Raw genomic sequence first — 452,520 nt, forward strand, 5'->3', positions numbered from 1 at the left:
CCCGCTCGACGACCCCGCGAAGGTCGTCGTCGGGGAGGAACCGCACGCCCGCCTCGTCGACGACCGCGAGGGTGGGCCAGATGCGGCGGCTGAGGTCCGGTCCACCGGTGGCCGAGTCGTCGTCGGCGGCGTCGTAGATGGCCTCGACGGCAACGTCGACCGCCTCGTCGACGCCCAACCGGGGACGCCACAGCTTCTTCAGGGCACCGCGGGCGAAGAGGGAGCCCGAACCGACGCTGTGGTGGTCCTTCTCCTCGTAGCAGCCGCCGGTGACGTCGTAGGAGAAGATCCGGCCCCCGGGGCGCTCGAGGTCGTAGCCCGCGAAGAGCGGCACGACCGACAGGCCCTGCATGGCCATGCCGAGGTTGGCGCGGATCATCGAGGCCAGCCGGTTGGCCTTGCCCTCGAGCGACATGAGCGCGCCCTCGATCTTCTCGTAGTGCTCGAGCTCGACCTGGAAGAGCCTCACGAGCTCGATGGCGATCCCCGCCGTGCCCGCGATGCCGACGGCCGAGTACTCGTCGGCGGCGAAGACCTTCTCCATGTCTCGGTTGGCGATGATGTTGCCCATGGTCGCGCGGCGGTCTCCGGCCATGACCACGCCCCCGGCGAAGGTCGCCGCGACGATGGTCGTGCCGTGCGGGGCCTCGAAGCTTCCGGTGGGCAGCGGTCGTCGCGAGGGAAGAAGGTGCGGGGCGTGCGCGCCCACGAACTCGGTGAAGGAGGAGGAGCCTGCGGCGAGGTATGCCGCCGGGAGCCTCCCGGCGTCGGGTCCGAGGCTCACTGGCCGCCCTTCTGGACGAACCCGCGCACGAACTCCTCGGCGTTGGACTCCAGGACGCCGTCGATCTCGTCGAGCACGCTGTCGATGTCGCTGTCGAGGTTCTCCTTGCGAGCGCTGGCCTCCGGCGATGCCGGGGTGGGCTCGGGCGCCTCGTCGGGCGCGTCGTCGCGCCGCTGCGGCCGGCTCTGCTCCTGGCTTGGCATCTCGTGACCTCCGCTCTCAGCCCCGCCCGCCCTCACGTGCGGGGGCGTGTGTGTCGCTGCTGACGACGCTGCTGCTCATCAACCTAGTCGGACCCTAGCCCGATGCAGAGGCCAACTCGCGAAGAAGGGCTGCGGCGTCAGCACTTCGGTCGAGCAACGGCCCGACGGTTGCACGGGTTCCGCGCAGCGGCTCGAGCATGGGCACCCGCTGCAGCGAGGTGTGCCCGGGGACGTCGAAGATCACCGAGTCCCAGGAGGCGGCCGCGATCTGGTCGGGGTACTTCTCCAGGCACTTGCCCCGGAAGTAGGCCCGGGTGTCCACGGGCGGCTCGTGCACCGCGTGCAGCACCTCGTCGTCGCTGACGAGCTCCTCGAAGTGCCCGGCGGCGCGCAGCCGGTGGAACAGCCCCTTGTCCGGGCGGACGTCGGACCACTGGATGTCGATCGCCTTGAGCCGGTGGTCGGACCACTCGAGGCCGTCGCGGTCGATGTAGCCCTGGAGCACCTTCAGCTTGGCCACCCAGTCGACCTCCCTGGCGGCCTCCATGGGGTCGCGCTCGAGGCGGTCGAGCACGGTTCCCCACCACCACATGACCTCCGCCGTGTCGTCGTCGAGCTCGCCGGCATACCGCTCCTCGAGCCACTTCTCGGCGAGCTCGTGGTAGCGCCACAGCAGCTGGACGGCGGTGAGCCTCGTGCCGTCGCGCAGCTCGAGGGTCTCGCGGCAGGTCGGGTCGTGGCTGACCCTGTGGAGGGTGTGCACCGGGCGGTTGACGGTGAGGTCCTCGCCGATGGCCCGGTCCTCGATCATCGCCAGGACCAGCGACGTCGTGCCGAGCTTGAGCAGGTTGGCGACGTCGCAGTGGTTCGCGTCGCCGATGATGACGTGCAACCGGCGGTACAGGTCGGCCACGGCGTGGGGCTCGTCACGGGTGTTGACGATGGGCCGCTTCAGGGTGGTCTCGAGACCGACCTCGACCTCGAAGAAGTCGCTGCGCTGGCTGATCTGGAACCCGGGCGTCCGGGAGTCCTGGCCGATGCCGACCCGCCCCGAGCCGGTCACCACCTGGCGGGCGACGAAGAAGGGGATGAGGTGGCGCACGATCTCGCTGAAGGGCGTCTCGCGGGGCATCAGGTAGTTCTCGTGGGTGCCGTACGAGGCGCCCTTGCCGTCGGTGTTGTTCTTGTAGAGGTTCACCCCGGGAGGGACCTGCGAGAGGCGCCGCACCGACTCGCGCATGATCAGCTCGCCGGCCCGGTCCCAGGCCACGGCGGCGCGCGGCGAGGTCACCTCGGGCGAGCTGTACTCGGGGTGGGCGTGGTCGACGTAGAGCCGTGAGCCGTTGGTCAGCACGACGTTGGCCAGCGACGGGTCGTCCTCGTCGGTGAGCTGGCTGGCGTCGGCGACGCCGCGTCCCATCTCGAAGCCGCGCGCGTCGCGAAGGGGCGCCTCGTCGGCGTAGTCCCAGGAGGCGTGCGCCGCCCGGATGCCCTGGGCCGAGGCGTAGGCGTGCACCACCTGCCCCGAGAGCAGCATCGGGTTGGCCGCGGGATCCCCGGGCACCGAGATCCCGTACTCGGTCTCGATCCCCATCACGCGGCGGACGGTCATGCGACAACCTCCATGGCAGCACCCTAAGCGCCACCTCCCCCGCGTGCCGCACAGGTCGTGACGCAGCCCACGTGGACCCACCCCGCGCCACCACCGTCCCGGTGGCCATGATGGGCCAGTGCGCCACTCCCCCCGTGCCATGTCACCCCTCACCGCAGCCTTCACCGCGGTGCTCGACCGCTTCCTGCGCAGGCCCGTCGAGAGCCTCAGCCTCCAGGAGATCCAGGCCCAGCGCGGTCGCAGCTACCCCGCGCACCCGCCCTTCACCTGGGTCACCGGGCCCGTCGACCGCCGGGTGGGCATCACCTACGGCACCGCGACGGCCCGCGACGGCTACGAGGTGCCGCTGCGCGTCTACCGGCCGCGGGCGGTGCGCGACACCGAGACGGACGTCCCGGTCGTCCTCTTCTTCCACGGCGGCGGCTGGGTCCAGGGCAACGTCGTGATGTACGACCCGCTGTGCACCCACCTGGCCCAGCAGGTCCGGGCCGTCGTGGTGAGCGTCGACTACCGCAAGGCACCGGAGCACAAGGCACCCACTGCGGCCCACGACTGCATCGACGCGGCCCGCTGGGTGGCCGACCGCGGCCCGGTGCTGCGGGCGGACACCTCGCGCCTCGCGGTCTGCGGCGACAGCGCCGGTGGCAACCTCGCGGCGGTGGTGGCGCTGGCGAGCCGCGGCGGCGGTGGACCTCGCATCGCCCACCAGGCGCTGGTGTACCCCGCGGTGGACCTGACGCTCGCGTCACCGTCGATCCAGGAGCACGCCCACGCCCCCGTGCTGACGCTGGCCAGCATCCTCGCCTTCCGGGCCCACTACGTGGCGCAGGGCGCAGACCTGCGCGACCCTGCCCTCTCCCCGCTGTTCGGCGACCTCGGCGGCCTGCCGCCCGCGCTGGTGCAGACCGCGGACCTCGACCCGCTGCGCGACGACGGCCTGCGCTATGCCGACGCGCTGCGCCGTGCGGGGGTGGAGGTCAGGGCGACCAACTACGTGCGGGTGCCCCACGGATTCGCGTCGTTCCCCGGGGTGGTGCCGGCCGGCGCCCAGCACCGGGCGGAGCTGGTGCACGAGCTCCGCTCCCACCTGTATGCCGCCGAGCAGGACGGCAGGCGACAGTCCGGATAGTCTGCGAGTCAGCAGCGCGGCACCCAGCCCCGAGGAGTCCGACCCATGCGCGACATCGTCGTGTTCTCCGGCAGCGCCCACCGCGAGCTCGCGGCGCACATCTGCGCGGAGCTGTCGGTGCCACTCTCCCCCGCCCAGACCAGCCGGTTCAGCAACGACTGCCTCCAGGCCCAGCTGCTCGCCAACTGCCGACAGCGCGACGTGTACATCGTGCAGCCACTGGTGCCGCCCACGCAGGACCACCTCATGGAGCTGCTCCTGATGATCGACGCGGCACGCGGGGCCTCCGCGGCCCAGATCACCGCCGTCATTCCCCACTACGCCTACGCGCGGTCGGACAAGAAGGACGCCTCCCGGATCTCCCTCGGTGGTCGACTGGTCGCCGACATGCTGGGCACCGCGGGGGTCGACCGGGTGCTCACGATGACGCTGCACGCACCCCAGGTCCACGGCTTCTTCTCGGTGCCGGTCGACCACCTGACGGCCATCGGGGTGCTGGCCGAGCACTTCCGCGACCGCGACCTGCGCGACTGCGTCGTGGTCTCCCCGGACCTCGGCAACGCCAAGACCGCGACCCAGTTCGCCAGGCTGCTCGGCCTGCCTGTGGCCGCCGGCAGCAAGCAGCGCCTCGGCGACGACCGCGTGGTCATCGACGCGATCGTCGGCGACGTCGCCGGAAAGCGCGCCATCGTGCTCGATGACGAGATCGCCACGGGGGGCTCCATCGTCGAGCTGCTCGAGCGGCTGGCGGAGCAGGGGTGCCGCGAGGCGGCGGTGGCGTGCACCCACGGCCTGTTCGCGGGACGGGCGGTCGAGCGGCTCCGTGACCACCCCATGGTCAGCGAGGTCGTCACCACCGACACGGTGCCGGCGCCGACGGGCTGGCCCGAGCTGAGGATCCGCTCCGTCGCCGGGTTGTTCGCCGAGGCGATCTCGAGGATCCATGCCGGCGAGTCGGTCAGCAGCCTCTTCGACGGCGTGGACCCCTCGCACGCCCCGCCGCGGCCCACGCTGTTCGACCCCGTCCACGCGTGAGGGCGGGTGCCCGCCCCGTCGTCGGGGCGCTGGCGGCCGACGCCCTGGCCGTGCTCCTGTTCGCCGCGGCCGGCCGCTCCAGCCACGCCGAGGGTGTGACCCCGGACGGCGTGCTGCTGACGGCCTGGCCGTTCCTCACCGGCACGGCCCTCGGGTGGCTGGTGGTGCGCGCACGGCACCGCCGCTGGCCGGTGCCCCGCCCCGCGGTGCAGGACGGGCCAGGGTCGCTGGGCCGGGTCATGACCGATGGTGCCGTCGTGTGGGCAGCCGCGGTGGCGGGGGGCATGGTCCTGCGCAGGGCCACGGGCGCGGGCATCGACCCGGCCTTTGTGGTCGTGGCGACGCTGGTCCTGGGCGCCCTGCTGCTGGGCTGGCGAGCCGGGTGGTCGGCGTTCAGGCCGCGGCGGCGACCCACATGGGCCCGGCGCCCGTCTGCACGACCTGGCGGAGCACGCGGTAGGTCGAGCCGTCCCACGTGAACTCGAACCCCGGGCGGATCTCGCGGTGCAGCGGATACCGCTTGCCGTCGCGGGTCCCCCCGTTGCAGAGGGCGTATCGAGGGAACATGCCTCCACCGTAGGGCGCGGGGGGCCGACCGGCCCGCGTCCTTGTCCTTCCTTGACCGGAGTGGGGGGAATCCGTGGCCTCCCGCCCACCCCGGTCCCTGGCGACCTTCAGGTGGCCGGGCGAGCTACAGGTACTGGCCGGTGTTGGCGACGTTGTCGATCGAGCGCCCCGGCTCGGTTCCGGACTTGCCGGTGATGAGCGTGCGGATGTAGACGATCCGCTCGCCCTTCTTGCCGGAGATGCGTGCCCAGTCGTCGGGGTTCGTCGTGTTGGGCAGGTCCTCGTTCTCCTTGAACTCGTCGACGCAGCTCGCGAGCAGGTGGTCGACGCGGATGCCGCGCTGGCCCTGGGTGAGGAAGTCCTTGATGGCCATCTTCTTCGCCCGGTCGACGATGTTCTGGATCATCGCGCCACTGTTGAAGTCCTTGAAGTAGAGGACCTCCTTGTCGCCGTTGGCGTAGGTCACCTCCAGGAAGCGGTTCTCCTCGATCTCGGAGTACATCCGCTCCACGGCCGCGGTGATCATGGCGTCGACCGTTGCCTGCGGTGAGCCGCCGTGCTCGGCGAGGTCGTGCTCGTGCAGGGGCAGGTCGGCGACGAGGTACTTGGTGAAGATGTCGCGGGCGCTCTCGGCGTCCGGGCGCTCGATCTTGATCTTCACGTCGAGGCGGCCGGGCCGCAGGATCGCGGGGTCGATCATGTCCTCGCGGTTGGAGGCGCCGATGACGATGACGTTCTCGAGGCGCTCGACACCGTCGATCTCCGAGAGCAGCTGCGGCACGATCGTGGTCTCGACGTCCGAGGAGACGCCCGAGCCGCGGGTGCGGAACAGGCTGTCCATCTCGTCGAAGAACACGACGACGGGCGTGCCCCCGGACGCCTTCTCGCGGGCCCGCTGGAAGATGAGCCGGATGTGGCGCTCGGTCTCGCCGACGTACTTGTTGAGCAGCTCGGGGCCCTTGATGTTCAGGAAGAACGACTTGCCGACCGGCTTGCCCTCCCGCTCGGCGACCTTGCGGGCCAGCGACGACGCGACCGCCTTCGCGATGAGCGTCTTGCCGCACCCTGGCGGGCCGTAGAGCAGCACGCCCTTCGGCGGCTTCAGCTTGTGCTCGAGGAAGAGGTCGGGGTGCAGGTAGGGCAGCTCGACGGCGTCGCGGATCGCCTCGATCTGGCCCGCCAGGCCACCGATGTCCTCGTAGTCGATGTCGGGGACCTCCTCGAGCACGAGCTCGGAGACCTCGGCCTTCGGGATCCGCTCGTAGACGAAGCCGGAACGGGGTTCGAGCATCAGGGCGTCGCCGACCCGGATCGGCTCGCCGACGAGGGACTCGGCCATCCGCACCACGCGCTCCTCGTCGGCGTGGGCCACGACGAGGACGCGGTCGTCGTCGAGGAGCTCCTTGATCATGACGACCTCGCCGACCCGCTCGAAGCCGCAGGTGGCGACCACGTTCATGGCCTCGTTGAGGCGGACCTCCCGGCCGGAGGACAGCTCGCCCGGGTCGACCGCCGGGCTCACCGCCACGTGCATCTTCCGGCCGCCGGTCAGGATGTCGACCGTGGCGTCGTCGTAGGACTCGAGCACGATGCCGTAGGCGGCCGGCGGCTGGGCCAGCCGGTCGACCTCGCTCTTGAGCGTGACGATCTGCTCGCGCGCCTCCTTGAGCGTGCGCACGAGGCGTTCGTTCTGCGACGAGATGGTGGCGAGGTTCGACTGGAGCTGCAGCACCTTGGTCTCGAGCTCGCGGGAGCGGGCGGGAGCGTCGGCCAGGCGCTGGCGCAGGGCCGCCACCTCCTCGGCGAGCAGCTGCTGCTGGCGGCGCTCCTCGGCGTGGTCGTCGCCGCGGTGGCTCGTCTTGTCGCTCATGTCGGCTCCCTCACATCGAAGGTCCGACCGCTCTCGGCGGCCGATAACCGACCCTAACGCCGAACTACCCCTCGTTCACGGAGGTTTGGGTCACAGATCGCCGCAGCTTTCGGACCTTCTTGTCCGAGGGGGTCCGCTCCCCGATGTCCTCGGGCGTCCACTCGCCGGTCTGGCCGAAAGCCTCGTGGTCGGCCGCGGTGTCGGCGCCCTCCTCTCCGTACGCGCCCTTGGCGGGACGCCGCTTGCGCAGGGGCGGCGTGACGCCGGGAGCGAGGCGGCGGGTGGTGATGAGGAAGCCGGTGTGGCCGTGCATCCGGTGCTGCGGCCGCACCGCGAGGCCCTCGAGGTGCCAGCCGCGCACCAGCGACTCCCACGCCTCGGGCTCGGTGAAGCCGCCGTGGTCGCGGATCGCCTCGGCCACGCGGGAGAGCTGGGTCGCGGTGGCGACGTAGCAGATGAGCACGCCACCGGGCAGCAGCGCGTCGGCGACCGCCCCGAGGCACTCCCACGGCGCCAGCATGTCGAGCACGACCCGGTCCACGGTGCCGTCCTCGACCGCCTTCGGGAGCTCCTCGACGAGGTCGCCCACGGTGACCTGCCAGGCGGGGTGGTCGACCCCGAAGAAGGCCCGGGCGTTGCCCTTGGCGATGTCGGCGAAGTCCTCGCGACGCTCGAACGAGTGGAGGCTGCCCTGCTCGCCCACCGCCCGCAGCAGTGACATGGACAGCGCCCCGGACCCGACGCCCGCCTCCACGACCCGTGCACCGGGGAAGATGTCGGCCATCGTGACGATCTGGCCGGCGTCCTTGGGGTAGACCACAGCCGCCCCGCGCGGCATGGACATCACGTAGTCGGACAGCAGCGGACGCAGGGCGAGGTACTCCACGCCGGCGGTGTTCCTGACCACGGAGCCGTCGGGTCCTCCGATGAGGTCGTCGTGCGCCAGGCGGCCGCGGTGGGTGTGGAACTCGCGACCGGGCTCCAGGGTGATGGTGTGCAGCCTGCCCTTGGGATCGGTCAGCTGCACCCGGTCCCCCACCGCGAAGGGACCCCGGCGCAGGGAGGCGCCGATCGGGCCGGTGGAGGTGTCTGGCTGCTCGGCGCTGGTCATGGCGCGCCAGTCTAGTTGTGGCTCAGAGACGCTCGACCGCGCGGTTCACGTCCTCGGCGGTGGCGATGCCGAGGAAGCGGCCCTCGTGCGTGATCGCCACCAGCGGCGTGCCCAGAGTCTGCATGGCGGTGATCACCGGGACGATGTCGGCGTCCGGTGCCACCTCGACCGCCCAGCCCTTCGGCTGGGGCCGCGAGACGGCGGTCATCCCCGTCTCCGCGTACCGGCCGTGCGGGACGTGCCCGACCGCCTCCGGCTCGACGACGGCGATGGGCAGGCCCGAGGCGTCGAGGACCACGATGACCTGTCCCGGCACCCACCTGGCGAGGGCGTTGTCGAGCCGCTCGTCCTCGGGAACGGCCAGCGCCGGGCGCAGCACCTCCGCGACCGGCACCTGCTGCACGGCCGAGAGGACCTGTCCGCCGCGGATGGCCGAGGAGGCACCCGCCCACAGGAAGACCGCGATGAACATGGCCCAGCCGAGGTCGAACAGGTCGACCGGCCTGCCGAGCGCCAGCGGACGCGCCAGCACGTAGACGACCACCAGCGCGGTGACCACCCGTCCGCACCAGCCGGCCACGACCATGCCCCTGGGTCGGCTCCCAGTGATCTTCCAGACCGCCGACTCCACGAGCTGCCCGCCGTCGAGGGGGAGCCCGGGGAGCAGGTTGAACCCGGCCAGCGCCGCGTTGAGGACGGCGAAGCCCCCGAGGAGCGTGCGGGGTATGCCGGTGGGCCCGGTCTGCAGGCCCAGCCAGGCGAGGAGTGCGAGCAGTCCGTTCGCGAGGGGCCCGACGGCGGCGATGACGGCGGCCGCGCCCGGGGTCGAGCGGCCCGACTCGAAGGCCGTGTGGCCGCCCCAGAGGTCGGCGACCACTCGCAGGACGGGGAGGCCGAACGCCCGGGCGGCGATGGCGTGGGCCGCCTCGTGCACCAGCACGGCCACGAGCAGCTGGACGGCGATGAGGGCGGCGACACCGTAGGCGAGGAACCCGAGGTCCGGGCGGCTCCGCGCGATCGAGGGCCCGAGGAGCGCGACCAGCACCAACCCGATCAGGGCCCAGCTGCCACCGATGTAGACCGGCACGCCGGCGACAGTCGCGACCTTGACCCCGGGGCGGCGCTCTCGCGGCTGCATGCTGCTGACCCTATGTCAGGGCCCTCTTCTAGAGTGCGCTGCATGGTTGCCGCACTCTCCCCCAGCCGGGCGTCTGACTTCATGCAGTGCCCGCTGCTCTACCGGTTCCGGGTCATCGACCGGCTCCCCTCCCCGCCCAGCCCGGCGGCCGCCCGCGGCACCCTCGTCCACGCGGTCCTCGAGCGCCTGTTCGACCTGCCCGCCCACGAGCGCACCTCGGAGGCCGCGGCGGCCCTCGTGGCGCCGGAGTGGGCAGCCCTCAAGGAGGCCGAACCCGAGCTGGCGGCCCTGGTCGACGACCACGCCGACGACCTGCCCTCGCACGACGGGTGGTACGCCGAGGCGACCGCCCTGATCGAGCGGTGGTTCACCCTCGAGGACCCGACCCGCCTCGAGCCCGCCGAGCGGGAGCTGTACGTCGAGGCCGACTTCGACGGCCTCGTGCTGCGCGGGTACGTCGACCGCCTGGACGTCGCGCCGTCGGGGGCGATGCGGGTCGTCGACTACAAGACCGGCCGGTCGCCCTCGGAGCTGTTCGAGGGCAAGGCGCTGTTCCAGATGAAGTTCTACGCGCTGGTGCTGTGGCGGCTGCGCGGAGAGGTCCCCACGCTGCTGCAGCTGGTCTACCTCGGCAACGGCGAGACGGTGCGCTACAGCCCCGACGAGGCCGACCTGCGGGCGACCGAGCGCAAGCTGAAGGCGCTCTGGGCCGCCATCCAGCGCGCTGCCGAGACCGGCGACTGGCGGCCCAGCACCTCCCGGCTCTGTGACTGGTGCGACCACCGGGCGCTGTGCCCGGCCTGGGGCGGCACCCCTCCCCCACTTCCCGACCACGCCAGCCTGCTCGCGCTCGACCCGCAGCGCTCGGGAGAGGCCGAGAAGGCCGAGGACTGAGCCGGTGACCCCGGCTGGCGGGCTCAGCGGCCGACGAAGACCGACGTCAGGTCGTGCGGGGCCAGCCCACGCAGCGACGGCAGCTGCACCGAGCCGGCCATGAGGGGCACCGGCACCACGTGGGGCACCGCCACGGTCGGGACACCGGCGTCGACGGCCGAGCGGACGCCGGTGGGCGAGTCCTCGATGGCGACGCAGTCGGCCACGTCGACGCCCAGGAGCCTGGCAGCAGCCAGGTAGGGCTCGGGGTGCGGCTTGCCGTGCTCGACCTCGTCGCCGGTCACCAGGGCCGCGAAGGCTCCCGCTGGCAGGGCCCCGACGACGGCGTCGGCCAGCGAGCGCCACGACATGGTGACGAGCACGCAGGGCACTCCGGCCTCGCCGAGGGCGGCCAGCAGCTCGCGGGCCCCCGGGCGCCACGGCACGTGCTCGCGCACCTGCACGATGACCCTGCGCAGCAGCTCCTCCACGATCTCGACCGGCGAGAGGGTGACCGGCGAATGGGTCCGGATGAACTCGGCGGAGACCATGAGGTCGTTGCCGACCAGCTCGTGGGCGTACTCCTCGTTCCACACCCCGCCGTGCTCCTCGACGAGCGCGTGCTCGGCCCGGATCCAGTAGGGCTCGGTGTCGACGAGGGTGCCGTCCATGTCCCAGAAAACGGCGGCGGGCAGGTCACCCGTGCGGGTCGGGGTGGTCGGCGAAGCGCTGTCAGCCGGCATTGAAGTACTTGGCCTCCGGGTGGTGGACGACGAGCGCGTCGGTCGACTGCTCGGGGTGCAGCTGCAGCTCCTCGGAGAGGGAGACGCCGATCCGCTCGGGCTCGAGCAGCGCGACCAGCTTGGCGCGGTCCTCGAGGTCGGGGCAGGCCGGGTAGCCGAAGGAGTAGCGCGACCCCCGGTGCCGCTGGCGCAGGATGTCCGCGAGCTCCGGGCTGTCCTCGTCACCGAAGCCGAGCTCCTCTCGCACCCGGGCGTGCCACATCTCGGCGAGCGCCTCGGTCAGCTGGACGGACAGGCCGTGCAGCTCGAGGTAGTCGCGGTAGGCGTCGGCGGCGAACATCTGCGCGGTCGCCTGGGCGACCTTCGACCCCATGGTCACGAGCTGGAAGGAGACGACGTCCGGGACGCCGTCGGCGGCATACCGGTCGTGGCTCTTGAAGAAGTCGGCCAGACACAGCCTGCGGTCGCGGCGCTGGCGCGGGAAGGTGAACCGGGTCCGCTCGCTGCCCTCCGGCTCGCCCGCCGGGCCCCGCTCGTGCCAGAGCACGACCAGGTCGTTGCCCTCGCTGTAGCAGGGGAAGTAGCCGTACACGACCGCCGCCTCGAGCAGGTCCTCGGTCTTGAGCCGGTCGAGCCACATCCGCAGGTGGGGGCGGCCCTCGGTCTCGACGAGGTCGTCGTAGGAGGGACCGTCGGCGCCCCGGGTCGGCTTCAGCCCCCACTGGCCGAGGAACGTCGCCCGCTCGTCGAGGTAGGCGGTGTAGTCGGCGAGCGCCACCCCCTTGACCACTCGGGTGCCCCAGAACGGCGGGGTCGGGATGGCGTTGTCGACCGCCACGTCGGAGCGCGTGGTGTCGGTGAGCGCCGCGTCGTCGTGGTGCTGCTCGACCTGCCGGACCCGCCGCCGTCGCAGCTCGGGCAGGGCGTCGGCGAGCTGCACGTCGGGGTTGGTCTTCGCCAGGGCCACGGCGTCCATCAGCCGCAGGCCGTCGAAGGCGTCGCGGGCGTAGCGGACCTCACCCTCGTAGAGCTCGGCGAGGTCGTTCTCGACGTAGGCGCGGGTGAGGGCGGCGCCGCCGAGGAGCACGGGCCAGCGCGCCGCCATGCCGCGGGAGTTGAGCTCCTCGAGGTTCTCCTTCATCACCACCGTCGACTTCACGAGCAACCCCGACATGCCGATGGCGTCGACCTCGTTCTCCTCCGCGGCGCGGATGATCTCCGTGATGGGCTGCTTGATGCCGAGGTTGACGACCTCGTACCCGTTGTTGGACAAGATGATGTCGACGAGGTTCTTGCCGATGTCGTGCACATCGCCCTTGACGGTCGCGAGGAGCACGCGGGCCTTGGCCTCGCGCCTGCCGCCGCCGAGCTGCTCCTCGATGAAGGGTTCGAGGTAGGCGACGGCGGCCTTCATGGTCTCGGCGGACTGCAGCACGAAGGGCAGCTGCATCTCCCCGCTGCCGAACAGCTCGCCGACGGTCTTCATACCCTCGAGGAGGTGGTCGTTGATGACGTCGAGCGGGCCGGTGCCCTTGTCGAGCGCCGCCTGCAGGTCCTCCTCGAGCCCCTTGCGCTCGCCGTCGATGATGCGCCGGGCCAGGCGCTCCTCGAGGGGCAGGGCGAGCAGCTCGTCGGCCCGGGTCGCCTTCATCGAGGCGGTGTCGACGCCCGAGAAGATCTCGAGGAACCGTTCGAGCGGGTCGTAGCCGTCGCGCCGACGGTCGTAGACGAGGTCGAGCGCGACGTCGCGCTGCTCGTCCGGGATCCGGTTCATCGGCAGGATCTTCGCCGCGTGCACGATGGCCGAGTCCAGGCCGGCCTTGACGCACTCGTGCAGGAACACGGAGTTGAGCACGATGCGAGAGGCGGGCGAGAGGCCGAACGAGACGTTGGAGACCCCCAGGGTGGTCTGCACCTCCGGGTAGCGCCGCTTGATCTCGCGGATCGCCTCGATGGTCTCGAGGCCGTCGCGGCGGGTCTCCTCCTGACCAGTGGCGATGGGGAAGGTCAGCGTGTCGACGACGATGTCGCCGACCGCCATGCCCCAGTCCCCGGTCAGCGCGTCGATCAGCCGCGAGGCGATGGCGACCTTCCTGTCCCTGGTGCGGGCCTGGCCCTCCTCGTCGATGGTCAGGGCCACCACCGCGGCCCCGTGTTCCTTGGCGAGGTGCATCATCCGCTGGTACCGCGAGCCCGGGCCGTCGCCGTCCTCGAAGTTGACCGAGTTGATGACCGCACGGCCGCCGAGCATCTCGAGTCCGGCCTCGATGACCGCCGGCTCGGTGGAGTCGAGCACCAGGGGGAGCGTGCTGGAGGTGGCCAGCCGGCTGACCACCTGCTTCATGTCGGCCACCCCGTCGCGGCCGACGTAGTCGACGCAGACGTCGAGCAGGTGCGCGCCGTCGCGGGTCTGGTCGCGCGCGATCTCCACGCAGGTGTCCCAGCGGCCCTCGAGCATCGCCTCGCGGAAGGCCTTGGAGCCGTTGGCGTTGGTGCGCTCGCCGATCGAGAGGTAGGACGCGTCCTGTCGGAAGGGCACTGACTGGTACAGCGAGGCCACCGACGCCTCGGTGCGCGGGCGGCGGCGCCTCACCTGCCGGCCGCCCACCGCCTCGACGACCTGGCGCAGGTGCTCCGGCGTGGTGCCGCAGCAGCCGCCGACGAGGGCGAGGCCGAACTCCCCCACGAACTGGGTGTGCGCCTTGGCGAGCTCCTCGGGCGTGAGGGGGTACGCGGCCCCGCCCTTGGTCAGCACCGGCAGGCCCGCGTTCGGCATGCACGTCACCGGCACGCGCGAGTGCCGCGACAGGTGCCGCAGGTGCTCGCTCATCTCCGCGGGGCCGGTGGCGCAGTTGAGGCCGATGGCGTCGATGCCCAGCGGCTCGAGCGCGGTGAGCGCGGCCGCGATCTCCGAGCCCAGCAGCATGGTCCCGGTCGTCTCGACGGTCACCTGCACGAGCACGGGGAGCGACTCGCCCGTCTCGGCGAGCGCCCGCTTGCACCCGACCACGGCAGCCTTGGCCTGGAGCAGGTCCTGCGAGGTCTCGATGAGGAACGCGTCGGCGCCCCCGGCGACCAGGCCGCGGGCCTGCTCGGCGTAGGCGTCACGCAGCGCGGCATACGGGGCGTGCCCGAGCGAGGGCAGCTTGGTGCCGGGGCCCATCGAACCCAGCACGAACCGCGGCTTGGCGTCGGTCGACCAGCGGTCGGCCGCCTCGCGGGCGATGCGCGCCCCTGCCTCGGCCAGCTCGTGGATGCGCTCGGGGATGTCGTACTCGCCCAGGTTCGCGAGGTTGGCCCCGAAGGTGTTGGTCTCGATGGCGTCGACGCCGACCTCGAGGTAGGCGTCGTGGACCGACCTGACGATGTCGGGCCGGGTGACGTTCAGGATCTCGTTGCAGCCCTCGTAGCCCTGGAAGTCCTCGAGGGAGGGGTCGGCGGCCTGGAGCATGGTCCCCATGGCGCCGTCGGCGACGAGCACCCGCTCACCGAGTGCGTTGCGGAAGAGGTCGGAGCGGCTGCTCACAGTGGTCTGCCTTCACGGTCGTCGAGGGGGTTCCCGGCGAGTCTACTGAGAGACCTGCTCGCCACCGGGGTCGCATTCCGTAGGGTGGGCAGTGCAGGAGTACCGACAGGAGGCGCTGCGTTGATCGAGCTCGAGGACGTTCCGGAGCTGCGGGACCCCGTGATGATCGCCGCCTTCGAGGGCTGGAACGACGCCGGAGAAGCCGCGACAGCGGTGGTCGACCACCTCATCGACATCTGGGACGCCGAGCCCATCGCCGCCCTCGACCCGGAGGACTACTACGACTTCCAGGTCAACCGACCCCGGGTGGTGCTCGACGAGGGCCGCCGCCGGATCAGCTGGCGCACCACCAGGATCCTGCTGGCGACAACCCCCGGCATCGACCGCGACGTGATCCTCGTGCAGGGCATCGAGCCGTCGTTCCGGTGGCGCGCCTTCACCATCGAGCTGATGGAGTTCGCCCAGCAGGCCGGGATCAGCACGGTGTTCACCCTGGGCGCACTGATGGCCGACGTGGCCCACACCCGGCCCATCCCGGTCACGGCGACCTCCGACAGCGAGGACGTCCTCCACCGCTACGACCTCGAGCCCAGCAAGTACGAGGGCCCCACCGGGATCGTGGGGGTGCTGGCCGACGCCGCGACCCAGGCCGGCCTCCAGTCCATCTCGTGCTGGGCCGCCGTGCCGCACTACGCCGGCCACTCGCCGTCGCCCAAGGCCACCCTGGCCCTGGTCTCCAAGCTCGAGGAGCTGCTCGACTCCCCGGTCCCCCACGGCGACCTGTCCGAGGCCGCGAAGGCGTGGGAGCGCGGGATCAACGAGCTCGCCGAGACCGACGACGAGGTCGCGGAGTACGTCCAGTCCCTCGAGGAGGCGCAGGACACCGCCGACCTGCCGGAGGCGAGCGGTGACGCGATCGCCCGCGAGTTCGAGCGCTACCTGCGCCGCCGAGGCCACGACGGCGGCACCACGGGCTGAACCGGCCGCCACCGTCGCGGCCGGGTGCGGCTAGAGCCTGACGCCCAGCAGGGAGTCCAGCATCCGGGCGATGATGCCCGGCGCGGCGGGGTCGTCCCCGCCATGGGTGAGGCTCTCCTGCGCCCACCGGTCGACGGCCGCGAGGGCCCCGGGGGTGTCGAGGTCGTCGGCCACGCGCTCACGGACCCGTTGCAGCGTGGCGTCGGCGGTGGGCCCGGTATTGACCGACATGGCCGAGCGCCAGGTCTCCAGGCGCTGTTCGGCCTGCTCGAGGTGGGCCGCAGTCCAGTCCCAGTCGGTGCGGTAGTGCTGGCTGAGGAGCGCAAGCCTGATGGCCATGGGGTCGACGCCGTCGGCCCGCAGCTTCGAGACGAGCACGAGGTTTCCCTTGGACTTGCTCATCTTCTCGCCGTCGAGGCCGACCATCGCCTGGTGCACGTAGCACCGGGCGAACGGCCGCTCGCCCGTGAGCGCTACCGCCTGGGAGGCGCTCATCTCGTGGTGCGGGAACACCAGGTCGCTGCCGCCACCTTGGATGTCGAAGCTCGTGCCGAGGAACTGCAGGGCGATGCAGCTGCACTCGATGTGCCAGCCGGGACGGCCCGGCCCGAGCTGGTCGTTCTCCCACCAGGGCTCGCCCTCGCGGGCCGCGCGCCACAACAGCGGGTCGAAGGGGTCGCGCTTGCCCGCGCGGTCGGGGTCGCCGCCGCGGTCGGCGAAGACCTCCATCATCTGCTCGCGCGTCCACCCGGAGACCGAGCCGAAGCCGGGGTCGCTCGCGAGGTCGAAGTAGATGTCGTCGGACTCCGACTCGGGCGTCTCCACCCGGTAGGCCACGCCCTTGTCGAGCAGCTCGACGACTGCGGCCGCGATCGGTCGGATGCTCTCGACGACGCCGATGTAGTGGTCGGGCGGGATGATGGCCAGGTCGGTCATGTCCTCGCGGAACAGCGCGACCTCCGCGGTGGCGAGGTGCTCCCAGTGCAGTCCGTCGCGTTCGGCCCGCTCGATGAGGGGGTCGTCGACGTCGGTGATGTTCTGCACGTAGAGCACCTCGTGGCCGGCGTCGCGCAGCGCCCGTCCGAGCACGTCGAAGGTGACGTAGGTGGCCGCGTGGCCGAGGTGGGTGGCGTCGTAGGGCGTGATCCCGCAGACGTACATCCTCGCGGTCGGTCCGGCCGCGACCGGGCGGACCGACCCGGACGCGGTGTCGAAGACACGCACCGGCAGGCCGGTGCCCGGCACGGCCGGGATGAAGGGGGAAGGCCAGGAGATCACGGGTGCAGCCTACGTGCGCCGCTGCTCACAGCGGCGGCCAGGGGATGGCCGGCCAGCCGTGGCCGGGCAGCGGGTATGCCGGCAGCTCCAGCAGGCGGCGGACGCGCCGCTGCAGGGCGGCGAGCTCGGCCTCGGTGAGGTGGGCGCCCAGCGCTGCCGGGAGCCCGGACCCTGCGGCCAGGGCGTCGTCGAGCCGGTGGAGCCGGACGAGCTCATCCTCCGGCAGGGATCGGCCGGCGAAGCCCCACAGCACGGTGCGCAGCTTGTCGTCGCTGTGGAGCGAGACGCCGTGGTCGAAGCCGCGCACCGCCACGCCCTCGCGCACGAGGTGCGAGCCCTTGCGGTCGCTGTTGTTGATCACCGCGTCGAAGGCGGCGACGGCCGCCACCGCGGGTGAGTCCTCGTGCACGACGACGACCGGCCCACCGTCCTCGCCCTCGCCGCTCAGTACCGGGAGCCAACCGGGAGGGATGGCGTCGGGGGCCACGACGTCGACGACGTAGTCCTGCGGCTCCCCCGGGTCGCCCACCCAGCGCTGAAGGGAGCCGGGCCCCCGCGGACCGGAACGCAGGACGGTCTCGGGCACCACGTCCCACCCCCCGGCCTCCGAGACGAGGAAGGCCGCCGTCTCGCGGCCGGCGAGGGTGCCGTCGGGGAAGTCCCACAGGGGCCGTTCCCCCGCCACCGGCTTGTAGATGGCCAGGAGCGACTGCTCGCCGGCGGTGACCTCGGCCAGGAAGGCGTGGTTCGAGGCGTCGGCCAGCCGGCCGACGAGGGTGATCTCGCCCTCGGCGAGGACAGCGAGGACGTCGGCGGTGCCGGGCGCCTGACCGGTCAGCGCCGGTACCCGTTGGCCCGGGGGCAGATGTGCCCGTCGACCTCGAGGGGCCCGCCGCAGAAGGGGCACGGGGGACGACCGGCCGAGACCACGGCCTGGCAGCGGCGGGCGAAGGCCCGGGCCCGGGCGGGGGTCAGCACGACCCGGATCAGCCGTGGCTCGTCCGGCAGGAGGCCGCTCGCGTCCTCGTCCTCCTCGATCGTGACCTCGTCGGGGTCGCGGTCGAGGCACTCGATGACGACCACCTGGCGGTCCTCGTCCCAGCCGAGGCTGAGCGTGTTGACGCGGAACTCGTCCTCGATGGGGGTGTCGAGCGGCGCGTTGTCCTCGACGGCGGCGGCGGCGTGGTCGCCGCCGGCTCCCCCGGCGTAGCTGTCGAGCATGTCGTTGATGCGGTCGGCCAGCACGCTGACCTGCTGCTTCTCCAGTGACACCGACGCCAGCCGGCGCCCCTCGCTGGCCTGGAGGAAGAAGGTCCGCTGCCCGGGCGGGCCCACGGTGCCGGCCACGAAGCGGTCGGGCGGGTCGAACTCGGATACCGACATGTCTGGAACTCTAGACCCGCTTCACCGCACCGGCTCCACCTCGGCGGAGCCACCGCCCACCGGGGCGTCGCCCTCCGGGACCTCGGGCTTCACAGGGGGCACGAGCCGTGCGAGGTCGGACCCCGTGTCGTTCGAGCCGACGAGGAACGGGCGGCGCTCGGTGAAGTGGACCACCGACACGGAGGCGGGGTCGGCACGGAACCGCTGGAGGTGGTCGAAGTGGCTGCCGGCGGCATCCGCGAGCACGGCCTTGATGACATCGCCGTGCGTCACTGCCGCCCACAGGGCGTGCGGACCGTGCTCCGCGGCCACCTCGGCGTCGTGGCGCCGCACCGTCGCCACGACCCGGTGACGCATCTCGAGCAGGCTCTCCGCGGCATACTCGTCGTGCTCGGGGAAGCGGGCGGCGCTCGGCTGGTCCTGCACCACCCGCCACAGCGGATCCTCGGCGAGCTCGGTGATGCGCCGCCCGGTCCAGGCGCCGTAGGCGCACTCCCACAGACCCTCGTCGAGCTCGACCTGCACGGCCGGCGTCACGGCACCGGCCACCGCCGCCGCGGTGTCGCGGCAGCGCTCGAGGGGGCTGCTGACGACCCTGGCCAGGCTGAGCCCGGTGAACCGGGCCGCCAGCGCCGCCACCTGCCGGCGCCCGGTGTCGTCGAGCTGCACGCCCGCGATGCGACCGGCGAGGACGCCCTCGGCGTTGGCGGTCGAGTGGCCGTGGCGGACCAGCAGGCAGATGGGCACGGCCGCACTCTACGTCGTGGTGCGTGCGGCGGAGGCGTCCACGTGGTGGAGTACCGACTGTGATCATGGACCAGGCGGTGTACCGCGACGGCAGGCGCGAGCCCTGCGGGGACCTCAGCGACGAGCTCGACGGGCTGCGGGCCGGCGGCGAGCGCAGCGGGTTCCTCTGGATCGGCCTGAAGGACCCCACCGACGCCGAGTTCGACCTCGTCAACGACGAGCTGCACCTGCACCCGCTCGCGGTGGAGGACGCCGTCAAGGGCAACCAGCGGGCCAAGGTCGAGCTCTACGACAACACGATCTTCGTCGTGCTCAAGACCCTCCGGTACGTGGAGGAGACCTCCGACATCGAGACGGGCGAGGTCATGCTGTTCGTCGGCGACCGGTTCGTCGTGACGGTGCGCAAGGGCGAGGCGAACCCCCTCGTCGACGTGCGGCGCAAGCTCGAGGCACACCCCGACCAGCTCCAGCACGGCGAGGTCGCGGTGCTGCACGCCGTCATGGACTCCATCGTCGACAACTACCTCGCGATCGACCGCGAGCTGCAGGTGGACCTCGACGAGATCGAGGAGGTGGTCTTCTCCGGAGCCCGCCACGTCGACTCCTCGAGCATCTACCGGCTCAAGCGCGAGGTGCTGGAGTTCCGGCGCGCGGCCGTGCCGCTGGCCGGTCCGCTGAGCCTGCTCCACGACGGCTCACGCTCGCCGATCTCCGACAAGGAGATGCGCCTGCTGCTGCGCGACGTCGCCGACCACCTGCTCAAGGTCATCGACCACGTCGAGTCGTACGACCGGTTGCTCACGGACGTGCTGAACGCCCACCTGGCGCAGATCTCCGTGCAGCAGAACAGCGACATGCGCAAGATCTCGGCCTGGGTGGCGATCGCCGCGGTGCCCACCATGGTGGCCGGGATCTACGGGATGAACTTCGAGCACATGCCCGAGCTGACCCACGTGTGGGGCTACCCCGCGGTGCTGACGGTGATGGCCGTGGCCTGCCTCAGCCTCTACCGGGCGTTCCGGCGGTCGGGCTGGCTCTGAGCCCACCGGGCCGACGTCAGGTGGCGCTGATGACGCCCGCCGCGAGGGCGCCGGCCAGCAGGACGCCGAGGACGACGCGGTACCAGACGAAGACCATGATCGAGTGGTTGGCGACGTACTTCAGCAGCCAGGCGATCGAGACGTAGGCCACGACGAAGGCGACCACGATGCCGACCGCCATCTGGCCGAACCCGAGCTCGACGAGGTCGTCGCGCTGCTCGACGGCCTGGAAGACCCCGGCGGCCGTCAGCGCGGGGATCGCCATGAAGAAGGACAGCTCGGTCGCCGTCACGCGGTCGACCCCTCGCAGCAGGCCGGCCGAGATCGTGGCACCGGAGCGGGAGACGCCGGGGATGAGCGACAGGCACTGAACGAGGCCGATCACGAGCCCGTCACGCAGGGTCAGGTCGTGCTCGCCGCGCTGGACGCCCCGGCGGGCGAGCACCTCGTGCCGGCGCTCCGCTGCCCACATGACCGCGCTCCACAGCAGCAGCGCCGCAGCCACCACCCACAGGGAGCGGAGCGGGCCCTCGATGGCGTCCCTGAGGACGAAGCCGACGACGCCGACCGGCAGCGACCCGACGATGACCGCCCAGGCGAGCCTGTAGTCGGGGCTGCGACGGCCCTCCTCGGTGGTCAGGCCGCGCACCCAGGCCAGGAAGAGCCGGGCGATCTTCTTGGCGAAGAAGAGGAAGGTCGCAGCGATGGCTCCGAGCTGGATGATGGCCGTGTATGCCGTGACGGCCTTCGCGTCGACGGGCAGCCCGAGCAGCTTCTCGGTGATGGTCAGGTGGCCCGTGGACGAGATGGGCAGGAACTCGGTGAGTCCCTCGACGATGCCGAGGATGATCGCGTCGAGGTAGGTCAGGGTCACAGCACGTCCTTGTCGGAGGCGGAGTCGGGGGCGGCGGGGGCGGACAGGCCGGTCTCGTCCATGAGCTCAGCCATCATGCGCACGACATGCAGCCGGTCCTCCAGGGAGGCCGCGAAGGGCGCCACGGAGAGGGTACCGACACCGACCTCGGCGTACCGGTGCAGCCGCTCCCGGATGCGCTCGCGGGGGCCGATCAGGCAGGTGGAGTCGATGAGCTCGAACGGCACGGCGGCGGCCGCGTCGCGGTGCCGGCCGGAGAGGTACAGCTCCTGCACGCGCCGGGCCTCCTCCTCGAACCCCATCCGGCAGGCGAGCTGGTTGTAGAAGTTCTTCTCCCGCGAGCCCATGCCGCCGACGTAGAGCGCCGCGTAGCCGCTGACGGCCGCCGCGGCGGCCTCGACGTCGGCGGCGACGCACACCGGCACCGAGGGTGCGATGTCGAAGCCCTCCAGCGGGTCGGCGCCGGTCGCTCGGCCGGAGCGTCGGCGTCCGGTCGCCACCGACTCGAGCTGGTCGGCGCAGTGCTCCGGGCTGAAGAAGACGGCCAGCCACCCGTCGGCGATCTCACCGGCGAGCTCGAGGTTCTTGGGCCCCACCGCGGCGAGGTAGAGGGGCAGGTCCTCGCGAGGGGGCCGGAGGGTGAGCTTGAGCGCCTTGCCCGGCCCGTCGGGCAGCGGCAGGGTGAAGTGCCGGCCCTCGTGGGCCACCCGTTCGCGGCGAAGCGCCATGCGCACGATGTCCACGTACTCGCGCGTGCGCCCCAGCGGGGCTGTGAAGCGCACCCCGTGCCAGCCCTCGCTGACCTGGGGGCCGGAGACGCCGAGGCCGAGGCGGAAGCGGCCGCCGGAGAGGGTGTCCAGCGTGGCGGCGGTCATCGCCGTCATGGCGGGGGTGCGGGCCGGGATCTGCATGACCGCTGAGCCGAGACCGATCCGCTCGGTCCGGGCGCCCACCCACGCGAGGACGGTGGGCACGTCGGAGCCGTAGGCCTCGGCCGCCCACACCACGGCGTAGCCGAGGCGCTCGGCCTCCTGGGCCACCGCGACGCCGTCGGCGTCCATGCCCATGCCGAAGTAGCCGAGGTTCAGGCCGAGTTCCATGCGTCCGGTGCGCCGGTCCGTGGGATCAGTGGCCATGGGAGAAGAGGCTAACGGCGGGGCGCGGCAGGGCTGCGTCCGCTGCCCCGCTAGCCTGCGGTGCCATGCGCCGCAGACGAATGGGGACCTCTGGCCTCTCGGTCTCCCGCCTGGCCCTCGGCACGATGACGTGGGGCCGCAACACCGACTACGAGAGCGCCAGCGAGCAGCTGCGCACCTTCCTCTCGGCGGGCGGGACCCTCGTGGACACCGCGCACGGCTACTCCGACGGCGCAGCCGAGGAGTTCCTCGGTCGCATGATCGACGAAGAGGTCGACCGCGACGAGGTGCTCGTCTGCACCAAGGCGGGCATCTCCCGGCGCTCAGGGGCACGGGTCGTGGACACCTCCCGCTTCAGCCTGCTGAACCAGCTCGACACCTCGCTCGAGCGGCTGGGCACCGACCACGTCGACCTGTGGCTCGTGCACACCTGGAGCGACGAGGCGCCCCTGACGGAGACGCTCTCCGCCCTGGAGTGGGCGGTCAGCACCGGCCGGGCCCGCTACGTCGGGGTCTCGAACTACTCCGGCTGGCAGAGCGCGCGGGCGCTGTCCCTGCTGGAGCAGGCCCGGGTGCCGCTGGTGGCCAACGAGGTGGAGTACTCCCTGGTCAACCGCTCGGCCGAGCATGAGCTCCTCGGAGCCGCCCAGTCCCTCGGGTTCGGCATCCTTCCCTGGTCTCCGCTGGGACGCGGCGTCCTCACGGGCAAGTACCGCCACGGCATACCGGCCGACTCACGGGCGGCGTCCCGTGACTTCCCCCGCTTCACCGCGCGCTATCTGGACGAGCGCAGCGCCGGCATCGTGGAGGCGCTGGCCATCGCCGCGCAGGGTCTGGGTGTCAGCGCGGCCGAGGTCGCACTGGCGTGGGTCCGCGACCGGCCGGGGGTGGTGAGCCCGGTGGTGGGGGCGCGCACCACCAGCCAGCTCAAGACCTCGCTGGCCAGCGAGAGCCTCGACCTGCCCGAGGAGCTCGTGGCCGCGTTGGACGAGGTGTCCGCCTGAGAAGAGGTCAGCGGGGGGCCCGCTCGGGCTCCTCCTCCTCCTCCTCCTCGTCCTCGTCCTCGTCGGTGTCGTACTCCTCGTCGTCAAGACCGGAGTAGATGCTCTCGTCGCCGTCCTCGTCCTCGTAGTGGTCGTCGATCTCGTCCTCGTCGTAGACGGTCAACGGCGTCATCTCGCCGTAGGCGGCGAGCAGGGCGTCGTCGTAGGCCTCGAAGGCGTCGGCCACGTCCTCGAAGGCCGCGACCACGGTGGGGTCCTCCTCCCCCCGCTTCGACGCCGAGGCCTCGAGGTGGCGCTCCAGGGCGGTGATCAGCGTTGCCAGCGCGGCGCGCGGGTCCGACGTCATGGCTCGACCGTAGCGGGTCTTGGTGGACAATGGCGGGCGATGGTTGAGTACGAGTACCGGGTGCTGAGGTTCACCCCAGACGTTTCCCGCGCGGACATCCGCCAGACGCTGGCCGACCATGCGGAGTACGGCCACTGGGAGCTGCACCGCACGCGCATCTACCTCGGCGGGGTGAAGCGCACCTGGCTGCGACGCCGGGTGATCCGCGCGACGCGCACCGCGTGACCCGCACGAGGCGTCCTGCCTCAGCCGGGGGCGCGGGCCCGGTCCGGGCTCAGCAGGTCTGGACGAGCCGCAGGAGCACCCGGGAGCCGAACTCGAGGGCGTCGACCGGGACCCGCTCGTCGATGCCGTGGAACATCGGCGCGAAGTCGAGGTCGGCCGGCAGCCGCAGCGGCGCGAACCCGTAGCCCGTGATCCCCAGCGTGCTCAGGGCCTTGTTGTCCGTGCCGCCGGACAGGCAGTAGGGCAGCACCGTGGCGTCCGGGTCCTCGGCGAGCAGGGCCGCCTTCATCGCATCGACCAGCGGGCCCTCGAACGGGGCGTCGAGCGCGATGTCGCGGTGCACCACCTCCACCTCGACGTGCTCCCCGGCCAGCTCGCGGATGGTCGCCATGAGCGCCTCCTCGTGGCCCGGCAGGAACCGGCAGTCCACCGCTGCGGTGGCTGACTGCGGGATGACGTTGTGCTTGTAGCCGGCGGAGGCCATGGTCACGTTGGCCGTGTCCTGCAGGGTTCCGCGCACGAAGCCCTGCGCTCCCCCGAGGTGGTCGAGCAGCGCCTCGGGGTCCTCGTCGGTGTAGGGCACCCCGGTGAGCTCGCTGAGCCCGTCGAGCAGCTGGCGCACCGAGGCGACGTACTCGCGGGGCCACCGGTGGGCGCTGATCCGGCCGATCGCCTCCGACAGCCGCACGATGGCGTTCTCGTGGTTGGGCACCGAGCCGTGGCCGGCCCGGCCGCGTGTGTGCAGCCGCAGCCACGCGATGCCCTTCTCCGCGGTCTGGAGCAGGTAGGCCCGGCTCGGCTCACCGCCGTCGGCCGACGGCACGGTCACGCTGTAGCCGCCCACCTCGCTGATGGCCTCGGTGACGCCGTCGAACAGCTCAGGGTGGTGGTCGACCACCCAGTGGGACCCGAAGACTCCCCCGGCCTCCTCATCGGCGAAGAAGGCGACCACGAGGTCCCGCGGAGGCTTCGTGCCCGTGCGGGCCAGGTGGCGCACCACCGCGAGGATCATCGCGTCCATGTCCTTCATGTCGACGGCACCCCGGCCCCAGACGCAGCCGTCGCGCAGCTCACCGCTGAACGGGTCGACCTGCCAGTCGTCGGCGTTGGCCGGCACGACGTCGAGGTGTCCGTGCAGGCACAGCGCCGGCCGGCTGGGGTCTGCTCCCTCGAGGCGCACCGCGACGCTGGTGCGCCCGGGCTCGCTCTCGACCACGGTGGGCTCCAGGCCCACCTCAAGCAGGCGGGCCACCACGTAGTCGGCGGCCTCGCGCTCCCCCGGCCCCGACCCGTCCCCGAAGTTGGTCGAGTCGATGCGGATGAGCTCCTGGCAGAGGCGCACGACCTCGTCGGCCGGGCCAGCAGGTGCGGTGGTGGACTGCGTCGTCGGCTGCGTCATGGGCCCACCCTAGGCAGTGCCGAGTCGTCGTCGGGGGCACCGCCGGGCGAGGTTCGGTATGCCGCGTCGGCCAGTTCGGAGATGCGGCCGGGTGCGTGCTATCGTTCCGGCGCGCGGCAGGCACTCCCCAAGGTGCTGGCTGACCACCTCGTCCGGGTGGCGGAATGGCAGACGCGCTAGCTTGAGGTGCTAGTGCCCTTTATCGGGCGTGGGGGTTCAAGTCCCCCTCCGGACACCACATCGCAAGGCCCCCACCACGGTGGGGGCCTTGCGCGTTCCCCGGCGCTCCGGCATACCGGCGGACCATGGGAGCAGGTGGGGGGCCGCAGTAGCATTGCCGGGAGGAAATGCTCGCCCGGGCGGTGTGCCGCGTCCGGCAGCGGCTCACCGGCAGAGCGGGGGCTGTCGTCCGCAGGTTCAGGACCCACCCCTGGAGGTCCACATGTCGACGGGTGTCTCCACCGCACGGGTGCAGCAGCTGGCGGAAACCGAGCGACGGACCTTCGCCCAGGCACGCCCGCGCAGCCTGGCACTGACCGAGCAGGCGAGGGCCACGATGCCCCAAGGCGTCCCGATGGCCTGGATGGCGGAGTTCTACGACCACCCCACCGTCTGGGTCGAGAGTGGTCGCGGTGCCCACTTCACCGATGTCGACCACCACACCTACCTCGACTTCTTCGTCGGCGACCACAGCGCGTTCTGCGGTCATGCACCAGCGGCGGTCGTGCGCGCGGTGACCGAGCAGGTCAAGAAGGGCACCCAGTTCCTCCTGCCCGGCGAGGATGCCGTCGTCGTCGCCGAGCAGCTGGCACGTCGCTACGCCCTGCCCCAGTGGCAGTTCACCCTCTCGGCGACAACGGCGAACGTCGAGGTGCTGCGGCTGGCACGGGAGCTCACCGGTCGTGAGGTCCTGGTGATGTTCGACGGGAAGTACCACGGCCACTTCGACCCTGCGCTGGTCGTCGAGGAGGGCGGCCGGGTGGTGCCGGAGTTCCGCGGCCTGACCGGCGACGTGGCCCTCCACGCTCGCGTCGTGCCGTTCAACGACGTCGCCGCGCTCGAGCGAGCCCTGTCCCCGGCCGACGTGGCACTGGTGCTGGCCGAGCCTGCGATGACGAACGCCGGGTTCCTCCTCCCGGAAGCCGGCTTCCACGACGCGCTGCGCGAGCTGACGCGGGCAAGCGGGACGCTGCTGTGCCTCGACGAGACCCACACGCTGGTGTGCGCCCACGGCGGCCTGACCCGGCTCTGGGGACTCGAGCCCGACCTCGTCACGGTGGGCAAGTCGATCGCCGGTGGCGTGCCGTTGGGCGCGTACGGCATGACCGAGAGGGTCGCAGCCCTGCTCCGGGGGGCAGACACACCCTGGGCGGCCGGCACCGTCGTGGGCGAGGTCGCCACGGGAGGCACGCTGTTCGCCAACGCACTGTCGATGGCCGCGGCTCGGGCAGCTCTGACCGAGGTGCTCACCGACGCGGCGTTCACCCGCACCAGCGCGCTCGGCGACCGGCTCGCTGGCGGGCTCCGGCGGCTGTTCGCCGCCCTCCCCTGGAGCGTGAACCAGGTCGGAGCCCACGCGTCATACTTCTTCGCCCCGGTGCCTCCGGCCAGCGGCGCCCGCGCACGCGAGGTGGACGACGCCGAGCTCCGCTCGCTGACCAGGCTCTACCTCGCCAACCGGGGGGTCTGGGAGTCCGGCTGGTGGCTGGGTCCGACGGTCTCGGTCGAGCACACCGCTGCCGACGTCGACACCTACCTCGGCGTCTTCGAGGAGCTGCTCTCGGCTCTGCGCTCGAGTGCCGACCCGGGATAGCCCTCCTGCGTGGTGCTGCCGGCGACGACGAAGCGCCGGCCCCCTGACGGGGACCGGCGCCTCTGGTGTCAGTCAGGCCGAAGCCTGGCTCACGGGGTGGGCGGCGTGATCTTGATCTGCGCCGCCTGGTTGCCGAACAGCGACTTGGCCACCTCGACGGTGGTGCCGTAGCCCACGCCGGCGTCCGACGGGTTTCCGGTGCCCAGCTTGGTGAAGCCGAGGTTCAACCCGTAGAGGCCGGTGGCCGGGCTGCCGTCGGGGTTGACGATCCGCGTGGAGTACGCCGCGTTGTCCTTCGACGGGACGACCACCGAGGCGTCGATGTCGCGCCAGAAGAGCCCGCCGCCACGGAACTCCAGACCCGGGAACCAGCCCTTGTTGTCGGTGAAGGTGCTCACTGGAGCCTGCGGTCCGTGGGTGTTGCACGCCTCGTTGTACTCGGCGTCCACCACGCACTCCTTGAACGCGTAGGTCGGCTGGAGGCCGAACGCGGCGTTCGAGGACTGCGGGCGTGAGGGCAGGTTCTTCAGCGTGCTCGGGTCGAGGGCAGCCGCGGCGCCCGTGCGGCGCAGCGGGTCGAAGTGGCTGTCGACGATGAGCAGGCCGCCCTTCGCGCCCGCACTCGGCAGGGACGTCGAGTTGGACGTGACGTGGTTGACGTTGCCGAGGGACGTGTCGCGATACCAGACCAGCGCACCTGGGGCGTTGTACTTGATCTTCTCGACCTTCCACGAGCCGTCGCCGGCCTGGTAGGTCGTGTCGTAGGCGTACTGCAGGCCCTTGTCGAAGCCGTCGAAGTTGCGCCACTCGACCAGGTAGTACTGCGCGTTCCTCGAGGTGCCGCTGTCGAGCACCCAGCCGGTGCCCGTGGTGTCGACCCACGTGCCGACGGTCGCGGTCCACCCGTTGTTGGCCTCGGCGTCGTCACTCCAGACCGTGGCCGACCCGTTGGTCAGCGCGAGGTCGTCGACGAACCAGCCCGAGTCCTCGAAGCCCGCGTCGGTGGCGTAGAGCAGGCGCACCTTGACGGTCGTGCCCGCGAACGAGGTCAGGTCGACGTAGTCGTGCCGCCAGCCCGCGGTGGCGCCGGTGAGGCCGTACTTCTTGCCGCCGTAGTCCGCCATGCGGCCGTTGGGGTCGGCGTAGTCGTCCTTGGTCGACACCTCGGTGCCGGCCTCGTTGTAGACCTTCTGCTCGGTCCAGGTGGAGCCGCCGTCCGTGGAGACCTCCACGAAGCCGTAGTCCCAGTCCTCCTCGATGTGGAAGTTGTTCCACATCCAGAACTTCGCGTCGGTCGAGCCGGCAGGCACCGAGACATCACGGGTCAGCGAGTTCTTGGCCCATGCCTGGTCGGCGCTCGAGTACCACATGCTCTGCCCGCTGTGCGGAGCGGCGAGCGTGACGGTCTTGGTGGGCAGGTTGACCTTGACGCCGTCCGCGGTGCCCTTGAGCGGCCGCGAGTTCTGGCCCACGACGACCGTGCGCGGGTCGTCGCCGGGGTTGACCTGCACCGGGTCGGCCCAGCCGAGGACCCACTTGTCCCACAGGCCCATGTGCGTCGGCATCGACTGGAAGATCGGGCCGGAGTGCGAGCCGGAGCTCATCAGGTCCCAGAAGTCGACGTCGGAGTCCGCGGCACCGGAGGTGTCGTACAGATCCGGGAGGCCGAGGTCGTGGCCGTACTCGTGCGCGAAGACGCCGACGCCGGAGTCCTCGGGCTGGACGATGTAGTTCGACAGCCGCAGGTCCGTCCCGGGGATCGGGGCGCCCCCGGCCACGGCCGAGGAGTGGGCCCAGAGGGCGTAGGTGCCCTCCGCGCCGCCGCCGCCGGACTTGTCCGCACCGGCGTGCACGAGCACGACGTGGTCGATGACGCCGTCGGGCTCGTAGTAGTTCTGGTCGCCGTCGAGGTCACCCTGGTCCTCGACGTCGTAGTCGGCCCAGGGGAAGTTCGGCTGTGCCTTGGCCAGGGAAGCGACCGCGTCGATCGGCAGCTGGCCGGGGCCGAGCGGGTTGTCGGGGTGGCCCTGCATGTCCTGGATGGCACCGGCCTCGTAGACACCCTCGTCGTTCTTGTGGCAGACGGTGGCGCCGTAGTAGGCCTCGGAGTGGTCCACCTTGACCCACGGGGTGGCCGCCCCGTCGACGGTGTAGGCGCCCTTGGACATCTCCTCGTACATGTTCTTCATCGTGTAGCCGGAGATGTCGATGCCGGGCTGGCCGTCGGGACCCGTCAGGTCGGTGCGCACGCGCTCGGTGATGCCCTCCTTGGTGTAGAGCATCGTGTTGTAGTGCTCGGAGGAGAAGTTCGGCACCCACATCGAGTTGTTGTCGGGCTGCTCGCCGTCCGCCGGGTTCGGGAGGTTGTTGTGCAGCGGGCCGTTCTGGACCGAGCCCGGCTTGCAGGTCGTCGCGCCGAACTCGGTCGGCACCTGCACCCCGCTGAAGTCGTCGTTGGCCTGCTCGTTGAACTCGACCAGGATCGTGAGGAGCTTGGCGACCTGGGTGGCCTTCGCGCCCTTGTACTGGCTCTTGATGGCCTTGGGGCTCGTGCCCTCCTTGATGGCCCTGGCCTCGAGCCTGGCCAGCTCGCGTGCCGTCACGGGGTTGCCCTTGGCGTGCTTGCGGTCGACCTTCATCGCCCGTGCCAGGGCGTCGCCGCGCTGCTGGGCTGCCGTGCCGCCCTTGGTCACCTTCATGTCGGTGCCGAACGCCTTCTCCGCGCGGGGAGAGACGTAGTTGATGTAGTACCCGGAGTCGGCCGTGGCCGCGTCCGTCGCGGGCGTGCTGGCCGCTGTTGCGGTACCGCTCGCCCCTGCTGTCGCGACTCCTGCTGCCACCATGGCGATCGTGGGTACGACCGCCGCGGCGACTCTGCGCGACCTTGCGATCCTGCGTCGAGTCATGCTGTTCCCCTCATGTCGCCCCCGACGTCCTTGTCGAGGGACCCACGTGTCCTGATCGAGGGCACGTGGGCCGCATGATGCACCCCCGGGGCCAGCGTTGGGAAGACCCAGTTTCGCTGCGGAGCCGGCAGCTCGGGTGCCGACGCACCCGGGTGCGTGAGAATGGGGGGCATGAGCGTCGCCGGCGTCGACCTGCGCGTGCCGCCCGGTCCCGGGCTGCCGCAGGGCCTCGTCATCCCCGCAGATGAGCTCGTGGAACGGTTCAGCCGGTCACAGGGGCCGGGCGGCCAGGGCGTCAACACCACCGACAGCCGCGTCGAGCTGCTCTTCGACCTCGCCGCCTCGACAGCGCTCACGCAGACCCAGCGCAGCCGTCTCGGAGAGGCCCTGGGGCCCCGGCTGGTCGATGGTCGGGTGGTCGTCACGGCCTCGGAGCACCGGTCCCAGCTGCGCAACCGCGCCGCCGCCCGCGACCGGCTGGTGGCGCTCCTGCGCGAGGGCCTGGCTCCCCCGCCCCCGCCGCGACGGCCGACCCGCCCCCCACACGCGGCTCCCAGCGCCGACGGCTGGAGGCCAAACGGCTTCGGGGCGAGGTCAAGTCGGGAAGGGGTCGGGTCCGGCGTGAGCAGTGACCGGCCGACTGGCGCGCGGGGCGTCGCCGACCGCCTCGAGGCCGAGCTCGCCGAGACCAGCGCCCGGCTCGAGGCCCTCCGGCGCGACTTCGACGGCGTGGTCGCGGCGTCCGCCGACTCCAACGCCGACGACGAGCACGACCCGGAGGGTGCCACCATCGCCTTCGAGCGCTCCCAGATCGCCGCCCTCGTGCGGCAGGCCGAACGCCACCTCGCCGACGTGCGGCAGGCCCTCGCCCGGCTGGAGGCGGGCAGTTACGGCATCTGTGAACGGTGCGGCGAGGCCATTCCGGGAGAACGGCTCGAGGCGCGCCCGGTGGCCCGCACGTGCGTCGGCTGCGCCTGACTGACCGGGCAGTCCGCTCCCTCGGGGCGCAGGCAGGGGCGAGCTGGGGGGACCCGCCGCGCGAGGCCTCCTGATCTGGTTGAGTGGCGTCAGACCCGTGCAGCACGCTTCGGGCAGTCAACGTCGACTTGAGGAGAGGCCATGAAGGTCGGGATCCCCCGCGAGGTCAAGAACCATGAGTACCGGGTGGCGATCACGCCGGCCGGCGTCCACGAGCTCGTGCTGCACGGCCACGAGGTCTTCGTGGAGAAGGACGCGGGCGTGGGCTCCTCCATCCTGGACGAGGACTACGTCGCCGCGGGGGCGACCATCCTCGACACGGCCGACGACGTCTGGGGCACAGGCGATCTCATCCTCAAGGTCAAGGAGCCGGTGGCTCAGGAGTACCACCGGATGCGTGAGGGCCAGGCGCTCTTCACCTACCTGCACCTCGCGGCCGACAAGCCCCTCACCGAGGAGCTCGTCAAGCGCAAGGTGACCGGCATCGCCTACGAGACGGTCGAGCTGCCCGACCGCAGCCTGCCGCTGCTCGCGCCGATGTCGGAGGTCGCGGGCCGGCTGGCGCCGCAGGTGGGCGCCCAGGCCCTCATGCGGGCCCAGGGCGGCCGCGGCATCCTCATGGGCGGGGTGTCCGGCGTCTACGCGGCCAAGGTCGTCGTCATCGGCGCCGGGGTCTCGGGCATGAACGCCGCCGCCATCGCCCTCGGCATGCAAGCCGAGGTGCTGCTGCTCGACCGCGACATCGCCAAGCTTCGCCAGGCCGACTTCCTCTACCAGGGCCACTGCCAGACGGTCGCCTCCAACACCTACGAGATCGAGCGCGCGATCAGCGACGCCGACATGGTCATCGGCGCGGTGCTGGTGCCCGGCGCCAAGGCGCCCAAGCTCGTCACCAACGAGCAGGTCTCGCGGATGAAGCCGGGGTCGGTGCTCGTCGACATCGCGATCGACCAGGGCGGCTGCTTCGAGGACTCGCGGCCGACCACCCACGCCGACCCGACCTACATGGTCCACAACTCGGTCTTCTACTGCGTGGCCAACATGCCCGGCGCCGTGCCGCACACCTCCACCTACGCCCTCACCAACGTGACCCTGCCGTATGCCGTGGCGCTGGCGAACAAGGGCTGGCGCCAGGCGCTGCGCGACGACCGCCCACTGGCGCTCGGCCTGAACACGCACGACGGGGCCGTCACCTACGGACCCGTGGCCGAAGCCCACGGCATGGAGTCGGTCACCCTCGACAGCGTCCTGGCCTGAGGCTGCCCGGTGCTGCTGCGTGACCTCGTCGAGGCCTCCGCCGCGGTGGCCTCGACGAGGTCACGCGTGCGCAAGGCCGAGGTCATCGCCGAGGTGCTGCGCCGGTGCGACCCCGACGAGGTCGCCACGGCCGCGAGCTGGCTCTCGGGGGTGCTCCCCCAGCGTCGGGTCGGCGTCGGGTGGCGGGGCCTGGCCGACCTGCCGGCACCGGCAGTGCAGCCGTCGCTGAGCCTTGCGGACACAGACACCGCGCTGAGCGCCCTGGCTGCGGTCGCGGGCTCCGGTTCGGCGACCACGAGGTCCGCCGCCCTCCGGGACCTCTTCGGCAGCGCCACCGTCGAGGAGCAGCACTGGCTGCGCCGCCTCATCACCGGCGAGATGCGCCAGGGCGCCCTCGACGGCGTCTCCCTGCAGGCCATCGCGCTCGCAGCGGACGTGCCGGAGTCGGCGGTGCGGCGCGCGGTGATGCTCGCCGGCCACGCCGGCCCGGTGGCCGCTGCCGCCCTCACCGGCGGCACGGAGGCCCTCGACGCCATCGGGCTCGAGGTCGGCAGGCCGGTCCGGCCGATGCTGGCGGCCTCCGCCCCTGACGTGCCCGCTGCGGTCGGGCAGGCCAGCACCGACGGCGCGACGGTGGTGGACGGCAAGCTCGACGGCATACGGGTCCAGGCGCACCGCCGCGGTGACGAGGTCCGGGTCTTCACCCGGAGCCTGGACGACATCACCGAGCGGGTGCCGGAGGTCGTCGAGGCCGCCCTCGCCCTCGACGGGCAGGTGCTGGTGCTCGACGGAGAGGCCATCGCGCTCGGAGACGGGGGGCGTCCGCTTCCCTTCCAGGACACCGCCGCCCGCACCATGAGCTCCAAGGCTGTCGAGGCGCTGCGGCGCCAGGTACCGCTCAGCGTCTTCTTCTTCGACCTGCTGCACCACGAGGGTGAGGACCTCATCGACCAGCCCGCGCAGGAGCGCTTCAGCCGGCTCGAGGCGGTCGTGCCGCCCGGGCTGCTCGTGCCGCGGCTGTGGGCCGAGCACCCGGAGGCCGCTCAGGGCTTCTTCGACGAGCTGGTGTCGGCAGGGCACGAGGGCGTGGTGGTCAAGGACGCCGACGCCCCCTACGCCGCCGGCCGCCGCGGGGCGGGGTGGGTGAAGGTCAAGCCGCGGCACACCCTCGACCTCGTGGTGCTCGCGGTCGAGTGGGGCAGCGGGCGGCGGCAGGGCCTGCTGTCCAACATCCACCTCGGCGCCCGCGACCCGCAGACCGGCGGCTTCGTCATGCTGGGCAAGACGTTCAAGGGCATGACCGACGCCATGCTCGCCTGGCAGACCGAGCGGTTCCTCGAGCTCGAGACCGGCCGCAGCGGGCACGTCGTGCACGTCCGACCGGAGCAGGTGGTCGAGATCGCCTTCGACGGCGTCCAGCGCTCGTCGCGCTACCCCGGTGGCATGGCGCTGCGCTTCGCCCGGGTGCTGCGCTACCGCGACGACAAGAGCGCCGAGGAGGCCGACACCGTCGAGACCGTTCGGGCGGTCGCCGGCCGCACCTGACCCGTCAGGCGCCGCTGCGAGAATGCGTCCGGGGTGTCAGCCGCGCCTCGGGGGCAGGGGGACGAAGCCGCTGGTGCGGCGCACGTACTCGGCGTAGCCGGGACGGCGGTCGCCGATGTCCTTCTCCAGCAACGCTGCTCCGGTGCCCTTCGCGAGGTTCCAGGTCATGAATGCCGGCGAGAGCACGAACAGGATGCCGGGCCAGGCGTCGAAGGCGATGAGCGACAGGCCCCACCACACGCAGGCGTCGCCGAAGTAGTTCGGGTGGCGGGTGTAGCGCCACAGGCCGGTGTCGAGCACCCTGCCCCTGTTGGCGGGGTCGGCCTTGAAGCGCTCGAGCTGCCAGTCGCCGACCCCCTCGAAGAAGAGGCCCACGGCCCACACGACGACTCCCAGCCACGCCACGACGCCGAGCGCGTCCGGCTGCACCATCGCGACCTGCACCGGCAGGGAGACGAACCACATGACGGCCCCCTGCGTGAGGTAGATGCGTCGCACGGCGAAGGCGGTGCGGCTGCCCGGAGCCCTGGCCAGCAGCTCCTCGTAGCGCGGGTCCTCGCCCTTGCCCCGCGAGCGACGGTGGATGTGCCCGGCGAGGCGCAGCCCCCACACGGCCGTCAGCCCGAGCGTGAGCCACGACCGCGCGGGGTCGCCGTCCCCGACGAGGAAGGCCGCCAGCGCGACCGCCACGAAGCCGAGCCCCCACGCCACGTCGACGACCGCGTGCTTCCCCAGCCGCAGCGCCGCGACGAGCGCCAGGCCGAGCACCAGCACCACGGCCCCCACGGTCCACGGGAACAGTGCGAGGAGGTCGCCCCACTCGAAGGCGCCCCCGTCGGCCGGTGACGCGGCCGTCACCGCCGCACCGCCGGCATGCCGCTCTCACCGCGCGGACCGCGGCGCACCGCCAGGATCTGGTCGACCCCCATCCGGCCCTCCTCGAAGGCCAACGCGCCACCGACGAGGTAGAGGCGCCACACCCGCGCGACCTCGTCGCCGACCAGGGCGGTCACCCGGTCCCAGTTCGCCTCGAAGGTGTCGTACCAGGCCTGCACAGTGCGCACGTAGTGCTCGCGCAGCGCGTGCACGTCGCGCACCTCGAGCCCGGCGTCCTCTATGAGCGCCACCGTCTCCCCCACCGGTCGCATCGACATGTCGGGCGCGATGAACGCCTCGATGAAGGGGCCCCCGCCGGGCTTGGTGCGCCGCGACATCTGCTGGACGAGCGCCCGGCCGCCGGGGCGCAGGCGGTCGTGGATGACGCGGGTGTAGACGGGGTACTGCCGCTCGCCCACGTGCTCGCCCATCTCGATCGAGGAGACCGCGTCGAACCCGGTCTCGGGCACGTCGCGGTAGTCCTGCAGCCGGATCTGCACCCGGTCACCGAGGCCCCGCTCGGCCACCCGCTGGTCGATGAAGCCCTTCTGCTCGGCCGAGATCGTCACCCCGGTGACGTGGGCGCCCACGTGCTCGGCGGCATACAGGCTCAGCGAGCCCCACCCGCAGCCGATGTCGAGCAGCCGGCTGCCCGGTCCCAGCCCGAGCTTGCCGCAGACGAGGGCGAGCTTGTCGCGCTGCGCGTCCTCGACGCCGTAGCCCGGGTCGTCGGAGGTCCAGTAGGCGCACGAGTAGGCCATGTGGGGGTCGAGGACGAGGGAGTAGAAGTCGTTGGACAGGTCGTAGTGGTGCGCGATGGCGTCGCGGTCACGGCCCTTGGAGTGGAGGCGGCCGCGCAGGCGGGCCTGTGAGGCCGGCGGTGCCGGCGGCAGCCCGAGGACCCCGAGGTCGCCGGCGAGCCGCACCGCGGCCACGAGGTCGCCCGGGCGGGGCCTGCGCGTGCCACCGGCGCGCACGGTGGACCAGACCCGGCGCAGGCCGTCGAGGAGGTCGCCCTCGAGGTCGAGCTCGCCGGTCACGTAGGCCTGCGCGAGGCCGAGCTCCCCCGGGCGGGCCACCAGCCGCCGCAGCGCGTCGGGCGAGGCGATGACCACCGTCGGCGCATCCTCGGGTCCCGCGTGGGTGCCGTCCCAGGCGCGCACCCGCACGGGGAGCGCCCCACCGAAGAGCGGCTCGACCAGCGCGGCCACTCGCCCCGCGACCCCTGCGGCAGTGGAGGTGTGCTCTGCGGTGGTGGTCATCGAGGGCCCCTTTCCCGGTTCGACGGCAGCCGAACAGCCCGCCCGGCAGGAGGTGTTCGCAGTGGCGGCCACCCCCGGATGGGAGACCCCGTGGTGCCGAACCCCCATGGGCTTTCTACCGTGGTCGCCATGGAACTGCGCGTCTTCACCGAGCCCCAGCAGGGCGCCACCTACGACGACCTCCTCGCGGTCGCCCGCGCGGCGGAGGACCTCGGCTTCGCCGGCTTCTTCCGCTCCGACCACTACCTGCACATGGGCGGTGACGGCGGGCCGGGCCCCACGGACGCCTGGACCACCTTGGCCGGGCTCGCCCGGGACACCTCGAGCATCCGGCTGGGGACGCTGGTCTCGTCGGCGACCTTCCGGCTGCCGGGTCCGCTCGCCGTGACCGTCGCCGGGGTCGACCAGATGAGCGGCGGGAGGGTCGAGCTCGGGCTCGGGGCCGGCTGGTTCGAGGCCGAGCACAGCGCCTACGGCATCCCGTTCCCTGACGTGCGCGAGCGCTTCGACCGCCTCGAGGAGCAGCTCGCCGTCGTCACCGGCCTGTGGGGCACACCGGTGGGCCGGACCTTCACGCACGAGGGCCGCTTCTACCCCGTCACCGACTCGCCCGCGCTCGCCAAACCGGTCCAGGAGGGTGGTGTGCCGGTGATCATCGGCGGCGCCGGGCGCCGGCGCACTCCTGCCCTCGCCGCCCGGTATGCCGCCGAGTTCAACGCCGCGTTCCAGGCCGCCGAAGAGACGGCGCACCTCTTCGAGCGCGTGCAGCGGGCCTGCCGCGAGCACGGACGCGACCCGGGAACCCTCGTGCTCTCGGCGGCCCAGGTGCTGTGCCTCGGCGAGGACGAGGCGGCCGTGCGCCGGCGAGCCGCGGCGATCGGGCGCGAGCCCGACGAGCTGCGCGCCAACGGCCTCGCCGGCACGCCGGAGGAGGTCCTCGAGAAGGTGCAGGCCTTCGCACGGGTCGGCGCGTCCCGGCTCTACCTGCAGGTGCTCGACGTCTCGGACCTCGACCACCTGGCGGCGGTGGCCGAGCTGGTCATGCCCAAGGTCACCTGACCCCTAGGCTGTCGGCCGTGCTCGAGCAGATCACCGCGACCCGTTACGTGACCCCCCTGCGCGAGGGCGGGTCGCTGCCGGGCGTCGTGGAGGCCGACGACTGCGGCACCTACGTGCTGAAGTTCTGCGGCGCCGGACAGGGCGTCAAGGTGCTGGTCGCCGAGGTCGTCGTCGGCGAGCTGGCCCGACGGCTCGGGCTGCGCGTGCCGCGCCTCGCGCTCGTCGACCTCCGGGCCCCCATCGCGCGCTACGAGGCCGACGAGGAGGTGCAGGACCTGCTCACCGCCAGCCTCGGCCTCAACCTGGGCATCGACTTCCTGCCCGGGTCCTTTGGCTACGACGGCTCCCGTCCGCCATCACCCGAGCAGGCCGCCGACATCGTGTGGCTCGACGCGCTGGTCGCGAACGTCGACCGGACGTGGGCCAACCCCAACCTCCTGGTCTGGCACGGCGAACCCTGGTGCATCGACCACGGCGCCGCCCTCTACTTCCACCACCAGTGGCCGAGCCGCGGGCCCGACCCGCAGCGGTTCGCCGCCCAGCCCTACGACGCGAGCAGGCACGTGCTGGCCGACGTCGCCGCGAGCATCCCCGAGGCGCACGCGAGGCTGTCGCGCCGGGTGACGGCCACCCTGCTGGACGAGGTGGTGGCCCAGCTTCCCGACGCCTGGCTGGAGGAGGCACCCGGGCTGGACTCCCCCGGTGCCGTGCGCACGGCATACCCTGAGCACCTGCTCGCCCGCGTGGCCTCGACGGCCTGGCTCCCGGGAGGTGCGCGATGAGCACGGTCGGCGCGAAGGGGACCTTGCAGGGCTACCAGTACGTCGTGCTCCGCTGCGTGCCCCGCGTCGAGCGCGAGGAGTTCGTCAACGTGGGTGTCGTCCTCTACAGCCAGGCTGCGGACTTCCTGGCGGCGCGCTACGAGGTCGACGAGGCGCGCCTGCAGGCGCTCGCGCCCGACCTCGACACCGCCGAGGTGGCCGACGCCCTCGAGACCGTGTGCCAGGTGTGCCGCGGTGTCAGCGGCGGCGGGCTGCCCGATCTCGGCGGCCTGGGCCGTCGGTTCGGCTGGCTCAACGCGCCCCGGAGCACCGTCGTGCAGCCGGGACCCGTGCACGGAGGCCTCGCGGCCGACCCCGCCGCCGAGCTCGAGCGGCTCGTCGCACGGCTGGTTGGACCGACCGACCGCGGCTAGGGTCGCGCCATGAAGCTCGATCGCCAACAGCCACCCAACCCCTACGACTTCCTGCCGCCGGTGCCGTCGTTCACGGTGACGAGCGACTCCTTCGCCGACGGCGGCGAGGTGCCGTCCAAGCACGCGGTCGACGGCAGCAACGTCTCGCCGCAGCTGTCCTGGAGGGGAGCCCCCGAGGGCACCCGCGGCTACGCCGTCACGTGCTTCGACCCCGACGCGCCGACGCCGTCGGGATTCTGGCACTGGACCGTGCTCAACATCCCGGCCGACGTCACCGAGCTGCCGGAGAACGCCGGCGCCGCCGGCGGCGCGAACCTGCCGGACGGCGCCTTCCAGGTCGTGAACGACTACGGCAAGAAGGCGTTCGGCGGTTGCGCCCCGCCTCCCGGCGACCACCCGCACCGTTACTACTTCGTCGTGCACGCGCTCGACACCGACGACCTGGGCATCGACGACTCGGTGACCGCGACCGCCGCGTCGTTCAACACGGTCATGCACACACTCGGACGCGCACAGGTGATGGCGCACTACCAGAACGCCTGAGCTGCGCGGCCGGCGGGCGGGGCTGCCGCAGGTCCCCGCCCCGCCCGTGAACCGGTCACGACATCAACGGGCTCCCCTGCGCAAATTTGACCGGTTCGCTGGGTAGGGTCCCCGCATGAGCTCTACAACGGTGGGGGCCGAACGCCGCCGCGCGTCCGCGATGGCCTTCGGGTACCTCGTGCCGGCCCTGCTGGTCTTCGCAGTCTTCGTCTTCTGGCCGCTGGCCAAGTCGATCCTCCTCTCGGTGCAGGGGACGGACATCATCGGCAACCCCAGCGGCTTCGTCGGCTTCGTCAACTACACGCGGCTCTTCACGGACCCGGATTTCCTCCAGGTGCTGTGGGTGACCTTCGCGTTCACGGTTCTGACGGTCTTCCCCAGCATCGCGATCGCCCTGGTGGTCGCCCTGCTGCTGCAGGGTCGGATCCGCGCCGTCCGCTTCTTCCGCACGGCGTTCGCCCTCCCCTTCGCCTTCTCGGTGGCCACGGCCTCGGTGATCTTCGGGGTGCTCTACAACCCGGCTTCGGGCGTCCTCAACGGCCTGTTGTCCTACGTCGGCGTCGACAAGGTCCAGTGGCTCACCGACCCCGACCTCGCGATCTGGTCGGTGGCAGCTGCGACGGTGTGGATGCAGCTCGGCTACAACCTGCTCGTCATCTCCGCCGGCCTCGGCGCCCTGCCCGAGGACGTGCTCGAGGCCGCGCGGCTCGACGGCGCCTCCGGCCTGCGGCTGCAGCGCTCGATCATCATGCCGCTCATCACGCCGCAGCTGTTCTTCCTGGTCGTCGTCGGCACGATCCACGCCCTGCAGAGCTTCGGCCAGATCAAGATCCTGACCGTGGGCGGGCCCGAGGGCACGACCACGACGCTCGTGTACTCCATCTACGAGCAGGCGTTCGCCAACAACAACTCCAACTACGGCTACGCCTCGGCCCAGGCCATGGTGCTGCTGCTCGTGGTGCTGGCCATCACCGCCGTCCAGTTCGGCGTGCTCGAGCGAAAGGTGTTCTACCGGTGAGGAACCCGCGCACCGCCCGGCCCCGTCGCGGAGGCTGGGGCTCCTACCTCGTCCTCGGGCTGCTGTTCGTCGTCGTGCTCTTCCCGGTCTACTACGGGCTGGTGGGCTCGTTCATGGGCGAGCGGGACACCAACTCCTTCCCGCCGGCGCTGTGGCCGGTCAACGGCCTGCACCCGGAGAACTACAGCGACGCGCTGGGGATCATCCCGCTGGGCAACCAGTACCTCACCAGCGTGCTGCAGACGCTCGTCATCACCGCCGGCCAGATGGTCACGAGCGCGCTGGCGGCCTACGCCTTCGTCTTCCTGCCGCTGAAGTGGCGGGCGTTCTGGTTCGGCCTGTTCCTCAGCACGATGATGATCCCCTACGAGTCGATCATCATCCCCAACTACCTGCTCATCTCGCAGTGGGGCCTGAAGGACACGATCGCCGGCCTGACCCTGCCGTTCCTCGCGACCGGCTTCGGCGCCTTCCTGCTGCGCCAGTCCTTCCTGTCCTTCCCCATGGAGCTGCGCGACGCGGCCCGGGTCGACGGCGCGGGGCACGTGCGGTTCCTCTTCTCGATCCTGCTCCCCCTGAGCCGTCCGAGCCTCGCAGCCCTCGGCATCTGGTCGGCGCTGTCGGCCTGGAACATGTACTTCTGGCCGCTGCTGGCCACCGAGGACCCGCGCCACCAGACCATCCAGATCGGCATCAGCCAGCTGCAGACCTCCGACGGGGACTCCCCCGGCATGGTGCTGGCCGGTGTGATGCTCGCGCTCTTCCCCACCCTGCTGCTCGTCATCTTCGGGCAGCGCTTCATCGTCCGCGGGCTCACCGCGGGTGCCGTCAAGTAGTTCAAAGGAGACCACGACGTGTTCAGCTCAAGCAGGGGGACCGCCCGACCGGCGCGGCTCCGGTATGCCGTGCCGGCGGGCCTCGCCTCGTTGACGCTCCTCCTCGCCGCCTGCGGCGGCGACAGCGCCGGTGGCGATGCCGCAGGCGCTCCGGAGGCCGGCGCGCTCGACAAGGCCAGCGGTGTCACGACCGTGTCGTTCTGGCACGCCATGGACGGCAAGAACGCCGAGGCCCTCACCAAGCTGGTGAACGACTTCAACACCGCCAACAAGGGCAAGATCGAGGTCAAGGCCACCTACGCGGGCAAGTACGACGACGCGATCACCAAGTACAAGGCCGCGATCCAGAGCAAGTCGACACCCGACGTCATCCAGATCTACGACATCGGCACGCAGTTCATGATCGACGCCAAGCAGACCGTGCCCATGCAGTCGTTCATCGACCGCGACAAGGTCAACGTCGGTGACCTGCAGCCCAACATCACCGGCTACTACTCGGTCGGCGGCAAGCTGCACTCGATGCCGTTCAACACCTCGATGCCGGTCATGTACTACAACAAGACGCTCTTCGAGAAGGCCGGTCTCGACCCCGAGAAGCCGCCGACCAACCTCGAGGAGATCCGCGCCGCCGCGGAGAAGCTGTCGAAGAAGAGCGGCGGACCGGCCGACTACGGCTTCGGCGCGGCCATCTACGGCTGGCTGCTCGAGCAGTTCATCGCCACCAGCGGCAGCGAGTACTGCGACCAGGGCAACGGCCGCGACGGCAAGGCGACCAAGGTGCAGTTCGACCAGGGCACGGCCATCGACGTCGTCACGTGGTGGCAGAAGATGGTCAAGGACGGCCTCGCCGCCAACACCGGCCGCGACACCAAGTCGGCCCAGGCCGCCTTCAAGTCCGGCCAGCTGGCCATCAACCTCGAGTCGACCGGCCAGCTCGGCGGCTACAGCGAGGCCGCCAAGCAGGGTGGCTGGGAGCTCGGCGCGGCGAACTACCCGCACGTGAAGGCCGGCGACACCAGCGGCCCGATCATCGGTGGTGCCTCCCTGTGGATCAACGGCGTCGGGCACAAGGACGCCAACAAGGAAGCCGCCTGGCAGTTCGTGAAGTTCCTGGCCGAGCCCAAGAGCCAGGCCACCTGGCACACCGACACGGGCTACTTCCCCATCTCCAAGGGCGCCCTCAACGAGCCGATCGACGTCGAGTACCGCAAGGCCAACCCGCTGTTCGACGTGGCGGTGAAGCAGCTGGAGGGCACCGAGCTGACCAAGGCGACGCAGGGCTGTCTGCTCGGTGTCATGCCGCAGGCGCGCAAGGCCTCCGAGGACGGCCTGGAGGCCGTGCTCAACGGCGGCGACCCGCAGCAGTCCATGACCAAGGCGGCTCAGGGGCTCGAGGCCCAGATCAAGAGCTACAACGACTCGGTGAAGTAGCCGAGCCACCGACGCGGCAGCGCCCGCGTCACCCCCGCTGCGGCGGGCGCAGGGCCCAAGCGGCCACGGCGCCCGCCGCAGCCACGTTCAGGGAGTCCACTCCCCCGGCCATCGGGATGGTCACGGTCAGGTCGGCCGCCTCGATCGTGTGGTGCGACAGGCCGTCGCCCTCGGTGCCCAGCACCAGCGCCAGGCGCTCGGGCGGGTCGGCGGCAAGGGCGTCGAGGCTCACCGCGTCGTCGGCGAGGGCAAGGGTCGCCACGGTGAACCCGTTCTCCTGCAGTGTCGCCACCCCACCCGGCCACGGGTCGATGCGCGTCCACGGCACTTGGAAGACTGTGCCCATGGAGACGCGGATCGCCCTGCGGTACAAAGGGTCCGCGCACCGCGGTGTCACCAGCACGGCGTCCACGCCGAGCGCCGCGGCCGAACGGAACACCGCCCCCACGTTGGTGTGGTCCACGATGTCCTCGAGCACCATCACCCGTCGGGCCCCGCTCACGAGCTCCTCGACCGGGGACAGCGCCGGCCGTTGCACCGATGCCAGCGCGCCCCGATGGAGGTGGAACCCGGTCAGCTGCTCGATCACCTCGTGCGGACCGACGAAGATGGGGATGCCGTCCTCCTCAGCCGCGCCCACCAGGTCGGCCAGGTCGGTGAGCCACCGCTCGGCCATGAGGTACGAGCGCGGTCGGTGCCCTGCCGCCAGCGCCCGACGGATCACCTTCTCCGACTCGGCGATGTAGAGACCTCGCTCGGGCTCGGTGCGCCGGCGCAGCGCCACGTCGGTCAGCGCCACGTAGTCCGCGAGGCGGGGATCGGCGGGGTCGTCGATGTGGATCGGCACGCGCCAATCCTGCCCCAGGCCCGGGACCGGGGCTTCGGCCGCCCTCCACCAGGGCACCACGTCTGGTGCGGCAAAAGGGGCTTGCGCAGTCACTACTCAGCGATACTATGTACTGGTAGTCAGTGACACTGAGTAGACGAAGGGTGCTCCATGGGCAAGCAGGAGACGGAGATGCTCAAGGGGACCCTGGAGGGCATCGTCCTGGCGATCCTGTCCGCCCGGCCCGCGCACGGCTACGAGATCACGGCGTGGCTGCGCGACCAGGGCTTCTCCGACATCGCCGAGGGCACCGTCTACGCGTTGCTCGTCAGGGTCGAGAACCGCGGCCTCGTCGACGTCGAGAAGGTCCCGTCCGAGAAGGGACCGCCGCGGAAGGTGTACTCGCTCAACGCTCGAGGACGCGAGCACCTCGAAGAGTTCTGGAGGACCTGGAGCCTTCTCGCAGAACGAATTCACCGGCTCCGCGAAGGAGAGGACTGACATGCGAATCCCTGACCTAGCCACCAAGGCGATCGGCGAGAAGCGTCGGTGGCGGCAGTACAAGGCGCGTGTGGCGCTGCTCCCCCCGAACTACCGCGGCGCGGCGAAGGGGGTCGAGCGCTACCTCATGCACGCCGGCGGGGTGTCTGACGGCGAGACCGCGATGCGGATGCTCGAGGACCTCGCCGACCTGTTCGAGCAGAGCGTGGCGAACGGCTCGTCCGTTCGCGACGTCGTCGGCGAGGACCCCGTCGAGTTCGTCGAGGCGTTCATCCGCAACTACGACGAAGGCAGCTGGCTTCGCAGGGAGCGGGACCGGTTGGTCAAGGCCATCGACGACGCCGAGGCGGAAGAAGGGCAGGGCTCGCGATGACGACGCCCGCGGCAGTTGCACCTGCCATCGGGGTGCAGGGTCTGGAGAAGTCCTTCAAGGAGCTCGAGGTGCTGCGCGGTGTGGAGTTCGAGGTGGAGCGGGGCAGCATCTTCGCCCTGCTCGGGTCGAACGGGGCGGGCAAGACCACGGTCGTGAGAATCCTGTCCACGCTCCTGCGGGCCGACGCGGGGACGGCCAGCGTCAACGGCTTCGACGTCGCCACGCAGGCCGCGGACGTGCGGGAGTCCATCAGCCTCACAGGCCAGTTCGCGGCCGTCGACGACATCCTCAGCGGGCGGGAGAACCTCGTGCTGGTCGCCCGGTTGCGGCACCTCCAGGACCCGGAGACGATCGCGCACGACCTGCTCGATCGCTTCTCGCTGAGCGACGCCGCAGCGCGCAAGGTGTCGACCTACTCGGGCGGCATGCGCCGGCGCCTCGACATCGCGATGAGCCTCGTCGGGAACCCGCCGGTCATCTTCCTCGACGAGCCGACGACCGGGCTCGACCCCCAGGCGCGGGTCGAGGTGTGGCGGACGGTCAGGGAGCTCGCCGAGCGCGGCACGACCGTGCTGCTCACGACGCAGTACCTGGACGAGGCCGAACAGCTGGCCGACCGGATCGCGATCCTCCACGGGGGTCGGATCATCGTGAACGGCACCCTCGCCGAACTCAAGCTGCTGCTCCCACCCGCCACGGTCGAGTACGTCGAGAAGCAGCCGACCCTCGAAGACGTCTTCCTCGCCCTCGTCGGTGACGACGGCAGGGACCGCGACGCCGTCGCCGCACCGTCAGTACGCAAGACTGAGGAGCAACGATGACCACGCACTTCTTCGGTGACACCGTCGTGCTCACAGGACGATCCCTGCGCCACATCACGCGCAGTCTGGACACCATCATCACGACAACGGTCATGCCGATCGCCTTCCTGCTGCTGTTCGTCTTCGTGTTCGGGGGCGCGATCAGCTCAGGGTCGGACTCCTACGTGGACTACCTGCTGCCCGGCATCCTGCTCATCACGGTTGCCTCGGGCGTCTCCTACACCGCGTTCCGGCTCTTCCTGGACATGGACAGCGGCATCTTCGAGCGGTTCCACTCCATGCCGATCACACGGTCGTCCGTGCTGTGGGCGCATGTGCTGACCTCATTGGTCGCCATCCTGATGTCGCTGGTGGTCGTCGTGCTCGCAGCCCTCCTCATGGGCTTCCGCTCTGGTGCCGGCGTCCTGGCGTGGCTCGCGGTCGCCGGGATCCTGACCCTGTTCACCCTGGCGCTGACGTGGCTGGCCGTGATCCCCGGTCTCTCCGCGAAGACCGCGGACGGCGCGAGCGCGTTCTCCTACCCGCTCATCCTCCTGCCGTTCATCAGCTCGGCCTTCGTGCCCACCGAGACCATGCCCGGCCCGGTGCGCGCCTTCGCCGAGCACCAGCCGGTGACGTCCATCGTCGACGCGGTCCGCGACCTGCTCACCCAGCAGCCGGTGGGCACCGACATCTGGCTCGCCCTTGCCTGGTGCGGCGGACTCCTCATCGTGGCGTACGTCTTCGCCACCGTGATCTACCGTCGCAGGATCTCCTAGACCCCCGTCGCCCGGCCTCCCTCGTCAGCGCGATCAGGTGGCGAGGGCCCGAACGATCACGCTGGTCCCGGCAATCGTGCAGAACCACAGCACCGCCAACCTCAGCCGGCCACGGTCGAGACGCTCGCGCAGCGGGCCGGCGGCGACGTACCCGAGCGCGACGAAGGGGATCCACGACAGGCCCGCCCGGAGCTGGTCGCCCGTGAACTCCCCCACGAGCGCCAGGCCGAGGACCGCGAACGCCGTGCCGGCGAGGAAGAAGGCGGCCAGGGTGGCCCGCAACCGCGTGGGCCGCTCGTGCTGCAGCACCAGGGCCAGGAAGGGCCCGCCGATGGAGGCAGCCGTCCCTGAGATCCCTGCGAGGGCCCCGGCCACGGCGGCGTTGCGGTCGGTGGCGCGCATCTCGATGGCCCAGACCGACGCCGCCACCGAGAGCAGGACCAGCAGGCCCACCAGGACGGAGATCGCCTGCACGGACATCAGGGCCACGACGGCGACGCCGACAGGGGTGAGCAGCGCCCGGCCTCCCAGGGCGATGCCGAGGGGCCGCCACGCGATGTCGGCAGGCGCGTGCGCGAGCTGCACCACCGGCAGGCTGAAGCTGGTCACCAGCAGCGCCCCCGGCATCAGCTCGGGCGCGAGCACCACGACGAACGGCGCTGCCACGAGGGCCATCCCGAAGCCGATCGAGCTCTGCACGAACGCGCCGGCGAACAGCGCGAGCCCGAGCGGGAGCACCACTCCCCACTCCATCAGAGCAGCGCAGCCATCAGGGGAACCAGACCATCTTCACGATGGCGACGACGCCGATGACGATGATGAACGCTCGCAGGCCGTTCGGGGGCAGGCGTCGGCCGACCGTGGAGCCGATGTAGCCGCCCGCCAGCGCGCCGAGGGCGACCAGACCCGCTGCGGGCCAGTCGATCCTGTCCCGGGCCACGAGCATGAAGGTCACCGCGGCGACCGCGTTCACGACGGTGCCCAGGACGTTCTTGTAGCCGTTGAGGCGCTGGAGCGGCTCGCTGCTCAGGGCGCTCAGGAGGCCGATGAGGATGACCCCCTGGGCTGCGCCGAAGTAGCCCCCGTAGATCCCGGCGACGAGGACGCCGCCCATCATGACGGGCTGGTGCCACGGCACCACCGCGTCACGGTGCCGCCGCACCGCAGCGTCCTGCAGGCGTGGCCCGAGCACGACCAGCACGAGGCCGAGCGCAATCAGCGCCGGCACGATGGCGTTGAACGCCTCGGGCGGAAGCACCAGCAGCAGCACCGCGCCGATCACCGCGCCGAGCAACGACATCGGCACGAGGCGGCGCAGCGTGCGCGTCGCGCCCCGCAGCTCGGCGCGGTAGCCGTGCACGCCCGTCAGGCCTCCGGCCACCAGTCCCACGGTGTTCGACACGTTGGCGACGACCGGTGGGTAGCCGAAGAAGAGCAGCGTGGGAAAGGTGATGAGCGTCCCGGAGCCCACGATGGTGTTGATCGTGCCGGCCGCCATGCCCGCGAGCAGGATGCAGAGGGCTTCGACGGCAGACACCCGGCAACCCTAGCGACGCCCCCGCCGGCCGGCTTCCCGGGCCCGCACAGCGGTATGCCGCCGGCTCGGGTGAGCGGACGGCATACCGGCGGCGGGTGGTCGGGCTCTCAGGCCGGCGGCGTGCCGGGCTGGCCGCCCTGCGCGGGTGGCGGCACCGGGGGCACCGCGGGCTCGGTGGCCGGGTCGCCCGGCTCCGGCTCGGGCACGGCGTCAGCCGGCGGCGTCATGGGGGGCTGCACCCGCGGGGCCGGGGTGGCGTGCTCGGTGGCCTCGCGGCTGGCGCGCCCTGCCTGGCCACGGGCCTCGGCCAAGGCCTGCCTGGGGTCCTCGAGGGCGGTCTCCTCGAAGGCCGTGCCGAGGTCGCCCGGGTCGACCCAGGCCTCGTCGTCGCCCCCGGAGAACGTGCCGCCGCCCTCGCCGCGTCCGAGCATGCCGCCGATCCCCTTCAGGGCGTCGGTCAGCTCGCTCGGGATGATCCACATCTTGTTGGCGTCGCCGCGGGCGAGCTGCGGCAGCACCTGGAGGTACTGGTAGGCGAGCAGCTTCTGGGTCGGCTTGCCGCGGTGGATGGCGTCGAAGACCTGCTGGATGGCCCGGGCCTGGCCCTGGGCCTCGAGGATGCGGGCCTGCGCCGAGCCCTCCGCGCGCAGGATCTGGCTCTGCTTCTCGCCCTCGGCGGTGAGGATCGCGGACTGCTTGGTGCCCTCGGCATACAGGATCTGGGCGCGGCGCTCGCGCTCGGCCTTCATCTGCTTCTCCATCGACTCCTGCACCGACATCGGCGGGTCGATGGCCTTGAGCTCCACGCGGTTGACCCGGATGCCCCACTTGCCGGTTGCCTCGTCGAGGACCCCGCGCAGCTGTGCGTTGATCTGGTCGCGGCTGGTGAGCGTCTGCTCGAGGTCGAGCGAGCCGATGACGTTGCGCAGGGTCGTGACGGTGAGCTGCTCGATTCCCTGGATGAAGTTGGCGATCTCGTAGACCGCGGACTTGGCGTCGATCACCGAGTAGTAGATGACCGTGTCGATGTTGACGACGAGGTTGTCGGAGGTGATGACCGGCTGCGGCGGGAACGAGACGACCTGCTCACGCAGGTCGACGGTGGCGCGCACCTTGTCGACGAACGGCACGAGGAAGTGGATGCCGCCCTCGAGGGTGCGCGAGTAGCGCCCGAGCCGTTCGATGATGAGCGCCGTCTGCTGCGGGACGATCCGCACCGTGCGGATGATGACGATCCCCGCGAAGATGAGAAGCAGCAGCAGGACGATGTAGCCCGCTCCGATTTCCATGTGTGGTCATTCCCCTCTGTTGGAGAGCGCGTTGCCGGCGACGATCGCCGTGGCCCCCTGGATTGACACGACCCGGACCCGCTGCCCCGGCGTGAGTGGTGTGTCGCCCTCGGCGAGCCTCGCCGACCACGTCTCACCGGCGAGCTTGACCCGGCCGTCGGTGTTGGTGACCGTCTGCAGGACCCAGGCGGTGCGGCCGACGAGGCTGCCCGCGCCGATCGTCGCCGACGCAGCTGTCTCGTTGAACTTCCTTCTCACCCAAGGGCGGACGGCCACCAGGAGCGCGACCGCCACGACGACGCCCACCACGATCTGCAGGGCGAACGGCGCTCCGAACGCGGCGGCCACCGCCGAGGCCAGCGCCCCAGCGGCCAGCATGATGAAGACGAAGTCGACCGTCGCCGCCTCGATCGCTGCCAGCACCAGCGCCACCCCGACCCAGATGAGCCAGGGGTTGTCGCCCAGCCACTCCATGGTTTCCCCTCCGTCAGTGCCTGTGTTCCGTTACGACGCCGAGGCCGGCCCCTGCGTTCCCGCACCGTTGCCGGCGCGGGCCGACCAGCGGTCGCCGTGGCGGTCGAGCACGAGCGGCAGCCCGAACGTGGCCGAGAGGTTCTCGGCCGTCAGGGTGATCTCGATCGGCCCCTGGGCGACCACCCTGCCCTCGCGCAGGAGCAGCACGTCGGTGAAGGACGGGGGGATCTCCTCGACGTGGTGGGTCACGAGCACGAGCGCCGGCGCCTCGACGTCGGCGGCCAGCCCGCCCAGGCGGCGCACGAGGTCCTCGCGCCCCGCGAGGTCGAGGCCGGCAGCCGGCTCGTCGAGCAGCATGAGCTCGGGGTCGGTCATGAGCGCTCGTGCGATCTGCACCCGCTTGCGCTCCCCCTCCGAGAGGGTGCCGAACCGTCGGTCGGCGAGATGGTCGGCCCCGAGCGCCTCGAGCAGCTCCGCCGCCCGCTGGTGGTCGAGGGTGTCGTAGGCCTCCCGCCAGCGGCCGACCACGCCGTAGGACGCGGTGACCACGACGTTGTGCACCACCTCGTCGCCGGGGATGCGCTCGGCCAGCGAGGCGGAGGCCAGGCCGATCCGCGGACGCAGCTCGAACACGTCGACCGTGCCGAGCACCTCGGTGAGGACGCCGGCCACCCCGCGCGTGGGATGCATCCGGCCGGCCGCCAGCTGGAGCAGGGTCGTCTTGCCGGCTCCGTTGGGGCCGAGGATGACCCACCTCTGGCCCTCCTCGACCTCCCAGGTGATGTCGTCGAGCAGGGTGCTCTGACCCCGCACGACGCTCACACCGGCGAACTCCAGGACGTCACTCATGGCCCCGACCCTAGTTGAAGCACCACCCGTGGCGGCGCCGACGTGCCCGGTCGTCGCAGCCCGTTACGGCGGCATCCTGACCGGGCGTCAGCGCATCCGGCTCGGGCAGGCTCCCTAGGATGGTTCGGTGCCCGAGCTGCCCGCCTCCGTCCGCCTCGCCTTGTGGACCACTGCGTCGTGGAACGCCGGCTCGTCCCTGGAGGCGGCCGTCGCCGCCGCGCTGCCGGACATCGACCACGTCGCCGGTGACCTCGGGCGCCTCGACCTCTGGCGCGACCTCGGTGAGCAGGCCCTGTTGGTGGCGCTGCCCGCCCCCGGCGACCTCTCCGGCCTGCCGGGCGCCGGGTCGGATGCCCAGGGCGCGGCCGCCGAGGCCGGTGAGTGCGTCTACGTGCCGGGCATGGGTGGTCTCCTCGTGCCGGTCCTCGACACCTTCGGCAGCGTCGGGGGCTCGGCCCTCGACACGGGCACCCGGGTCGACTGGAAGGCCTACGACGCCGACCCGGTGCCCCGCCACCGGGTCGAGGGGCTCGAGCCCTCCCAGCTCGAGCGGCACCTCCGGCTCGAGCTCATCGAGGTGACCGAGGCCCTCGACCGGGTCGGTGGGCAGCCCTTCTCCCCGTCGGCGGCCCGTGACCTCGCCGACGCGGCCCTCGGCGGGCGCTGGGGCCTGCCGGACGGGCTGCCGGCTCGGGCCCAGCGGACCATCGCGCTGGCGGGCACCGTCGCCCAGATCTGCGACGCCGGGTTGGCCGGCCCCGACGACGCGCTCGACACCGCCACGTCGGCAAGCCGCCGGTCCCTGCTGCTGCGCCTGCAGCGGGCGGCCGACCACGCCCTTGCCGACGCCACGAACGCCGCCTGCGCCGTTCTGGCCGGATGGCGCCCGGCGTGAGAGCGTGAGGCATGGCTGAGCACACGCGTTCCGCGGAGGAGACCGTCCGGGCCTGGCACGACGCAGTGAACAGCGGGGACGTCGAGGCTGCGGTGGCGCTCTGCACCCCCTCCGTCGCTGTCGGTGGCCCGCAGGGCACCGGTCACGGCCACGAGCTGATGCGCGCCTGGCTGAGGCGCTCCGGCATACGGCTGGAGCCCCAGCACCCGCTGCGGGAGGTGGACGGGCGCGTCTTCGTGCACGAGCGCGCGCAGTGGACGACGACGGAGCACGCCCCGGCGCAGGCGCCGACCGAGCACCCGGTCGACACGTGGGCGGTGTTCACCGCGGCCGACGGCCTCGTGACGTCGGTCAGCCGGTACGAGACCGAGGACGACGCCCTGCACGCCGTGGCAGCGGGCGACTAGGCCAGGGCCCGGCGCCGCAGCACGTCGAGGTAGACCTGCATCGTCCGGTCGCCGATCGTGGCCCACGAGAAGGCGTCCAGCGCCCGCCGGCGCCCTGCCAACCCCATCCGGTCGGCGCGCGCGGGGTCGCTGACGGCGTCGTTGAGGGCGGCTGCGAGGTCGCTCACGAACCGGTCCGGGTCGACGGGCGTGCCGGTGCCGTCCTGCACCTGCTCGATGGGGACCAGCCAGCCCGTCTCCCCGGGCACGACCACCTCGGGGATGCCGCCGGTCGCGGTCGCGACCACCGGCAGCTCGCAGGCCATCGCCTCGAGGTTCACGATGCCGAGCGGCTCGTAGACCGACGGGCACGCGAAGACGGTGGCGCAGCTCAGCAGGGCCACGACCTCGCCGCGCGGCAGCATCTCGGGGATCCACACGACCCCGTCGCGCTGCGAGCGGAGCGTGTCCATGAGTGCCTCGACCTCGGCCAGGATCTCCGGGGTGTCCGGCGCGCCCGCGCACAGCACGACCTGCACCTCCGGAGGCAGCGCCGCGGCCGCCCGCAGCAGGTAGGGCAGGCCCTTCTGACGGGTGATCCGCCCGACGAAGATGACCGACGGGCGTTCCGGGTCGACCCCGTGCCGGCGGGCGATGTCCGGGTCGGGGTCGCGCTGCCACAGCTGCGCGTCGATGCCGTTGTGCACCACGTGCACCCGCTCGGGGTCGATGGAGGGGTAGGCGCGCAGCACGTCGTCGCGCATGCCTGCGCTGACCGCGATCACGGCGTCGGCCGCCTCGTAGGCGGTGCGTTCCACGAAGGAGGACACCCGGTAGCCGCCGCCGAGCTGCTCGGCCTTCCACGGGCGCATCGGCTCGAGGCTGTGCGCCGTGACCACGTGCGGCATCCCGCCGAGCAGGGAGGCCGTGTGGCCGGCGAAGTTGGCGTACCACGTGTGCGAGTGCACGAGGTCGGCCCCGAGGCAGTCGCCGGCCATCCGCAGGTCGACCCCCATGGTCTGCAGGGCCGGGTTGGCGTCCGCCAGGTCCGGCAGGTCGGCGTAGCCGTAGGTGCCCGCCTCGTCCCTCGGCAGGCCGAAGCAGCGCACCCGGGTGTCGACGTCGCCCCGCACGCGCAGCGCTCGGACGAGCTCGGCCACGTGGACCCCGGCGCCGCCGTAGATCTGGGGCGGGTACTCCTTGCTGAGGACGTCGACTCTCACCTCCGCGACAGTAGTGCCCAGGATCGGGTCGCCGCGAGGGCTGACAAACCCTACTGTCGTCTCATGCCATACAGACGAGGCGGACCCAGGGTTCTGGCGATCGTGCTCGCGGGAGGCGAGGGCAAGCGGCTGATGCCCCTCACCGCCGACCGGGCCAAACCGGCGGTGCCCTTCGGCGGCATCTACCGCCTCATCGACTTCGCCCTCAGCAACGTCGTGAACTCCGGCTACCTCAAGAGCGTGGTGCTGACGCAGTACAAGTCGCACAGCCTCGACCGGCACATCACGAAGACCTGGCGCATGTCGAACATGCTGGGCAACTACGTCACCCCGGTGCCGGCCCAGCAGCGGATCGACAAGAACTGGTACCTCGGCAGCGCGAACGCGATCTTCCAGAGCCTGAACCTCGTGCACGACGAGCACCCGGACATCGTCGTCGTCGTCGGCGCCGACCACGTCTACCGCATGGACTTCTCGCAGATGGTGCAGCAGCACATCGAGACCGGCGCCGGTGTGACGGTGGCCGCGATCCGCCAGCCGATCTCGCTCGCCGACCAGTTCGGGGTCATCGAGGTCGAGGCCGCGGAGCCCCGGCGCATCCAGGCCTTCCGCGAGAAGCCCACCGACGCCGTGGGCCTGCCCGACTCCCCCGACGAGGTGCTCGCCTCGATGGGCAACTACGTCTTCGACGCCAGCGTGCTGATCGACGCGGTCACCCGCGACGACACCCGCGAGGGCAGCAAGCACGACATGGGCGGCGACATCGTGCCGGCGTTCGTCGACGAGAAGTCCGCCTACGTCTACGACTTCAAGGACAACGTCATCCCGGGCGCGACCGAGCGCGACCAGGCCTACTGGCGAGACGTCGGGACGCTGGACTCCTACTGGGAGGCCAACATGGACCTCGTCTCGGTGCACCCGGTCTTCAACCTCTACAACTACGAGTGGCCGATCTACACCGACTACGGCCCCTACCCGCCGGCCAAGCTGGTCCACGGGTCGAAGGGCAAGTACGGCGAGGCCCACAACTCCGCCGTCTCCCCCGGCGTCGTGATCAGCGGGGCCACCGTGACCAACTCGGTCCTCTCCCCCCGGGTGCACGTCCACAGCCTCACCACGATCGACGACAGCGTCCTGATGGACGGCGTCGAGGTCGGCCGGGGCGTCGTCATCCGCAAGGCGATCATCGACAAGAACGTCTACGTGCCCGAGGACACCACGATCGGCGTCGACCGCGAGCACGACCTGGCCCGCGGGTTCCAGGTCACCGAGTCCGGCCTGACCGTGGTCGCCAAGGGCCAGGAGGTCACGCCCTGACCGGTGACCGGCCCGTCCGCATCGGGGTGCAGCTCCAGCCGCAGCACGCGGACTACGCCGCGATCCGCCGCGCCTGCGCGCAGGCCGAGGAGATCGGCGCCGACGTGCTCTTCACCTGGGACCACTTCTTTCCCCTCTACGGCGACCCCGACGGCGCCCACTTCGAGTGCTGGACCACGCTGGCGGCCTGGGCCGAGGCCACTGAGCGCGTGGAGATCGGCGCCCTCGTCACCTGCAACAGCTACCGCAACCCGCACCTGCTCGCCGACATGGCCCGCACCGTCGACCACATCAGCGACGGCAGGCTCATTCTCGGCATCGGCTCCGGCTGGTTCGAGCGCGACTACGACGAGTACGGCTACGAGTTCGGCACGGCCGGCGGCCGGCTCGACGCCCTCGACCGCGACCTGCCCCGGATCAAGGACCGGTGGGCGCGGCTCAACCCGCCGCCCACGCGCCGCATCCCGGTGCTCGTAGGCGGGGGCGGCGAGCGCAAAACGCTGCGCATCGTGGCCGAGCACGCCGACATCTGGCACGGCTTCGGCAGCCCCGAGACCATCGCCCACAAGCACGCCGTGCTCGATGGCTGGTGTGAGCGGGTCGGCCGCGACCCGGGCGAGGTGGAGCGGTCGGCGGGCGTCTCGGCCCGGCCGGGCCGGTTCCCCGAGAACGCACGCGACTACGCCGCGTCCGCCGAGGCCCTGTATGCCGTGGGCACCCGCCTGCTCACGGTCGGGCTCACGGGGCCCGCCTACGACATGGCCCCGGTGCGCGACCTGGTCGCATGGCGAGACTCGCGGCGGGCGGGCTGACGGCGCTCGGTATCGTGCAGCGGTGGCAGACCTCACCGCTCCGAACCCTGCGACCCTGCTGGTCACGGTCAGTGGTGACGACCGCCCGGGCGTGAGCAGCGCGCTCTTCGACGCCATCGCCGACGTGGGCGCCGAGGTGCTCGACCTGGAGCAGGTCGTCGTGCGGGGCCACCTGACCCTCGGGATGCTGCTGGTGCCCGGACCGGGCGCGGAGCACCGCCTGGAGACGGTGGTCGGCGAGGTCGCGCAGTCGCTCGGGCTCACCGCCAGCTTCGAGTCCGGCACCGGTGACAACGCGCCGCGGCGCACAGGCCGGGTCGCCGTCGTCGTCCTGGGCGCCCCGCTGCTCGCCAGCGCGGTGGCGGCGGTGACGGCCCGGATCGCAGCCCACGGCGCGAACATCGACCGCATCCGGCGCCTGTCCCGCTACCCCGTGACCACCGTCGAGTTCGACGTCTCGGGCGCGGACGCCCTCGCCCTGCGTCGCGAGCTGGCACTGGAGTCGAGCGTCCACGGCGTGGACATCGCCGTCGCGCCGGCAGGTCTGGCCCGCCGCGGCCGCCGCCTCGTCGTCATGGACGTCGACTCCACCCTCATCCAGGACGAGGTCATCGAGCTCCTGGCCGCCCACGCCGGCCGGGCTGCGGAGGTCGCCGCCGTGACCGAGGCTGCCATGCGTGGCGAGCTCGACTTCGCGCAGAGCCTGCGCCAGCGCGTCGGCGTGCTGGAGGGGCTGCCCGTCGGCGTACTAGACGAGGTCCGCGCAGCCGTGCGCCTGAGCCCCGGCGCCCGGACGCTGGTGCGCACCCTCAAGCGTCTCGGGTTCACGGTCGCCGTGGTGTCCGGGGGCTTCATCGAGATCGTCGGCGACCTCGCCCGCGAGCTGGGCATCGACCATGCCCGGGCCAACCGGCTCGAGGTCGAGGACGGCCGGCTCACCGGCCGGCTCGTGGGCGACATCGTCGACCGGGCCGGCAAGGCCCAGGCACTGCGGGTCTTCGCAGAGGAGGCGGGCCTGCCGCTGTCTCGGACCGTGGCCATCGGTGACGGGGCCAACGACCTCGACATGCTCGAGGTGGCCGGGCTGGGCATCGCCTTCAACGCCAAGCCCGTCGTGCGCGAGCAGGCCGACACCGCGGTCAACGTCCCCTACCTCGACGCCGTGCTCTACCTCCTCGGGATCACCAGGGAGGAGATCGAGGAGGCTGACGCCGCAGACGGCACGCCGACACCCGCTCCTCCCATCCTCCCGACCTGACTCCTAGGCTGTCGCAATGGCGCGCTCGTCACGAAAACCCCCCACGCTGTTCATCATCGGCGGCGCTGAGGACCGGGTCGGCAAGGCCACCGTCCTCAGGCGCTTCGTGCGTCTCGCCGGCGGCCGCCGCTCCCGCATCGTCATCATCCCCACGGCCTCGTCCTTCCAGGACGAGGTGGTCGCCGCCTACACCGAGGTCTTCGCCCGGCTCGGGACGACGGACCTCACGGTGGTCAACCCCGAGACCCGGCTCGAGGCGCACGACGAGGAGGCGGTGGCCCTCGTCGACCGGGCCACCGGCGTGTTCATGAGCGGCGGCAGCCAGCTCAAGCTCAGCCAGCGGCTGCCCGGCACCCCCCTCGGCGACGCGCTGCACCGGGCCCACGACCGGGGGGCTGTCATCGGTGGCACGTCGGCCGGCGCGTCGATCATGAGCCAGTTCATGATCTCCATGGGTGACGAGGGCATCACCCCGCGCCAGCGCCACAGCCAGCTCAGTGCCGGGCTCGGACTGATCGAAGGCGTGATCATCGACCAGCACTTCGGCCAGCGGGCCCGCTACGGGCGGCTCATGTCCATGGTGGCCGGCTCCCCCAACCTCATCGGCATCGGCATCGACGAGGACACCGCCATCGAGGTGGTCGACCGCAGCGTCTTCACGGTGCACGGCGCCGGCGCGGTCTTCGTCCTCGACTGCCGGGCTTCGGTCTCCGACGCCCCGGAGGCCCGCCGCGGGGCGCCCATGATGGTCTCGGGGGCCGTGGTGCACTCGCTGCCGGCGGGCGCTACCTTCGACCTCCGCGAGGTGCGGCTGCTCGACTTCGTCGAGAAGCACCCCGACGCCACCGTCACCCTCGCCACGGCCAAGGCCTGACCCGAGGCCCACGCCCCTGCCTGACCGCGCTAGGAGATCCCCCATGGCAGCAGACCGACCGACCCCCACCGGCCCGGCCGCCCCCGAGCTGCGCATCGTCGAGTCGCGCGTCTACCGCGGCGGCAACATCTGGTCCTACGACCCCGCCATCCACCTCGTCGTCGACCTCGGCGTGCTCGAGGGCTACCCGACCGACACCCTCGACGGCTTCACCGACCGCCTCGTCGAGCTGCTGCCGGGCCTGGGCAACCACACCTGCTCGCGTGGGGTGAAGGGCGGCTTCGTCGACCGGCTTCGCGAGGGCACCTGGCTCGGGCACGTCACCGAGCACGTCGCCCTCCAGCTGCAGCAGGAGGCCGGGCACGACATGCGTCGGGGCAAGACCCGGGCCGTGAAGGGCCAGCCCGGCCGCTACAACGTGATCTACGCCTACGCCGACGAGACGGTCGGGCTGGCCGCCGGTGAGCTGGCGGTGCGCCTCGTCAACCACCTGGTGCAGTCCGAGGAAGGGTTCGACTTCGCCGACGAGCTCGACCACTTCCTCCGGCGAGCCCAGCGGACCGCGTTCGGGCCGTCCACCGCGGCCATCATCGAGGAGGCGGTCAGCCGCGACATCCCCTACATCCGGCTCAACACCGCGTCGCTGGTCCAGCTCGGCCAGGGTGTCCACGCCCAGCGCATCCGCGCCACCATGACCTCGAAGACCTCGTCGCTGGCGGTAGACATCGCCGGGGACAAGGACATGACGACGCGCCTGCTCGCGTCGGCCGGCCTGCCGGTGCCCAAGCAGGAGACCGTCCGCACCCCGGACGCCGCTGCCGCGGCCGCCCGGCGGATCGGCTTCCCCGTCGTGGTCAAGCCTCTTGACGGCAACCACGGCCGCGGGGTGTGCCTCGACCTGCAGTCCGAGGAGGAGGTGCGGGCCGGGTTCGAGACCGCCCGTAGCGAGTCGCGGCGCGGGTACGTCATCGTCGAGTCGTTCGTGACGGGGCGGGACTACCGCTGCCTCATCGTCGGCGGGAAGATGCAGGCCATCGCCGAGCGGGTGCCCGCCCACGTCGTGGGCGACGGCAGCCACACGGTGGCCGAGCTCGTCGAGATCACCAACGCCGACCCGCGCCGCGGTGTGGGCCACGAGAAGGTGCTCACCCGCATCAAGGTCGACGACGCCGCCGTGGCGCTGGTCAAGGACCAGGGATGTTCGATGGACGACGTGCCGCCCGAGGGCCAGATGGTCAAGCTCGCCCTCACCGGCAACATGTCCACCGGCGGCATCTCCGTGGACCGCACCTTCGAGGCCCACCCTGACAACATCGAGATCGCCGAGGAGGCGGCCCGGATGATCGGGCTCGACGTCGCCGGCATCGACTTCATCTGCCCCGACATCGCCTCCCCCGTCCGCGAGACGGGCGGGGCGATCTGCGAGGTGAATGCCGCCCCAGGGTTCCGGATGCACACGCACCCGACGGTCGGCGAGCCGCAGTACATCGCCAAGCCCGTCGTCGACCTGCTCTTCCCGCCCGGGTCGCCCTCGCGGGTGCCGATCGTCTCCGTCACCGGCACCAACGGCAAGACGACCACCTCCCGGATGATCGCCCACATCTTCAAGGGCATCGGCCGCAAGGTGGGCATGACCTCCACCGACGGGATCGTCATCGACGAGCGACTGGTCTACAAGGCCGACGCGTCGGGTCCCCGCTCGGCCCGCATGGTCCTGCAGAACCCGCGGGTCGACTTCGCCGTCATGGAGGTCGCCCGCGGAGGGATCCTGCGCGAGGGCCTGGGCTATGACCGCAACGACGTCGCGGTCGTCACGAACATCGCACCGGACCACCTGGGCATGCGGGGCATCGACACCCTCGAGCAGCTAGCCGACGTGAAAGCCGTTGTGGTGGAGGCGGTTCCGCGTGACGGCTTCGCCGTGCTCAACGCCGACGACGAGCTGGTGCGCAAGATGCGCCGCCGGTGCTCGGGCGGGGTCGTCTGGTTCTCGCTGCAGCCCCCGGGCAGCAGGGTGCGCGAGTTCGTCGACGACTACTGCCGTCGCGGGGGTCGGGCCGTCGTGCTCGAGCCCACCGACAAGGGCGACATGATCGTCATCAAGCACGGTCGCCGCAGCATGCAGCTGGCGTGGACGCACCTGCTGCCCTCGACGTTCGGCGGCACGGCCAGGTTCAACGTCGCCAACGCGATGGCCGCTGCCGGCGCCGCGTTCGCGGCGGGGGCCGGGCTCCACGAGATCCGGCAGGGGCTGCGCACCTTCACGACGAGCTACTACCTCTCCCCCGGGCGCATGAACCAGGTCAACGTCAACAACGTCGACGTGTTCGTCGACTACTGCCACAACGCTCCCGGCATGCGGGTGCTCGGCCAGTTCGTCGACGCCTACGCCGAGCAGAAGGCCGGGCAGTCCGACCTCGGCAAGATCTCGCGGATCGGGGTCATCGCCACGGCCGGTGACCGGCGCGACGACGACATGCGGGAGCTCGGCACGATCGCGGCGAACCACTTCGACGTCCTGGTCGTCCGCGAGGACGAACGGCTCCGGGGTCGACGGCGCGGCGACACCGCGGCCCTCGTGGCCGAGGGGGTGCGCGCCCGCATGGCCGAGGACGGCGTGCGGTGCCGGCAGGTCGATGTGGTGCTCGACGAGGCGGAGGCGGTGCGCACCGCCATGGCACGGGCGAACCCCGGCGACATCGTGGTCCTCTGCGTCGACAACCACGCCCAGGTGCTCGGCGAGCTCGAGCAGCTCACCAACAGTGCCCAGGCGGGCGCGCACACCGGCGGCCCGACGGTCGGCGACCCGGACCTCGACCCCGCCGAGCTGCAGACCGAGGCCCAGGCCTCGGGTGACGAGGCCCAGGCCAGTGCCGAGGAGGAGCTCGAGGCAGGTCAGCCGGGCTGACCGGCCGGGTATGCCGCGTGGCCGGGCCACGCGGCATACCGCACCTCAGCGCTCGCGGAGATCCTCGGCGTAGGCGTGCAGGGCGCGCTGGTAGCTGAGGGTGTCCTCGTCGCCGGCGTGGTGGAGCAGGGCGTCGATGAGGTCGGCGACCGCCTCGTCACACCGTCCCGAGTCGGCCGCGGCGAGGGCCCGGAACGCCGTAACGGCGACGCTGTGCGGCCGCTCGTGGGCCAGCTCCGAGAGCAGCTCGTAGGACTCCTGCGGGCGGCCCACCGCCCGCAGGCTCGACCCGAGCTGGATCCGTGCGCGGTGCCGGTGCGGCTCGCGCAGGCCGAGGTCGAGGGCCTGCAGGTAGAGCGCGATCGCCTCGGCCTCCTGCCCTGCCGCGTCGAGGGCGCTGGCGTGCTCGTAGGCCAGCCGGGCATCCGACGGGCGCTGGGCGTGCAGCTCGCGCGCCGCCCGGACCCGGACGACGGGGTCGGGCAGGTCCCACAGCTCGGCGATCGCGGCCTCGGCGTCGTGCTCACCCCGAGAGGCGACCACCTTGCGCCGGATGTCGGCGGCGGTGTCGGGCACCGCACCCTGCGAGGCGAGCCACGCGGTGACCTGCTCCCGCTCCGAGTGGCACATCAGGCAGACGACGTCACCGTCGGAGGCCTCGGGCACGAGCGCCTTGAGCCCCTCCAGCTCGGTCTCGTAGGACTCGATGTCGGCCACGCCGGCCCGCGCGAGGCCCACCCGCAGGTGGTGCTCGAGGTCGGCCATCGAGCGTCCCCGCAGGTAGTGCGCCTTGTGGGCGGCGACGACCCGGTCGGCGCGCAGGCCGGCGATCTCGCCCATGGACTCCAGCAGGTCGTCGGTGCGGTCGCCGGCGAGGCCCAGCCCGAGGTGGACCTGGGCACCCGGGACGCGAAGGCCGTGCGCGACGTCCATGAGCGCCTCGAGCCCCGCCTCGTTGTGCGCCAGGTCGACGATGACCGTGATCGTGCCTCCGCCGGAAGCCGGCATCGTGTACGTGTTCATGCGGCCCGGGTTGAGCCGCTCGTCCGGCGCGAAGGTCCTCAGCCCCTCGACGACGGCCTCGCGCGGGAGCCCCAGCGCCAGGGCGGCTGCGGCGCCGGCAAGGGCGTTGGCGATGTTGTGGTGCGACAGCCCCGAGAGCGTGACGGGCACGTCGAGGACGCTGATGAGCCGGTCCGGCTCCCGCCCCGGGAACAGCACCGTGATGTCGCCGTCGAGGATGGTGATCGCCCGCCCGCCGGTGTCGAGGGCCTCGCGGACCGCGGGGGCGTCGGAGCGCAGCGCGAAGACCCACGGCTTGGCCCGGGTCCCCGTCCGCATGGCCCAGACCCGCGGGTCCTCACCGTTGAGCACGGCCCAGCCGGAGGGGCGCGTCGCCTTGGTGACGATCGCCTTCACCTCGGCGAGCTGGTCCACGGTGTCGATGCCCTGCAGCCCCAGGTGGTCGGCGGAGACGTTGGTGACCACGCTGACGTCGTTGGCCGCGACGCCCATGCCCTTGAGCAGCATCCCTCCACGGGCCGTCTCGAGGATCCCGAGTCGCACCCCCGGCGTCGACAGCACGGCCCGTGCGCCGGCAGGTCCGGAGTAGTCGCCTGCCTCGACCAGCTCGCCCTGCACGACGATGCCGTCGGTGGACGACCACGCGGTCTTCAGACCGGCTGTCATGCCGATGTGCCCGAGCAGCCGGGTCGTGGTGGTCTTGCCGTTGGTGCCGGTGACCGAGGCGACCGGCACAGTCGGGACCAGCACCGACGGGCGCTCCCCCGGGTCGGCCCGCGTGATCTCGTCGGCCTGCTCGGCGACCAGGTCGACGCCGCCGAGCCACCCGGCGAGTGTCGGCCCGAGCGCGTGGCCCAGCGCGCGTGCCCTCCCGCGCCGGCGCCACACGTAGGCGGCGACGACCTCGTCCGGCGTGCTCCCCGGCCGGCAACGCACGCCGAGCCGGCTGGTGCCGCTCGCCGTCGCGAGGCGTCGCACCGCCCGCTCCACCACGCGCGCGACGAACCGCTGCCGCTGCTCCGACCCGGGGGCACCGGCCCGGCCCCCGCGCAGGCCGATGCGCCGGGCCAGGCCCGTCATGGCGGCCTCGTCCGCGTCGAGGTACCCCGGCAGGGTGAGGGTCACCTTGGCCGCCGGCTTCGAGAAGTAGAGGTTGGGGCCCTCGAGGATGCGGACCTCGGCAACGGTCACGGAGGTGTCGGTGGCGTCGGGTGCGGGGGCAGCGTCAGACGTCATGCGCGGAGCCTAGTGGCCGCTCGCGGACGCTCCGCGGGGAGGGACGGGCACTACTGGCCCATGGCGTGGACGCCCCCGTCGACGTGCACGATCTCGCCGGTCGTGGCCGGGAACCAGTCGGACAGCAGCGCGGCACAGGCCTGCGCCGCCGGCACGGGGTTGTTGACGTCCCAGCCGAGCGGGGCGCGCTGGTTCCAGGTGTTCTCGAAGGCCTCGAAGCCCGGGATCGACTTGGCGGCGGTGGTGCGGATCGGCCCGGCCGACACCAGGTTGCACCGGATGCCCTTGGGCCCGAGGTCACGGGCGCAGTAGCGGTTGGTGGCCTCGAACGCCGCCTTGGCCACGCCCATCCAGTCGTAGACCGGCCACGCGAACTTGGCGTCGAACGTCAGGCCGACGATGCTGCCCCCACCGGACATCCGCGGCAGCGCCGCCACGGCCAGCGACTTCAGGGAGTACGCGGAGGCGTGCATGGCCGTGCTGACGTCCTCGAAGGTGCCCTCGAGGAAGTTGAAGGCGCCCTGCGGGGCGAAGCCGATCGAGTGCAGCACGCCGTCGAGGCGGTCGACGTGCTCGCCGAGCCGGTCGGCGAGGGTGTCGAGGTGCTCCTGGTTCGTCACGTCGAGCTCGAGCACTGGGGGCGCGCTGGGGAGCCGCCGGGAGATCGTCTGGGTGATCTTCATGGTGCGGCCGAAGGACGTGAGGATCACCTCCGCCCCCTGCTCCTGGGCCAGCCTGGCCACGTGGAAGGCGATGGAGGAGTCCATGAGGACCCCCGTGATGAGCAGCTTCTTGCCCTCGAGCAGCATGTGCGCGTCGTCCTCCGTTGCAGTGGTTTCGTCGTCGGTGGTGGTCAGTGGCCCATGCCCAGGCCGCCGTCGACCGGGATGACGGCGCCCGAGATGTATGCCGCGTCGTCCGAGGCGATGAACCGCACCGCCGCGGCCACCTCCTCCGGCTCGGCGAACCGACCTGCGGGGATGTTGGCCAGGTACTGCTCGCGTCGCTCCTCGGGCAGGGCGGCGGTCATGTCGGTCTCGATGAAGCCCGGTGCCACGACGTTCGCGGTGATGCCGCGCCCCCCGAGCTCGCGGGTGATCGAGCGGGCGAGCCCGACGAGGGCCGACTTGCTGGCGGCGTAGTTGGCCTGTCCCGGCGAACCGTACAGGCCGACGACGCTGGAGATGAGCACGATGCGCCCCCTGCGCAGGCGGATCATCCCCTTGCTGGCGCGGCGGGCGCAACGGAACGCCCCGGTGAGGTTGGTGTCGACGACGGTGTCGAACTCCTCGTCGCTCATCCGCATGAGCAGCTGGTCCTTCGTCACCCCGGCGTTGGCCACGAGCACCTCGACGGGGCCGCCGAGGAGCTCCTCGGCGGCGGTGAAGGCGGCGTCGACCGACGCGGTGTCCGTGACGTCGCAGGTGACCCCGCGCAGCCCCTCCGGCGGCTCGCCCGACCGGTGCGTGACGACGACGTTGTCGCCGGCGGCGGCGAAGGCCCTTGCGATGCACAGGCCGATGCCACGGTTGCCCCCGGTCACCAGCACGTTGCGGCCGTCGGCCATGGGTCTCCTCTGCTCGTCAGGTCGATGGCTGTGGGAAGAGCGGGCCACGCCCGCTCCCTGCCGGTGACGCTAGCCGACTACCGATGGGTAGTCGGCATCGAGCGCGGCTTATCGTTGAGGCATGGCCGGACCCCGCCGTCGCGATCGACACCCCGTGGTGCAGTCGGTGACGACGGCCCCCGAGTCGCTGCGCGACGAGCAGGCGGCTCGGATCCGTCGCTACCTGGTCACCATGGGCATTCGCACGGCCTGCTTCGTGCTGGCAGCGCTGACGGCCACCAGGGGCGCCGCCTGGTGGGTGTGGGGTTCCTTCGCCGTCCTGGCCGTCGTGCTCCCCTACATCGCCGTGGTGCTCGCGAACGCGGTGCGTCCGAGGCTCGGTGGCCGCGCGGACGCGGTCACGCCGACGACCGACCACACACGGCAGATCGAGCGCTGATGCCGCACCTGGTCTGCAGCGCCAAGGGCTGCCGTGCGACCGCGCGCTGGGCGCACCTGTGGAACAACCCTCGCGTGCACACGCCGCAGCGGCGCAAGGTCTGGCTGGCCTGTGACGACCACCGCGCCAGCCTGGGTGAGTTCCTCTCCGTGCGGGGGTTCCTCGTCGAGACCCTTCCTGCGACCGAGGTCCCCGCCGACGCCGGCTGAGCGGCGTCAGCCGCCGATGGCCGACATGGGTCGGTCGGGTTGGACGAAGCCGGGCTCGCCGATGCCATGGCCGCGGGCCTTGCGCCACATCTCGCCCTGCAGCAGCCCGGCGATCTCCTCGTCGGTGGCGCCGTCGCGCAGCGGTCCGCGCAGGTCGGTCTCGGTGCGGGAGAACAGGCAGTTGCGCACCTGCCCGTCGGCGGTGAGGCGGATGCGGTCGCAGGCGGCGCAGAAGGGCTGGCTGACGCTGGCGATGATGCCCACCGTGGCCGGACCGCCGTCGACGAGGAACAGCTCCGCCGGAGCGCTCCCCCGATCGGCGGCGGGCAGCTCCGTCAGGGTGAAGCGCTCCTCGAGCCGGTGCCGCACCTCCGATGCCGTGACCATGCTGGCGGCGTCCCACCCGTGCTGCGCGTCGAGCGGCATCTGCTCGATGAACCTCAGCTCGTAGCCCCGGTCGAGGCACCACTGCAGCAGCTCTGGCACCGAGCCGTCGTTGATGCCGCGCATGGCGACCGCGTTGACCTTGACCGGTGCGAGCCCGGCGGCGGCCGCGGCCTTGAGCCCGGCCTCGACGTCGTGGAGGCGGTCACGACGGGTGAGGGCGGCGAACTCCCGGGCGTCGATCGTGTCGAGGCTGACGTTGACCCGGTCGAGCCCGGCATCCCTGAGCGGCTCGGCGAGCCGGTCGAGGCCGACGCCGTTGGTGGTCATGGCGATCCGCGGTCGCGGCTCGAGCGACGCGATGCCCCTGACCACGTCCACGAGGGATCTGCGCAGCAGCGGCTCCCCTCCCGTCAACCGCACCTGGCGCACGCCGAGGCCCACGAAGACCCCGACCAGCCGGACGATCTCCTCGTCGGTGAGCATCTCCGGCTTGGGCAGCCACGGCAGCCCCTCGGCCGGCATGCAGTAGGTGCAGCGCAGGTTGCAGCGGTCGGTGACGGACACCCTGAGGTCACGGCCGAGACGCCCGAACTGGTCCGGCAGACCGGTCGTGCCCTCGGGCACGGTGCTGCCCCGGGGTCGCACGCGCGGGAACGGGAGGCCGGTCATGGACACCAGCCTAAGCCGGGTACCGTGATTCGGTGCTCCGGGTGTTGGCAACGCGCCGCTGGCTGGGCGCCCTGGCCCTCGCCGGGGCCTTTGCCGTGCTCGCCTTCTTCCTCGGCCAGTGGCAGTGGCACCGCTACGAGGAGCGGCGCGAGCGGGTCGACCGGATCGAGGCGCACTACGACGCCGCTCCCGTGCCGCTGGGCGACCTGGTGGGCACCGGCCCCCTGCCGGTGGAACGGGAGTGGACGAGGGTCTCGGTGGCCGGACGGTATGCCGCCGGCGAGCCACTGCTGGTCCGGAACCGGCCCCTCGAGGGAACCTATGGCTACGAGGTGCTCAGCCCCCTCACGCTCGCCGACGGGCGCACGCTCCTGGTGAACCGTGGCTGGGTCCGCAACGCGGAGAGCGCGCAGAGCAGGCCCGAGGTGCCTCCCGCACCGGCGGGCTCCGTCACGGTCTCGGGCTGGCTCCGGCTCTCGGAGCGCTCGCTGGGCCGCGACCTGCCACCGGGCCAGCTGGCGAGCATCAACCTGCCCCAGGCCGAGCAGCAGCTGGGGACGGACCTGCTCGGGGCCTACCTCGCGCTGGACCGCGAGCAGGTCCTGGGCGGGGACACCCCGCCGCGCCCCTACCCGCTCGAGCGTCCGGACACCACGCTGGGCCCCCACCAGGCCTATGCGTTCCAGTGGTGGGGGGCCATGGCCGTCGGCTTCGTGCTGGTGTACTTCGGCGTGAGGCGCGAGCAGCGCGAAGGCCTCGGCCCCGAGGGCACACCGGCTCGGCCGAGTGCGGCCCGGCCGCGCAAGGTGAGGGTCTGGGACGAAGAGGACGCCTGAGCCCGGTCAGCGAACGGTCACCGTCCGCTCGGCCGAGAGCGACGTGCACGTCTGGGCGTTGGGGACGCACGCCGACAGGTCGGCGAGGACGTAGGCGGCACCCTTCCTGAACCCGCGCTCGCCCATGGGTGAGACGGTGACCGTCACGGTGTGCTCCTTGCCGTCGCACGTCAGCGGCCTGCGCGAGTATCCGAACCCGTTGGCAACGAAGCCGTGCCCGACGTTCTGGTGGACCTCCACGCTCACCGACCCCACCTCCTTCGTGGCGCAGCTGAAAGCCAGGTCGATCTGGAAGACCGCTCCTGCGCTGATGTAGGAGCCGACGGCTCCGATGCTCAGCGTGGCGGCGGCTGCCGCGGGCACGGCGGAAACGGCCTCCCCGGCCGGGGCGGCCCTCGAGCCCGGAATGCTCAGGGCAGCGACCAGGGCCGCGCCTCCGAACGCTGCTGCAACGCGATGTGCCGACATGGCGTACTCCTCTGCTCCCCGTGGTGGCTCCCACCCACGACCACGATCAGCGGTGGGACGGGGCGCCGACAGGGACGTTCGCCCTGTGGATCCAAGGGCTCGGAGCAGAGGTGGAGACGGGCCGGCTCAGGCGGGGATGCCGTCGGCCTGCTCGGCGAACTGCGTGCGGTAGAGGTCGGCGTAGAGCCCACCCTGGGCCAGCAGCTCGTGGTGCCGGCCGCGCTCCACGACCCGGCCGCGGTCGATGACGAGGATCTGGTCGGCGTCGCGCACCGTCGACAGGCGGTGCGCGATGACCAGGGCCGTGCGGCCGGTGAGCGCCTCGTCGAGGGCGCGCTGCACCGCGACCTCCGACTCGCTGTCGAGGTGGGCAGTCGCCTCGTCGAGCACGATGAGCCCGGGTCCCTTGAGGAGCAGCCGGGCGATGGCCAGCCGCTGCTTCTCGCCGCCCGAGAGCCGGTGGCCCCGGTCGCCCACCACGGTGTCGAGACCCTCGGGCAGGGAGTCGACGAGGTTCCAGACCTGCGCGGCCTTCAGCGCCGCCACCAACTCCTGCTCGGTGGCGTCGTGCTTGGCATAGGTGAGGTTGGCGCGGATGGTGTCGTGGAAGAGGTGGGCCTCCTGGGTCACCACGCCCACCGTGGAGTGCACCGACTCCAAGGTGGCGTCACGCAGGTCCATCCCGTTGACGCGCACCGCCCCGGACGACGGGTCGTAGAGCCGGGCCACCAGGTTCGTGATGGTGGTCTTGCCCGCTCCGCTGGGGCCGACCAGGGCGACGACCTGACCGGCCTCGATGGTCGCGGTGATGTCCGTCAGCACGGTGCCGCCGCCCCGCCGGTCGCCGCTGACCGTCGTCTCCAGCGACGCGAGCGACACCTCGTCCGCAGCCGGGTAGCGGAACCCCACGTGGTCGAGCTCGACCCGCACCGGGCCACGGGGCAGGTCGGGGGCCCCGGGCTTCTCCGTGATGAGCGGCTGCAGGTCGAGCACCTCGAAGACCCGCTCGAAGGAGACGAGCGCGGTCATGATGTCGACGCGGACGTTGGACAGGGAGGTGAGGGGGCCGTACAGCCGGGCGAGCAGGGCGGTGAGCGCGAGCAGGGTGCCGATGGTCAGCGTGCCGTTCACGGCCATGAGGCCGCCGAAGCCGTAGATCATGGCGGTGGCGAGCGACGCCACGAGAGTCAGCGCGACGAAGAAGATGCTGCGGTTCATCGCGATCCGCACCCCCATGTCACGCACGCGCCCCGCACGGTCGGCGTACTCCTCGTCCTCGCGCCGGGGCTGGCCGAACACCTTGACGAGCAGCGCGCCCGCGACGTTGAAGCGCTCGGTCATCCGGCTGCCCATGTCGGCGTTGAGGTTCATCTGGCTGTGGGTCAGCCCGGCCAGGCGGCGGCCCATGATGCGGGCCGGGATGATGAAGAAGGGCACGAGCGCGAGGGCGGCCACCGTCAGCTGCCAGGACAGGCTCGCCATGGTGCCGATGATCAGCGCCAGCGAGACGACGTTGCTGACGACGCTGGAGAGCACTGAGGTGAACGCCTGCTGGGCTCCCAGCACGTCGTTGTTGAGGCGGCTGACCAGGGCACCGGTCTGCGCCCGGGTGAAGAAGGCGATGGGCTGCCGCAGGACGTGCGAGAAGACCTGCGTGCGCAGGTCGAAGATCAGGCCCTCACCGATGCGGGCGGAGAACCAGCGCTGGACGAGGGTCAGCGCGCCCTCGGCGACGGCGAGGCCGGCGACGACGAGCGAGAGCTGGATGACGACCGTGCGGTTCTGGGGCGTCACGCCCTCGTCGATGAGCTTGCGCAGCAGCAGCGGGGTGGCGACGACCAGGGCCGACGTCACGACGACGAGCGCGACGAAGATGCCGATCTCGCGGCGGTAGGGAAGGGCGTAGCCCATCACCCGCCTGGAGGTGCCCGGGGCGAGCTTGCGGTCCTTGACCGACTCGTCCTTGGTCAGCGACCGCATCGCGTGCCAGCCCTGCATGCTCATGGGGCCTCCCTCTGCGCCATCTCGTGCGGGTCCAGCTCCGCGGGCGCTCGTCTCTTCTCGTCCAGCCGCTCTCGTCTAGCCGCTCAACACCGCCGTGCGGCGGCGGATTCCCACCATCATCACCGGGGGCACCGACAGGCGCCCTGCGGGGCGGGGGGAGGCGGGCTGGACGTCAGTGGCCCCGGCTGGTCACGAGGGCGTGCATGAGGCGGCCCTGGGCCTCGCGCTCGTGCTGCAGCTGCTCATCCCGGGCGGCCGTGACCGCCCTGCGCAGCAGCGGCTTGAGCTCGCGCAACGCGGGAGCCGGTGCGGCCAGCAGCGCGGCCACGAGGTCGGCGGTCGTCGCCTCCAGCTCGTCGCGCGGCACGGCCACGGAGGCCAGACCGCTGGCGACGGCCTCGGCCGCGCCGATCGCCCGGCCGGTCGCACAGATCTCCAGGGCCTTGCTGTAGCCCACCAGGTGCACGAGGGGCGCCGTGCCGCCGAGGTCCGGCACCAGGCCCAGCGACGTCTCGCGCATCGCGAGCTGGACGTCGTCGACCACCACCCGGAGGTCGGCGGCGAGGGCGAGCTGGAAGCCCGCCCCGATGGCGTGGCCCTGCACGGCGGCGACCACGATCGCGTCGACGTCGGCCCAGGCCGAGAAGCCGCGCTGGAACGGCGCGATGACGTCGGCCATCTCCTGCGCGCCCCGGGCCGCCTGCCCCAGCATCGAGATCTCGCCGCCGACGCCCTCGGGCGTCAGCATGGCGAGGTCCAGGCCCGCCGAGAACGCAGGACCGTCGGCGCGCAGCACCACGACCCGCACCTCCGGGTCGAGTGTGTCGGCGATCTCGGCGAGGGCGAGCCAGAGGCTCGGCGTCTTGGCGTTGCGGCGGCCGGGGTTGCTCAGGCTGACGGTCAGCACCGCGCCGTCGCGGTCGACCCGCAGGTGGGGGTGCGGCCTGGTCTGCTCAGTCACGCCCGCAGGCTATCGGCCCTCTCGAGCACCAGTGCGGCCGCTGCCGCGGTGTCGCCCAGCGCGCCGGGGACCAGCGGCACGCCGGCAGCCGCGCAGCGTTCTGCCATCCGGTCGCGCAGCACTCCCTCGGCCACCATGAACGCCACGGCCACGACCGCCCGCGCCTTCCCCTGCAGCTCGTCCAGCACCTCGGGCAGGGCGCTGCCACCGTCGAGGGCGGCCACCCGCCAGGGCCCCCACCCCCCCGGCGCCCCGTGCGTGCGCAGCGTCTCCCCGATGCTCGCGACTGCGGCGCTGTCGCTGGAGCCGGCGGCATACAGCACCACGGCGGTGCCGGGGTCGGCAGCGGTGCCCGCCCTCGCGAGGAGCTCGGCGGCGGCGCGGAGCAGCAGCGGGTGCGGGCCCAGGGCCGGCGACACGGTGAACGGGCCGGCGCTCGCGTTCATCGCCGCCACGGCCTCCGGCACGTCGACCCGTGCGTGGTAGGCGGGCGTGAGGAGCACGGGCACGACCACCCCGCTGAGGGCCCGCGCAGCCGCGTCCGCGGGCGTGGGCGGGTGGTGGTCGAGGTATGCCGTGTGGACGCCCCGCCCCGGGGACGCCTCCCGGACCCGGTGGGCCAGGGCGTCGACCCCGTGACGGTGCCGTGGGTCCGGGGACCCGTGGGCCAGCAGGACGATGTCCGGTACGTCGCTCATCTCGCCGCAGGCTACGCCGGCCTGCGCGCGAGGTCGCCGAGCTGCTCACGCACCCGCACCACGTCACCGACCACGACGATGGCCGGCGCGCGCACCCCGGCCGCCTCGGCGTCGCTCGCCGCGCGCTCGAGGGTCGTGACCGTGGTGCGCTGCCCCTCGGTCCACCCCGACTCGATGAGGGCGACGGGCGTGCCCGCAGGTCGGCCCGCGGCGATGAGGCCGGCAGCGGTGCTCCTCAGCCGGCTGACGCCCATGAGCAGGACCAGCGTGGCGTCGGCGGGGGCGTCCTTTAGCGCGGTCGTCACGACGTCGGCACCCTCGTGGGCCGACGCCACGACGAACGACGCGGTGATCCCGCGGTGGGTCACCGGGATGCCGGCCGCTGCGGGCACGGAGACGGCTGACGTCACGCCCGGCACCACCTCGACCGGTATGCCGTGCTGCGCGCAGAAGAGAGCCTCCTCACCACCCCGGCCGAGGACGAAGGGGTCGCCACCCTTGAGGCGCACGACGTTCTTCCCGGCCCTCGCGTGGTGGACGAGGAGCTCGTTGATGCGGTCCTGGCCCACGGGGTGGTTGCCGGGGGTCTTGCCCACGTCGACCACCTCCACGTCGTCGGCGAGGTTCTCGAGCAGGCCCCGCGGGCCGAGGCGGTCGGTGACGACGACGTCGGCCGCGGCGAGCAGTGCCCGACCCCGCACGGTGACGAGGTCGTCGGCGCCGGGACCGCCACCGACGAGGGCGACCGAGCCGACGTGCGGCACGCCTTCCCGTGCGGCAGCGGGCCGGACCCGGCGCACCGGCAGGGTGCCGCTATCGAGCCCGGCGAGGACGGCGTCGCGCACGGCGGTCGCCCGGCGGGGGTCGCCGCCGGCCGTCACGGCCACCGTGAGGCCCTCGGCGGGCGTGCGCTCGCTGCCGCGAGCGACGGCCGGCGTCCAGGCGGACGAGGCGGCCGCTTCGTCGGCGCGCACGCACCAGATGTGCGCGGCCTCCGCGTGGGCGGCCACGGCCTGGTCGACCTCGCGGTCTCCGGTCGCGGTGTGCACCAGCCACGCCGGCTCGGGGTCGACGAGGTCGCCCACGAGGTAGTCGCGCTCGTGCCAGACCAGGCGCCCTGCGCCGGCCTCCTCGCGGAGGTCCTCGGTCACCCAGGGCGCGACGACCTCGACAGCCGCACCGGCCGCGAGCAGGCTCCTCGCCCGCCGGGTGGCCACGGGTCCCCCGCCCACGACGACGGCCCGACGACCGGTGAGGTCGAGGGAGATCGGGTACCCGGCGTCCATCAGATGCCCTCGCCGGCGCTGCGGTCGGCTGCCTCGGCCATGCCTGCCGCCAGCGTCGCGCCGTCGGCCTCGTCGATGAGGAGGAACGCGCCGGTGCGGCGCAGCTCGCGGTAGTCGTCGATGGCGACCTCATCGGCCAGCCTCAACCGAACTCGGCCGATCGCGTTGAGCGAAAGCCCATCCGGGGCGGGGCGCTGCTCCATCGACTCGATGTCGAGCTGGTCGACGACATCCTCGACGATGGCACGCACGGTGCGGGTGCCGACCCGGAGCAGCACCCGGTCCCGGCTGCGCAGCACCCGCTCGGCCAGCACGGCGACCGTCCCGCTCAGGGAGCGGGTCGTCCGGCTGGGGCGGTCCGCTGCCGTGATGGTGTCCCCTCGGGAGATGTCGATGTCGTCGGCCAGGCGCAGCACCACGCTCTGCGGCGCGAAGGCGACCTCCTCCTCGCGCACCGCGGCGTCGGGGCCGGCCCGGTCGATCCCCACCACCGTGGTGCGGCGTCCGGAGGGCAGCACGACCACCTCGTCGCCGGGGCGGACCACACCGGAGGCCAGCCGACCTGCGTAGCCGCGGTAGTCCGGGTGCTCAGGAGTACGCGGGCGCACGACGTGCTGCACGGGGAAGCGCAGCGGCTCGACGGCAGGGTTGGTCCCCACCGGCACCGACTCGAGGTGCTCGAGGAGGGTGGGTCCGACGTACCAGGGGGTGTTGGGCGACCGCTCGACGACGTTGTCCCCGAGCAGCGCCGACACCGGCACGGCGGCGATGTCGTCGATGCCGAAACGGCCGGCCAGCCGCGCGAACTCGCCGACGATGTCACCGAAGGTCTCGGCGTCCCAGCCCACGAGGTCCATCTTGTTGACGGCCAGGGCGACGTGCCGCACGCCGAGGAGGCCCGTGACCGCGAGGTGTCGCCGAGTCTGCTCGACGACCCCGTGCCGGGCGTCGACGAGGATCAGCGCCAGCTCGGCGGTGGACGCCCCGGTGACCATGTTGCGGGTGTACTGCACGTGGCCCGGGGTGTCCGCGAGGACGTAGGAGCGGGTGGCCGTCGAGAAGTACCGGTAGGCGACGTCGATGGTGATGCCCTGCTCGCGCTCGGCGCGCAGGCCGTCGGTGAGCAGTGCGAGGTCGGCCGCCGCGAGGCCCCGGTCGCGGCTGACCCGCTCGACGGCGTCGAGCTGGTCGGTGAGCACCGACTTGGTGTCGTAGAGGAGGCGGCCCACCAGGGTGGACTTGCCGTCGTCGACGCTGCCGGCGGTCGCGAGCCGGAGCAGGTCGTGGCCCGCAGCAGTCGCAGCGGCCGACTGTGCCGCGGCGGCGGGTGCTGGAAGAGTGGTCGTCATCAGAAGTACCCCTGTCGCTTGCGGTCCTCCATGGCGGCCTCCGACAGCCGGTCGTCGGCGCGGGTGGCGCCCCGCTCGGTGAGCCGGCTGGCGGCGACCTCACGGATCACGGCCTCGACGTCGGCGGCGTCGGAGTCGACGGCTCCCGTGCAGCTCATGTCGCCGACGGTGCGGTAGCGCACGAGGCGGCTCTCGGTCAGCTCGTGCTCGCGGGGTCCGCCCCACTCCCCCGGGGTCAGCCACATGCCGTCGCGTTGGAACACCTCGCGCTCGTGGGCGTAGTAGATCTCCGGCAGCTCGATGTCCTCGCGGGCGATGTACCGCCAGACGTCGAGCTCGGTCCAGTTCGACAGCGGGAAGACGCGCACGTGCTCGCCCGCCGTGTGGCGTCCGTTGTAGAGGTCCCAGAGCTCGGGCCGCTGGCGGCGCGGGTCCCAGGCCCCGAACGCGTCACGCAGGCTGAACACGCGCTCCTTGGCCCGGGCCTTCTCCTCGTCGCGACGGCCCCCACCGAACACGGCGTCGAAACGGCTCGTCTCGATGGCGTCGAGCAGCGGCACGGTCTGCAGCGGGTTGCGCGTGCCGTCTGGGCGCTCGCGCAGCCGCCCGTCGTCGATGTAGTCCTGCACCCGGGCGACCACCAGGCGCGCGCCGATTCGCTCGACGGTGGCGTCGCGGTAGTCGAGCACCTCGGGGAAGTTGTGACCGGTGTCGACGTGCAGCAACGGGAACGGCAGCGGGGCCGGGGCGAAGGCCTTGCGGGCCAGGTGCACCATCACCACGGAGTCCTTGCCGCCGGAGAAGAGGATCACCGGCCGCTCGAACTCGCCCGCGACCTCGCGGAAGATGTGGATCGCCTCCGACTCGAGGTGGTCGAGGTGGTCGAGGACGTAGTTGGCTGGCAGTGCCTGGGTCATGTGTGCAGTCCGCATTCCGTCTTGTTCCTTCCGGCCCACCGGCCGGCTCTGGGGTCCTCTCCGTCGGCCACCGGCCGGGTGCAGGGCGCGCAGCCGATGGAGGCGAACCCGCTCTGCCGCAACGGGTTCAGGAACACGTCGTGCTCCGCGACATAGCGGTCGACGTCTGCCTGGGCCCAGAGGGCGATGGGGTTGAGCTTCACGATCTGCCGGCGGGCGTCCCACGCCACGATGTCGACGTCCGTGCGGGTCGGCGCGTCCTCACGACGCATCCCGGTGACCCACGCGTCGTGCCCGGAGATGGCCTCCTCCAGCGGGGCCACCTTGCGCAGGGCGCAGCACAGGTCGGGGTTCCGCTCGTGCAGACGGGGTCCGTGCTGGGCGTCCTGCTCCGCCACGGTCTGCTGGGGCGTGACCGTGCGGACCCGCAGCGGGAGCATCGCGGCATACGCGTCACGGGTGCCGAGCGTCTCGGCGAAGTGGTAGCCGGTGTCGAGGAAGAAGACGTCGGCACCGGGGACGGTCGTGCCCAGCAGGTGCACCAGCACCTCGTCGCCCATGCTGCTCGCGGTGGTGAGGCGGTCGCCGAACGTCTCCGCAGCCCAGCGCAGGGCCTCCCGGGACTGCTCGACGACGACCTCGTGGGGGTCGTGCCCGGCCTCGGCGTGCCTCGCGGCTGCCTCGTCGGCGCGGGCTGCCCCGGCGGCGACGAGGGCACGCAGCTCGCTCGTGTCGCGCTTGGTTGGGGTGGTGGTGGTCACGGCTGTCCTCCTCTCAGGGCCTGCTCCTCGGCCACGCGGCCGGGGATCTGGGTGGTGTCGACGGTGACGAGCTCGACGGTGAAGACCCGGGCGCAGGCCTGGCACGCCCACGCACCGGCGGGCTCGGCGACGGGGCGCAGGTCCTCCTCGGCACAGAACGGGCAGTGGTAGATGGCGGTGGTCGCGCGGTGACGGGTCATCTCAGGTCGTCCTCGTCGGCTCGGCGGGCCCACGCGGCGAACGACTCCCCCGCCTCGCGCTGCTCGAGGTAGCGCCCGGCGAGCCGCTCGACGTAGTCGGGCAGGTCGTCGGCACGGACCTTCAGCGCTCGGGTCTTGCGCGCCAGCGACGGCTCGCTGCCGAGGCTGCCGCCGAGGTGCACCTGGAAGACCTCGACGAGGTTGCCCTCATCGCCCTTCTGCACCATGCCCTTCAGGCCCACGTCGGCCACCTGGGTGCGCGCGCACGAGTTCGGGCAGCCGTTGACGTGGATCGAGAAGGGCACATCGAGGTCGGGCAGGCGGCGCTCCAGCTCGGCCACGACGGTCCGGGCGCGGGCCTTGGTCTCCACCAGTGCGAGCTTGCAGAACTCGATACCCGTGCAGGCCATCACGCCGCGCCGCCACTCGCTCGGAGCCGTGGGCAGGCCGAGGGCCTCCATCCCGTCGGCGACGGCCCGGGTCGCGTCCTCGGGCACATCGAGCACGAGGAGCTTCTGGTGGGCGGTGAGGCGCACGCGGGCCGAGCCGTGACGCTCGGCCAGCTCCGCCACGGCATACAGGGTGGTGCCGCTGACGCGGCCGGCGACCGGGGCGCCGCCGACCCAGAACCGGCCGTCCTTCTGCGGGTGGACGCCGACGTGGTCGCGCCGGTGTTCGCTCGGAAGCTCCGGCGCGGGGCCGTCGACGAGGGCGCGGCCGAGGTAGTCCTTCTCGAGCACCTCGCGGAACTTCTCGGGGCCCCAGTCGGCCATGAGGAACTTCAGCCGGGCCCGGTTGCGCAGCCGGCGGTAGCCGTGGTCGCGGAAGATGGAGACGACGCCCTTCCAGACCTCCGGCACCTCCGCGAGCGAGACCCAGGTGCCCAGTCGCTGGGCGAACATCGGGTTGGTGGAGAGACCACCGCCGACCCAGACGTCGAAGCCGGGGCCGAAGTCGGGGTGGTGCACGCCGACGAAGGAGATGTCGTTGACCTCGTGGGCGACGTCCAGGCTCGGCGAGCCGGAGATCGCGGTCTTGAACTTGCGCGGGAGGTTGGAGAACTCGGGGCTGCCGATGTGCTTCTCCAGGATCTCCCGGATCGCCGGCGTGCCGTCGACCACCTCGTCGGCCGCGATGCCCGCGACCGGGGAGCCGAGGATCACGCGCGGGGTGTCACCGCATGCCTCGGCCGTGGTGAGGCCGACCGCTTCGAGGCGTCGCCAGATCTCGGGGACGTCCTCGACGCGGATCCAGTGCAGCTGGATGTTCTGCCGGTCGGTGACGTCGGCGGTGTCGCGGGCGAACTCGGTGCTGATGCCGGCGATGGTGCGCAGCTGCTCGGTGCTCAGGGCGCCGCCGTCACTGCGCACGCGCAGCATGAAGTACTGGTCGTCGAGCTCGGCCGGGTCGAGCGAGGCGGTCTGGCCGCCGTCTATGCCGGGCTTGCGCTGGGTGTAGAGCCCCCACCAGCGCATCCGGCCGCGCAGGTCGTCCGGCGTGATCGAGGCGAAGCCCTCCTTGGCATAGACCTCCTCGATCCGTGCGCGCACGTTGAGGCCGTCATCGGCGGCCTTGAACTCCTCGTTGTGGTTCAGCGGTGTGCGGTCGCCCTCGGCCCAGGCGCCGGTGGCCTTGCCTGCCTGCCGGTTGGGGCGGGCGACGGGGGCGTGGCGCGGCGTCGTCTCGACTGACACGGGCGTTCCTTCGTATGCCGGGGGGCTGGAGCTGCGTGACGTTCAGTGTGCATCCGGATTCGTTATGCGATGCATAACTGTCCATTATCTGATAATGCCGGCGGGGGTACTCCCCCGGCCGCCCCTGCCCCGTCCGGCCGGGCCTTCGCGACGGGCTGCGCCCTAGGACCGAGACCGACCGAGCGCGGTCACGAGGTCGCCGAGCTCTCGTTCGACAGCGCCGATGAGGAGGTCGACGTCGGGCACGGCCTCACCGTCCGCCGTGATGCCGACCGTCAGCCTGCCCGCGTAGGTGACCATCGCCGCGCTGGCCCGGACCTCCTGCGCGGTGGGGACGTACGGCACCAGCTCGAGCAGCCGCCGGCCGGCGAGGTACTGCGGCTCCACCGGACCGGGGATGTTGGACGCGACGACGTTGACCCGCCCCTGGCCCGAGCGCCCGTACGCCCGGGCCCCGTGGGCGACCAGTGCCGCGGGGATGTGGTCGGCCATCCGGACCACCGCTGCCGTGGCGTCGGCCACCTCACAAGCCTTCTGCTCGGCCGTCCGCGCGGCCACCGCAGCCAGCCGAGCCGCGGGGTCGGGCAGGTGCACGGGCAGCTCCACGAACATGGCCGAGGAGAGGTTTCCCAGCCTCCCGGGCTCTCCGGGCACCCGGCGCGACACCGGCACGATCGCCCGGAGCACCATGCCGTCCAAGGCCTCCCCGCGGCCCAGCAGCCACCGCCGGTAGCCGCCCGTGAGCGCGGCGAGGAACACGTCGTTGACCGTGCACCCCGCGGTCCGTGCGACCGCGGTGACATCGGCGAGGTCCGCCCCGGCCCAGCCCCAGACCCTCAGGGAGCTCAACGGGCCGTTGAGGATCGACGGCGGCAGGTCTGGCCGGAGCACCTGGGCCAGCCCGAACCGGAGCTGCTCGACACGGCGTCGCGCCCCCCGAGGGGCCAGGAGCGAACGCACGACCAGCCGAATCGCGCGAGGTGGCAGGAGGACCAGCCAGGCCAAGGAGTCGCCCGCCAACCCGAGGAGCGACGGGGTGGGCCGGGGGCCGTCGTCCACCGGCCGTGGTCGAGCTCCGCCAGGTGCATCGGCCAGAAGGGCCCGCACCAGGTCGACCCCCGACTTCCCGTCGACCATCGTGTGGTGTGCCTTGGCCACCACGGCCCAACGTCCCCCGGCCAGGCCATCGACCTGCCACACCTCCCAGAGCGGTCGGTCGGCGTCCAGGCGCGGTGCCATGAGGTGCGCCACCAGGCCACGCAGCTGGGAGTGGTCGCCAGGGGCAGGGAGCACGGCGTGGTGCACCTGCTCGGCAGGGTCGAAGCCTGTCGCGTCCACCCAGATCGGCCGGCCGAGGTCCAGCGGCATCCTGCGCACCCGTCGACGGAGGATCGGCACGGCCGCCACCCTCGTCGCGACGTGCTCACGGAACAGGGTGGGGTCCGGCGCGGGACCGTCGAGCACCAACACCGACCCGACGTGCAGCGACTGGGTGGGGGTCTCCATCGGCAGGAAGATCGCGTCGAGGGCGCTGAGCCGGTCCGCGCGGGTCACCCGGGCAGTGTGGCACCGCCGCGCGTGCCACGGCGGTGACGGGACGTTGGTCCCTGCCGAGACGGTGGGGAGCACCACACCATCGAGGGGACGCGACGCGCACGGTCGTCGCCGGACCCGTGACCGACCGGAAGGCAGGGCACCATGGCCGAGCACGCCGCCAGTGGACGACCGTCGAAGGCGCTCCGAAGGGTGCTCGTCCCCCTCGCCCTCGCTCAGTTCATCTGCAGCTTCGCCGGGTCGAACATGAACGTGATGATCAACGACATGAGCGAGGACCTCGACACCACCGTCCAGGGCATCCAGGTCGCCATCACCATCTTCCTGCTCGTCATGGCGGCGCTCATGGTCCCCGGGGGGAAGCTGACCGACCGCTACGGCCGCAAGCGGCTGTTCACGCTGGGTCTCGTGGTCTACGGCATCGGCGCGCTGCTGAGCGCGGCGGCGCCGGGTCTGGGCATCCTCATCCTCGGCAACTCCATCCTCGAGGGCGTCGGCACGGCGCTGCTGATCCCGCCGGTCTACATCCTCACGACGCTGCTGTTCACCGAGGTCACCTCGCGCGCCCGCGCGTTCGGGGCGATCAGCGCGGCGGGAGGCATCGGCGCAGCGGCAGGACCGCTCATCGGCGGCCTCATCACCTCAGCCATCAGCTGGCGCGCCGCCTTCGTCTTCCAGGCGCTGGTCATCGCGGTGATCGTCCTGTTGAGCCGCCATGTCGAGGACCCCCTGCCGCCGGACCCCACACGGCCCTTCGACACCGGCGGAGCGGTGCTGTCGTCCGTCGGCCTCATCCTGGTCGTCAGTGGCATCATGGCGACCGACAACAACATCTGGCTGATGCTCGGCCTGGTGGCGGCCGGCTCACTCCTGCTGCTGTGGTTCTTCCTGTCGATGCGCGCCAAGGAGCGTGCTGGCAAGGAGGCCCTGCTGTCGACCGGCCTGTTCCGCAACCGCACGTCCAACCTCGGACTCATCACCCAGAACGCCCAGTGGCTGATGTTGATGGGTGTCTCGTTCACGGTCGCGGCCTACCTGCAGGTGGTGCGCGGCTACGACGCGATCGAGACCGGCGTGATCTTCACGGCAGCCACGGTCGGCCTGCTGGCGTCGTCGCTCGGCGCCGAGCGGTTCGCGAAGCGGCGTGCGCAGCGGACCCTCATCATGGGGGGCTTCGTCCTCACGACGGTCGGGCTCGTCGTCTTCCTCGCCATGGTGTCCCTGGCCGTGTCGAAGGACGCCACGAGCGCCTGGGTCTTCGCGCCCGGACTCTTCCTGACCGGACTGGGAGTCGGTCTCATGCTGACGCCGTCGGTCAACGTGGTGCAGTCGGCCTTCGGTGACGAGCTCCAGGGCGAGATCTCCGGACTGTCGCGCAGCGTGTCCAACCTGGGCTCGTCGCTCGGCACCGCTGTCGCCGGCACGATCCTCGTGGCGGGCATCACGACCACCCCGGAGCGCTCCTACGGGCTGGCCCTGGCCGTGCTGGCCGTCATCGGAGTCGCGGGAGTGGTGGCCTCGGCGATGCTGCCCCGTACTCCCGCTCCGGTCGCCGCGGCCCAGGAGGCAACGGCCTGACCGGCCGGCGGGCACGCTGACCGGGTACCGGCGTCAGGCGAGCGAGATGAGGTCGAGGTAGTCCTGGCCCCAGAGGTCCTCCACCCCGTCGGGCAGCAGGAGGATCCGCTCGGGCTCGAGCGCCTCGACAGCGCCCTCGTCGTGGGTCACGAGCACCACTGCGCCCTTGTAGGTGCGCAACGCACCGAGGATCTCCTCGCGCGAGGCCGGGTCGAGGTTGTTCGTGGGCTCGTCGAGGAGCAGCACGTTCGCCGACGAGACGACCAGCATCGCCAGCGACAGGCGGGTCTTCTCGCCGCCGGAGAGCACCCCGGCAGGCTTGTCGACGTCGTCACCGCTGAACAGGAACGACCCCAGCACCTTGCGCACCTCGGTCTCGCCGAAGGTGTCGGGCGCGGCCGATTTCATGTTCTCGAGCACGGAGCGTGAGACGTCGAGGTTCTCGTGCTCCTGGGCGTAGTAGCCCAGGCGCAGGCCGTGACCCGGCTCCACCTGCCCTGTGTCGGGGGCGTCGACGCCCGCGAGCATGCGCAGCAGCGTGGTCTTGCCGGCGCCGTTGAGCCCGAGGACGACCACGCGCGAGCCGCGGTCGATGGCGAGGTCGACGTCGGTGAAGACCTCCTGCGAACCGTAGGAGCGCGACAGGCCGCTGGCCCGCAGCGGCGTCTTCCCGCACGGGGCGGGGTCGGGGAAGCGGAGCTTGGCCACCTTGTCCTGGGTGCGCTCCCCTTCGACCCCTGCCAGCATCCGCTCGGCGCGGCGCATCATGTTCTGTGCCGCGACGGCCTTGGTGGCCTTGGCCCGCATCTTCTCGGCCTGCTCCATGAGGGCCGAGGCCTTCTTCTGCGCGTTGGCGAGCTCGCGCTTCCGGCGCCGCTCGTCGGTCTCGCGCTGCTGGAGGTAGGGCTTCCAGCCGACGTTGTAGACGTCGACCTCGGCGCGGTTGGCGTCGAGGTGGAAGACGCGGTTGACCACGGCGTCGAGCAGCTCGACGTCGTGGCTGATGACCACGAGGCCACCCTTGTAGCCCTTGAGGTAGTCGCGCAGCCAGGCGATCGAGTCGGCGTCGAGGTGGTTGGTCGGCTCGTCGAGGAGCAGCGTCTCGGCTCCGGAGAACAGGATCCGCGAGAGCTCCACGCGGCGGCGCTGGCCTCCGGAGAGAGTCGACAGCGGCTGCCCGAGTACCCGCTCGTCGAGCCCGAGGGCGGAGGCGATCGACGCGGCCTCGGACTCCGCGGCATACCCACCACGCGCGGTGAACTCGCCCTCCAGTCGGGAGTACCGGCGCATCGCCTTCTCGCGGGTGTCGTCGTCGGCGTCGGCCATCGCCTTCTCGGCGGTGCGCATGTCGGTGATGATGCGGTCGAGCCCGCGCGCGGAGAGCACCCGGTCGCGCGCCAGCACGTGCAGGTCGCCCGTACGCGGGTCCTGCGGCAGGTACCCGACCTGCCCGGAGGTGGTGACGCTCCCCGCGGCCGGCTGGCCCTGGCCGGCCAGGACCTTGGTGAGGGTGGTCTTCCCGGCTCCGTTGCGGCCGACGAGACCGACACGGTCCCCGGCGGCGATGCGGAAGGTGGCATTGTCGAGCAGCAGGCGCGAACCCGCGCGCAGCTCGATCCCGCTGGCGGCGATCACTACGTAACTCCAGACATCGGTTCGGGTGCCACACTGCCCGCGCAAGGGCGGCAGGCGCTCGCATCAGTTGCGGTTGCGCCGCTGAGGGGCTGAGATCACTAGTCTACGAGAGTGATCAGGGCGCGCCCGTCACGCCCAGTCCCCGCGGAGGTCCGATGAGCTTCAACGACAACGTCCAGCTCGACACCTCGCAGGTGTCGTCCGGCGGGGGCGGTGGGCGAGGCGGCATGGTCGTCGGTGGGGGTCTCGGCGGCCTCATCCTGGTGATCATCCTCATGATCTTCGGCATCAACCCCGGCGACCTGCCCGGCACCGGCACCGACCCCGGTGGGAGCGGACAGGTCGAGCCGGGCGGCGAGCAGAGCGGCGACGCCTTCGCCGAGTGCAAGACCGGCGCCGACGCCAACCGCAACGTGGAGTGCCGCGTCATCGGCACGGTGAACTCGGTGCAGGACTACTGGGCATCGGAGCTCCCCCGCTACGGCAAGGAGTACCCACCGGCCAAGACCGTGCTCTACAAGGGCGCCACCCAGTCGGGCTGCGGTACCGCCTCCAACCAGGTCGGGCCGTTCTACTGCCCGCTCGACCAGCAGATCTACATCGACGCCGACTTCTTCTCCATCCTCGAGTCCCAGTTCGGCGCCGACGACGGCTCCCTCGCCCAGATGTACGTCGTGGCGCACGAGTACGGCCACCACCTGCAGAACGTCCTCGGCCTGCTGGACCGGGCGCAGCAGGACCCCCAGGGCGCCGAGAGCGGGGCCGTGCGCGTCGAGCTGATGGCCGACTGCCTCGCCGGTGTCTGGGCCAACCACGCCGCCACCACCAAGGACGAGAAGGGCGTCACCTACCTCAAGCCGCTGACGCAGTCCGACATCGAGTCAGCCCTCTCAGCCGCCGCCGCCGTCGGCGACGACCGCATCCAGGAGAAGACCCAGGGCCGGGTGAACCCCGAGTCCTGGACCCACGGCTCGGCCGAGGCCCGCCAGAAGTGGTTCCTCACCGGCTACCAGAAGGGCAACCTCAACTCCTGCGACACCTTCGCCGTCGAGTCGGTCTACTGAGCCCGAGCGGCGTCCGGCTCGTCGAGGTCGACCCACACGGCGCGCCCCCGCCGCAGCGCATCCTGCAGCACCGCGAGCTTCGGGTCCGGCAGATCGTAGAGCTCCCGGCGGGGCAGCGCGTCCAGGTGCGCGAGGCGGGGGTCCGCCAGCACGTCGCGCACCAGCGCCCGGTCTCCCCCGACGACGATCCCCTGCAGCCCGGAACCCTGGGGCAGCAGGCGCAGCGCGTGCTCGGCCACCGCCCGCACGAGCTCGTCGGCCTGGTTGCCGCGGCGGCGCGCGAAGCGCTGCTGCGACCACCCGCCGGCCGCCGTGCGGGATTGGACGTACCGCGTACCGCACTTGTGCGCGGTGAGCCGATCCGCGTGGGCCAGCCCCACGGCATACCCGCCTCTGCGCACCAGCACGAGGCCGAGCGGGTCGTGCGGGAACGACGTGCACACGGCCACCGCGCCGTCCCCGCCCTCGGCACGCACGACGGCGCCCTCCTCGGTGAGGAGGGCGCCGTCGTGACGCTCGGCGAAGCCGTCCAGCCAGCGGATGACCCGCTCGGGGCCGACCTCGAGCCGCCTGGTCACGGGCGTGGTCTCAGCGGGCTCAGAGGTTGAAGCCCAGGGCGCGGAGCTGCTCGCGGCCGTCGTCGGTGATCTTGTCCGGGCCCCACGGCGGCATCCAGACCCAGTTCACGCGGTAGGACGCGACGAGACCCTCCAGGGCCTGCTGCGTCTGGTCCTCGATGACGTCGGTCAGCGGGCAGGCGGCGCTGGTGAGCGTCATGTCGATGACGGCGTGGTTCTGGGCGTCGACGGTGATGCCGTAGACGAGGCCGAGGTCGACGACGTTGATCCCGAGCTCGGGGTCGACGACATCGCGCATGGCCTCCTCGACGTCGGCGACGTTCGCGGGCAGCTGCTGCGTGTCGGTCATGCTGTCTCTCCTCTGGTCTCGGATGAGAGGTCTGTGGCTGTGGTGGTGTCGATGCCCGAGCGGTTCAACGCGTCAGTGAAGGCCATCCATCCCAGCAGGGCGCACTTCACGCGGGCCGGGTACTTCGCGACGCCGGCGAAGGCCACGCCGTCGCCGATGGCCTCCTCGTCGCCGGGGTCCGTGCCCCTCGACGTGAGCATGGCGCGCATCGCCTCGTGGGTGCGCAGAGCCTGCTCGACGGTGTGGCCCACGACCTCGTCGGTGAGCACCGAGGTCGACGCCGTGGAGATGGAGCAGCCGAGGGTGTCGTAGGAGACGTCCTCGACGACGGCCTCACGGCCCGAGCCCGATAGGTGCACGCGGAGGGTCACCTCGTCGCCGCAGGTGGGGTTCACGTGGTGCACCTCGGCGTCGTAGGGCTCGCGCAGGCCGGCGTGGTGCGGTCGCTTGCTGTGCTCGAGGATGAGCTCCTGGTAGAGGTCCATCAGCTCGCCACCCCGAAGACCTCGGGCACGCGGTCGAGCGCCGTCAGAAGCGCCTCGACCTCGTCGAGGGTGTTGTATGCCGCGAAGCTGGCGCGCGCGGTCGCCGTCGCCCCGAAGCGCCGGTGCAGCGGCCAGGCGCAGTGGTGGCCGACGCGGACGGCGACGCCCTGGTCGTCGAGCACCTGGCCCACGTCGTGGGCGTGCACGCCCTCGGCGACGAACGAGACGGCCCCGACCCGGTCGGCAGTGTCGGCGGGCCCGACGAGCCGCACCCAGGGACGCTGTGCGAGCCCCTCGAGGAGCGCCTCGGTGAGCGCGTGGTCATGGGCGGCCACGCGGTCCATCCCCAGGCCCTGGAGGTACTCCACGGCAGCGCCCAGGCCCACGGCCTGCATCGCGTTGGGCGAACCGGCCTCGAAGCGCTGCGGCGGGGCGGCATACGTGCTGCCCTCCATCCGCACCGTCTCGATCATCGAGCCACCGGTGATGAACGGCGGCATCTGCTCGAGCACCTCGTAGCGCCCCCAGAGCACGCCGACGCCGGTCGGGCCGAACATCTTGTGCCCCGAGAAAGCGGCGAGGTCGACCCCGAGCCCGCGCACGTCCATCGGCAGGTGGGGGGCGCCCTGGCAGGCGTCCAGCACGCTCAGGGCACCCACGGCGCGTGCAGCGTCAGCGAGCTCACGCACGGGGTTGACGGTGCCGAGCACGTTGGACACGTGCGCGAACGCGAACACCTTGGTGCGCTCGGTGAGCAGGCTGCCGAGGTCGGTGAGGTCCAGCCGCCCCTCGTCGGTCAGCGGGAGCCAGCGCAGGGTTGCTCCCGTGCGGCGGCAGAGCTCCTGCCACGGCACGAGGTTGGCGTGGTGCTCCATCTCGGTGATGAGCACCTCGTCGCCCTCGCGCAGGTCGAGGCGAGGGTCCTTCACCTGCCCGGCCACGGAGTTGGAGAACGCGTAGGCCGCGAGGTTGAGCGACTCGGTGGCGTTCTTGGTGAACACCACCTCCTCGGCGCGGCCACCCACGAACCCGGCAATCGTGGCGCGCGCACCCTCGTAGCGGTCGGTCGCCTCCTCCGAGAGCTGGTGCGCCCCACGGTGCACGGCCGCGTTGGCCTCCTCGGCCCAGGCGCGCTCGGCGTCGAGGGCCTGCACCACCCGGTGCGAGGTCGCACCGGAGTCGAGGTAGACCAGCGGCTTCCCGTCGCGCACGGTGCGCGACAGGATCGGGAAGTCGGCCCGGATGCGGGCCGACTCCCCTGCGCTGAAGGGCGCTGCGCTCACGTGGATGCTCTCGCTGCTCTCGGTGGTGGGCTCGGTGGTGGGCTCGCCGGCCGGGTCAGGCGTTGGCCGGCAGGAAACGGTCGTAGCCCTCGGCCTCGAGGCGGTCGGCCAGCTCCGGGCCACCCTCCTCGACGATCTTGCCGTCGACGAAGACGTGCACGAAGTCGGGCTTGATGTAGCGCAGGATCCGCGTGTAGTGCGTGATCAGCAGGACGCCGACCTCGGTGTTCTCCTTGGCGCGGTTGACGCCCTCGGAGACCACCCGCAGCGCGTCCACGTCGAGGCCGGAGTCGGTCTCGTCGAGGACGGCGATCTTCGGCTTCAGCAGCTCCATCTGCAGGATCTCGTGCCGCTTCTTCTCGCCGCCGGAGAAGCCCTCGTTGACGTTGCGCTCGGCGAACGCGGGGTCCATGCGCAGGTTGCCCATGGCCTCCTTGACGTCCTTGACCCAGGTGCGCAGCTTCGGGGCCTGGCCGTCGACGGCCGTCTTGGCGGTGCGCAGGAAGTTCGACACGGTCACGCCGGGCACCTCGACCGGGTACTGCATGGCGAGGAAGAGGCCAGCGCGGGCGCGCTCGTCGACGCTCATCGCGAGGACGTCCTCGCCGTCGAGGGTGACGGTGCCGCCGGTGATCGTGTACTTCGGGTGGCCCGCGATGGAGTAGGCCAGCGTCGACTTGCCGGAGCCGTTGGGGCCCATGATCGCGTGGGTCTCGCCCGACTTCACGGTGAGGTCGACGCCGCGCAGGATCTCCTTGACGCCGTTCTCGGTGTCGACGGTGACGGTCAGGCCGCGGATTTCCAGGGTGGACATAGGTTCAGCTCTCCTTGGGAACGGCGACGTAGACGTCGTCACCGTCGATCTTGACGGGGTAGACAGCGACAGGGACGGTGGCGGGCGGGCCGGAGGGCTCACCGGTGACGAGGTTGAACCGCGAGCCGTGCAGCCAGCACTCGAGGGTGCAGCCCTCGAGCTCGCCCTCGGACAGCGAGACGTTCGCGTGCGTGCAGGTGTCGTTGACGGCGTGCACGTGGCCGTTCTCGTCCCGGGCGATCGCGATGACCGTCCCGTTGACGTCGGCCGCGGCCACGCCCACCTCGGGCAGCTCGTCGAGCCGGCAGACACGCACGAAGTCGGCGTCGGTGATCTCCTGCACGGCGGTGTTCTCGGCCGTCATGCGGCGCCCTCGCTGCGCTCGGCGGACTCGATGCCGCCCAGCTCCGCGTCGATGGCGGCCATGAGGTGCTCCTGCACCTGGGGAACGCCGATGCGGCCGATGATGCTGGCGAAGAAGCCGCGCACCACGAGCCGACGGGCCGTCGCCTCGTCGATGCCACGGGACTGCAGGTAGAACAGCTGCTCGTCGTCGAAGCGGCCGGTCGCCGAGGCGTGGCCGGCGCCGACGATCTCGCCGGTCTCGATCTCGAGGTTGGGCACCGAGTCGGCGCGGGCGCCGTCGGTGAGGATGAGGTTGCGGTTCAGCTCGTAGGTGTCGGTGCCCTCGGCTGCCGCGCGGATCAGCACGTCGCCGACCCAGACGGTGTGGGCGGTCTCGCCCTGGAGAGCGCCCTTGTACTCGACGTTGGAGGTGCAGTGCGGCGCCTCGTGGTCGACGAACAGCCGGTGCTCCTGGTGCTGGCCGGCGTCGGCGAAGTAGACGCCGAGACCCTCGAACGAGCCGCCGGGACCGGAGTAGCGGGTGTTGGTCGACACGCGCACGATCTCGCCGCCGAGGGTGACCACCACGTGCTTGAGGTGGGCGTCGCGGCCGACGAGGGCGTCGTGCTGGGCGAGGTGGATCGCGTCGTCGGCCCACTCCTGGACGCTGACGACCGTCAGGTCGGCGCCGTCGCCCACCCGGATCTCCACGCCGGCGTTGTGCTGCACGGAGCCGGAGTGCTGGAGCACGACGGTCGCGCGGCTGTGCCGGCCCGCCTCGATGACGGTGTGGCCGTTGCCGCGGCCCGCGCCGGTGCCGGTGACTCGCACGAAGACCGGCGTCTCGAGCTCGGCCTCCTTGGCGATGCCCACGTAGAGCGCACGCTCGGTGCCCGCCCAGGCCGTGACCGCGGCACGGTCGGCCGGGCGGTAGGCGGTACCGACACGATCGTCGTCCATCGGCAGGCTGAGCAGCTCGACGCCCTCGGGCGCCTCCGAATCCACCGTGACGGCGCGCTCAGAGCTGCCCTCCTCGGCGAAGAGGCCGGAGAGCCGGTCCACGGGGGTGAAGCGCCAGTCCTCCTCACGGCCGCCGGGCACGGCGAAGTCCGCGACGGCATACGAGGTCCTGCGCTCGGCGCGGGACTGGTCCGGGACCATCGTCTCGGCCGAGTGCGTGTGCGCTCCCTCGGTGGGGCGGGGCTTGTCTGCCAGAAGGCTCATCAGCCGACGGCTCCTTCCATCTGCAGCTCGATCAGGCGGTTCAGCTCGAGGGCGTACTCCATGGGCAGCTCGCGCGCGATGGGCTCGACGAAGCCGCGCACGATCATGGCCATGGCCTCCTCCTCGGTGAGGCCGCGGGACATCAGGTAGAACAGCTGGTCCTCGGAGACCTTGGACACGGTCGCCTCGTGGCCCATCTTCACGTCGTCCTCGCGGATGTCGACGTAGGGGTAGGTGTCGGAGCGGCTGATGTTGTCGACCAGCAGCGCGTCGCAGACGACCGAGCTCTTCGAGCCGTGCGCGCCCTCCATGATCTGGACCAGGCCGCGGTAGGAGGTGCGGCCGCCGCCACGGGCCACCGACTTCGACACGATGGTCGAGGAGGTGTTGGGCGCGGCGTGGACCATCTTGGAGCCGGCGTCCTGGTGCTGGCCCTCGCCGGCGAAGGCGATCGACAGCGTCTCGCCCTTGGCGTGCTCGCCGAGCAGGAAGACGGCCGGGTACTTCATGGTGACCTTGGAGCCGATGTTGCCGTCGATCCACTCCATGGTGGCGCCCTCGGCGGCGGTGGCCCGCTTGGTGACGAGGTTGTACACGTTGTTCGACCAGTTCTGGATGGTCGTGTAGCGCACGCGGGCGTTCTTCTTCACGACGATCTCGACGACCGCGGAGTGCAGCGAGTCGGACTTGTAGATCGGCGCGGTGCAGCCCTCGACGTAGTGCACGTAGGAGCCCTCGTCGGCGATGATCAGGGTCCGCTCGAACTGGCCCATGTTCTCGGTGTTGATCCGGAAGTAGGCCTGCAGCGGGATGTCGACGTGCACGCCCGGCGGGACGTAGATGAACGAGCCACCCGACCAGACGGCGGTGTTGAGCGAGGCGAACTTGTTGTCGCCGGCCGGGATGACGCTGGCGAAGTACTCGCGGAACAGGTCCTCGTGCTCGCGCAGGCCGGTGTCGGTGTCGACGAAGATGACGCCCTTCTCCTCCAGGTCCTCGCGGATCTGGTGGTAGACGACCTCCGACTCGTACTGGGCGGCGACACCGGCGATGAGGCGCTGCTTCTCCGCCTCCGGGATGCCGAGCCTGTCGTAGGTGTTCTTGATGTCCTCGGGCAGCTCGTCCCAGGTGGTCGCCTGCTTCTCCGTCGACTTCACGAAGTACTTGATGTTCTGGAAGTCGATGCCCGACAGGTCCGAGCCCCAGTTGGGCATGGGCTTCTTGTCGAACAGGCGCAGCGACTTCAGGCGCAGCTTGAGCATCCACTCGGGCTCGTTCTTGCGCGCCGAGATGTCGCGGACGACCTCCTCGTTGAGGCCACGCCGAGCGGAGGCCCCAGCGGTGTCGCTGTCAGCCCAGCCGTACTCGTAGCGCCCGAGGTCCTTCAGACCCGGGTTCAGCTCTTCGATGGTGCTCATCGCGTGGACCCTTTCGTGGTTTCTGCGGTGGGGGTGGTCGTGCTCATGGCGCTGGGCCCGGGGGCGACATCGCCCCTGGGCGGGACAGTGGGGGTGGGAACGAAGGTGGTGCACACGTGGTCGCCGTGCGCCAGCGTCGCGAGCCGCTGCACGTGCACGCCGAGCAGCCGCGAGAACGCATCTGTTTCAGCGTCACAGAACTGGGGAAATTCCCGAGCCACGTGCTGCACGGGGCAGTGCCCCTGGCACAGCTGTATGCCGGTGAGCGGGCCTGCGCTTCCGGCCGCCGCCCCCACGGGGCGTGCGGAGGCCGCGAAGCCGTCCCGGGTGAGGGCCTGCACCAGGGCCGCCGTACGGGCCTGCCGGTCCTCGCCCGCCTCGGCGAGCTCCGCGGCATACCGGGCCTCGAGCTCGGCGACCCGCTGCTGGGCGAAGCGCGTCACGGCGCCCTCCCCCGCGGCGTCCGCGAGGAAGCGCAGGGCGTCGGTGGCGAGGTGGTCGTAGTCGGACTCGAGGGCCTGGTGGCCGGCCTCCGCCATCACGTAGGCGCGCGCGGGGCGCCCGCGGCCACGGTGGCCGGTGACCGCCTCGCGGCTGCTGATCAGGCCGAGCTCGACGAGGTTGTCGAGGTGGCGGCGCACCGCCGCAGCGGTCAGGCCGAGCTGGTCTGCGAGGGACGCCGCGGTGATGGGTCCACTCTCGCTGATCGCCTGCAACACCCGGTCGCGCGTGCGCGACTCGAGGACCTGCGGCTGGGCCGCACCGTCCTGGCGTTCGTGTCCGGCGATAAACACAACAGTGATGTTACGTAATTGCCGGGAGAGGGGAAAGGAAGGTCTGCCTAACCTCTGCCGATCCCGCAGAAATCAGTCGAGCAGGCCCCGCTGGCGGGCCACGGCCACGGCCTCACCGCGCCCGGTGGCGCCGAGCTTGGCCATGATGTTGGAGACGTGCACGCTGGCCGTTTTTGCGCTGATGAACAGCTGGGTGCCGATCTGCTTGTTGCTCCGGCCGAGGGCGACCAGCGAGAGGATCTCGTGCTCACGCGGTGTCAGGTGCTCCGCCGGGCGTGCCGCCGCGTCGCGCAGCGGGGGGCGGTGGCCGGTGAGGGGTCGCAGCTCGGCGAGCAGCGGACGGGCCCCGAGCCTGGTGGCCGTCTCGGTGGCAGCCGCAGCCTCGGCCTCGGCACGCGGGTCGCCGCCCGCGGAGAGCACCGCCGCGAGCCGGGCCCGGGACCGCGCGCCCTCGAACGCGTGGCCGTAACCCTCGAACCGCCGCACCGCCTCCGACCAGGCCCCCTCGAGGTCGGCCTGTCCGGGGTCCGCGCCAGTGAGCCATCGCAGCCGCAGCAGCTCGGCCTCCGCCCTGGCGGCCCAGGCGCTCGCCTCGGGGCCGCCGTTGCCCGAGGCGTCGGACTCCTGCCAGACCTCTCGGGCCACGGCCGCCAGCTCCTCACCACGCACCAGCAGCTCGTGGCGGGCCGCGCCGGCGGTGGTGGCGGCATGGCTGGCCAGCTGTCCCAGCAGCAGGGCGCTGAGGCGCACCCGGGCCTGGAACCGCGGGCGCCAGAGCCGGTTCAGCAGGGTGACGACCTCGTCGTGGGCTGCGACGGCGGCCGCCAGGTCTCCGGCGTCGCCGTGCAGGTCGATCGCGGCACTGCCGCTCAGCAGCGCCACCAGTCCCTCGGTCTCCCACCAGCGACGGGTGCTCGGCACCACGTCGAGGGCGGCCGTGTCGCCGCGGCCGGCGGCGACGTAGAGCAGTGCGGCGTCGAGCAGGGCCCGGGCCATCAGCGGCGCATCGGCCCCGTCGTGGGCCAGGATCTCCTCGGCCTGGGCCCAGTCGCCGAGCTCGTACGCGGCGATGCCGCCGAGCAGCCGGCACTCGAGGGCGTACGGCGCCCACTCGCGCCCACCGGCCCTGGCCCGGGAGGCCCCGCGGCGGTAGATCTCCAGCGCCTGAGACAGCCGCCCCGCCCGGTGGTGCAGCGACCCGAGGTGGTGCAGGGCGCGGCTCTCTGCGGGCGTCCCCTGCACCGCCGGGTCCTCGAGGATCCGCTCCAGCGCGTGCTGCGACTCCTCCGGGTTGCCGGTCCGCTCGCGGACCTTGGCCAGCACGACCCGCACCTCGTCGGCCACGTCCCGCAGCTCGAACTGCTCGGCGACGGCGATCGCGTCGTCGCCCGCCCGGGTCGCCTCGTCGTCGCGGCCGCGGTCGGCCAGCGCCTGGGCGTGGGCGCCGAGCAGGCGGGCGCGCAGGGGTCCCTGGTCCTCGGGCGGGAGCAGGCTGAGGGCCTCCTTGGTCACCGCAAGGGTGTCGACGGGGTTCTCCGTCAAGCGGGCCGTGGTCGCCACCGCACCGAGGAGCTCGGCCCGACCGGCGGCGTCGGCGAGCTGCGGCCGGCGGGTCAGCCTGTCCTGGAGCAGGTCGAGCGCCTTGTAGGCGCGACCGGTGCTGGTGGCTGCCGCGGCGGCGCGCACGGTCAGGGAGTCGGCGGAGGGGTGGTCGTCGGCCAGCAGCGCCAGTGCCTGCTTGTAGTGGCGCCAGGCCTCCTCCGGCCCGCCCACGGCCATCGCCGCGTCGCCGGCGCGCGCACTGGCGTCGAGCGCCTCCTCGCGGTGTCCCGCGGCGAGGGCGTGGCGGGCCAGGTCCGCCCAGGTGCCGAGCGAGGGGTCCTCGGCGAACGCGGCGGCATACCGCTCGTGGGCCCGGACCCGCTCCCCCGGCAGCAGGTCGTCATAGACCGTCTCCGCCAGCAGGGCGTGGCGGAAGGCGTAGCCGCCGGTGTCGGTGGGGACGAGCACGTGGTGCTCGACGGCGTCGCGGATGGCGACGTCGAGCTCGGCGTCGGACAGGTCGACGACCTCGGACAGCAGCCGGTGCGAGACCTGGCGCCCCGCAGCGGCAGCCAGCCGTACGACCTGCTGGCCCGCGTCGCCGAGCTGTTCGAAGCGCACGAGCAGCAGGCGCGAGAGGTCCTCGGTCGAGCCCGGCCTGCCCAGCGCACTGGCCGCGGTGAGCTCCTCGGCGAAGAACGCGTTGCCCTCGGCACGCTCGACCACTGCCTGCACCTCGCGCTCCCCCAGCTCGCTGCCGCCGAGCCCGCGGACGATCTCGCGCACGTGCCGGTCGGCCAGCGGGGCGAGGTCGAGCCGCTGCACCGAAGCCAGACGAGCCCAGTGGGCCAGCGTCGCGCGCAGCGGGTGGCGGCGGTGCAGGTCGTCGCTGCGGTAGGAGGCGACCAGCGACACCGGGCCGGCGAAGCCGCGCGTGAAGAGCAGGCTCAGCAGGTCGCGGGAGGACTGGTCGGCCCAGTGGACGTCCTCGACCACGACGAGCACCGGCCCCTGCTGGGCGAGGTCCTCGAGGGCGGCGTGCACCGCCTCGACGAGGTCGGCCCGGTCGAGGGCGCCGGCCTCGTCGGTCCCACCTCCGCGGCGACGGCTGGGGAACAGGCGGGCGAGGTGCGGATGGGCCCCGATGACCGCGTCGACCTGGTCGGGTGCCGTGGCCTCGAGCCGGCCGAGCATCTCCGTGAACGGCAGGTAGGGCAGCGAGCTGCCCACCTCTCCGAGGCAGTGGCCGGTGAGCACCAGCCACCCCTGCTCGCGGGCGTGCGCCGTGAGCTCGGTCAGCAGCCGGGTCTTGCCGATGCCCGCGTCGCCGGAGAGGACGACCATGCCGGTCCGGCCCGCCGCCGGGTCGAGACCCAGCAGGCGCGACAGGCGCTCGCAGTCGTCGTCGCGGCCCACGAAGAGGCCGCCAGCAGGGGCATCCAGTGGCACACCGCAGATTATGTCGGAGTGCTCTGACAATGCAGCCTGCTGGCGGCCGATTGGGACGAGCGTCGCGGTCATCGCCGGGCCGCGCAGCCGGTCAGGCGGGCCGCACCTGCGTGGCGTGGCGGTGGTGCAGCCTGACGTGCAGCCGCTCGGCCCAGCGGTGGCCGTGGCGCCGGCTCGACGCGACCCGGCCCGAGCCGGCGGCGAAGAGCTGGCGACGGTAGTCGAGCTCGGCGTTGACGAACAGCGGGTCTCCATACATGGGGTGCTCCTTGTGCGGTGGCCCCGTCGTCGGGGCCTGGTCGGTGGTTCCTGGTGATGCTTCGACTGTGCTCGTCTGAGGTGGGTCGCCACATTGGGCTGCTGCCCTATCTCTGCGGGTCGGCCGCCTCAGACCGGCGCCTGAGGGGGTCTGAGGCCGGCTGAGGTCGCTTGAGGACGGCCGTGGCGCTCTGGCCTCAGGCCGGGCGGAGGGTGCCGCTGGTGCGGCGGGGCCGGCTGGGGCGCCAGGTCGGCCACTGCAGCCGACGCTGCCGGCGCTGCGGCCGGAGCGAGGCACCCGAGAGGTTCTCGCGCTTCCAGCTGAGCTCGGCCGCCACGGTGAGGGGGTGGGCGATGAGGTTCATGGTTGCTCCTTCGGTGGTGCCTCAACACTGCGCCCCTGAGGTGACCGGGCACATGGGGAAAGTGCCCACACCCTTGAACGGGTCCGGCACCTCAGGCGTGACCTGAGGCCCCCGCCCACCTCAGGCGCTCGCTGCCGGGGCGACCTCCGGCGCACGAGCCCTGCGACCTAGACTCGCCGGGTGCCCGCAGCCGTCGTCGTGACCGACCTCCGCAAGCAGTTCGGGTCCGTGACCGCCCTCGACGGCGTCACCTGGCAGGCCGAGCCGGGACGGGTGACCGCCGTGCTCGGACCCAACGGCGCGGGCAAGACGACCATGGTGGAGTGCTGCGAGGGCCTGCGCCGCCCGGACTCCGGCACCGTGCGCGTGCTGGGCGCCGACCCGTGGCACGCCTCGGCCGAGCACCGGGCCAGGGTCGGCGTGATGCTGCAGGACGGTGGCCTGCCCAACGCCGCACGCCCGGTGGCGCTGCTGCGCCACCTCGCCCAGATGTATGCCGCGCCGCGACCGGTCGACGACCTCGCCGCCCAGCTGGGCATCGATCGCTTCTCCGGCACGTCGGTGCGCCGCCTCTCCGGGGGCCAGCGGCAGCGGGTGGCCCTCGCCGCCGCCCTGGTCGGCGCCCCCGACGTGGTCTTCCTCGACGAGCCCAGCGCGGGACTCGACCCGCACGCCCGCCTCGACGTCTGGGACCTCGTGCGCTCGGTCGCCGCCGAGGGCACGGCCGTCGTGCTCACGACCCACTCGTTCGAGGAGGCCGAGCGGATCGCCGACGAGATCGTCATCGTCGCCGACGGACGGGTCGTGGCCGAGGGCAGCCGCGAGGAGATCACGGCCGGGCGGTCCTTGGAGAACGTCTACTTCGAGCTGACCCGCAGGAGCCCGCGATGAGCCAGCGGACCCTCGGCCGCGCTGCGCCGGCGCCCCAGCGCATCGCCGCCCAGGCCCGCTTCGAGACCCTCACCATGCTGCGCAACGGCGAGCAGCTGCTCGTCGCCATCGTGCTGCCGGCCATGGTGCTCGCCGGACTCGTGGCCACCTCCTTCGTCCCGCTCGGAGCCGGGCGACGGGTCGACGTGGTGGTGCCGGGCGTGCTCGCCCTGTGCGTCATCTCCTCCGGCTTCACGGGCGTCGCGATCGCCACCGGCTTCGACCGCCGGTACGGCGTGCTGCGCCTGCTCGGCGCGAGCCCCCTGGGACGGCTGGGCCTGCTCGTGGGCAAGGCGGCAGCCGTGCTGAGCGTGGTCGCCGTGCAGTTCACCGTCATCGGAGGGCTGGGCCTTACCCTGGGCTGGGAGCCGCGCTGGTCCGGCACACCGGCTGCGCTGGTGTCGACCCTCCTCGGCACCTGGGCCTTCGTCGCGCTGGCCCTGCTCCTGGGCGGCACGGTGCGCGCCGAGGGCGTGCTGGCGCTGGCCAACCTCGTGTGGGTGCTGCTGCTGACCCTCGGTGGGGTGGTGGTCCCGACCAGCCGGTTGCCCGAGGGGCTGGCACGGCTCGTCGAGGTGCTCCCGTCGGCGGCCCTGGGCGACAGCCTGCGTGCCGCCCTCCTCCACGGCCAGGTGCCCCTCGGTGACTGGCTGGTGCTGGTGGTCTGGGCGGCGGCTGCGACCGCGCTCGCCTCCCGTTTCTTCCGGTGGAGCGACTGAGCGCACCCGCTGCCGCAGACCGGTGGCACCGTGCCCGGGCGGCGGGTCCCGGGGCGAGCACAGGCGGGCCGTGGCCGCTGCGTACCCTCGTGTCGTGACCGCAGCACCCCCCGCCACCGCACTGGCCACGCGCGGCGTCGCCAGCTCGCCCTGGCTCTCGCGCATCCTCCTGGCCAACCTCGTCGTCGAGGTGCTCATCGTGGTCACCGGCGGCCTGGTGCGGCTCACGGGGAGCGGGCTCGGCTGCCCCACCTGGCCCGAGTGCGTGCCGGGGAGCTACGTGCCGGTCCGGGAGCAGGCGGAGGGCTTCCACCGCTACATCGAGTTCGGCAACCGCACCCTCACGGGCGCGGTCGGTCTCGCCGCGATCCTCGTCGTGTATGCCGTGTGGAGGTGGGCCGGTGCCCGGCGCGACCTCATGGTGCCCGCCTGGCTCGTGCTCGGCGGGGTCGTCACCCAGGCGGTGCTCGGCGGGGTCACCGTGCTCACGGGCCTGCACCCCGCCACGGTCGCAGCACACTTCCTCGTCTCGATGGTGCTCGTCGCCACCTCGGCCTTCATCGTGTTCCGGGCGCAGGAGCCGCCGGGAGCCCGCCCGCTCGCCGTGCACCCGCTCGTGGAGCGGCTCGCCTGGCTGGCCTGCGCGGTCGCCGGCGTCGTGCTCCTGCTCGGCACGGTCGTGACCGGCTCCGGACCGCACTCCGGCGACGCCGACGAGCCCGCCCGCTTCGGCTTCGACCCGCGCACGATTTCGTGGCTCCACGCCGACGCGGTGATGCTCTTCATCGGCCTCGTGGTCGCCGTCTGGGTCGCCGCCCGGCTCTCGGCCACCTCCCGCCGCGCCCCCGACGCCTGGCGCACGGTGCTGCTCGTCACGCTCGCCCAGGGCGTCGTCGGCTACGTGCAGTACCTCACCGACCTGCCCGAGGTGCTCGTCCTCACCCACATGCTGCTGGCGTCGCTGCTGGTCGTCGCCCTCACGGCGGGTGTGGTGCGACTGCGCTCCGGCCTGCCAGACTGAGCCCGTGCCGAAGGACTGGAGCCGCAGGACCCAGGTGAAGGTGGCCCTCGTGGCCGCCCTCCTCGGCGTGCTCGTGTGGGCGGACGCCCGCGTCCCGGAGTGCGCGTCCTACGGACAGACCCCGGGCGGTGTCGCCCTGCCCGGCGAGATGGCCGACCACGGCATCACCTGCACCGGCCGCTGAGCAGCCGCTGGGCACTGGCGGCGCCGGTCGCCTTCGCCCCGAACCGTCAGGTGATCGGCAGGTACAGCAGGGGGTCGACCGCGACGCCGAGGAAGAGGATGGCGACGTAGCTGATCGAGAAGTGGAACAGCCGCATCGGCCGCAGCACCTTGGGTCCCTCCCCCGCCTTCGCCGCCCGCAGCAGTCGGTGCGCCTCGGCGATGAACAGGCCTCCGGAGACCAGCGCCGTGACGAGGTAGATCCACCCCATCGGGGCGACCGGCACCAGCAGCAGCGACGTCGCGACCATGGCCCAGGAGTACGCGACGATCTGCCTGGCGACGACGGTGAAGCGCTCCACCACCGGCAGCATCGGCACGTGCGCCGCGGCGTAGTCGTCCTTGAACCGCATGGACAGCGGCCAGTAGTGCGGCGGCGTCCAGAAGAAGATGACCAGGAAGAGGATCACCGCCTCCCAGCCCACCGTGCCGGTGACCGCGGCCCACCCGATGAGCACGGGCATGCAACCGGCCGCGCCGCCCCACACGATGTTCTGCGCGGTCCGGCGCTTGAGGATCATCGTGTAGCCCACGGCATACATCAGGATCGCGCCGAGCGAGAGCGCGGCCGAGATCAGGTTGACCTGCCACGCGAACCAGAGGGTCGAGACCACGGTGAGCACCGCGCCGAAGACCAGCCCGTTGCGGGGCGTGACCTCGCCGGTGACCATCGGCCGGTTGCTGGTGCGGTGCATCTCGGCGTCGATGTCGCGGTCGTAGACGCAGTTGAACGTGTTGGCCGCGCCGGCGCTCAACGAGCCGCCGACGAGGGTGGCGACGATGAGCCACAGTGACGGGACGCCGCGCTCGGCCAGGAACATCACCGGCACCGTGGTGACCAGGAGGAGCTCGATGATGCGCGGCTTGGTCAGCGCGACGTAGGCGCCGACGGTACGCCTCCACCCGTGCTTCACCCCTGCGGCCGGGGACGCGGAGATCCGGGCAGACGGATCGAGAGCGGTCACAGCGTCCTTTGCGGGTGGTGCGGTAGGTCAGGGAGCCCGGCCAGTCTAGCCCGCGACGCCCGGGGCCCCGCGGACGGCTCGTCCGCCACCCACCCGGTTGACCGGTGGTTGGTCCTGCGTGCGACGCAGGTCACGCCCGCCACTAGGCTCAGGGGCTGTTGCCAGTGCCCCTCTTCGAAGGAGACCTGTACCCGTGACCACCACACGCACCGCCAAGTCTGCGGCAGTCAGGGGGCGCGACGCCTCCCTGCCCAAGCCCGTCGCACGCAAGGCCGGGTGGTCCGACGTCGACATCCGGGCCGTCGACACGGTGCGGGTCCTCGCCGCGGACGCAGTGCAGAAGGTCGGCAACGGCCACCCGGGCACGGCCATGAGCCTGGCCCCCGCGGCCTACCTGCTCTACCAGCAGGTGATGCGCCACGACCCCGCCGACCCGCACTGGCTCGGGCGCGACCGGTTCGTGCTCTCCTGCGGGCACTCGAGCCTCACCCAGTACATCCAGCTCTTCCTCGCCGGCTACGGCGTCGAGCTCGACGACCTGAAGGCGCTGCGCACCTGGGGCTCGATCACCCCGGGCCACCCCGAGGTGCACCACACCCCCGGCGTCGAGATCACCACCGGCCCGCTCGGATCCGGCCTCGCCTCGGCCGTCGGCATGGCCTTCGCCCAGCGCCGCCAGCGCGGCCTGCTCGACCCCGACGCCAAGCCCGGTGAGAGCCCCTTCGACCACCACATCTGGGTGCTGGCCTCCGACGGCGACATCATGGAAGGCGTCTCCCACGAGGCCTGCTCGCTCGCCGGACACCAGGAGCTGGGCAACCTCACGGTCGTCTACGACGCCAACCAGATCTCCATCGAGGACGACACCGACATCTCGTTCTCCGAGGACGTGGGCAGGCGCTTCGAGGCCTACGGCTGGGACGTCGTCGACGTCGACTGGCGCAAGGACGGCGACGGCGAGACCTACGTCGAGGACGTCGACGCGCTCCACGCCGCGCTCGAGAGGTCCAAGCGCTCGAAGCGCCCGACGCTGGTCGTCCTGCACACGATCATCGCCTGGCCCGCGCCGACCAAGCAGGACACCGGCAAGTCGCACGGCTCCGCCCTCGGCGCCGACGAGATCGCCGCCACCAAGGAGCTGCTCGGGTTCAACCCGAAGAAGACCTTCGAGGTCGACCGCGCGGTGCTGACACACACCCGCAAGGCCAAGGCCCGCGGCAAGGCCGCCCGCAAGGCGTGGGACAAGACGTATGCCGCGTGGCGCAAGGCCAACACCGAGCGGGCCGAGCTGCTCGACCGCCTGGTGGCCGGTGACCTGCCGGCCGGCCTCGACAAGGCCCTGCCGGTCTTCCCCGCCGACAACGAGAAGGGCCTGGCCACCCGTGCCGCCTCGGGCAAGGTGCTCGGCGCGATCGCCGACGTCATGCCCGAGCTGTGGGGCGGCTCGGCCGACCTCGCCGAGTCGAACAACACCACCATGGAGGGCGCGGAGTCCTTCATCCCGACCGGCAAGCAGACCCGCGAGTGGAAGGGCGGCCCCTACGGCCGCACGCTCCACTTCGGCGTCCGCGAGCACGGGATGGGCATGATCCTCAACGGCATCGCGCTCGAGGGCCTCACCCGTCCGTACGGCGGCACGTTCCTCGTGTTCTCCGACTACATGCGTCCCGCCGTCCGCCTCGCCGCGATCCAGCAGCTGCCCGTGACGTTCGTGTGGACCCACGACTCGATCGGCCTCGGCGAGGACGGCCCGACCCACCAGCCCATCGAGCACCTGGCTGCACTGCGGGCGATCCCCGGCCTCGACGTCATCCGTCCCGCGGACGCCAACGAGACCGCCGCCGCCTGGTTGGCGGTGCTGGGGAAGCGCGACCGCCCCGCGGCCCTCGCGCTGACCCGTCAGGCCGTGCCGGTCTACGACCGCAGGGAGTACGCCAGGGCCCGCAACGTGGCCAAGGGCGGCTACATCATGGCCGAGGCCTCCACGGGGACCCCCGACGTGATCCTCATCGCCACCGGCTCCGAGGTGCAGCTGGCGGTCGAGGCGCGGAAGACGCTGGAGAGGCAGGGTGTTGGCACTCGTGTGGTCTCCATGCCGTGCCGCGAGTGGTTCGACGAGCAGAGCGCGGCCTACCGCGAGAAGGTCCTGCCCCGCGCCGTGCGCGCCCGCGTGAGCGTGGAGGCCGGTGTGCCGCAGGGCTGGCGCGAGCTGGTCGGCGACGCCGGTGAGGTCATCGGCATCGACCACTACGGCGCCTCGGCCGACTTCGCCACGCTGTTCAAGGAGTTCGGCTTCACCACCGCGGCGGTCGTCGCGGCCGCCAAGAGGTCCATCAAGACCGCGAAGGGAAACTGACGCATGACCGACAACCCAGCCCTGAGGGCCCTCGCCGACAACGGCGTCTCCGTCTGGCTCGACGACCTCTCCCGCCAGCGCATCCAGAGCGGCAACCTGCAGGAGCTCATCGACACCAAGGGCGTCGTCGGCGTGACGACGAACCCGTCGATCTTCCAGCTGGCGCTCGCCGAGGGTGACGCCTACGACGAGCAGGTGGCCAAGCTCGCCGCCGAGGGCCGCACCGTCGACGACACCGTCTTCGTCCTGACGACTGAGGACGTCCGCAACGCCTGCGACATCATGCGTCCCGTCTACGACGCCACCGAGGGCGTCGACGGCCGGGTCTCCATCGAGGTCGACCCGCGGCTGGCCCACGACACCGCAGCCACCATCGAGGCGGCCCGCACGCTGTGGGCGACGGTCGACCGGCCCAATGTCTTCATCAAGATCCCCGCCACCGTGGAGGGCCTCCCGGCGATCTCGCAGGTCCTCTCGGAGGGCATCAGCGTCAACGTGACGCTGATCTTCTCCCTCGATCGCTACCGCGGCGTCATGAACGCCTTCCTCACCGGCCTCGAGCAGGCCCGCGAGGCCGGCCGCGACCTGCACGAGATCGACTCGGTCGCCTCGTTCTTCGTCTCCCGCGTCGACACCGAGGTCGACAAGCGGCTCGAGACCATCGGCAGCGAGGAGGCGCTCTCCCTGCGGGGCCGGGCCGGTGTCGCCAACGCGCAGCTGGCCTACCAGGCGTTCGAGGAGGTCTTCTCCACACCGCGCTGGCAGAACCTCGCCGACGACGGCGCGCACGTGCAGCGTCCGCTGTGGGCCTCCACCGGCGTCAAGAACCCCGACTACTCCGACACGCTCTACGTGACCGAGCTGGTGGCGCCGAACACCGTCAACACCATGCCGGAGAAGACGCTGGATGCCGTGATCGACCACGGCGAGGTCCGGGGCGACACGGTCACCGGCTCCTACACGCAGGCGGCCGAGATCCTCGACGCGCTCGAGCGGCTCGGCATCTCCTACGCCGACGTCACCGCCCAGCTCGAGAAGGAGGGCGTGGACAAGTTCGAGGCGTCGTGGGAGGAGCTGCTCAAGGGCGTGCGGTCCGAGCTCGACAGGCTGAGCGCGTGAGCGCCGTCGGCGTCGTCGCCTCGGGCCCCGCGGCCGACGCGATCGCCGCCCGGGTGCCCGAGCTCGTCGCCGAGCGCTTCGCGAGCCGCCTGTTCGCCCAGGACGCCACGCTGTGGGGTCCCGAGGCCCGGTCCGAGGCGTCCGTCCGGCTCTCCTGGGTGGGCCTGCCCCGCTCGTCCCGCCCCCTCGTCGGCGAGGTTGCCGCCCTGCGCGAGCACTTCCGGGGCGAGGGCGTCGACCGCGTCGTGCTCTGCGGCATGGGCGGCTCGTCGCTCGCGCCCGAGGTGATCTGCGCCACGGCGGGGGTGCCGCTCGTGGTGCTCGACTCCTCGGACCCCGACATGGTCCGCTCGGCGCTGGTCGACCTCGAGCGCACCGTCGTCGTGGTCTCCAGCAAGTCCGGGTCCACGGTCGAGACCGACTCGCAGCGGCGCGCCTTCCAGGCGGCCTTCTCCGAGGCGGGCATCGACCCCACCGGCCGCATCGTCGTGGTCACCGACCCCGGCAGCCCCCTGGACCGGGAGTCCCGCGAGGGCGGCTACCGCGTGGTCAACGCCGACCCGAACGTCGGCGGTCGCTACTCCGCACTGACCGCCTTCGGGCTGGTGCCCTCCGGCCTGGCCGGCGCCGACGTCGAGGCGATCCTCGACGACGCCGAGGCCGTCTCCGACGTGCTCGGCGCCGATGACGAGGGGAACCCGGCCCTGCGGCTCGGTGCGGCCATGGCCGGCACCAACCCGCTGCGCGACAAGCTCGTGCTGGTCGACGACGGCTCCGGCATCGTCGGCCTGCCCGACTGGGCCGAGCAGCTCATCGCCGAGAGCACCGGCAAGCGGGGCACCGGCATCCTGCCCGTGGTGGTCGCCGAGGAGGAGGAGTACGAGGTCGAGTGGCCTCCGGACGACGTCACTGTCCTGCGCCTGAAGGGCGACGCCGAGGACACCGACAGCCCGGACGAGCTCGTCCAGCCCGGCCGCTCCGACATCGAGGTCACGGGCTCGCTCGGCGCCCAGCTGCTGCTCTGGGAGGCCGCCACCGCCGTCGCGGGGAGGCTTCTCGGCATCAACCCCTTCGACCAGCCGGACGTCGAGAGCGCCAAGAAGGCGGCCCGCGGCCTGCTCGAGGACAGCGGCGGCCAGGTTCAGCCACCGGCGTTCACCGACGGCGCCGTGGAGGTCCGCGCCCTCGGCGGCGACTGGTTCGGTGACGCGACGACGGTCGAGCAGGCCGTGGACGCCCTGCTGCGACGTCTTCGTCCCGACGGCTACGTCGCCGTGATGGCCTACCTCGACCGGCTCGCCGACGCCTCGCTGGCGGACGTCCGCCCTCGGCTGGCCGCGCACGTCCGGCGGCCGGTGACCTTCGGGTGGGGACCCCGCTTCCTCCACTCGACAGGCCAGTTCCACAAGGGAGGTCCGGACATCGGCGTCTACCTCCAGGTCACGGCGCAGCCGCGCGAGGACCTCGAGGTCCCCGGTCGCGACTTCACCTTCGGCGAGTTCATCGCCGCCCAGGCCGCGGGTGACGCGCAGGTGCTGGCCGAGATCGGCCGCCCGGTGCTCCGCCTGCACCTGACCGACCACGACGCCGGCCTCCGACAGGTCGTCGCCGCACTTTCGCGCCACACGCTGACGTAAGGGCACTGCATGACTCCAGCCCGGGTGACCCAGGGCCACAACCCCCTCCGCGACCCCCGCGACAAGCGCCTCCCCCGCATCGCCGGCCCCTGCGGCCTGGTGCTGTTCGGCGTCACGGGCGACCTCGCGCGCAAGAAGCTGATGCCGGCGGTCTACGACCTGGCCAACCGCGGCCTGCTGCCGCCGGGCTTCTCGCTGGTCGGCTTCGCCCGACGCGACTGGGCCGACCAGGACTTCGGCAAGGTCGTCTACGAGGCGGTCAAGCAGCACGCGCGCACGCCGTTCCGCGAGGACGTCTGGCGCAACCTCTCCGAGGGCTTCCGTTTCGTACCGGGCGTGTTCGACGACCCGGCGGCGTTCGACCTGCTGGCCGAGACCGTCCACTCGCTCGAGGCCGAGCGCGGCACCGGCGGCAACCAGGCGTTCTACCTCTCCATCCCGCCCGCGTTCTTCTCCACGGTCTGCGAGCAGCTCGAGCGCTGCGGGCTGACCAAGTCCACCGACGGGAGCTGGCGGCGGGTCGTGATCGAGAAGCCGTTCGGCCACGACCTGAAGAGCGCCCGCGAGCTCAACGACATCGTCGAGGGCGTCTTCCCGCCGGACTCGGTGTTCCGCATCGACCACTACCTCGGCAAGGAGACGGTGCAGAACCTGCTGGCGCTGCGCTTCGCCAACCAGCTGTTCGAGCCGGTCTGGAACGCCAACTACGTCGACCACGTGCAGATCACGATGGCCGAGGACATCGGCATCGCGGGCCGGGCCGGCTACTACGACGGCATCGGCGCCGCCCGCGACGTCATCCAGAACCACCTCCTGCAGCTGCTCGCGCTGACCGCCATGGAGGAGCCGGTGTCGTTCGACGCCGAGCACCTGCGCGCCGAGAAGGAGAAGGTGCTCTCTGCGGTGCGCCTGCCAGAGGACCTGTCCAAGGCCACGGCTCGCGGCCAGTACGCAGCCGGCTGGCAGGGCGGGGAGCAGGTCATCGGCTACCTCGACGAGGACGGCATCAAGGCCGACTCCACGACCGAGACGTATGCCGCGCTGAAGCTCGAGATCGACAGCCGCCGGTGGGCGGGGGTCCCCTTCTACCTGCGCACCGGCAAGCGGCTCGGCAAGCGGGTCACCGAGATCGCCGTGGTGTTCAAGCGGGCGCCGCACCTGCCGTTCGCCCAGACCGCGACGGAGGAGCTGGGCCAGAACGCCATCGTCATCCGCGTGCAGCCCGACGAGGGCATCACCATGCGCTTCGGCGCCAAGGTGCCCGGCGCGCAGATGGAGGTGCGCGACGTCTCCATGGACTTCGGCTACGGCCGCGCCTTCACCGAGTCCAGCCCCGAGGCCTACGAGCGGCTCATCCTCGACGTGCTCCTCGGCGATCCGCCGCTGTTCCCGCGGCACGAGGAGGTCGAGCTGTCCTGGAAGATCCTCGACCCGGTCGAGCGCTTCTGGGCCAGGCACGGACGGCCCGACCCCTACCCCGCCGGCGGCTGGGGCCCCGAGTGCGCCGACGAGATGATGCGCCGCGACGGCCGTGTCTGGAGGATGCCGTGATCGTCGACCTGCCCAGCACCACGACCAAGGAGATCAGCAAGAAGCTGGTGCGGCTGCGCCAGGACGTCGGCGCGATGGCCCTGAGCCGGGTGCTGACGCTCGTGCTGGTCGTCGACGAGCGGCACGCCGAGGACGCCATCCAGGTCGCCAACGACGCCAGCCACCAGCACCCGTGCCGCATCATCGCCGTCGTGACCGGCAACAAGCGGGGCGCCTCACGCCTCGACGCCCAGATCCGGGTCGGCGGCGACGCCGGCGCGAGCGAGGTCGTGGTCCTGCGCCTCTACGGTCCGCTGACCCGCCACGGGCGCAGCGTGGTGATCCCGCTCCTGCTGCCCGACTCCCCCGTGGTCGCGTTGTGGCCCACCGCGGCCCCTCGACGGATCTCGGAGGACGCCATCGGCGCGATGGCCCAGCGCCGCATCACCGACGCCGCCGCGGCCAGGAACCCCCGGGCCGAGATGAAGCACCGGGCCGAGACCTACGCGCCGGGCGACACCGACCTGGCCTGGACCCGGATCACCCTGTGGCGGGGCCTGCTCGCCGCCGCCCTCGACCAGCCGCCCTACGAGCCGGTGCTCTCCGCCACGGTGACCGGCGGCTCGGACTCCCCGTCGGCGGACCTGCTGGCGGCGTGGCTCGCGCAGTACCTCAAGTGCCCGGTCCGGCGCACCCGGTCCCGGGCGGGCACCGGCATCGTCAGCGTCCGGCTCGAGCGCCGCGCCGGCAACATCGACCTCGTGCGGCCCGAGGGCGACACGGCGACGTTGATCCAGCCCGGGCAGCCGGACCGCACCATCTCGCTGCCGCACCGCAGCGACGCCGAGTGCCTGGCCGACGAGCTGCGCAGGCTCGACCCGGACGAGGTCTACCAGGAGGTCATGACCCGGGGCATGCCGCAGCTGGCCGCGCCCTCCAAGGGCAAGACCGCCAGCGAGGCGGTGGCCGACGGCGAGGCGCCCTCCGTGGTCGAGGCCGAGCGAACCCTGCGCCGGCTGCGCCGCGGTGCCCGCATCGAGAGCCGCAGCGCCATGGTGGAGGCGGCGCCCGAGCCAGAGGCACGCGCTGACACCGCAACCGTCAAGAAGGCTGCGGCCCGCAGGCTGGCCAGGGCCAAGGCAGGCACCGACTCCGACGCCGCACACGGCGACGAGTCCGGTGCCGGCGCCGATCCCGGCAGCGACGCCGGCAGCACGGCAGGGGCGGCGTCGTGAGCCGCCCGCCCCTGGTCGTCGTCCACCGCGACAAGCAGCTGCTCGCCGACGCGGCGGCCGCCCGGCTGGTGACGGCCATCGTCGACGCCCAGGCGTCGCGCGGCGAGGCCGACATCGTGCTCACCGGTGGCTCGATGGGCTCGGCGATCCTCGCCTCGCTCGGGGCGAGCCCCGCGTGCGACGCGATCGACTGGTCCCGCGTGAACCTCTGGTGGGGTGACGAGCGCTACCTGCCCGCCGGCGACCCCGAGCGCAACGAGACCCAGGCGCGCGCGGCGCTGCTCGACGAGGTCGGGCTCGAGCCCGCGCGCGTTCATGCGATGCCCGCCTCCGACGGCCCCGAGGGTGCCCGCGTCGAGGACGCGGCCCGACGGTATGCCGCCGAGCTGGCCTCCGAGGCGGAGCTCGGTGAGGACGTGCCCCGCTTCGACGTGGTCATGCTGGGCGTGGGGCCGGACGCGCACGTCGCCTCGCTCTTCCCGGAGCACCCGGCGCTGCACGAGCAGGAGGCGACCGTCGTGGCGGTGCACGGCTCGCCGAAGCCTCCGCCCACGCGGATCTCGTTGACCTTCCGCGCCCTGTGCGCGGCGCGCGACGTGTGGTTCCTCGTCTCCGGTGACGACAAGGCGAAGGCGGTGGGCCTGGCGCTCTCCGGGGCGGGTCCGCGCCAGGCGCCGGCCGCCGGGGTGAGCGGCACCCGGTCCACCACGTGGCTCATCGACCGAGCCGCGGCCACCCACGTGCCACGGGCGTTGGTGCGGATCAGCTCCCCCTGACGTTCCTCCGACGCCCCTGCCCCCCTCGCGAAACGAAACCCACCGCGTGGCCCCGTATCCGGGGCCGTGCGGTGGGTTTTCGTCGGGGTGCGTCCCGGGTGCTACTGGATGAGCTTGCGCTCACGCAGCGTGGCCAGGGCCTCCTCGAGGATCGCCTTGCCGTCGGCGTCGGAGCGGCGCTCCTTCACGTAGGCCAGGTGCGTCTTGTAGGGCTCGACCCGCGGCGGGGCCGGCGGGTTCGCCTCGTCCTGGCCCGCTGGGAAGCCGCAGCGCGGGCAGTCCCACGTCTCGGGGATGCTCAGACCCGGCTCCTCGGCGAAGCTCGGGCGGGTCTGGTGGCCGTTGGCGCACCAGTAGGAGACGAAGACGCGGGGAGCGGCGTCGCCGCGCTCGGCCTCCCCCATGGGTCCGGCGCCGACTCGGCTGCCGCGGATTGCGTTGCCACCTGCCATGGTCAGTTGTGCCTTTCAGCGTTCAGTTCAGTCAGCGTCACGTCAGGCGGAGAAGCGCTCGATGAGCCCGAGGCCCACGATGCAGGCGAACCACACGACCGCCACGGCCACCGTGAAGCGGTCGAGGTTGCGCTCGGCCACGGAGGAGGAGCCCAGCGAGGTCGACATGCCGCCACCGAACATGTCCGACAGGCCGCCGCCCTTGCCCTTGTGCAGGAGGATCAGGAGGGTCAGGAACAGGCCCCCAATGACCAGCAGCACCTGCAGGCCAATCTTTACGGCTTCCACGCGTTTCCCTTGTCCGTCGACGTCTGTGTCTCGCCGCACCACAAAGTGCAGCACGGGTCAGAATACCTGCTCGCTCCCGAGCGGCCGAACCTCGGGCACCGGCGCGCCGGGCGCCCGTGCACCGACGTCAGCGCACCGGCGCCCGCACCCGCTCGGCTCAGGAGGTCTTCATGTGGTCGCGGTAGCGGCAGATCGAGGCGAACTCCTCCGCGACGATGGACGCACCGCCGACGAGAGCGCCGTCCACATCCTCCTCGGCCATGATCGCCGCGACGTTGGCGGCCTTGACCGAACCGCCGTACAGCACCCGCACGCCGTCGGCCAGGTCGCCGGAGTAGAGCTCGGCGAGCTTGGTGCGGATGGCCGAGCACACCTCCTGGGCGTCCTGCGGCGTGGCGACCTCGCCGGTGCCGATGGCCCACACCGGCTCGTAGGCGACGACCATCGTCCTGGCCTGCTCGGCCGTGACGTCCTTCAGGCCGGCCTCGACCTGCGCCAGCACGTGGGCCACGTGCTCACCGGCCTGCCGCACCTCGAGCCCCTCGCCGACGCAGAAGATCGGGGTGAGCCCGTGGCGGTACGCCGCCTTGAGCTTGGCGTTCACGACCTCGTCGGTCTCGTGGTGGTACTCGCGCCGCTCGCTGTGGCCGACGACGACGTAGGTGCACCCGAGCCTGGCGAGGAACGCGCCCGACACCTCGCCGGTGTACGCGCCGCTGTCGTGCATGCTCAGGTCCTGCGCCCCGTGCTTGAGCTGCAGCCGGTCACCGTCGATGAGCGTCTGCACGCTGCGCAGGTCCGTGAACGGCGGCAGCACGGCCACCTCGACGGCAGCGAAGTCGTGCTTGCCGTCCCGCAGGGTCCAGTCCAGCTTCTGCACCAGGTGGGTGGCCTGCAGGTGGTCGAGGTTCATCTTCCAGTTGCCCGCCATGAGGGGCGTGCGTCCTGCCGGGGTGGCAGCCATGGGACTCCTTGTCGGTGTGGGTGCGGCAGCCGTGTGCGTACCGCGCTCGCGCTCTCGGTGTGCCTGTGGTGGGCCGGGCCGCGTGCGGCCCGGCCCACCCGTCCTGGTCCAGCTGAGGCGCTCAGTCCTCGTCGAGGACGGTCAGGCCGGGCAGCTCCTTGCCCTCGAGGTACTCCAGGCTGGCGCCGCCACCGGTCGAGATGTGGCCGAACTGGTCGTCGTCGAAGCCGAGCTGGCGCACGGCGGCAGCCGAGTCGCCGCCGCCCACCACGGTGAGGGCGCCCTTCCGGGTCAGCTCGACGAGGGCCTCCGCCACGGCCGCCGTGCCCTCGGCATACGGGTCCATCTCGAACGCGCCCATCGGGCCGTTCCAGAAGACCGTCCTGCAGTGCTTGAGCTTCTCGGCGAACAGGAACCCGGACTCCGGTCCGATGTCCAGGCCCATCCGGTCGGCGGGGATGGCGCCTGCGGGCACCACCTGCGGGTCGGCGTCGGCCGAGAACTCGGTGGCCGCGACGATGTCGACCGGCAGGACGATCTCGACGCCCCGCTCGTGGGCCTGGTCGAGGTAGCCCTTGACCACCTCGACCTGGTCGGCCTCCAGCAGGCTCTTGCCCACCTCGTAGCCCTGGGCCTTCAGGAAGGTGAAGACCATGCCGCCACCGATGAGGAGGCGGTCGGCGGTCTGGAGCAGGTTGTCGATGACACCGAGCTTGTCGGACACCTTCGCGCCACCCAGCACCACGGCATACGGACGCTCCGGGTCCTTGGTGAGGCGCTGCAGCACACCGACCTCGGTCTCCACCAGTCCACCCACGGCGTGCGGCAGTCGCCGCGCCACGTCGTAGACCGAGGCCTGCTTGCGGTGGACGACGCCGAAGCCGTCGGAGACGAAGACGTCTGCGAGAGAGGCGAGCTCGTCGGCGAAGGCGCCACGCTCGGCCTCGTCCTTGGAAGTCTCCCCTGCGTTGAAGCGCAGGTTCTCCAGCAGCACCACGTCGCCGTCACCGGAGGCCTCGACGGCCGCCTTGGCGGAGTCGCCCACGGTGTCCTCGGCGAACCGGACCTCGCGGCCGAGCACCTCGCCGAGCCGCTTCGCCACCGGAGCGAGCGAGTACTTCGGCTCTGGCGTGCCCTTCGGGCGGCCGAGGTGGGCGCACACGATGACGCGTGCGCCCGCCTCGCAGAGGGCCTGGATGGTCGGCGCCGACGCGCGGATGCGGCCGTCGTCGGTGATGGTCTGGCCGTCGAGCGGCACGTTGAGGTCGGACCGGACGAGCACCCGCCTGCCGCGGAGGTCGCCCAGGTCAGCGATCGTCTTCACGCTCGCCGCGTCCCGTGTCAGAGGGACTGGCCGACGAGCAGCGTCAGGTCGATGAGGCGGTTGGAGTAGCCCCACTCGTTGTCGTACCAGCCGACGACCTTGACCTGGTTGCCGATGACCTTGGTGAGGCCGGCGTCGAAGATGCACGAGGCCGGGTCGGTCTCGATGTCCTTGGAGACGATCGGGTCCTCGGTGTAGACGAGGATGCCCTTGAGCGGACCCTCGGCGGCAGCCTTCACCGCGGCGTTGACCTCCTCGACGGTGGTCTCGCGACCGGCCTCGAAGGTGAGGTCGGTCGCGGAGCCGGTCGGGGTCGGCACGCGCAGGGCGTAGCCGTCGAGCTTGCCCTTGAGCTCCGGCATGACCAGGCCGATCGCCTTGGCGGCACCGGTGGAGGTCGGCACGATGTTGAGAGCGGCGGCGCGGGCGCGGCGCAGGTCCTTGTGCGGGCCGTCGTGCAGGTTCTGGTCGCCGGTGTAGGCGTGGATGGTGGTCATCAGGCCCTTGACGATGCCGAACTCGTCGTGGAGGACCTTGGCCATCGGCGCCAGGCAGTTCGTCGTGCACGACGCGTTGGAGATGATCGTGTGCTTCTCCGCGTCGTAGGCGTTGTCGTTGACGCCCATGACGACGGTGACGTCCTCGTTCTTCGCGGGCGCGGAGATGATGACCTTCTTGGCGCCGTTGTCGACGTGCACCTTGGCCTTGGTGGCGTCGGTGAAGAAGCCGGTCGACTCGATGACGACGTCGGCGCCGAGCTCGCCCCACTTGAGGTTGCTGGGGTCCCGCTCGGCGAAGGCCTTGAACGACTTGCCGTTCACGGAGATCTCGGTCTCGGAGGAGGTCACGTCGCCGGCGAGGCGGCCGAGGATCGAGTCGTACTTGAGCAGGTGCGCCAGGGTCGCGTTGTCGGTGAGGTCGTTCACCGCCACGATCTCGATGTCGGCACCCGACGCCTGCACGGCCCGGAAGAAGTTGCGGCCGATGCGGCCAAAGCCATTGATCCCTACGCGAACAGTCACTGTTCCTCAGCCTTCCGAATGGACGGTGTGCCGCGATGTCGTACGGCAGCGGGTCAGCTCCGACCCTATTGGATGCCGCAGGGCCGGGGACACCGGGTCCGCGGTACGAGCGGGTAGTCGGGACCTTCGGCACCAGAGGTCAGGACAGGCGTCCCACCCGACCCTGCCGCACCTTTATCGGGTCACCCGATAAAGGTGCGCTGACCCCGAGGTGGCACCTCAGGTGAAGTGACCGTTCGTCGGGTGAAGGGGCTCGTGACCGACCGCACGACAGCTCGCATGGGCGGAGGACGTCGTCGGGGCGGGGCAGTTCAGGCGGCCGAGGTCGCCTGCCGGATCCACGCAACGATGCGCTCCGGTCGCAGCAGATCGGCCCACGTGACGCGGATGACCGTGTAGCCCAGTCGACGCAGGCGGTCCTCCCGTCGCTTCTCCTGGAACAGCGTGTCGCCGTCGCCGTCCTGGTACTTGACCTTGCCGTCGAACTCCACCACCACCTTCGAGCCCTCGACCAGGAAGTCGACCCGGGCGACGAAGTCTCCGTCGTCGTCGAAGATCACGACCTGAGGGACCAGCGACACCCCCGCCAGCTGCAGGTGTACCCGCAGACGGGACTCACCAACCGACTCGGACCGCGCGTCCACCAGCGGCAGCATCGCTCGCACGCGTCCGGACCGCGGCCATCCGCGCACGGCGGCTGCCGCAGCGGCCAGCCCCTCCAGGTCGAACAGGCCTTCACGGAGCCCGTGGTCGCACGCGACGACTCCGGCCACGACCCCGGCGTCGAGGGCGAGCTGGACGACCGCCGTCGCAGCGGGGACCGCCGGGCGCGTCGGGATAGAGCTTCAGGCCGGCCTTGACGAGGCGCGGATGGCGTTCCTCGGCGGTGAGGTCCGGCAGGTGGGGCCCGTACACGCCCCGGCACACGTGGTCGATCTCGTGGCGGCGGACCAGGCCCTGGAGCACGCGACGGCCCAAGCCGGCGGCTCGCGCCTGAGCGGTGGTGTAGAGGCCGTCCTCGGTGCAGGGAATCACGGTGGTTGCACCCATGCGGTGAGGTTCGTGCGGCAGGTGCGGCCGCGGCATACCCGTCCTGGAAGCTGTGGACCGTGGGTGCGGGAGAGCCGCCCTGGGGACTGCGGGGGTATCCCGGCTCGGCCCACCCCGGCTTCACCCCGGAAGGGTGCGCATCCCGCGTGGTGCCACCTCGGGTCAGGCGCACCTTTATCGGGTCACCCGATAAAGGTGCAGGGAAACGCGGAGGTCAGGCGTCCAGCATGTCGGCCGTGAGGTTGGCCTCCGTGCCCGGGATGCCGAGGTCCTGCGCCCGCTTGTCGGCCATCGCCAGGAGCCGGCGGATACGGCCCGCGACGGCGTCCTTGGTCATCGGGGGCTGGGCCAGCTGCCCGAGCTCCTCGAGGCTGGCCTGCTTGTGCTCCAGGCGCAGCGACCCGGCCTCGCGCAGGTGGTCGGGCACCTCCTCACCGAGGATCTCGAGCGCCCGCTGGACGCGCGCGCCCGCGGCCACCGCGGCACGGGCGGAACGGCGCAGGTTGGCGTCGTCGAAGTTGGCGAGCCGGTTCGCGGTCGCCCGCACCTCGCGCCGCATCCGGCGCTCCTCCCACGCGAGGACCGCGTCGTGCGCCCCCAGCCGCGTCAGCATCGCGCCGATGGCGTCGCCGTCGCGGATGACGACCCGGTCGACGCCGCGGACCTCACGGGCCTTGGCCTGGATGCCGAGCCGGCGGGCGGCACCGACGAGGGCCAGGGCGGCCTCGGGCCCGGGGCAGGTCACCTCGAGTGCCGAGGAGCGCCCGGGCTCGGTCAGCGAGCCGTGCGCCAGGAAGGCCCCCCGCCAGGCGGCCTCGGCGTCGCACGCCGCCGCGCTCACGACCTTGGGCGGCAGGCCCCGCACCGGTCGCCCGCGCACGTCGATGAGCCCGGTCTGGCGGGCCAGTGCCTCGCCGTCCTGCACCACCCGCACGACGTAGCGGCTGGTCTTGCGCAGACCACCGGCAGCCATCACCAGCACCTCGGTGGAGTGCCCGTAGAGCTCGGTGACGTCGCGGCGCAGCCGGCGCGCGGCGTTCGCCGTGTCGAGCTCGGCCTCGACGACGATCCGGCCGCCCACGATGTGCAGGCCGCCCGCGAAACGCAGGGTGGACGCGACCTCCGCCTTGCGGCAGCACGGCTTGGTCACCTCGAGCCTGCTCAGCTCGTCCTTCACCTTCGCGGTCATCGCCATTGCGTCATCCTGTCACCCTTGTCCACTACGTCCGTTCCCCCGCATCCGCTGCTGTGCTCCCCGTGACCGACCCGCTCAGGCACCGAGGATGTCACGGTACGCCGCCGCCAGGCGGAGTGAGTCGTGGTGCCCCGGGTGGCGCCGCTTGGCCACCGGCGCCACGACGACGTCGGCCCCGAGCCGCGCGGCCGCCCTGCGCAGGGCGGCTTCGTCGTCGACCGCTCCCGGGTCCGCGAGCACCACGTCGAGGCGCAGCCTCGGCGCGTGGTCGGCCAGCGTCTCGAGGTGGTTGGCCGCGGAGAAGCCGGCCGTCTCCCCCGAGTGCTCCACGTTGAGCGTGAGCAGCCGGCGGGCACTGGTGTCGTGCAGTGCCGCGCGCAGCGCGGGCACCATCAGGTGCGGCATCACCGACGTGAACCACGAGCCGGGGCCCAGGATGACCCAGTCGGCGTCGCGCACGGCCTGCACCGTCGCCGGCGGTGCCGGCGGGTCGGCGGGCTCAAGCGCGATGCTGCGCACCCTTCCCGCGGTGCTGGCGACGGCGACCTGTCCCCGCACGGTCGTGACCTCGTCGGGCAGCGCCGCCTCGTGGCCCTGCACCACTGCGGTGATCTCGAGCGGCACCGCCGCCATCGGCAGCACGCGCCCGCGCGCGTTGAGCAGCCGGCCGACCAGGTCCAGGCCCGCCACGGGGTCGCGGTTGACCTCCCAGAGGGCGACGATCAGGAGGTTCCCGAGGGCATGGCCCCCGACCGGGCCGTCGCCGCGGAAACGGTGCTGCAGCACGTCGCGCCAGGTGTGGCCCCACTCCGAGTCCTCGCACAGGGCGCTCAGGGCCATCCGCAGGTCGCCCGGCGGGAGCACGTCGAACTCCTCGCGCAGCCGCCCGCTCGACCCGCCGTTGTCCGCCACCGTGACCACGGCGGTGATGTCGTCGCTCACCAGCTTCAGCGCCGACAACGACGCTGAGAGCCCGTGCCCGCCGCCGAGCGCAACGACCGCCGGGCCGCTCACTCCTGCCCCAGGTCGCGGTGCACCACGAACGTCGCGACGTCCGGGGAACCCAGTGCCACGGCCAGCGCCTCGGACATCGCGACCGAGCGGTGCTTGCCGCCCGTGCAGCCGATGCCGATGGTGACGTAGCGGCGCCCCTCGCGGATGTAGCCGGCCGTGACCGGTCGCATGAGCTCCACCACGCGGTCGATGAACTCCGGGGCGCCGTCCTGGGCCATGACGAACTCCGCGACCGGGGTGTCCTTGCCGCTGAAGTTGCGCAGCTCCGGGATCCAGAAGGGGTTCGGCAGGAAGCGCATGTCGAAGACGAAGTCGGCATCGAGCGGCAGTCCGTACTTGAAACCGAACGACATGAGGGCGATCCGCACCTTGGGCCCGCCGGGCTCCGCGAAGACCTGGGTCATCTTCTTGGCCAGCTGGTGCACGTTGAGGCCCGAGGTGTCGACGACCACCTGGGCGTCGGCCCGCAGGTCCTGCAGCAGGTCTCGCTCGCGCACGATGCCGTCGAGCAGCCGGCCCTCGCCCTGGAGCGGGTGTGGCCGTCGCACGCTCTCGAAGCGCCGGACCAGGGCCTCGTCGCTCGCGTCGAGGAAGACGAGGTTGGGCTGCCACCCGCGCTCGCGCAGCTCGGCCAGCGACTCCTGCAGGTGGGTGAAGAACCCCCGCGCGCGCACGTCCACGACCGCCGCGATGCGCGTGATGGGCGTGGTGCGCTCGGACGTCGACGCCAGCTCGGTCAGCGGCACGAGCAGGTGCGGCGGCAGGTTGTCCACGACGTACCAGCCGGAGTCCTCGAGCACGTTGGCGGCGGTGCTGCGCCCGGCCCCGCTCATCCCCGTGACGATGACGAGCTCGAGGGGTGTCGGGCTGGGCTGCGCGGGCTCGGCCTCTGCCTCAGGCACTCGGCTGCTCCTCGTCGTCGTCCATGACCTCGCCGGTCATGAGGTTCACCGCGGGCGCGGCGGGGGATGTTTGGGACAACTGTGCCGCAATGGTGCCCGCCAGCGCAGGTCCGATGCCGGAAACGGCCTGGAGATCCTCCACGCTGGCGGCCCGGATCTTCTTCACCGAGCCGAAGTGCCGCAGCAGCGCCTTGCGCTTGGCCTCACCCAGGCCGGGTATGCCGTCGAGCGCGCTCGTGGTCATGGCCTTGGACCGGCGCTGGCGGTGGAGCGTGATGGCGAAGCGGTGCGCCTCGTCGCGCACCCGCTGGAGCAGGTAGAGCCCCTCGCTCGTGCGCGGCAGGATGACCGGGAAGTCCTGGCCGGGAACCCAGACCTCCTCCAGCCGCTTGGCCAGTCCCACGACCGCGACGTCGTCGACGCCGAGGGCGTCGAGGGCCGCGCGGGCCGCGTTCACCTGCGGCAGGCCGCCGTCGACCACCACGAGGTTGGGTGGGTAGGCGAAGCGCCGCGGTCGCCCGGTGTCGGGGTCGACCCGCTCCCCCACCCCGCCGGAGGGCTCGCCGTTGTCGCGGTCCGGGCCCAGCTCGATGTCAGACGCCTGGTCGCGGTCCTCGAGGTAGCGCTGGAACCGGCGGGTCAGCACCTCGTGCATGGCCGCGGTGTCGTCGACCGTCCCGCCCTCGGTGGCACCGCGGACGATGAACCGGCGGTACTCGGACTTGCGGGCCAGGCCGTCCTCGAAGACGACCATGGAGGCCACCACCTGGGTGCCCTGCACGTGGCTGACGTCGAAGCACTCGATGCGCAACGGCGCCTCGCGCAGGTCGAGCGTCTCCTGGAGCTCCTGGAGCGCCTGGCTGCGGGCAGTCAGGTCACCGGCCCGCGCGAGCTTGTGGCGCGCGAGCGACTGCTCGGCGTTGCGCCTGACCGTCTCCATCAGGGTGCGTTTGTCGCCCCGCTGCGGCACCCGCAGCTGCACCTGGGAGCCCCGCAGGCCCGTCAGCCACTCCACGACGGCCTCGAGGTCGGGCGGGAGCACCGGCACGAGCACCTCGCGGGGCACCCCCTCCCCCGACTCGCCGCCGTAGACCTGCTGCAGCAGGTGCTCGACGATCTCGGGCACCGACTCGGCGTCCTTCTCGGCCACCCAGCCGCGCTGGCCGCGCACCCGGCCGCCACGCACGTGGAACACCTGCACCGCCGCCTCGAGCTCGTCGTCGGCGAGGGCGAAGACGTCGGCGTCGGTGCCGTCGCCCAGCACCACCGCCGACTTCTCGAGGGCCTTGTTGAGCGCTCCGATGTCGTCACGCAGCCGCGCCGCCTGCTCGAACTCCAGTGCCGCCGAGGCCTCCTGCATCCGGCGCTCGAGCCGCTTGACGAACTTGGTGGTGTTCCCGGCCATGAAGTCGCAGAAGTCCTCGGCGATGGCGCGGTGCTCCTCGGGGCTGACCCGACCGACGCACGGTGCCGAGCACTTGTCGATGTACCCCAGCAGGCAGGGCCGGCCCACCTGGCCGGCCCGCTTGAACACCCCGGACGAGCAGGTGCGCATCGGGAAGACGCGCAGCATCAGGTCGAGGGTCTCCCGGATCGCCCAGGCGTGGGCGTACGGGCCGAAGTAGCGGGTGCCCTTGCGCTTGGCGCCGCGCAGGACCTGGGCGCGCGGGAACTGCTCGCCCAGGGTGACGGCGAGGTAGGGGTAGGACTTGTCGTCGCGGTACTTGACGTTGAACCGCGGGTCGAACTCCTTGATCCAGGAGTACTCGAGCTGCAGCGCCTCGACCTCGGTCGAGACCACCGTCCACTCGACGCTGGCGGCCGTGGTGACCATCGTCGCGGTGCGGGGGTGCAGCGCACTGAGGTCCTGGAAGTACGACGACAGGCGCGGCCGCAGCGACTTGGCCTTGCCGACGTAGATGACGCGGCCGTCGCGGTCCCGGAACCGGTAGACACCCGGGTCGACGGGGATCTCGCCCGGGGCGGGGCGGTAGGTCGACGGGTCAGCCACGCCCCCACTCTAGGAGGCCGCGCCGACGCTCCCGGCACGGCCTCCCCGCCCTCGGCGGGTCAGGAAACGGTGATGCCGTCCCCGGTCACCGACACGGTCTTGCGGGGAAGGGCCTTCTCGGCCGGGCCCTGCTTGACCTCTCCCGTCGCGATGTCGAACTTGCTGCCGTGGCAGCCGCAGTTGATGGTGCCGTCCGAGACGTTGGCGACGGTGCAGCCCTTGTGCGTGCAGACCGCGGTGAACGCCTTGAAGTCCCCTTCGGTCGGCTGGGTGATGACGACCTTCTGGTCGGCCAGCACCTTCCCGCCGCCAACCGGGATCGTGGCCTTGGAGATGGCGTCCTTGATGGCGCTGGACGCGGCCGCCCCGGCGCTCGACGCGGCGTCGCTGGCGATGTCCTCCGCGGCACCGCAGGCGGTCAGAGCGACGGCGCCGCCCGCGACGCCCGCGGACAGCAGCACGGCTCGGCGGCTGCAGCAGGCGGCGGCCCCCGCCTCGGTCTGGTTGTCTGGACTCATGGCCTCGGTCATGGCAGCGCGGACCTTTCGTCGGGGTGCGCCCTCATCAGTGGGCGCCGGTGCCCGCGAGTATGCCGTGTGCACCCTGAACAGGACCTGTGACGGCGCCGCGGCGGGCCTGGTGGGTTGCCGGAGGAGCTGGCCGGAGAGCTGGCCGGAGGGTCTCTGGCGGCGTCGTGACGACGGTTCGGGTAACGACACGGTCACCAATATTCCCCGGGTTCTTACGTCTGCCACTCCTGAGTGTCTAGTGTTCAAGTCACCCCCCGCGGGGTACCCAGTGTGTGCTGCGTGTGCGCACCCAAGTGACTTCAGGAGGAGTCTTGCGTTCCCTGATCAAGATTGGCGCGCCCGTCGTGGCCGCCGCATTCGCGCTGAGTGCCTGTGGTGGAACCACGACCTCCAGCGACAACGCTGCTGGTGGCGACAAGGCGTGTGACCTCAAGATCGGTTTCTTCGGCGCCCTCACCGGCGACGCAGCCAACCTCGGTATCAACATCAAGAACGGCGCCGACCTCGCCGTCAAGCAGTACAACGAGAAGAACGCGGACTGCAAGGTCCAGCTCGTGACCTTCGACAGCCAGGGCGACCCCTCGGTCGCGCCGGGCCTGGCGCAGAAGGCCGTCACCGACAAGAAGCTCGTGGGCATCGTCGGCCCGGCCTTCTCCGGCGAGTCCAAGGCTGCCAACCCGATCTTCGACAAGGCGGGCCTGAACATCATCACCGCCTCCGCGACCAACCCGGCGCTGTCCGAGAACGGCTGGAAGACCTTCCACCGCATCCTCGGCAACGACGCCACCCAGGGCCCGGCCGCCGCGAAGTACATCAAGGAAATCCTGAAGGCCGAGAAGGCGTTCGTCATCGACGACTCCTCGGAGTACGGCAAGGGCCTCGCCGACATCGTCCGCAAGGACCTTGGTGGCCAGGTGGCCGGCAACGACGCCGTGCAGCAGAAGCAGACGGACTTCTCCGGCACCGTCACCAAGGTGACCGCGTCGAAGGCGCCCGCCGTCTTCTTCGGCGGCTACTACGCCGAGGCCGCGCTGCTGGTCAAGCAGCTGCGCTCCGCCGGCTACAAGGGCACCTTCGTGGCCGCTGACGGCGTCAAGGACGACGGTTTCATCAAGGCCGCCGGCAGCGCTTCCGAGGGCGCGATCGTCACCTGCCCGTGCCTGCCCCCGGACAAGGCCGCCGAGTTCTCCACGGCCTTCGAGAAGGCCTACGGCTCCCCGCCCGCGACCTACTCCGCCGAGGCCTACGACGCGGCGAACGTCTTCCTCGCCGCGATCGCCGAGGGCAAGACCGCGTCCGAGGACATGACCGCCTTCATCAAGTCCTACGACAAGGCGGGCGTGACCAAGCAGGTCAAGTTCGACGAGAAGGGCGAGCCGGCCGAGATCTCCGTCTGGGCCTACAAGGTCGAGGGCGGCAAGATCGTTCCGGACCAGGAAGTCAAGTAGTCGCCCGGTAGCGGCCAGGACCCTCACCGAGCAGGGTCCTGGCCGCTACCGTGTTCCCGTTCGGGTGACGCCACCCTCACGGCGTCCCCCGCTCCCCCAACGGAGGTCACATGGATCTGCTGGCCAACCAGTTCTGGGCGCTGACGATCACCGGTCTGGCCATCGGTGCTGTGTACGCCCTGGTCGCCCTCGGCTACACCCTCGTCTACGGCGTGCTGCGCCTCATCAACTTCGCCCACTCCGAGGTCTTCATGTGGGGCAGCTTCGCTGCCGTGTGGGTCCTCATGGCTGTGGGCGCCACGAACGCCTCCGGCCTGGGCGTCGTGGGCCTACTCGTGCTCGGCTTCGCCGCCGCCATGGCGGTCTCGGGCCTCATCGCGGTCGGGCTCGAGTTCTTCGCCTACCGGCCCCTGCGCAAACGCAACTCCCCACCCCTGATCGCCCTCATCTCCGCGATCGGCGCCTCGTTCGTGCTCTCGGAGGCCATGGGCCTTCGCGACAAGCCGTTCTCGGCGCTGGGCATCGAGGGCCTGCAGGAGTACGTCGGTCGCCCGCGCGAGAACCTGCCCCTGCCGCGGATCGTCGACACCGACCCCGTCTTCCCGGTCTTCAACTACAACGTGACGAACGTCGACATCCTCGTGATCGTCTCCGCGCTCATCATGATGGTCGTGCTCGACCAGTTCATGCGGCGCTCGCGCCTCGGCCGCGGCATCCGCGCGGTGGCGCAGGACCCCGAGTCCGCCGCCCTGATGGGTGTCAACCGTGACCGCGTCATCCGCATCACGTTCCTCATCGGCGGCATCATGGCCGGCGGCGCCGCGATGCTGTACCTCCTCAAGATCGGGGTGACCCGCTACAACGCCGGCTTCATCCTCGGTGTGAAGGCGTTCACCGCCGCCGTGCTCGGCGGCATCGGCAACCTGCGTGGCGCCCTGCTCGGCGGCTTCATCCTCGGTGTCGCGGAGAACTACGGGTCCGCGATCTTCGGCACCGAGTGGAAGGACGTCGTCGCCTTCGTCCTCCTCGTCGTCATCCTGCTGTTCCGGCCCACCGGCCTGCTCGGTGAGTCCCTCGGGAAGGCCCGCGCATGAACGCCGTCCGCAACTTCTTCCACTCGATCCGCGTCCGGCTCGGCAAGCTGCCCAAGTGGGCCCAGATCGTCCTCTGGGTACTCCTGGTCCTGCTGGTCTACCTGCTGCCGATCATCAACCCGCCGCTCATCACCACGACCGACTCCGACTTCGCCTCCGTGCTCTTCTCGTGCGCGATGTACTCGCTCGTGGCCATCGGCCTCAACATCGTCATCGGCTACGCCGGCCTGCTCGACCTCGGCTACGTCGGCTTCTTCGCCGTCGGTGCGTTCACGGTCGGCGTGCTGACCTCGGCCCACGGCACGGTGTCGCTGCTGCTCGCCTTCCCCGTCGCGATGGCGGTCACGCTGATCTCCGGCGTGCTGCTCGGCGCCCCCACCCTCCGGGTGCGCGGTGACTACCTGGCCATCGTGACTCTCGGCTTCGGCGAGATCATCCGCCTCGTGCTGCTCAACACCGAGTGGCTCGGTGGCGCGTCCGGCATCGCCAACATCCCCTCGCCGCCGAGCTGGGCGATCTTCGAGATCCCGCACATCACCTGGCAGGGCTTGACGGCCTTCGTCGACCTCGAGACCACGACCACGTTCCTCGAGTTCAGCGTCGTCGACGCGGTGCCGTTCTACTGGCTCGCTCTGACCCTCGTGCTCGTCGTGCTCTTCCTCGACTGGCTCATGCAGAACTCCCGCGTGGGTCGTGCCTGGGAGGCCACCCGCGAGGACGAGGACGCCGCCGAGCTCATGGGCGTGCCGACGTTCCGGTTCAAGCTGCTGGCGTTCGCCACCGGCGCGGCCATCGGCGGCCTGTCGGGCGCTCTCTTCGCCACCCGGCAGGGCTTCATCAACCCTGACAACTTCTCGATCATCTACTCGGTGCTCTTCGTCGCCATGGTCGTCGTCGGTGGTCAGGGCAACCGCTGGGGCGTCGTCGCGGCGGCCGTGCTGCTCATCTGGCTGCCCGAGAAGTTCCGCTTCCTCGCGGACGGCCGCTACCTGCTGTTCGGCCTCGCCCTGATGGCGCTGGCCATCTTCCGCCCCCAGGGCCTGCTGCCACCCAAGCGCAGCGTCCGGGCGAAGCAGGCCGAGGAAGAGGAAGCCGAGATCCTGGAGGAGGGACACGCCCATGCCTGAGACCACGCCGGAGAACCCGGCCCCCCGTCACGACGGCCCCCTCGGCGCCACCCGGCCCGAGGACGTCAGCGAGACCCCCGACACGTCGGTCGACATCAGCGTCGAGGAGGTGGCGCACCTGCCCAAGGGCAAGATGCTCGAGGTCGACGACGTCACCCTCCGCTTCGGTGGCGTCACCGCCCTCGACGGCGTCTCGTTCCACATCAACACCGGTGAGATCCTCGGCCTGATCGGCCCGAACGGTGCCGGCAAGACCACCTGCTTCAACGTCATGACCGGCGTGTACCAGCCCACGTCGGGCGGGGTGCGCTTCATGAGCGAGCCGCTGGGCAGGCGCAAGAAGTTCCAGATCACCAAGCTGGGCATCGCGCGCACGTTCCAGAACATCCGCCTGTTCCACAACATGACGGCCCTGGAGAACGTGCTCGTCGGCGCCGACGCGCACCACTCCACCGGCATCGGGTCCGCGCTGCTGCGGCTGCCGAAGCACCGGGCCGAGGAGGCCGAGGGCATGGAGCGCGCCCAGGAGCTGCTCAAGTTCATGGGCCTGGAGCGACGGGCCGACGAGCTGGCCCGCAACCTGCCCTACGGCGACCAGCGGCGGCTCGAGATCGCCCGGGCGCTCGCCACGAACCCCAAGCTCCTCTGCCTCGACGAGCCCGCGGCCGGCTTCAACCCGGCGGAGAAGGTCAAGCTCATGGAGCTGATCCAGACCATCCGCGACCAGGGCTACACCGTGCTGCTCATCGAGCACGACATGAAGCTGGTCATGGGCGTCACCGACCGGATCGTCGTGCTGGAGTTCGGCAAGAAGATCGCCGAGGGCCTGCCAGCCGAGATCCGTGACAACCCTGCCGTGATCGCGGCCTACCTGGGAGTTGATGAGAGTGCTTCTTGAGGTTGACGACCTCTGCGTCAACTACGGACGCATCGAGGCCATCCGCAACATCTCGTTCACGGTCGACGAGGGCGAGATCGTCACGCTGATCGGCGCCAACGGCGCCGGCAAGACGACCACGATGAAGACGGTGTCGGGCCTGCGCCCGGTGCGGCTGGGGTCGATCCGCTTCCAGGGCAAGGACATCACGAACATGCCCGCCCACGAGCGGCCCGTGCTCGGGATCGCCCAGTCCCCCGAGGGTCGCGGCTGCTTCGTCGGCATGACGGTCACCGAGAACCTCGACATGGGGGCCTACGCCCGCAAGGACCGCAAGACGCCGAAGATCAACGAGGACCGCGACCGCGTCTTCGGGCTCTTCCCGCGCCTGGCGGAGCGGCGCTCCCAGGTGGCCGGCACCATGTCCGGCGGCGAGCAGCAGATGCTGGCGATCGGGAGGGCCCTCATGGCCAACCCGAAGCTGCTGCTGCTCGACGAGCCGTCGATGGGCCTCGCGCCCAAGCTCATCCAGCAGATCTTCGACATCATCACGGAGATCAACGAGCAGGGCACCACCGTGCTGCTCGTCGAGCAGAACGCCGCCCAGGCGCTCAAGCGGGCCCACCGCGCCTACATCCTCGAGACGGGCGAGATCGTCCGCGAGGGCACCGGCGCCGAGCTGGCCGCCGACCCGGCCGTGAAGGCGGCCTACCTCGGCGGCGACGCCTGACAGAACCAACCCCTGTATGCCGCGGGCACGGCATACAACGCGAAGGCCCCCGAGGTGCGTCCTCGGGGGCCTTCGCGCTGGGTCGGCCTGCGCGCTGGGTCAGGCCTTGCGCGTCGACCGCTTGGCGGTGGCCTTCTTCGCTGCGCCGGTGGCCTTGGCCGTGGCCGCCTTCCTGGCCGTGCCCGTGGTGGCCTTCGCCTTCGCCGTGGGTGTGCTGGTGGCGCGGGCCGCCGCGGTCTTCTTGGCCGCCGACCCGGTGCCGGTGGGGCGGTCGGGGGTGCGGGCGCTCCTGGCGAGCACCGGGCCGAGGAACCGGCCGGTGTGGCTCTCGACGACGTCGGCGACCTCCTCGGGCGTGCCCTCGGCGATGACCCGGCCGCCGCCGCTGCCGCCCTCGGGCCCCATGTCCACGATCCAGTCGGCGTTCTTGATCACGTCGAGGTTGTGCTCGATGACGATGACGGTGTTGCCCTTGTCGACCAGGCCCTGCAGGACGTGGAGCAGCTTGCGGATGTCCTCGAAGTGCAGGCCGGTGGTGGGCTCGTCGAGCACGTAGACGGTGCGCCCGGTGGAGCGCTTCTGCAGCTCGCTGGCGAGCTTGACGCGCTGCGCCTCGCCACCGGAGAGCGTGGGGGCCGGCTGGCCGAGCCGCACATAGCCGAGGCCGACGTCGTTGAGGGTCTTCATGTGGCGCGCGATGGCGGGCACCGCCGCGAAGAAATCGGCAGCCTCCTCGATGGGCATGTCGAGCACGTCGGCGATCGTCTTGCCCTTGAAGTGCACCTCGAGCGTCTCGCGGTTGTAGCGCGCCCCGTGGCAGACCTCGCAGGGCACGTAGACGTCCGGCAGGAAGTTCATCTCGATCTTCAGGGTGCCGTCACCCGAGCAGGCCTCGCAGCGGCCACCCTTGACGTTGAAGGAGAAGCGCCCCGGCAGGTAGCCGCGGATCTTCGCCTCGGTCGTCTCGGCGAACAGCTTGCGGATGTTGTCGAACACGCCGGTGTAGGTCGCCGGGTTCGAGCGCGGGGTGCGGCCGATCGGGCTCTGGTCGACGTGCACGACCTTGTCGAGGTGCTCCAGCCCCGTCACCGTCTTGTGCCGGCCGGGCACCTGGCGGGCGCCGTTGAGCTTGTTGGCGAGCACGGTGTAGAGGATGTCGTTGACGAGCGTGGACTTGCCGGAGCCCGAGACGCCCGTCACGGCGACCAGGTTGCCGAGCGGGAAGCTGACGTCGACGCCGGTGAGGTTGTGCTCGCGGGCACCCACCACCGTGACCTCACGGCCCTTCTCCTGCGGGCGTCGCTCCGGCGGCGTCGGGATCTCGAGCCGGCCCGAGAGGTACTTGCCCGTCATCGAGTCCGGGTGCTCGAGCAGGCCCTTGACCGGACCGGAGTGCACCACCTGGCCGCCGTGCTCGCCGGCGCCCGGGCCGATGTCGACGACCCAGTCGGCGGTGGCGATGGTGTCCTCGTCGTGCTCGACGACGATCAGGGTGTTGCCGAGGTCGCGCAGGCGCGTGAGCGTCTCGATGAGCCGGTGGTTGTCGCGCTGGTGCAGCCCGATGCTGGGTTCGTCGAGCACGTAGAGGACGCCGACGAGGCCGGAGCCGATCTGGGTCGCGAGGCGGATGCGCTGGGCCTCGCCGCCGGAGAGGGTGCCGGCCGGCCGGTCGAGGGACAGGTAGTCGAGCCCGACGTCGAGCAGGAAGCCGAGGCGGGCGTGGATCTCCTTGATCACGCGCTCGGCGATCTGTCGCTCCCGCGGCGTGAAGTCGACCTCCGCCAGGAACTTGGCGCTGTCGGCGATCTGCAGCGCGCAGACGTCGGCGATGCTGCGCCCGCCCACGAGCACGGCGAGCGACTCGGGCTTCAGGCGGGTGCCGTTGCACTCCGGGCACGGGATCTCGCGCATGAAGCCCTCGTAGCGCTCCCGGCTCCACTCGGAGTCCGTCTCGGAGTGCCGACGCTTCACGAAGGGCACGACTCCCTCGAACCCGGTCGTGTACGACCGCTCCCGGCCGAAGCGGTTCTTGTACCGGACGTGGACCTTGTAGTTCTGCCCGTAGAGCAGGGCGTCCTTGGCGCGCTTGGGCAGCGAGTGCCACGGGGCGTCCATCGAGAACTTCAGGTCCTTGGCGAGGGCGCCGATGACCCTCTGGAAGTAGTCGGCCGAACCGCTGCCCTGTGCCCAGGGGGCGATGGCCCCCTGCGCGATGGAGAGGTCCTCGTCGGGCACGAGCAGCTCGGGGTCGACCTCGAGCTCGGTGCCCAGGCCGGTGCACTTGGGGCAGGCCCCGAACGGGGAGTTGAAGGAGAACGAGCGCGGCTCGACCTCGTCCATCGACAGCGAGTGGTCGTTGGGGCAGGCCATCTTCTCGGAGAAGCGCCGCTCCCGCTCGGGGTCGTCGGCGTCGCGGTCGACGAACTCGACGACCATCAGGCCGCCCGCGAGGCCGAGGGCCGTCTCGACCGAGTCGGTCAGGCGCCGCTTGGCGCCCGCGTCGCCGCCCTTGGCGACGAGGCGGTCGACGACGACGTCGATGGTGTGCTTGACCTGCTTCTCGAGCTTGGGTGGCTCGGTCAGGGACACGACCTCGCCGTCGACGCGGGCGCGCGAGAACCCCTTGCTCTGGAGCTCGGCGAACAGGTCGACGTACTCCCCCTTGCGGGCACGGACCACCGGGGCCAGCACCTGGAAGCGGGTGCGTTCCGGCAGCTCCAGCAGCCGGTCGACGATCTGCTGGGGCGTCTGCCGGGTGATGGCCTCCCCGCAGACGGGGCAGTGTGGCCGCCCGGCGCGGGCGAACAGCAGGCGGAGGTAGTCGTAGACCTCGGTGATCGTGCCCACGGTCGAGCGCGGGTTGCGGTTGGTCGACTTCTGGTCGATCGAGACCGCCGGCGACAGGCCCTCGATGAAGTCGACGTCCGGCTTGTCCATCTGCCCCAGGAACTGCCGCGCGTAGGCCGACAGCGACTCCACGTAGCGGCGCTGGCCCTCGGCGAAGATCGTGTCGAAGGCCAGGGAGGACTTCCCCGACCCGGAGAGCCCGGTGAAGACGACGAGGCTGTCACGGGGCAGCTCGACGGAGATGTCCTTGAGGTTGTGCTCACGCGCGCCTCGCACGACCAGGTGGTCGTGCTGCGGGCGCGGGGCGTCGGAGGGTCGGGAGGTGGGCACAGCAGTCACGCGGTTCATGCTATGTGCCCCCACCGACAGCCGCCGCATCACGGCCTGCGGGGCAGGACGTCGACGAGGTGCGGTGCCGCGGGCTCGGCCAGCAGATAGCGTCAGGCGCATGAGTCATGCCTACCCCCTCGAGGGGGACCTCGCCCTTGTCGACGGGGCCACCCGTGCCCTGCTGCGCACCGCCGCCCGGCTGCGTGACGCCGACCTCGCCGTGCCGTCGCTCTGCGACGGCTGGACCCGGGGCCACGTGCTGGCCCACGTGGCGCGCAACGCCGAGGCCATCGGGCGGCTCGCGGACTGGGCGGTGACCGGCGAGCCCCAGGAGATGTACCCCGGCGGCACGGAGCGACGAGACGCGGACATCGAGGCCGGCGCCGACCGGGACGCCGACGAGCAGCTCCGCGACCTCGAGGACACGGCGCAGGCGTTGGCGCAGGTGCTCCCCCGGCTCGTCGACGGGATCGTCGCGTCCGAGGTCGAGATGCGCGGCGGCCACCTGGTGGCCTCACGCACGCTGCCGTTCCTGCGGCTGCGGGAGGTCGTGCTGCACCACGTCGACCTCGACGCGGGCTACACCCTCGCCGACGTCGACGGCGACGTGCTCGTGCGGCTCCTCGATGACGCGGTCGGCCGGCTGCGGCTGTCGCGCCGGGCGCCGTCCGTGACGCTTCGCACCGACGAGGGCGAGTCCTGGGAGGTCGGCCAGCCGGACGGAGAGGGCCCTGGGGCCACCGAGGTGACCGGCCCGCGGCACGGCCTGCTCCTCTGGCTCGCCCGCCGCATCGGCTCGGGTGTCACCAGCAGCAGCGGAGGGCTGCCCGACCTGCCGCGAGGCGCCTGAACGCCTCAGCCTGCGTTGGCGCGCTTGTGGAGCCCCGAGGTGCCCTGCACCCCGGCGCGCCGGGCGATGGCGACGGCCGCCAGCGCGGAGTGCACCTTCAGCTTGTGCAGGATGCTCTGCACGTGCGTGCGCACGGTGTTGGGCGAGACGTGCAGCAGCTCGCCGATCTCGTTGCGCGACATCCCCTCCACCAGGCAGCCGAGCACGTCGAGCTCGCGCTGGGTCAGGCTGCGGATGCCCTCCGCCTCCGACACCGACGCCTGCGGCTGGCCGGAGAGCGAGACCAGGACGTTGGTCAGCAGGGCCGCCGGGATGTGGGTCTCGCCGCGGGCCACGCCCCTCAGGGCGCCGGTCAGCGACTCGATGTTCGCCGTCTTGTTGACCCAGCCGCGGATGCCAGACTGCACCGCCTCGAGGACCATCTCTCCCCCCTCGGCGCCGGTGACCACGACGATCCCGGTCTGCGGCCACCGGCGGAGGATCTCGCGCCCGAGGGCGAGGCCGTCCTCCTCGCCCAGGATGAGGTCGAGGGTCACCACGTCGCACGGGGTGGTGGACAGCACCTCGAGCGCCTGCTCGGTGTTCATCGCCTTGCCGACCACCACGACATCGGGCTCGTCCGCGAGCCTGACGGCGAGCGCGTCCACGAACACCTGGTGGTCGTCGACGATGACGACCCGAATGGGCTTCTCCATGTTCATCACACTGCCGCCTACACGTCGTGTGCGGACCCCGCCTCGGTCCGATCTCCGTCTACGTCAATAGGATGAGCGGCTCGTCAGCGCATGTGCGCCGGCCAGGTCCCCTCCGAGGCGTGCGCGGCCATGAGCGCGGCCGCCTGCAGGCGGGAGTGCACGCCCAGCTTGGTCAGCAGGTTCTGCACGTGGGTGCGGGCCGTGCTGCGCTGCACGCCCAGCGTCTCGGCCATCTGCTCGGTGGTCTGGCCCTCCATGATGCAGCGCATGACCTCCCACTCCCGGTCGGTCAGGAACTGAAGGGCCCAGAGCGGGTCGTCGCTCGGCTTCTGGGGCCGCAGCGCCTGCTGCAGGAGGGCGGGGTCGACCGCGACGTGGCCGTTGGCGGCCTGGCTGAGCTTGTCGACGATCTCGGCGATCGGCTTCTCCTTGCCGACGTAGCCCGACGCCCCCTCCGCGATGGCGCGCCCGACGACCGCGTGGTCCGACTCGGCCGAGAGCATGACCACCTTCGTCTCGGGACTGGCCTCCCGGATCCGCCGGATGGCGGTCAGCGAGGAGCCGTCCGGGAAGTTCACGTCGAGCAGCACCACGTCGGGTCGGTACTCGCCTGCAGCCTGGACGGCGTCGTCGGCGTTGGACACCAGCGCGACCACGTCATGCCCCCGCTCCCCCAGGGCCAGGCCCAGGGCTTCGAGCAGGAGTCGGTGGTCGTCGCAGACCACCAGCCTCATGACGCGACCGACTCGGTGTGGCTGTGCGGGGCGACCGAGTGCAGGCAGATGTCTGCCTCCGCGCCGCCCGTCGCGCCGGCGCGGAGGTCGAAGGTGCCGTCGCAGGCGGCAACCATGGCACGGGTGGTCGTCAGCCCCAGCGACGTCCGCGAGGCGATCTTGCCCAGACCCGGTCCGTCGTCCGTGATCGTGAGGTGGACGCACTCGGGCTCCCCCTCGACGGCGACGCGAACGTGCCCCCCGGTGCCCGCGGCCCGGATCGCGTTGTCGAGCACGCACGACACGGCACGTCCCAGGGCCACTGGTCGAGCCCAGGCCTGCACGGTGTCCTCGACGTCGAGACTGATGTCGCACCCGGCGGTCGGCTGTGCCCGGTGCACGGCGAGCGCGGCCAGCTCGGCCACGTCCACGGGCTGCACCGTGTCGGTTGCGGCGTCCGTGAGCACGGTGTCGACGAGCTGGCTCAGCCAGCGCGCCTGGTCGGTGATGACCTCCATCTTCCGGTCGACGTCGCCGTTGCCGGAGTCGGACAGAAGGAGGATGGCGGCCAGTGGCTGGCGCAGGTCGTGACAAAGCGCGCGGATCGTGTCGATGTCCCTGGACGACGCGGCGCGAGACAAGCCTTCTACGAGAGCGGTCATGTGCGTTCCTCACCCAATTTCACGACCGGTGCGCCAGCACCCCCTGCTGGCACTCCCCTGTCGTGACCGCTCCAACGTAGGTCCGTCGAAATACAGCGGACAATAGTTATTCGGGACTAAGCCGCTGCCCGTAGCCCGGTCTGGTCACTCCGTCCATTGCAGGATGGGACCCATGACGTACACCGGAGATGTGAAGCCCGGCGGCCCTGCCGCCGTACGAGAACTGGCACAGGCGACCATCCGCAAGCTCGCCGTCTCGGAGATGGCCAACAACGTCTACCTCCTCACCTCTCGGCGCACCGGTGCCCAGCTCCTGGTCGACGCGGCCGCCGACCCGGATGCCTGCCTGGCCCTGGTGCGCGACGGAGGCGGGCGTCTCGACCTCGTGGTGACCACCCACTCCCACTGGGACCACCACCGCGCCCTCGCGGAGGTCGTCGCGGCGACAGGAGCGCCCACTGCGGCCGGGGTGGACGACGCCGACGAGCTGCCCGTGCACCCGGACCGGCTGCTGCGCCACGGTGACCGGATCGAGGTCGGCGACCTGCTCCTCGACGTCGTCCACCTGCGCGGCCACACGCCCGGCTCGGTCGCGCTGGCCTACCGCGACCCGGAGCGAGGCACCCACCTGTTCACCGGTGACTCGCTCTTCCCGGGTGGAGTGGGCAACACCGCGAACCCCGGGCAGAGCTTCGACGCCCTCATCGAGGACGTCACCGCCCGGGTGTTCGACGTCTACGACGACGACACCTGGGTCTACCCGGGCCACGGCGGCGACACGACGCTGGGCGCCGAGCGGCCGCACCTGCAGGAGTGGCGCGACCGGCGCTGGTAGCCACTCACTACGGTGGGCGGGTGCCTCCCGCCGCTGCCGTCCCCGCCCCTGTGCTGGTCCTGGCCGCCGTCGTGTCCGTGCAGTTCGGCGGGGCCCTGGCGGCGACGCTGGTCCCGCAGGTCGGGGCCCCGGGCTCGGTCACCCTGCGGCTGCTCTTCGCCGCGCTGGTTCTGGGCGCGGTGGCCCGGCCCCGCCTGCGCGGGCACACCCGTCGGGCCTGGCTGACGGTCGCGCTCTTCGGCCTCGCGATGGGCCTGATGAACCTCGCCTTCTACGCCTCGCTCGTTCGGCTGCCCATCGGCGTCGCCGTGACCATCGAGTTCCTCGGGCCGCTGACCCTGGCGACGGTGCTGTCGCGCCGCACCGTCGACGTCCTCGCGGTCGTCGCCGCTGGGGCCGGGGTGACCCTGATCTCCGAGGCACTGACCGTCCCCCTCGCCGACCTGGACTGGCTCGGGCTGGGACTGGCTGCGACGGCGGGCGCCTGTTGGGCGGCATACATCATCCTCAGCCGCCGCACGGGGGCGCAGTTCGAGAGCCTGGACGGCCTCGCCCTCGCCATGGGGGTCGCCCTGCTCGTCGTGGCGCCGTTCGGGCTCGGCACCGTGCCCCTGTGGACCGCGGAGGTCGTGGCCAAGGGGCTGGGCATCGCGCTGCTGTCGTCGGTGCTGCCCTACTCCCTGGAGCTGCTCGCGCTGCGGCGGCTCAGCGCGCGCGTGTTCGGCATCCTGCTCAGCCTCGAGCCGGCGGCCGCGGCGCTGGCCGGCTGGCTGGTGCTGGGGCAGCGGCTGACCCCGACCCAGCTCACCGGCATGGCGCTGGTCGTGCTGGCCAGCGCGGTCGTGCTGGGCGCGAGCCGCCCCAGGGAGCCGGCTGCCATCGCCTCAGCCGGCTGAGGACTCCAGGCGGTTGTCCCGACGGGTCTTGAGCAGGCTCGCGACCGTGGTGACGCCGAGGATGAGCACGATGGCGCCCAGGGAGACCGAGATCGGCACCTCGGGCACCGGCACGTGCTGGCCCCCGTTGATGAACGGCAGCTCGTTCTCGTGCAGCGCGTGCAGGAGCAGCTTGACGCCGATGAAGGCGAGCAGCACGGCCAGCCCCAGGCTGAGGTAGACGAGGCGCTTGAGGAGTCCGCCGATGAGGAAGTACAGCTGGCGCAGCCCCATGAGCGCGAAGAGGTTGGCCGTCAGCACGAGGTACGGCTCCTTGGTGAGCCCGTAGATCGCGGGGATCGAGTCGAGGGCGAACAGCAGGTCGGTGGTGCCGAGGGCGAGGATGACGAAGAACATCGGGGTCGCCAGCCGCTTGGCGTCGACCCGGGTGAAGAGCTTGGTGCCGTGGTAGTCCTGCGTCGCCGGGAACCGGTGCTCCATGTAGCGCATGAAGCGGTTCTCCTCGTACTCGTCGTCGTCGCTCTCCCCCTCCCTGGCGAGCTTGATGGCGGTGTAGATGAGGAAGGCGCCGAACAGGTAGAAGACCCAGGAGAAGTTGTTGATCGCCGCGGCGCCGAGGGCGATGAAGATGCCGCGCAGCACGATGGCGATGACGATGCCGATCATCAGGGCCGACTGCTGGTACTTCTCCGGCACCGCGAACTTGGCCATGATCAGCAGGAAGATGAACAGGTTGTCGACCGACAGCGAGTACTCCGTCAGCCAACCCGCGTAGTACTGACCGGCATAGGTCGAGCCGGCGAAGTACCAGATGCCGAGACCGAAGAGGATGGCGGCGCCGACGTAGACGCCCAGGGCCGTGCCGACCTCGCGGGTGCTCGGGACGTGCGGCCTGCGCGCGATGACGAAGATGTCGACGGCGAAGACCGCCATGGCGAGCCCGATGGTGACGAGCCAGACCCAGGTGGGGACGTTCACTGATTGGTTCCTTCCGGTCACGTGCGTGACCGGAGGTCTCTCCCGCCCACTGCTGGCGGACCGGCTCCCCGGGCCCACCCCTGGTATGCCGTGGGCAGCTGGTGTGCCGTGGCAGTGGTGGGCCGTGATGACGAGGACGCCGCGTGGGGATACTCCCCCCCGATCGGTCCCCGTGAGTGTCCCAGACAGGCACAGGGCGCTCAAATCCGGTCCCCTCGTGGTCGTCCCTGGGCGTGCGCCAGAGGGCGACCGCGGGTAGGAAGGAGGTGCCGAACACGTTCGCGCGTCCAGCCGAAGGGAGCACGAGATGCCTGCCAAGAAGTCACACGGACCCAGCGTCAAGGACCCCGAGCTCTACGAGGAGCTCCGTGAGGACGGTGCCTCCAAGGAGAAGGCCGCCCGAATCGCGAACGCCGCCAGCCGGTCGTCCCGCTCCGAGGTGGGCCGCAAGGGCGGGAAGAGCGGCGACTACGAGGACTGGAACGTGACCGACCTGCGCAGGCGCGCCGGGGAGATCGGCATCGAGGGCCGCTCCCGCATGAAGAAGGACGAGCTCATCAAGGCCCTTCGCACCCACTAGCCCGGCTCAGGCCGGCTCAGCCCGAGCACGCCCCGGCTCGGCGCGGGCGTGTTCCGGCTCGGCCCGGCGTGCTCAGCGCGTGGCCTGGCTCATCTGCCGCAGCTCCTTCTTGAGGTCTTGGATCTCGTCGCGCAAACGGGCCGCCAGCTCGAAGTGGAGGTCGGCAGCGGCCTGGTGCATCTGGGTCGACAGCTCCTGGATGAGGTTCGCGAGGTCGTTGGCCGGCAGGTCCTTGAGCCGGTCGGAAGCCACCCCTGCGTCGGCCTGCACCGTGCCCCGCCCGCCGCGGCCGCCGGTCTTGCCCGACTTGCCGCGGGACTGGGACCGCCCGGAACCCATGAGTGCCTCGGTGTCGGCGTCCTCGCGCTGGAGCATGTCGGTGATGTCGGCGATCTTCTTGCGCAGCGGCTGCGGGTCGACGCCGGCGGCCTTGTTGTAGGCCATCTGCTTCTCGCGACGGCGCTGGGTCTCCTCGATCGCCTCCTGCATCGAGGGCGTGACCTTGTCGGCGTACATGTGCACCTGGCCCGACACGTTGCGGGCGGCTCGGCCGATGGTCTGGATGAGCGACCGCGCCGAGCGCAGGAACCCCTCCTTGTCGGCGTCGAGGATGCTGACCAGCGACACCTCCGGCAGGTCGAGGCCCTCGCGGAGCAGGTTGATGCCGACCAGCACGTCGAACTCCCCGAGCCGAAGCTCTCGGAGCAGCTCGACGCGGCGCAGGGTGTCGATGTCGGAGTGGAGGTAGCGGACGCGCACCCCCTTGTCGAGGAGGTAGTCGGTGAGGTCCTCGGCCATCTTCTTGGTCAGCGTCGTGACGAGCACGCGCTCGTTCTTCTTCGTCCGCTCGTTGATCTCGTGCAGCAGGTCGTCGATCTGGCCCTTGGTGGGCTTGAGCACCACCTCGGGGTCGACCAGCCCGGTGGGGCGGATGATCTGCTCGACGACGCCGTCGGCCTTGGCCAGCTCGTACGGGCCGGGGGTCGCCGAGAGGTAGACGGTCTGGCCGATGCGCTCGAGGAACTCCTCCCACTTCAGCGGCCGGTTGTCCATGGCCGACGGCAGCCGGAAGCCGTGGTCGACGAGGGTGCGCTTGCGTGACATGTCGCCCTCGTACATCGCGCCGATCTGCGGCACCGTGACATGGGACTCATCGATGACGAGCAGGAAGTCCTCGGGGAAGTAGTCGAGCAGGCAGTTGGGTGCCGAGCCGCGGGACCGGCCGTCGATGTGCAGCGAGTAGTTCTCGATGCCGGAGCAGGAGCCGACCTGGCGCATCATCTCGATGTCATAGGTGGTGCGCATGCGCAGCCGCTGTGCCTCGAGCAGCTTTCCCTGCTTCTCGAACGCCGCGAGCTGGTCGGCCAGCTCGAGCTCGATGCCGCGGATGGCCCGCTCCATGCGCTCCGGGCCGGCGACGTAGTGCGTCGCCGGGAACACGTACATCTCCTGCTCCTCGTGGACGATCTCGCCGGAGACCGGGTTGAGCGTGTAGATCCGCTCGACCTCGTCTCCGAAGAACTCGATGCGCACCGCGAGCTCCTCGTAGACGGGGATGATCTCCACGGTGTCGCCGCGGACCCTGAAGGTCCCGCGGGTGAAGGCGAGGTCGTTGCGGGTGTACTGCATCTGGACGAACCGCCTGAGCAGCTCGTCGCGCTCGATCTCCATGCCGACGCGCAGGCGAACCATCCGGTCCACGTACTCCTGCGGCGTACCCAGGCCGTAGATGCAGGACACCGAGGCGACGACGACGACGTCGCGCCGGGTCAGCAGCGAGTTGGTGGCGCTGTGCCGCAGCCGCTCGACCTCGTCGTTGATGGACGAGTCCTTCTCGATGTAGGTGTCCGTCTGCGGGACGTACGCCTCGGGTTGGTAGTAGTCGTAGTAGGAGACGAAGTACTCGACCGCGTTGTTGGGCAGCAGCTCGCGGAACTCGTTGGCGAGCTGGGCGGCGAGCGTCTTGTTCGGGGCCATGACCAGGGTCGGGCGCTGCACCTGCTCGATGAGCCAGGCCGTGGTCGCCGACTTGCCGGTGCCGGTGGCGCCGAGCAGCACGACGTCCTGCTCCCCCGCGTCGATCCGCCGGGCGAGCTCGGCGATGGCCGCAGGCTGGTCACCGGCAGGCTGGAACTCGGACTCGACCCGGAAGGGTGCCACCGTGCGCTGCAGGTCAGTCGTCGGACGCATGCCACCACCGTAAGCCCCACCGCCGACAGCGCTCGCCGCGGCCGTCGGCCACCCCCGGGCGCAGCCCGGGCACCCCGGCGCGAGGGTCAGGCCAGGAGGGCGGACACCGCTGCCGCGATCCCCAGGACGGCTCCCATCAGGGTCACGACCAGCACCCTGACCATGACCGGGAAGGGCGAGTAGCCCCGGCTGTCGTCACGGAGCTGGTCGAACCGCAGCCGCACCCCCAGCACGAGCAAGGCCCCCGTCATGGTCGCCAGCGCACCCGCCACCACCAGCGACCAGCTCTCCAGCCGCACGGCCACGACGACGAGCGGCAGCACCAGCACCATCGCGGTCAGGGAGGTGCGCTGCCAGGCCAGGGCCGTCCGCTCCGGCTGCAGCGCCTGGCGATCCGGGATCCGGCTCACTGCCGGGTTGCCTCGATCACGCCGAGCACCAGGGTGAGGCTCGCGAGCACCACGACGCCGGTGGCCAGCATGGGCAGCGAACGCGGGGCCGGCAGCGGCTGGCGCAGCCGCAGGGCCCGCTCGACGCGCGCCCAGCTGCGCAGCGCCCGGATCGCCAGAGCAGCCCCACCCAGGCATGAGGCCGCGCCGACCAGAGGCGCCCAGCTCGGCATCTCGGCGAGCGAGGCGACCGAGATCAGAGCGACGCCACCGGCCACCAGCGCCAGGGCCGTGCGCATCCACGCCAGCGCCGTGCGCTCGTTGGCCATCGAGAAGCGGGGGTCGGGTTCGTCGCCGACCCCGTACACGCTCTCAGGCCGGCGGTCGTGCGTCTCGACCGTCGGCTGGGGGCTTCTTCGCTCGTCAGCCACGCCCGGGCTCCCATCCTGTGCGCCGCGCCCAGTCCTCGGCACGCTCGTGGATGCTGTCGAACCACGGCTCCTTGGCCTCGGTGTAGGCGCTGGTCCCCACACAGGTGGCCGCGAGCCGGGCCTTCTCCGCGGCATACTCGCCACAGGCGACGGGGTCCGCCCGCAACCAGTCGCGGAAGAGCAGCGCCCACCGCCAGCCCGGGCTGCCCACCTCGCGCACGTGGAGGTGGACGGGCCGTCCGGGGTCGGCGGCACCATGGAACCGCTTGGCCCAGACGCCGCCGTCCTTGGGGTTGTCGGCTCTGGGGGCGTCGTGGGGACGGGGGAAACCCGCTCGCGCCAGTCGGTCGAGCAGCGCGGGGTAGTCCGCGTCCCGCAGCTCGCCGACTCCCACCTGCAGGTCGATGACGTCCTTGGCGACCAGGCCGGGGACCGCCGTGCTCCCGATGTGGTCGGCCGTCACCAGGGTGTCGCCGAAGGCGAGGCGCAGCCGCTCGAGCAGGCGCTGTGCCTGGGTCGCCCACGTGGGGTCGTGCGGCACCAGCTCCAGTCGCTCCGGCCGGCGCACCCGTATGCCGTGACGCACGTTGTGCTCGAAGGGCACCAGTCGCTCGTGCCAGAGCTCGTCCACCGCGCCCCGGAGCTCGTCCCTGGTGCCGCCGTTGTCGAGCCACACGTCGGCAGCGGCCCGTCGCTCCGCGTCGCTGGCCTGGGCGGCCATCCGACCGCGCACGTCGTCCTCGGTCATGCCGCGGCCCTCCATCAGCCGGCGCAGCCGGGTGCGCTGGTCGGCCCCGACGATGACGACCAGGTGGTACGACGGGCCGTAGTGCTTCTCCACCAGCAGCGGCACGTCGTGGACGACGACGGCGTCCTCGGGTGCCGCGGCCACGAGCTCGGCCGTTCGTTGGGCGATCCGCGGGTGGGTGAGCTGCTCGAGGTCGTGTCGCGCGCGCTCGTCGGCGAAGACCACGGCTCCGAGCGCCGCGCGGTTCAGGCTGCCGTCCTCCTCGAGGACGTCGTCCCCGAACCGGTCGACGATCGCAGCCAGTCCCTCCGAGCCGGCGGCGACGACCTCGCGGGCCAGCTGGTCCGCGTCGATGACCACGGCCCCGAGCTCGGAGAACCGCTGTGCGGCGCAGGACTTCCCCGACCCGATGCCCCCGGAGAGGCCGACGCGCAGCATGGGCGCCACTGTAGCGGCGACGGCGTCGGGTCAGTCCGCGAGGCGGGCCGGGAAGCCACCGGTGGCGACCGGCGACCAGCGCGTGGGCGTGATGCGCAGCAGCGACTTGCCCTGGTCGCGCATCGCCTGGCGGTACTCCTCCCAGTCGGGGTGCTCCCCGGAGATGCAGCGGAAGTACTCCACGAGGGGCTCGACCGAGTCGGGCGCGTCGATCACCTCGCAGTCACCGTCGACCTGCACCCAGGCGCCGCCGAAGTCGTCGGACAGCACCACGACGCTCACCGCGGGGTCGCGTCGCGCGTTGGCCGTCTTGGCCCGCTCGGGGTAGGTGGAGACGACGATCCGGCCGGCCCCGTCCACTCCCCCGGTCACCGGCGACGCCTGGGGCCGGCCGTCCGACCGCGTGGTGATGAGGACCATGTGGTGCCGCGGCCGGACGAAGTCGAGAAGTCCCTCGAGGTCGACCTCGGTGTTCGTCGCGATGGTGCGTGCCATGCCGGCCATCCTGACACGGCCGGCACGGCACGCAACGCCCGCGCACGGCGAAGGCCCGGCCCCCTTGCGGGGACCGGGCCTTCACGGCATACCGACGAAGGTCAGTTGCCGGTGAGCTTCTCGCGAAGAGCAGCCAGCGCCTCGTCCGAGGCAAGGGTGCCCTCGGAGGCCGGGGCGCTCGGGCGACCGGCACCCTCGTCGGAGGAAACGGCACCCGAGTCCGAGGAGTAGGACGTCGAGGTGCTCGCGCCAGCAGCGGCCTCGGCGTCGGCAGCGTGGGCCGCCTCGACCTGGGCCTTGTGGGCCTCCCAGCGGGCGTGGGCCTCGGCGTACTGCTTCTCCCACTTCTCGCGCTGGGCGTCGAAGCCCTCGAGCCACTCGTTGGTCTCCGGGTCGAAGCCCTCCGGGTACTTGTAGTTGCCCTGCTCGTCGTACTCGGCGGCCATGCCGTAGAGGGTCGGGTCGAACTCGGCGACCGGGACGCTCTCGTCGTTGGCCTGCTTGAGCGACAACGAGATGCGGCGACGCTCGAGGTCGATGTCGATGACCTTGACGAAGATCTCGTTGCCGACGTTGACGACCTGCTCCGGCAGCTCCACGTGGCGCTCGGCCAGCTCGGAGATGTGGACCAGGCCCTCGATGCCGTCGTCGACGCGGACGAACGCACCGAACGGGACGAGCTTGGTGACCTTGCCCGGCACGACCTGGCCGATCGCGTGGGTCCGGGCGAAGTGCTGCCACGGGTCCTCCTGGGTCGCCTTCAGCGACAGGGAGACACGCTCGCGGTCCATGTCGACGTCGAGCACCTCGACGGTGACCTCGTTGCCGACCTCCACGACCTCGGACGGGTGGTCGATGTGCTTCCAGGACAGCTCGGAGACGTGGACCAGACCGTCCACACCACCGAGGTCGACGAACGCACCGAAGTTGACGATCGACGACACGACACCGGAGCGGACCTGGCCCTTCTGGAGCTCCTTGAGGAAGGTCGTGCGGACCTCCGACTGGGTCTGCTCGAGCCACGCACGGCGCGACAGGACCACGTTGTTGCGGTTCTTGTCGAGCTCGATGATCTTGGCCTCGATCTCCTTGCCGACGTACGGCTGGAGGTCGCGGACCCGGCGCATCTCGACGAGGGACGCGGGCAGGAAGCCACGCAGGCCGATGTCGAGGATGAGACCACCCTTGACGACCTCGATGACGGTGCCGGTGACGACGCCGTCCTCCTCCTTGATCTTCTCGATCGTGCCCCAGGCGCGCTCGTACTGCGCACGCTTCTTGGACAGGATCAGGCGGCCTTCCTTGTCCTCCTTCTGGAGGACGAGGGCTTCGACCTCGTCGCCGACGGCAACGACCTCGGACGGGTCGACGTCGTGCTTGATGGACAGCTCACGCGAGGGGATGACGCCCTCGGTCTTGTAGCCGATGTCGAGCAGGACCTCGTCCCGGTCGACCTTGACGATGCGACCCTCGACGATGTCGCCGTCGTTGAAGTCCTTGATGGTCGCGTCGATCGCGGCAAGGAGGTCTTCCTCAGAGCCAATGTCGTTGATGGCAACCTGAGGGGCGGTCTTTTCGACCGTGCTGGCAGTCATGTAGTAGGAACTCCGATGGTGGACAGTGAATAGAAGGTGTTCGGTTGTGGGCACGCTGACGGACATGCCAAAGCGCGCACACGGATGTGCCCGACCAGACTACCGATGCCGTCAGGGCGAGGTCAAAAGCGAGAGGTGTGCGGGTGAGCGGGTTTGCGCAGGTCAACCGTCGGGTCGCCGGGCCCGAGGAGACCGCGGTCGCCAACCGCGGGTGGTGGGACGCCGAGGCAGGCGAGTACTACGCGGAGCACGGCGCCTTCCTCGGCGACGCCGAGCTCACCTGGGGCCCGGAGGGCTGGCGCGAGTCGGAGCTGCACCTCCTGGGAGACGTGGCCGGTCGCCGCGTGCTCGAGATCGGCGCCGGCGCGGGCCAGTGCTCCCGCTGGCTGGCCACGCAGGGGGCGACCGTCGTGGCCACCGACCTGTCCTCCGGCATGCTGCGCACCGGCCTGACCCTCAACTCGAGGGTGAGCGACCGGCGCGCGGCGGTCCCCCTCCTGCAGTGCGACGCCACGGCCCTTCCCTTCGGTGACGCAGCCTTCGACGCCGTGTTCACGGCATACGGTGCGGTGCCGTTCGTGGCCGACTCGGCGCTGCTCGTGCGCGAGGCGGCCCGCGTGCTGCGGCCCGGCGGCCGCTTCGTCTTCTCCACCACCCACCCGTTCCGGTGGGCCTTTCCCGACGACCCCGGTGAGCCCGGCCTGACCCTCACCCAGTCCTACTTCGACCGAACGCCCTACGTCGAGGCGGACTCGGACGGCGAGGCGACCTACGTCGAGCACCATCGCACCATCGGCGACCGGGTGCGCGAGGTCGTGGCCGGGGGGCTGGTGCTGACCGACCTCGTCGAGCTCGAGTGGCCCGAGCGCAACACCGCTACCTGGGGCGGCTGGTCGCCGCTGCGGGGCCGGCTCTTCCCGGGCACGGCTGTCTTCGTCTGCGACAAGCCCTCCGACTGACCCGCGGCGCGCCCGGGTCAGCGGTGGCCGAGGAAGGCGTCGACCTGCTCGCCGAGGTGTCGGTCGGCCACGGTGGCGGCGTGTCCGGCCCCCGGGAGGAGCACCAGGTGGCCGAACGGCAGTGCGTCGGCGGTCTCGCGGAAGACTCCCTCACCGTAGTAGGCGTCGCGGTCGCCGCCGATGACAAGGGTCGGCGCGCTGATCGACTGCAGCCGGTCGGCGAGGTCGAAGGCGTCCTCTGCCTGCATCGTGACCCGCAGGTCGTGGGTGTCACGGGCGACGACGAGCGACGGCACGAGCCAGCCCGCGGCCCGCAGAGCGGCGCGGGTGAGGCGCCCCGCGGCGGCCAGCTCCATGAGGATGGCCGCCGCCGTCCGCCGGTCCCCGCGCTCCAGCGCCTCGATCGCGCGACGCTGCCCGGCGTGGCCCTGCGGCCCGAGCCGACAGCCGGAGGCGACGAGGACCAGCCGTCGCACGACCTGCGGGTGGTCGGCAGCGAGCTGCAGGGCGACGCTGCCGCCCGTGGAGACGCCGACGACGTCGATCGGTGGCGCCTGCCACTCCCGCAGCATCGTCGCGTAGTCCTCGGCGAGGTCGGCCATGGTGGTGCCCTCGGCGAGCCCACGCCTGCGGTTCACCCACCAGACCTGGCGAGCCGGTGCGAGCCGGCGCATCGACCGCAGCTGGAACCAGCGGTCCGTGCCGGTGGGCGGCTCGTGGTCCGGGGTGAGACCGGGCAGCAGCAGCAGCGGCGGGCCTGCCCCGAGGGACAGGCTCGCCATGCCGACCGGCTGCCCGTTCACCTCCGCCTCCCCGGGGCGCCCGGCCACCTCGTCACGCGAGAACGCTAGGCGCCGGAGCGCACCGACCGCATCACCCCATCAGAGCAGCGCCCGGTCATGCATTTGCGGTGAGTGGAGGGCGCAGACGGGTGTGGGGCCGGTCCGAGATGGACCGACCCCACATTCCTGCCCGCTCTGGTCAGATGACTCTGGTCAGATGAAGCGGCGCCGCAGGAACGCGGCGGCCCCGGCGAGTCCGAAGACCGCGGCGGCGCCCAGGCCGCGTCCGAGGTTGCGGCTGCCCTCCCCCGACATGGCGGCCAGCTCGAAGCTGTATGCCGTGTTGCCCGCGGCATCCGCCGGTGCGCCGTAGGCCATGCCCTCGGCCTTGGCCCGCTGGGCGCCGGCCTCGATCAGGGCGTACTTCTGCCCGTAGTCGGCCGCGGTCGACTTGCCCGCCTCGACGAGCTTCTTGGTGCCCTCGTCGGACAGGCGCTGGGCGCCGTCCTTGATCTGCGGGGCTCCGTCAGCCGCCTTCTCGAGGCCGTCGGCGATCTGGCCGGAGCCGTCCGCCGCGTCACCGAGACCGGACGAGAGCTGGTTCGCGCCGTCGGCGATCTGGCTGGCACCGGCGTCGAGCTTGTCCGCACCGGCGGCCAGCTCGTCGGCACCGCCGGCGATCTGGTAGACGCCGTCGGCCAGCTGGGCGTTGCCCTCGGCCACCAGGCCCGCCCCGTCGCTCAGCAGCCCCAGGCCCTCGAGGAGGTCGCCGCCACCGGCGGACAGCAGGCCGACACCCTCCTGGAGTGAGTGGACGCCGCCACGAAGGGTCTCGTCCTCCTTGGTGTCGTCATCGTCGCCGACGCCGCCCTGCACGTTGCCGATCACGCCGTTCACCAGCGCGGTGAGACCTGCGTCGACCGCGCCGATGCCCTCGAGCAGGCCCGGCTTGGCCGGGTCACAGACCGGCAGCGAGGCCGAGCTGAGCCCGCACTCGATCTTCGCCAGGCCCACGGCACCCTCGCTCAGGCTTGTCTTGAGCTGGGCCAGTCCGGGCGAGACCTGCGTGCTCAGCCCGCCGGACAGCTTCTGCAGACCAGGGATGGCGGTACCGCTGAGACCACCGCTGATCTGTCCCAGCCCCGTCGATGCCGCGGTCGAGCTGTCGCGCAGCTTGGTCTCGATCTGCGCAGCAACCCCGTCCACAGTGCCGAGGCACACAGGGTCGGCACTGCACGACGGGACGCCCTTGATCGACTTGATGCCGAGCTCGACCTGGTCGATGCTGCCGCCGGCGGCGAGCGCGTCGTCGTGGCCCTTCTTCACTGCGTCGATGCCGGCGACTGCGTTCGCCACCCCCGCTGCAAGGTCCAGCGCACCCTGCGCCGAGGCGTCGACCCCACCCTTGAGCTGGTCGAGGCTACCGCCGTCCTTGGTTGCAGCTGCGAGTCCGGCCCGCAGCTTCTCCACGCCGCCGATGAGGGTCTGGTCGTTGGCCTTCGTGCCGAGGCCGGCGATCATCGCCCCCATGCCCTGATGCATCTTGACCACGCCCGGGTGCTCGTTGAGGCCTCCGATGGACGTGTACATCTTGACCAGGCCGCCGTCGACGAGGGCGAGGCCCTCCGACACCTGGGTGAGTCCGTCGATGAGGGCCGGCGCCTTCGCGCCGGCCTCGAGGAGGCCGTCGGCAACCTGGGCCGAGCCCTCGGCCAGGGCATCGGCGCCGACACTGGCCTCGGCAGCGCCGTCGGCCAGCCGGTCCGTGCCGCCCGCGAGCTTGCCGGTGCCACCCTTCAACTCGGCGGCGCCATCGGCGAGCTTCCTGGCGCCGGGCGCGGCCTCGCCGGAGAGCCCGGCGTTGAGCTTGTTCGCGCCGTCGCGCAGCTGGATCAGGCCCGCGAGGAGCTCGCCTGCGCCGTCACGCAGCTTCAGGAGGTTCGCGTCGATCTCCGTGGCACCGGCGGTGAGGGTGGCACCGGTCTGGGCGCCACCCTTGTAGGACTCGGCGCCGCCCTTGAAGGAGGGGCTGTCCAGGGGGCTGACCGGCAGGGCCGAGATGGACGCCTTCGGGACCACGCCGTCGGTGATCTGCGCCTCGTAGCCGAACGTCGCCTCGGGCTTCCCAATCGGGCCGAAGAGGGTCATCGTGAAGGACATCTTCGTGCCCCCACGCCCGTCACCGGCCATGTTGGCTTCGGCCGAGCGCACGTCGGTGAAGTTCGACGGCAGGACGGTCGACAGGGACCCCACCATGGGGATGACGACGTCCTCGGTTGCCGTGACCATCGTGCCGGTGCCGTCGTCGAAGGTGACCTCCTGCGGCTTCCCCGTCACGTTGCGGACGGTGTACTGCACCTTGAGCACGCCGGACTTGCCGACGACGTCTCCCGGCTTCACCTCCTTGCCGTCGAGCGTGTAGGTCACGTCGACGTCGAGCGGGAGCTCCCTGGTGAAGTCGCTGACGGTGCGCAGGCGCTTCTCACCGTCGACCTCGTAGGTGCCGACGACGTTGCCGTCGCGCACCTCGAAGCCGCCGAACTCGTCGAGGTTGCGCAGACCGTTGGCCTCGACGGGGTTGGACAGCTCGACCTTCCCCTTGCCCTTCATGGCCACCTGCTCGTAGACGCGCGCGACCTCGAGCCGGCCGGTGGCGCTCAGGTAGGCCTGGACGGTCTCGGTGTTGGTGACGAGCACATCACCCGATGACGCAGCCATGGAGGGACCGGCCGCCATGACGACCGCAGCGGGCACGGCGAAGAACGAGGCGCCGGCGCGTGCGGCGGTCTTCCTGCTGATCACTTGCTCTCTCCTACAAGAAGGTGGTCCATGGCGTTGGTCGTGGGGGCGTCATCGTCAGCACGGCGCACGTGGCGGCTCCGCTCCTGCTCGCCCTCCGTGGCGACGACCTGCACCTCGCGCTCACCCACCAAGGTGGTGGCGAGGTAGCCCAGGGCCGCCGCGAACAGCACCGTGGTCGCCGCCGTCGGCGACTCCTTGAGGAACTGCGAGGGGGCGTTGGTGTAGATCTCCTCGTAGGCGCCGGCGATCGCCGCGGCGCCCAGCAGAGCGCTCCAGACAGGGACGCGGCCCGCACTCAGGGCGCAGCAACCAGCGATGACGGCGACGACGACGAACACGGCAACGGCTCGTCCGGCAGACGCGTCCGGCAGCACCGCGGCCCGCAGCGCGTAGCCCACCCACGCGACCACGAACCCCAGGACGAAGCCGCCCAGCTTGCCCAACGGGAAGCGGTGGGGCACCAGCCCGAGGACACCGCCGAGTGCCGCACCGAGCAGCGCGACAGGCTGCAGGTCAAGGCCGAAGAGCTGCCCCAGCCCGATGACGAGCGCTGCGAACACGGCCAGGACCAGCCCGGAGATCAGGCTCCTTCGCATTTCCACCTCACGTAAAAAGGCACCCGGCTTCTGCGGCGGGTGCACGGTTACCGGCAAGTATGGGGCAAAGTCGGGTCGCTCAGCCCCAAACCCCGCGAAAACACTCGTGTCGTGGCGAAGACGGAACCGAACGGCTGATGCCCCACGAGCACCAGCCGCCGGGATGCGCCCCCGACCGCCCGCTCAGTGGGCCGCGTCGTGCCAGGAGTGCCCGACGCCCACGCTGACCTCGAGCGGCACATCCATCGCGATGGCCTCGCCCATCTCCTTGCGCACCAGCGCCTCGACGTCGTCCTTCTCCCCCGGCGCGACCTCGAGCACGAGCTCGTCGTGCACCTGGAGCAGCTGGCGCGACCTCGCACCGGCCTTGCTGAGGGCGTCCTCCACCCGCAGCATGGCCAGCTTGATGATGTCGGCGGCCGAGCCCTGGATGGGGGCGTTGAGGGCCATTCGCTCGGCCCCTTCGCGGCGCTGGCGGTTGTCACTGGTCAGGTCCGGCAGGTAGCGGCGCCGGCCCAGCATCGTGGCGGTGTAGCCCGTGGCGCGGGCCTCGGCCACCACGTCCCGCAGGTAGTCGCGGACGCCGCCGAACCGGGCGAAGTACTCGTCCATGAGCCCCTGCGCCTCACCGGTGGAGATGGTCAGCTGCTTGCTCAGGCCGAAGGCCGACAGCCCGTACGCCAGGCCGTAGGACATCGCCTTCACCTTGCTGCGCATCTCGGGCGTGACGTCCTGCGGGTCGACGCCGAAGACCCGCGACCCGACGAAGCGGTGCAGGTCCTCCCCCGTCCGGAACGCCTCGATGAGACCGTCGTCGCCGGAGAGGTGGGCCATGATCCGCATCTCGATCTGGCTGTAGTCGGCCGACATCAGCGACTCGTAGCCCTCGCCCACGACGAAGGCGTGACGGATGCGCCGGCCCTCCTCGGTGCGGATCGGGATGTTCTGCAGGTTGGGGTCCGTCGAGCTCAGCCGCCCGGTCGCGGCGATGGTCTGCTGGTAGGTCGTGTGGATCCGGCCGTCGTCCGCCACGGACTTGAGCAGTCCCTCGACGGTCACGCGCAGCCGCGTCGCGTCACGGTGGCGCAGCAGGGCCTCGAGGAAGGGGTGCTCGGTCTTGGCGTAGAGGTCGGTGAGCGCGTCGGCGTCGGTGGTCCAGCCGGTCTTGGTCTTCTTCGTCTTCGGCATGCCGAGGGTGTCGAAGAGCACGACCTGGAGCTGCTTCGGCGAGCCGAGGTTGATCTGCTCTCCCCCGATGGCGTCGTAGCAGTCCTCCTGCGCCTCGCGCACCTTGGTGGCGAAGTCGGACTCGAGCCGCTGCATCTGCTCGCAGTCGACGGCGATGCCGGTGCGCTCCATCTTCGCGAGCACGTAGACCAGCGGCAGCTCGACGTCCTTCTGCAGCTGCGCTCCCCCCGTGGCCTCGAGCTGCTCGCCGAGGGCACCGGAGAGGTCGAGCACGGCCCGGGCCCGGACCATGGCGTCCTGCGCCTCGCTGTCGCCGTCGGCGCTGAAGTCCAGCATCCCCTGACCGCCGCTCTCGGCCTCCGCGCGCAGCTCGCGGCCGAGGTTGCGCAGCACGAGGTCGGCGAGGTCGTACGAGCGCTGGTCGGGCCGCACGAGGTACGCCGCCAGCGCGGTGTCGGTGGCGATGCCCTGAAGGTCCCAGCCGCGGGCAGCGACGGCCTGCAGCGGTCCCTTGGCATCGTGCAGCACCTTCGGCCGGGTCGCGTCCGACAACCAGGCCGCCACCGCCTTCTCCGCCGTGTCGTCGAGGGTGGCGACGTCGATGTATGCCGCCGGGCCGGCTGCCGTGGCCACGGCCACGGCCTGCACGTCACCCGTCCCGCGCGCCCAGGTGCCCACCACGTGCAGACCGACCGGTCCGCCCGCAGCGGCGTGCTCGTCCAGCCAGCCGGGCACGTCGGCGGGCGCCAGGGTGACGCCCTCGACCTCGAAACCGGACTCGGCCTCCTGCTCGGGGGCCTCGATGGTCGAGAACAGCCGGTCGCGCAGCACACGGAACTCCAGGCCGTCGAAGACGGTGTGCACCTTCTCGCGGTCCCAGTTGTGCCGCTCGAGCTCCCTGACGCCGACCGGGAGGCCCAGGTCGCGGACGAGTCCGTTGAGGCGCCGGTTGCGCAGCACCCCGTCGAGGTGCTCGCGCAGCGACTCCCCCGCCTTGCCCTTGATCTGGTCGACGTGGGCCACCACGCCGGCCAGGTCGCCGTACTGGCCCAGCCACTTGGCTGCCGTCTTCGGGCCGACGCCCGGCACGCCGGGGAGGTTGTCGGAGGACTCGCCGACGAGCGCGGCGAGGTCGCTGTAGCGGTCAGGCCGCACGCCGTACTTGGCCTCGACGGCGTCCGGCGTCATGCGGGCCAGGTCGGAGACGCCCTTGACCGGGTAGAGGACCGTGACCTTCTCGGAGACGAGCTGCAGGGTGTCGCGGTCGCCCGAGCAGATGAGGACGTCCATGCCGTCGGCCACAGCCTGCGTCGTCAGGGTGGCGATGACGTCGTCGGCCTCGTAGCCCTCGACCTCGACGTGTCTGATGTTGAGGGCGTCGAGCACCTCGTGCAGCAGCGACACCTGCCCGTTGAACTCGTTCGGGGTCGCGGAGCGGCCGGCCTTGTACTCGGCGTACTCCTGCGTGCGGAACGTCTGCCGGGAGACGTCGAAGGCCACGCCCACGTGGGTCGGCTGCTCGTCGCGCAGCACGTTGATGAGCATCGAGGTGAAGCCGTAGACGGCGTTGGTGTGCTGCCCGGTGCTGGTGGAGAAGTTCTCGACCGGCAGCGCGAAGAACGCCCGGTAGGCAAGCGAATGGCCGTCAAGGAGGAGAAGTCGACTCACGCATGGCAGCCTAGGCCCCGCCACCCACAGCGACCCAGCACACCCCGCCGACCGGAGGAGGAGACGCCATGAGCGCCGGCCCCCAGAGGAACCACGACGCCTTCATGCACGCCGTGATGGAGATGAACCCCCACTCCCTGATGAAGCGGATGCACATCGAGGTGCTCGAGGCGAGTCCCGAGCGGCTCGTGGGCCGGATGCCGGTCGAGGGCAACACCCAGCCCTACGGCCTGCTGCACGGCGGCGCCTCGGTCGTGCTCGCCGAGACCCTCGGCTCCCTGGGGTCGGCGATTCACGCCGGCCCGGAGCGCGTCGCGGTGGGCCTGGACATCAACGCCACCCACCACCGCGCCGTGCGCACCGGGTTCGTCACCGCAACGGCGACTGCGATCAGCCTCGGCAACACCCTGGCCTGCTACGAGGTGGTCGTCACCGACGAGAGCGACCGCCGGGTCTGCACCTGCCGCATCACCTGCCTCATCCGCGACACCGCGCCCGCCAGCTAGTCGTCCTCGGTCACGGCAGGTCTTGACCCGGGGGCACCAGCGGGTCAGGGTCGTGGGGAGCGCGGGCACACCACCGGCCCGCCGACGCAGGGAGGGACCCATGGCTCACGGCGACATCACGCACATCGACATCCCGGTCAGCGACCTCGACCGGGCCGCGTCGTTCTACTCGGGGCTCTTCGGCTGGCAGATCGCCGAGTTCCCCGGCTTCGAGGGCTACCCCATGTGGCAGGCCCCCAACAAGGTCTCGGGCGGCGGCCTGGCCCCCCGCTCCGAGGACTTCACCCAGCCACGCTCCTACGTCGAGGTCGACTCGATCGACGAGGTGCTCGCCAAGGCTGTCGACAGCGGCGCCACCGTCGTCATGGACAAGCAGCCGATCAGCGAGACCAGCTGGTGGGCGATCTTCCAGGACCCCGACGGCAACAACGTGGGCCTCTACGAGGGCACCACCGCGACCTGACTCAGCCAGCCAGCCGGCTCGCCCCGGCGCTCGCGCGGGCCCGCAGCGAGCGGCGCTTGTGCAGGATCTGGTCGAGGCTGATGCGCGGCTCGTCCGCGCCGAGCCGGCGGCGCAGCGCGCTGGTGCTGGTGACCCGGCGCACGACCTGGGAGCTGAACCCGAGGCGGGCGAAGAAGCGGTTGGCGTCACGCTGCTGGCTGGGCACGTTGCAGCCGATCTGCTCGCAGCCCTGCTTCTCGGCATACGCCGTCACCGCGGCGAGCAGGTGGCGGGCGACGCCGTGCCGGCGGGCCTTGGGTGCCACGTAGAGCTGGTCGATGGCCACGCTCGGCGAGTCGGTGAGCCCCGAGAACGGGCTGTGGGTGGCGACGACGAACCCGACCGGCAGGCCGCCCTCGCCGAGGGCGACGAACGCGCGCACGTCCTCGCGCTGCAGTGCGGACCGGACCTTGCCCTCGGAGGCGGCCCGGGCCGCGACCTCGGGGCTGACGCCGCTCTCGACCCGCGAGGACATCCACAGCTCGGTGAACGACCGCTCCAGGTCGTCGGACACCCGCTTGACGCAGACTCCCGGCCGGCTCACAGGCACTCCTCCATCGTCGTGGCACACCATGCAGTTCTTCCTGCGGCGCCCCCCGGCGCTCGCCGGAGCCTCCCGGGGAGACGTCCGGGGGGAGACTCTATGCCCACCCTGCCGTCGTGGTGAAGGGGTTCCGGAGGAACCGGTCGAATCGCTGCATAGGGTGTGCCCCGTGACACTCGACTTCCCCGGGCTCGGGACCGTCATCAACGTGGCCACGGTGGTCGTGGGCTCCCTGCTCGGCATGGCGGTCGGCCACCGCCTGCCCAGCCACACGCGATCCGTGGTCACCGACGTCCTGGGCCTGACCACGCTCCTCATGGCGGGGCTGTCGGCCGTCAGCGTGGGCGACGCTTCGCTCCGGGAGGCGGTCGGCGCCGGCGCCCCCGTGCTCATCGTGCTGGGCTCGCTGCTCATCGGCGGCATCAGCGGCTCGCTCCTGCGCATCGAGGAGCGGCTGGAGAGCCTGGCCGGCGTCGTGCAGTACCGCCTGGCCAGGCGGCCCGCGCTCGTCGGGGCGGCCGAGGCCGGGGTGGACCACGCCGCGCGCGAGCGGTTCATCGAGGGCTGGATGAGCGCCTCGCTGCTGTTCTGCGTCGGGCCCCTGACCATCCTCGGCTCGCTCTCCGACGGCCTCGGCCGCGGGATCGAGCAGCTCACCCTCAAGGCGGTGCTCGACGGCTTCGCCGCGATGGCCTTCGCCTCCTCGTTCGGCGTCGGCGTGCTGTTCTCGGCCGTCTCGGTGGCAGTGGTCCAGGGTCTGCTCACCCTGCTCGGTGTGCTGCTGGGCTCGCTGCTGCCCGACGCGCACATCGCCGCCCTGACCGCGACCGGCGGCCTGTTGCTGGTGGGCATCAGCTTCCGGCTGCTCAACATCAAGCAGGTGCCGGTCGGCGACATCCTGCCGGCGCTCGTGGTGGCGCCCCTGCTGACCCAGCTGGTCGTCGCCCTCCGCTGACCCCGCAGCCGCATCGCCCACAGCCGCGGCGGCGGCGCCACGGTGTCCACAGGTCGAGGCGCGCCCTCCTGGTGTGCACCGACCAGCCCCACCCTCGGCGGGTGCTCTTCGACCTTGCCCCGAGTCCCCGGCGACGCCGGCCCACCCCCGCGCCCGGTTACGCCGAGCGCCTGTATGCCGTACGTGGGAGTCCATGTTGCGCCTGGCGGTGCACGACGTGGGTCTGCGGCCGCCGGCGCCACAGCTCGAGGTGCGTGACGCGGCTGGGCGGGTCCTGGCCCGGCTCGCGTCTCCCAGGTCGACGCCGCCGGCTACCGCACCCCCGAGCGCGTGCTCACGGCGGTTGCGGCGGCTCCGCGCTCACGCCGAGCTGGGGCTCGGTAACGCCACACACCGAGCCCCGCTGTGGCAGAGGTCCGTCTCGGCGAAAGAAGGTCGGGGCTACTTCATCCCCGAGATGACGGCGTCGGCGACCTCTTTCATGCCCAGTCGGCGGTCCATGGCCGTCTTCTGGATCCAGCGGAACGCGTCGGCCTCGGAGATCTTGAGCTTCTTCATGAGGATGCCCTTGGCGCGGTCGACCTGCTTGCGGGTCTCGAGCCGCTCGCCCAGGTCGGCGATCTCGCTCTCGAGCGCCTTCATCTCGGTCCACCGCGACCGCGCGATGTCGATGGCGGGAGCGAGGTCGGCTGCCGTGAACGGCTTGACGATGTAGGCCATCACGCCGGCGTCACGGGCCCGCTCGACCAGCTCGGTCTGGCTGAAGGCGGTGAGCATGACGACCGGGCAGATCTTGGCGGCGCCGATCTCCTCGGCCGCGGTGATGCCGTCCATGACCGGCATCTTGACGTCCATGATGACCAGGTCGGGCGTGAGCTCGCGGGCCATCTCGACGGCCTGCTCGCCGTTGCTCGCCTGCCCGACGACCTCGTAGCCGGCCTCCCCGAGCATCTCGGCGAGGTCCATCCGGATCAGGGCCTCGTCCTCGGCCACCAGGATGCGCGTGCCCTTCGGGCCTGGCTGGGACGGGTCGGGCTGGGACGGCTCGGGCTGGGCGGCGTCGGGCTGGTTGTCGCTCACGCGGGGCAGCCTATTGGATGCGCCGGGTGGAGCCATCCGGCGCCCGCAGTGCGGCCGGCGACCCGTCGCACTAGCGTCGAACCACCCAGGGAACGCCCGTAAGGAGAAGTGCATGCGCGTCACCCGCGAGACCATCCTCGACATGATTCGTGCCCGCGCCGACGAGAAGGGCGCGCTCGAGCGGGCGCAGCAGGTGCTGCCCGACTCCTTCGACACCGACGACCACCTCGGCGAGCTGGAGAAGCTCGGCATCAACCCGGCCGACCTCCAGACCGAGGGCGCCGGCTCGTTCGGCCAGGCCGGTCGAGCCGACGACCAGGGCCAGGAGCCGGACGAGGGACCTGCCGCCAGCTGACGGTGGGGCGGTCGCCCCTGGTGCCGAAGGCGGGACTTGAACCCGCACGCCCTTGCGGGCAGAGCATTTTGAGTGCCCCGTGTCTGCCATTCCACCACTTCGGCGAGCAGCCGGCGGCGTCACCGCCCGGGCTGCGGCGGCCAGCATACCCGGCGCCACGGCATACCCCGTCGTGCGGCTCCCGGGGGGACGTCAGGACGCGACGGTCATCTCGTCGTCGTCGATGTCCTCGTAGGCCGGGGCCACCCGGTTGATGGCGTCGCCCATCCGGTGCACGCGCAGGGCGTTGGTCGAGCCGGGGATGCCGGGCGGGGAGCCTGCGACGATGACGACGAGGTCACCCTCCTGGAGGCGCCCCTCCTTCAGCAGCACCTGGTCGACCTCCATGGCGTAGTGGTCGGTGTGCCGCGGCTTGGGACCGAGGTAGGTCTCGATGCCCCACGAGAGCGCGAGCTGCGAGCGGACCGCCGGCTCGGGCGTGAACGCCAGCGTCGGGATCTGGGTGCGCATGCGGGAGAGGCGCTTGGCGGTGTCGCCGGACTGCGTGAACGTGATGAGGTACTTCGCGCCGACGAGGGTGCCGATCTCGACCGCGGCCGCGGCGACCGCGCCGCCGATGGTGCTCGGCCGGGTGCCCAGCGGGCGGATCCGGTCGAGGCCGTGCTCCTCGGTGCTGGCGATGATGCGGGCCATCGTCTGCACCGCCTCGACGGGATACGAGCCGACGCTGGTCTCCCCCGAGAGCATCAGCGCATCGGCGCCGTCGAGCACGGCGTTGGCGGCGTCGGAGGCCTCGGCCCGCGTGGGGCGCGGGGCGTCGATCATCGACTCGAGCACCTGGGTGGCGACGATGACCGGCTTGGCGTTGCGGCGGGAGAGCTCGACGGCCCGCTTCTGCACCAGCGGCACCTCCTCGAGCGGCAGCTCGACGCCGAGGTCGCCGCGGGCCACCATCACGCCGTCGAAGGCGCGGATGATCTCGACGAGGTTCTCGACGGCCTGGGGCTTCTCGATCTTGGCGATGACCGGCAGCCGCACCCCGACCTCGTCCATGATCCGGTGGACGTCCTCGATGTCCTCGGCCGAGCGGACGAAGGACAGGGCGATCATGTCGGCTCGCAGGCCGAGCGCCCAGCGCAGGTCCTCCTTGTCCTTCTCCGACATCGCGGGCACGCTCACGGCGACGCCGGGCAGGTTGATGCCCTTGTTGTTGGAGCAGGTGCCGCCGACGACGACCTTCGTGCGGACGTCGGTGTCGGTCACCTCGACCGCCTCGAGCACGACCTTGCCGTCGTCGATGAGCAGGCGGTCGCCGGCCTTCACGTCACCGGGCAGGCCCTTGTAGGTCGTGCTGACCTCGGTCTCGGAGCCGTCGATGTCGCGGGTCGTGATGGTGAACTCGGCGCCGGGGGCGAGGTCGACCGGCCCCTCGGAGAAGCGCCCGGTGCGGATCTTGGGCCCCTGCAGGTCGACGAGCACGCCGACGGCGCGGCCGCTCTCGTCACTGGCCCTGCGGACCTCCTCGTAGACCTTCTCGTGGTCGGCGTACGAGCCGTGCGAGAGGTTGAGCCGGGCGACGTCCATCCCTGCGGCCACGAGGGCGCGGAGCTTCTCCGGGGAGGAGCAGGCAGGACCGAGAGTGCAGACGATCTTGGCGCGGCGCATGGTCCAAACCCTATCGGTCGGGCCCTCACCAACGTGATGGAGGTCACCTGTCGGGACGGTGTGCGGCCGTGGTATGCCGGGTGGCCGGCGCCCGCTCAGACGACGAGCGGGCGGTCGGTCGGGTTGATGGGCCGCGGCAGCGCCGTGGTGCCCGTCAGGAACCGGTCCACACCCGCGGCGGCCGCCCGGCCCTCGGCGATCGCCCAGACGATCAGCGACTGCCCACGCCCGGCGTCACCGGCGACGAAGACACCCGGGACGGAGGACATGTAGTCGTTGTCGCGCTTGACGTTCGAGCGCTCGTCGAGCTCGACGCCGAGCTGCTCGACCACCCCGGGACCCTCGGGGCCGAGGAAGCCCATGGCGAGCAGCACCAGCTGCGCCGGCAGCTCGCGCTCGCTGCCCTCGACCTCCTGGAAGCGGCCGTCGACCATCTCGACCTGCACGAGGCGGATGCCGCGGACCCGGCCCTGCTCGTCGCCGAGGATCTCCTTGGTGCTCATGGAGTAGAGGCGCTCGCCGCCCTCCTCGTGGGCCGAGGCGACCCGGAAGAGCATGGGGTAGGTGGGCCACGGCTGGCCCCCAGCACGCTCCTCCCCCGGACGCGGCATGATCTCCAGGCTCGTCACGGACTTCGCTCCCTGGCGGATCGACGTGCCCAGGCAGTCGGCTCCGGTGTCGCCACCGCCGATGATGATGACGTCCTTGCCCTCGGCGGTGACCTGGCCCTCGACCGTCTCGCCGAGCGCCACGCGGTTGGCGGGCGGCAGGAAGTCCATGGCCTGCATGACGCCGTCGAGCTCGCGGCCGGGCACCGGAAGGTCGCGCGGCACCGTCGAGCCGATGGCCAGCACCACGGCGTCGTAGCGGTCGCGCAGCTGCTTGCCGGTGATGTCCTCGCCGACCGCGACGCCGTTGCGGAACCGGGTTCCCTCGGCCTCCATCTGGGCCAGGCGCCGGTCGAGGACAGACTTCTCCATCTTGAACTCGGGGATGCCGTAGCGGAGCAGACCGCCCGGACGATCGGCCCGCTCGTAGACGGCCACGGTGTGCCCGGCGCGGGTCAGCTGCTGGGCTGCGGCGAGACCGGCGGGACCGGACCCCACGACGGCCACGGTCTTGCCGGAGAGGCGCTCGGGAGCCTGCGGCTTGACGTAGCCGGCGTCGAAGGCCTCCTCGATCACGGTGACCTCGACCTGCTTGATCGTCACCGCGGGCTGGTTGATGCCGAGCACGCAGGCGGTCTCGCAGGGCGCCGGGCAGAGCCGTCCGGTGAACTCCGGGAAGTTGTTCGTGGCGTGCAGCCGCTCGATCGCCTCGCGCCAGTCGCCCTTCCAGGCGAGGTCGTTCCACTCGGGGATGAGGTTCCCCAGCGGGCAGCCGCTGTGGCAGAACGGGATTCCGCAGTCCATGCAGCGGCCGGCCTGGCGCTGCAGGGTGCCGAGCTTCTGCTCCTCGTACACCTCTTTCCAGTCCCGGATGCGGACGGGGACGGGACGACGGGTCGGGAGCTCCCGCTCGCGCGTCCTGAGAAAGCCCTGGGGGTCAGCCACGAGATGCCTCCATGATCCGCTCCCACACGTCGGAGCCGTTGACGTCGAGGCCCTCGGCCTCGGCTGCCGCGCGCACGTCGAGCACGCGCTGGTAGTCGCGCGGCAGGACCAGGGTGAAGCGCTGCCGCGCGGCCCCCCAGTCCTCGAGCAGCCGCGCCGCAACGGACGACTCTGTCCACCGCTGGTGCGCACCGAGCAGCTCACGGACGACGGTCTCGTCGTCAGGCCGCAGCGGCGAGAGGTCCACGAGCTCGGGGTTGACCCGGTCGTGGTCGAGGTCGAGCACGTAGGCGACGCCGCCCGACATGCCCGCGGCGAAGTTGCGCCCGGTCGGGCCGAGCACGAGCACGGTGCCGCCGGTCATGTACTCGCAGCCGTGGTCCCCCACGCCCTCGACGACCGCGGTGGCGCCCGAGTTGCGCACGCAGAACCGCTCGCCGACCTGCCCACGGAGGAAGATCTCGCCGGACGTCGCGCCGTAGCCGATGACGTTGCCGGCGATGACGTTCTGCTCGGCCTGCAACGGGGCGGCCCGGTCGGGGCGCACCACGACCCGGCCGCCGGAGAGGCCCTTGCCGACGTAGTCGTTGGCGTCACCGAGCAGCCGCAGGGTCACGCCGCGGGGCAGGAACGCCCCCAGGGACTGGCCCGCCGATCCGGTGAGGGTGAGGTCGATCGTGTTGTCGGGCAGGCCGTCCGGGTGGTTCTTGGTCACCTCGTGACCGAGCAGCGTCCCGACCGTCCGGTTCACGTTGCGCACCTGGGCCTCGCCGGTGACCGGCGTGCCCTCGGTGATGGCCTCCCGGGCGAGGTCGATCAGGCTGTGGTCGAGCGCCTTCTCGAGCCCGTGGTCCTGGCCGGTGGTGTTGCGCCGTGCTGCGCCGTCCGGGCTCTGGACGTCGGCGAAGATGGGCGACAGGTCGAGGCCCGAGGCCTTCCAGTGGTCGATCGCCTTGCCGGCGTCGAGCGCCGACACCTGGCCGACCGCCTCCTCGACCGAGCGGAAGCCGAGCGCGGCCAGGTGCTCGCGCACCTCCTCGGCGATGTACTCGAAGAAGGTCTCGACGAACTCGGGCTTGCCCGAGAAGCGTGCCCGCAGCTCGGGGTTCTGCGTGGCGATGCCGACGGGGCAGGTGTCGAGGTGGCAGACGCGCATCATGATGCAGCCGCTGACCACCAGTGGCGCGGTGGCGAAGCCGAACTCCTCGGCGCCGAGCAGCGCTGCGACGACCACGTCGCGGCCGGTCTTGATCTGCCCGTCGACCTGCACGACGATCCGGTCGCGCAGGTTGTTGAGCACCAAGGTCTGCTGCGTCTCGGCGAGGCCGATCTCCCACGGGCCGCCGGCGTGCTTGAGGGACGTGAGCGGCGAGGCGCCGGTGCCGCCGTCGTGACCCGAGATGAGCACGACGTCGGCATGCGCCTTGGACACGCCTGCGGCCACCGTGCCGACGCCCACCTCCGAGACGAGCTTGACGTGGATCCGCGCCTCGGGGTTGGCGTTCTTGAGGTCGTGGATCAGCTGCGCGAGGTCCTCGATCGAGTAGATGTCGTGGTGCGGCGGCGGGCTGATGAGGCCGACGCCCGGCGTGGAGTGCCGGGTCTTGGCCACCCACGGGTAGACCTTGTGGCCGGGCAGCTGGCCGCCCTCGCCGGGCTTGGCGCCCTGTGCCATCTTGATCTGGATGTCGCCGGCCTTGGTGAGGTACAGCGACGTGACGCCGAAGCGGCCGGAGGCGACCTGCTTGATCGTCGAGCGCCGCTCGTCGTCCATGAGCCGCTCGACGTCCTCGCCGCCCTCGCCGGTGTTGGACCGGCCGCCGAGGCGGTTCATGGCGATGGCGAGGGTCTCGTGCGCCTCCTGGCTGATGGACCCGTAGCTCATCGCGCCGGTGTTGAAGCGCTTGACGATCTCGCTGGCAGGCTCGACCTCCTCGAGGGGCACCGGCGGACGCGGGTTCGCGCCACCGAGCTCGAACAGTCCGCGCAGCGTCATCAGCCGCTCCGACTGCTCGTCGACCCGCTGGGTGTACTGCTTGAAGATGTCGTAGCGCCGGGACCGGGTCGAGTGCTGCAGCCGGAAGACCGTGTCTGGGTCGAACAGGTGGGGCTCGCCCTCACGCCGCCACTGGTACTCGCCGCCCACCTCGAGCTTGCGGTGCGGCAGGCGCACGCCGTCCGGTGGGTATGCCGCGGCGTGCCGGGCCGCGGTCTCCGCGGCGATGACGTCGAGCCCCACGCCGCCGAGCTGGGAGACGGTGCCGGTGAAGTAACGGTCCACCAGCTCCTGGGACAGGCCCAGCGCCTCGAAGACCTGGGCTCCACGGTAGGACGCCACCGTGGAGATGCCCATCTTCGACATCACCTTGAGCACGCCCTTGCCGAGCGCCTTGATGAGGTTCTTGACGGCCTGCTCGGGGGTCACGTCGGGAATGGAACCCGCGCGCACGAGGTCCTCGACCGACTCCATCGCCAGGTAGGGGTTGACCGCGGCGGCGCCGTAGCCCACGAGGAGCGCCACGTGGTGGACCTCGCGGACGTCACCGGCCTCCACGAGGAGCCCGACCTGGGTGCGGGTCTTCTCGCGGATGAGGTGGTGGTGCACCGCGGAGGTGAGCAGGAGTGACGGGATCGGCGCGTAGTCGCGTCCGGAGTCGCGGTCGGACAGCACGATGAACCGCGAGCCCTTGGCGATGGCCTCGGAGACCTCGGCGAAGATCTCCTCGAGCCGGGCCTGCATGGCCGCCGCGCCGCCGGAGACGTCGTAGAGCCCGCGGACGACGTGCGTGGCGTAGCCGGGCAGGTCGCCGTCGGCGTTGATGTGGACGATCTTGGCGAGCTCGTCGTTGTCGATCACCGGGAACGGCAGGACGACCTGGCGTGCGTGCGCCGGCGTGGCGCTGAGGGCGTTGCCCTCGGGGCCGATCGTCGTGCCCAGCGAGGTGACGAGCTCCTCGCGGATGGCGTCGAGCGGCGGGTTGGTGACCTGCGCGAAGAGCTGGGTGAAGTAGTCGAACACCAGCCGGGGACGCTGGGACAGCACCGCGATGGGCGTGTCGGTGCCCATCGAGCCGAGGGCCTCTCCCCCGGTCCTGGCCATGGGCGTGAGCAGGACGCGCAGCTCCTCCTGCGTGTAGCCGAAGGTCTGCTGGCGCCGCGCCACCGAGGCCGCCGTGTGCACGATGTGCTCACGCTCGGGCAGGTCGTCGAGGTGCATGAGGCCGGCGTGCAGCCACTCCTCGTAGGGGTGCTGGGCGGCCAGGCCGGCCTTCACCTCGTCGTCGGGCACGATACGTCCGTGCTCGGTGTCGACGAGGAACATCCGGCCCGGCTGGAGGCGGCCCTTGCGCACGATTCGTGACGGGTCGAGCTCGAGCACGCCGGCCTCGGAGGCCAGCACGACGAGGCCGTCGTCCGTGACCGAGTACCGGGCGGGCCGCAGGCCGTTGCGGTCGAGCACGGCACCGATCAGCGAGCCGTCGGTGAAGCACACGGCGGCGGGGCCGTCCCACGGCTCCATGAAGGTCGAGTGGAACTCGTAGAACGCCCGGCGGGCCGGGTCCATCTCGGCGTGGTTCTCCCAAGCCTCCGGGATCATCATGAGCACCGCGTGCGGCAGCGAGCGCCCGCCGAGGTGCAGCAGCTCGAGCACCTCGTCGAAGGAGGCCGAGTCCGACGCGTCCGGGGCGCAGATCGGGAAGAGTCGCTCGAGGTCGCCGGGGATCAGGTCGGAGGCGAGCTGGCTCTCGCGGGCCCGCATCCAGTTGCGGTTGCCCTTGACGGTGTTGATCTCGCCGTTGTGGGCGATCATCCGGTAGGGGTGCGCGAGCGGCCAGGACGGGAAGGTGTTGGTCGAGAAGCGCGAGTGCACGAGGGCCAACTGGGTGGCGAAGCGCCGGTCCGACAGGTCGGGGAAGAACGGCTCGAGCTGCCCGGTGGTGAGCATGCCCTTGTAGACCAACGTCCGCGACGAGAGCGAGGGGAAGTAGACCTCGACCTCGCGCTCGGCGCGCTTGCGCAGGCAGTAGGCGAGGCGGTCCAGGCCGACGCCGACGAGGCGACCGGAGGAGGCCGCGACGAAGAGCTGACGGAAGAACGGCATGCAGTCGCGCGCCACCTGCCCGACGATCTCGGTGTCGACGGGCACGTCGCGCCACCCCAGGACACGCAGCCCCTCCTCGGCGGCGAGGGCCTCGATCGCCGCGGTCACCTCGGCACGCTCGGCCTCGCCGACCGGCAGGAAGGCGGTGCCCACGGCATACGCGCCGGCCACCGGCAGGTCGAAGTCGACCACCTCGCGGAGGAAGGCGTCCGGCACCTGGGTGAGGATCCCGGCACCGTCGCCGACCAGCGGGTCGGCCCCGGTCGCGCCGCGGTGCTCGAGGTTGCGCAGCGCCGTCAGCGCGTGGTCGACGATGTCGTGTCCTGCGCTGCCGCGCATCGTGGCCACCATGGCCACACCGCACGCATCGTGCTCGAACTCGCGGCGGTACAGCCCGGTGTTGGCGGGCTGGGCGGAGAAGCGCGCAGAGGACACTCAGGTCACCGTCCTTGGGGGTACAGAGGCGGGCGTGCCTGCAGAGCATGCACACGGGACTGCGCGTGGACGGCGTTGGCCACGGCTTGCCCGAGACCATAGCCGAGCCCGCCGGAAGCGTCCTAGTATGTGAACGTCTTTATCCCGGATTCTGAGACGCTTCCACGGGCTCCCGCTCGGCCCCCGCCCGCTTCCCGAAGAGCCAGAAAAGGGTGAGGCCCAGGACGAAGACCAGCACCGAGGTCCACACGTTGACGCGCAGGCCGAGGATCTCGTTGGCCTTGTCGCTGCGCATGAACTCGAACACGATGCGCCCGACGGGGTACCCCGCCACGTACAGGGCGAACACCTGGCCGCGTCGCAGTGCGAAGCGTCGGTCGGCCAGCACCAGCGCCAGGGCCAGGAGCAGGCACCAGAGGGACTCGTAGAGGAACGTGGGGTGGTAGGCGCCGAGGACGACAGCCTTCCCGCTGGCGTCGCGCACGGCCTCCCCCGCGCCCTGGTCCCACTGGTGGATCGTGAGCGCCCACGGCACGTCCGTCTCGCGTCCGTAGAGCTCGTTGTTGAACCAGTTGCCCCATCGGCCGAGCGCCTGGGCCACCGCGACGCCGGGCGCCGCGCTGTCGGCGAAGTCGAGGAAGCGCACCCCGTTGCGCCGGCACCCGATCCACGCCCCCAGCGCCCCGAGGGCGATGGCCCCCCAGATGCCGAGCCCGCCCTCCCAGATGAACAGCGCCCGCACCGGGTCCCCGCCCTCACCGAAGTAGGGCTGGGGGGTGGTGATGACGTGGTAGAGGCGGCCCCCGACGATGCCGAACGGCACCGCCCAGGCGGAGATGTCCAGTGCCTGCTCGGCGCTCCCACCCCGGTCGGCGAGCCGGCGCCCCGTGATCCAGACGGCCACGACGATGCCCGCGAGGATGCACAGGGCATAGGCACGCAGCGTCAGCGGGCCGATCTGCCACGCGGCGTCGACCGGGCTCGGGATGGCCGTCGTCACTGGGAGGCGGCCTTCACCCGGTCGGCGAACGACTGCGGGGTCAGGCCCCTGAGCTCGAGGGCCTCACCGTCCAGCTTCAGGGTCGGCGTCCCGTTGACGCCGTCCTTGGCCGACTGGGTCTGCACCGACTCGACGTACTGGTTGTGCTCGCGGGCGACGTAGCACTTCTGCCAGGTCTCGAGGCCGGCACCGGTGATGCCGGAGGCCTCGGCCACCTGCCGCAGCTGCTCGTCGGTGTAGCCGTCGCCCTCCTGGGCGGGCTGGATGGCGTACACGCCGCGGTAGTAGGGGAAGAAGGCCTTCTGGTCGGCGGCGCAGAACGCGGCATTGGCGGCGCGGTTGGACGAGTCGTTGCCCAGGTTCTGGTCGAGGAACGAGAGCACGTGCACCACGAGCTTGACCTGGTTGTCCTGGGCCATCTCGTCGAGCTGGCCGCCGAAGGAGTCCTCGAACGACTTGCAGGCGGGGCACTGGAAGTCGGCCCACAGGTCGAGCGTCGGCACGTCGGCCGGCGCGGACGGGTTGACCACGAGGCCGGCCCCCATCGCCGCGGCGCCAGCCGGGATCGAGCTCCCGCCGGCGGCGAGGTCGGACTTCTTGCTCTGGTCGGCGATGATCACGCCGGCGACGACGGCCGCGATGGCGAGGACGGCGACAACGGTGGCCACGACGATCCTGTTGGCGCCGCCGCGGCTCTTGGGCGTGGCTGCCTCGATCTTGGCGAGGCGGTCCGCGGGCTTGGTTGCCATCTGCTGGTTGCCTTTCGTCACGTGAACAGGGTGCGTTCGAGGCTGTATGCCGTGCGCGGCCGGATCACGAGCCACGCAGCGCACAGGACAAGCCCGACATCCCGGAGTATTTCCTCCAGGTAGCGGGTCTGGGAGGGGTCGATGGTCCCGCCCTCGCCGAAGCAGCCACAGTCGATGTTCAGGCCGCGCGCCCAAGCCGACGCGATGCCGATGAGGAACGCCACCAGCAGGACGCCGGAAACGGCCGCGCCGGCGCGGGTGAACAGGCCCAGGACGAGCAAGATGCCGAGGACCACCTCGAGGATGGGCAGGCCGTAGCCCACGTAGGTAGCCACGTCGAAGGGCAGGAGCTGGTAGGCCTGCACGGCTCGTGCCGAGACCTCGGGCTTGGTGACCTTCAGCAGCCCCGCGACGAGCATCACGCCACCGAGGGCCAGCCGGGCGAGCAGGCCGATGGCGTCGAGCGTGCGCGGACGGCGCAGCAGGTCCGCCTCCCGCATGGGCGGCTGCTGCGAGAGCAGGCTCATGCGCGGGCGCCCTCTCGGACGCCGGCGGCCAGCTCCCCGACCACCTGACGCAGCCGGGTGATGCCCGCGTCGAGGTCGTCGGCCTCGGTCAGGCACCGGACGAGCGCAGAACCCACGATCACCCCGTCGGCGAACGCGGCGACCTCCGCCGCCTGCTCGCGCGTGGAGACCCCGAGGCCCACGCAGACCGGCTTGTCGGTCACCTTCTTGGTGCGGCCCACGATGACCTCGGCCGCGTCTCCCAGGCTCGCGCGTGCGCCAGTGACACCCATGTGCGAGGCCGCGTAGACGAAGCCCCTGCAGGCTCGGGTGACCGCGGCGAGGCGCTGGTCGGTCGAGCTCGGCGCGACGAGGAAGACCCGGTCGAGACCCGTCGCCTCGGTCGCCTCGATCCACGGGCCGGCCTCGTCGGGGATGAGGTCGGGGGTGATCATCCCCGCCCCGCCGGCCTCCGCGAGGTCGCGGGCGAACGCCATCGGACCGTAGTGCAGGATGAGGTTCCAGTAGGTCATGCCGAGGGGCGGGGCCCCCGCGTCGCGAACGGCGCGGGTGGCCGTGAAGAGGTCGCGGACCCGAGCCCCGCGCTTGAGCGCCTGGTCGGCGGCATACGCGATGACGGGTCCGTCCATGAGCGGGTCGCTGTAGGGCACGCCCACCTCGACGATGTCGACGCCGGCCTCCACCATCGCGACCATCGCGCGGACCGACCCGGGCACGTCGGGGAACCCGACGGGCAGGTAGCCGACCAGTGCTGCGCGGCCCTCCTCCCGGCAGCGCTCGAGCACTCCGCCCACCCCGACGCTGACTGGGCTCACCAGGCTCACTGGGCGTTGCCCTCCTCGTCGATCAGCCCGAACCATCGGGCAGCAGTGTGCACGTCCTTGTCCCCGCGTCCGGAGAGGTTCACCAGCAGCAACGCGTCCGGCCCGAGTTCGGTGCCCAGCTCCATGGCACCCGCCAGGGCGTGCGCCGACTCGATGGCCGGGATGATGCCCTCGGTCTTGCACAGCACCTCGAAGGCCCGCATGGCCTGCTCGTCGGTCGCGTACCGGTACTCGGCGCGGCCGGAGTCGCGCAGGAACGCGTGCTCCGGCCCCACGCTGGGGTAGTCGAGCCCGGCCGAGATCGAGTGCGACTCGATGGTCTGCCCGTCCTCGTCCTGCATGAGGTAGCTGAAGGTGCCGTGGAGGACGCCCGGCTCGCTGCCGGCGAACCGCGCCGCGTGGCGGCCGGACTCGATGCCCTCTCCCCCGGCCTCGACCCCGACCAGGCGCACTCCTTCGTCGTCGATGAAGCGGTGGAAGATGCCCATGGCGTTGGAGCCGCCGCCGACACAGGCGACCACGGCGTCGGGGAGGCGGCCCGCGAGGTCGAGCACCTGCGCGCGGGCCTCGACGCCGATGATGCGGTGGAAGTCGCGCACCATCTCGGGAAACGGCGCCGGACCGGTCACGGTGCCCAGCAGGTAGTGGGTGTCGTGGACGTTGGTCACCCAGTCGCGCAGCGCCTCGTTGATCGCGTCCTTCAGGGTGGCGCTGCCGGTGGGTACGGCCACCACCTCGGCACCCAGCATGCGCATCCGGGCGACGTTGAGCGCCTGCCGCTCGGTGTCGACCTTGCCCATGTAGATGCGGCACTCCAGGCCCATCAGGGCGGCCGCCGTGGCGGTGGCGACACCGTGCTGGCCGGCGCCGGTCTCGGCGATGACGCGGGTCTTGCCCATCCGCTTGGTCAGCAGGGCCTGCGCCAGCACGTTGTTGATCTTGTGCGAGCCGGTGTGGTTGAGGTCCTCGCGCTTGAGCAGGACGCGGGCGCCACCGCAGTGCTGGGCGAACCGCGGCACCTCGGTGACCAGGCTGGGTCGGCCGGTGTAGGTGCGGTGCAGGTGCTCGAGCTCGCCGAGGAAGCCCGGGTCGACCATGGCCTTCCTGCGGGCCTCGTCGAGCTCCTCGAGCGCCGGGATGAGCGCCTCGGGCACGTAGCGCCCACCGAACTCGCCGAAGCGGCCCGGACGGGGCACGTCGACCGGGGCGTGCTCGTGCTGCTGGGTCATGCGTGTGCTCCCGCCGTGATGAGGTCGTGGGCTGCCGCCCGGGGGTCGCCACCGACGACGAGGGCCTCCCCCACGAGCACCGCGTCGGCGCCCTGGGCTGCGTAGGCGGCCGCGTCCTGCGGCCCCCGGACCCCGGACTCCGCCACGCGGACGCAGGTGTCGGGGATGAGCGGCACGAGCCGGCCGAAGGTGTCGGGGTCGACCTCGAGGGTCTTGAGGTTGCGCGCGTTGACGCCGATGACGCTGGCGCCGGCGTCCACCGCCCGTCGGGCCTCTTCCTCGTCGTGCACCTCGACGAGCGCGGTCATGCCGAGCGAGCGGGCGAGGTCCTGCATCCCCACGAGCTCGTCCTGGGCCAGGGCGGCGACGATCAGCAGGATGATGTCGGCGCCGTGCGCCCTGGCCTCCCAGACCTGGTAGTCGGTCACCATGAAGTCCTTGCGCAGGACGGGAATGCGCACAGCAGCGCGGACGGCGTCGAGGTCAGCCAGGCTCCCCCCGAACCGGCGGTGCTCGGTGAGCACGCTCACGGCCGTCGCACCCCCGGCCTCGTAGGCCGCGGCGAGCGCGGCGGGGTCGTCGATGGCGGCCAGGCTGCCCTTGCTGGGGCTGGCACGCTTCACCTCGGCGATGAGGGACAGGCCGGTGCGGCGCAGGGCCGCTTCGGCGTCGAGCGCGACCGGCGCCTGTTCGGCGAGGCGGCGCACCTCATCCGGGGAGACGGCGGCCTGCCGCGTGGCGAGGTCCTCGCGCACGCCAGCGATGATCTCGTCGAGGACGGTGGGCATGCGGCAAGGCTAACCGCCGGGGCGCGAACGCCCGGGTCAGGGTCGCAGTCCGGACAACCCCGGCAGCAGGCGCAGCAGGCCGAAGGCGACGAGCCCGGTGAACCAGGCCACCAGCAACGGGGTCCCGTGGCGGCGCAACGGCAGCTCCCGGCCCCGGGCGGCCGCCACGGTCCACGCCGTGAAGGCGACGGCGGCGAGGCCCGCCGTGCCCACGGCATACAGGTTGGACCCGGCGGCCTCGGCGAAGCGCCCGTGGAGCAGGTCGTTGGCGGCTCGCATGCCGCCGCAGCCGGGGCAGGGCACGCCCGTGAGGAGGAGGAAGGGGCACCAGCCCCAGGACCCGTCGTCGTGGGGGTCGCGCAGGACGAGCGCGGCCCCCAGCGCGGCGCCGGCCAGGGCGACCACCGCGGGGGCGCGCAGCCGCGACGAGAGCGTCGAGGTCATCGCCGCCGGAGCGTCGGCGTCAGCGGACGCCGGACTCCTGCTCGCTCTGACGGGGGTTGGGGACGTCCTTGGCGCCGTAGCCGGCCATGCCGAGGACCTTGCCGGCCACCGCGCCCGCGACGCAGACAGCGATGCCTATCCAGAACAGGACCGGCCGGGCAAGCACGACGGCCAGGGCAGCGATGCCGGAGCCGACGAGGATGATCGTCACGCCACTCCAGGCGGCGACGCTGTGGCCGTGGTCTTCGTGGTGCTCGTGCTCAGCCATGGTGGCGACTACTCCTGTGCGGGATGGGGCGGGCGGTCCTGCGGCCATTGTGTCAGGTGCTGCTGCGGTCGTCGCGCACGGCCGGGCCGGCGGTGTCCGCGTCCTCGCCGGTGGCGTGCTCGCCCTTGTCGGTGAGGTGCTCCCCCGCGTCGGTGGGGTCCTCGCCCGCGTCGGTGGGGTCCTCGCCCGCGTCGGTGGGGTCCTCGCCCGCGTCGAGCCTGTCCCAGTCGCTGGCGACGCGCTGGCCCCGTGCGCCCGCGCGGTCGGCGTCGGGGGCCTCGTAGCGTGCCCCGAGGCCCCGCCACCGGCCCGAGCCCAGCCAGCCCCCGACCGCCGCCACGACCAGGAGGACCACGGCACCGAGGGCGAGCCACGCCCATGAGGTCGCAGCGGCCCGGGTCTCGATCGTGCCCGTGCGGCCGGTGCTCGCGGCCGCGACCGACCCCAGCACCCCGGAGGGGTCGAGCAGCACGCGGCCGACGAAGGCCGCCTCGGCGAGCGCCGCGAGCAGCAGCAGGGCCAGGGTCACCCGACGGACGACCCGTCCCGAGGTGGTGCTGGCGATGGCGGCGGCCAGGGCGGCCAGGGCCAGGGCCACCACGCCGGAGGCGACCTGGGTGCCGGTGCCACTGATCCGGCTGGCCCCCAGCACCGCGTCGTCGACGGTGCCGGTGACCCACGTGCGGGAGCCGCTGACCAGCAGCAGGCCTGCCCCGAGGATCGCCAGCAGCACCACGCCGGACTTGGTCAGGGGGTTGAGACGGCTCACCGCACGGTCCTCAGGGCGCTCGCCGCGGCCACTGCCCGCAGCGCGGCGGCCGCCTTGTTGACCGTCTCCTGGTACTCGGCCTGCGGGACGGAGTCGGCGACGATGCCGGCACCGGCCTGCACGTGCGCGACGCCGTCCTTGACCACAGCGGTGCGGATCGCGATGGCCATGTCGAGGTCGCCGTGGAAGTCGAGGTACCCGACGACCCCTCCGTAGACGCCTCGCCGGCTGGGCTCCCACTGCTCGATGAGCTGCAGGGCGCGCGGCTTGGGGGCGCCGCTGAGGGTGCCTGCCGGGAAGGTGGCCGCCAGCACGTCGTAGGCGGTGCGGTCGTCGGCGATCTCGCCGACCACCGTCGACTCGAGGTGGGTGACGTGGCTGTACCGGCGCACCGTCATGAACTCCACGACGTCGACCGTGCCGGGCTTGCAGACCCGCTGCAGGTCGTTGCGACCGAGGTCGACGAGCATCACGTGCTCCGAGCGCTCCTTGGGGTCGGCCAGCAGGTCCTCGGCCAGCACACGGTCCTCCTCCGGCGTCGCACCCCGGGGCCGCGACCCGGCGATCGGGTGGGTGATGGCCCGACGACCGGTCACCTTCACCAGCGCCTCCGGCGACGAGCCCACGACGTCGTATGCCGTGCCGTCCGGCGACGGGAGCCGGAACAGGTACATGTAGGGGCTGGGGTTGGAGGCCCGCAGCACCCGGTAGACGTCGAGGGCGTCGGTGGTGCAGGGGGTCGAGAACCGCTGGGACACGACGACCTGGAAGACCTCGCCGGCCCGGATGGCCTCCTTGGCCTCCTCGACCATGGCCTCGAACGCCTGCTCGGTGAAGTTGCTCTCGACCTCGGCCAGCGCCGACGACACCGCATCGGAGTCGATCACCGCGACCGTGCTCTCGGCGGGCTGGGCCAGGTCGGCCGTCATGCGGTCGAGCCGATCGACCGCATCCGCCCAGGCGGCCTCCACCCGTTCGTCGGTGGCGTCGTAGTTCACGGCGTTGGCCACGAGCAGCAGCGAGCCGTCGGCGTGGTCCAGCACGGCCAGGTCGGTGGCCAGCATCATCGCCAGCTCCGGCAGGTGCAGGGCGTCGGGGGCGACGGACGGAACCCGCTCCCAGCGCCGCACGGCGTCGTAGCCGACCACGCCCACCATGCCGCCGGTGAGCGGGGGCAGCCCCTCCACCGGCTCGGTCGCCAGGGCGGCCACGGTGTCGCGCAGCGCCTCGAGCGGGTTGCCCGTCGTCGGCACCCCGACGGGCGGCTCACCGATCCAGAACGCCTCCCCGTCGCACTCGGTCAGGGTCGCCCGGCTGGCGGCCCCCACGATCGAGTAGCGGGACCACACGCCGCCGTGCTCGGCCGACTCCAGGAGGAAGGTGCCCGGCTGGTCCTTGGCGAGCTTGCGGTAGACCCCGACCGGCGTCTCGGCGTCGGCCATGAGCCGCCGGACGACGGGGATGACCCGACGTCCGGCGGCCAGCTCCGAGAACTCCTCGAGCGCCGGCCAGGTGGCGCCGAACGACAGGGGCGCTCGCGGGTCAGCCACGGCCGCCGCTCTCCCCCGTGAGCCCCGTGGCGGCAACGGGCACGTCGCGCCCGTCGAAGCAGGTGCGGGTGCCGGTGTGGCAGGCCGCTCCGACCTGGTCGACCTGCACGAGCAGGGCGTCGCCGTCGCAGTCGAGGGCCACCGACCTCACGTGCTGGACGTGCCCGGACGTGTCGCCCTTGCGCCAGTACTCCCCGCGCGACCGCGACCAGAAGGTGACCCGGCCCTCGGTGAGCGTGCGGCGCAGCGCCTCGTCGTCCATCCAGCCCAGCATCAGCACCTCTCGGGTGTCGTGCTGCTGGATGATCGCGGCGACGAGGCCGCTGCCGTCACGCTTGAGGCGCGCGGCCACGGCCGGGTCGAGGACGGGTGTGGCGTCGGGGGTCACCCCGTCATTCTGCCGTGCCGCGCCGAGGCGCCGGCCGCCCGCCCACGGCCCGAACCCCGCGGCATACCCGGTGCCTTTATCGGGTGACCCGATGAACAGCCGTTCCACCCCGGGTGGCACCTCGGGTCAAGCGCACCTTTATCGGGCGACCCGATAAAGGTGCAGCAAAGGTCAGTGGCGCTGCTGGGCCGCCCACGAGGCGTGCAGCGCGGCATACACGCCGCTGTTGCGGACGAGGTCGCGGTGCGGGCCACGCTCGACGACCCGACCGGCGTCGACGACCATGACCTCGTCGGCCGCCTCGGCGGTGGACAGCCGGTGGGCGATGGCGATCGAGGTGCGCCCCCGGGTGAGCCCCTCCAGCGCCCGCTGGAGACGGACCTCGGTCGACGGGTCGACGGCCGAGGTGGCCTCGTCGAGCACCAGGAGGTCCGGGTCGGCGAGGTAGGCCCGGGCCAGCGCCACCAGCTGCCGCTCCCCCGCCGACAGCGACTCGCCACGCTGGCCGAGGTCGGTCAGCAGGCCGCGGGGCAGGCCGTCGAGCCAGTCGGCGAGACCGAGCTCGGTCAGGGCGAGACGGACGTCGTGGTCGGTCGCGTCCGGCCGCCCGAACCGGATGTTCTCGAGCAGCGAGGCGTCGAAGAGGAAGCCCTCCTGCGGCACGAGCACCACGCGCTCGCGCAACGACGAGAAGCGGACGTGACGCACGTCGACGCCGTCGAGGCGCACGACGCCCTCGGTGGGGTCCATGAGGCGGGTCAGCAGCTTGGCCAGCGTCGACTTGCCCGAGCCGGTCTCGCCGACGACCGCGACGCGGGAGCGCGGCGCGATGTGGAGGTTGACGTCGTGGAGCACCGTCGCGCCGCCCGGGTAGGCGAAGGAGACCCCGTCGAAGTCGACGGTGATCGGGCCGCGCGGCAGCACCTCGCCCTCGTCGCCGGGGTCGGCCACGTCGGCGGGCGTGTCGATGACGCCGATGACGCGCCGCCACCCGGCGACGGCGTTCTGCAGCTCGTTGAGCACCTCGGTGGCCTGCATCACCGGCTGGGTGAACAGGTTGACGAGGAAGAGGAAGGCCAGCAGCTGGCCGAGGGTCAGCGCGTCGCGGGTGGCCAGCACCGTGCCCACGACCAGCACGACCGCCAGGGTGAGGCCAGCGACCAGCTGCCCGGAGGAGAAGGCCACGACCGAGCGGATCTGCGCGCCCACCGCGGCCTTCCGGTGCGCCTCGACGGCCTCGTCGATGCGGGCCGCCGTGCGCTCCTCGACGCCGTAGGCGCGGATGGTCGCCGCCCCCACCACCGACTCGGAGATGGCGGCCAGCATGTCGCCGACGCGCTCACGCACCCGGGTGTAGGCCCGGCCCACGGCCGTCTGGAAGCGGCGGATCACCAGCAGCAGCGGCAGGAAGCAGAGCCACACCACGGCGGTCAGTGCCGGGCTGTAGACCAGCATCAGCGCCGTGGCGATCGCGATCTGGCCGAGGCTGAGGATGAGCAGGATGCCGCCGAACTGGACGAACATCGAGATGGTGTCGACGTCGGACGTGACGCGGGAGACCATCGACCCGCGCCGCTCGGTGTTCTGGGTCAGCATCGACAGGTCGTGAACGTGCCGGAAAGCTTTCAGCCGCAGTGTCGCCAGGCCCGACTCCGACGCGCGGAACAGGCGGACGTTCACGGCATACGAGGTCAGGGCGGTGAGCAGCACCGCGACCCCCGCCAGCCCGACGTAGCGCCACACGAGGGCGGTGTCGGGGCCGCCCTCGGCCAGCAGTCCGTGGTCGGTGACCTGCTGCACGGCCAGGGGGACGACCACCCGGCCCACCGTCGTGAGGGCAGCCAGCACCAGCGTGACGCCCAGGCCGTGGCGCAGCTCGGGCGAGAGCTCCAACCCGCGGCGCAGCGTCGCCCGGGTGCCGAGGTGGGAGGTGGAGCCGATCGTCGTGCTCACCGGGCCTCCTCGTCGGCCGCGACCGCGGCTCGTTCCGCGGCCTCTCGCGCGTATGCCGTGACGAGGCGCTCGTAGCCCTCGCACCTCTCGCGCAGCTCGCCGTGGGTGCCGTGGTCGACCACCCGGCCGCGCTCGAGGTAGATGACCTCGTCGGCGAGCACGATGGTCGACATGCGGTAGGCGACGACGAGAACGGTGGTGCCGGCGCTCGACTGCCGCAGCGCGGACAGGATCGACTGCTCGACGGAGGGGTCGACCGCGCTCGTCGCGTCGTCGAGCACGAGCAGCTGCGGGCGGCGGATCACCGCGCGGGCCAAGGCGATTCGCTGACGCTGGCCGCCCGAGAGGCTCGCGCCACGCTCCCCCACTCGGGTGTCGAGCCCGTGCTCGAGGTGCTGGACGAAACCGGTGGCCTGGGCGATGCGCAGGGCCTCCCACACCTCGTCGTCGGTGAAGTCGGCGCCGAGGGTGACGTTGCCCCGCACGGTGTCGTCGAACATGAAGGTCTGCTGCGGCACCAGGACCCCGACGGAGGGCACGCCACCGCGGGTGACCTCCCGGACGTTGACGTCGTCGATGGTGACCGACCCCCGGTGCGGGTCGACGAGCCGCAGCGTGAGGTTGGTGAGGGTGGACTTGCCCGAGCCCGTGGGACCGACCAGCGCGGTCGTCGACCCCGCCGGCACCTCGATGGTCACGCCGTGGATGGCCTGGTGCTGCGAGACGTGCCCCTGCTCGTCGACGACGTCGTAGAGGTAGTCGACCCCGCTGAGGTGGGCTGCTGAGGCCCCCTCCTGCGGGATGTCGCGCTGGCCGTAGGCCATCTCCCCCGTGGCCCGGAGCACCGCGTCGACCCGGTCCCAGCCCACGACGGTGCGGGGCAGCTCACCGAGCACCCAGCCCAGGGCGCGGACGGGGAAGGCGAGGATCGAGATGAGGTAGGCCATCTGGACCACCTCCGCCGGTGTGATGGCGCCGCTCGCGACCCGCCCCGTGCCGACGGCCAGGACGAGCAGGGTGCCGATGGTCGGGATCGCCTCGATGACCGGGTCGAAGGTGCCGCGGGTGCGACCCACCGCGATGTTGGCGTCCCTCAGCTCGTTCGCGACGGCGGCGAACCGCTCGGCCTCCTGCGCCTCCCGACCCATCGCCTTGACCACGAGGCCCGCCTCGAAGCTCTCGTGCGCCACCTCGGAGACGTCGGCGCGCAGCTGCTGGGCTCGGGTGACCCGGGGGGACATGTGGCGCTGGAAGACCATGTTGGCGAGGAACAGGGCCGGGAAGACCGTCAGGCCGATGAGCGCCATCACCTCGTCGACGGCCAGCATCTGCACGATCCCGGCGACGAGCATGATCACGACGCCGAGCGCCATCGGCAGCGGCGCGAACACGTTCCACGTTGCCTCGACGTCGGCGTTGGCGTTGGAGAGCAGCTGCCCCGACGGGTGCCGGTGGTGCCACGACAGCGGCAGGCGGAGGTACTGCCGGGTGACCTGGCGGCGGAAGTCCGCCCCGACGTTGTACATCGTGACGCCAGCCGCGACGCGACGGATGACGACGCCGATCACGTTGAGGAGCACCACCCCGGCCATCCACCCGCCGATGGCGAGCAGCTGGTCGGCCGTGACCTCCCCGGCCTGCACCGCGGGGGTGACGTAGTCGCGGGTGACCTTGCCGATGACCCAGGCGGTGCCGACGGTCATCACGCCGTACAGGGCGCTGCCGGCGACGGCCAGGGCGAACCACCAGGGCTGCCGGCGCACCCCGATGCCGATGATGCCGAAGCTGCGCCGCAGCGTCGGCACGGCCGCAGTGGACACACGTGCTCCTGGGGAAAGCGGTGGAGGGGGCGAGGAGCAAGCCTCTCACGCGGCAGGCATGATGGCCCGCATGACCCATCACGCCCAGGCCGAGCGCGCAGCCCTCTGCGACACCTTCGAGGCGGTTGGCCCCCACGCGCCGACCCTGTGCTCACCCTGGGACACCTCCGAGCTCGCCGCGCACCTCGTCATCCGGGAGCGGCGACCCGACCTCGCGGCCGGCATCGTCCTGCCCGGCTTGCGCGCACGTACCGAGCGGGTGCAGCGCGACTACGCGGCGAAGCCGTGGCCCGAGCTGGTGCACCTGGTGCGGTCCGGCCCCCCGATCTGGTGGCCGACGCGGCTCGGCCCGGTCGACGAGGCCACCAACCTGCTCGAGTTCTTCGTGCACCATGAGGACGTCCTGCGGGCCGAGGCCACGGGACCGCAGCGCGAGGTGGGCGACGACCTGCAGGCCGCCCTGTGGACCTCCCTCGGTCGCATCGGGCGGCTGCTCTTCCGCCGGGCCCGCACCGGCGTGGTGCTCATCGCTCCCGGGCACGGCCGCCACACCGTCCACGGCCCTACCGGGCTGGGCACGGTGATCCTCCAGGGCGCGCCGAGCGAGCTGGTGCTGTTCGGGTTCGGGCGTCCGCAGGTGGCCGCGGTCGAGCCCCAGGGCGCCCCCGAGGCGGTCGAGGCCCTGCACGCCAGCCCGCTCGGCCTGGCCTGACGCGGTCTCGGGTGTCGGTGTCCATGCCTAGCATCGAGCCATGGGTGCGACCTGCCGTTTCACCGCCGAGCTCTGGCCCTGGAAACCGGACGGTGGCTGGTACTTCCTGACGCTGTCGGCCGACGCCGCCGAGGTCGTCCGTGAGCGGCCCCGGCCGCCCCGCGGCTTCGGCTCCGTGCGGGTCAGGGCGACCGTCGGGAACACCACCTGGGCGACGTCGGTGTTCCCCGACGCGGGCAGCGGGAGCTACGTGCTGCCGGTGAAGAAGGCGGTCCGGCGTGCGGAGGGACTCGAGGACGGCGAACCCGTCGAGGTCGACCTCGACATCCTCGAGTAGCCGGGCGTTCAGCGCACGCAGATGCCCTGGGCGCGCATCGCGGCCTTCACCTCGCCGACGGTCAGCTCGCCGAAGTGGAACACGCTGGCGGCGAGCACGGCGTCGGCCCCCGCCTGGACTGCCGGGGCGAAGTGCTCCACCGCGCCGGCCCCGCCGCTGGCGACGATCGGGATGTGCACCTCGCGGCGCACCTCGCGGATGAGCTCGAGGTCGTAGCCGTCCTTGGTGCCATCGGCGTCCATGGAGTTGAGCAGGATCTCCCCCGCCCCGAGCTCGGCCGCCCGGGCACACCACTCGATGGCGTCGATGCCGGTGCCGGTGCGGCCCCCGTGGGTCGTCACCTCGAACCCGCCGAGCAGGCTGCCGTCGTCGGCCCGGCGACGGCGCACGTCGGCGGACAGCACCAGCACCTGGGCTCCGAAGCGGGCGGCGATGTCGTGGATGAGCTCGGGGCGCGCGATGGCTGCGGTGTTGACGCCGACCTTGTCGGCACCGGCGCGCAGCAGCCTGTCGACGTCGTCGACCGTGCGCACTCCCCCACCGACGGTCAACGGGATGAACACCTGCTCGGCCGTGCGGCGCACGACGTCGTAGGTCGTCTCCCGGTTGCCGCTGCTCGCCGTGACGTCGAGGAAGGTCAGTTCGTCGGCGCCCTGGCGGTCGTAGGCCTTGGCCAGCTCGACCGGGTCACCCGCGTCCCGCAGGTCCTGGAACCGCACGCCCTTGACCACCCGACCGGCGTCGACGTCGAGACAGGGGATGACACGGGTGGCGACGCTCACCCGCAAAGGGTATCCGTCTAGGCTGCCGCCCATGGCGGGCGACCTCATGGCTGAGCGGCTGACCGCCATCGTCACGCTCGTCGACACCAGCGAACCGCGTTGCGGCACAACCCGGCTGGTGGCCATCGACGGCCCCAGCGGCGCGGGCAAGACCACGCTCGCCCGCAGGGTCGCCGAGGCGCTCTTCGCCCCGACCATCCACATGGACGACCTCTACCCCGGCTGGGACGGCCTCTCCGAGGGTGTCCAGCGAGCCCAGGAGTGGGTCGCCGAGCCGCTGGCCGCGGGGCGGCCCGCGCGCTACCGGACGTGGGACTGGGCGGCCGGCCGGTACGGCCCCTGGGTCCAGGTGCCGGCCAGCGAGGTCGTCGTCCTCGAGGGCTGCGGCTCGGGGGTCCACCCGGTGGGTGCGGCGGTGTCGACCCTGGTGTGGGTGGAGGCCGACGAGGCGGTCCGGCACGCGCGCGGCCTGGCGCGCGACGCGGCATACGAGCCGTTCTGGGACCGCTGGGCGGCACAGGAACAGAGGCTGTATGCCGCGGACGGCACCCGGGCCCGCGCCCATCTGGTGGTCGACACCACCGCCGACGGGTACGTGCCCCTGCGCTGAGGCGGGAACGGGACCTTTGCCCCGCGAACCTCGTCCTTCTGCATCTGTCGGGGGCGTCAGGGGCGCACCTAGCCTGCGAGACGTGGGCCAGCTCGGCCACCGGGAACGCGTCACCCTGCCCACCGGGGTGACGGTGCCGGTCACGGAACAGGGGGATCCGACGGGGCCTGTCCTCGTGCTGCTCCACGCCTGGGCGGAGGCGACGGGGAGCTTCGACCGACTCGTCCCCCGCTTCCCGCGCTGGCTGCGTGTGGTCGCCTTCGACCAGCGGGGGCACGGCGGGGCGTCGAGACCCCCTGACGGGTACCGGCTCATGGACTTCGCCAACGACGTCGCCGCCGTGCTGGACCACCTCGGCATCGAGCGCGCCACGCTGCTCGGCTCCTCGAGCGGCGGCTACGTGGCGCAGCAGGTCGCACGGCTGCACCCGCTGCGGGTGTCGGGACTCGTGCTCGTCGGAGCCCCGCACAGCCTGCGCACCCGGCTCCCCTTCGCCGAGGAGGTGGAGGCGCTGCGCGACCCGGTGGACCCCGGCTGGGTGCGGGCGTCGCTGTCGTGGTTCCCCCTGTACGCACGGGTGCCGGAGTGGTACCTGAGGGACCGCGTCCAGGACGGGCTGCAGGTGCCTGCGCTGGTCTGGCGCAAGACCTTCCAGGGGCTCGTCGAGGCGGAACCGCCCACCCTGCGGCAGAAGCTGCGCGGCCCCGGGCTCGTCATCTGGGGAGCCCACGACCGCACGCTCTCGCGGGCGAGCCAGGAGGCGCTGGTGCGCTCGATCGAGAACTCCAGCCTGCTCGTCTACGAGGACACCGGTCACCTCGTGTTGTGGGAGCAGCCCGGCCGCGTGGCCAACGACGCGACCCGCTTCATGGAGACCGTGGTGCTCGCCAGCCAGTCGCACGGCTAGTGGCGGCTCGCCAGCTCGAACAGGCGGTGGGCCACACCCTGGCGCGTGACGTCACTCCGTCCACAGGCGTCCGTCCTCGGCTTGCGCTGCATGGGCAGGTATGCCGTCGAATCTGTTGTGGCACAGGGTTTGTCGCTCGCATCCAGTCACCTTGGGTTGTCGGTGGTCGCCTCTAGTGTTGTGTTCATGGAGGGAACCCGAGCTACGACCTGACCCTGGCCGAGTGCCGGGAGCGGCTCGCGGTCGCGGCCGGGGACGAGGTCGGCAGGACCAACAAGACGACCCTGCTGCTGACCATGGACTTCGAGTCGCTCAAGGCCGGGCTCGCGGCGGCGACGACCCTGGGCGGGCTGGCGCCGGCACGCACCTCGCCCCGGAGACCGTGCGCCGGCTGTGCTGCGACGGTTCGGTGATCCCGATCGTGCTGAACGGCCGGGGCGAGGTGATGGACTGGGGCCTGGAGAAGCGGTACGAACGCACTCGCCCAGACCAAGCGTTTCTGGCTCCGCGACGGCGGCTGCACCTACCCGGGTTGCGACGCCCCGCCACAGTGGGCCGACGCCCACCACCTCGTCCACTGGGCAGACCTCGGCCCTCGAACCTCGACAACGCCGCCCTGCTCTGCGAGCGGCACCACACCATCGTGCACAACCGCCGCCACGCCGGACGGGTCGTCAAGGACGCCCAAGGCGAACGGGTCGAATGGAAGCTCACTCGAGGCTCCTACGACGAGCCCCTCGCCCGTCGCGCCGCCCAGGAACCAGCGTGACCCCGCCCCCCACCCCGCCGGGGACGGCGGGGTCCCACCCCCTGCGCCGAACGAGGATGCGGCCTCGGGCACGTCGCACGGCGCGGCCGGCGGTGTCGCCCGCCATAATCGCCGCATGGAACCGGCAGACATGATGGCGGCGGTCACCGCCTCCCTGGAGGAGCGCACCGGTCGCACCCTCGAGGACTGGGTGGAGGAGGTGCACAAGGCGGGGCTCGACCCGCTGGACCAGAGGTCCGTGCGCGCGTGGCTCAAGGAGGTGCACGGCGTGCCCCAGAACTCCCAGTGGGCCATCGCCGACGCCGCCGCGCGCAACGCCGGCTGGGTCCGGCCCGACACCGACACCTACACGGACAACCTCTACTCGGGGGCGAAGGCCCACCTGCGACCGGTGCACGACGCCGTCATCGCCCTCGCCGAGGGCTTGGGCGACGACGCCCACCGCGAGGGCCGCAGCACCTACATCCCGGTGGTCCGCAAGACGCAGTTCGTCGCCGTGGCCCCCGGTCCCCGCGACACGGTGCGCGTCGGCTTCCGCTTCCGCGGCACCGTGCCCGATGACGAGCGCCTCTCCCCCGCCAAGGGGTTCGCCCAGGCCACGCACTGGCTGCACCTGCCGGCCGACGCTGACGAGGACGACCTGCGCTCCCTCGAGCCGCTCCTCGAGGCGGCATACGAGCAGAACGCCTGAGCGTGCCCACAGGGGACCGGCTCTTCCCCCGCCCCGGGGGTCTGGCACCGCGCGCTGCGCGGCGGTCACGCTCCGAGCTGCGGGCCAGGCTGCAGCGGCTGCGCCAGCGCAGCTTCCTCATCCTGCAGTGCGCCATCGGCGCCAGTGCCGCCTGGTACATCGCCAGTGACGTGCTGCACCACCCGGAGCCGTTCTTCGCGCCCGTCACCGCGGTCATCTGCCTCGGCATGTCCTACGGCCAGCGGGTACGGCGCGTCGCAGACGTCATGCTCGGCGTGGCGATCGGCGTGCTGATCGGTGACATCTTCACCCACTTCTTCGGCTCCGGGGCCTGGCAGATCACCGTCGTCGCCGTGCTGGCCATGAGCGTGGCGACCCTGCTCGGAGCCGGTCTGCTCCTCATCACCCAGGCGGGGTTGCAGGCGGTCATCGTCACGACTCTGGTCGCCCAGCCGGGCGAGGCGTTCTCGCGCTGGATCGACGCCGTCATCGGCGGGTCGCTCGCCCTCGCCCTGACGCTGCTCGCGCCCGCGGCACCGGTGCGCCGTCCGCGCCAGCGCGCGGCGGCAGTGGTGCGGGAGCTGGCCGCGATGTTGCGGGACACCGAGCGGGCGCTCCGGGAGGGCGACCACGACCTCGCCTCGCGGACCCTGAGCCGGGCCCGCGCCTCGGAGTCCATGCTCAGCGACCTGCGCTCGGCCTCGGAGGAGGGCATGGCGGTCGTGCGCCTGTCTCCCTTCCGGCGCCGCGACCTGCCGTCGGTGCAGGTCATCGCGGGGCTGCTCGAGCCCCTCGACCGCGCCATCCGCAACCTGCGCGTGCTGGTGCGCAGGGCCTCGATCGCCACGTGGCGCCGCGAACCGGTGCCCGCGGCATACCTGGGCCTGCTCACCAGCCTGGCGGAGGCGACCGAGGAGATCGCCGGCGAGCTCGAGGAGCGCCGCATCCCCGAGCACTCCCGGCGGGGCCTGGCCGCCATCGCGGAGGTCAGCGCCGTCATCGACCCGACGGCCGGGCTCTCCAGCGAGGTGATGCGGGCGCAGATCCGCTCCATGGTCGTCGACCTCCTCATGCTCACGGGTTTGCCGTACGAGGAGGCTCGGGAGTACATGCCGGAGTCGATGGGTGACGAGGGCCCCGACGACCCCGATGAGGAGCTCACCGACCGCTGAGGCAGACTGCGCCGGTGAGCTCTGAGCGCCACCACCTGCCACCGCTGTGGGTCATGGTCCTCGGTCTGGTGGCCGTGGCCGCCAACCTGCGCACCGTGATGGCGAGTGTCCCGCCGCTGGTGCAGACCATCTCGAGCGACCTCGGCCTGTCCAACGCGGCGATGGGCGCCCTGACCACCCTGCCGGTGCTCTGCATGGGCGTCTTCGCCCCCTCGGCCCAGCGCCTGGCGGCCCGCGTCGGCACGGCCGGCGCGGTGGAGCTCGCCGCCGCTTGCCTCGCCGTCGGCACCGCGCTGCGGTTCTTCGGCGGGCAGGTGTGGCCCCTGTATGCCGGCACGTTCGTCGCCGGGGTCGGCATCGCCGTGGGTGGCACCCTGCTGCCCGGCCTGGTCAAGGAGATGTTCCCGCCGCGCCGCTCGGGCCTGGTCACCGGGCTGTACATGTTCGCCATGATGGGTGGGGCCACCGCCTCCTCGGCGCTGGCGGTGCCCCTTCGGGACTGGCTGGGCTCCTGGCAGGGGTCGCTCGCCTCCTGGTCGCTGCTCGGTGCCGTCGGCCTGCTCGCCTGGTTCCCCGTGGCCCGGGGCGCCGAGCGGCACCGGGCCGCCCACCCGCCGACCTCGGTCGACCACCGCCTGCCGTGGCGGCACGCCACCGCCTGGCTGGTCGCGGCCTACCTCGCCGCACAGTCGTGGCAGTTCTACTCCTCGCTGGCCTGGCTGGCGCCCACCTACGTCTCCGAGGGCTGGAACCCCACCCACGCCGGCTACCTGCTGTCGGCGTTCTCCTTCGCCCAGCTCGTGTCCGGCCTCGTCGGCCCGATGCTCACCGACCGGGTGCACGAGCACCGGCTGCTCCTCTTCGGGGCAGGTGGCCTGGGGCTGCTCGGCCTGCTCGGCCTGTGGCTGGCCCCGGAGGCGGCTCCCTGGGTGTGGGCGGTCGTGCTCGGCCTCGGCCAGGGCGCCGCGTTCTCGCTCGCCCTGGTGCTCATCGTCGACTACAGCGCGACGCCCTCCGGCAGCGGCCGGCTGGCGGGCATGGCCTTCCTCATCAGCTACACCCTCGCCTCACTGGGCCCCACCACCATGGGCGCCGTGCGCGACGCCACCGGTGGCTTCGAAGCGGTGTGGCTCTCCCTCGTCGCGGTGATGTTCGTGCAGCTCGCCCTGGTGCGCCAGCTGCGTCCGGGGCTGCGCCAAGTGCGGTGACCGGCGGCCGAGGCCGTCGCCTCAGTCGGCGGTGACCTCGGGGCTCTGGGCGCTCGGGCCCAGTGCCTGGACCAGCGCCGCCAGGCGGCTCGCCTCGGCACGCCCCCAGGGCCCGTCGGCCTTCTGCACGGCCATGACGGCCAGGGTGTCGGCGTCGTCGAGCTCGAGGGTCACCCACGGGTCACCGCCGGAGAAGCGCAGGTCGACCACGCTGCGCCACGACACCGTGCGGGTCGTGAACAGGTTGCGCACCGTCAACGCCTCCCGCGTCGGGGTGGCGCGGATGGTCGCGTAGCGCCACAGCAGGCCCCCGATCGCCAGGCCGACCGCGGCGACCAGCACCCGGTCGGCCGGTCGCCACAGTCCGTCGGGCGGGCCTGGCAGCAGCAGCGCGATCACGCCGAACACCAGCACGCTCAGAACGGCGAACGTCCCGGAGACGACCCGGCCCCGGCGGGGGCGGAAAGTGGCGAAGGCTCCCTGCCCCGAGTCGCCGGGTCCCTGCCCCGGCTCCCGGGAAGCGGCTCGGTGTGGCACGCTCACCCGGCCCTCAGAGCCGGCACGCCGCGATGTCCGTCACGAGGATGGCCCGGGCGCCGAGGTCGTAGAGCTCGTCCATGATCGCGTTGGTACGGTTGCGCGGCACCATGGCGCGCACGGCCGACCACTCCTTGTTCTGCAGCTGCGACACGGTCGGCGACTCGAGACCGGGCGTGATCGCGCACGCCTGCTCCACGAGGGCGGCCGGCACGTCGTAGTCGAGCATCACGTAGTGACGCGCCGTGATGACGCCGGTCAGCCGGCGGCGCAGCACGTCCACCGCTGCCGTCTCGTGCGTTCCCTCGCGGCGGATGAGCACGGCCTCGCTGCGCAGGATCAGCTCCCCGAAGACCTCGAGGCCCTGGCTGCGCAAGGTGGCGCCGGTCTCCACCACGTCGGCGATGACATCCGCCACACCCAGCGTGATGGCGGTCTCCACCGCGCCGTCGAGGCGCACGACCTCGGCGCTGACGCCGTGCTCGGCCAGGTGCTTCTCCACCAGGCCGGCGTAGCTCGTCGCCACGCGGTGCCCTGCGATGTCGGCGACCGACGCACACTGGCCCGGCCGTCCGGCATACCGGAACGTCGACCCGCCGAACCCGAGCGTCATCACCTCGATCGCGGCGCTGCCGGAGTCGAGCAGCAGGTCACGGCCGGTGACGCCGCAGTCGACGGTGCCGGACCCGACGTAGACCGCGATGTCGCGCGGCCTCAGGTAGAAGAACTCCACCTCGTTGTCGGCGTCCATGAGCACGAGCTCCTTGGAGTCGCGGCGGACCCGGTAGCCGGCCTCCCGCAGCATCTCGGCGGACGACTCGGCAAGAGAGCCCTTGTTGGGCACGGCAATTCGCAGCATGAGTGGTGTTTCCTACAGGTGGGCGTAGACGTCGTCGAGGGTGATGTCGCAGGCCTGCATGAGCACTTGCAGGTGGTAGAGCAGCTGGCTGATCTCCTCGGCCGCACGGTCCTTGCCCTCGTGCTCGGCGGCCATCCACACCTCGGCGGCCTCCTCGACGATCTTCTTGCCGATGGCGTGCACGCCGGCGTCCACGGCTGCGACCGTGCCCGAGCCCTCCGGCCGGGTCGCCACCTTCTCCGTCAGCTCGGCGTACAGCTCATCGAACGTCTTCACGGGACAAGGGTACGGGGCGCCAGGGAGGCCAGGGTCACCGCCGTGGCCACTGCGGCCATGGCCGCCTCGTGCCCCTTGTCCTCCGAGGAGCCGGGCAGCCCTGCGCGGTCGAGGGCCTGCTGCTCGTCGTCGCAGGTGAGCACGCCGAAGCCGACGGGCACGCCGGTGCGTGTGCTCACGTCGGTCAGCCCGTGCGTGACACCCGAGCAGACGTAGTCGAAGTGCGGTGTGCCACCACGGATCACGACACCGAGCGCGACAAGCGCGTCGTGTGTGGGTGCGAGACGCGCGCACGCGACGCTCAGCTCGACCGTGCCGGGCACCCGCACGAGCGTGACGTCGGGGACGCCGGCCTCCTGCAGCGCCCGCTGGGCACCGTCGATGAGGCCGTCCATGACGACGGTGTGCCACGACGCGGCGACGACGGCCACCCGCAGGCCGCTGCCGTCCGCGGTCACAACCGGGGCTCCCCTGCCGCTCACGCCGTGGCCCCGGAGTCGTGGGCGCCGAGGATGAGGTCGTGGCCCATCCGGTCGCGCTTGGTGCGCAGGTAGGTCGCGTTGCTGGCGACCGGCGCGATGCTGATCCGCTCGACCGCCGCCACCTCGATCCCGTGCTCTCGCATGGCGTTCACCTTCATCGGGTTGTTCGTGAGCAGGCGCACCGCGTGGATGCCCAGCCCGGTGAGGATGGCGGCGCCGGCCGCGTACTCGCGGGCGTCGACGGGCAGTCCCAGCTCGACCTGGGCGTCGACGGTGTCGAGACCTGCGTCCTGGAGGGCGTAGGCCTGGAGCTTGGCGAGCAGCCCCACCCCGCGCCCCTCGTGGCCGCGCAGGTAGACCACCACACCGCCTTCCGCGGCCACCCGCTGCAGGGCTCGCTGCAGCTGGGGCCCGCAGTCACACCGCTGCGAGCCGAGCATGTCGCCGGTGAGGCACTCGGAGTGCAGCCGCACCAGCGGAGCCTTGCCGCCGAGCCCGCGGGGGCTGACCAGCGCAAGGTGCTCGTCGCCCGTGATGACGTCACGGAAACCGGTCACGGTGAAGGTCCCGTGCTCGGTCGGCAACACCGTCTCGGCCAGCCGCTGCACCCTGTCGTGCCGCTGCCGCCAGGCCGCGAGCTGTTCGATGGTGATGACCGGCAGGTCATGCTCCTCGCCGAGGGCGAGCACCCCCGGCAGGCGCATCATCGTGCCGTCGTCGTTGACCAGCTCGCCGATGGCCCCGACCGGAGCCAGCCCCGCCAGCCGGCAGAGGTCCACGGTCGCCTCGGTGTGGCCGGGACGCACCAGCACACCGCCCTCCTTGGCACGCAGGGGTACGACGTGGCCGGGACGGGTCAGGCTGTCGGCCGTGGACGCCGGGTCGGCAAGGGTGCGCACAGTGTGGGCGCGGTCGGCCGCGGAGATGCCGGTGGTGACGCCCCCGGCCGCGTCGACCGTCACGGTGTAGGCGGTGCGCAGCGGGTCGCGGTTGTCGGGCACCATCAGCGGCAGGTCGAGCCGGTCGGCCACGTCGTCGGTCATCGGCGCGCAGATGTAGCCGGAGGTGTGCCGGATGGTCCATGCCATCCACTCGGCCGTGACGGTCTCGGCGGCGAGGACGACGTCGCCCTCGTTCTCGCGGTGCTCGTCGTCGGTGACGAGCACGGGCCGCCCCGACCGCAGGGCGGCCAGTGCCTCCTCGACGGTCGCCAGTCCGCTCATGCGCGTGCCCCCTCGAGCTCGGGGGCCGCGGCGCCCTCGACCCGCGAGGCGCGCAGCCAGACGAAGAACCCGTAGACGACCAGGACGCCGTAGACGATGAAGAGGATCGCCGTCGGGTAGTAGCCGGAGTGCCACAACAGCGGGACACCGACGAGGTCGACCGCGATCCACGCGAGCCAGAACTCGTTCCAGCCGCGCGCCATCGCGTAGGTCGCCAGCATCGAGCCGACGAAGATCCACGCGTCGCACCAGTAGTACCAGCGCGGCGCCGGCCACCCCGCGCCCACGACCGAGAAGACCCACTGCAGCACCACCACGCCGCCCGCGGCAGCCAGCAGGTATGCCGTCCGCTCGCGGGGCGTCGCCCAGCGCGGCGTGATCGCGTGGCCGCTCGCGTCGTGCCGAGCCCTCTTCTGCTCGCTCCAGCGCCACCAGCCGTAGACGCTGGTGATGATGAAGAACACCTGGCGTCCGGCCTGGCCGAACAGCGGCTGCTGGGCCTGGGCGTCGAACGTTGCCGCGATGAACACGGTGAAGAGCAGCACGTTCCCGACGATCCCGACCGGCCACGCCCAGACCCTGCGACGCAGGCCCCCGATGGCCGAGGCGAACCCGAAGCCGTTGCCGATGATCTCCCGCCAGGCGATGTCGTGACCGGCGATGGTCACGTGCGCCTCGTAGAGCCACTCGAGGATGTTCATGCGGAGTCCTTCGCTGTGGGGGCCGTGGTGGAGGCAGTGGACGTGGATGGTGAGGTGGGCGTGGGGGTCCCGGGGCTCGTGGTCGCGGTGAGCAGGCGCTCGACGTACTTGGCCAGGACGTCGACCTCGAGGTTGACGAGGTCGCCGACGCCCTTGCGGCCCAGCGTCGTCAGGTCGAGCGTGGTGGGGATGAGCGAGACGGTGAACGAGTCGTCGTCCACCGAGGCGACGGTCAGGCTCACGCCGTCGACCGTGATCGAGCCCTTCTCGACGACGTAGCGCGCGAGGTCGGCCGGCAGGCTGAACCGCACCACCTCCCAGCGGTCACCGGGCACCCGTTCGACGACCTCGGCCGTGCCGTCGACGTGGCCCTGGACGACGTGTCCGCCGAACCGGCTGCTGGCCGCCATGGCGCGTTCGAGGTTGACGCGGTCGCCCGGGTGCAGCGCCCCCAGGCTGGAACGGCGCAGCGTCTCGGCCATGACGTCGACCGTGAACTCGCCGGCGCCGTGCTCGACGACGGTCAGGCACACCCCGTTGACGGCGATCGATGCGCCGTGGACGGCGTCGCTGGTGACCAGCGGTCCGCGCAGGGTCATCCGGGCCGAGTCCGCGCCGGGTTCGATCACGGCCACCTCGCCGAGCTCCTCGACGATGCCGGTGAACATCAGTGCTCCTCCTTCGCGGAAACGTCGTGCAGGTCGGCGGTGATGCGCACGTCGTCACCGATCAGGGTGATGTCGGTGGGACGCAGCCGCAGGGCCGCGTCGATGGTCGTGATGCCGAGGTCGGTCACGGTCTGCCGCCCCCGGCCGAGCAGCACCGGCGCCACGTAGGCGACGACCTCGTCGACGAGACCGGCGCTGAGGAAGGCGGCAGCGACCGTGGGGCCGCCCTCGAGCCAGAGCCGGTGCACCTCGGCGTCGGCCAGGGCCCCCAGCACGGCCTTGGGGTCCCGCGTGCGCAGCAGCCACGTGGGCGCCGCGTCGTCGAGAACCCTTGCGCCCGCGGGCAGCTCCCGCTCCCCCATCACCACGCGCAGCGGCTGGCGCGGGTAGAGGCCGCCGTCGGGGCGCCGAGCGGTCAGCTGCGGGTCGTCGACGAGCGCGGTGCCGGTGCCGACCAGGATGGCGCCGCACTCCGCGCGCAGCCGGTGGACGTCGGCACGAGCGGCCTCGCCGGTGATCCACTGGCTCGTGCCGTCGGCGGCGGCGCTGCGGCCGTCGAGGGTGGCCGCCAGCTTCCAGGTGACCCAGGGGCGGCCAGTCGTGACGAGGTGGGTCCAGGAGCGGTTCAGCGCGTGCGCCTGCTCGGCCAGCACTCCTCCGTCGACGGTCACTCCCCTGCCCCGCAGCACGTCCGCGCCACCAGCAGCCCGGGGGTTGGGGTCGGACTGGGCATGGACGACGCGGGCCAGCCCCGCGGCATACAGCGCCGCGCTGCACGGCTGCGTGCGGCCGGTGTGGTTGCACGGCTCGAGGGTCACGTAGGCGGTTCCGCCACGGGCGCGCTCACCGGCGTGGCCCAGCGCGTCGACCTCTGCGTGGGCCGTGCCGGCGCCGCGGTGCCAGCCCTCGCCGACCACCTCACCGTCGACGTCCGTGACGACGCAGCCGACGCGGGGGTTGGCGTCAGCAGCCGGTCCCCGGGCAGCCAGCTCGAGGGCACGGCGCATGTGGGTGAGGTCGGTTGCCTGCCGGGCGGTCGTCTCCATGGTCCTTCCCTGTGGCTCCAGACGATCGTGGTCGTCGAGCTCCGGGGGGGGACGTGCAGGAGGGCGAGGGCGGCGCGCTCGAGGCGACGGATGTCGACCCCGAGACCCACCGGTCCCGCTGTCAGCGCGTGCTGCCTCCCATCCGGACTTTCACCGTCGGTCCTGGAGTTCCACCAGGTCAACCGGCCGCTGGCTGCGGTCGGGTCGCGGACTGTCACCGCCGGTTCGGAATTGCACCGACCCCGGAGCACGTACCGCCAGTATGGCACCGGTGCTGGGGCAGGTCGCGGTCACGTCCGGGTGATGGTCCTCACGCGAGGCCCCCGGGACGGGTCAGTGCCGGTGCTTCTCCGCGAGCCGGCGCAGCTCCTCGACCGCGCCTGCCGCGTCGTCGGCGCCGTAGACGGCCGAGCCGGCGACGAACACGTCTGCCCCCGCCTCGGCGCACTGCTCGATGGTCGACGCGGACACGCCCCCGTCCACCTGCACCCAGATCTCGCCGCCGTGGCGACGGACGGCCTCGCGCACCTGCGCCACCTTGGGCATCTGGTCGGCCATGAAGGACTGCCCGCCGAAGCCCGGCTCGACCGTCATGACGAGCACCATGTCGAGATCGGGGAGCAGCTCCTCGTAGGGCGCGAAGGGTGTGCCGGGCTTGACCGCCATGCCGGCGCGAGCACCGGCGGCTCGCAGGTCACGGGCGACCCGGCGGGGGTCGGCGGCAGCCTCGACGTGGAAGGTGACCGACGAGCCCCCGGCCTCGGCGTACTGCGGCGCCCAGCGGTCCGGGTCGTCGATCATGAGGTGGCAGTCGAGCGGGATGGGGCTGACCCTGGCGAGCGCCTCGACGACGGGTAGGCCCAAGGTCAGGTTCGGCACGAAGTGGCCGTCCATGACGTCGACGTGGGCCCAGTCGGCGTTGCTGATCCGCTTCAGCTCCGCCTCGAGGTTGGCGAAGTCTGCGGACAGGATGCTCGGGGAGATCTGCACGTGCTCACCCTAACGGCTGGTTTTGGGCCGTTTCGACGACGAGGAAGCGCCGTCGTCATGCACCATCTCCGGCGTGCTGTGGCTGATCTCGGGACTGGTGGCGATCTGGGTGCTCAGCCATGCGCTGGTGACGACCACGCGCGACCGGCGGATCATCAACTCGTTGAACTCCCTTGCGGCAGAGGGCCGCCACGCCGAAGTGCTCGACCACCCGCTGCCCTCGCGAGCGAACCGGCCGGCCGTGCGGGTGCTCCAGGCGGCCAGTGCGGTCCAGACCGGTCGGTATGCCGTGGCGCTGGCGCTGCTGCACCGCCTCGGCCCGCGGGTCCGCGGCTCGGACCCCCAGGCGCCGATGCTCATGCGGGCGGCGGCGCTGGTCGGGCTCGGCCGGTACCTCGAGGCGGCCACCATGCTGGGCGACCGCCCCGTGCCGGGCGCCGTGAGGCGACTGCGGGCTGCTGTGGCGGTCGAGCTCGGCGACGACGCGCTCGCCGAGGAGCTGCTGGGCGGGCCACACCTCGACCTGCTCGAGGAGTCCGGACGGCTGCGGCTGCTCGGCGACTTCCGGATGCGCCGCGGGCGGCTGCGGGAGGCCGAGGAGCTCGTGACCCAGAGCGCGGCCCTGAACGCCCGCCTGGACATTCCCGGTGCCGACGTCGACGGCGCCTACTGCCAGGTGCTGCTCGGCAAGATCGCGCTGCGCGCCGGGGACGTCGTGCGGGCGGTGGCCCTGACCACACAGGGCCTGGCTGCCATGGAGCAACGCCCGGACAACGCCCCCGGCCTGGCCGAGACCCACGCCGTGGCCGCCCAGGCCGTGGCTGCCTCCGGCGACGCGGCGGCCGCCCAGGACCACCTGCGCGCGGCCCACCACCATGCCTCGCGCTGCGGCTCCCCCGCCCTCGACGCCGAGCTGGCCCACGCCACCGCGCAGGTGTCGCTCCACCTGTGCCAGCCGGCGGAGGCTCGGCGCTGGTTGCAGGAGGCGCTGCGACGTCGGCTGGACCTCGGCGAGAAGCCGGCTGCCGACGAGATCCGCGACGCCCTGGCCGCACTGGAGGTTGAGCGGGTCCGCGAGGCTGACGCTGCCCTCGACTCCTGAGCGCCGGGGAAGCCTCAGCCCAGCGCCTGCTCGAGGTCGGCCTGCAGGTCGGCAGCGTCCTCGAGCCCGATGGACAGGCGCAGGACGTCGGCCGACGGCCGGGCCTCGGGCGCCACGGGCCGGTGGGTCAGCGCGGCCGGGTGCTGGATGAGCGAGTCGACCCCGCCGAGCGAGACCGCATGGGTGAACAGGCGCACCCGCCCGGCAACCCGCGCCGCCTGCTCGTAGCCGCCGGCGACCTGGATGGCCACCATCGCCCCCGGGCCTCGCATCTGGCGTCCCACCAGCCCCATGGGGTCGCCCTCGGGCGTGCCCGGGAAGAACACCCGACGCACCGCGGGGTGCGCCGAGAGCCAGGCCGCCATCTTCTCGGCCGACGCCTGCTGCGACCGCACACGGACGGGCAGGGTGGGCAGGCCGCGGTGCAGCAGGTAGGCGGCCATCGGGTGCAGGATGCCACCGGTCACGGCACGGACCCGGCGCAGGGCCGCAGCCCAGTCGGCATCGGCGGCGACGATGCCGCCGACCGCGTCACCGTGCCCGCCGAGGTACTTCGTGGCGCTGTGCAGCACCAGCGAGGCGCCCTGGTCGACGGGGTTCTGGAGCACGGGCGTGGCGAAGGTGTTGTCGACGAGCACCGGGCGGCCCTGGGCCGCCTCGACCACGGCCGCGACGTCGACCAGCTCGAGCGTGGGGTTGGCCGGGGTCTCGACGACCACGAGGCACGTCTCGGGTCGCAGCGCCGCGGCGACGCCGAACGGGCTGCAGAACGTCGTCTCGACGCCGAGCAGCCCCGACGCCAGCAGGTGGTCGGTGCCGCCGTAGAGCGGGCGGACGGCGACCACGTGGCCCGCCGCCCCGCCGGTCTCCTCGCGGGAGCGCTGCGCGGCAGCCAGCACGGTCGCGGTGACCGCAGCCATCCCCGACGAGAACGCGACCGCCTCCTCCATCCGCTCCAGCGACGCCAGGGCGGACTCGAACCGGGCCACCGTGGGGTTCCACAGGCGGGCGTAGACGTTGCCGCCCTCGGTGGGGCGCCCTCCCGTGGCCATCGCCTCGTACGACCCCCCGCCGCAGTCGACCCCCGGCAACGGGTTCGTGGACGAGAGGTCGAGCGGCGGGGCATGGACCCCCAGGGCCACGAGGTCATCGCGGCCGGCGTGCACCGCGAGCGAGTCGAGTGTCCGGTCGTGTGCTGGGTCCGGGGCCCCATTGCCCCGCAGGCTGCTCATGGCCGCAGGTTCGCGGATTCCGCGACGGGTCTCAACCGGCACCGAAGAACCCGAGGACCATCCGCACGATCCTGCGGTTTCCTGCACAATCGACGGGTGGCCACCCCGTCGTCGCCGAAGAAACCGCGCGCTGCCGCTCTCGACCGCACCGACCTGCGCATCCTCGCCGAGCTCGAGGAGAACGGCCGGCTGACCAACGCCGCCCTCGCGGGCCGCGTCGGCATCGCGGAGTCGACCTGCGTCCAGCGGGTCCGCGCCCTGCGCGAGGCAGGCGTCATCACCCGGTTCCGGGCGGAGGTCGACCCCGCCGCGCTCGGGCTCGGCATCCAGGCGGTCATCAAGGTGCGGCTCGGCAGCCACAGCCGCGACCACGTGAAGAGTTTCCACGCGACCCTGGCCGACATCCCCGGGGCGCTGACGATCTTCCACGTCGCCGGCGAGGACGACTACCTCGTGCACGTGGCCGTCGAGTCTGCGGCGGCCCTGCGCGACCTCGTGCTCGAGCACATCACCGTGCACCCGGCCGTGCGGCACACCGAGACCCAGCTGGTGTTCGAGGTCATTCCCGGCGCCGGCGTCCTACCCCGTCACTGAAGGGTGCCGGCGCGCCACTGCCGCGACACCAGCGCCCTTACGGGTCAGCGCTTGCGCAGCAGCGTGAGGAACATCCCGTCGGTGCCGTGCAGGTGCGGCCACATCTGGGCGGTGGGCCCGTCGCCGAGGTGGTCCAGGGGCGTGCCGGACGCAGCGACGAGGAAGGGTCGGGCGTCGATCGGCTCCACGTCGTCGCGGCGCTTGAGCACGTCGGAGACGACGAACTGCGTCTCGGCCAGGTGCGGGCTGCACGTGGCGTAGGCGACCACCCCGCCGGGTGCGGTGGCGTCGATGGCCGAGGCCAGCAACTCTCGCTGCAGCCGGCCGAGCTCAGGCAGGTCGGCGGGGGTGCGGCGCCAGCGAGCCTCGGGGCGCCGGCGCAGGGCCCCCAGACCGGTGCAGGGGGCGTCGACCAGCACCCGCTGGTAGCGGCCGGGCTCTGCCTCCCCCACGTCGCGTCCGTCGCCGGTGCGCACCTCGAGCCGCCTGCCCTGCTGCCGGGCACGCCTGGCCGCCGCCCGCAGGGTCTGGCGCACCAGGTCGGCCCGGTGCGGGCTCACCTCGTTCGCGGTGAGGTCCGCGCCGGCCTCGAGGGCGAGGGCGGCCAGCAACCCCGCCTTGCCGCCGGGTCCGGCACACAGGTCCAGCCACTCCTCGGTGCCGTCCGCCGCGACCGGAACCGCGGCGAGCGCGAGGGCGAGCAGCTGCGAGCCCTCGTCCTGCACCGCGGCGCGCCCCTCGCGCACCGCCGGTATACCGCCCGGGTCGCCGCTGCCGAGCACCGCACCGACCGGTGAGAGGGGCGAGCGCTCGGCGCCGGCCTCGACGAGCTCGTCGACGTCGGCGAGGCCCGGGCGCGCCACCAGCGAGACCCGCGGGGCGGCGTTGTCGCTGGCGAGCAGGGCGGCCAGGTCGGCGTCCACCGACTCGGCCGTCGAGGTGTGGTGGCCGAGCAGCGCCGCGCGCATCGCCTTGACGACCCACTCCGGGTGCGACTGCTCGACGGCCAGCCGGGCGGTCGGCGTCGCCTCCGGCGGCACGACCGCGGCCAGCCACTCGGCGAGGCTGCGCTCGCTGATCCGTCGCATGACGGCGTTGACGAACCCGGCGGCGCCCGCGCCGTTGACCTTGCGGGCCAGGCCGACGGTCTCGTCCACGGCCGCGTGGGCGGGGACCCGCATGCCGAGCAACTGGTGGGCGCCGAGGCGAAGGGTGTCGAGCACGTTCGCGTCGACCTTCGCCAGTGGGCGCCCCGCCGCGGCGGCGATGATCGGGTCGTAGAGGCCCTGGAGGCGGATGGCCCCGTAGAGCAGCTCGGTGGTGAAGGCTGCGTCGCGGCCGGTGATCCGCTTCTCCCGCAGCACTCTCGGCAGCTCGAGGTTGGCGTAGGCGCCGTCGGCGACGGCGCGCATGACGGTGTAGGCGGCCAGCCGCTGCGGGTCGGTCGTCCGCGACCGCTCGCTGGGCTTCTGGGCCGAGTAGCGCCGTGGGGGACCTCCGCGACCACCTGGCCCTCCGCCCGACCGGCCGCTGCTGCGGCGGGACCGCTCACTCATCGTCGAACCTCTCGCCCGTCTGGATGCGCACGCCGCGGGCCCAGTCCGCCGCGGGCATGGCCTTCTTGCCGTGGGGTCGCACCTCGCCCAGCACGACGGCCCCCGAGGCGGTGCCCACCGCCACGGCGCGCTTGGTGACGTGGAGCTCGCCGGGCGCGAGTCCGGCCGGGACATCCGCCTCGTGCGGGCCTCCCGCCGGGGCAACGGGGCCGAGCTTCAGGCGCTCTCCCCGGAAGAGCGTCCACGCCCCGGGTGCGGGGGTGCAGCCGCGCACCAGCCGGTCGACGGCGGTCGCGGGCCTCGACCACCGGACCCGCGCGTCGTCGACCTCGATCTTCGGCGCCAGCGAGACGCCCTCGCCGGGCTGGGGCCGAGGCACCAGGGTGCCGTCCTCGATGCCGTCGAGCGTGGCCACCAGCAGTCCCGCGCCGGCCTCGGCGAGGCGGCCCAGCAGCTCGCCGGCGGTGTCCCTCGGACGGATCGTCTCGGTCATCACGCCGAAGACCGGACCGCTGTCGAGACCCTTCTCGAGCAGGAAGGTGGAGGCGCCGGTGACCTCGTCGCCGGCCATGATGGCGTGCTGCACCGGGGCCGCCCCGCGCCAGGCGGGCAGCAGCGAGAAGTGCAGGTTCACCCAGCCGTGGCGGGGGATCTCCAGCGCCGACGGTGGCACCAGGGCGCCGTAGGCGACGACGGGGCAGGCGTCCGGAGCCAGCTCCCGCAGTCGCTCCTGGAACTCCGGCTCCGACGGCTTCGTGGGCGTGAGCACCTCGAGGCCGGCCTCCTGCGCGCGCTGTCGCACGGGTGACGGGACCAGGGACCGGCCGCGTCCGGCGCGGGCGTCCGGGCGGGTGACGACGCCCACCACCTCGTGGCGGGAGTCGAGCAGCGCGTCGAGCGAGGGCAGGGCGACCTCGGGGGTGCCGGCGAAGACCAGCCGCATGGTCACATGCCCCGGCCGAAGGTGCTGTGCGGGCTGACCTTCACGGTGGGTCGCGGCTGCCCGGCCCACTCCGCCTCCCGCACGGCCTTCATGGCGAGCTTGCGCTGCTCGCGGTCGAGCCGGTCGATGAAGAGGATCCCGTCGAGGTGGTCGGTCTCGTGCTGGATCGCGCGGGCGAGCAGCTCGGACCCCTCGATGAGCACGGGCTCCCCGAACTGGTTGAAGCCCTTGGCGACCACGCGCAGCGCGCGAGGGGTGTCGAACTGGAGCCCGGGGAAGGACAGGCACCCCTCAGGGCCCTCCTGCAGCTCGCTGGACAGGTCGAGGTCGGGGTTGACCAGGTGGCCGAGCTCCCCGTCGACCCAGTAGGTGAAGACCCGCAGGCCGACGCCGATCTGCGGGGCCGCGAGGCCGGCGCCGGGAGCGTCGACCATGGTGTCGGTCAGGTCCCGGACGAGCTGGCGCAGCTCATTGTCGAAGTCGACGACGGGCTCAGCCGGGGTGCGCAGCACCGGGTCGCCGAAGAGGCGGATGTTCTGGATCGACACGCGGCCAGTCTAGGTGGGCCGGTCAGGAGCCGATGTCCGGCGGGTCGACCCGCACGGCCACGGTGACGGCCTCCTTGTGGGCGCTGCGGATGCCCCGCAGCGCGGCCAGGGCAGCGGCCAGCCCGGCTCCCGACTCCAGCGGCACGCGCAGCAGGTCACGCTGCGCCTCGTCCCCCGCCGGCAGCGGCCCGAGCACCTCGGCCTCGGCCGGCAGCCCCAGCGCCCGCAGCGACTCCACAGCCTCCTCGAGCACCCGACGCGGGGCGACGAGGGAGGCCATGCTCACGGTGGGCGGCAGCCGCAGCTCGCGCCGCTCGCCCAGCTCGCGCTCGGCGAACCACGCCGGGGCCCACCGCACGAGCGCCTCGACCGCGGGCAGCGCCGTGTGGGTGGGCGCGCCGCACAGCACGGCGACACCACCCTGGCCGGAGCCGCGCCCCAGCGCGGCGGCACCCAGCCAGCGGCGGACCGCCTCCTCTCCCGCCGTGAGCACCGGGCGGTCGAGCGAGGCCCAGGCGTCGAGCAGCAGGACGGCGGCGTACCCGCCCTCGGCCACCGGCTCCGCTCCCGGGGTGGCGATCACCAGGCTCGGTGTCGCCGCGACCCGGTGCAGCACCTCCCCCGAGCCCGAGGTGTGCACGGGCACGCCCGGGAAGGCGCGGCCGAGCTCCTCCGCCGTGCGCCGGGCCCCCACGACCGAGGACCTCAGCGCGTGCCCTCCGCACCGGACGCACGCCAACCCCGCCGCCCCCCGGCCGCACCAGCGGCAGGCCGGCGCGGCCCCGGGCGCGGGCAGCGCAATGGGCCCATGGCACTGGGGGCAGCGGGCAGGGGCACGACAGGTCTGGCAGGACATCGACGGCAGGTAGCCCCGGCGCGGGACCTGCACCAGCACGGGGCCGCGGGCCAGCGCCTCCTTCGCCGTGCGCCACGCCACTGAGGGCAGGTGCGCGCTGGCGGCCGCCGGATCCCGCTCGAGCTCGGCGCCCTCACCGGCGACGCGCACCTGCGGCGCGGCCCGGCGGACCTCGGGTGCCGGGGCCTCGAGCGGCTTGACCGCGCCGCTCTCCACCCAGGACTGCACGGTCGTGGTGCGCGCGAACCCTGCCGACAGCAGGGCCGCCCGTTCGATCCTGGCGCGGGCCGCCAGCACCTCGCGCACGTGCGGGTAGGGTGCCCGAGGCTCCTCGTGCAGGTCGTCCCCGTCGTCCCACCAGGCGGCCAGGCCGAGCTCACGCACCGGCGCGAAGGCTGCCGAACGGGTGCCGACCACCACCTGGACGTGGCCACGGAGCACCTTGAGCCAAGCGGTGTACCGCGCCTGCGGCCCCTGGTCGGCCGTCAACCGGACGTGCCGGCCGGGTCCGAGGGCAGCGGTGAGGGCTGCGTCGACACGGGACACGTCGCGGTGGTCCGGGACCACGATGACCGACCCCCGCCCGCCGGCCAGTGCTGCCCGGGCTGCCTCGGCCAGGGCGGCCGGCCAGTCGGCTGCGGGCGCGGTCGACGGCAGGGCCAGCCACGAGGCCGCCGGGTCTCCCCCGCCCTCGAGGTGGGCGAGGAAGTGCCGTCCGGCGGGGTACCTCTCCCACGCCGACGGCTCGGGCGCGTCTGGCAACCCGCCCCGCTCGGACGGCTCGACGGGCAGGGCCTTCTCTGCTGCGGCATGGCGCGGCGGAATGGCGAGCCGCAGCACGTCACCCAGCGTCCCGGCATACCGCTCCGCGGTGGCGCGCGCGACGGCCAGCACGGGCGGGACGAGGACGGGCTCGGGCGAGACCACCCTGCGCAGCGGCGCGAGGCGGCCCCCGTGCTCGGCCTCCGCCCTGCGTTCGAGGACGAAGCCGTCGAGGTCCTGGCCCGCGAACCGCACCTTGACCCGCACCCCCGGCTGGGCCGTCTCGGCGAGCGACTCCGGCACGGAGTACTCGAAGGGGCGGTCGAGGTGCGCCAACCCGGTGTCGACCTGCACCGAGGCGACCGGCAGGTGTGCTGCGGTCGCCTCGGTCGCGGTCGTGCGACGGGGCTTGCGGGGCAGGCCGGAGCGGATCAGCTCGAGCTGGCCCGTCGTCTCCTGCCCACGGATGTCACCCACGCCGTGAACCTAGCGGGGAGCGCCGACGCTCAGTCCTTGGCTGCCTTCTGGAGCGCGTCGACGCGGTTTGTCCGCTCCCAGGTGAAGGCGTTGGTGACGCCGTCGGCGTGGGTGCGGCCGAAGTGGCCGTAGGCCGCGGTCGGCTTGTAGATCGGGCGCAACAGGTCGAGGTCCTCGACGATCGCGAGCGGGCGCAGGTCGAAGACCGACGAGATGGCGCCCTGGATCTTGTCGACCGGCACGCTCTCGGTGCCGAAGGTCTCGACGTACAGCCCCACCGGCTGGGCCTTGCCGATGGCGTAGGCGACCTGCACCTCGCAGCGACGGGCGAGCCCCGCGGCGACGACGTTCTTGGCCACCCAGCGCATGGCGTAGGCGGCCGAGCGGTCGACCTTCGACGGGTCCTTGCCGGAGAAGGCGCCGCCACCGTGGCGAGCCATGCCGCCGTAGGTGTCGACGATGATCTTGCGCCCGGTGAGGCCGGCGTCGCCCATCGGCCCGCCGATCTCGAAGCGACCGGTCGGGTTGATCAGGGTGCGGTAGCGCGAGACGTCGAGGTCGGTGCCGTGGTCGGCGAGCTCCTCGAGCACCGGGCGGATGACGTGGTGCTCGATGTCGGGCGTGAGCAGGTCGTCGAGCGAGACGTCGGCGGCGTGCTGCGTGGACAGGACCACCGTGTCGAGGCGCACCGCACGGTCACCGTCGTACTCGATGGTGACCTGGGTCTTGCCGTCGGGCCGCAGGTAGGGAACCTCCCCGGCCTTGCGGACCGCGGTGAGGCGCTCGGAGAGCCGGTGCGCGAGGAAGATCGGCAGCGGCATCAGCTCGGGGGTGTCCTCGCAGGCGTAGCCGAACATGAGGCCCTGGTCGCCGGCGCCCTGCTTGTCGAGCGGGTCGTAGCCGCCGGTGCGGTTCTCGTAGGCGGTGTCGACGCCCTGGGCGATGTCGGGACTCTGCTGGCCGATGGAGACCTCGACCCCGCAGGACTCGCCGTCGAAGCCCTTCGTGGAGGAGTCGTAGCCGATGGCCAGGACCGTGTCGCGCACGATCCGCGGGATCTCGACGTAGGCCTCGGTGGTGACCTCGCCGGCGACGTGCACGAGCCCGGTGGTCACCATGGTCTCGACTGCCACGCGGCTGCCGGGGTCCTGCTCGAGCATGGCGTCGAGGATCGCGTCGGAGATCTGGTCGCAGATCTTGTCGGGGTGTCCCTCGGTGACGGACTCGGACGTGAACAGGCGTGCGGACACCCGGGCATCTCCTTCGTGGCAGCGGCTGCTGGCTTCCTGGGCGCGGACAGTGGCCGCGCAGGCACCGGCGAGTCTAGCCCCGCCTACAGGATCTGCTGCACGGCATCCCACACCGCGGCCGCGATCTCCTGCTTGGACGCGGGCCCGGCGTCGACGACGTGCGAGGACCCCTGGCGCAGGATGTGCACCGTGTTGTGGTCCTGGCCGAAGGTCCTGTCCTCCCCCACCTCGTTGACCACGAGCAGGTCGCAGCCCTTGCGGGCGAGCTTCGCCCGTCCGTGGTCGAGGACGGAGCCGTCGGCGTCGCCCGTCTCGGCCGCGAACCCGACGATGACCGGCGAGGCCTGGTCGCCCCTGGCGGCGACGAGACCGGCGAGGATGTCGGGGTTGCGCACCAGCTCGATGGTGGGGGCCGCCTCCGGCGCCGCGGGGTCGTGCGACTTCTTGATCTTGGTCGCCGCGTACTCGGCCGGGCGGAAGTCGGCCACCGCCGCCGCCATGATGACGACGTCGGCCTCGTCGGCAGCCTCGGCCACCGCCTGCTGGAGCTCCAACGCGGTCTGCACGGGCACGACCCGCACCCCGGCCGGGGCCGCAAGGGCGGTGTTGGCCGCCACCAGGGTCACGTCGGCACCCCGTGCGGCGGCCACGGTCGCGAGGGCGTAGCCCTGCTTCCCCGAGGAGCGGTTGCCCAGGAAGCGCACCGGGTCGAGCGGCTCGCGGGTGCCGCCCGCCGACACGACGACGTGGCGACCGGCGAGGGGCAGCGCCGCCTCTGCGGCGTCCTCGGGTATGCCGCCGGGCCGGGTTCCCGGCCCACCAGGCCGGAAGTGGCGGTGGGCGAGCATGCGCTCGCACACGGCATACAGCTCCTCCGGCTCGGGCAGGCGGCCCGGACCGGTGTCGGCCCCGGTGAGGCGCCCGGAGGCGGGAGGGATCACGTGCACGCCCCGCTCGCTGAGCGTCGCCACGTTGGCCTGGGTGGCGGCGTGCTCCCACATCTCGGTGTGCATCGCCGGCGCCATCACCACCGGGCAGCGGGCGGTCAGCAGCGTGGTGGTGAGCAGGTCGTCGGCCATGCCCGCCGCGGCCTTCGCGAGGAGGTCGGCGGTGGCGGGAGCCACGACGACGAGGTCGGCGCCCTGCCCGAGCCGGACGTGCGGCACTTCGTGGACCGACGTCCACACGTCGGTCTGCACCGGCCTGCCGGACAGCGCCGCCCACGTGGGGGCGCCCACGAACTGCAGGGCGGAGGCGGTGGGCACGACGGTGACCTCGTGCCCCGCCTCGGTGAAAAGGCGCAGCAGCGAGCACGCCTTGTAGGCCGCGATGCCCCCGCTGACCCCCAGGACGATGCGCACGCCCGTGTGTCCCGCCCCCGCAGCCCGGGCGTCAGCCCTCGGTGGGCTCGGAGGTGAGCAGGCCCTGGTTGATCTCGCGCAGCGCGATCGACATCGGCTTCTCGTGCACCTGGGCGTCGACGAGCGGGCCGACGTACTCGAGCAGGCCCTCCTGCAGCTGGGAGTAGTACGCGTTGATCTGGCGGGCCCGCTTGGCCGAGTAGATGACCAGGGCGTACTTGGAGTCCGCCTTCTCGAGGAGGTCGTCGATCGGCGGGTTGGTGATGCCGATGGGGTTGGCGACGGTTCCAGACACGGTGGCTCTCAGTTCTGTCGGATTCAGATGGTCGTTCAGTGGGATCGCATCAATGATACGAGCTGTTCGGCCGCGTGCCGAACTTCGTCGTTGACGATGGTGACGTCGAACTCCGCGGCGGCCTCCAGCTCGCGCCGCGCGGTGGCCAGACGGGCCTCGCGCTCCTCCTCGTCCTCGGTGCCCCTGCCGACCAGGCGGCGCACCAGCTCGTCCCAGCTCGGCGGGGCGAGGAACACGAAGTAGGCCTCGGGCATCGCCTCGCGCACCTGCCGCGCCCCCTGGAGGTCGATCTCGAGCAGCGCCATGCGCCCCTCGTCCAGCGCCTGCTCGACGGGCCTGCGCGGCGTGCCGTAGCTCGCCCGGCCGTGCACGACGGCCCACTCGAGCAGCTCGCCCGCCTCGCGCATGCGCTCGAACTCGCCCTCGTCGACGAAGTGGTAGTGGACTCCGTCGCGCTCGCCCGGCCGGGGTTGCCGGGTGGTCGCGGAGACCGAGAGCCACACCTCGGGGAAGTTCTCGCGGATGTAGGCCGCGATCGTGCCCTTGCCGACTGCGGTCGGCCCGGCGAGGACGACCAGACGGTGGGGGCGGCTCACGCCTGGTCGAAGCGCGAGAGGAGGGCGGTGATCTGGTTCTGGCCCAGACCACGCACGCGCCGGCTCTCGGAGATGCCGACCTCCTCCATGATCTGGCGCGCCCGCACGCGGCCGACGCCCGGCATCGACTCGAGCAGCGCGGAGACCTTCATCTTGCCCACGACGTCGTTGTCCTTGCCGTCGGCGATGACGTCCTTCAGCGAGCCCTGGGCGTACTTGAGCCGGTTCTTCACTGCGGCCCGCTCACGCCGGGCGACCGCTGCCTTTTCCAGGGCTGCTGCCCTCTGCTCCGGGGTCAGCGGGGGAAGGGCCACGGTCAGATCTCCTCCGTCAGGGCGGCGACAGCCGCAGGGCTTGGACTGCCTTGCGACTCTAGCAATGCCGGACGCCCTCGCGCCTCCCGGGGAGCCCCCTTCATCCGGGCTCAGCCGCCGCTCAGCCCCACCCCGCACTCGGGGATCAGGCTGGTGTCGAGCTCCTCCGCCGCCTGGGCCATCAGGGTCAGCTCGCGCTGGGCCTGCTCCACCTTGTCGACGTCGACGCGACCGTCCGTCATGACCGACTCCAGGCCCTCGCGCAGGGTCTTCCACTGGCCCTCGTCCCCGCGTGGCGCGAGCTCCTCCAGCGCCCGCACCTGCTCGAGGTAGGCGCGCACCGCGGCGTCCTCCCCCGTCCCGGGCGCCGTCAGGTCCGTCGGCGCGTTGACCTCCCTGACCGCGGCACAGTAGGCGTCGCGGTCGTAGCCGCCGCACGCCGCCGTCACGAGGGTGGCCCCGAGGGCACCGGCCAGGGCCAGCACCCGCCAGGGCCGGGTCGTGGCACCCATCTACGCCAGCAGCTCCCGCAGGCCCTCTGCGGTCCTGCGCGCCCGGTCCCGCAGCGCGGCGCCGTCCGGGCCGGCGGCGAGGACCTCCCGGCTCGAGGTCGCCAGGACGTTCGGCAGGGCGGCGCCGAAGACGCGGCGCAGGTCCTCCGCGGTGCCCCCCTGGGCGCCGATGCCCGGTGCCAGCAGGGGTGCGTTGGCGGACGCGAGGTCGAGTCCGAGGTGCTCCACCGCTCCCCCGGTCGTGGCCCCCACGACCATGCCGACACTGCCGAGCTGTCCCTTGCGGGCGGCCCGGTGGTTGTCCTCGCGGGCCGCGGCCACGATCCCGCCGGCCACCGAGGCGCCCGGTCCACCCGCGTGCTGCACGGAGGCGCCCTCGGGGTTCGAGGTCAGGGTGAGCACGAACACGCCGCGCCCGGTGCCCAGTGCGGTGTCGATCGCAGGCCGCAGGGACCCGTAGCCCAGGTAGGGGCTCAGGGTCACGGCGTCCGCCCGCAGCGGGGCGTGGTCGGAGAGGTAGGCCAGCGCATAGGCAGCCATGGTGGAGCCGATGTCGCCGCGCTTGGCGTCCAGCACGGTCAGCGTGCCGGCGTCCCGCAGGGCTGCCAGCGCCTTCTCCAGCACCGCGATGCCAGCGGCGCCGAACTGCTCGTAGAAGGCCGACTGCGGCTTGACCGCCGCGACCGTGCCAGCGAACGCCTCGACGCACTGCATGGTGAAGCGCTCGAGGCCCTTCGGCGTGTGCGGCAGGTCCCAGTGGTCGAACAGGCCGGCGTGCGGGTCGATCCCCACGCACAGCGGTCCGTGCTCGTCCATGGCCGCCCGCAGGCGCGCGCCGAAGCTCGCGCGCTCGGCCGTGACCTCGGTGGTCTCGTCGTCTGCCATCTACCCCACCCTCTCGTGTGCGATGCCCACCACGTCCGTGAAGCGGGCGAACCCCTTGTCCTGCAACAGCCCCCGCAGCTCGCGCCCCACCCGCACGGGTGCCGTCGGGTCGTTGAACGTGGCCGTGCCGACCTGCACGGCACTGGCGCCGGCGGCCACGAGCTCGAGCGCGTCGCGCCCGGTGCGCACTCCACCGACGCCGATGACCGGCACCACGGGCAGCCGCCCCTGCAGCATGGCGGCGCGCACCTGCCACACCGCCCGCACGGCGACGGGACGCACCGCGGGCCCGGAGAGCCCGCCGGTGACGCCGCCGAGCTGCGGCCGCAGCAGGTCGGTGTCGATGACCATGCCGAGCAGCGTGTTGATCATGGTGAGCCCGTTCGCGCCCGCCTTCACCGCCGCCTGGGCGATCGTCACGACGTCGGTGACGTCCGGCGTCAGCTTGGCGAAGATCGGGGTGTCGCGCGGGAGCTGCTCGCGCACCAGCGCGATGACCTTCGCCGAGGCGTGCGGGTCGCAGGCGAAGACGAGGCCGCGGTTGGCCACGTTCGGGCACGAGATGTTGACCTCGACGCCCACGACCGCGTCGAAGGCGTCGCTGGCGCGCAGGGCCGCCGCCACGTCGGCGAACTCGCCGCTCGTGGAGCCGGCGATCGACACCAGCGCGCGGGCGCCTGCCTTCTTCAGCCAGGGCAGGTCGTGCTCGACGAAGGCCTTGATGCCCGGCCCCTGCAGGCCGATCGAGTTGAGCATCCCCGAGGGCGTCTCTGCCATGCGGGGCGTGCCCCGCCCCGACCGCGGCTCGGCCATCACCGACTTGGTGACGAACGCCCCGAGCTCGGTGACGTCGAAGAACCGGTGCAGCTCCTTGCCGTTCGCCGCGCAGCCGGAGGCGGTCATCATCGGGCTGGGCAGCACGGCCCCGGCGAGGTCGACGGACATGTCGACCGTGGGCACCGGCTCGGCGCCGCGCGCTGCTGCGTCGTCGGCGGCATCGGAGGCGGAGTGGCCGTGGTGCGCCCTCGCCTCCTCCGTGGCCCGCGTCACGAGCCCGGGCAGTCGGGTGCTTCCGAAGACCCCCATCAGTGGCCACCCTCCTTCGGTGCGCCGAGCGCATCCCCCGGGACCTTGCAGTACCCGTTCTCGAACGACTCCCACCGCACGCGGTCACCCCTGAAGACCGGGCCCTCGATGCACGAGCGCACCATGCGCGTCACGCCGTCGTTGCCGCGCACCGGCATCACGCAGGTCATGCACACCCCGACACCGCAGGCCATCGACTCCTCGACCGCCACCTGGGCGACGGCCCCCTCGGCGGTGGCCACCTCCGTGACGGAGCGCAGCATCCCCATCGGCCCGCAGCCGTAGACGACTGCGGCCCCGGAGCTGCGGATCAGCTCGGGCAGGACGTCGGAGACCCACCCGCGATGTCCGAGGGAGCCGTCGTCCGTGGTGATCGTCACGCCGTCGGCGCAGCGGCGGGCCTCGACGACACCGAACAGGCGTGACTCGGTGGCCGCGCCGAGCACCATCTCCACCCGGCAGCCGCGCTCGCGCAGGGTCTCGGCGAGCCAGAACAGCGGGGCGCTGCCGTAGCCACCGCCGACCAGCACCGTCGCCACCGGCTCCTTGGGAAGGGGGAACGGACGGCCGAGCGGGCCGACGATGTCGACCTCGTCGTGGGCCCGCAGCCCGGTGAGCCACTCGGTGCCGGGCCCGTGCGCCGCCACGACGACGTCGACGGTGCCGCCGTAGGTGCCCGACGGGCTCACCCGGTGGATGGAGAAGCAGCGGCGGAGCAAGTTGGCTGAGGTGGGCCCGCCGACGGCGACCGCGACGAACTGGCCGGGCCGCGCGTGCTCGGCCAGGCCGGGCGCCACGAAGGTCAGGTGGTGGTAGGCCCCGGCGCGGCGGGTGGCGATGAGCTCGGCCGTCACCTGGACGACGCCGGCCCCCGGGTGTGCGGCGGTGGTGCTCACGCGCGCACCCCCTGCCCGTAGAGGTCGAGGTCCCGGGCGTGCTCCTGGAGCGGCTTGACCCGAAGCTCGCCGTGCAGCTGGGCCTCGATGCCCTGCACTGCGGCGGCGAGCTCCTGCACGGTGGTGATGATCGGCTTGTCCATCGAGGTCGTCGCGGCCCGGATGGCGTAGCCGTCGGCCCGTGCGTTCGGCCCGGAGGGCGTGTTGACCACCATCGCCACCTCGCCGCTGAGGATGAGGTCGACGATCGTGGGCTCGTGGGCGACGCCGTCGGCGGGAGTGGTCACCACCCCACCGCGCTGGCTCACCTTGCGCACCACCTGGGCCGTGATGCCGTTGCGGCGCAGCACCTCCGCGGTGCCGGCCGTGGCGATGAGCGTGAAGCCGAGGTCGGCAAGCCGCTTCACCGGGAAGATCATCGCCCGCTTGTCCCGGTTGGCCACCGACACGAAGATCGTCCCGCGCGTGGGCAGCCCGCCGAACGAGCCGAGCTGGCTCTTGGCGAAGGCGGAGCCGAAGTCCTGGTCGATGCCCATGACCTCGCCGGTGGAGCGCATCTCCGGCCCGAGCAGGCTGTCGACGACGAGGCCCTCCTTGGTGCGGAACCGCTTGAAGGGCAGCACCGCCTCCTTGACCGCGACCGGGGCGTGGCTCGGCATGTGGCCGCCGTCGCCGTGGGCCGGCAGGAGGCCCTCCTCGCGCAGCTCGCGGACCGTGGCGCCGAGCATGACACGGGCTGCGGCCTTGGCGATCGGCACGCCGGTCGCCTTGGCCACGAAGGGCACCGTGCGGGAGGCGCGGGGGTTGGCCTCGAGCACGTAGAGGACGTCCTGGGCGAGGGCGAACTGCACGTTCATCAGGCCGCGCACACCGATGCCCTTGGCCAGCTCGAGGGTCGCCACACGGACCCGCTCGAGCTCCTCGTCGCCGAGCGTGACCGGCGGCAGGGTGCAGGCAGAGTCGCCGGAGTGGATGCCGGCCTCCTCGATGTGCTCCATGATCCCGCCGAGGTACATCTCCTCGCCGTCGTAGAGCGCGTCGACGTCGATCTCGATCGCGTCGTCGAGGAAGCGGTCGACGAGCACCGGGTGCTCGGGCGAGGCGACGGTGGCGCGGGTGACGTAGGCGGCGAGGGTCTCGTCGTCGTAGACGATCTCCATGCCGCGGCCGCCGAGCACGTAGGAGGGCCGCACCAGCACCGGGTAGCCGATGTCGCGTGCGACCTCGACGGCCTCGTCCGCGCTGTAGGCGGTGCCGTGCTTGGGCGCTGGCAGCTTGGCCTCGTGGAGCACGCGGCCGAACGCGCCGCGGTCCTCGGCCAGGTCGATCGCCTCGGGCGAGGTGCCGACGATCGGCACGCCCTCGTCCTTGAGCGCCTGCGCGAGGCCGAGGGGCGTCTGCCCGCCGAGCTGGACCACCACGCCGGCGATCGGGCCGGCCTGCTTCTCGGCGTGGTAGACCTCGAGCACGTCCTCGAGCGTCAGCGGCTCGAAGTAGAGGCGCGAGCTGGTGTCGTAGTCGGTGGACACCGTCTCGGGGTTGCAGTTGACCATGACCGTGTCGTACCCGGCGTCGCGCAGCGCGAAGGACGCGTGCACGCAGGAGTAGTCGAACTCCACGCCCTGCCCGATGCGGTTGGGGCCGGAGCCGAGGATGAGCACTGCCGGCTTCTCCCGGGGCTCGACCTCCGTCTCCTCGTCGTAGGACGAGTAGTGGTACGGCGTCTGCGCGGCGAACTCGGCGGCACAGGTGTCGACGGTCTTGAACACCGGCCGTACGCCGAGGGCGTGCCGCACCCCGCGGACCACGCTCTCCGGCATACGCCGCAGCGAGGCGATCTGCGCGTCACTGAAGCCGTGCCGCTTCGCGAGCCGCAGCAGCTCCGGTGTCAGCTGCGGCGCCGCGGCGATCCGCTCGGCGAGCTCGTTGACGAGGGCCATCTGGTCGAGGAACCACGGGTCGATGCCGGTGGCGTCGTGGACCTCCTCGACGGACAGGCCGCCGCGCAGCGCCTGCTGCACCGTGACGATCCGGCCGTCGGTCGGGGTGCGGGCCTGGTCGAGCAGGGCCCGGGCCTCCTCGGTGGTGGGCGTCTCGCCGTCCCAGTGGAAGGTGGCGCCCTTCCGCTCGGTGGAGCGCAGCGCCTTCTGCAGCGCCTCGGTGAAGTTGCGGCCGATCGCCATCGCCTCGCCGACCGACTTCATCGTCGTGGTCAGCGTCGGGTCGGCCGCGGGGAACTTCTCGAACGCGAAGCGCGGCACCTTCACCACGACGTAGTCGAGGGTCGGCTCGAACGAGGCGGGCGTCTCGCGGGTGATGTCGTTGGGCACCTCGTCGAGGGTGTAGCCGATGGCCATCTTCGCGGCGATCTTGGCGATCGGGAAGCCGGTCGCCTTCGACGCCAGGGCAGAGCTCCGCGAGACCCGGGGGTTCATCTCGATGACGATGATGCGGCCGTCCTGCGGGTTGACGGCGAACTGGATGTTGCAGCCGCCGGTGTCGACGCCGACCTCGCGGATGACGGCGATGCCGATGTCGCGCAGCCGCTGGTACTCGCGGTCGGTCAGGGTCAGCGCCGGCGCCACGGTGATCGAGTCGCCGGTGTGGACACCCATGGGGTCGAGGTTCTCGATGGAGCAGACGACGACGACGTTGTCGGCGTGGTCGCGCATCACTTCGAGCTCGTACTCCTTCCAGCCGAGGATCGACTCCTCGAGGAGCACCTCGCTGGTGGGGCTCGCCTGCAGGCCGGCGCCGGCGATGCGACGCAGCTCCGCCTCGTCGTGCGCGAAGCCGGAGCCGAGCCCGCCCATGGTGAACGACGGGCGCACCACCATGGGGTAGCCGAGCTCCTCGGCGGCGGCGAGGCACTCGTCCATGGTGTGGGCGATGACCGAGCGTGCGCTCTCGGCGCCGCAGCGCTCCACCACGCCCTTGAACGCCTGGCGGTCCTCACCGAGCTCGATCGCCTCGACGTTGGCGCCGATGAGGTGGCAGCCGTACTTCTCGAGAACTCCGTTCTCGTGCAAGGCGATCGCGGTGTTGAGCGCGGTCTGCCCACCGAGGGTGGCGAGCACCGCGTCGGGGCGCTCGCGGGCGATGATCGCCTCCACCACGTCGGGGGTGATCGGCTCGACGTAGGTGGCGTCGGCGAACTCGGGGTCGGTCATGATCGTCGCCGGGTTGGAGTTGACCAGGACGACCCGGATCCCCTCCTCCTTGAGCACCCGGCAGGCCTGGGTGCCGGAGTAGTCGAACTCGCAGGCCTGGCCGATGACGATGGGACCGGAGCCGATGACGAGGACCGACTCGATGTCGGGGCGGCGGGGCATCAGGCGCGACCTTCCTTGTCGTCCATGAGGGTGGTGAAGCGGTCGAAGAGGTAGGCGGCGTCGTGCGGACCAGCCGCGGCCTCCGGGTGGTACTGGACCGAGTAGGCAGGGATGTCAAGGCATTCGAGCCCCTCGACGACGTCGTCGTTGAGGCACACGTGGGAGACCCGCACCCGTCCGTATGCCGTGCCGCTGGCGGCGTCGCTCGGCGCCGGCACCGGCCCGTCGAGGGGTGCGTCCACGGCGAAGCCGTGGTTGTGCGCGGTGACCTCGACCTTGCCGGTGGCCTTGTCCAGCACCGGCTGGTTGATGCCGCGGTGGCCGTACTTCAGCTTGTAGGTGCCGAACCCGAGGGCGCGCCCGAGCAGCTGGTTGCCGAAGCAGATCCCGAAGAACGGGATCCGGGCGGCGAGGACCTCGCGCAGCACCCCGATCTCGTGCTCGGTGGCGGCCGGGTCACCCGGGCCGTTGGAGAAGAAGACGCCGTCGGGACGCACAGCCTCGATGTCGGCGAAGGTCGCGGTGCACGGCAGCACGTGGACCTCGATGCCGCGCTGGGCCATCAGCTGCGGGGTCATCGCCTTGATGCCGAGGTCGAGGGCGGCGACGGTGTAGCGCTTCTCCCCCACCGCCGGCACGACGTACGGCTCGGTCGTCGTCACCTCGGCGGCCAGCGCCGCGCCGCTCATCTGCGGCGCCTCCTGCACCGTGCCCACCAGCTCGGCTTCGGGTCGCCCGGCGCGCTCGCCGGAGAAGATGCCGACGCGCATGGCCCCGCGCTCACGCAGGTGGCGGGTCAGGGCGCGGGTGTCGATGCCGCAGACGCCGACCACGCCCTGCTCGCGCAGCTCGTCCTCGAGGGTGCGGCGCGAGCGCCAGTTCGACGGTCGCAGCGCGGGGTCGCGCACGACGTAGCCGGCGACCCAGATGCGCCGCGACTCGTCGTCCTCGTCGTTGACGCCGGTGTTGCCCACGTGGGGGGCGGTCATGACGACGACCTGCCGGTGGTAGCTCGGGTCGGTGAGGGTCTCCTGGTAGCCGGTCATCCCCGTGGAGAAGACAGCCTCGCCCACCGTCTCGCCGAGTGCTCCGTAGGACTCGCCGCGGAAGACCCGGCCATCCTCGAGGACGAGCACCGCGGGCTCGCGGTCGACGTCGAAACGGCTGGTGGCGCTCGTGCTGGTTTCCGTGGTGGTCACGTGCGGGGTTCCCCTTCCGGGCTGTCGATGTCGGTGGGTCGGGGCTGGTCGGCCGTGATGCTGCTGCCCGCCTGGTGCCACCAGAGCGCCGACTCGAGGCGCTCGAGGTCGGCGCGGTAGCGGGGCAGGAAGCCCGTCTCGTAGATGCCTCCGTCGTCGGCCGTCCAGCGCACGACGAGCAGGCGGTTGGCCCCGACGAACTTGCCGGCCATGCCCCGGTCGCGGCGGACCTCGAGCAGCCGCGCCCTCGGGACCACGACGTCGGACTCCCCCTGCCGCTCGAAGCGGACCAGCTCGTCCGGCGCACCGCGGCGGACGGTCATGGTGGCCCTGGCGCGGTTTCCCAGCCCCTCGACGGCGACGCGCTCGTGTCGCGACGCGGCCGTCGTGGTGCTGACGTAGGTGCCCTCGGCGCGCACGACGCTGCCCGCGGGCTCGTCGCGCGTCGCGTCAGGGCCCCCCCTGCCCGGGGACACGGCCACCGACGCCGAGGTGTGCCGGCGGCGCTTGCGCAGCCACGCGGCATACAGCAGGGCGTAGATGAGGCCCAGGGCGATCAGCATGACCCCCACCGCCTGCGGTCGGCTCACGCCACAGCCCCCTTCTGGGCGGTCACGCGACCGCGGAGCACCGTCGCCTCCACGGCGCCCTGGAGGGTGCGGCCGTGCCAGGGGTTGTTGCGCGAGAGGGACAGTGAGGCGGACCGGTCGACGGTCACCCGCGCGCCCGGGTCGACCAGGGTGATGTTGGCCGGCGAGCCGACGGCCAGCGACTGACCGTGACCGTCGAGGCCGGCGATGCGGGCCGGGTTGGCCGACATCACCCGGGCCACGCCGGCCCAGTCGAGCAGCCCGGTGCGCACCATGGTGTCGCTCACCACCGAGAGGGCCGTCTCGAGGCCGAGCATGCCGAAGGCGGCGTCGACGAAGGCGTGCTCCTTGTCGTGGCGGGCGTGCGGGGCGTGGTCGGTGGCCACGGCGTCGATGGTGCCGTCGGCCAGGGCCGCCCGCAGCGCGTCGACGTCCTCCTGCGGGCGCAGCGGCGGGTTGACCTTGAACGTCGGGTCGTAGCCGGTGAGCAGGTCGGTGGTGAGCACGAGGTGGTGGGGCGTGACCTCGGCGGTCACGTCGATGCCCTGCGCCTTGGCCCAGCGGACCACCTCGACCGAGCCCGCCGTCGAGACGTGCGCGACGTGGACGCGGCTGCCGGTGTGGCGGGCGAGCATCACGTCTCGGGCGACGATGGTCTCCTCGGCGATGCCCGGCCAGCCCGGCAGGCCCAGGCGGCCGGACAGCTCGCCCTCGTGGCAGCAGGCGCTCGGGCCGGCCAGGTGCGGTTCCTGCGCGTGCTGGGAGACCACGCCACCGAAGGCGCGGACGTACTCCAGCGCGCGGCGCATGACGCGGGCGTCGTGCACGCACTTCCCGTCGTCGGAGAACACCCGGACGCGGGCCCGGCTGCGGTGCATCAGGCCCAGCTCGGCCAGCTCCTCACCGGCGAGGCCCTTGGTGACGGCCCCGACCGGTTGCACGTCGACCAGGCCGGCGGCCCGTCCGAGGTCGAGGACCCGCTCGGCGGCCTCGGCCGTGTCGGTTACCGGGCTCGTGTTGGCCATCGCCAGCACCGCGGTGAAGCCGCCGACCGCGGCGGCGGCCGAGCCGGAGGCGATCGTCTCGGCGTCCTCCCGCCCGGGCTCGCGCAGGTGGGTGTGCAGGTCGACGAGCCCGGGCAGCGCGACCAGGCCGTCGGCGTCGAGCACGTCGGCGCCCTTCGCCGAGCGGATGGACCCGACCTCGGTGATGACGCCGTCCTCGACGAGCAGGTCCTGGGCGCCGGAGCCGGCGAGGGCGGCTCCCGTGATCAGCAGGGCGCTCACTGGGCGCTCCCTTCCTCACCTGCGAGCAGGTGGTAGAGGACGGACATCCGCACGGCGACGCCCGCCGAGACCTGGTCGAGGATGAGCGACTGCGCGCCGTCGGCCGCGTCGGCGGCGATCTCCAGCCCACGGTTCATCGGCCCGGGGTGGCAGATGACCGCGTCGGGGTTGGCGGCCACGAGGGCGCTCAACCGGTCGCGGGTCAGGCCGTAGCCGACTGTGTACTCGCGCGGTGTGGGGAAGAAACCGCCGCTCATGCGCTCACGCTGCACGCGCAGCATCATCACGGCGTCGACGGTCGGCAGCACGGCGTCGAGGTCGTGGGACAGCTCGAAGCCGTCGGCGGCTGCCCAGGCGCCGATGCCGGCCGGCATCAGCGTCGGTGGGGCCACGAGGGTGATCCGCGCGCCGAGCTTGGCGAGGCAGAGCAGGTTCGAGCGGACGACCCGCGAGTGGGTCAGGTCGCCGACGATCGCGACGTGGCGGCCCTCGAGGCTGCCGAGCCGCCGCTCCATCGTGTAGGCGTCGAGCAGGGCCTGCGTGGGGTGCTCGTGGGTGCCGTCACCGGCGTTGATGACGTGCGCGTCGATCCACTGGCTGACCTGCTGCGCCGCCCCGGAGGCGCCGTGCCTGATGACCAGGGCATCGACGCCCATCGCCGCCACCGTCAGCACGGTGTCGCGCAGGGACTCGCCCTTGGAGGTCGACGAGCCCTTGGCCGAGATGTTGATGACGTCGGCCGAGAGCCACTTGCCGGCGAGCTCGAAGGAGCTGCGGGTGCGGGTCGAGTCCTCGAAGAAGAGGTTGACCACCGTGCGGCCGCGCAGGGTCGGCAGCTTCTTGACCTCGCGCTGCTGCACGCCGTGCATCTCGGCGGCGGTGTCGAGGATGGTGCGGATCTGCGTGACGTCGAGGTCGGCGATCGACAGCAGGTGGCGGCGACCACCCCTCGTGGCCGACGCGGACGGCGTGTTGAGCGTCGTGGTCATCGGGGCTCCCCTCCGGCGATGCGGACCTCGTCGTCGACACCGTCATGCTCGCTCAGGCGCACCTGCACCCGCTCCGAGCTGGACGTGGGCAGGTTCTTGCCGACGTGGTCGGCGCGGATCGGCAGGTCGCGGTGGCCGCGGTCGACCAGCACCGCGAGGCGCACCGCTCGCGGCCGGCCGAGGTCCGAGAGCGCGTCGAGCGCGGCTCGGACGGTGCGGCCGGAGTAGAGCACGTCGTCGACGAGCACGACGACCTTGTCGTCGATGCCGCTGGGCGGGATGTCGGTGTGCATGGGCGAGCGGGTCGGCTGCCGGCGCAGGTCGTCGCGATGCATGGTGACGTCGAGCGCCCCGACCGGCACGGGCCGGCCCTCGACCTCCTCCATCACCGAGACGAGGCGCCTGGCCAGGGCCACTCCCCTGGTCGGGATGCCGAGCACGACGAGGTCGTCGGCGCCCTTGTTGCGCTCGAGGATCTCGTGGGCGATGCGGCGCAGGGCCCGGGAGACGTCACCGGGACTCATCACTGCGCGGGCGGGGGCGTCGGCCGGGCTGCTCGCCGGGTGGCTGGCTGCGGAGCCACTGGCGGTGGGGACGCCGTCGGGTACACCAGAGTCAGGACGCATTCGCGTCAGGACCTCCTTCCCTGCCTCACGGGACAGGTCGTTAAAGGATGTCGAACGCTGGACACTCTAGCCGGTCGCCCGACCGCTCGGGACGTGGCCCCGCCGTTGAGACGGTGCCGCCCATGAAAAGCGGGGGCGGCTGGAGGCCGGCGGACGCCCTCCAGCCGCTCCCACGGCATACGGTCTGTGCGGCTCAGGCGAGGGTCGGCTTGACCTCGGCGAGCCGGGCCAGCAGCCCGTTGACGAACTTGGGCGACTCGTCGGTGCTCAGCGTCCTGGCGAGTTCGACCGCCTCGGCGATCGCCACCCCCTCGGGGACTTCCTGCGAGTACAGCACCTCGAAGGCCCCGAGCCGCAGGATGGCGCGGTCGACGCTCGGCATCCGCTCGACGGTCCAACCCTGGCTGTAGGTCGCCAGCAGCTCGTTGATGTCGGTCCAGTGCGCGACGACGCCCTCGACGAGGTCGGCGGTGTACTGGTTCAGCGGCGCCTCGGTGACCGGCTTGGCAAGGCGCTCGGCGAGCAGGTCGCGGGCGTTGATCCCGCGCTGCTCGGCCTCGAAGAGCAGGTCGACCGCGCGCTTGCGGGCCTTGGTGCGAGCCGACAAGTCAGTTCACGCGACCGAGGTAGGAACCGTCGCGGGTGTCGACCTTGACCTTGGTGCCGGTCTCGAGGAACAGCGGGACCTGGATCTGCGCGCCGGTCTCGAGGGTGGCGGGCTTGGTGCCACCGGTGGACCGGTCGCCCTGCAGGCCCGGCTCGGTGTAGGTGATCTCGAGGACGACCGAGGCGGGCAGCTCGACGTAGAGCACGGTGCCGTCGTGGGTCGCGACCTGGGCGGTCTGGTTCTCGAGCAGGTAGTTGGCGGTGTCGCCGACGGTCGCCTCGGGGATGTGGATCTGGTCGTACGTCGTCCCGTCCATGAAGACGAAGTCGGTGCCGTCCTTGTAGAGGTACTGCATGTCGCGGCGGTCGACGGTCGCGGTCTCGACCTTGACGCCGGCGTTGAAGGTCTTGTCGACGACCTTGCCCGACATCACGTTCTTGAGCTTGGTGCGCACGAAGGCCGGGCCCTTGCCGGGCTTGACGTGCTGGAACTCCACGACGGACCACAGCTGGCCCTCGAGGTTGAGCACCATGCCGTTCTTCAGGTCGTTGGTCGATGCCACGTGTCAGTCGCTCTCTTCTGGTGTCGTCGCGTGCCGGCACGCGCGGGCGCGCAGGACCGGACACGTGCAGGAAGGGGATCGGGGCGAGTCTAGCCGCCCCGTGCTGCGGACCCCCAATCGCGCGCGGCCTGCGCAGCACGGCACCTGCACGTAAACGCACGCATCCGCATAGGTGGAAATCAGGCGTGGAGCGAACCACCCCTATGGTACTTTTTGCGGAGAACGGGACCGTTCTCACATTTCTTGCAGGGGAGAAATCATCATCATGCGTGCTCTCAAGGTGGCCGCCGCCACCGTCGGCCTGTCCGCCGCTCTCACCGGCACGGCTGTCGGCCTCGCCGGCCCCGTGAACGCCGCCCCCAACGGTGGTTGCTCCGCGGGCAACTACCCGCCCGCCAGCTCCACCGTCGCGCTCAGCCGCAGCCGTGCGAGCGTGGGCATGACCATGTCCTACGAGGCCCGTTGCTTCCAGCCCGGCGAGCAGGGCACCGCCACGGTGTACTCCACGCCGCAGCAGGTGGGCACGTTCACGGCCAACAGCGCCGGCGAGGTGTCGGGCTCGTTCACCGTGCCCAACCTCAAGCCTGGCCGCCACACCCTCGAGCTCGCCGCGGCATCCGGCACCCAGTCCGCCACCTTTGTCATCGTCCCGAGCGAGCCCGCTGCCGGCAACGGCAACAAGAAGGACAGCGACTCGCTGGCGTTCACCGGCTCCGACGCGGCCAAGACCGCCGGTGCCGGCGCGGTCCTGCTCCTCGGTGGTGGCGCGCTGATCGTGGCCGCCCGCCGTCGCAAGACCGCCAACGCCGCAGCCTGACGCAGCTTCCTCTTGCAGGGCCGTCGGCGACGCATCCGCCTCAGCGCGTATGCCGTCGCCGCGGCCCTGCTGCTGTATGCCCTGGCCCTGGGGTGGACCGCCTTCAAGGCCAACGCGCACCTGCGCGAGGCGCGGGCCGCAGTCGGCCCGTTGCGCTCCGCCCTCGTCGACCAGCGCACCCCCGCCGCGGAGATCGACCGCCGGCTGCGCACTCTCCAGCACGAGGCGGACGCGGCCCGGTCGCTGACCGGCGGCCCCCTGTGGGGTCTGCCCGCGGCCCTGCCCCGGGTCGGCGACGCCTTTGAGACGGTCCGGGGGGCGTCGGTGGCCGTCAGCCGGGTGGCGCACGAGGTGCTGCCGCCCGTCAGCCGGGCTCGCAACGGCCTTGTCGGGGTGAGCCTCGAGGACCCCAGGGGCGGCATCGACCTCGCCCCGATCAAGGCTGCCCAGCAGCCGCTCGGCGAGGCCGAGCGTGCCGCCGAGGCGGTGCGCGCCGACGTCCGCGCGCTGCCCGCCTCCGGCATCGGGACGGTCGACGCTGCCCGCCGCGACCTGGTGACGCAGCTCGACGAGGTGGCCGCGCAGCTGTCCTCCAGCCACGACCTGGTGTCCCTGCTGCCGCCCATGCTCGGGTCACAGGGCCCGCGTCGCTACCTCGTGGCGTTCCAGAACGACGCCGAGGCCCGAGGGGCTGGCGGCCTGCCCGGCGTGTATGCCGTGGTGCGGGCCGACAGGGGCCGGCTCGACTTCGTCCGCTACGGGGTCAGCGGGGACTTCGCCGGCGTGGATGTTCCGCTCGACGGCCTGGGTGAGGACTACGCCAAGCTCTACCGGGGCGCGGCCCCCGGGCGGTTCTTCGGGAACGCCACGGTGAGCCCGCACTTCCCCTCGGGCGCCACCCTGCTGCTGCGCTTCCACGAGGCCAGGTACCACGACCGCCTCGACGGCGCCGTGGCCATCGACCCGACCGCGCTGTCCATGCTGCTCGCGGTCACCGGGCCGACCACGCTCGAGGACGGGACGCGGGTCGGGGCCGCCAACGTGGTGGCGCTGACGGAGCGGGACGCCTATGAACGCTTCCCCGACCCGGTCCTGCGCAAGCTCTACCTCATCGAGGTCGCCAAGGCGGTGGCCGACGACATCCTCGAGCGCGGGCCCCGGAAGGGCACGACCTTCGCCAGTGCCCTGGGCAAGGCGGTGGAGGCCCGACGGCTGCTGGTCTTCAGCACGCACGACTCGGAGCAGGCCGTCCTCGCCAGCCGAAAAGTGGGAGGTGCCCTCAGCGACACCGACGGGCTCTTCTCGGGGGTGGTCATCAACAACGGCGGAGGCAACAAGCTCGACTACTACCTCGAGCGCGAGGTGACCTACCAGGCCGCGTCCTGCTCATCCTCGACCCCGCACCAGGCGACGGTGACGGTGCGGCTGACCAACACCGCGCCGAAGTCCGGGCTGAGCGACTATGTCGCGGGGCGGGCCGACCAGCCCGTTGTGCCCGTCAAGAAGGGCACCAACCGGCTGCTGGTCTCCTACTACGCCACCAAGGGAGCCGGCTTCACGCAGGCCACCCTCGACGGAGAGCCGGCCCTGCTGGCCTCCGACACCGAGCGTGGACGGCCGGTGTTCACGTCCACGCTGGACATCGGCCCGGGGCAGAGCCGGGTGCTCCGGCTGACGATCGAGGAGCCGCCGCAGGCCAAGGGGCCGGTGACCACCCTGGTGCAGCCGCTCGTGCGGCCCCAGAAGACCGTGGTCGACGCCGCGGGCTGCCCGGCCTCCTAGCGCTCACACCTAGAGCGAGATGGCCCGCCCGGACACGTCGGCGCTGACCTCGGCGTAGGCCGCCTGCAGCAGCGCGGGGTCGGGACCCTCGAGACGGGTCGGCCGGGCCAGGCCCTGGAGGACGACGAACCGCAGCATCGACCCGCGCGTCTTCTTGTCGCGCTTCATCGCGTCGAGCAGCTGGCCCCACCGGTCGCCCCGGTAGGTGGTCGGCAGCCCGAGGGCGGTCAGCACCGAGCGGTGCCGGTCCACGAGGTCGTCGTCGATCTTGCCTGCCAGGCGCGCCAGCTCGGCGGCGTAGACCATGCCGATGCTGACCGCGGCGCCGTGCCGGAAGCTGTAGCGCTCCACCTGCTCCACGGCGTGCCCGAAGGTGTGGCCGTAGTTGAGCACCTCCCGCAGCGACGACTCCCGGAGGTCCTCGGCCACGACATCGGCCTTGACCCGGACCGCCCGCTCGACCAGCTCGCGCACGTGCTGGCCCTGCGGCGTCCGCACTCCCTCGATGTCGGACTCGAGGAGGTCGAGGATGACCGGGTCGGCGATGAAGCCGCACTTGACGACCTCGGCCAGCCCGGCGACGAAGTCGTGCTGCGGCAGCGTCTCGAGCGTTGCGAGGTCGCACAGCACCCCCGCCGGGGGGTGGAAGGCGCCGACGAGGTTCTTGCCCTCGGGCGTGTTGATGCCGGTCTTCCCTCCGACCGCGGCGTCGACCATGCCCAGCAGGGTGGTGGGCACGTGCACGACCCGTGTGCCGCGCAGCCAGGTCGCGGCCACGAAGCCGGCGAGGTCGGTGGTCGCTCCCCCGCCCACGGAGACGACCGCGTCCGAGCGGGTGAAGCCGGCCTGCCCCAGGACGCCCCAGAGGAAGGCGGCGACCTGCGCGGTCTTGGCCTCCTCCGCGTCCGGCACCTCTGCGGCATACGCCTCGAAGCCCTTGCCGAGCAGGTCCTCCCGGATCGCCTCGCCGGTGGCCGCGAGGGCACGGGGGTGCACGACGAGCACCCGCTGCACGCCCTCCCCGACGAGGCGAGGCAGCTCGTCGAGCAGGCCGGTGCCGACGACGACCTCGTAGTCGCCGCCGACGCTGATGCGGGTCGTGCTCATCGCTGCTCCTCCAGCTCCTGCAGGCGCGCCGCGACCTCGTCGACGACGGCGGCCGGCTTGCGCCCGGCGGTGTCGACGCGCAGCGTGGCCAGCCGCTCGTAGGTCGGGCGGCGCTCGTTCATCATCTTGGTCCACTGGGCGCGGGGGTTGACCATGAGCAGCGGCCGGGTGCCGTCGAAGCCGATCCGCCGCGCGGCGTCGGCGATGCCGACGTCGAGGAAGACCACGGTGTGACCCGCCAGCGCCTCCTGCGTCTGCGGGTCCATGGGCGCCCCGCCACCGAGGGACAGCACGCCGTCGAAGGCCTCGAGCGAGCGGGCTACCTCGGCGCGCTCGAGGTCGCGGAAGTAGGGCTCGCCCTCGTCGACGAAGATCTCGGAGATGGCTCGGCCCTGGGCCTGCTCGATCGCCTCGTCGGTGTCGTGCCACTCCACGCCCAACCGGGTGGCCAGCCGCCTGGCGACGGTGCTCTTGCCCGCCCCGGGCGGCCCGATGACGACGACGCGGGGCCCTGCCCTGTCGCTGGTCACCACGTGCGCATCGCCTCCGGGACCGCTGCGAGGTAGGCCGCGTGGTTGCGCGACGTCTCGGCCACCGAGTCCCCGCCGAACTTCTCGAGGCAGGCCTGCGCGAGCACGAGCGCGACCATCGCCTCGGCCACCACGCCTGCCGCCGGCACCGCGCAGACGTCCGAGCGCTGGTGGATGGCCTTGGCCGCCTCTGCCCCGGTGGTGTCGACGGTGTCGAGCGCGCGCGGCACCGTGCTGATCGGCTTCATGGCCGCCCGCACGCGCAGCACGTCACCGGTGGACATGCCGCCCTCGGTGCCGCCCGCGCGGCCGGTGCGCCGGCGGATCGTGCCGTCGGCACCACGCTCCATCTCGTCGTGGGCGGCCGACCCTCGGCGTGCCGCGGTGCGGAACCCGTCGCCGACCTCGACGCCCTTGATCGCCTGGATGCCCATGAGGGCCGCGGCGAGCTGCGCGTCGAGGCGCCGGTCCCAGTGCACGTGCGACCCCAGGCCCGGCGGCAGCCCGTAGGCGAGCACCTCGACGACGCCGCCGAGGGTGTCGCCGTCCTTCTTCGCCGCCTCCACCTCGGCGACCATGGCGGCCGAGCCCCCGGCGTCGAGGGTGCGCACCGGGTCGGCGTCGAGCCGCTCGACGTCCTCCGGCGTGGGCAGCACGGCGTCGTCGGAGACGCCCGCAGTGCCGATGGCAACCGTGTGCGACACGAGGCGGATGCCGTAGGCCTGCCGCAGGAACCGGGCTGCGACCTCGCCGAGGGCGACCCGGGCCGCGGTCTCCCGGGCGGAAGCGCGCTCGAGCACGGGGCGGGCGTCGTCGAAGCCGTACTTCTGCATGCCGACGAGGTCGGCGTGCCCAGGGCGGGGGCGGGTGAGCGGCCTGTTGCGGGCGACCTCCTTCTCGGCGTTCACGTCGTCGGCCGCGGCGAGCGCGTCGGCGCTCACCGGGTCGGCCGACATCACCGTCTGCCACTTGGGCCACTCCGTGTTGCCGATGCGGACCGCGATGGGCGACCCCATGGTGACGCCGTGGCGCACACCGCCCAGGAATTCGACCTCGTCCTGTTCGAACTTCATGCGGGCGCCCCGGCCGAAGCCGAGCCGCCGACGCGCCAGGGCTGCCGCCACGTCCGACGTGGTCACCTCGACCCCCGCCGGCAGACCCTCCAGGGTCGCGAGCAGGGCAGGGCCGTGGGACTCACCGGCAGTCAGCCATCGCAGCATGGCCAGAATCCTGCCACGCGGCGCTCAGCCGCCCTCGGCCGCGCCCGTCATCTGGTCGAGGGCAGGGTCGTCACGTGCCAGGACTCAGCCCCTGCCCGCCCGGCCCGCCTCCAGCCGCGCCACCGGCACCCGGAAGGGCGAGCACGACACGTAGTCGAGGCCCACCTCCTCGAAGAAGTGGATGGACTCGGGGTCGCCGCCGTGCTCCCCGCACACGCCCAGGTGGAGGTCAGGACGCACGCCGCGGCCCTTCTCCACGGCATACCGGACCAGGGAGCCGACTCCGTCGCGGTCGAGGGTCTCGAAGGGCGACACCGCGAAGATCCCCTTCTCGAGGTAGGCCGAGAAGAACGAGGACTCGACGTCGTCGCGCGAGAATCCCCACGTCATCTGCGTCAGGTCGTTGGTGCCGAAGGAGAAGAACTGCGCCGTTGCGGCGATCCGGCCGGCGGTGAGCACCGCACGCGGCAGCTCGATCATGGTGCCCACCGTGAAGGGGATGTCGCGGCCGGCGGCCTCGACGACCTCCGCGGCCACCTTCTCGATCTCCGCGCGGACCAGCTCGAACTCCTCCGCCGTGGCCACCAGCGGCACCATGATCTCGGGCCGCGGATCGCCGCCGGCCTCGAGCCGGGCCGCCGCCGCCTCGAGGATGGCGCGTGCCTGCATGGTGAACAGTCCCGGCATCGCGATGCCGAGGCGGACGCCCCGCAGGCCCAGCATCGGGTTCTGCTCGTGCAGCCGCTTCACCGCCTCGAGCAGCCTGTGGTGCCGGCTGTCCGGGTTGCCGGCGTCGTCCTCGTGCGCCACGAGGACGGCGAGGTCGGTCAGGTCGGGGAGGAACTCGTGCAGCGGCGGGTCGATGAGCCGCACCGTGACCGGCAGGCCGTCCATGGCCTCGAAGATGCCGATGAAGTCCTCACGCTGCTGGGGCAGCAGGGCCGCCAGCGCCGCGTCGCGCTGCTCGTCGGTCTCGGCGACGATGAAGTGCTCGACCAGCTCGCGGCGCTCCCCGAGGAACATGTGCTCCGTCCGGCAGAGCCCGATGCCCTGGGCGCCGAAGCGGCGGGCCCGCGCGGCGTCCTCCGGGGTGTCGGCGTTGGCCCGCACACCGAGCCGCCGGCGTTTGTCGGCATGGTCCATGACCCGGGCCACCGCCCGCACGGTGTCGTCGTCGGTGGAGGTGTCGCCCTCGAAGTGGCGAACCACGTGTGAGGCCATCACGGGGACCTCGCCCTGCCAGATCTCGCCGGTGGTGCCGTTGATGGAGATGACGTCGCCCTCACCCACGACCGTGCCGTCGGCGCAGGTGAAGCGCCGGGCCCGGACATCCACGTCGAGAGACTCGGCGCCACAGACGCACGTGCGCCCCATGCCGCGCGCCACCACGGCCGCGTGGGAGGTCTTCCCGCCCCGGCTGGTGAGGATGCCCTGCGCAGCCACCATGCCCTTGAGGTCGTCGGGGTTGGTCTCGCGCCGGACCAGGATGACGTCCTCCCCGCGCTCGGCCCAGTCCGCTGCCGTCTGGGAGTCGAAGACGGCCTTGCCGACCGCCGCCCCGGGCGAGGCGTTCATGCCCGTGCCCAGCAGGTGCCGCTCGTGCTCGCTGTTGAACTGGGGGAACATCAGCGTCGCCAGCTGGGCACCGTTGACCCGCTGGAGCGCCTCGTCCATGTCGATGAGGCCCTCGTCGACGAGCTCGACGGCGATGCGGAACGCGGCCTGGGCGGTGCGCTTGCCCACCCGCGTCTGCAGCATCCAGAGCCTGCCGTGCTCGATGGTGAACTCGATGTCGCACAGGTCGCGGTAGTGCTGCTCGAGGGTCTGCATGTGCTGCATCAGCTGCTCGAAGCAGGCCTGGTCGATCTGCTCGAGGTCGTGCAGCGGCACGGTGTTGCGGATGCCGGCGACGACGTCCTCGCCCTGGGCGTTCTGCAGGTAGTCGCCGTAGACACCCTGCGCCCCGGTCGCCGGGTCACGGGTGAACGCCACCCCGGTGCCGGAGTCCATCCCCCCGTTGCCGAAGACCATGGTGCCGACGTTGACGGCGGTGCCGAGATCGGCGGGGATGCGCTCGCGGCGCCGGTAGATCGTCGCCCGCTCGGTGTTCCACGAGTCGAAGACGGCGCGCACGGCGAGGCCGAGCTGCTCCCGCGGGTCCTGCGGGAAGTCGCGGCCGGTGTGCTCGCGGATCGTCCGCTCGTAGGCACGGGTCAGCTCGCGCAGGTCGTCGGCGGTGAGATCGAGGTCGTTGGTCGCGCCGCGTTCGCCCTTGAGCCGGTCGATCTCGTCCTCGAAGGCGTCCTTGTGCACCCCGAGCACCGTCTGGCCGAACATCGAGAGCAGCCGGCGGTAGGAGTCCCACGCGAACCGCTCGTTGCCTCCGCTCTGGCGCACCAGCCCCTCGACGGAGCGGTCGTTGAGACCGATGTTGAGCACCGTGTCCATCATGCCGGGCATCGAGAACTTGGCTCCCGAGCGCACCGAGACCAGCAGGGGGTCGTCGACGTCGCCGAGGCGCCGGCCCATGGTCTTCTCGAGCCGGGCGAGGTGCCGGTCGATCTCCTCCGAGAGGCTCTCGGGCTCGTGGCCCTCGGCGAGGTAGGCCCGACACGCCTCGGTGGTGATGGTGAACCCCGGCGGCACCGGCAGCCCCAGCCGGGTCATCTCGGCGAGGTTCGCGCCCTTGCCCCCCAGCAGGTCCTTCAGGTCCTTGTTGCCCTCAGCGAAGTCGTAGACGTAGCGCCCCATGTGCCGATCATCGTCACTCGGGGAGGCGGTGGGAACAGGCCTTTGGACCCCTGGGCTAGTCCCATCGGCGTAGCCCTCGGGTGGGTCAGACGGGCACCAACCGGTACTCGAACGCCAGGGCCAGCAGGGCGCCGACGACCATGGCGGGTCCGAAGGCGATGTGCGAGCGAAGCCCCGCGCGCTGCGCCACCAGCATCACGAGCGCGATGATGCCGCCGGCGACGAAGCCGGCCAGCAGCCCGAGCAGCGCGGTGCCGAGGCCCAGCCAGCCCAGGACCAGCCCGATGAGCCCCGACAGCTTCACGTCGCCGAAGCCGAGCGAGGATGGGGAGACCATCGCCATCACGAAGTAGAGCGCATAGATCCCGGCCATGGCGATGAGCGCGTTGCGCATCCGTACCCAGTCCCCCGCCCCCAGGGACGCGCACCCCAGCAGCACCAGCAGCGCAGGGTAGGCCGGCAGGACCAGTCCGTCGGGCAGTCGGTGGACGTCGAGGTCGATCCAGACCAGTGCCACCGCCAGCCAGGCGAAGAAGAGGTATGCCGGCAGGGCGGCCCACGCCGCAAGGTCGCCGATGCCCCAGGCCAGGAAGCCCCAGAGCACCGCGAGGGCCGGGACCGGCCACCACGGCGCCCGCGGCTGTGCGGTGGCGGGCTCGTCCGACTCGATGCGGTAGCCCGCGCTGCGCAGCGCCTGGGCGGTGGCGACACCGAGAAGGGCGCCCGCCAGCACCAGGACGCCGATGACCCACCCGGCGGTGCCGGCCCCCGACACCGGCGCGAGCACTAGCCCACCGCCTCGCGGGCCGCGGCGAACATGACCTCGAGAGGCGCCTCGTGCCCCGTCATGAGCCGCACCTGCTCGCCCGCCTGGTGCACCAGCATGTCGAGGCCCGAGACGACGTCCATCCCCGCGTCAGCGGCGGCGCGGGCCAGCGGCGTGGGCCAGCCCGCGTAGACGACGTCGAGCAGTGTCCCGGACAGGTTCCGCCCCCGGATCGCCTCGGCCGCCGCACCGCCGGCGGCGGGCGGCAGCGTGCTGACCACCAGCGCGGGCTGACCCGGGCTCTCGCTCACCGCCCAGTCCCACAGCGGGACCTGCTCGACGGTGACCCCCAGGTCGGCGGCCAGCCGCACGGTCGAGGCGCGGGCGGAGGCGCGCACGGCCAGGCGCACCCGCGAGACGCCGAGCCGGACGAGGGCCGCGACCGCCGAGCGTGCGGTGGCGCCGGATCCGAGAACCGTCGCCGAACCGAGCCCATCCGTCGTCGGCCGCGGCGAGGTGGCGCCCGACAGGGCGGCCACGATGCCGTGCACGTCGGTGTTGTGCGCGTCCCATTCCCCCGTGTCCCGACGCACCAGCGTGTTGACCGACCCGGTGGCTCGCGCGGTCGGCGAGACGTCCGCGGCCACGTCGAAGCCGGCCTCCTTCAGCGGCATCGTCAGGCTCAGGCCGCGCCAGGTCTCGTCGAGCCCTGCCACGAAGGGGAGCAAGGCCGCCTCGTCGACGTCGTGCGCGGCATACCGCCACCGGACGAGGCCGAGCGCGCGGTAGGCGGCGCCGTGCAGCACCGGTGAGAGCGAGTGCGCGACCGGCGAGCCGAGGACGGCCGCATTCAGCACGGTGTCGGTCAACACTGACCCGCGTGTTCCCGGCACCACTTGTTGAAGAGGTTGACGTTGGCCTGGTGCTCCGAGGTCGTCGTGGCGAACCGGGTCTCACCCGTGTCGGGGTTGACCGTCACGAAGAAGAGCCACGGGCCGTCGGCCGGGTTCGCGGCGGCGGCGATCGACGCCGCGCCGGGGCTGTTGATCGGTCCCGGCGGCAGGCCCTGGTGGCGGTAGGTGTTGTAGGGGCTCGTGCTCGCCCGGTCGGCGTCGGTGGTGCCCGCCCGACCGCGCTTCTTGACCGCGTAGTGCACGGTCGAGTCCATCTGCAGGAAGCCCTTGGTCGGGCCGGACTTCTGCGCGAGCCGGTTCTCGATGACCCGCGCCACCTTGGCGCGGTCGGCCTCGCCGTTGACCTCGCCCTCGACGATGGAGGCCACGACCATGGTGCGCTCCATGTCGTCCTCGGCCACGCCCGCCTTGGCGAGCTCGGCCACGGTCTTCTCGACCATGCTCTTGAGCTGCTCGGAGGCGGTCGACTTCGCGGGGTACTCGTACGTCGCCGGGAAGAGGTAGCCCTCGAGGTTTCCCTTCGCCGAGGCCGGGAGCCCGAGCGAGCCGGTGTCCTTGGCAGCCGCCTGGTACTCCTTGAGCGGGATGCCGGTGGACTTCGACAAAGTGGCCAGGATCTCGGAGAGCCACAGGCCCTCGGGGATGGTCACCCGCGGGACGGTGCGGTTCTTGGGGTTCACGAGGATGGCCAGGGCATCCTTGGCCGTCATCTGCTTCTTGAGGGTGTAGGTGCCCGGCTGGATGGCGGCGGACCGGCTGTCAGCCGCGGCGGCGTCCAGGAAGGCCTTGCTCGACTTCACCACGTCGGCCTTCTCCAGCGACACGCCGATCGCGCGGCCGGTGTCCCCTTCGTTGACGGTGACCTGCACCTCCCCCGCCCCCGGCCCGGGGTAGTCGTTGCTGGCGGTGAGCTGGGTGACCAGCGGCCACAACGCCCGGTAGGCGCCGTAGACGGCTCCGCCGACCAGGACGACGGCCAGGAGCAGCACCAGGAACCGGCGGCGGCGCCGCACCGGACGGCGGCGGTGCTGCTGCCGCTGCCGACGCAGCTGGGGTGCCTCCTGCGGCGGATCCTCAGCACCGAAGATCGAGTGCTCGAGGTGCGGCTCGGTCATCGACGCCTGTCCTTCGTCCGGGGCTTGCGCCCGTCTGGCCTCACCAGCTCGCCGGGCGGGCGCCCGGAGCTGCGTTCCGCATCGAGCGCCGCCTGGAGGATCAGCACGGCGGCTGCCTGGTCGACCACCGAGCGCTGCCGCCGGCCGTCGACCCCGCTCTCGCGGAGCGAGCGGTGGGCATCGACCGTCGTGAGCCGCTCGTCGACGAGCCGCACCGGCACGGGTGCGACGCGCACCGCCAGCCGACGAGCATACTGCCGCGCCTCCGTCGCCGCGGGACCCTCGCCGCCCGCGAGTGTCCGCGGCAGCCCCACGACCACCTCGATGGCCTCCGCGTCGGCCACGAAGGCCGCCACCTCGGCGATGTCGGTCGCGACGTCAATCTCGCTGCCCGGCACGACCGCATCGGACTGCCCACGCGCCACAGTGCGCACCGGGGTGGCCAGCAACCCCGAGGGATCGCTCGAGGCCAGCCCGACGCGGACCGAGCCGACGTCGACACCGACCCGCACGCCGGTCCGCGTCACCGTCACCTCACCCGGCGGCCGCGGCGATCTCGGCGTCGACGCGGCCGAGGGCCTCGCCGGTCCTGGCTGCGTCGGTCCCGCCGCCCTGGGCGAGGTCGTCCTTGCCCCCGCCGCCGCCACCCAGGGTCTGGGCAGCGACGCGCACCAGCGCACCGGCCTTGATGCCCCGCTCGCGTGCCGCGGCGTTCGTGGCCACGACGACGACCGGGCGGCCCTTGGCCACACCGGTGAGGGCCACGACGGAGGGCGCCTGCTCGCCGAGCCGGTGGCGCAGGTCGAGCGCCATGGTGCGCAGGTCGTCGGCGCCGGCGCCCTGGCCCGCGTCGTGCGTCAGCACGCGGATGCCGCGCACGTCGCGGGTGTAGTCGAGCAGCTTGCCGACCTGCGCCATGACCTGCTCCTGGCGCATCTTCTCGATCTCGCGCTCGGCGTCCTTGACCCGGGCCAGCAGCGAGGAGATGCGCTCCTTGAGCTCGCCCGGCTGCACCTTGACCATGTCGGTCAGCTCGGCCACCAGGGCCCGCTCCTTGGCCAGGAAGCGCAGCGCCTCCATGCCCACGAACGCCTCGAGGCGCCGCACGCCGGAGCCCACGGACGACTCGCCGGTGACCGTGAGCGCGCCGATCTGCGAGGAGTGCTGCACGTGGGTGCCACCGCAGAGCTCACGCGACCACGGTCCGCCGATCTCGACGACGCGCACCTGCTCGTCGTAGGTCTCGCCGAAGAGCGCCAGGGCGCCCCACTCGCGGGCCTCGGGCAGGGTCATGAACTGGGCGGAGACCGGCAGGTCCTTGCGGACGGCGAGGTTGGCGACCTCCTCGATCTCGCTGCGGGTCTCGGGCGAGAGCGCCTGGCCCCACGCGAAGTCCAGGCGCAGGTAGCCGGGCTTGTTGTAGGAGCCGGACTGCAGCGCCGACGGGCCGAGCACCTGGCGCAGCGCGGCGTGCACGACGTGGGTGCCGGAGTGCGCCTGGCAGGCCGAGATGCGCCAATCCTGGTCGACCTCGGCGATCACCTCGGCTCCCGAGCGCACGGCCCCGTCGAGCACCTCGACGGTGTGGGCGATGAGGCCCTTGACCGGGCGCTGGACGTCGACGACCTTCAGCCGCGCGCCGTCGGCGGTGATGATGCCCTCGTCGGCGACCTGGCCGCCGGACTCGGCGTAGAACGGCGTGCGGTCGAGGACGACCTGGCCGCGCTGGCCGGGCTCGAGCTCCTCCACGAGCTCGCCGTCGCGCACGAGCCCGACGACGTACGCCTCGCTGGTGAGCTCGACGTAGGCGCGGAAGTCCGTCGCACCGGTCTCGCGCAGCTTCTTCCACACCTCGGTGTTGGCGTGGCCGGCCTTCTTGGCCTTCGCGTCGGCCTTGGCCCGGTCGCGCTGCTCCTGCATCAGCGAGCGGAAGCCCTCGCGGTCGACCTCCAGCCCCTGCTCGGCGGCCATCTCCAGGGTCAGGTCGATCGGGAAGCCGTAGGTGTCGTGCAGCGAGAACGCCTCGCTGCCCGCGAGCGTGGTGCCGCCCGCGGCCTTCGTCCTGGCCACCGCGGTGTCGAGGATGGTCGTGCCGGACGCCAGCGTGCGCCGGAAGGCCTCCTCCTCGGCATACGCGATCTGGGAGATCCGGCTGAAGCCGGTCTCGAGCTCGGGGTAGGAGTTCTTCATCCGCTCCATCGACACCGGCAGCAGGTGCGGCAGGCTGGGCTCGTCGAAGCCGAGCAGGCGCATGGAGCGCACCGCGCGGCGCAGCATCCGGCGCAGCACGTAGCCGCGGCCCTCGTTGCCCGGGGTGACGCCATCGCCGATGAGCATCAGCGACGAGCGGATGTGGTCGGCGACCACGCGCAGCCGCACGTCGTCGGGGTGGCTGTGCGCCGCGTCGTGGCCGGAGTTGGCGCCGTAGCGCTTGCCGGTCATCTCCGCGGCCTTCTCGAGCACCGGGTAGACCTCGTCGATCTCGTACATGTTGTCGACGCCCTGCAGGATCGAGGCGATCCGCTCCAGGCCCATGCCGGTGTCGATGTTCTTCTTCGGCAGGTCGCCGGCGATGTCGAAGTCGACCTTGGTGCGCACGTCGCCGAGCGAGGACTGCATGAAGACGAGGTTCCAGACCTCCATGAAGCGGTCCTCGTCGACCGCCGGGCCGCCGTCGAGGCCGTACTCGGGCCCGCGGTCGACGAAGATCTCGCTGCACGGGCCACCGGGGCCGGGGACGCCCATGTGCCAGTAGTTGTCGGCCAGCCCGCGGCGCACGACGCGCTCCTTGGGGATGCCGGTCAGCTGCACCCACAGGTCGGCGGCCTCGTCGTCCTCCTCGTAGACGGTGGCCCACAGCTTGTCGGGCTCGATGCCGTAGCCGCCCTCCCCCTGCGGGGTGGTGAGCAGCTCCCAGGCCATCTCGATGGCGCCGGCCTTGAAGTAGTCGCCGAACGAGAAGTTGCCGTTCATCTGGAAGAACGTGCCGTGCCGGCTGGTCTTGCCGACCTCCTCGATGTCCCCGGTGCGCACGCACTTCTGCACCGAGGTGGCCCGGTCCCACGGAGGCGACTGCTGGCCGAGGAAGTAGGGCTTGAACGGCACCATGCCTGCGTTGACGAACAGCAGGTTGGGGTCGTCGTAGACGAGGGGGGCGGAGGGGACCACGGAGTGTCCCTTGCTCTCGAAGAAGGAGAGCCAGCGGCGCCTGATCTCGGCGGTTTCCATCAGGTGTCAGATCCTCAGTTGCATGCTCACGCGGGCATGACGATGGTACGTGCAGGGGACGTGGGTGGCGGCGGGGCGCAGCCGGGGCCGTCGGCGGGGGCGGCTGGCCCCTAGCGAGCTCGGGGGTCGAAGCGCCCGGTCGGGTCCTCGATCAGGCGGCGGGCGGTCTCTGCGTCGAGCCGGCGGGCGGTCGTGTCGGCACCGGCGTCCTCGGTGCCGGCGTCGATGCCGAGAGCGAGCCGCAGCTCCTCCTCGCGCTCCGACATGCCCTCGCGCACGGCGTCGGCGAGCTCGCGCAGGCCGTCGGCGAAGTCGGAGAGCCCGTGCGCGACCCCAGCCGGCGTGTAGGCCTCGGCGGCCTTGGTGACCTTGCGGACGGCGTAGACCCCGGCGGCGGCGCCGAGGGCGACCCAGAACAGGCGTGCCATGGCGATCAGCCCCTGCGCCGACGGCCGCGGGTGGCCCGGCCCGAGCGGGCCGAGCCGGACATGGCGGTGCGCACGCCGTAGGTGAACGCTGCGACCTTGACGACGGGCGAGCCCAAGGTGGCCGCGAAGAGCGCCGTCAGGGCGCTGGCGTTGGTCGTGATCGCCGAGACGTTGGTGGTGATCCCGTCCACCCGCGTGAGCTGCTCGTTGGTGAGGGAGACCGTGTCGGTCAGCTTGATCAGGGTGGGCTGGACGTTCTCGGTGGTGCTGCGCACGCTGAGGCGCGTCTCGTCGAGCACCTTGCCGGCCTTGCCGATCACGCTGCCGAGGCGGAACACGAGAAACGCGAACGCCAGGGCCGCGATCATTCCGGCGATATCGCCCAAACTCACATCCATGGCGGCAACCCTACCGGTTGGCCGCGCACCTGCTCAGTCGCGGCCGAGGCGGGTCTTCAGCCACGCCCACCGTGCGGCGAGCCGCTCCTCGAACCCGCGGCCGGTGGGCCGGTAGTAGTCGGTCGCACCGTGCAGGTCGTCGGGCAGGTACTGCTGGCGCGCAACGGCATCCTGCGCGTCGTGGGGGTACTGGTAGCCCTTCCCGTGCCCGAGCCTGGCCGCACCGGCATACCCGCTGCCGCGCAGGTGCGCGGGCACCTGCCCGCCGCGCCCGGCCCGCACGTCGGCGATCGCCTCGTTGATGCCGAGGTATGCCGCGTTGCTCTTGGGTGCGAGCGCGTTGTGCACCACCGCCTGGGCCAGGATGAGCCGGGCCTCGGGCATGCCGATCTGGGCGACCGCCTGCATGGCGGCCACCGAGGTCTGCAGGGCCGTCGGGTCGGCCATGCCGACGTCCTCGCTCGCGGCGATGACGATGCGCCGGGCGATGAAGCGGGGGTCCTCCCCCGCCTCGAGCATCCTCGCCAGGTAGTGGAGGGAGGCGTCGACGTCGGAGCCGCGCATCGACTTGATGAGCGCCGACGCCACGTCGTAGTGCTGGTCGCCCGTCTTGTCGTAGCGCACCATGGCGTGGGCCACCGCCTGCTCCACGTGGGCGAGCGTGATCGGGACGGGACCCTCGTCCTGCGAACCGGCGGCGACGTCGTCGAGGGCCACCCCCGCCGCCGCCTCGAGCGAGGTCAGGGCCCGGCGGGCGTCGCCGCCGGCCACACGTACGAGGTGCGCGCGGGCCTCCTCGGCCAGGGTGAGCTCGCCGGCCAGGCCCCGCTCGTCGGTGACCGCCGAGTCGAGCACCTCGGCCACCTCCTGCTCGGACAGCGGCCCGAGGGTGATGAGCATGGAGCGGGACAGCAGCGGGGCGATGACGGAGAACGAGGGGTTCTCGGTGGTGGCCGCCACGAGGACGACCTGCCGGGTCTCCACGCCCGGGAGGAGGGCGTCCTGCTGGGCCTTGGTGAACCGGTGGATCTCGTCGAGGAACAGCACGGTCTGGCGGTCGTACAGGTCGCGCTCGCGCGCGGCCTGGTCCATCACCGCCCGCACGTCCTTGACCCCGGCGGTCACCGCGCTCAGCTCCACGAACCGGCGGTCCGCCGCCGTCGCCACGAGGTGGGCCAGCGTCGTCTTGCCGGTGCCCGGCGGGCCCCAGATGATCGCCGAGAGCGGCCCGGCCGCACCGCCGGAGCCCTCGATGAGCCGCCGCAACGGGCTGCCCGGCCGCAGCACGTCGGCCTGGCCTCGCACCTCCTCCAGCGAGCGTGGACGCATCCGCACCGCCAGCGGCGGCAGCGACGCGTCGGAGCCTGCACCACCGTCGCGGCGCTGCGCCGTCGACGAGGCGAAGAGGTCGTCACCTGCCTCGATACCCACGGGTGGCAGGCTATCTCTCGTGACCGACCTGCACCCCGACCGCCGCAACTCGGCGCTCTCCCACCTCGGCGCGTCGATGGCCCGTCACCCGCGGGTCGTGGTGACCGTCTGGCTGCTCGCCGTGGTGGCGGCCTTCGGCAGCGCCCTCGGGGTCTTCACCGACCAGTCGCTGTTCGACCGGCTCGAGTCGGGCGAGCCGGTCGTCCGCGGCGAGAACCTCACCGGTCGCGACCTGCTCACGGAGGCCGGGGAGGCGGCGACCGACCGGTACATGCTCCAGGTCTCGGGCGTCGACGCGGACTCCCCCGAGGTCGCGCGGACGGCGGTGGCGACCGCACGGACGGTCTCGGAGATCGAGGGCGTCGAGAGCGTGGGCATGCCCTACGTGGTCCCCGAGGGCCTGCAGAGCCCGCAGGCCAAGGCCTTCCTCAAGGACGAGGACCCCGGCTCGGACGGGTTCCTCACGGTCGTGTCCCTCGACCCCGACCTCAGCGGCACCGAGGGCGAGCAGGTGCGGGCGCAGGTCGACCGCGAGCTCGACGCCATGGTGGAGGCCCTGCCGGGCGCGTCGGGCCAGACCGGCGGCCTCACCGAGCTGATCGACGACATCACGCACCAGGTGGAGCAGGACCTGCGCACCGGGGAGGGCGTCGCCCTGCCGGTCAGCTTCCTGCTCATGGTCGTCGTCTTCGGCGGCTTCGTGTCGGCGGGCATGCCGGTCCTGGGCGCGGTCGCGGCGATCGGCGGGGCGCTGGCCTCGCTGCTGGGCTTCTCCTACCTCATCGACCTCGACGCCACCGTCGTCAACGTGGTCACCGTCCTCGGGCTGGGCCTGTGCATCGACTACGGCCTGCTCACCGTCAGCCGGTTCCGCGAGGAGCTGCGGGCCCGGGCCAGGGGCATGCCGGCCAGGGACATCCCCCAGCAGATGGTGTTCGACGCGACGGCCCGCACCGTCGACGCGGCCGGCCGCACCGTCATCTTCTCCGGGCTGACCGTCGCCATCTCCCTGGGCGGACTGCTCGTCTTCGAGGCGCCGATCATGCGGGCCATCGGCTCGGCCGCCCTGTCCGTCGTGCTGGTGGCCATCCTGGTGGCCATCACCCTCATCCCTGCCCTCGCGGCCCTGGGAGCGCGCAGGCTGCTGAGGAAGGGCACCGAGGAGGCGCCGGAGCACGGGGTGTTCTCCCGGCTGGCCATCTGGGTGCACGACCGGCCCATCCCCATCATCGCCGGGGTGCTGGGGCTGCTGGTGTTCCTCGCCCTGCCGGCCCTCGACATGCGGCTGACCTCCTCGGGTGCCGAGCTGCTCCCCCGCGACGCGGCCCAGCGGGTCTTCTTCGAGGACCTCGCCGAGCACTACCCGACCCTCAACGGACCCGACCTGCGGGTGGTCGCGCAGGCCACGCCCGAGCAGGCGGCCGAGTACGCCCGTGACCTCCCCACCCTCGACGGGCAGGAGGTCACGGCCACACCGCAGCGGGTCAACGACCAGCTGAGCACCATCGGCATCGACGTCCCCGGCGGCCCCCTCGACGACGGCGCCCGCGAGATGGTCCGGGCCCTCCAGGCGGACCGGCCCGACTTCCCGACCTACGTCGTCGGCCAGGCCTCGGCACTGCAGGACTTCACGGACTCGATGTTCGACCGGGCCGTCATCGCCTTCGCCCTGGTGGCGATCGCGACGCTCGTGCTGCTGTTCCTCATGACCGGGTCGGTCGTCATCCCGGTCAAGGCCCTGCTCATCAACGTCGTCTCGCTCGGCGCGAGCCTCGGGGTGCTCGTGTGGGTTTTCCAGCAGGGGCACCTCGAGGGCCTGCTGCGGTTCGACTCGGTGGGAGCGCTCGAGTCGATGATCCCCCTGCTGATCCTCGCGTTCGGCTTCGGCCTGTCGATGGACTACGAGGTGTTCCTGCTCTCGCGCATCGTCGAGCTGCACGAGCAGGGCTACAGCAACGACGACGCCGTCGTGATGGGTCTGCAGCGATCGGGCCGCATCATCACCTCGGCGGCGCTGCTGGTGGTCATCGTGTTCTCCGGCTTCGTGGCCGGCCAGCTGCTGGTGATCAAGCAGACGGGCGTCGGCCTCGCGGTCGCCGTGCTCATCGACGCCACCTTGGTCCGCATGCTCCTGGTGCCGGCGACCATGGCGGTCCTCGGTGACTGGAACTGGTGGGCGCCGGCCCGGCTGCGGCGGCTGCACGCGCGGTTCGGGATCACCGAGTGACCCTGCGCGAGCTGGTCACCCACGCCGAGCTGCTCGACGCGTCCGGCGGCAGCCCCTTCATCCGTTACGACATCCCGGCACCGCTGGAGCACCCGGCCTGGGCGCTCGGCGCGGCCGTGGCGCTGCCGCGCCAGACGCACACCCGCCGGCTCGGGCTGCTCGTGATGGGGCCACCGGGCGACGCAGGCCGGCTCGTCGCCGCCATGGCGGCGCAGGCACTGCACCCGGGCGACCTCTCGGGGGTCACGGTGCAGCGCGGTTCGCTGCCCGCCGTCGCCCCGCACCTGCCGATCGGCGACGGCGACGAGTGGGAGTGGATGTATGCCGTGGCGTGGCCACCGCACGTGCCCGGCGAGGACCGCCTCGTCCCCCTCTCGGAGGAGGACCTCCCCGACATCGCGGCCCTCCTCGACAAGGCAAACCCACGCACCGACGCCCGACCCTTCGACTACCCCGGCCAGCACTGGCTCGGGGCGCGGGACGACGAGGGCCGGCTCGTGGCCTGCGGCGTGCGCGAGACGAACGTGGCCGGCCACCCCCTGCTGGCCGGCATCACCGTGCACCCCTCGACGCGAGGCACCGGCCTGGGCCTCGCGGTGACGGCGGCCCTGACCCGGGCAGCGATCGCCGACAGCGGCGTGTGCACCCTGGGCATGTACTCCGACAACGACGTGGCCCGACGGGTCTACCACGGCCTCGGCTTCACCGGCGACCACCTCTGGTCCAGCCGCCGACTGGCCACTCGCTGACCTCACCGGGGGGTCGTGCGACGACCCGCAGCAGCGGCGGCTCACCGTCCGGCACGTCGACGTCGGCCCTCCAGCCCGCCCGCTCGAGGTTCGCGACCAGAGCGGCCAGCACTGGCGTCCGGCGAGCGACGGAAGGCGGCTGGTGGACGAGGTGCAGCTCACCGTCGGCGTCGAGGACGCGCTCGAGCACTGCCAGCTCCCGCGCGGCGGACTCGGTCCAGAAGACGTTGACGTTGACCCCCAGCACCCGGTCGAAACGGCCGTGCGCCGCGGGGTCGAGGTCGGGGAGCTCCGCCGTCACGAAGACGGCCGTCCCGGCCCTGACGGCGTCGGCGTTGCGGGCCGAAGCGGCAGCGGTGGCGGTCGGCGACCGGTCGATGCCGAGGAGGAAGCCCGCACCGGCGCCGAGAACGGGGAGCATCAGGGCGGCGGCGACGCCGTTGCCCCCGCCGACCTCCAGCACCCGGCTGTCCGGGTGCAGGCTGAGGCCGCCAACGGCATACCGGATCCGTTCGGGCACGGCGAGGCGCGCTCCCGCGCCCCGCCCCGGACCCCCGCCCGGCATCAGGCGAAGTCGGCCGGCGTGTAGTCGCGGGGCTCCACGAGCACGAGCCAGTTGCCGGAGTTGTCGCGGCAGACGGCCTCGACGCCGTAGGGCCGCTCGGACGGGGACTGGAGGAACTCGACACCACGGGCCGAGAGCTCCTCGTAGGTCTGCTGGCAGTCGTCGACGTTGAGGCCGAGGCCGTGCATGCTGCCCTGGTCCTGGGCGCGCTTCATGGCCTCGACGAACTCCGGCGAGTGGGGCGGACCGGGGATGGCGAGGCTGACGTTGAGCTCGGGCTGGCTCGGGTGCACCACGGTGCACCAGCGGTAGCCCTCGCCCAGGGTGATGTCGTCCTTCTCCTGGAAGCCCAGGACGTCGGTGTAGAACTTCTTCGACTCGTCGATGTCCTTCACGAAGACGCTGACGATGGAGATGTTGGTGATCATGGGCTCCACGCTAGGGCTGCGGGTCGGCCGCGGGCTTCTCCTCGATTGCTGAGCCGGTCGTCCGGACGTCGCGCTCGGCAAGGCCCCACATGAAGACGAAGCAGCCGGGGATGTGGGGCGCCCCAGCAGCCGCGTAGCGGGCCTGGAACTCGCTCGGGCTCTCGCCCACCACCGTGCGGAACCGGCTGCTGAACGAGCCCAGGCTGCTGAAGCCGACCGCGTGGCAGACCTCCGTCACGGTCAGGTTGGTGGCCCGGAACAGGTCCTGCGCGCGCTCGATCCGCCGCCTCGAGAGGTACTCCCCCGGCGTGACGCCGTAGGTGGCCCGGAAGAGCCGCAGGAAGTGGAACTTCGAGAGCCCCGCGACGCCGGCGAGGCGGTCGAGGTCGAGCGGCCCGGCGAACTCGAGGTCGGCGAGGTCTCGCGCCCGGCGCAGGTGCACCAGGACGTCGGTCGGCGCTCGCCTGGGCTCCTCCGGCACCTTCACATGGTGACGCACGCACATGGTGACTCACGTCAGGGGTGCCCCGGGTCACCCCGACGCAGGTCGCGTGTTGCAGGGAGCCGCCCCGGGCAACGACGCAGGCATCCCGGCACCACCAGCGGGGCACCGGGAGGCCTGCGCAGCCAGAGGTCTGTGCAGCGGGGTGTCAGTCCTGCTCGCGCGGCTCCGGTGTGGCGTCGACGCCGGCCTCCTTGCGCTGCTCCGGCGTGATGGGGGCGGGCGCAGCGGTCAGCGGGTCGTAGCCGCCACCGGACTTCGGGAAGGCGATGACGTCGCGGATCGAGTCGGACCCGGCGAGCAGGGCCACGATGCGGTCCCAGCCGAACGCGATGCCGCCGTGCGGCGGGGCGCCGTACTGGAAGGCGTCGAGCAGGAAGCCGAACTTCTCCTGCGCCTCCTCCTCCGACAGGCCCATGACCTCGAAGACCCGCTCCTGGACGTCGCGGCGGTGGATACGGATCGAGCCGCCACCGATCTCGTTGCCGTTGCAGACCATGTCGTAGGCGTACGCGAGCGCCGCGCCCGGGTCGGTGTCGAAGGTGTCCTCGAACTCCTTCTTCGGCGACGTGAAGGCGTGGTGCACCGCAGTCCACGCGCTGTAGCCGAGCGCCACGTCGCCCGAGGCGGTCGCCTCGGCGGTGGGCTCGAACATCGGGGCGTCGAGCACCCACAGGAACGACCAGGCGTCCTCGTCGATGAGGTTGCAGCGCCGGCCGATCTCGAGCCGGGCGGCGCCGAGCAGGGCTCGCGAGGCCTTCGTGGCGCCGGCTGCGAAGAAGATGCAGTCGCCCGGCTGGGCACCGACGTGGGCGGCCAGGCGCTCACGCTCGGTGTCGCTCACGTTCTTGGCCACCGGACCGCCGAGGGTGCCGTCCTCCTGGACCAGCACGTAGGCCAGGCCCCGGGCGCCGCGCTGCTTGGCCCACTCCTGCCAGGCGTCGAGCTGCTTGCGGGGCTGGGAGGCGCCGCCGGGCATGACGACCGCGCCGACGTACTCCTGCTGGAACACGCGGAACGTCGTGTCCTTGAAGAACTCGGTGCACTCCACGAGCTCGTTGCCGAAGCGCAGGTCGGGCTTGTCGGTGCCGAAGCGGCGCATGGCCTCGTGGTAGGTCATCCGCTCGAACGGCGTCTTGAGGTCGACGTCGACGAGCCGCCAGATGGCGCTGACGATCGCCTCGCCGAGCTCGAGCACGTCCTCCTGCTCGACGAACGACATCTCGATGTCGAGCTGGGTGAACTCCGGCTGGCGGTCGGCGCGGAAGTCCTCGTCGCGGTAGCAGCGCGCGATCTGGTAGTAGCGCTCCATGCCGGCGACCATGAGCAGCTGCTTGAACAGCTGCGGGCTCTGCGGCAGGGCGTACCAGCTGCCGGGGGCAAGGCGCGCGGGCACCAGGAAGTCGCGGGCGCCCTCGGGCGTCGACCGGGTCAGGGTCGGGGTCTCGATCTCGACGAAGTCACGCTCGGCGAGCACGGTGCGGGCCGCGGCGTTGACCTTCGAGCGCAGGCGCAGCGCGTACCCGGCGGACCCGTTGCCGGGGCGGCGCAGGTCGAGGTAGCGGTGCTTGAGGCGGGCCTCCTCGCCGACGGTGACGCGCTCGTCGATCTGGAAGGGCAGCGGGGCGCTCTCGTTGAGCACCTCGATGCGCTCGGCGATGACCTCGATCTCACCGGTCGGCAGGTCGGGGTTGGCGTTGCCCTCCGGGCGCATCCGCACCTCGCCGACGACCTTGACGACGTACTCGTTGCGCAGGTCGTGGGCGTCGCCCTCGGTCAGCACCTCGTCACGCACGACGACCTGGGCGACGCCGGAGGCGTCCCGCAGATCGAGGAACGCCACTCCGCCGTGATCGCGCCGACGGGCGACCCAGCCCGTGAGCGTGACGGTCTGGCCGGAGTGGTCGGCACGCAGGGTGCCGGCCTCATGGGTGCGGAGCACGAGTGGTTCCTTCGGATCGGGGGCTGTGGGTGTTGCGGACAACCCGCCCATCCTACGGAAGGCCGCGCCCGGCATACGAACCGCAGCCCGTATGCCGGGTGCCCGGCCGCTGTCACCCGGCCTCTCTCACCGCACGGTGAAGGCCTTGCTGTCCCACAACGTCAGGCTGCCGTCCTTGCCGCTGTCGTTGTAGGCCCGCAGCTCGTAGCTGCCGGCCGGCAGCTCGATGCTCGTCCCGGCCTCCCGGTAGCCGCCCATCATCGTCGTCACCTGGGTCGAGGCCACCTCGGTGCCGCCCTTGAAGACCTTGAGCGGGACGTTGCCCTCGAACCCTGTGCCGTAGACCTTGATGGCCACCGGCGACGACACCGTGGCGCCCTGGACGGGGGCCAGGATCCACACGTTGGAGAGGGTCTCGAGCGGCGCGGACCGCTTCACCGGCCCCGACCAGTCCATGTGCCCCGACGGCGGGGTGGCTCCGTTGACCAGCAGCTTCACCTGCGTGTTCGACGGCTCGGCCGCGGTGGCCGTGTGCACCAGCTGCTGCACCGCGGCGCCCTCGAAGGAGGCGCCGAGCTGCACGAAGCCGGAGACGTCGACCTGCACGACACCGGCGCCGAGACGCTCGACCGACAGCACGCGCGTCGAGGTGGGCCACAGCGACCGGTAGTCGGGGTCCCGCGGTGCGCCGGTGAACATCTCGGTCACTGCGGCAGCCACGGGGTCGCCCGTGGCGGGGACGCGGTGGAACTCGCGGTACAGCCGCGGCCCGACGCCCTCGACGTCGACCACGTAGTAGACCGGCACCGTCAGCTGGCCGGGCACCGGCGACGAGGGGGTGGCGGTCGTCGTTGACGGCGTGGCCGTGGTGCTCGTCGCCGAAGGGGTCGCCGAGCCCGTGGCGGTCGGGGTCGTCGTCGTGGTGGCGCCCGCCCCCGGCCCGTCGCCGCCGTTGCCGTCTCCCAGCAAGAGCACCGCGACTGCCACCAGCACCAGCACCGTGGCCGCCGCCAGGACGGGCCACAACCACCGTGACCGTCCGGCACCCGCATCGGGCCCGCCCGGGCCCGAGACCGTCTGGCTGTTCGACATCGACTCCACCGCCTTCGTCCGCCGGGCACTGCGGCCACGGCACCTCGTCCCCCTGCGCCCCTTGGACGCGCGGAGGACGTCCGGGGTTGAGGGACGAAGGTCCTGTCCTGCTCCTGGACTAGAGCCTCAGTCGACGGTGCCCTCGAGGTAGAGCCAGCGACCGCCCCGCCGGGTGAAGCGGCTCCGCTCGTGCAGGCTGCCGCGCCGGCCACGCTCACGGTAGTGGGCGGTGAACTCGACCTCGCCGCGGTCGTCGCGTTCCCCTCCACCGGAGAAGCCGAGCACCTCGAGACGCAGCCATTCGACGGCGGGGTCGAGCGCCAGCGACCCCGGTCGGGTCGCCGGGTGCCAGGTCGCGAGCAGGTAGTCCTCGAGCCCGCGGGCGTATGCGGCGTACCGGCTGCGCATCAGCTGCTCGGCCGTCGACGCGACCGCCTCACCGCGGTGGAGCGCGCCGCAGCAGCGGTCGTAGGGCACCCCGGAACCGCACGGGCACGAGTCGAGGGTGCCGGGGCCGCCGCCGAACGCGCTGCTCACCCGGTGCCCCGGTGCCGGCGGGTCAGCGTCGGGCGGGGTGCTCGGGCCACGGCGCGTCGTGGGGCCGCAGGGTCGCCCAGCCGCGCTCGCGTGCGGCGTGCGCAGCGAGGATCCCGATGACGGCACTCGGGTTGTGGATGCGTCCGGCGAGCACCGCGTCCTGGGCCTCGTCGAGGTCGACCCAGCGCGCCGGCATACCCAGCTCCTCCCCCTCGCGCTCGTGACGGTCGTCCTCCGGGACGTGGCTGAGGCCACGGGCGAGGTAGACCCGCAGCGCCTCGTCCACGCCCCCCGGGGAGCTGAAGTAGTCGACGAGGACGTGCCACTCCTGCGCCTGCAGGTCGGCCTCCTCGTGGAGCTCGCGTGCGGCGGCCACCCACGGGTCCTCGCCGTCGACGTCGAGCAGGCCGGCGGGCACCTCCCACTCCAGCACCCGCACGGGGTGGCGGTACTGCTGCAGCAGGACGACGCGGTCCCGGTCGTCGAGGGCCACGACCGACACGGCGCCGGGGTGCCGCACGAACTCGCGCGTGACCTCGCCCGCCTCGCCGAGGTCGACCGTCTCGCGCAGGACGTCCCACACCATCCCGTGGTGCACGACCTCCGACCGCACGATCGGCCGGTGCACGATCCGGTCGGCGAGCTCCTCGTCGGCGCCGGGCACGTCAGGCGGTGGCGTCGGCGGTCTCGCGCGGCCGCTCGACGTCGAGCAGCCGCGACTGGCGCTGCCGGTCGATGGCCGCCCCGACCAGCCCGGCGAACAGCGGGTGGGCCCGGTGCGGGCGCGACTTGAACTCCGGGTGCGCCTGGGTCGAGACGTAGTAGGGGTGCACGTCGCGCGGGAGCTCGACGAACTCGACGAGTCCGAGATCGGGGTGCGTGCCGCTGATCACGAGCCCTGCCGCCTCGAGCTGGGGGCGGTACTCGTTGTTGACCTCGTAGCGGTGGCGGTGCCGCTCGTGCACCGTCGTGGTGCCGTAGGCCTCGGCGACGACCGAGCCCTCGACGAGGGTGGCCGGCTGCGAGCCGAGCCGCATCGTGCCCCCGAGGTCGCCGGCGCCCTCGACGAACGCCTTCTGCTCCTCCATCGTGGCGATGACCGGCGCCGGGGTCTGGGGGTCGAACTCGGTGGACGACGCGCCCTCGATGCCGGCGACGTTGCGGGCGTACTCGATGACCATGCACTGCAGGCCGAGGCAGATGCCCAAGGTGGGCACCTCGCGCTCCCTCGCCCACCTCAGCGCACCGAGCTTGCCCTCGATGCCGCGGACGCCGAACCCACCGGGCACGAGCACGGCGTCCACCCCGCCGAGCGCCTTCTGCGCGCCCGCCTCGGTCTGGCAGTCGTCGCTGGCCACCCAGCGGATCTTCACCTTGGCGTCGTGGTGGAACCCGCCCGCGCGCATGGCCTCGGTCACCGAGAGGTAGGCGTCGGGCAGGTCGACGTACTTGCCCACGAGCGCGATCTCCACGGTGTGCTCGGGGTTGTGCACCCGGCGCAGCAGCAGGTCCCAGTCGGTCCAGTCGACGTCGCGGAAGTTCAGCCCGAGGCGGCGGATGACGTAGGCGTCGAGGCCCTCGGCGTGCAGCACCTTCGGGATGTCGTAGATGCTCGGCGCGTCGACCGCGGCGGCGCACGCCTCGGCGTCGACGTCGCACATGAGCGAGATCTTGCGCTTGATGTTCTCCGGGATCTCACGGTCGGCCCGCAGCACGAGGCCGTCGGGCTGGATGCCGACTTGGCGCAGGGCTGCCACCGAGTGCTGCGTGGGCTTGGTCTTCAGCTCGCCGCTGGGGGCGAGGTAGGGCACGAGCGAGACGTGCAGGAAGAAGACGTTGTCGCGGCCGACGTCGTGGCGCACCTGGCGGGCCGCCTCGAGGAACGGCAGCGACTCGATGTCGCCGACCGTGCCGCCGATCTCGGTGATGATGACGTCCGGGGCCGGTTCGCCCTTCGGCGCCAGCGGGGAGCCCGCGGCCTCGGCGCGCATCCGCTCCTTGATCTCGTTGGTGATGTGCGGGATCACCTGCACGGTGTCGCCGAGGTACTCCCCGCGCCGCTCCTTGGCGATGACCTGGCTGTAGACCTGGCCCGTCGTGACGTTCGCCGTGCCATGGAGGTTGCTGTCGAGGAACCGCTCGTAGTGGCCGATGTCGAGATCGGTCTCGGCGCCGTCCTCGGTCACGAAGACCTCACCGTGCTGGAACGGGTTCATGGTGCCCGGGTCCACGTTGAGGTACGGGTCGAGCTTCTGCATGGTCACACGCAGGCCGCGCGCGCGGAGCAGGTGTCCGAGGCTGGAGGCCGTCAGGCCCTTGCCGAGCGAAGAGGCGACGCCTCCGGTCACGAAGATGTGTTTCGTCTGCACCACGGGCTTTAACTCTACGTCATCGAGCGAGCCCGCCGAGCCAGGGCTCGCCGCGCGTCACGTGACGGACTCGTAGACCTCGAGGGCGGCGACCACGGCGTCGGCCTCCGTGGGCAGCGTCAGGGCCTGCCGGCGCGACAGGGCCCGCCGGCGCGCCCGCTCCCCCTCGTCGGTGACGAGGAGCCGTATGCCGTGGGCGAGCGCGTGCGAGTCGCCTCCCGGCACGAGCACCGCGGCGTCACCGAGGACTGCGGCCGAGCCGCCCACGTCCGTGGCCACGATGGCCGCTCCGGCGTGCAGGGCCTCCTGGAGGTTGATGGGCTGCCCTTCCCACACGGCGCTGGAGACCACGAGGTCGGCAGCCGCGCACAGGGCGGGCACGTCGCCACGGTGGCCGAGCAGGCGCACCGGCAGGCCTTCGCGGCTGATGCGCTCCTGCAGCTCCTGCCGCTGGGGCCCGTCACCGGCCACCACGACGGCCAGCGGCAGGTCGCGGACGAGGGCGACGGCGTCGAGCAGCAGGTGCAGCCCCTTCTGCGGGGCGAGACGGGCCACGACGACGGCCAGGACCTGCCCGGGGGGGACGCCCAGGTCGTCGCGGACGGCCGCGGCGTCCACGGTGCCCGTCGGTGGCGGCGGTCCGGGGATCACGGCGAGCCCGCCCACCCGGGCGCGCAGGTCGGCCATCCGCTGCACGAGGTCGTCGGAGACCCCGAGCACACAGGTGGCGCGCCGCGCCACGACGCGCTCCAGCACGGCATACAGCCGCGCCGTCACGCGGCCACCGGGCGCCGCGTTGTGGAGGGTGACGACGACCGGAACCTGCGATCCCGTGGCTGCCAGGGCGGCCAGCGCCCCCGCCCGCAGCCCGTGCGCGTGCACGACGTCGGCGTGCCGCAGCAGGTCTCCGAGGGTGGACATCGCACGCAGGTCGCGCAGCGGGTGCGGCCGGTCGGTGACCGTGAGCGGCACGTGGCGGGCGCCGGCGCCGGCGAACCCGAAGCGGTCCTCCACCTCCGGCGGACAGGCGACGACCACGGAGTGACCGCCGGCCACCAGGGCCGAGGTGAGCCCGTGGACGTGGCGCCCCACGCCCCCGGCGCTCGTGCCGAGGACCAGGAGGATGCGCATCAGGGCCTCCCCCTGCGACGGCGACCGCGCGCCACGGCAGCCTGCATGGCCTGCCGGTCGGCCACGACCATGACCCCCAGGTAGAGCACCGTGACCGCCACTGCCACGACGACGCCGGCGACCACCGCCCCGGCCAGGCCGGAGGCGTCCCAGTAGAAGGCGAGCACGTCGCCGACACCGCCCGCGACCGCGGCGGACACGACCACGGCGCCGAGGGTCCGGCCCGCACCCCGGATGGCCTCGAGCCCCCACGCCCGCCGGACGAGCACGCCGAGCGCGACGGCCGACAGGGTCATGCCGACCGACGACGCGGCACCCAGGCTGCGCAGCGTGCCCGACGGGCCGGCGTCGTCGGGCAGCGTCAGCAGGGGCCAGAGGGCCGCCACGAGCCAGCCGCCTGCCACGGCGAGCGCGGCCAGGGCCGGCCGGCCCCGCACGTAGAGGGCACGGGTCAGCAGGGCCGCCGCGCCGAAGCCGACCAGACCGGGCGCGTAGGCCACGAGTGTCGCGGGCATGGCGGCGAGGGCCTCTGCGCCCCCCAGGTCGGCACCACGGTCGAGGGACGTGAAGAACGCGCCGACGGGTCGGGCCACGGCCACCAGCACGGCCGCCGCCCCGCCGCACAGCAGGAGGATGGCCTGCAGCGAGCGGGCCAGCGTGCCCTGCTCCCGGACCCCGGCCCCCTCGCCGTGGGCGAGGGCCGGGAAGGCGGACGTCGCGATCGGCACGGCCAGCAGGGCGTAGGGCAGCAGGTAGACCGCCTGGACGTAGGCGTAGACGTTGACCGCGCCCTGACCGCCGCGGTTGTTCGCCAGCCACAGCGTCGCCAGCACCGCCGCCTGCTGGGCCACCAGCGCCAGCACCCCGGCTCCGGCCAGGGCTCTGACCCGCCGGACGGTGCCCTCCGGGAAGCGGAACGTGGGGCGCAGGCGCGCACCGGCTCGCCAGGCCGGGACGAACAGCGGCAGGCTCAGCACCGCGACCCCCAGGGTGGTGCCGCCGGCGAGCACGAGCACGGCGGCGCCCGAGACGGACTCCGGGGAGCCGTCGGCCTCGGTGAGCTGTCCGTAGGTGACGTACGCGGCGATGACCACCAGGCTCGAGAGCAGCGGGGCCAGCGCGGGGGCGAGGAAGCTGCGCCGGGCCTGCAGCACGCCGGTCAGCACGATGCCGATGCCGTAGAGCACGACCTGCGGCGCGAAGACCACCAGCATCCGGGTGCCGAGGTCCACGGCCTCCTGGGAGTACTGGTCCCCGAGCATGAACGCACTGAGCGCAGGGGCGGCGAGCGCCAGCAGCGCCGACAGCGGCAGGAGCACCGCCACCGCCCACGTGAGCAGCGCCGAGGAGGTCTGGTCGGCGTCCTCGTCACGGCCCGCGCCCAGCTGGCCTGCGACGAGCGGCACGGCGGCGGCGGCCAGCACCCCTCCCGCGGCCACCTCGAAGACGGCGTTCGGGATCGTGTTGACCGTCTGGTAGACCGACCCCACGCCCGAGGTGCCGACGCTGTCGGAGAACACCAGGGTGCGGACGAAACCGGCCACCCGGGCCAGCAGGGTCGCCACGGCGATGATGCCGGCCGCGCGGGCGATCGAGGTCGTCACGCCGCGGGGCGCGGGCCGCTCCCTCCCCGCGGACTCTGCGCTCATCGGCGACCCAGCGCGTCGAGCTCGCGCAGGCCGGGGGTGGACTCGATGACCTTCGTGAAGCTGACCCGCTCCGACGCCAGGGTCAGCCCCGCCAGCACGGCGAGGGCCCCCAGGCGCGCGCCACGGCCGCTGCGCTGCACCAGTGCGGTGCCCAGCAGGGCCCCGGCGCTGTTGGCCCCGGTGTCGCCGAGCATGGACTCCCCGGCCAGGTCGGGCCCGAGCAGGGCGGCCGCCGCGCCGACGGCAGCCCCTGCCGCCGCCTCGCTGCGGGCGTCGGTCGCGAGCAGGGTCCCGGCCAGCACCGTGACCTTGAGCGCGCGCCCCGGGCGCAGGTCGAGCAGGTTGAGCAGGTTGGCCGCGCCGGCGATGACCGCGCCCCCCACGAGCGTGTCGAGGGTCGCCGGTCGACGACCGCTCGTGTCGGCCCCGGCGGCCCTGCGGGTCGAGCGGTCGACCAGCGCGGCCGAGACCAGGCCGGTGAGGCCCAGCCCGAGGATCTTCACCGCGCCCGTGGTGACCTCACCGCGGGCCAGCGCGCCCAGGTGGCCCTTGAGGCCCTTGCTCCGGGAGTCGCCGGCCAGGTCGTCAAGGGCGCCGAACCCCCCCGCCGAGACCGTGGCGAGCACCGGCGCGAGCGCCCCTGCCGGTCCGGTCGCGACGGCGAGAGCGCCCGCCGCCGCCCCCGACACGTAGGCCGGTCCCTCCAGAAGGGTCACGGTCCGGCCTGCGTGGTTGGTGCGGTCCCATGCGGCGGCGCCACCGGGCGGCGTGGCGCGCAGCAGGCGAAGGGCGGCCACGGAGGCCGCCCCGGCGATGCCTCCGGCCAGCAGGGCTCTGCGGGTCACGTGGTGCTACTTCGTCGCCAGCGTCGGGAACGCGGCCGTCGCGTCGGCGCCGAGGCCGTACTGGCCCACGTTGCCGGCGAACTGCTCGAGGAGCCCGAAGACGACGCTGGCCTGGCCCATGGGAATCGCCCCGTTGTCGACCGTGGACAGCTCCTTGGCCTGGTCCGCGTCCTGGCGTGCCACCGCCACGACCGAGGTCTGGGGGCTGTCGCTGGCCGCGGCGTCCTGCGCCACGAGGACGGCCCCGCTGCCGGCGGCGTCCAGCGCGCCGGCCAGGCTGCTGAGCGCCTCGGCCCGCTCCGTGCGCTCGGCAGCGGTGCCACCGCTCACCGGGCCGCCGATGACGACCGCGCCGGTGGCGGCCTCGATGTCGTCGGGGGTGTAGCGGATCAGGTCGCCGGTGCGCAGGCCCTCCAGGGCCGCGGCGCTGCCCGCGCCGTTGCCGCCCGCCTTGGTGAGCAGGGCCCGGGCCAGCACGTCGTCGAGGATGTTGCCGCCCTCGTCGACCGGCACCTGGACGCTCGGCGCGAGCTGGTCGCCCAGGGTCGAGCGGAAGGTCTGCTTGTCCGGGTCCACCCAGCTGTCGAGCACCGTCACCGTCGAGCCGATCTTCGCGCCCGCCAGGGCCAGGCTGCTCGTCGTCGCCTTCACGAGGTTCTCGTCGGCGCCGGGCAGCACCACGACGGTCAGGGTGCTGTCCTGGAGCCGTCCGGCGAGCAGGGACTTGTTGCTCGCCTCGGTGAAGTCGTCGCGGGCCTGGGCGGCCTTGTCGGCCTCCTCGAGCTGGGCCCGCAGCTGGGTGCGGTCCTCCCGCAGCCGGTTGACCTCGGAGGTCAGGGTGTTGCCGATGTCCTCCTTCAGCGGGCCAGCACCGAGCACGATCCCCACGGCCAGGGCCAGGAAGATCGAGACGATGGAGACGAGGTGGTACCGGAAATCGATCACGTGAAGATTCCTACGATGAAGGACCAGAGGTCGTCCCACCGGGCGCCGATGACCTGCAGGAAGGCGTGCCCACCCGGGGTCGCCCACAGGGCGGCGAACAGCGCCGACAGGCCGACGAGCAGCATGACGGCCAGGGACAGGTTGGAGATCCGCGAGCGGTACAGGCGGCTGACACCCTTGGCGTCGATGAGCTTGCCGCCGACCCGCAGCCGGGTCAGGAACGTGCTCGCCATGCCGGAGCGGCCCTTGTCTAGGAACTCGACCAGGGTGGCGTGCGTGCCCACCGCCACGATCAGCTCAGCGCCCTTGTCGTCGGCCAGTAGCATCGCGACGTCCTCGCTGGTGCCGGTGGCCGGGAAGACGACCGGCTCCACGCCGAGGCGGCGCACCCGCTCCAGGCCCGGTGCGTTGCCGTCCCGGTAGGCGTGCACCACGATCTCGGCCCCGCTGCGCAGCGTGGAGTCCGACACCGAGTCCATGTCGCCGACGATCATGTCCGGCTTCAGGCCGGCCTCGACGAGCGCGTCGGCGCCGCCGTCGACGCCGATCAGCACCGGGCGGTACTCGCGGATGTAGTGCTTGAGGGTCTGCAGGTCCTCCTTGTAGTGGTACCCGCGCACGACGACGAGGGCGTGCCGGCCGTCGAGGTCGGTGGTGATGTCGGGCACGCCGACGCCGTCGATCAGGAGCTCGCGCTCTCGGCGGAGGTACTCCATCGTGTTGGCTGCGAACGCCTCGAGCTGCACGGCGAGTCCGGCGCGCGCCTCGGTCATGGCGGCCTCGACCTGATCGAGGTCGAAGGCGGTGCCACGGGCCACCACGGTGTCGTCGACCAGGACCTCGCCCCCGTCGACGCGGACGTGCTGCCCCTCGTGCAGGTCGTGCATGACGGCTTTGCCGACGTTGTCGACCAGCGGGATGCCCGCCTCGACCAGGATCTCGGGACCGAGGTTCGGGTAGCGCCCCGAGATCGACGGCGATGCGTTGACCACCGCCGCCGGCCGGCAGGCCAGCAGGGCCTCGGCACTGACCTTGTCGATGTCCTGGTGGTCGATGACGGCGATCTCGCCGGGGCGCAGCCGCTTGGTGAGGTTCTTCGTGCGGGGGTCGACACGCGCAGTGCCGCGGACACCGGGGCTCTCCGGTTCGCGGGCACGCTGGCGGGGGATCTTCAAGGGCATCGAACCCATCGTGCCATGTCGCGATCCGTATGCCGTACGCACACGCGGGCGCCCGGGTGTGACGCAGACCCCTGCTGCAACCCTACGCGCGGAACCCAGGACCGCGCTCGGGGCCGGCCCCGGGGTGGTGCCGGTGCGCTAAGCGGTGGCCGCCGCCTCACGCCGCTCGCCGGCCTGGGCCAGCAGCTCGCCCGCGTGCTCGACCGCCGTGTCGCTGTCGACGCCGGCCATCATCCGGGCGAGCTCGCGCAGCCGGGCGTCGCCCTCGACAGCGGCGACGCCGCTGGAGGTGACATGGCCGTCGCTGCTCTTGGTGACCACGAGGTGGCGGTCGGCGAAGGCCGCGACCTGGGCCAGGTGCGTGACCACGATCACCTGGGCATGCCGTGCCAGCGCGGCCAGGCGGGCGCCGATGTCCAGCGCGGCCCGTCCGCCGACGCCCGCGTCGACCTCGTCGAAGACGAAGGTCGGCACCTCGCCCGAGCCACGGGCCCCGGTCACCACCTCGAGGGCGAGCATGACCCGCGACAGCTCACCACCGGACGCGGCCTTGGCGACCGACCGTGCCGGGGCGCCCGGGTTCGCGGCCAGCAGGATCTCGACGTCGTCGACGCCTTGGCGGGTGAAGCGGACCGGCTCGTCGCGACCCGCCAGCAGCAGGCCGTCCGGGGCAGGCCGGTCAGTGACGCCCACCTCCACCACCGCCTTGCCCATCGCGAGGTGGGCCAGCTCGCCCGTGACCGCCTCGGCGAGACCGGTGGCGGCCCTGCGTCGGGCGTTCGTCAGCGTGGTGGCCGCCTCGGCAAGGTCGGCCCGGAGGGCCTCCAGCCGGGCGCCGAGCCCGGCGAGGGCGTCCTCGGCGTTCAGCAGCACGTCGAGCCGGGCCGCCGCCCGGCGTCCCCACTCGAGCACCTCGTCGACGTTGTCGCCGTACTTGCGCATCAGCCCGCCGAGGTCGGCCCGGCGCTGCTGCACCCAGGCCAGGCGGGCGGGGTCGAGCTCGATGTCGGAGACGTAGCCGGTGAGGTCCGCCCCGAGGTCGGCGGCGAGGTAGCCGAGGTCGGCGAGGCGCCGGTCGAGCTCGCGCAGCGCGGGGTCGTGCTCGACGAGGCCGCCCAGCGCGGCCCGGGCGTCGGCGATGGCGCCGATGACGTTCGGGGCCTCCTGGGCGGCATACTCCTCCTCGGCCCCGGCGAGCAGCGCGCGAGCCGTCTCTGCCCCGGCCCGCAGGCCTTCGGCGTGGCTGAGCCGCTCGTCCTCGACGCGCAGCTCGGAGTCCTCGCCCGGCTGGGGGTCGAGCGCCTCGATCTGCTCGAGCCCGACCTGGAGGATCTCGACCTCGCGGGCCCGGTCACGCGCCGCCTCGGTCAGCTCGGCCAGCTCGCGGCGCACGCGCTCGTGCTCGTCGTACAGCTCCTGGTAGCGGGCCAGCGCCTCGGCGACCGGTTCCCCGGCGTACTGGTCGAGCAGGGCGCGGTGCTGGTCGGGCTGGCGCAGCCGCCACTGGTCGGCCTGGCCGTGCACCGCCACCAGGTGCTCGCCGATCTCGGACAGCACCCCCACCGGCGCGGTGCGGCCACCGACGTGGGCCCGCGAGCGGCCCTCGGCGGACACCGTGCGCAGCAGCACCAACCCCTCGTCGGTGTCGGCCCCCGCCTCGGCTGCTCGCCGGGCGGCCGCGTGGTCGGCGGGCAGGTCGACGACGCCCTCGACCGCCGCGGCACGGGCGCCGGCACGGACCAGCCCGGCATCGGCGCGGGCCCCGAGCAGCAGCCCCAGGCCGGAGACGACCATGGTCTTGCCGGCGCCGGTCTCGCCGCTGACGACGTTGAGTCCGGGGTGCAGCTCCAGGACGGCGTCGTCGATGACGCCGAGGTTCTGGATGCGGATCTCCTGCAGCACGCGCCCAAGACTGACACACCGCCCCGACGGTGCCGGTCACGACACAGCGCAGCGGTGCCGGGCGGCCGACGCCCGGTGGGCCCGGTCAGCCCCCGGCGGCCCCCGCGGCGGCACGTGCCGCGCCCCGCCAGCCGTGGATCGACAGCGCGAACTTGGCGACGAGGCGATCGGTGAACGGCGACGAGGTGAGCCGCGCGAGGCGCACGGGGGTCTCGGACCGGACCACCTCGATGCGCGCGCCCGGCGGCAGGTCCACGGCCCGGCGCCCGTCGCACCACAGGACTCCCGTGCCCTCGGTCGAGGGGACGACCTCGAGCGCGAGGTGGCTGTTGGGCCCCACCACCATGGGGCGGGCGAACAGGGCGTGGGCGCTGATGGGCACCAGCAGCATGGCCTCGACATCCGGCCAGACCACGGGCCCCCCGGCCGAGAACGCGTAGGCGGTCGAGCCGGTCGGCGTGGCCATCACCACCCCGTCGCAACCCCAGGTGGACAACGGCCGGCCGTCGATCTCGACCGTCAGCTCGATCATCCGCTCCCGGGCAGCCTTCTCCACCGACGCCTCGTTGAGCGCCCAGTTGGAGTAGACGAGGTCGCCGTCGTGGCGCACCGTGACCTCGAGGGTCATGCGCTCCTCGACGGTGTAGTCCCGCGAGACGATGCGCTCCACCGTGGCGTCGAGGTCCTCCCGCTCGGACTCGGCCAGGAAGCCGACGTGCCCGAGGTTGACCCCGAGCAGCGGCGCACCCGTGCCACGTGCCATCTCGGCACCGCGCAGGATCGTCCCGTCCCCTCCGAGCACACACACCAGCTCGCAGTCGACGGCGGGGCTGTCGGGGTCGGCCAGAGTGACGTTCGGGCTCCCCACGAGGTCGACGGCGGCGGCCTCGTCGGGCAGCACCACCACCTCCATGCCCGCGTCGTGCAGGCGTTGCACCACCCCGGCCGCGAGGTCGTGGGCCTCCTTGCGTCGCGGGTGGGCGACGAGCAGGATGCGGCGGCGCTCGGCTGGGCTCACTCAGACTCCCTTCAGGGTCACCTGGTCGGCGGTGCTGACCAGAGCCTCCCATCCCATGGACTCGCCTGCACGAGGGGTCAGCCACAGGAGGTACTCCGCGTTGCCCTCGCCACCGTGGATCGGGCTGGCCGCCAGGGCGCGGGGAGGCAACCCGGCCGCGACGGCGGCGCGGGCGACCTCGGTGATGGCCCACGCGCGGTCCCCCTGGGTGCGCACGACCCCGCCCTTGCCGAGCCTGGTGCGACCGACCTCGAACTGCGGCTTGACCAGCACGACGGCGTCCCCGTCGTCGCGCAGCAGGCCACGGAAGGTGTCGAGGACGAGGGTGAGCGAGATGAAGCTCAGGTCGGCCACGAGCAGGTCAACGGCTCCCCCGATGTCGTCGGCCGTCAGCCCCCGCACGGTCGTCTGGGAGCGCTCGGTCACCCTCGGGTCGTCCCGCACGACCGGGACGAGCTGGTCACGGCCGACGTCGAGGGCCACCACGTGGGCGGCGCCGTGGTGCAGCAGCACCTGCGTGAACCCTCCGGTCGAGGCTCCGACGTCGAGGCAGCGCCTCCCAGCGACGACCAGCCCCAGCGGGCCGAACAGCTCGACCGCGCCCACGAGCTTGTGGGCCGCCCGGCTCACCCAGGTGGGCCCGGCGTCACGGACGACCACCTCGTCGCCCGCCGCGACCGGCGCGGCGGGCTTGGTGGCGGGACGGCCGGTGACGTCGACCAGACCGGCGTCGATGAGCTCACGGGCGTGGCCGCGCGAGCGGGCCAGGCCGCGACGCACCAGCTCGGCGTCGAGGCGGCTCGTGCCGCTCACTGCCCTCCGAGGTCCGACAGGCGCGACTGGAGGGTGCGGTGCACCCGCTGCCCGGCCTCGATCTGGGCGTCGAGGTCGTCCGGAGCCGCAGCGTCGAGCTCGGCGAGGGCGGCGTCGATCTGGGCGTCACCCGTGGGGCCGTCACCCGAGGGCGCTCCCGGCGGCGCCGGTTTCGGGGGCGGCGTGGGGGTGGGCGCCCCTGCCTCGCGGTGCTGGGACTGCTGGTCGTGCTCGGTCATGCGGTGCCGTTTCCGTTCGAGGTCGTGCTGTCGCTGGTGCTCGGGGTCGGGGTCGGGGCCTGTGAGGCGGCCTTGGTCGCCGTGCTCTTCGCCGAGGTCTTCCTCGCGGTGCTCTTCCTGGCGGTGGCCTTCTTGGCGGCCTTCTTCGCCGTCTGCGCCCCTGCGGACTTCTTCGCGGTGGCCCTCTGGGCTGACGCCTTCTTCGCCGAGGTCTTCTTCGCCGTGCTCTTCCTGGCGGCGGTCTTCTTCGCGCCGGGCCGCGTCGTCTCCCGGGTCGTCGGCGCGGAGGTCGTGGCAGCGGCCGCGACCGCCTCCGTGGCAGGCTGCACCGCCGGCGGCACCGTGGCTCGGGACGGCGCACCGGGCAGGGCACGCCCCAACGGGCTGCGCGACGCCTCGGCCATCAGGGAGGCACGCAGGTCGTCGACCTCCCGCGTCAGGGCCGCCAGCGCGGTGCGGGCGCGGTCGAAGTCTGCGAGGCGAACGACGTCGGAGCGGCCCAGCGCCGACTCCACCTCGCTGCGGATGAGGGCCAGCAGGCTCTCCCTGTTCGCGCGGGCCGCCTCGAGGAGCTGGTCGGCGAACTCGGTGACCTGCATGGCCCGCTTGCCCACCTCCCCCGCGCCGGGCAGCGACAGCAGGCCCTGGGCAGCCTCCGTGGCCCGGGCCTTGGTCAGCTCCCCCAGCCCGGAGGCCAGCTGCACGTAGCCCCGCACGTACTCGAACGCCATGACGACTCCTCCCTCGGCGACCCGCTGTCGCTCGTCTGCGGTCACGCTACTGCCGGTGGTCGGCATCCGACACCAGAGAGCGGGCGACGTCGACCAGGAGCTCTCCGGCGTCGAGCGCCTCGTGGACGGCGGCGACGGCAGCGCGCAGCGCCTCGATGCGTTCGGAGGGCTCCCCCTCGACCTTCCAGCGGCCGTCCACGATGCGGCGGCGGTGCCTCCCGCACGCCCACCACCCGTCGGGGTCGCGCTCCGCCGGCGTGTATGCCGTGGACAGGCCTCGCAGGTCCTCCAGGAGGTACGTGGGACGCTGGGACGGCGGGGCGGTCGCGAGCGAGACGGCCGAGTCGACCCCGGTCAGCACGAGCGCGGAGTCCATGCCGGTCTCCACGGCTCCTGCGATGTCGGTGTCGAGGCGGTCTCCGACCGCGAGCAGCTCCTCCGGCCGGTGGTGCACCCGCTCCGCACAGAGCAGGTAGAGGGGCGCGTGCGGCTTGCCGACCACGACGGGCATCCTGCCCACCGCCGCCTCGACGGCAGCCACCAGGGTCCCGTTGCCGGGGGCCGTGCCGCGGTCGGTGGGAAGGGTCCGGTCGGTGTTGGTGGCCACCCACAGTGCTCCTGCCTGCACGGCATACGCGGCCTCCGCGAGGTCGGACGCCGACACGTCGGCGCCATAGCCCTGGACCACCGCCGCCCACGTCGCGGTCGACCCGCGCGCGTTCCGCACCGGCACCGCGGCCAGGCCGAGCTCCAGCAGGGCGTGCAGCACGCCCTCGCCACCGACGGCCAGCACGGCCGAGCCCGCGGGCAGCCGTTGCGCGACGTGGCGGGCAGCGGCCTGCGAGCTGGTCACGACCGCGTAGGGAGCCGCGGTCAGCCCGAGGGCCACGAGGTGCTCGGCGACCGTCTCAGGCGTCCGCGAGGCGTTGTTGGTGGCGTAGAGGACGGGGACCGGGCAGTCCCGCAGGGCGGCGACCGCGTGGGGCACCGGCGCCGGCCCGCGGTAGACGACGCCGTCGAGGTCGCACACCACGGCGAGGTAGGGGTCGAGGAGAGCCATCGTCACAGGTGGCCCGGGTCAGTCCCGCTCGTCGGCCGTGCCGCCCCGGGGCGTCCGGCCCTCGCCGGCGTCGTCCTCGGCTTCGAGGTCGGCTTCGGCCTCGTCGTCCTCGCCCTCGCCCTCGAGCAGGTCCACCAGCACCACACCGTCGAGCTCGGCGAGCCGGTCGGCCGCGTCGGTCTCACCCTCGTCGTCGAAGTCCGCGGCCCGCGCGAACCAGTCGCGGGCCCTGCCCTCGTCGCCGGTCTCGAGCAGCGCGTCCGCGTAGGCGTACGCCAGGCGGGCCGACCACGGCTTGCGGCTCGCGGACTTCAGCTGCGGGATCTGCAGCGCCAGGACGGCCGCGTCCGGCTGGCCCAGGTCACGCCGGATGCCGGAGATGACGATCGCCAGCTCGATCCGCTCCTCGAGCGCCAGGGTCCGCGCCTCAGGCGAGGTCGCCAGCTCCAGTGCACGCTCCGGGCGTCCGAGGCCCCGCTCGCAGTCGACCATGAGGGGCAACATGTGCGAGGAGCCGCTGAGCCGGCGCGCGGTGCGGAACTCGCTCAGCGCGCGGGCCCACTCGCCCTTGCGGTAGGCGACCAGCCCCAGGGCCTCACGAGCCGCGGGAACGCGTCCCGCCCGACGCACCGCCGTCTCCGCGTGCGCCTCGGCGCCCGCGATGTCGTCGGCCTCGAGCATCGCAGCCACCATCACCAGGTGCTGGGCGACGCCCTCGGCGTTCTCCTTGCTCAGGGTCCGCAGCTGCTGGTGGACCGACCGGTCGAGCTCCTTGCCGGTGACGCCCTCGGCGATCCGGGGGTCCGGCAGGCGCGGCGACTTCGGGGCCAGCCTGCTGCCACCGCGGCGCTCGCTGTTGTCGAACGTGCCGACTGGGCGCGCTCCACTCTGCCCGCCGTCGCGGGCGTCGCCACGTGGAGCACCTCCACGGGCAGAGCCTCCACGCGGGGAGCCGGCGCGCCTGCCATCGCCGCTGCGCTCACCACCCGCGCCCGCACCACCGCGCCGGGCCCCGGGCTGGTCGCCGTCCCTGCCCCGGTAGCTCCCACCACCGCGGCCGGCTGAGCCGCCGCCACGCCCTGCGGCACCGCCGCGGGACGACCCTGCGCGGCCACCGCCCCTGGGGGGACGTCCCTGGGCGTCGTCTCGTCGGCCGGGCTGGTTCTCGGGCACGAAGTCTCCTCGGTGTGCAGTGGATCGGTCAGCAGTCTACGGACCGGCTCGGGCCAGACCGAACCGGTGGCGGGTGTGCGCTGCCGGCATACGGCGGTCCCCTTCCACGGCCGATCGGTTCGCGGACAGGGGAATGCAAAAAGGGGGCTCTGCGCTGCAGAGCCCCCTTTTCGGAAAGTATGTTCGGCTGCGTCCTACTCTCCCACACCGTCACCAGTGCAGTACCATCGGCGCTGAAGGGCTTAGCTTCCGGGTTCGGAATGGGACCGGGCGTTTCCCCTTCGCTATGACAGCCGAAACTCTATGGAGATGTCAATCAGGTGTTTCCTGGTTCCCGACCGTGTCTCGGGAACCGCACAGTGGACGCGAAGCTAAATCTTATGAGTGTGAGTCAAGTTGTCGGCTTATTAGTACCAGTCAGCTGCATGCATTGCTGCACTTCCACATCTGGCCTATCAACCCAGTCGTCTGGCTGGGAGCCTCTCGGACCGAAGTCCGTGGAAACCTCATCTTGAAGCGTGCTTCCCGCTTAGATGCTTTCAGCGGTTATCACTTCCGAACGTAGCTAATCAGCGGTGCTCCTGGCGGAACAACTGACACACCAGAGGTTCGTCCATCCCGGTCCTCTCGTACTAGGGATAGCCCTTCTCAAGTTTCCTACGCGCACAGCGGATAGGGACCGAACTGTCTCACGACGTTCTAAACCCAGCTCGCGTACCGCTTTAATGGGCGAACAGCCCAACCCTTGGGACCTACTCCAGCCCCAGGATGCGACGAGCCGACATCGAGGTGCCAAACCATGCCGTCGATATGGACTCTTGGGCAAGATCAGCCTGTTATCCCCGGGGTACCTTTTATCCGTTGAGCGACGGCGCTTCCACAAGCCACCGCCGGATCACTAGTCCCGACTTTCGTCCCTGCTCGACATGCCTGTCTCACAGTCAAGCTCCCTTGTGCACTTACACTCAAAACCTGATTGCCAACCAGGCTGAGGGAACCTTTGGGCGCCTCCGTTACCTTTTAGGAGGCAACCGCCCCAGTTAAACTACCCACCAGGCACTGTCCCTGATCCGGATCACGGACCGAGGTTAGATATCCAGAACGACCAGAGTGGTATTTCAACGTTGACTCCACACACACTGGCGTGCATGCTTCACAGTCTCCCACCTATCCTACACAAGCCGTACCGAACACCAATACCAAGCTGTAGTAAAGGTCCCGGGGTCTTTCCGTCCTGCTGCGCGTAACGAGCATCTTTACTCGTAGTGCAATTTCGCCGAGTTCGTGGTTGAGACAGTGGAGAAGTCGTTACGCCATTCGTGCAGGTCGGAACTTACCCGACAAGGAATTTCGCTACCTTAGGATGGTTATAGTTACCACCGCCGTTTACTGGGGCTTAAATTCTCAGCTTCGCCCACGAGGGGCTAACCGGTCCTCTTAACCTTCCAGCACCGGGCAGGCGTCAGTCCGTATACATCGTCTTGCGACTTCGCACGGACCTGTGTTTTTAGTAAACAGTCGCTTCTCCCTGGTCTCTGCGGCCCTTCACCCTAGGAGGCAAGCTCCTTCAGGGTCCGGGCCCCCCTTCTCCCGAAGTTACGGGGGCATTTTGCCGAGTTCCTTAACCACGATTCACTCGATCGCCTTGGTATTCTCTACCTAACCACCTGAGTCGGTTTGGGGTACGGGCGGCTCGAACCTCGCTAGAAGATTTTCTAGGCAGCATAGGATCACCCTGCTTCCCGCATACGCGGTCACTATCAGGTCTCAGGATATGTGCGACACGGATTTGCCTATGTCGCTCCCTACACCCTTGGACGTGGACTACCATCGCCACGCGGAGGCTACCTTCCTGCGTCTCTCCATCGCTTGACTACTACTAGATCGGGTCGCGCGCTCCACCTGAACCCTCTCCCGAAGGATTGGTGAACAGGCTTCGGGCGCTTAGCATCACTAGGTTCGTCATGGGCGGTTCTTCGCCGGTTCCGGAATATCAACCGGATGTCCATCGACTACGCCTGTCGGCCTCGCCTTAGGTCCCGACTTACCCAGGGCAGATTAGCTTGACCCTGGAACCCTTGGTTATTCGGCGGACGGGTTTCTCGCCCGTCATTCGCTACTCATGCCTGCATTCTCACTCGTGTGGCCTCCACGGCTGGATCACTCCGCCGCTTCCCTGGCCACACGACGCTCCCCTACCCATCAACACGCTTGGACCACGGTCCCGCAGGAGTCGTGGCCGGGCAGTATGTCAATGCCACAGCTTCGGTGGTGTGCTTGAGCCCCGCTACATTGTCGGCGCGGAATCACTTGACCAGTGAGCTATTACGCACTCTTTAAAGGGTGGCTGCTTCTAAGCCAACCTCCTGGTTGTCAATGCAACTCCACATCCTTTCCCACTTAGCACACGCTTAGGGACCTTAGCTGGTGGTCTGGGCTGTTTCCCTCTCGACTACGGAGCTTATCCCCCGCAGTCTCACTGCCACGCTCTCACTTACCGGCATTCGGAGTTTGGCTAACGTCAGTAACCTGGTGAGGCCCATCGGCTATCCAGTAGCTCTACCTCCGGTAAGAAACACGTGACGCTGCACCTAAATGCATTTCGGGGAGAACCAGCTATCACGGAGTTTGATTGGCCTTTCACCCCTACCCACAGCTCATCCCCTCAGTTTTCAACCTAAGTGGGTTCGGTCCTCCACGACGTCTTACCGTCGCTTCAACCTGGCCATGGGTAGATCACTCCGCTTCGGGTCTAGACCCCGCGACTGAACGCCCTATTCGGACTCGCTTTCGCTACGGCTTCCCCACACGGGTTAACCTCGCCACGGAGCACTAACTCGCAGGCTCATTCTTCAAAAGGCACGCCGTCACCCCACAAGGAGGCTCCGACGGATTGTAGGCACACGGTTTCAGGATCTATTTCACTCCCCTCCCGGGGTACTTTTCACCTTTCCCTCACGGTACTTGTCCGCTATCGGTCACCAGGGAATATTTAGGCTTAGCGGGTGGTCCCGCCAGATTCACACGGGATTTCTCGGGCCCCGTGCTACTTGGGATGGGTCTCAGGAGTGTGTGCCATTTCGTCTACGGGGGTAGCACCCTCTGTGCCGGGCCTTTCAATGCCCTTCGACTATGACGCACATTTGTAACTCCCTACCAGCGTGTCAGCACTGGTCAAGACGTCCCACAACCCCGCAACTGCAACCCCTGACAGGTATCACACAGCTACGGTTTGGCCTGATCCGCTTTCGCTCGCCACTACTCACGGAATCGCGGTTGCTTTCTCTTCCTGTGGGTACTGAGATGTTTCACTTCCCCACGTTCCCTCCACTCGCCCTATGTGTTCAGGCGAGGGTGACTGGACTTGCCTCCAGCCGGGTTTCCCCATTCGGGCATCCTCGGATCACAGTCTGGTTATCGACTCCCCGAGGCTTATCGCAGATTCCTACGCCCTTCATCGGTTCCTGGTGCCAAGGCATCCACCGTGTGCCCTTAAAAACTTGAGCCACAAAGATGCTCGCGTCCACTGTGCAGTTCTCAAGAAACGGGCGGCCCCCCACTCAACCCGGCGCCTACCACCCCCACCCCCCAAACGAGGAGCAGACATGGCGGTTCGACCGCGAGCGAGGGTCCAAGGCCGATTCAAACCGGCCCGAAGGTCAAGCTTACGCCCGAGCCTTCAGGACCCAACAACGTGCCAGGCACCACCTGCCCACCACCCGCGTTCCACTGCCCACCCCACAGGGGCGAGCTTGTACTAACGAGGCAGCCGACAGCCGGCGCCAACTAATCGATGTTCCACCCTTGAGCACCCGCTGCCCCACACTCGGGGACAGACCGGGCTCTGGATCGCTCGCGCGACCAGTGCTCCTTAGAAAGGAGGTGATCCAGCCGCACCTTCCGGTACGGCTACCTTGTTACGACTTAGTCCCAATCGCCAGTCCCACCTTCGACGGCTCCCCCTCTTGCGAGTTGGGCCACCGGCTTCGGGTGTTACCGACTTTCGTGACTTGACGGGCGGTGTGTACAAGGCCCGGGAACGTATTCACCGCAGCGTTGCTGATCTGCGATTACTAGCGACTCCGACTTCATGGGGTCGAGTTGCAGACCCCAATCCGAACTGAGACCGGTTTTTTGGGATTCGCTCCACCTCGCGGTTTCGCAGCCCTTTGTACCGGCCATTGTAGCATGCGTGAAGCCCAAGACATAAGGGGCATGATGATTTGACGTCATCCCCACCTTCCTCCGAGTTGACCCCGGCAGTCTCCTATGAGTCCCCGCCATAACGCGCTGGCAACATAGAACGAGGGTTGCGCTCGTTGCGGGACTTAACCCAACATCTCACGACACGAGCTGACGACAACCATGCACCACCTGTACACCGACCTTGCGGGGCACCCATCTCTGGATGTTTCCGGTGTATGTCAAGCCTTGGTAAGGTTCTTCGCGTTGCATCGAATTAATCCGCATGCTCCGCCGCTTGTGCGGGCCCCCGTCAATTCCTTTGAGTTTTAGCCTTGCGGCCGTACTCCCCAGGCGGGGCGCTTAATGCGTTAGCTGCGGCACGGAACCCGTGGAATGGGTCCCACACCTAGCGCCCAACGTTTACGGCATGGACTACCAGGGTATCTAATCCTGTTCGCTCCCCATGCTTTCGCTTCTCAGCGTCAGTAGTGGCCCAGAGACCTGCCTTCGCCATCGGTGTTCCTCCTGATATCTGCGCATTTCACCGCTACACCAGGAATTCCAGTCTCCCCTACCACACTCTAGTCTGCCCGTACCCACCGCAAGTCCGAGGTTGAGCCTCGGATTTTCACGGCAGACGCGACAAACCGCCTACAAGCTCTTTACGCCCAATAATTCCGGACAACGCTCGCACCCTACGTATTACCGCGGCTGCTGGCACGTAGTTAGCCGGTGCTTCTTCTGCAGGTACCGTCACTTGCGCTTCTTCCCTGCTGAAAGAGGTTTACAACCCGAAGGCCGTCATCCCTCACGCGGCGTCGCTGCATCAGGCTTTCGCCCATTGTGCAATATTCCCCACTGCTGCCTCCCGTAGGAGTCTGGGCCGTGTCTCAGTCCCAGTGTGGCCGGTCGCCCTCTCAGGCCGGCTACCCGTCGTCGCCTTGGTGAGCCGTTACCTCACCAACAAGCTGATAGGCCGCGAGTCCATCCCAGACCGAAAAACTTTCCACACCATACCCATGCGGATTGGTGTCATATCCGGTATTAGCTCCGGTTTCCCGGGGTTATTCCAGAGTCTGGGGCAGGTTACTCACGTGTTACTCACCCGTTCGCCACTGATCACCGAGAGCAAGCTCTCGGGTCACCGTTCGACTTGCATGTGTTAAGCACGCCGCCAGCGTTCGTCCTGAGCCAGGATCAAACTCTCCATTGATGTTCAGCACCACACCCAGCCCAAAAGACCAGGCGCGGAAACCAGAACCCGTAAAGGGTTTAAATCACTAGCTGAGCAAGAACAACCAGCGAGATCGCTGTTTGATCGTTGTCAACCAAAGGAAAATCGAATCGAAAAGCACATCCCCAACCATCAAGCTGGTTCAGACACCCCTCGAGACGAGGTAATTGGCATCGATTTTTGACACGCTGTTGAGTTCTCAAGGTTCGGACGCGCACCTTCTGCTTCAGCATTTCGCTTCGGCGTCCGGGGCTCATCTAAGGTACTTCCTCACCCGGCCGGCTTCCAAATCCGCTCTGCGGAGCCTGGTTGCGCAGCCTGGCGTTCCACCCTCTCGCGCTCGGCGCCAGAGTGACCGCCCGGCGGATCCGACCGACATCGGTACCGGGTGATTCGGTCTGGTGGTTGTCTGCCCCGGGACCGGCCTGCTTCGCGGTGGTGACCGCGGTGGTGTCCGTTCCTCCCTGTCGGGCTGACGAAGAGAACATTACGGGGAGCCCGACGAGAAAGACAAATCCGCAGGTCAGCGGCCTGCGGGGCCTCGGACCCCCCGGCCGGGCCTTGTGACGGAGGGGCCCGGTGTGCGCGCTCAACACCGGGCCCCTCCGTCGTGGCTGCTCCTGCTCAGGTCGATCGCCGTGCGGCTGCCAGCGACTTGCGTCCCCGGCGCAGCAGGGCCACCCGGCCGTGGAGGAAGTCGCCCTCCCCCAGCACGGCCTCGGTGTCGGTGACCTTCGCGTTGTTGACCGACGCCCCGCCCTCGTCGATGGCACGACGCGCCGCCTTGCGCGACTCCACCAGCCCGGCCGCCACCAGCGCGTCGACGACCGAGGTGCCGACCTGCACCTCCGCCCCCGGCAGCTCCGCCGTGGCATCGACCAGCGTCCCCTCGTCGAGGGAGGTCACGTCGCCCTTTCCGAACAGCGCCTCCGAGGCTGCCTGCACCGCGGCTGTGTGCTCGGCCCCGTGCACCAGGGTCGTGACGTCCGCGGCCAACGCCTTCTGCGCCTCGCGCAGGAACGGCTTCTCGGCCAGCGACTGCTCGAGCCGGGCGATCTCCTCGGGCCCGCGGTCGGTGAAGACCTTGAGGTAGGAGATCACCGACGCGTCCTCGGCGTTGATCCAGAACTGGTAGAAGGCGTACGGCGACATCATCTCCGGGTCCAGCCACACCGTGCCCGACTCCGTCTTGCCGAACTTGGAGCCGTCGGCCTTGGTGATCAACGGCGTCGTCAGCAGGTGGACCGACTTCCCCTCGACCCGGTGGATCAGGTCCGACCCGGCGGTGAGGTTGCCCCACTGGTCGGCTCCCCCGGTCTGCAGCGTGCAGCCGAACTCGCGGAACAGGTGGAGGTAGTCCATCCCCTGCAGCAGCTGGTAGCTGAACTCGGTGTAGGAGATGCCCTGCTCGGTGTTGAGCCGGGCGGAGATGGCGTCCTTCTTGATCATCTGGTTGACCCGGAAGTGCCGGCCGATGTCGCGCAGGAACTCCAGCGCCGACAGCGGCGCCGTCCAGTCGAGGTTGTTGACCATCACCGCCGGGTTGTCGCCGTCGAAGTCGAGGAACGGCTGCACCTGCTGCTGGATCCGCTTGACCCAGTCGGCCACCGTGTCGGCGTCGTGCAGGTCGCGCTCGGACGTCGACTTGGGGTCACCGATGAGGCCGGTGGACCCGCCGACCAGGCAGAGCACCCGGTGCCCCGCCCGCTGCAGGTGGCGCATGGTGATGAGCTGCACGAGGTTGCCGATGTGCAGGCTCGGTGCTGTGGGGTCGAAGCCGCAATAGAGCGTGATCGGCCCGTCGGCGAGTGCTTCGCGCAACGCGGACTCGTCGGTGGTCTGCGCCACCAGCCCCCGCCACTGCAGCTCGTCGAGGATGTCGCTCACGGTTGTTGTGCTCCTTCGTCCTGGGTGTGCCGGGTGCCCGGCGCAGTGCCAAGCCTGCCCTATGCCTCGACTCGCCTGCGACGCGGTTTCGCGGGGCGGTACACCGACACGGTCGGCTCGCCGTCGAGCCAGAACCGCCACGGGTAGCGCTCGGCGTCACCACCGTTTCCCGCGACGCCCACCCGAGGTCCGGTGCGGATGCGGCTGGCGGGGACGTGCTCGGGCGGCGCGTGGAAGGCCACGGGGCGGTCGGGATCACACGCGTCGAGACCGGTCTGCTCGCCCCGCAGCCCCAGCGTCGAGGCCAGCCTGGCCGGCCCACGAGCCCAGTCGCGCTGCGCGATGCCGGCGCGCCGGACCGCGGCCACCGCGTGGCCGTCGACGACCTCACCGGCGCGCAGGAGCACGGCGCTGGCCTCCCCCTCGGTGCCGGTCACGACGTTGGCGCACCAGTGCATGCCGTAGGTGAAGTAGACGTAGAGGTGACCGGCCCGGCCGAACATGACCTCCGTGCGCGGGGTGGGACCACGGAAGGCGTGCGACCCCGGGTCCTGCTCCCCGGCATACGCCTCGACCTCGGTGAGCCGGACGGTGACGCCGGCGTGCGTGATCGTCGCCCCCAGCAGTGCGGGGGCGACGTCGAGCACGTCCTCGCGGAAGAACTCCCGCGGCAGGGCCGGGCCGAGAGGCATCTCAGCGGACGCTGACCGCTGCAGCGGCCCACGCCCCGGCGGAGGCGGTGGCAGCGGTCACCGCCTCCAGCTGCTCACGCACCCGGTCGGGGGCCGTGCCGCCCTTGGCGTCGCGGGAGGCCAGTGAGCCCTGCACGCTGAGCACCTCCCGGACACCGGGGTTCAGGTGTGGCGAGATGGACGCGAGGTCGTCGTCGCTGAGGTCCCACAGCTCGATGCCACGCTGCTCGCACGCCCGGACGCAGGCCCCGGCGACCTCGTGGGCCACCCGGAACGGCACGCCCTCGCGCACCAGCCACTCCGCGATGTCGGTGGCCAGCGAGAAGCCTTGCGGGGCAAGCGACGCGAGTCGGTGGGTGTTGAACTCCATCGTCGCCACCATGCCCGCGAAGGCCGGCAGCAGCACCTCGAGGGTGTCGACGGCGTCGAAGACCGGCTCCTTGTCCTCCTGCAGGTCGCGGTTGTAGGCGAGCGGCAGCGACTTCAGCGTCGTCAGCAGCCCGGCCAGGTCACCGACGAGGCGACCGGCCTTGCCCCGCGCGAGCTCGGCGACGTCGGGGTTCTTCTTCTGCGGCATGATGCTCGACCCCGTGGAGTAGGCGTCGTCGAGCGTGACGAAGGAGAACTCCTTGGTCGCCCAGAGCACCACCTCCTCGGCGAGACGGGAGATGTCGACCGCCGTCATCGCCGCGACGAACGCGAACTCGGCGACGAAGTCGCGCGAGGCCGTGCCGTCGATGGAGTTCTCGACGGAGGTGGCGAAGCCGAGGTCGGTGGCAACGGCCTCCGGGTCGAGGCCGAGTGAGCTGCCGGCGAGGGCCCCCGAGCCGTAGGGCGAGGCGTTCGTGCGGGCGTCCCAGTCCTGCAGCCGCTGCACGTCGCGCAGCAGCGCCCAGGCGTGCGCCAGCAGGTGGTGCGCCAGCAGCACCGGCTGGGCGTGCTGGAGGTGGGTGCGCCCCGGCATCGGCACCGACAGGTGCCGCTGCGACTGCTGCACGAGGGCGTCGACCACGTCGAGCACCAGCGCGGCCACGGAACGGGCGTGGTCGCGCAGGTACATCCGGAACAGGGTCGCGACCTGGTCGTTGCGCGACCTGCCCGCGCGCAGCCGGCCGCCGACCTCGGACCCTGCCCGCTCGATGAGGCCACGCTCGAGGGCGGTGTGCACGTCCTCGTCGTCCTCGGCGGGCGCGAAGGTCCCCGACTGCACGTCGGCGAGCAGCCGGCCGAGCGCGTCGAGCATCGCCTCGAGGGTGGCGTCGTCCAGCAGCCCCGCCCGGTGCAGCACCCGGGCGTGGGCCCGGGAACCGGCGATGTCGTACGGCGCGAGCCGCCAGTCGAAGTGCGTCGACTTGCTCAGCGCGGCCAGCGCGTCCGCAGGGCCGCCGGCGAACCGGCCACCCCACAGGCTCACCCGCTCGGCACCTGCCGCAGCGCCCACACCGCTCCCCTCCTCAGGGCTGACCACCACGTCAGCCCTGCGCGAGCCGCTGGTCGCGGGCGGCGGCGATCTTGCTCGACAGGCCGTGCAGCTCGATGAATCCCTTGGCCAGCGACTGGTCGAAGGTGTCGCCCTCGTCGTAGGTGGCCAGGTTGAAGTCGTAGAGGCTGCTGTCGGACCTGCGGCCGGTGACCGTGGCGCGGCCACCGTGCAGGGTCATCCGGATGTCGCCGCTGACGTGCTCCTGGGTGGAGGCGATGAACGCGTCGAGCGACCGCTTGAGCGGGCTGAACCACAGGCCGTCGTAGGCGAGCTCGCCCCATCGCTGCTCCACCCCGCGCTTGTAGCGGGCCAGCTCACGCTCGAGCGTGACGTTCTCGAGCTCCTGGTGGGCGGTGATGAGGGCGATGGCCCCCGGCGCCTCGTAGACCTCCCTGCTCTTGATGCCGACGAGGCGGTCCTCGACCATGTCGAGACGCCCGACGCCCGCGTTGCCGGCGCGCTCGTTGAGCTGCTGGATGGCCTCGAGCACGCTGACCTTGTTGCCGTCGATGGCCACGGGGACACCGGCCTCGAACGTGATGAGGACCTCGTCGGCGTCGTGCTGGCGGGCCGGGTCCTTCGTGTAGGAGTACAGGTCCTCGATCGGGGCGTTCCAGATGTCCTCGAGGAAGCCGGTCTCGACCGCGCGACCCCAGACGTTCTGGTCGATCGAGTAGGGGTTCTTCTTGCTCGTCTCGATCGGCAGGCTGTGCTTCTCGGCGTAGTCGATCGCCTTGTCGCGGGTCAGGGCGAGGTCGCGGACCGGCGCGATGCAGGCCAGCTCCGGCACCAGGCTGGAGATGCCGGCCTCGAAGCGGACCTGGTCGTTGCCCTTGCCGGTGCAGCCATGGGCCACCACGGTCGCGCCGTGCTCCTTGGCCGCGGTGACGAGGTGCTTGACGATGACCGGGCGGGACAGGGCCGACACCAGCGGGTAGCGGTCCATGTACAGGGCGTTGGCCTGCAGCGCGGGAAGGCAGTACTCCTCGGCGAACTCGTCCCTGGCGTCGGCGACGTAGGCCTCGACCGCACCGCAGTCGAGGGCGCGCTGGCGGATGACCTCGAGGTCCTCCCCGCCCTGGCCCACGTCGACCGCGACGGCGACCACCTCGGCTCCGGTGGCGTCGGCGATCCAGCCGATGGCGACGGAGGTGTCGAGGCCTCCGGAGTATGCGAGGACTACGCGCTCGGTCACGGGTTTCTCCTTGTGTTGCTGCGGTCTGCGGTCTGGTCTGGGGCTGGTGGGCTGGCTACTCGCGGTTGTCCGCGAGCGAGAGGAACAGGCGGGCGATCTCCTCGCTGGCCGCCGGCCCGGTGGTGATCACCATGATGGTGTCGTCGCCGGCGATGGTCCCGAGGATGTCCTTCTGGTCGACGTGGTCGATCGCCGAGGCGAGGAAGTTCGCGGCACCGGGCGGGGTGCGCAGCACGATGAGGTTGTGCGACGCCTCTGCGGAGACGAGCAGCTCCTCACAGAGCCGCTTCAGCCGGGCCGACACCTCCTGGCCGTCCTGGGCGGGGCGAGCGGTGCGGTCGCCGCCCTCCCCCGGCACGGCATACACGAGGGCACGCCCGGAGCGGACCTTGACGGCGCCGAGCTCGACGAGGTCGCGCGACAGCGTCGCCTGCGTGACCTCGATGTCGTCGGCGGCGAGCAGGTCGAGCAGCTCGGACTGCGACTTCACCGCGGTGCGGCCGAGGATCTCGACGATGCGCCGCTGGCGCCCGGTGCGGCTGGTCGCGACGGTCATGAGGACACCTCGAGGAGGAAGGACATCAGTGCCTTCTGGGCGTGCAGCCGGTTCTCGGCCTCGTCCCACACGACCGACTGCGGGCCGTCGATGACGTCGGCGGCGATCTCGAGCCCGCGGTAGGCCGGCAGGCAGTGCAGCACGATGGCGTCGGGCTCGGCGTGCCCGAGCAGGGCGCCGGTGAGCGAGTACGGCACGAACGGGCTTCCCTTGCCGGCCTTGGCGTCCTTGAGCTCCTCCTGGCCCATCGAGACCCAGGTGTCGGTGGCGAGCACGTCGGCGCCCGCGGCAGCGGCCTGCGGGTCGTCGGTGACGGTGACCGAGCCGCCCTGCTCGTCCGCGATCTCCTTGGCCCGGGCCAGCACCGCGGGGTCGGGCTGGTGGCCGGCGGGGGCGCCGATGCGCACGTGCAGGCCCGCCAGCGCGCAGCCGAGCAGGTAGGAGTGGGCCATGTTGTTGGCCCCGTCACCGAGGTAGGCGAGCGTGAGGCCCGGCAGCTGGCCCTTGTGCTCGGTCACGGTGAGCAGGTCGGCGAGCACCTGGCAGGGGTGGAGGTGATCGGTCAGCGCGTTGACCACGGGCACCCCGGCGTGCCGGGCCATCTCCTCGAGGCGGTCCTGGCCGAAGGTGCGCCACACGATGAGCGACGTCTGCCGCCCGAGGACGCGGGCGGTGTCGGCGATGGACTCGCGCTCGCCGATGCCGGCCAGCCGGCCGTCGACGACCATCGGGTAGCCGCCGAGGGCCGCCACCCCGGCGGTGAAGGACGCCTGGGTGCGCAGGGTCGGCTTGTCGAAGAGGATGGCGACCGACTGCGGGCCGGCCAGGCTCCGGTCCGAGTACGGGTCGGCCTTCAGCGCGGCCGCCCGGCGCAGCACCTTGCGCTGCTCCTCCGCGCTGAGGTCGTCGTCACGCAGGAAGTGGCGGGTCATGGGGTGTCCTCCGGGCTGGGCGTCGTGCAGGCGTCGAGGAGTGCGGGCAGCGCCGTGACGAAGGAGTCGAGCTGCTCGAGGCTCACCACGAGCGGGGGTGCGAGCCTGATGGCGTCGGGCGCGACGGGGTTGACGATGAAGCCGGCCTCGCGCGCGGAGGCCGCCAGCTGCGGCGCGACCGCCTCGGCCAGGGTGATGGCGCGCAGGAGGCCGGCGCCGCGCACCCCGGTGACGAGCGGGTGGCCCAGGGCCTGCACCGCCTCCGCCAGGTGCTCCCCCGCCACTCGCGCGTGCTCGAGCAGGCCCTCGGACTCGATCGTGTCGAGCACCGCCAGCCCCGCCGCTGCGGCCAGCGGGTTCCCGCCGAACGTCGAGCCGTGCTGGCCGGCGGTGAGCAGGTGGGCGTTGTGGTCGCCGAACGCGATGAGCCCACCGATCGGCACGCCCCCACCGAGGCCCTTGGCCACCGTGACGGCGTCGGGCACGACACCGGCCTGCTGGAACGCGAACCACGTGCCGGTGCGGCCGATTCCGGTCTGGATCTCGTCGAGGATCAGCAGGGCGCCGTGCTCCTGCGTCACCTCCCGCGCGAGGCGCAGGTATGCCGTGCCCGGGCTGAGGACGCCCGCCTCGCCCTGGAGGGGCTCCAGGACCACTGCGGCAGTCTCGTCGGAAACGGCCTCGCGCAGCGCGGCCTCGTCGCCGTAGGGGACGTGCCGCACGCCGGGGATGAGGGGCTCGAACGGCTCACGGTAGGCCGGCTTGTGCGTCAGCGCGAGAGCACCGGTGGTGCGGCCGTGGAAGGCGCCCTCGGCGGCCACGAGACCCGTGCGACCGGTGCGCCGGCTCAGCTTGATCGCCGCCTCGATGGCCTCGGCGCCCGAGTTGCAGAAGAACACGGCCGAGCCTTCGGGCGCCCCAGCCACCGAGATCAGGCGCTCGGCCAGGGCGATCTGGGCCTCGGAGGTGAAGAGGTTGGAGATGTGGATCGCCTCGGCCGCCTGCTTGGAGACGGCGCTCACCAGGCTCGGGTGGCCGTGGCCCAGGGCGTTGACGGCGATGCCGCCGACGAGGTCGAGGTAGCGGCGGCCGTCGACGTCCCAGACATCGCAGCCGGCGCCGTGGTCGAGCACCAGCGGCGGCAGTCCGAAGACGCCCATCACCGAACGCTCGTAGCGCGCCAGCAGCTCGTCGTTGCGCGCGCCCATCAGCGGTCCTCCTCCGGCTGGTCGTCGTGGTGGGGCTGGTCCGTGGCGTCGGGGACGATCATGGTGCCGATGCCCTCGGAGGTGAACACCTCGAGCAGCAGCGAGTGCGGCTGCCGGCCGTCGACGACGTGTGCCTGCGGCACGCCCTGCTCCACGGCGCGCACGCACGCCTCCAGCTTGGGGATCATGCCTGCGTCGACCTTCTGCAGGAGGCCCTTGGCGCCGGAGACGGACAGCTCCGACAGCAGCGAGTCGCGGTCGGGCCAGTCGCCGTAGACACCCTCCACGTCGGTGAGGACGACGAGCTTGTGCGCCCGCAGCGCCACCGCCAGGGCCGCGGCCGCGGTGTCGGCGTTGACGTTGAGCACCTGGCCGTCGGCGTCGAGGTCGGGGGCCACCGTCGACACCACCGGTATCCGGCCGGCGTCGAGGATGTCGCGCACCGCAGAGGGGTTGACCGTCTCGACGTCGCCGACGAGGCCGAGGTCGACCTCCTCGCCGTCGACGACGGTGGAGCGGCGGCGCGCGCCGAAGAGGCTGGCGTCCTCGCCGGAGAGGCCGACGGCCACGGGACCGTGCTGGTTGAGCAGGCCCACGAGCTCGCGCCCCACTTGGCCGGTGAGCACCATCCGCACCACGTCCATGACCTCGGGCGTCGTGACCCGCAGGCCGCCCTTGAACTCGCTCTCCAGCCCCAGGCGGCCGAGCATCTCGGCGATCTGCGGACCGCCGCCGTGCACGACGACGGGGCGCAGCCCGGCATACCGCAGGAAGGCGACGTCCTGGGCGAACGCGGCCTTCAGGGCGTCGTCGGTCATGGCGTTGCCGCCGTACTTGACGACCACGAGGGCTCCGCGGAAGCGCTCCAGCCAGGGCAGGGCCTCGACGAGGACCTGCGCCTTGGACTGGGCGACCCGCAGGGCGGCGGCGTCGATGGTGCCGCGGACGGTGTTGCGCGCGGCCGGGCCCGGCTGGGCCGGCTGCGCGGCGCTGGTGGGTGCGGTCATGAGCTGTAGGCCGAGTTCTCGTGGACGTAGTCGTGGGTCAGGTCGTTGGTCCACACGGTGGCCGACTCGGTGCCGGCGTGCAGGTCGACGAGGACGTGCACCTCGCGGCCGGTGAGGTCGACCAGGCTGCGGTCCTCCCCCACACCGCCGGCCCGGCACACCTGCACACCGTTGATGGAGACGTCGAGCTGGTGCGGGTCGAAGGCCGCCCGGGTGGTGCCGACGGCCGCGAGCACCCGGCCCCAGTTGGGGTCGTTGCCGAACACCGCGCACTTGAAGAGGTTGTTGCGGGCGATCGCCCGTCCGACCTCGAGCGCGTCGGCCTCGGTGGCCGCGGAACGCACCGCGATCGCGATGTCGTGGTGGGCGCCCTCGGCGTCGGCGATGAGCTGGCGCGCCAGGCTCGCACACACCTCGCTCACCGCCTCGGCCAGGTCGCCAGCGGTCGCGCGGACACCCGAGGCCCCGGAGGCCAGCAGCACCACGGTGTCGTTGGTCGACTGGCAGCCGTCGGAGTCGATGCGGTCGAAGGTGGCCGCCGTGGCTGCGCGCAGCACGTCGTCGAGGTCGGCAGCCTCGACCACCGCGTCGGTCGTGACAACCACCAGCATGGTGGCCAGGGCTGGGGCCAGCATGCCCGCGCCCTTGGCCATGCCGCCGACGCTCCAGCCGTCGCGCTGGACCTGCGCCTGCTTGCTCACCGTGTCGGTCGTCATGATCGCGGTGGCCGCGGCGGGCCCACCGTCGGCGTCCAGGCCCGCGGCAGCCGAGTCGACGCCGGCCAGCAGGCGCTCCATCGGCAGCAGCTCGCCGATCAGCCCGGTGGAGCACACGACCACGTCGCCTGCGGAGACCCCCAGCACCTCCGCGACGTGCTCGGCCGTGAGGTGGGTGTCGGCGAAGCCCTGCGGACCCGTGCAGGCATTGGCTCCACCGGAGTTGAGGACCACGGCGTCGACCCGGCCGTCGGTGACGACCTGGCGCGACCAGGTGACCGGTGCGGCCTCCACCCGGTTGCTGGTGAAGACGGCCGCGCCGTGGTGGTCGGGCCCGTCGTTGACGACGAGGGCGACGTCGGGCGCGCCGCTGGTCTTCAGGCCTGCAACGACCCCGGCCGCCCGGAAGCCTTGGGGGGCGGTGACGCTCACGACGCACCTCCGCTCAGGCGGGCCGGCGCGACGGCGTGCCCGCCGCGCTTCCAGATCTTCTCGGCGTCGTCGCTGCGCTCGGCGTCGACGAGGATCCAGTCGGTGTCGTAGGTCGACAGGGCCAGGATGCTGATGCGCTGCCGGGCGAGCGGCTCGAGCAGACCGGAGAGGACGCCCACCATGGTGAAGTCGAGGGGCCCGGCGATCTCGAAACCCACCAGCGGTCCCTGCTTGACGACGCCCTCGGGGACGGCGTCGAAGGCGCAGACGACCGAGGTCTCGCTGTCGGTGTAGGTGATCGAGCTGAGCGGCCCGGTGCGCCAGTCCCACGAGGGCTCCTCGCCGGCGGCGAGACGGGCGAAGGCGATCGGCGCCTCGTGGCGCATGAGGTGCATCCCGAGGGTCACGGGGCCACCCCCGCCAGGGGGAGGCCGGTGGTCTCCGGCAGGCCGAGCGCGAGGTTGAGGCACTGCACGGCGGCGCCGGCCGTGCCCTTGGTGAGGTTGTCGACCGCCGCGACGGCCACCACCCGTCCGGTGCGGTCGTCGAGCGTGACCTGCACGTGCAGGCTGTTGCTGCCGAGGACGCCGGCGGTCGAGGGCCACTGCCCCTCGGGCAGCATGTGCACGAACGGCTCTTCGGCGTAGACCTTCTCCCACGCCGCACGGACGTCGGTGGCGCGGACGTCACCAGCGCCGGCGAGGCGCGCCGTGCAGGTCGCGAGGATGCCGCGCGGCATCGGCGCCAGCGTCGGGGTGAACGAGACGGTCACGTCGTCACCGCGGACGCCCGAGAGGTTCTGCTCGATCTCCGGCGTGTGACGGTGGACCCCGCCCACGCCGTAGGGCGACATCGAGCCCATGACCTCGGCGCCGAGCAGGTGCGGCTTGGGCGACTTGCCGGCGCCCGAGGTGCCAGAGGCCGCCACGACGACGACGTCGTCGGGGTCGAGCAGGCCGGCGGCGAAGCCGGGCGCGAGGGCGAGGCTGACGGCGGTGGGGTAGCAGCCCGGCACCGCGACGCGGCGGGTGCCCTGCAGCTCGGCCCGCTGCTTGCCGTCCGCCCCCACGCACAGCTCAGGCATCCCGTAGGCCCACGACCCGGCATACGGGGTGTCGTAGAACGAGGTCCAGGCCGCCTCGTCGCGCAGGCGGAAGTCCGCCCCGCAGTCGATGACGACGACCTCGTCGGGGAGCTGCGCCGCCAGGGCTGCGGAGTGCCCGTGCGGCAGGGCCAGGAAGACCACGTCGTGGCCGGCGAGCGTCTGCGCGGTGGTGTCCTCGACCACCCGGTCGGCCAGCGGCGTGAGGTGCGGGTGGACGGCTCCGAGCCGCTGCCCCGCGCTCGAGGCGGCGGTGACGGCCCCGACTGCGACCTCGGGGTGCCCGAGGAGGAGCCGGAGGATCTCACCCCCGGCGTAGCCGCTCGCTCCTGCCACCGCTGCCCGGATCATGTGCATGACTATACAGGCGAGCGCGAACCTATGCAGAGCGGGGGTTCACGCCAGGGGGTCGTCGCTCCCCCACGGCACCAGGGCGATGCTGCGGTCGGTGTCCGTGAGCCCGGCTGCCGCACGCGCGCGCAGCGACTCGGGGGTGTCGGCACCGGCGCGGACCATGCGACCCGACCACGCGTCGAGCTCACCGGAGGCCAGCGCCAGCACGAGGTCGACAACCTCCTGCGGCGACGTCCACTCCGTGCGCCCCTCGTGGGAGGGCATGGAGAGGGTCATGTCCGTGCGGACCACCCCCGGCGCGAGGTCGAAGGCGCGTATGCCGTGCGCCGCGCCGCTGAGGTGGATGGACCCGGTGATCCGGGCCAGCGCCGTCTTGCTCACGTTGTAGGCCGAGGCGAGTTCGCCGGCCCGGGTGCCGGCCCCGCTGTTGAGGTTGACGACCCGGCCACCGCTGCGCCGGACCATGTGCGGCATGACGAACCGGGTGACGAGGTAGGGCCCGAGCACGTTGACCTCGATGGTGCGCCACCACTCGTCGGGGTCGGACTCCTCGATGGGCACCTCGGTGTCGATGACGCCCGCGTTGTTGACCAGCAGGTCGATGCGCCCGTGCCGGGCGGCGACGTCACCGATCCACCGCTCGACCGACCCGCGGTCGGTCACCTCGGCGACCTCGCGCGAGCCGCGCTCCACGGCATACCCGGCCCCCTCTAGGCCCTCGGCGACGTGGTGGCCGATGCCCCGCGAGGCACCGGTCACCACCGCGACGGGGGCGCTCATCGCTGCACGGCTCCCGTGGCGCGGGCGGCCGCCGCCACGGCCCGGTCGCGCAGGGCGCTCACCTCGTCGGTGGTGAGGGTGCGCTCCGCGGAGCGGAAGGTGAGTCGGAACGCCAGCGACTTCCTGCCCTCGCCGACCTGGTCGCCACGGTAGATGTCGAAGAGCACCAGCGACTCCAGCGATGGGCCTGCACCTTCGCGCAGCGCCGCCTCGACGGCCGCGGTCGGCACCGCCTCGTCGACGACGAGGGCGACGTCGGAGTGCGCGAGGGGGAACGTCGACAGGGCCTTGGCCTGCAGCGGCTCACCGGTGGCGTCCACCAGGACGTCGACGTCGAGCTCGCCGGCCACGGCGCGGGCCGGGAGGTCGAGCGCCGTGACGACCTTGGGGTGCAGCTCGCCGGCGTGGCCGACGACGGTGCCGTCCGCGAGGGCGAGCTGCGCGCACCGCCCGGGGTGCCAGGGCGCCCGGTCGGTGGCCGAGACCACGAGCTCGACCCCCACGGCCTTTGCCACGGCCAGCGCCCACGCGACCGCGTCGCTGGCGTCGAACGGACGGGCAGCGCCCCACGGGCCGGCCGGCTCGGCGTCGCCGGCCGCGGCGAAGGCCACGTGTCGCGGCTGGGCGGGCACGGCGCCGAGGATCGCCGAGAGCGTGGCCTCGTCGGGCCTCGACTCGATGCCCGGCACGGGCGCGCTGCGGACCTGCTCGGGTCCGACGGTGACGAGCCCGAGCTCGTAGACGGCGGCGTCACGGTTGCCGCGGGCGACGTTGCGGCGCAGCGTCTCGAGCAGGCTGTCGAGCACCGAGGTGCGCATGAGGGGCGCCTCGTCCGACATCGGGTTGGCCACGGTGACCGTGCGCCGGCGGCTGTCGTCTGCGGCGTAGCCGAGCCGGTCGAACAGGTCGCGGGCGATGAACGGATAGCTGAGCACCTCGACCAGTCCCTGCTGGGCCAGGGTGGTCGCGATGACGCGGCGGGTGCGCTGGCCGTGGGTCAGGCCGCGCCCGGCGGTGGCCTGGGGAAGCACCGACGGGATCTGGTCGTAGCCGCGCACGCGCGCCACCTCCTCGACCAGGTCGGGGCCGTCCTTCAGGTCGGGGCGCCACGACGGCGGCAGCACCGAGACGACGTCGCCGTGCCCGAAGGCGTCGGAGACCTCGGAGACCCCGTCGGGGCCGCTCACCCGGCAGCCGATGGCCCGCAGCGTCTCGAGCACCTCCGCCCGGGGGTACTCCAGCCCCACGTAGCGGGTCGGCAGCGCGGGGTCGAAGTCGAACGGCTCACGGTCCACCCGGTGGTCGACGTCGGTGACGCCGGCGTCGGGGGTGCCGCCACCCAGCGACACGAGGAGGTCGACCGCGAGCTGGGCCGCGGCAGCGGTCACCTCGGGGTCGACGCCGCGCTCGAAGCGCTTGGACGCCTCGGTCGTCAGGCGGTGACGGCGCGAGGAGCGCGCCACCGTCGTCGGGTCGAAGTGCGCCGACTCGATGAGCACGTTGGTCGTGGACGAGCCCACCTCGGAGGACTCACCGCCCATGACGCCGGCGATGGCCAGCGGGGTGTCGCTGCCGTCGACGATGAGCAGGTCCTCGGGGTCGAGCGCGCGGTCTACGTCGTCGAGGGTCTTCAGCCGCTCCCCCGGCCTCGCCCTCCGGACACCGACGGAGCCGGAGAGGGTGTCGAGGTCGAAGGCGTGCAGCGGCTGTCCGAGCAGCATCATCACGTAGTTGGTGACGTCGACGGCCAGGCTGATCGGGCGCATGCCGACCTGCGTCAGGCGCTTCTGCATCCACGACGGCGTGGCGGCGTTCACGTCGACCCCGCGCACGGTCCGGGCGATGTAGCGGTCGCAGCCGGCGTTGCCGTTGATCGGCGCGCCGTCGGCGAGCTTGACGGCATACCCGCTGTCGTTGGGGGTCGGCACCTCGACGTCGGCGGGGTCACGGAAGCCGCCACCGGTGGCGAGCGCGTACTCGCGCGCGATGCCGCGCATCGAGAAGCAGTAGCCGCGGTCGGGGGTGACGTTGACCTCGACGACCTCGTCGGCGAGGCCGAGCAGCTCGATGGCGTCCTGTCCCGGCTGGAGCCCGGCGACCACGTCGGGGTTGTCGCCGAGCCACTCCTCGAGCACGATGATGCCGTCGTGGTCGTCGCCGAGGCCGAGCTCCATCGCGGAACAGATCATCCCGTTGGAGACGTGGCCGTAGGTCTTGCGGGCGCTGATCTCGAACGGGCCGGGGAGCACGCCGCCGGGCAGGATGCACACGACGTGGTCGCCGGGCTTGAAGTTGTGGGCGCCGCAGACGATGCCCTGCGGGGCGCCCTCGGTGAGCATTTGGCCGTTCTGGCCGACGTCGACCTGGCACCAGTTGATGGTCTTGCCGTTCTTCTGCTTCTCGGGAGTCACCTCGAGGACCCGTCCGACGACCAGCGGTCCCTGGATGTCGCCGCCGTGCAGCGCCTCCTCCTCCAGGCCCACCTTGACCAGGCTCGCGGCGATGTCGGCACCGGTGGCCCCTGCCGGCACGTCGGCCAGCTCCCGCAGCCATGACACTGGCGCGCGCATCAGATCTCCATCCCGAACTGCGTGCTGAACCGCACGTCTCCCTCAACGATGTCTCGCATGTCGCCCACCCCGTGCCGCAGCATGAGCGAGCGCTCGATGCCCAGCCCGAAGGCGAAGCCGGTGTAGCGGTCGGGGTCGATGCCGCTGGCGTTCAGCACGCGGCGGTTGACCATGCCGCAGCCGCCCATCTCGATCCAGCCTGTGCCACCGCAGGTGCGGCACTGGCTGTCCTGGCCCCCGCAGATCCAGCAGCGGCAGTCGATCTCGGCGCTGGGCTCGGTGAACGGGAAGTACGACGGGCGCAGCCGCGTGACCGTGCCCTCGCCGAACAGCCGCGAGACGAAGGCGTCGAGGCTGCCCTTGAGGTGCGCCATGGTGATGCCCTCGTCGACCACGAGTCCCTCGAACTGGTGGAACACCGGCGTGTGGGTGGCGTCGAGCTCGTCGGTGCGGAACACCTTGCCCGGGCACAGCACGTAGATGGGCGGCTCGCCCACGAGCATGGTGCGCACCTGCACCGGTGAGGTGTGGGTGCGCAGCACCAGGCCCAGCTCGGGCGGGTCGATGAAGAAGGTGTCCTGCATCTGCCGGGCCGGGTGGTCGGCCCCGAGGTTGAGCGCGTCGAAGTTGAGCCACTCCGACTCGAGCTCAGGGCCCTCGGCGACCTCCCAGCCCATGGCGACGAAGATGTCCTCGACCCGCTCGGAGACGAGGCTGATGGGGTGGCGGGCACCGAGCCGGCGGCGCGGCACCCGCACAGTGAGGTCGACGGTCTCCTCGACGAGGATGCGCTGGTCGCGCTCGGCCTCGAGCTCCTTCTGGCGCACCTTGAGGGCCTGCGCCACCTGGCCGCGGGCCTGCCCGACGCGCTTGCCGGCCTCGGCCTTGGCGCTGGGCGGCAGGGCGCCGATCTCGCGGTTGGCCAACGCCAGCGGGCTCTTCTCCCCCTGGTGGGCCAGACGCGCCGCCTTCAGCTCCTCGAGGCTGGCGGCCGCGGAGATCGCGGCGACGGCGTCGGCCACGGCCTGCTCGATGGCGGCCGGGTCGAGCGCGGCGACCTCGACGGGGTCGTACTGCTTGTTGGGTCCAGACATCTCAATCCACTCTGCGCAGAATGCTTTCTTTGCCTTGGCGCGGCGCACCGAGTCTAGGGGTCAGCGGATGAGCCCTCGGAGGCGAGGCAGTGCGGAAGGAGCGGTGACGGTATGCCGCGTGGCCTGCCGACGCGGTGCTCGCACCAGGTGGCGGGCGCCCGGTCGCGCGGGCGGGGGCGGCGTGCCCTCAGAGCAGCGCAGCAGCCGCGTCCGAGGGCGCGGTAAATCGCTGGCGGCGCGAGGTCATGGCTCCAGCGTGCCCCGCGCCCACGGCATACGGCATACGGCATACGGCAAGGGAGTTTGCCGGGGCCGGGCCGCCCGACGGGCTCAGGCCAGGTAGTCCGGCGGCTCGGCGGGCAGGTTGAAGCGGAACTGGGCGCCGCCCCTGGGTGAGCTCTCCACCACGATGCGCCCGCCGTGCGCCTCGACCAGCCCCTTCACCACGTAGAGCCCGAGGCCGGTGCTGCCCCTGCCCGAACCGTGCCAGAAGCGGGAGAAGACCAGCTCGCGGTGGGCCGGGTCGATGCCCTTGCCGTCGTCGCTGACCACGAGGTCGACCGAGCCCTCGATGCGCCGCCGGGCACCGCCCTCGCCCGCGCCGTCGTGGGCAGGGGCCGCGGCGAGGGTGACGGTGCCCTCGCCGTGGCGCAGGGCGTTCTCGATGAGGTTGGCGAGGATCTGGTCGAGCCGGTCGGGGTCGGCCCAGACCTCCGGCAGGTCGGCCGGCACGTCGACCACGAACTGGTCGCGGTCGTGGCCGGTCGCCACGGCACGCTCGATGTGCCGCTCGTAGATGGAGGTGACGTCGAGCGGCTGCGGGCGGATCTGCAGGCGACCGGCGTCGATGCGCGAGACGTCGAGCAGCTCGCTGATGAGACGGGTGACCCGGTCGGCGTCGGCCTCGATGGTCTCGATCATGAGGCGCTTCTGCTCGTCGCTGAAGCGCTCCCACCGCCGCAGCAGCGTGGAGGAGAAGCCCTTCACCGAGGTCAAGGGTGAGCGGAGCTCGTGGGCGACCGTGGAGATGAGCGCGGCGTGGTTGGCCTCGGTGCGCCGGCGGTGCTCGGTGTCGCGCAGGGCCACGAGCACCCGGTTCACCGGCTCGTTGCGGCCGGGCCGGAGGTAGCTCGCCGTCACCAGCACCTCGCGGCCGTTGGCGAGGAGGAGCAGCTTCTCGCGGTGCCCTGTGCGGGTGCGCAGGCCGTCCCACGGGTTGGTGCACTCCCACCACGAGCTGCCGTCGCTGTCCTGCAGGGTCAGCACCTCGCGCACGTCGTGGCCGACGACGTCCGCGACGGCCAGGCCGGTGATCTCCTCGAAGCGCGAGTTGCAGTAGATGACCTGGGCGTTCCCGTCAGCGGCGACGAGCCCGTCGGGCAGCATCTCGACGGCCCTGGCTGCGGCTGCAGGATCCAGCAGCTCGTCGTCGCGGAAGAACATGGCCGCCACCCTAGCGACGACGGGGGCCCAGGGCCCCCGCTGACGCGTAGAGGCACACCGTGGCCGCCATCGCGAGGTTGAGCGACTCGGCCTTGCCGTAGATCGGGACGCGCACCACCTCGTCGCACTGCTCGCGCACGTGCGGCTCGAGACCCCACGCCTCGTTGCCCATCACCCAGGCATGGGGCGGGTCGAGGTCGGCGTCGGGCAGCAGGCGCTCCCCCGCCCCGTCGGCCGCGAGGAGCCGCACTCCTTGGTTGCGCAGGGCGCTGAGGGCGTGATCGATCTCCAGGCCGGTCACGACCGGCAGGTGGAAGATCGACCCGGCGGTCGAGCGCACGACCTTGGGGCTGTACACGTCGACCGAGTTCCCGCTCACCAGCACGGCATCGGCGCCCACGGCGTCGGCGCCCCGGATGACCGTCCCGGCGTTGCCGGGGTCGCGCACGTTGGTGAGCAGCACCAGGAGGCGCGGCCCGGCGCTCAGCACGTCCTCGAGGGAGGCCGGGGCCACCCGGCACACCGCCGTCAGACCCTGCGGCTGCTCGGTGTCGGACATGGCCGCGAGCACCGGCTCAGTGACCTCGTGCACGAACAGCCCGGCCTCGTGGGCCAGGGCCAAGATGTCGGGGTGCCGTTCGGCGGCCGCCGCGGTCAGGTACAGGTCGACGACGTCAGCGGGCCGCCAGCGCACCGCCTCGCGAACGGACTGCGGGCCCTCGGCCAGGAACCGGCCGGTCCTGGCACGCACAGAGCGCCGGGACAGTGCCCGCACCGCCTTCACCCGGTCCGACCGTGGGTTGGTCAGCGGGCTGCTCAGCGGGGGCATGTCCCGGCGCTCTGTCAGAGAGTCAGCGCAGGGTCAGGCGCTGGCCTCGGCGGTCGCCGGCACGTTGGCCTTGGCGATCTCGACGAGCGCCGCGAACGCGGCCTCGTCGTTGACGGCCAGCTCGGCCAGCATGCGACGGTCGACCTCGACCTCAGCGGCCTTGAGGCCCTGGATGAAGCGGTTGTAGGTCATGCCGTTGGCGCGGGCGCCGGCGTTGATGCGCTGGATCCAGAGGCGCCGGAAGTCACCCTTCTTGGCGCGGCGGTCACGGTAGGCGTAGCCGAGGCTGTGGGTGACCTGCTCCTTGGCCTTGCGGTACAGGCGCGAGCGCTGCCCGCGGTAGCCGCTGGCGCGCTCGAGGACGACCCGGCGCTTCTTCTGGGCGTTGACCGCCCGCTTCACGCGTGCCACGTGAGTTCTCCTTGCTGTTCTTGTCTAGCTGTCCGGGGCTGGTGTGCTGCCCCGTCACACTGGGAAGGGATGGGGGGCGGCTCAGCGGCCGAGAAGCTTCTTGACCTTCTTGGCGTCCGGCTTCGAGACCTCGACGTCGTTCGCGATGGAACGGGTGTAGCGCGAGGACTTGTGCTCGAGCAGGTGGCGGCCGTTGGCCTGCTCGCGCATGACCTTGCCCTTGCCGGTCAGGCGGAAGCGCTTCTTGGCGCCGGAGTGCGTCTTCATCTTCGGCATGGGAGCCGATCTCCTTCAGTCGTTTCGGTACTGCGTGGGGGTCTTCGTGCGGCTACTGCGCCGACTCGGGAGCCTGCGGCTCCGCCGGGACGTTCTCGTCCTCGGGGGCACCGACGGCGCCCTCCGCGGCCGCCGCGGAGCGTGCGCGTCGCTGCTCGGCCTTGGCCTCGGACTTCTTCTTGGTCGGGGCCAGGACCATGATCATGTTGCGGCCGTCCTGCTTCGGAGCCGACTCCACCGTGCCCAGCTCAACCACGTCCTCCGCCAGCCGCTGCAGCAGGCGGAAACCCAGCTCCGGACGCGACTGCTCGCGACCGCGGAACATGATCGTCACCTTGACCTTGTCGCCGCCCTTGAGGAACCGCTCGACGTGGCCCTTCTTGGTGCCGTAGTCGTGCGGGTCGATCTTCGGGCGGAGCTTGATCTCCTTGATGACGGTGTTGACCTGGTTCTTGCGGGCTTCCCGCGCCTTCATGGCCGCTTCGTACTTGAACTTGCCGAAGTCCATGAGCTTGGCGACGGGGGGCTTCGCCATCGGGGCCACCTCGACGAGGTCGAGGTCGGCCTCGGCCGCCAGGCGCAGCGCGTCCTCGACGCGCACGATGCCGACCTGCTCTCCGTTGGGGCCAACCAACCGCACCTCCGGAACCCGGATGCGGTCGTTGATGCGAGGCTCGCTGATAGTGGTGCTCCTTCACGTCACGGGGTCGTCCGCAGCAACGAGAAGAGGCTCCTCGCCGCCGTTGCGCGAGAAGCCTCACCATGTCCGTGCCGGGATCGCAGGCGGTGGGTGTGCCGTGGAGTCGCCTCCGCGGCACACGCCCTGCGGACCCGGGGAACCCGGCAGCCTCTCGGCCACAGCGGGTGGAAGCGTGGTGCTGCTTCTCTTGCACACCGTCCCTGTCTGGGTCACCCCGCGGGCAGGAACGGCCGGTCGATCTGCAAGGCTACCAGCGTGAGCACGGAAAATCCCAATCCCAGCCAGGCCGGCGACCAGCAGTACGCCCGGGACCTCGCCGACGTCCCCGCCGTCGAGGTCATCACCACCGCCGCCATCCACATGATGAGCGCCGCGGCCGTCAAGTGCGGGCTCGCCGAGGGCGAGGACGCCGCCGACCACCTCGACCTCGACGAGGCGCGTCGCCTCATCACCGCCCTGGCCGGCCTGGTCACCGCCGCGGCCCCCGACCTCGGCAGCCAGCACGCCGCCCCGCTGCGCGACGGCCTGAAGTCGCTGCAGCTGGCATTCCGCGAGGCCTCGCTGGTGCCTGACCCGCCGGGTCAGGGCCCGGGCGAGAAGCTCACCGGCCCGGTCGTCTGACGGCCGTCACCGCGGCTTGCGCACCTTCGCGACCCCGCCGTCGCCGCCCGTGTCGTCGCGGCGGCGGGCCCGGCTCTCGGCCAGGTAGGCCAGCCGGCGCAGCGCCTCGGTGTTGCGGGCGTGCAGCACCGGATCGAGCGCCGGCTGCGGGATCAGCTTGGCCGGGCCGTTGGCCGCCCACTCCTCGATGGTCACCGTGGTGCCGGTCGGGTCCGGCTCGCACCGCAGCACGACCCGAGCCTCACCGGTCGGCCAGGCCCGGGCCTTGAGCTGGAGCATCTGCGGCTCCTCGACGGCCTCCACCTCGGTGCTGTCGCTGATCAGCAGCGGCCAGGCCCCCACCGAGTGGTGGATGCGCGAGCCGACGGTGGGCCAGTCGTGGTCCACGTCGCGGATGCGAGCGGCCCCCACCACCCACGTGGCGTAGCTCCAGCCGTCGGCGAGCACGTCGAAGACGTCCTCGGGCCGGCACTGCAGGTGGCGGGTGGTCGTGCTCATGGCGTGGAGTCCTTCCTGCCGAGTGGGATGAGGGAGCGGACCGACCGGACCCGGTCGTGCGCCAGGGCGGCACGGGCCGCGTTGGAGCCGCACGCCCCGTGCACGCCGCCACCGGGGTGTGCGGACGCCGAGGCGAGGTAGAGGCCTTTGACCGGCGTCTCGGCCCGGCCCAGTCCGGGCACCGGCCGGAAGACCAGCTGCTGGTGCAGGCCGGCGGTGCCACCGTTGACCGAGCCACCGACGAGGTTCTCGTCGCGCGCCTCGAGCTCGCGGGGCCCCATCGCCCGGCGAGCGACGACCCGGTCACCGAATCCCGGCGCGTAGGCCTCGACCCGTGCCTGCATCCGGTCGGCCATCCGCTCGACGTCGTCGCGGTCCCACCGACCGGTGATGGTGCCGTCACCGGCATCCGAGGTGGTGTGGTGCGGCACGTGGGTGTAGAGCCACAGGGACTCCGCGCCCTCGGGGGCCCGCCCCGGGTCGGCCGCGGCCATCTGGCCGCAGAGCAGGAAGGGGGTGGCGGGCGCCGCGCCGGCGGCGATCTCCGCACCGTTCTGCCGGATCTCGTCGATCGACTCAGCGATGTGCACCGTGCCGGGCGCGGCCGCTGGGATCGAAGCCCACGGCACCGGCCCGCTCAGGGCAAAGTCCACCTTCACCGTGCCCGGGTCCCACTCGAAGTGCTCCATCCGGCGCAACAGGCGGGCCGGCAGGTCGTCGGCCGCAACGAGCGCGCCGAACAGCGCTGGGGCGCTGACGTCGGCCAGCACCGCTCGCCGGGCCGTGAAGACCTCGCCGTCGTCGGCCGCGACCGCGGTCGCTCGACCGTCCCGCACGAGCACCCGCCGCGCGTGCTGGCCCAACCGGAGGTCGCCCCCGCGGTCCGCGAACCGCCGGACCATGGCGCCACTGAGCATGCCGGCCCCGCCCCGGGGCACCGGGTAGCCGAGGTGCTGGCCGATCATGGCGAGCAGCCAGGCCATGATCGTCGACCCGGGTGCGTCCATGGGGATGTCGGCGTGGGCGGCGTTCCCGGCCAGCAGCATCTGCGCGCCCCTGCCCCGGAAGCGCGTGCCCGCCATGCTCTGCAGCGGCGAGAGCATCATCTGGACGAAACCGAGACCGCCGGCTCCGGGCAGCCGGGTCACCAGCCGTGCACCGGCCCGCATCGGCGGGAACGGCTCCAGCAGCGCTCGGACTGCCGCATCTCCCACCTTCTGCCAGCCGGCGCACAGGTCGAGCCAGGCCTGCCCGTCGCCCGGCGCCAGCACGTCGAGGGCGGCGGCGGTCTGCTCGGGGGTGCGGTGCATCAGCGCCCACTCCCCCGTGAGGAACGGCGTTCCCGCCACCGCGGGGGCGTCCAGCCACTCCAGCCCGTAGCGATCGAGCCCGAGCGCGGCGATGGTCGGGGAGGCTGCGGCCAAGGGGTAGAAGGAGCTGAACGTGTCGTGCACGTAGCCTGGGTGCACCTCGGAGTCGGAGCGCACCGCGCCGCCGGGGGTCTGCTGCGCCTCGAGCACCGTCACGTCCCAGCCCTGGTCGGCAAGCAGGTTCGCTGCCACGAGGCCGTTGGGGCCGCTGCCGATGACGACGGCGTCGGAAACCGGCACGGGCATCCTCCTCAGGACGGCTGTGGGCCTCCCACCGTATGCGGCGTGCGCCGGGCCTGCTCGTCGGGACGGCGAGCCCACCGCCCGCGTCGAGGGCATGTCGTGCCGGGTTGTGCAGGTCACGCCTGCGTCGGCGCATGCGGAGACACCGACAGCCGCGGGAGCAACTCAGCACGACATGCCGAATCGTCGAGGGGCGGGGCCAGGTGAGGGGGCCAGATGGGCCAGCTTGGGCGGGTCAGGCGGCGCCGGCCGTGGCGAAGCGCCGACGCCGCACCCGGGTGGCGGCCGCGCCGGTGGCGGCGACCACCAGCCCGAGGCCGGCCACCATGGTGAAACCGGCTCCCCAGCCCCAGCGGTCGATGGCGACCCCCGCGGCGGGGGCCCCGAGGGCCAACCCCGCGGTCATGAACGAGCCGTGCCACCCCATCGCCTCGCCCCGTGCCGACAGCGGCACGACGCGGCTCACCTGGTCGACGGTGGCCGTGATCGTCGGGGCGCACAACAGGCCGGCCACGAAGGAGAGGACCGCCAGCGACGGGACGCCGGCTGCCAGGGTCATCGGGGCGGTGACCACACTCAGGCCGCCGAGCAGCCAGAAGGCCGAGATCGAGCGGTGCAGTCCGCCGTAGACCAGTCCACCGACGAGCGACCCGAAGCCCCAGACGGCCAGCACCCAGCCGATGGACGCCTGCTCGCCGAACGCGCGCAGGGCCGCGACGATCGCGATGTCGGAGCCGCCGAGCACCACGGTGGTGGCCGTGGCCGCCAGGCAGATGGCGAGGAACTGCGGGCGGAACCACTCGCTGCGGGCAGCGCCCGCGGCCGCCACCGGTACGCCGTTGCCGTCGAGCACGGACTCGTCGGCAGCCTCGCGGATTACGGGGTTGGCGAGCCACAGCAGCACCCCGGCGGCCACCCCCACCATCTCGATGGTGAACAGGACCCAGGAGGTCGGCCACACGGTCGCGGCCCAGACCCCCACGGCCGGTCCCACCATGAAGGACAGCTCCACTGCCACCGAGTCGAGCGAGATCGCGGTGCGGCGGTCGCTCTCGGGCACCGCCGCGATGACGGCCTGGCGGATGATCGAGAACGACGGGATGACGAACAGGCCGGCGAGCGCCGCGAGCGACAGCAGCCACCAGTACCCGACGAACGGGGCGATCGACCAGCAGACGGCGGCCACCACGATCGAGGGGACGACCACCCGGCGCAGGCCGAGGCGGTCGAGCAGCCGGCCGCGCCACGGCCCGCTGATGGCGATGGCGATGGTTGCCGCGGCCGACACCAGCCCAGCGGCACCGTAACTGCGGTGCAGGGAGCTGACCACGTGGAGCGTGAGCACCACGCCGCCGGCGAAGATCGGCATGCGCACCAGCAGCCCGAGCATGAGCGCCTGCCTCAGGGCAGGGCTGGACAGGACACGGCGGTAGCGCTGGATGGGCACCCGCTCAGCATCGCATCCCGCACCGACACGGCTCACCCGCATTTCCGGCGGTGGCCCCAGCCGTCACGAGGGCGGTCAGGGGCCGCCGCGCCGGGAGAGCAGGAAGCGCCGTTCCGCCTCGCTGTCCGTGAGGGCCAGCGCGTCGTCGTACGCCTGCCGGGCCTGCGTCCCGCGGCCAAGCCGGCTGAGGACGTCGGCCCGGGTCGCCGGGAGGTACGGGTAGGCGGCGAGTGTCGGCTCCCCCTCGAGCGCGTCGAGGTCGCGCAGCACGGCCTCGAGGTCCGCGCCGGGGACGAGGCTGGCCGCCGCGGCCCGGTTGAGGGCGACGACGGGGCTGGGCCAGCGCAGCAGCAGTGCGTCGTACATCCGCACCACCTGGGGCCAGTCCGTGGCCTCCCACGCCGGGGACGACATGTGGAGCCCGGCGATGGCCGCCTGGAGGGTGAAGCGCCCGTCACCGGCGCCGAGGGCCCGCGTCGCCAGCGCCAACCCCTCGTGCACGAGAGAGCTGTCCCAGCGTGAGCGGTCCTGGTCGGCGAGCAGGACGAGGTTGCCGCCCGGATCGAGGCGGGACCTCGCCCTGGCCTCGGCGAACAGGAGCAGGGCCAGCAGCCCGAGCGCCTCCGGCTCCTGGGGCAGCTGGGCGACCAGGAGCCGCGCCAGCCCCACCGCCCGCGCGGTGAGGTCCTCGCGCACCAGCCGGTCGCCGGAGGCGCTGTGGCCCGCGGTGTAGGCGAGGTGGACGACCGTGAGGACGGTGTCGAGGCGGGCCGGCAGGGCGTCGTCCGAAGGGAGCCGGAATGGCACACCGGCTCCGGCGATCTTCTGCTTGGCCCGGGTGATCCGGGCAGCCACGGCTGTCTCCTTGGCGAGGAGCACCCGGGCGATCTCGGCGGTCGTGAGGCCGCACATCAGGCGCAGTGTCAGGGCCAGCTGCGCGTCGCGGCCGAGGGCCGGGTGGCAGCAGGTGAACACCAGGCGGAGCGGGTCCCCCGGCCGCGGGTCAGGACCCGCTCTCGGGGCCGCCTCCACCGCCAGGAGCGGCAGCTTGCGCCGCAGCGTCGCCTCGTGCCGCATCCGGTCGAGGGCGAGGCGGCGGGCGACGGTCGCCAGCCAACCGCCTGTGCTGTCGGGGATGCCCGTCGCCCAGGTCTGCAGGGCCCGGACGAAGGCGTCCTGGGTGCAGTCCTCAGCGAGGTCGAGGTCACGGGTGAGGCGCACCGTCGCCGCCAGGACCGTGGCCCAGTGGCTGCGGTGCGCCTCCTCCACCGCTCGCGCGACGTCGCGGGCGTCGGGCACGTCGTCCTCAGCCGGTGGAGCCGGAGCCGCTCGTGTCGAGGATCGGGCGGATCTCCAGCGCGCCGGTGGGGCACAGCGCGCCGAGCTCCAGGGCCTGGTCGAGGTCCCTGGCCTCGATGACGTAGTAGCCACCGAGCGCCTCCTTGGTCTCGATGAACGGCCCGTCGGTGACCACCGGGGGCGCGGACGGGTTGTCCCAGTCCTTGCGAACCGTCGTGGCTGTCGTCGTGCGCTGCAGCGCCTTGCCGTCAAGGATCCTGGCTCCGGCAGCCTCGACCGACTGGGCGAACGCGCCGTGCAGCTTCATCGCCGACTCCCAGGACTCCGGGGTGAGGTCGTCGAACCAGCTCTCGTCGTCGAACAGCAGGAACATGTACTCGGCCATCGTGGCCTCCTTGTCGTGTGAGGGTCTGTGCACTGTTGACGAACGCCCCACGCCCTATTCGACAGGTCCGCGGCAGAAAGTGTCCTCCGCTTCTGTCGATCCCGTCCGGGCACCGCCGTGGCGCTGCACAACCTCCGTCGACAGCGCAGCTACCGGATGGAGAAGGCCAGCCCGTCGACCCGCGCCCGCAGCTCGCCGTCGGTGGCCAGCCGCTCCCCCACCCGGGTGGCGACGGCCTGCACCTGCTCGGCCGTGAGGCCGGGCACGAGCTCCAGGGTGACCGCGAGGACCCCGCGCCCCTGCGGCAGCCCGGCCCCGACCGCGTGCGCCCGCACCGACTCCTCGGGTCGCACCGCGGCGGCGACGGCGCGCTCGACCACCGGGTCCTCGTGGGCCGGGACCCAGTCGCGCTGCTGGGCCAGCGCCCAGACCATCGACGGGCGCAGCACCACGGTGCGCGGGCCTGCGACGTCGAGCACCATGACGTCGCAGCGCTCCGAGACGGCCGCCTGCGCGGCCCGGCTTGCGGTCACCGGCACGGGGCGGGCCTGCGGGTCCCAGGCCTGCAGGGTCTCCAGGCTCGTGAAGACGGGCAGGGCGCGCTGCCCGTCGGGTGCCACGAGGGTCACCGCAGCCATGTCGGTCTGCTTCTCTGCGACCAGGCCACCGACCTCCTCGACGCTGACGGGCTCGGCGACGATGGGCACCAGCAGCCGCGCCGGAGCCACGGCACCCATGAGGGCCGCCTCGTCGCCGGGGTGCTCGAGAGCGGCGGCGAGGGCCGGGTCGGCCGCTCCCGTGTCGTCGTCGAAGCCGGTGCCCGTCAGCTCGCGGCCACCCCAGGGAACGCCCGCCGAGTCGTGCTGTCCGCCCGTCACGACGGTGCCTCCCCACCCGTGTCGGACCCGGGCGCGCCCACGACGGCCTCGACCTCGACCTCGACGAGCAGCTCGGGCGAGATCAGCCCGGCGACGACGAGCATCGAGGCCGCCGGCCGCACAGCGGCGAACAGCTCGCCGTGCACGTGTCCGACCGCCTCGGCGTCACGGCGGTGCACGATGTACATCCGGGTCCGCACCACGTGCTCGACCGTCCCGCCCAGCGCCTCGACAGCCTCGACAGCGGTGCGGAAGGCGGTGCGGGCCTGGCCGGCCGGGTCGCCGAGGTGCTGCGCGACGCCGTCCCGCACCGCCGTGCAGCCCGAGACGATGATGCGGTCGCCGGAGCGGACTGCACGCGAGTACGCGAAGGCGTCCTCCCAGGGGCCGCCGGTGCTGTGCCGCTGCACCTCGGTCATGGGCGGCCCGCCACGTCCAGGGCCGCGGGCAGCGTGAACGCGCCACGGTAGAGCGCCGACCCGACGATCGCCCCCTCCACGCCGAGCGGCACCAGCCCGCGGATGGCCTCGATGTCGGCGAGCGTCGACACCCCGCCGGAGGCGACGACCGGCCGGTCGGTGCGCTCGCACACCTCGCGCAGCAGCTCGAGGTTCGGCCCCTTCAGCATGCCGTCCTTGTTCACGTCGGTGACGACGTAGCGCGCGCAGCCCTCACGGTCGAGCCGCTCGAGGGTCTCCCACAGGTCGCCCCCGTCCTTGGTCCAGCCGCGAGCCGCGAGCGTGGTGCCCCGCACGTCGAGGCCGACGGCCACCCGGTCGCCGTGCTCGGCGATGGCCGCGGCGGTCCACTCCGGGTCCTCCAGCGCTGCGGTGCCGAGGTTGACCCGGCGGCATCCGGTGGCGAGGGCGGCCTCGAGGGACTCACCGTCACGGATGCCTCCCGACATCTCGACCAAGATGTCGAGCCGGCCCACGATCTCGGCGAGCAGCTCGCGGTTGCTGCCCCGGCCGAACGCGGCGTCGAGGTCGACGAGGTGGAGCCACTCGGCCCCCTGGTCCTGCCACGCCTTGGCGGCCTCCCACGGGTCGCCGAACTGGCCGCCGGTTCCGGCCACGCCCTGCACCAGCTGCACGGCCTCACCCCCGGCGACGTCGACGGCGGGCAGGAGCTCGAGACGGGGGGCGTCGGTCATGTGGTTCCTCGGGTCGTGGTGGACGGTCGTTCGGGGGTCAGGGGAGGCGGTCCGGTATGCCGCGGGCGGAGGCGGTCGCCCGGCGTCACCGGAGGGTGCGCACCCAGTTCTCGAGCAGGGCGAGTCCGGCCTCACCCGACTTCTCGGGGTGGAACTGGGTGGCCGACAGCGGGCCGTTCTCGACGGCGGCGACGAAGTCACCGCCGTGGTGGGCCCAGGTGACCCGGGGGGCCACGGCGGCCATGTGCCCGGAGGGCTCGGCCATGGTCCACTCCTGCACGGCATACGAGTGGACGAAGTAGAAGCGCTCGTCCTCGACGCCCTGGAAGAGGCGGGAACCGGTCGGCGGGCGGACGGTGGACCAGCCCATGTGGGGCACGACGTCGGCCTTGAGCCGTGCCACCGTGCCGGGCCACTCCGACAGCCCGGGCTCGGGGTGGGCACTCGGCTCGTCGGAGCCGTCGAACATCACCTGCATGCCGACGCAGATGCCGAGCACCGGACGGCCGCCGGCGAGCCGAGTCTCGATGAGCAGGGGTCCGCCGGCGCGGCGCAGACCTGCCATGCAGGCGTGGAAGTTGCCCACGCCCGGCACGAAGAGGCCCGCCGCGGACAGGGCCGCCTCGCGGTCGGCGGTCAGCTCGACAACGGCCCCCACGTGCTCGAGGGCGCGGACGGCGGAGCGGACGTTGCCGCTCCCGTAGTCGAGCACGACGACTCGGGGGTTCATGAGGACTCCTGTCCCGTCTCGGCACGGTGGCGTGCCTCTTCCAGCATGAGTGCGTCGAAGCGGGCGACGACCCGGTGGTCCGGTTCAACGAGCTCGCCCTCCCCGCTCGGCGGGGCGTCGACGAGGAGCCCCGCCCCGGGCAGGCCGAGCAACGTCATCAGGTCGCCCAGCATGCCGAGCGCGTCGCCGCTGCCGTCGCGCAGCAGGGCGCCCACCGCGGAGGAGACCCCGCGGGTGCCCGCCCCTGCTGCCGTCAGCAGGTCGCCGGGCCGCGCCACGCGCAGGCCCGGCGCCCGGGCGGCCCCACGGCCGGGCTGCCAGACCACCCAGCGCTGGACCGCACGCCAGCCCTGGCCCTGCACCATCACCACGGCACGGCCGTCGATGACGAACAGCCCGAGGGCAGCGCGCAGCCGGTGCGCGACGGGCCGCGAGGCCAGGACGGTCAACGCGTCGTCGTAGGGCGCCATGGCCCGCGAGGTCGGCTCCGCCGGGAGGACGGCCGTCCACGACGGCAGGGGGACGACCCGGGTGGCGACCAGCCCACGCGCCGCCCACCGGGCCACGTGCTCGGGCTCACCGCGCAGCAGGAGCACGCCCCGCCCGTGGCGCGCCGACTGCCACGGCACGCTCACGGCCTACAGGCTGCCCTTCGCGCTGGGGATGCCGCTCACGCGCGGGTCGCGCGCCACGGCCGCCCGCAGCGCCCGGGCAACCGCCTTGAACTGCGCCTCGACGATGTGGTGGGGGTCGCGGCCGGCGAGCACGCGCACGTGCAGGGCGATGCCCGCGTGGTAGGCGAACGACTCGAGGACGTGTCGGGTCAGCGAGCCCACGTAGTTGCCGCCGATGACGACGTACTCCTGCCCCTCGGGCTCGCCCGTGTGCACGACGTAGGGACGGCCGGCCACGTCGACGACAGCCTGCACGAGCGCCTCGTCGAGCGGCACGGTGGCGTCGCCGAACCGGGAGATGCCCCGCTTGTCGCCGAGCGCCTCGCGGACCGCGTCACCGAGCACGATGGCGACGTCCTCGACCGTGTGGTGGGCGTCGACGTCGAGGTCACCGGTGGCCTTGACCCGCAGGTCGATGAGCGAGTGCTTCGCCAGCGACAGCAGCATGTGGTCGTAGAAGCGCACGCCGGTGCTCACCTCGCCGACCCCGCTGCCGTCGAGGTTCAGCTCGAGCTCGACGCTGCTCTCGGAGGTGGTCCGGCTCAGTGACGCGATGCGGTCGGGGCTGCTCATGCGGGGCGCTCCTGTGCGGTGGCGGGCACGGTCTCGTGTCCGGGGACGTTGGCGGGGGTGGGGTCGCCGGCGGTGCCGGCGGTGGACAGCAGCTCGGGGACGACCTCCGCCATCGCCGCCAGGAAGGCGTCGGTCTCGGCCGGGGTGCCGGCCGTGACCCGAAGGTAGTGGGGGATGCCGACGTCGCGGACCAGGACGCCCCGGTCGAGCAGCGCCTGCCAGGCCACCGCGGAGTCAGGGAGCCCACCGAAGAACACGAAGTTGGCGTCGCTCGGCACCGGGTCGAGCCCCAGCTCGCGCAGCCCGTCGACGATGCGGTCGCGCTGGTGCTTGATGACCGCGACCGTCGAGAGCATCTCCGGCGCGTGCCGCAGCGCGGCCAGGGCGATCGCCTGGGTGGGGGTCGACAGGTGGTAGGGCAGGCGCACCAGCCGCAACATGTCGGTGAGCGCCGGCGCCGCGGCCAGGTAGCCGAGCCTGCCGCCGGCGAACGCGAAGGCCTTGCTCATGGTGCGCGTCACGACGAGGCGCTCGCGCCCCTCGAGCAGGGTCAGGGCGCTCGGCACGCCCTCGCGGGCGAACTCCTCGTAGGCCTCGTCGACCACCACGACGGCGTCCGCGGCCGCGTCGTGGACCGCCTCGACGAGCTCCAGGGACAGCGCCGTGCCGGTGGGGTTGTTGGGCGAGCAGAGGAACACGACGTTGGGCTGGTGCTCGCGCACCTGCGCCACGGCCGACTCCACCGTGAGGCCGAAGGGCCCGTCCGCCCCCATGCCCCGCTTCCCGTCCACCCACCGGGTGCCGACCGTCTCGCTGATGATGGGGTGCATGGAGTATGCCGGCGTGAAGCCGAGCGCGGTGCGGCCCGGGCCACCGAAGGCCTGGAGGAGGTGCTGCAGCACCTCGTTGGACCCGTTGCCGGCCCAGACCTCCTCAGGCGTGACCTCCACACCGGAGGTCGAGGTGAGGTAGCCGGCCAGCGCGGTGCGCAGCTCGGTGAACTCGCGGTCCGGGTAGCGGTTGAGGTGCGGCGCGACCTCGGCGACCGCGGCGGTGATGTCGCGCACCACGTCGTCGGGCACCGGGTAGGAGTTCTCGTTGGTGTTGAGCCGCACGGCGACGTCGAGCTGGGGCGCGCCGTAGGCGGTCTTGCCGCGCAGGTCGGGGCGCAGCAGCTCCCGCAGCCGGCTCACAGCGCGTCGCCGAAGCGGGCGGTGACAGCCTCGCCGTGGGCCGGGAGGTCCTCGGCGTGGGCCAGGGTCACCACGTGGCGGGCGACCTCTCTCAGGGCCGACTCGTCGTAGGTGACGACGTGGATGCCGCGCAGGAAGGACTGCACCGACAGCCCGCTGCTGTGCACCGCGCACCCACCGGTGGGCAGCACGTGGTTGGAGCCCGCGGCGTAGTCGCCGAGGCTGACGGGGGCCCACGGCCCGACGAAGACGGCCCCGGCGTTGCGAACTCCAGCGGTGACCGCCGCGGCGTCGCGCGTCTGGATCTCGAGGTGCTCCGCGGCATACGCGTTGACCACGGCCAGCCCGGCCTCGACGTCGTCGACGAGCACCGTGCCCGACTGCCGCCCGGTGAGGGCGGTGCGGACCCGTTCGGTGTGCTTCGTCTGGGCGACGCGGCGCTCGAGGGCTGCTTCGACACGCTCGACGAGGTCGGGGCTGTCGGTGACCAGCACCGATGCCGCCAGCGGGTCGTGCTCGGCCTGGCTGATCAGGTCGGAGGCGACGTGCTCGGCATCAGCGGTCTCGTCGGCGAGGATCGCGATCTCGGTGGGACCAGCCTCGGCGTCGATGCCGATCAGGCCCTTGAGCAGGCGCTTGGCGGCGGCGACGTAGATGTTGCCCGGACCGGTGACGAGGCTGACCGGCTCGCAGGCCTCGTCCTCGTCGTCGAAGCCGTAGGCGAACGCGGCCACGGCCTGGGCGCCGCCCACGGCATACACCTCGTCGACGCCGAGCAGGGCGCACGCGGCGAGGATGGTCGGGTGCGGGTAGCCGGCGAACACGCCGCTGTTCTCCCGCTGCGGAGGGCTGGCGACGGCGAGGGAACCGACGCCGGCGGCCTGCGCGGGGACGACGTTCATGACGACGCTGGAGGGGTAGACGGCGAGGCCGCCGGGCACGTAGAGGCCGACCCGGTCGACGGGCACCCAGCGCTCGGTGACCTGGCCACCCGGCACGACCTCGGTCGTGGTGTCGGTGCGCCGCTGGTCGGCGTGCACGACCCGGGCCCGGCGGATCGACTCCTCCAGGGCTGCGCGGACGGCGGGGTCGAGGGCCTCGAGGGCGGCGGACAGCACCTCGGAGGGCACCCGCAGCGAGTGGGGGCGCACGCCGTCGAAGCGCTCCCCCAGCTCGTAGAGCGCCTCGGCTCCACGATGACGCACGGCCTCGCAGATCGGGCGCACCGTCTCCAGTGCCGCCTCGACGTCGAACTCGGCGCGTGGCAGTGCCTGACGCAGCTCCCGCGTGCTGAGCACGCGGCCGCGCAGGTCGATCGTGGACATCATGGGCACGATTCTAGGCGGCGCCGGCGAGGCCCCGGTCCGCGGTCCGGCCTCCGGGAGGCGGTGGCCGTGGTGACCGCCGTTGCGGCCGGGCAGGCCTCACGCAGCGCGCGAGGTGCCCTCGGGGAGGCTGAAGGTACGGTGGACCGCGTCGGCCAGCTCGGTGCGCGGCCAGCGCGCGGCGACCAGCACCAGACCGCCGAGGCTGGCGATCGCGCAGACACCGATGGCGGCCGCCGGGGTGGTGTGCTGGGAGATCCACCCCGCAAGGAGGTAGAAGGCGCCGGTCGCGGCCACGGACAGGGCGCCGGCAAGGCCGAAGACCCGGCCGCGCAGCTCGGCGGGCACCATGAGGGTGAAGGTGGACTGCAGCGGCAGCATGTAGGCCTGCAGGGCGCCGCACGCGAACCAGGCGCCCCAGATGGCCGGCAGCGGCGGCTCGAAGACGGTCACCAGCAGCGGCAGCGGCATCACCAGCGCCATGGCCAGGACGGAGCGGTTCTGCTCCTCGGCGCCGAAACGGCTCACCACGAGCAGGCCCACGACCGCGCCGAGGATCGGGGCCGCCATGAGCATGCCGCCCCAGCCGGGCTGGTCGGTGTGGGTGTTGACGTAGGGGATCGCGACGGCCTCGGGAGCGGCCATCGCCAGGGTGCTCGTGATGCTGAGCAGCAGCAGCGAGGTGAGCACGCGGTTGTGGAACAGGTGGCGCCCACCCTCGAGGACGTCGCGCACGAACCCGGAGATGCCCTCCTGGGCCATGCCGACGGGGTCGCGTCGCGGCACCACCACGGCGAGCACCGCCGCGGCGACGAGGAACGTGACGAGGTCGAAGAACAGGCCCTGCACCGGGCTGGTCATCGTCACCACCAGGCCGCCGACGGCCAGGCCGATCGCCTGGTTGGTCTGCTCGGCGAGGGTGGTGAGCCCGAAGGCCTTGCTGTAGAGGCGCCGGTTGGCGAAGAGGTCGGTGAGCAGCATCTGGTTGGCCGCCACCGTCGGCCCGCCCGCGAGCTCGAGGAGGAACAGCAGCACGAGCAGCAGCCCCACCGGCGCCGACGACACGGTGGCCGCCAGCAGCGCGATGACGAAGAGCGCCCGCACCAGGTGGCTGCCGATGAGCACGTACTTGTAGGGCAGCCGGTCGGCGAAGGGCGAGAGCACCATGCGGCCGAAGACGCTCGGGAGCATCGAGACGGCGAACGTGGCGGCGGTGGCCACGGCGGACCCGGTGCGCTCGAACACCACTGCCGCCACGGTGATCCGCGCGATGTAGTCGCCCCAGGTCGACAGGGACGAGGCAAGGAAGAACGGAAGGAACGCGGGTGCCCGCAAGACCTCCCCGTAGGACGGCACGCCGTCCCCCCTCCAGCCCCTCTGCCGCATGGGCGAACCGTACCCCCCTAACGGGCCTCGTAAAAGTCGACTTCGACAACTGCCCTGGCGCGTCGCGCGACCCGCCGGTAGGTCTCGGCGAGCTCGCCGCCGCTGCCCGGCTCCATCCCCATGATCCGGCTGACGCCGTCGGCGACCCGCAGGTCGGACGGCACGCCCTCGACCGGACGGCCGCGGAACAGGACGGACGCGTTGCGCATGCGGGAGGCGAGCGTCCACGCCGCGCGCAGGTCGTCGGCGTGGGACGCGTCGATGAGCTCCGCGTCGACCGCGGCCGCCAGCGCCCCGAGCGTCGAGGTCGTCCGCAGTCCCGGCACGTGGTGCGCGTGGCACATCTGGAGCAGCTGCACCGTCCACTCCACGTCGCTCAGCCCGCCCCTGCCCAGCTTGAAGTGCGTCTTGGGGTCGGCGCCGCGGGGCAGCCGCTCGGCCTCCATGCGAGCCTTGAGCCGCCGGATCTCGCGCACCTCCCGGGGGCCGAGGCCGTCTTCGGGCCAGCGCAGCGGGTCGATGAGCTCCACGAACCGCCGCCCGAGCTCGGGGTCGCCGGCGATCGGACGGGCCCGCAGCAACGCCTGTGACTCCCAGGTCAGGGACCAGCGCTCGTAGTAGGCGCGGTAGCTGTCGAGGCTGCGCACCAGCGGGCCGTTCTTGCCCTCCGGGCGCAGGTCGGCGTCGAGGCCGAGCTGCGGGTCCGGGCCCTGGCTGCCGAGCAGGCGGCGCAGCTCCTGCACCACCTCCAGTGCCTGGTCCTGCGCCTCGGCCTCGGAGGTGCCGTCGCACGGCTGGTGGACGAACATGACGTCGGCGTCGCTGCCGTAGCCGGTCTCGGCCCCGCCGAGCCGGCCCATCCCGACGACGAGCACGGATGTGACGAGCCGGCCGTCGCTGCGTTCGGCGACGACGCGCTGGGCCACGTCGAGGCTCGTCTCGACCAGCGCCGACGTCACGTCGCTCAGGGCCCGCCCGACGCCCTCGAGGTCGAGCTGGCCGGTCAGGTCGGCCACCGCGATCCGGAAGAGCTCGTGCCGGCGCACGCTGCGGGCCGCGTGCACCGCGCGCTCGGGGTCGCCCTTGCGCCCGGCGGCCGCCGCCATGCGGAGCAGCAGGTCCTCTCGCGCCAGCGGGGCGAGCCCGCCGCTCTCCCCCAGGATCGAGACGGCCTCCGGGGCGCCCATGAGCAGGTCCGCGGCGTAGCGGCTGCGGGCGAGAGTGTGGGCCAGGCGTTCTGCGGCCGAGCCCTCGTCGCGCAGGAGGCGCAGGTACCAGTGCGTGGAGCCGAGGTCGTCGCTCACCTTGCGGAACGCGAGCAGGCCGCCGTCGGGGTCGGCCTCGTCGGCGAACCAGCCGAGCATCACCGGCAGGAGCGTCCGCTGGATCGCCGCCCGGCGGCTCACCCCCGCCGTCAGCGCCTCGAGGTGGCGCATGGCCCCGGCCGAGTCGCGGAAGCCGAGCGCCGCCAGCCGCTCGCGCGCCGCCTCCGGCGCCAGGCGGGCCTCGGAGGTGCTCAGCCGCGCCACGGCAGCGAGCAGCGGCCGGTAGAACAGCCGTTCGTGGATCCGGCGGACCTCCCGGGCCTGCTGCTGCCACCGGGCCACCACCTCGGACTGTGCCTCCCGGCGGTAGCCCAGGCCCCGTCCCAGGCGGCGCAGGTCGGCCTCGGCCGTCGGCATCAGGTGGGTACGCCGGAGCCGGTGGAGCTGGATGCGGTGCTCGAGGGTGCGCAGGAAGCGGTAGCTCTCGTCGAGCGCCGCCGCGTCGTCGCGGCCGACGTAGCCGCCGCGGGCCAGGGCCCCGAGCGCCTCGAGGGTGGTGCCCGAGCGCAGCGAGTCATCGGCCCTGCCGTGCACCAGCTGGAGCAGCTGCACGCTGAACTCGACGTCGCGCAGCCCGCCGGGGCCCAGCTTCAGCTGCCGCTCGGCCTCTGCGGCCGGCACGTGCTGCTCGACCCGGCGGCGCATCGCCTGCACGTCCTCGACGAAGTTCTCCCGCGAGGCGGCCTGCCAGACGAGCGGGCTGACGGCCTCGAGGTACTCCTCGCCGAGCGCGCGGTCGCCGGCCACGGGGCGGGCCTTGAGCAGTGCCTGGAACTCCCAGGTCTTGGCCCACCGCTCGTAGTACGCGCGGTGGCTGGCGACGGTCCGGACCAGGGGGCCCTGCTTGCCCTCGGGGCGCAGCGCGGCGTCGACGGGCCAGAGCACGCCCGCGGCGGTCGAGGTGGAGCAGGCCCGCATGAGGTGCGTCGCCAGCGCGGTCGCCGCAGCCAGGGCGGTGGTCTCGTCAGCGCCGTCGGCCGGTTCGGCCACGAAGATGACGTCGACGTCGCTGACGTAGTTGAGCTCGCGACCACCCGTCTTGCCCATGCCGATGACCGCGAGCCGGCAGGCGTCGGCCTGCGCGCCCAGCTCCGCCCGGGCGATGACGAGCGCCGCCTCCAGGGCGGCCTCGGCGAGGTCGGCCAGGGCCGCGGCCGTCTCCGGCAGGGTCTGCGCCGGCCCCTCCGACGTCAGGTCGAGGGCGGCGATGCCGAGCAGCTCGCGTCGATAGCCCACGCGCAGGGCGTCGTATGCCGTGGCCTCGCCGTGGGCGCGCACCGCCTCGGTGAGGTGCTGCACGCGTTGGGCGACCGTGCGCGGCTGCGCCTCGGTGACGTCCCGCCAGTGCTCGGGGTGGGCGACGAGGTGGTCGGCCAACGCTGTGGAGGCGCCGAGCACCGCGAGCAGCCGGTCGCGCTCGGGCCCGCGGTGGCGCAGGGCGGCGATGAGCCCCGAGAGCGAGGCCTCCGGGCCGGCGTCGACGTCACGACGGCGGGGTTCGTCGGCCCGCACCGCCTCCATGAGCCGCACCAGGCTGAGCAGCGCGAGGTCGGGGTCGGAGGTGCCGCCCAGGGCGTCGGGCAGCCCGTCGCTGAAAATGTCGTCGAGCGGGTCGACGAGCCCGCCCAGCGCGGGGTCCGCGAGGAGCTGCTCGGCACGAGCCGCCTCCGCGAAACCCAGTCGCGCCAAGGTGGCGGCTCGGGAGGGCTGGCGGGAGCTCACGCCCCCAACCTAGCGGGGACGCGGGGGCCTCCCCGGTCCGGGCTCAGAGGCCGGGCAGGTAGCGCTTGAGCTCGAACGGCGTGATCTCGCCGCGGTAGTCGTCCCACTCGGCGCGCTTGTTGCGCAGGAAGAAGTCGAAGACGTGCTCGCCGAGGGTGTCGGCCACGAGCTCGCTCTTCTCCATCACGCCGATCGCCTCGTGCAGCGTGGAGGGCAGCGGCTCGATGCCCATGGCCCGGCGCTCCGAGCCGGTCAGGCCCCACACGTCGTCCTCGGTCTCCGGGGGGAGGTCGTAGTCCTCCTCGATGCCCTTGAGCCCGGCGGCGAGGATCACGGCGAAGGCGAGGTAGGGGTTGCACGCCGAGTCGAGGGTGCGCAGCTCGACGCGGCTGCTCTGTCCCTTGGCCGGCTTGTACATGGGCACACGCACCATGGCGCTGCGGTTGTTGTGCCCCCACGTCAGGTGCGCCGGGGCCTCACCGCCGCCCCAGAGGCGCTTGTACGAGTTCACCCACTGGTTGGTGACGGCCGTGATCTCGGCCCCGTGGCGCAGCAGGCCTGCGATGAACTGCCGTCCCACCTTGGAGAGCTGGTAGGGCGCACCGGCCTCGTAGAAGGCGTTGCTCTCGCCGTCGAAGAGCGACATGTGGGTGTGCATGCCCGACCCCGGGTAGTCGGAGAACGGCTTGGGCATGAAGGAGGCGAAGATGCCCTGCTCGAGCGCCACCTCCTTGATGACCGTCCGGAAGGTCATGATGTTGTCGGCCGTCGAGAGCGCGTCCGCGTAGCGCAGGTCGATCTCGTTCTGGCCCGGCGCGCCCTCGTGGTGGCTGAACTCCACCGAGATGCCCATGGACTCCAGCATCGTGATCGCGGCGCGGCGGAAGTCGTGGCCCGTGCCGTGCGGGACGTGGTCGAAGTAACCGGCCTGGTCGACGGGGTCGGGCTGCTCACCCGCCCTGAACCCCTGCTTGAGGAGGAAGAACTCGATCTCCGGGTGGGTGTAGAAGGTGAACCCCAGGTCGGCGGCCCGGCCCAGCGCCCGCTGCAGCACGTGGCGGGGGTCGGCCCAGCTCGGGGTGCCGTCCGGGAGCGTGATGTCGCAGAACATCCGTGCCGTGCCGGGGCTCTCACCACGCCAGGGCAGCACCTGGAACGTGGACGGATCCGGCTTCGCCAGCATGTCGGCCTCGTAGACCCGGGCGAAGCCCTCGATCGCCGAGCCGTCGAAGCCGATGCCCTCCGCGAAGGCGCCCTCGAGCTCGGCGGGGGCCACCGCCACGGACTTGAGTGTCCCGAGCACGTCGGTGAACCACAGCCGCACGAAGCGGATGTCGCGCTCCTCGATGGTGCGGAGGACGAACTCCTGCTGACGATCCATGTGACGAATCCTGCCCTACTCGTGTTTCCGGGTCGTTACGGCACCACAGGGCGGCTCACCCGCCCAGGACCGCCTGGGCCGCGTTGTGGCCCGGTATGCCGGACACCCCGCCTCCGCGGCGCGCCCCGGCTCCGGCGAGCAGCACCTTCTCGTAGGGCGTCTCCACGCCCCACCGGCCGATCTCGTCGGCCGACTCGGCCCACGGCCACTGCAGCGAACGGTGGAAGATGTTCCCACCCGGCAGGCCGATGTCCTGCTCGAGCTCCACGGGTGTCCTGGCCTCCAGGCAGAACGCATCGTCGGCGTCGCGCAGGAGCACGTCCTGGATCGGTTCTGCCAGCACGGAGTTGAGCGACTCGAGCGTGTGGCTGAGGGCGAGGTCGCGCATCTCGTCGTGGTCCTCGCGGAACAGCCGGGTCGGCATGTGGAGGCCGAACAGCGTCAGGGTCTGCGCGTCGGAGGCGGCCAGGTCGGCCCCGAGGATGCTGCGGTCGGAGAGGCTGTGGCAGTAGATCTCGCACGGCGGCAGGCGAGGCACGTGCCCGCTCGCCGCGACGGCATACGCGTCCTGGAGCTGCTGGTAGCCCTCGTTGATGTGGAAGGTGCCGGCGAAGGCGGCAGCCGGGTCGGCGTTCGGGTCCTTGAGGCGAGGCAGGCGCGACAGCAGCATGTTGACCTTCAGCTGGGCTCCCTCCGGCGCTGCCTCGGTCGGCACCGGGTCCGCTCCCCCGGCCACGAGCAGCTCGTTGAGCACCACGGGCGCGCAGGCGGCGAGCACCGCCCCGGCCCGGGCGGATCCGCCCTCCCACGTCACTTCCCCATCCGGGGTGACGCTGAGGGCCCGCGCGCTCGTGCGGATCTCGGCGCCCGCATCGGCGGCTGCCCCGGCGAGGGCGGTGGTGAGGGATCCCATGCCACCGACGGGCACGTCCCAGTCGCCGGTCCCGCCGCCGATGAGGTGGTAGAGGAAGCAGACGTTCTGGCGCAGGTCCGCGCCCCGCAGGTCGGCGAACGTGCCGATCAGCGCGTCGGTGGCGACGATGCCGCGCAGGGTGTCGTCGGCGAAGGTCTCCTCCAGCAGCTCGCCGAGCGGTCGCTGGGTCACCGCCCGCCAGAGCTCGTCGTCGCCGACCCGCTCGGCCAGCTCGTCGGCTGAGCGCAGCGGCTCGAGCACCGTCGGGAAGACGGCACGGGCCAGGCCCGCCATCCGGTCGTAGAACTGCTCCCACTGGCGGTGGGCGTCCTCCGAGCCGGTCAGGGCGGCGAACGCCCGGGCCGTGGCTGCGGGGTCGCCGTTGTCGACGAGCACCGAGCGGCGCGGGTCCGCCGGCAGCGGTGTGAACGAGGAGTACCGGCGCCGGATCAGGCGCAGGTCGAGGTCGAGGTCGGTGACGACCTGGTGCGGCAGGAGGGAGACGAGGTAGCTGTACCGCGAGAGGCGGGCGTCGACCCCCGGGAAGGCCTGCGCCGAGACCGCGGCACCCCCGACATGGTCGGCGGCTTCGAGGACGAGCACCCGCCTGCCGGCCCGCGCGAGGTAGGCCGCGGCGGTCAGCCCGTTGTGCCCTGCACCGATGACGACGTCGTCGTAGTCGTGGTTCACGCCGCCCACCCTAGGGCGGCAGGGCGCTACCGGGCTCGCACGCGCAGGAACGAGGGGCCGAGACGCGGGCGGGGCCCCGGGATGTCTCCCGGGGCCCCGCCGTCTCGGTGTGACAGGTCGCGTCGACCGGTCAGCCGAGGTGGTGCGTCACTTGAACTCGACCTTGACCTGCAGCTCGTTGCCGCCGTCCACGGACTTGGCAACCGTCATGGTGGTGCCGGAGCCCGCGACCTTGACCGAACCCATCGGGTTGGTGGCGTCGTAGTAGCGGTTCGGGTCGCTGTCGTCGAACGTCGGGATCGCGGGCTGCGACCCGACGGTCGTCGGGATGCCGTTCTTGTGGAACGTCACCGCGTCGGTCGCCTCGAGGCCGAAGGTGCCGTCGAACGGCTGGCGGCGGTTGCCCAGGCGCGAGCCGTCGTAGAACTTCACCGGGCTCGGGCGGGCGTCGACGTTGAGGACCTGGCCACCGCCGGGGTGCTGGCGGGTGTTGTTGTCCGAGTACTCGTTGTCGATGTACCAGACGAGCATGCCGTTCTGGTACGGGAAGCGCTCCACCCAGTCGGGCTTGGTGTTGGCGAACCCGAAGTTGTACGGGCCCGTCTTCAGCGTCGCGTCGTAGCCGCTGTAGACGCGGTTCTCGGCGATGTAGTAGTGGCTGGCCTGCTTTGTGGTGGAGCCGTCGATACGCGAGAAGCCCTTCGCGACCCAGCCGTTGTCGCCGCTCTCGACGTCGTCGGCGAAGACCTCCGCGCCGTCAGCGGTGATCGACAGGTCGTCGAGGAACGCACCGTCGAGGTGCACGCCGCCGTCGGTGGCGTAGCGGAACCGCACCTGGCCGCTCTTGCCGGCGAGGGAGGAGAGGTCCCAGGTCTTCTGGACCCAGCCGCTGCTCTGGCCGTCGATCGGGGTGCCGACCTGGGTCCAGTTCGCGCCGTCGGTCGAGGTCTCGACGTACAGGTAGTCGTAGTCGGCCTCGATGTCGTGCTCGAGCCAGGCCGACAGGGTGGCGCTGGACTTGCCGGTCAGGTCGACCGAGCGGGTCAGCGTGTTCTGCAGGTCGTCGGCCGAGCCGCTCCACCACTCAGCCGCACCGGAGTGCGGGGTGTTGTACTCGGTGGTGATCGTCTTCTCGGGCAGGGTCACGATGACGGCCTGCTTGTTGGTCGAGGCGTCGAGGTCGGCCGGGCCGAGCTTCACCGTGGTGTCGGCGCCGTGCTTGACCACCTGGTAGTCGAGCCAGCCGAGCATCAGCTTCTCCCACGGGCCCATGTAGCCGGGCGTGGTGCCGATCGAGTCCTTGCCCCAGTTGAGCCACGAGCCTCCGGACATCAGCGTCCAGAAGCCGGTGGTGTTGTCGCCACCGGAGGTGTCATAGAGGTCGGGCAGGCCGAGGTCGTGGCCGAACTCGTGGGCGAAGACGCCGAGTCCGCCGTTCTCCGGCTCCGTGGTGTAGTCGCCGACCCAGATGTCGGCGTCGCCGATGCGGGCGCCACCGAGCCTGTTCTCGCCGGGGCCGGTCTTGCCGATGTCGGTGGAGTTGACGTACCAGCGGTGCGACCAGATGGCGTCCTCGCCGAGCGTGCCGCCGCCGGCCTCCTCACCCTCACCGGCGTGGATGGCCTGGAAGTGGTCGATGTAGCCGTCGGACTCGTTGAAGTTGCCGTCACCGTCGGCGTCGTAGCGGTCGACCTTGTCGAACTGCTTGAGGTACGCGTTGATCTCGGCCGACGACTTGCCCGCCGCGACCTGCGCCTCGTACCAGGCGTTGACGGTGTCCTGCACGTAGGACCAGTAGCCCTCGCGCTCGTTGGCGTTGTCGCCGTAGGTGGCGGCCTCGCCCTTGACCTGGACCCAGTCGGAGACGTCGCCCTTGGCCAGGAAACGGCCGTTGGACTGCTTGAGGTAGAAGTCGCGGAAGGACTCGCCCTCGCCGAACATCATGTCCTGGTAGTGCGCCCGGTCGAAGTTCTCGGTCCAGTACGTCGAGTTGTCCATGGAGCGGTCCGGCTCCGGGATCTCGTTCTGCTGCATGTCGCTGAAGCTGGAGAGGATCGTGAAGATCGACTCCTCCCGCTCCACCGGGTAGGACACGTAGCGGTCTGCGGTCCTCTGGCCGCGGGCGTCGGTCTTGCCCGCCAGCTTGATGACGCGCTGGCCGCCGCGGGTCTCGGTCGTGGCCTCGCCCTTGACGAGCTTCTCGACCGCCTCCTTGCGCAGCTCGCGCGCGGCGTCGCCGAGCGGGTTGGGCAGGTCGTGGTCGCGGTTCGCAGCCTTCGGCTCCTTGTCGCCCTGCACAGGGATTGCCTGTGACTGGGCGGGCGCCAAGCTCAGTGCGACGGCAGCCACCGCCACACCGGACAGGACGCTCACATGACGTCTCTTCACAAATCCTCCAGTGGTGTTCGCGCGCCGTCCCTGGCGCACAAAAGCCGATCAGAACACGATTTGTCGGCATTTCCGATGGCCCCCGGGTAAGGAGTTGTTAAAAAATCACAGACCTGTCGTGACCCTCGACGGCGCTGGTCAGGGCGCCGTCTCACGGCGCCGGAGCCCCGCCGGACCGGCCCTCGGTAGGGTTCCGGCATGGCCCAGCTCCGACTCGCCCTCGCCCAGGTCAACGCCACGGTGGGAGACCTCGCCGGCAACGCCGCGATGGTCCGCGAGTGGACCGCCAGGGCTGCCGCCGAGGGCGCACACCTGGTGGCCTTCCCCGAGATGGCACTGACTGGCTACCCCGTCGAGGACCTCGCCCTGCGGACCTCCTTCGTCGACGCCTCGCGAGCAGCGTTGACCGCACTGGCCGCCGACCTCGCCGCCGACGGACACGGCGACCTGCCGGTGGTCATCGGCTACCTCGACCGCGCGACGCCCGGCAGCGCCGACGCCGACCCCGGTCGTGAGCTGCCCCAGAACTGCGCCGCCGTCCTGCACCGCGGCGAGGTCGTCGCGCGGTACGCGAAGCACCACCTGCCCACCTACGGAGTCTTCGACGAGGCCCGCGTCTTCGCCCCCGGGCACGACCTGGCCGTCGTCCGCGTCCGCGGGGTCGACGTGGCTCTGGCCATCTGTGAGGACATCTGGCAGGAGGGCGGACCCGTGTCGATGGCCCGCGAGGCCGGTGCCGAGCTGCTGCTGGTGCTGAACGGCTCGCCCTACGAGCGCGACAAGGACGACGTGCGGCTCGAGCTCGCCGCCCGCCGCGCCCGCCAGGCGGAGTGCGTGCTCGCCTACCTGAACCTCGTCGGCGGCCAGGACGAGCTGGTCTTCGACGGTGACTCGGTCGTCGTCGCGGCCGACGGCGCAGTGCTCGCTCGTGGCCCGCAGTTCGCCGAGGACCTGCTCGTCGTCGACCTCGACCTCCACGAGTCGACCTTCGACCCCACCGACGTCACCGAGGGCGTCGCCTTCACCCCGGTGAGCGAGGACCCCACCGAGCCGTATGCCGCGCGGCCGGCTTCCGAGGCCCCCCGCCTCGACCCGGTCGGCGAGGTCTACGAGGCGCTCGTGCTCGGCCTGCGCGACTACGTCCGCAAGAACGGGATGCGCTCGGTCGTGCTGGGCCTGTCGGGCGGCATCGACTCGGCGCTCGTCGCCGCCATCGCGTGCGACGCGCTCGGCGCAGACAACGTCCACGGCGTCTCCATGCCCAGCGTCTACTCCTCCGACCACTCCAAGGACGACGCCGCCGACCTCGCCGAGCGCACCGGCCTGAGCTACCGGGTGCAGCCGATCAAGCCGATGGTCGAGGCGTTCCTCGGCGAGCTCGGCCTCACCGGCGTCGCGGAGGAGAACCTCCAGGCGCGCTGCCGGGGGGTCATCCTCATGGGCCTGTCCAACCAGGAGGGCCACCTCACCCTCGCCACCGGCAACAAGTCCGAGCTGGCCACCGGCTACTCCACCATCTACGGCGACAGCGTGGGCGGCTTCGCGCCGCTCAAGGACGTGCCGAAGAGCCTGGTGTGGCAGCTGGCGACCTGGCGGAACGCCGAGGCGGAGCGTCGCGGCGAGACGATGCCCATCCCGCCGAACTCGATCACCAAGCCGCCGTCGGCCGAGCTGCGCCCGGGCCAGGTCGACCAGGACTCGCTGCCGCCGTACGAGACCCTCGACGCCATCCTCGAGCTGTACGTCGCCGGTGCGCAGGGTCGCGCCCAGCTCATCGACGCCGGTTTCGACGCCGCGGTCGTGGACAAGGTCGTCTCGCTGGTGGACCGGGCCGAGTGGAAGCGCCGGCAGTTCGCGCCCGGCCCGAAGATCTCCGCCCTGGCGTTCGGCCGCGACCGCCGGCTGCCCATCACGAGCCGGTGGCGCGAGCAGGACTCCTGAGGCGCGTCCTAGGATCGCGACTATGAGCGACTCCCCCGCGACCGGCGAGATCTCGGCACCCTACGGCAGCGGCCCCCAGGCCTCGCAGGCCCCGGCAGGCGCCGCACCCGTCCGGCGCATCCGGATCCCGCACCTGCAGGCCATGAAGGAGCGGGGCGAGAAGTGGGCCATGCTCACCGCCTACGACCAGTACTCCGCCGAGATCTTCGACGAGGCGGGCATTCCCGTGCTGCTCGTCGGCGACTCGGCCGGCAACAACGTCTACGGCTTCGAGACCACCGTGCCCGTGACCGTCGAACACCTGCTCCCCCTCGTCAAGGCGGTCACCACGGCTGCGAAGCGGGCCATGGTCGTGGCCGACCTGCCGTTCGGTTCCTACCAGGCGAGCCCGGAGCAGGCCCTGGGCACCGCCACCCGCTTCATGAAGGAAGGACTCGCCCACGCGGTCAAGCTCGAGGGCGGCAAGGCGATGGTCCCCGAGATCGAGCTGCTCGTGCGGGCGGGCATCCCCGTCATGGGGCACGTCGGGTTCACCCCGCAGAGCGAGCACGTCCTCGGCGGCTACCGGGTGCAGGGCCGGGGAGAGGCCGCAGACCGGCTCGTCGACGACGCGGTCGCCCTCGAGCAGGCAGGTTGTTTCGCCGTCGTCATGGAGATGGTCCCGGCCCCGCTCGCGGCCCGGGTGACCGAGGTGCTGTCCATCCCGACCATCGGCATCGGCGCCGGCCCCGACTGTGATGCCCAGGTGCTGGTGTGGTCCGACATGGCCGGCCTGCGCGGCGGCAGGAGCCCCCGCTTCGTCAAGAAGTACGCCGACCTGCGCGGCACCCTCTCCGAGGCGGCGAGGACGTATGCCGCGGAGGTCGCCTCGGGCGCCTTCCCCACCGCCGAGCACTCCTTCGAGGAGTAGCCCCCGAGGTGTGTCAGGTGGCCAGGCCGCAGCGCCGGAGCGCGAGCAGGGCGTAGACGCGCGCGCACCGGAGCAGGTCGGCGACCGCCACGTGCTCGTCCAGCGCGTGGGCATGGCGGACGTCGCCGGGCCCGTACTGCAGCGTGGGCACACCCGCGGCGATGTAGAGCCGCAGGTCCGACCCGTAGGGCGCGCCGACCACTCCAGGCGCTGAACCTCCCTGCGCCTCGACGCAGCTCGTGACATCACGCACCAGGGAGTCATCAGCGGTGAGTCCCGCCGACGCGAAGGCGCCTCCGGGCCAGGTCACCTCCACGGGGTGCTCGCACAGCCACGGGTCGGCCGCACAGGCCCGCCCCACAGCCTGTTCGAACGCGGTGCGAGCGTCCTCCAGCGACTCCCCGATCCGCACCCCGTAACGGCCCTCGGCGACCAGCCGATCGGGCACGGTGCTGGCCCAGTCACCGGCGTGCACCACACCGATGGAGAGGGGCCAAGGCAGGTCGAGATGGTCGAACAGGATTGGGGCGCTGGCGTTTCGGGCGGTCTCGAGCTCGCGCAGGGCCGCCTGCACCGGGGCCAGCAGGTCGATGGCGCTGACGCCCCTCGTGCGGGTCGATCCGTGGGTCGCCCGGCCCCGGACCTCGAGCCGGAAGGTGAGAGATCCGGCGTTGGCCGGGACGACCGCCCCGGACGTCGGCTCTGCGATGACACAGGCTTCGGCCCGGTGGCCACGGCGCAGGGTGGCGAAGGCGCCCAGCCCGCCGTCCTCCTCGCCGCTGACAGCGTGGACGGCGAGCGGGCGGCGCAGCCGGACGCCTGAGCTCACGACTGCCGACACCGCGGCCAGCACCGCGGCGAGCCCGCCCTTCATGTCGCAGGTCCCGCGCCCGGCCGCGAGGCCGTCGCCAATCCGGAGCCGGTAGGGGCCCCGGTCCGGCCACGCGGTGAGGTCGCCCGGGGGCACCACGTCCGTGTGCCCGGAGAGCACCAACGCCGGCACGACCCCCGAACTCCCTGAAGGCTGCGCCGCTGCGCCCAGGACGGCAACGCAGCCCCGGGCCTGCGCACGCTCGACCTCCATGCCGGGGAAACCCGGAGCCGCCTGCTCGGCCGCGACGTCGATGTCCCAGGAGTCGACTTCCAGCCCGATGCCGGCCAGCCGGTCGGCACACCAGTCCTGCGCCTCGATCTCGGCCGGGCTCCCGCCCGTGGACGGGATGGCCACCAGCGCGGCGAGGTCTGCGAGCAGGCCCTGCTCGTCGATGGCGTCGAGCACGCCGCGCTCGGTGGCGGTCAGGTCGGCACCGCCGAGGTCCGGGCCTGCGGTGTGGTCGAGGCGCATGGCCCCGAGACTCTCATCCCCGCTGCCCGAGGGATAGCGTGACCGCATGACGGACCGGACCCACGCGATGACCCCCGACGGCTCCCTCACGGTCGGCTACGCCGCCATGCTGGAGCAGTTCGCGCCGCGCGAGGCAGTCGACCTCACGGCCTTCGCCGAGCAGCACGGGTTCTCGGGGTGCATGGCCGCCGACCACTTCCAGCCGTGGGTGCCGCAGCAGGGCCAGGCGTCGTTCGTCTGGAACGTCCTGGCAGCCGTGGGCGAACGCACGCAGGGCGACCTCGGCCCGGGGGTGACCTGCCCCTCGTTCCGGTTCCACCCGGCGATCGTCGCCCAGGCGGCCGCGACCCTGGAGGCGATGAACCCCGGTCGCACCTGGCTTGGCCTGGGCACCGGCGAGGCGCTGAACGAGCACGTCATCCCCGGCTACTGGCCCGAGGCCGGCGAACGCTCCCGCCGGATGTGGGAGGCCGTCGAGCTCATCAACCAGCTCTTCACCACCTCCCTGAAGGGCAAGGACACCAAGTTCGCCGGCGAGTTCTTCAAGATGGAGACCACCCGGCTGTGGACCATGCCCGAGACCGCTCCCCCGGTGCTGGTCGCGACGGCCGGGCCGATCAACGCGAAGAAGACGGGCAAGTTCGCCGACGGCATGATCACCGTCGGCGCCCCGCTGGAGAAGATCGAGGGCCTCTTCGCGAAGTTCGACGAGGGCGCCCGCGAGGCCGGGAAGGACCCGTCGACGATGCCCAAGGTGCTGCAGCTGCACCTGTCGTGGGCGGAGACCGACGAGGAGGCGCTCCACAACGCCGTCACCGAGTGGCCCAACGGCGGGATGAAGTTCCCCAAGGCCGACATCCGCTCGCCGTTCGAGTTCGAGCAGATGGCCAAGCTGGTGCGGCCCGAGGACTTCGAGGGCCGCATGGTCATCTCGTCCGACCCGGACGCCCACCGGGCCGAGATCCAGCGCTTCGTCGACCTCGGCTTCGACCGGGTCTACCTGCACAACGTGGGCCGCAACCAGCGCGAGTGGATCGAGGTGTTCGGTCGCGAGGTGCTGCCGAAGCTCACCCGGTGAACGGACCTAGGCTGTCCCCATGAGCGAGCACGAGATCCCGGTTCCCGAGAGCGAGCCGCGCACCCGCTGGTCGGAGGTCTCCGGCGGCATCGGTGCCGCCACGGCATACCAGCGCCACTTCGACGAGATGGCGGCCAAGGGCCTCGACGTGCACGGCGAGGCCACCTTCGTGCAGTCGCTGCTGCCCGCCCCGGCCCGCGTGCTCGACGCCGGCTGCGGCACCGGACGCGTGGCAACCCAGCTGACCTCGCTCGGCTACCACTGCGTGGGCGTCGACGCCGACCGCGACATGGTCGCGGTCGCCGAGCGCCGGGACCCGGCCACGACCTGGGTCCAGCAGGATCTCAGCCGGCTGCAGCTGCGCTCGCAGGCCTTCGAGCTGGTGCTGCTCGCCGGCAACGTCGTGCCGCTGCTGGCCCCGGGGACACTGCTCGCCGCCATGGAGCGCATGGCCGCCCATGTGGAGCCGGGAGGGCTCGTGGTCGCCGGCTTCGGCCTCGATGCCGCACACCTTCCGGCGGGCATTCCCGTCACCCCGCTGGAGGACTACGACCGGGCCTGCACGGTCGCCGACCTGTCGTTCATCCGCCGCTACAGCACGTGGGACAAGGAGCCCTGGCGCCCGGACTCCGGCTACGTCGTCAGCATCCACCGCCGCAACGACTGAGGCTGCGGACATCTGGGGTAGAGCCCGTCAGTCGTCGACGTCGTCGTCCTCCCACGCACGGTCCTCCTCGTCCCAGCGCTCGGTCTTCGCGCGGGCGATCTCGAGGGCGCGCGAGGCCTCCTCCTCGGTGGCGTAGGGACCCATGAGGTCCTCCCCGGGGCTGCGGTTCTCCTCGGTCTCGACCTTGCCGGTGTTGATGTTGAACCAGTAAGCCATCGAGAGAGCCTCCGTGTCCGCGTGGGGGTTCAGCCTTGCCTAGACTCCACCGTATGCCGCTGACGTACGCAAGTGTTGCGCCCGGGACCGTGTCCCCGCGCCGCGCCGTTCCCGCCTCGATCGCGCGACCGGAGTACGTCGACCGGCCGGCGCCGGCGAGGAGCCACGGACCGGAGGTCAAGGACGCCGAGACGATCGAGAAGATGCGCGTCGCCGGCCGGATCGCCGCCCAGGCGATGGAGGCCGCCGCAGCGGTGATCGCGCCTGGCGTCACGACCGACGAGGTCGACCGGGTGGGCCACGAGTTCCTGCTCGACCACGGCGCCTACCCCTCGACGCTCGGCTACCGCGGCTTCCCCAAGTCGCTGTGCACGTCGGTGAACGAGGTCATCTGCCACGGCATCCCCGACAGCCGCCGGCTCGAGGACGGCGACATCGTCAACATCGACATCACCGCCTACATCGGTGGGGTGCACGGCGACACCGACGCGACGTACCTGTGCGGGGACGTCGACGAGGAGTCGCGCCTGCTGGTCGAGCGCACCCGCGAGGCGATGATGCGCGGCATCAAGGCCGCCCAGCCGGGTCGTGAGGTCAACATCATCGGACGCGTCATCGAGTCCTACGCACGACGCTTCGGCTACGGGGTGGTGCGCGACTTCACCGGCCACGGGATCGGCACCGAGTTCCACTCCGGCCTGATCATCCCCCACTACGACGCGGCGCCGGCCTACAACACGGTCATCGAGCCGGGGATGACGTTCACCATCGAGCCCATGCTCAACCTCGGCACCCACGAGTGGGAGATGTGGGACGACGACTGGACCGTGGTGACCAAGGACCGCAAGCGGTCGGCGCAGTTCGAGCACACCATCCTCATCACCGAGAGCGGCAACGAGATCCTCACCCTCCCCTGAGGCCTCTCCTGCCCGTGAGTGCCACGGGCACTCACAGCCGGTAGCGCAGCGCGTAGCGGTGGGTGCCGTCGTCGGCGACGGTCAGCTCGAAGTCGCCCAGGATGCCGGCCAGCTCCCCGGTGCCGCTGCCGGGCACCACGCTGATAGCCAGCCGCTGCCGGCCCTCGTGCATCGTGCCGCTGTGCTGCAGGGCGAACGTGCCGTGCCGGCCGGACAGGGCTCCGTCGACCACCTCGATGACGACGTAGCCCGCCGAGCCGCTGGACGGGTCACCGGCCGACAGCATCGCCCCGCGTGAGGTGCCCGTGAGGTCGCCGGCGAAGGTCTTGTCGAACTCGAGCCGGCCGAGCCCGGGCGGCTCTGCCTCGGCCTGCGGGGGACGGAAATCGATCACGAAGGTGCCCTCTGCCACGTGGTCCATGCCCCGACCCTAGGGTCTGCCACTGACAGGCAATCGTGCCCGGCACGACCTAGGGTGTGGGGCACCGAGAGGAGCAGCACATGTCAGGACCCGGCATCGCCCTCGGCATCGACGTCGGCGGCAGCGGCATCAAGGGCGCCCCTGTCGACCTCGACCGGGGCGACTTCGCTGCAGACCGGCTGCGCATCGAGACACCGGACGGGGCGTCCCCCCAGGCCGTCTGCGAGGTCATCGCCGAGATCGTCGACCACTTCGACGGCACCCAGGGGCACTCCCCCATCGGCGTGACGATCCCCGGCGTCGTCACTCGCGGCGTGGTGCGCTCGGCAGCGAACATCGACAAGGCCTGGATCGACTTCGACGTGGTGGCGCACCTGCACGGGCTGCTCGACCACCCGGTGATCGCGGTCAACGACGCCGACGCTGCGGGCATCGGCGAGATGTACCACGGCGCGGCCCGAGGGCGAGAGGGCCTGGTCATCCTCACCACCCTCGGAACGGGCATCGGAACGGCGCTGATCCACGACGGCGTGCTGGTGCCGAACTCCGAGCTGGGCCACCTCCAGATCGACGGCCACGACGCCGAGAGGCGGGCCTCCTCCGGCGTGCGCGAGGCCGAGGAGCTCACGTGGGAGGAGTGGGCCGCCCGGCTGCAGCGCTACTACACCCACCTCGAGGCGCTGCTGTGGCCCGACCTCTTCGTCGTCGGCGGAGGCGTCTCCAAGAAGGCCGACAGGTACCTCCCCCTGCTGGACCTGCGCACTCCGATCATCCCGGCCCAGCTCGAGAACCGGGCCGGCATCATCGGTGCCGCCCACCTGGCGGCGACCTCCGCACGCTGACTTCGCAGGGGGGCACCGGCTCAGCGACAGCGACGCACGTCAGCGGACGCTGACGAGGTCCTGCAGCAGCTCCGGCGAACGCCGCTCGAACAGCCCGGCCCCCACCCGCACCCCGGCCACCGCGGCTGCGGCGCCCACGCCCACGCCGACGGGCAGGGCGGTCCAGGCGGCCCACCCGTGCCCGAACCAGGCGAGGACCCCGAGGGCCAGCGCCGGCATGGCCACCACCAGCACCGCGAGGCCCACCACGGCCTGCACCACGAGGGTGATGCCGGCGCCGCCGGGCGGGGTCGCGAAGGGGCTCTCCCCGGGACGCGGCACGGGGTACTGCTTCACCGCGCTGGCCAGGCTGGCGACACCGAACCCGGCCAGCAACAGGGCGGTCCCCACGCCCAGGGTGGCCGGGAGCAGGTCCCAGCGCCCTCCGAGGGCGGCGCCCAGCACGGCATACGCGGGCACGCACACCCCGCCGAGCACCGCTGAGGGGAAGAGCCGGCCGACCCGGTCGCTCGTGCCGTCGACCCCGCTGGCCACGTGGAGCCAGAAGGCCGTGGAGTCGTAGCCGACGTCGTTGTGCTGCCCCCAGCCGAGCATGTAGGCCGACGCGAGCGGCATCGCGACCAGCGCGACCTCGGAGCCGCCGAAGTACCAGGCGAACACCAGGCCGACGGGGAAGAGCGTCGTGATGAGCGCGGGGAAGGCCAGCCGGGGGTCGCGGCGCCAGTAGACCGCCGACCGGGCGGCGACGGCGCCGAGGGGCGTGCCCGGCAGGCGCGCGAACAGCCCGAGGCCGCCCTGGGTGGCTTCGGAGCCGCCCTGGGCGGCGCCGCGGGGGTCGTGGACCGCGCGCGAGAGCTGGCGCTGCCACACGAGCAGCAGCACGCCGACGAGGACCGCGGCGAGCGCGAGCCGCCCGAGCCCGGCGAGGTGCTGGCCCTGCGCGACATCGGCGGGAGCGGCCCAGGCCCACCCGAGAGGGATCCAGCCGACGGCACTCGTGAGGCCGGCGAGGTCGGCGAGCGTGGGCTCGAAGCTGCCCCCGACGCTGGTGACCGGTCCCAGCCCGATCAGCAGGAGGAAGCCGAGCACCGCCGCCACGTCGCGACCACGACGGCTCGAGAGCACCGCGGCGGCCGCTGCGGTGACGACGCGGCTCAGGAGCACGCAGGTGGCCAGCGCGAGCAGGCCGCCGACCACGGCGGCCAGCAGGGCGGGCACGCTGCGCGACCAGGTCACGAACGAGGCGACGACCAGCACGGCGGTGGCCAGTCCCGGCAGCCCGATGAGGCCGGCCGCCGCGAGCCCGAGCGCCAGCTGGCGCTCGGGCACGGCGAAGGTCGCGAACCGGTGCGGGTCGAGGGTGGGGTCGGTGCCGAAGGCCACCACGGGCACGACACCCCAGGCGAGCACCAGGAGGGCGCCGCCGAGGGTGAGCGCGACCCGGCTGGCCTCGACGTCGGGCAGGAGGCGGAGGGACACCAGGCCGACCGCCGCGAGCACCAGCAGGCCGCCGCCGTAGACCACGCCCACGGCCAGGCCGATGAGGGCGGCCGGACTGCGCCGCAGGGTGTTGCGCAGCAGCTGGAGCTTCAGTCCGACGAGGTGTGCAACCACGCCAGCCCCTTCACGTCCGTCGAGCCGCCCACGAGGTCGAGGAACCGGTCCTCCAGGCTGAGCCCGCCGCGCACGTGCTCGATCGGACCGGCGGCACGGACGTGGCCGCCCGCGATGATCGCGACGTCGCTGCACATGCGCTCGACGAGGTCCATGACGTGGCTCGACAGCACCACCGTCCCGCCGCCCTCGACGTAGCGGGTGAGGATGCCCCGGATCGTCTTCGCCGAGACGGGGTCGACCGCCTCGAAGGGCTCGTCGAGCACCAGCAACCGGGGGCCGTGCACGAGCGCACAGGCGAGGGTGACCTTCTTGGTCATGCCGGCCGAGTAGTCGACGACGAGCTTGTCGGCCGCCTCCTCGAGCCCGAGCGCGGCGACCAGCTCGCCGGACCGCTCCACGACGTCGGCGCGGTCCATCCCCCGCAGCAGGCCGGCATACGTCACCAGCTGCAGGCCGGTGAGGCGGTCGAACAGGCGCAGCCCGTCGGGCAGCACGCCGATGCGGGCCTTGGCCGCGACCGGGTCGGCCCAGACGTCGGCGCCCAGCGCGTGCACCGTGCCGCGGTCGGGACGCAACAGGCCGGTCGCCATCGACAGGGTCGTCGTCTTCCCGGCGCCGTTGGGGCCCACCAGACCGTAGAAGGAGCCGCGCGGCACGTCGAGGTCGATGCCTGCGACGGCGACGGTCTGGCCGAACTGCTTCGTGAGCCCGCGGATCTGCAGGGCCGGTCTGTTCTGCTCCGTGATGTCTGGTCCCCCGCTCATGCGCGTGACGCTAGCAGCGGCCCCCGCCCCGACCCTTCCCCGCCTCGCCGGGCTGGGTTTCAGCGCTGGCGCGCGACGAGCATGACCTTCTTCGGGACGTTCTTGTCGACCTTGTAGTCGCGCTTGTCCTTGCCCTTCTCGGCGTACCCGAGCTTCTCGAGGCGCATCAGGACCACCGGGCACTTGGCACAGCGCGGCTTGTCCTTGCAGCACTTCTTCTTGGCAGTCACCTTGGGCACGCGTTCGAGGGTAGGTGAGGCTCTCCTAACCTGCAAAACGCGTCTCGCCCGGGGGAGCTTGGGTGCAGACGCGGTCAGCGGCGGAACTCCGCTGGCTCGCCGTCGGCCAGGTCGCGGATCTGGGTGTCGTGGCCGCCGAGGTTGGCCGCCTGGGTGAGGTAGAGCGTGCGCCCCCGCTCGTTGAGCAGGCCGTCGTGGATGGGCACCGCGTGCGGCGCGTTGAACCGGCGCAGGAAGCCGGTCATCTCACGGCTGCGCATCCACGGCGCGTTGAGCGGGAAGGCGAGCACGTCCACCGGGCCGGGCTCCGCGTCGAGGGCGTCGCCGGGGTGGAACAGCGTCGGCTCACCGGGGGCGCTCACGCGGACGCCGGTGTTGGAGATGCGGGGGATGTCGTCGTGGATCAGGGCGTGGTTCTGGCCGGCCCCCGCGACCCTCGCCTCGCCGATGCCCACCTCGTCACCCTCCTCGAACGCCTCCGGGTCGAGCCCCGACTCGCGCAGGAGACGCGCGGTCCCCGGGTCGGCGAACAGCGCGGCCGCGGGGTTGGCGCGCAGCAGCTCGGGCAGCCGTTCCTGGTCGACGTGGTCCGGGTGCTGGTGGGTGATGAGCACCGCAGAGAGGTCCCGCTGGTCGAAGGCCCGGGGCGACCAGATGCCCGGGTCGATGAGCAGCCGGGCGTCGGCGACCTCCACGAGGAGGCAGGCGTGTCCGAGGTGGGTGAGACGCATGGCCCCACCGTATGCCGGGTGCCACGCACCGTCGACGTCAACGCAGCCCCTACGGTGGCGGCCATGCAGCACACGCTGGACCGCCGTCTCGGCATGGCCGACGCCGTCGTCATCGGGCTGGGCTCGATGGTGGGAGCCGGCGTGTTCGTGGTCTTCGCCCCGGCCGCGTCCGCCGCCGGCCCCCTCGTGTGGCTGGCGCTGGCCGTCGCCCTGGTCGTCGCCTACTGCAACGCCACCTCGTCGGCCCGGCTGGCAGCCCTCCACCCCGAGTCCGGCGGCACCTATGTCTACGGCCGCGAGCGGCTCGGGAGGTTCTGGGGGTTCCTCGCGGGCTGGGCCTTCGTCGCGGGGAAGCTGGCGAGCTGTGCGGCGATGGCGCTGACGGTGGGTGCCTACCTGTGGCCCGACGCGATGCGCCCGGTCGCGCTCGCAGTGGTCGCCGCGATCACCGCACTCAACTACGTCGGTGTGCACAAGAGCGCCGTCGCCACGCGCGTCATCGTCGCCCTCGTGCTCCTGGCGCTGGCAGTGGTCGTGGTGGCTGCCTGGGGCTCCCCCGTCGAGCACGCCGTCGGCACCGTCGCCCCCGACACCTCTGTGGTCGGCGTGCTGCAGGCGGCGGGCTTCCTCTTCTTCGCCTTTGCCGGCTACGCCCGCATCGCCACCCTGGGCGAGGAGGTGCGCGACCCGGCGCGCACCATCCCGCGCGCCATCCCCCTCGCCCTCGCCATCACCGCCGTCGTGTATGCCGCGGTGGGCCTCGCGACCGCGCGTGCCCTGGGCGTGGACGGACTCGCCGCCAGCAGCGCTCCCCTTGCCGATGCGGTCGCGGCAGCCGGCGCTGACGCGCTGCTCCCGGTCGTGCGGGCCGGGGCCGTGCTGGCCGCCACCGGCTCGTTGCTGGGGCTGGTGCTGGGAGTCTCCCGGACGACGTTCGCGATGGCGCGCGACGGCTACCTGCCGCGCTCCCTCGACCGGGTGCACCCGGCATACCGCGTGCCCCACAGGGCCGAGGTCGCCGTAGGCGTCGTCGTGGGGCTCGCCGTGCTGGCAGGCGACCTGCGCCAGGTGATCGGTTTCTCGTCGGTGTGTGTGCTGGCCTACTACGCGATCGCCAATGCCAGCGCGTGGACCTTGGACTCCTCGCTGCGCGCTCGCCTGGTGCCGGCGCTCGGGGTCGTCGGCTGTGTCGCGGTGGGTCTCGCACTGCCCGTCACCTCCGTGCTGGCCGGGGTCGGGGTGCTCGCGGCCGGAGCGGCCCTGTGGCTGCTGCGATTTCGCGCGGGTCCGCAACGGCGGGGCTAGCATCGGCTCACCGGCCCAGTGCCACCGTCCCTCGGGACGCGACCAGACGGGGAGAACGCATGTCGACCGACGCCATCGTCCTGCTGAAGAACGACCACAAGGAGATTCGCAAGCAGTTCAAGCAGTTCCAGAGCCCCAAGGCGACGACGGCCCAGAAGGGCAAGACCGTCAAGAAGATCATCGAGCTCCTGACCGCGCACACCTACATCGAGAACGAGGTCATGTACCCGCAGGTGCGCCGGCTGCTCCCCGACCTCGAGGACGACGTCCTCGAGTCCTACGAGGAGCACCACGTCGCCGACGTGCTCGTCATGGAGCTGTCGATGATGCGGCCCACCGATGAGCGCTTCGAGGCCAAGACGACGGTGCTCATCGAGAACGTCGAGCACCACATGGAGGAAGAGGAGCAGGAGTGGTTCCCCAAGGTGCGGGCGGGTCTGGGGCGCAAGGCCCTTCAGGAGATCGGCGCTGAGCTGGCAGCCGCCAAGAAGCGCGCGCCGAAGAAGCCGACCCAGCCGAGCGCGCTGAAGAAGACGATCGACGCCGTCATCGCCTGAGGACCTCGTCCTCCGCGGGCCCCGGGCGTGCGCGCCCGGGGCCCGCGTCGTCAGGGCAGCAGCGGCTCAGTAGCGCAGCAGCGCCGCAGGCTCCCCGCCGAGGTCGGCCTCCGCGAGGGAGAGCACCGTGCCGTCGTGGCGCAGGGTCTCGGCGATGGCACGGTCGAGCTCGTGGGTGCCATTTGCCCCTGCCTCGACGATGAGGGTGTCCACCCTGCCGTCGCGGGCCGCGGCGAGCACCTCGACGACCCCGCTCGCGGTGCGGCCCGTGCCCGCCTGCTCGCGGTAGCGGTCGAGGTGGCGCTGCTCCTTCTCGGCGAAGTGGTCGGACACCAGCGGCCACGCCGCATCGTGGAGCTGGGCCGCCGACCGCGCCTCGGGGTTGCCCTCGACCGCGCGCTCCCAGACGTGCGGGTAGCGGCTGACCTGCGTGTAGATGGGCCGGTAGTAGCCGACGCACGCGAGCACCAGGGGCGCGGCGCCGTTGCCGAGCGCGGCGGTGAGCGGTGTGTCCACCGCGCGGAAGTAGCGCTCGAGCGCCGCCTTGTCGTAGTCGGCCTCGTTGCCCTGCCCGTGGAAGGAGGCACTCGTGCGGCCGGTGGAGTGCGCCTGGCCGTAGCGCTGCATCTCCTCCTGCGGGATCGCCTCCTCCAGCGAGCGCGGCATCCCGGACAGGTCCATCTCCCCCACGGTCTGGCGCGTCGCCTGGAGAACCCTGACCGACTTCTGCGACAGGGCGAGGACGTAGAACATGCCGTCGGCCGAGACCATCGGCAGCAGCGGCCGGATCCGGTAGGCCTCCCCCACCGCCGACTCCTCGGTGAAGGCGATGGGCACCCGGAAGTGCGCGAAGTGCCCCGGAGCGCTGAACACCGCGAGGCCGTCGCTCTGGCGCTGCCAGAAGGGCTCGTTGCCCATGAGCTCACGCGCGGGAGCGAGCAGGTCATCGGCCTGCTTCTGGTCCACTCCCTGGTCGGACAGGTGCGCAGCCGCCTGCGCCACGAGCTCGCGCAGGCGCGCCGGACCGCTGAGCGTCTCTGGGCCGAAGCGCGCGGTCGGCAGGAACAGCGACACGCACGGTCCCGGCGTACGGACGAGCTGCCGGACGTCCTCGGTGGACAACAGGTCGACGTGGCCCAGTGGCTCGGCACTCGTCCCCTGCGGCATGCTCACGCTCATCTCGCCCACCTCCGCTCGGCTCGCCCGCACCCTGCGGACTGTCCCTCATTGCAACAGCGGGTCAGGGGTGCCTGCAGGGCCCTAGGTCCTGCACGGGCGATGGAATGACCGGCGCCCGGTCAGCAGCACGGGCACCCCGTCAGCAGGACGGGACGCCCCTTCAGGAGACGCCGAGCCCGACCCGGCGGAACGCCTCCCGTGCCCGAGCCACCGGCTCGCCGAGGCGTCGTTTGACCTCTTGGGGTGGGCTCGCCAGGACCGTCGCGCGACACGACCCGCTCGCCTGCGCTCTGCCCGGCAGGCAGGGACCTATGCCTCTGCCCCTCCGGCAGGGCGCGGGAGCAGGGTGGTCGCGTGGGAGGTAGGCCCAACCGGATCCTCGCGGTCGTGGTCGGGGCGATGGTCGTTCTGGCCGCGGTCGTCGTGCTGTTCTCGGCCAACCGCTCGACCGCGGAGCTCGAACCGGGCAGCCCCGAGGCAGCCGTCCAGACCTACCTCACGGCCGTCACCGAGGGCGACAACGCCAAGGCTGCCGAGGTGCTCGACCCCGCGGGCGCCTGCGACGTCGACGACCTCGACCGGACCGGTCGCCCCGGGTCGGCCCGGGCCTACCTGGTCGACAGCCAGGTCGAGGGCGACACGGCCCGGGTCAGGGTCGAGGTCACGTTTCCCTCAGGCGGTGGCCCGTTCGGCTCCACCGACTTCTCCGAGACCCACATCTTCCGCCTGACGAAGTCGGGCGAGGGCTGGCTGCTGACGGGCACGCCATGGCCGCTCTACGAGTGCGAGGGAGACGTGAAGTGATCGTTGGTCTGCTTCTCCTGGTGGTGCTGGTCGCCGCGGTGGTCCTCGGCGCCCGCAAAGCGATGGGCAGGGAACGCGGTCCCGTGACCGAGGCTCATGCCATCCGTCGGTTCTTCCAGTACCTGCTGCTCTTCGGCCTGCTCGTCGTGGTGGCAGTGGGCTTCTCCGGCCTGCTGGGCCGCGCCCTCGACCGTGACCCGATCGTGGCGGCCGATGACGTCGAGCTGGCCCGCAGCCTGGCGTTCACCGTGGTGGGCGTCCCGCTCTACGCCGCGGTCGCGCTGTGGTCCCGTCGTCGGCTCCTGGAGGATCCGCTGGAGAGGCTGTCCCTCGGCTGGGTCTTCTACGTCACGGCGGCAGCCATCACGTCGCTCATCGTGGCCATGACCGGGCTGCACGCCACGCTGTCGTGGGCGGTCGGTGTCGGTCCCGACGACCCCCGTGCCCTGGCGAGGTTCCTCGTCTGGGGGCTGGCGTGGGGCCTCCACTGGTGGGTGCACCTCCGGCTGGTGCCGGCCGGCCGCTCCCAGGTCCACCACCTGGCGGGCTCGCTCGTCGGCCTCGTCACCGCGGTCACCGGTTTGGCAAGCCTTCTCGGCTCGGCGCTGTGGAGCCTGTTCTTCTCCGGCAGCGACGTCGTGCTGAGCGGCGGTGACGAGGCGCTGACTGCCGGCGTCACCCTGGCTGTCGCCGCCCCCGTGTGGTTCCTCTACTGGGTCCGCACGGCGTCGAGGGCGGAGCGAGACCCCCTGTGGCTGGGCTACGTCCTCCTCCCCGGGGTCGGGGGTGGCCTGGTGATGGCAGTCGTCTCCGCCAGCACCGTGGTGTACGACCTGCTCGTGTGGCTCCTTGGGGACCCCGAGTTCAGCGATGCGGCTCGGCACTTCAACGACGCCCCGTGGGCGGCGGGGGCAGCGGCCACCGGCGCCCTGGTCTGGTGGTACCACCAGGCCGTGCTCGAGGAGGCCCACCTGAAGGCCCGGACCGAGGTCCGCCGCGTCTACGAGTACCTCATGTCCGCCATCGGGCTGCTCGCAGCCGCTGCCGGCCTGACGACCCTGGTGGTGGCCGGTATCGAGGCGCTCACCCGGACCGAGGCGGTCTTCCTCGGCCAGAGCGCGGTCAACACCCTGCTGGCCTCGGCGACACTCCTCGTGGTGGGCGCCCCGGTGTGGTGGTTCTACTGGCACCGCATCCAGCAGGCAGCGGTCTCGGCCCCCGCCGAGGAGCACGCCTCCCCCACGCGACGGGTCTACCTGCTCCTGCTCTTCGGCGTGGGCGGGATCGCGGCGGTGGTCGCCCTGCTCGTCGGCGTGTACCTGCTGTTCGAGGACCTGGTGCAGGGGACCTTCGGCGCCGAGACCATCCGCAGCATGCGCGTCCCGATCGGTGTCCTGCTGAGCACCGGCGCCATTGCGGCATACCACTGGTCCGTCTACCAGGGCGGTCGCGGTGTCGCCCTGCCCGCCCCCCACGGCCCGCGCTTCGTGCTGCTTGTCGGTCCGCCTGACCCCCAGATCGCGAAGGCCGTGGCGCACGAGACCGGCGGGCTCGTGCTGGCGTGGGCCACTGAGGACGGCGGCGCCCCGTGGACCGTCGACTCCGTGATGGCCGCGCTGGGCTCGGCCACCCCGGAGCACGAGGTGCTGGTCCTGTCGGACACCTCGGGCCTGCACGCCATTCCCGTTCACCGCACCTGACCGTGCGACGTCGGCGGCAGGAGCGGGCACACCTGTCGGTGCTTCTCCGTACGCTCGTGGGACGAGCAGTCCCGGAGTCGGGACCACTGAGAGGAGCTCAGCATGGACTTCAAGATCGAGCTGGTCCCGCTGGCGGTGTCGGACGTCGACCGATCGGTCGAGTTCTACGGCAACGGCCTGGGCTGGAGCGTCGACCACGACCGGACCGTCAGTCCGGAACTGCGGTTCGTTCAGGTCACCCCGCCGGGATCGGCCTGCTCCATCTGCTTCGGGACGGGGCTCGAGATGATGCCCGAGGGCTCGTCGCAGTTCATCCAGGTGGTCGTCGCGGACGCCGACGAGGCCCGCGCCCACCTTCGAGATCGCGGGGTGGAGTGCAGCGACGTCGACGAGCAGCCCTGGGGCCGGTTCGTGCGGTTCGTCGACCCGGACGGCAACCGCTGGGCGCTGCAGCAGATCGTCGTGCCGTCCTGAAGCAGCCGTCCACGCCTGCCTCAGGGCTGCCGCGTTCACGGCCCGCCCGGTCAGGGCGGATCAGCTGACCGCCGTCACCCGGGGTCGGCGCTGGCCGCACCGCCCGTGCCAGAAGATCGGGTGGTGGTCGAGCCCCGTGATCATCGCGTCGATGTACTCCCCGTCGCCGTGGGACAGTTTCCACACTGCCCTGCCTGGCGTCGGCATCTGAAGGCCCGCAAGCGCGCCGTACGCGACCACGGGTACCGACCAGGTCTCGAGCCTGCCGCCCGCGTACCGCTGTCCGACGACCTCGGTCAGCCCTCCATCGGTATCGACGAACATCATGGCGGTCACCCGCGCGCCGTGGTCCGAGCGGGTCACTCGGGCCGGTGAGTCCACGGCCTCGAATGAGACGCTGCCCTCCAAGAACGCCGATGGGACCACATCAGCTCCTTGAGAGCCGGCGACGCGAGCGCCGGAGCGTTGTCGCCACCAGCGAGAGACCCGCGGCTCCCCCCGCGGCACGCAGCCAGCGCCTGGGATCGGTGGCGCGGCGTCGCCTCAGCGCCGACAGCGGCATGACATCGAGGTGAACTGCCGTCGCACCACCTCCGGGTGCGCGGCTGAAGACGACCCGGACACCGAAGCCCTCCTCGGACACCTGGAGGCGGAACACGTACGGGTCCTCCGCGTCGTCGGGATGGAGAGGAAGGCCTCGGTACAGGCCCGGGATCGCGGAGATGCTCCGAAGCATGAGCCGACCCCGGCGCACGAAGACCTCCACACCGGCGCCGAGAGCTCCTCGGGCTCGTACGTCGGTGAGCGGTCCGGATAGCGAGTACCAGCCGCAGACCTCGTTCCAGACCTCGGGATGCTGCGGGACATCGGTGCGCATCTCCTCAGCCTGAACGCGCAGCAGGAAGCCCAGGAGTCTTCCCATCTCGACCGGCATCCACATCGTCGCGCCGGGAGATCCGTTGGTGAGTGCCATGACGCCAACACCGTCGTGGGGTGCCAGGAAGATCTCGGCGTTGAAGCCGGGCACGATCCCTTGGTGCTCGATGACCTGAGTGCCCGCCACAGTCCCCCGGAAGAAGGCCAGGCCGAGGCCGGGAATGCGAGGATCGGGCTGGTACTGCGGCGCGAACATCGAGCTGAGCGTTGCTGGCTGGAGCACGCGGCCGTGCACGTTGGCGCCCCCACCCAGGAGCGCCTCGACGTACCGGGCGATGTCCGCGGAAGTGGAGTACGCCGCAGCGGCTGCCGCAGTGACGACCTCGTAGTCGGGGACGGCGCGAGGCCCCCTGGACCCCATGACGTAACCCGTCGCCAGACGGGGCGTGATCCGTCCAGAGCGGATGAGGGTGGTGTCTACCATGCCGAGGGGCGCGAAGACGTGCTCGCGCAGGTAGCGGTCGAGGGGCTCGCCGGTCACGTCCTCCACGATCTGGCCCAGGGTGGCGAAGCCGTGGTCGGTATACCTGAACCTCGTGCCGGGTTCCGCCTCCACCCGGACTCCGTGCCGGTAGTACTTGGCTAGGGAGGGCACAGAATGGCCCGACTTCACGGTCTCGCCGAACAAGGGTCGCAGCACGCCCGAGGGGTGCAGCACCTCCCGGATCCCGGCGGTGTGCGTCATCAGGTGTCGCATCGTGACAGGACTGAAAGCGGGCTTGGTGGGCACCAGCCGGTATGAGCGCAGATAGTCCTCGGCGGGCGCGTCGAGGTCGACCTTGCCCCGCTCCCACAGCTGCATCACCGCAACGGCGGTGAAGGTCTTGGTCAGGGAGCCGACACGGAAGACGGTCTCCGGGGTGACCGGCGTCCGCGATGAGACCTCCGCGACGCCGTGTCCGTGGAAGAACGGCAGCTCCCCGCTGCGGACCACTCCCACCGCCAGCCCCACGGCAGGTGACCGGTTCAGGATCAGGGCGACCTGCTCGGCAATCTCCCCGGCGCCCAGCTCAGCCATGTCACTCCCCCGACCGTTCACGACGCGGGCGGAGTGTCGCTCGCGCCCCGTCCGAGCCGTGGTCATGCTCGTCAACATCCCGTCCCACCCTGTCGCGCCGGCCGGCGGCGAGGAGGCCGATGTCCTGCGGCCACCTCTGGTCGACCCGAAGCATGATCCGGTCGTCTGCAGTCAGCCTGTTCACACTGATCACCTTCTCGACCATTGTGTGCCGGGTGTTCCGCGCGCGGCCAGTGCCCTCGCCCCAGCGTCGGACAAGTGGGCTCTTGTCAAAGGGCCTCGACCGGCGGAGCGTGGAGGAGATGTCGCACCAGGCTGGCTTGGTGGGAGTGTCGATCGCGCGGAGGGGTCGTGATGCCCGGGTTGAGCGAGCAGGGACTGGAGCAGAGGGTCGCGGAGATCTTGAACCGCTGGCCCGCCGTCGGCCTCGCGGTCGGCGTCATCAGACGTGGCTCACCGATGCTCTTCTACTCCCACGGAATGGCGAACGTCGCGGATCAGATCCCCGTCACCGAACACACCGTCTTCCGGATCGGGTCCATCACCAAGACCGTCACCGCGGTCGCGCTCATGCAGCTGTGGGAGAAGGGACTCGTCGACCTGGACCGGCCGGCCAACGACTACCTGCGGGCGTTCGAGCTGGTGCCGTCGAGGCCGGCCTGGCGCCCTGCGACCCTGCGGCACCTGCTGACGCACACCGCCGGGGTGCCGGAGTGGGTGCGGCCGACGCAAATGGTCCGCAGCCGCTGGTTCGGGGAGACCTTCGCGCTGGAGGAGCGGCTCCCGACCCTGGGGGAGTTCTACCGGGGCCGGCTCCGGCTCGACGCCGAGCCCGGCACGGTCTGGGCCTACACCGACCACGGGATCGCGACCGTGGGGCAGATCGTCGAGGACGTCACCGAGGTACCCCTGCACCGTTACCTGGCCGAGCACGTCTTCGCGCCGCTCGGCATGACCGACAGCGACCTGCTGCGGTCCGAGCAGCTCCAGAGCCGCCTGGCCACCGGCTACACGCTCACCCGCTCCGGGCCGAAGGCGCTCACCGACCGCCAGGGCGTGACCGCAGCGGCCGGGGCCATCTACTCGACGCCGCGAGACATGGCGCGCTACGTGGCGGCGCTGGTCGGGGATGGCGTCGGCGGGCACGGCACGATCCTGAAACCCGAGACCCTGACCACGATGTTCGCCCCTCACTACCAGCCGGATCCGCGCATCCCCGGCATGGGGCTGGCGTTCTGGCGCGGTGAGCTCGGCGGACGCGCCGTCGTGGAACACCAGGGCGTGGTGCCAGGGTTCAACTCCCAGATCTACCTCGCCCCTGCGGACGGTGTCGGGGTGATGGCCTTCACCAATGGCTCCAGGAACGCCGGGTCCTGGCTCGTCGCCGAGATGGCCCGACTGCTCGGCGACCTCCTCGGAGCCGACGAGGACCGCATCCGCACCGACGTCCCGCTGCGCCCCGACCTCTGGGCCGACCTGTGCGGCTGGTACCGGCCCCGAGCGCAGCGCACCGACCTGATGGCTCGGCTGGTCATGGGCGCCGGCGTGCAGGTGTCGGTGCGGCGCGGCCGGCTCGTCCTCCGGGCCCTCAGCCCGATGCCGACGCTGTACCGAGGCCTGACGCTCCACCCCGCCGACCGGGACGACCCGGATGCCTTCCAACTCGACCTTGGCCGCTTCGGTCTGGGAACCGGAAGGGTCGTGTTCGGCCGCGACGGGTCCGGCCGGGCCACGGCGGTGCACTTCGACGGGCTTCTGCTCTCCGCAGACAAGCACTCGTCCGGCTAGGGCCCCCGGGGCGCTTGGCATGAGGACGGATGGGTGGATGAGTCGGCCGATACGCCGGGTTCTGTTCCGCGCCGCCGTTACCAGCGGCGCGGCGACGGTCATCCATCTACGACAGCCGTTGCCGACTGCCTCCAGCGCTCTACCCGTGTGCTCGGGCGGGCCGCCCTCGAACGCACACTGTCTGAGCTTGCTCCCAGTGGGGTTTACCGAGCCGACCCCGTCACCGGGGCCGCTGGTGGTCTCTTACACCACCGTTTCACCCTTACCGCGGCGCCTTCCGGCCCGAAGACCAGCGGTTCGCCGTGGCGGTCTGCTTTCTGTGGCACTGTCCCGCGGGTCACCCCGGGTGGCCGTTAGCCACCACTGCGCCCTGTGGAGCCCGGACGTTCCTCGGCGGTGATTGCTCACCGACGCGACCGCCTGGCCGACTCATCCACCACCAAGGATAGGGCAGGTATGCCGCGGGGCCCGCCACGCGGCATACCTCGCCGCCGGGTGCGGCGACGTGCGCTCACCCCCGGGGGATGATCCGCGGGACCCGACCTCCTGCTGACATGGGTGCAAGGAGGTCGTCATGTGTCGATGGCTCGCATACTCGGGTTCCCCCGTCAACCTGGAGGACCTGCTCTTCAAGCCCAAGAACTCGCTGGTCGTCCAGAGCAAGCACTCGCAGCTGGGCGCCGAGACGACCAACGGCGATGGGTTCGGCGTCGGATGGTACGGCCGCTTCGAGACGCCCGGGGTCTTCCGCAGCATCGAGCCGGCGTGGAACGACCGCAACCTGCGCGAGCTGGCCGCCCACGCGCAGGCCGGCCGGGTGTTCGCCCACATCCGGGCGTCCACGGGTTCGCCGGTGCAGCAGTCGAACTGCCACCCGTTCCGCCACGACCGCTGGCTCTTCATGCACAACGGCTCCGTCGCCGACTTCCGCAGGGTCAAGCGCGACCTCGTACTGGCCGTCGACCCGGAGCTCTACCCCGACATCGACGGGTCGACGGACTCAGAGGTGCTGTTCTTCCTGGCGATGACGTTCGGGCTGAAGGACGACCCGCCGGCCGCGATGGCCCGGGCCGTCGGGTTCGTGGAGGACGTCGGGAAGCGCCACGGGGTCCCCTGGCCCATCCAGATGACCGTGGCAACGACGGATGGCGAGACGACCTGGGCGTTCCGGTACTCGAGCGAAGGTCGTTCGCGATCCCTGTTCCACAGCGCCGACATCCTGACCCTGCGGGAGCAGTACCCGGACCACCCGATGCTCAAGGAGCTCTCCGACGATGCCCGCCTCGTGGTGTCGGAGCCGCTGGGCGACCTGAGGGGCGTGTGGCACGAGGTTCCCGAGGCGACGTTCCTGACCGTTCGTGGAGCCGACATGCGGCTGGACTCCTTCGCGCCCACCACCCCTCAGGCCGCGGCCTGATCGGGCGGTGACCCGTGGCGACGGCTCGGCACCTCGGCGGCCAGGACGCGTTTCCGGCTCCGCCCGGCGCGGCACGGCCCGGACCGGACATCGGGCTCGGCGCGCCACGCCTGGTGCCCCTGAGCCCTGACGACCACGCGGAGCCGTCGCTGGGTGACGTGGCACTCGGCGCGTCATCCCTTGGGCTCGGCCTCGCGGGCCGCCTCGTCCGCGCGGGGTCGTCCGTGGTGCGCCCTACTGCGAGTCTGGTGCTGCGACCACCGGGAGTGCCGTCGTTCCTGCAGCCGGCGCGGGTGGTCCAGAGGCTCGGGCGGATCGGCTCCGCCCGGCGACGCTCGCTCGAGCAGGCTGTCTCGGCGCTGCTCGACGATGTCGTGCCGGTGATGGCGGAGGTCATCCTCGGGCGCCTGGACCTCACCGACGTCGTCCTGCGTCAGGTCGACCTCGACGCGGTCGTCGCCGGCGTCGACCTCGACGCGGCGGCCGCACGCCTGGACATCGAAGCGGTGCTGAACCGGCTCGACCTCACCGAGCTGGTGCGCGACCGCGTGGACCTCGACTCCGTGGTGGAGGAAGTCGACCTCGACGCGATCGTGCGCCGGGTCGACATCGGCGCTGTGATCGACCGACTCGACCTCACCGCCCTCGTCCGGCAGCGCGTCGACCTGAATGCCGTTGCGGCTCAGCTCGACATCGATGCCATCCTCGACCGCCTCGACCTCACCGCCCTGGTCCAGGAACGCGTCGACCTCGACGCCATCGTGGCCGGCGTGAACCTCGACGACATCGCACGGCGCCTCGATGTGGAGGCCGTGATCGACCGGCTCGACCTGACGGCGATCGTGCTGACCCGGGTCGACCTCGAGGCGCTCGTCAACGCCGTGTTGGCGCGCATCGACCTCGTGGGCCTGGCCGAAGAGGTCATCGACGCGGTCGACCTGCCCGAGATCATCCGGGAGTCCACGGGCTCGATGGCCTCGGAGACGGTGCGGGGTGCGCGACTGCAGGGCATCCACGCCGACGAGGCCGTCAGCAGAGCCGTGGACCGGCTGCTGCTCAGGCGTGCCCGTCGCCACCCGGGTGGACCGAGCGACCAGCTCGATAGCCCGGGACCGGTCGAGCCTCGTCAGGAACCGCCCGGTCCGGGACACCGGTGAGCGCCGTGACGACGAGCAGCATCTCGCCACTCCCGCCTGAGGCTCGGCCCTACCAGGGGCACCGTGCCGGACTGGTCACCCGCCTGGTGGCGGCGACCATCGACGCGTTGCTGGTCGGTCTCGTGCTCCTGCTGGGCTACGCGGGTCTCGCCACCTTGCGCTTCCTCATCGACCCGCGCACCTTCTCCTTCCCCGAGCCGGGCCTGTTCTTCAGCCTCACCGCGGCCCTCACGGTGCTCGTCGTCTACCTCACGGTGTCGTGGTGGATCACCGGGCGCACCTACGGCTGCCACGTGATGGGCCTGCGCGTGGTGAGCCACAACGGGTCGAACATGAGGTTCCTCGGCGCGCTGGTCCGTGCGTGGTTCTGCGCCTTCTTCCCGATCGGGCTCCTGTGGGCAGCGGTGAACCGCGAGAACCGATCGGTGCAGGACATCGTTCTGCGCACCTCGGTCCTCTACGACTGGCAGCCCCACCGCTGACCGACGAAGCGCACAAGCCAGCCCCGGTGCTGGAGCACCGGGGCTGGCGCACCACGTCCGGTCAGGCCGAGACCTGCGCCCCGGTGCCACTCCTCTGCGGGCTCCAGCCCGGCACGTCGGCCGCGGGCCGCGGAACCGTCAGGGCCGGCATACCGCTGTCGAGCTGCCGGTCCAGCGTGATGGCGGCGTCGATCATCGCGAGGTGGGTGAACGCCTGCGGGAAGTTGCCGATCTGCTCGCCGGTGAGCGCGATCTCCTCGCTGTAGAGGCCGACGTGGTTGGCGTAGGTGAGCATCTTCTCGAAGATGACCCGTGCCTTGTCGAGCTGGCCAGCGCGGGCGAGCGAGTCGACGTACATGAAGGTGCACAGGGAGAAGGTGCCCTCCGAGCCGCGCAGCCCGTCGGGCGACGCGGCCGGGTCGTAGCGGTAGACGAGGCTGTCGGTGACCAGCTCGTCCTCCATCGCCGCGAGCGTGGAGGTCCACAGCGGGTCGTTGGGAGTGATGAACCCGACGGCGGTGGCGCGCAGCAGCGACGAGTCCAGCACGTCGGTGCGGTAGTGCTGCCGGAAGGCCTGCCGCTCGGCGCTCCAGCCCTGCTCCATGATCTGCGTGTAGATGGCGTCGCGCTGGCTGCGCCACTGGTCCACGGGCGCCGGCCTGCCGTGCTCGGTCGCCAGCCGGATGCCACGGTCCAGCGCGACCCAGCTCATCAGCCGCCCGTAGGTGAAGTTCTCCCGACCACCACGGGTCTCCCAGATGCCCTCCTCGGGCTGGTCCCAGTTCTCGGCGAGCCAGTCGAGCAGGTTGGCGATGCGCAGCCAGCCGCCGTGCCCCGCCTGGATGCCGCGCTGGTCGGCGAAGTAGAGGCTGTCGATGGCCTCGCCGTAGATGTCGAGCTGCAGCTGGTCGGCGGCGCCGTTGCCGATGCGCACCGGGGCCGAGCCGCGGTAGCCCTCCCAGTGGTCGAGCACCTCCTCGCTCAGGTCGGACGATCCGTCGACGCGGTACATGATCTGCAGCGGGCCGGTTGCCGTGCCGACCTGCTCGTGCACCCGGTCGCGCAGCCACGTGGCGAACGCCGCCGCCTCCTCCCGGAAGCCCAGCCCGAGGAGTGAGTACACCGAGAAGGAGGCGTCGCGGATCCAGGTGTAGCGGTAGTCCCAGTTCCGCTCACCGCCGATCTGCTCGGGCAGCCCGACGGTCGGCGCCGCGACGAGGCCGCCGCTCGGGGCGTACGTCATGAGCTTGAGCGTGATCGCCGACCGGTGCAGCGACTCCCGCCACCGCCCGGTGTAGGTCGACTGCGCCAGCCACCGCCTCCAGAACGCCACCGTCTCGTCGAACAGGTTGCGCACCTCGGCGACCCGCAGCTGCCGCGGCGGCCCCTCGGAGCCCGTCTCGACCACCAAGCCGCGCATCTGTCCTGCCATCAGGGTGAGATCGGCATGCAGGTCGCCGGAGTCGCTCATCGAGACCTGGGCCAGCCGCTCGTCCTCGGGCTCGCGCACCAGGTGCACCGTCATGGCGGTGCTGGTGCCCTTGAACACCGCCCCCGCGTCCGTCACCTGGGACTCGTGCCGCTCGCGCCCGTAGTCGAAGCGTGGTGCGAGGTCGACCTCGAAGGTCATCTGCCCGCGCACGCAGCGCACCATCCTCACGATCCGGTGGCGGTTCGTGGCCACGGTGCTGCTCGACACCGGCATGAAGTCGACGACCTCCCCCACCCCTGCCTCGGTCATGTACCTCGTCACGAGGATCGCCGTGTCCGGGAAGTAGAGCTGCTTGCGGGTGAACGCCTCGGCGGTCGGCCGCACCCGGAAGTGGCCGCCCCGGCGGTGGTCCAGCAGCGCCCCGAAGATGCTTCCCGAGTCGAACCTGGGGGCGCAGAACCAGTCGATCGACCCGTCGGTCGTCACCAGTGCTGCCGTCTGCAGGTCACCGATGAGCCCGTGGTCGGCGATGAGCGGGTAGTCGGTCATGTCAGTCCTCCGGTCCGGTCGCGGTCTGTCCTGACCACTCTCGGAGCACGCCCGGGCGCGACACCTCACCCCCGGAGGACGAGCCGGGTGTGCCGCGCGGCCCGGCCACGCGGCATGCCGGCCGCTTGTGCGGTTATGCCGGGCCGGCCACCGCGAAGCGCACCGTGCTCGTCGCGATGTCGGCCGCGACCAGGCGGGCCTGCACCGTGCTGCCGAGCTCGGCGCGGCCGTCGGCCATGGCGACCACGGCGGGCTCGTGCAGCTGGATCAGGACCCCCGAGCTGTTGCGGTCGTCGACGACCACGGCGTCGAAGACCTCGCCCACCCGGTCGGCGAGCACCGCCGCCTCGACCGCGTCGGCGCAGGCGCGCTCGACCGCCCCGGCCACCCGGTCGGAGGACTGCATGGCCTCGGGCAGCGTCGGCAGCGCCTCGCGGACCCAGGCGGGCACCTCGGCTCCGCGGCACAGTGCCTCGCACACCACCAGGCCGAACCGGTCGACCAGTCGGCGCAGGGGCGCGGTGACGTGCGCGTAGGGCGCGGCGACGGCGGCGTGGTCGGGTGCCTGGGGGGCCTCACCGTCGAACGGGGTGTAGCCCGCGCCGCGGAACAGGGCGGTGGCCTCGTGGACGAGCGCGAGGTGCAGGGGGTTGGTGCGGTCCAGCGACCGGAGGAACTCACCGTAGGGCTGCTCCTCGTGCCACTGCACGCCGAGGGCCCGGGCCTCACGGCGGAAGCGCGCCATGGCTGCTGGCTCGGGCGCCGGCATGGTCCGCAGGATGCCGACACCACCCTTGAGCATGATCTCGGCGGCGGCCATGCCGGCCATCAGCGACAGCTGCGCGTTCCAGTCCTCGGCCGCCACCAGGGGCCGGAAGTGCAGGCGGTAGTGGTCCTCGCCGTCCTCGGACACTTCCTGCTCGGGCATCGGCAGGCTGGCTCCACCGCGCGTGCGCTCCAACGCGATTCGCTTCTCCCCGACCTCCTTCAGCAGCACCAGGACCTCGTCGGCCGTGCCCCCGTCGACGGCCTCCTGCACCCCGTGGTAGTCGTGCCGCTCCCGGCTGCGGACGAGGGCCCGGTAGACCTCGGCGGACGCGGCCTCGCCGTCCGGGACGAGCCGCAGGTCCCAGACGTAGGCGGGACGCACCTGGTCGGGCAGCAGGCTGGCGGCGTCCTCGCTGAGCTCCGGTGGGTGCAGGGGGGTCCGCCGGTCGGGGGCGTAGATCGTCTGGCCGCGCCGTCGCGCCTCGTCGTCGAGGGCGCCGCCGGGCGCGACGAACGCCGGCACGTCGGCTATGGCGTAGCGGACCCGGTAGCCCTCGCCGTCACGCGCGAGGTGCAGGGCCTGGTCGAGGTCCATCGACCCCGGCGGGTCGATGGTGACGAAGGGCACGGAGGTCTCGTCGCGGTCGGGCAGCGCTGCGGACGTGACCACCGCGCGAGCCTCGGCGAGCACCTCGGGCGGGAACGCCTCGGGCACGCCCTGCTCGGCGCGGATCGCGTCGAAGCGGGCGCGGAGCTGCTCGGACTGGGCGACGCTGGTCGCCGTCCCGGGTGGGGCGAGCTTGATGGGGCGAGGCATGCCAGCAACCTACCGAGCGTCACGCCGACCGGCCCGTCACGCGCGCCGGGCCCAGGTCCCGGCAGGGGCCGAGGGCAGTGCCAGTGCCCCCGAGACCCCCGCCTACGCTGGTGCGCGTGCTCATCCTGCTGCCACCCTCGGAGTCCAAGACCGGTCGCACGCGGGGCCGCCCCCTCGACCTCGGGGGGCTCTCCTTCCCCGAGCTCAGCGACACCCGCCGCGAGGTGATGTCCGCCCTGGCGAAGGTCTCGGCGCACCCCGACGCGCCTGCGCTGCTAGGCGTCTCCCCCACCCTGACGGCCGAGGTCGCGCACAACCTCGCCCTCGACAGCGCCCCCGCCCTACCCGCCGCAAGGGTCTACACCGGGGTGCTCTACGACGCCCTCGACCTCGCCTCGCTCGACACCGCAGCCAAGCGCCGCGCCAACCGCTGGCTCGTCACCGTCTCCGCGCTGTTCGGCGCGGTACGACCCAGCGACTCGATCGTTCCCTACCGCCTGTCCATGGCCGTCAACCTGCCCGGTGTGGGACCCCTGGCGAGCACGTGGAAGCCCGAGCTGGCGCAGGTGCTGCCCCAGGCCGCCGGCCGGGGGGTCATCGTCGACTGTCGGTCGAGCACGTATGCCGCGGCGTGGGCTCCCAGCGGTGACCTTGCCGACCGCTGGGTGCAGGTCCGGGTGCCGGGAGCCACCCACATGGCCAAGCACACCCGCGGGCTGGTGGCCCGCCACCTCTGCCAGGTGGGCGCCGACCCACGCACCGTGCCGGCCCTGGCGACCACGCTGGAGCAGGCCTTCGACGTGCTGGTCACCGAGCCACGTCGAGCGGGGCAGCCGTGGGTGCTCGATGCCACTGCCCGCTGACTCGGCTCGCAGCCCCGTTCGGGGTGTTGGCGCGCGTCACGATGCGCGGCATTACCCCGGACGAGCAGGACGGAGCCTCAGCCCAGGGCTGCGGTGACGTCCTCCACCAGGTCGGCCGGGTCCTCGAGGCCGATGGAGATGCGGATGGTGCCGTCGGTGATGCCCACGGCCGCCCGCGCCTCCGGGCTGAGCCGGCGGTGCGTCGTGGTCGCCGGGTGGGTGACCATCGACTTGGCGTCGCCGAGGTTGTTGCTGATGTCGACGATGCGCAGGGCGTTCATCACCGCGAAGGCCTCGTCCTTGCCACCGTCGATCTCGAACGTGACGACGGTGCCGCCACCGGACATCTGTGCCCTGGCCAGCTCGTGCTGCGGGTGCGACTCCAGCCAGGGGTAGACGACACGGCGGACGCGCGGGTGCGCCGCCAGCGCGCGGGCGAGCGTGAGCGCGGACTCGGCCTGGCGGTTCACGCGCAGCGACATCGTCTCGAGCCCCTTGACGAGCACCCAGGCGTTGAAGGGCGACATCGCCGGCCCGGTGTGCCGCATGAGGTTCTTCACCGGCCCGTCGATGAACTCCGCACGACCGAGGACGGCTCCCCCGAGCGCGCGGCCCTGCCCGTCGATGTGCTTGGTGGCGGAGTAGACGACCACGTCGGCGCCGTGTTCCAGCGGCCGCGAGAAGACCGGGGTGCCGAAGACGTTGTCGACGACCACCTGGGCGCCGGCGGCGTGCGCGAGGTCGGAGACCGCCCGCATGTCCACGAGCTCCTGCATGGGGTTGCTCGGCGTCTCGAAGAAGACCGCGGCCGTCGGCTCCGAGAGCGCGTCCTTCCACTGGTCGAGGTCGGGGCCGTCGACGAACACCGTCTCCACGCCCCACCGCGGCAGGATCTCGTCGAGGATGACGAAGCACGAGCCGAACAGCCCGCGTGAGGCGACCACCCGGTCGCCCCGGCCGAGCAGCGCCGACAGCGCCACGAAGACCGCGGACATGCCGGAGGCGGTGGCGAAGCACGCCTCGGCGCCCTCGAGCAGCCGCAGTCGCTCCTCGAACATGGCGACCGTGGGGTTGCCGTAGCGGGAGTAGATGAACTTGTCGATCTCGTCCTTGAACGCTGCCTCGGCCTGCTCGGCGCTGTCGTAGACGAACCCGGAGGTCAGGAAGATGGCCTCGGCCGTCTCGTCGAAGCCGCTGCGCATCAGCCCGCCCCGCACCGCCAGGGTGTCGGGGCGCAGGCCCTCCCCGCTCACCCCTGCCGCCACGGGAGCCCCTCGTTCTTCCAGCCGGCGACCGCACGGTGGCCGTGCTCGTCATGCGGCCCCTCGAAACCGTGGAGGACGTTGTATGCCGGTCCGAGACCGGCCGCGGTCGCGGCCTTCGCGGCGGCCACCGACCGCACCCCCGAGCGGCACAGGAAGTACAGCGGCGCCCCGTCGGGCAGCCCGGCCGAGCGCAGCTCGTCGACGAAGCCGTGGTTCACCGAGCCGTCCGGGTAGCGCTGCCACTCCACGCAGAGGACCTTCCGGCCCAGCACGCTGAGATCCGGCAGCCCGACGTAGCTCCACTCGGCGGTGGTCCGCACGTCGACGAGGACCGCGTCCCCGTCTTCGCCGAGCACGGCATACGCCTCCTGCGGTGTCACGTCACCGGCGTAGCTCTCGTTCATGCGACCAGCCTAGGCGAGTGGCCACATGCCGAGACTGTCGGCCCACGTCGTGGACGGCGCTGGCCCCCTCCCCCGTCCTCGCCTCCCGGCGTACGCTCGAGGGGCGGAGGTGGTCACCATGGCAGTCACTCCCAGCCGCCTCGAACCGGGGCGCGTCGCCGGGCCGGGCGAGGGCATCAGCCTCGAGGAGCTGCTGCTCGCCAGCCGGAACCACGCGATGCCGCAGGAGGCCCTGCGGGACGACCTCACGCCACCTGGCCTGCACTACGTCCTCACGCACTACGACATCCCCGCGGTGGACCCGGCGACCTGGCGACTGCGCCTCGACGGCTGCGTCGAGCGCCCCCTCGAGCTCGACCTCGAGTCGCTGCGCTCGATGCCCGCCCACACCGTGCGCGTGACGCTCGAGTGCGCGGGCAACGGACGGGCGGCGCTCGCGCCGCGCCCGGTCAGCCAGCCGTGGCTGGCCGGCGCCGTGGGGACGGCCGAGTGGACCGGCGTGCCGCTGGCCGACCTGCTGCGCGACGCCTCTCCCGCCGGCCAGGCGGTCGACGTCGCGTTCACGGGGGCCGACCACGGCTTCGAGCGCGGGCTCGAGCAGGACTACGAGCGAGGCCTCTCCCTGGCCGACGCGACCGCCGACGACGTGCTGGTCGCCTACGAGATGAACGGCGCCCCCCTGCCGCCCCAGCACGGCTTTCCGGTGCGCCTCGTGGTGCCCGGCTGGTACGGCATGGCCCACGTGAAGTGGCTCGTGCACATCCGGGTCCTCGACGAGGCCTACGACGGCTACCAGAACGCGGTCGGCTACCGGCTGCGGCAGGAGCCCGACGAGCCCGGCGACCCGGTCACCCGGATCGAGCCCCGCGCCCTGCTGGTGCCGCCCGGTGACCCCGACTTCCTCACGCGCGAGCGCATCCTCCGGCCCGGGCCGGTCACCCTCACCGGCAGGGCGTGGTCGGGCTGGGGCCCGGTGGTGGCAGTGTCGGTCAGCACCGACGACGGGGACACCTGGGTCGAGGCCGAGGTCGAGCCCGGCGACCACCGCTGGGCATGGCGCCGGTTCTCGCTCCCGTGGACCGCGACCCGCGGCACCCACGTGCTGCGCGCCCGCGCCCGGGACGACACCGGGCGCGAGCAGCCACTGGCACCCCGCTGGAACCTCGGCGGGTTCACCAACAACGCCGACCAGCCCGTGGTCGTCCACGTCCTCGACGCCTGACGCGCCGTCCAGGCCCCGTCAGGTGCGGTTGGTGAAGGCCACCGACGCGTTGCCGTCGGCCCAGACCTCCACCGCAGTGAGCGACCCCGGGGCCGCGGCCAGCCGCCAGATCGTCTCGTGCGGCATCTTCAGCAGGTGCGCCAGCACGGTCATGATCGGCTTGCGGTGGCAGACCACCACCGTGATGCCGCCGGCGGCGACGCAGCGCTCGAAGGCGGCCAGCACCCGCTTGGCCATCTGCTCGTGCGTCTCTCCCCCGGGCCGGGCGTAGCCGGGGTCGTTGCGCAGCGCCTGCAGGGCCTGCGGGTCCTCCCGCACGAGGTCGGCGACGCTCGCTCCGTCCCAGTCGCCGAAGTTCTGCTCGTCCCAGTCGGGGTCGACCTCGGGCTCGAGACCGGTGGCCTCGGCCACGGCTGCCCCCGTCTCGACGGCGCGGGTCAGCGACGAGGTCACCAACCGGGCCGGGGCGCCACCGAGCAGGTGGGCCGCTGCCCGGCCGGCCGCCGCGGCCTGCGAGCGCCCGGAGGCGTTCAGCGAGGGGTCTGCGCCGCCGCGGCCGTCGAGCCGGCCCTCGGCGGTGAAGTCCGTGACGCCGTGGCGCACGAGGAGGATCCGGGTCGGGGTGCCGAGGTCGGGGCCCACCCCGACCGGGGCCGAGGTGCCCGAGGGCGCCGGGTCGACCACCTCGTCGACGGCCTCTGCGACGCTGGTGTCGGGCGTGCCCTCCTCGGTCGCGACCAGGCGGCTGAGCGTCACGCCGTCCATGCCGCGGTTGGACAGGGCATCGGCGAGCTTGTTCTTCTCGCGGGGGATCCACTCGAAGGTCACGGACCCGCCCGCGCGGCTGATCTCGGCCACGACGTCACGGGCCACCAGCGCCAGGCGCCTCATGTCCTCGTGCTTGATCTTCCAGCGGCCCGACATCTGCTCGACGACGAGCTTGGAGTCCATCCGCACCCGGATGTCCGCCGCAGGGTCGATGCCCTGCGCGGCCCGCAGTCCCTCGATGAGGCCGGTGTACTCGGCGACGTTGTTGGAGGCCTGGCCCAGTGGCGCGCAGCCCTCGTGGAGCAGGTCGCGGCTCGTGCCGTCGAGCACCACGGCGCCCCAGCCGGCCACTCCCGGATTGCCCCGCGAGCCCCCGTCCGCCTCGACGACGAGTGTGCGGCCCACGCCCGTCAGAGGCCCGACTCGGCGGTGCGCACGAGGATGCGGCGACACTCCTCGCAGCGCAGCACCTCGTCGGCCGCGGCCGCCTTGATGCGGCTGATGTCCACGGAGTTCAGCTCGAGCTGGCAACCGCCGCAGCGCCGGTGGCTCAGGGCAGCCGCGCCCAGGCCGCCACTGGCAGCCCGCACCTTCTCGTAGAGCGCGACGAGGTCCTCACCCACCCCGGCCACGACGTCCGCCCGGGGGGCTGCCACGCGCACCGCCTCGGCCTCGAGGTCGGCCACGGCGGAGTCGTGGGCTGCCCGGGCCTCCTCGAGCTTGCCCAACAGCTCGGCGTGCTTGCCCTCCAGCCGCGCCAGCTCGGTCTCGACCGCCTCGGCCCGCTCCATGATCTCGATCTCGACGTCCTCGAGCTCGGCCTGCCGCCGGGCGAGGGACTGCATCTCGTGCTGGAGGGCCTGCAGGTCCTTGGCGGTCCCGGTGCCCGAGTCGAGCCGAGCCTGGTCGCGGGCCGCACGGTCGCGCACGAGCTGCACGTCGGCCTCCGCCTTCGCCACCTCGCGCTGCACGTCGCTGAGCTCGGTGCGGACCCGCACGAGCTCGGTGTCGAGGAGCTCGGCCTGCGTGTGCAGGTCCTTCAGGGTCGCGATCTGCGGGAGCGTCTTCTTCGCGTGGGCGATCTGGTCCAGGCGGGTGTCGATGGCCTGCAGGTCGAGCAGTCGCCACTGGCGGGACGGGTCGGCTTTCAGGACGTACCTCCGGGAGCCTCGGCCCCGACCACGAAGTCCCACGGGTCGGTGCGCAATCTGGAAATGTGGGTCTCCACCGTAGTGCCCGCGTCCCCGAGCTCGGCAAGTGCCGCCCGCAGCCTCTCCTCGACACTGGTGAGCCACACCGACTCGGTCGCCCAGTGGCCGGCGTCAACGAGGTAGGGCGGCCCGCCACGGGACTCCTCCCGCGCCTCGAGCACCGGGTGGTGGCGCAGGTCGGCGGTGACGTACACGTCGGCGCCGCTGGTGCGGACGTGCTCGAACATGTCGTCGCCGGCCCCACCGACGACCGCAACTCGTCGCACCGTCGCGTCGGGGGGCCCGGCCACCCGGATGCCGCCCGCAGCCCGGGGCAGGGTGGCACACAGGGAAGTGGCGAAGTCGGCGAGCGATGTCGGGCCCGGCAGCATGCCCACCCGGCCGAGGGGCTGCCCCTCGACGTCGGCCAGGGGTTCGAGGGCGGTGAGCCCGCACGCCGCGGCCAGCGCGTCGCAGACTCCGGGCGAGGCGATGTCGGCGTTGGTGTGCGCGACGTAGAGCGCCACGCCCCCGCTGACCAGGCTCGTGACGCTGGCGCCCTTGGCGGTGGTCGTCGCGACGCTGTGCACGCCCCGCAGGAGCAGCGGGTGGTGGGTGACCAGCAGGTCGGCACCGCACTCCCGGGCCTCCTCGATCACGGCGAGGGTGGGGTCGACCGCGAAATGGATGCGGCGCACGGGCTGGGCGGGGTCACCGGCCACCAGGCCCACCTGGTCCCACGACTGCGCGGTCGAGGGCGGGTAGAGGCCCTCCAGGGCGCCGACGACGTCGGCCAGGGTCGGCTGCTGGTGCTGCACGTGGGCCCGGCCGGGCTCGAACCGACGACACCCGCGGTGTAAACGCGGTGCTCTACCAACTGAGCTACAGGCCCCGGGTGGGCAGGCACGGGCCGGCCCGCCGGGTGTGGTGGGTCATTCTGTCAGCACGGCCTCACGCCAGCTGCTTGAGGGCCTCGTGGTAGCCGGAGAAGTCGCGCGCCTCGCCGATGGGGTTCACCAGGCTCCAGCGGACGGTGCCCTCGCGGTCGATGAGGAAGGTCCCGCGCAGCGCTGCGCCGGCCCTGTCGTTGAAGACGCCGTAGGCCTGGGCGACCTCGCCGTGCGGCCAGAAGTCGGACAGCAGCGGGAAGAAGTAGGCCTCCTTGTCGGCCCAGGCGCGCTGGCTGAACATGTGGTCGCACGAGATGGCGAGCACCTGCACGTCGTCGGAGACGAACGACCCGAGGTCGTCGCGGATCTCGCACAGCTCACCGGTGCAGATGCCCGAGAAGGCGAAGGGGTAGAAGACGAGCACAACGTTCTTCTGGCCCCGGAACTCCGACAGCGAGATGTCCTGGCCGTTCTGGTCCTTCAGGGTGAAGTCGGGAGCGGTGGCGCCCACGGCGAGCGCCGTCGGGTGGGTCGTCTGCGTCATGCCGGCCAGTGTGCCAGCCGGTTCAGCGCCGCGCCGACTTGGGGGCGACCAGCTTGGTGGCGGTCCAGTCCTCGCAGGCGTTCACCGTGCCCGAGGTGTGCAGGCCCGCCGTCGTGGCGGCCTCCTCGATGTCGCTGGCGTCGACGTGGCCCGAACGACCCGCCTTGGGGCTGAGCACGACGATGAAGCCGTGGTCGGCGAGGTTGGTGAGGGCGTCCACGACCATGTCGACGAGGTCGCCGTCGTCGTCACGCCACCAGATCATGGCGGCATCCGCGACGTCTCCGTAGTCCTCGTCCTCGAGCTCGTTCGTCGTGAGGTCCTCGATGGCGAAGCGCAGGTCGTCATCGACATCGGAGTCGTAGCCGAACTCCTGGATGACCTGCCCCACGGTGAAACCCAGCTTGCCCGCCGCACTCCCCGGCGCCGCCGCTTGCGCGGAGGTACTCACACCCTTCTCCGTCCTCGCTTCTGGACCTGTGCCGCACAGTCCACCCGGTTCTAGGCCCTTCGCGCAACCGATTGCCGAGATTCCCACCCGTTTGGCCATCCCTTGGGCAGGGCCGGCCTCACCGCACCCGCTCCCGCGCCCGGCCGGAGCGGCCGACCTGAGTGTTCAGAAGCCGGGTGGCCTCGCCGGCGTCGAGGTGTCGCGCGCGTGGCCGAGCGGGCCCGGGGGTGGTCAGCACCTCCACCGTCGCCAGCCCCAGCCGCCTCTGCAGCGGTCCCTGCCGCAGCCGCAGCGACTGCACCCGGGCGTGGGGCACGACCTCCACGAAGCGGCGCACCCGTCCGCCGCGCACGAGCAGCGCGTCGGGTGTCACGGCATACCCGTGCCGCCGACGGACCAGCGGGCTGAGCCACACCGCCCGTTGCGGCGCCACCGTGTATGCCGTGCTGCCGGGTGGGAGCCCACCCTCCCCTTCCGGCGCTGCCACGCCCGCGCCGGTCATGCCGGCCAGCGCGGCGCTCACGTCGCCGTCCGGTCGCAGCACCCGCAGGGTCGTCAGGGCCTCCTGCACGGTCCCCACCGGCAGCAGGACGGTGGCTCCGTCGTCACTTCCCTCGCCGACGCCGGCGACGTTGACCTCGATGCGCCACCAGCCCGGTGCCCGCCAGAGCACCGGCTGCCGGACGGCGACCGCCTGGACACGGTGCACGGGCACGCTGCTCGTCTTCAGCTCGGTCAGCCCGCGGCTGACGTGGATGCCGTCGTGGTCGCGCTGCAGGCGGAACTCCCACTCGCGGACCAGCTCCTGGACCGTGTTGCCGCCGAAGGCCAGCAGGGCGGGGCCGACGACCGCGACGACTCCGCCGCGCCCTGTGGCCAGCGCCCACAGCAGGGTGGGCACGCCCACGAGCACCGCGAGGGTGCGACCGCGGAACAGGGTCGCCTGCAGCAGCCGCCGGCCCGGCACGCGCACCAGCGTCAGGCTGCCCTGGTCCGCGGACCGGTCGTCGGGGAGGGATGCCGTCTCTTCCGGGGCGCGCTCGTCTCCGCGGCCGGCCAGGGCCATGAGCCGGCGGCGCACCTCGTGGGCGTCCGCGTCCGGCAGGTAGGCGAGGCGGGCGTCCGATCCCGACCCGGCCGACTGCACGCGCACCTCGGACAGCCCGGCGAGCCGGGCGAGGAGGGGGCGGCGCAGGTCCACGGCCTGGATCCGGTCGTAGCGGACCTGCCGGTGCTGGCGCAGCACGAGCCCGGTGCGGACCTCGAGCGTGCTCGCGCCGATCCGGAACCGGGAGACCCGCCACGACATCCACGAGGTGAGCACCAGGATCAGCAGGCCCGCCGCGGCCAGCACCCCGAGCAGGGTCAGCGGCGGCCCCTCCGGGACCTGCGAGGCGCCCATCCAGGAGTCGAGCTGGTTGCTGAACAGCCACGCGCCGGCCGCGACGAGGGCGAGCCCCCCACGCAGCAGCGGCGAGAGCGGGTGCAGGCGACGCCAGCCGTCCGTCGGCGGGGCGGGGTCGGGTCGGGTCACAGACCGGCCCGCTGCGACTCGCCGCGCTCGGTCAGCCGCGCCCGCAGGGCCTCGGCCTCCTCGACCGGCAGGCCCGGGATGCTGCCGCCGCTGCGGGGCGACGCGGTGTGGATCTGCACGCTGGCCAGGCCGAAGTGCCGGGCCAGCGGGCCCGACTGCACGTCGGCCAGCTGGAGCCGGCCGTAGGGGACGCTGACCAGGCTGCGCCAGAGGCGTCCGCGGCGGATGACGAGCTCCTCGGCCTGCTCGGCCCAGCTGATCGCCGCGACCTGGCGGCGCACCAGCCACAGCAGCCACAGCCAGGCCGCGACGGCACCCCCCGCCACGACGAGCAGCGGCGACCACGCCGACACCGCCCACAGGGCGACGGCGGCGGCGAGCAGGACCCCGCACACCACCGACGCCAGGACCGACCGCGCCGTCGCCAGCTTCGGCGAGACCCCGCGCCACGTCGGCCCCTCGTCGCCGTAGAGCGCCACCGGCTCCCAGCCCGGCTCCCTCCCCTGCTCCCTGTCCACGGCTCCACTATCGGCCATGGCTCCCCCACGGCATACAGTGCGTGTCGTGGGACGGGTCACGAGGCGTGTGCCGAGCACCCGGGTCGTGGTCGACGAGCCGGGAGGCCCGACCGTGTCGAGCCGCCCGGACACGCTCGCCGTCGAGGAGCCGCTCGAGATCCGGGTGGACGGCACCTCGGTCTACGTCACCATGCGCACCCCGGGCGACGACTTCGACCTCGCCATCGGCTACCTGCTGACCGAGGGGGTGGTGCCCGACGCCGATGCGGTGCACCACGCCATGCACTGCCTCGACGAGGACGAGACCGGCTCCCCCACCTTCAACGTCGTCGACATCACCCTCGCGCCCGGCACGGTGCTCGACACCTCGCGCACCGAGCGCTCGGGCAGCTACACCAGCAGCGCCTGCGGGGTGTGCGGCAAGACCAGCATCGACGCGATCACCACCAAGAGCCGGTATGCCGTGGCGCACGACCCGGTGCGCCTGTCACCGGAGACCGTGGCGGGGCTGCCCGACGCCCTCCGAGCGCAGCAGAAGGTCTTCGACCGCACCGGCGGCCTGCACGCCGCGGGCATCTTCACGGCGGCGGGCGAGCTGCTGGCCGTGCGCGAGGACGTGGGGCGCCACAACGCCGTGGACAAGGTCGTCGGCTGGGCCGGCCGTGAGGGCCTGCTTCCCCTGTCGGGCCACGTGCTCGTCGTCAGTGGACGGGCGAGCTTCGAGCTGACGCAGAAGGCCGTCATGGCCGGCATCCCTGCGCTGGCCTCGGTGTCCGCCCCGTCGTCGCTGGCCGTCGACCTGGCCGAGGAGGCGGGCATGACGCTGGTCGGGTTCGTCCGGCCGCCCCGCCTGACGGTTTATGCCGGCGGCCACCGCCTCGGGCTCTGACCCAGACGGGCGCCCGGTCCCTAGAGGGACGCCTCGATCCGCTGGGCGAGCGCCCGGCCCGCCGACGCGCTGAACCCCTCGGTGAGGTGGTGCGTGTCGCGGTAGATGATGCGGCCCTCGGGGCTGACCACCTGGCAGCGCTCGGTGGGGCAGATGACATCCGTCATGTCGACGAAGCCGATGCCCTTGCTGCCGGCCGCCGCCTTCCGCTCAGCCTCGTAGAGCACCTGGTCCTGGTGCGCGTTCGTCGCACGCTCGAACGAGCACCGCTCGACGTCCTTGGGGTGCTTCGAGAGGCAGGACGGCACGTCCTGCCCGGGCCAGGGCACGTCGCGCAGCACGACGATGCGCGGGGCGATCTTCCCCAGCTCGGCGAAGGAGCGCTCGGCGCCCTCCTGCCACACCGGCCCGACCGTCTTCTCTGTCGTGAGGGACCCGTCGGGCAGCACCACCCGGGTGTCGTAGTTCTTGTAGCGGCCCACGACGACGGCGTCGAGGTCGGGGATGGAGGCGAGGCGCTCGATGACCTTCTCGCGCCACTCGGTGCAGGACGCGTACTCGGTCTTCTCCTGGTCGAGCCACACCGGCACGTCGTTGATGCTGCAGGACGCCTTGCCGAAGAAGTAGACGGTCCAGCCCTTGGCCTTGGCCGCGCTGGTCATCGCCGCGCGCCAGTTCGTCGCGTGCGAGTCGCCCACCAGCGCGATCGTGCGCTTGCCACCGTCGGCCGGGCCGACCCGGCACTTCGCCGCCGGGGGGACCTGCGCCCCACCATGGCCGTTGTAGCAGCCGTCCACCGGCGGGGAGTCCTTGCGGGCCTCCTCCGGCCGGGTCGGCGAGACCTTCCCGGCCGGGGCCGTGCTCGAGGTGCCCGGGGTGGCCACGACGGTCTCCTCGGAGACGGTGGACCCCACGGCGAGGCCACAGCTCGTGACCAGTGCCACGCCCACGAGCGCGCCCCCGGCACGCAGCGAGCGCCCCCTCGAGACCTTGAGGAAGCCCGCGCTGCGCATGGGCTGCTCGACCAGGTAGTGGCTGATGACGGCCAGCGCGAAGGACAGCGCGACCGCAGCGAGGACCAGCGGCCAGGGTGCCGCGCCGGTGCCCGTCGCGCTGGGCGTGCCGAAGCGGGCATTGACCAGCACGAGCACGGGCCAGTGCCAGAGGTACCACGCGTAGGAGACCCGCCCGATGTAGCGCAGCACGGGGTGTGACAGGGCCCGCGCGACCCCCTGGTCGGGCAGTCGCGCTCCCGCGCCGACCAGCAGGGCTGCGCCCAGCACGGGCACCAGGGCTGCCGTGCCCGGGAACGGCGTCGCCTCGTCCATGACGAGGGCCGATCCCACGATCATGACGACGCCGGTCACCGCCGCGGCGTGGGCGGCCAGACGCGGGAGGCGCGGCAGCACCGGGCGGGCGAGGGCGAGTGCCGCCCCGATCCCGAGCTCCCAGGCGCGGGTGTGCAGGCCGAAGTAGGCGAAGGCGCTGCCGGACTCGGTCTGCTGCCAGGAGGCGACGAGCGAGACCGCGATGAGGACCGTGAGCGCCAGGGTGATCCGGCGGACCGCCACACCCCAGGCCCGCTTGGCGAGCCCGGACCGGCCCACCAGCAGGATCAGCAGCAGGGGCCAGACGATGTAGAACTGCTCCTCGACGCTGAGCGACCAGTAGTGGAGCACCGGGCTCTTGTCGGTGTCTGCCATGTACTGGGTCGACTCGGCGGCGAAGCGCCAGTTGGCACCCCACAGGGCGGCGCCGGCGAGGTCGACCGCGATGCCCTTGCGGTCGATGGGCGGCACCAGGAGGTAGGACGCCAGCGCGGTGGCCGCCAGCACCAGCGTCGAGAGCGGGAGCAGCCGGCGCACGCGACGGGCGTAGAAGTCGGCCAGCGAGACCGTGCCGGTGCGCGCGATCTCGTCCACGAGCAGCCCGGTGATGAGGAAGCCGGAGAGCACGAAGAAGACGTCGACGCCGACGAAGCCCCCGCTGACCGCGCCCACACCGGCGTGGAAGACGACGACCAGGAGCACGGCGATGGCCCGCATGCCCTCGATGTCACCGCGGAAGCGGTTGCGCAGCTGGCGCCTCGTCTGGGGAGGCGCCGACTCTGGTCTCATCGTGGTCGCAGGGCACATACGGGCGACGAGTATTCCGAACTCGGCGCCCGGCTGGCCAATCGAGACGGCCCCACCGGGCCGCGGCGCGCCTCGGGCCCGACTCCCCTCGTGGACGTTCCCCCAGCACAGAGCGGGGTACCACCCAGTAGCCGACCCTGGTTGTGACGTCCACCTCCTTTGGGGGGAAGATGGTTGGTGGCCGCTCGGCACACCAGCGGTCGACGCCCGAGAAAGGACCGACGACGTGGCCGCACGCGATCAGGCCGGACCCATCCTGAACGGCCTGCCCAGCCAGCTGCCGGACATCGACCCAGACGAGACCCAGGAGTGGCTCGACTCCCTCGATGGGGCCATCGAGGAGGGTGGCCGGACCCGTGCGCGCTACCTGATGCTCAAGCTGATCCAGCGTGCGCGGGAGAAGCAGCTCGGTGTGCCGTCGCTGACCGCGACCGACTACATCAACACCATCCCGCCGGAGCGTGAGCCCTGGTTCCCCGGTGACGAGGAGGTCGAGCGCCGCTACCGCGCCTGGCTGCGCTGGAACGCCGCGGTCATGGTGCACCGCGCCCAGCGCCCCGACATCTCGGTGGGCGGCCACATCTCCACCTACGCCTCGGCCGCGACCCTCTACGAGGTGGGCTTCAACCACTTCTGGCGCGGCAAGGACCACCAGGGCGGCGGCGACCAGATCTTCTTCCAGGGCCACGCCTCCCCCGGCATGTACGCCCGCGCGTTCCTCGAGGGGCGGCTCAGCGAGCAGCAGCTTGACGGCTTCCGCCAGGAGAAGAGCCACCTCGTCGACGGCAAGCCGCTCGCGCTGCCGTCCTACCCGCACCCGCGCCTGATGCCGGACTTCTGGGAGTTCCCCACGGTGTCGATGGGTCTCGGCCCGATGAACGCCATCTACCAGGCCCAGTTCAACAAGTACCTCCAGAACCGCGGCATCAAGGACACCAGCCAGCAGCACGTCTGGGCCTTCCTCGGCGACGGCGAGATGGACGAGCCGGAGTCGCGCGGCCTGCTGCAGCTGGCCGCCGGCGAGGAGCTCGACAACCTCACCTTCGTCATCAACTGCAACCTGCAGCGGCTCGACGGCCCGGTGCGCGGCAACGGCAAGATCATCCAGGAGCTGGAGTCGTTCTTCCGCGGCGCCGGCTGGAACGTCATCAAGGTCGTCTGGGGCCGAGGCTGGGACCCGCTGCTGGCGCAGGACCGCGACGGTGCGCTGGTCAACATCATGAACCAGACGAGCGACGGCGACTACCAGACCTTCCGCGCCAACGACGGCGCCTACGTCCGGGAGCACTTCTTCGGCCGCGACCCGCGCACCCGCGAGATGGTCAAGGACTGGAGCGACGAGGACGTCTGGTGGAAGCTCAAGCGCGGAGGGCACGACTACCACAAGGTCTACGCCGCCTACAAGGCTGCGATGGAGCACACCGGCCAGCCGACGGTCATCCTCGCCAAGACCATCAAGGGCTACGGCCTCGGCAGCCACTTCGCCGGCCGCAACGCCACGCACCAGATGAAGAAGCTCACGCTGGACGACCTCAAGGGCCTGCGCGACAGCCTCAAGCTGCCGATCACCGACGAGCAGCTCGAGGCCGACCCCTACCGTCCGCCGTACTTCCACCCCGGTGAGGACGACCCGACGATCCAGTACATGAAGGAGCTGCGCCAGAAGCTCGGCGGCTCCCTCCCGAAGCGCGTCGTCGACCACAAGCCGCTCGAGCTGCCCTCGCACGACTCCTACGCGGTCGTGAAGAAGGGCACCGGCAAGCAGCAGGTCGCCACGACGATGGCCTTCGTGCGCCTGCTCAAGGAGCTCATGCGCGACAAGGAGTTCGGCAAGCGCGTCGTGCCGATCATCCCGGACGAGGCCCGCACGTTCGGCATGGACTCGTTCTTCCCGACGATCAAGATCTACAACCCGCACGGGCAGCACTACACCTCGGTCGACGCCGAGCTGATGCTGGCCTACAAGGAGTCGGCGCAGGGCCAGATCCTGCACCTCGGCATCAACGAGGCAGGCTCCCTGGCGGCCTTCACCGCGGCCGGCTCGTCCTATGCGACGCACGGCGAGCCGATGGTGCCGATCTACGTCTTCTACTCGATGTTCGGCTTCCAGCGCACCGGCGACTCGATCTGGGCGGCCGCCGACCAGATGACCCGCGGCTTCCTCATCGGCGCCACCGCGGGCCGCACGACGCTGACCGGCGAGGGCCTGCAGCACGCCGACGGCCACAGCCCGCTGCTCGCCGCGACCAACCCCGCGGTCGTCACGTACGACCCGGCGTTCGCGTTCGAGATCGGGCACATCATGGAGGACGGCCTCCGGCGCATGTACGGCGAGAACCCGGAGAACGTCATCTACTACCTGACGGTCTACAACGAGCCGATGGCCCAGCCGGCCGAGCCCGAGCACGTCGACCGCGAGGGCATCCTCAAGGGCATGCACCTCTACGCCCCCGGCAACAGCGAGGGCCTGGGCGAGACGCCGCCGCGCGTGCAGCTGCTGGCCTCCGGTGTCGGTGTGCCGTGGGCGCTCGAGGCGCAGGAGCTGCTCCGCAGCGACTGGGGCGTCGTGGCCGACGTCTGGTCGGTCACCTCCTGGAACGAGCTGCGTCGCGACGGCCTGCGCTGCGACGAGCAGCGGTTCCTCCACCCCGACCAGGACGTCCCGGTGCCCTACGTCACGCAGCGCCTGCGCGAGACCCGCGGGCCGGTCGTGGCCGTGTCCGACTACATGCGGCAGGTCCAGGACCAGATCCAGCCGTGGGTGCCGACCGAATTCGCCTCCCTGGGCGCCGACGGCTTCGGCTTCTCGGACACCCGTCCGGCGGCCCGGCGCTTCTTCCACATCGACGGCCCGTCCGTCGCGGTGCGGGCGCTGCAGATGCTGGCCGCCCGCGGCGAGGTCGACGCCCACGCCGCGCGCGAGGCGGCGTCCCGCTACCGGCTGCTCGACGTCACCGCCGGCACGTCCGGCACGGCCGGGGGCGACGCCTGACGGCACCTCGCTGCACGACCCGGTATGCCGCCCGCTCACCTGAGCGGGCGGCATACCTGCGTCTGGGCCGGGACGTTCCGCTCCCCACCGTGCGGGCGTGCTCGCGCGACGCGAGGATGGGTGACATGTCGAACCTCTCCCCCGACCAGCGACGCGTCGCCGTCACCGGCGCGGCCGGGCAGCTCGGACGTGCCGTCGTCCGCCACCTGCGCGACCAGAGCTGGGACGTCCTCGCCCTCGACCGCCGGCTGCCGGAGGGCGACCCCGGCGAGTACCTCGCCGTCGACCTCACCGACTACGGACAGGTCCTGCCGGCGCTGACCGGCGGCGTCGACGAGCACGGACCGGTGGCGGCGGTGGTGCACCTCGCGGCGATCCGCGCGCCCGGGCTGGTGCCCAACGCGACCACCTTCGCCAACAACGTCCCGTCGACCTACAACGTCTTCGCCGCCTGCCGGGCCGCCGGCATCCGCAACGTCGTCTGGGCCTCCAGCGAGACTGTGCTCGGCCTGCCGTTCGACACGCCGCCGCCCTACGCGCCGGTCGACGAGGACTACACGCCCCGGCCGGAGTCGACCTACTCGCTCGGCAAGACGCTCGAGGAGGAGATGGCGCGGCAGTTCTGCCGGTGGGACCCGGGCCTGAAGATGGTCGGCCTGCGGTTCTCGAACGTCATGGATCCCGACGACTACGAACGGTTCCCGGACTTCGACCGCGACCCTCAGCTACGCAGGTGGAACCTGTGGGGCTACATCGACGCCCGTGACGGCGCCCAGGCCGTGCGCCGGGCGCTGGAGCACGACGCCACCGGGGCCGACGTCTTCGTCATCGCCAACGCCGACACCGTGATGAGCCGCTCCAGTGCCGAGCTGATGGCCGAGGTGTTCCCCGGCGTCGAGGTCCGCCGCACCCTGGGCGAGCACGAGACCCTGCTGTGCATCGACAAGGCACGGCGTGTGCTGGGCTACGAGCCCGAGCACTCCTGGCGGGACGCGGCCGGAGCCTGACCGGCGCCCACGGCGCCGTTGTGGGCGGCATACAAATAGAGTGCGGGTATGCCGTCCGCCCAGGCGCCCGTGTCAGCCGCCACGATGCGCCGTGTCGAGCGTGGCGCGGGCGACCTGTCGAGCGCCGCCATCCGCAGGATGGAGACCAGCCACGACTGGTACCGCGCCCTGTCCGCCGAGGACCGCTCGTGGGTGGGGCTGGTCGCCCAGGCCGGCATCGCCGCCTTCATCTCCTGGCTGCGCGACGGCGGAGGCCAGCAGCCGGTGACCGCCAACGTGTTCGGCACCGCCCCGCGGGAGCTGACCCGCTCGATCAGCCTCAAGCAGACGCTCGACCTCGTGCGCTCGGTGGTCGACGCGGTCGAGGAGCACGCGACCGAGCTCGCCGAGCCCGGGGGCGAGCAGGCACTGCGCGAGTCGGTGCTGCGGTACAGCCGCGAGATCGCCTTCGCCGCGGCCGAGGTCTACGCGCACGCGGCCGAGGCCAGGGGCGCGTGGGACGCCCGACTCGAGGGGCTGGTCGTCGACGCGGTGCTGCGCGGGGAGGCCGACGACTCGATGCAGTCGCGGGCGGCGGCCCTCGGGTGGGGCTCCACGACACGCGTTGCCGTGGTCGCCGGCAGCAGCCCTCCGGGAGGCTCGGCGGGCGTCGTCGACGGGCTGCGCCGCTCGGCGGCGAAGCTCGGGGTCGACCTGCTCGCCGCTGTGCAGGGCCGACGCCTGGTGTGCATCCTCGGCAACGTCGACGACGCGCTGGCCGCCGCCGGCGAGCTCGGCGGGCACTTCGGCGACGGCGCGATCGTCGTCGGCCCGACGGTGCCACACCTGTTCGCCGCAGGACGGTCGGCCCGTGCCGCGCTCTCGGGCCAGTCGTGCGCCCACGCGTGGCCGGAGGCTCCTCGTCCGGTCTCGGCCGACGACCTGCTGGCCGAGCGGGTGCTCGTCGGCGACGCCGCGGCCCGCGTGCAGCTGCTCGAGCGCATCTGGAGGCCCCTGTCGGACAGCAGCGGGGCCAACCTCCTGCAGACCGCGGCCGTCTACCTCGAGGGCGGCAACGGCCTCGAGGGCACGGCACGCCTGCTGTTCGTGCACCCCAACACCGTCCGCTACCGGCTGGGCAAGATCGCCGACCTCACCGGGTACGACCTCACCGACGCCCACGACGCCCACACGGTGCGCATCGCCCTGGCGCTGGGGCGGCTCGCCTCACCCCCGCACCGCGCCGGCCCCGCGCCGCGGACGGGTCAGAGTGCCCCGGCCGCCGACGCACCGCAATTGTAGGAATCCTCCAACACCGGCACGTGATGTTGGTGGCGTTCGGTCACGGTGCGGTCACGGCCCGGACGGAAGGCTGGGGGTGTGCTCGCGATCGTCTGCCCTGGACAGGGCTCCCAGACCCCCGGCTTCCTGACGCCCTGGCTCGACCTGCCCGCGGTGCGCACCCGGCTCGAGGCGCTCTCGGAGGTGGCCGGCCTGGACCTCGTGGCCCACGGCACGACCTCGGACGCAGACACCATCAAGGACACGGCCGTCGCCCAGCCGCTCATCGTGGCGGCCGGCCTGGCCAGCCTCCCTGCCCTCTTCGGTGACGTCGACCCCGCCTCGGCGGTGGCCGTGACGGCGGGGCACTCGGTGGGCGAGATCACCGCGGCGGCCTTCGCCGACGTCCTCTCCGACGCCGACGCGATGGCCTTCGTCCGGGAGCGGGGCCGCGGCATGGCGGCGGCCAGCGCCGTGACGCCCACGGGCATGAGCGCCGTCCTCGGCGGGGACCCCGACGAGGTGGCCGCGACCCTCGAGCGCCACAGCCTGACGCCGGCCAACAACAACGGCGCCGGACAGGTCGTCGCGGCGGGCACCCTCGAGCAGCTCGCCGCGCTCACGGCCGACCCCCCGGCCCGGGCCCGCGTCATCCCCCTCCAGGTGGCGGGCGCCTTCCACACCACCCACATGGGCCCCGCTGTCGAGGCCCTGGGCCGGCAGGCTGCCGGGTTCAGCACCAGCACCCCGACGGTTGCCCTCGTGTCCAACGCAGACGGCACGGTCGTGCGCGACGGCGCCGAGGTGCTCGCACGCCTCGTCAGCCAGGTGAGCAACCCGGTGCGCTGGGACCTGTGCATGCAGACGCTGGCCGACCTCGGCGTCTCCGGCCTCATCGAGCTGCCGCCGGCGGGCACCCTCGTCGGCCTGGCCAAGCGGGGCCTCAAGGGCGTCGAGACCCTCGCGCTGAAGAGCCCCGACGACCTCGAGGCCGCCCAGCGCATGCTCCGCGAGCACGGCGGCCAGCCCGCCCCCTCCCCCTCTGTCGAGCAGGAAGCCTGAGCCATGACCCCTCTCGCCCCGAAGGGCACCGGCACCCCGGTCACCACCACGGGGGCGGCCCACGCCCGCATCATGGGCGTCGGCGCCTACCGCCCGGAACGGATCGTCCCCAACTCCGAGGTGATCGAGAAGATCGACTCCTCGGACGAGTGGATCCGCGAGCGCTCCGGCATCATCAGCCGCCGCTTCGCAGCCCCCGACGAGACGGTCGTCGACATGTCCGAGCACGCCACGCGCGAGGCACTGGCCATGGCGGGGCTCGAGGCGGGTCAGATCGACGCCGTCGTCCTCGCCACGGTCACCCACCCCTACCAGACGCCAGCCGCGGCGCCGATCCTCGCCGACCGCCTCGGCATCCAGGCGGCAGCGTTCGACATCTCGGCCGCGTGTGCCGGCTACTGCCACGGCATCGCGCTGGCCAACGACATGGTTCGCGGAGGCAGCGCCACGCACGTGCTGGTCGTGGGCGTCGAGAAGCTCTCGGACTTCACCGACCCCTACGACCGCGGCAGCGCGTTCATCTTCGGCGACGGCGCCGGTGCCGCGATCGTCGGACCGTCGGACACCCCGGCCATCGGCCCCACCGTGTGGGGCTCGGACGGCTCGCAGTGGAAGACGATCTCCCAGCGCGACAGCTGGATCGAGACGCGCGAGAAGCAGATCGACTTCCCCGCCATCACCATGGCCGGGCAGTCGGTGTTCCGCTGGGCGGTCTGGGGCATGGCCCCCGTCGCGCAGAAGGCCCTCGATGCAGCCGGCGTCCGCGCCGAGGACCTCGACGCCTTCATCCCGCACCAGGCCAACATGCGGATCATCGACGCGATGATCAAGCAGCTCAAGCTGCCGTCCGACATCGCCGTGGCCCGCGACATCGCCGAGACCGCCAACACCAGCGCCGCCTCCATCCCCCTTGCGACCGAGCGGATGCTGCGTGAGGGGTCGGCGCCCCGCGGGGGCCTCGCGCTCCAGATCGGCTTCGGCGCCGGGCTGGTCTACGCCGCACAGGTCGTGGTCCTGCCCTGACGTGACTCCCGCCGGTCTGACGGGTGTATCGGGCCACAGCAGAGACGCAACCACCCAACGCAACACTCAAGGAGCAGACAAGATGGCACAGAGCGAGCAGGAGATCCTCGAGGGCCTCGCCGAGATCGTGAACGAGGAGACCGGCCTGTCGACCGACTCGGTCCAGTCCGACAAGTCCTTCACCGAGGACCTCGACATCGACTCGCTGTCGATGATGACGATCGTCGTCAACGCCGAGGAGAAGTTCGGCGTGCGCATCCCCGACGACGAGGTCAAGAACCTCACCACCGTGGGCGACGCCGTCAGCTTCATCGCCAAGAACCAGAGCTGAGCCCCCGCGTGCGGCGGCCGCGCTGGCCCCACGGCCAGCGCGGCCCCGCCCCCCACCACTCGTGACCCCGACGAAGGAGCAGAACCGCCCATGACCGCCACCCGACGTGTCGTCGTCACCGGCCTCGGTGCCACCACCCCCCTCGGCGGCACGGTGGCCGAGACGTGGGACGCGATCCTCGCGGGCCGCTCCGGCGCCCGCCCCATGACGTTCGACTGGGTGGAGAAGTACGAGCTCCCGGTCACCTTCGCGGCCACGATCAAGACCCCGCCGACCGAGGTGCTGACCAAGGTCGAGACGCGCCGCCTCGATCCGTCCGCGCAGTACGCCATGATCGCCTCCCGCGAGGCGTGGGCCGACGCGGGAAGCCCCGAGGTCGAGCCCGAGCGCCTCGCCGTGGCCATCGGTACCGGGATCGGCGGCGTCTGGACCCTCCTCGACCAGTGGGACAACCTGCGTGAGAAGGGCCCCCGGCGGGTGTTCCCGCTCGCGGTGCCGATGCTCATGGCCAACAGCCCGGCCGGCAACGTCTCGCTCGAGCTCGGCGCGCGCGCCGGCGCCCACTCCACCGTGTCGGCGTGCGCGTCCGGCGCCGAGGCCATGGGCTTCGCCCTGGAGATGATCCGCTCGGGCCGCGCCGACGTCGTGGTCGCCGGCGGTACCGAGGCTGCGGTGCACCCGCTGCCCTTCGCCGGGTTCGCGGCGATGCAGGCGCTCTCGAAGCGCAACGACGAGCCGGAGCGCGCGTCCCGGCCCTACGACACGGGCCGCGACGGCTTCGTGCTGGGCGAGGGCGCGGCCGTGATCGTCCTCGAAAGCGAGGAGCACGCCAGGGCGCGCGGCGCGAAGGTCTACGCCGAGATCGCCGGCGTGGGCATGTCCGCCGACTCGCACCACATCGCTGCCCCCGAGCCCGAGGGCGCCGGCGCCTCGCGGGCGATGGTCGAGGCCGTCGAGCGTGGCGGGCTCACGGCCTCGGACATCGTGCACATCAACGCGCACGCCACCTCCACGCCGGTGGGCGACGTGGCGGAGTCCAACGCGATCCGGCGCGCCTTCGGCGACGCCGCCGACGGTATGCCGGTCAGCGCGACGAAGTCGATGACCGGTCACCTGCTCGGGGCCGCCGGTGCGCTCGAGGGGGTGCTGACCGTGCTCGCCCTGCACCACCGGGTGGCGCCGGCCACGATCAACCTCGAGGACTTCGACCCCGAGATCAACCTCGACGTCGTCAAGGACGAGGCGCGCAAGCTGCCCGACGGTGACATCGCGGCGCTCAACAACTCCTTCGGATTCGGCGGCCACAACGTGGCCCTGACCTTCAAGAGCGTCTAGCCGGGCCACCTCGCCAGGACGTCCCATCCGCAGGGTCACCCGTTTGGGTGACCCTGCGGGCGTTGGGGGCCGACACCTCTCCCCAGGCCATAGCGTGAGTCAGCTTGGACAGGGGGGCAGGCGGCTGTGAGTGTGACGTGGAACCAGGGCGCAGGGGTCAACCGGTACTTTGCCGACGAGTCCCTGCCCGGCCGCGAGATGGCAGCCCTGAAGGCCTTCGCCCGGCGCGACCCGACCACCTGGGTGTCGCGCGTCCTGAACGCCGCAGTGCTGACGGCCGTGCTGCTCTGGTTCTTCCACCAGTCGCCGATCTGGCACGGACCCACGTCTGCGGACGACATCGCCGCCGTCGGTCTGGCCGCCTTCTGCGTCTTCTACGCGGTGTCCTACCTGTGGTGGGAGCTCTCGCTCGCCAGCCAGGTCAGGAGGGCGGTGGAGGGTCAGGCCCGGACCGGGTCGCTGCTGACGAGCTCGTTCGGTCCGCGCGCGCTGCGCGTGACCACTCCGGGCATCAGCTACGAGATCCCCTACACCGCGATCGACCGCGTGGTCCGCTTCGGCGACGTCCTGGTCATCAAGCCCACCAACCAGGCGGTCATGGCGCTGCCGATGGAGCTGGTGACCCGCCATGACTACGAGCTGATCATGTCCAGGGTGGGGCACCGTCCTGCCTTCAAGGCGCCCTGCCCCTGACCGTCCCGGCGGGCCCGGCCGGTTACTTCTTGCCGGGTGGGGTGTGCGTGCGGTTCTTCGGGGTGGGCCAGATGTCGAGGTCGAGCGGGCTCGTCGTCGTCGACGACGAGGTCGTCGGCCGCGCGGTGGTGGGCCCGCCCGTCGTGCTGGTGGCGCGCGGCGAACTGGTCGTCGTGCGCGGCGTCGCGGACGTCGTGGTCGTCGGTCGCTGCGTCCGCTGGTCGGACCGTGCCGCAGGTGTCGTGGCGACACTTCGCGAGGGCGCCGTGGTCGTTGGGCTGGGCCGGGCCTGCGTCGTGGTCTCGGACTGGCTGCCGCCCGGAGACGTGGGTGCGGTGGCGGCCGGAGCCGAGGGCTGATGCGCGGCACTGGCCTCCGTGGACCCATTCGGCGAGGGCTGGGCCACGATGCCCAGCACGAGCGCCGCAGCTGCGCCGGCAGCCCAGAGGCCGCCGAACGCGGGGTGCGGCACCAGCCTGCAACGGCCCCCTTCCGCGGCCACCTCGCGCAGGAAGGCGAGCAGCAGCACGGCGCTGACGGCGGTCAGCCCCCAGAGGGCCCATACGCCGACGGCGGCGGCCAGTGGCCGCTGCTGGGTCACCGCCTGCCACGCCAGCAGCACCAGTCCTGCGCCGGCGCCGGTCGCGCCATGGCTCCAGGCGGCGTGGGCCCACGCGTTGAGCCTGGAGGTGAGTGCCAGCCAGGGCAGGGTCAGCCACCACAGCGTCAGCGCGGACAACGCCACCTCGGTGCGGTCCATGACGAAGGCCAGGGGCAGGGCTGCCAGCCCCAGGGCCAAGGTGGTCGCGCCCACTCGTGGCACGGCGGCGGCTCCCGCGCGGTGGCGGCTCTGGCGGTCGCTGGTGCTCGAGGTGAGCACGAATCCCAGCAGGCCGACAACGGCGGCGACGGCGGCCAGGACGACGAGGGTGTACACGAATGACCTCCCGGGTCGGTCCGGATCGGCCGGCCACGCTACCGGAGGCAGCCCGGTATGGCTAAGTGAGCGCCCGGCGCTGGGCCTCTCTGCGTTCTCACCCCACCTTGTGGAGCCAGCGCACGGGGGCCCCGTCACCGGCATACCGGAAGGGCTCGAGCTCGTTGTCCCAGTCCACCCCGAGCAGCTCGTCGAGCATCTCGGTCATCGCCTCGGGCGAGCCCTGCGCGAGCCGGATCACCTCGCGGAGGCGGTCCTCGTTGACGACGGCGTCTCCAGCGGCGGAGGTCCAGGTGTGGTGGATGCCGAGGGACGGCGTGTGCGACCACCGTGAACCGTCGGCGCCGGGGCTCGGTTCCTCGGTCACCTCGTAGCGCAGGTTGTCCCACCCGCGCAGGGCCGAGGCGAGCTTGGCGCCGGTGCCGGGCTCGCCGGTCCACGAGATCTCCGCGCGCACCAGCGCGGCACCGGCAGGCTGAGGGGTCCAGTCGAGGTGGAGCCGTTGGCCCAGCACCGACTCGAGGGCCCACATGATGTGCGGGCACAACGCCTTGGGGGTGGAGTGAATGAACACCACCCCGCGAGTCATGACACGCGGCATCGCGACAGACATCCGGGACCTCCTGTGTGCGAGGGACGTCTTCCCCAACGACCTCTGCACTTCTCGGCCCAGCTGCTGTCCAACCGTTCTGCATGTCAACCGCGAGCGGTCAACGCAGCCTATTGTGCACCAACAGCCACATGTGCACCAGAGAAATCACAGTTCTCGTGCAACGCCTGCGCCTCATCGGTGTACACCGAGGGACCGGCTCGGCGCCGCGCACCCGTGCGAGCCCTGCGGGTACCCCGCGATAGCATCGCCGCACGCGGGCGCCGTGCGGCGCCGGCAGTCATCCGGGGCAGTAGCTCAGTCGGTCAGAGCAGCGGACTCATAATCCGTCGGTCGTCGGTTCAAGCCCGACCTGCCCCACCACACGTTTCCGCAGGTCAGCGGCCCGTGCGACCTCCCTGAGGCGCCTCGATCTGGCCGCTGTGACGCATTTGTGGCACCTGGGAGTCGCGCAGGGCCGCGGCGTGTCCACGTCGTGCGGGGTCAGCCCGACGATCCCGGCCGTGGTCCACACCTCACTCAGCTGCGCCCTCGGCGACATCCCTGACACGACACCGAGATGCTCGCGCATGCCGATGCGCGGGCGTGCGAGCCCCGGCGGTGAAACACTGCGCCGTGCCGAGGACTGGTTCAGGTTGCCCAACTGGGATGCCGACGGACGGGCCGACTTTGAGCGGAGGCTCGCCCGGGCTCGTGCGTACACGAATCCACCTGCCTCGGCGTCCTCCGTGCTCCAATCGCGCCACGCGTCGAGCTCACCTTCGTAGTAGTCGCGGATCGACGGGTCCGGCTCGCGGGTCCCCTCCAGCTCGATCACCAGCGGATCAGCCGTCGCCGACTGCGGCCAGCTCGGATGAGTTCCGACCAGCCACACACCGCCCACAAGACGCAGCCAGGACGACAAGACCATCGGAACCTCACCCATGGTGTCCCTCAGCCACGACACCAGCGCACTTGCGTCCGGTCCTGGTGGTCGCAGAGCCTCCACCGGCTCCTGCGCGTCGTCGTTGGAGTGGCCCGGTACCCCTGCTCGTGGAGCCGCGCGACGATCACTTCGACGTTGTGCCGTGCCCGGCGAGCCATCTCATCGCAGACGGACTGCGCCTCCGCCTCGAGACCGGGTTCGCGAACCTGCTGCCCGAGCTCGTGCCAGACCTGCTCACGTGCCCCAGCGCGATACCGCTCGAGCCACCCTGGCGATCCCATGTGCTCATCCTGCCCAGCCGCCTGCATGGGCGCAGATCTTCACGCTCCCCGCGCGAGGCGGTGGTGCCGATGAGCGGACCCCCAGCCATCGCGGATACGTTTCGGGCTGATGTCCACGTTGCAGGTCGCCTTCGAGTTCGAGTCGCGTCATGGGTGCGTGTCGTGCGGGACAGTGAGTCCGACGGTGATGTGTCGAACGCACAGCGAGACAGCCTTTGGTACTTCGACCGCAGTTCAGCCATCCACGCGGTGCATCCCGCAGTCGAGGGGCCCGTGCGGTGCGAGGTCTGGATCGGGACGCTTCTCGATCCCCTGCCACTCCGCGTCGCATCACTGCTGCCCTCGAGTAAGGGCGGGGCAGTCGCCGGCTCGTCGTTCTCGTCGACGATGGCAGTTCGCAACCCGAGTGCAGCTCGTGATCGATCCCGACCGACATCGGGAAGTCCGGAGCTGCCGCGTTCCGCTCGGTTCACGCCAGACCTGCCCCACCCCACGTCTGCGCAGGTCAGCGGCCTGTGCGGCGGCCGCCTTCGAGTGCCCCAGCATCCGTTGCACTACGACCGCGAGATGCACGGATCTGCCGACGACCGTGCTGTCCGGTGCGAGAATGGAGCGCTGGCTGAAGGAGTCCAATGTCGGACGTGGTCGAGGCCTCACCCGTTGAACGCGCCCAGGAGGCGCTGGCGCGCCACTCGTGGCGTGAGGCGTTCGACCTGCTCAACGGCGAGGACGAGGCGGGCAGGTTGGCTCCTGCGGAACTGGGGCTGTTGGCCCAGGCGGCCTGGTGGGTCGGGCGGCTGCCCCTCGCGATCGACGCCCTCGAGCGCGCGTATGCCGCCGCGACCAGGGCACACGACAACGAGGCCGCCGCCATGCTCGCCGTCATGCTGGCCCGGAACCACCTGTTCCGGAACGCCGGGCCCGTCGCCAACGCGTGGCTGCGCCGAGCGGAGCGCATCCTCGCGCACGCGGACGAGGGCATCGGGCACGGGTGGCTGGCAGCAACACAGTCCTTCCACGACGCGGTGGTCGGTGACGACGAGGGGGCGCTTGCCAACGCGACCCGCGCGCTCGAGATCGGGCGACGCCTCCAGGACCGCAACCTCGAGGCGTACGCGCTGGCCGAGCGCGGTGCGGCCCTGGTGTCGTCCGGCAGGGTGGCGGAGGGGCTCGACCTGGTCGACGAGGCCACGGTCGCCGCCATCTCGGGCGAGCTCGAGCCGGCCATTGCGGGGGGCGTGTGTTGCACGACGATCGAGACCTGCAGCGCGCTCGGGGAATGGACGCGGGCGGCGGAGTGGACCGAGGCGCAGGACCGGTGGTGCCGGCGTGAGGGCATCAACGGCTACCCGGGGATGTGCCGGGTGTTCCGCTCCGAGATCAAGCGGCGTCGGGGTGCCTGGCTCGAGGCCGAGGCGGAGGCCCGGCAGGCATCGGTGGAGCTGCGCGGCTACGTTCCGGCGGCGGTGGGAACGGCCCTCTACCAGATCGGTGACATCCGGCTGCGGCGCGGTGACCTACCCGGTGCTGAGGCCAGCCTCGTCGAGGCGCACGCCTTGGGAACCGACCCCGAGCCTGCGTTGTCCCTGCTGCGGCTCGCCGAGGGAAAGGTCGCCGTGGCCGCCATGGAGATCCGCCGAGCGCTCGACGGCCCTGCGCGGACGCCGGCTTGGAGAGCGACGCCGGATACGGGCCTCTATCGGCTGCCGTTGCTCGAGGCACAGGTCGAGATCGCATTGGCCGGGTCCGACAGCGCGACGGCGCGGACGGCTGCCGAGGAGATCGGGCGCATCGCGGACCAGTTCGGGACACGGGTTCCTGCGGCCGCCGCGGCTGCCACGATGGGTGCGGTCGAGGCGAGTGAGGGTGCGCTCGACGCGGCGCGGCGCGACCTGCAGCGTGCCGCCGAGCTGTACTCAACGGCCGACGCACCGTACGAGCTCGCCATCGCGCGGCGTGGACTGGCCGAGGTCCACGCAGCCGCCGGTGACCCGGATGCGGCCATCGTAGAGGCGAGAGCGGCCCGGGCGGGCTTCGAGCACCTCGGCGCGACCCCTGACGTGGAACGGACCACACGCCTGCTGGTCACGCTCGAGGCCGCGACCGACCCGCGTGCCCGCGGGGATGCCGGAAACAGCGCGCGCGGTGCGGCCGGCACCCAGCGCGTCATGCGGGCGTTCGTCTTCACCGACATCGTCGACTCGACGAAACTGACCGAGCTGCTGGGCGACGAGTCGTGGTCCCGGGTCCTCGACTGGCACGACAAGGCGCTGCGCGGTGTCGTCGCCGAGCATGGAGGCGAGGAGATCAAGGCGACGGGCGACGGGTTCTTCCTCGCCTTCGACGACGTGGACCAAGCCATCGACGCGGCGCTCGCGATCCAACGACGGCTGGACGACCAACGGCGTGAGTACGGCTTCGCACCCCACGTGCGCATCGGCGTGCACAGGGCGGAGGCGAGCCGGAGCGGCCTCGACTACATCGGTGGCGGCGTCAACCTCGCCGCGCGCATCGGTGCGGCCGCCGCGGGTTCCGAGGTGCTGGTGAGCGCTGCAACGCTGCAGTCGTCGCGGCGGCGGGACCTGCCGGTCGATCGTCGGTCGGTCAAGCTCAAGGGCTTCAGCGAACCCGTCGAAGTCGTGTCCATCGGCTGGCGGTGACCCCGTCGACCGACGAAGCGAGCCACCGCATGGCTGGCGCGACCAGCCGACCCCAGGCGTCACCACTCCCATCGGCCGCGTCTTCGGATACGTGGAATGCACCTCCGTACCGGCATCGCATCCAGCCACGACCGAGCGGCACACTGTGCGACCACTGCGCAGACCCGCGTGGCACAGTGGGCGCCCATGGGGATCATCCGAAGCGTCCAGGAGCTGGCCGACGTCGAAGAACCGGCGTGGCCGCAGATCCTCGAGTGGGCGCAGGATGGGGGCCGGACCCAGATCCTCGAGCGGGAGCCCAACCGAGCAGCGCAGGCACTGTTCCTCCTGCAGGTGACCACGCGCTCCCCCATCGGGGCGCTGGCACACGCCTGCGGCGGGCTCGTCGTCGACCACGGCTGGTTGCGGATCCTTGGGGCAGGAACCAGCGAGCTGGCCGACCTTGCCACGGCGAACGACCTCTCGGACCCCACCGCCGATCAGGGCCCGCCGGCTCATCTCGTCGTGGCTCACGATGTCCTTGGTGGGATCTTCGTGGTCACCGGCGGCGGCCTGGCTGGCGAGCTCGGGGAGATCTGCTACTGGGGCCCTGACCTCCTTGAGTGGACCCCACTGGGCATCGTGGGACACGTCGACCTGGTGGCATGGGCCCTCACCGGGGGCACAGACGACTTGTACACGGACCTCAGATGGCCTGATTAGGGCACGAGACCTCCCACCTCGGACTCGACCAGGGACTGTCCCTCTATCCGCCACCGTCGACGGAACAGTGAAGAGACATCGCGGCCGCCTCCAAGATGGCAGTCCCCTTCACGGAACTGGTGGGCTTCCATCAGGACCTCGCCGCAGCCCTCGGAGACCACGACGGACCAATCGCGTTCCGGGTGACGGACTGAGCGATGCAGCGGCCGCCGCGGCGTCATTCCGGCCGATGGGTGACAGCGTCCGAGCCTTTCGTCCTCGGTCACCTGCAGAGGGCGGTCGCCCGGTTCAGGCCCGGGTTGATGCAGTTGCGCACCATGGTCTGGAAGCCCGTCTGGACCCAGGTGTTCCAGAAGTCCGCATGAAGTGATCGGCCGTCCGTGGTGTTCGCCATGTGGTCGGAGGAGAGCATCAGATCCGTTCCCCTTCCGGTGTACTGGAACTGGATCGTCATGCGCAGCTCAACGGTCTTGACCGGGAAGCCGGGCGGGCAGTTCTCGCTGTCCAGCCGGTAGGCGAACAGTGCGTTGTCGTTGGTGTTGCCCACCTGGGTGCTCCAGTGGCGCGGAAGGACCCCATTCCAGCAGGAGGGGAAGTCGATGTGCGCGGTGAGGCGTGAGCCGCTCTTTCCGTCGGCCATGGAGCAGTCGGGGATGGACGGGGATGGCTTGACACGCTCCCGCTGCCCACAGGTCCAGTCCATCCGGGTCGCGATCAACCGGGCATCGGCCGGGTAGGGCACGCCTTCGCCGGTCGTCCGTGAGTTCCAGCTCCGGTAGTAGGCCGTGAACGCCGCGACTGGCACGGCCGCACCGGTCTTCATGTTGTGCAGCGTGGGAGTCCAGTAGCCCGCCGTGTCCGCGGGGTCCTCACAGTTCGTGCCCTTGCCGACCAGGTCCGTGTAGTTCGCAGCATTGGGGTTGGCCAGCGACAGGAACGCGTTGTTGCCGAAGAACTGGTGCACGTGCCCAGAGCCGACCTTCAGGTTGTGGTAGACGATCGGATCGACCGCTGCTGTTCCGGTGGTCTGCTTGCACTGGATCTTCGCCAGCCCGCTCGCGGCCGTCGGAATGAGCACTGTGGCCGCGACGACGCTGCTCAGGATGACGGCGAGCGCGGGAAGCGCCATCCGTGTGCGCCTTCTCCCGCGGTGGCGTCGAGCCAGCTGATCCTGACCGGCCATCGGTCCCCCACTCCTGCGCCTAATCTCCGCTGTCTCGGATGAGGCCGTAGGCCCCTCTTGCCTGTGGCTGTCACACCGCGCCGCTCGGCGCGACATGGTGGCGAGCGCCGAAGGAAGGCAGGACCATGGTGCCCGACCGGTGGGGGCCGCACCTCCACCAAGGTCCGTAACTGCGGTCAGCAGAAGAGCCCCCACATCTCTGCGTAGGCGCGCAGTTCCGTTCATCGCGGCCGCCTTGGCCGCGGGCGTGAGGCCCGGGGGCGTCGAAGTCTGCAAACGGCCACCAACCCTGCCACACGACGGGCAGAATGCTGGCCGTGCCCCACCGCGCAGGCAGTGACCACCCACGAGGACGCATGTTCGAGATCTGGCGAGACGAATGGCGCGAACTGCAGGACCCTCCCCTGTGGCGGGCGATCCTGTTTGCAGTCGGGGTCATCCTGTTCCTCACGTGGCCCTGGCTCCACGGCGAAACCATCAAAGCCGTCCCCGCGGTGCTCGCCGGCGTCGCGGCCCTCGCGCTGTTGCACGACCTCGCACGCCTGACATGGTCACGGATACACAGGCACCGGTCGTGACTCACTCCCGCGGTCCGTCGGTCGCGACACCCGTCGCGTCCCACCAGTCGAGGACTCGCGACGCCCGCAGGGTGTTCCACCGACTCGGGCGGCCGTCGCCGTCCTCCAGCGCGAAGTGGACCGCGCCGGGGTGGGTGTTCTCGAGCAGCCAGGTGCCGTCTCCCTGCCGCTTGGAGCGGACGAGCTCAATCGCCTCCCCGAGCCGCGGGTCCCGGACGTCGGCCCTGCGGTAGTACTCCAGCCCACGCAGCAGGTCGTAGTGCCACCTGGTCGGGAACGAGAACTCCAACCAGGCGTCGACCGGCACCTCCCCCGTGCTCTTGCGGCGGAACAAAGAACGTTCCAGCAGGTACTGCTCACCGCGCCGGCGGGCAGCGGCGAGCTCGACGGATCCCCCGGTTGCCCCCTCGTACTCGAGCAGGCCCTCGAGCACGCAGATCGTCGAGTCGAACGACGACACGGTCGCGCCGTGCTCGGCCCAGCAGTTCCATCCGCCGTCCGCGAGCTGGTCGGAGAGCAGGCGAGTGACGATGCCGTCGACGTCGGCCCCGAAGTAGGCGCCCAGGGTCACCGTTCGGCCGTTGATGCACGGCTCGACCTCACCGTCGAAGAACGGCAGGTCGTCGTACTCCCAGCGGCAGTTCGCAGCGACCAGCGAGGTCATCTCCCGCGTGGTGTCGGTGGCGGGGTCGAGCCCGTAGTCATAGAGCTCCATCATGGCCGGCAGCGTCGACGTCCACGGCTGGCTGCCGTCCTCCGGCGGGTCACCGCGACCCGGGAAGCACGCACCGCCCATCCACTGACCGTCTGGGTCACGAGCGGCCAGCAGGCGGGCGCCCCAGCCTTCGGTCGCCACGCGAGCGCGTTCCGCGGCGATGGCGTCAGGCGGTGCGTCCATCAGGTCGCGCATGACCTGCCACCGGATCGCCGGGTCCGCCTCGAGCAACCACTCCGCCTGTCGATGCGACGTCGGGTGCGGCGTCTCGGTGGTCGTGTCTGGCGCGTTGTCATCCACGCGAGACAGGCTAGGACGCCTTCCGGACGTCGTGCGGCGGAACGGCTGCCCTGGAAGCGCCCGAGGTGTGCTTCACGGTCGGCTGCGCGTCCCTGGGGACCTCCAGCACGCGCTTCACCGAGATCGTGGGTATGCCGCCCAGCGCCTACCGCCGCGCCGCCGCGCAGGCGGCGGTCCGGATGCCGTCATGCGTGACCAGACAGGTCACCAGACCGATCGACGGCGGGATGCGCTGGATCACCGTCGGCCCCGTCGGCACCTTCGAGCGCGTGCATGGCCAGCGGCGCCGAGGTCGTCCAGGAGCCGACCGTCCAGCCCTACGGCGTGCGCGACTGCGCCTTCCGTGGTCCCGCGGGCAACCACGTGCGCATCAACGAGAAGCGCTGAGCCGCCAGCGCGCTCGCACCAGACCCGGCCCATCCCTGCGCCAAACCCGACGTGCCGCGCCCTCCTCGGGCTAGCCTGACCACGGCACACCACGGCGGCCGGGACCGAGGGGCGGCCGCGCGCCGGACGGAGGGAGAACCAGACCATGGCCACGAGGACCGGCACGCAGTCGCCTGCACCACACGTGGCCGACAGCCACGACCTGATCCGCGTCCACGGGGCGCGCGAGAACAACCTCAAGGACATCGACGTCGAGCTCCCGAAGCGCCGGCTCACGGTGTTCACCGGCGTCTCCGGCTCGGGCAAGAGCTCGCTGGTGTTCTCCACGATCGCCGCGGAGTCGCAGCGGCTGATCAACGAGACCTACAGCGCCTTCGTGCAGGGCTTCATGCCGACGCTGTCACGGCCCGAGGTCGACCTGCTCGAAGGGCTGACGACCGCGATCATCGTCGACCAGGAGCGGATGGGCTCCAACCCCCGCTCCACGGTCGGCACCGCCACCGACGCCAACGCCATGCTGCGCATCCTCTTCAGCAGGCTCGGGAGGCCGCACATCGGCTCGCCCAACGCGTACTCGTTCAACATCCCCTCGGTCCGGGCCAGCGGTGCGATCACCGTCGAGCGTGGGGCCGGCAAGACGCAGGCCGAGAAGGTGACCTTCACCCGTCTGGGCGGCATGTGCCCGCGCTGCGAGGGCATGGGCTCGGTCACCGACTTCGACCTGTCCGCGCTCTACGACGACAGCAAGTCGCTCGCCGAGGGCGCGCTCACGATCCCCGGCTACAGCATGGACGGCTGGTACGGGCGCATCTTCAGCGGCTCCGGCTTCTTCGACATGGACAAGCCGATCCGCAGGTACACCAAGCGGGAGCTGCACGACCTGCTCTACAAGGAGCCCACCAAGATCAAGGTCGAGGGCATCAACCTCACGTACGAGGGCCTGATCCCCAAGATCCAGAAGTCCATGCTCTCCAAGGACCCGGAGGCGATGCAGCCGCACATCCGCGCCTTCGTGGAGCGGGCCATCACCTTCACCACCTGCCCCGAGTGCGACGGCACCCGGATCAGCAAGGAGGCCCGGTCGTCGAAGATCGAGGGCAGGAACATCGCCGACCTGTGCGCCATGCAGATCAGCGACCTCGCCGAGTGGGTGCGGCGGCTCGACGAGCCGTCCGTGGCTCCCCTGCTGGCCGGCCTGCAGCACCTCCTCGACGCGTTCGCGGAGATCGGGTTGGGCTACCTCTCACTCGACCGGCCGTCGGGCACCCTGTCCGGCGGCGAGGCGCAGCGCACCAAGATGATCCGGCATCTCGGCTCCTCGCTCACCGACGTCACCTACGTGTTCGACGAGCCCACCATCGGGCTGCACCCCCATGACATCCGGCGGATGAACGACCTTCTGCTGCAGCTGCGCGACAAGGGCAACACCGTGCTGGTCGTCGAGCACAAGCCGGAGAGCATCGCCATCGCCGACCACGTCGTCGACCTCGGCCCGGGCGCCGGGACCGAGGGTGGCGAGGTGGTCTTCGAGGGCACGGTCGAGGGGCTGCGCGCCAGCGGCACGCTCACCGGCAAGCACCTCGACGACCGAGCCTCCCTGAAGCCATCGGTGCGCACGCCGGCCGCCGTGATGGAGGTGCGGGGCGCGAGCACCAACAACCTGCGCGACGTCGACGTCGACATCCCGCTCGGCGTGCTCGTGGTCGTGACCGGCGTCGCGGGGTCGGGCAAGAGCTCGCTGATCCATGGCTCGGTCGCAGGCCGTGACGGCGTGGTCGTGATCGACCAGGGCGCCATCCGCGGTTCGCGACGGAGCAACCCGGCGACCTACACCGGGTTGCTCGACCCGATCCGCAAGGCGTTCGCGAAGGCCAACGGCGTGAAGCCGGCGCTCTTCAGCTCCAACTCCGAGGGCGCCTGCCCCACCTGCAACGGCGCCGGCGTCATCTTCACTGACCTCGGCGTCATGGCCACCGTCGAGTCCACCTGCGAGGAGTGTGAGGGGAAGCGGTTCCAGGCCTCGGTGCTGGAGTACACGCTGGGGGGCAGGAACATCGCCGACGTGCTCGCGATGTCGGTGAACGAGGCCGAGACATTCTTCGACCAGGGTGAGGCACGCACCCCGGCCGCCCACACGGTCCTCGACCGCCTCGCCGACGTCGGGCTCGGCTACCTCACGCTCGGGCAGCCGCTCACGACGCTGTCCGGCGGTGAGCGGCAGCGGCTCAAGCTCGCCGCCCAGATGGCGGAGAAGGGTGAGGTCTACGTCCTCGACGAGCCCACCACCGGCCTCCACCTCGCCGACGTCGAGAACCTGCTCGGTCTCCTCGACCGGCTCGTCGACTCCGGCAGGTCCGTCGTCGTCATCGAGCACCACCAGGCCGTGATGGCGCATGCCGACTGGATCATCGACCTCGGTCCCGGCGCCGGTCACGACGGCGGCCGGGTCGTCTTCGAGGGCACACCCGCCGACCTCGTCGGCGCCCGCACCACCCTCACCGGCACGCACCTCGCGGACTACGTCGGAACCTGAGCGAGGGCCCCCTGCGGTGGCTTTGCGAGGTTTCTGAGGTCTGCCTTCCCCCGGGGCCCGAGGTGACTATTGCCCCGGGGGTTCGCCGCGAGCAGCGTTGATGGGAGCGCGGCGCCACCGGGGCGCTGCCCCGAGAACAGGAGCCCACGATGCTCGCACGCACCACCACGATTCAGGCCGACATCGACAAGATCGACGCAGGCATCGCCTACGTCCGTGACGAGGTGTTCCCGGCGGTCAGTGCGATGAGTGGCTGCATCGGCATGTCGCTGCTGGCGGACCGCACGTCCGGCCGGTGCATCGCCACCACCGCCTGGGAGTCGGAAGCCGCGGTGCGCGACTCCGCCGACAAGGTGCTCTCGCTCCGTGCCGGCGCGATTGCGGCGCTGGGAAGCGACACGAGTGAGGTCGACGTCTGGGAGATCGCCGTCGTCCACCGCGACCACGCCGCGCCTGATGGCGCCTGCGCCCGCGTCACGTGGCTGAGCGGCACGCCGGACATGGCCGAGCGGGCCGTCGACTTCTACAAGATGGGAGTTCTCCCCCGGCTCCAGGAGCTCGAGGGCTTCTGCAGCGCCAGCTTCATGATCAACCGGGAGACCGGACGGGCGGTGGGGACGGCGACGTTCGAGACCCGCCAGCAGCTCGAGGCCAGCCGCGACACTGCACGTGGACTTCGGGAGGCAGCCGCCCGGGAGCTGGGCGCCACCATCGACGACGTGGCCGAGATGGAGCTCGCGTTCGCCCACCTGCACATCCCTGAGATGGTGTGACGCCCACGGAGCGCCCCACGTCACGACCACCCGCACACGGAAGGACCCACGGTCACCGCCGGTAGTGACCTCCCGTTCGCTCAGTGCCGCCGAAGCCGTCCGACGAGCCGGGCCCGGTGCGCGGAGACCCGGGCCCAGACGACCTGCTGCAGGGCCAGTGTCGCCCAGCCCGCCAGCGCCATCCCCGAGAGGTTGAGCGCGAGCTGCAGCGAGCTGCCCCACACCTCGTGCCACGCCCCGAACGCCAGACCCAGCGCCACATTCCCGGCAGCGGGAACCGTGGTCACCGAGATGAAGACGCCCGAGAGCCCACCGACCCTCGCCGACGTCAGCGACAGCACACCGGCTGCGGCGGCGATGACGGCCACGATGAAGGACCACTTGTCGGGCGTGTAGATGAAGGCGGTCTCGGGCCGTGACCCCGTGACGTCGTCCAGGGTGACCCAACCGAGCGACTTCCCCACCAGTGTGGCCACGGTGGTCGCGAGAATGGCCACGACGAAGCCCATGAGCAGGGTGCGGGCTGCGAGGCGCAGCAGCGACCCACGCCGACGGACCAGCGCCACACCCAGCGCAGCGACCGCGCCGAACTCCGGGCCGAGGACCATCGCCCCGATCACGAGGATCTGCGAGTCGAGGACGATGGCGATCCCGGCGATCAGCGTGGCGAGCACCATGAAGCTCGTGTAGGTCCAGTTGAGCTCCGACTCCTCGTACGCGCGCTGGGTGACATCGGCCCAGACGACGGAGTCGGCGCTGCTGCCGGGCGCCCGTCGCTCGGCGTCGTAGCCTCGCTGGGAGAACCAGGCCCGCACCGGCTCGAGGTGCACGCTCCCCTCGTGCTGGATCCCCATCCCGCGGAGCCGGTCCACGACGTCGTTCGCAGCCTCGCGGGCGACGTCCGCGTACACCAGGTCACCCGGAGGCCGCAGCGAGGCGCCCCGGACGGCCGAGAGGCTGCTGACCGCCGGGTCCTCCGACAACATCCCCAGCACGTCCTCGGTCAAGGACGCAGGCGAGGCGATACGCACGTGCAGCATGCGGCACAGTGTGCCCGCTCTTCCCTCTGTGCAGGGCCCGCACCGCGCTCCGGGACCTTCGGCTCTGCTGAGCCCCCTGTCCCGGTCTGAGGCTGGTGCCCATGGACTCCACGGTGAAGGTCGCAGCGGGTCATCTGCACGGCACGCAGGTCGACGGGGTCCACGCCTTCCTCGGAGTGCCGTTCGCGGCCCCGCCTGTCGGCCGACACCGCCTGCGACCACCGCAACCGGTCGAGCCGTGGAGCGGCGTCCGCGAGGCCACCGAGATCGGGCCGGCACCGCCACAGGTGGCCCCTCCCGAGGGCGGCGGGTCCGGCTGGGACACCGAGGCGATCGGCGACGACTGCCTGACCCTGAACGTCTGGACGCCGGACCCGGGGGCCGCCGGGCTGCCCGTCATGATGTGGGTCCAGGGTGGGATGTTCGAGTTCGGCGCCACGGCTGCCTACGACGGCCGGCACTTCGCCCGTGACGGAGTCGTCTGCGTCGTCATCAACTGGCGCGTCGGCGCGGACGGGTTCCTCTACCTCGACGACGGCGTCGCGAACCTGGGGCTGCTCGACCAGGTGGCCGCCTTGGAGTGGGTGCGGGACAACATCGCCGCCTTCGGTGGCGACCCGGACAACGTCACGGTCTTCGGAGAGTCCGCCGGGGCCATGAGCATCGGGGTGATGCTCGCCATGCCGGCCGCCAGGGGCCTGTTCCGTCGGGCGGTCCTGCAGAGCGGAGCCGCCCACCAGGCCCTCTCTGCCGAGACGGCTGCGCGGGTCGGGCGCTCCCTGGTGGACCGGCTGGGAGTGCCGCCCCGTCGGGACGCCATCGCCGCCCTCCCCGTCGAACGGCTCCTGCAGGCGCAGGCGGAGCTCAAGGCCGAGCTCGTGGCGCACCCTGACCCCGACCGGTGGGGAGGCGACGTCGTCGCCAGCATGCTGCCGTGGCAGCCGGTCATCGATGGGCGAACCCTTCCCGGCACGCCCATCGAGCTGATCGCAGGCGGGTCGGCAGCCCAGGTCGACGTACTGGCAGGCACCAACACCGACGAGTGGCGACTCTTCCTGGCCATCACCGGAGAGATCGCCCGGATCACCGAGGAGCATCTGACAGGGCCCGTCGGCCTACACGGGTTCCGCACCCTGGCTGCATACGGCCTTCCGGTCGAGAAGGGGCTCGCCGCGTACCGGGCCCACCATCCCGGTGCCGCCCCGGGTGAGTTGCTCGCGGCCGTGCAGACCGACTGGTGGACCCGGGTCCCGGCCATCCGGCTCGCCGAGGCGCACGTCAACCAGCAGTCAGGCACCTACATGTACGAGTTCGCCTGGCCTGCACCGGGACTCGGTGCGGTCCACGGGTTGGAGATCCCGTTCGTCTTCGACACCCTGGGGGCCGACGCCCCGCTCTTCGGGCCACTGGTCGGCGACACCGCGCCGCAAGGGCTCGCCGACACCATGCACCGTGCCTGGATCTCGTTCGCCACCACGGGAGACCCCGGATGGCCACGCTACGGCCCGGACCGGCGGGCGACCATGCGGTTCGACACCGATCCCCTGGTCGTCGACGACCCTCGCGCGTGGGAGAGGGACCTCTGGCACGGCATCCGCTGACCCGACTCGTCACGGGCCGGCACTCCCGCGCGGCCCTGTCGCAACGCCCGACCTCCCTGCACACTGGATCCACGCCCGGGACCCAAGGACTCGCCATGACAGCGCAGGACATCGTGGAGGCAGCGGAGCAGGTCGTCGCCGGCCTGCTGGCGCGCGGGCACCACCTCGAGCTGGCCTACGCCGGCGTGTCCACCGCCTACCACAGCGACGAGGCCGCAAGCGGCGCGTGGATGTCGACGTTCTTCGAGGGGTACTTCCGTCCCTCGCACGGCGACCGACCCGATGCCACGCTCTTCGCCACCGAGGACCCACGGCTGTACCGCTCGCTGGGGCGCTGGGCCTCCCAGTCCCCAGGTGCGGGTGCGGAACCGGGTGCGGCCTCGGCCTCGGCCTCGGGGAGGACGGGCCACACCACCGTCTCGGTCGACGACGGGGTCACGCTGGTCCGCACGAGGGCGACCAAGGTGTCGCCGCAGGAAGACGTCTTCACGCTGCTGTTCGCCGAGCAGCGCAGGGTCGTCCTGGTCACCACCGGGAGGCCTGAGGTGCGCAGGGAGGAGGCGATGCAGACGGTACGCGCGCTCACCAAGTGGCTGCTCCTGGAGCGGGGCTGGGTCCCCATGCACTCCGCCTGCGTCGCCCACACAGGTCGGGCCGTCTGCATCGCGGGAAGGAAGGCGTCGGGCAAGACGAGCACCCTGCTCAACCTCCTCGCGAGGAGTGGCTGCGACCTGGTCGCGATCGACAAGTTCCTGCTCCGGGAGACGGGCGCGCACCTGGAGGTCTGCGGGCTTCCCGGCAAGGCCGGAGTGCGCATCGGCACCGCTGCGGTGCTTCCGCCTCTGCTCGACTGGGTGGCCAGCGAGGAGCACCCCTTCTTCGCCACGCCCAGCGCTGACGAGGTGCACCGCATCGCGGCGTCGAACACCCCGGAGCAGCTGAGGACTCGGAAGGAGAAGATCCTCATCCTCCCCAGCGAGCTGAGCCACCTCCTGCAGACCTCGATCACGGCCATCGCTCCCCTGCACCTGCTGCTGGTGCCCGTCTTCGACCTCCAGCTCACCGAGCCCCGGCTCGTCCCGGGCAGCGTCGAGCACGCCGCCAGCCTGCTGTCGGAGTGCTACGTCGGGCTCGACGCCAAGGGCGAGGACGCCCTGCTCCCCCTCTTCGACCTGAGCGACCTTCTGCTGCGACAGCGGCTGTCGGGCATGCTCGAGCGCCACCTCGGCGACATGGAGGTCTACGAGCTGCACCAGAACCACGCCACCAACGAGCAGGCCGCGAGGCTGGTGAGCGCCCTGCTGGCGTCGTCAGGCTAGGCGCTCGTCCACGCCCGGCTGGTCGCTCAGCGCCGGGCCAGCAGCTCGGCGAGGTCCTGCGGCACGGGCATGGGCTGGGTCAGCGGGACGGTCGCGCGGCCGGTGTTGCCCTCGGGGTAGCGCCCCAGGGCCGAGCCCGGCGCCGCGACCAGGAGGCGGACGACCTGTCCGACGGCCTCGCGCCGGTCGCGTTCGCGCCAGGCGACCTGGAGCATGACGGCGTGTGCACGGGTGTGGGGCCACGGCCACGGCTGGGAGATGATGTGGGCCCGCTCGAGGGCCGCCCACCGCTCACGGGTGGTGGCAGCGCGCCTGGCCGTGACGAGCTCGTCGTGGAACGCGGCTCTGATGTGCGCGGGCATGCGACCGTGCATGGTGGGTCCTTTCTCCGGGTCTTCACGGGTTCTGCGCGCCTGCAGCACCCCGTCCGGCCATCCGCAGGCTGGCGGCCCCTGCCGCGCACAGTCCCAGCACCGCGACCAGCACGGGCTCATAGGAGCCGTATGCCGTGCGCGCCAGGCCTGCGAGCAGGGGTCCTGCGGTGGTGGCGAGGGTGATGAGGAGGGCCATCAGGCCGGCGAGTGAGGCGTAGCGCGCCACGCCGTGACTGCTCGCCAGCAGCACCGGTCGGGCGATCGTGCCGGCACCGAAGCCCAGCCCGAACAGGGCGACGAATGCCACCGCGCCAAGCACCGAGTCACCGGCAAGCAGGAGCACCACGACCCCGGCACCCTGCACCAGGAACATCGCAGCCGTCACTGCTGCGGCCGATCGGCGACGGGCCATGCAGGTCAGCACCAGCCGCCCCGAGACGGAGAGTGCCCCCAGCGCGCCCGTCGCCGCAGCGGCGAAGCCGGCCGACTGTCCCTGCTCCAGCAGGAAGGGCACGAGGTGCACGGCGACGACGATGACGGCCGTGGCCTGCGCGGCGAATCCCGCGGCATACCAGCGGAGCTCCGGCTGGCGGGCGGCCCACGCGGCCGTCGCGCGCAGCCCGGGCCGCTGCGGTTCCGCCGTCCCTGCGGGCCGATCCGGTGGTGTGGCCGCCCCGTCGGGGTGGAGGCCGAGGTCCGCCGGCTCGGTGCGGAGCACGAGCCAGTGAGGCCCGGCGGTCACCACCGCAAGCACCACGGCGAGGACGAGCAGGGCGTCACGCCAGCCGAGGGCCGCGATGAGGGCACTGGACGTGGGCAGGGCCACGGTGGACGCGAAACCGGCCACGACCGTGACCGCGAGCAGGGCGGCGGACCGCCGGACGTGGAACCAGCGCACGACCACGGCGAAGGCCGGCTCGTAGAGCACGCAGGCCCTGGCCAGCCCGATGCCGGCCATCACCAGGTAGAGGCCCGCCACGGTGTGCACGCGCGACCACGCCACGACGAGCACGGCGCACACGAGCGCCCCAGCAGTCATGACCCCTCGCGGGCCCCGGGCATCCAGCCAGCGGCCGACCGGCACCGAGGCGACCCCGGTGAGCAGCACCGCCACCGAGAAGGCCCCTCCGAGCTCGGCGGAGGTGAACCCGAGCTCGGCCGCCATCGGCACCTGGAAGACGGCGAAGGCGTAGTACAGGATCCCCCAGCTGACGGTCTCGGTGACCGCCAGCACGCCGACGATGCGCCACCCGTGGAAGACCCGGCGCCCCTTCCTGCCTCGCGCCCCGGTCCGCGGGCTCGGCCCGGCGAGGGCGCGGGAGGCGGCGTGGCTCACCCGCAGCAGCCGCCGGCGCGGCTGGGCGACACATCTGCCAGGGCGAGCGGCTTGCCCTGGCCCTGCGCCAGCGCGTCGCCGGCCCGACCGCCCGGCACGGCCGTGGCGAAGCCGAGCCGGAGCGCCTCCAGAGGCACCGCCGCCGCAAGTTCCGCGTCCGAGAGCGCGTTGGCGGACGAGCAGACCCCCGTCTCGGGCAGGACGAGCTGCACCTCGTCGGCCGCCGCGTCGTCACCGGCGAGGTGTGCGGCGATGGAGCGCACCTGCTCGTTCCCCGTGGTGATGAGGAAGGTCGGCGCCCGCCCGTAGGACTTCATGCCCACGACGAAGAAACCCGGCTCGTTCTCGTGGGCGAGCTCGCGCCAGCCGTGCGGCGCGACGGTGCCGCACGAGTGTGCCTGCGGGTCGACGAGCGGCCCGAGAACCCGGGGCGACTGCAGCCCTGGGTCGAGGTCGAGCTGGAGCTCGGACACCATGTCGAGGTCGGGCCGGAACCCGGTCGCGGCGGCGACGTTGTGCAGGCCCGGGACCTCCTGCCGTCCCGCTGCGGTGTCGCCCACGACGGTCAGCGTCCCCGTCTCCTCGTCGACGCGCAGCTCGCGGGTGGAGAAACCGGTGAGGAACTCCACCGCCCCGCCTGCGACGAGGTCGGCGAGGTCGGACCCCAGCCTTCCGCGGTCGGGCAGCTGGTCGGAGGACCCACCACCGAAGACCCGCCTGGCGCTGGTGCCGCGGATGGCCCAGACGACGCGGGTGCCGGGCACCTCGCGGGCCAGCTGGGCCAGGGCCACGAGGGTGTTGGCTGCCGAGTGGCCCATGCCCACCACGAGTGTCGAGTGGCCCGCGAACCGCTCACGCTCGGCCCCGAGCACGTCGGGCAGCGGGCCGACGAGGAACCCCGCCTCGCGCGCCCGGTCCTCCCCGAGCGCCGGCAGCCCCGAGGCCCCGAGGGGGTTGTGCTGGTGCCAGGTGCCGGAGGCGTCGATCACCGCGCGAGCAGACAGGTCCTCGACCGTGCCGTCGAGATGGGCGACCCGGACGATGAAGGGCCTCTCGGCGCGACCCACGGTGCGCGACCGGTCCAGCCCCCTGCGCGAGACCGCCACCACCCGGGTGCCGGTGCGGACCCGGGAGCCAAGGACCGCGGCCAGGGGCACGAGGTACTGCTCGACGACCTCGGCGCCGGTCGGCGACTGGCGCCCCACGGGACGTGTCCAGCCGGCGTCGGCGAGCATCCTCTCCGCCGTCGGGTCGACGATGTACTGCCACGGCGTGAAGGTGCGGATGTGGCCCCATTCACGCATCGCGGCACCGACGGCATCGCCGGCCTCGAGGACGAGCACCGGCAGGTCGCGGGCGACCAGATGTGCTGCGGCAGCCAGTCCCACGGGGCCGGCCCCGATGACGACGACGGGCAGGTGTCCCTCACCGGCGGCGGGCGTCAGGACCTCGAGGGCTTCGGCGGTGGGAGTGAGGGCCATGCTGGTCTCCTTGTGTGTTGGCTCCGGCGGGCAGACGGCCCTGCGGAACAGCCTCGACTGTTTCGACGTTCATCAAATCAGAACTTCGACAGACGTGGAACCATTTCTTCGAAGTTTCTCGAAGAATCTCCTTGACGAAGGTAGGCTCCAGCCGTGGCCACGACAACCAGTCCCGCAGAGTCCTCGCGCGCCCAGCTCACGGTGCTGACCGCGTGCTGCGCGCCCGCCCAGGCCGCGGTGGCCGACGAGAACGCCCAGGCCCTGGCCGACATGTTCAAGGCGCTGGCCGACCCTGCCCGGGTGAAGATCATGGCGATGCTCCTCACTGCCGAAGAGGTCTGCGCCTGCGACATCTCCGAGGGCATCGGCAAGAGTGCCGCCACCGCCAGCCACCACCTGAAGATCCTCCGGGACGCGGGCCTGGCCATCAGCGAGAAGCGCGGCACCTGGGTCTACTACCGCGCCGTGCCGGGGCGGCTCGCGGCCGTCGTCGAGGCCCTCAGCATCGGCCGGTGACGCACCCGGTCGACGTCGCGGTCATCGGCGCCGGTCAGGCCGGGCTGGCCACCGCGTACTACCTGCGCCGGGCAGGCCTGGAGCCCGGCACCGGCTACGTCGTGCTCGACGCCAACCCAACGCCGGGCGGGGCGTGGCAGCACCTGTGGCCCTCGCTGCGACTTTTCTCGCCCGCGGAGTACTGGTCACTGCCGGGGTGGCTCATGCCCACGCCGAGCGGGGCCGGCTTCCCACCCGCCGAGCACGTGGTCGACTACCTGACCCGCTACGAGGAGCGCTACGAGCTGCCGGTGCACCACGGCACCCGGGTGCTCGAGGTGTGCCGCGCCGACACCGAGCCGCGTGGCCCCCTCGTGTTGCGCACCGCCGACGGCGCCTGGGCCGCGCGTGCCGTGGTGAGCGCCACCGGCACCTGGGGGCGTCCCTTCGTGCCCCACTACCCCGGAGGCGAACGTTTCCGTGGGCACCAGCTGCACAGCGCGGCATACCGGGGCCAGCAGGGCTTCGAGGGCCGGCGGGTGGTCGTGGTCGGCGGCGGCAACACCGGCGCGCAGCTGCTCGCCGAGCTCTCCGAGGTCGCCACCAGCACGTGGGTGACCCTGCGGCCACCGCGTTTCCTGCCCGACGACGTCGACGGTCGCGCGCTGTTCGCGGTGGCGACCGCGCGGCGCCGCGCCCTCGACGCCGGAGACGCGGACCCGGGCGGAGTGGCCTCGCTCGGCGACGTCGTCATGGTCCCGCCCGTCAGGGCGGCCCGCGACCGAGGTGCCCTGGTCGCGCTGCCGATGTTCGAGCGGCTCACGGAGAGCGGCGTCGCCTGGGCGGACGGCACCGAGCAGCCCGCCGACGTGGTGCTCTGGTGCACCGGCTTCCGCCCCGACCTCGGTCACCTCGCCCCGCTGGGCCTGCGCGGTCCCGACGGGCGCATCGAGGTCGCGGGCACACGCGCGCTCGCCGAGCCGCGCCTGCACCTGCTGGGATACGGCGACTGGACCGGACCCGGCTCGGCCACCCTGATCGGGGTGGGCCGCACGGCGCGTGAAGCGGTCGCCGAGATCACCGCGGCACTGGGCTGACTGAGGCCCTCCACGCGCGTCAGGCGCGTGCGGGGACGTCGAGCTCGTCGAGGAGGGTGAGGATCCGGCGCTTGATCTCGTCACGGATGGGCCGCACGGCCTCGACGCCCTTGCCGGCCGGGTCCTCGAGCTCCCAGTCCTCGTAGCGCTTCCCGGGGAAGATCGGGCAGGTGTCGCCGCAGCCCATGGTGATGACCACGTCGGAGTCCTTCACAGCCTCGGTCGTGAGGATCTTCGGCGTCTCCGCCGTGATGTCGATGCCCTCCTCCGCCATCGCCTCGACGGCCGAGGGGTTGACCTGCTCGGCCGGGGCCGACCCGGCCGAGCGCACCTCCACCGCCCCACCGGAGAGGTGCTGCAGGAAGGCGGCTGCCATCTGGGAGCGGCCGGCGTTGTGGACGCAGACGAACAGGACGCTGGGCTTGTCGCTCATGACGGGGAGCCTTTCTTCTAGGCAGCGGGTCAGGACATGGTGCGATGGCCTGCGAACTTCCGCCGCAGGGCGAGGCTCACGTACACCAGGGCCACGAGCGCGGGGACCTCGATGAGCGGCCCGACGACCCCGGCGAGCGCCTGCCCGGACGTCGCGCCGAAGGTGGCGATGGCGACCGCGATGGCAAGCTCGAAGTTGTTGCCGGCCGCGGTGAAGGCGAGCGTGGTGGTGCGCTCGTAGCCCAGCTTCATCCCGGCTCCCAGTGCGAAGCCACCGCCCCACATCAGCGCGAAGTAGGCCAGCAGCGGCACCGCGACACGGGCGACGTCGAGGGGGTTGGAGGTGATCGCCCCTCCCTGGAGCGCGAACAGGACGACGATGGTGAAGAGCAGCCCGTACAGCGCCGACGGCCCGATGCTGGGAAGGAACTGCTGCTCGTACCAGGCGCGCCCCTTGGCCCTCTCCCCCAGCCGGCGGCTGAGGTAACCGGCGACCAGCGGGATCCCGAGGAAGATCAGCACCGAGCGGGCGATGTCCCACGCCGATACGTCGAGGGCGGTCTGCTCGAGGCCGAGCCAGCAGTCCGGCGAGCATGGCCAGGCCCATCCACAGGGGCAGGAAGCGGTCGAGGGTCGCCAGCCGGGCCGCAACGGGCTGGTGTCGTGGGGCTGCAAGGGGGTCGGTGCCGGTGCTCACGAAGTGGTGGCCCTTCCAGGGTCATCAGCCGGGACGTGACGTCGCGCAGCCACTGGATCGATTTGTGTCGATGCCTGAGCCTCCCAATTGCATAGACACCTGTCAACATAGAGACTCGTGGATGGAAGAGAGGAGCCCTGAAATGGGTCTCACGACGCTGACCACCACGCCACAGGCTGTGACGGGGACGGCATCCCAGTGCGGGGCGACGGCACCCGCCCCCATCGCCCGGGGCGAGGCCGAGCGGCGGGCCACCCTGCTCAAGGCGGTGGCCGACCCGGCACGGCTGCAGCTGCTGTCCATCGTCCGAGCCTCCGAGTCCGGGGAGGCGTGCGTGTGCGACATGGCCGATGCGGTCGAGCTCTCGCAGCCCACGGTGAGCCACCACCTGAAGGTCCTCGTCGAGGCAGGCGTGCTCACGCGGGAACGACGCGGCACCTGGGCCTGGTACACGCTCGTGCCGGACCATCTGTCGGAGATCTCGAGCTTCCTGGACTGACCCGAGGGCGGGCCACGCCCCGTCAGGAGGGCGACAAGACCCTTGACGGCAGGCCTGCCGGTGCGCAGTCATGGCCTCATGGACCTCAGGCGTCTCCCCCGCAGGCACCGCGGGCTGACGGTGCTGGTGGCTGCGGCGGCGCCCCTCGCCGCGGCAGCTCTGCTGTCGCTGTTCCGTGGCACCCTGACCGCCGCCACCGACGTGCTGGTGCTGGTCGCCGTCGTGGTCGTGTTCGGCGCGACCGGCATCCGCGCGGCCGGCCTGGCCGCCGCGCTGTCCGCGGTTGCCTGGTTCGACTTCTTCCTGACCGAGCCCTACGGCTCGTTCGCGATCGACGACCCCAACGACCTCGAGATCGCGGTCATCCTGCTGCTCATCGGTGGCGTGGTGACGGAGACGGCCCTTTGGGGGCAGCGGCAGGAGGCCGCGCTCAGCAGGGAGACCGGTTACGTCAACGGGGTGCTCGCCACGGCACAGTCCGTCAGCGAGAGCCGGGGCAGCGCCGACGAGGTCACTCAGGCGGTGGCCCAGCGGATCCGCGACCTCCTCGACCTCGACGGCTGCACCTTCGCCCCGGGCGGTCGCGCCGACGACCTCGAGCCGACCCTGCGGCACGACGGCTCACTCGTCCGCGGGGCGCAGGTGCTCGACGTGGAGCGTGACGGGTTCCCCGCCGACGAGGCGGTGGTGCTGCCCGTGCGCGTGGCCGGCGAGCTCCGCGGCCGTTTCCTGCTCACGGCCTCCTCGCACGTGGCGCGCCCCTCGGCGCAGCAGCGGCGGGTCGCGGTCCTGCTGGCAGACCAGGTCGCCAGCCTGCTGCCCGCCACGGGGAGCGGCGCCCAGTAGCGCGCCCGGCCCCACCGCGTCGACAGGGTCCTCGTGGGCCCTACGGCCCTGTGCCGCAGCACCTGTCCCGCTGACGCTGGGAGCATGACCACGAGTCCTGACTCCGCCGTGCCCACCGCTCGTGCCACCGAGCTGATCGCCTGGTTCGAGGACCTCTCCCGGGCCGACGTTCCGCGGGTCGGAGGCAAGGGCGCCAACCTCGGCGAGCTGGCCGGGGCCGGGCTTCCGGTGCCCGCCGGCTTCGTCATCACGGCGCAGGCCTACCTGCAGGCCATGGAGGAGGCGGGCGTTCGCGAGGCGATGCAGGCCGCGGCCTCGGCGGTCGATGTCGACTCAGCCGAGGCGCTGTCCTCGGCGTCGGCGCGACTCCAGCAGATGGTCCACTCGGCGGGGCTTCCCGCCCCCCTCGAACGTGCGGTGCTCGACGCCTACGGACGGCTCGACGAGGGACGCGTCGCCGTGCGTTCCTCGGCCACCGCTGAGGACGCGGCCTCGACGTCGTTCGCCGGCATGAACGAGACCTTCACCAATGTCAGCGGTGGCCCGGAGCTGCTCGCGCGGGTCGTCGACTGCTGGGCCTCCCTCTTCGGCCCGCGGGTGGTGGCCTACCGCGCGACGCACCGCCTGGCGGAGGAGCCCGCGATCGCCGTGGTCGTGCAGCGGATGGTCGACTCCGACGCCTCCGGGGTGATGTTCACCGCGGACCCGGCCACCGGCGACCGCGGCACGGTGGTGGTGGAGGCGGCATACGGCCTCGGTGAGGTGGTGGTCGGTGGACAGGTGTCCCCCGACACCTACGTCGTCGCCAAGGACGGCCCACGCATCCGGCAGGTCCACATCGGCACCAAGGCCGAGCAGATCGTCCGAGGGCCCGACGGCCACGACCAGCGACTCCCGGTGCCGGCGGACCTCCAGGGGCGGCGGGTGCTCGACGACGACGCGGTCCTGACCCTGGCACGCATGGCGATGCAGATCGAAAACCATTACGGCACACCGCAGGACGTCGAGTTCGCGATCGAGGGTGGCCAGACGTGGGTCGTGCAGTCGAGGCCCATCACGACCTTGGGCGCGCCGGGTGCCACCAACGACGGCGAGGTGCCGGGAACGGCGCTGCTCAGCGGCCTGGCTGCCGCGCCCGGTACCGCCACCGGGCAGGTGCGCATCCTGCGCAGCACCGCCGACGGGCCCCGCCTCATGGCGGGCGAGGTGCTGGTCGCCAGCATGACCAACCCCGACTGGGTGCCGACGATGCGACGGGCCGCAGCCCTGGTGACCGACGGCGGCGGGGTGACGTGCCACGCCGCGATCGTGGGGCGTGAGCTGCACCTCCCCACCATCGTGGGGACGCGCCACGCCACCACGGTGCTGCGCGACGGCGAGCTCGTCACTGTCGACGGCGCCAAGGGCGTGGTGTATGCCGGTGCGCCGGCTGCCGCGGCCGCGGCGCCCGCTCCTGCCGCCCTGGTGCGGGACGCCGCCGAGCCGGAGTCGGCGCCCGCGACCGGCGCCGAGGCCACGGGCACCCTGCTCTACGTCAACCTCGCGATCGCCGACCATGCCGAGGCGGTCGCCGCCATGCCGGTCGACGGCGTGGGCCTGCTCCGGGCGGAGTTCATGATCACCGACGCACTGCGGGGCGAGCACCCCAAGCACCTGCTGGCCACGGGTCGAAGGGCCAAGTTCGTCGAGACGATGAGCGAGTCCGTGCTGCGCATCACGCGTGCCTTCGCCCCGAGGCCGGTGGTCTACCGAGCCGTCGACTTCCGCACCAACGAGTTCCGCGGCCTCACCGGAGGCGAGGAGTTCGAGCCGGTGGAGGCCAACCCGATGATCGGCTACCGCGGCTGCTACCGCTACATCCGCGACCCCGAGCTCTTCGCGCTCGACCTCGACGTCGTCGCCCGCGTCCGCGAGCAGACGCCGAACCTGCACCTGATGATCCCGTTCGTGCGCACCCGGTGGGAGCTCGAGGCCTGCCTCGAGGCCGTCGACATCCACGCCCTCGGACGGCAGCGCGGACTCCACCGGTGGGTCATGGCCGAGGTGCCGTCGGTGGTCTACCGCATCCCCGAGTACGCCCTCCTCGGCGTCGACGGCGTCTCGATCGGCTCCAACGACCTCACCCAGCTCATGCTGGGCGTCGACCGCGACTCCGAGATCTGCGCCGAGCTGTTCGACGAGTCCGACGCGGCCGTGGTCGACGCCATCGAGCGGATCATCGCGGCGTGCCGGGAGGCGGGCATCACCTCGTCCCTGTGCGGCCAGGCCCCGTCCAACCGGCCGGAGTTCGCCGAGGTGCTGGTGCGCGCCGGCATCACCTCGATCTCGGTCAACCCGGACGCAGCCGCGCGGGCGCGGCAGGTCATCGCCAGGGTCGAGCGCCGCATGCTGCTCGACCACGTCCGAAGAGGCTGAGCACCCTGCGCGGTGAGCACCCCATCGCGGTGGGGCGTGGGCTGACCCGCTCAGTGGGCTGGCCCGCTCAGTGGGTGGCGAGCTCCCGCTGCTCAGCGGTGGTGCCGATGTGGATGTCCATGACGTCGTGCAGCAGCCGGACCGCCACGTCGTGCGGGCGCTGGAAGGAGTTGCGTCCCATGATGGTCCCGAAGCCCCCGCCGAGCGCCGTCTGCCGGTTCTCCTCCAGCACGGCCGAGGTCTCCTTGGCCGCACCGCCGGAGAAGATCACGATGCGGTGCCCGTCGAACGCGGACTGCACCACGTGGCGGACGCGGTCGGCGAGCGTCCCGAGCGGTACCCCGGCCTTCTCGAGCGCCTTGCGCGCCGCGGGGCTCTCGACCATCTCGCTCGGCGGCTTGACCTTCACCACGTGAGCGCCGAGCTGGCAGGCGAGGTGCGCGGCATACGCCACGACGTCGACGGCGGTGCGGCCCTGCTCGGACACGCCCGAGCCGCGGGGGTACGACCACACGACAACCGGCAGCCCGGCGAACGAGGCGTCCGTCGCGAGGCTGCGCAGGTTCTCGTACATGCGGTTCCGTGCGGAGGAGCCTGGGTAGATGGTGAAGCCGACGGCCGCACACCCCAGTCGCACCGCGTCCTCGACGCTGGCCGTCACGGCGGGCTCGGGGTCCTTCCCCACGTAGAGGGAGTCGGCGCTGTTGCACTTGAGGATCAGCGGCAGCTCGGAAGCGAACGCCGGAGCCACCAGTTGGGCCGCGCCGAGCGGCAGTGCGTGCGCGCTGCAGCCGGCGTCGAGGGCGAGCTGGGCGTGGTAGCGCGGGTCGTAGCCCGCGGGGTTGGCTGCGAAGCTGCGGGCCGGGCCGTGCTCGAAGCCCTGGTCCACCGGCAGCACCACGAGCTTTCCGGTCCCGCCGGTGCGGCCCTGCTCCAGCATCCGGCGCAGGTTGGTCAGCGTCTGCGCGTCGTCTCCCTCGTACCAGGAGAGGATCTCGTCGACTCGTCGGGACATGGCTGCCTCTTCTCACCACGGGCCGACCGCACTGGCCGCGGACCGGCCGGGCCGGCTGACACCCCAACCGTTCTACGGAGGGGGCACCGCAGATAGGTCCGTTGGTCCCGAGTGTTCGGCCTCGCACCGTTCTAGGGTCGGAGCAGGGCTGGACGCCGGGAGTTGCCGATGACCGTTCTGCGGGAGCGGGGTCTGCTGGGCCTGTCCGCCGACGAGGCGGCTGCCCGGCTCGCCTCGGACGGGCCCAACGAGCTGCCCACGGCCAGGAGGCACACCCTCTCGAGGCAGGCGTGGGAGGTCCTGAGGCAGCCGATGCTCCTCCTGCTGCTCGGCGCCGGGCTCGTCAACTTCCTGCTGGCCGAGCCCCTCGACGGCGTGACCCTGCTGTCCTTCGTCGTGGTCGTGATCGGCATCTCGATCTACCAGGAGCACAAGACCGAGAACGCCCTGGCCGCGCTGCGGGACCTTTCCTCGCCCCGCGCACTGGTGGTCCGGGACGGCATACAGGTGCGGGTCGCCGGCCGGGACGTCGTGCGCGGGGACGTCGTCCTGCTCGCGGAGGGCGACCGGGTGCCTGCCGATGCCGTGGTCCTCGACGCCGTGAACCTGTCGGTCGACGAGTCGGCGCTCACCGGCGAGTCCGTGCCCGTGCGGAAGGCACCAGCCGGCCCGGATGAGGCCGCCGAGGGCGCACCCCGGGGCACGGACCGCGGCACCCGCGGCACCCGCGGCACCGGCGAGGGTACCCGCAGCCGCATGGGCAGGCCCGGTGGCGACGGCACGCCCTGGGTCTTCTCCGGGACGCTCGTGGTGAGGGGACGCGGCATCGCGGAGGTGTGCCACACCGGCTCCGACACCGAGCTCGGACGGATCGGTTCGGCCCTGCGCGAGATCGCGCCGGCGCGGACACCGCTGCAGCGCGAGGTCGACCGGCTCGTGCGGGTCATCGCCGTGGTGGGGGTGGCCGCTGCCGTCACGGTGGTGGTGCTCTACGGGTCCACGCGCGGACGCTGGATGGAGGGGCTGCTGGCAGGCATCGCCACCGCCATGGCCATGCTGCCGGAGGAGTTCCCGGTCGTGCTGACCGTCTTCCTCGCCCTCGGGGCCTGGCGCATCTCCCAGAAGCACGTCCTCACCCGGCGGTCGGCCGTGATCGAGGCGCTGGGCTCGGCGACGGTCGTCTGCGTCGACAAGACCGGCACGCTGACGATGAACAGCATGTCGGTGCGCCAGCTCGTCGTGGGGGGCTCGGTCCACACGCTGGACGGCGGCCCGCTCCCGGAGGCCTTCCACGCCCTCGCGGACTTCCTCGCGCTGGCATCGCCCGTCGACCCGTTCGACCCGATGGACAAGGCCTTCCGGGAGGTGGCCGACACCCAGCTCGCGGGCAGTGAGCACGACCACCCCGACTTCGAGCTCCTGCGCGAGTACCCGCTCTGCGAGGACCTGCTCGCCATGTCGCACGTGTGGCGCTCCCCCGACAGCACCAGCTATGTGGTCGCGGCGAAGGGGGCGCCGGAGGCCATCGCCGACCTCTGCCACCTCGCGCCACGGCAGCACGCGGCTTTGATGGAGGACGTACGCTGCGCGACCGCGTCCGGGCAGCGGGTCCTGGCCGCAGCACGGGCCCAGTTCAGCGATGCCCGGCCCCTGCCCACGGAGCAGCACGACTTCGACTTCGAGCTCCTCGGGCTGGCCGCCCTGCACGACCCGGTGCGCCCGGGGGTGCCGGAGGCGGTGGCCGAGTGCGCCCGGGCGGGGGTGCGCACGGTGATGATCACCGGCGACTACCCGGGCACCGCGCTCGCGGTCGCCCGCGAGGTGGGTCTCGACACGGACGCCGGCGTCCTCACCGGGCCCGACCTCGAGGCCATGTCCGACGACGAGCTGGCCCGCAGGGTCTCGGCGGTCAGCGTCTTCGCCCGCACGGTGCCCGAGCAGAAGCTGCGCCTCGTGCGCGCCCTGCAGGCGACGGGTGAGGTCGTCGGCATGACCGGCGACGGGGTCAACGACGCCCCTGCCCTGCGGGCGGCCGACATCGGCATCGCCATGGGCGCGAGGGGCACCGACGTTGCCCGGGAGTCCGCGGCTCTCGTCCTCACCGACGACGACTTCACCTCGATCGCCGCGGGCATCCGGCAGGGCCGCGGCATCTACGCCAACCTGCGCAAGGCGATGGCCTACATCCTCGCCGTGCACGTGCCGATCATCGGCATGTCGCTGGTCCCGCTCCTCGTGGCCGACTGGCCACTGGTGCTGATGCCCGTGCAGATCGCCTTCCTCGAGCTCATCATCGACCCGGCCTGCTCCATCGTGTTCGAGGCGGAGGAGGTCGACCCCACGATCATGGACCAGCCACCGAGGCGCCCGGGCGAGCCCGTCTTCGGCAGGTCGGTCATCGCCGTCTCGGCGCTGCAGGGGCTCTCCGTGCTGGCCGGCGTGCTCGGGGTCTACCTGTGGGCGCTCGCCTCCGACCGCCCCGCCGAGGTGGTCCGTTCGGTCACCTTCACGACCCTCGTCGCCGCCAACCTCGCCCTCATCCTCGTCAACCGCTCGTGGCGGCTGTCGATCGGGCGCACCCTTCGGGAGCGGCGCAACGCGGCGCTCCCGTGGGTGCTCGGCGCGGCCGTCGTGCTGCTCACCGCCCTGTTGACGGTGCCACCCCTGCGCGAGGCCTTCGACCTCGGCCCGGTCGGTCTCCTCGACGTCGCCGTGGCCGTCGTCGTGGGCCTTGCCGGGGTGGTCTGGTTCGAGGTCTACAAGGTCCTCTCACCGCGCTGACCGCCTCAGGGGAACGTGCCGAGGAGACTGCGCCCTGGCGACCGCCTGCGACCTAGCGCCCACCGGTGAGGCTGCGGTGGCGCTGCTCCCGGCCGGGAGCGCCGTAGGGGTAGTCGTCGACGCGCGGGGCGCTGGCCTCCGTCAGCCGCGCCAGCGCGTCGTCGCCGAGGTCGAGGTCTGCCGCCGCCATGGTGTCGACCAGCTGCTCCACCGATCGCGCGCCGAGGATGACCGAAGTGACCGCGGGCTGGGCGGCCAGCCACGCGAGGGCCACCTGGGCCGGCGTCGCGCCCGCGCCCTGCGCGACCTCCCGCACCGCGTCGACGACCCTCCACGTGCGCTCCTCGGCGTTGCGGCCCTCCCACGCCTCCATGCCGCGTTCGGGGTTGTCGCCCAGGCGGGTCGGGCCGCTCGGCGGGACGTCGCGCTCGTACTTGCCGGTGAGCCAGCCCCCGGCGAGCGGGGACCACGGCAGCAGGCCGATGCCGGCGTCGAGGGCCGCGGGGACGACCTCGTGCTCGATGTCGCGGACCAGCAGGTTGTACTGCGGCTGCAGGGTCACCGGGGGCGCCCAGCCGTGGGCGCGGGCGACGTGCACGGCCTTCGTGAGCTGCCAGCCGAGGTAGTTCGAGAAGCCGTAGTAGCCGATCTTCCCGGCGGAGACGGCGTCGTCGAGGAAGCGCAGAGTCTCCTCCAGTGGTGTCACGGCGTCCCAGGCGTGCATCTGGTAAAGGTCGACGTGCTCCACGCCGAGGCGCCGCAGCGAGTCGTCGAGCGCGGTGCGAAGGTGACGCCGGGAGAGCCCGAGGTCGTTGGGGCCCGCTCCCATCGGGAACCGGCCCTTGGTCGCCAGCACCACCTGTCGGGCCTCGGTGGGGCGCTTGGCCAGCCAGCGCCCGATGATCTCCTCGGAGACGCCAGAGCCGTAGACGTCGGCCGTGTCGACCAAGGTGCCGCCGCGCTCGACGAAGGCGTCCAGCAGGTCGAACGACGTGGCCTCGTCGGCCTCCGCCCCGAAGGTCATGGCGCCGAGGGCCTGGGTCGAGACGACGGCTCCGCTGCAGCCGAGAGTGCGGTGGCGCATGGGCCCTCCGAAGGTCGCAGGAGTGGGACCACTCCACGGTAGCGGCGGCGACACCACATTGCTTTTCGGCGAAAATGGCGAGGCGTCCTGTCCGCGGCACGCCGCCTGCGAGTAGGTTGCCTGCCATGACGGAGCCTCTCGTCGTCCTCAAGGGCGTCAACAAGCACTTCGGCGACCTGCACGTGCTGAAGGACATCAACCTCACGATCGGCAAGGGCGAGGTCGTCGTGGTGATCGGCCCATCGGGCTCGGGCAAGTCGACCCTGTGCCGCACCATCAACCGCCTCGAGACCTTCGAGAGCGGCACCATCGAGATCGACGGGAAGCCGCTGCCCGAGGAGGGCAAGGCCCTCGCGGAGCTGCGCGCCGACGTGGGCATGGTCTTCCAGTCGTTCAACCTCTTCGCCCACAAGACGATCCTGCAGAACGTCACGCTCGGCCCCATGAAGGCCCGTGGCGTCAAGAAGGCCGACGCCGAGAAGCGCGCCATGGAGCTGCTCGAGCGCGTGGGCGTCGCGCACCAGGCCCAGAAGTACCCGGCCCAGCTGTCCGGCGGCCAGCAGCAGCGCGTGGCCATCGCGCGGTCGCTGGCCATGGACCCGAAGATCATGCTCTTCGACGAGCCGACGTCGGCGCTCGACCCGGAGATGATCAACGAGGTGCTCGACGTGATGATCTCGCTGGCGAAGTCCGGCATGACGATGGTCGTCGTCACGCACGAGATGGGCTTCGCCCGGCGGGCAGCCAACCGGGTCGTTTTCATGGCCGACGGCCAGGTCGTCGAGGAGGCAGAACCCGAGACCTTCTTCACCCACCCCAAGTCGGATCGCGCCAAGGACTTCCTCGGCAAGATCCTCACGCACTGACGGCCCGGCTGAGCCGCTGAGCCGTCGACTCCCGACCGGTGCCGCAGAGCGCGGTCCCGGCCACACCCAACAGGAGGAAACACCATGACACTTCGTCGTTTCGGGGCCGCGGCGGCAGTTGCCGTCGTCGCGCTCGGCCTCACGGCCTGCGGCGACAGCGGAGACGGGGGCGACTCCGGCTCTGGCGGCGGGAAGTTCAAGGTCGGCATCAAGTTCGACCAGCCCGGTCTCGGCCTGAAGGAGGGCTCGGACTACACGGGCCTCGACGTCGACGTGGCGACCTACATCGCCAAGGAGCTCGGCCACGCCGAGGGCGACATCCAGTGGGTGCAGGCCCCCAGCGCCCAGCGCGAGACCCTGATCGAGACCGGCCAGGTCGACATGGTGGTCGCGACCTACTCCATCACCGACGCCCGCAAGGAGAAGATCTCCTTCGCCGGCCCGTACTTCATCGCCGGCCAGGACCTGCTCGTCCGCGCTGACGACTCCTCCATCACCGGGCCCGACGCCCTCACCGGCAAGAAGCTCTGCTCGGTGAAGGGCTCGACGTCCGCGCAGAAGGTCAAGGACAAGTACCCCGGCGTCCAGCTCCAGGAGTTCGGCACCTACTCCGAGTGCGTGGCGGCCCTGGTCTCCAAGGGCGTCGACGCCCTGACGACCGACAACACGATCCTCGCGGGCTACGCCGCGCAGGACCAGTACAAGGGCAAGCTCAAGGTCGTCGGCCAGACCTTCTCCGAGGAGCGCTACGGCGTCGGCATCAAGAAGGGCGACACCGCCACCTGCGAGAAGATCAACAAGGCGATCCAGAAGATGGTCGACGACAAGTCCTGGCAGAAGGCGGTCGACGACAACCTGGGCCCGGCCGGGTTCAAGGTCGACACCGCGACCAACCCGCCGAAGCAGGACCCCTGCTCCTGACCTGAGCAGCACGATGCGTATGCCGCCCCGCTGAGCCGGCGGGGCGGCATACGCACCGCACCGTCCCCACCCACAGAAGGGCCTTCCAATGGGTGACATCCTGGGCCAGTACGACGTCCTCGGGGCGTTCTGGCTGACGATCCAGCTGGCCTTCTTCTCGGCCATCGGGTCCCTGATCCTCGGGACCGTCGTCGCCGTCATGCGCGTCTCCCCCGTGCGCGTGCTGCAGCTGCTCGGCACGTGGTACGTCAACACCTTCCGCAACACCCCGCTGACGCTGCTGATGGTCTTCAGCATCCTCGGCGCGACGTACATCCTCGGCATCAACCTCGCGCCGGAGTCGTTCGAGGACAACAACTTCCGCTGGGCCGTCGTGGTCCTGTCGGTCTACCACGCCGCGTTCGTCTGCGAGGCGCTGCGCAGCGGTGTCAACACGGTGCCGGCGGGGCAGGCCGAGGCGGCTCGCGCGATCGGGCTGACCTTCGGCCAGAGCATGCGCGAGGTGATCCTCCCCCAGGCGTTCCGTGGCGCCGTCGCTCCCCTCGGCTCGACGCTCATCGCGCTCATCAAGAACACGACCGTGGCGGCCGTCATCGGCAACCCTGAGGCAGCCGGACTGATGAGTGAGATCGTCGAGAACGAGGGCAGCTCCATCGGCATCTTCCTGGTGTTCGCGCTCGGCTTCGTCATCCTGACCCTGCCCGTCGGCGTGCTGTTCACCAGCATGTCGCGACGCCTGGCGGTGAAGCGATGAGCGCCTCGGTGCTGTTCGACGCCCCCGGGCCCAAGGCCCGCCGCCGCCACGCGCTGCTCGCCGGCCTCGGCGTGCTGCTCACCCTGCTACTGCTCTGGCTCGCGCTCGGGAAGATGGGCGACGCCGGCCAGCTCGAGAAGGACCTCTGGTCGCCGTTCCTCACCGCCGAGGTGTGGCAGGAGTACCTCCTCCCCGGCATCTGGGGCACCCTCAAGGCCGCGGCCATCTCGATGGTCCTGGCAGGCATCTTCGGGCTGGTGTTCGGCATCGGCCGCCTGTCGCACATCGCACCCATCCGCTGGGTCTCCGGTGTCGTCGTGGAGTTCTTCCGCTCCGTGCCCGTGCTGATCATGATGATCTTCTTCTTCGGGCTCTACTCGGCGAACAGCGTCTTCGACAGCGAGCTCAACCCGCTCGCCGCCGTCGTCACCGGGCTGACCCTCTACAACGGCTCGGTCGTCGCCGAGCTCGTCCGCTCGGGCGTGTACTCGCTGCCCAAGGGCCAGTCCGAGGCCGGGCTGTCGATCGGCCTCACCCGTGACCAGGTGCTCCGCTCCATCCAGTTGCCGCAGGCCCTGACGGCGATGCTGCCGGCTCTGATCGGCCAGATGGTCGTCGTGCTCAAGGACTCGGCGCTCGGCTACGCGATCACCTACCTCGAGCTGCTCAACTGGTCCAAGACCTTGGGCTCGGCCTACGCCAACACGGTGCCTGCGTACATCGTGGCGGCCATCCTGTTCATCACCATGAACTACCTGCTGACGGTTGCTGCCAGGCTGCTCGAGCAGCGGCTCAGCCGCCGCGGGCGGACCTCGCTCCCGGGGGTGGCCGAGGTGCCCTCCGGTGGTGACGTGGCGCCGGCCCCGACCGGCGGCATCGGCGGTCGCAAACCCTGACGGATGTGCAGCACGACGAAGGCCCCGATCCACTGGATCGGGGCCTTCGTCGCTGTGGCTCCCCCGGTTGGACTCGAACCAACAACCTGCCGGTTAACAGCCGGCTGCTCTGCCAATTGAGCTACAGGGGAATGGTCACCAGGCTGGGCCGTCGGGCCCGCCTCGATGGCGCTGCGCAACCATAGCAAAGGATGGGCCCGGGTCAGAAACGGGCTGGTCCCCCGTGTCTCCCCCACGTCGACACGCTGGGAAACGGCCCTTCGCCGCCGCGCGAAGGGCCGTTTCCCAGCGTGTCGACGGCCGGAGGTAGGGCTCATGACGGCCGGAAGGGGTCAGCTCAGGCCGACCTGCTCCTTGAGGTAGGCCAGGGCCTGCGCGGTCTGCAGGTCGACCCCGGGGTCACCGGCGCGCACCCCCTTGCCCAGCACCACCTGCTCGAGCAGCTCACCGGAGGCCAGGTCCTTGCGGATGACCGCCCGGGCGCTGCGCCGCTCCCCCAGGTCGACCCGCTGCGCCAGGACGACGGAGGCCTGCACCCGCTCGCGGAGCGTCTCCGGGAGGAGCGTGGTCTCCTTGAGCACCCACTGGGCCGGCCGGTGACGGTCGACCCAGGTGACGGTGAGCAGGTAGGCGTCGTGGGACCACGAACCGGCGTCGACCAGGTGCCACGGACGGTCGAGCACGACGTCGCCGGCCGGGCTCACGGCATACAGGCGGTGGTTGCTGGCCACGACGGTGGCCCCGGTGGTGTCGTCACGGGCCCACGCGAGCAGCCGCTCGCCACGGCCCAGGACGAGGGCGTCACGGACCTCCTGCGGGACCTTCTCGGGGCGGTCCCGCCGCAGCGACCACCCCATCAGCTGACCCGCTCGCGCAGGTCGGCCAGCTCGCGCTGGAGGGTCTGCAGCTCCCCGCTGAGCGCGCGGGACTGTGCCGGGTCGCTGTGCGGGTCAGCCGCCATCCGCCGCATTGCCGACATCGCGTCGGCGATCTTGCGGGTCAGGGAGATCTCCTTGACGCGGACGAGCAGGGCTGTGGTGTAGCGGCGCTCGGGCAGCCCGGTGGTCTTGTCGAACCGGGTGGGCAGCGGCGCCACCGCAAGCTCGGAGACCAGCGGCCGGACGGCCAGCGGCGCCGTCTCGGTGACCCTGTCGGCCCAGGCCTTCTCCGAGAGGCCAGGCTGCAGCCCACCGGCCGCCCGGATGCCGTCGAAGACGGCACGGTGGGCGGGGGCACCGAAGGACTCGGGGGCGATGGCGTCGACGTCGGCCGACTCGAAGCACGAGGGGAACTGCAGCAGGCACTGCAGGAGCTGTCGCTCGGCGAAGATGACGGGGTCGCGCAGGTCGGGCATCGGCATGGTGGCGCGCGCCTCCTCGACCGACGGTTCAGGCACCACGTCGACGTCGCGGCGGGCCGGCGCCCCGTGCGGGGTGTCCTCGCCCTTGGCCTCACGCGCGGCCATCCGGCCGGCACGGGCCACCTCGGCCTGCACCTGCTCCACCTCCACGCCGATCCAGCCCGCCACCGTGCGGGTGTACTCCGGGCGCATCGAGGTGTCGCGGATGTTGGCGACGATCGGCGCCGCCGCGCGCATGCCCTGCACGCGGCCCTCGGCGGTCGACAGGTCGAACCGGGCCAGCGTCGTGCGCACCGCGAACTCGAACATCGGCACGGCGTCGTCGACGAGGTGGCGCACGGCGGCGTCGCCCTTGGCCTGGCGCAGGTCGCACGGGTCCATGCCGTCCTCGGCCACGGCCACGAACGACTGCGAGGCCCAGCGCTGGTCCTCCGCGAAGGCGCGCATCGCGGCCTTCTGGCCGGCGGCGTCGCCGTCGAAGGTGAAGACGACACGGGCCGGCGCGAGGTCGGCCTCGTCGCGCATGATGCGCCGGAGCACCTTGATGTGGTCGATGCCGAAGGCGGTGCCGCAGGTGGCCACCGCGCCCTCCACGCCGGCGAGGTGGCAGGCCATCACGTCGGTGTAGCCCTCGACGACGACGGCCTTCCGCTCGGCGGCGATCGCCTTCTTGGCGGCGTCGAGGCCGTAGAGCACGGTCGACTTCTTGTAGATCGGGGTCTCTGAGGTGTTGAGGTACTTCGCCGCGATGCGGTCGTCGTCGAACAGGCGGCGCGCACCGAACCCGACAGTGTCACCGGTGATGTCGTGGATCGGCCAGACGAGCCGGCCCCGGAACCGGTCGTAGAGCCCCCGGCTCCCCCGGCCGGACAGGCCGCCCAGGGTCAGCTCCTCCTCGGTGAAGCCCTTCGAGCGCAGGTGGCGGGTCAGCTCCTCACCGCCGCGGGGCGCGAAACCGACCCCGAACCGCTCCGCGGCCTTGCTGTCGAAGCCTCGAGCGCGCAGGAAGTCACGGCCGGCCCTCGCCTCGGGAAGGTTGAGCAGGGCGTGCGCGTAGAACTCCTGTGCGACGCGGTGCGCCTCGATGAGCCGGGATCGGCGGCCGAGGGACTCGCCGTCGCGGGGCCTGCCACCCTCCTCGTACTGGAGCTCCATGCCCAGCTTCTGCGCCAGCCGCTCGACGGCCTCCGCGAAGGTCAGGTGCTCGACCTTCTGGATGAACGAGATGACGTCGCCGCCCTCGCCGCAGCCGAAGCAGTGCCAGGCCCCGACGGTGGGCCGGATGTTGAACGACGGGGTCTTCTCGTCGTGGAACGGGCACAGGCCCTTCATCGACCCGGGACCGGCCGGGCGCAGGGTGACGTGCTCGCGCACCACGTCCTCGATCGACGAGCGCTCTTTCACGAGCGCGATGTCGTCGGCCTTGATCCGACCCGCCACGTGTCCTCCTTGTCGGGGCCGAGTCTAGGTGGTCGCCCCCGACACGCGCGCCAGGCTCCACCACAGTTCGTATGCCGGGTGCAGGGCCTCCGTCCGCGCGTCACCTCGGGCGGTCGTCCACAGCGGACCGACTGGCGCCCCACCGTCCACAGAGCGTCGTTTCTCGGCTTGCGCGGACCCTCGCCGTGTGACGCTTGTTCCCCTGCGCTGCAACGGTTTCCGGCTGGTCCGTCAGAAGTCGGGTTGTCGGTGGCCTCACCTACGCGGCTCGCGGACGTCCTCCAGGGGCTGGTCGGTCTGGCCGCCGAGCAGGGCCCGCGGGCCTGCCGGCAGCTGCGCTCGCCCCCGAGACCGTGCGCCGGCTGTGCTGCGACGGGTCGGTCATCCCGATCGTGCTCGGCCACCACCTTGTCCACCGGGCAGACCTCGGCCCCTCGGACCTGTCGAACGCGGCACTGCTGTGCGAAACGGCACCACGCGGTCGTGCACAACCGCCGCTACGCCGGCCGAATCGTCAAGGACCCGCACGGCGAACGGGTCGAGTGGGACCTGGTACGCGGGTCCTACGACGAGCTGCTCGCCCGTCGCGCCGCGCTGGAACCAGCGTGACCCCGCCCCACACCCCGCCGACACCGGCGGGGCCGCAGGCACGTCACTTCGAGGACCACTGGCTGGCCACAGGCATGTCGGCGAACGGCCTCGCTCCCCCTGACGCGCCACCTAGCATCGGCCTCGTGGCCCGCACCGACCCTCCCCCAGCACCAGGTCCGGCGCAGCTGGCGGTGAGTCCGCTCCAGGGTCTCCTGCTGGCCGTCCTGTTCCTGGTCGAGGTCCTGTGCCTGGTGGCGGTCGCCTGGTGGTCGGTCGATCTCGGCGGGGTGCTGGGCATCGCCGTCGCAGTCGTCACCGTGTCGGTCATGGTTGCCCTGTGGGGGCGCTACGCCGCACCGAAGGCCGCCCAGCGGCTGCACGGTCTGCCCTTGGCCGCCTTCATGCTGGGGTGGTTCGCGGTCGGAGGCGTCTGCCTGGCCGCCGTCGGCGGCCAACCCTGGTGGGGCGTGTCGCTCGTGGCCGGCTTCGCCCTCGTCAAGGGCCTGCTCCGACTGACGGGCTACCGGCACTCGGGTTGGGGGTCGTCAGCGCCAGCGGCGGTGGAGGGACAGCGCCCGGACGTCGGTCAGTGACGCCACCTGGTCGACGATGACGCGCAGCGCCGCGGCGTCCGACTCGGCCGCCTTCCAGTCGGCGAGCAGGTCGAGGTCCAGGCGCTCGGCGGGCGACTCCTGGTAGGCGGCCACGAGGTCCCTGACCACTGCCCGCTGGCCGGCCATGACCTCGACGCGCTCCTCGGCATACATGACGAAGTGCGCTGCCGTGGCCTTGAGCACCGCGACCTCGGCGCGGGTGTCGTCGGGCACGACGAGGTCGGCGTCGTAGCGGGTGAGGTCGCCGTCGCCGTGGCGCTCACGGGTGGCGAGCTCGACGGCGTGGACGAAGCGCCCGATGAGCCGCGACGTCATGTCCTTCAGCGCGGCGAGGTCACGCCGCGACCCGTCGTAGGCGGTTGGCACGGCTCCGGTGGCCAACACCCGCTCCAGTGCTGCCCCGAGGTCGTCCGCGCCGAGGTCGGCGGCATACAGCCCGCTGGCCATGGCCAGCACCTGCTCGACGTCGGAAGCGTCGCGCAACCGCCGGAGGTCCAGCCGTCCCGAGGCCACGGCGTCCTCGACGTCGTGGACCGAGTAGGCGACGTCGTCGGACCAGTCCATGACCTCGGCCTCGAGGCAGCGTCGACCCTTCGGGACGCTGTCACGGAACCACGCGAACACGTCCAGGTCCTCGGCGTACACCCCGAACTTGCGCGTCCCCTCGACACCCTCCCCTCGCGCCCACGGGTACTTGGTCGCGGCGTCGAGGCTGGCCCGGGTGAGGTTGAGCCCAGCAGGTCGCCCGTCGGGGTGCACCCGCTTGGCCTCCAGACGCGTGAGCAGTCGCAGCGTCTGCGCGTTGCCCTCGAATCCGCCTATGCCAGAAGCGATCTCGTCAAGCACCTGTTCACCGTTGTGCCCGAACGGCGGGTGCCCGATGTCGTGCGCGAGGCAGGCGGTGTCGACGACGTCGGCGCTGCACCCGAGAGCCGCACCGAACTCGCGGCCGATCTGCGCCACCTCGAGCGAGTGGGTCAGCCGGTTGCGCACGAAGTCGTCGTCACCCGGTTGCACGACCTGGGTCTTGGCGGAGAGCCGCCGCAGGCTGGCCGAGTGCACCAGCCGCGCGCGGTCGCGCGCGAAGTCGTCGCGGTCGGCGCGCTTGTGGACCGGGTCCTCGCGCACCCAGCGCTCCCGGTCGGTGTCGGAGTAGGCCACGGTGCTGACTCTAGGTGGCCTCCCGAGCGGCCCGCGCAGCGCGCTCGACCCACCTCGGCTCCGTGCCGTAGCGCTGCGGCGGCACGAGGCGGCCGTGGGCACTGTCGTCGATGAGCTGGGCCAGCCGCTTCTCCCGGGTGACCTCCTGCTTCCCGTCGAGCACCCACGCGGTGACGGCCTTGCGGTAGGCCGGCGTAGCGACTTCCCAGAAGGCCGCTGCGGCGGCGTTGGCCCGCAGCCGCTCCTCGTAGCCCTCCGGCAGGGCGAGCTCGCCCTGCTCGAACGAGTAGACGCCCGACCGGGCGTCACTGCGCCGCTCGAAGGCCGCGACCCCGGCGGGGCGCATGCGTCCCTCGGCAGTCAGGCGTTCCACGTGTCCGATGTTGACCCGGCTCCAGATGCTGCCCGGCTTCCGCGGGGTCCAGCGCTGCCGCACCGTGTCGTCGTCGATGCGCTGGGAGATGGAGTCGATCCACCCGAAGCAGAGAGCCTCGTCGAGCGCCTGGCGGTAGGTCAGCCCCCGGTGCGCCGCGTGCTTCTTGTACAGCCCGACCCACAGGCCCTCATGAGTCGCGTGGTTCTCCTCCAGCCAGGTCCGGAACTCGTCCGGCCCGTCGAAGAACAGCGCTGGGCGTTCGTCCGATCCACCCGGTTGTCCGACCATGGGGCGAGCCTGCCACGCGGCGCCGACAGCCGTGGCCACGAATTGCGCTCTTCCGGGGGCGGGCGCAGGGTGGAGCCATGAGCCATCTGAGTGGAAAGAGCATCGCTTTCCTCGTCGCCCCCGAGGGCATCGAGCGTGTCGAGCTGACCGAGCCCTGGAAGGCCGTCAGCGACGCAGGTGCCACCCCGGTGCTGCTCAGCACCAAGGAGGGCGAGGTGCAGACCTTCAACCACCTCGACAAGGCGGAGAGGCGCCCGGTCGACAAGACCGTCTCGAGCGCCTCCGTCGACGACTACGACGCCCTGGTGCTCCCGGGCGGGGTGGCCAACCCCGACGCGCTGCGCATGGACCAGGACGCCATCGCGTTCATCCGCGAGTTCGTCCAGTCCGGCAAGGTCGTGGCCGCCATCTGCCATGCCCCGTGGACCCTCGTCGAGGCCGACGTCGTGCGCGGCAAGCAGCTCACGTCGTGGCCGAGCCTGCAGACCGACATCCGCAACGCCGGCGGTGACTGGGTCGACAAGGAGGTCGTCGTCGACGGCAACCTCATCACCAGCCGGAAACCGCACGACCTGCCCGCCTTCACCGGCCACCTGCTCGACGCCGTGGCGCACGGCATCGCCTCGCGGTAGGCGCGACGCCAGGGGGACGTCCCCCTGAACAGCTGCTGCTCGGCCATCCCACCGGTGGCCGGGCAGCAGCGCTGTGTCCGGGCCCGCTGGGCCGCCGCAGACCTCAGCCGCCGCAGACCTCAGCCGCCGGAGACCGACAGCTCCGCCTGGGCGACGGCCTGCCGCGCGGCCTCGTTGAGCTCCTGGCTGTCGAGCCACCCCTCGGGCAGGGCGACCTGCCGAGGCGAGCCGGCCCGTCCCCGCTGGCCCTCGGCCGCGTCACCCGGCCACGGTGCCTCGGGGTCCATCGTGGCGATGAGGGCGTCGAGCGCCTCGAGCGAGTCGACGAGGGCGAGATGGTGCCGCACGGTCGAGCCCGCCGGGAAGCCCTTGAGGTACCACGCGATGTGCTTGCGGATGTCGCGGCAGGCCTTGAACTCGTCCCCGTAGAAGTCGACGAGGTACTCGGTGTGGCGGCGCATCGTCGCCGTCACCTCGCCGAGCGTCGGCTCGATGCGGGCGGGGGTTCCGGCGAAGGCTGCTGCCAGGTCGGTGAACAGCCAGGGGCGTCCGAGGCAGCCCCGGCCGACGACGACGCCGTCGCAGCCGGTCTCCTCCGCCATCCGCACGGCGTCCTCGGCCGACCAGATGTCGCCGTTGCCGAGCACGGGGATGCTGCGCACCGTCTCCTTCAGCCGGGTGATCGCGGTCCAGTCCGCCTCGCCCGAGTAGGCCTGGGAGGCGGTCCGGCCGTGCAACGCGACCGCCGCGACCCCGGCCCGCTCCGCGATCAGCCCGGCGTCGAGGTAGGTCAGGTGCTCGTCGTCGATTCCCTTGCGCATCTTCACCGTGACGGGGACGCCCGACGGAGAGGCCTCGCGCACGGCGGCCGTCACGATCGCCTCGAAGAGGTCGCGCTTCCACGGCAGCGCCGCTCCCCCGCCCTTGCGGGTCACCTTGGGCACGGGGCAGCCGAAGTTGAGGTCGATGTGGTCGGCGCGGTCCTCGGTCACCAGCATCCGCACGGCCGCGGCCACCGTGGCCGGGTCGACGCCGTAGAGCTGGATCGACCGCGGGCTCTCCTCCGGGTCGTGCTCGATGAGCCGCATCGACTCCGGCGTCCGCTCGACCAGCGCGCGCGAGGTGATCATCTCGCTCACGTAGAGCGACGTCGCCCCGCTGGCGCCTCCGCGCTCGAGCCCCTCCTGGCCGTACTCGCGGCACAGCCTCCGGAACGCGCGGTTGGTGATGCCGGCCATCGGCGCGAGCACGACGGGCGACTCGATGGTGTGGGGGCCGATCTGCAGCGGCGGCAGGATGGGGGTGGCTGCGGGAGCTGGTGCGGTGGCGGAGGCTGTGCTGGTCATGGCGCCCGCATTGTCTCAGGTGCTGCGGCCCTCCTCAGAATCCGCGGGGGCCGAGACTGGGTCCGAGACCTCGTGGGCGAGGTCGCGCAGCATGGTCGCGACCACGCGCGGGTGGCTGAGCGGCAGCAGGTGCGTCGCGCCCGGCACCACCACGACCCGGGCGTCCCGGCACTGGGCGGCGAACTCCCGCGCGTGCACCCGCAGCTGGTCCCACTGCCCGCTGAGCAGGAGCACCGGGCAGGTCACGTCGCGCAGCAGCCGGGGGTCGCCGTCGGCCATCACCGCTGCCCAGGCATCGGCGGTGGCCTCGTAGGAGTCGCTGCCGTCGAGCACCGTCCGAGCGGTCTCCTCGTCGGTGAGCCGGGTCAGCACCCGGTTCGACAGCCTGGCCATCCGCTCCGGGCCGACCTTCGGGATCAGTGACGCAAAGGCGCGGTATGCCGCGGCGCCGGGTCCGCGGGGCACCGCGGACGCCCCGATCAGCGCCAGTCCGGCGAGGCGGTCGGGGTGGGCGCCGGCATACGCCATGGCCATGTAGCCGCCGAGCGAGTGGCCTGCGAGCACGACCGGTGCACCCGGCTCCCCTCCCTCGACCGCCTCGGCGAGGACATCGACTGCGGCCGCGGTGGTGAACGGGTCCCCGGCCCGCGACCCGTGCCCCGGGAGGTCGGGCGTCACGACGTCGAGCTCGGCGAGCACCTCCTCGTAGGCCGGCAGCCGCCACTGGGCGCTGCTCACGCGGGTGCCGTGCACCAGCACGAGCCGGGTCGTCATGCCCCGACGCTACGCGAGGCCGCCGGCGCTGCGGTTGGATGTGGCTCATGAGCGCCCTCATCAGCCCCGAGGATCTGCGTGGCCGGCTCGACGATGTCGTGGTCGTCGACGTCCAGTACCACCTCGGGGCGGTCGGCAAGGGCCGCGACGACTACGAACGCGCGCACCTGCCCGGCGCCCACCACGTCGACCTCGACGCCGAGCTCGCCGGTCCCCCCGGCCCCGGCGGGCGGCACCCGTTGCCGACGGCCCACTCGGTGCAGGCGGCGCTGCGCCGCTGCGGCGTCGACGCCGACACCCGGGTGGTCGTCTACGACCAGGGCGCGTGCACGGCCGCCGCTCGCGCGTGGTGGGTGTTCGGCTACTACGGCCTCGGGTTCGTTCAGGTGCTCGACGGCGGGCTGGCCGCGTGGGCCGGGGCGGGAGGGCCCGTCAGCACGCAGGTGCCGCCCCCGGGCGCCGGGACCTTCGAGGCGCACGCCGGCGGCATGCCGCTGCTCGACGCCGACGGGGCGGCCGAGGTGGCCCGCCTCGGCGTGCTGCTCGACGCCCGCTCGACCGAGCGCTGGGCCGGCGAGACCGAGCCCATCGACCCGGTCGCCGGGCACATCCCCGGTGCCGTCAGCGCACCCACCGTCGACAACATGGGGCCGGACGGCAGGTTCCTGCCCCAGCACGAGCTGCGGGATCGGTTCACGGCCCTCGGCGTGAGGCCGGGCAGGCCGGTCGGCACCTACTGCGGGTCAGGGGTGACGGCGGCGCACCAGGCGCTCGCCCTGCACGAGATCGGCGTCGAGACGCCGGTCTACGTCGGTTCGTGGAGCCACTGGATCACCGACCCGGGGCGGCCGGTCGCGACGGGCCGAACCCCCTAGCAGCCGACGAGGCGCGCGGCCAGGTAGGACTCGATCTGGTCGAGCGAGACCCGCTCCTGGCTCATCGTGTCGCGCTCGCGCACCGTGACGGCGTGGTCGTCGAGGGTGTCGAAGTCGACCGTGACACAGAACGGCGTGCCGATCTCGTCCTGGCGGCGGTAGCGGCGGCCGATGGCGCCGGCGTCGTCGAACTCGACGTTCCAGTGCTGGCGCAGCGCGGCGGCGAGGTCCTTGGCCTTCGGCGTCAGGTCGGCGTTGCGCGACAGCGGCAGCACGGCGGCCTTGACCGGCGCGAGACGCTTGTCGAGGCGCAGCACGACGCGCTTGTCGACCCCGCCCTTGGTGTTGGGGGCCTCGTCCTCGGAGTAGGCATCGACGAGGAACGTCATCAGCGAGCGGGACAGGCCGGCTGCCGGCTCGATGACGTAGGGCGTGTACTTCTCGCCGCTGGCCTGGTCGAAGTAGACGAGGTCGGTGCCCGAGTGCTTCGTGTGCGTGCCGAGGTCGAAGTCGGTGCGGTTCGCGATGCCCTCGAGCTCACCCCACTCCGAGCCGGCGAAGTTGAACCGGTACTCGATGTCGACGGTGCGCTTGGAGTAGTGCGACAGCTTGTCCTGCGGGTGCTCGTAGTGGCGCAGGTTGTCGGGGTTGATGCCGAGGTCGGTGTACCAGCGGGTGCGCTCGTCGATCCAGTACTGGTGCCACTCCTCGTCCTCACCAGGCTTGACGAAGAACTCCATCTCCATCTGCTCGAACTCGCGGGTGCGGAAGATGAAGTTGCCCGGCGTGATCTCGTTGCGGAAGCTCTTGCCGGTCTGCGCGATGCCGAACGGCGGCTTCTTGCGCGAGGCGTTCATGACGTTGAGGAAGTTGACGAAGATGCCCTGGGCGGTCTCGGGGCGCAGGTAGTGGAGCCCGGACTCGTCCTCGATCACGCCGAGGTAGGTCTTGAGCATCATGTTGAACTCGCGCGGCTCGGTCCACGCGCCGCGCGTGCCGCAGTTCGGGCAGGCGATGTCGCTCAGGGGGATGGTGTCGGGGTCGACCTCCTTGCCCTTCTTCGCCTCCTTCTCGGCGATGGCCTCCTGCATGTGGTCGAGCCGGAACCGCTTGTGGCACGACTGGCACTCGGTGAGGGGGTCGCTGAACTCGCCGACGTGGCCCGAGGCCACCCACGTCTCGCGCGGCAGGATGATCGAGGAGTCGAGCCCGACGACGTCCTCGCGGCCGGTCACGATCGACTTCCACCACTGGCGCTTGATGTTCTCCTTGAGCTCCACGCCGAGCGGGCCGTAGTCCCAGGCCGACCTCGTACCGCCGTAGATCTCACCGCACGGGAAGACGAAGCCCCTGCGCTTGCAGAGGGAGACGACGGTGTCCACGGTGGAGGTCGGTGCAGCCATGCGGAGAAGGTTACCGACCGCCTACCGGGCGCTCACGCGGGTATGCCGCCTGCTCAGCTGCCGCTGCCCCCTGTCGTAGGGTGCGGGGCGTGTCCTCGAGCTTCCGCACCTCCGTCGAGAAGGCCAGCCTCCCGCTGCTGACCCGCCTGAGCCGCCTCCCCCGGGCCGTGCCCTTCCTCGCCGTCCTGGCCCTGCTGGTGGGCGGCATCCTCATCCCGGGCTGGGGCTGGGTGCTCACCGCCCTGGTCGCCCTCTTCCTGGCGTGGATGCTCTACCTCGGCTGGCCGCGCCTCACCGGCGTCGAGCGGCTGATGCGCGTCGCGGTCATCCTCCTCGCGGCGGCGATCGCCGTCACCCAGGCGGTTCCCCGCACCTGAGCCGAGCTGCAGCGCCGCTCACGCGGACACGGTTTTGACAATCATTCTCATTCCGGATGAGAATGATTGTCATGAAGGCCCGCCTGCTCCCCGCCCTCCTGTCCGCCGTCACCCTCGCCGGCGTGACCGCGTGCGGCAGCCAGGCAGGTGCCGGCACCTCGGGGGACGGCGACCTCGAGGTCGTCGCGGCCTTCTACCCCTTGCAGTACGCCGTCGAGCAGGTCGGCGGCGACCGCGTCAGCGTCACCGGCCTGACCAAGCCCGGCGTCGAGCCCCACGACCTCGAGCTGACCCCCAAGGCGGTCGCGACCGTCTCCGGCGCCGACTCCGTGGTCTACCTCAAGGGCTTCCAGCCCGCCGTCGACGACGCCGTTGCAGACCAGGCCGCGGACAAGGGCTTCGACGTCACGCCGTCGGCGCGACTCGACCTGGCCGCCCAGCCGCACGGCCACGAGGGCGAGAGCGAGGCCGAGCACGACGCGCACGCCGAGGAGGAGCAAGCCGAGGGCAGCGCCGACCCGCACTTCTGGCTCGACCCGCAGCGCTACGCCGATGTCGCCGACGCCATGGCCGCGAGGCTCGCCGAGCTCGACCCCGAGCACGCCGACGAGTTCCGTTCCCGCGCAGCGGACTTCACGTCGCGGCTGACCGCCCTCGACTCCGAGTTCAAGGCCGGGCTCAAGACCTGCGACAGCCGCGATCTCGTGACGAGCCACGCCGCGTTCGGCTACCTCGCCGAGGCGTACGACCTCCACCAGCAGGGAATCAGCGGCCTCACCCCCGAGGCCGAGCCCGACCCCGCCACCCTGGGCCGGATCGCCTCCTTCGTGAAGGAGGAGGCAGTCACGACCGTCTACGCCGAGACGCTGGTGAGCCGGGCCGTGGCTCAGACCCTCGCGCGCGAGACGGGTGCCCGGCTCGCGGTGCTCGACCCGATCGAAGGCCTCACGGACCAGTCGGCCGGCAAGGACTACTTTGAGGTCATGCGCAGCAACCTCGGGGCCCTCCGCGCCGGCCAGGGCTGTCAGTGAGCGCCGAGCCGTCAGCCGCGGCACCGGCCGCGGCCGACACACCGGTCATCGCCCTCGAGCACGCCTCCTTCGGCTATGCCGAGGCGCCGGTCGTGCGCGACGTGACGCTCACCATCGCACCGGGTGAGGTCGTGGCGCTGCTCGGCGCCAACGGGTCCGGGAAGTCCACGCTGGTGAAAGGGCTGCTGGGACTCAACGACCTCATGGGTGGCCGCGCCCGCCTGTTCGGCGTACCGGTCGAGGACTTCGACGAGCACCCCCGTCTCGGCTACGTGCCCCAGCGGCACACCCTGTCGTCCTCGGTGCGCGCCACGGTCGCCGAGATCGTCGAGGTGGGCCGTCTCCCCCACCGGCGCTGGTGGCAGCCCCGGGGAGGCCGGGGCGAGGGTCGCTTCATCGACCGCTGCCTCGACGTGGTGGGCCTGAAGGACCGCTCGGGGGCCGACGTCACCACCCTGTCCGGGGGCCAGCAGCGACGAGTGCTCATCGCCCGCGCGCTCGCCTCCCACCCGGACGTGCTGATCATGGACGAGCCCACCGCCGGCGTCGACGCCGCCAACCAGGAGGTGCTCGCCGGGGTGCTGGCCCGCCTGGCCCGCGGCGGCACCACCATGCTCATCGTGACCCACGAGCTGGAGGCGCTGTCCGACATCGTCACCCGCATCGTGGTGATGTCGGGCGGTCGGGTCTCCTTCGACGGCACGCCCGCGCAGTTCGGCCGGGCCCGCAACACCCTCGGCGCCGTCGGGCACGACCACCACCACCCCGACGAGGTTGCGCCCGCCTCCGGGCTGGCGGGCGCGACGCCCACCGGCCCCCTCGACCCGCGGAGCCTCACCCATGACTGAGCTGCTCTCCTACGACTTCATGCGCCAGGCGCTGGTCGCCGCCCTCCTGGTCGGGCTCGCCGCTCCCCTGGTGGGCGTCTTCCTGCTTCAGCGCCGCCTCTCGCTCATCGGTGACGGCATGGGGCACGTCGCCCTCGCCGGTGTCGCCGTCGGCGTCCTCACCGGCACCGCGCCGGTGCTGACCGCCCTCGTGGCAGCCGTGGCCGCGGCCGTGGTGATCGAGGTCATCCGGGCCCGGGGCCGCACCAGCGGCGACGTCGCCCTCGCGGTGATGTTCTACGGCGGCATCGCCGCCGGCGTGGTCATCATCGCCAAGTCGCCCGGCGGCAGCCCGGCCAACCTCACGGCATACCTCTTCGGTGCCATCACCACCGCGAACGCCGCCGACCTGTGGGTGTTCGCCGGCCTGGCCGTCGTCGTCGTGGTGGGCACCACCCTTCTGCGGCCGTGGCTGTTCGCCGTGGCCAACGACGAGGAGTACGCCCGCGCCATGGGCCTGCCCGTCACCGGGCTCAACGTCGCGCTGGCCGTGCTGACCGCTGTGACCGTGGTGGTCTCCATGCGTGTCGTCGGCCTGCTGCTGATCAGCGCCCTGATGATCATCCCCAACGCCACCGCCCAGCTCCTCGGGGGCAGCTTCCGGGCCTCGGTGCGGTGGGCCGTGCTCATCGGGGTGCTTGCCAGCGTCGGTGGCGTCGTCATCTCCTTCTACGCCGAGACGCCCTCGGGCGGCACCATCGTGCTGCTCGCCATCGGCGCCTTCGTCGTCGTCGCGGCCAGCACCGCGGTCGCCGCTCGCCTGAGGTCGCGCCAGCACCGCCGCGCCGACACGCACCACCAGCACGAGCACGGTGACGAGTGCGGGCACCCGGCCATCGTCCACGGCGACCACGTCGACTACCTGCACGACGGGCACCGGCACGCCGCCCATGAGGGCCACTACGACGAGCACGGCGCCGAGCCCGCAGGCGCGACAGCAGGACACGACCGGGAGGTGGGCCACTGATGGCCGCGACGACGAAGGCGGCGTCCGAGTCGGGTCGCCGCCCCACCAAGCAGCGCGCGGCCGTCGCAGCCGTCCTGGCCGACGTCGACGAGTTCCGCTCTGCCCAGGAGCTGCACGCCCTGCTGCGTGAGGCAGGCGAGAAGGTCGGCCTGGCCACGGTCTACCGGACCCTGCAGTCGATGGCCGCGGACGGCTCGATCGACATGCTGCGCACCGCCGAGGGTGAGGCCGTCTACCGGGCGTGCAGCACCGGGCACCACCACCACCTCGTCTGCCGCGGGTGCGGCAGGACGGTCGAGGTGGAGGGACCCGCGGTCGAGCGCTGGGCCGACAAGATCAGCGAGGAGCACGGCTTCTCCGACGTGCAGCACACGCTGGAGATCTTCGGCACCTGCGCCGACTGCCAGCGCTAGGCGGTGGGCTGGTCGACCGCCCCGCCGTAGCGGCGGTCGCGCTCGGCGTAGGTCTGGATCGCCTCCCACAGGTGGCGCCGGTCGTAGTCGGGCCAGAGCGTGTCCTGGAAGACCATCTCGGCGTAGGCGCTCTGCCACAGCAGGAAGTTCGACGTGCGCTGCTCCCCCGAGCTGCGCACGAACAGGTCGACGTCGGGCATGTCCGGCTCGTCGAGGAAGCGGGCGATGGTGCGCTCGTCGATGGAGCCCGGCTTGAGGTTGCCCGCCTTCACCTGCTCGCCGATGCGCTGCACGGCGTCGGCGATCTCGGCCCGGCCGCCGTAGTTGACGCAGAAGTAGAGCGTGAGGCCCGTGTTGTGCCTCGTCAGCTCCTGGGCGACCTCGAGCTCCTTGATGACCGAGCCCCACAGCCGTGGGCGCCGGCCGACCCAGCGCATCCGCACGCCCCACTCGTGCAGCTGGTCCCGCCGACGTCGGATGACGTCGCGGTTGAACCCCATGAGGAAGCGCACCTCCTCGGGCGAGCGCTTCCAGTTCTCGGTGGAGAAGGCGTAGGCCGACAGGTGACCGACGCCCGCCTCGATGGCCCCGGCGACGACGTCGAGCAGGGCCGCCTCGCCCGCCTCGTGGCCCTTGGTGCGCGGCAGCCCGCGCTGGTTTGCCCAACGGCCGTTGCCGTCCATGACGATCGCGACGTGATGGGGCACCAGCTCGGCGGGCAGCCGCGGGGGCGTGGCGCCGCTGGGATGCGCGAACGGCCGCGCGTAGGGACCGCTCATGCCTTGGCCTCGACGCGCAGCGGGGTCACCTGCGCGGGCGGCGCATCCGGCCGCGGGCTGGGATCGCGGCGCTCGACCAGCCGCAGAGAGCGCACCCCGCGCTCGAGGTGCCACTGCAGGAAGGCCGTCGCCAGGCCGGTGCCCTCGCGGCGGTGCCGCACCTCGGAGGCGTCGGCGACCACCCAGTCGCCGGCGAGCAGCGCGGCCAGCAGCTCGAGCGTCTCCGGCGCCGGCGCCGCGGAGCCGGGCGGACGGCATACCGGGCACACCGTGCCGCCGGCGGCGAGGTTGAACGCGCGGTGCGGGCCCTCGGCACCGCACCGGGCGCAGTCGTGGAAGCTCGGCGCCCAGCCCGCGATCGCGAGGGCGCGCAGCAGGTAGGCATCGAGGACGAGGCCGGGGTCGTGCGCGCCTTCTGCCATCGAGCGCAGGGCGCCGGCGAGCAGGAGGTACTGCTGCAGCGACGGCTCACGCTCCTCGGTGAGCCGGTCGGCGGTCTCGAGCATCGCGGTGGCGGCGGTGTAGGTCGTGTAGTCACGCGCCAGCACGTCTCCCCAGCTGGCGAGCGTCTCGGCCTGTGTCACCGTGTCGAGGCTGCGGCCCTCGTAGCACTGCAGGTCGACCATCATCGCCGGCTCGAGGCGCGCGCCGAACCGCGACTTGGTGCGGCGCACGCCCTTGCCCACCACGCGCACCTTGCCCTGGGCGCGCGTGAGCAGCGTGACGATGCGGTCGGCCTCGCCCAGCTTCTGGGTGCGCAGCACGATGGCCTCGTCGCGGTAGAGCGGCATGGACCCATTCTCTCCCGACGCGGTCCAAAAGCCGGTATGCCGGGTGCCCGCGTGCCCGCTAGGCGTGGTGGTGCGCTGCCCGCTCGCCCTCGGAGTGCGCCGGGGCCTGCAGCGTCTGGTGGACACTGTGGCAGTAGACCTCGAAGCCGAGCATGGCCTCGACATGGCGCCGTGCATCAGCGAGAGATCGGCTCCTGACGTCCTCGAGGCTGCGCACCTCGGCCAGCCGGCGCTCGACCTGGTCCGTGAGCTCGGCGGTCAGGAAGCGAGCCACCTCCCCGGCGTCGCCGCTCAGCACCGCGCGCTCGGCAAGGGGAATGACCGGACCATGCGAGAGCCCCGGAGGTTTGAGTCCGGTGTAGGGAGCGCCCTCACCGGCCCGGTGCAGCCGGACAACGGTCTCGAAGAAGTGTCGGTCCGCGACGACCCTGGCCTGACCGCCCAGGACCCGCGCGTCCGTCACCTGGTCGAAGACCGCTGTGACCTCGGCCTCGGCCTCTTCCGGGACGTAGGGCAGGACCAGGGCGACGTCCTCGGCATCGAGCGCCAGACGCGCCGCGGAGACGACGGGACCGTCGAGGGAGTCGCAGTGAGGTGGCATCTCGCTTCTCCGTCCGCGAGCCGACGATCGAGGCCGGCTCGACTGAGTCCACGCTAGGCGCCCGGGCAGTCGTGTGCAGAGGCCAAGGTCCCGTCAGCCGATCGCACCGGATGCCACGACGTCCAGACCGAGAGGGCCCGGCTCCCCTAGCCTTCGGTCATGGTGACGGTGGTGGTGGCAACAGTCGTGGGGGCGGAAGCAGCAGCGGAACGGCTGTGGGCGGAGGCGTCTCCTCTGGTCCCCGGGGAGAGCGGAGGGGCCTTGGTGCTCGTGATGCTGGTGAGCTGGGCGCTCCTCGCCTTCGTGGCCTACCTGGTCATCAGGCTGGCCGTTCGTCATGCGCTGCAGGACGTCGCCCGCGCCTCCGGGTCCGACGTCGAGCGACGGACCGGTCATGTCGACGCCGAATAGTGCCGGGGCAGAGCCGTTTTTCGAGCCCCTGCCCGAGCGGCAGCGGGTCGAGGACCACCGACCGGTCTACGTGCAGATGCCGTGGCAGCCGCCGGTCAACGTCGTGCCGGTCTCGGTCGGCGGCACGGTCGTGCTGGGCCGCACCGACGACACCGTGGTGGCGGTGGCCGGCTTGGAGGTCTACCCGGCCGGCATGGCGTTCACGGTGCAGACCTGGCAGCGCCCCGGCACCGAGCTCGTCGACGACGAGTGGGCCTGGAGGAACGCCGTCCGCATCGGCGTGCTGCTCGAGGACGGCACGAAGACCGGGGCCGCGCGTGAGGACCTGCCGGAGAACCTCAACATCGTCCCCGAGACGCCACGCATCGCACAGCTCGGCGGCGTCCAGGGCGGGATCCACGACAGGTGGCAGCACTGGCTGTACCCGCTCCCCAGAGGTGAGCGCTGGACCTTCGTCGTCGAGTGGCTGGCACGCGGCATACCCGAGACCCGGACGGCGTTCGACGCACGCCCGGTGCACGAAGGCGCGGCGGCGTCGGCAGGCCCGCTGTGGGAGCTGCCGACGCCGCCGGAGGGTGCGGAGGACGGCTGGTTCGGCTACGCCGGCTGAGCGGCCACGGCCTTGGGGGACTGACCCCACGCATTGTGGCCCTTGCAGTCCTGCAGCGCGAAGAACAGCACGACGAGACCGCCGATCGGGATGAGCGACAACAGCATCCACCAGCCGCTGCGGCCGGTGTCGTGCAGGCGTCGCGCCGTCACCGCCAGGCTCGGCAGCAGCAGCGCGAGCGTCACCAGCATCGTGACCGGGCCGTAGCCCGCCGTCTGGGGAAGGCCCGCGCCGCTGTCGATGACCGTGGCCACCACGGCGACGATGAGGTAGAAGAGGACGAACCACCAGTACTCCGAGCGGCGGGCCCGACCGGAGAAGGTCGCGTACTTCGACAACACGGTCTGCACAGCGGTCATGAACGACATCGGCGTCCCCCTCGTGAGGCGGCCGACCCTGCGTCGACCGAGGCTCATGGGTGGTGCCAGTGCCGTCGGCCGGCACGGCGACACGCCGCAGCTCGGGCGCCGGCCCACCCCCGCGCCGTTACGCTGCACGGCCGTGACCTCGACCAAGGCCCCCCATGGCGACGACTGGCGCGCGGACCGCGTGGGCTCGGCACTGCGCGGTGAGAACCCCGCGGTGCTGCGCCGGCTCGCGGGCCGGTTCGCGGTCATGGGTGACGTGCAGTTCCTGCCGGGCAACTGCGTGCTCATCACCGACACGCCCGGCACGGATCGGCTGACCGACCTGCCGAGGCAGGAGCGGCTGGCCTTCCTCGGCAGCATGGAGCTGCTCGGCGAGGCGGTGCATACGGTGTGCGCGCGACGCGATCCGCACTTCCGGAGGGTCAACCTCGAGATCCAGGGCAACCACGACGCCTTCCTGCATGCGCACGTCTGGCCCCGTTACGAGTGGGAGGGGCCCGACCACGTGTGGCGTCCGGTGGCCCTGCACCCGATCGAGCGGTGGCGCGCACCGGAGCCGGAGACCGTGCTCGGGCCCCCGCACGACGACCTGCGCGCAGCCCTGACGGCCGAGCTGGACCGCCTGTCAGCCCGCAGGTTCTGAGCTCAGCCCGAGCCAGTGGTCGTCCCAGAGCAGGGAGAGCGTCGGCCCGCTGAGCTCGAGCCGCGGCCGCGCCTGCAGCATCTCCCCGACCCACTCCTGCTGGCGCGTCAGCGCCGGCTCGCAGCCCATCTCGGTGCCCCCGAGCCCGTCGACGACGAGCGTGCTGTCCACGACTCTGACGGTTCCGGTCAGCACGTTGCACCCCGTCGTGGCGCGCAGCGACGTGCCCTCGAAGGTGAGCGCGACGCTTGAGCCCTGCACGACCGGCGACGGTGCGCCGACGTCGTTCACCGCGGTCCACGCGCCCTGCAGGTCGGCCACGCCGCGGACGGGGACCGAACCATTGGCGTTGTCCTCCCCGCCGGGGTCGACGAGGGTGCGCACCACCATCGCCAGTCCCAGGGCCGCGACGACCGCGAGCACGGCGACGACGGGGACACGTCGTGTGGCTGTGCCTCTGGCCCTCATGCCCGTGGGACGCACCATCGGGGGCAGCGGTTCCGGAGCGTCACTGCTCGAGCGAGCTCGGGTCGGTGGGGACGTCGACGGCATGCTCCTGCAGAGCGGCGAGGGGCACCAGCTGCAGCACCGCCTCGTTGGTCGCCGCCAGCACCACCGGCGCGGCCACGCCGTCGGCGCGGGCCCTGGCCCAGTTGAGCGCCGTCACGCACCAGCGGTCTCCCGGCACCAGGCCGGGGAACCGGTACTCGGGCACCGGCGTCGACAGGTCGTTGCCGATGCTGCGCTGGTGCGCGAGGAACTCCGCCGTGACCACCGCGCAGATCGTGTGGCTCCCGAGGTCCTGCGGCCCTGTGCTGCAGCAGCCGTCGCGGAAGAAGCCGGTCACCGGGTCGGTGCCGCACGGTTCGAGGTCGCCGCCGAGGACGTTGCACTCCGTCATCGCCCCAGCATCGCGCCGCAGGTGCGGCGGGTGCCAGCGCACCACGCCGATCGCGATGACCCGCCTGTGGGGCTGGGTGGCACGCCTTCCGTGACCGGCGGCCGTGGTGGAGACTCGACACGTGGCCGGATGCTGTGACCCGCGGGGGTGCGACCAGATGTTCGGCTCCGGGTTCTCCGGGCGGATGGCCAGGAGGTATCGACGCCGGGGACTGGACCGGACGGCGACGCGCATGGTCGACTTCCTCGCCGCCGACGGCCTGACCGACGCCACCGTGCTCGAGATCGGCGGCGGCGTCGGCGAGATCGGCATCGAGCTCCTGCGCCGCGGCGCCGCGACGGTCGTCTCCCTGGAGCTGTCCACCGCCTACGACCACGACGCGCACCGGCTGGCACAGGATGCCGGAGTGGCCGACCGGGTCCGGCGGAGCATCGTGGACATCGCCGCGACGCCGGACGAGGTGGGGCCCGCAGATGTGGTCGTCCTCCACCGGGTCGTCTGCTGCTACCCCGACCACGAACGGCTCCTCGCTGCGGCGGCCGACCACTGCCGCCACCGGCTGGCGTTCAGCCACCCACCTCGCCACCTCGGCAGCCGCGCACTGTTGGCGGCGGAGAACACCTTTCATGCCCTCATGGGCCGCGAGTTCCGCACCTACGCCCACCCTCCGGCGGAGATGCTGGCGGTGCTGGTGGGGCACGGCCTTCGACCGGTGTCCACCGAGCAGAGCGGCATGTGGCGGGTGCAGGCGCTCGCCCGGTGACCGGGGATGCCCCTCAACCTCTAGAACAGGTGTTCGAACCTGTCGTAAGGTGGGCGCCATGAGCATGGCACTCCAGGGCTCGCTGCTCGACGTCGCCGACCGCCTCGAGCTGCGCTCGCTCGGCCGCGGCCCCCAGCGCACCCTTCTGGCGAGAGGCGCCTGGGTCGACTACCGACCCGGTTGGCTGGCCGGGGCGGACGAGCTGTTCGACCACCTGCACCACCACGTGCCGTGGCACGCCGAGCGACGCGAGATGTACGAGCAGATGGTCGACGTCCCTCGCCTGCTGAAGTTCTACAGCGAGGGCGAGGCGCTGCCGCACCCGGTGCTCGTCGAGGCGCGCGAGCGGCTGAGCCGCCACTACGCCGGCGAGCTCGGCGAGCCCTTCGTCACCGCCGGCATGTGCCTCTACCGCGACGGCCGCGACTCGGTTGCCTGGCACGGCGACCGCATCGGCCGGGCCAGGGACCTCGACACCATGGTCGCGATCCTCTCCGTGGGGTCGGCGCGATCGCTGATGCTGCGACCTCGCGGAGGTGGGAAGTCACTCGGCTTCTCCCTCGGGCACGGCGACCTCGTCGTCATGGGCGGCTCCTGCCAGCGCACCTGGGACCACTGCATCCCCAAGACCGCCAAGACGGTGGGGCCACGGATCTCGATCCAGTTCCGCCCCCGCGGCGTGCGCTGAGGGCCACCCCCGACTTGGCGCAATGGCCCCTCACCCGGGGTCGCACCGCGGCACACTCGTGCTGGACGGGGGGTGGGGCATGCGACAGCGTCGAACCGGTTTCGCCATGGGTGTCGCCACGGCCGCCGCGCTCTCGGCCTGTGCGGTCCCCGCCGCTCTGCGCGGTGACGAGGTGCCGGCCGGGTGGGAGCGCGTCAGCGTGGGCGGGCTCACCCTCACCGGCCCCGTCGAGCCCTACCAGCCGGGGCGGCTGCTGGCATCCGGCCTCCTGCACGGACGCCCCTGCCTGGTGGAGCTGACGGTAGAGGGGGCCGCACGCTGCCTCCCGGACGGCGACACCTCGCCCGCAATCCCCTCTGCCACAGCACTTTCCACCAACGGTGACGTCATCCTCGCCGTCGAGTGGCAGGACATGGGCGACGCGACGCCACCCGTCGTCTGGGCCGGCGACGACGCCAGGCTCGCCCGCGAGTCACTGGCGCCCGGACCCGACGGCAACGCCACCGCGTTCGTCGACGCCGCCACCTCCGACGACGAGGCGATCGTGGTCGGCACGGTCCCCTCAGCTGCGTGCCCGCACGGCGCCGTGTCCGCCTGGACGGTTCGCTCGCCCGGGCTGACCCCGTTCGGCGCACAGGGCCCCTGCGTCGACGCGGGCAGCCCCTCCCCGCTCCGGGCGGACACCGGCGACGGGTGGCTTCTCGTGGCCGGCCCGCTGTTCGCCCCCGGCACGGTGCCCTCCGCCAGTGGTCTGACCCAGATCTGGTTCGCCACCGCCGAGGACGAGGAGTGGAGCACGGCCGAGTGGCACCACGTCACGACGACCGACGCAGCCGACCTCGTCACCGACGTGGTGGTGGCGGTGGATGGGGTGGTCGCCGGCAGCCGCGCGGGCCGACCGGTCCTGGTGACGGTCTCGGGTGACCGCGCCACCACCGTCGACGTCCCCGACGACGCGCTCGAGTCCACCTCGCCCACGGTGCTCGTGGCCGACCCCGGAGTGGGCGGCCAGCCGGTCGTCCTGGCCGTGCAGGCCCTGCGCGGCACCCGGGTGTGGACCCAGCGCCAGGACGGCTGGTATGCCGTCGACGGCCCCCGCGGGCTGCTCACCTCCGCGGTCGAGATGGAGGACGCGACCTACGTGGCCGTCCGCGACGACGACGCCGAGGTGACCCTCTGGGTGCGCCGTCGCACGGCCACGGACGCCAGCCCACCGGCATACCGCGCGCAGCGCTGAGGTGGCCCACCCGGCGCACCCCAACCGGCTGCGCAGTGCCTGGCCATTCCTCCACACTGTCGGGGTGCACAGGGGGCGGGTGAGGCGCGGTCGTGCGGTCGCGGTGGCAGTCACCGCGGCGGCGGCAGTGGCCACGGTGACCGGGTGCGGTGGCTCGGCCCCCACCCCGGCCACCACGGCGCCGCCGACGACCACCGGCAGCACCGGCGCGGGGACGGCCTGGCATGAGGTGCGGCTCGACGGCGCCCGGGCGGTCGGCCCGCTCGTGCCCGACGGCGGCCGCGGCGTGCTCGTGCCCGCCGACCGCGCCGGCGCGACGGGCTGCCTGGCGTTCGTGTGGGGCGGGCAGTTCCGCGGCTGCCTCGAGGACAGCGCGACCCAGCCGCACCCGATCGGCCGGCCGATGGTCTCGGCCAGTGGGAACGTGCTCACTGCCGAGACCGACTCGCCGACACCCAGGATGTGGGTGGGAGGCGATTGGGGAGACGGTGGCTCGGCAATGCTCGGCGCCACCGAGCACGCCCTGGTGACCCACGGAGGGGCGTCCGATGACGACCTCGCCCTCTTCGGCAGCGCCGTCACCGCTGCCTGCCCCGACGGGGCGCTCGCCGTCTGGATGCCCGACCTGTCCGGCTGGCGGGTCCGGGGCGGCGAGGCCGCCTGCGTCGCCGAGGACTCGCGCGCCGACGTGGTCGGCTCGGTGCGCGACGGTGCGGTGCTGGTCTCCGGGCCAGATGTCCGCGGCAGGCCGCAGGCCTGGCTCGTCAGCACCGACAGCGACTCGTGGGACGACGCCACGTGGCAGCGCGTCCCGCTGCCCAAGGTGCTCGACCGGGTCACCGACGTCGACTACACGTACACCAGCACGCTCGCGGGCACTGGAGGAGAGCGCGCGGTCGTGGTGCTCGATGGTGCCAAGCCGGCCTGGGTCGCCGACGAGCGGGTGGACCTCCGGCACCCGACGGTGCTGATCGCCGACGACGGCTTCGTGGACGACCCGGTGGTGGCGCTCCAGGGCCCTGCCGGCCCCCGGCTCTGTCTGCTCAGGGCGTCGTGGACCTGCGTGGACGGCCCCCGCGGGCAGCTCACCGGAGCCGAGGTCAGCGAGTCCCTGGTCTACCTGACCGTCCGCGACGACCACACCCGCGTGTGGCAGGCAGACGCCGCCGACCTGTTCGACCACTGAGGGCCCGACCCGGGGCGGACCCGCGCGCTGCGGCTACTCCCGGCCGGGCCAGCCGGTGTAGGCCTCGGCGAGGAACGTCGAGCCCGCCCTGGAGGTGACCACCGACGTCAGCTCGCCGACCTGCCGCCGCACGTCGAAGTCCGAGGCGTCGGGGAGCCGGTGCAGCATCGTCGTCATCCAGTAGGAGAAGTGCTGGGCGCGCCAGACCCGCTGCAGCGCCCGCTCGCTGTAGTCGTCGAGGGCGTCCCGGTCACCGGCGACGAACCGCTCGAGGCACTCGTGGAGCACCCGCACGTCAGCCAGGGCGAGGTTCAGCCCCTTGGCGCCGGTGGGCGGCACGGTGTGGGCGGCGTCGCCGGCGAGCACCATGCTGCCGTGGCGCATCGGCTCACAGACGAAGCTGCGGAAGGGCAGCACCGTCGTGTCGGTGATGCGGCCCTCCTTCAGCCGGAACCCGTCGCCGGCGACCCGCGCCTGCAGCTCCTCCCAGATGCGGTCCTCGGGCCAGTCCTCCACCCGCTCCGTCGGATCGCACTGGAAGTACATGCGCTGCACCGACTCGGTGCGCTGGCTGATGAGCGCGAAGCCACGGTCGGAGTGCGCGTAGATGAGCTCCGGCGCGCTGGGGGGCGCCTCGCACAGGATGCCGAACCACGCGAACGGGTACTCGCGGAAGAAGTGTCGGCGCTGCGCCTCGGGGATCTCGTGCCGGCAGATGCTGCGCGAGCCGTCGGCCCCGACGAGCACCGAGCACCGCACCTCGCTCGCCCGGCCGTCCGCGTCGGTGAAGGTGATCCGTGGCTCGTCGGTCGTGACGTCGTGCACGGCGACGTCACTGACGCCGAAGCGCACGTCGCCGCGGTCGCGCTCCCGGGCCGTCGCGAGGTCCATGAAGACGTCGGTCTGGGGGTAGAGCCAGACCGACTCCCCCACCAGGTCCTTGAAGTCGATGCGGTGGCCGGTGCCCCCGAAGCGCAGCTCGATGCCCTCGTGCTCGTGGCCCTCGCGCAGCACCCGGTCGGAGACGCCGGTGTCGACCAGCATCCGCACGCTGTCGTGCTCGAGGATGCCGGCCCGCACCGTCTCCTCGATCTCGCGGCGGGTGCGGTTGTCGACGACGACCGAGTCGATGCCCGAGCGAGCCAGCAGGTGCGAGAGCATCAGCCCGGCCGGGCCACCGCCGACGATGCCGACGGTGGCCCGGGTCAGGGCCTGCGTGGGTGCGCCCATGCGGGCAGCCTAGAAGGGGTAGGGCGTGATGGAGCCCTGCATCGTGACCCACTGGGTCTCGGTGAAGGCCTCCACGTTGGCCTCGACACCGCCGAAGCGGGTGCCGGTGCCTGAGAACCCGACGCCGCCGAACGGCGCGGTCGGCTCGTCGTCGACGGTCTGGTCGTTGATGTGCACGATGCCCGAGGGAATCTGGCCGGCGATGTCCCAGGCCTTCATGACGTCCCTCGTCAGGATGCCGAGCGACAGGCCGTACTCGCTCTGGGTGGCCAGGGCGATCGCCTCCTCGACCGTCGAGAACCGCGCCACCGGCGCGACCGGACCGAACACCTCGTCGGAGAAGGCCGGGTGGTCGTAGCCGCTCTCGGCGAGGACGGTGGGGCGGTAGAACAGGTCCTCGTAGGTGCCGCCCGCCGCCAGCCGAGCCCCCGCAGCCTGCGACCGCGTGACGAGGTCGTGGATGCGGTCGCGCTGGTGCGCGTCGATCACCGGGCCGAGGGGCGCCTCCGAGGTTGCCGGGTTCCCGACCGGGATGTGGTCGGCGGTGGCCGCGAGGCGCTCGACGTACTCGTCGTAGATCCGCTCGTGCACCAGGTGGCGACCGGTCGTCATGCAGATCTGGCCCTGGTGCAGGAAGGAGCCCCACGCACCGGCCGACACGGCTGCCGGCAGGTCGACGTCGTCGAGCACGATGAGGGCGTTGTTGCCGCCGAGCTCGAGGTGGGCGCGCTTGAGCATCCGGCCCGCGGCCTCGCCGACCTTGCGACCGGCAGCCGTCGAACCGGTGAAGGAGATGATCCGCACGCGCGGCTCCTCCACGAGCGCGCTGCCGACCTCGACGCCGCCGGGGAGCACGTGGAACAGGCCCTCGGGCAGGCCCGCCTCCTCGAGGATCGCGGCGAGGAAGAGGCCACCGGAGACGGCCGTGCGCGGGTCGGGCTTGAGGATCACCGCGTTGCCGGTCGCCAGCGCCGGCGCGACCGATCGGCTGGCCAGGATCTGGGGGAAGTTGAACGGCGAGATGACGCCGACGACACCGGCGGGCACGCGGCGCGCCATGCTCAGCCGGGGCTGGGCGGTGCGCAGCAGCTGGCCGTACGGCGCCTCGGCCGTGGCCGCGCCGGTGTGGAACTCCCCTGCCACCAGGCTCGCCTCGAACGCTGCCTTGCCCTGGCCCGAGCCGGCCTCGCGCACGAGCCAGTCGGCGAGCACGGGGGCGTGCTCCTCGACGAGGCGGGCGGCGTTGCGCATCACCCGCGCCCGCTCCGTGTAGGGCTGGGCGGCCCAGTCCCGCTGGGCCTTCGCAGCCACGTCGACAGCGCGGGCGACGTCGTCGGCGGTCGCCACGCCGTAGGAGCCGATGGTGGTGCCGGTCGCGGGCTCGACGACGTCGTGCGCCCCTGCGGCGCCACCCGTCCAGCCCGAGCTGTAGAGCCGGCCGGACCAGGCCTGCGGATCGAAGAACGTCATGCGGTGCCTCCTGGTGTGGGGTCGTTGACTTGGGCTGCTGTGCTCATGGTCCCTCTCACGGCCGGCTGGCGTCATGGCAGGAAGTGGGTGCCCGCCTCGACGGCGACCTCCACGACCAGCGGCTCGGTGCGGTCGGCGAGCCCGGCGCAGATGTCGGGCAGGGTCGCGGCGAGCTCGGCGGCGTCCTCGATCCGCATCGCCCGCACACCGAACCCGCCGGCGAGCGTGGAGACCGACACCTCCGGGAAGGCGGGCCATGGCGCCTTGCCGCCCCGCCGGTCCGCGAGGCGGTCCATCACGGCATACCGACCGTTGGCCAGCACGAGGAACACGGCGCCGACCCCGCGGTGCGCGGCGGTCCACAGCGCCTGGATGGAGTAGAGCGACGAGCCGTCTCCGACGACGGCGAGCACGGGGGCGTCGGGCCGGGCCATCTTGACGCCGACGGCCGCAGGCAGCGCGAACCCCAGACCGCCCATGGCCGCGGACAGGAAGCCCATGGGCACCCGTGCCGGCACCATGGCCTGCAGCGCCGGGCGTGACGACGGTGACTCCTCGATGAGCACCGTCTCGCGCGGCAGGTGCTCGGCGAGCACCGCGAACACGTCCTCCGGACGCAGTGCGCCCTCGCGGGGAGGCTCCGCCGGGGTATGCCGCGGGCCCGCCTCCGCTGCGGCGCTCGCCACGCGTGGCTCGGATTCCGCTGCACGGGAACGGTGCGCGTCCAGGCGCCTGGCCAGCTCCCGCGCCACGGTGGCGGGGTCCGCCACGACGGACAGCAGCGCGGGTGAGCGCACCGCCTCGGCGAGGTCGCTCGTGACGACGACGACCTGAGTGGCCTCCGGCACGAGCGGGCCCTCCTCGTAGGGGTACTGCCGGATGGCGGCGGCGCCCAGGACGAGGAGCAGGTCGTGACCGGTGAGCACCTCGCGCAGGCGGGTGCGGTCGGCGGGCAGCTGGCCGGCATACGCCGGGTCGGTCTGGTCGAAGCCTGCCCGGGCGCCGAAGGGCTCGGCGTAGACCGGGGCGTGCGCGGCCCTTGCGAGCCTGCGTACGGCATCCCAGCCCGCGGCGGTGTCGACCCCGGCCCCGGCCAGCACGGCCGGCGACCGCGCACCGGCCGCGAGGCCGACCACCTCGTCGAGCTCCGCCGGGAGGCCGGAGGGCGCGGTCGCCAGCCGCTGCGGTGCGGCCACCGCGTCGGGCGCCGCAGGCTGGTCCCAGTCGTCCATGGGCACCACGAGCAGCACCGGTCCCTGTGCGGCCTGCGCCCGGTGGGCGGCCCGGGCGATCGCCGACGGCACGTCCCCGGCCCACACGGGGGCGAGTACTTCCACGGGGTAGTCCCCCGCCAGGCCGGCCAGCCGGCCTGCCAGGAACGGCTCCAGCGCCAGGTGCCGGCGGTCCTGCTGCCCGACCATGACCACGACCGGCGCCCTGTTGACTCGCGCGGTGGCGATGGCGGCGACGGCGTTGCCCAGGCCGGCAGTGGTGTGCACGAGCGCCAGTGCCGGGCTGCCGGTCGCCAAGGCGTGCCCGGTGGCGATGCCGACCACGGACGCCTCGTGCAGTGCCAGCACGAAGTCGAGGTCGTCGGGCAGGTCGGCGAGGAACGGCACCTCGGTCGAACCCGGGTTGGAGAAGATCGTGGTGAGCCCGACGTCGCGCATCACCGCGAATGCGGCCTCCCGCACCGTCACCAGCCTCGCGCCCGGGTCAGCCAACGTGGGCGACCTCGGTTGCGGTGTCGGACGAGCCCTGTTGCGGCGCAGCCCTCTTCGCCTTCTGGATCTGCTCGTAGACGTGGCCGCGCAGCTCCGTGAACCGCGACAGCGAGCGCGTCCCGAGCTGGTCGCGCTCGGCCGGCAGGTCGATGGCGAGGTCCTCCTGGACCACGGTCGGCGAGCTGGACAGCATGATGACGCGCTCGCCGAGGTAGACCGACTCGTCGATGTCGTGGGTGACGAAGAGGATCGTCACGCCGAGGTCCTTCCACACCTTGCGGATGAGGTCCTCGAGGTCGGCGCGGGTCTGGGCGTCGACGGCGGCGAACGGCTCGTCCATGAGCAGCACCCGCGGCTGGTAGGCGATCGCCCGTGCGATGGCCACCCGCTGCTGCATGCCGCCCGACAGCTGCCACGGGTAGCGCTTGCCGGCGTGCTCGAGCCCCACCTCGTGCAGCGAGCGCTCGGTCAGCTCACGGCGTTCCTTGCCACCCATCCCCGCGTTCTTCAGCGGCAGCTCGACATTGTCGCGCACCGTCATCCACGGGAAGAGCGAGCGTCCGTACTCCTGGAAGACCACGGCCATCCCCTTGGGCGGGCCCATCACCGGCGTGCCGGACAGCCGCACCTCGCCCTCCGTCGGCTCGAGCAGTCCGGAGATGCACTTGAGCAGCGTCGTCTTGCCGCAGCCGGACGGACCGACCAGGCAGGCGAGCTCGCCGTCGCGCAGGTCGAAGGTGAGGTCGCGGACCGCCTCCACCGACCCGTGGTCGCTGGCGTAGACCTTCTTGATCCCGCGAACCGACAGCAGGGCGTCGCCGCCACCGACGGGAGTGGTGCGTTGCGTCTCAGCCGGCATGGTCAACCTCTCTCAAGCCGTGGTACCACCGCAGCACCCGGCGCTCGACGAACTGGAAGATGAAGGCGAGGGCGAGTCCGATCAGCCCCAGCACGACGACACCGCTCCACATCTCCGGCACCGCGAACGAGCGCTGGAACTGCACGATCGTGAAGCCGAGACCGGAGGAGCTGGCGAACATCTCGGAGATGACCATGAGGATCAGGCCGATCGAGAGCGCCTGGCGGATGCCGGCCATCATCTGGGGCGCTGCCGCGGGGAGGACCAGCCGGGTCACCCGCAGCCACCCCGTGATGCGGTAGACGCGTCCCGTGTCGATCAGCACCTCGTCGACGGAGCGCACTCCCTCAACCGTGTTGAGCAGCACCGGCCAGATGGCACCCGAGACGATGACGAGCACCTTCATCTGGTTGTTGATGCCCACCAGCACCATGAGGATGGGGACGAGCACCGGCGGCGGGATCGCGCGCAGGAACTCGAGCACGGGCTCTGTGAGCCCGCGCAGCCAGCGGACCGAGCCGATGAGGAGGCCGAGGCCGATGCCCAGGCTGATCGCGAGCACGAGGCCGACGGCGAGCCGCACGAGGCTCGGGGCGACGTCGTTCCAGAACCGCTCACCGACCCACGTGTCGACGAACGTCTGCGCCAGCGTGACCGGGTCGACGACGAAGAAGCTGTCGGAGTTCACCGTCAGCAGGTGCCACACGACCACGAGGATCGCCGGCAGGCCGAGGAGGTAGCCGATCCGCTTCAGCGCGTTCACGGGCGCACCTCCCCGCGCACCGACGGGTGCCACGACAGCACCCTCCGCTCGACGAAGCGCATGCCGATGTTGATGACCACCCCGATCATCCCGGTCGCCAGGACGAGCGCGTACATCGCCGTGGCCGCTCCACCGGACTGGGCCAGCGCGATTTCGTGGCCGAGCCCTGGGACGCCGATGACCAGCTCGGACGTGACGGCCAGGATGAGCGCGACCGCGGCGCCGAGGCGCAGGCCCGTCATGAGGTAGGGAAGTGTGGTCGGCCACACGACGTGGCGCATGCGGGCCCACCGGCCCAGCCCGTAGCTGCGAGCGGTGTTGCTGGCGACCACGTCGACGTCGGTGACCCCGTAGAGCACCTGGATCAGCACCTGCCAGAAGGCTGCGTAGACCACGAGCAGGAGGGTCGACCTCAGCGACACCCCGAACAGCAGGACCGCGAGCGGGATGAGCGCCACCGACGGGATCGGCCGCAGGAACTCGATGGTCGAGTGGGTCGCCTGGCGCAGGAACCGGCTGGAACCGATGACCAGGCCGAGCACGACGGCTGCGGTCGAGGCGATCGCCAGGCCGAGCGCCCAGCCCGTCATCGTGTGGCCGACGGCGACCCAGAAGGACGTCAGCCCGAGGTTGCGCACGAAGATCTGCAGCACCTCGCTGGCCGGCGGCAGGTACTCGGGGTTGGCCAGGCCGAGCCGAGGGACCGCCTCCCAGACGAGCAGGAAGAGGGCGATCCCGGCCAGGCCCAGCACCCACGAGGGAAGCTGGGCCAGCCGGCTGCCGCGGCTGCGGTTCGTGGCCACGACCCCAGGATGCGCGCTGGTCGCCGCCATCACCCGGTGGGGAGCAGCTCGTCGAGGTTCGGCACCTTCTTGAGCGTGCCGTAGGAGACGGCTGCCTCACCGAGCTTGGTCGCCGCGTCGCGGTTGAACTCGGGCACGAACTTCGGCAGGACCATCGTGGCGCGGGCGTCGGCACCGATCTTGGTGTATGTGCCGACGATGTCGCGCACCTCCTGCGGGTGGCCCTGGGCGTACTCCAGCGACTTGTTCATGGCCCGCGTGAACTTCTCGACCATGTCCTTCTTGCCCTCGACCGTCTCCTTCTTGGTGAAGTAGCCGGCGATGTCGAGGCCCGGGTCGAAGTCGGTGTAGTTGTAGCTGACCACGCGTGCCCCCTTGCCGACGGCGGCGCTGAGGAAGGGCTCGAGGATCCAGGCTGCGTCCACCTGCTTGCGCTCGACGGCCGCCGGGGCGTCGGGGAACGCCACCTCCACGAACTTGATCGACTTGGGGTCGCCGCCCGCCTCCTCGACCACCTTGCGCACGGTGGTGTCACCGATGTTGTTGAGGTTGTTGACCGAGACGGTCTTGCCCGCCAGGTCGGCCGCGGACTTGATCGGCGAGTCCTTCGGCACGACCACGCCGCTGAAGTCGGGCTTCTCACCCGAGGTGGTCGTGCCATTGGTGACGAACTTCAGCGGGAGGCCCTTGTCGGCCGCGACCATGAGGGAGACGACGTTGCCGAAGGCGATGTCGAAGTCGCCGCTCACGACGCCCGGCACCGCTGCGGCGCCTCCGGTCGTGGTGGTGATCTCGAGGTTGATTCCCTCGTCCTTGAAGAAGCCCTTCTCCTTGCCGAGCCAGATGGGCGCGGTGTCGACGATGGGGATGACGCCCACCTTCACGGTCGTGAGGTCGCCCCCACCTCCACCGGCTGCCGAGCTGGAGGCGCCGCCGCCGGGGCTGTCACTGCTCACGGAACCGGAGCCGCACGCGGTGAGGGCCAACGTGGCCGAGACGAACAGGACGGCGGCTGCAGTGGTGCGGGCCATGGCTTCCTCTTTCTCCGTTGAACGAGGTGGTGCAGCAGGTGAGGGGATGCCGGTGTCGACATGCCGTGTTCGCTCTGCGAACGAGTGTTCTTTATACAAACCTACGGTTGCCCTCTGGGGGTGTCAAGGGATGCCGGCGCCTCGCCGTGCGCCGTGAACGGGGTTCGGAGCGGCAGGACGGGGTGCGGAGCGGCAGGACCGGGGTGCGGGCGCGGCGGATCAGGACCCGAGGGCGAGGTCCGCCGAGATCCGCTGCGCGGCGGCCAGCGCGGCGGGCAGCACCTGCTCGACCCGGTGCGGGTCCTCCCCCGGGAACCCGACGCGCATCGACACGTTGAGGGCGGCCACCACGCTGCCGTCACGGCCCCGGACCGGCACGGCGACCGACCGCAGACCGGCCTCGAGCTCCTGGTCGACGCTCGCCCAACCCTGCTCCCTGACCAGACCGAGGGCCTTCGCGAGCTCCTCCCGCGAGGTGATGGTCCGCGGTGTCAGCGGGCGCAGCTCGACGCGGTCGAGGTAGGCCTGCAGCTGCTCCGGGGGGAGGTGCGCCAGCAGGACCCGGCCCATGGACGTGGCGTAGGCCGGGAACCGCGTGCCGACGTTGATGGCGACCGTCATGATGCGCCGGGTGTGCACCCGCGCGACGTAGACGACGTCGTCGCCGTCGAGCACCGAGGCCGACGTCGACTCCCCCACCTCCTCCGAGAGCTGCTTCAGGTGGGGCTCGGCGACCTCCGGCAGCCGCAGGCCGGAGAGGTAGGCGTAGCCGAGCTGGAGGACGCGAGGCGTCAGGGCGAACTCCCGACCGTCGGTGCGCATGTAGCCCAGCGTCACGAGAGTGAACAGGAAGCGGCGCGCCGTCGCTCGTGAGAGGTTCGCCCGGCGGGCCACCTCCGACAGCGTCAGCTGCGGGTGCTGCTCGTCGAAGGCGCGGATCACGGCGAAGCCGCGGGCCAGGGACTGCACGAACTCACCGCTCGGCGCGTGGGTGACGTCGCTGTCCTCGGCGCTCATGCCTCTCCCGTCTCGTCGACCAGCTCGATGCCCGGCAGGCTCTCCTGCAGCTCGGCGAGGGTCGTGCCGAACGTCTCGCGCACCCGGACCTCCCCGTCGCCGAGGTGGAACACCGCCCGGTCGGTGTACACCCTGCTCACGCAGGCGAGCCCGGTCAGCGGGTAGGTGCACTCCGGCACGAGCTTGGGCGCCCCGGAGCGGGTGAACAGGTCCATCATGACGAAGGTCTGCTTCGCGCCGAGCGCCAGGTCCATCGCGCCGCCCACCGCCGGGATGTCCCCCTCCCGGCCGGTGTGCCAGTTTGCGAGGTCGCCCCGCACCGAGACCTGGTAGGCCCCCAGCACGCAGATGTCGAGGTGGCCGCCGCGCATCATCGCGAACGAGTCGGCGTGGTGGAAGTAGGCCGCGCCCGGCAGCTCGGTGACCGGGATCTTGCCGGCGTTGATCAGGTCGGGGTCGACCTCGTCGCCGTGCGCCTCGGGCCCCATGCCCAGCATGCCGTTCTCCGTGTGCAGCACGACGCCGGCGCCGGGCTCGAGGTGGTTGGACACCTTGGTGGGCAGCCCGATCCCGAGGTTGACGAACGAGCCGTGCGGGATGTCGCGGGCGACCAGCCGGGCGACCTGGTCGCGGTCGAGCGCGCTGGTGGTGGCCGGTACGGTCACTGTCCAACCTCCTCGGGGGCGGGCTCGGCCACCGGGATCTCCACGACGGTGTCGACGAAGATGCCCGGGGTCACGACCACCTCGGGGTCCATGCCACCGGTCGGCACGACCGAGCTCACCTGCACGATCGTGTGGGCGGCCGCGGTGGCCATCACCGGGCCGAAGTTGCGGGCGGTCTTGCGGTAGGTCAGGTTGCCCATGCCGTCGGCGCTGTGCGCCTTGACGAGGGCGAAGTCCGCCGTGAGCGGGAGCTCGAGGACGTAGCCGCGCCCGTCGATCTCTCGGGTCTCCTTGCCCTCCGCCAGCTGGGTGCCGTAGCCGGTGGGCGTGAAGAAGCCGCCGATGCCGGCACCGCCGGCGCGGATGCGCTCGGCCAGGTTGCCCTGCGGCACGAGCTCGAGCTCGATCTCGCCAGCCCGGTACCTCGCGTCGAAGTGGTGCGAGTCGCTCTGCCGCGGGAAGGAGCAGATGACCTTGCGGACCCGCCCCTTCCCGATGAGCATGGCGAGCCCGGTGTCGCCGTTGCCGGCGTTGTTGTTGACGACGGTCAGGTCACGCGCGCCCGAGCGCACCAGCGCCTCGACCAGCTCGACGGGCTGCCCGGCGGGCCCGAAGCCGCCGATCATCACCGTGGCACCGTCGCCGATCGCCGCGACGGCCTCGTCGGGGTCGTGGGTGAACAGCGTCATGACTCGTCCCCTTCCTGTGGGCCCTCGAGCACCCGCTGGGCGATGGCGAACGCGTGGTTGGCGGCGGGCACTCCGCAGTACACGGCCGTCTGCAGCAGCACCTCGCCGATCTCGACGTCGCTCAGCCCGTTGCGCCGGGCTGCCCGCAGGTGCATCTCGAGCTCGTCCCAGTGGCCGTGCGCGACCAGTGCGGTGAGGGTGATGGCACTGCGCATCCGCCGGTCGAGCCCGGGACGGGTCCAGATCTCCCCCCACGCGTAGCGGGTGATGAGGTCCTGGAAGTCCTCGGTCAGCGGTGAGACCCGCCCCTGGGCGCGGTCGACGTGCTCGTCCGAGAGCACCTCGCGTCGCACGTCCATGCCGTCGGCGTGCGCCTGTGCGGCGGTGCGGTCATTGGCCATGGCCGGCCCCCGTCCCTGTCGTGGTTCCGAGCCGCGCCGCGCGCTCCAGTGCCCGGTCGACGAGCTGGTCGGCCACGCCGAGGTAGCCGTGTGGGTCCAGCAGCCGCGCCAGCTCCTGGTCGGTGACGGCATCGAGAGGTATGCCGCGCCGCAGCACCGCGCGCGGATCCGCCGCTGCGGCGGCATCCGCCAGCAGATCCCGCACTCGTGCGGTGGCCTGCGGCCCACCGCCGAGGCGGTCCGGCAGCTCCGCCTGGAGGCGTTCGGCCAGCACCAGCGGGCCGGCCTGGGCGAGGTGGGCATCCATGACCTCGTCACGCACCTGCAGCCCGTCGAGCAGCTCGGCGGCCAGGGCTGCGGCTCCGGCCGAGAGCAGCACCAGGCGTCGGAGCGCCGGCCACTCCGCGTGCCAGGCCCCGTCGGGACGCTCGTCGGCGGCCAGGGTCGCGCTGGTGTGCAGTGAGGCCGCCAGGTGCGGGGCCTGGAGGGCGGCCGACCGCACGAGCACGGAGAGCACCGGGTTGCGCTTCTGGGGCATCGTCGAGGAGCCGCCGCGCCCTGCGGCGCCCGGCTCGGCCAGCTCGGCGACCTCCGGCCGCACCAGGAGGGCGACATCGGTGGCGACCTTGCCGAGCGCGTCGGTCACCGAGGTGAGCGCGTCGGCCAGCCCCGTCACGGCGCTGCGGTTCGTGTGCCAGGGCCTGCCCGGCCACACCAGGCCGAGCCTGTCGGCGAGGGCCCCGGCGAGGTCGAGGGCACGACCGTCGCTGGCCAGGTCTGCGAGCGCCAGGGTGCCCGCTGCCCCGCCGCACTGGACGGGGAGCGCCGCGCGTGCGGCGGCCAGGCGTTCGCGTGCGTCGAGCAGGCCCTCGAGCCAGCCGGCGGCCTTCGCACCGAACGTGGTCGGCAGGGCGTGCTGCGTCAGGGTGCGCGCCACCATCGGCGTACCGCGGTGGGCCTGGGCGAGCCGAGCCAGCGAGGCGGACGCGTGGACCAGGTCGGTGCGCAGACGGTCGGCCGTGCGAGCCGCGACGAGCATGAGCGCAGTGTCGAGCACGTCCTGGCTGGTGAGCCCGCGGTGGACCCAGGCGGCCGACTCGGCGTCGACCTTCCGCACCGCCTCCTTCAGCAGACCGACCAGCGGGATCACCGGGTTGCCGCCGGCCTCCCCCGCAGCGGCGAGAGCGGACGCGGCCAGGGTGGAGGGGTCGCGCCCGAGGTTGGCGACGGCCGACTCCACCGCTGCGGGCAGCGCGGCCGGTGCCGCCGCGACCTCGGCGAGCGCGTGGGCCCACGCCACCTCCACGTCGAGGAGGGCGGCGACCACCGCCTCGTCGTCGGCGAGGTCGCGCACCCTCAGGGTGGCGGGGTCGAGCAGTCCGTGGTCGGCCACGCCGGTCACCGGCTGTGGCGCGGGAAGGCGAGGAAGACGGTCTCGCGCTCCCCCTGCAGGTGGATGTCGAAGCGCAGGGAGCCGTCGTCCTGCCGCTCGGCGAGCAGGGTCTCGCGACGGTCGGCGTCGACGCCGGCAAGGAGCCGGTCCGCGCGGAGCCGCTCGTCGTCCCCCGGGAGGTAGGCCCGGGTGAACAGTCGGTTCAGCAGGCCGCGGGCGAAGACGGTCACGGCGAAGAAGGGCGCCGCGCCGTCCGCCGTGGGGCCGGGCTCGAGGGTGCTGAAGGAGTAGCGGCCGGCGGGGTCGGCGGCGCAACGGCCCCAGCCCGTGAAGACGCTGCCGTCCCGGCGGAGGGCACCCTCGACCGCCGGCACGTGCCCGGTCGGGTCGGCCTGCCGGATCTCGACCAGCGAGTCGGGCACCGGCACCCCGTCGCCGTCGTAGACCGTGCCGTGCAGCCGCACCGCACCGGGCGTGGCCGGCGGCACGAGCTCGTGGTCGCGCTCGTACGAGAGGGCGAAGCCGTAGAAGGGCCCGATGGTCTGGCCCGCAGTGGGCACGAGGCGGTCCTGCCGGTCAGGCGTGCTCATCGCCGGCCTCCATCCAGGTCGCGTGCGTTCCGGTCAGCACGATGTCCCAGCGGTAGCCGAGCAGCCACTCGTGCTCCGAGACGTCGTGGTCGTAGCGAGCCACGAGCCGGTCGCGGGCACTCTGCTGGGTCACTGCCTGCAGGATCGGGTCGAGGTCGAACAGCGGATCCCCCGGGAAGTACATCTGGGTGACCATCCGCTGGGTGAACTCCGTGCCGAACAGCGAGAAGTGGATGTGCGCCGGCCGCCACGCGTTCTCGTGGTTGCGCCACGGGTAGGGCCCGGGCTTGACCGTCGTGAAGCTGTAGCTGCCGTCGTGGTCGGTGAGGCAGCGGCCCACCCCGGTGAAGTGGGGGTCGAGCGGTGCGTGGTGCTGGTCGCGCTTGTGGACGTAGCGGCCCGCCGCGTTGGCCTGCCAGACCTCGACGAGCTGGTTCCGCACCGGGCGGCCGTCGCCGTCGAGCACCCGGCCCACCACGCGGATGCGCTCGCCGATCGGCTCACCCCCGGGCTGCAGCGTCAGGTCCGCCTCGAGCGGGTCGACGTCGCTGTGCCCGAACACCGGGGCCACGAGCTCGACGCCCTCGGGGTCGGCGTGGTGCAGGTCCTTCGTCGGGTGGCGCAGCACCGAGCTGCGGTAGGGCGCGAAGTCCAGCCGCGGCTGAGTCTCCACGACATCGCTGTCGCGGTGGATTCCCTCGATCTCGGCGCTGATCGCGGACTGCGGGTCCATGTCGGAAACCCTACAGCCCGCGTTCGCAATATGGCCAGACGTTCAAAATGCGAACGGGTGAGGCGCCACGCACCTGTGGCTCAGCCCGCGTCGCGCTCCGCCCGGTTGACCGCCGACAGGATCGCTGTGAGCGAGGCCTTGACGATCGAGCTGTGCAGGCCCACGCCCCACAGCACCCTGTCGCCCACGGCGCACTCGACGTAGGCGGCGGCCCGGGCGTCACCACCGGCCGACAGCGCGTGCTCGTGGTAGTCGAGGACCCGCACGTCGATCTCGAGGGTGCCCAGTGCGTCGATGAACGCCGCGATCGGCCCGTTTCCGGTGCCCTCCACCGTGACCGGGGTGGCGCGGTCGAGCATGGTCGCGGTGATCCGGTCCTGCCCGTCCTCGCCACTGACGAGCGTGTGCGACACCGGGGTGAACCGGCCCCATTCGTTGGCCTCGCCGTCCTTGGCCGGCAGGTACTCGTCCTTGAAGATGCGCCACAGCTCGCGCGGGGTGACCTCGCCGCCCTCGGCGTCGGTCTTGCCCTGCACCACGCCGCTGAACTCGATCTGCAGCCGGCGCGGCAGGTCGAGGTGGTGCTCGCTCTTGAGGATGTAGGCCACCCCGCCCTTGCCGGACTGGCTGTTGACGCGCACGACGGCCTCGTAGGAGCGGCCGATGTCGTGCGGGTCGATCGGCAGGTAGGGCACGCCCCACACGAGGTCGTCGATGCCCTTGCCGGTCTCCTTGGCCTCCCGCTCCATCGCCTCGAAGCCCTTCTTGATGGCGTCCTGGTGCGAGCCGGAGAAGGCGGTGAAGACGAGGTCGCCGCCCCAGGGGTGGCGCTCCCCCACCGGTAGCTGGTTGCAGTGCTCGACGGTGCGGCGGATCTCGTCGATGTTGGAGAAGTCGATCTCGGGGTCGATGCCCTGGCTGAAGAGGTTCATGCCGAGGGTGACCAGGTCGACGTTGCCGGTGCGCTCGCCGTTGCCGAACAGGCAGCCCTCGATGCGGTCGGCGCCGGCCAGGTAGCCCAGCTCGGCGGCGGCGACCCCCGTGCCGCGGTCGTTGTGCGGGTGCAGGCTCACGACGACGGACTCGCGCCGGTCGAGGTGGCGGACCATCCACTCGATCGAGTCGGCGTAGACGTTGGGCGTCGCCATCTCCACCGTGGCGGGCAGGTTGATGATCATCTTGTGGTCCGGCGTCGGGTCGATGACGTCGATGACCTCGTTGCAGATCCGCACCGCGAAGTCGAGCTCGGTGCCGGTGTAGGACTCCGGGCTGTACTCGTAGTAGACCTTCGTGTCGGGGACGGTCTCCTCGAGCTTGCGGCACAGCCGGGCGCCCTGCAGCGCGATGTCGACGATGCCGTCCTGGTCCAGGCCGAAGACGACCTTGCGCTGCAGCACCGACGTCGAGTTGTAGAAGTGCACGATCGCCTGCCTGGCGCCGCGGATCGCGTCGAAGGTCCGCTCGATCAGGTGGTCGCGGCACTGCGTCAGCACCTGGATGGTGACGTCGTCGGGGATGTGGTTGCCCTCGATGAGCTCGCGGACGAAGTCGTAGTCGGTCTGGCTCGCGCTCGGGAAGCCGACCTCGATCTCCTTGTAGCCCATGCGCACCAGCAGGTCGAACATGCGCTTCTTGCGGTCGGGGCTCATCGGGTCGATGAGGGCCTGGTTGCCGTCCCGCAGGTCGACCGCGCACCAGCGCGGGGCCTTGGTGATGGCCTTGGTGGGCCAGGTGCGGTCCGGCAGGTCGACCTTGATCTGGTCCTGGAACGGCACGTACTTCGCTACCGGCATCCCGGACGGCTGCTGCGGGTGGATCATCGTCTCGCCTTACGTTCGCTGCGTGATGTTGCTCAGCCTAGGCAACGCAGACTCCGCGACGAGGGGCGGCTGATCGGTCAGGCCCCGCCGCGGCGGCGAAGAAGGAGGCGCTCGAAACGCACGTTGCGAGGGTATGCCGCGCGGCTGGCACCCGTCCACCGCGCCCCATCGTCGGCCCACCATCCGGACGCCCCGCTCCTTCGGGGCCCACGGTCGGCGAACAGCACCGCGGGGCCGGCGCCGCGGCATACATTCCTCCGCATGACCTCGCACTGGCCGCTCTTCGCGCTGTCGCTGCACACGCCCGACCTCGAGCTGCGCCCCGTGACGGAGGCCGACCTGCCCGGCCTGGCGGCCCGGCTCCCGGACGACCTCGAGCTCGACCCGGCGGCAACCAGGTTCGAGGGACTGCCGGACTCCGAGAACCGGGCGATGGTGGTCCACCAGGGCTACTGGCGCAGCCTGGGCACGTGGCGCCCCGAGGCGTGGGTCCTCACCTTCGCGGTGAGCCACCGGGGCGAGGCCGTGGGCTGCCAGACGCTCGAGGGTGAGGACTTCGTGCGGCTGCGCACCGTGGACTCCTCGTCCTGGCTGGTGCCCGGCGCTCGCGGGAGGGGCTGGGGCGTCCAGGCGAGGGCGGCGGTCCTGGCGCTCGCCTTCGGCGAGCTCGGTGCCACGGCAGCCGTCACCTCCGCCTGGCACGACAACGGTGCCTCGCTCGGCGTCTCCCGGTCGCTGGGCTACGAGCCCAACGGGGTGTCGACGCACTGGCGCGACGACCAGGGCGACGAGATGGTGCACCTGCGCCTCACCCGCGAGCGGTGGCTCGGCTCGCCGTGGCCCGAGCGGGTCGTGGTGCGCGGGTTCGGGCCCTGCCGGCCCTTCTTCGGCCTGTAGCCGCCCCGGTCAACCTCCCGAAACTCGGGCGACACCCCGGCATCCCTGCGGCATGCTGCCGCCATGGACCTCCCCGAGGGCTTCGTCGCTCGTCCCCACGTCCCCTCCGACGCCCAGGCCGTCACCGACCTCGTCGCAGCTGCCGAGGAGGTCGACGCCGGCGAGTCCGCCATCGAGCTCGAGGACATCCTCGGCGACTGGCAGCGGCCGAGCTTCGACCTCGCGACCCAGAGCATCGGGGTCTTCGACGGAGACCGGCTCGCCGCTACGGGCGACGTCTTCAAGGGCCGCCGGTGCGAGGCCGCGGTGCACCCCGACTACCGGCGGCGCGGGATCGGCACCTGGCTGGCCGGCTGGCTGGAGGACACCGCCCGCGCCAGCGGTTCGACGCTGGTGGGGCAGTCGGTGCCCAGCGGTAGCTCGGCCGAGGTGTTCCTCAGGGCGAGGGGCTACCGCGAGGGCTGGACGTCGTGGGTCCTCCAGCTCCCCGAGGCGGCCCGGATCCAGGCACAGCCGTTGCCCGACGGCTACACACTTCGCGAGTTCGCGGCCGGTGACGAGCGCGCCGCCTTCCAGCTCATCGAGGACGCCTTCAACGAGTGGCCGCACCGCGATCCCGCAGTCTTCGAGGACTGGGCCAGCCGCACCGTCCTGCGGCCGGGCTTCGAGCCGTGGCAGATCCGTTTCGCGCTGGCGCGCGACTCAGAGCCCGTCGGCGTCTGCTTCACGATCCTCGCGGGCGAGACCGGCTACGTCGACCAGCTCGCGGTGCGCGCCGACCAGCGCGGCAGGGGCCTGGCCCGGGCGCTGCTGGTCGACGCCTTCGAGCGGGCCCGGCAGCGCGGGGCCAGCACGAGTGAGCTGGCGACCGACTCCCGCACCGGAGCGCTCGGGCTCTACGAGCACGTCGGCATGCAGGTCACGCAGACCTGGCGGCACTGGATGACCGACCTGGGCTGACCCGCCCGAACAGGGGCAGGGCGAACGCGAGAGCGACGACGACGGGCACGTAGACGAGCAGGTACCGCGAGCGCCCTTGCACCAGCAGGGTGAACAGCGCGATGCCCAGCACCGAGAACGCCAGCACCGCCACGTCGCGCCGGTAGGGACAGCGGAGCAGGCCCAGGCCCGCGACCGTCAGCACGACCAGCCAGACCCCCTGGGTGAGGGCCATGCGCAGCGGGTAGTGCTCACCGCTCGGGTGGCTCCACGAGACCACCCACGAGGTCAGGGGCCGTGGCGGGGGACGACCGAACGGGCGTCGCGGCCCTCGCCCCAGGCCCAGAACATCCCGTCACCCCAGTTCCAGGCCGTCTTCGTGGCCGCGAACCGCAGGTACCCCCCGACGCCCAGCCTCTCCAGCCGGTGCTTGAGCAGCGCCTTGGAGTAGGCGTCGATCTGCTCGCGGTCCTTCCCCCGGATGGCCACGACGAGCGACCTGTCGTAACCGCCGTACCGCGTCGTGTCGCCGTGCTTCACCGACGTGCCCATCACCACCCACCACGACGGGGGCGGGGCCCGGGAGGTGTCGATCCGGCTCGCGTCCAGGCCGGCGGCGCCGGGGAGCACTGCCACCGCGGCGACCACGACCGCCACGAACACCGCCACACCCGCCGCCACCGCGAGGGCGCCGGCCAGCAGTCGCCTCCGGCTCCGGAGGGAGCTGAGGCCGGCCAGGGCAGCCACCACGAGGAAGGCCAGCAGCGTCAGCACCGGCGTCGTCTTGAGCAGGAAGCCCACGGCCAGCGCGGCCACTGCCCCCAGGGCCAGCAGGGCCGCCCGCCGCCGCGAGCCGGAGTGGAGGGCGGCGACCGCGAGCGCGGCGCCCAGGACGGGCCACGGCGTTGCAGCCATGTCCGTGTACGGCACCGCCAGCCACGGCGAGAGGCCCACCAGGACGACCACGGTGAGCTGCGCCCCCAGTCCGGCGAGCGGACCCCGGATGATGCGCACCACGGCATACACCGACTGCGTGGTGATGAGGAGCCCTAGGCCGTTGAAGAGCACCGCGACCGTCGCGGGGTCCCAGCTCCACGCCTTCGCCAGGCGGTGAGCCCACGTGGCGACGAGGGTGAAGGGCACGTTGTTGGGGTAGCGCGAGAGGTACCGGTAGTACTGGTCCGGCACGTACGGGCCCGCCGCCAACCGGGTGGCGAGGTTGTTGACGAACTTGGCGTCCCACCCGAAGGGGTAGACGAGGTTGAGCGCGACGACCGTGCAGGCGGCGGTCGTCGTCACCGTCACGAGGAGGGAGATGGCCAGGGCGTGCCGGCGCGCGAACCCCGTCAACCGCGGGCCGGCCAGCCGACCCCGCCAGCGGAGCACCGCCAGCAGGCACCCCGCCAACGCCAGGTAGGCCGCGACCACCCACGCCTGCCGGTAGGGGATGTTGGGCGGCACCGGCCGCACCAGGGCGACGAGCACGACCGCAAGGAGCACACCGCCCAGGCCGCGCAGGCCGGCAGTGCCGATGATGCGCTCGCCTCGGCCCACACCGCCTCCCCCGGTCGACGAGCCGAGGCTACCGGTGCCGGCCGGACTACCGCCGCTTGAGCAGCTCCTCGGCGATCTGCACGGCGTTCAGGGCCGCGCCCTTGCGCAGGTTGTCGCCGACCACGAACAGGTTGAGGCCCTTGCCCTCCGGGGCGGCCTGGTCGGCCCGGACGCGGCCGACGAAGACCTCGTCGCGCCCGGTGGCCTCGAGCGGGTTGGGCACGTCGGTGACGACGACGCCAGGGGCCCTGCCGAGCAGCTCGAGGGCCTCGACGGGGCTGATGTCGTCGGCGAACTCCGCGTGGATGGCGAGGCTGTGACCCGTGAAGACCGGCACGCGCACGCAGGTGCCGGAGACGCGCAGGTCCGGGATGTGCAGGATCTTGCGCGACTCGTTGCGGAGCTTCTGCTCCTCGTCGGTCTCCAGCGAGCCGTCGTCGACGATCGACCCGGCCAGCGGCACGACGTTGAAGGCGACGGGCACGGCATACACGTTGGGGTCGGGCACCTTGACGGCGCGCCCTTCGAGGGCGAGGCCGGTCGGGTCGCCGGCGGCGTAGCCGCCACGCAGCTGGGTGTCGAGCTCCTGCACGCCCTTGCCGCCGGAGCCGGAGACGGCCTGGTAGCTCGAGACGTGCAGCCGCACCAGACCGGCGCGTTCGTGCAGCGGCTTGAGCACCGGCATGGCGGCCATGGTGGTGCAGTTCGGGTTGGCGACGATGCCCTTGGGGATGGTGTCGAGGTCCTCGGCGTTGACCTCGCTCACCACGAGCGGGACGTCGGGGTCCTTGCGCCAGGCGGAGGAGTTGTCGACGACCACCGCGCCGGCCGCGGCGACCTTCGGGGCGAGCTCCCTGGACGCGGCTCCCCCGTTGGAGAACAGGGCGATGTCGAGCCCGGAGAAGTCCGCCGTGGCGGAGTCCTCGACGACGACCTCGCCGCCCGCCCACGGCAGGGTCGTGCCCGCGGACCGCGCAGAGGCGAAGAAGCGGATCTCGTCGACCGGGAAGCCGCGCTCGGCGAGGAGCACGCGCATGACCGAGCCGACCTGACCTGTGGCCCCGAAAACTCCAACTCGCATGGGTCCGAGTCTACGGTCGCCGTTGCACCCACCTCAGCAGCGACCACCATGTGGGTATGCCGCGCGGTCACCGCCCGTCCGCTCAGCGGTGCGCACGGAGGATCCTCTCGACCTCGGCCTGCCCCCGGGCCGTGGCGTGGTCGAGGGGGGTCCGGCCGCCGCGGTCGGCGATGGACGGGTCCGCCCCGGCGGCGAGCAGGGTGCGCACGACCTCCTGGTGGTCACGTCCACCGTCGCCGAGGATGACCGCCTCGAGCAGGGCGGTCCACCCGAGGTTGTTGACGTGGTCGACGTCGATGCCGGTCCGGACCACCCGGCGGACGTAGTCGACGTGCCCCCGTTCGCTCGCCGGGATCACGGAGACTCCGCCGTAGCGGTTGGTGAGGGTCAGGTCGGGGTGGGCAGGCAGCAGCGCCTCGAGCATCGCCACGCTCCCGGTCACGCCGGTGACCAGCCACGGCGTGTCGTGCTGGTCGTCGAGCGCGTCGGGGTCGGCCCCCATCGCGACGAGCAGCCGGGCGACGTCGACGCGGTCGTGCGTCGCCGCGAGCAGCAGGGCCGTGCGGCCGCGCTCGTCCCTCGCCTCGAGGTCCGCCCCCGCCCGCAGTGCACCGGCCACGGCATCGGCCTCACCGTGCGCCGCGGCCTCGAGGAGGGCTGAGTCGGGACTGCGCGTGGGTGGCACCGGAGCGGCCCGCAGCACGGCCTCGAGGCGTGGGTGACCACGGTGGCGGGCCATCCGCAGGGGCGTCAGCCCCTCCTGCGTCGAGGGACGGTCGAGTTGGACACCGCCGGCCACGAGGACGCGCAGGGTGTCGACATGGCGCTCCTCGTCGCGTCCGAGCCAGACCGCCTCGTGCACGGCCTGGTAGCCGATCCGGTTGACGTGGTCACGCTCGATGCCCGCGCGCAGCAGTCGGCCGACGACGAGCGCGTGCCCTCGCTCGGCGGCCCGGATCAGACCCGTGCCGTTCCAGCCGTCCTTGTCGTCGACGTCGGCGCCACGGCTCAGGGTGAGCTCGAGGAGCTCGAGGTGACCCTCGCTGGCGGCGATGAGGTAGGCGGACTGCTGTGTCTCGTCCTTGGCGTTGACGTCGGCACCGCGGCGGACGAGCTCGGCCGCGTCAGCGACCCGGTCGTCCCACGCGGCCTCACGCAGCGCCTGGTCGAGCTGGGCAGGCGGCGCGCCCTCCGAAGGCAGGAGGGCGGACCGGGGGGTGCCGCTGCCGACCCCAGCCGACGTGCTCGGTGGGGCACTCGACATCGTCGTCCTCTCCTCGGTCGACCCGTCCGTGCAGGCCGCGCCCAGCACGAGCAGCCCCGGGACGGCTGCGAACCTGGCGGGTCTCACACCCCCATCCTGCCCCGCGACGAGGCCCGGACACGGCAACGGCGGCCGGCGGCGGGTGACCCGCCGCCGACCGCCGTCGCGGTGTGCTCGTCCGTGTCAGACGGTGACGGACTCGCGGTGCTCGTGCTGCGTCCGACCGGGCCCGTCGACGTCGGCCTCTGCCACTGCCTCTGCCTCTGCGTCGGTGGGAGCCTCCTCCACGACGAGCGCGAAGTCGTCGCCGTGCTCGGTCACGCCCGTCACGACCGCCTGGTCGATGGCCGCGACGGCGATCTGGCGGCGCACGATGAGCGGGTCGGAGCTGAGGTCCTTCACCAGCGAGACGGCCAGGCCCACCATCACGAGCAGGAACGGCAGGGCCGCCACGATGGTGATGTTCTGCAGGCCGGAGAGCGCGTCCTCGCCACCGACCAGCAGCATGACCGCAGCCACGGCACCGGTCGCCCCACCCCAGAAGATGACGGTCTTGCGGCTCGGCACCAGGGTGCCGCGCTCGGACAGGGTGCCCATGACGATCGAGGCCGCGTCGGCGCCCGAGACGAAGAAGATCGCGACGAGCAGCATCACCACGACGGACGTGATGGTGGCCAGCGGCATGTTCGAGAGCATCGCGAACAGCGAGCCCTCGGCCGTGGCCTGGCCGGCCAGGTCGGTGCCCTTGCGCTGCATGTCGATGCCGGCGCCACCGAAGATGGCGAACCAGACCAGGCTGACCACACTCGGCACGAGCAGCACGCCGGTCACGAACTGGCGGATGGTGCGGCCGCGGGAGATGCGGGCGATGAACATGCCGACGAACGGCGTCCACGACACCCACCAGGCCCAGTAGAAGATCGTCCAGCCGGACAGCCACTCCTGCATGGCGCTGCCGCCGGCGGCGTCGGTGCGCGCGGACATCATCGCGAGGTCCTCGAAGTAGCTGCCGACGGCGGTCGGCACCAGGTTGAGGATCAGCACGGTCGGGCCCACCAGGAACACGAACACGGCCAGCGCCACAGCGAGCACCATGTTGATGTTCGACAGGTACTGGATGCCCTTGGAGACACCCGAGACCGCCGACAGGATGAAGCACACCGTCAGCACGGTGATGATGGCGACGAGCACGCCGTTGCCCGCCTTGCCCAGCCCGGCGACGAGCTCGAGGCCCGAGCCGATCTGCAGGGCGCCCAGGCCGAGCGAGGCCGCGGAGCCGAACAGGGTCGCGAAGATCGCGAGGATGTCGATGACGCGCCCGGCCGGACCGCCGGCCCGCTTCTCACCGAGCAGCGGCGCGAAGGCGGAGCTGATCAACAGCGAGCGGCCCTTGCGGAACACGCCGTACGCCACGGCGAGGCCGACGACGGCGTAGATCGCCCAGGGGTGCAGGGTCCAGTGGAAGAGGGTCGTCGCCATCGCGTTCTGCAGCGCCTCGGGGTTGCCCTCCGCACCGGTGCCGGGCGGGGGCGCGACGAAGTGCGACAGCGGCTCGGAGACGCCGTAGAACATCAGGCCGATGCCCATGCCCGCCGAGAACATCATGGCGATCCACGAGACGGTGCGGAACTCCGGCTCCTCGTCGTCGCGGCCGAGCGGGATCCGCCCGAACTTGCCGGCCGCCAGCCAGATCACGAAGAGCACGAAGCCGCTTGCCACCAAGGCGAACAGCCAGCCCATGTTGTGCACGACCCAGTCGAGCCCGGCGCCCGAGGCGGAGCTCAGGGTCGAGGTGCTGAGGAAGCCCCACAGCACGAAGCCGATGGCCAGCGCAGCGGTGATGCCGAAGACCACCTTGTCGAGCCTCTGAGGCTCGTCGGCCGGGTGCTCCTCGAGGTCGAGGTCGAGGGCGGGGTGCGGGGCGTCGTCGATGGGCGCGCCCTCACCCGTGAGGTCGGTGGGACCGGTGGGTCCTGTTGTCGTCAGTTGTGTCGTCACGCAGTATCGGCGCCCCGGGTCGCGGGGCGCCTCTCCTTCGTCTTCTCGTCGGTCACGTGTCAGGCCTGGTCAAGTCGACCTGACACTGTGCCAACGGGAACCCTTGACATCAAATCGAATCCGTGGCAGGCAGGCGGAGCACCACTCGAATTCTGTTGTGGCACAACACCTTTACAGCATGTCGTGAGCCGCACCACAGCGACGGGTGCACCAGCAGCTAGAGCACGATCGCGAGGACGAGGATGCTGAAGACCACGCTCTGGGAGCTGTGGACGGCGATTCCCATCCAGGCACTGCGGTACCGCTTCGTCGGGTAGGCGAGGATGAACATGTCCAACAGGGTCGCCGGAATCCGCCACGGGACGTGGAGGTGGTAAGCAGCGAACAGCACGCCATTCGCCACCCAGTCGCCTCGCCCGAACGCGCCGTTCATCCGGGGCAGGAGGAATCCCCGGAACAGCAGCTCCTCGCCGAGGACGGTGTTGAAGACCCAGAGCACGACCATGAGGCCGAACCACCCCCAGGCCCCGGCGAGGAAGTCCTGCCCGGTGCCCGACTGCAGGAAGAGGTTGAGGTCACGGTCCGCGGGAACAGGCGGCGAGGGGAGAATGCCTTCGAGCGCGAAGGCAAGGACCAGCGGCACCAGCACCAGCCAGACCCGGCCACCGACGCGGCCGCTCTTCGGGCTGCGTGGCGACCGGAGCCACAGCGCGTCGCGGAGGACGGCCCAGCGAAGGCTCCCCTGCTCCCTGCTGACCAGGACCAGCACGAGCACGGACTGCCAGATCAGCCCGAGGGTGAGGCACAGGAGCAGTGCCTTGGCCATCGGCACGTACCCCGCACCGTCGTCACTCCTGATATCACTCCTGAATGGGGACCCGGATCAGGTGACCGCCAGCCGACGACGGAGTGGCGGCTGCCCGTTGCCGGAACGACTGGTCTCGCGCGATGTCGAGCAGGATCAGCGCGAGGTTCGCGACCGCGACCGCACCGACCGCGACGGTGACGAGGGCGATCGGGACTTCCGTCGCCTCGAAGCCGACCCACGCACCCACGAGAGCACCTGCGCCCCCGAGCAGCAGCCGCGCGTGCACCGTCCGGCGGGGCCAGCTGCGGTGCAGCGACGCCAGATGGATGACCAGGCCGACCGGCACACCGACGGAGAGCACCACGAGCAGCTCGTTGTCGATCCGCACCCCCGGCAGCGCCGCAAGGACGGCCAGGGCGCCGAGAGACCACCCGCCAAGGCCCAGCACGACCGCCCCCACGGTGCGAGTCAACAGCTCGGTCGTGCGGCCGAGGTGGTCCCGAGTCCGTCGGCGGCGAGCCAGCACCGCGAGCGTGACCACCATCAGAGCCGACAGCGCGAGCATGGTGCCGACGAGCCGCTTCGCCAGTAACCCGTAGGTGCTCGGCGGCGTGAAGTCCATCCTCAACGGGGTGTAGCCGGATGCGTCGATGCGACCGCTGTCCAGATAGGTCAGGATCAGCCGGGTGCCGGCATCCGGCTGGTCGTTGAAGAAGCTCTGCGTGTGGCCGAAACCCGGCAGCACGACCTCCCGACCGTTCGGAAGGTAGGGCAGCAGCTCCCTCGTGGCGATCTGCGGCGGCGTCGCCACGTCGATCTCCCCACCCAAGAGGAGCGTCTCCACCCGCGACGTCCGGAGGGTGCTGTAGCGCTCCTCGTGGGGCGATGCCGGCCACGCGTCCACCAGCCGGCCACCGGCCCACGCCAGCGAGCTCGCGGCGTGAGCGAGGTCCGACGGGTCGCCCGATCCCACCGCGAAGTAGTCCCGGGCAGCCTCTGCGTCGAGCATGGCGGCCGAGGCGTACTGCCCACGCACGAACAGCTCCGGCGTCAGGACGTCACCCAGCAGGGAGCTCACCCACAGGCCACTGACGTCGCCCTCCTCCGCAGACAGCCACGCATCGATCATCATCGGGGCCGTGGCTGGCCCGCTCGCGGGCTGGAGGAGCCCGAGCAGGGCCATCGCGCGGACGTTGCCCTCCTTGACCGGCAGGAACATCCAACGGTCAGGAACGTCACGGCTGATCTCCCGCATGCTCGCGGCGAGGTCGTCGGTGCGGGCACGGCAGCTCTCGTCTGCGGCGCACATCGCGGCGAACTGCTCGATCTGCTCGTCGGTCGCAGTCGGGTCCTGGACGAACGCGCCCGGCGGGTTCACACCGAACAGCACCGACCGGTGGATGCTCTCGGGATGCCGCCAGCCGTAGACCAGCGCGGTGCGGGTACCGGCACTCTCGCTCAGCAGGTCGATGCGGTCGTAGCCCAACGCGACCCGCGCCACCTCCAGGTCGTCGACCTGCTCGACCAACCCGTAGCGCCTCGGGTCGATCCCGCTCTCGGCGAGCCGGTCCGCACAGGCGCGGTACGCCGCGCCGTAGGCCTCGAAGGACGCCTCGCCCAACAGGTCGGACGACCGCTTGAACGCCGAGTCGACCTCGGGGCAGTCGAGTCGGACGGAACCGTCCACCCCGCGGTAGCCGACGAGCACGACGTCGCGGTCGGCGGTGTAGCGGTCGGCGAACTCGAAGTCCATGTTCGACTGGCCTGGGCCACCAGTGAGGAAGAAGATCGGCTGCTTCGGGGCGTCCGACCTGGCGCGAACTCGAGTCACCGGGAGAGCCAGGAGCCGCCCCGCGTCGGCTTCGGCGTTCTCCGGGACGACCAGCGTGCCGCAGTCGGCGGCGACGCTGCCGCTCTCCCCGACGTACTCGCACGAACGGAGGGTGAGCGTCCCGGCCCGCGCGCCGTCGGGCACCACCGGAGGGTCGGGCTCCCCCGAGAGCATGACGGCGAGGCCCGCCAGCAGCCCTGCGATGACCACCAGGGACAGCACCCTCGCCCACGTCAGGAGACGCGGCAGCTGCACCTCCTCGTCGCGCTGCCTGCCCAGGCGCTCCGCCCGCACAGCGTCACCGCCTGGACGTCCGACCCTCGCTCACGCAGCCAGCGTCCGCACGGGGCGGCACGACGGTCAGGGCCGAAGGTCCCGGCGGGGTCAGAAGCCGAGGCGCTGCAGCTGCTTGGGGTCGCGCTGCCAGTCCTTGGCGACCTTCACGTGCAGGTCGAGGAAGACCTTCTGCCCCAGCAGCGCCTCGATGCCGTGGCGGGCGTTGCTGCCCACCTCGCGCAGCCGCGACCCGCCCCGGCCGATGATGATCGCCTTCTGCGACGGCCGCTCGACGTAGACGTTCACGCGCACGTCGAGCAGCGGGCTGTCCTCCGGACGGCCTTCCCGCGGCACCATCTCCTCGACGACCACGGCGAGCGAGTGCGGCAGCTCGTCGCGGACGCCTTCCAGGGCCGCCTCGCGGACCAGCTCGGCGATCATGACGGCCTCGGGCTCGTCGGTCAGGACTCCCTCCGGGTAGAGCGGCCCCGGCGACGGCGGCAGGAACGAGGAGAGCACCCGGGCCACGTCCTCGACCTGGTCACCCTTGACCGCCGAGCAGGGCACGATCTCGTCCCACTCCCCCAGCTGGTCGATGGCGATCAGGTGCTCGGCCAGCCGGCCCCTGTCCACGCGGTCGGTCTTCGTCGCGATCGCGACCACGGGCCGCCGCTTGGCGCGCTGGATCTCCTTGAGCTCGTTGGCGATGAACGTGTCACCCGGGCCGATGCGCTGGTCCGCGGGCAGGCAGAACCCGATCACGTCGACCTCGAGCAGCGTCTCGCGCACGACGTCGTTGAGCCGCTCGCCCAACAGGGTGCGCGGCTTGTGCAGCCCGGGGGTGTCGACCAGAACCAGCTGCGACGCCGGGGTGGTGACGATGCCGCGGATGGTGTGCCGGGTCGTCTGCGGCTTGGAGGAGGTGATCGCGACCTTCTGCCCCACCAGGGCGTTGGTCAGCGTCGACTTCCCCGCGTTGGGCCGCCCGATGAGGCAGGCGAACCCGGCGGCGTACCCGCTTTCACTGCGCTGGCTCATGACACACCCTCCCGGTCCGTGGGCTCCACCGTAGTGCGCTCCACCTCGTGCTCCGGCTCCGGCTCGGGCAGCGGCTCGACGATGACCGTCGCGATGCGGTGCCGGCGCCCGGCCATCCGCTCGGCTGTCAGCCTCAGGCCGGACACCTCGCAGCTCGACCCGAGGATGGGCACCCGGCCGATCGTCTTCCCGATGAGACCGCCGACGGTGTCGACCTCGTCCTCGTCGATGGCCACCTCGAAGAGGTCGGCCAGGTCGTCGATGTCCATGGTCGCGGGGACCCTGGTCGTGCCGTCCTCGAGGTGGTCCACCCCGGGCGCCTCGCGGTCGTACTCGTCGGCGATCTCGCCCACGATCTCCTCGAGGATGTCCTCGATGGTCACCAGGCCGGCGGTGCCGCCGTACTCGTCGACCACCATCGCGAAGTGGCTCTGGTCCCTCTGCATCTCGCGCAGCAGGTCGTCGACGGGCTTGCTCTCGGGCACGTAGTGCATGGGCCGCATCAGGGCGGTGACCGGGATCGAGCCGGCCTCGGGGTCGGCGTTCACCCGACGCACGACGTCCTTGAAGTACAGCAGCCCCAGGACGTCGTCGGGGCCGTCGCCGAGCACCGGGATGCGGGAGAAGCCCGAGCGCAGGAAGAGCGACATCGCCGAGCGCAGCGGCCGGTCGCCATCGATGGTGACCATGTCGGTGCGCGGCACCATGACCTCCCGGGCCACGGTGTCGCCGAGCTCGAAGACCGAGTGGATCATCTCCCGCTCCTCGGCCTCGATCAGCGCGCTCTCCCCCGCCAGGTCGACCAGGTCGCGCAGCTCCGACTCGCTCTGGAACGGGCCGTCGCGGTAGCCCCGGCCCGGCGTCACGGCGTTGCCGAGGGCGACGAGCAGCCGCGCCAGGGGCCCGAGCACCCGGCGCAGCCACACCACGGCCGGCGCCGAGACCAGCGCGATGGCGTCGGAGTGCTGGCGCCCCAGGGTGCGCGGCGAGACGCCGACGATGACGAACGACACCAGCGCCATGATCCCGATGGAGGTCAGGACCCGCAGGGCCAGCCCGTCGACGAGCTGGCTGACCGCGAACGTGATGAACACCGCGGTGGCCGCCTCCGCGACCACCCGCACGAACGCGAGCACCGAGAGGTATGCCGCGCCGTCGACGACGATGCGCTCCAACGCCTTCGCGCCGGCCCTGCCCTCCTCGCGCAGCTCGTGCGCGCGGATGCGCGAGGTGCGGAACAGGGCCGCCTCGGCGGCGGCGAGGAGGAAGGCGATGAGGAGGCTGAGCAGGGCCAGGAGGACGAGCTGGATCACCATGGGTCGATCACGTCCCCGGTCGGCCCCGTCCGGCCAGGAAGGTCAGCAGCAGCTGGCGCTGCAGCTCGAACATCTCGCGCTCCTCCTCCGGCTCGGCGTGGTCGTATCCGAGCAGGTGGAGGATCCCGTGGGTCGTCAGGAGCAGCAGCTCCTCCTCGGTGGCGTGGCCGGCCTCGGCCGCCTGCTTCGCGGCAACGCTGGGGCACAGCACGATGTCGCCGAGCACGCCCTCCTCGGGCTCGACGCCCTCGCGACCGGGCCGCAGCTCGTCCATGGGGAAGGACATGACGTCGGTCGGGCCGGGCAGGTCCATCCACTGCACGTGCAGGACCTCCATGGCCGGCTCGTCCACGAGGCGGATGCAGAGGTCGGCGCCGGGGTGCACGCGCATCTGCTCCATGACGTAGCGCGCGCAGGCCACCAGCTCGAGCTCGTCGAGCTGGTGGTCGGTCTCATTGAGAACGTCGACGCTCACGCTGCGCTGGCCCTCCCTGCTGGCGGTCGTCCCAGCGCCCGTAGGCGTCGACGATGGCGCCGACCAGGCGGTGCCGGACGACGTCGTGCGGGGTGAGCATCGCGAAGTGGATGTCCTCGACGCCCTCGAGGATCTCCTGGACGACCCGCAGGCCCGACCGGGTGCCGTCGGGGAGGTCCACCTGGGTGACGTCTCCGGTCACGACCATCTTGGAGCCGAAGCCCAGGCGCGTCAGGAACATCTTCATCTGCTCCGGCGAGGTGTTCTGCGCCTCGTCGAGGATGATGAACGCGTCGTTGAGCGTGCGGCCGCGCATGTAGGCCAGCGGCGCCACCTCGATGGTGCCGGCCGCCATGAGGCGCGGGATCGAGTCGGGGTCGACCATGTCGTGCAGCGCGTCGTAGAGCGGCCGCAGGTAGGGGTCGATCTTCTCGTTGAGCGTGCCGGGCAGGAAGCCGAGCCGCTCGCCCGCCTCGACCGCGGGACGGGTCAGGATGATCCGGTTGACCTGCTTGGCCTGCAACGCCGCCACGGCCTTGGCCATGGCGAGGTAGGTCTTGCCGGTGCCCGCGGGACCGATGCCGAAGACTACGGTGTGCTCGTCGATCGCGTCCACGTAGTGCTTCTGGTTCAACGTCTTGGGCCGGATCGTGCGACCCCGTGAGGAGACGATGTTCATGGTCAGGACGTCGGCGGGCCGCTCGGCGGTCTGCGCCCGGAGCATGCCGATGGAGCGCTCGACGGCGTCGCGGTTGAGCGGCTGACCGCCCTCGATGACGAGCAGCAGCTCGTCGATCGTGCGCTCCACGAGGGCCACGTCGGCGCTCGGCCCGGTCATGTGGAACTCGTTGCCGCGCACGTGGATCGACACGAGCGGAAAGGCCCGCTCCATCGTGCGCAGGAGCTCGTCCCGCGGCCCCAGCAGCGTCACCATCTGCACCTCCGGCGGGATCACCACCGTGTGGGTCGGCGTCGGCCGGGACGTGCTCTCGGGCTGCCCCTCTGGCGGGGTCGGACGATCTGCGTCATTCATGTTGTCGGCCAGTCTACGGTGCCAGTCAGCCGGGCGGCCACGTCAGTGGCCGGCCCCCGACGACGTGCACGTGCGCGTGGAACACCGACTGCTGGGCGTCGGGGCCGGTGTTGAAGACGGCCCGGTACCCCCCCTCGAGGCCCTCCATCCGCGCGACGTCTCCGACGGCCCGCACGACCTCGGCCAGCTCCTCCGGCGACACGTCGGCCAGCTCGGCCAACGTCGGCACGTGCCGCTTGGGCACGACGAGGACGTGGGTGGGCGCCTGCGGGTCGATGTCGCGGAACGTCGTGGTGTTCGGCGTCTCGTGCACGACCGTGGCGGGGACCTCACCGGCGACGATGCGGCAGAAGAGGCAGTCGCGGTTTTCAGCGGCGCTCTCGGAAGCACTCATGGACCGAGACTATCGGCGCGTCAACCCCCGCCAGCCGCTGCGCGTCAGGGGCGCGTGAGAACGTTGGGCGTGGTCGAGAGAAGCGCCGGGGGGCCGGCACCGGTGGTGGGTTCCCAGCATGCCGATGAGGCGATCGCCGACCTGTATGCCGCCCACTGGGCGGGCCTCGTGCGCCTGGCCTGGCTCCTCCTGCGCGACGACCAGCTGGCCGAGGAGGTCACCCAGGACGCCTTCATCTCCGTGCACGCCAGCTGGAGCTCGCTGCGCGACCACGGCCGGGCCGCGGCCTACCTGCGACGGTCCGTGGTCAACGCGGCGAGATCGCGACTGCGGCACCGGGGCGTCGAGGAGCGCTACCTCAACCGGGTGCAGGGCGAACGGGCCACCTCCGGCGGCCACGAGCCCGGTCCGGAGGAGCGCGCCCTCGAGCACGAGTCCCACGTCGCGATGATCCGGGCGCTGACCCGGTTGTCACAGCGCCAGAGAGAGGTCCTGACCATGCGCTACTACCTCGACCTCAGCGAGGCGGAGATCTCCGACGCCCTCGGCATCTCCGCCGGCTCGGTCAAGGCACACGCCCACCGCGGGCTCGCGGCCCTGCGCGACACGATGGAGACCCAGCGATGAGCCCCGGCCCCTTCGAGCACCCGGCTGCCGGCGAGGACGACCACACCGGCCTCACCCACGTCGAGCACCGGCTCCGCCACGCGCTGCACCACGAGGCCCAGCAGGTGCGGCCCTCCGACCGGCTCGACCACATCCTGGCCGCGTCGCGGCACGCAGCCGGACAGGACGACGAGCGGCCGGGGCGACGACGCTGGCTCACTCCGCTGGCGGCCGCCGCGGCGGTCGCCGCCATCGCGGTCGCCGTGTGGGGCGGCACCCGGCCCGACGCGGCCGACCGGGGTCCCGCCGCTGCCCCGACCCCCTCGCAGGGCCTTTCCGCGCCCCCCTCCAGCACGCCGGACCCGACCGCAACGACCGGCACCTCGTCCGAGCCGAGCGCGTCCTCGACGGCACCACCGGCCACCCGCCGCACCGCGCTGCCCGCCTACTTCGTGGGACCGGTGGGTGGCGACCGCCCGGTGTTCCGGCTCTTCCGGGAGTTCCTCCCGGCGAGCCTCCCGGTGGAGGCCACCGACGCGCAGAAGGCCACCGCGGCCCTGGCCCTGGCGATGGACGCGCAGCCGTTCAGCAACACCGACGGCTACCTCCAGCCGTGGTCGGGCACCACCGTCGACGACGTGGCGATCAAGCCCGACCTCATCACCGTGACCCTCAGCGGCCCGGGCTCCCCCGGCATCGAGGACCGGGATGTGGCTCGGATCGCCGTGCAGTCCCTGGTCTGGACAGCGCAGGCGGCGGTGGGCAAGGGCACGATCCCCGTGACCTTCCGCGTCGCTGACGGTTCCACCGCGCTCTTCGGGGCCTTCCCGGCCGCGCAGCGCTACGACCGGCCGCCCAGCGGCGAGTCCTACCAGGACCTTGCGCCGATCTGGGTCACCTCCCCGGCTCGGGACGCGGCCCTGGGGGCCGGCCGGCCGGTCACCGTCAAGGGCGAGGCGACCGTCTTCGAGGCCACGCTGAGCTGGGAGCTGCTCCGGGGCGGCACCGTGCTGAAGAGCGGCCACACCACGGCGAGCACCGGGGCACCGGAGCGCGGCACCTACTCGTTCTCCCTCGGGGCGCTGCCCCAGGGCAGCTACACCGTCCGCGTGTTCGAGCCGAGCATGGAGGACGGCAGGTCGGTCAACGCGGAGCGGCGGGTCAGCTTCTCGGTGACACAGTCCGGGGGCTAGCTCCAGCGACCCGCGGCGGCGCTCAGCACGGCCAGCGCCGCAGGGCCGGCACTCGAGGAGCGCAAGACGGTCGAGCCGAGCCGCACCGCAACCGCCCCAGCCTCCTCGAGGGCGGCCAGCTCCTCGGGGCTGATGCCGCCCTCGGGGCCGACCACGACCAGCACGTCGCCCGACTCGGGCAGCGCCCGGCCGGCGAGCGGCGTGCTCGCGTCCTCGTGCAGCACGAGGGCCAGCGCGCTGCCGCGGACCCGCTCGACGAGGGTGCGCTGCGAGACGGGCTCGGCCACGACCGGCACCCTGCTGCGACGGGACTGCTTGGCAGCGGCGGTCACCACCGACTCCCACTTGCGCAGCGCCTTGGCCGCCCGGTCGCCGCGCCAGACCACGATGCTGCGCGCGGCCTGCCAGGGCACCACCTCGTCGACACCGAGCTCGGTGGCGGACTCGATGGCCTGGTCGTCGCGGTCGGCCTTGGCCAGGGCCTGCACCAGGACCAGCCGCAGGGCCGGCTCGGGTTCCTCCTCGACGGCGGTGACCTCGAGCTCGAGCTCATCCCTGCCGGCGGAGACCACCGAGGCCGTCACGCGCGTGCCCCGGCCGTCGGAGAGCAGCACCGAATCCCCCACGCCGATGCGGCGCACGGTGGCGGCGTGCCTGCCCTCCGGCCCGTCGAGCAGCACCGAGCCACCGGCCCGGGCGCCGGCGAGGCGTTCGGGCGCGACGAGGAACAGGGGCAGCGTCACGGCATACGGCCTGTCTGGTCTGGGGGCCGGCCGGCCCCTACTTGCCCTTCAGGGCGTCGCGGAGCTTGCCGAACAGGCCCTGGCCCGCCGGCGCGAGGTGGCCCTCGGGCCGCTCCTCGCCACGCAGGGCGGCGAACTGGCGCAGCAGCTCTTCCTGCTCGGCGTCGAGGCGGGTCGGCGTGATCACGTTGGCGTGCACGATGAGGTCGCCACGCCCGTTGCCGCGCAGGTGGGTCACGCCGAGCCCGCGCAGGGTCATGGCGTCACCGGCCTGGGTGCCGGGCCGGATCTCGAGCTCGTTGATGCCGTCGAAGGTGTCGAGCTTCGCCGTGGTGCCGAGGGCCGCGGCGGTCATGGGCAGCTCGATCGTGCAGTGCAGGTCGTCGCCGCGACGCTGGAAGGTCGGGTGCGGCCGGACCGCGATCTCGACGTAGAGGTCACCCGCCGGGCCACCGCCCTGGCCGACCTCGCCCTCACCGGTGAGCTGGATCCGGGTGCCCGTGTCGACACCGGCCGGCACCTTGATCTTCAGGGTGCGCCGGGTGCGCACGCGTCCGTCGCCAGAGCACTCGAAGCAGGGGCTGACGAGCACCTCGCCGTAGCCGTGGCAGGTCATGCACGGACGGCTGGTCATCACCTGGCCGAGGAAGGAGCGCTGCACCTGCTGGATCTCGCCGCGGCCGCCGCAGACGTCACAGGTGCGCCGGGACGTGCCGGGCTGCGCACCGTCGCCGTGGCAGGTCTCGCAGACCACGGCGGTCTCGAGGGCCAGCTCGCTCTCCGCGCCGAAGACGGCGTCGGCGAGGTCGATGTCGAGGCGGACGAGGGCGTCCTGGCCGCGGCGCTGGCGCGAGCGCGGCCCGCGCTGCGCCCCACCGGCGCCCGGACCGAAGAACGCGTCCATGATGTCGCTGAAGGAGAAGCCCTGCCCGAAGCTGGCGGCTCCCGTGGCGTAGGGGTCGGCACCCATGTCGTAGCTGCGCCGCTTCTCGGGGTCGCCGAGCACGTCGTAGGCCTGGGAGACCTTCTTGAACTGCTCCTCGGCCTCCGGCCCCGGGTTGACGTCCGGGTGGAGCTGGCGCGCCTTCCTGCGGTAGGCGCGCTTGATCTCCTCGGCCGTGGCGTCGCGGGAGACACCGAGGTCCTGGTAGTAGTCGTTCAACGAATGTCCTTCTCCGTCATGCTGTTTCGGGCAGTACGTGGTGGCGCGCGGCGATCACCGGGCCGCGCTGGTCATTGGGACAGGATGCGCGAGACGTAGGCCGCGACCGCGCGCACCGACGCCATCGTGGTCGGGTAGTCCATGCGGGTGGGCCCTACGACGCCCATGCCGGCGACGAGGTCGACGCCGGTGCCGTACTCGGTCGAGACCACCGACGTGGACTGCAGCCCGGCAAATGGGTTCTCGTGGCCGATGCGGACCGCGACCGCGTCCGGCCCGGTGTGGGCCTCCCCGAGCAGCTTCAGCAGCACGACGTGCTGCTCGAGGGCCTCGAGGACCGGGCCGATGCTGAGAGGGAAGTCCGTGCCGAACCGGGCCAGGTTGGCCGTGCCGGCCAGCACCACCCGCTCCTCGCGCTCCTCCACCAGGGCGTCCTCGAGCGAGCGCACCACGGCGCGGACCAGGTCGCGCTCGCCCGGCACGAACTGCCCGGGCAGCGCCTCCAGCGCGGCCGCGGCGTCGACCAGGCGCTTGCCGACGGCCTCGGCGTTGACCTTCCCGCGCACCCGCGCCAGCAGGTCCTCACCCTCGGCCGTCATGAGGTCGTGGTGCGACTCGAGCACCCGCTGCTCGACCCGGCCGGTGTTGACGATGAGCACGACCATCAGCCGCGAGGCGCCGATGGGCACCAGCTCCACGTGGCGGACGCTGGAGCGGGTCAGCGAGGGGTACTGCATCACGGCGACCTGACGGGTCAGCGAGGCCAGCAGCCGCACCGTGCGGTCGACGACGTCGTCGAGGTCGACCGCGCCCTCGAGGAACTGCGAGATGGCGGCACGCTCTGCCACGCTCAGCGGCTTCACGGCGCTCAGCCGGTCGACGAACAGCCGGTAGCCGGCGTCGGTGGGGATCCGCCCCGCGCTGGTGTGCGGCGCGGCGATGAGGCCCTCCTCCTCGAGGACGGCCATGTCGTTGCGCACGGTGGCAGCCGACACTCCGAGCTGGTGGCGCTCCAGCAGCGCCTTCGAACCAACGGGCTCGGACGTCTGGACGTAGTCCTGGACGATGGCCCGCAGCACGGCCAGACGGCGCTCCTCGCTCATGCAGTCCTCCCGTCTCGTCCTGGTGGTGGCGCAAAGGGGTCGGTGAGGGTGCTGGCACTCACACCTTTCGAGTGCCAAGTCTACGTCCAGTGACCCCGGTACGACGATTCCCGGCGTGCCCGCCACGACCGTCGCCCGCCGCCCGCATAGCCTTCCCCGGTGACCGACAGGTATGGCTCCGACGTGCTCTCCGGCGACTGGCGTGCCCCCAAGGGCGGACGCTCCCGCGAGGTCGAGGCCGAGACGGGCCTCGTGGTCGAGGACGTCGAGACCGGGTGGTGCGGGGCGGTCACCCGGGTCGAGAAGGCCGGCGGGATGCACGTGGTGCACCTCGAGGACCGGCGCGGCCGGTCCAAGGGCTTCCCGCTGGGCCCGGGCTTCCTCCTCGACGGACGCCCCGTGGTGCTGACCCCGCCCAAGGCGGCCGCGCGCGCACAGGTGGCGGCGGCCAGGCAGGCCGCCTCCCGCACCGCCAGCGGCTCGCGCGCGGTCCACGACGCCAAGGCCAGGGTGGCCAGCGGGTCGCGCATCTTCGTCGAGGGCCGGCATGACGCCGAGCTCGTCGAGCGCGTCTGGGGTGACGACCTGCGCATCGAGGGCGTGGTCGTGGAGATGCTCGACGGCGTCGACGACCTCGAGGCGGCCATCCGGGACTTCCAGCCCGGCCCGGGCAGGCGCATGGGCGTGCTCGTCGACCACCTCGTCCCCGGCACCAAGGAGCACAAGGTGGTGGAGGCGGCCCAGCGCCTCCGGCCGTATGCCGCGCACGTCAGGGTCCTGGGCCACCCGTACGTCGACGTGTGGCAGTCGGTGCGGCCCGAGCGGCTGGGACTGCAGGCCTGGCCGGTGATCCCCCGCGGCACGTCGTGGAAGCACGGCATCTGCGCCCACCTCGGGTGGCCGCACGAGAGCCAGGCGGACATCGCCCGGGCGTGGAAGCAGATCCTCGGCACGGTGCGCAGCTACGCCGACCTCGAGCCCACCCTGCTCGCCAGCGTCGAGGAGCTGATCGACTTCGTCACCGCGCCCGGTCACTAGTCGCCCCGGGGTCCGGGCACGAGGTCGTCCCGGGCGCGCTGCTCAGGGGTTACCCGGACCGTGCCCTGAGCGCACCCCGAAAGGGGGTTCGGCACCCCGCTGTGTGCGGTTGACTGGCACCAAGACCACAAGGAGAGACGCAGATGAGCGAGAACACGTCGTCCACGCCGGAGCCGCAGGCCCCGCAGGGACAGCCCTCCCAGCCGGCGGCGCCGGGCGAGTCCCAGTCGCCGTCCCCGGAGCTGCCCGCGCCGCCGTACGGTCAGACGCAGGAGCAGCCGTACCAGCAGGCGCAGGAGCAGCCGTACCAGCAGGCGCAGGAGCAGCCGTACCAGCAGGCGCAGGAGCAGCCGTACCAGCAGGGCTACGAGCAGCCGTATGCCGCGGCCGGTCCAGCACCGCTCTCGCCGACCGACGAGCGCAACTGGTCGATCGCGGCGCACCTGTCGCCCTTCCTCGCCTCGTTCGTCGGGCTGCCGTTCCTCGGGCCGCTGGTGATCTACCTGATCTTCCGCGACCGCGGACCCTTCATCCGCCACCACGCCGCGCAGGCGCTGAACTTCCAGATCATCGTGGCCATCGGCATCCTCATCTCGGTCCCGCTGATGTTCGTGCTCGTCGGGTTCATCACGGCCGGCATCATCGCCGTCGCCGCGATCGTCTTCCAGATCGTCGCGGCCGTGGAGGCCAACAACGGGAAGTGGTACCGCTACCCCCTGACGCCCGACTGGGTGAAGTAGCCGGGCCTACCGGACGGGCCGCTGCCTTGGCGGCAGCCGTCCGCGGCTCAGCGCAGGCCGAGCAGGCGGCGCACCACGGTGTCGGCGAGCAGCCGGCCCCGACGGGTCAGCACCGCCGCTCGGTCGCGCACGGCCGCCGTCCCGTCGAGCAGGCCGTCGGCGATGAGCTCTGCCACCGCCTGCCGGCCCTCCTCGCGCAGGCCGGCCAGCGGCAGCCCGCCGGCGAGCCGCACGCCGAGGAGCACATGCTCGTCGTAGCGCTGCTCCTCCGTCAGCGTCTCCCGGCCGGCAGCCGGGCTCGCACCGGACGCCAGCCGGCCGGCATACGCGTTGGGGTGCTTGACGTTCCACCACCGGACGCCGCCCACGTGGCTGTGGGCACCGGGACCGACACCCCACCAGTTGCCGTCAGCCCAGTAGCCCTCGTTGTGGCGGCACCGGGCGGCCGGTGTCCGCGCCCAGTTGCTCACCTCGTACCAGTCGTAGCCGGCGGCGGCGAGCAGCTCGTCGGCGAGCTCGTACTTGGCCGCCTCGTCGTCGTCCTCGGGGGCCGGCACCTGGCCGCGGCGCACCTGGGCTGCGAGCTTGGTGCCCTCCTCGACCACGAGCGCGTAGGCGGAGACGTGGTCGGGGTCGAGGGCGACGGCCGCCTCGAGGCTGGCCCGCCAGTCCGCGAGGCTCTCCCCCGGCGTGCCGTAGATGAGGTCGACGCTGGTCTGCAGGCCCGCCGCCTTCGCGGCCTCGACGGCCCGGGCGACGTTGGCCGGCTCGTGGGTGCGCTCGAGCACCTTCAGCACGTGGGGCACCGCCGACTGCATGCCGACCGACACGCGCGTGAACCCGCCCTCGGCCAGCCGCTGCAACGCCTCCGGCGTCACCGAGTCGGGGTTGGCCTCGGTGGTGACCTCGGCGTCGCGGGCCAGCCCGAAGACCTCCCGCACGCCGTCGAGCATGCGCACGAGGTCGTCGGCGGCGAGCATGGTCGGCGTCCCTCCACCGACGAACACCGTCTCGACGGGCGGGGCCCCCTCGAGCACCCCACCGGCGAACCCCAGCTCGCGCAGCGCCGCGTCGGCGAACGTGTCGACGCTGGCGCCGTCGGCCCCGAGCTCGGTCAGTGTGTAGGTGTTGAAGTCGCAGTAGCCGCAACGCACCGTGCAGAACGGCACGTGCAGGTAGATGCCGAAGGGGCGGGCCGGCAGGGTGGCCAGGGCCGCCCCCGGGAGGCGTCCGTCGGGCGGCGCGGGGTCGCCCTCGGGCAGCGTGCTCGGCATGGGTCCATTCTCTCAGCCGGGAGGTGGTGCTCCGCCACGGCGGGCGGGGACGAGGCGGGCGTCGGTAGGTTGGCGCCCGTGCTGGTCCTGACCGATGACGACGTCCGCCGGCTGCTGCCGCCTCCGGCGGAGTGCGTCGAGCTCGCCGCCGCAGCGCTCACCGCCCTGGCCGACGGCCGGGCCGAGGCGCCGCCCAAGCCGGCCGTGCACACCCTTCCCGGCAGCTTCGCCAACGCGATGCCCGCCGCCTGGCCGGAACGAGGGCTGCTGGGCTGCAAGTGGATCAGCATCTTCCCCGACAACCCGGCCCGCGGGCTGCCGACGGCGTCCGGCGTCATGGTCGTCAACGACGGCGAGACCGGCCTGCCCGTGTGCGTCATGCCGGCCGCCGAGCTGACCGCTGCCCGCACCGCCGCCGTCAGCGGGGCCTGCGTGCGCCACCTGGCGCCGCCACGGCCCGGCCACGTGGCCATCACCGGCGCCGGGGTGCAGGCCCGCTCGCACCTGCGCGTGCTCGAGGCCCTCGGGTGGCACGACGTGGTGGTGTGGGCCCGACGGACGGAGGCCCTCGACGCCCTGGCGGCGTGGGCGGCCGAGGAGACACCCTCCGTGCGGCTGCGGAGGGCGCCCGAGCCGGCCGGGGCCGTGCGGGGAGCCGCCGTCGTCGTGACCGCCCTGTCGATCGGGCTCACCGGCGCCGAGCTGGACCCGGAGTGGGTGCGCGACGACGCCCTGCTGCTGCCGCTCGACTACGCCAGCTCGGTTGGCCCGGCCCTCGCGGCGACCGCCCTGCTCGCGGCCGACGACGTCGTGCAGTTCGAGGCCGTGCGGAGCCAGCGGAAGCTGGGCGACTACCCGTCGCCCACGACGTGGACCGGTGCGCTGCTCGCAGCGGACACGCGGGACAGGCCCACCGGCCGCGTCGTGTGCCAAAACCTCGGCAACGGCGTGAGCGACCTCGTCGTGGCCGACGCCGTCTGGCGCGCCGCCTGCGACGCGGGAGCCGGGCAGGTGGTTGACGGCGCCTCCACGTAAGGTCTGGACGTGAGCATCGGCTGGGTGGACCTCGACGGCGTCGTGAACATGCGAGATGTCGGGGGTCTGCCCACCACCGACGGGCGCACCGTGCGCACCGGCCGCCTGCTTCGCTCCGACAACCTCCAGGACCTGACCGAGCGCGACGTGCGGCGGCTGATCGACGACTTCGGGGTCACCGACATCGTCGACCTGCGCAGCAACGTGGAGTACCACACCGAGGGACCCGGACCGCTGACCCGCACGCCCCTGACCCACCACCGCCACTCGCTCTTCCGCGACGACGAGGTCGAGGTCACCGTCGAGGACGCGCTCGTGCTGCCTTGGCAGAAGGACGGGGTGCGTGAGCGCCTGGCCAGCCACGACGACGACTACTGGGCGAGCCACTACCTGGGCTACCTCGCCGACCGCCCGGACTCCGTGGCTGCGGCCCTCGCGGTCGTCGCGACGGCCCACGGGGCAACGGTCGTCCACTGCGCGGCCGGGAAGGACCGCACCGGCACGGTCGTGGGCCTGGCGCTCGCGGTGGCCGGCGTCCCAGACGAGGAGATCGTCGCCGACTACGTCGCCACCGCCGAGCGCATCGAGCGCATCATCGAGCGCCTGAGCGCCCGGCCCGCCTACGCCGACAACCTCCGCGACCGACCGCTCGAGGACCACCTGCCCAGGCCCGAGACGATGGCGCGCATCCTCACGGTGCTCGACGAGCGGCACGGCGGCGCCGCCGGCTGGCTGGTCGAGCAGGGCTGGACCGAGGAGCAGGTGGCCGGGTTGCGTTCCAGCCTGGTGGGCTAGCTCGCCGGCCGGTCCGAGATGTGCAGCCGGATCACGCCCTGCACCACCGCAGTCCCGTCCTCCCGCACCCCGCGCACCCGCACGGGCACCTCCGTGCGGTCGTCGGCCCAGTCCTGCGGGTCGGTCTCGGCGACGCAGCGGATGTCGCTGGTGGCCTTGGCGGTGTAGTCGACGCTCATGCCCTTGGGGATCCACCGCCGCCCCGGCGGGATGGTCGCCTCGGCCAGGGCTCCCATCGCGGCCTCGAGGCCGTTGCAGATGGCGATGACGTGCACGGTGCCGATGTGGTTCTGCACCCGGCGCCGCTTGGCGACCGTCAGCTCGGCGTAGTTCGGTCGCAGCTCCACGAAGCGGGGCCGCGACGTGCGGAAGTAGGGCGCGGCCTGCTCGAAGACCAGGGAGAAGAGCCGCTTGCCCTGGGGGTATGCCGTGAGGCGCCGGTAGAGGGCGTAGGTGTCCACCATGGCGACGAGATTACCCGCCAGTAACCCCGACTTTGCATGCCGGGGTTGGGGGGGTCGACGGGTGGGTCGCTACTTCTTCTTGTCGGCAGCGCTGCTGTCGGACGACAGCGCTGCGATGAAGGCCTCCGGCGGGACCTCGACGGTGCCGATGTTCTTCATCCGCTTCTTGCCGGCCTTCTGCTTCTCGAGCAGCTTGCGCTTGCGGCTGATGTCGCCGCCGTAGCACTTGGCGAGCACGTCCTTGCGGATGGCGCGGATGTTCTCACGGGCGATGATGCGCGCCCCTATGGCGGCCTGGATCGGCACCTCGAACTGCTGGCGCGGGATGAGGTCCTTGAGCTTGCTGGCCATCATCACGCCGTAGGCGTAGGCCTTGTCCTTGTGCACGATCGCGCTGAACGCGTCGACGGTCTCGCCCTGGAGCAGGATGTCGACCTTGACGAGGTCGGCCACCTGGTCGCCGTCGGGCTCGTAGTCGAGCGAGGCGTAGCCGCGGGTGCGCGACTTGAGCTGGTCGAAGAAGTCGAAGACGATCTCGGCGAGCGGCAGCGTGTAGCGCATCTCGACGCGGTCCTCGGACAGGTAGTCCATGCCGCGCAGGCTCCCGCGCTTCTGCTGGCAGAGCTCCATGATGGCGCCGATGAACTCGCTCGGCGCGAGGATGGTCGCCCGCACCACCGGCTCGCGGACCTCGGAGATCTTCCCGTAGGGGAACTCGCTCGGGTTGGTGACGACAAGGGTCTTGCCGTCATCCATCGTCACGTCGTAGACGACGTTGGGCAGCGTCGAGATGAGGTCGAGGTCGAACTCGCGCTCGAGGCGCTCGCGCACGATCTCGAGGTGGAGCATGCCGAGGAAGCCGATGCGAAAGCCGAAGCCGAGGGCCGCGGACGTCTCCGGCTCGTAGACCAGCGCCGCGTCGTTGAGCTTGAGCTTGTCGAGGGCGTCGCGCAGGTCGGGGTAGTCCGAGCCGTCGATCGGGTACAGCCCGGAGAACACCATCGGCTTGGGGTCGCGGTAGCCGCCGAGCGCCTCCTGGGCGGGCTTGGCGGCGTTGGTGACGGTGTCACCGACGCGGGACTGGCGCACGTCCTTCACGCCGGTGATGAGGTAGCCGACCTCGCCGACGCCGAGGCCCTTGGACGGCACCGGCTCGGGCGAGATGACGCCGATCTCGAGCAGCTCGTGCGTCGCCCTCGTCGACATCATCTGGATCCGCTCGCGCGGGTTGAGGTTGCCGTCGATCACCCGGACGTAGGTCACGACGCCGCGGTAGGTGTCGTAGACGGAGTCGAAGATCATGGCGCGGGCGGGCGCGTCGGCGTCGCCCACCGGCGAGGGGAACTGCTTGACGATCTGGTCGAGCAGCGGCTCGACACCGAACCCGGTCTTCCCCGACACCTGCAGGCAGTCCTCCGGCTCACAGCCGATGAGGCCGGCGAGCTCCTCGGCGAACTTCTCCGGCTGGGCCGCGGGGAGGTCGATCTTGTTGAGCACCGGGATGATCGTGAGCTCGTTCTCCATGGCCAGGTAGAGGTTGGCCAGGGTCTGGGCCTCGATGCCCTGCGCGGCGTCGACGAGCAGGACGGCTCCCTCGCACGCGGCGAGGGAGCGGGACACCTCGTAGGTGAAGTCGACGTGCCCGGGGGTGTCGATCATGTTCAGCGCGTAGGTCGTGCCGTCGAGCTCCCACGGCATGCGCACGGCCTGGCTCTTGATGGTGATGCCGCGCTCGCGCTCGATGTCCATCCGGTCGAGGTACTGCGCGCGCATGGCCCGCTCGTCGACCACGCCCGTGATCTGGAGCATCCGGTCGGCGAGGGTCGACTTGCCGTGGTCGATGTGGGCGATGATGCAGAAGTTCCGGATCAGCTCCGGCGGCGTTGCGTGCGGCTGCAGCGCGGTGCGGGCCATGGGTGACACGGGTTCTTCAGACCTCTTCGGCGATTGGGGGGCGGATCGACCCATCCTCCCATGCGCAGCCGTATGCCGGTGACGCACCGCTCGCGGTTCGGGGTATCGGTGCGCGCCATGGCACGCGTCGATACCCCGAACCGCGACAGCTCAGAGGCGCGAGGTGCCGTCGTAGCCGCCGGACGGGGCGGGCAGCCCGAAGAGCTCCCCGACCGTCGGCGCGACATCGAGGGTGTGCGCCACGTCGGTGCGCACCTCGCCGAACGCCACCCGGCGCGAGCCACCGGCGAGGAAGAACGGGATCGGCTCGGTGGCGGGGTGCCCGTGGTTGCCCGGGATCGGGTTGGACCAGACCGCGGGGTCACTGAACCGCCAGCCCGCCTTGCAGTAGGCGACGACGTCACCGGCCTCGGGGCCGAGCCGCAGGTCGGACGGCACATGGGTCGACAGCACGCCGGCCACTCCCCCGGCGACCTCGCGCATCCGGGTCACCGCCGCGGCGCGGTCGGCGTCGGCGCCGGTCCAGTAGAGGAGGTCGGCGCCGCCGTTCTGCGCGACCTCCACGCGGCCGGTGAGCAGGGGGTCGGCCTCGAGCGCCGGGGCGAGCGACACGACGCGGGTGGGCACCGACCAGTCCATCGAGTGGTCCGCGAGCACGACGAGCACCGAGCTCTCCCACCGGCCGGTGTCCTTCAGGTGCTGGACGAACCGGCCCACCTGCTGGTCGGTGGAGGCCAGCGCGGCGGTCCGGGCCGCGGCCAGCGTCGTCGAGCCCGTGAGGTCGGAGTGCCCGACCCGGTCGATGTCACCGAGGTTGGTGAACACGAGGTCGGGGTCGACGCTGTCGACCATGGAGATGAGGGCGTCCGTGGTGAAGGCGTCCGGCGCGTGGTTGGTGACGGGCACCAGCGGCGAGGGCTCCCAGCGGTAGGTCGCGCGGGTCCCGAAGATCCCGTAGAGGTACGTCTTCGACAGCACGGTGCCGGTGCGGTGGCCGGCGGCGTTCAGCCGCTCGAGGAGCGTCGGGAACCGCAGGTCGCTGGGCCGGTCCAGGTTGCGCTCGGCGCCCTCGCTGCGGTCGAAGACCGCGTTGGCCGGCACGCCGCTGCGGTCGGGACGCACGCCCGTCATCATCATCACGTGGTTGGGGATGGTCTCCATCACCGGCAGCGAACGGGCGTTCGGGTACCACGTGCCGGCCTGGCGCAACGCATGCAGGTTCGGCGTCAGGTCGGCCGTCACCTCGTCGGGACGGCAGCCGTCCGTGACGAGCACGTAGACACGGGTGCGGGCGTCCGCCGCCGCGGCGGCGAGGGGCGCGCCGGCGGCCGCCGAGAGCACCACGACGCCGCCGAGGGCACCGGCGGCGCGCAGGAAGGTGCGGCGCGACGTGGCGCCACCGTGCGGCACACCGGCCTGCGGGGTCATCGCGCCTCCCCCGTCGCCGCGGTGAGCTTGTTGCTGCCGACGGCCACCTTCCAGCCCGTCGACCACGTCGAGGTGGCCGCCTGGTCCGTGCGGTCGCTGGTGACGTACCAGTCCATCTGGGCCTCCTGGGGGGTGATCGTGAGCACGGAGTAGCCGTGGCTGTCGAAGTCGAGGTACTTCACGTGGCGGTTGCCGGCCTTGATCGCGTCCTCGACGGCGAGCGAACTGGTGCGCGGCGGTGACCCGGTGAGGTCGTCGAGGTTGTTGGACGTCACCGAGGTGGCGACCAGCTCGACGCCGACCGTGCGGCTGAGCGGGTAGGTGCCCGGGTCGACCGGCAGCTCGCAGGCCCAGGCCGAGTGGATGTCACCGGTGAGGAAGAGGGTGTTGGCGATGCCTCGGTCGGCGAGGAAGTCGACGAGCTCGCGGCGGTCGGCCGTGTAGCCGTCCCACTGGTCGACGTTGTAGGCCACGCCGTCGGGGGGAAGGATGCCGGTCATGTCGGCGATGGGGCCGGCGACGTGCTGGTCGAGCGGCGGGAAGAGGACGGGGCTGACCATCACCGGGTTGCCGACGAGCTTCCAGGTGGCGTCGTTGTCAGCGAGGCGGTCCCTGAGGAACTGCATCTGCGCGTCGCCGGTGATGGTCCGGGACGGGTCGCCGGTGGAGCCCGGGTCGGTGGTGGCGGCCTGCTGGCTGCGGTAGCTGCGCAGGTCGAGCATGGTCAGGTCGGCGAGCCGGCCGAACTGCAGGTGGCGGTAGACCTGCACGCCGTCGCCGGCCACAGCCGTGCCGGAGAGCCGGACCGGCATCCACTCGTCGTATGCCGTGCGCGCCACGGCTTTGCGGGTGGCCCAGCCGCCCTCGTCGGGCTGGTGGTTCTCGGCGCCACCGGACCAGGCGTCGTTGGCGGTCTCGTGGTCGTCCCAGGTGGTGACCCACGGCACGGCCGCGTGGAGGGCCTGCAGGTCGGGGTCGGTCTTGTACTGCGCATGGCGCCGGCGGTAGTCGGCCAGCGACACCATCTCGTGGGTCGGCTCGTGGGCGCGGACGACGCGGTTGGACTGGCCGTTGGCGTACTCGCCCGTGCCGTACTCGTAGAGGTAGTCACCCATGTGCAGCACCGCGTCGAGGTCGCCGCGGGCCGCGAGGTGGCGGTAGGCCGAGAAGTAGCCCGCCTCCCAGTTGGAGCACGAGACCAGGGCGAGGCGGAGCCGGGCGGGCGCGGCGGTGGGCGCCGGTGCGGTGCGGGTGCGGCCGACCGGTGAGGTCGCACGGTCGAGCGTGAAGCGGTACCAGTGGTCGGTCGCGGGGGCCAGCCCCTTGGCGTCGACCTTGACGGTGTGGTCGCGCTCCGGGCCGGTCGCCGTCGAGCCCTGCGCGACGACCCGGCGGAACTCGGGGTCGGTGGCCACCTGCCAGCCGACGGCGACCCGCGGGCCGGTGCCCGAGCCCGGCAGGGCGTCGGAGGTGGGGGTCACGCGGGTCCACAACACCACGGCGTCGGGAAGCGGGTCACCGGACGCAACTCCGTGGCGGAAGACGTGGGTGGCGTCAGCGCCGGTTGAGCTGCCGGCGGTCGTGCTGCGGGTGGTCGGGGCGGCTGTCGCAGCCTGGGCGAGCACGCCGCCGGCACCGAGGGTGCCCGCGGCCGCCGCCGAGCCGGCGAGGAAGGTCCGTCGTTCGATCATGGTCACGCAGCCTCAACGAGGCGGGTTGCGTGCGGGTGACGGGATCGGCGGGAGGGTTCACGCGGTGTTCACCCGCCGGCCACGGAGGCCAGCGCGCCGGGCGCGTCCGCGGTTGCCGCCCGGGTCTCGCGGCGCTGGGCCAGCCCCGAGACGACCGCCAGGCCGACTCCGAGCACGGCGAGGGCTGCGCCCACCCGGGAGGGCCACTCGTAGCCGAGCCCGGCGGCGAGCACGACCGAGCCGAGCCAGGCTCCGAGGGCGTTGGCGATGTTGAGGCTCGAGTGGTTGAGTGCGGCGGCCAGCGACTGGCCCTCGTGGGCGACGTCCATGAGCCGGGTCTGCAACATCGGCACGAGGATGCTCGGCAGCAGGCCGAGCAGGAACACCATGGTGACCGCGAGCACCGGCTGGCGGGTCGCGAAGCCGAACACGCTCAGCATCACCGCGATGAGGCCGAGCGTGACGACGATGCCCCGCATGAGCCCGCGACGCGCGACCCGGCCCGAGAGCGTGGTTCCGACCGTCATGCCCACGCCGTAGACCGCCAGCACCACCGGGATGGCCGCGGTCGGCAGCCCGGCGAGCTCGGTCATGGTCGGCGAGATGTAGGCGTACGTGGCGAACATGCCGCCGAAGCCGACGGTGCCGATGCCGAGCGCGAGCCAGACCTGCGGCTTGTGGAGGGCGCGCAGCTCTGCCCGCACCGACTCCTCGCCGGTGACCGCCGTGAAGGGCACCCAGCGCCACACCGCGAGAACGGTGAGCAGCGCGATGACGCCCACCGCGGCATACGGCCACTGCCAGCCGAGGTCCTGCCCGAGCTTGGTGGTCAGCGGGACGCCCACGATGTTGGCCACCGTCAGGCCGGTCAGCACCATCGCCACCGCCCAGGTGCGCTTGTGCAGGGGCACCAACGACGCCGCGACGAGGGAGGCGATGCCGAAGTAGGCGCCGTGCGGCAGCCCGGCGGTGAAGCGGGCAGCCATGAGGGTCGGGTAGGTCGGCGCGAGGGCCGAGGCGACGTGGGCCACCGCGAAGGCCGCCATGAGCCAGAGCAGCAGGTGCTTGCGGGGCAGCTTCGCACCCAGTGCCGCCAGCAGCGGTGCCCCGACGACCACGCCCGCGGCGTAGGCGGACACGACGTGCCCGGCGGTCGGGATGTCGATGCCCACGCCCGCGGCCACCTCGGGCAGCAGACCCATGGTGACGAACTCGGTGGTGCCGATGGCGAAGCCACCGGTGGCCAGCGCGAGCAGGGCCAGTCGGGGGTGCGCGCTCACGCGCGGTCCGCGAAGAACAGCCCGGGGCCCTCGACGGTGACGCGGACCCGGTCACCGACCGTGGCCGTGGGCCCGGTGGTGCGGACCAGCAGCCGCACCCCCGCCGACTCCTCGAGCAGCACGGCGACGGTGGCGTCGTGCCCGTGGAACGAGACCGTCTCGACCTGCGCGGGCACGCCCGCACCGGTGTCGCCGCGGTGCAGCCGCAGCTGCTCGGGGCGCAGCGCCAGCACTCCGGACGACCCGGTGGCTGCCGTATGCCGTTCGGCCGGCACCGCGACGACGTCACCGAGCACCGTGTGCGCCGCCGTGCCCTCGAGCCGCGCGGGCAGCTCGACGAGCTGGCCGACGAACCGGGCGACCCCGAGGTCGACCGGGCCGGTGTAGACCTGCTCGGGCGAGGCGTGCATGCGCACCACGCCGTCGTCCATCACGGCGACGGTGTCGGCCATCGAGAGCGCCTCGTCCTGGTCGTGGGTCACCAGCACGGCCGTGGCGTCGGTCGCCGACAGCGCGGTGCGCACGTCCGCACGGATGGACCCGCGCAGCCCGGCGTCGAGCGCGGAGAACGGCTCGTCGAGCAGGACCAGCCGCGGGTTCGGGGCGAGGGCCCGGGCCAGGGCGACGCGCTGCTGCTGGCCGCCGGACAGCTCGTCGGGCCGGCGCTTGGCGTAGCCGGCCAGGCCGACGAGCTCGAGCACCTCGGCGACACGCCTGCTGCCGCGGCGCTGGTCGCGCGGCAGGCCGAAGGCGACGTTGCCGGCGACGTCGAGGTGCGGGAAGAGGGAGCCCTCCTGGGGCACGAGCGAGACGCCTCGGCGCTCGGGCGGCACGTCGGTGCCCGGGCCGAAGAGCACCTGGTTGTCGACCATCACGGTGCCGGAGTCGGGGCGAACGAAGCCGGCCACGGCCCGCAGCAGGGTCGTCTTGCCGCAGCCGGAGGGGCCGAGCACCGCCGTCAGGGTGCCCTGCGGCACGTCGAGGTCGACTCCCCGCAGGACGGTCGTGTCGCCGAACGAGGCGTGCAGGTCACGGATGGTCAGCGCGCTCACGACAGGTCCGCCTCGCCGACACGCTGCGATCTCATGAGGGCAAGCGTAGGCAGCACCGCGAGCACCACGAGGGCCAGCCCATAGGGTGCCGCCGCGCCGTAGGCGGCCACGCCGGTCTCGGTCCAGAGGCTGGTCGCCAGGGTGTCGGCGCCGGTGGGTCGCAGCAGCAGCGTGGCCGGCAGCTCCTTCATGCAGGTGAGCAGCACGAGGGCGGCGCCCGCGCCGATGCCCGGTGCCGCCAGCGGCAGGGTCACCCGCCGCAGGACCTGCCACGGGGTGCTGCCCAGGCTGCGGGCCGCCTCCTCGGTGCGCACCGGGCTCATCGTCACTGCCGACCGCACGGCCCCGATCGCCGCGGGGACGAACAGCACGGCATACGCGAGCACGAGCAGCGGGGTGCGCTGGTAGATGGGCTGGGCCACCCGCGCCCCGAAGAACACGAGGGCGAGCGCGACCACGATGCCCGGCAGCGCGTGGCCGGCGAAGGAGGCGTGCTCGATGAGGGCCGTGCTGCGGCCGCGGTGGCGCGCAGCCAGGACGCCGACGGGGATCGCCAGGGCGGTGCAGAACACCGCGCCGAGCAGGGCGAACCAGAAGGTGTTGAGCGCGCTCGCCAGCAGGTCGGGCACGTCGACGCCGGCCGACAGGCCGGTGGCGAACCAGTAGAGGAGCGACGCGATGGGGAAGACGAGCGCGACCGCGACGACCACCCCGGCGAGGGTGGCGGCCGGCCAGCGCAGGCGACCCAGCCCGACGAGGTGCGGGCGGCGCGACACGCCCCCGCCGACCCGCGCGTGCTCGGTGCCGCGCCGGGTGCGCGCCTCCGCCACGGTGATGGCGACGGTGATGACGACCAGGAGCAGGGACAGCACGGCGGCCGGAGTGCGGTCGAAGCTCGAGCGGTAGGACGCGTGGATGACGCGGGTGAACGCGTCGAAGCGCAGCAGCGACGGGGCCCCGAAGTCGCTGAGCGCGTACAGCGCGACGAGCAGCGCGCCGGAGGCCGCGGCGGGGCGCAGCTGCCGCGCCGTCACCGACCAGAAGGTGTTCCACGGCGACCGGCCGAGCGAGCGGGCCACCTCCTCCACGGACGGGTCGATGCGGCGCATCGCGGCCGCGACGGGCAGGTAGACGTAGGGGTAGCAGCACGCGGTCAGCACCAGCACCGTGCCGCCGAAGCCGCTGACCGAGGGGAAGGCAGAGATCCAGGCGAAGGCCGCGACGTAGCTGGGGATCGCCAGTGGCAGGGCGGCCGTCACGGCCAGGAGGCGGCGTCCCGGCAGGTTGGTGCGGGTGGCCAGGATCGCCAGGCCGACCCCGACGGCGAGGCTGAGCGCGGTGACCGTGCCGGCCAGGGCGAGGCTGCGCAGCACCAGGGTCAGGGTCCGCTCGCGCACCACGATGTCCCAGACCCGCTCGGGACCGGCCTCACCGGCACGCACCAGCAGGTAGCCGATCGGCAGCAGCGCCACCAGCGCGGTGACGAGGCCCGGGGCCAGCAGCATCCACGGCGCCCGCCGCCCGCGCACGCCCGAGCGGACCCCCGTCCGCGTCAGCGGGTCGGGGGCCCGTTCGGTCAGCAGGTCGGCGCTCAGGTGAGCCCCACCTCGTCGAGCAGGGCGAGGGTCTGCTCGAGGGAGTCGAGCGAGTTCAGGTCGACGCTGCTGCGCTTGAGCTCCGACAGCGGCGGGATGTCGTGCTTCGTGGACTCGACACCGGCCACCACCGGGTACTCGGCCGTCTCGTCGGCGAAGTACTGCTGGCCGTCCTTGGAGAGCAGGTAGTCGACGGCCTTGGTGGCGGCAGCCTTCTGGTTGGTGCCCTTGAGGATCCCGACGCCGGCGACGTTGACGAGCGCACCGGGGTCGTCCGAGTTCAGGAAGTGGATCCTGGCCTTCACGGCGTCGGGGCCCTTCTCTGCCACCCGCTCGTACCAGTAGTAGTGGTTGATCAGGCCGAGCCCGACCTGTCCGGAGTCGACGGCGTCGAGCACGAGGATGTTGTTGTCGTAGGCCTTGGGCTCGTTGGCCTTGAAGTCCTCCAGCCACTTCTTCGCGCCGTCCTCGCCCTTGGCGACCCGCAGCGCCGTGACGAAGGACTGGAAGGAGGCGTTGGTGGGTGCGTAGCCGATCTTGCCCTTGTACTTCGGGTCGAGCACCGCGTCGACGGTCGTCATGTCGGTGACCTCCGGAGCCTGCGCCGGGTTGTAGGCGATGACCCGGGCCCGCGCAGAGGTGGCGACCCAGTGGTTGTCCGGGTCGGCGAAGCCGTCGAACACCTTGCCCGTCGTGGCGGCGTCGAGCGTCTCGAGCCGGTCGTTCTTGCCGAGCGCGCCGAGGGCGCCGGCGTCCTGCGAGAAGAACAGGTCGGCCTTGGTGTTCTCGCCCTCCTCGAGGAGCTGCGCGGCGAGCTCGCTGGAGCTGCCGTAGCGCACCTGCACGTCGGCGCCGGTGGCGTCCTTGAGCTTCTCCAGCACCGGGGCGACGAGGTTCTCGTTGCGGCCGGAGTAGATCACCAGCGCGTCGTCGGACAGCGGCTCCTCGCCGTCCTGGCCACAGGCGGTCAGGCCGAGGGCCAGGAGGGCGGCGCTGGCGACCGCAGTGGCACGACGGCCGGTCGCGCGGGAGAAGGAGAAGGGGGAAGGCATGGCGTCAC

General features: G+C 71.9%; 425 protein-coding genes, 5 tRNA genes, 3 rRNA genes, 1 other RNA gene, 3 pseudogenes and 1 riboswitch (1 of these 438 cut by a window edge). Of the genes and pseudogenes, 144 read left to right on the forward strand and 293 right to left on the reverse strand.

Annotated features, from left to right (window positions below; translation table 11 throughout):
- The 3 genes from prcB to dop form a co-directional block, all read right to left on the reverse strand.
- Positions 1-784 carry the 5' portion of a proteasome subunit beta gene (gene prcB / locus P2F65_RS11700; protein ID WP_275807627.1) on the reverse strand. It extends 41 nt beyond the left edge of the window, so the window shows 784 of its 825 coding nt (coding positions 1-784); its start codon is at positions 782-784; its stop codon lies off the left edge, out of view.
- Positions 781-987, reverse strand: a complete 207-nt coding sequence (locus P2F65_RS11705; protein WP_091760181.1) for a ubiquitin-like protein Pup — start codon at positions 985-987, stop codon at positions 781-783. Before P2F65_RS11705 ends, prcB begins: the two co-directional genes overlap by 4 nt.
- A gap of 94 nt (positions 988-1,081) precedes the next feature.
- Positions 1,082-2,599 carry a depupylase/deamidase Dop gene (dop, locus tag P2F65_RS11710; protein ID WP_275807636.1) on the reverse strand — a complete coding sequence of 506 codons (1,518 nt, stop codon included), beginning with the start codon at positions 2,597-2,599 and terminating at the stop codon, positions 1,082-1,084.
- Positions 2,600-2,738: 139 nt separating this feature from the next.
- On the opposite strand from dop, the gene P2F65_RS11715 reads away from it, so the two are divergent.
- Genes P2F65_RS11715 through P2F65_RS11725 form a run of 3 tightly spaced genes read left to right on the forward strand, consistent with a single transcriptional unit; the run spans position 2,739 to position 5,242 of the window.
- Positions 2,739-3,728 (forward strand): alpha/beta hydrolase, encoded by a 990-nt coding sequence (locus P2F65_RS11715; protein WP_275807639.1) that lies wholly within the window; start codon positions 2,739-2,741, stop codon positions 3,726-3,728.
- A 45-nt stretch (positions 3,729-3,773) separates the two neighbouring features.
- Positions 3,774-4,763 carry a ribose-phosphate pyrophosphokinase gene (locus P2F65_RS11720; protein WP_275807642.1) on the forward strand — a complete coding sequence of 330 codons (990 nt, stop codon included), beginning with the start codon at positions 3,774-3,776 and terminating at the stop codon, positions 4,761-4,763.
- Positions 4,760-5,242 (forward strand): DUF3054 domain-containing protein, encoded by a 483-nt coding sequence (locus P2F65_RS11725; RefSeq protein WP_275807645.1) that lies wholly within the window; start codon positions 4,760-4,762, stop codon positions 5,240-5,242. Before P2F65_RS11720 ends, P2F65_RS11725 begins: the two co-directional genes overlap by 4 nt.
- A gap of 212 nt (positions 5,243-5,454) precedes the next feature.
- Here P2F65_RS11725 and arc read toward each other — a convergent pair whose 3' ends face one another.
- The 3 genes from arc to P2F65_RS11740 form a co-directional block, all read right to left on the reverse strand.
- A complete protein-coding gene (gene arc, locus P2F65_RS11730) occupies positions 5,455-7,200 on the reverse strand; it encodes a proteasome ATPase (protein WP_275807648.1) in 1,746 nt (581 codons plus the stop codon).
- A 64-nt stretch (positions 7,201-7,264) separates the two neighbouring features.
- Positions 7,265-8,311, reverse strand: a complete 1,047-nt coding sequence (locus P2F65_RS11735; protein WP_275807650.1) for a tRNA (adenine-N1)-methyltransferase — start codon at positions 8,309-8,311, stop codon at positions 7,265-7,267.
- 22 nt (positions 8,312-8,333) lie between these two features.
- On the reverse strand, positions 8,334-9,449 hold the full coding sequence (locus P2F65_RS11740; protein WP_275807653.1) for a site-2 protease family protein: 1,116 nt from the start codon (positions 9,447-9,449) through the stop codon (positions 8,334-8,336).
- 42 nt (positions 9,450-9,491) lie between these two features.
- Between P2F65_RS11740 and P2F65_RS11745 the strand changes: the two genes are divergently transcribed.
- Positions 9,492-10,343: a PD-(D/E)XK nuclease family protein gene (locus P2F65_RS11745; RefSeq protein ID WP_275807656.1), complete on the forward strand. Its 852-nt coding sequence runs from the start codon at positions 9,492-9,494 to the stop codon at positions 10,341-10,343.
- Between the two features lie 23 nt (positions 10,344-10,366).
- Here P2F65_RS11745 and P2F65_RS11750 read toward each other — a convergent pair whose 3' ends face one another.
- A complete protein-coding gene (locus P2F65_RS11750; protein ID WP_275807659.1) occupies positions 10,367-11,065 on the reverse strand; it encodes an HAD family phosphatase in 699 nt (232 codons plus the stop codon).
- Positions 11,055-14,591: a methionine synthase gene (metH, locus tag P2F65_RS11755; protein WP_275807662.1), complete on the reverse strand. Its 3,537-nt coding sequence runs from the start codon at positions 14,589-14,591 to the stop codon at positions 11,055-11,057. Before metH ends, P2F65_RS11750 begins: the two co-directional genes overlap by 11 nt.
- Positions 14,592-14,711: 120 nt before the next feature.
- Between metH and P2F65_RS11760 the strand changes: the two genes are divergently transcribed.
- The gene (locus tag P2F65_RS11760) at positions 14,712-15,569 is read left to right on the forward strand and encodes a PAC2 family protein (RefSeq protein ID WP_275807664.1); all 858 of its coding nucleotides are present in this window, start codon (positions 14,712-14,714) and stop codon (positions 15,567-15,569) included.
- A gap of 30 nt (positions 15,570-15,599) precedes the next feature.
- Here the strand turns inward: P2F65_RS11760 and mshC are convergent, their stop codons facing one another.
- From mshC to P2F65_RS11780, 4 genes are read right to left on the reverse strand one after another with little or no spacing between them, the layout of a single operon-like run.
- Positions 15,600-16,847 (reverse strand): cysteine--1-D-myo-inosityl 2-amino-2-deoxy-alpha-D-glucopyranoside ligase, encoded by a 1,248-nt coding sequence (mshC, locus tag P2F65_RS11765; protein WP_275807666.1) that lies wholly within the window; start codon positions 16,845-16,847, stop codon positions 15,600-15,602.
- 25 nt (positions 16,848-16,872) lie between these two features.
- Entirely contained in the window at positions 16,873-17,754 is an 882-nt protein-coding gene (locus P2F65_RS11770; protein WP_275807668.1) for an SCO1664 family protein, read from the reverse strand.
- A complete protein-coding gene (locus tag P2F65_RS11775; RefSeq protein ID WP_275807670.1) occupies positions 17,682-18,230 on the reverse strand; it encodes a DUF3090 domain-containing protein in 549 nt (182 codons plus the stop codon). Before P2F65_RS11775 ends, P2F65_RS11770 begins: the two co-directional genes overlap by 73 nt.
- A 21-nt stretch (positions 18,231-18,251) precedes the next feature.
- The gene (locus P2F65_RS11780) at positions 18,252-18,977 is read right to left on the reverse strand and encodes an MSMEG_4193 family putative phosphomutase (RefSeq protein WP_275807672.1); all 726 of its coding nucleotides are present in this window, start codon (positions 18,975-18,977) and stop codon (positions 18,252-18,254) included.
- Between the two features lie 59 nt (positions 18,978-19,036).
- Here P2F65_RS11780 and corA point away from each other — a divergent pair, with 59 nt between their 5' ends.
- Complete coding sequence (corA, locus tag P2F65_RS11785; protein ID WP_275807675.1) at positions 19,037-20,017, forward strand: magnesium/cobalt transporter CorA; 981 nt, start codon at positions 19,037-19,039, stop codon at positions 20,015-20,017.
- Between the two features lie 16 nt (positions 20,018-20,033).
- Here corA and P2F65_RS11790 read toward each other — a convergent pair whose 3' ends face one another.
- The gene (locus P2F65_RS11790) at positions 20,034-20,891 is read right to left on the reverse strand and encodes an undecaprenyl-diphosphate phosphatase (protein ID WP_275807677.1); all 858 of its coding nucleotides are present in this window, start codon (positions 20,889-20,891) and stop codon (positions 20,034-20,036) included.
- Entirely contained in the window at positions 20,888-22,027 is a 1,140-nt protein-coding gene (locus P2F65_RS11795) for an LLM class F420-dependent oxidoreductase (protein WP_345803696.1), read from the reverse strand. Before P2F65_RS11795 ends, P2F65_RS11790 begins: the two co-directional genes overlap by 4 nt.
- Before the next feature lie 65 nt (positions 22,028-22,092).
- On the opposite strand from P2F65_RS11795, the gene P2F65_RS11800 reads away from it, so the two are divergent.
- Positions 22,093-23,031: an aldo/keto reductase gene (locus tag P2F65_RS11800; RefSeq protein ID WP_275807680.1), complete on the forward strand. Its 939-nt coding sequence runs from the start codon at positions 22,093-22,095 to the stop codon at positions 23,029-23,031.
- Positions 23,032-23,038: 7 nt separating this feature from the next.
- Here the strand turns inward: P2F65_RS11800 and P2F65_RS11805 are convergent, their stop codons facing one another.
- Positions 23,039-23,377 carry a primosomal protein gene (locus P2F65_RS11805; RefSeq protein WP_275807683.1) on the reverse strand — a complete coding sequence of 113 codons (339 nt, stop codon included), beginning with the start codon at positions 23,375-23,377 and terminating at the stop codon, positions 23,039-23,041.
- 39 nt (positions 23,378-23,416) lie between these two features.
- On the opposite strand from P2F65_RS11805, the gene P2F65_RS11810 reads away from it, so the two are divergent.
- Positions 23,417-23,602: a DUF5703 family protein gene (locus tag P2F65_RS11810; RefSeq protein ID WP_275807686.1), complete on the forward strand. Its 186-nt coding sequence runs from the start codon at positions 23,417-23,419 to the stop codon at positions 23,600-23,602.
- 49 nt (positions 23,603-23,651) lie between these two features.
- On the opposite strand, the gene P2F65_RS11815 is transcribed toward P2F65_RS11810, so the two are convergent.
- Positions 23,652-25,001, reverse strand: coding sequence for a M20/M25/M40 family metallo-hydrolase (locus P2F65_RS11815; RefSeq protein ID WP_275807689.1), 1,350 nt, complete (start codon positions 24,999-25,001; stop codon positions 23,652-23,654).
- A gap of 150 nt (positions 25,002-25,151) precedes the next feature.
- On the opposite strand from P2F65_RS11815, the gene P2F65_RS11820 reads away from it, so the two are divergent.
- Both P2F65_RS11820 and P2F65_RS11825 read left to right on the forward strand, forming a co-directional pair.
- A tRNA-Leu gene (locus P2F65_RS11820) sits at positions 25,152-25,239 on the forward strand.
- A 204-nt stretch (positions 25,240-25,443) separates the two neighbouring features.
- Positions 25,444-26,814 carry a transaminase gene (locus tag P2F65_RS11825; protein WP_275807691.1) on the forward strand — a complete coding sequence of 457 codons (1,371 nt, stop codon included), beginning with the start codon at positions 25,444-25,446 and terminating at the stop codon, positions 26,812-26,814.
- A gap of 89 nt (positions 26,815-26,903) precedes the next feature.
- Here P2F65_RS11825 and P2F65_RS11830 read toward each other — a convergent pair whose 3' ends face one another.
- On the reverse strand, positions 26,904-29,657 hold the full coding sequence (locus P2F65_RS11830; protein WP_275807694.1) for an immune inhibitor A domain-containing protein: 2,754 nt from the start codon (positions 29,655-29,657) through the stop codon (positions 26,904-26,906).
- Positions 29,658-29,891: 234 nt separating this feature from the next.
- Between P2F65_RS11830 and arfB the strand changes: the two are divergent.
- The 4 genes and pseudogenes from arfB (at position 29,892) to P2F65_RS11850 (ending at position 33,500) form a co-directional block, all read left to right on the forward strand.
- Positions 29,892-30,352 (forward strand): annotated as a pseudogene (gene arfB, locus P2F65_RS11835) (alternative ribosome rescue aminoacyl-tRNA hydrolase ArfB).
- Positions 30,342-30,698 carry a TraR/DksA C4-type zinc finger protein gene (locus P2F65_RS11840; protein ID WP_275807697.1) on the forward strand — a complete coding sequence of 119 codons (357 nt, stop codon included), beginning with the start codon at positions 30,342-30,344 and terminating at the stop codon, positions 30,696-30,698. The pseudogene arfB and the gene P2F65_RS11840 overlap by 11 nt, the downstream one beginning before the upstream one ends.
- A 141-nt stretch (positions 30,699-30,839) precedes the next feature.
- The gene (gene ald, locus P2F65_RS11845) at positions 30,840-31,955 is read left to right on the forward strand and encodes an alanine dehydrogenase (RefSeq protein WP_275807700.1); all 1,116 of its coding nucleotides are present in this window, start codon (positions 30,840-30,842) and stop codon (positions 31,953-31,955) included.
- Positions 31,956-31,964: 9 nt separating this feature from the next.
- Positions 31,965-33,500 carry an ATP-dependent DNA ligase gene (locus P2F65_RS11850; RefSeq protein ID WP_275807703.1) on the forward strand — a complete coding sequence of 512 codons (1,536 nt, stop codon included), beginning with the start codon at positions 31,965-31,967 and terminating at the stop codon, positions 33,498-33,500.
- Between the two features lie 36 nt (positions 33,501-33,536).
- Here the strand turns inward: P2F65_RS11850 and P2F65_RS11855 are convergent, their stop codons facing one another.
- Complete coding sequence (locus P2F65_RS11855; protein WP_275807705.1) at positions 33,537-34,358, reverse strand: DUF1295 domain-containing protein; 822 nt, start codon at positions 34,356-34,358, stop codon at positions 33,537-33,539.
- Positions 34,355-35,638: a class I SAM-dependent methyltransferase gene (locus P2F65_RS11860; RefSeq protein WP_275807708.1), complete on the reverse strand. Its 1,284-nt coding sequence runs from the start codon at positions 35,636-35,638 to the stop codon at positions 34,355-34,357. The genes P2F65_RS11855 and P2F65_RS11860 overlap by 4 nt, the downstream gene beginning before the upstream one ends.
- 129 nt (positions 35,639-35,767) lie before the next feature.
- On the opposite strand from P2F65_RS11860, the gene P2F65_RS11865 reads away from it, so the two are divergent.
- The 7 genes from P2F65_RS11865 (at position 35,768) to P2F65_RS11895 (ending at position 41,720) form a co-directional block, all read left to right on the forward strand.
- A complete protein-coding gene (locus P2F65_RS11865) occupies positions 35,768-36,697 on the forward strand; it encodes a TIGR03560 family F420-dependent LLM class oxidoreductase (protein WP_275807713.1) in 930 nt (309 codons plus the stop codon).
- Between the two features lie 17 nt (positions 36,698-36,714).
- On the forward strand, positions 36,715-37,479 hold the full coding sequence (locus P2F65_RS11870; RefSeq protein WP_275807715.1) for a HipA family kinase: 765 nt from the start codon (positions 36,715-36,717) through the stop codon (positions 37,477-37,479).
- Entirely contained in the window at positions 37,476-37,892 is a 417-nt protein-coding gene (locus tag P2F65_RS11875) for a DUF3037 domain-containing protein (protein ID WP_275807718.1), read from the forward strand. The genes P2F65_RS11870 and P2F65_RS11875 overlap by 4 nt, the downstream gene beginning before the upstream one ends.
- A gap of 9 nt (positions 37,893-37,901) precedes the next feature.
- Complete coding sequence (locus P2F65_RS11880) at positions 37,902-38,435, forward strand: YbhB/YbcL family Raf kinase inhibitor-like protein (protein ID WP_275807721.1); 534 nt, start codon at positions 37,902-37,904, stop codon at positions 38,433-38,435.
- 115 nt (positions 38,436-38,550) lie between these two features.
- Complete coding sequence (locus tag P2F65_RS11885; RefSeq protein ID WP_275807722.1) at positions 38,551-39,453, forward strand: sugar ABC transporter permease; 903 nt, start codon at positions 38,551-38,553, stop codon at positions 39,451-39,453.
- Complete coding sequence (locus P2F65_RS11890; protein WP_275807725.1) at positions 39,450-40,289, forward strand: carbohydrate ABC transporter permease; 840 nt, start codon at positions 39,450-39,452, stop codon at positions 40,287-40,289. Before P2F65_RS11885 ends, P2F65_RS11890 begins: the two co-directional genes overlap by 4 nt.
- 18 nt (positions 40,290-40,307) lie before the next feature.
- Complete coding sequence (locus P2F65_RS11895) at positions 40,308-41,720, forward strand: ABC transporter substrate-binding protein (RefSeq protein WP_275807728.1); 1,413 nt, start codon at positions 40,308-40,310, stop codon at positions 41,718-41,720.
- A gap of 28 nt (positions 41,721-41,748) precedes the next feature.
- Here P2F65_RS11895 and P2F65_RS11900 read toward each other — a convergent pair whose 3' ends face one another.
- Positions 41,749-42,567 (reverse strand): RNA methyltransferase, encoded by an 819-nt coding sequence (locus tag P2F65_RS11900; RefSeq protein WP_275807731.1) that lies wholly within the window; start codon positions 42,565-42,567, stop codon positions 41,749-41,751.
- A gap of 150 nt (positions 42,568-42,717) precedes the next feature.
- On the opposite strand from P2F65_RS11900, the gene P2F65_RS11905 reads away from it, so the two are divergent.
- The 4 genes from P2F65_RS11905 to P2F65_RS11920 are packed head-to-tail and all read left to right on the forward strand — an operon-like array spanning position 42,718 to position 44,999.
- Complete coding sequence (locus P2F65_RS11905; protein ID WP_275807733.1) at positions 42,718-43,047, forward strand: PadR family transcriptional regulator; 330 nt, start codon at positions 42,718-42,720, stop codon at positions 43,045-43,047.
- 1 nt (position 43,048) lies between these two features.
- Entirely contained in the window at positions 43,049-43,420 is a 372-nt protein-coding gene (locus P2F65_RS11910; protein WP_275807737.1) for a DUF1048 domain-containing protein, read from the forward strand.
- Positions 43,417-44,241 (forward strand): ATP-binding cassette domain-containing protein, encoded by an 825-nt coding sequence (locus P2F65_RS11915; RefSeq protein ID WP_275807740.1) that lies wholly within the window; start codon positions 43,417-43,419, stop codon positions 44,239-44,241. Before P2F65_RS11910 ends, P2F65_RS11915 begins: the two co-directional genes overlap by 4 nt.
- Entirely contained in the window at positions 44,238-44,999 is a 762-nt protein-coding gene (locus tag P2F65_RS11920) for an ABC transporter permease (protein ID WP_275807743.1), read from the forward strand. The genes P2F65_RS11915 and P2F65_RS11920 overlap by 4 nt, the downstream gene beginning before the upstream one ends.
- Before the next feature lie 33 nt (positions 45,000-45,032).
- Here the strand turns inward: P2F65_RS11920 and P2F65_RS11925 are convergent, their stop codons facing one another.
- The 5 genes from P2F65_RS11925 to P2F65_RS11945 all read right to left on the reverse strand — a co-directional run bounded on the left by P2F65_RS11925 (position 45,033) and on the right by P2F65_RS11945 (position 49,148).
- Positions 45,033-45,752, reverse strand: a complete 720-nt coding sequence (locus P2F65_RS11925) for a TSUP family transporter (protein WP_275807746.1) — start codon at positions 45,750-45,752, stop codon at positions 45,033-45,035.
- A 16-nt stretch (positions 45,753-45,768) separates the two neighbouring features.
- Positions 45,769-46,536: a sulfite exporter TauE/SafE family protein gene (locus P2F65_RS11930; RefSeq protein WP_275807748.1), complete on the reverse strand. Its 768-nt coding sequence runs from the start codon at positions 46,534-46,536 to the stop codon at positions 45,769-45,771.
- A 107-nt stretch (positions 46,537-46,643) separates the two neighbouring features.
- Positions 46,644-47,825 (reverse strand): SPFH domain-containing protein, encoded by a 1,182-nt coding sequence (locus tag P2F65_RS11935; RefSeq protein ID WP_275807750.1) that lies wholly within the window; start codon positions 47,823-47,825, stop codon positions 46,644-46,646.
- 6 nt (positions 47,826-47,831) lie between these two features.
- Positions 47,832-48,299, reverse strand: a complete 468-nt coding sequence (locus tag P2F65_RS11940; RefSeq protein WP_275807752.1) for an NfeD family protein — start codon at positions 48,297-48,299, stop codon at positions 47,832-47,834.
- Between the two features lie 30 nt (positions 48,300-48,329).
- Positions 48,330-49,148, reverse strand: coding sequence for an ABC transporter ATP-binding protein (locus P2F65_RS11945; protein WP_275807754.1), 819 nt, complete (start codon positions 49,146-49,148; stop codon positions 48,330-48,332).
- A gap of 127 nt (positions 49,149-49,275) precedes the next feature.
- Here P2F65_RS11945 and P2F65_RS11950 point away from each other — a divergent pair, with 127 nt between their 5' ends.
- Positions 49,276-50,043, forward strand: a complete 768-nt coding sequence (locus P2F65_RS11950) for a hypothetical protein (protein WP_275807755.1) — start codon at positions 49,276-49,278, stop codon at positions 50,041-50,043.
- Positions 50,044-50,054: 11 nt separating this feature from the next.
- Positions 50,055-50,450, forward strand: coding sequence for a nuclear transport factor 2 family protein (locus P2F65_RS11955; RefSeq protein WP_275807757.1), 396 nt, complete (start codon positions 50,055-50,057; stop codon positions 50,448-50,450).
- Here P2F65_RS11955 and glgA read toward each other — a convergent pair.
- Entirely contained in the window at positions 50,447-51,652 is a 1,206-nt protein-coding gene (gene glgA / locus P2F65_RS11960) for a glycogen synthase (protein ID WP_275807759.1), read from the reverse strand. The two genes, P2F65_RS11955 and glgA, sit on opposite strands and share 4 nt — an antisense overlap.
- Positions 51,653-51,715: 63 nt before the next feature.
- Here glgA and glgC point away from each other — a divergent pair, with 63 nt between their 5' ends.
- The 5 genes from glgC to cphA are packed head-to-tail and all read left to right on the forward strand — an operon-like array spanning position 51,716 to position 58,821.
- Positions 51,716-52,969 (forward strand): glucose-1-phosphate adenylyltransferase, encoded by a 1,254-nt coding sequence (glgC, locus tag P2F65_RS11965; RefSeq protein ID WP_275807761.1) that lies wholly within the window; start codon positions 51,716-51,718, stop codon positions 52,967-52,969.
- A gap of 26 nt (positions 52,970-52,995) precedes the next feature.
- A complete protein-coding gene (locus tag P2F65_RS11970; protein WP_275807764.1) occupies positions 52,996-53,781 on the forward strand; it encodes an LLM class F420-dependent oxidoreductase in 786 nt (261 codons plus the stop codon).
- 22 nt (positions 53,782-53,803) lie between these two features.
- Positions 53,804-55,039 carry a phosphoserine phosphatase SerB gene (serB, locus tag P2F65_RS11975; RefSeq protein WP_275807768.1) on the forward strand — a complete coding sequence of 412 codons (1,236 nt, stop codon included), beginning with the start codon at positions 53,804-53,806 and terminating at the stop codon, positions 55,037-55,039.
- 16 nt (positions 55,040-55,055) lie between these two features.
- The gene (locus P2F65_RS11980) at positions 55,056-55,913 is read left to right on the forward strand and encodes a cyanophycinase (protein WP_275807771.1); all 858 of its coding nucleotides are present in this window, start codon (positions 55,056-55,058) and stop codon (positions 55,911-55,913) included.
- Between the two features lie 43 nt (positions 55,914-55,956).
- Positions 55,957-58,821: a cyanophycin synthetase gene (gene cphA, locus P2F65_RS11985; RefSeq protein WP_275807774.1), complete on the forward strand. Its 2,865-nt coding sequence runs from the start codon at positions 55,957-55,959 to the stop codon at positions 58,819-58,821.
- 45 nt (positions 58,822-58,866) lie between these two features.
- On the opposite strand, the gene P2F65_RS11990 is transcribed toward cphA, so the two are convergent.
- Genes P2F65_RS11990 through P2F65_RS12000 form a run of 3 tightly spaced genes read right to left on the reverse strand, consistent with a single transcriptional unit; the run spans position 58,867 to position 62,647 of the window.
- Positions 58,867-61,080, reverse strand: coding sequence for a tetratricopeptide repeat protein (locus P2F65_RS11990; RefSeq protein ID WP_275807777.1), 2,214 nt, complete (start codon positions 61,078-61,080; stop codon positions 58,867-58,869).
- Positions 61,081-61,130: 50 nt separating this feature from the next.
- A complete protein-coding gene (gene fabI, locus P2F65_RS11995) occupies positions 61,131-61,889 on the reverse strand; it encodes an enoyl-ACP reductase FabI (RefSeq protein ID WP_275807780.1) in 759 nt (252 codons plus the stop codon).
- A gap of 44 nt (positions 61,890-61,933) precedes the next feature.
- A complete protein-coding gene (locus P2F65_RS12000; RefSeq protein WP_275807783.1) occupies positions 61,934-62,647 on the reverse strand; it encodes a beta-ketoacyl-ACP reductase in 714 nt (237 codons plus the stop codon).
- A gap of 121 nt (positions 62,648-62,768) precedes the next feature.
- Between P2F65_RS12000 and P2F65_RS12005 the strand changes: the two genes are divergently transcribed.
- Both P2F65_RS12005 and P2F65_RS12010 read left to right on the forward strand, forming a co-directional pair.
- A complete protein-coding gene (locus P2F65_RS12005) occupies positions 62,769-63,086 on the forward strand; it encodes a DUF3099 domain-containing protein (RefSeq protein WP_275807786.1) in 318 nt (105 codons plus the stop codon).
- Positions 63,086-63,295 carry a hypothetical protein gene (locus P2F65_RS12010; protein WP_275807789.1) on the forward strand — a complete coding sequence of 70 codons (210 nt, stop codon included), beginning with the start codon at positions 63,086-63,088 and terminating at the stop codon, positions 63,293-63,295. The genes P2F65_RS12005 and P2F65_RS12010 overlap by 1 nt, the downstream gene beginning before the upstream one ends.
- 6 nt (positions 63,296-63,301) lie before the next feature.
- Here P2F65_RS12010 and moaA read toward each other — a convergent pair whose 3' ends face one another.
- A complete protein-coding gene (moaA, locus tag P2F65_RS12015) occupies positions 63,302-64,351 on the reverse strand; it encodes a GTP 3',8-cyclase MoaA (RefSeq protein ID WP_275807792.1) in 1,050 nt (349 codons plus the stop codon).
- A 32-nt stretch (positions 64,352-64,383) separates the two neighbouring features.
- Here moaA and P2F65_RS12020 point away from each other — a divergent pair, with 32 nt between their 5' ends.
- Positions 64,384-65,187, forward strand: coding sequence for an SURF1 family protein (locus P2F65_RS12020; RefSeq protein ID WP_275807795.1), 804 nt, complete (start codon positions 64,384-64,386; stop codon positions 65,185-65,187).
- Positions 65,188-65,193: 6 nt separating this feature from the next.
- Here the strand turns inward: P2F65_RS12020 and P2F65_RS12025 are convergent, their stop codons facing one another.
- The 11 genes from P2F65_RS12025 to P2F65_RS12075 all read right to left on the reverse strand — a co-directional run bounded on the left by P2F65_RS12025 (position 65,194) and on the right by P2F65_RS12075 (position 77,079).
- Complete coding sequence (locus P2F65_RS12025) at positions 65,194-65,655, reverse strand: hypothetical protein (protein ID WP_275807798.1); 462 nt, start codon at positions 65,653-65,655, stop codon at positions 65,194-65,196.
- Positions 65,656-65,781: 126 nt separating this feature from the next.
- Entirely contained in the window at positions 65,782-67,659 is a 1,878-nt protein-coding gene (locus P2F65_RS12030) for an ABC transporter ATP-binding protein (protein WP_275807799.1), read from the reverse strand.
- 172 nt (positions 67,660-67,831) lie between these two features.
- Positions 67,832-68,620, reverse strand: coding sequence for an enoyl-CoA hydratase/isomerase family protein (locus tag P2F65_RS12035; RefSeq protein ID WP_275807801.1), 789 nt, complete (start codon positions 68,618-68,620; stop codon positions 67,832-67,834).
- A complete protein-coding gene (locus P2F65_RS12040; RefSeq protein WP_275807804.1) occupies positions 68,617-69,318 on the reverse strand; it encodes a CbiX/SirB N-terminal domain-containing protein in 702 nt (233 codons plus the stop codon). Before P2F65_RS12040 ends, P2F65_RS12035 begins: the two co-directional genes overlap by 4 nt.
- Positions 69,319-69,329: 11 nt before the next feature.
- The gene (gene cobA, locus P2F65_RS12045; RefSeq protein ID WP_275807807.1) at positions 69,330-70,604 is read right to left on the reverse strand and encodes a uroporphyrinogen-III C-methyltransferase; all 1,275 of its coding nucleotides are present in this window, start codon (positions 70,602-70,604) and stop codon (positions 69,330-69,332) included.
- Entirely contained in the window at positions 70,604-71,953 is a 1,350-nt protein-coding gene (locus P2F65_RS12050) for a GTP-binding protein (RefSeq protein ID WP_275807810.1), read from the reverse strand. The genes cobA and P2F65_RS12050 overlap by 1 nt, the downstream gene beginning before the upstream one ends.
- A complete protein-coding gene (cysD, locus tag P2F65_RS12055) occupies positions 71,953-72,870 on the reverse strand; it encodes a sulfate adenylyltransferase subunit CysD (protein ID WP_275807813.1) in 918 nt (305 codons plus the stop codon). Before cysD ends, P2F65_RS12050 begins: the two co-directional genes overlap by 1 nt.
- Positions 72,867-73,631, reverse strand: coding sequence for a phosphoadenylyl-sulfate reductase (locus tag P2F65_RS12060; RefSeq protein WP_275807814.1), 765 nt, complete (start codon positions 73,629-73,631; stop codon positions 72,867-72,869). The genes cysD and P2F65_RS12060 overlap by 4 nt, the downstream gene beginning before the upstream one ends.
- Positions 73,628-73,831, reverse strand: coding sequence for a hypothetical protein (locus tag P2F65_RS12065; protein WP_275807816.1), 204 nt, complete (start codon positions 73,829-73,831; stop codon positions 73,628-73,630). Before P2F65_RS12065 ends, P2F65_RS12060 begins: the two co-directional genes overlap by 4 nt.
- Positions 73,828-75,525: a nitrite/sulfite reductase gene (locus P2F65_RS12070; protein WP_275807817.1), complete on the reverse strand. Its 1,698-nt coding sequence runs from the start codon at positions 75,523-75,525 to the stop codon at positions 73,828-73,830. The genes P2F65_RS12065 and P2F65_RS12070 overlap by 4 nt, the downstream gene beginning before the upstream one ends.
- A gap of 162 nt (positions 75,526-75,687) precedes the next feature.
- Positions 75,688-77,079, reverse strand: a complete 1,392-nt coding sequence (locus tag P2F65_RS12075) for a wax ester/triacylglycerol synthase family O-acyltransferase (RefSeq protein WP_275807820.1) — start codon at positions 77,077-77,079, stop codon at positions 75,688-75,690.
- A gap of 144 nt (positions 77,080-77,223) precedes the next feature.
- Between P2F65_RS12075 and P2F65_RS12080 the strand changes: the two genes are divergently transcribed.
- Entirely contained in the window at positions 77,224-78,657 is a 1,434-nt protein-coding gene (locus tag P2F65_RS12080) for an MFS transporter (RefSeq protein ID WP_275807823.1), read from the forward strand.
- 33 nt (positions 78,658-78,690) lie between these two features.
- Here the strand turns inward: P2F65_RS12080 and P2F65_RS12085 are convergent, their stop codons facing one another.
- Entirely contained in the window at positions 78,691-80,292 is a 1,602-nt protein-coding gene (locus P2F65_RS12085; RefSeq protein WP_275807826.1) for an ABC-F family ATP-binding cassette domain-containing protein, read from the reverse strand.
- Positions 80,293-80,447: 155 nt separating this feature from the next.
- Between P2F65_RS12085 and P2F65_RS12090 the strand changes: the two genes are divergently transcribed.
- On the forward strand, positions 80,448-81,356 hold the full coding sequence (locus tag P2F65_RS12090; RefSeq protein WP_275807829.1) for a neutral zinc metallopeptidase: 909 nt from the start codon (positions 80,448-80,450) through the stop codon (positions 81,354-81,356).
- On the opposite strand, the gene P2F65_RS12095 is transcribed toward P2F65_RS12090, so the two are convergent.
- The 12 genes from P2F65_RS12095 to P2F65_RS12150 all read right to left on the reverse strand — a co-directional run bounded on the left by P2F65_RS12095 (position 81,350) and on the right by P2F65_RS12150 (position 92,260).
- Positions 81,350-81,934 (reverse strand): acVLRF1 family peptidyl-tRNA hydrolase, encoded by a 585-nt coding sequence (locus P2F65_RS12095; RefSeq protein ID WP_275807832.1) that lies wholly within the window; start codon positions 81,932-81,934, stop codon positions 81,350-81,352. The genes P2F65_RS12090 and P2F65_RS12095 overlap by 7 nt on opposite strands.
- Before the next feature lie 19 nt (positions 81,935-81,953).
- On the reverse strand, positions 81,954-82,283 hold the full coding sequence (locus tag P2F65_RS12100) for a metal-sulfur cluster assembly factor (RefSeq protein ID WP_275807835.1): 330 nt from the start codon (positions 82,281-82,283) through the stop codon (positions 81,954-81,956).
- Entirely contained in the window at positions 82,280-82,768 is a 489-nt protein-coding gene (gene sufU, locus P2F65_RS12105; RefSeq protein WP_275807837.1) for a Fe-S cluster assembly sulfur transfer protein SufU, read from the reverse strand. Before sufU ends, P2F65_RS12100 begins: the two co-directional genes overlap by 4 nt.
- The gene (locus tag P2F65_RS12110) at positions 82,768-84,051 is read right to left on the reverse strand and encodes a cysteine desulfurase (RefSeq protein ID WP_275807840.1); all 1,284 of its coding nucleotides are present in this window, start codon (positions 84,049-84,051) and stop codon (positions 82,768-82,770) included. Before P2F65_RS12110 ends, sufU begins: the two co-directional genes overlap by 1 nt.
- Positions 84,052-84,106: 55 nt before the next feature.
- Positions 84,107-84,865 carry a Fe-S cluster assembly ATPase SufC gene (gene sufC, locus P2F65_RS12115; RefSeq protein WP_275807843.1) on the reverse strand — a complete coding sequence of 253 codons (759 nt, stop codon included), beginning with the start codon at positions 84,863-84,865 and terminating at the stop codon, positions 84,107-84,109.
- A 4-nt stretch (positions 84,866-84,869) separates the two neighbouring features.
- Positions 84,870-85,229 carry a non-heme iron oxygenase ferredoxin subunit gene (locus P2F65_RS12120; protein WP_275807845.1) on the reverse strand — a complete coding sequence of 120 codons (360 nt, stop codon included), beginning with the start codon at positions 85,227-85,229 and terminating at the stop codon, positions 84,870-84,872.
- The gene (gene sufD / locus P2F65_RS12125; RefSeq protein ID WP_275807848.1) at positions 85,226-86,434 is read right to left on the reverse strand and encodes a Fe-S cluster assembly protein SufD; all 1,209 of its coding nucleotides are present in this window, start codon (positions 86,432-86,434) and stop codon (positions 85,226-85,228) included. Before sufD ends, P2F65_RS12120 begins: the two co-directional genes overlap by 4 nt.
- Entirely contained in the window at positions 86,434-87,852 is a 1,419-nt protein-coding gene (gene sufB, locus P2F65_RS12130; protein ID WP_275807852.1) for a Fe-S cluster assembly protein SufB, read from the reverse strand. The genes sufD and sufB overlap by 1 nt, the downstream gene beginning before the upstream one ends.
- Positions 87,849-88,640 (reverse strand): helix-turn-helix domain-containing protein, encoded by a 792-nt coding sequence (locus P2F65_RS12135; RefSeq protein WP_275810621.1) that lies wholly within the window; start codon positions 88,638-88,640, stop codon positions 87,849-87,851. The genes sufB and P2F65_RS12135 overlap by 4 nt, the downstream gene beginning before the upstream one ends.
- A 78-nt stretch (positions 88,641-88,718) precedes the next feature.
- Positions 88,719-91,637: a LuxR family transcriptional regulator gene (locus tag P2F65_RS12140; protein ID WP_275807855.1), complete on the reverse strand. Its 2,919-nt coding sequence runs from the start codon at positions 91,635-91,637 to the stop codon at positions 88,719-88,721.
- A gap of 91 nt (positions 91,638-91,728) precedes the next feature.
- Positions 91,729-91,896, reverse strand: coding sequence for a hypothetical protein (locus P2F65_RS12145; protein WP_275807858.1), 168 nt, complete (start codon positions 91,894-91,896; stop codon positions 91,729-91,731).
- Positions 91,897-92,092: 196 nt separating this feature from the next.
- A complete protein-coding gene (locus P2F65_RS12150; protein WP_275807861.1) occupies positions 92,093-92,260 on the reverse strand; it encodes a hypothetical protein in 168 nt (55 codons plus the stop codon).
- Between the two features lie 180 nt (positions 92,261-92,440).
- On the opposite strand from P2F65_RS12150, the gene P2F65_RS12155 reads away from it, so the two are divergent.
- From P2F65_RS12155 to P2F65_RS12170, 4 genes are all read left to right on the forward strand, one after another.
- Entirely contained in the window at positions 92,441-93,151 is a 711-nt protein-coding gene (locus P2F65_RS12155; RefSeq protein ID WP_275807864.1) for an ABC transporter ATP-binding protein, read from the forward strand.
- Entirely contained in the window at positions 93,148-93,909 is a 762-nt protein-coding gene (locus P2F65_RS12160) for an ABC transporter permease (RefSeq protein ID WP_275807867.1), read from the forward strand. Before P2F65_RS12155 ends, P2F65_RS12160 begins: the two co-directional genes overlap by 4 nt.
- A 94-nt stretch (positions 93,910-94,003) precedes the next feature.
- Positions 94,004-94,930: a COX15/CtaA family protein gene (locus P2F65_RS12165; protein WP_275807870.1), complete on the forward strand. Its 927-nt coding sequence runs from the start codon at positions 94,004-94,006 to the stop codon at positions 94,928-94,930.
- A gap of 4 nt (positions 94,931-94,934) precedes the next feature.
- Entirely contained in the window at positions 94,935-95,114 is a 180-nt protein-coding gene (locus P2F65_RS12170; RefSeq protein ID WP_275807873.1) for a hypothetical protein, read from the forward strand.
- 46 nt (positions 95,115-95,160) lie between these two features.
- Here the strand turns inward: P2F65_RS12170 and P2F65_RS12175 are convergent, their stop codons facing one another.
- Positions 95,161-96,090, reverse strand: a complete 930-nt coding sequence (locus tag P2F65_RS12175; protein ID WP_275810624.1) for a heme o synthase — start codon at positions 96,088-96,090, stop codon at positions 95,161-95,163.
- Positions 96,091-96,310: 220 nt separating this feature from the next.
- Between P2F65_RS12175 and tkt the strand changes: the two genes are divergently transcribed.
- From tkt to pgl, 6 genes are read left to right on the forward strand one after another with little or no spacing between them, the layout of a single operon-like run.
- Positions 96,311-98,473, forward strand: a complete 2,163-nt coding sequence (gene tkt, locus P2F65_RS12180) for a transketolase (protein ID WP_275807875.1) — start codon at positions 96,311-96,313, stop codon at positions 98,471-98,473.
- Positions 98,474-98,476: 3 nt separating this feature from the next.
- Positions 98,477-99,592, forward strand: coding sequence for a transaldolase (gene tal, locus P2F65_RS12185; protein ID WP_275807878.1), 1,116 nt, complete (start codon positions 98,477-98,479; stop codon positions 99,590-99,592).
- Entirely contained in the window at positions 99,589-101,229 is a 1,641-nt protein-coding gene (locus P2F65_RS12190) for a glucose-6-phosphate isomerase (protein ID WP_275807881.1), read from the forward strand. Before tal ends, P2F65_RS12190 begins: the two co-directional genes overlap by 4 nt.
- A 9-nt stretch (positions 101,230-101,238) precedes the next feature.
- Positions 101,239-102,780, forward strand: a complete 1,542-nt coding sequence (gene zwf, locus P2F65_RS12195; protein WP_275807884.1) for a glucose-6-phosphate dehydrogenase — start codon at positions 101,239-101,241, stop codon at positions 102,778-102,780.
- Positions 102,777-103,994: a glucose-6-phosphate dehydrogenase assembly protein OpcA gene (opcA, locus tag P2F65_RS12200; protein ID WP_275807887.1), complete on the forward strand. Its 1,218-nt coding sequence runs from the start codon at positions 102,777-102,779 to the stop codon at positions 103,992-103,994. Before zwf ends, opcA begins: the two co-directional genes overlap by 4 nt.
- A complete protein-coding gene (gene pgl / locus P2F65_RS12205) occupies positions 103,991-104,770 on the forward strand; it encodes a 6-phosphogluconolactonase (protein WP_275807890.1) in 780 nt (259 codons plus the stop codon). The genes opcA and pgl overlap by 4 nt, the downstream gene beginning before the upstream one ends.
- A 101-nt stretch (positions 104,771-104,871) precedes the next feature.
- Here the strand turns inward: pgl and P2F65_RS12210 are convergent, their stop codons facing one another.
- The 11 genes from P2F65_RS12210 to P2F65_RS12260 all read right to left on the reverse strand — a co-directional run bounded on the left by P2F65_RS12210 (position 104,872) and on the right by P2F65_RS12260 (position 115,510).
- Positions 104,872-105,222, reverse strand: coding sequence for an RNA polymerase-binding protein RbpA (locus P2F65_RS12210; RefSeq protein WP_275807892.1), 351 nt, complete (start codon positions 105,220-105,222; stop codon positions 104,872-104,874).
- 42 nt (positions 105,223-105,264) lie between these two features.
- The gene (gene secG, locus P2F65_RS12215; RefSeq protein ID WP_275807895.1) at positions 105,265-105,510 is read right to left on the reverse strand and encodes a preprotein translocase subunit SecG; all 246 of its coding nucleotides are present in this window, start codon (positions 105,508-105,510) and stop codon (positions 105,265-105,267) included.
- A 157-nt stretch (positions 105,511-105,667) separates the two neighbouring features.
- Complete coding sequence (tpiA, locus tag P2F65_RS12220; RefSeq protein WP_275807897.1) at positions 105,668-106,474, reverse strand: triose-phosphate isomerase; 807 nt, start codon at positions 106,472-106,474, stop codon at positions 105,668-105,670.
- Positions 106,475-106,595: 121 nt separating this feature from the next.
- Positions 106,596-107,798 carry a phosphoglycerate kinase gene (locus P2F65_RS12225; protein WP_275807899.1) on the reverse strand — a complete coding sequence of 401 codons (1,203 nt, stop codon included), beginning with the start codon at positions 107,796-107,798 and terminating at the stop codon, positions 106,596-106,598.
- 17 nt (positions 107,799-107,815) lie between these two features.
- Positions 107,816-108,820: a type I glyceraldehyde-3-phosphate dehydrogenase gene (gap, locus tag P2F65_RS12230; protein WP_275807902.1), complete on the reverse strand. Its 1,005-nt coding sequence runs from the start codon at positions 108,818-108,820 to the stop codon at positions 107,816-107,818.
- Positions 108,821-109,131: 311 nt separating this feature from the next.
- Entirely contained in the window at positions 109,132-109,593 is a 462-nt protein-coding gene (locus P2F65_RS12235) for a DUF559 domain-containing protein (protein ID WP_275807905.1), read from the reverse strand.
- 491 nt (positions 109,594-110,084) lie between these two features.
- On the reverse strand, positions 110,085-111,065 hold the full coding sequence (whiA, locus tag P2F65_RS12240; RefSeq protein WP_275807908.1) for a DNA-binding protein WhiA: 981 nt from the start codon (positions 111,063-111,065) through the stop codon (positions 110,085-110,087).
- 75 nt (positions 111,066-111,140) lie between these two features.
- The gene (yvcK, locus tag P2F65_RS12245; protein WP_275807911.1) at positions 111,141-112,079 is read right to left on the reverse strand and encodes a uridine diphosphate-N-acetylglucosamine-binding protein YvcK; all 939 of its coding nucleotides are present in this window, start codon (positions 112,077-112,079) and stop codon (positions 111,141-111,143) included.
- Complete coding sequence (rapZ, locus tag P2F65_RS12250) at positions 112,076-112,981, reverse strand: RNase adapter RapZ (RefSeq protein ID WP_275807914.1); 906 nt, start codon at positions 112,979-112,981, stop codon at positions 112,076-112,078. The genes yvcK and rapZ overlap by 4 nt, the downstream gene beginning before the upstream one ends.
- Positions 112,974-114,992 (reverse strand): excinuclease ABC subunit UvrC, encoded by a 2,019-nt coding sequence (gene uvrC, locus P2F65_RS12255; protein ID WP_275807916.1) that lies wholly within the window; start codon positions 114,990-114,992, stop codon positions 112,974-112,976. Before uvrC ends, rapZ begins: the two co-directional genes overlap by 8 nt.
- A 59-nt stretch (positions 114,993-115,051) precedes the next feature.
- Positions 115,052-115,510, reverse strand: coding sequence for a Rieske (2Fe-2S) protein (locus tag P2F65_RS12260; protein WP_275807919.1), 459 nt, complete (start codon positions 115,508-115,510; stop codon positions 115,052-115,054).
- 323 nt (positions 115,511-115,833) lie between these two features.
- On the opposite strand from P2F65_RS12260, the gene P2F65_RS12265 reads away from it, so the two are divergent.
- The 5 genes from P2F65_RS12265 to P2F65_RS12285 all read left to right on the forward strand — a co-directional run bounded on the left by P2F65_RS12265 (position 115,834) and on the right by P2F65_RS12285 (position 120,798).
- Entirely contained in the window at positions 115,834-116,970 is a 1,137-nt protein-coding gene (locus P2F65_RS12265; RefSeq protein WP_275807922.1) for a branched-chain amino acid ABC transporter substrate-binding protein, read from the forward strand.
- Positions 116,971-117,080: 110 nt separating this feature from the next.
- Positions 117,081-118,064: a branched-chain amino acid ABC transporter permease gene (locus tag P2F65_RS12270; RefSeq protein WP_275807924.1), complete on the forward strand. Its 984-nt coding sequence runs from the start codon at positions 117,081-117,083 to the stop codon at positions 118,062-118,064.
- Positions 118,061-119,191 carry a branched-chain amino acid ABC transporter permease gene (locus P2F65_RS12275; RefSeq protein ID WP_275807926.1) on the forward strand — a complete coding sequence of 377 codons (1,131 nt, stop codon included), beginning with the start codon at positions 118,061-118,063 and terminating at the stop codon, positions 119,189-119,191. The genes P2F65_RS12270 and P2F65_RS12275 overlap by 4 nt, the downstream gene beginning before the upstream one ends.
- Positions 119,192-119,324: 133 nt before the next feature.
- On the forward strand, positions 119,325-120,089 hold the full coding sequence (locus P2F65_RS12280; RefSeq protein WP_275810627.1) for an ABC transporter ATP-binding protein: 765 nt from the start codon (positions 119,325-119,327) through the stop codon (positions 120,087-120,089).
- Positions 120,073-120,798 carry an ABC transporter ATP-binding protein gene (locus P2F65_RS12285; protein ID WP_275807930.1) on the forward strand — a complete coding sequence of 242 codons (726 nt, stop codon included), beginning with the start codon at positions 120,073-120,075 and terminating at the stop codon, positions 120,796-120,798. The genes P2F65_RS12280 and P2F65_RS12285 overlap by 17 nt, the downstream gene beginning before the upstream one ends.
- Before the next feature lie 99 nt (positions 120,799-120,897).
- Here P2F65_RS12285 and uvrA read toward each other — a convergent pair whose 3' ends face one another.
- Positions 120,898-123,993: an excinuclease ABC subunit UvrA gene (uvrA, locus tag P2F65_RS12290; RefSeq protein WP_275807933.1), complete on the reverse strand. Its 3,096-nt coding sequence runs from the start codon at positions 123,991-123,993 to the stop codon at positions 120,898-120,900.
- 100 nt (positions 123,994-124,093) lie between these two features.
- Here uvrA and P2F65_RS12295 point away from each other — a divergent pair, with 100 nt between their 5' ends.
- On the forward strand, positions 124,094-124,825 hold the full coding sequence (locus P2F65_RS12295) for a maleylpyruvate isomerase family mycothiol-dependent enzyme (protein ID WP_275807936.1): 732 nt from the start codon (positions 124,094-124,096) through the stop codon (positions 124,823-124,825).
- 5 nt (positions 124,826-124,830) lie between these two features.
- Here the strand turns inward: P2F65_RS12295 and P2F65_RS12300 are convergent, their stop codons facing one another.
- From P2F65_RS12300 to P2F65_RS12310, 3 genes are all read right to left on the reverse strand, one after another.
- Positions 124,831-125,520 carry a response regulator transcription factor gene (locus P2F65_RS12300; protein ID WP_275807939.1) on the reverse strand — a complete coding sequence of 230 codons (690 nt, stop codon included), beginning with the start codon at positions 125,518-125,520 and terminating at the stop codon, positions 124,831-124,833.
- A gap of 83 nt (positions 125,521-125,603) precedes the next feature.
- On the reverse strand, positions 125,604-126,254 hold the full coding sequence (locus P2F65_RS12305) for a response regulator transcription factor (protein WP_275807942.1): 651 nt from the start codon (positions 126,252-126,254) through the stop codon (positions 125,604-125,606).
- Positions 126,251-126,895 carry an ATP-binding protein gene (locus tag P2F65_RS12310; protein WP_275807945.1) on the reverse strand — a complete coding sequence of 215 codons (645 nt, stop codon included), beginning with the start codon at positions 126,893-126,895 and terminating at the stop codon, positions 126,251-126,253. The genes P2F65_RS12305 and P2F65_RS12310 overlap by 4 nt, the downstream gene beginning before the upstream one ends.
- A gap of 172 nt (positions 126,896-127,067) precedes the next feature.
- Between P2F65_RS12310 and P2F65_RS12315 the strand changes: the two genes are divergently transcribed.
- On the forward strand, positions 127,068-127,730 hold the full coding sequence (locus tag P2F65_RS12315) for an MBL fold metallo-hydrolase (protein ID WP_275807948.1): 663 nt from the start codon (positions 127,068-127,070) through the stop codon (positions 127,728-127,730).
- A gap of 20 nt (positions 127,731-127,750) precedes the next feature.
- Complete coding sequence (locus tag P2F65_RS12320) at positions 127,751-128,626, forward strand: EamA family transporter (protein ID WP_275807951.1); 876 nt, start codon at positions 127,751-127,753, stop codon at positions 128,624-128,626.
- On the opposite strand, the gene P2F65_RS12325 is transcribed toward P2F65_RS12320, so the two are convergent.
- Complete coding sequence (locus P2F65_RS12325; RefSeq protein WP_275807954.1) at positions 128,615-129,604, reverse strand: TerC family protein; 990 nt, start codon at positions 129,602-129,604, stop codon at positions 128,615-128,617. The genes P2F65_RS12320 and P2F65_RS12325 overlap by 12 nt on opposite strands.
- Positions 129,605-129,911: 307 nt before the next feature.
- Here P2F65_RS12325 and P2F65_RS12330 point away from each other — a divergent pair, with 307 nt between their 5' ends.
- Entirely contained in the window at positions 129,912-130,184 is a 273-nt protein-coding gene (locus P2F65_RS12330; protein ID WP_275807957.1) for a Rho termination factor N-terminal domain-containing protein, read from the forward strand.
- Positions 130,185-130,256: 72 nt separating this feature from the next.
- Here the strand turns inward: P2F65_RS12330 and uvrB are convergent, their stop codons facing one another.
- From uvrB to rpsA, 6 genes are all read right to left on the reverse strand, one after another.
- The gene (gene uvrB / locus P2F65_RS12335; protein WP_275807960.1) at positions 130,257-132,374 is read right to left on the reverse strand and encodes an excinuclease ABC subunit UvrB; all 2,118 of its coding nucleotides are present in this window, start codon (positions 132,372-132,374) and stop codon (positions 130,257-130,259) included.
- Between the two features lie 86 nt (positions 132,375-132,460).
- Positions 132,461-132,784 carry a DUF202 domain-containing protein gene (locus P2F65_RS12340; RefSeq protein WP_275807963.1) on the reverse strand — a complete coding sequence of 108 codons (324 nt, stop codon included), beginning with the start codon at positions 132,782-132,784 and terminating at the stop codon, positions 132,461-132,463.
- Positions 132,781-133,194: a DUF202 domain-containing protein gene (locus tag P2F65_RS12345; protein ID WP_275807966.1), complete on the reverse strand. Its 414-nt coding sequence runs from the start codon at positions 133,192-133,194 to the stop codon at positions 132,781-132,783. The genes P2F65_RS12340 and P2F65_RS12345 overlap by 4 nt, the downstream gene beginning before the upstream one ends.
- The gene (gene coaE, locus P2F65_RS12350) at positions 133,187-134,380 is read right to left on the reverse strand and encodes a dephospho-CoA kinase (protein ID WP_275807969.1); all 1,194 of its coding nucleotides are present in this window, start codon (positions 134,378-134,380) and stop codon (positions 133,187-133,189) included. The genes P2F65_RS12345 and coaE overlap by 8 nt, the downstream gene beginning before the upstream one ends.
- A 30-nt stretch (positions 134,381-134,410) precedes the next feature.
- The gene (locus P2F65_RS12355; RefSeq protein ID WP_275807972.1) at positions 134,411-134,875 is read right to left on the reverse strand and encodes a PPOX class F420-dependent oxidoreductase; all 465 of its coding nucleotides are present in this window, start codon (positions 134,873-134,875) and stop codon (positions 134,411-134,413) included.
- Positions 134,876-134,976: 101 nt separating this feature from the next.
- A complete protein-coding gene (gene rpsA, locus P2F65_RS12360) occupies positions 134,977-136,470 on the reverse strand; it encodes a 30S ribosomal protein S1 (RefSeq protein ID WP_275807975.1) in 1,494 nt (497 codons plus the stop codon).
- Positions 136,471-136,613: 143 nt separating this feature from the next.
- Here rpsA and P2F65_RS12365 point away from each other — a divergent pair, with 143 nt between their 5' ends.
- Positions 136,614-137,429 (forward strand): class I SAM-dependent methyltransferase, encoded by an 816-nt coding sequence (locus P2F65_RS12365; protein WP_275807978.1) that lies wholly within the window; start codon positions 136,614-136,616, stop codon positions 137,427-137,429.
- Between the two features lie 17 nt (positions 137,430-137,446).
- Here P2F65_RS12365 and P2F65_RS12370 read toward each other — a convergent pair whose 3' ends face one another.
- From P2F65_RS12370 to polA, 4 genes are all read right to left on the reverse strand, one after another.
- Entirely contained in the window at positions 137,447-138,232 is a 786-nt protein-coding gene (locus P2F65_RS12370; RefSeq protein ID WP_275807980.1) for an alpha/beta fold hydrolase, read from the reverse strand.
- 192 nt (positions 138,233-138,424) lie between these two features.
- Positions 138,425-141,013: a hypothetical protein gene (locus P2F65_RS12375; RefSeq protein ID WP_275807982.1), complete on the reverse strand. Its 2,589-nt coding sequence runs from the start codon at positions 141,011-141,013 to the stop codon at positions 138,425-138,427.
- Positions 141,010-141,609, reverse strand: a complete 600-nt coding sequence (locus tag P2F65_RS12380; RefSeq protein WP_275807985.1) for a hypothetical protein — start codon at positions 141,607-141,609, stop codon at positions 141,010-141,012. The genes P2F65_RS12375 and P2F65_RS12380 overlap by 4 nt, the downstream gene beginning before the upstream one ends.
- Positions 141,610-141,792: 183 nt before the next feature.
- The gene (polA, locus tag P2F65_RS12385) at positions 141,793-144,465 is read right to left on the reverse strand and encodes a DNA polymerase I (protein WP_275807988.1); all 2,673 of its coding nucleotides are present in this window, start codon (positions 144,463-144,465) and stop codon (positions 141,793-141,795) included.
- Positions 144,466-144,569: 104 nt separating this feature from the next.
- Between polA and P2F65_RS12390 the strand changes: the two genes are divergently transcribed.
- Both P2F65_RS12390 and P2F65_RS12395 read left to right on the forward strand, forming a co-directional pair.
- On the forward strand, positions 144,570-144,971 hold the full coding sequence (locus P2F65_RS12390; protein WP_275810629.1) for a hotdog fold thioesterase: 402 nt from the start codon (positions 144,570-144,572) through the stop codon (positions 144,969-144,971).
- A gap of 100 nt (positions 144,972-145,071) precedes the next feature.
- Positions 145,072-145,434, forward strand: a complete 363-nt coding sequence (locus P2F65_RS12395) for a VOC family protein (protein WP_275807992.1) — start codon at positions 145,072-145,074, stop codon at positions 145,432-145,434.
- A 1-nt stretch (position 145,435) separates the two neighbouring features.
- Here P2F65_RS12395 and P2F65_RS12400 read toward each other — a convergent pair whose 3' ends face one another.
- Positions 145,436-146,017, reverse strand: coding sequence for a GNAT family N-acetyltransferase (locus tag P2F65_RS12400; protein ID WP_275807995.1), 582 nt, complete (start codon positions 146,015-146,017; stop codon positions 145,436-145,438).
- A gap of 169 nt (positions 146,018-146,186) precedes the next feature.
- On the opposite strand from P2F65_RS12400, the gene P2F65_RS12405 reads away from it, so the two are divergent.
- Complete coding sequence (locus tag P2F65_RS12405) at positions 146,187-146,972, forward strand: DUF554 domain-containing protein (RefSeq protein WP_275807998.1); 786 nt, start codon at positions 146,187-146,189, stop codon at positions 146,970-146,972.
- Positions 146,973-147,413: 441 nt separating this feature from the next.
- On the opposite strand, the gene P2F65_RS12410 is transcribed toward P2F65_RS12405, so the two are convergent.
- Positions 147,414-148,052 carry a response regulator gene (locus P2F65_RS12410; RefSeq protein ID WP_275808001.1) on the reverse strand — a complete coding sequence of 213 codons (639 nt, stop codon included), beginning with the start codon at positions 148,050-148,052 and terminating at the stop codon, positions 147,414-147,416.
- A 112-nt stretch (positions 148,053-148,164) separates the two neighbouring features.
- Between P2F65_RS12410 and P2F65_RS12415 the strand changes: the two genes are divergently transcribed.
- Positions 148,165-148,407, forward strand: coding sequence for a hypothetical protein (locus P2F65_RS12415; protein ID WP_275808004.1), 243 nt, complete (start codon positions 148,165-148,167; stop codon positions 148,405-148,407).
- An 18-nt stretch (positions 148,408-148,425) separates the two neighbouring features.
- On the opposite strand, the gene P2F65_RS12420 is transcribed toward P2F65_RS12415, so the two are convergent.
- From P2F65_RS12420 to P2F65_RS12500, 17 genes are all read right to left on the reverse strand, one after another.
- Positions 148,426-148,511: transfer RNA gene (locus P2F65_RS12420), tRNA-Leu, on the reverse strand.
- 88 nt (positions 148,512-148,599) lie between these two features.
- Positions 148,600-150,072, reverse strand: a complete 1,473-nt coding sequence (gene pyk, locus P2F65_RS12425; RefSeq protein WP_275808008.1) for a pyruvate kinase — start codon at positions 150,070-150,072, stop codon at positions 148,600-148,602.
- 95 nt (positions 150,073-150,167) lie between these two features.
- Positions 150,168-151,625 carry a glutamate synthase subunit beta gene (locus tag P2F65_RS12430; protein ID WP_275808011.1) on the reverse strand — a complete coding sequence of 486 codons (1,458 nt, stop codon included), beginning with the start codon at positions 151,623-151,625 and terminating at the stop codon, positions 150,168-150,170.
- Entirely contained in the window at positions 151,618-156,162 is a 4,545-nt protein-coding gene (gene gltB, locus P2F65_RS12435) for a glutamate synthase large subunit (protein ID WP_275808014.1), read from the reverse strand. Before gltB ends, P2F65_RS12430 begins: the two co-directional genes overlap by 8 nt.
- A gap of 139 nt (positions 156,163-156,301) precedes the next feature.
- Positions 156,302-157,162 (reverse strand): prolipoprotein diacylglyceryl transferase, encoded by an 861-nt coding sequence (gene lgt, locus P2F65_RS12440; RefSeq protein WP_275808017.1) that lies wholly within the window; start codon positions 157,160-157,162, stop codon positions 156,302-156,304.
- A complete protein-coding gene (locus tag P2F65_RS12445) occupies positions 157,159-157,932 on the reverse strand; it encodes a thioredoxin domain-containing protein (RefSeq protein ID WP_275808020.1) in 774 nt (257 codons plus the stop codon). Before P2F65_RS12445 ends, lgt begins: the two co-directional genes overlap by 4 nt.
- Positions 157,929-158,438, reverse strand: coding sequence for a MauE/DoxX family redox-associated membrane protein (locus P2F65_RS12450; RefSeq protein WP_275808022.1), 510 nt, complete (start codon positions 158,436-158,438; stop codon positions 157,929-157,931). The genes P2F65_RS12445 and P2F65_RS12450 overlap by 4 nt, the downstream gene beginning before the upstream one ends.
- Positions 158,435-159,256, reverse strand: a complete 822-nt coding sequence (trpA, locus tag P2F65_RS12455) for a tryptophan synthase subunit alpha (RefSeq protein ID WP_275810632.1) — start codon at positions 159,254-159,256, stop codon at positions 158,435-158,437. The genes P2F65_RS12450 and trpA overlap by 4 nt, the downstream gene beginning before the upstream one ends.
- A gap of 2 nt (positions 159,257-159,258) precedes the next feature.
- Positions 159,259-160,491, reverse strand: coding sequence for a tryptophan synthase subunit beta (gene trpB, locus P2F65_RS12460; RefSeq protein WP_275808025.1), 1,233 nt, complete (start codon positions 160,489-160,491; stop codon positions 159,259-159,261).
- Positions 160,488-161,279: an indole-3-glycerol phosphate synthase TrpC gene (trpC, locus tag P2F65_RS12465; RefSeq protein ID WP_275808028.1), complete on the reverse strand. Its 792-nt coding sequence runs from the start codon at positions 161,277-161,279 to the stop codon at positions 160,488-160,490. Before trpC ends, trpB begins: the two co-directional genes overlap by 4 nt.
- Positions 161,280-161,315: 36 nt before the next feature.
- Complete coding sequence (locus tag P2F65_RS12470) at positions 161,316-161,723, reverse strand: DUF2752 domain-containing protein (RefSeq protein WP_275808031.1); 408 nt, start codon at positions 161,721-161,723, stop codon at positions 161,316-161,318.
- A 19-nt stretch (positions 161,724-161,742) separates the two neighbouring features.
- Positions 161,743-161,991, reverse strand: a complete 249-nt coding sequence (locus tag P2F65_RS12475; RefSeq protein WP_275808034.1) for an HGxxPAAW family protein — start codon at positions 161,989-161,991, stop codon at positions 161,743-161,745.
- Between the two features lie 52 nt (positions 161,992-162,043).
- Positions 162,044-162,760 carry a Trp biosynthesis-associated membrane protein gene (locus tag P2F65_RS12480; protein ID WP_275808037.1) on the reverse strand — a complete coding sequence of 239 codons (717 nt, stop codon included), beginning with the start codon at positions 162,758-162,760 and terminating at the stop codon, positions 162,044-162,046.
- Positions 162,757-164,310, reverse strand: coding sequence for an anthranilate synthase component I (locus P2F65_RS12485; protein ID WP_275808040.1), 1,554 nt, complete (start codon positions 164,308-164,310; stop codon positions 162,757-162,759). Before P2F65_RS12485 ends, P2F65_RS12480 begins: the two co-directional genes overlap by 4 nt.
- Complete coding sequence (hisI, locus tag P2F65_RS12490) at positions 164,303-164,698, reverse strand: phosphoribosyl-AMP cyclohydrolase (RefSeq protein ID WP_275810635.1); 396 nt, start codon at positions 164,696-164,698, stop codon at positions 164,303-164,305. Before hisI ends, P2F65_RS12485 begins: the two co-directional genes overlap by 8 nt.
- 171 nt (positions 164,699-164,869) lie before the next feature.
- On the reverse strand, positions 164,870-166,651 hold the full coding sequence (locus P2F65_RS12495; protein ID WP_275808043.1) for an ABC transporter ATP-binding protein: 1,782 nt from the start codon (positions 166,649-166,651) through the stop codon (positions 164,870-164,872).
- Positions 166,648-168,471 (reverse strand): ABC transporter ATP-binding protein, encoded by a 1,824-nt coding sequence (locus tag P2F65_RS12500; protein WP_275808046.1) that lies wholly within the window; start codon positions 168,469-168,471, stop codon positions 166,648-166,650. The genes P2F65_RS12495 and P2F65_RS12500 overlap by 4 nt, the downstream gene beginning before the upstream one ends.
- 70 nt (positions 168,472-168,541) lie before the next feature.
- Between P2F65_RS12500 and P2F65_RS12505 the strand changes: the two genes are divergently transcribed.
- Positions 168,542-169,183: a TIGR03085 family metal-binding protein gene (locus P2F65_RS12505; protein ID WP_275808049.1), complete on the forward strand. Its 642-nt coding sequence runs from the start codon at positions 168,542-168,544 to the stop codon at positions 169,181-169,183.
- Positions 169,184-169,223: 40 nt separating this feature from the next.
- Positions 169,224-169,520, forward strand: a complete 297-nt coding sequence (locus P2F65_RS12510; RefSeq protein WP_275808052.1) for a DUF1905 domain-containing protein — start codon at positions 169,224-169,226, stop codon at positions 169,518-169,520.
- 8 nt (positions 169,521-169,528) lie between these two features.
- Here P2F65_RS12510 and hisF read toward each other — a convergent pair whose 3' ends face one another.
- The gene (gene hisF / locus P2F65_RS12515; RefSeq protein WP_275808055.1) at positions 169,529-170,302 is read right to left on the reverse strand and encodes an imidazole glycerol phosphate synthase subunit HisF; all 774 of its coding nucleotides are present in this window, start codon (positions 170,300-170,302) and stop codon (positions 169,529-169,531) included.
- Between the two features lie 31 nt (positions 170,303-170,333).
- Between hisF and P2F65_RS12520 the strand changes: the two genes are divergently transcribed.
- The 5 genes from P2F65_RS12520 (at position 170,334) to P2F65_RS12540 (ending at position 175,659) form a co-directional block, all read left to right on the forward strand.
- Positions 170,334-170,912, forward strand: coding sequence for a (d)CMP kinase (locus P2F65_RS12520; RefSeq protein ID WP_275808058.1), 579 nt, complete (start codon positions 170,334-170,336; stop codon positions 170,910-170,912).
- An 82-nt stretch (positions 170,913-170,994) separates the two neighbouring features.
- Positions 170,995-171,819 (forward strand): alpha/beta hydrolase, encoded by an 825-nt coding sequence (locus P2F65_RS12525; protein WP_275808061.1) that lies wholly within the window; start codon positions 170,995-170,997, stop codon positions 171,817-171,819.
- Between the two features lie 884 nt (positions 171,820-172,703).
- Complete coding sequence (locus P2F65_RS12530) at positions 172,704-173,279, forward strand: DUF5655 domain-containing protein (protein WP_275808064.1); 576 nt, start codon at positions 172,704-172,706, stop codon at positions 173,277-173,279.
- Between the two features lie 2 nt (positions 173,280-173,281).
- Complete coding sequence (locus P2F65_RS12535; protein ID WP_275808067.1) at positions 173,282-174,451, forward strand: FUSC family protein; 1,170 nt, start codon at positions 173,282-173,284, stop codon at positions 174,449-174,451.
- A 14-nt stretch (positions 174,452-174,465) separates the two neighbouring features.
- Positions 174,466-175,659 (forward strand): MFS transporter, encoded by a 1,194-nt coding sequence (locus P2F65_RS12540; protein WP_275808070.1) that lies wholly within the window; start codon positions 174,466-174,468, stop codon positions 175,657-175,659.
- Between the two features lie 21 nt (positions 175,660-175,680).
- On the opposite strand, the gene P2F65_RS12545 is transcribed toward P2F65_RS12540, so the two are convergent.
- The 9 genes from P2F65_RS12545 to rpe all read right to left on the reverse strand — a co-directional run bounded on the left by P2F65_RS12545 (position 175,681) and on the right by rpe (position 182,441).
- Positions 175,681-176,202 (reverse strand): PH domain-containing protein, encoded by a 522-nt coding sequence (locus P2F65_RS12545; protein ID WP_275808073.1) that lies wholly within the window; start codon positions 176,200-176,202, stop codon positions 175,681-175,683.
- Between the two features lie 7 nt (positions 176,203-176,209).
- Complete coding sequence (gene hisG, locus P2F65_RS12550; protein ID WP_275808076.1) at positions 176,210-177,055, reverse strand: ATP phosphoribosyltransferase; 846 nt, start codon at positions 177,053-177,055, stop codon at positions 176,210-176,212.
- 12 nt (positions 177,056-177,067) lie between these two features.
- On the reverse strand, positions 177,068-177,331 hold the full coding sequence (locus tag P2F65_RS12555; RefSeq protein ID WP_275808079.1) for a phosphoribosyl-ATP diphosphatase: 264 nt from the start codon (positions 177,329-177,331) through the stop codon (positions 177,068-177,070).
- Entirely contained in the window at positions 177,328-177,813 is a 486-nt protein-coding gene (gene ribH, locus P2F65_RS12560) for a 6,7-dimethyl-8-ribityllumazine synthase (protein ID WP_275808083.1), read from the reverse strand. The genes P2F65_RS12555 and ribH overlap by 4 nt, the downstream gene beginning before the upstream one ends.
- Positions 177,810-179,036 (reverse strand): bifunctional 3,4-dihydroxy-2-butanone-4-phosphate synthase/GTP cyclohydrolase II, encoded by a 1,227-nt coding sequence (locus tag P2F65_RS12565; RefSeq protein WP_275808086.1) that lies wholly within the window; start codon positions 179,034-179,036, stop codon positions 177,810-177,812. The genes ribH and P2F65_RS12565 overlap by 4 nt, the downstream gene beginning before the upstream one ends.
- Positions 179,033-179,737 carry a nicotinamide mononucleotide transporter family protein gene (locus P2F65_RS12570; RefSeq protein ID WP_275808089.1) on the reverse strand — a complete coding sequence of 235 codons (705 nt, stop codon included), beginning with the start codon at positions 179,735-179,737 and terminating at the stop codon, positions 179,033-179,035. The genes P2F65_RS12565 and P2F65_RS12570 overlap by 4 nt, the downstream gene beginning before the upstream one ends.
- Entirely contained in the window at positions 179,734-180,405 is a 672-nt protein-coding gene (locus P2F65_RS12575) for a riboflavin synthase (RefSeq protein ID WP_275808091.1), read from the reverse strand. Before P2F65_RS12575 ends, P2F65_RS12570 begins: the two co-directional genes overlap by 4 nt.
- A complete protein-coding gene (gene ribD, locus P2F65_RS12580; protein ID WP_275808094.1) occupies positions 180,405-181,451 on the reverse strand; it encodes a bifunctional diaminohydroxyphosphoribosylaminopyrimidine deaminase/5-amino-6-(5-phosphoribosylamino)uracil reductase RibD in 1,047 nt (348 codons plus the stop codon). The genes P2F65_RS12575 and ribD overlap by 1 nt, the downstream gene beginning before the upstream one ends.
- 125 nt (positions 181,452-181,576) lie before the next feature.
- Positions 181,577-181,705: riboswitch (FMN riboswitch) on the reverse strand.
- 79 nt (positions 181,706-181,784) lie between these two features.
- Complete coding sequence (gene rpe, locus P2F65_RS12585; protein ID WP_275808097.1) at positions 181,785-182,441, reverse strand: ribulose-phosphate 3-epimerase; 657 nt, start codon at positions 182,439-182,441, stop codon at positions 181,785-181,787.
- A 73-nt stretch (positions 182,442-182,514) separates the two neighbouring features.
- Between rpe and P2F65_RS12590 the strand changes: the two genes are divergently transcribed.
- Positions 182,515-183,543 carry a hypothetical protein gene (locus P2F65_RS12590; protein WP_275808100.1) on the forward strand — a complete coding sequence of 343 codons (1,029 nt, stop codon included), beginning with the start codon at positions 182,515-182,517 and terminating at the stop codon, positions 183,541-183,543.
- Between the two features lie 14 nt (positions 183,544-183,557).
- Here the strand turns inward: P2F65_RS12590 and P2F65_RS12595 are convergent, their stop codons facing one another.
- Positions 183,558-184,775 carry a PLP-dependent transferase gene (locus tag P2F65_RS12595; RefSeq protein ID WP_275808103.1) on the reverse strand — a complete coding sequence of 406 codons (1,218 nt, stop codon included), beginning with the start codon at positions 184,773-184,775 and terminating at the stop codon, positions 183,558-183,560.
- A gap of 96 nt (positions 184,776-184,871) precedes the next feature.
- Between P2F65_RS12595 and P2F65_RS12600 the strand changes: the two genes are divergently transcribed.
- Positions 184,872-185,369, forward strand: coding sequence for an Lrp/AsnC family transcriptional regulator (locus P2F65_RS12600; RefSeq protein ID WP_275808106.1), 498 nt, complete (start codon positions 184,872-184,874; stop codon positions 185,367-185,369).
- 44 nt (positions 185,370-185,413) lie between these two features.
- On the opposite strand, the gene P2F65_RS12605 is transcribed toward P2F65_RS12600, so the two are convergent.
- The 21 genes from P2F65_RS12605 to efp all read right to left on the reverse strand — a co-directional run bounded on the left by P2F65_RS12605 (position 185,414) and on the right by efp (position 206,897).
- On the reverse strand, positions 185,414-186,925 hold the full coding sequence (locus P2F65_RS12605; RefSeq protein WP_275808109.1) for a transcription antitermination factor NusB: 1,512 nt from the start codon (positions 186,923-186,925) through the stop codon (positions 185,414-185,416).
- Positions 186,918-187,868 (reverse strand): methionyl-tRNA formyltransferase, encoded by a 951-nt coding sequence (gene fmt, locus P2F65_RS12610; protein ID WP_275808113.1) that lies wholly within the window; start codon positions 187,866-187,868, stop codon positions 186,918-186,920. The genes P2F65_RS12605 and fmt overlap by 8 nt, the downstream gene beginning before the upstream one ends.
- 2 nt (positions 187,869-187,870) lie before the next feature.
- Complete coding sequence (gene def / locus P2F65_RS12615) at positions 187,871-188,416, reverse strand: peptide deformylase (RefSeq protein ID WP_275808116.1); 546 nt, start codon at positions 188,414-188,416, stop codon at positions 187,871-187,873.
- 22 nt (positions 188,417-188,438) lie between these two features.
- Positions 188,439-190,511, reverse strand: coding sequence for a primosomal protein N' (locus tag P2F65_RS12620; protein ID WP_275808119.1), 2,073 nt, complete (start codon positions 190,509-190,511; stop codon positions 188,439-188,441).
- Between the two features lie 29 nt (positions 190,512-190,540).
- Positions 190,541-191,761, reverse strand: a complete 1,221-nt coding sequence (gene metK, locus P2F65_RS12625; protein WP_275808122.1) for a methionine adenosyltransferase — start codon at positions 191,759-191,761, stop codon at positions 190,541-190,543.
- Between the two features lie 83 nt (positions 191,762-191,844).
- A complete protein-coding gene (locus tag P2F65_RS12630) occupies positions 191,845-193,122 on the reverse strand; it encodes a bifunctional phosphopantothenoylcysteine decarboxylase/phosphopantothenate synthase (RefSeq protein ID WP_275808125.1) in 1,278 nt (425 codons plus the stop codon).
- Positions 193,123-193,153: 31 nt separating this feature from the next.
- Entirely contained in the window at positions 193,154-193,417 is a 264-nt protein-coding gene (gene rpoZ, locus P2F65_RS12635; protein ID WP_275808127.1) for a DNA-directed RNA polymerase subunit omega, read from the reverse strand.
- A gap of 35 nt (positions 193,418-193,452) precedes the next feature.
- Positions 193,453-194,013, reverse strand: coding sequence for a guanylate kinase (gmk, locus tag P2F65_RS12640; RefSeq protein ID WP_275808130.1), 561 nt, complete (start codon positions 194,011-194,013; stop codon positions 193,453-193,455).
- Positions 194,010-194,327, reverse strand: a complete 318-nt coding sequence (gene mihF / locus P2F65_RS12645; RefSeq protein WP_275808132.1) for an integration host factor, actinobacterial type — start codon at positions 194,325-194,327, stop codon at positions 194,010-194,012. The genes gmk and mihF overlap by 4 nt, the downstream gene beginning before the upstream one ends.
- Positions 194,328-194,437: 110 nt before the next feature.
- Positions 194,438-194,839 (reverse strand): hypothetical protein, encoded by a 402-nt coding sequence (locus P2F65_RS12650; protein WP_275808135.1) that lies wholly within the window; start codon positions 194,837-194,839, stop codon positions 194,438-194,440.
- Entirely contained in the window at positions 194,840-195,724 is an 885-nt protein-coding gene (gene pyrF / locus P2F65_RS12655; protein WP_275808138.1) for an orotidine-5'-phosphate decarboxylase, read from the reverse strand. It lies immediately after the preceding gene.
- Positions 195,725-196,810 (reverse strand): dihydroorotate dehydrogenase, encoded by a 1,086-nt coding sequence (locus P2F65_RS12660; protein WP_275808140.1) that lies wholly within the window; start codon positions 196,808-196,810, stop codon positions 195,725-195,727.
- Positions 196,810-197,706, reverse strand: a complete 897-nt coding sequence (locus P2F65_RS12665) for a dihydroorotate dehydrogenase electron transfer subunit (protein WP_275808142.1) — start codon at positions 197,704-197,706, stop codon at positions 196,810-196,812. Before P2F65_RS12665 ends, P2F65_RS12660 begins: the two co-directional genes overlap by 1 nt.
- Positions 197,703-201,038: a carbamoyl-phosphate synthase large subunit gene (gene carB, locus P2F65_RS12670; protein WP_275808145.1), complete on the reverse strand. Its 3,336-nt coding sequence runs from the start codon at positions 201,036-201,038 to the stop codon at positions 197,703-197,705. Before carB ends, P2F65_RS12665 begins: the two co-directional genes overlap by 4 nt.
- On the reverse strand, positions 201,038-202,237 hold the full coding sequence (carA, locus tag P2F65_RS12675; protein ID WP_275808148.1) for a glutamine-hydrolyzing carbamoyl-phosphate synthase small subunit: 1,200 nt from the start codon (positions 202,235-202,237) through the stop codon (positions 201,038-201,040). The genes carB and carA overlap by 1 nt, the downstream gene beginning before the upstream one ends.
- Entirely contained in the window at positions 202,234-202,827 is a 594-nt protein-coding gene (locus tag P2F65_RS12680) for a hypothetical protein (RefSeq protein WP_275808151.1), read from the reverse strand. Before P2F65_RS12680 ends, carA begins: the two co-directional genes overlap by 4 nt.
- The gene (locus P2F65_RS12685; RefSeq protein WP_275808154.1) at positions 202,824-204,113 is read right to left on the reverse strand and encodes a dihydroorotase; all 1,290 of its coding nucleotides are present in this window, start codon (positions 204,111-204,113) and stop codon (positions 202,824-202,826) included. Before P2F65_RS12685 ends, P2F65_RS12680 begins: the two co-directional genes overlap by 4 nt.
- Entirely contained in the window at positions 204,110-205,102 is a 993-nt protein-coding gene (locus P2F65_RS12690; protein ID WP_275808157.1) for an aspartate carbamoyltransferase catalytic subunit, read from the reverse strand. Before P2F65_RS12690 ends, P2F65_RS12685 begins: the two co-directional genes overlap by 4 nt.
- Positions 205,099-205,728, reverse strand: a complete 630-nt coding sequence (gene pyrR, locus P2F65_RS12695) for a bifunctional pyr operon transcriptional regulator/uracil phosphoribosyltransferase PyrR (RefSeq protein WP_275808161.1) — start codon at positions 205,726-205,728, stop codon at positions 205,099-205,101. Before pyrR ends, P2F65_RS12690 begins: the two co-directional genes overlap by 4 nt.
- A gap of 193 nt (positions 205,729-205,921) precedes the next feature.
- Positions 205,922-206,335: a transcription antitermination factor NusB gene (nusB, locus tag P2F65_RS12700; protein WP_275808164.1), complete on the reverse strand. Its 414-nt coding sequence runs from the start codon at positions 206,333-206,335 to the stop codon at positions 205,922-205,924.
- A 1-nt stretch (position 206,336) separates the two neighbouring features.
- Positions 206,337-206,897, reverse strand: coding sequence for an elongation factor P (gene efp / locus P2F65_RS12705; protein WP_275808167.1), 561 nt, complete (start codon positions 206,895-206,897; stop codon positions 206,337-206,339).
- A gap of 265 nt (positions 206,898-207,162) precedes the next feature.
- On the opposite strand from efp, the gene P2F65_RS12710 reads away from it, so the two are divergent.
- Positions 207,163-207,714 (forward strand): hypothetical protein, encoded by a 552-nt coding sequence (locus tag P2F65_RS12710; protein WP_275808170.1) that lies wholly within the window; start codon positions 207,163-207,165, stop codon positions 207,712-207,714.
- A gap of 12 nt (positions 207,715-207,726) precedes the next feature.
- Positions 207,727-209,496 carry a DUF4012 domain-containing protein gene (locus tag P2F65_RS12715; RefSeq protein ID WP_275808173.1) on the forward strand — a complete coding sequence of 590 codons (1,770 nt, stop codon included), beginning with the start codon at positions 207,727-207,729 and terminating at the stop codon, positions 209,494-209,496.
- Positions 209,497-209,505: 9 nt separating this feature from the next.
- Here P2F65_RS12715 and aroB read toward each other — a convergent pair whose 3' ends face one another.
- The 12 genes from aroB to P2F65_RS12775 all read right to left on the reverse strand — a co-directional run bounded on the left by aroB (position 209,506) and on the right by P2F65_RS12775 (position 223,384).
- On the reverse strand, positions 209,506-210,603 hold the full coding sequence (aroB, locus tag P2F65_RS12720) for a 3-dehydroquinate synthase (RefSeq protein ID WP_275808176.1): 1,098 nt from the start codon (positions 210,601-210,603) through the stop codon (positions 209,506-209,508).
- Positions 210,600-211,136, reverse strand: coding sequence for a shikimate kinase (locus P2F65_RS12725; RefSeq protein ID WP_275808179.1), 537 nt, complete (start codon positions 211,134-211,136; stop codon positions 210,600-210,602). Before P2F65_RS12725 ends, aroB begins: the two co-directional genes overlap by 4 nt.
- Positions 211,130-212,353 (reverse strand): chorismate synthase, encoded by a 1,224-nt coding sequence (gene aroC, locus P2F65_RS12730; RefSeq protein WP_275808182.1) that lies wholly within the window; start codon positions 212,351-212,353, stop codon positions 211,130-211,132. The genes P2F65_RS12725 and aroC overlap by 7 nt, the downstream gene beginning before the upstream one ends.
- An 84-nt stretch (positions 212,354-212,437) precedes the next feature.
- Positions 212,438-215,104 (reverse strand): pyruvate, phosphate dikinase, encoded by a 2,667-nt coding sequence (gene ppdK, locus P2F65_RS12735; RefSeq protein WP_275808185.1) that lies wholly within the window; start codon positions 215,102-215,104, stop codon positions 212,438-212,440.
- An 85-nt stretch (positions 215,105-215,189) separates the two neighbouring features.
- Positions 215,190-215,891: a prepilin peptidase gene (locus P2F65_RS12740; protein WP_275808188.1), complete on the reverse strand. Its 702-nt coding sequence runs from the start codon at positions 215,889-215,891 to the stop codon at positions 215,190-215,192.
- Positions 215,891-216,742: a shikimate dehydrogenase gene (locus P2F65_RS12745; protein WP_345803697.1), complete on the reverse strand. Its 852-nt coding sequence runs from the start codon at positions 216,740-216,742 to the stop codon at positions 215,891-215,893. Before P2F65_RS12745 ends, P2F65_RS12740 begins: the two co-directional genes overlap by 1 nt.
- Positions 216,736-217,899: an endolytic transglycosylase MltG gene (mltG, locus tag P2F65_RS12750; RefSeq protein WP_275808190.1), complete on the reverse strand. Its 1,164-nt coding sequence runs from the start codon at positions 217,897-217,899 to the stop codon at positions 216,736-216,738. The genes P2F65_RS12745 and mltG overlap by 7 nt, the downstream gene beginning before the upstream one ends.
- Positions 217,896-218,432, reverse strand: a complete 537-nt coding sequence (ruvX, locus tag P2F65_RS12755) for a Holliday junction resolvase RuvX (RefSeq protein WP_275808195.1) — start codon at positions 218,430-218,432, stop codon at positions 217,896-217,898. The genes mltG and ruvX overlap by 4 nt, the downstream gene beginning before the upstream one ends.
- A gap of 1 nt (position 218,433) precedes the next feature.
- Positions 218,434-221,127: an alanine--tRNA ligase gene (gene alaS / locus P2F65_RS12760; RefSeq protein ID WP_275808198.1), complete on the reverse strand. Its 2,694-nt coding sequence runs from the start codon at positions 221,125-221,127 to the stop codon at positions 218,434-218,436.
- 110 nt (positions 221,128-221,237) lie between these two features.
- Positions 221,238-221,555, reverse strand: coding sequence for a DUF6167 family protein (locus tag P2F65_RS12765; protein WP_275808201.1), 318 nt, complete (start codon positions 221,553-221,555; stop codon positions 221,238-221,240).
- Between the two features lie 5 nt (positions 221,556-221,560).
- Positions 221,561-221,947, reverse strand: a complete 387-nt coding sequence (locus P2F65_RS12770; RefSeq protein ID WP_275810641.1) for a DUF948 domain-containing protein — start codon at positions 221,945-221,947, stop codon at positions 221,561-221,563.
- Between the two features lie 39 nt (positions 221,948-221,986).
- Complete coding sequence (locus tag P2F65_RS12775) at positions 221,987-223,384, reverse strand: replication-associated recombination protein A (RefSeq protein ID WP_275808204.1); 1,398 nt, start codon at positions 223,382-223,384, stop codon at positions 221,987-221,989.
- 19 nt (positions 223,385-223,403) lie between these two features.
- Here P2F65_RS12775 and P2F65_RS12780 point away from each other — a divergent pair, with 19 nt between their 5' ends.
- Positions 223,404-225,611: an MMPL family transporter gene (locus P2F65_RS12780; protein WP_345803698.1), complete on the forward strand. Its 2,208-nt coding sequence runs from the start codon at positions 223,404-223,406 to the stop codon at positions 225,609-225,611.
- Positions 225,608-226,360: a GNAT family N-acetyltransferase gene (locus P2F65_RS12785; protein WP_275808206.1), complete on the forward strand. Its 753-nt coding sequence runs from the start codon at positions 225,608-225,610 to the stop codon at positions 226,358-226,360. Before P2F65_RS12780 ends, P2F65_RS12785 begins: the two co-directional genes overlap by 4 nt.
- Here the strand turns inward: P2F65_RS12785 and P2F65_RS12790 are convergent.
- The 42 genes from P2F65_RS12790 to infC form a co-directional block, all read right to left on the reverse strand.
- The gene (locus P2F65_RS12790) at positions 226,314-226,925 is read right to left on the reverse strand and encodes a class I SAM-dependent methyltransferase (RefSeq protein ID WP_275808209.1); all 612 of its coding nucleotides are present in this window, start codon (positions 226,923-226,925) and stop codon (positions 226,314-226,316) included. The genes P2F65_RS12785 and P2F65_RS12790 overlap by 47 nt on opposite strands.
- On the reverse strand, positions 226,925-227,353 hold the full coding sequence (locus P2F65_RS12795) for a VOC family protein (RefSeq protein WP_275808211.1): 429 nt from the start codon (positions 227,351-227,353) through the stop codon (positions 226,925-226,927). The genes P2F65_RS12790 and P2F65_RS12795 overlap by 1 nt, the downstream gene beginning before the upstream one ends.
- A 10-nt stretch (positions 227,354-227,363) precedes the next feature.
- Positions 227,364-227,834: an AraC family transcriptional regulator gene (locus P2F65_RS12800; RefSeq protein WP_275808214.1), complete on the reverse strand. Its 471-nt coding sequence runs from the start codon at positions 227,832-227,834 to the stop codon at positions 227,364-227,366.
- A gap of 169 nt (positions 227,835-228,003) precedes the next feature.
- Entirely contained in the window at positions 228,004-229,797 is a 1,794-nt protein-coding gene (aspS, locus tag P2F65_RS12805) for an aspartate--tRNA ligase (protein WP_275808217.1), read from the reverse strand.
- Between the two features lie 126 nt (positions 229,798-229,923).
- The gene (locus P2F65_RS12810) at positions 229,924-230,889 is read right to left on the reverse strand and encodes a GerMN domain-containing protein (protein ID WP_275808219.1); all 966 of its coding nucleotides are present in this window, start codon (positions 230,887-230,889) and stop codon (positions 229,924-229,926) included.
- A gap of 126 nt (positions 230,890-231,015) precedes the next feature.
- Complete coding sequence (locus P2F65_RS12815; protein WP_275808222.1) at positions 231,016-231,426, reverse strand: YchJ family protein; 411 nt, start codon at positions 231,424-231,426, stop codon at positions 231,016-231,018.
- A 22-nt stretch (positions 231,427-231,448) separates the two neighbouring features.
- Positions 231,449-232,090 (reverse strand): NUDIX hydrolase, encoded by a 642-nt coding sequence (locus tag P2F65_RS12820; protein WP_275808226.1) that lies wholly within the window; start codon positions 232,088-232,090, stop codon positions 231,449-231,451.
- A 1-nt stretch (position 232,091) separates the two neighbouring features.
- Positions 232,092-233,798 (reverse strand): CTP synthase, encoded by a 1,707-nt coding sequence (locus tag P2F65_RS12825; RefSeq protein ID WP_275808229.1) that lies wholly within the window; start codon positions 233,796-233,798, stop codon positions 232,092-232,094.
- Positions 233,799-233,852: 54 nt separating this feature from the next.
- Positions 233,853-234,926, reverse strand: a complete 1,074-nt coding sequence (locus P2F65_RS12830; RefSeq protein WP_275808233.1) for a glycosyltransferase — start codon at positions 234,924-234,926, stop codon at positions 233,853-233,855.
- Positions 234,926-236,575: a lipid II flippase MurJ gene (locus P2F65_RS12835; RefSeq protein WP_275808236.1), complete on the reverse strand. Its 1,650-nt coding sequence runs from the start codon at positions 236,573-236,575 to the stop codon at positions 234,926-234,928. Before P2F65_RS12835 ends, P2F65_RS12830 begins: the two co-directional genes overlap by 1 nt.
- Positions 236,572-237,420 carry a hypothetical protein gene (locus tag P2F65_RS12840; protein ID WP_275808239.1) on the reverse strand — a complete coding sequence of 283 codons (849 nt, stop codon included), beginning with the start codon at positions 237,418-237,420 and terminating at the stop codon, positions 236,572-236,574. Before P2F65_RS12840 ends, P2F65_RS12835 begins: the two co-directional genes overlap by 4 nt.
- A gap of 6 nt (positions 237,421-237,426) precedes the next feature.
- On the reverse strand, positions 237,427-238,365 hold the full coding sequence (locus P2F65_RS12845) for a copper transporter (RefSeq protein ID WP_275808242.1): 939 nt from the start codon (positions 238,363-238,365) through the stop codon (positions 237,427-237,429).
- On the reverse strand, positions 238,362-239,546 hold the full coding sequence (gene steA / locus P2F65_RS12850) for a putative cytokinetic ring protein SteA (protein WP_275808245.1): 1,185 nt from the start codon (positions 239,544-239,546) through the stop codon (positions 238,362-238,364). The genes P2F65_RS12845 and steA overlap by 4 nt, the downstream gene beginning before the upstream one ends.
- A gap of 138 nt (positions 239,547-239,684) precedes the next feature.
- Positions 239,685-241,448 carry a DNA repair protein RecN gene (gene recN, locus P2F65_RS12855; RefSeq protein WP_275808248.1) on the reverse strand — a complete coding sequence of 588 codons (1,764 nt, stop codon included), beginning with the start codon at positions 241,446-241,448 and terminating at the stop codon, positions 239,685-239,687.
- A gap of 85 nt (positions 241,449-241,533) precedes the next feature.
- Positions 241,534-242,466, reverse strand: a complete 933-nt coding sequence (locus P2F65_RS12860; protein WP_275808251.1) for an NAD kinase — start codon at positions 242,464-242,466, stop codon at positions 241,534-241,536.
- Complete coding sequence (locus P2F65_RS12865) at positions 242,467-243,279, reverse strand: TlyA family RNA methyltransferase (RefSeq protein WP_275808254.1); 813 nt, start codon at positions 243,277-243,279, stop codon at positions 242,467-242,469. It abuts the gene before it with no gap.
- Positions 243,276-243,518, reverse strand: coding sequence for a hypothetical protein (locus tag P2F65_RS12870; RefSeq protein ID WP_275808256.1), 243 nt, complete (start codon positions 243,516-243,518; stop codon positions 243,276-243,278). Before P2F65_RS12870 ends, P2F65_RS12865 begins: the two co-directional genes overlap by 4 nt.
- Positions 243,515-244,294 (reverse strand): hypothetical protein, encoded by a 780-nt coding sequence (locus P2F65_RS12875; protein ID WP_275808259.1) that lies wholly within the window; start codon positions 244,292-244,294, stop codon positions 243,515-243,517. Before P2F65_RS12875 ends, P2F65_RS12870 begins: the two co-directional genes overlap by 4 nt.
- Before the next feature lies 1 nt (position 244,295).
- Entirely contained in the window at positions 244,296-245,309 is a 1,014-nt protein-coding gene (locus P2F65_RS12880; RefSeq protein ID WP_275808262.1) for an HAD-IIA family hydrolase, read from the reverse strand.
- A gap of 18 nt (positions 245,310-245,327) precedes the next feature.
- Positions 245,328-246,482 (reverse strand): hypothetical protein, encoded by a 1,155-nt coding sequence (locus tag P2F65_RS12885; protein ID WP_275808265.1) that lies wholly within the window; start codon positions 246,480-246,482, stop codon positions 245,328-245,330.
- Positions 246,483-246,663: 181 nt separating this feature from the next.
- Positions 246,664-246,780: ribosomal RNA gene (gene rrf, locus P2F65_RS12890) — 5S ribosomal RNA — on the reverse strand.
- Positions 246,781-246,869: 89 nt separating this feature from the next.
- A 23S ribosomal RNA gene (locus tag P2F65_RS12895) occupies positions 246,870-249,988 on the reverse strand.
- A 369-nt stretch (positions 249,989-250,357) separates the two neighbouring features.
- Positions 250,358-251,880: ribosomal RNA gene (locus P2F65_RS12900) — 16S ribosomal RNA — on the reverse strand.
- The 16S, 23S and 5S rRNA genes sit together here, the layout of an rRNA operon.
- Positions 251,881-252,525: 645 nt before the next feature.
- Positions 252,526-253,788 (reverse strand): tyrosine--tRNA ligase, encoded by a 1,263-nt coding sequence (gene tyrS, locus P2F65_RS12905; RefSeq protein WP_275808268.1) that lies wholly within the window; start codon positions 253,786-253,788, stop codon positions 252,526-252,528.
- Positions 253,789-253,847: 59 nt separating this feature from the next.
- Positions 253,848-254,480, reverse strand: coding sequence for a DNA-3-methyladenine glycosylase (locus tag P2F65_RS12910; RefSeq protein ID WP_275808271.1), 633 nt, complete (start codon positions 254,478-254,480; stop codon positions 253,848-253,850).
- A 1-nt stretch (position 254,481) separates the two neighbouring features.
- The gene (gene argH, locus P2F65_RS12915) at positions 254,482-255,921 is read right to left on the reverse strand and encodes an argininosuccinate lyase (RefSeq protein ID WP_275808275.1); all 1,440 of its coding nucleotides are present in this window, start codon (positions 255,919-255,921) and stop codon (positions 254,482-254,484) included.
- Positions 255,922-255,952: 31 nt separating this feature from the next.
- The gene (locus tag P2F65_RS12920; protein WP_275808278.1) at positions 255,953-257,158 is read right to left on the reverse strand and encodes an argininosuccinate synthase; all 1,206 of its coding nucleotides are present in this window, start codon (positions 257,156-257,158) and stop codon (positions 255,953-255,955) included.
- A 55-nt stretch (positions 257,159-257,213) separates the two neighbouring features.
- Positions 257,214-257,714, reverse strand: a complete 501-nt coding sequence (locus P2F65_RS12925; protein WP_275808281.1) for an arginine repressor — start codon at positions 257,712-257,714, stop codon at positions 257,214-257,216.
- A complete protein-coding gene (argF, locus tag P2F65_RS12930; RefSeq protein WP_275808284.1) occupies positions 257,711-258,646 on the reverse strand; it encodes an ornithine carbamoyltransferase in 936 nt (311 codons plus the stop codon). Before argF ends, P2F65_RS12925 begins: the two co-directional genes overlap by 4 nt.
- Complete coding sequence (locus P2F65_RS12935; protein ID WP_275808287.1) at positions 258,643-259,854, reverse strand: acetylornithine transaminase; 1,212 nt, start codon at positions 259,852-259,854, stop codon at positions 258,643-258,645. Before P2F65_RS12935 ends, argF begins: the two co-directional genes overlap by 4 nt.
- Positions 259,854-260,861, reverse strand: coding sequence for an acetylglutamate kinase (gene argB / locus P2F65_RS12940; protein WP_275808290.1), 1,008 nt, complete (start codon positions 260,859-260,861; stop codon positions 259,854-259,856). The genes P2F65_RS12935 and argB overlap by 1 nt, the downstream gene beginning before the upstream one ends.
- On the reverse strand, positions 260,858-262,009 hold the full coding sequence (gene argJ / locus P2F65_RS12945; protein WP_275808293.1) for a bifunctional glutamate N-acetyltransferase/amino-acid acetyltransferase ArgJ: 1,152 nt from the start codon (positions 262,007-262,009) through the stop codon (positions 260,858-260,860). Before argJ ends, argB begins: the two co-directional genes overlap by 4 nt.
- Positions 262,006-262,416 carry an ACT domain-containing protein gene (locus P2F65_RS12950; protein ID WP_275808296.1) on the reverse strand — a complete coding sequence of 137 codons (411 nt, stop codon included), beginning with the start codon at positions 262,414-262,416 and terminating at the stop codon, positions 262,006-262,008. The genes argJ and P2F65_RS12950 overlap by 4 nt, the downstream gene beginning before the upstream one ends.
- The gene (argC, locus tag P2F65_RS12955; protein WP_275808299.1) at positions 262,413-263,462 is read right to left on the reverse strand and encodes an N-acetyl-gamma-glutamyl-phosphate reductase; all 1,050 of its coding nucleotides are present in this window, start codon (positions 263,460-263,462) and stop codon (positions 262,413-262,415) included. Before argC ends, P2F65_RS12950 begins: the two co-directional genes overlap by 4 nt.
- 45 nt (positions 263,463-263,507) lie before the next feature.
- Complete coding sequence (locus P2F65_RS12960) at positions 263,508-264,245, reverse strand: SDR family oxidoreductase (RefSeq protein WP_275808302.1); 738 nt, start codon at positions 264,243-264,245, stop codon at positions 263,508-263,510.
- Positions 264,242-266,815, reverse strand: coding sequence for a phenylalanine--tRNA ligase subunit beta (gene pheT / locus P2F65_RS12965; RefSeq protein ID WP_275808305.1), 2,574 nt, complete (start codon positions 266,813-266,815; stop codon positions 264,242-264,244). Before pheT ends, P2F65_RS12960 begins: the two co-directional genes overlap by 4 nt.
- Positions 266,815-267,909, reverse strand: a complete 1,095-nt coding sequence (pheS, locus tag P2F65_RS12970; RefSeq protein WP_275808308.1) for a phenylalanine--tRNA ligase subunit alpha — start codon at positions 267,907-267,909, stop codon at positions 266,815-266,817. The genes pheT and pheS overlap by 1 nt, the downstream gene beginning before the upstream one ends.
- Before the next feature lie 330 nt (positions 267,910-268,239).
- Positions 268,240-269,352 (reverse strand): ATP-binding protein, encoded by a 1,113-nt coding sequence (locus tag P2F65_RS12975; RefSeq protein WP_275808311.1) that lies wholly within the window; start codon positions 269,350-269,352, stop codon positions 268,240-268,242.
- Positions 269,353-269,362: 10 nt separating this feature from the next.
- Positions 269,363-270,181, reverse strand: coding sequence for an RNA methyltransferase (locus P2F65_RS12980; protein WP_275808314.1), 819 nt, complete (start codon positions 270,179-270,181; stop codon positions 269,363-269,365).
- A 33-nt stretch (positions 270,182-270,214) separates the two neighbouring features.
- Entirely contained in the window at positions 270,215-270,592 is a 378-nt protein-coding gene (gene rplT, locus P2F65_RS12985) for a 50S ribosomal protein L20 (RefSeq protein ID WP_275808316.1), read from the reverse strand.
- Between the two features lie 81 nt (positions 270,593-270,673).
- Positions 270,674-270,868 (reverse strand): 50S ribosomal protein L35, encoded by a 195-nt coding sequence (gene rpmI / locus P2F65_RS12990; protein ID WP_275808318.1) that lies wholly within the window; start codon positions 270,866-270,868, stop codon positions 270,674-270,676.
- 52 nt (positions 270,869-270,920) lie between these two features.
- The gene (gene infC, locus P2F65_RS12995; RefSeq protein WP_275810647.1) at positions 270,921-271,550 is read right to left on the reverse strand and encodes a translation initiation factor IF-3; all 630 of its coding nucleotides are present in this window, start codon (positions 271,548-271,550) and stop codon (positions 270,921-270,923) included.
- 273 nt (positions 271,551-271,823) lie between these two features.
- Between infC and P2F65_RS13000 the strand changes: the two genes are divergently transcribed.
- Positions 271,824-272,189, forward strand: a complete 366-nt coding sequence (locus P2F65_RS13000; RefSeq protein WP_275808322.1) for a DUF1844 domain-containing protein — start codon at positions 271,824-271,826, stop codon at positions 272,187-272,189.
- A 6-nt stretch (positions 272,190-272,195) separates the two neighbouring features.
- Here the strand turns inward: P2F65_RS13000 and P2F65_RS13005 are convergent, their stop codons facing one another.
- The 18 genes from P2F65_RS13005 to P2F65_RS13090 all read right to left on the reverse strand — a co-directional run bounded on the left by P2F65_RS13005 (position 272,196) and on the right by P2F65_RS13090 (position 293,747).
- Entirely contained in the window at positions 272,196-272,687 is a 492-nt protein-coding gene (locus P2F65_RS13005; protein WP_275808325.1) for an SRPBCC family protein, read from the reverse strand.
- Positions 272,684-274,297 carry an NAD(P)/FAD-dependent oxidoreductase gene (locus tag P2F65_RS13010; RefSeq protein WP_275808328.1) on the reverse strand — a complete coding sequence of 538 codons (1,614 nt, stop codon included), beginning with the start codon at positions 274,295-274,297 and terminating at the stop codon, positions 272,684-272,686. Before P2F65_RS13010 ends, P2F65_RS13005 begins: the two co-directional genes overlap by 4 nt.
- Positions 274,298-274,535: 238 nt before the next feature.
- Positions 274,536-275,747, reverse strand: coding sequence for an MFS transporter (locus P2F65_RS13015; RefSeq protein WP_275808331.1), 1,212 nt, complete (start codon positions 275,745-275,747; stop codon positions 274,536-274,538).
- A gap of 75 nt (positions 275,748-275,822) precedes the next feature.
- Positions 275,823-277,046 carry a DUF6596 domain-containing protein gene (locus P2F65_RS13020; protein WP_275808334.1) on the reverse strand — a complete coding sequence of 408 codons (1,224 nt, stop codon included), beginning with the start codon at positions 277,044-277,046 and terminating at the stop codon, positions 275,823-275,825.
- Positions 277,047-277,053: 7 nt separating this feature from the next.
- Complete coding sequence (locus tag P2F65_RS13025) at positions 277,054-277,431, reverse strand: YciI family protein (protein ID WP_275808337.1); 378 nt, start codon at positions 277,429-277,431, stop codon at positions 277,054-277,056.
- A gap of 149 nt (positions 277,432-277,580) precedes the next feature.
- On the reverse strand, positions 277,581-278,309 hold the full coding sequence (locus P2F65_RS13030; protein WP_275808340.1) for an SseB family protein: 729 nt from the start codon (positions 278,307-278,309) through the stop codon (positions 277,581-277,583).
- Positions 278,306-278,728, reverse strand: a complete 423-nt coding sequence (locus tag P2F65_RS13035; RefSeq protein ID WP_275808343.1) for a Rid family hydrolase — start codon at positions 278,726-278,728, stop codon at positions 278,306-278,308. The genes P2F65_RS13030 and P2F65_RS13035 overlap by 4 nt, the downstream gene beginning before the upstream one ends.
- Entirely contained in the window at positions 278,725-279,462 is a 738-nt protein-coding gene (gene priA / locus P2F65_RS13040; RefSeq protein ID WP_275808346.1) for a bifunctional 1-(5-phosphoribosyl)-5-((5-phosphoribosylamino)methylideneamino)imidazole-4-carboxamide isomerase/phosphoribosylanthranilate isomerase PriA, read from the reverse strand. Before priA ends, P2F65_RS13035 begins: the two co-directional genes overlap by 4 nt.
- Positions 279,463-279,547: 85 nt before the next feature.
- On the reverse strand, positions 279,548-280,192 hold the full coding sequence (gene hisH / locus P2F65_RS13045) for an imidazole glycerol phosphate synthase subunit HisH (RefSeq protein ID WP_275808349.1): 645 nt from the start codon (positions 280,190-280,192) through the stop codon (positions 279,548-279,550).
- Positions 280,189-280,827, reverse strand: coding sequence for a hypothetical protein (locus tag P2F65_RS13050; protein ID WP_275808351.1), 639 nt, complete (start codon positions 280,825-280,827; stop codon positions 280,189-280,191). Before P2F65_RS13050 ends, hisH begins: the two co-directional genes overlap by 4 nt.
- Positions 280,828-280,830: 3 nt before the next feature.
- Positions 280,831-281,439 carry an imidazoleglycerol-phosphate dehydratase HisB gene (gene hisB, locus P2F65_RS13055; protein ID WP_275808354.1) on the reverse strand — a complete coding sequence of 203 codons (609 nt, stop codon included), beginning with the start codon at positions 281,437-281,439 and terminating at the stop codon, positions 280,831-280,833.
- Positions 281,436-282,632, reverse strand: a complete 1,197-nt coding sequence (locus P2F65_RS13060; protein WP_275808357.1) for a histidinol-phosphate transaminase — start codon at positions 282,630-282,632, stop codon at positions 281,436-281,438. Before P2F65_RS13060 ends, hisB begins: the two co-directional genes overlap by 4 nt.
- The gene (gene hisD, locus P2F65_RS13065; protein WP_275808359.1) at positions 282,629-283,960 is read right to left on the reverse strand and encodes a histidinol dehydrogenase; all 1,332 of its coding nucleotides are present in this window, start codon (positions 283,958-283,960) and stop codon (positions 282,629-282,631) included. Before hisD ends, P2F65_RS13060 begins: the two co-directional genes overlap by 4 nt.
- A 96-nt stretch (positions 283,961-284,056) precedes the next feature.
- Positions 284,057-285,343 carry an MFS transporter gene (locus P2F65_RS13070; RefSeq protein WP_275808362.1) on the reverse strand — a complete coding sequence of 429 codons (1,287 nt, stop codon included), beginning with the start codon at positions 285,341-285,343 and terminating at the stop codon, positions 284,057-284,059.
- A 17-nt stretch (positions 285,344-285,360) separates the two neighbouring features.
- A complete protein-coding gene (locus P2F65_RS13075; RefSeq protein WP_275808365.1) occupies positions 285,361-288,390 on the reverse strand; it encodes a bifunctional [glutamine synthetase] adenylyltransferase/[glutamine synthetase]-adenylyl-L-tyrosine phosphorylase in 3,030 nt (1,009 codons plus the stop codon).
- A 43-nt stretch (positions 288,391-288,433) separates the two neighbouring features.
- The gene (locus tag P2F65_RS13080) at positions 288,434-289,771 is read right to left on the reverse strand and encodes a glutamine synthetase family protein (protein WP_275808367.1); all 1,338 of its coding nucleotides are present in this window, start codon (positions 289,769-289,771) and stop codon (positions 288,434-288,436) included.
- A gap of 55 nt (positions 289,772-289,826) precedes the next feature.
- Positions 289,827-291,374, reverse strand: a complete 1,548-nt coding sequence (locus P2F65_RS13085; protein WP_275808369.1) for an NAD(P)/FAD-dependent oxidoreductase — start codon at positions 291,372-291,374, stop codon at positions 289,827-289,829.
- 147 nt (positions 291,375-291,521) lie between these two features.
- On the reverse strand, positions 291,522-293,747 hold the full coding sequence (locus P2F65_RS13090) for an immune inhibitor A domain-containing protein (RefSeq protein ID WP_275808372.1): 2,226 nt from the start codon (positions 293,745-293,747) through the stop codon (positions 291,522-291,524).
- 213 nt (positions 293,748-293,960) lie between these two features.
- Here P2F65_RS13090 and P2F65_RS13095 point away from each other — a divergent pair, with 213 nt between their 5' ends.
- Both P2F65_RS13095 and panB read left to right on the forward strand, forming a co-directional pair.
- A complete protein-coding gene (locus P2F65_RS13095) occupies positions 293,961-295,703 on the forward strand; it encodes an NAD+ synthase (RefSeq protein ID WP_275808375.1) in 1,743 nt (580 codons plus the stop codon).
- Positions 295,704-295,725: 22 nt separating this feature from the next.
- Positions 295,726-296,613 (forward strand): 3-methyl-2-oxobutanoate hydroxymethyltransferase, encoded by an 888-nt coding sequence (gene panB, locus P2F65_RS13100; protein WP_275808378.1) that lies wholly within the window; start codon positions 295,726-295,728, stop codon positions 296,611-296,613.
- Between the two features lie 13 nt (positions 296,614-296,626).
- Here the strand turns inward: panB and P2F65_RS13105 are convergent, their stop codons facing one another.
- Positions 296,627-297,958 (reverse strand): ArgE/DapE family deacylase, encoded by a 1,332-nt coding sequence (locus tag P2F65_RS13105; RefSeq protein WP_275808382.1) that lies wholly within the window; start codon positions 297,956-297,958, stop codon positions 296,627-296,629.
- Positions 297,959-298,004: 46 nt separating this feature from the next.
- On the opposite strand from P2F65_RS13105, the gene P2F65_RS13110 reads away from it, so the two are divergent.
- Together P2F65_RS13110 and P2F65_RS13115 are read left to right on the forward strand one after the other, a co-directional pair.
- Positions 298,005-299,036 (forward strand): TIGR03557 family F420-dependent LLM class oxidoreductase, encoded by a 1,032-nt coding sequence (locus P2F65_RS13110; protein ID WP_275808385.1) that lies wholly within the window; start codon positions 298,005-298,007, stop codon positions 299,034-299,036.
- A gap of 19 nt (positions 299,037-299,055) precedes the next feature.
- On the forward strand, positions 299,056-299,703 hold the full coding sequence (locus tag P2F65_RS13115; RefSeq protein ID WP_275808388.1) for a class I SAM-dependent methyltransferase: 648 nt from the start codon (positions 299,056-299,058) through the stop codon (positions 299,701-299,703).
- Between the two features lie 27 nt (positions 299,704-299,730).
- Here P2F65_RS13115 and P2F65_RS13120 read toward each other — a convergent pair whose 3' ends face one another.
- The gene (locus tag P2F65_RS13120; protein ID WP_275808390.1) at positions 299,731-299,919 is read right to left on the reverse strand and encodes a methionine aminopeptidase; all 189 of its coding nucleotides are present in this window, start codon (positions 299,917-299,919) and stop codon (positions 299,731-299,733) included.
- 53 nt (positions 299,920-299,972) lie between these two features.
- On the opposite strand from P2F65_RS13120, the gene map reads away from it, so the two are divergent.
- Positions 299,973-300,836, forward strand: a complete 864-nt coding sequence (gene map / locus P2F65_RS13125; protein ID WP_275808394.1) for a type I methionyl aminopeptidase — start codon at positions 299,973-299,975, stop codon at positions 300,834-300,836.
- A gap of 31 nt (positions 300,837-300,867) precedes the next feature.
- Here map and P2F65_RS13130 read toward each other — a convergent pair whose 3' ends face one another.
- The gene (locus tag P2F65_RS13130) at positions 300,868-301,257 is read right to left on the reverse strand and encodes a DUF3224 domain-containing protein (protein ID WP_275808396.1); all 390 of its coding nucleotides are present in this window, start codon (positions 301,255-301,257) and stop codon (positions 300,868-300,870) included.
- Between the two features lie 80 nt (positions 301,258-301,337).
- On the opposite strand from P2F65_RS13130, the gene P2F65_RS13135 reads away from it, so the two are divergent.
- On the forward strand, positions 301,338-302,099 hold the full coding sequence (locus tag P2F65_RS13135) for a polyphosphate--glucose phosphotransferase (protein ID WP_275808398.1): 762 nt from the start codon (positions 301,338-301,340) through the stop codon (positions 302,097-302,099).
- 39 nt (positions 302,100-302,138) lie between these two features.
- Here the strand turns inward: P2F65_RS13135 and P2F65_RS13140 are convergent, their stop codons facing one another.
- The 4 genes from P2F65_RS13140 to P2F65_RS13155 all read right to left on the reverse strand — a co-directional run bounded on the left by P2F65_RS13140 (position 302,139) and on the right by P2F65_RS13155 (position 305,450).
- Complete coding sequence (locus P2F65_RS13140) at positions 302,139-303,713, reverse strand: hypothetical protein (protein WP_275808401.1); 1,575 nt, start codon at positions 303,711-303,713, stop codon at positions 302,139-302,141.
- Positions 303,689-304,480 (reverse strand): ABC transporter ATP-binding protein, encoded by a 792-nt coding sequence (locus P2F65_RS13145; protein ID WP_275808404.1) that lies wholly within the window; start codon positions 304,478-304,480, stop codon positions 303,689-303,691. The genes P2F65_RS13140 and P2F65_RS13145 overlap by 25 nt, the downstream gene beginning before the upstream one ends.
- Before the next feature lie 59 nt (positions 304,481-304,539).
- On the reverse strand, positions 304,540-304,719 hold the full coding sequence (locus tag P2F65_RS13150) for a hypothetical protein (RefSeq protein ID WP_275808407.1): 180 nt from the start codon (positions 304,717-304,719) through the stop codon (positions 304,540-304,542).
- A gap of 74 nt (positions 304,720-304,793) precedes the next feature.
- The gene (locus P2F65_RS13155) at positions 304,794-305,450 is read right to left on the reverse strand and encodes an MBL fold metallo-hydrolase (RefSeq protein ID WP_275808409.1); all 657 of its coding nucleotides are present in this window, start codon (positions 305,448-305,450) and stop codon (positions 304,794-304,796) included.
- Positions 305,451-305,513: 63 nt separating this feature from the next.
- On the opposite strand from P2F65_RS13155, the gene P2F65_RS13160 reads away from it, so the two are divergent.
- Both P2F65_RS13160 and P2F65_RS13165 read left to right on the forward strand, forming a co-directional pair.
- Positions 305,514-306,755, forward strand: coding sequence for an amino acid permease (locus P2F65_RS13160; protein WP_275808412.1), 1,242 nt, complete (start codon positions 305,514-305,516; stop codon positions 306,753-306,755).
- 59 nt (positions 306,756-306,814) lie between these two features.
- The gene (locus tag P2F65_RS13165; protein ID WP_275808415.1) at positions 306,815-307,312 is read left to right on the forward strand and encodes a hemerythrin domain-containing protein; all 498 of its coding nucleotides are present in this window, start codon (positions 306,815-306,817) and stop codon (positions 307,310-307,312) included.
- A gap of 66 nt (positions 307,313-307,378) precedes the next feature.
- Here the strand turns inward: P2F65_RS13165 and P2F65_RS13170 are convergent, their stop codons facing one another.
- Positions 307,379-308,491: a hypothetical protein gene (locus tag P2F65_RS13170; protein WP_275808418.1), complete on the reverse strand. Its 1,113-nt coding sequence runs from the start codon at positions 308,489-308,491 to the stop codon at positions 307,379-307,381.
- 354 nt (positions 308,492-308,845) lie between these two features.
- On the opposite strand from P2F65_RS13170, the gene P2F65_RS13175 reads away from it, so the two are divergent.
- The 3 genes from P2F65_RS13175 to P2F65_RS13185 all read left to right on the forward strand — a co-directional run bounded on the left by P2F65_RS13175 (position 308,846) and on the right by P2F65_RS13185 (position 311,469).
- The gene (locus tag P2F65_RS13175) at positions 308,846-309,295 is read left to right on the forward strand and encodes a hypothetical protein (protein WP_275808421.1); all 450 of its coding nucleotides are present in this window, start codon (positions 308,846-308,848) and stop codon (positions 309,293-309,295) included.
- On the forward strand, positions 309,292-310,995 hold the full coding sequence (locus P2F65_RS13180; protein ID WP_275808424.1) for a DUF5671 domain-containing protein: 1,704 nt from the start codon (positions 309,292-309,294) through the stop codon (positions 310,993-310,995). Before P2F65_RS13175 ends, P2F65_RS13180 begins: the two co-directional genes overlap by 4 nt.
- Before the next feature lie 102 nt (positions 310,996-311,097).
- Positions 311,098-311,469: a VOC family protein gene (locus tag P2F65_RS13185; protein ID WP_275808427.1), complete on the forward strand. Its 372-nt coding sequence runs from the start codon at positions 311,098-311,100 to the stop codon at positions 311,467-311,469.
- Positions 311,470-311,529: 60 nt separating this feature from the next.
- Here the strand turns inward: P2F65_RS13185 and P2F65_RS13190 are convergent, their stop codons facing one another.
- Positions 311,530-311,976 carry a DUF6544 family protein gene (locus tag P2F65_RS13190; RefSeq protein ID WP_345803699.1) on the reverse strand — a complete coding sequence of 149 codons (447 nt, stop codon included), beginning with the start codon at positions 311,974-311,976 and terminating at the stop codon, positions 311,530-311,532.
- Positions 311,897-313,423, reverse strand: a complete 1,527-nt coding sequence (locus P2F65_RS13195) for a serine hydrolase domain-containing protein (protein WP_275808433.1) — start codon at positions 313,421-313,423, stop codon at positions 311,897-311,899. The genes P2F65_RS13190 and P2F65_RS13195 overlap by 80 nt, the downstream gene beginning before the upstream one ends.
- 354 nt (positions 313,424-313,777) lie before the next feature.
- On the opposite strand from P2F65_RS13195, the gene P2F65_RS13200 reads away from it, so the two are divergent.
- On the forward strand, positions 313,778-315,211 hold the full coding sequence (locus P2F65_RS13200; RefSeq protein WP_275808436.1) for a serine hydrolase domain-containing protein: 1,434 nt from the start codon (positions 313,778-313,780) through the stop codon (positions 315,209-315,211).
- Between the two features lie 34 nt (positions 315,212-315,245).
- Here P2F65_RS13200 and rnpB read toward each other — a convergent pair.
- An RNA gene (gene rnpB, locus P2F65_RS13205) (RNase P RNA component class A) lies at positions 315,246-315,643 on the reverse strand.
- Between the two features lie 142 nt (positions 315,644-315,785).
- Here rnpB and P2F65_RS13210 point away from each other — a divergent pair.
- The 3 genes from P2F65_RS13210 to P2F65_RS13220 are packed head-to-tail and all read left to right on the forward strand — an operon-like array spanning position 315,786 to position 318,267.
- A complete protein-coding gene (locus tag P2F65_RS13210; protein ID WP_275808439.1) occupies positions 315,786-316,628 on the forward strand; it encodes a class II glutamine amidotransferase in 843 nt (280 codons plus the stop codon).
- A 14-nt stretch (positions 316,629-316,642) separates the two neighbouring features.
- On the forward strand, positions 316,643-317,785 hold the full coding sequence (locus tag P2F65_RS13215) for a hypothetical protein (RefSeq protein WP_275808443.1): 1,143 nt from the start codon (positions 316,643-316,645) through the stop codon (positions 317,783-317,785).
- Between the two features lie 5 nt (positions 317,786-317,790).
- Entirely contained in the window at positions 317,791-318,267 is a 477-nt protein-coding gene (locus tag P2F65_RS13220) for an RDD family protein (RefSeq protein WP_275808448.1), read from the forward strand.
- Positions 318,268-318,328: 61 nt separating this feature from the next.
- Here P2F65_RS13220 and P2F65_RS13225 read toward each other — a convergent pair whose 3' ends face one another.
- On the reverse strand, positions 318,329-320,248 hold the full coding sequence (locus tag P2F65_RS13225; RefSeq protein WP_275808451.1) for a glycoside hydrolase family 15 protein: 1,920 nt from the start codon (positions 320,246-320,248) through the stop codon (positions 318,329-318,331).
- A 133-nt stretch (positions 320,249-320,381) separates the two neighbouring features.
- Positions 320,382-321,833 carry an RNB domain-containing ribonuclease gene (locus P2F65_RS13230; protein ID WP_275808454.1) on the reverse strand — a complete coding sequence of 484 codons (1,452 nt, stop codon included), beginning with the start codon at positions 321,831-321,833 and terminating at the stop codon, positions 320,382-320,384.
- Positions 321,834-321,949: 116 nt separating this feature from the next.
- Between P2F65_RS13230 and P2F65_RS13235 the strand changes: the two genes are divergently transcribed.
- Entirely contained in the window at positions 321,950-322,696 is a 747-nt protein-coding gene (locus P2F65_RS13235) for a peroxide stress protein YaaA (protein WP_275808456.1), read from the forward strand.
- A gap of 77 nt (positions 322,697-322,773) precedes the next feature.
- On the opposite strand, the gene P2F65_RS13240 is transcribed toward P2F65_RS13235, so the two are convergent.
- Together P2F65_RS13240 and P2F65_RS13245 are read right to left on the reverse strand one after the other, a co-directional pair.
- A complete protein-coding gene (locus P2F65_RS13240) occupies positions 322,774-323,961 on the reverse strand; it encodes an O-succinylhomoserine sulfhydrylase (RefSeq protein ID WP_275808459.1) in 1,188 nt (395 codons plus the stop codon).
- Positions 323,946-324,365, reverse strand: coding sequence for a rhodanese-like domain-containing protein (locus P2F65_RS13245; RefSeq protein WP_275808462.1), 420 nt, complete (start codon positions 324,363-324,365; stop codon positions 323,946-323,948). The genes P2F65_RS13240 and P2F65_RS13245 overlap by 16 nt, the downstream gene beginning before the upstream one ends.
- A 118-nt stretch (positions 324,366-324,483) precedes the next feature.
- Between P2F65_RS13245 and P2F65_RS13250 the strand changes: the two genes are divergently transcribed.
- A complete protein-coding gene (locus P2F65_RS13250; RefSeq protein ID WP_275808465.1) occupies positions 324,484-325,587 on the forward strand; it encodes a sulfite oxidase in 1,104 nt (367 codons plus the stop codon).
- Positions 325,588-325,605: 18 nt separating this feature from the next.
- On the opposite strand, the gene P2F65_RS13255 is transcribed toward P2F65_RS13250, so the two are convergent.
- The 8 genes from P2F65_RS13255 to P2F65_RS13290 all read right to left on the reverse strand — a co-directional run bounded on the left by P2F65_RS13255 (position 325,606) and on the right by P2F65_RS13290 (position 331,482).
- The gene (locus tag P2F65_RS13255; RefSeq protein WP_275808468.1) at positions 325,606-326,760 is read right to left on the reverse strand and encodes a bifunctional RNase H/acid phosphatase; all 1,155 of its coding nucleotides are present in this window, start codon (positions 326,758-326,760) and stop codon (positions 325,606-325,608) included.
- 5 nt (positions 326,761-326,765) lie between these two features.
- Positions 326,766-327,548, reverse strand: a complete 783-nt coding sequence (locus tag P2F65_RS13260) for a C4-type zinc ribbon domain-containing protein (protein WP_345803700.1) — start codon at positions 327,546-327,548, stop codon at positions 326,766-326,768.
- Entirely contained in the window at positions 327,503-328,363 is an 861-nt protein-coding gene (locus tag P2F65_RS13265) for a Nif3-like dinuclear metal center hexameric protein (RefSeq protein ID WP_275808471.1), read from the reverse strand. The genes P2F65_RS13260 and P2F65_RS13265 overlap by 46 nt, the downstream gene beginning before the upstream one ends.
- A 1-nt stretch (position 328,364) precedes the next feature.
- Positions 328,365-328,437 (reverse strand) — tRNA-Val (locus P2F65_RS13270).
- A gap of 59 nt (positions 328,438-328,496) precedes the next feature.
- Positions 328,497-328,979 (reverse strand): peroxiredoxin, encoded by a 483-nt coding sequence (locus P2F65_RS13275; protein WP_275808474.1) that lies wholly within the window; start codon positions 328,977-328,979, stop codon positions 328,497-328,499.
- Between the two features lie 22 nt (positions 328,980-329,001).
- Positions 329,002-329,430 (reverse strand): DUF3052 domain-containing protein, encoded by a 429-nt coding sequence (locus P2F65_RS13280; RefSeq protein WP_275808477.1) that lies wholly within the window; start codon positions 329,428-329,430, stop codon positions 329,002-329,004.
- Positions 329,431-329,548: 118 nt separating this feature from the next.
- Entirely contained in the window at positions 329,549-330,964 is a 1,416-nt protein-coding gene (locus P2F65_RS13285; protein ID WP_275808480.1) for a PH domain-containing protein, read from the reverse strand.
- Positions 330,961-331,482 carry a PH domain-containing protein gene (locus tag P2F65_RS13290; RefSeq protein ID WP_275808483.1) on the reverse strand — a complete coding sequence of 174 codons (522 nt, stop codon included), beginning with the start codon at positions 331,480-331,482 and terminating at the stop codon, positions 330,961-330,963. The genes P2F65_RS13285 and P2F65_RS13290 overlap by 4 nt, the downstream gene beginning before the upstream one ends.
- A gap of 46 nt (positions 331,483-331,528) precedes the next feature.
- Between P2F65_RS13290 and fdhD the strand changes: the two genes are divergently transcribed.
- On the forward strand, positions 331,529-332,371 hold the full coding sequence (gene fdhD, locus P2F65_RS13295; RefSeq protein ID WP_275808486.1) for a formate dehydrogenase accessory sulfurtransferase FdhD: 843 nt from the start codon (positions 331,529-331,531) through the stop codon (positions 332,369-332,371).
- Between the two features lie 20 nt (positions 332,372-332,391).
- On the opposite strand, the gene P2F65_RS13300 is transcribed toward fdhD, so the two are convergent.
- The gene (locus P2F65_RS13300; protein ID WP_275808488.1) at positions 332,392-334,488 is read right to left on the reverse strand and encodes an acyltransferase family protein; all 2,097 of its coding nucleotides are present in this window, start codon (positions 334,486-334,488) and stop codon (positions 332,392-332,394) included.
- Between the two features lie 244 nt (positions 334,489-334,732).
- Here P2F65_RS13300 and aceE point away from each other — a divergent pair, with 244 nt between their 5' ends.
- The 8 genes from aceE to P2F65_RS13340 all read left to right on the forward strand — a co-directional run bounded on the left by aceE (position 334,733) and on the right by P2F65_RS13340 (position 344,209).
- Positions 334,733-337,498 carry a pyruvate dehydrogenase (acetyl-transferring), homodimeric type gene (gene aceE / locus P2F65_RS13305; RefSeq protein WP_275808491.1) on the forward strand — a complete coding sequence of 922 codons (2,766 nt, stop codon included), beginning with the start codon at positions 334,733-334,735 and terminating at the stop codon, positions 337,496-337,498.
- A gap of 125 nt (positions 337,499-337,623) precedes the next feature.
- The gene (locus tag P2F65_RS13310; protein WP_275808494.1) at positions 337,624-338,505 is read left to right on the forward strand and encodes an NAD(P)-dependent oxidoreductase; all 882 of its coding nucleotides are present in this window, start codon (positions 337,624-337,626) and stop codon (positions 338,503-338,505) included.
- A 48-nt stretch (positions 338,506-338,553) separates the two neighbouring features.
- A complete protein-coding gene (locus P2F65_RS13315; protein ID WP_275808497.1) occupies positions 338,554-339,786 on the forward strand; it encodes a helix-turn-helix domain-containing protein in 1,233 nt (410 codons plus the stop codon).
- A 78-nt stretch (positions 339,787-339,864) separates the two neighbouring features.
- Positions 339,865-340,827 (forward strand): ACP S-malonyltransferase, encoded by a 963-nt coding sequence (locus P2F65_RS13320; RefSeq protein WP_275808500.1) that lies wholly within the window; start codon positions 339,865-339,867, stop codon positions 340,825-340,827.
- 3 nt (positions 340,828-340,830) lie between these two features.
- A complete protein-coding gene (locus P2F65_RS13325) occupies positions 340,831-341,850 on the forward strand; it encodes a beta-ketoacyl-ACP synthase III (protein WP_275808503.1) in 1,020 nt (339 codons plus the stop codon).
- Between the two features lie 82 nt (positions 341,851-341,932).
- Positions 341,933-342,181, forward strand: coding sequence for an acyl carrier protein (locus P2F65_RS13330; RefSeq protein WP_275808506.1), 249 nt, complete (start codon positions 341,933-341,935; stop codon positions 342,179-342,181).
- 90 nt (positions 342,182-342,271) lie between these two features.
- Positions 342,272-343,516 carry a beta-ketoacyl-ACP synthase II gene (gene fabF / locus P2F65_RS13335; RefSeq protein WP_275808509.1) on the forward strand — a complete coding sequence of 415 codons (1,245 nt, stop codon included), beginning with the start codon at positions 342,272-342,274 and terminating at the stop codon, positions 343,514-343,516.
- 132 nt (positions 343,517-343,648) lie between these two features.
- Positions 343,649-344,209: a hypothetical protein gene (locus tag P2F65_RS13340; RefSeq protein ID WP_275808512.1), complete on the forward strand. Its 561-nt coding sequence runs from the start codon at positions 343,649-343,651 to the stop codon at positions 344,207-344,209.
- 22 nt (positions 344,210-344,231) lie between these two features.
- Here P2F65_RS13340 and P2F65_RS13345 read toward each other — a convergent pair whose 3' ends face one another.
- On the reverse strand, positions 344,232-345,146 hold the full coding sequence (locus P2F65_RS13345; protein WP_275808515.1) for a hypothetical protein: 915 nt from the start codon (positions 345,144-345,146) through the stop codon (positions 344,232-344,234).
- A gap of 97 nt (positions 345,147-345,243) precedes the next feature.
- The gene (locus tag P2F65_RS13350; protein WP_275808518.1) at positions 345,244-345,759 is read right to left on the reverse strand and encodes a DUF3145 domain-containing protein; all 516 of its coding nucleotides are present in this window, start codon (positions 345,757-345,759) and stop codon (positions 345,244-345,246) included.
- A 283-nt stretch (positions 345,760-346,042) separates the two neighbouring features.
- Here P2F65_RS13350 and P2F65_RS13355 point away from each other — a divergent pair.
- From P2F65_RS13355 to P2F65_RS13365, 3 genes are all read left to right on the forward strand, one after another.
- A tRNA-Ile gene (locus P2F65_RS13355) sits at positions 346,043-346,119 on the forward strand.
- Positions 346,120-347,594: 1,475 nt separating this feature from the next.
- A complete protein-coding gene (locus P2F65_RS13360; protein WP_275808523.1) occupies positions 347,595-349,622 on the forward strand; it encodes an adenylate/guanylate cyclase domain-containing protein in 2,028 nt (675 codons plus the stop codon).
- 186 nt (positions 349,623-349,808) lie between these two features.
- The gene (locus P2F65_RS13365; RefSeq protein ID WP_275808527.1) at positions 349,809-350,324 is read left to right on the forward strand and encodes a DUF2625 family protein; all 516 of its coding nucleotides are present in this window, start codon (positions 349,809-349,811) and stop codon (positions 350,322-350,324) included.
- 262 nt (positions 350,325-350,586) lie between these two features.
- On the opposite strand, the gene P2F65_RS13370 is transcribed toward P2F65_RS13365, so the two are convergent.
- On the reverse strand, positions 350,587-351,453 hold the full coding sequence (locus tag P2F65_RS13370) for a DUF1996 domain-containing protein (protein WP_275808530.1): 867 nt from the start codon (positions 351,451-351,453) through the stop codon (positions 350,587-350,589).
- A gap of 410 nt (positions 351,454-351,863) precedes the next feature.
- On the opposite strand from P2F65_RS13370, the gene P2F65_RS13375 reads away from it, so the two are divergent.
- Complete coding sequence (locus P2F65_RS13375; protein ID WP_275808533.1) at positions 351,864-352,085, forward strand: hypothetical protein; 222 nt, start codon at positions 351,864-351,866, stop codon at positions 352,083-352,085.
- Position 352,086: 1 nt separating this feature from the next.
- Here the strand turns inward: P2F65_RS13375 and P2F65_RS13380 are convergent, their stop codons facing one another.
- Positions 352,087-352,995 (reverse strand): hypothetical protein, encoded by a 909-nt coding sequence (locus tag P2F65_RS13380; RefSeq protein WP_275810653.1) that lies wholly within the window; start codon positions 352,993-352,995, stop codon positions 352,087-352,089.
- Between the two features lie 381 nt (positions 352,996-353,376).
- Here P2F65_RS13380 and P2F65_RS13390 point away from each other — a divergent pair.
- From P2F65_RS13390 to P2F65_RS13400, 3 genes and pseudogenes are all read left to right on the forward strand, one after another.
- Positions 353,377-353,487 (forward strand): annotated as a pseudogene (locus tag P2F65_RS13390) (VOC family protein); the annotation flags it as partial.
- A 145-nt stretch (positions 353,488-353,632) separates the two neighbouring features.
- Complete coding sequence (locus tag P2F65_RS13395; protein WP_275808536.1) at positions 353,633-356,020, forward strand: excinuclease ABC subunit UvrA; 2,388 nt, start codon at positions 353,633-353,635, stop codon at positions 356,018-356,020.
- 149 nt (positions 356,021-356,169) lie between these two features.
- Complete coding sequence (locus P2F65_RS13400; RefSeq protein WP_275808539.1) at positions 356,170-356,793, forward strand: antibiotic biosynthesis monooxygenase; 624 nt, start codon at positions 356,170-356,172, stop codon at positions 356,791-356,793.
- An 80-nt stretch (positions 356,794-356,873) separates the two neighbouring features.
- Here the strand turns inward: P2F65_RS13400 and P2F65_RS13405 are convergent, their stop codons facing one another.
- Complete coding sequence (locus P2F65_RS13405; RefSeq protein ID WP_275808541.1) at positions 356,874-357,833, reverse strand: DUF389 domain-containing protein; 960 nt, start codon at positions 357,831-357,833, stop codon at positions 356,874-356,876.
- 101 nt (positions 357,834-357,934) lie between these two features.
- Between P2F65_RS13405 and P2F65_RS13410 the strand changes: the two genes are divergently transcribed.
- Together P2F65_RS13410 and P2F65_RS13415 are read left to right on the forward strand one after the other, a co-directional pair.
- Positions 357,935-359,434, forward strand: a complete 1,500-nt coding sequence (locus tag P2F65_RS13410; protein WP_275808544.1) for a carboxylesterase/lipase family protein — start codon at positions 357,935-357,937, stop codon at positions 359,432-359,434.
- 95 nt (positions 359,435-359,529) lie between these two features.
- Positions 359,530-360,753 carry a hypothetical protein gene (locus tag P2F65_RS13415; protein WP_275808547.1) on the forward strand — a complete coding sequence of 408 codons (1,224 nt, stop codon included), beginning with the start codon at positions 359,530-359,532 and terminating at the stop codon, positions 360,751-360,753.
- Positions 360,754-360,779: 26 nt separating this feature from the next.
- On the opposite strand, the gene P2F65_RS13420 is transcribed toward P2F65_RS13415, so the two are convergent.
- From P2F65_RS13420 to P2F65_RS13430, 3 genes are read right to left on the reverse strand one after another with little or no spacing between them, the layout of a single operon-like run.
- Entirely contained in the window at positions 360,780-361,115 is a 336-nt protein-coding gene (locus P2F65_RS13420) for a DUF3703 domain-containing protein (protein ID WP_275808550.1), read from the reverse strand.
- A gap of 34 nt (positions 361,116-361,149) precedes the next feature.
- Positions 361,150-362,463 carry an MFS transporter gene (locus P2F65_RS13425; protein ID WP_275808553.1) on the reverse strand — a complete coding sequence of 438 codons (1,314 nt, stop codon included), beginning with the start codon at positions 362,461-362,463 and terminating at the stop codon, positions 361,150-361,152.
- Positions 362,460-363,944, reverse strand: a complete 1,485-nt coding sequence (locus P2F65_RS13430) for an FAD-dependent oxidoreductase (RefSeq protein WP_275808556.1) — start codon at positions 363,942-363,944, stop codon at positions 362,460-362,462. Before P2F65_RS13430 ends, P2F65_RS13425 begins: the two co-directional genes overlap by 4 nt.
- Positions 363,945-364,097: 153 nt before the next feature.
- Between P2F65_RS13430 and P2F65_RS13435 the strand changes: the two genes are divergently transcribed.
- On the forward strand, positions 364,098-364,460 hold the full coding sequence (locus P2F65_RS13435) for a metalloregulator ArsR/SmtB family transcription factor (protein WP_275808559.1): 363 nt from the start codon (positions 364,098-364,100) through the stop codon (positions 364,458-364,460).
- A complete protein-coding gene (locus P2F65_RS13440; RefSeq protein ID WP_275808562.1) occupies positions 364,457-365,536 on the forward strand; it encodes an ArsO family NAD(P)H-dependent flavin-containing monooxygenase in 1,080 nt (359 codons plus the stop codon). Before P2F65_RS13435 ends, P2F65_RS13440 begins: the two co-directional genes overlap by 4 nt.
- Before the next feature lie 19 nt (positions 365,537-365,555).
- On the opposite strand, the gene P2F65_RS13445 is transcribed toward P2F65_RS13440, so the two are convergent.
- Both P2F65_RS13445 and P2F65_RS13450 read right to left on the reverse strand, forming a co-directional pair.
- Positions 365,556-365,969 carry an arsenate reductase ArsC gene (locus P2F65_RS13445; RefSeq protein WP_275808564.1) on the reverse strand — a complete coding sequence of 138 codons (414 nt, stop codon included), beginning with the start codon at positions 365,967-365,969 and terminating at the stop codon, positions 365,556-365,558.
- A 29-nt stretch (positions 365,970-365,998) separates the two neighbouring features.
- Positions 365,999-366,547 (reverse strand): annotated as a pseudogene (locus P2F65_RS13450) (arsenical-resistance protein); the annotation flags it as partial.
- Positions 366,548-366,807: 260 nt separating this feature from the next.
- On the opposite strand from P2F65_RS13450, the gene P2F65_RS13455 reads away from it, so the two are divergent.
- The 3 genes from P2F65_RS13455 to ppsA all read left to right on the forward strand — a co-directional run bounded on the left by P2F65_RS13455 (position 366,808) and on the right by ppsA (position 370,425).
- The gene (locus P2F65_RS13455) at positions 366,808-367,164 is read left to right on the forward strand and encodes a metalloregulator ArsR/SmtB family transcription factor (RefSeq protein WP_275808567.1); all 357 of its coding nucleotides are present in this window, start codon (positions 366,808-366,810) and stop codon (positions 367,162-367,164) included.
- A 78-nt stretch (positions 367,165-367,242) separates the two neighbouring features.
- Complete coding sequence (locus P2F65_RS13460) at positions 367,243-368,010, forward strand: DUF4118 domain-containing protein (RefSeq protein ID WP_275808570.1); 768 nt, start codon at positions 367,243-367,245, stop codon at positions 368,008-368,010.
- An 84-nt stretch (positions 368,011-368,094) separates the two neighbouring features.
- Entirely contained in the window at positions 368,095-370,425 is a 2,331-nt protein-coding gene (gene ppsA / locus P2F65_RS13465; protein WP_275808573.1) for a phosphoenolpyruvate synthase, read from the forward strand.
- A 67-nt stretch (positions 370,426-370,492) separates the two neighbouring features.
- Here ppsA and P2F65_RS13470 read toward each other — a convergent pair whose 3' ends face one another.
- On the reverse strand, positions 370,493-371,440 hold the full coding sequence (locus P2F65_RS13470; protein WP_275808576.1) for a class I fructose-bisphosphate aldolase: 948 nt from the start codon (positions 371,438-371,440) through the stop codon (positions 370,493-370,495).
- Between the two features lie 168 nt (positions 371,441-371,608).
- On the opposite strand from P2F65_RS13470, the gene P2F65_RS13475 reads away from it, so the two are divergent.
- Positions 371,609-374,221 carry a cation-translocating P-type ATPase gene (locus P2F65_RS13475; RefSeq protein WP_275808579.1) on the forward strand — a complete coding sequence of 871 codons (2,613 nt, stop codon included), beginning with the start codon at positions 371,609-371,611 and terminating at the stop codon, positions 374,219-374,221.
- Between the two features lie 52 nt (positions 374,222-374,273).
- Here P2F65_RS13475 and P2F65_RS13480 read toward each other — a convergent pair whose 3' ends face one another.
- Positions 374,274-375,305 carry an aldo/keto reductase gene (locus tag P2F65_RS13480; RefSeq protein ID WP_275808582.1) on the reverse strand — a complete coding sequence of 344 codons (1,032 nt, stop codon included), beginning with the start codon at positions 375,303-375,305 and terminating at the stop codon, positions 374,274-374,276.
- A gap of 125 nt (positions 375,306-375,430) precedes the next feature.
- Between P2F65_RS13480 and P2F65_RS13485 the strand changes: the two genes are divergently transcribed.
- From P2F65_RS13485 to P2F65_RS13500, 4 genes are all read left to right on the forward strand, one after another.
- A complete protein-coding gene (locus P2F65_RS13485) occupies positions 375,431-376,171 on the forward strand; it encodes an amino acid ABC transporter ATP-binding protein (RefSeq protein ID WP_275808584.1) in 741 nt (246 codons plus the stop codon).
- An 84-nt stretch (positions 376,172-376,255) separates the two neighbouring features.
- On the forward strand, positions 376,256-377,092 hold the full coding sequence (locus tag P2F65_RS13490; protein WP_275808587.1) for a glutamate ABC transporter substrate-binding protein: 837 nt from the start codon (positions 376,256-376,258) through the stop codon (positions 377,090-377,092).
- A gap of 88 nt (positions 377,093-377,180) precedes the next feature.
- Positions 377,181-377,846, forward strand: coding sequence for an amino acid ABC transporter permease (locus P2F65_RS13495; protein ID WP_275808590.1), 666 nt, complete (start codon positions 377,181-377,183; stop codon positions 377,844-377,846).
- The gene (locus P2F65_RS13500) at positions 377,843-378,742 is read left to right on the forward strand and encodes an amino acid ABC transporter permease (protein ID WP_275808593.1); all 900 of its coding nucleotides are present in this window, start codon (positions 377,843-377,845) and stop codon (positions 378,740-378,742) included. The genes P2F65_RS13495 and P2F65_RS13500 overlap by 4 nt, the downstream gene beginning before the upstream one ends.
- Positions 378,743-378,797: 55 nt before the next feature.
- On the opposite strand, the gene P2F65_RS13505 is transcribed toward P2F65_RS13500, so the two are convergent.
- From P2F65_RS13505 to dnaG, 3 genes are all read right to left on the reverse strand, one after another.
- Positions 378,798-378,873: transfer RNA gene (locus P2F65_RS13505), tRNA-Asn, on the reverse strand.
- A 201-nt stretch (positions 378,874-379,074) separates the two neighbouring features.
- Positions 379,075-379,599 carry a hypothetical protein gene (locus P2F65_RS13510; protein WP_275808595.1) on the reverse strand — a complete coding sequence of 175 codons (525 nt, stop codon included), beginning with the start codon at positions 379,597-379,599 and terminating at the stop codon, positions 379,075-379,077.
- Entirely contained in the window at positions 379,599-381,542 is a 1,944-nt protein-coding gene (gene dnaG, locus P2F65_RS13515) for a DNA primase (RefSeq protein WP_275808599.1), read from the reverse strand. The genes P2F65_RS13510 and dnaG overlap by 1 nt, the downstream gene beginning before the upstream one ends.
- Before the next feature lie 483 nt (positions 381,543-382,025).
- On the opposite strand from dnaG, the gene P2F65_RS13520 reads away from it, so the two are divergent.
- On the forward strand, positions 382,026-382,151 hold the full coding sequence (locus tag P2F65_RS13520) for a hypothetical protein (RefSeq protein WP_275808603.1): 126 nt from the start codon (positions 382,026-382,028) through the stop codon (positions 382,149-382,151).
- 125 nt (positions 382,152-382,276) lie between these two features.
- Positions 382,277-382,726 (forward strand): DUF2568 domain-containing protein, encoded by a 450-nt coding sequence (locus P2F65_RS13525; protein WP_275808606.1) that lies wholly within the window; start codon positions 382,277-382,279, stop codon positions 382,724-382,726.
- On the opposite strand, the gene P2F65_RS13530 is transcribed toward P2F65_RS13525, so the two are convergent.
- Together P2F65_RS13530 and P2F65_RS13535 are read right to left on the reverse strand one after the other, a co-directional pair.
- Positions 382,679-383,908 (reverse strand): deoxyguanosinetriphosphate triphosphohydrolase, encoded by a 1,230-nt coding sequence (locus P2F65_RS13530; protein WP_275808609.1) that lies wholly within the window; start codon positions 383,906-383,908, stop codon positions 382,679-382,681. The two genes, P2F65_RS13525 and P2F65_RS13530, sit on opposite strands and share 48 nt — an antisense overlap.
- Before the next feature lie 10 nt (positions 383,909-383,918).
- The gene (locus P2F65_RS13535) at positions 383,919-384,572 is read right to left on the reverse strand and encodes a YdeI/OmpD-associated family protein (protein ID WP_275808612.1); all 654 of its coding nucleotides are present in this window, start codon (positions 384,570-384,572) and stop codon (positions 383,919-383,921) included.
- A 77-nt stretch (positions 384,573-384,649) separates the two neighbouring features.
- Here P2F65_RS13535 and P2F65_RS13540 point away from each other — a divergent pair, with 77 nt between their 5' ends.
- Positions 384,650-385,204, forward strand: a complete 555-nt coding sequence (locus P2F65_RS13540) for a type 1 glutamine amidotransferase domain-containing protein (RefSeq protein ID WP_275808614.1) — start codon at positions 384,650-384,652, stop codon at positions 385,202-385,204.
- A 119-nt stretch (positions 385,205-385,323) separates the two neighbouring features.
- Here P2F65_RS13540 and dusB read toward each other — a convergent pair whose 3' ends face one another.
- Both dusB and P2F65_RS13550 read right to left on the reverse strand, forming a co-directional pair.
- Positions 385,324-386,550 carry a tRNA dihydrouridine synthase DusB gene (gene dusB / locus P2F65_RS13545; protein WP_275808617.1) on the reverse strand — a complete coding sequence of 409 codons (1,227 nt, stop codon included), beginning with the start codon at positions 386,548-386,550 and terminating at the stop codon, positions 385,324-385,326.
- Positions 386,551-386,565: 15 nt separating this feature from the next.
- Entirely contained in the window at positions 386,566-387,324 is a 759-nt protein-coding gene (locus tag P2F65_RS13550) for an alpha/beta hydrolase (protein ID WP_275808620.1), read from the reverse strand.
- A 47-nt stretch (positions 387,325-387,371) separates the two neighbouring features.
- Here P2F65_RS13550 and P2F65_RS13555 point away from each other — a divergent pair, with 47 nt between their 5' ends.
- The gene (locus P2F65_RS13555; protein WP_275808623.1) at positions 387,372-388,199 is read left to right on the forward strand and encodes a rhodanese-like domain-containing protein; all 828 of its coding nucleotides are present in this window, start codon (positions 387,372-387,374) and stop codon (positions 388,197-388,199) included.
- On the opposite strand, the gene P2F65_RS13560 is transcribed toward P2F65_RS13555, so the two are convergent.
- Positions 388,196-389,602 (reverse strand): glycine--tRNA ligase, encoded by a 1,407-nt coding sequence (locus P2F65_RS13560; RefSeq protein WP_275808626.1) that lies wholly within the window; start codon positions 389,600-389,602, stop codon positions 388,196-388,198. The two genes, P2F65_RS13555 and P2F65_RS13560, sit on opposite strands and share 4 nt — an antisense overlap.
- Before the next feature lie 89 nt (positions 389,603-389,691).
- On the opposite strand from P2F65_RS13560, the gene P2F65_RS13565 reads away from it, so the two are divergent.
- The 5 genes from P2F65_RS13565 to P2F65_RS13585 all read left to right on the forward strand — a co-directional run bounded on the left by P2F65_RS13565 (position 389,692) and on the right by P2F65_RS13585 (position 393,277).
- Positions 389,692-389,979 (forward strand): DUF6703 family protein, encoded by a 288-nt coding sequence (locus tag P2F65_RS13565; protein ID WP_275808629.1) that lies wholly within the window; start codon positions 389,692-389,694, stop codon positions 389,977-389,979.
- A 71-nt stretch (positions 389,980-390,050) separates the two neighbouring features.
- A complete protein-coding gene (locus P2F65_RS13570) occupies positions 390,051-391,010 on the forward strand; it encodes a metal ABC transporter substrate-binding protein (protein ID WP_275808632.1) in 960 nt (319 codons plus the stop codon).
- Positions 391,007-391,858 (forward strand): metal ABC transporter ATP-binding protein, encoded by an 852-nt coding sequence (locus P2F65_RS13575; RefSeq protein ID WP_275808635.1) that lies wholly within the window; start codon positions 391,007-391,009, stop codon positions 391,856-391,858. Before P2F65_RS13570 ends, P2F65_RS13575 begins: the two co-directional genes overlap by 4 nt.
- Entirely contained in the window at positions 391,851-392,864 is a 1,014-nt protein-coding gene (locus tag P2F65_RS13580) for a metal ABC transporter permease (protein WP_275808638.1), read from the forward strand. Before P2F65_RS13575 ends, P2F65_RS13580 begins: the two co-directional genes overlap by 8 nt.
- Positions 392,864-393,277 (forward strand): Fur family transcriptional regulator, encoded by a 414-nt coding sequence (locus P2F65_RS13585; protein ID WP_275808642.1) that lies wholly within the window; start codon positions 392,864-392,866, stop codon positions 393,275-393,277. The genes P2F65_RS13580 and P2F65_RS13585 overlap by 1 nt, the downstream gene beginning before the upstream one ends.
- Here P2F65_RS13585 and P2F65_RS13590 read toward each other — a convergent pair.
- The 3 genes from P2F65_RS13590 to P2F65_RS13600 are packed head-to-tail and all read right to left on the reverse strand — an operon-like array spanning position 393,274 to position 395,448.
- Positions 393,274-394,056 (reverse strand): isoprenyl transferase, encoded by a 783-nt coding sequence (locus tag P2F65_RS13590; protein ID WP_275808644.1) that lies wholly within the window; start codon positions 394,054-394,056, stop codon positions 393,274-393,276. The genes P2F65_RS13585 and P2F65_RS13590 overlap by 4 nt on opposite strands.
- Positions 394,053-394,847: a DNA repair protein RecO gene (recO, locus tag P2F65_RS13595; protein ID WP_275808647.1), complete on the reverse strand. Its 795-nt coding sequence runs from the start codon at positions 394,845-394,847 to the stop codon at positions 394,053-394,055. The genes P2F65_RS13590 and recO overlap by 4 nt, the downstream gene beginning before the upstream one ends.
- Positions 394,848-394,905: 58 nt before the next feature.
- Positions 394,906-395,448: a DUF6448 family protein gene (locus P2F65_RS13600; protein WP_275808650.1), complete on the reverse strand. Its 543-nt coding sequence runs from the start codon at positions 395,446-395,448 to the stop codon at positions 394,906-394,908.
- A 159-nt stretch (positions 395,449-395,607) separates the two neighbouring features.
- Between P2F65_RS13600 and P2F65_RS13605 the strand changes: the two genes are divergently transcribed.
- Complete coding sequence (locus P2F65_RS13605) at positions 395,608-395,859, forward strand: hypothetical protein (protein ID WP_275808652.1); 252 nt, start codon at positions 395,608-395,610, stop codon at positions 395,857-395,859.
- Positions 395,843-396,469 (forward strand): hypothetical protein, encoded by a 627-nt coding sequence (locus P2F65_RS13610; RefSeq protein WP_275808655.1) that lies wholly within the window; start codon positions 395,843-395,845, stop codon positions 396,467-396,469. Before P2F65_RS13605 ends, P2F65_RS13610 begins: the two co-directional genes overlap by 17 nt.
- Here the strand turns inward: P2F65_RS13610 and P2F65_RS13615 are convergent.
- Positions 396,457-396,837, reverse strand: coding sequence for a DUF805 domain-containing protein (locus tag P2F65_RS13615; RefSeq protein WP_275808658.1), 381 nt, complete (start codon positions 396,835-396,837; stop codon positions 396,457-396,459). The two genes, P2F65_RS13610 and P2F65_RS13615, sit on opposite strands and share 13 nt — an antisense overlap.
- A gap of 133 nt (positions 396,838-396,970) precedes the next feature.
- On the opposite strand from P2F65_RS13615, the gene P2F65_RS13620 reads away from it, so the two are divergent.
- Positions 396,971-397,480: a diadenosine tetraphosphate hydrolase gene (locus P2F65_RS13620; RefSeq protein ID WP_275808661.1), complete on the forward strand. Its 510-nt coding sequence runs from the start codon at positions 396,971-396,973 to the stop codon at positions 397,478-397,480.
- Here the strand turns inward: P2F65_RS13620 and P2F65_RS13625 are convergent.
- Both P2F65_RS13625 and P2F65_RS13630 read right to left on the reverse strand, forming a co-directional pair.
- Positions 397,463-397,948, reverse strand: coding sequence for an META domain-containing protein (locus P2F65_RS13625; protein WP_275808663.1), 486 nt, complete (start codon positions 397,946-397,948; stop codon positions 397,463-397,465). The two genes, P2F65_RS13620 and P2F65_RS13625, sit on opposite strands and share 18 nt — an antisense overlap.
- A gap of 40 nt (positions 397,949-397,988) precedes the next feature.
- A complete protein-coding gene (locus P2F65_RS13630) occupies positions 397,989-398,381 on the reverse strand; it encodes a DUF2237 domain-containing protein (protein ID WP_275808666.1) in 393 nt (130 codons plus the stop codon).
- Between the two features lie 157 nt (positions 398,382-398,538).
- On the opposite strand from P2F65_RS13630, the gene P2F65_RS13635 reads away from it, so the two are divergent.
- The 4 genes from P2F65_RS13635 to P2F65_RS13650 all read left to right on the forward strand — a co-directional run bounded on the left by P2F65_RS13635 (position 398,539) and on the right by P2F65_RS13650 (position 402,255).
- Positions 398,539-399,144, forward strand: a complete 606-nt coding sequence (locus tag P2F65_RS13635; RefSeq protein ID WP_275810656.1) for a methyltransferase domain-containing protein — start codon at positions 398,539-398,541, stop codon at positions 399,142-399,144.
- Positions 399,145-399,202: 58 nt separating this feature from the next.
- Complete coding sequence (locus P2F65_RS13640) at positions 399,203-399,832, forward strand: alpha-ketoglutarate-dependent dioxygenase AlkB (RefSeq protein WP_275808669.1); 630 nt, start codon at positions 399,203-399,205, stop codon at positions 399,830-399,832.
- Between the two features lie 79 nt (positions 399,833-399,911).
- Positions 399,912-401,069, forward strand: a complete 1,158-nt coding sequence (locus tag P2F65_RS13645) for a hypothetical protein (RefSeq protein WP_275808672.1) — start codon at positions 399,912-399,914, stop codon at positions 401,067-401,069.
- A 79-nt stretch (positions 401,070-401,148) separates the two neighbouring features.
- A complete protein-coding gene (locus P2F65_RS13650) occupies positions 401,149-402,255 on the forward strand; it encodes a hypothetical protein (RefSeq protein ID WP_275808675.1) in 1,107 nt (368 codons plus the stop codon).
- A gap of 33 nt (positions 402,256-402,288) precedes the next feature.
- Here the strand turns inward: P2F65_RS13650 and P2F65_RS13655 are convergent, their stop codons facing one another.
- The 15 genes from P2F65_RS13655 to leuA all read right to left on the reverse strand — a co-directional run bounded on the left by P2F65_RS13655 (position 402,289) and on the right by leuA (position 417,443).
- On the reverse strand, positions 402,289-403,485 hold the full coding sequence (locus P2F65_RS13655; RefSeq protein ID WP_275808677.1) for a 4-hydroxybenzoate 3-monooxygenase: 1,197 nt from the start codon (positions 403,483-403,485) through the stop codon (positions 402,289-402,291).
- 9 nt (positions 403,486-403,494) lie between these two features.
- On the reverse strand, positions 403,495-404,955 hold the full coding sequence (locus P2F65_RS13660; RefSeq protein ID WP_275808690.1) for a benzaldehyde dehydrogenase: 1,461 nt from the start codon (positions 404,953-404,955) through the stop codon (positions 403,495-403,497).
- Between the two features lie 71 nt (positions 404,956-405,026).
- Positions 405,027-406,649, reverse strand: a complete 1,623-nt coding sequence (locus P2F65_RS13665) for a thiamine pyrophosphate-dependent enzyme (protein ID WP_275808692.1) — start codon at positions 406,647-406,649, stop codon at positions 405,027-405,029.
- Between the two features lie 22 nt (positions 406,650-406,671).
- On the reverse strand, positions 406,672-407,538 hold the full coding sequence (locus P2F65_RS13670; protein WP_275808694.1) for an ABC transporter ATP-binding protein: 867 nt from the start codon (positions 407,536-407,538) through the stop codon (positions 406,672-406,674).
- Positions 407,528-408,301, reverse strand: a complete 774-nt coding sequence (locus P2F65_RS13675; protein WP_275808696.1) for an ABC transporter permease — start codon at positions 408,299-408,301, stop codon at positions 407,528-407,530. Before P2F65_RS13675 ends, P2F65_RS13670 begins: the two co-directional genes overlap by 11 nt.
- Positions 408,298-409,104, reverse strand: coding sequence for an ABC transporter permease (locus P2F65_RS13680; RefSeq protein ID WP_275808698.1), 807 nt, complete (start codon positions 409,102-409,104; stop codon positions 408,298-408,300). Before P2F65_RS13680 ends, P2F65_RS13675 begins: the two co-directional genes overlap by 4 nt.
- A 29-nt stretch (positions 409,105-409,133) precedes the next feature.
- Positions 409,134-410,135 (reverse strand): ABC transporter substrate-binding protein, encoded by a 1,002-nt coding sequence (locus P2F65_RS13685; protein ID WP_275808700.1) that lies wholly within the window; start codon positions 410,133-410,135, stop codon positions 409,134-409,136.
- Positions 410,136-410,354: 219 nt separating this feature from the next.
- Complete coding sequence (locus P2F65_RS13690; RefSeq protein WP_275808702.1) at positions 410,355-411,152, reverse strand: IclR family transcriptional regulator C-terminal domain-containing protein; 798 nt, start codon at positions 411,150-411,152, stop codon at positions 410,355-410,357.
- Positions 411,149-411,817, reverse strand: coding sequence for a 3-oxoacid CoA-transferase subunit B (locus P2F65_RS13695; protein WP_275808704.1), 669 nt, complete (start codon positions 411,815-411,817; stop codon positions 411,149-411,151). The genes P2F65_RS13690 and P2F65_RS13695 overlap by 4 nt, the downstream gene beginning before the upstream one ends.
- Positions 411,814-412,506 carry a 3-oxoacid CoA-transferase subunit A gene (locus P2F65_RS13700; protein ID WP_275808706.1) on the reverse strand — a complete coding sequence of 231 codons (693 nt, stop codon included), beginning with the start codon at positions 412,504-412,506 and terminating at the stop codon, positions 411,814-411,816. Before P2F65_RS13700 ends, P2F65_RS13695 begins: the two co-directional genes overlap by 4 nt.
- Positions 412,503-412,907: a 4-carboxymuconolactone decarboxylase gene (gene pcaC / locus P2F65_RS13705; protein ID WP_275808708.1), complete on the reverse strand. Its 405-nt coding sequence runs from the start codon at positions 412,905-412,907 to the stop codon at positions 412,503-412,505. Before pcaC ends, P2F65_RS13700 begins: the two co-directional genes overlap by 4 nt.
- Complete coding sequence (locus P2F65_RS13710; RefSeq protein ID WP_275808709.1) at positions 412,897-414,300, reverse strand: lyase family protein; 1,404 nt, start codon at positions 414,298-414,300, stop codon at positions 412,897-412,899. The genes pcaC and P2F65_RS13710 overlap by 11 nt, the downstream gene beginning before the upstream one ends.
- A 5-nt stretch (positions 414,301-414,305) precedes the next feature.
- Positions 414,306-414,890 carry a protocatechuate 3,4-dioxygenase subunit alpha gene (gene pcaG, locus P2F65_RS13715; protein WP_275808711.1) on the reverse strand — a complete coding sequence of 195 codons (585 nt, stop codon included), beginning with the start codon at positions 414,888-414,890 and terminating at the stop codon, positions 414,306-414,308.
- Positions 414,877-415,623 (reverse strand): protocatechuate 3,4-dioxygenase subunit beta, encoded by a 747-nt coding sequence (gene pcaH / locus P2F65_RS13720; RefSeq protein WP_275808713.1) that lies wholly within the window; start codon positions 415,621-415,623, stop codon positions 414,877-414,879. The genes pcaG and pcaH overlap by 14 nt, the downstream gene beginning before the upstream one ends.
- Before the next feature lie 80 nt (positions 415,624-415,703).
- Complete coding sequence (gene leuA / locus P2F65_RS13725; protein ID WP_275808715.1) at positions 415,704-417,443, reverse strand: 2-isopropylmalate synthase; 1,740 nt, start codon at positions 417,441-417,443, stop codon at positions 415,704-415,706.
- A 261-nt stretch (positions 417,444-417,704) separates the two neighbouring features.
- On the opposite strand from leuA, the gene P2F65_RS13730 reads away from it, so the two are divergent.
- Together P2F65_RS13730 and P2F65_RS13735 are read left to right on the forward strand one after the other, a co-directional pair.
- A complete protein-coding gene (locus tag P2F65_RS13730; protein ID WP_275808716.1) occupies positions 417,705-418,340 on the forward strand; it encodes a GNAT family N-acetyltransferase in 636 nt (211 codons plus the stop codon).
- A 63-nt stretch (positions 418,341-418,403) separates the two neighbouring features.
- The gene (locus P2F65_RS13735; RefSeq protein ID WP_275808718.1) at positions 418,404-419,300 is read left to right on the forward strand and encodes a GNAT family N-acetyltransferase; all 897 of its coding nucleotides are present in this window, start codon (positions 418,404-418,406) and stop codon (positions 419,298-419,300) included.
- On the opposite strand, the gene P2F65_RS13740 is transcribed toward P2F65_RS13735, so the two are convergent.
- The 12 genes from P2F65_RS13740 to P2F65_RS13795 form a co-directional block, all read right to left on the reverse strand.
- Positions 419,260-419,514: a hypothetical protein gene (locus tag P2F65_RS13740; protein ID WP_275808719.1), complete on the reverse strand. Its 255-nt coding sequence runs from the start codon at positions 419,512-419,514 to the stop codon at positions 419,260-419,262. The two genes, P2F65_RS13735 and P2F65_RS13740, sit on opposite strands and share 41 nt — an antisense overlap.
- Before the next feature lie 53 nt (positions 419,515-419,567).
- Positions 419,568-420,833: a hypothetical protein gene (locus tag P2F65_RS13745; protein WP_275808721.1), complete on the reverse strand. Its 1,266-nt coding sequence runs from the start codon at positions 420,831-420,833 to the stop codon at positions 419,568-419,570.
- A 46-nt stretch (positions 420,834-420,879) separates the two neighbouring features.
- On the reverse strand, positions 420,880-421,914 hold the full coding sequence (locus P2F65_RS13750) for an aspartate-semialdehyde dehydrogenase (RefSeq protein WP_275808724.1): 1,035 nt from the start codon (positions 421,912-421,914) through the stop codon (positions 420,880-420,882).
- An 82-nt stretch (positions 421,915-421,996) separates the two neighbouring features.
- Positions 421,997-423,265: an ankyrin repeat domain-containing protein gene (locus tag P2F65_RS13755; RefSeq protein ID WP_275808727.1), complete on the reverse strand. Its 1,269-nt coding sequence runs from the start codon at positions 423,263-423,265 to the stop codon at positions 421,997-421,999.
- Positions 423,266-423,361: 96 nt separating this feature from the next.
- Positions 423,362-425,176: a BCCT family transporter gene (locus P2F65_RS13760; RefSeq protein WP_275808730.1), complete on the reverse strand. Its 1,815-nt coding sequence runs from the start codon at positions 425,174-425,176 to the stop codon at positions 423,362-423,364.
- Between the two features lie 217 nt (positions 425,177-425,393).
- The gene (locus P2F65_RS13765) at positions 425,394-426,002 is read right to left on the reverse strand and encodes a CPBP family intramembrane glutamic endopeptidase (RefSeq protein WP_275808733.1); all 609 of its coding nucleotides are present in this window, start codon (positions 426,000-426,002) and stop codon (positions 425,394-425,396) included.
- Positions 426,003-426,036: 34 nt separating this feature from the next.
- Entirely contained in the window at positions 426,037-428,109 is a 2,073-nt protein-coding gene (locus P2F65_RS13770; RefSeq protein WP_275808736.1) for an alpha/beta fold hydrolase, read from the reverse strand.
- A gap of 90 nt (positions 428,110-428,199) precedes the next feature.
- Complete coding sequence (gene era, locus P2F65_RS13775) at positions 428,200-429,129, reverse strand: GTPase Era (RefSeq protein WP_275808738.1); 930 nt, start codon at positions 429,127-429,129, stop codon at positions 428,200-428,202.
- Positions 429,126-430,445: a hemolysin family protein gene (locus tag P2F65_RS13780; RefSeq protein ID WP_275808742.1), complete on the reverse strand. Its 1,320-nt coding sequence runs from the start codon at positions 430,443-430,445 to the stop codon at positions 429,126-429,128. Before P2F65_RS13780 ends, era begins: the two co-directional genes overlap by 4 nt.
- Positions 430,446-430,452: 7 nt before the next feature.
- Positions 430,453-430,920, reverse strand: a complete 468-nt coding sequence (gene ybeY / locus P2F65_RS13785; RefSeq protein WP_275808745.1) for an rRNA maturation RNase YbeY — start codon at positions 430,918-430,920, stop codon at positions 430,453-430,455.
- Positions 430,898-431,953 carry a PhoH family protein gene (locus P2F65_RS13790; RefSeq protein ID WP_275808749.1) on the reverse strand — a complete coding sequence of 352 codons (1,056 nt, stop codon included), beginning with the start codon at positions 431,951-431,953 and terminating at the stop codon, positions 430,898-430,900. The genes ybeY and P2F65_RS13790 overlap by 23 nt, the downstream gene beginning before the upstream one ends.
- Positions 431,954-431,978: 25 nt before the next feature.
- Entirely contained in the window at positions 431,979-432,347 is a 369-nt protein-coding gene (locus P2F65_RS13795; protein WP_275808752.1) for a histidine triad nucleotide-binding protein, read from the reverse strand.
- Positions 432,348-432,416: 69 nt separating this feature from the next.
- Here P2F65_RS13795 and P2F65_RS13800 point away from each other — a divergent pair, with 69 nt between their 5' ends.
- A complete protein-coding gene (locus P2F65_RS13800; protein ID WP_275808755.1) occupies positions 432,417-432,974 on the forward strand; it encodes a SigE family RNA polymerase sigma factor in 558 nt (185 codons plus the stop codon).
- Entirely contained in the window at positions 432,971-434,146 is a 1,176-nt protein-coding gene (locus tag P2F65_RS13805; RefSeq protein WP_275808758.1) for a Gmad2 immunoglobulin-like domain-containing protein, read from the forward strand. The genes P2F65_RS13800 and P2F65_RS13805 overlap by 4 nt, the downstream gene beginning before the upstream one ends.
- Here the strand turns inward: P2F65_RS13805 and P2F65_RS13810 are convergent.
- From P2F65_RS13810 to hrcA, 3 genes are all read right to left on the reverse strand, one after another.
- Entirely contained in the window at positions 434,143-434,889 is a 747-nt protein-coding gene (locus P2F65_RS13810) for a 16S rRNA (uracil(1498)-N(3))-methyltransferase (RefSeq protein ID WP_275808760.1), read from the reverse strand. The two genes, P2F65_RS13805 and P2F65_RS13810, sit on opposite strands and share 4 nt — an antisense overlap.
- Positions 434,890-434,926: 37 nt before the next feature.
- Positions 434,927-436,051: a molecular chaperone DnaJ gene (dnaJ, locus tag P2F65_RS13815; protein WP_275808763.1), complete on the reverse strand. Its 1,125-nt coding sequence runs from the start codon at positions 436,049-436,051 to the stop codon at positions 434,927-434,929.
- A gap of 71 nt (positions 436,052-436,122) precedes the next feature.
- Complete coding sequence (gene hrcA / locus P2F65_RS13820) at positions 436,123-437,154, reverse strand: heat-inducible transcriptional repressor HrcA (RefSeq protein WP_275808766.1); 1,032 nt, start codon at positions 437,152-437,154, stop codon at positions 436,123-436,125.
- Positions 437,155-437,313: 159 nt separating this feature from the next.
- Between hrcA and P2F65_RS13825 the strand changes: the two genes are divergently transcribed.
- Together P2F65_RS13825 and P2F65_RS13830 are read left to right on the forward strand one after the other, a co-directional pair.
- A complete protein-coding gene (locus P2F65_RS13825; RefSeq protein WP_275808768.1) occupies positions 437,314-438,192 on the forward strand; it encodes a DUF3097 domain-containing protein in 879 nt (292 codons plus the stop codon).
- 143 nt (positions 438,193-438,335) lie between these two features.
- Complete coding sequence (locus P2F65_RS13830) at positions 438,336-438,932, forward strand: DUF4870 domain-containing protein (RefSeq protein ID WP_275808770.1); 597 nt, start codon at positions 438,336-438,338, stop codon at positions 438,930-438,932.
- Between the two features lie 47 nt (positions 438,933-438,979).
- Here P2F65_RS13830 and hemW read toward each other — a convergent pair whose 3' ends face one another.
- Positions 438,980-440,206, reverse strand: coding sequence for a radical SAM family heme chaperone HemW (hemW, locus tag P2F65_RS13835; protein WP_275808773.1), 1,227 nt, complete (start codon positions 440,204-440,206; stop codon positions 438,980-438,982).
- Positions 440,207-440,284: 78 nt separating this feature from the next.
- Between hemW and P2F65_RS13840 the strand changes: the two genes are divergently transcribed.
- A complete protein-coding gene (locus tag P2F65_RS13840; protein ID WP_275808777.1) occupies positions 440,285-441,241 on the forward strand; it encodes an ornithine cyclodeaminase family protein in 957 nt (318 codons plus the stop codon).
- A gap of 9 nt (positions 441,242-441,250) precedes the next feature.
- Complete coding sequence (locus tag P2F65_RS13845) at positions 441,251-442,036, forward strand: tyrosine-protein phosphatase (RefSeq protein ID WP_345803701.1); 786 nt, start codon at positions 441,251-441,253, stop codon at positions 442,034-442,036.
- Here P2F65_RS13845 and P2F65_RS13850 read toward each other — a convergent pair.
- From P2F65_RS13850 to P2F65_RS13885, 8 genes are all read right to left on the reverse strand, one after another.
- Positions 442,033-442,500: a hotdog fold domain-containing protein gene (locus P2F65_RS13850; protein WP_275808779.1), complete on the reverse strand. Its 468-nt coding sequence runs from the start codon at positions 442,498-442,500 to the stop codon at positions 442,033-442,035. The genes P2F65_RS13845 and P2F65_RS13850 overlap by 4 nt on opposite strands.
- A 69-nt stretch (positions 442,501-442,569) precedes the next feature.
- Positions 442,570-444,414: a translation elongation factor 4 gene (gene lepA, locus P2F65_RS13855; RefSeq protein WP_275808782.1), complete on the reverse strand. Its 1,845-nt coding sequence runs from the start codon at positions 444,412-444,414 to the stop codon at positions 442,570-442,572.
- Between the two features lie 150 nt (positions 444,415-444,564).
- A complete protein-coding gene (locus P2F65_RS13860) occupies positions 444,565-445,842 on the reverse strand; it encodes a nucleotide pyrophosphatase/phosphodiesterase family protein (protein ID WP_275808785.1) in 1,278 nt (425 codons plus the stop codon).
- The gene (locus P2F65_RS13865) at positions 445,839-447,533 is read right to left on the reverse strand and encodes an alkaline phosphatase D family protein (RefSeq protein ID WP_275808787.1); all 1,695 of its coding nucleotides are present in this window, start codon (positions 447,531-447,533) and stop codon (positions 445,839-445,841) included. The genes P2F65_RS13860 and P2F65_RS13865 overlap by 4 nt, the downstream gene beginning before the upstream one ends.
- Positions 447,534-447,601: 68 nt before the next feature.
- Positions 447,602-448,813, reverse strand: a complete 1,212-nt coding sequence (locus tag P2F65_RS13870; RefSeq protein WP_275808790.1) for an MFS transporter — start codon at positions 448,811-448,813, stop codon at positions 447,602-447,604.
- On the reverse strand, positions 448,810-449,865 hold the full coding sequence (locus tag P2F65_RS13875; protein WP_275808793.1) for an ABC transporter ATP-binding protein: 1,056 nt from the start codon (positions 449,863-449,865) through the stop codon (positions 448,810-448,812). Before P2F65_RS13875 ends, P2F65_RS13870 begins: the two co-directional genes overlap by 4 nt.
- Entirely contained in the window at positions 449,862-451,370 is a 1,509-nt protein-coding gene (locus P2F65_RS13880; protein WP_275808796.1) for an iron ABC transporter permease, read from the reverse strand. Before P2F65_RS13880 ends, P2F65_RS13875 begins: the two co-directional genes overlap by 4 nt.
- 86 nt (positions 451,371-451,456) lie before the next feature.
- Positions 451,457-452,512, reverse strand: a complete 1,056-nt coding sequence (locus tag P2F65_RS13885; protein WP_275808799.1) for an iron ABC transporter substrate-binding protein — start codon at positions 452,510-452,512, stop codon at positions 451,457-451,459.
- Positions 452,513-452,520 lie beyond the last annotated feature (8 nt).

The organism is Knoellia sp. p5-6-4 (genome assembly GCF_029222705.1).
Classification (GTDB): domain Bacteria; phylum Actinomycetota; class Actinomycetes; order Actinomycetales; family Dermatophilaceae; genus Pedococcus_A.

Excerpts from the sequence above, each read along its gene's own strand:
- P2F65_RS11705 (WP_091760181.1), bottom strand. The coding sequence starts at position 987 with ATGCCAAGCCAGGAGCAGAGCCGGCCGCAGCGGCGCGACGACGCGCCC.
- dop (WP_275807636.1), bottom strand. The coding sequence starts at position 2,599 with ATGACCGTCCGCCGCGTGATGGGGATCGAGACCGAGTACGGGATCTCG.
- P2F65_RS11715 (WP_275807639.1), top strand. The coding sequence starts at position 2,739 with ATGTCACCCCTCACCGCAGCCTTCACCGCGGTGCTCGACCGCTTCCTG.
- P2F65_RS11720 (WP_275807642.1), top strand. The coding sequence starts at position 3,774 with ATGCGCGACATCGTCGTGTTCTCCGGCAGCGCCCACCGCGAGCTCGCG.
- arc (WP_275807648.1), bottom strand. The coding sequence starts at position 7,200 with ATGAGCGACAAGACGAGCCACCGCGGCGACGACCACGCCGAGGAGCGC.
- P2F65_RS11735 (WP_275807650.1), bottom strand. The coding sequence starts at position 8,311 with ATGACCAGCGCCGAGCAGCCAGACACCTCCACCGGCCCGATCGGCGCC.
- P2F65_RS11740 (WP_275807653.1), bottom strand. The coding sequence starts at position 9,449 with ATGCAGCCGCGAGAGCGCCGCCCCGGGGTCAAGGTCGCGACTGTCGCC.
- P2F65_RS11745 (WP_275807656.1), top strand. The coding sequence starts at position 9,492 with ATGGTTGCCGCACTCTCCCCCAGCCGGGCGTCTGACTTCATGCAGTGC.
- P2F65_RS11750 (WP_275807659.1), bottom strand. The coding sequence starts at position 11,065 with ATGCCGGCTGACAGCGCTTCGCCGACCACCCCGACCCGCACGGGTGAC.
- P2F65_RS11775 (WP_275807670.1), bottom strand. The coding sequence starts at position 18,230 with ATGTCGGTATCCGAGTTCGACCCGCCCGACCGCTTCGTGGCCGGCACC.
- P2F65_RS11795 (WP_345803696.1), bottom strand. The coding sequence starts at position 22,027 with ATGGCCACTGATCCCACGGACCGGCGCACCGGACGCATGGAACTCGGC.
- P2F65_RS11800 (WP_275807680.1), top strand. The coding sequence starts at position 22,093 with ATGCGCCGCAGACGAATGGGGACCTCTGGCCTCTCGGTCTCCCGCCTG.
- P2F65_RS11805 (WP_275807683.1), bottom strand. The coding sequence starts at position 23,377 with ATGACGTCGGACCCGCGCGCCGCGCTGGCAACGCTGATCACCGCCCTG.
- P2F65_RS11810 (WP_275807686.1), top strand. The coding sequence starts at position 23,417 with ATGGTTGAGTACGAGTACCGGGTGCTGAGGTTCACCCCAGACGTTTCC.
- P2F65_RS11815 (WP_275807689.1), bottom strand. The coding sequence starts at position 25,001 with ATGACGCAGCCGACGACGCAGTCCACCACCGCACCTGCTGGCCCGGCC.
- P2F65_RS11825 (WP_275807691.1), top strand. The coding sequence starts at position 25,444 with ATGTCGACGGGTGTCTCCACCGCACGGGTGCAGCAGCTGGCGGAAACC.
- P2F65_RS11830 (WP_275807694.1), bottom strand. The coding sequence starts at position 29,657 with ATGGTGGCAGCAGGAGTCGCGACAGCAGGGGCGAGCGGTACCGCAACA.
- ald (WP_275807700.1), top strand. The coding sequence starts at position 30,840 with ATGAAGGTCGGGATCCCCCGCGAGGTCAAGAACCATGAGTACCGGGTG.
- P2F65_RS11860 (WP_275807708.1), bottom strand. The coding sequence starts at position 35,638 with ATGACCACCACCGCAGAGCACACCTCCACTGCCGCAGGGGTCGCGGGG.
- P2F65_RS11865 (WP_275807713.1), top strand. The coding sequence starts at position 35,768 with ATGGAACTGCGCGTCTTCACCGAGCCCCAGCAGGGCGCCACCTACGAC.
- P2F65_RS11875 (WP_275807718.1), top strand. The coding sequence starts at position 37,476 with ATGAGCACGGTCGGCGCGAAGGGGACCTTGCAGGGCTACCAGTACGTC.
- P2F65_RS11880 (WP_275807721.1), top strand. The coding sequence starts at position 37,902 with ATGAAGCTCGATCGCCAACAGCCACCCAACCCCTACGACTTCCTGCCG.
- P2F65_RS11885 (WP_275807722.1), top strand. The coding sequence starts at position 38,551 with ATGAGCTCTACAACGGTGGGGGCCGAACGCCGCCGCGCGTCCGCGATG.
- P2F65_RS11905 (WP_275807733.1), top strand. The coding sequence starts at position 42,718 with ATGGGCAAGCAGGAGACGGAGATGCTCAAGGGGACCCTGGAGGGCATC.
- P2F65_RS11910 (WP_275807737.1), top strand. The coding sequence starts at position 43,049 with ATGCGAATCCCTGACCTAGCCACCAAGGCGATCGGCGAGAAGCGTCGG.
- P2F65_RS11915 (WP_275807740.1), top strand. The coding sequence starts at position 43,417 with ATGACGACGCCCGCGGCAGTTGCACCTGCCATCGGGGTGCAGGGTCTG.
- P2F65_RS11920 (WP_275807743.1), top strand. The coding sequence starts at position 44,238 with ATGACCACGCACTTCTTCGGTGACACCGTCGTGCTCACAGGACGATCC.
- P2F65_RS11925 (WP_275807746.1), bottom strand. The coding sequence starts at position 45,752 with ATGGAGTGGGGAGTGGTGCTCCCGCTCGGGCTCGCGCTGTTCGCCGGC.
- P2F65_RS11935 (WP_275807750.1), bottom strand. The coding sequence starts at position 47,825 with ATGGAAATCGGAGCGGGCTACATCGTCCTGCTGCTGCTTCTCATCTTC.
- P2F65_RS11940 (WP_275807752.1), bottom strand. The coding sequence starts at position 48,299 with ATGGAGTGGCTGGGCGACAACCCCTGGCTCATCTGGGTCGGGGTGGCG.
- P2F65_RS11945 (WP_275807754.1), bottom strand. The coding sequence starts at position 49,148 with ATGAGTGACGTCCTGGAGTTCGCCGGTGTGAGCGTCGTGCGGGGTCAG.
- P2F65_RS11955 (WP_275807757.1), top strand. The coding sequence starts at position 50,055 with ATGGCTGAGCACACGCGTTCCGCGGAGGAGACCGTCCGGGCCTGGCAC.
- glgC (WP_275807761.1), top strand. The coding sequence starts at position 51,716 with ATGCCATACAGACGAGGCGGACCCAGGGTTCTGGCGATCGTGCTCGCG.
- P2F65_RS11980 (WP_275807771.1), top strand. The coding sequence starts at position 55,056 with ATGGCGCGCTCGTCACGAAAACCCCCCACGCTGTTCATCATCGGCGGC.
- cphA (WP_275807774.1), top strand. The coding sequence starts at position 55,957 with ATGGCAGCAGACCGACCGACCCCCACCGGCCCGGCCGCCCCCGAGCTG.
- P2F65_RS11990 (WP_275807777.1), bottom strand. The coding sequence starts at position 61,080 with ATGACGTCTGACGCTGCCCCCGCACCCGACGCCACCGACACCTCCGTG.
- fabI (WP_275807780.1), bottom strand. The coding sequence starts at position 61,889 with ATGCTGCTCGAGGGCAAGAAGCTGCTCATCACGGGGGTCCTCATGGAC.
- P2F65_RS12000 (WP_275807783.1), bottom strand. The coding sequence starts at position 62,647 with ATGGCCGACGGCCGCAACGTGCTGGTGACCGGGGGCAACCGTGGCATC.
- P2F65_RS12005 (WP_275807786.1), top strand. The coding sequence starts at position 62,769 with ATGGCCGGACCCCGCCGTCGCGATCGACACCCCGTGGTGCAGTCGGTG.
- P2F65_RS12010 (WP_275807789.1), top strand. The coding sequence starts at position 63,086 with ATGCCGCACCTGGTCTGCAGCGCCAAGGGCTGCCGTGCGACCGCGCGC.
- moaA (WP_275807792.1), bottom strand. The coding sequence starts at position 64,351 with ATGACCGGCCTCCCGTTCCCGCGCGTGCGACCCCGGGGCAGCACCGTG.
- P2F65_RS12025 (WP_275807798.1), bottom strand. The coding sequence starts at position 65,655 with ATGTCGGCACATCGCGTTGCAGCAGCGTTCGGAGGCGCGGCCCTGGTC.
- P2F65_RS12030 (WP_275807799.1), bottom strand. The coding sequence starts at position 67,659 with ATGAGCATGCAGGGCTGGCACGCGATGCGGTCGCTGACCAAGGACGAG.
- P2F65_RS12040 (WP_275807804.1), bottom strand. The coding sequence starts at position 69,318 with ATGAGCGACGTACCGGACATCGTCCTGCTGGCCCACGGGTCCCCGGAC.
- cobA (WP_275807807.1), bottom strand. The coding sequence starts at position 70,604 with ATGGACGCCGGGTACCCGATCTCCCTCGACCTCACCGGTCGTCGGGCC.
- P2F65_RS12050 (WP_275807810.1), bottom strand. The coding sequence starts at position 71,953 with ATGACGACCACTCTTCCAGCACCCGCCGCCGCGGCACAGTCGGCCGCT.
- cysD (WP_275807813.1), bottom strand. The coding sequence starts at position 72,870 with ATGACCCAGGCACTGCCAGCCAACTACGTCCTCGACCACCTCGACCAC.
- P2F65_RS12065 (WP_275807816.1), bottom strand. The coding sequence starts at position 73,831 with ATGACCCGTCACCGCGCGACCACCGCCATCTACCACTGCCCGTTCTGT.
- P2F65_RS12080 (WP_275807823.1), top strand. The coding sequence starts at position 77,224 with ATGGCCGAGCACGCCGCCAGTGGACGACCGTCGAAGGCGCTCCGAAGG.
- P2F65_RS12090 (WP_275807829.1), top strand. The coding sequence starts at position 80,448 with ATGAGCTTCAACGACAACGTCCAGCTCGACACCTCGCAGGTGTCGTCC.
- P2F65_RS12100 (WP_275807835.1), bottom strand. The coding sequence starts at position 82,283 with ATGACCGACACGCAGCAGCTGCCCGCGAACGTCGCCGACGTCGAGGAG.
- sufU (WP_275807837.1), bottom strand. The coding sequence starts at position 82,768 with ATGGACCTCTACCAGGAGCTCATCCTCGAGCACAGCAAGCGACCGCAC.
- sufC (WP_275807843.1), bottom strand. The coding sequence starts at position 84,865 with ATGTCCACCCTGGAAATCCGCGGCCTGACCGTCACCGTCGACACCGAG.
- P2F65_RS12120 (WP_275807845.1), bottom strand. The coding sequence starts at position 85,229 with ATGACGGCCGAGAACACCGCCGTGCAGGAGATCACCGACGCCGACTTC.
- sufD (WP_275807848.1), bottom strand. The coding sequence starts at position 86,434 with ATGAGCCTTCTGGCAGACAAGCCCCGCCCCACCGAGGGAGCGCACACG.
- sufB (WP_275807852.1), bottom strand. The coding sequence starts at position 87,852 with ATGAGCACCATCGAAGAGCTGAACCCGGGTCTGAAGGACCTCGGGCGC.
- P2F65_RS12145 (WP_275807858.1), bottom strand. The coding sequence starts at position 91,896 with ATGTATGGAGACCCGCTGTTCGTCAACGCCGAGCTCGACTACCGTCGC.
- P2F65_RS12150 (WP_275807861.1), bottom strand. The coding sequence starts at position 92,260 with ATGAACCTCATCGCCCACCCCCTCACCGTGGCGGCCGAGCTCAGCTGG.
- P2F65_RS12160 (WP_275807867.1), top strand. The coding sequence starts at position 93,148 with ATGAGCCAGCGGACCCTCGGCCGCGCTGCGCCGGCGCCCCAGCGCATC.
- tal (WP_275807878.1), top strand. The coding sequence starts at position 98,477 with ATGACCGACAACCCAGCCCTGAGGGCCCTCGCCGACAACGGCGTCTCC.
- zwf (WP_275807884.1), top strand. The coding sequence starts at position 101,239 with ATGACTCCAGCCCGGGTGACCCAGGGCCACAACCCCCTCCGCGACCCC.
- P2F65_RS12210 (WP_275807892.1), bottom strand. The coding sequence starts at position 105,222 with ATGGCAGGTGGCAACGCAATCCGCGGCAGCCGAGTCGGCGCCGGACCC.
- tpiA (WP_275807897.1), bottom strand. The coding sequence starts at position 106,474 with ATGGCTGCCACCCCGGCAGGACGCACGCCCCTCATGGCGGGCAACTGG.
- whiA (WP_275807908.1), bottom strand. The coding sequence starts at position 111,065 with ATGGCGATGACCGCGAAGGTGAAGGACGAGCTGAGCAGGCTCGAGGTG.
- P2F65_RS12260 (WP_275807919.1), bottom strand. The coding sequence starts at position 115,510 with ATGAGTCCAGACAACCAGACCGAGGCGGGGGCCGCCGCCTGCTGCAGC.
- P2F65_RS12270 (WP_275807924.1), top strand. The coding sequence starts at position 117,081 with ATGGATCTGCTGGCCAACCAGTTCTGGGCGCTGACGATCACCGGTCTG.
- P2F65_RS12275 (WP_275807926.1), top strand. The coding sequence starts at position 118,061 with ATGAACGCCGTCCGCAACTTCTTCCACTCGATCCGCGTCCGGCTCGGC.
- P2F65_RS12280 (WP_275810627.1), top strand. The coding sequence starts at position 119,325 with ATGCTCGAGGTCGACGACGTCACCCTCCGCTTCGGTGGCGTCACCGCC.
- P2F65_RS12285 (WP_275807930.1), top strand. The coding sequence starts at position 120,073 with ATGAGAGTGCTTCTTGAGGTTGACGACCTCTGCGTCAACTACGGACGC.
- uvrA (WP_275807933.1), bottom strand. The coding sequence starts at position 123,993 with ATGAACCGCGTGACTGCTGTGCCCACCTCCCGACCCTCCGACGCCCCG.
- P2F65_RS12295 (WP_275807936.1), top strand. The coding sequence starts at position 124,094 with ATGAGTCATGCCTACCCCCTCGAGGGGGACCTCGCCCTTGTCGACGGG.
- P2F65_RS12300 (WP_275807939.1), bottom strand. The coding sequence starts at position 125,520 with ATGGAGAAGCCCATTCGGGTCGTCATCGTCGACGACCACCAGGTGTTC.
- P2F65_RS12305 (WP_275807942.1), bottom strand. The coding sequence starts at position 126,254 with ATGAGGCTGGTGGTCTGCGACGACCACCGACTCCTGCTCGAAGCCCTG.
- P2F65_RS12310 (WP_275807945.1), bottom strand. The coding sequence starts at position 126,895 with ATGACCGCTCTCGTAGAAGGCTTGTCTCGCGCCGCGTCGTCCAGGGAC.
- P2F65_RS12315 (WP_275807948.1), top strand. The coding sequence starts at position 127,068 with ATGACGTACACCGGAGATGTGAAGCCCGGCGGCCCTGCCGCCGTACGA.
- P2F65_RS12330 (WP_275807957.1), top strand. The coding sequence starts at position 129,912 with ATGCCTGCCAAGAAGTCACACGGACCCAGCGTCAAGGACCCCGAGCTC.
- uvrB (WP_275807960.1), bottom strand. The coding sequence starts at position 132,374 with ATGCGTCCGACGACTGACCTGCAGCGCACGGTGGCACCCTTCCGGGTC.
- coaE (WP_275807969.1), bottom strand. The coding sequence starts at position 134,380 with ATGCTGCGCGTCGGCCTCTCCGGGGGCATCGGGTCGGGGAAGTCCTGC.
- P2F65_RS12355 (WP_275807972.1), bottom strand. The coding sequence starts at position 134,875 with ATGGCACGCACCATCGCGACGAACACCGAGGTCGACCTCGAGGGACTT.
- rpsA (WP_275807975.1), bottom strand. The coding sequence starts at position 136,470 with ATGACTGCCAGCACGGTCGAAAAGACCGCCCCTCAGGTTGCCATCAAC.
- P2F65_RS12380 (WP_275807985.1), bottom strand. The coding sequence starts at position 141,609 with ATGCGAAGGAGCCTGATCTCCGGGCTGGTCCTGGCCGTGTTCGCAGCG.
- P2F65_RS12390 (WP_275810629.1), top strand. The coding sequence starts at position 144,570 with ATGCACGCCGTGATGGAGATGAACCCCCACTCCCTGATGAAGCGGATG.
- P2F65_RS12395 (WP_275807992.1), top strand. The coding sequence starts at position 145,072 with ATGGCTCACGGCGACATCACGCACATCGACATCCCGGTCAGCGACCTC.
- P2F65_RS12415 (WP_275808004.1), top strand. The coding sequence starts at position 148,165 with ATGCGCGTCACCCGCGAGACCATCCTCGACATGATTCGTGCCCGCGCC.
- pyk (WP_275808008.1), bottom strand. The coding sequence starts at position 150,072 with ATGCGCCGCGCCAAGATCGTCTGCACTCTCGGTCCTGCCTGCTCCTCC.
- P2F65_RS12450 (WP_275808022.1), bottom strand. The coding sequence starts at position 158,438 with ATGAGCCTGCTCTCGCAGCAGCCGCCCATGCGGGAGGCGGACCTGCTG.
- trpB (WP_275808025.1), bottom strand. The coding sequence starts at position 160,491 with ATGACCCAGCAGCACGAGCACGCCCCGGTCGACGTGCCCCGTCCGGGC.
- trpC (WP_275808028.1), bottom strand. The coding sequence starts at position 161,279 with ATGCCCACCGTCCTCGACGAGATCATCGCTGGCGTGCGCGAGGACCTC.
- P2F65_RS12470 (WP_275808031.1), bottom strand. The coding sequence starts at position 161,723 with ATGACCTCGACGCTCTCGTCGCGGCTGCGCGCCCCCGCGGTGGTCGCC.
- P2F65_RS12475 (WP_275808034.1), bottom strand. The coding sequence starts at position 161,991 with ATGGCTGAGCACGAGCACCACGAAGACCACGGCCACAGCGTCGCCGCC.
- P2F65_RS12505 (WP_275808049.1), top strand. The coding sequence starts at position 168,542 with ATGACCCATCACGCCCAGGCCGAGCGCGCAGCCCTCTGCGACACCTTC.
- P2F65_RS12510 (WP_275808052.1), top strand. The coding sequence starts at position 169,224 with ATGGGTGCGACCTGCCGTTTCACCGCCGAGCTCTGGCCCTGGAAACCG.
- P2F65_RS12520 (WP_275808058.1), top strand. The coding sequence starts at position 170,334 with ATGGCGGGCGACCTCATGGCTGAGCGGCTGACCGCCATCGTCACGCTC.
- P2F65_RS12530 (WP_275808064.1), top strand. The coding sequence starts at position 172,704 with ATGGAACCGGCAGACATGATGGCGGCGGTCACCGCCTCCCTGGAGGAG.
- hisG (WP_275808076.1), bottom strand. The coding sequence starts at position 177,055 with ATGCTGCGAATTGCCGTGCCCAACAAGGGCTCTCTTGCCGAGTCGTCC.
- P2F65_RS12565 (WP_275808086.1), bottom strand. The coding sequence starts at position 179,036 with ATGAGCGGACTGGCGACCGTCGAGGAGGCACTGGCCGCCCTGCGGTCG.
- P2F65_RS12570 (WP_275808089.1), bottom strand. The coding sequence starts at position 179,737 with ATGAACATCCTCGAGTGGCTCTACGAGGCGCACGTGACCATCGCCGGT.
- P2F65_RS12575 (WP_275808091.1), bottom strand. The coding sequence starts at position 180,405 with ATGTTCACCGGCATCGTCGAGGAGCTCGGCGAGGTGGCCGTGATCGAA.
- ribD (WP_275808094.1), bottom strand. The coding sequence starts at position 181,451 with ATGGAGACGACCGCCCGGCAGGCAACCGACCTCACCCACATGCGCCGT.
- P2F65_RS12595 (WP_275808103.1), bottom strand. The coding sequence starts at position 184,775 with ATGAGCAGCCTGCGGGGCAATGGGGCCCCGGACCCAGCACACGACCGG.
- P2F65_RS12605 (WP_275808109.1), bottom strand. The coding sequence starts at position 186,925 with ATGAGTGAGCGGTCCCGCCGCAGCAGCGGCCGGTCGGGCGGAGGGCCA.
- fmt (WP_275808113.1), bottom strand. The coding sequence starts at position 187,868 with ATGCGGCTGGTCTTCGCCGGCACCCCCGAGGTCGCCCTGCCCTCGCTC.
- P2F65_RS12650 (WP_275808135.1), bottom strand. The coding sequence starts at position 194,839 with ATGGGTGCCACGACCCGGCCCTGGCGGGTGCTGGCCCTGGCCGGTGCC.
- pyrF (WP_275808138.1), bottom strand. The coding sequence starts at position 195,724 with ATGGCAGACGACGAGACCACCGAGGTCACGGCCGAGCGCGCGAGCTTC.
- P2F65_RS12660 (WP_275808140.1), bottom strand. The coding sequence starts at position 196,810 with ATGGGGGTCTTCGGAAGCACCCGACTGCCCGGGCTCGTGACGCGGGCC.
- carB (WP_275808145.1), bottom strand. The coding sequence starts at position 201,038 with ATGCCCCGCCGCCCCGACATCGAGTCGGTCCTCGTCATCGGCTCCGGT.
- P2F65_RS12690 (WP_275808157.1), bottom strand. The coding sequence starts at position 205,102 with ATGACCACGACGCTCAACACGCCGTCCGCGTCGGCCACGAGGGGTGGT.
- pyrR (WP_275808161.1), bottom strand. The coding sequence starts at position 205,728 with ATGCGTCCTGACTCTGGTGTACCCGACGGCGTCCCCACCGCCAGTGGC.
- P2F65_RS12710 (WP_275808170.1), top strand. The coding sequence starts at position 207,163 with ATGCGTGCTCTCAAGGTGGCCGCCGCCACCGTCGGCCTGTCCGCCGCT.
- aroB (WP_275808176.1), bottom strand. The coding sequence starts at position 210,603 with ATGAGCACGACCCGCATCAGCGTCGGCGGCGACTACGAGGTCGTCGTC.
- aroC (WP_275808182.1), bottom strand. The coding sequence starts at position 212,353 with ATGCTGCGATGGCTGACTGCCGGTGAGTCCCACGGCCCTGCCCTGCTC.
- ppdK (WP_275808185.1), bottom strand. The coding sequence starts at position 215,104 with ATGGGGCGCTACGTCTACGACTTCGCTGAGGGCAACAAGGACCTGAAG.
- mltG (WP_275808190.1), bottom strand. The coding sequence starts at position 217,899 with ATGACCGAGCCGCACCTCGAGCACTCGATCTTCGGTGCTGAGGATCCG.
- alaS (WP_275808198.1), bottom strand. The coding sequence starts at position 221,127 with ATGGAAACCGCCGAGATCAGGCGCCGCTGGCTCTCCTTCTTCGAGAGC.
- P2F65_RS12765 (WP_275808201.1), bottom strand. The coding sequence starts at position 221,555 with ATGGCACGCCTGTTCTGGGTCGCCCTCGGCGCCGCCGCCGGGGTCTAC.
- P2F65_RS12790 (WP_275808209.1), bottom strand. The coding sequence starts at position 226,925 with ATGCCGGGCGGGGGTCCGGGGCGGGGCGCGGGAGCGCGCCTCGCCGTG.
- P2F65_RS12795 (WP_275808211.1), bottom strand. The coding sequence starts at position 227,353 with ATGATCACCAACATCTCCATCGTCAGCGTCTTCGTGAAGGACATCGAC.
- P2F65_RS12810 (WP_275808219.1), bottom strand. The coding sequence starts at position 230,889 with ATGTCGAACAGCCAGACGGTCTCGGGCCCGGGCGGGCCCGATGCGGGT.
- P2F65_RS12830 (WP_275808233.1), bottom strand. The coding sequence starts at position 234,926 with ATGCGCATCCTCCTGGTCCTCGGCACGAGCGCCGGGGGCGTGGGGCGC.
- P2F65_RS12835 (WP_275808236.1), bottom strand. The coding sequence starts at position 236,575 with ATGAGCGCAGAGTCCGCGGGGAGGGAGCGGCCCGCGCCCCGCGGCGTG.
- steA (WP_275808245.1), bottom strand. The coding sequence starts at position 239,546 with ATGCCCTTGAAGATCCCCCGCCAGCGTGCCCGCGAACCGGAGAGCCCC.
- P2F65_RS12870 (WP_275808256.1), bottom strand. The coding sequence starts at position 243,518 with ATGACCGAGCACGACCAGCAGTCCCAGCACCGCGAGGCAGGGGCGCCC.
- P2F65_RS12880 (WP_275808262.1), bottom strand. The coding sequence starts at position 245,309 with ATGGCTCTCCTCGACCCCTACCTCGCCGTGGTGTGCGACCTCGACGGC.
- P2F65_RS12910 (WP_275808271.1), bottom strand. The coding sequence starts at position 254,480 with ATGCCTCTCGGCCCGGCCCTGCCGCGGGAGTTCTTCCGCGAGGACGTG.
- P2F65_RS12925 (WP_275808281.1), bottom strand. The coding sequence starts at position 257,714 with ATGACCGTCGCGACCAGCCGCACCGGGCGCCAGCGGCGCATCGTCGAG.
- argF (WP_275808284.1), bottom strand. The coding sequence starts at position 258,646 with ATGACCCGCCACTTCCTGCGTGACGACGACCTCAGCGCGGAGGAGCAG.
- P2F65_RS12935 (WP_275808287.1), bottom strand. The coding sequence starts at position 259,854 with ATGGGCGCGCGCAACGACGAGCTGCTGGCGCGCTACGAGCGTTCGGTG.
- argB (WP_275808290.1), bottom strand. The coding sequence starts at position 260,861 with ATGACCGCACCCACCAGCGCCGCGCAGCCGGCCCAGCCGGGCCCGGCC.
- argC (WP_275808299.1), bottom strand. The coding sequence starts at position 263,462 with ATGATCCGGGCAGCGGTGGCAGGAGCGAGCGGCTACGCCGGGGGTGAG.
- P2F65_RS12960 (WP_275808302.1), bottom strand. The coding sequence starts at position 264,245 with ATGAGCGCCCCCGTCGCGGTGGTGACCGGTGCCTCGCGGGGCATCGGC.
- pheT (WP_275808305.1), bottom strand. The coding sequence starts at position 266,815 with ATGCGCGCGCCAGTGTCATGGCTGCGGGAGCTGGCCGACGTGCCGGCA.
- pheS (WP_275808308.1), bottom strand. The coding sequence starts at position 267,909 with ATGTCTGGACCCAACAAGCAGTACGACCCCGTCGAGGTCGCCGCGCTC.
- P2F65_RS12975 (WP_275808311.1), bottom strand. The coding sequence starts at position 269,352 with ATGTTCTTCCGCGACGACGAGCTGCTGGATCCTGCAGCCGCAGCCAGG.
- P2F65_RS12980 (WP_275808314.1), bottom strand. The coding sequence starts at position 270,181 with ATGCCCCCGCTGAGCAGCCCGCTGACCAACCCACGGTCGGACCGGGTG.
- rpmI (WP_275808318.1), bottom strand. The coding sequence starts at position 270,868 with ATGCCGAAGATGAAGACGCACTCCGGCGCCAAGAAGCGCTTCCGCCTG.
- P2F65_RS13005 (WP_275808325.1), bottom strand. The coding sequence starts at position 272,687 with ATGAGCACGACCACCCGCCACCTGCAGTGCCGGCCCGAGGACGTCTTC.
- P2F65_RS13025 (WP_275808337.1), bottom strand. The coding sequence starts at position 277,431 with ATGGCCGAGTACATGTTCCTGCTGTTCGACGACGAGAGCTGGTTCGAC.
- P2F65_RS13035 (WP_275808343.1), bottom strand. The coding sequence starts at position 278,728 with ATGACCGAGGTGCAGCGGCACAGCACCGGCGGCCCCTGGGAGGACGCC.
- priA (WP_275808346.1), bottom strand. The coding sequence starts at position 279,462 with ATGACCGACGCCCCCCGTCTCGAGCTCCTGCCCGCCGTCGACGTCGCC.
- hisH (WP_275808349.1), bottom strand. The coding sequence starts at position 280,192 with ATGAACCCCCGAGTCGTCGTGCTCGACTACGGGAGCGGCAACGTCCGC.
- hisB (WP_275808354.1), bottom strand. The coding sequence starts at position 281,439 with ATGAGCAGCCCCGACCGCATCGCGTCACTGAGCCGGACCACCTCCGAG.
- hisD (WP_275808359.1), bottom strand. The coding sequence starts at position 283,960 with ATGATGTCCACGATCGACCTGCGCGGCCGCGTGCTCAGCACGCGGGAG.
- P2F65_RS13070 (WP_275808362.1), bottom strand. The coding sequence starts at position 285,343 with ATGCGGCAGAGGGGCTGGAGGGGGGACGGCGTGCCGTCCTACGGGGAG.
- P2F65_RS13080 (WP_275808367.1), bottom strand. The coding sequence starts at position 289,771 with ATGGATCGTCAGCAGGAGTTCGTCCTCCGCACCATCGAGGAGCGCGAC.
- P2F65_RS13095 (WP_275808375.1), top strand. The coding sequence starts at position 293,961 with ATGGCCCAGCTCCGACTCGCCCTCGCCCAGGTCAACGCCACGGTGGGA.
- panB (WP_275808378.1), top strand. The coding sequence starts at position 295,726 with ATGAGCGACTCCCCCGCGACCGGCGAGATCTCGGCACCCTACGGCAGC.
- P2F65_RS13105 (WP_275808382.1), bottom strand. The coding sequence starts at position 297,958 with ATGCGCCTCGACCACACCGCAGGCCCGGACCTCGGCGGTGCCGACCTG.
- P2F65_RS13110 (WP_275808385.1), top strand. The coding sequence starts at position 298,005 with ATGACGGACCGGACCCACGCGATGACCCCCGACGGCTCCCTCACGGTC.
- P2F65_RS13115 (WP_275808388.1), top strand. The coding sequence starts at position 299,056 with ATGAGCGAGCACGAGATCCCGGTTCCCGAGAGCGAGCCGCGCACCCGC.
- P2F65_RS13120 (WP_275808390.1), bottom strand. The coding sequence starts at position 299,919 with ATGGCTTACTGGTTCAACATCAACACCGGCAAGGTCGAGACCGAGGAG.
- map (WP_275808394.1), top strand. The coding sequence starts at position 299,973 with ATGCCGCTGACGTACGCAAGTGTTGCGCCCGGGACCGTGTCCCCGCGC.
- P2F65_RS13130 (WP_275808396.1), bottom strand. The coding sequence starts at position 301,257 with ATGGACCACGTGGCAGAGGGCACCTTCGTGATCGATTTCCGTCCCCCG.
- P2F65_RS13135 (WP_275808398.1), top strand. The coding sequence starts at position 301,338 with ATGTCAGGACCCGGCATCGCCCTCGGCATCGACGTCGGCGGCAGCGGC.
- P2F65_RS13145 (WP_275808404.1), bottom strand. The coding sequence starts at position 304,480 with ATGAGCGGGGGACCAGACATCACGGAGCAGAACAGACCGGCCCTGCAG.
- P2F65_RS13155 (WP_275808409.1), bottom strand. The coding sequence starts at position 305,450 with ATGCGTCTCACCCACCTCGGACACGCCTGCCTCCTCGTGGAGGTCGCC.
- P2F65_RS13160 (WP_275808412.1), top strand. The coding sequence starts at position 305,514 with ATGCAGCACACGCTGGACCGCCGTCTCGGCATGGCCGACGCCGTCGTC.
- P2F65_RS13165 (WP_275808415.1), top strand. The coding sequence starts at position 306,815 with ATGTCGACCGACGCCATCGTCCTGCTGAAGAACGACCACAAGGAGATT.
- P2F65_RS13170 (WP_275808418.1), bottom strand. The coding sequence starts at position 308,491 with ATGAGCGTGAGCATGCCGCAGGGGACGAGTGCCGAGCCACTGGGCCAC.
- P2F65_RS13185 (WP_275808427.1), top strand. The coding sequence starts at position 311,098 with ATGGACTTCAAGATCGAGCTGGTCCCGCTGGCGGTGTCGGACGTCGAC.
- P2F65_RS13195 (WP_275808433.1), bottom strand. The coding sequence starts at position 313,423 with ATGGCTGAGCTGGGCGCCGGGGAGATTGCCGAGCAGGTCGCCCTGATC.
- P2F65_RS13200 (WP_275808436.1), top strand. The coding sequence starts at position 313,778 with ATGCCCGGGTTGAGCGAGCAGGGACTGGAGCAGAGGGTCGCGGAGATC.
- P2F65_RS13210 (WP_275808439.1), top strand. The coding sequence starts at position 315,786 with ATGTGTCGATGGCTCGCATACTCGGGTTCCCCCGTCAACCTGGAGGAC.
- P2F65_RS13225 (WP_275808451.1), bottom strand. The coding sequence starts at position 320,248 with ATGACCGACTACCCGCTCATCGCCGACCACGGGCTCATCGGTGACCTG.
- P2F65_RS13230 (WP_275808454.1), bottom strand. The coding sequence starts at position 321,833 with ATGCCTCGCCCCATCAAGCTCGCCCCACCCGGGACGGCGACCAGCGTC.
- P2F65_RS13245 (WP_275808462.1), bottom strand. The coding sequence starts at position 324,365 with ATGAACGAGAGCTACGCCGGTGACGTGACACCGCAGGAGGCGTATGCC.
- P2F65_RS13250 (WP_275808465.1), top strand. The coding sequence starts at position 324,484 with ATGGCAGTCACTCCCAGCCGCCTCGAACCGGGGCGCGTCGCCGGGCCG.
- P2F65_RS13275 (WP_275808474.1), bottom strand. The coding sequence starts at position 328,979 with ATGACGCAGACGACCCACCCGACGGCGCTCGCCGTGGGCGCCACCGCT.
- P2F65_RS13300 (WP_275808488.1), bottom strand. The coding sequence starts at position 334,488 with ATGAGACCAGAGTCGGCGCCTCCCCAGACGAGGCGCCAGCTGCGCAAC.
- P2F65_RS13310 (WP_275808494.1), top strand. The coding sequence starts at position 337,624 with ATGTCGAACCTCTCCCCCGACCAGCGACGCGTCGCCGTCACCGGCGCG.
- P2F65_RS13315 (WP_275808497.1), top strand. The coding sequence starts at position 338,554 with ATGCCGTCCGCCCAGGCGCCCGTGTCAGCCGCCACGATGCGCCGTGTC.
- P2F65_RS13325 (WP_275808503.1), top strand. The coding sequence starts at position 340,831 with ATGACCCCTCTCGCCCCGAAGGGCACCGGCACCCCGGTCACCACCACG.
- P2F65_RS13330 (WP_275808506.1), top strand. The coding sequence starts at position 341,933 with ATGGCACAGAGCGAGCAGGAGATCCTCGAGGGCCTCGCCGAGATCGTG.
- fabF (WP_275808509.1), top strand. The coding sequence starts at position 342,272 with ATGACCGCCACCCGACGTGTCGTCGTCACCGGCCTCGGTGCCACCACC.
- P2F65_RS13350 (WP_275808518.1), bottom strand. The coding sequence starts at position 345,759 with ATGTCTGTCGCGATGCCGCGTGTCATGACTCGCGGGGTGGTGTTCATT.
- P2F65_RS13360 (WP_275808523.1), top strand. The coding sequence starts at position 347,595 with ATGTCGGACGTGGTCGAGGCCTCACCCGTTGAACGCGCCCAGGAGGCG.
- P2F65_RS13365 (WP_275808527.1), top strand. The coding sequence starts at position 349,809 with ATGGGGATCATCCGAAGCGTCCAGGAGCTGGCCGACGTCGAAGAACCG.
- P2F65_RS13370 (WP_275808530.1), bottom strand. The coding sequence starts at position 351,453 with ATGGCGCTTCCCGCGCTCGCCGTCATCCTGAGCAGCGTCGTCGCGGCC.
- P2F65_RS13375 (WP_275808533.1), top strand. The coding sequence starts at position 351,864 with ATGTTCGAGATCTGGCGAGACGAATGGCGCGAACTGCAGGACCCTCCC.
- P2F65_RS13380 (WP_275810653.1), bottom strand. The coding sequence starts at position 352,995 with ATGCGCGACCTGATGGACGCACCGCCTGACGCCATCGCCGCGGAACGC.
- P2F65_RS13395 (WP_275808536.1), top strand. The coding sequence starts at position 353,633 with ATGGCCACGAGGACCGGCACGCAGTCGCCTGCACCACACGTGGCCGAC.
- P2F65_RS13400 (WP_275808539.1), top strand. The coding sequence starts at position 356,170 with ATGCTCGCACGCACCACCACGATTCAGGCCGACATCGACAAGATCGAC.
- P2F65_RS13405 (WP_275808541.1), bottom strand. The coding sequence starts at position 357,833 with ATGCTGCACGTGCGTATCGCCTCGCCTGCGTCCTTGACCGAGGACGTG.
- P2F65_RS13410 (WP_275808544.1), top strand. The coding sequence starts at position 357,935 with ATGGACTCCACGGTGAAGGTCGCAGCGGGTCATCTGCACGGCACGCAG.
- P2F65_RS13415 (WP_275808547.1), top strand. The coding sequence starts at position 359,530 with ATGACAGCGCAGGACATCGTGGAGGCAGCGGAGCAGGTCGTCGCCGGC.
- P2F65_RS13420 (WP_275808550.1), bottom strand. The coding sequence starts at position 361,115 with ATGCCCGCGCACATCAGAGCCGCGTTCCACGACGAGCTCGTCACGGCC.
- P2F65_RS13430 (WP_275808556.1), bottom strand. The coding sequence starts at position 363,944 with ATGGCCCTCACTCCCACCGCCGAAGCCCTCGAGGTCCTGACGCCCGCC.
- P2F65_RS13445 (WP_275808564.1), bottom strand. The coding sequence starts at position 365,969 with ATGAGCGACAAGCCCAGCGTCCTGTTCGTCTGCGTCCACAACGCCGGC.
- P2F65_RS13455 (WP_275808567.1), top strand. The coding sequence starts at position 366,808 with ATGGGTCTCACGACGCTGACCACCACGCCACAGGCTGTGACGGGGACG.
- P2F65_RS13460 (WP_275808570.1), top strand. The coding sequence starts at position 367,243 with ATGGACCTCAGGCGTCTCCCCCGCAGGCACCGCGGGCTGACGGTGCTG.
- ppsA (WP_275808573.1), top strand. The coding sequence starts at position 368,095 with ATGACCACGAGTCCTGACTCCGCCGTGCCCACCGCTCGTGCCACCGAG.
- P2F65_RS13470 (WP_275808576.1), bottom strand. The coding sequence starts at position 371,440 with ATGTCCCGACGAGTCGACGAGATCCTCTCCTGGTACGAGGGAGACGAC.
- P2F65_RS13475 (WP_275808579.1), top strand. The coding sequence starts at position 371,609 with ATGACCGTTCTGCGGGAGCGGGGTCTGCTGGGCCTGTCCGCCGACGAG.
- P2F65_RS13480 (WP_275808582.1), bottom strand. The coding sequence starts at position 375,305 with ATGCGCCACCGCACTCTCGGCTGCAGCGGAGCCGTCGTCTCGACCCAG.
- P2F65_RS13485 (WP_275808584.1), top strand. The coding sequence starts at position 375,431 with ATGACGGAGCCTCTCGTCGTCCTCAAGGGCGTCAACAAGCACTTCGGC.
- P2F65_RS13490 (WP_275808587.1), top strand. The coding sequence starts at position 376,256 with ATGACACTTCGTCGTTTCGGGGCCGCGGCGGCAGTTGCCGTCGTCGCG.
- P2F65_RS13495 (WP_275808590.1), top strand. The coding sequence starts at position 377,181 with ATGGGTGACATCCTGGGCCAGTACGACGTCCTCGGGGCGTTCTGGCTG.
- P2F65_RS13500 (WP_275808593.1), top strand. The coding sequence starts at position 377,843 with ATGAGCGCCTCGGTGCTGTTCGACGCCCCCGGGCCCAAGGCCCGCCGC.
- P2F65_RS13510 (WP_275808595.1), bottom strand. The coding sequence starts at position 379,599 with ATGGGGTGGTCGCTGCGGCGGGACCGCCCCGAGAAGGTCCCGCAGGAG.
- P2F65_RS13535 (WP_275808612.1), bottom strand. The coding sequence starts at position 384,572 with ATGGTCGGACAACCGGGTGGATCGGACGAACGCCCAGCGCTGTTCTTC.
- P2F65_RS13540 (WP_275808614.1), top strand. The coding sequence starts at position 384,650 with ATGAGCCATCTGAGTGGAAAGAGCATCGCTTTCCTCGTCGCCCCCGAG.
- dusB (WP_275808617.1), bottom strand. The coding sequence starts at position 386,550 with ATGACCAGCACAGCCTCCGCCACCGCACCAGCTCCCGCAGCCACCCCC.
- P2F65_RS13550 (WP_275808620.1), bottom strand. The coding sequence starts at position 387,324 with ATGACGACCCGGCTCGTGCTGGTGCACGGCACCCGCGTGAGCAGCGCC.
- P2F65_RS13555 (WP_275808623.1), top strand. The coding sequence starts at position 387,372 with ATGAGCGCCCTCATCAGCCCCGAGGATCTGCGTGGCCGGCTCGACGAT.
- P2F65_RS13560 (WP_275808626.1), bottom strand. The coding sequence starts at position 389,602 with ATGGCTGCACCGACCTCCACCGTGGACACCGTCGTCTCCCTCTGCAAG.
- P2F65_RS13570 (WP_275808632.1), top strand. The coding sequence starts at position 390,051 with ATGAAGGCCCGCCTGCTCCCCGCCCTCCTGTCCGCCGTCACCCTCGCC.
- P2F65_RS13580 (WP_275808638.1), top strand. The coding sequence starts at position 391,851 with ATGACTGAGCTGCTCTCCTACGACTTCATGCGCCAGGCGCTGGTCGCC.
- P2F65_RS13585 (WP_275808642.1), top strand. The coding sequence starts at position 392,864 with ATGGCCGCGACGACGAAGGCGGCGTCCGAGTCGGGTCGCCGCCCCACC.
- P2F65_RS13590 (WP_275808644.1), bottom strand. The coding sequence starts at position 394,056 with ATGAGCGGTCCCTACGCGCGGCCGTTCGCGCATCCCAGCGGCGCCACG.
- recO (WP_275808647.1), bottom strand. The coding sequence starts at position 394,847 with ATGCCGCTCTACCGCGACGAGGCCATCGTGCTGCGCACCCAGAAGCTG.
- P2F65_RS13600 (WP_275808650.1), bottom strand. The coding sequence starts at position 395,448 with ATGCCACCTCACTGCGACTCCCTCGACGGTCCCGTCGTCTCCGCGGCG.
- P2F65_RS13605 (WP_275808652.1), top strand. The coding sequence starts at position 395,608 with ATGGTGACGGTGGTGGTGGCAACAGTCGTGGGGGCGGAAGCAGCAGCG.
- P2F65_RS13610 (WP_275808655.1), top strand. The coding sequence starts at position 395,843 with ATGTCGACGCCGAATAGTGCCGGGGCAGAGCCGTTTTTCGAGCCCCTG.
- P2F65_RS13615 (WP_275808658.1), bottom strand. The coding sequence starts at position 396,837 with ATGTCGTTCATGACCGCTGTGCAGACCGTGTTGTCGAAGTACGCGACC.
- P2F65_RS13625 (WP_275808663.1), bottom strand. The coding sequence starts at position 397,948 with ATGAGGGCCAGAGGCACAGCCACACGACGTGTCCCCGTCGTCGCCGTG.
- P2F65_RS13630 (WP_275808666.1), bottom strand. The coding sequence starts at position 398,381 with ATGACGGAGTGCAACGTCCTCGGCGGCGACCTCGAACCGTGCGGCACC.
- P2F65_RS13635 (WP_275810656.1), top strand. The coding sequence starts at position 398,539 with ATGTTCGGCTCCGGGTTCTCCGGGCGGATGGCCAGGAGGTATCGACGC.
- P2F65_RS13640 (WP_275808669.1), top strand. The coding sequence starts at position 399,203 with ATGAGCATGGCACTCCAGGGCTCGCTGCTCGACGTCGCCGACCGCCTC.
- P2F65_RS13645 (WP_275808672.1), top strand. The coding sequence starts at position 399,912 with ATGCGACAGCGTCGAACCGGTTTCGCCATGGGTGTCGCCACGGCCGCC.
- P2F65_RS13655 (WP_275808677.1), bottom strand. The coding sequence starts at position 403,485 with ATGGGCGCACCCACGCAGGCCCTGACCCGGGCCACCGTCGGCATCGTC.
- P2F65_RS13660 (WP_275808690.1), bottom strand. The coding sequence starts at position 404,955 with ATGACGTTCTTCGATCCGCAGGCCTGGTCCGGCCGGCTCTACAGCTCG.
- P2F65_RS13670 (WP_275808694.1), bottom strand. The coding sequence starts at position 407,538 with ATGCCGGCTGAGACGCAACGCACCACTCCCGTCGGTGGCGGCGACGCC.
- P2F65_RS13685 (WP_275808700.1), bottom strand. The coding sequence starts at position 410,135 with ATGGCCCGCACCACTGCAGCCGCCGTCCTGTTCGTCTCGGCCACGTTG.
- P2F65_RS13690 (WP_275808702.1), bottom strand. The coding sequence starts at position 411,152 with ATGAGCGCCGAGGACAGCGACGTCACCCACGCGCCGAGCGGTGAGTTC.
- P2F65_RS13700 (WP_275808706.1), bottom strand. The coding sequence starts at position 412,506 with ATGACGCTGTTCACCCACGACCCCGACGAGGCCGTCGCGGCGATCGGC.
- pcaC (WP_275808708.1), bottom strand. The coding sequence starts at position 412,907 with ATGGCCAATGACCGCACCGCCGCACAGGCGCACGCCGACGGCATGGAC.
- pcaG (WP_275808711.1), bottom strand. The coding sequence starts at position 414,890 with ATGAGCACGCCTGACCGGCAGGACCGCCTCGTGCCCACTGCGGGCCAG.
- pcaH (WP_275808713.1), bottom strand. The coding sequence starts at position 415,623 with ATGGACCCGCAGTCCGCGATCAGCGCCGAGATCGAGGGAATCCACCGC.
- leuA (WP_275808715.1), bottom strand. The coding sequence starts at position 417,443 with ATGATCCACCCGCAGCAGCCGTCCGGGATGCCGGTAGCGAAGTACGTG.
- P2F65_RS13730 (WP_275808716.1), top strand. The coding sequence starts at position 417,705 with ATGACCTCGCACTGGCCGCTCTTCGCGCTGTCGCTGCACACGCCCGAC.
- P2F65_RS13735 (WP_275808718.1), top strand. The coding sequence starts at position 418,404 with ATGGACCTCCCCGAGGGCTTCGTCGCTCGTCCCCACGTCCCCTCCGAC.
- P2F65_RS13740 (WP_275808719.1), bottom strand. The coding sequence starts at position 419,514 with ATGGCCCTCACCCAGGGGGTCTGGCTGGTCGTGCTGACGGTCGCGGGC.
- P2F65_RS13750 (WP_275808724.1), bottom strand. The coding sequence starts at position 421,914 with ATGCGAGTTGGAGTTTTCGGGGCCACAGGTCAGGTCGGCTCGGTCATG.
- P2F65_RS13765 (WP_275808733.1), bottom strand. The coding sequence starts at position 426,002 with ATGGCCAAGGCACTGCTCCTGTGCCTCACCCTCGGGCTGATCTGGCAG.
- era (WP_275808738.1), bottom strand. The coding sequence starts at position 429,129 with ATGAGCCAGCGCAGTGAAAGCGGGTACGCCGCCGGGTTCGCCTGCCTC.
- P2F65_RS13780 (WP_275808742.1), bottom strand. The coding sequence starts at position 430,445 with ATGGTGATCCAGCTCGTCCTCCTGGCCCTGCTCAGCCTCCTCATCGCC.
- P2F65_RS13790 (WP_275808749.1), bottom strand. The coding sequence starts at position 431,953 with ATGAATGACGCAGATCGTCCGACCCCGCCAGAGGGGCAGCCCGAGAGC.
- P2F65_RS13795 (WP_275808752.1), bottom strand. The coding sequence starts at position 432,347 with ATGAGTGCTTCCGAGAGCGCCGCTGAAAACCGCGACTGCCTCTTCTGC.
- P2F65_RS13805 (WP_275808758.1), top strand. The coding sequence starts at position 432,971 with ATGAGCCCCGGCCCCTTCGAGCACCCGGCTGCCGGCGAGGACGACCAC.
- hrcA (WP_275808766.1), bottom strand. The coding sequence starts at position 437,154 with ATGAGCGAGGAGCGCCGTCTGGCCGTGCTGCGGGCCATCGTCCAGGAC.
- P2F65_RS13830 (WP_275808770.1), top strand. The coding sequence starts at position 438,336 with ATGAGCGAGAACACGTCGTCCACGCCGGAGCCGCAGGCCCCGCAGGGA.
- hemW (WP_275808773.1), bottom strand. The coding sequence starts at position 440,206 with ATGCCGAGCACGCTGCCCGAGGGCGACCCCGCGCCGCCCGACGGACGC.
- P2F65_RS13850 (WP_275808779.1), bottom strand. The coding sequence starts at position 442,500 with ATGGTGGACACCTACGCCCTCTACCGGCGCCTCACGGCATACCCCCAG.
- lepA (WP_275808782.1), bottom strand. The coding sequence starts at position 444,414 with ATGGCCCGCACCGCGCTGCAGCCGCACGCAACGCCGCCGGAGCTGATC.
- P2F65_RS13860 (WP_275808785.1), bottom strand. The coding sequence starts at position 445,842 with ATGACCCCGCAGGCCGGTGTGCCGCACGGTGGCGCCACGTCGCGCCGC.
- P2F65_RS13865 (WP_275808787.1), bottom strand. The coding sequence starts at position 447,533 with ATGATCGAACGACGGACCTTCCTCGCCGGCTCGGCGGCGGCCGCGGGC.
- P2F65_RS13880 (WP_275808796.1), bottom strand. The coding sequence starts at position 451,370 with ATGCTGCTGGCCCCGGGCCTCGTCACCGCGCTGGTGGCGCTGCTGCCG.
- P2F65_RS13885 (WP_275808799.1), bottom strand. The coding sequence starts at position 452,512 with ATGCCTTCCCCCTTCTCCTTCTCCCGCGCGACCGGCCGTCGTGCCACT.